Source organism: Brevibacillus sp. BD137 (assembly GCF_041644655.1).
Lineage (GTDB): Bacteria > Bacillota > Bacilli > Brevibacillales > Brevibacillaceae > Brevibacillus > Brevibacillus brevis_D.
Genome location: NZ_JAOTNO010000002.1, coordinates 346028 through 734010 on the forward strand (window position 1 = coordinate 346028; position 387983 = coordinate 734010).

Here is a 387983-nt window from a genome sequence, read left to right on the forward strand (position 1 = left end):
AGATTACGCATATTTGTCAGGAGACAGGTGAGCGAGTGAACAACGCCTTTCTCGTTGCAAAGACCCCTGAGGAATTGCATGCGAAACGAGTCTTGTACGAAACCTATGCGGAAGCCACTTTTGGCTTGATGGGAAGAACGCCCGATTTTCTCAATGTCGTCTTGACGTCACTTTACAGCAATGCGTCTTTCTTGGAAAGGTACAATCCGCAGTGGGCGGAAAACGCGAAAAATTATTACAAGTATGTGCGCGACCAAGACCTATTTTTAACACATGCCATTATCAATCCGCAAAATGACCGTAGCAAGTCCTCGCACGAGCAAACCGATGTGTACACTCATTTGGGAGCAGTAGAGGAGACACCGGAAGGGTTGATTGTCAAAGGAGCAAAAATGCTCGCGACACTGGCGCCGATCACGGATGAAGTCATCATTTATTCATTCCCTGGGTTCCAGCCTGGAGATGAGCGTTACGCCTTGGCATTTGCCATTCCGATTGACACGCCGGGCTTGCGCATCATTTGTAGAGAGCCCATGCAGGATGGAATTCGTTCCGTTTATGACCATCCTTTGGCATCACGCTTCGAAGAAATGGATGCTCTTCTTGTCTTTCATGACGTACTCGTACCTTGGGATCGCTTATTCCTTTACAACAATGTAGAAGCGGCCAACCTGCTTTATCCAAAGACAGGCATTGGACAGCAGCCGGCGCACCAGACAGGGGTGAGAGGACTGTTGAAGCTCCAATTTGCCACAGAAGTTGCCATGCGGCTGGCAGACTCCATCGGGGTCGACGTCTATCCGAATGTCCAAAACCATCTCGGAGAACTGGCACAATCGTTGGAATCGGTTAGAGCGCTCCTGAGAACAGCCGAGCAGGACTACGAGACCTTGCCGTCTGGCGAGCTCATGCCAGGTTACGTACAGCTCGAAACCATTCGCGGACTGCTTCCGAAGCTGTACCCGCGAGCGATCGAAGTCATCCAGATTATTGGAGCTGGCGGATTTCTCATGTCCCCGACTGACTCTGACATGGAGCATCCCGAGCTGGCGGAGGATATGGAAAAGTTTTATGCGGGACGAAAGGGTATCTCTGGTACAGATCGGGTTCGCCTGTTTAAACTCGCTTGGGACCTGTGCGGGGAAGCCTTCGGACAGCGTTTGTTGCAATACGAACGGTACTATACGGGTGATCCGGTGCGGAAATTGGCGATTTTTTACAACAACTATAAGAAGTCTCATGCATGCACGATGGTGGATGATGCACTCAGCGTTTTTGCTACCAAAACAGCATCGCAGACGAAGCAGGTTCTTTAAACAAAGTAAAAACAGGGAGGGAATAGAGCATGCGTACATGGGCACCTATCCATTTGTGGAAGTTTATCGAGGATCACATCGATCAGCTCAAGCCACCAGTGAATAACAAAGTGATTTGGAAAGATGCAGAACTAATGGTCATGGTAGTGGGAGGACCGAATAAGCGGCGGGATTTTCACATTGATCCATCCGAAGAAGTCTTTTACCAGCTCAAGGGCGATTGCTTTGTCGAGATCATCAATCAGGATGGAAAGCGCGAGATCATCACAGTAAAAGAAGGCGAAATGTTCCTTCTTCCTGCGAATGTCCCGCATTCCCCACACCGGATAGCGGATACGATCGGCCTCGTGATAGAACGTAACAGAAATGAGGGAGAACTGGAGGACTTTGCTTGGTTCTGCGAAAACTGCGACCACGAAATGCATCGCGTACGGATTCAACTGACTAACATAGAGGTGCAAGTAAAAGAGGCAATCGAAGGCTTCAACAGCAATCTGGAGCTGCGTACATGCCAAAAATGCGGGCACGTCATGCCTCCGGAAGCGAGTGAGTGGAAATGCGAGTAGACTTCCATACCCATATTATTCCAGAGGATATTCCCAACCTGACTGAACGATTTCATGGAGAGCGCTGGCCAGTTCTGCACCGCACTTGCACATGCGGGGCAACTATCATGGTCGGGGGAAAAGTCTTTCGCGAAGTGACGGATCAGGTGTGGGATCCCCAAAAACGGATTCATGACATGCAGCAGGAAGGCGTGGATAGGCAGGTGTTGTCACCCATTCCGGTTACGTTTTCTTACTGGGCCAAGGCAGCCGAAGCCGAAGTGATGGCGCGGATTCAAAACGATTTTATCGCAGAGACGGTCAACCAGCATCCGAAGCATTTCATCGGATTGGGTACTGTTCCCATGCAAGACACCGAGGCAGCCATTCGGGAAATGGATCGCTGCATGCACGAGCTCGGCCTGAGAGGGATTGAAATCGGTACCAACATAAATGGCAACAATCTGGACGACCCGGGACTGATTCCTTTTTTTGAGAGGTGTCAGACATGGGATGTGCCGCTCTTCGTACATCCATGGGAGACGCTGGGGAGAGAACGGATGCCGCGGCACAACCTGATGTACACCGTCGGGATGCCAAGCGAGACAGCGCTTGCCGCAGCAAGTCTTATCCTGGGAGGCGTGATCGAGAGGTTTCCGCGCCTGAAAATCTGCTTTGCCCATGGCGGTGGCTCTTTTCCTTATATTCTACCCAGGCTGGACCAAGGCTGGAAGGTATGGCCGCATCTGCGTCTGACCGAACAACCACCCAGTGTGTACGCGAAACAATTTTACTTTGATTCCTTGACGTACGACCCACTGAACATCCATTACATGATGAAGCGCTTTGGCGAAGATAAAATCATGATGGGATCGGATTATCCCTTCCTGCTTCGTGAAACACCTCCCGGGGAAGTCATCGATCATACATTGGAGCTGACGGATGGACAGAAACGGGCGTTGCTGGGTGACAACGCGCTTCGCTTCCTGAACATAAAGGAGATGAACGGACTGTGAAGCATCAGACTGAAACGCCGGAGCAACGTCTACAGGCTATGGGCCTTGCTTTGCCCGAACCGAGACAGTCGGCCGGTAATTATGTCGGTTGTGTCCAAGCGGGCAATCTCCTCTTTCTGGCAGGCCAAGGGACAAACGAATATCGAGGGAAGCTGGGACAGGATGTCACGATAGAGGAAGGCTACCTAGCTGCCAGACAGTGTATGCTCAATCTGCTGGCTGTTGCCAAGCATGAGCTAGGGGAGCTGGGAAGAGTCAAACGAGTGGTCAAAATACTCGGATTCGTTAACAGCGATCCAGCTTTCATCGATCAGCCTACAGTCATGAATGGGGCATCCGATTTGTTGGTAGAACTATTCGGCGACAAAGGCAGGCATGGTCGGTCCGCTGTAGGGATGGCCCAGCTCCCGCTAAATAACGCCGTAGAAGTAGAGATGATCTTGGAAATCGAGAATTAGGAGGATTCCCATGAGTCAGACCGCCAAGGAAAACCAGGTACGAAAAGACGCCAAGCTATTCATAGACGGCGATTACGTGGACGCTGTTTCCGGTGAAACCTTCGATACAATCAACCCAGCGACAAATCTCAAGCTGGCTTCTGTGGCCAATGCAAGTGAGCAGGATGTAAAAAGGGCGATCGACGTGGCGCAGCGTACGTTTGAGTCAGGCGTTTGGAGTGAGATGCCTGTAGATGAGCGCGCCAAGATTCTCTGCAAAATGGCTGACCTGGTGATGGAGCGTGTGGACGAACTCGCTTTGGTGGAAACGCTCGATGTCGGCAAACCAATCAAAGAAAGTCGGGGCTTCGATATTCCAAGGGCGGCGGCAAATTTGCGATTTTTTGCCGAAATGGCCAAATACATGGTCCATGAGCATTATGAAATGCGCCATTTTATGTCCTACGCCAAATATGCTCCGGCAGGTGTGACAAGTCTGATCATTCCATGGAATTTGCCCTTCATGCAGATGACCTGGAAAGCATCTGCGGCTTTAGCGGCAGGAAATACCGTCGTTGTAAAGCCAGCCTCGTACACGCCTCTCTCGGCGGTGATGTTCGGAGAAATTGCCAATGAAGCAGGTCTGCCTCCTGGCGTGCTCAATATCCTCACTGGTCCGGGCGGGACTGTCGGGACGGCGATGACGACGCATCCCCATGTACGCCGGATCTCTTTTGTGGGAGAATCTAGCACCGGCAAGACCGTTATGAGGAATGCCGCTTCGCATCTGATTCCCGTATCGCTCGAATTGGGAGGCAAATCAGCCAATATCGTATTTGAGGATGCCGATCTTGATGAAGCGGTAAAAGGATCGGTCGAGGCGATATTCCGCAACCAGGGTGAGATTTGTCTGGCAGGTTCGCGTTTGTTGGTGCAACAAAGCATATATGATGAGTTTCTGGACAAATTTGTATCGGCCGTTCAAAGAATTAAGGTCGGAAATCCTCTGGAACCAGAGACAGATATGGGAGCGTTGGTTTCCCGCAGTCACTTGGAGACGGTGGAGCACTACATCCAGATCGGACTGGAAGAAGGAGCCAAGCTCGGTCACGGCGGAAAACGGCTCAGCGCGCTGGGTGACGGCAATTTCCTAGAGCCAACCGTTCTTTATGATGTAGACAACAAAATGAGGGTGGCGCAGGAAGAGATTTTCGGTCCGGTCATCGTAATCATTCCATTTCGTACAGAAGAGGACGCTATTCGGATCGCCAATGATTCAGCTTACGGCCTGGCAGGTGTGGTTTGGACCAACGACCTGCGGCGCGCGCATCGCGTAGCTGATCAAGTACAGTCAGGTCTTATATGGATCAATTGCTGGTATGTGCGTGATTTGCGTACTCCGTTTGGCGGTGCCAAGGACAGCGGGATTGGCCGTGAAGGTGGGCGTCACAGCTTCGAATTCTATTCTGAGGTCAAGACCGTCACCCTAAAATTATAGCGAGAAGGACAGCAAATCAGGGAGGGAGCCGTGTGGACATAGAAAAAATCACGCGATTCGCCGATCATTTAGCGGCGGCGAGTCGTGAAGGCGTGGGAGTCGCGCCACTCACTTTACTGGATCCGACAATCACCGAAATAGAGGCATATCACGTTCAATTGAAGACGATTGAGCGAAAAGTGAAAGAAGGCGCGAGGATTACAGGGAAGAAAGTCGGCCTGACCTCTCGTGCCATGCAGATACTGCTTGGGGTGGAACAGCCAGACTATGGACATCTATTGGACGACATGGTCGTGGAAAACAACGGAGAACTGCCTTTCGAGCATGTCCTTTCGCCAAAGGTAGAAGCAGAAATCGCCTTCCTGCTGAAGCGCGATCTGGAAGGACCACATGTAACCATCTATGACGTTTTGATGGCAACAGAATATGTAATCCCCGCCTTGGAAATCGTGGACAGCCGTATAGCCAACTGGCAAATCAAACTCGAAGACACCATTGCGGACAATGCATCGTCGGGCTTCTACGTGCTGGGTGGACATCCCGTGAAACCGCAAGATTTGGATCTTCCTCTGGTAGGGATGGCGTTTTATAAAAATCAGGAGCTGGTCAATACCGGCGTGGGTGCCGCCGCATTGGGCAATCCCGCATCCTGTGTGGCGTGGTTAGCGAACAAGCTGCACGAATTAGGGATTACACTTAAAGCAGGAGAAATCATTTTGTCCGGTGCGTTATCGGCTGCGGTTGAAGCTAAGCCTGGCGATGTATTTCATACACGGATTGCTGGACTTGGTTCCGTAGGAGTCAGGTTTGGCAAGTAAAAAATTAGGAAAGGAGTGCCTGTATGAGGAAAGTAAAAGTAGCCATACTCGGGTCGGGTAACATCGGAACAGACCTAATGATCAAGCTGGGAAGGTCGCCACTTCTTGAACTGACGTCCATGATTGGAATCGATCCTGATTCGGATGGTCTGCGTAGAGCTAAGGCAGCTGGATACTACGTATTCGACGGCGGATTACAACCGTTTATAGAAAGCGGTGCGGATCTTGCAGATATCGTCTTTGACGCTACGTCAGCCAAAGCACATATTCGGCATGCCAAGGCGCTCTGGGAGGCAGGGAAGTTCGCCATCGATCTGACGCCTGCTGCTGTGGGGCCCTACGTAGTACCATCTGTGAATCTCGGTGCGCATTTGAATGAAACGAACATCAATCTGATCACATGCGGCGGCCAGGCTACGATTCCGATCGTTCATGCGATAGGGAGTGTGAGTCCAGTCAGTTATGCAGAGATCGTGGCCACTATTTCCAGTAAAAGCGCGGGACCTGGCACACGTTCCAACATCGATGAATTTACGGAGACGACCGCACAAGGTATCGAAGCGATCGGCGGAGCGAAGAAAGGCAAGGCGATCATCATCCTGAATCCGGCGGAACCGCCGATCCTGATGAGGGATACGGTCTATGCCGTAGTGGACGAAGGTGCGGACCGGCAGGCGATCGTGAAGGCTATTCACCAGACCGTTGCCTATATTCAATCATATGTTCCTGGTTACCGCCTGCGCTCAGAGCCGATTTTTGATGAAAACAAAATCACTGTTTTTTTGGAAGTGGAAGGCGCGGGTGACTACCTCCCTACTTATTCAGGCAATCTGGATATCATGACGGCGACAGCGGTGAAGGTAGCAGAGGAGTTTGCCAAGCATGTTGTTGGCATCGGCACGAGTATGTAGCTATAGCCATGAATGAAAGGAGGGACCGCAAATGACTCGTGATATTGTGATCACTGAGGTAGCTCTTCGAGATGGAAGCCATGCGATCAATCACCAGTTTACCGTGGAGCAAGTACTCGAGGTGGCCCGTGCATTAGATGAAGCGAACGTACCGTATATTGAAGTCTCCCATGGAGATGGATTGGCCGGATCGTCCCTGCAGTATGGACTATCTAGGACCCCTGAACTGGAGCTAATCGAGGCTGCCGTTTCCGTTTGTAAACAAGCGAAAGTGGGCGTGCTCCTGCTGCCGGGAATCGGCACGATCAAAGATTTGAAGACGGCTGCAGGGCTAGGGGTAGGCATGGCACGGATCGCCACACATGCAACCGAAGCGGACGTTTCCGCACAGCATATTTATCAAGCGAAAGAGCTTGGCTTGACGACAGCTGGCTTTTTGATGATGGCGCATATGGCTGCTCCGGAAAAACTGGCGGAGCAAGCTAGACTCATGCAAAGCTATGGTGCCGATGTCGTGTACATCGTCGATTCAGCTGGCGCTCTGCTACCTGATCAAGCAGGGGGACGAGTCCGGGCATTGAAGCAATGTTTGCATGTTCCCGTTGGCTTCCACGCACACAACAATTTGTCTTTAGCCATGGCCAATACACTCGTTGCCATTCAAGAGGGTGCCACCTGGATTGACGGCAGTGTTCGATGCTTGGGGGCAGGTGCGGGCAATACACAAACCGAGGTTCTTCTTGCTGTATTGGATCGTATGGGCATTCAGACAGGCGTCGATCTGTACAAAATGATGGACCTGGCAGAGAATATCGTTTCGCCGATTCTTCAAGTACCACAGGAGATTACCAGAGACGCCCTGATTCTCGGATACGCCGGTGTCTATTCCAGCTTTCGGCTTCATGCCGAGCGTGCAGCCAGGAAATTCGGCATCGACTCCCGAGATATTTTAATCGAGCTGGGACGACGAAAGGTCGTGGGCGGACAAGAAGACATGATCGTGGATGTCGCAGCGGAAATCGCCCAACGGTACAGCTCTACCAAAATCAGATAGGGGGTGATCAGCGTGCAATCGGAACTATTGTACAAAAGGTTGGCTCAGAAGCTGGTGGATGCGGAGTTAAATAGGGAGGTGGTCGTGAAACTGACGGCTGAATACCCTGAGCTGACCGTGGAAGATGGATATCGAATTCAAGATGAGTTGGTCTCCCTCAAGCTTGTGCAGGGACATCGAATCTTTGCCTCTAAAATGGGTTTGACCAGTCAGGCAAAAATGAAGCAGATGAATGTGCACGAACCGATTCGTGGCTACATTTTTGATTATATGAATATCGAGGACGGCATTCTGCCGATCAATGAATTGATTCATCCCAAAGTGGAAGCGGAAATCGCCTTTGTTTTGCGTGAGGATTTGGAAGGACCAGGTATCACGGAGGGTCATGTCCTGGCAGCCACTGATTATGTGGTTCCCGCACTAGAGATTATCGACAGCAGGTATGCGCAGTTCCAGTTTTCCTTGCCGGATGTCATTGCCGACAATACTTCATCTTCACGTGTGTTTATCGGATCGACCTGGAGAAAGCCTGATGATCTTGAACTCGATTTGGTTGGCGTTACTCTTTCGATCAATGGCGAGCTCAAAGACTTGGGCGCTGGTGCGGCGGTTCTCGGTCATCCGGCCCACGCGGTCGCGATGCTGGCGAACATGCTTGCTCGCGAAAGACGCAAGCTGCACAAGGGAGATTTGATATTGTCCGGGGGCATTACCGGTTCCCACCAGCTACGGGAAGGGGACGTGGTAGTCGCCAAATGGGGTGGCCTCGGAAGCATTGAGTTTGTGGTAAAAACGAGATAGGCAACAAGGCGAGGAGCCGAGAAGAATGCACGGGGTTATCCCGTATTCTCTCGGCTCCTTTTTATGTTGGGAAGCGAATCCCCTGATGAATCATCTTGACAGTCAGCGGAAGTAGGCGCTATTATCTAACTAACGATAGGTAGAAAATGGTGAAAAAATGAATAAAAGCGAAGCAACACGACAAAAAATTCTTGAAACGACTACATGGTTGATCGGGCAGTATGGAATTGAAAAAGCTTCCCTTTCCATGATTGCTCAGTCTGTAGGCATACAGAAGCCATCCATCTATTATTATTACGCTTCGAAAGAGGAACTAATAGACGCTGTATTCGCATGGATTTTAGATGGATATAGTTTTGAACAATACTTTCAGATTCATGAGTATACAAAAAAGAATTTTGTAGAGAAGATGGTTCGTGACGGCTTGCAATTGTTAGGTGAAGAGCCTACAGATGCACAAATGCTTGTTGTACAGGTATTAAATGAGTTTCTTTTATATGGAAACCGAGAATCTTCCCATAATAAAGAGTACCGATTAAAAATGAAGGCCATTCAGGAAGGCTTTATTGACGGTTTTTTTCGATTACTACAAAAAGGTGAAGAATTTGGTCACACTGATTCAAAAGGACTACGTGAAAAAGCATGTGTATTAGCGTTAACACTCGATAACTTATCAAACTATCCGCTGATCGGCATTCAACTAGATGTATCAGCTGTATGGAGAGAAACCGTTACAAGTGTATTATCTAAAAAAGGAGACTGTAAATGAGCGAGAATCATACATTATTACATTTTTCAAAAACGGATAAGGTTATCTTGTGGCTTGGTTTCCCGCTTATCGGTTTAGTGTTCGGCTGGTTTCTTCCGAGTATTGCTAAATGGGGCAGCTCTTTGCCGTGGATACCCTTCCAGGGACCCTTACAACTAATTGCCTCCTATAATGGAGCATGGGTAGGCATTGTTACGATGATCCTTGGTCTGATTGCGGGTATTGCCTTGACTCTACTCTCATTCCATGAAAGCTTAGAAACGTCTGTCTACGATGATAAAGTTACATGTAAACTTCGAGATGATGAAATTCTTTTTAAAAAGAAGGATATCTCCCTTGTATTTATGGATAAAAAGCAGTTGGTGTTTTTAGGTCATGATGAGAAGGAACTATTTCGTTCTAAGCAAGAGCTTACGAAAAACACAGTAGGTGCTGCATTTAGAAAGCATGATTATGCTTGGAGCGACACGGACCCATTTCAACATGATTTTAAAATATGGGTTGTGGATTCTCCTGACCTATCTCCTGCTGCGAATGCTCTATTAAAAGCAAGGGAAATAGCCATTGAAAAAGGAAATGATAAAGAAGCTTTTCAATTGGCTCAAGAACTTTGGAAACTAAGAGTATCCGTAAAAGAAAAGGACAAAAGGCAATATTATCGATAAAAACTAGCAGGTCTTTCAATATTCTCGTTTTATGAGGCTAAGCAGCTTGAACTGCTTAGCCTCCATTTTATTTATGCTAGCTTCAACAATTTTCGGAACTGAATCCGATATTTAAGTGTGCTGCTAAGCGATTTGGAACAGGTGATTATAGAGAATTGGTGTAACGGTAGGTAATCAACTAAAACAGAAGGGATACCGTATTTCTCTGGAATTCATCGGAGAAAATTTGGATACAACAAAACTGATAAACAGTTTCGTAACAGCATCCTCTTTATTAAAATTCCACCGACTGTTCAGTTTAAATAAAGCATTAGACCGAAACCCCTAATGCTACAAGGAGTTCCGGTCTTCAATATCACGAGATTTTTAAAAATTAGTTTTAGACTCAACGTTAAAATGAAGCAATACATGGCTAATCTTTCCTCACTGACTAACGACTAACAAACACTTGTGTCTTTCTTCCAATTTCTATTCGCTCAGTAAATTTGCCTCCAGTGTATTCCTCAATTGTTTTTTTCAAAAATGTTGTGCAGGCTCGTTACTATCTATTTGGTACACTTCCCATGTTCCCTTATGCATATCAAATATATCTTTAGCGACTTGTTTACCTAACCCTGTTCTCCGAAATCTTTTCATAATAAAAAACTCAACAATCGAAAAGTATGAGTTATTTTCATCTCTATCAATCAATTTGACCTAGACGAAACCAGCAATTTTCTCATGTAGCGATATTAAATAGGGAAACCTAGAGCAATCTGTCCAGTATTCGTTTAACGGATATTCACCAAATTTCCCGTTATCTTCAATCTGTAGATCCATAAACTCAGAGAAATCGTAAATATAGAATTGCAAAAGGTTGCTGAGTGTTTCCATATCTTCTAAGGTTGCTCTCTTAATTTTATAGTTCTTCAATAAAATACCCCTTTTAAGTAGATTCCCTCTAAATGTTCAATATTCGGTAAAATATTCAATTCCCCTTTTTGGGTTTATTGTTCTGAACTGCCCGTTTGCGTAATGACAAAGTCTAAAGCATTATTTTCTAGTCTACATAGTTTCCCAACAATCACAAAATACCTTATTCCAATTGCCAGATGGATTATATCGGGAAAAATGCCCAATCAAATCCAAATTATTCCCAAACCGTCTTATCAGGAACGGTTACTCGTGGTAGAATGCTGTCAGACAGCGCCTTGTGAACGAAACAAGCGCAGAGGGGAGAATGATTAAGTGAAACCTTGTCCTTCTTGTGGAGCACAAATCGAGGCAAACGAAGGATATCCGTTTTGGTGTGAACATTGTGACTGGAATCTAGCCGTCCCATTGAAAGAGCGCCAAGGTAACGCTTGGGAGCGCCTTGAGAGAAAAATGCGTGATACATACGGCCAAGCCTTGTTCAAAGAGCTACAGGGTGGCACCGAGCTCGTAACCAAACAGGGGGTGAGCGAGAGAGTGGCATCTGCGTACTCACTAGTCGTTATCGGATGTTCCGTTGCAGGCTTTCTCTTTTCTTTGTACGGACTTTTCGCCTGGTATCGCAGCCCTTTTATCTTCATAATCTGTCTGCTAATCCTCCTGTTCGCATGGTTGTCACGGCCTCGACCCCATCCGTTTCCGAAAATGGCCATTCTTTTGAATGCGGATGAACACCCAACCACCATGAAGATATTTGAAATCGTGGCGCAAAAGATGGGGGTCAGAAAAGGAATACAGTTCGCGCTCTCTCCTTACTATGAGGCGTACACCACTGAATATGGATGGCGCAGAGCGAGGGTAGTTGTCATCGGTTATCCGCTATTGTTTGCGTGCACATCGGGAGAGTTGACCGCACTGCTTGCCCATGAGCTGGCTCATTGCCGAAACAATGACATTAGGCGGAGCGCTCTGGTATCGCATGCACAGCGTATTCTCCTCAATTGGTGCGATTTGCTTGACCCAATCAAAGACGACGATGATGAATACCATTTTTCTTTCATCGCCACGCTCAGCAGAGGGATCATGCGGCTTCTACTTTGGATTCCCTATCATTTGCTGGCTGTTCTCATTCATCTTTATTGGAATCAGAGTCAACGTGCTGAATATGAGGCGGATCGTATGGCGGCTCAGCTTGCAGGCAGTCAGCATCTTATTTCCCTGTTGCAGATCATCCACATGAACGATGTGGTGGAGCCACTGATCGCGAGACATTCCTTGCAGAAGCAAAGTATGACACTGGGTCAGCACTTGCATGTGGCTTTTTCAAAGCTGCCTGGAAAGGAAAAAATGCGCATAGTTCGCATTCTGGAAAGAAATCAACAAAGCATGGACACGACACACCCTGCGACTCATATGCGGATCGCCATGCTACTTCATAAAGATGCTCCTCCTGCTTTTCAGATATCGGATTGGGAATACAACCAGATATGCCAGGAAATGACCGACCAGCTACAGGAAAAAATGGAGCATCGAATCATAGATGACTATCGCGCCAAGCTCGCTTAATTATCTTTCTTCACTCGAAAACTCTAAACGGACGAAAAGGCCTTGCCTGGGAGCTCTTCTCTCAAGTGGGGCCTTTTCTCTTATAAATGCGCCATCATCAGTAAGAGCAAGCCAAACCAGTGATAAATCCATATTAACGTTGTGGGTCAATCTATAATGGTTATGGTATAATCTACCTGCTATTTTATCGGGAGGGCAGAAAACATGTCAATTAAATTGAAACGAAGTTTACTTTTAGGATCAGTTGTAGTAATTTGCTTATCCATTTGGGTGATTGTTTTACAGAGCATGACTGGGAGTAAGTCGTTATCATCAAATTCAAATTCGAACGCTCAGGACCAAAAAACCGCAGCGGATAAAGCACCTAATCTGAAAAAGGAAAGCCATCCAAACCTTGACGTTCGAAATCAAGACGGAACGCCAAGCTTAAGTAAAGCTAAAGATGAAGTATCTAATCAAGTGGCAAAGTCCGGAAAAGATAAATCTAATCAATCTGAAGTATCGATGAATCTCGATTATGATCAAGTAATTAGACTTACAAAGGGAGATAAGATAGTTGCCATTGCAGATGATCAACTGGTTTCAGAAGAAGCAAGGAAGGCAAGACAAGAAATAGCCGATTCTAGGAAGCAATTTAACGCCTTAATTTTTAATGATCTAGCATTGGAAAATAAAATAGACATGATGAAGTTATATTTGAAAGCTGGAATGGACCCAAATGCATACATAGAAGTGAAGGTAGGAAACAAGAGTCGTCCCATTCATGCCGCAGCTATGAGAGGCCATTTGGAAATGGCTAAACTCCTCCTTGAACATGGAGCAAATCCTAATCTCCTGGATGGAAATTACTCAGCAATCACCTGGGCAATTGAGAATTATAATATGATTGCCGAGTTACTAAAGTATGGTGCTGAGCCTGATTTAAATTATCAGAACTATCGATCACCACTAATGCATGCAGTACAGGATGATAGAGTAGACATCGCGAAGTTGTTATTGGATCATGGAGCAAATCCCAATCTTTCGACTCCTTACCACCCAGATTATCCAAACACTTTTATGACTCCGTTGGAGGAAGCTAGAAGAAGGGCAGATCCAGAAATGATTGCCTTGCTTGAGGCATATGTCCGCAACTAGAACTTGCGATAATTGTAAAGCCTAATTACCCCACGGTAATTAGGCTTTATTGTGCTTATTTCAACTTAGAGTTAGAAATTGAATTTCTCCTAGGATACCCCTCTTAGTTAGGTTTACGTCTGTCTTTCCACTCGTCAACTTCTCTTGGATTCGTGATTCGCATAAACGTGAGACAACTAACATACGGGAATTCTCGGAGTATGTACAAAAACGCCTGGTAACACGGGCGTTTTTGTTTGAGCGAGGGGGAAGTGTTGTGTGATAACATGGAAAATATTACTCTACTATTCTGTAGAGAGAAAATTACATCGGCGTATATGGAAAGGGGAGAAGGAAATGTCCACGATTGAACAGATTACCGAGCATATCTTAATTATGCATGCAAGTCATGACACGGATCGCCCCATCCTAGCAGCCATTACAGGGGCAAGAAAAACTCTCTTGATTGACGCGGGAAATTCACCGGCGCATGCCGCGTTATTTCGTCAGGAGTTGCAAAGGCTAGGCGTTCGTCTTCCAGATCTGCTCATACTGACTCATTGGCACTGGGATCATACATTCGGAATGTCAGAATGGGATCTACCTACCATCGCGCAGACAAAAACCGTACATTCATTGAGCAAGCTGATGGGGCTGAATTGGTCGGATGAAGTCATGGAACAGCTCTGTACGGAGAAGATCATCAATGCCAGCACGATGGCGAACATCAAAAAAGAGTACGGTAAGAACCGGGACTTGATCCGAATAGTCGAGCCGGATATCCTATTCGATGAATCGATTACGATCGACCTTGGTGGCGTGACATGTCAGGTGAACCTTGTCGGAGGGGATCATTCGGAAGATTCGTGCTATGTGTACGTAAAAGAGGATCAAACTCTGTTCTTGGGAGATGCCTTGGGGCCCTCTGTTTATGGCGGACCGCGCAGTTATACAGCCTCCCGTTTTCTGCACGTGTTGAAGCAAGCGTACCAGTCTGAAGCAATCCTTTTCGTGGAATCGCACGGCCGCCCATTGGATCGAGCTGCCTTTCAAAAGGAGCTCAGTGATTGGGAGCAGCTAGCTCTGCTCGCTGAGAAATACGGGCAAAACAGAGAACGGATCGTAACCGAGATGTGTACCTTCCTCCTGGTGTCAGAGCTTCCTCATGAATTTTCAGAAGCTCTCGAATGGTTCATAGTAGGGGCTGCCCACCAATGATTCGATTCATCGGACTTACCGCGGCAACCATTCGGTGATTTTTGCCGTTTAGAACGGTCTATTCAACTAGTACTTTTTATCAGATCGGCTCGTATCCACTTTAAAGCGCACCCCTTACACTAGACATTGGAAACCCCCCCGTGGTTTTACCGATGAACTTTAGGGGGTTCATTTTTATGGCAGATAATAAGGAGGACAATATTCAATGAATGGATCGAGTGACTCAGTATTTATACCTTTTGGTCTAATGAAAGGTGGAGCGAAAGAAATCGATTCTTACAATCCAATCTACTCGGTGTTCCTCCAAAACATATTGATAGGTTTAAAGAATGGTCAGACATTCTTGTCATGTCACCGAAGAGCATCAGCTCACCGAAGAGCATCAGCAAAGAAGATGTAGAAGAAATAATGAAGATAAAGCCAAAAGCTGAGAAAGAATTAGAGGGAAGGGGGCCAGATGGTCCCTTTTATTATTCAATCAGACTCATATATTGCCTCGATCCTACTAATGGAATTAGGTATATCGAGAACAGACAGATCTTGTTATAATTGATATTCAAATTTTAATTTGATGATAAAAAGGATCAGCGACATGAGGTGGTATCATGTTAAAACGGTTATTTGTCTCAGGATACAAGGCTCACGAGCTTGGAATATTTAATGAAAAAAATCCAGGATTAGCAATTATAAAGAAAGCACTGGAGCGGGAGCTCGTAAGATTCCTTGAGGAAGAGTTGGAATGGGTCATCATATCAGGTCAGCTCGGGGTAGAAATGTGGGCAGCCGAAACTGTTCTGGAATTAAAAAAGGAGTATCCACATCTAAAACTGGCGGTAATTACTCCATTTTTGAATCAAGAGGAAAAGTGGAAAGAAGAAACCCAGGATTACTACCGAAATATTGTGACGCAAGCCGATTATATCAATAGTGTCTATCAAACACCTTACCAAGGAGTTTGGCAGCTTGGAGAGAAAGACAAATTTTTGCTATCGAATTCAGATGGTATCTTGTTAGTTTACGATGAAGAAAACGAAGGCTCCCCGAAATTTTTAAGTAAGCTTGCCGCAAAAAAAGCGGAAATTGGCGATTATCAGTTGTTTCGAATTAACGCATATGACTTACAGACCATTGCAGAGGAACAGCAGCAAGAATTATACAATGACTACTTCTAATCAAACAGCGACAAACCTAGGTTATTTTTTTCGCACCGCGCACCGCGCACAGCTCCCAGCGCGTGGTGTTTCACTGCATGACGGCGGTCGGTCGACCACATTAGTCCCAAACTCCTCTCCCATTTAAGACATTAGAGTTTGTACTAGAATTGGCAGATTCCGGATTTCGAAATCAAAAAATACAGAGAAGAGCTATACAGCATTAGTCTGAATATTGAACGGCAGTGTTACTTCGAGGTGACACGGCACCGGTTTTACTTGCTGGCCAAAGCGTTGTCTTCGATCATTCAAATTTTAATCAAATGGATTTCTAGGAGCTTGTCGCATCGCGACAGCTTCTTTTGCATTTTTCGCCGATAGCCTCGCACCGGAGCATCTGTTTGTCTCAGGATGTACTGCTCAACGACGTTTTTTTGAGAATAAACTTGTCTAACTGGCTTATACTACGGGCAGGAAAAAAAGAATACGAGACTGCTGTTAGCCAAACGATGGTAAAACACAAAATTCTTGAAAATCCGGCTACTATCGCTAACCTGCGCATGGATCATTCTTATCTACATGTACGCTACTGCTAACAGTATCGAAGGGGAGACGTATAATGGGAAGTAAATGGATGTCTTTTGACATCGGATCATTTACGGGTACAATGACAGCCATTCTATTTTCAGGAATTTTAGCGTTTATTTATTCCAGGTCGTTGCTGCAATGGATCATTGGCCGGTTCACGAAGCGGCTAATGAATGAACGGTATCCCGAAAACATTTGGGAAATGATAACGGCTTTGACTCGCCTGCCACCAAGAATTTTGATTGAAAATAGCTTGCGAGCTTCAGAAGGGGCAGTCATTGAAAGACCGTTTGGGAGTCCGCGTAAATTTCTTACTTACGACGGACTTATCTTTTCACCGGCACAACTGGCCACGTTAGTCACCCCTGAAGATGTAGATATAGATATGCGGATTACCATCGGACCTCAGGCAAAAAGACCTTTGTCGCTGGAAATACCCATTATGGCAGGAGGAATGGGATATGGGATTGGTGTGTCAGAGAAAACAAAGATAGCGATTGCAAAAGGAACTGCTGCAGTCGGCACATTAACGAATACGGGTGAAGGGGGGTTTTTACCCGAAGAGAGACAAAACGCCAAACATCTAATTATTCAATACCACAGCGGTAAGTGGTCAAAAGAGCCAGAAATTCTCAAACAGGCCGATGCAATCGAAATCCATATCGGGCAAGGGGCTATTGCTGGTGCGGGGAGTTTTATCCCTTCGGAGTATGTTCAGGGAAGAGCCAGAAAAATCATGAAAGTGGAGAATGATGATTATGTCGTGATTCCTTCCAGGCATAAGGATATCAATAAACCGCAAGATCTTCGCAAAGTAGTTGATCATCTGCGCGCCCTTACTGGTGGAATCCCCATTGGAGTTAAAATATGTGCAAGCGCAAAGATTGAAGCCGATTTAGAAGTCGCCATTTTTGCAGGGGTTGATTTTGTGAGCATCGATGGCGGACAGGCAGGATCTAAGGGCGGACCTCCCATCCTGGAGGACGATTTTGGAATTCCCACCATTTATGCCGTTTCACGTGCCGTACATTACTTACAAAAACGCGGTGTGAAGGAAAAAATCACCCTGTTAAGCGGAGGAGGATACTTCACGCCATCTGATTGCTTGAAAGCATTTGCGTTGGGCGTTGATGGTGTCTACATGGGGACGGCACTCCTTTGGGCGATGACGCATGATCAGGTAACAAAAGCAATTCCTTGGGAACCTCCTACTCAACTTGTTTTTTATCCGGGAAGTTTAACTGCTCAATTTGATGAGCAAGAAGCAGCAAAGTATTTAGAGAACTTTCTTACGTCTTTTGTGGAAGAAATGAAAGTCGCGATTCTTGCATTGGGAAAAACATCTATTCATCAAGTTGGCCTTGATGATCTTGCAGCCCTTGATGAATTGACGAGCAAGGTAACAAAAGTTCCGCTTGCCTATGAACCGTATATCCTGACCAAAGAGTTCATGGATTCGCTATTGGTTCCCGTCGAGGATGACACTAATCAATTGAGGTCTGATCCCTCCAAACAGAGTAATCAAAACAAGAAGAAGCAGTTTTTCTTAAAACATAGAAACCGCTTGAAAACAACTAAGACAAGATTGGATTAACGTAGTTGGGAGGATTATTCTATGCTATGCGCTTAACACTGCTTACCTAGCAACGTCAGGTCGCCAAGGAAAGACAAGAGGAAACCAAGCAAAGATCACTTGGTTTCCTCTTTTTTTAGTTACTGTAGAAGTGAGGTTTGCTGATTGCCTGGTGCAGAAAGTTGATTTGCATCTGCCATACCGAGTTTTACTCTCATGTCTGCGTTGAGCTTATCCATCTCTTGGATGAAGTTTTTGCTAGAATCGATAATTCTTCGATTTGAATCTTCGGTAATTTGGATTGCGCTATACACATCATTAAATGCCTGCTGCAGTTTATTGATTGCGATACTTGGTTGCTCCAGCATCGAGGTGATTTCTTGTGTATTCTGTTTTAAGCTTTGAGCATTGGCTACCAGCATATCCTCAATGGCCTGATTGGTATTTTGTACAGCTTCGATTACCTTCTTCTGATTATTCAAGGCCAACTGAATGGCAGCGGACACTGTAACAACATTTTGCGTCATCGTAATCGCGTTAAAGACAGCTTCATCTAACTTTTCGTTATTGTCCGCAATAACATCAACAGAAGCGATGGATTGTTGTAAAATGTTGATCATTTGACTCATATTTTTTACTCTTGTTACGACTTTGACCATTGCTTTTTCAAATTCGGGTTTGCGGAGTTGATTTTCAGGCTTATTGCTTTCAACTTCAAGCATTTCAAGCAACTTGTTACCGAAGTAAATCCGTTTCTCTAATTCATAAATATTTTCACCGGATTTTTTCTTAATGTATTTCAGGTTAATGACATCTTCTTTTAACTTGTCACTGCCATTAAGCAAGGAGGCAATGATGTTATCAATTTGCGTACGAACGGATTCATATTTTCGAATATATTGGGAAATAGGGTTTTTCCCTAAGATTCTGTTGAAGAGATTGCTGATCCCACCGCTTTGAAAGATTTTATTCGGATTCAATTCTTCTGTGCAAGAACGAAGCTTTAAGAGCGTATTGGGAATATCATTGTTTTTCCCTTCCATCAGATCTTTCACAGGTCGTTTTAGAATTTCGAGAGATTCAGCGGCATTTCGTTGGGTGCTTTCGCCCAAATTACCCAGCTGCTCCAAAATTGAATCCATCTGGCTTTGATTATCCGTTTGCAGCTGGCGCACCACATTTTCTGCTTCCGATTGGATCTTGATGATGTCTTCTTGTTTAACTAATTGGATAGCCTGTGTCGTCATTGCTATAACACGCTCCTTAAAGGTGATTAGTAAATTTCTTTGGCATTATATTTTTCGGTGATAAGAGTAAGCTTTCTCTCCAACTCATAGATGTCGTGTTGTTCAATAGATGTAGAGATCACTTTCAGCTTTAGGTTGATGTCACGGAGACCGTCTAATAATTTACGTCTATTCTTCAGCTTGTTTTCAACACTCAGCCTCAAGAAGGGGTTGATGACACTATTCAAGTCTTTCATGACGAGCATTTTAATATCATGCTTCGTTTGCGCACTACCGAGCGTTTCTATGTAGGGGAGGAGAGTATCGATCTTAGAACAAAGGTTTATTGTCTTTTCGGATATTTCATCATCGAGGTTGCGCTTTTCATTTTCGTTAATCACAATTTCCTTAATAACTTGTAGATACTCTCGTATTTCTGATGAATAGGTAGATTCCAGTTCCTTTTTCGTTTGTTCACTCCCCGTTTCAGTAGAAGTAATTCTCTGGTCCGGTTCTGGTACCGTAATCCCACTGAATCGCTGCTCTTTCTTTTCACCTAAGACAAACCCTATGGCTGCTGTTAGCAACGGTATGGCTAACATGATAAAAGTCGGAAGTATTGTGGATGCAAGTAAAGCTAAGAAGTATCCCGTTATAGCACCAAGGAATGCATATCTTTTTCTGTATCTAACTCTTTTTTTCATCATTTATCCTCTCTTTCTTACTTGTTTGTCGGAAACCTTGTACCCCATATATAACATGACAAAAAAATATGTAAAGATGTCTATTTCGACTTTCGACAAAAAATTCTCAAATAAGAGAGCCATTAATAGGGGAGGAACGATGGGTTCGGTTCCCTATATATACTTGATTTTAGCATTTTATGGTACAATTTGTTTAATAGATTCTACATATTTCTATGAATCAACCAAAAGTGTGTACATAATTAAAAGGAAGTGATCTTGGTGTCTATTGATTTGAAAAAGAAAGCAGAAGAGAACTTTATTAGTCTGAAGAAAAAGGCTGATGAAGCCATTACTAAAGTCGGGTTGAATGGTCAAACAGCTCGGGTCGCACTAGCTATTGATATTTCTGGTTCGATGCATGCTCTATACAAAAATGGAGTAGTCCAACGAGCTGTTGAGCGTTTGCTTGCGCTTGGTGTGAAGTTTGATGATAATCGCTCGATTGACATCTTTCTGTTTGGCAAAAATGATTACGAAGTAGGAGAACTGTCTGAAAGGGATTTCTTCAACTACGTAAATGATCACATTGTCAAGAAATATCAGCTTGAGGGTTATACAAATTACGCGGGGGTAATGAAACGCATTACGAAAAAGTATTACCCGCAAGCTTTTGAGGGTTCCTCCGGTGGAGGGTTCTTCGGAAAGCTATTTGGTGGGCAAAAGTTTTCAATTGACCAGAATGCGTATAAAGCGCATTACCAGAACAGTGAACCAGTATACGTTTACTTTCTTACAGATGGGGATAATGGCGATAAGGATGAGACGGAATTAGTCATTCGGGAAGCATCTAAATTGGGCATTTTTTGGCAATTCGTTGGGATCGGAAATGAAAAATTTCAATTTTTGAATAAGCTCGATAACCTTCAGGGACGATTTATCGATAACGCAAACTTCTTTACTTGCACCGATCTTGATCGGATCTCAGACGAGGAGTTGTTCAAACGTTCTCTTGCCGAGTTCCCATCATATCTCACGAAAGCTCGTTCCAAAGGCTTAATTAAATAGGAACAAATCGAAACCAGCTCAAATTTATATTTGGCTGGTTTTTTTGTTCATGCTTGTATGCCTTTCATGTGATGCGAAACCAGACAACAAAACTTCACATAATAGCCACATCAATAGCTCTTGTGAGTCATTCTACCTTCCTAGGCCGCTCTATATAATGTGGGCATAGAAATTGTTTTTCAATTGCATTTGCAGATGATGGTTTGCCGCAAATCCATGCCAAAGCATGAACGATGATAGGAGGGGTATTTATGCAACCTTGGAAGATCGTATCTTGTTGTTTGACGACGTTGAAGTGCTTGACTTTGCGGGTCCGTTTGAAGTGTTTTCCGTGACGGCGCTGAATCGCGGTCAAACGAATGAATGTAAGCCTTTCCAAGTAACCACGATTACGGAATCAGGTCATTTTATCACAGCGAGAAACGGTTTAAAGGTAATACCCGACTATAGCATACATACCGCTCCTTCGTATGATTTGCTAGTTATTCCGGGAGGAGCAGGAACCAGGCGAGAGATCCACAACAAAGTATTGCTCGATTGGATCCGTATGCACTCTGAAGAGGTTCAATGGATGACATCCGTTTGTACAGGTGCTTTGCTACTGGCCGAGGCCGGATTGCTTGATTGTAAACGGGCGACAACGCATTGGGCAAGCCTGGATAGCATGAGAAGCGAATACCCCAAAGTAACTGTCGTCGAAGGTGTCAAATTTGTCGATGAGGATCGGATCGTCACTTCCGGAGGCATTTCTGCGGGCATCCATATGGCCTTTCATATGGTAAGTCGATTGCTCGGAACGAAAGTAGCAGCAGATACGGCAAAATTCATGGAATACGATATTCGCTTTGACGAGCATGGAGCTAGTCCTTTCATCCAAAAAGCTGAATGAAGGTAGGAATGCAAATGAAAAGCAAGATTACGTTTGCGCTGACCTCGTTTTCATGCGAATTTGAAAGACGCTCTGGTTACCAGTCAAATTCTGCTCACTTCGCCAGGTTTGAAAATTGATCAGACATTTGGAATATCTCGCCAAGCTGGTATATCCCGATGCATATGAAAAATAAATGGCATCAGGCACACGGACATGAAAGACAAGCGGATGTCCGTGTGCCTGAAATGCTGCTTCCACGTAACCCATTACAATTCAGAGCGCCAGTGGACAAATAAAAGATGACCCTGATGAAAAAAGGGTCATCTCCTGGCAGCTTACCTCCGCGATGTTTTGTTGAAACTGTCCACAATCCGGGCCAGTGTTCAGCGCAGCCGAACGGTAACAAAAAAATAAATTGAACACGAATTGACACTATGATATAATCGATAGCGTCATTAACAAATTAAATATGTATTATAGTAAATATTATCCCTAATTTAATTTTACATCTTGAACTTTGATTTGTCAATGCTCTTTTTTATCCCCAAAAAACGGAAAAAGGAGTGTGTTCAAGGCAGATGGAAGCGAAGGATTGACGGGAGGAACAGGAGCGGCTGGAACAGGTCCGGAACAAGCTGATGGCGAGAATAGCCGAACTGGAGCACGGCCACAAGCTGCTGACGTAGCAATGGAAAAAGTATGAACCGTCTGCCCCCGCCTCCTTATTTCGGACGCTTCGACTTTAAGGAGGATGGTCTGGACTTCAGCGAGCTTTAAAAAAACATCGCTCATAACGACACTTTCAACTGTTGCATCATCCCGTACAATCGTCGTGATAATCCCTCCATCGTTACAGCATCACTGGCCAATTATCGCACTGGTAAGCTCTTGTCAAATGAATGGTTAGGGGAGATATTGAATGAGTACTTTCGTTCTCGGCTTTCAGGAAATGGAAAAAACGCAGCTTTTACTCGTTGGCGCAAAAGGGTTGAATTTAGGGGAATTATCAAAAATTGAAGGAATACAAGTACCCGAGGGATATTGTGTTACAACCGTGGGGTATCAAAAAGCCATCGAACAAAACGAAGCATATCATACTTTATTGGATCGCCTAACCATGCTAAAAGTAGATGATCGAGACCAAATTGGAGAAATCAGCAGGAAGATCCGGCAGATCATTTTGGAAGTAGAAATCCCTTCCGATGTAGTAGAAGCTGTTACTCGCTATCTCTCCCGGTTTGGCGAGGAACATGCGTATGCTGTGCGCTCCAGCGCGACTGCTGAGGATTTGCCGCATGCCTCTTTTGCCGGTCAACAAGACACCTATTTAAACATCATCGGCATCGATGCCATCTTGCACCATATCAGCAAATGTTGGGCTTCCTTATTTACGGATCGCGCGGTCATCTACCGCATGCAAAATGGATTTGACCACAGTCAAGTATATTTATCCGTTATTGTTCAAAGGATGGTCTTCCCACAGGCTTCAGGGATTTTATTTACCGCTCATCCAATGACAGGAAACCGAAAGCTGCTTTCAATCGATGCCAGTTTTGGACTCGGAGAAGCGTTGGTCTCCGGCTTGGTTTCTGCTGATGTTTATCATGTGCGGAATGAGCAAATCGTCGACAAGAGGATTGCAGCCAAGAAAATAGCAATCTATGGACGGCAAGAAGGCGGGACAGAGACCCGGCAGCTCAATCCTGAACAGCAAAAGACGCAAGCCCTAACAGATCAACAAATTTTACAACTGGAACGCATCGGAAGACGGATTGAAGAACATTTTGGCTGCCCCCAAGACATCGAATGGTGCTTGGCTGATGATACCTTTTATATTGTCCAGAGCCGGCCGATCACCACGTTATATCCCATTCCTGAAGCGAATGACCAAGAGAATCACGTGTATGTGTCTGTCGGCCATCAGCAAATGATGACGGATCCTTTTAAACCGCTTGGGATATCCGTTTGGGTGTTAACAGGTGCCAGCCCCATGTTTAAAACAGCTGGCGGAAGGCTGTTTGTGGATATCACGAAGGGCTTGGCTTCGACAACTGGCAGGCAAAATCTATTGGGTGTTTTAGGACACTCCGATCCACTCATAAAAGACGCGCTTATTACCATCATAGAGCGGGGGGATTTTATAAAGTTGGACCCGAATGACCAGAGCGAACCGGGCCCCATAAAAAGCCATATAGGTATGTCGGCTGCGGATATTCTGGCAGAAGCAGGAAACGATCCGGCAATTGTTGCTAATTTGATTAAGAGCAGTGAGACATCGCTATCAGCGTTAAAACAGAACCTCCAAACGAAATCAGGATTGGATGTATTTGCTTGTATCCTGGAAGATATGAAGCAACGGAGGCAGCGTGCGTCAGATCTGAAAAATTTGAATGTGATTATGGCCGCAATGCATGCTTCTGCATGGATCAATGAAAAAATGAATGACTGGTTAGGTGAAAAAAACGTAGCAGACACACTTTCCCTATCTGTACCTAACAACGTCACTTCTGAAATGGGGATGGAGCTACTGGATGTTGCAGATGTAATTCGTCCCTATCCGGAAATAATTGAGTATCTACAACAGGTAATGGATGATAATTTTTTGGATGAACTGGTTCAATTCGAAGGTGGGCAGCAGGTACGTGATGCTATTGCTGCTTATCTCGACAAATATGGAATGCGATGTGCCGGGGAGATCGATATTACAAGAACACGCTGGAGTGAAAAACCAAGTATACTGGTACCTATGATTCTCAGTAACATCAAAAACCTTGAGCCTGGTGCTAGCAAACGAAAATTTGAGCAAGGGCGACAGGAAGCTTTGAAAAAAGAACAGGACTTATTAGCCCGATTGAAACAATTACCGGGTGGTGAACAAAAAGCCGAAGAGACAAAACAAATAATTGACCTGATCCGGAATTTCCTCGGTTATCGTGAGTATCCGAAATACGACATTGTTAGTCGCTACTTCATTTATAAACAGGCTTTACTAAAGGAAGCGGAACAACTCGTACAAGCCAACGTTCTTTATGAAAAAGAAGATATTTACTATCTCGCTTTTGAAGAACTTCAGGAAGTTGTTCGCACAAATAAATTAGACTACCAGATCATCAGCAATCGGAAGGCTGAGTATAAATCATATGAAAAACTAACCCCACCGCGTGTGATCACGTCTGATGGCGAAATAATTACGGGTCAGTATAAACGGGAAAATATCCCCGCCGCAGCCATTGTAGGCCTCGCTGTCTCTTCGGGCGTTGTAGAGGGGCGGGCACGTGTGATCCTGAATATGGTAGAGGCTGATCTGGAAGATGGCGATATTCTAGTCACCGCCTTTACCGACCCTAGCTGGACTCCATTGTTTTTATCCATAAAAGGCTTGGTTACGGAGGTGGGCGGACTGATGACCCATGGAGCCGTTATCGCACGTGAATATGGCTTGCCAGCCGTTGTGGGAGTGGAGAATGCGACCAAAAGGATAAAAGATGGCCAACGAATTCGGGTGCATGGAACAGAAGGGTATATCGAATTATTGTAATGGAATATGCACTCATGCAGGAGGCGTCATAATTGTGAAGCAAAACAGGTATAATCATGAGCATTTTTACTCGACTTATGAAAAATGCCTCGTTCAGTGAAAGATCTTGAAGGTGTAAGGGAGTGGCATGGGATTTTGGCCAAAATTGTCGGAAAGTCCGCAGGGGTCTAGATGCCATGTTGAACAAGCACGCTGGTTAGAAAATGCAACGAAACATTTGTTCGACAGCAGGTACAGAAATGGATTGGACCAATTCCAAGGTAATAGACTTGTTGAATCAAAAACATTTGATACAGTTGGTTCTTACGTATGAGCGAGTGAAAAGAGTTGCCGATTCCAGGAGGTAAAAAAGTGGGCTTGGATCAGAATCGGCCATTATTTTCTTGAACGTTCAATTAATTGAATACGACAGTTCAATCTCCAACTAAGACTAGGCTGCCGATCAATGTCGGCAGCCTAGCTCTGTCTCTGGCCTTTGACGTAAACAATCCGACAGGAAAAATATAGTACTGTTATTTAACATATTTATCCATCTATTTTGCCCCTGGTGACAGCGACGCTGGTACTTCCCCTGTTTACGTGTACATGCGTTGGCAACCAAATATGGACTTAAGATGATGCGGGATCGCGCTAACAATATGTCCTGGAACCTAAACGACGAACGAAAAGATGGAGAAACGAGGGTCACGATTTTAAAGGAGACAATGTAAATGTCAACATTCCGTAAAGCGACCCGATCTTTGAAGTGGATGCGGAGGCGAGCAGCGGCGAAGAGGCGACTTTTCTTAGCGAACGGTGGATGCCTGATTTGATTCTAGTGGATATTCAAAAAGCTACATTTGGAAAGCAGAGTTCAACTTGCATGTTATGCCTTTGAGCAAAGCTGGATGAGTAGGTAGTAAGAGAGCAAAAATAAAAGTGCACGACGAATATGTATTTTCAGTTCATGAAATGGCTGTTTTATGAACTGAAATTGAAAAACGACAAATTGTTCCTTACTTTTGATTCAATCCATTCGATATGTATATTATATGCATATAATCGGAGCTGCTTGAGAAATAAGCATAATTAAACATGTTTTCAATCGAGTTAACTTTATTATATAGCACTAGCTGGAATACCTTAATCACGCTTTGATATAAACAAGTAACAATAAATGATCAATTGTTTAGCATTTGGTGGTTATGTTGCTATGTTTTTGGTCTGAAATACAATGTTGCCATGTTGTTAATGTCAATTATGTAGCTTTGTTTTTGTTAACAGACACCATCGCTAATGTCTCACCTGCTTTTGCTCTTTTTATCAGTTTACATAATATATATTATCGGACTCAAAATGAAATGCGTAATTTCTGAGAGGGGTACTCACCTGTTTATCAGTTTTGTGTCACAAACTCGTTCGTACAAGGATCTAATGAAAAGATCGTGCAAATATATGCATGTACCGAAACTTGCTTTTTTAAAAATCTAATTAGCAATCAGAAACTCTACCAGTATGTCTATCAGTTTCACCATAAGATATTAACAAGCAGTAACAAAATTACTGCCTGAACCATCTATTATCTAAAAGACCACACAGACATTTATCAACAATCTACATAAAGCACTTAAATTTCACTAAAATAAAAAAATTCACTTTAAATAAAAAATTCTATTTACATTTATTGTAAATTCATTTATATTATAATTAAGATCACTATAACTAAAAATGCCCGGAGGTCCCCAAATGACCAAAGTAATTCCAAAATCTAAAACGATCGCCCCTACACCGAAAAAAAGATCGTACGAAAATACGTTGAATAACCTGGCGCAATACCTCGAACGAAATAAGAAAAAATAACCAATAAAAAGAGTGCCACTGGAGGCACTCTACGTTGGCGTCTATAAGCTTTTCTTCTCTCTTCCTTCCCCGTTTACCCCGACTTCTATTCTTCAGCAGTTCTCATCCAATCCAACAAGTAAAAATCTGTTACCAAACGTGCGATCTGTCCTTCCGTATCATAACCGATATAGCTCGCGTAGCTGCCGTCTCCCCAACCTGTTGAAAACATAGCCACATTAGAGCCTTCCGCCAAATCTATTAGCCCCCAACTCCGCGTGTGTTTATACGTTTGATCCATTTTCTTTGTCAATGTCTCATAAAACATCTCGTCCTTCTCCATTTCTCGTTCCAAAAGCGCGCAAGCCTCTGCATCCATGAACGAGCCTGTCCCCGCATCCACACCGTAGCCAAAAAATTCACCTTCGCCAAGCTGTGACACATCTGACTCCGGCCAAACAGCCATTTTCCAAGACACGACAGATTTATCTGAGAAGACAATCCGTGCCAATGCTACCCGTTCATCTGGCTCCAGAGCGTCATCCGTTTGCTCATCGTTTGACAGGGATTGAACTTGCGCAATAGCAAGCTGTACGGAAAAGCTCCCTTTTGGGAAAACCTCCTGAAACGGTTCAGTCTCAAACATGACAAACGGATCGTTCGCCACGATTTTTCCGGTTTTTATCTGAAGCTTGCCCATATCTTCACGGAACAACCTGTATGAATAGCCTTCCTGCTCTTGCGTATACCCTTCGTCAAATGCCGTTTCAAAAAAGGCAGGGCAGTTATGTTTCATGATTCCATCCCCTTTTTCCATTCTCTACATAAAATCCCACTGACGATAGTTTGCCAGTGGGATGTCGTCTGCATGCTAATTTACTTGATCAGAGCTGCGTCCAGCGCCACTTCAATCATTTCATTGAAAGTCGATTGGCGTTCGTCAGCGGAAGTTTCTTCACCGGTAAGAATGTGATCACTCACGGTAAGGATAGACAATGCGTTGCGTTTGTATTTTGCAGCCAATGTGTACAGCGCAGAAGATTCCATTTCAATAGCAAGCACTTGGTAGGATGCCAATTTTTTGTACAAATCCAAGCTCTCGCGATAGAAGCTGTCGCTCGTAAAGATATTCCCTACCTTGACAGGCAGATTGCGCTCAGTCGCTACTTGATATGCTTTGTGCAACAATTCAAAGTTAGCAGTAGGAGCAAAATCAATCTGGTTGAACAAGAGACGATTCGTTTGGGATTCGGAGGATGCGCTCATGGCGATAATCACGTCACGAACTTTGATGTCTTCCTGAATCGCGCCGCATGTGCCTACGCGGATCAGGTTTTGAACGCCATACGATTGCATGAGCTCATTGACGTAGATCGAGATAGAAGGAACTCCCATGCCCGTTCCTTGTACAGAAACGCGCTTACCTTTGTATGTACCTGTGAAGCCGAGCATGCCACGCACGTTGTTGTAGCACTCTGCTCCTTCGAGGAAAGTTTCAGCAATGTATTTGGCCCGTAGCGGATCTCCCGGTAGCAGGATGGTTTCAGCAATTTGACCTTGCTGTGCTCCAATATGGATACTCATAATCTGTTTGCTCCTTTATCAAGAAAAAATGACCTACTTGCCTATCGTACTACAAAAACCGAACAATGCAAAGTCAAGAGATCAAATGATTCCAGCGGCTTTTGATGGCGCGTTTGCGCGCGACTTTTGAAAATAACGAATAAGCGATACCCACAGTTGGCATCGCCTCGACAACGGTTACATTCATTTGAGGGGCATTACGTAATCCATTGCTTCTAGATGATCTCCCAAGATCGTCTGGTTAACGCTAGATTTATTCTTGCTTGGTGTCGCTCTTTTTCTCGTAAGCTTTGCTGATGCATTGTAAGGAGATGACTTGACACGCAATTGTTTGTGTAGTGCAATAGCGTGCGCAACGGCAGGTACAGCCAAATGTTGAACGCCGATGGTAGCGGCAGCTTGGCGTGTCATAGCAAAAGGTAAATCGTACATCGAGGACGTTCTTAGTTCATGACGTGAAACCAAGGAATTGAGAAATGTCTTCGCTAGCAAAATGGTATCCGCTTCCATAATTGATTGTCGAAGGGGTGTCATGCACCTTCTCAACGTGATGTCTGCTCCTCGGTAACACGTTCTGACAAAGGACTGCATATCATTTGCAGCTACAACTTGATCTGCATCGAGAAACAACCACACATCTCCTGTGGCCTCCCTGGCACCAATAGCTCTCCATACATCATCCCCCAAAGAAAACGGGTACACAAGAGCGGTGAGTGGACAGGAGGAATAAGCGAGCTTTTTCACCGATTGATCCGGGCAGCCTTCCACAACGAGTACGATTTCCATGGGCCGAAGCTTCTCAATTTGTTTGAGTACTTTTAGGATTGTCCGCTCGTGGTGAACAGAGAGGATGACACTTAATCGATATCCATTCTGGCCTTTTTCTTTGCTATTAATGTGCTCTTCTCTGCGTTTTTTTGTGGGATCGCGCATATTTCGCTTTGCGTTTGCCACCCCGTCCACCGCCCTCCTTAACGCGCGATTCTAGATGAATGACCGAGCGCAGATGCAAAACGTCCGATGCATGCACCAAGTCGCGGTGTCGTTGACCATCCTGCTCTGCGCGGCGCTGCTTCGTTCCACCCGTTAGTAGCTGGATTGCCTTCGCATGCTCCCGATAAATCGCGCGGATGTCTTTTTGCACGTTATCACGAGTGCCAATTGGTTGCTTTTTCGCAGCAAGCGGGGCGATTGTCGTCATTTTGAGCCCCAAGACAGACGCATGAACCATAGCAACCGCCGGATTGCATAAAGTCTTGAAACCAATGGCCTCGAGAGCATTTCTGCTCAAAGCAAAGGGAATATTTTCAAAGGAAGCGGACCCCATGCTTTTTTGACCAAGAAGATGGTTCAACAGGCAATAGGCACTGTGTGCTGAACGTTCTCCTCTTTTGGATCCCCAGTGGTCGGAGCATGTCGTGATAATGACATCCCATCCCTTTTTGACCAGCGTGACATATTTCTTCACGTATAAGAGAGGCATGGCGAGGCGCTCGTCGATAAAAAGGACAACGTCTCCCCTCGCGTGAGCAGAGCCGACCGCTCTTGCCTCATGACTGTCAACTTCCAGACCGGTTGAAAGGACTAGTACTCCCCATTCATTGGACAGATTAGCTTCTTGGGAGCTCACTCCGTTGCACACGACGATTACTTCCGTGTGTGGATCTATTCTTTTAACAACAGAGAGTAGTTTCTTCATATTCCTGGTGTTGTCACTCATTGGGATGATGACGGACACGGCAGGGCGATCATAGATTCGGTTGTCCATCTCACTCCCCCTCACCAGAGAAAAGTTCTTTCTCTAATGTACGCTCATTTTCCACAATTGGACACGGCATCTATCCCCCACAGTTGACCTAACTAAAAAACAGGACGCGCATAGTGCTACGTCCTGTTTGGATTCTCATTTTTATATTAGTAGAACCGCCGTTGCAGACTGCGCTCGCGAATTCGTTTATTCCTCTGAGCACGTGAAAACGTATACGCGATTAAGAAAAGGTTCATTCCTAACCAGACGATTAATACGCTATAGCGCGCCAGTGGATGTGGGTTGCCACTTTCTGAATCCCCGAACATAGTAGCAGGAGCTGGAGCGGGCGGATCGTGACGAAGCAACGGATAAGAGATGGCTAGCTTGCCAGCCTGGACAGACAGGCTCCCATTTGCTTTTAACTCTACCAAAGGCTCCACCCCTTTGGGAACCGTCGCATACAAATCTTCCTTGGCTGTAAAAGTCACAACCGAGGTATTGCCAGGAACAGCTACTTCTGAAAAAGAATCTCCTTTTTTGGCAACAGATTTGGTCTCAAAACCTTGAAAGCCAAAGTCCAGTAGCTTTTTTATATCTTTGTATGCATTTGCACTAGTAGAGGCCTTCATTGTGACAGCGATGAGTTCTGTTTCTCCACGCTTGGCAGAGCCAACCAGCGTATGCATCGCCTGATCTGTAAACCCGTTTTTGATGCCAGTCGCCCCTTCGTATTCGCGCAGGAGCTTGTTATGATTCACTAGTACTGTTTCCCACGTTTGTCCATGCCACGGCAGCCGCTTGGTACCGACAATTTCCCTAAAAACGGGGTTTTTCATCGCGTACCGCGATATTTTGGCCATGTCAGCGGCAGTCGTGTAATGATTCGGGTCATGTAGTCCGTGTGGATTGGCAAAATTCGTTTCGGTGACCCCTACTTTTTCTTTCAAATAGGCGTTCAAATCCACTGCAAAACGCTCTGTCGTCTGGCTCATATGCTCCGCAATCGCTGTACCAGCGTCGTTGCCCGAATTCATGAGCAGTCCGTACAACAAATTGCGGAGGGAAATCTTTTCTCCCTCTTCTAAATAAACACGTGTTCCTTCTTCACGGCGTGCTTTTTTTGAGACGGTGACAGTGTCATCCAGATCCCCTTTTTCTATCGCGTAAATACCTGTTGCGATTTTCGTAATACTAGCAGGGTACAGCTTCTCATGAGGGTTCTTTTCAAACAAGACTTGTCCCGTTGTAGCATCAATCAGAATGGCTGATTGTCCAATGAGAGTGTTAGGCTCCAGGCTTGATGACTCCTCGGCAAAAGCGGAAGGCATGCCTAGGTTGAACAAAACCATCACCACAACGAGTAGGTTCGTTAGTAAAAAGCGCATGTTAGTCTATATCCTTTCCTACTTTGTCGCGTTTTTTCAGGTTACATTTGGTCTGTAGACAACTAGAGACGTTATTTCAACCGTATTCCCAACAAATCGTGAATCATTTTAAACTTAGGATTGTCCGCAAAAGCCTCTTCGAAACCACTGACATGTTCCCTGTACAAGGCTGCGGCGGAATCCAAATCCTGCTTGACGTACAAAGAAAATATTTCTTCCAGTTTTTCTTCCAGTGTTGTATCAACTTCTGCCGGTGTGAGAATTTCTTGGCGCAAATTGTTCATCAACACATCGAGCTGATGCGTGATTACAGACGCTTCATGAAGCTGCTGCAACACGTCTGCCGGAATGTTGCCCGCATATTTGTAGCGCAGTTCATGTTCATTTGTCGCCCAAAAGTTCATTCCCAATGTACGGATTTGGATCTCACAAAAGAGTGTTCTCTTTTCGCTGCCGTGGTAGACCGTATACGAAACGATCATGTGAATACTTCTGTAGCCGGATTCCTTCGGAGCTGCTATATAGTCTTTGACATCGTGAATGACAATATCCTCCCGCTCCTGCAACAACTGCAGCACCTCGCGCACGTCGTCTACATAGCGGCATACGACTCGAAGGCCCGCTATATCCTGGACTTCCCTAGCGACGTCACTTTGCCAATGATCTCCCAAAAAGTCGATTCCTTTTTCATTTGCCTTCTTTACTAAACTGTCGACTTTTTTCACTCGTCCGACAACGAATTCAATAGGAGAATAACGGCCGCTTTTTTGAAAGCCGTATTTAATTCCTTTTAGTTTTAACTTTAGCTCTTCAACTGCCTGTTCATACGGCGCCAAGAAATGAACCATGTTGTTGAGTACTTTGCTTGGCACATTTGTGACTCTCATGAAGACACCTCCAAATTACTTCCAGAGGAAAGGTGATGCATCAAAAAACGGCTGTGGATTTACATACGTATTACCTACTAACATGCCGTAATGAAGGTGAGGACCTGTAGAAAAACCGGTGCTACCCATTTGTCCAATCACCTGTCCCTGTTTCACTTCTTGCCCTGTCTTTACATCTAGCTTGGACAAGTGAGCATAGATGGAAAAAATATTTAATCCGTGATCGATGATGATGGTATTGCCTGTTAAGTATAAAGAGTCGGCCAGAACCACTTTCCCGTGGTTGCTCGCCCCAATTGGCGTACCTGTTTTGTTCGCGATGTCAATCGCCGCATGTCTGTTGGCTGGTACACCATTTACTACGCGCTGGTAGCCAAATGGAGTCGTTAATTTTCCGACTGCTGGCTGTTGAAACGGCTCCGAGAAATACGGAATCGCTCGCGAGTTTGATCTAGCTGCATTGATCTTTTTTTGATCAGCATTGATTCGTTTTGTATCCTGTCGCATGTTGTTGAGCTGTTTACTTACCGTAAGCTTGTCTACTTCAAATTTTTTCGGTGCGATTGTCACCGTTACGGAAAGTTTTTTGTCTGCAGATGTAACTTTATAGGTCCCTGCTTTCGTGTTAAAAGGAATCGGGATAAACCGGGCATACTCATCCTGTGTCTTTTGCAATTGATAGTTCTGAGAGAATACCGTTACGGTTTGTGGCTCTTTACTGCGTACAAAAATAACGTCCCCAGGATATGTTTTGGCTGGCGTTACGCTAATCGCTGGTTGTTGTTTCGTCGTTTGGGCGTAAACTCCTTCTACTGTCTGGCTGAATATGCTTGTCCCAGGGACGAGCGTCAATGCTGTGGCCAACATGAGACTAACCATTGATTTGAACATAGACACGCTCCCTCCCATTTTCTAGTATAACAAAACACACCCTGAAAGGAAAAAGAAAAAGAAGGCTAATGAGCTAGCCTTCTCCAATCATTCCAAATGTAATTTACTGTTTCTTCGAATAATCCGACATCATTTCCATGATGGATTGCACGCCTGTCAGCATTTCGCTTGCACGTTTGGTTTTTTGTGAGATGCCTTCAAAATCAAGTAACCCTTTTTTGCGTTCGTTCCATCTTTTAAACAATTCTTCCGCCATGCCGGGGTTGCTTTTAACCGCTCTAATCCGCATGGAATCTTCGAGGACCCATGCTTCAAATTCGGGATGCTTTTTTAAAAGCTGCTTGACTTCTTTTTTCTTCATAGCCGGACGTCGCTCCTTTCCACTGGACAAACGAGGATAGTTAACTGTTCGTTACACCATATGACTAGTCCGCGATTGTGCTTGTGTGTTTGCACCACACAGGAAAGAAAAGGGCTATTCATGGCAAACATAGAAAGGCCCCTAAAAAGGGACCTCTCTTCATCCAGCTATTTACTTGTCTGAACGTTAGACTTGACGACCTGCCAATTGTTGCTCTGCGAAGCTCACCAGACGCTTAGTAATTTCTCCACCAACAGAACCGTTTTGGCGAGAAGTAGTGTCTGGTCCGAGATTTACACCGAATTCAGATGCAATCTCATACTTCAGTTGATCCAAAGCTTGGTTCGCTTGAGGAACTACCAGGTTGTTGCTGCCAGAGTTGTTGTTAGCCATGATTGATTCCTCCCGACGCGGTTTTTTCTCCCGGGACGGATTTGAACCGTCAGCTTATTGCTTCTCTCCTTGAGACCGGAAGTTGATTTTCAAGAGGTGGTTGTTGACCTCTTGTGGTACTATCATCCCACCGCAAGAAAAGTACATACACGTTTTCTCCCGATATTTCTGTTGTAAAATCTGACAAGGTTGTCTCGCTCCTTTATGCTATAATGGTGCGTATAGTTTGGTAGTGAGAGGGGCAAGGTTTTGTGAGTGATTCTGGAAAAGTACTGCTCATCGATGGCATGAGCTTTTTATTTCGCGCCTTTTATGGTTCTGCTTGGGGTGGAGCCTATCGCCAGACTTCAACAGGTGTGTACACAAATGCGGTTTACGGATTTACAAAAATGATGCTCGATTACGCAGAGTTGACACGTCCTTCTCATCTCGTAGTGGGCTGGGATGTCGCTTCGCGCGAGTCTTTGGTGCGCAGTCAATGGTATGACGGCTATAAATCAAATCGCCAAGCGGCACCGGATGAGCTCATTCCACAATTCGATTTGGTAAAAGAAGTAACGGATGCATTCTCGGTTCCGAACTTGGGTTGCCCTGGCTTTGAAGGCGATGATGTATTGGGCACGCTCTCTACACGTCTTTCCGAAGAAGGACACGAGGTCATCATTGCGACAGGTGATTACGATAGCTTGCAGCTCATATCTGAGCGAGTGAGTGTAAAAATCCTGAAAAATGGCGGTAAACACGAGCATTATAATCCTGCGAGTCTCTTGGCATTGCGTGGAATTACACCTGAACAGGTCGTGGATGTCAAAGCTTTAATGGGAGATGCCTCTGACTGTATTCCAGGCTGCCCAGGAATTGGTGAGAAAACAGCGACAAAATTGATTACCGAGCATGGTGATCTGGACAACCTATATGTAAATCTGGCAAGCTGTACGCCTAAAATGCGCAGCAAGCTGGAAGAAAATCGTGATCAGGTATACTTGAGCAGGAAGCTGGCTACGATTATTCGGGATGTTCCGGTGGAGTATGCGCTGGAGGATGCCCTATGGGAATACGATCGTCAAGTCGTTCAGAACAAATTCGACGAGCTTGAATTCGGACGTACGATGGCCGCGAGAGTTGGCTAATTGGGGTCATGAGCATCGGCTGAGAAGAAGCGGACTACCCCTTTTTTTCAGCCGATTTCTTTATGCACTGCATAATCGCTCCGTCAGTGAAACCCATACAATCCGGCGATCCATTTGGTCTCGGTACCTTCGTACCAAATTTTCCTCCTCCAGCCTACTAATTAAGCCTGAAGTTGTACTGTTTGACAAATCAACAGCCTTACTAAGGTCCCCCATTGTTCTTGGCCCGTTTTCAAGAATTTCGAGAATCAATACTTGTTGCCAATTGATTTCATTTGTTTTTAGCTCTTTTCGTGCAATATTTGAAAATAATACATTGGCTCCCCGTATAAGCTTGGCCAGCTTAATCAGTTTCTCCATAGTATCCTCCTTCTGCTATTTTATTGGCTACGCTCAGCATAGGCGAAACAATTAAAGAAAAAAGTGGGTAAGAGTTAAAATTTTTCTTAAGCGAAATAAAAAAATCCCGTCCCACGAAAGGAGACGAGATTTGGAAGTACGTTGAACAACTTATTTGGCTGTTTGAAAAACATCTAGGAGCAGCCCTGTATTCTCCTCCCCATCCGCTTCCCAGCTCGTCGCAAATTTGACGCGATGAGAAACGCCCAACAAATCATACGCTTGTACGAGATGCTGCCTCGCAGAACCCACAATCAAGCTGTGCAAGCGAACTTGTTTATGCTGGCCCAAAGAGATGAGTTTTTCTTGGACATAAGGAGAAATTCCCCCAATTCCATCCGTTACCATGACAAAATCTGCTCCACGCCACGCCTGTTCCTTCTCAACCAGCTCGATGGCTCGCTTCATCGGAGCGTCAAAGTGAGTCCCACCGCCAAACGCCATTTGCGCCAGGCCGTAAAAGGCAGGCCAATCTGGTTTCTTGTGATAGAGCGGTTGCTCCTTAATCTCTCCTTTTGCCCCGAACAAGAGGAGGATAAAATCGCGCTTTTCCAGCATCGAGAGGGCAGCAAACGTCATGATGAAAATTTGCGCAAGCCGCAGCTTACTTCCGCGCATCGAATGGGATGTGTCCAGCATGCAGATCACCGGACCCTTTGGCGGCTCTTCTACCCATCCCGAGGTATCGTAGGTCATGAGCTTTTGCTCCAGCCATTTGAGCATGAAGTAATTCTCAAAGTCCGGATCAGCGAGAAGCACAGCTTCACCAGGCAGCATGTGTGCAATATCGCCCGATTGTCGCAAATCATAGTATTCCTCTGGAAAATGTCTGGAACGAATTTCTTTGCGCTTTACACGAAAACGATGGACTTTCCTGCCTACCTCGTTTAGAAAAGCGACCAGATCCGGATGGCGCTTCAATTTCTCAATCCATTTCAAATACTGCTCAAAGCTTTGCCTACGTAGCTTTCCTAACTCATGCCCCCAGCTTCGGTTGGCAAAACGCTGACTGGCCGTAAATACCTCTTCGACAAAAAGTGTATCGAGTTCTTCAGTGGATAGCGTCGCCTTTAACGATTGCTCCAGCCAGTGTCCCAGCTCTTTTTCAAAAGCTGCGATCGCTTCCTTCTCTTGCTTTTGCAATCGATCTAGCTGCTTTTCGCGTTGGACAAGCTCCCCCTCCAATTTTTTCACCTTTTGCAGAAGCTTAGTCCGTTTCGTGAACTGTACTTTCATTTCTTCTTGCAGCTCGGTAATCCGATTTTGCAAGGACAGTACCTCTGCCCGCACTAACGGTTTGGTGTCCATGGCTTCCTGCTTATCCTCCACGACGCGCTTCCCCTGTTGAAGGGTATAACCGACTAACTCGAGCTTGGCCTTTTGTTTTTCTGTCAGTAGCTCGGAAAGCTGTGCTTGTTGACTTCCCTCCTGGCCTTGCTGGTCTTTCAAGCCAGTTAAGAGCGGAGAGGGCCGTTGATCCTTCTCCCGCTGCTTCACTTCCTCGGAAAACGTCTCTGTCAGCCACAGCAAGGCCTTGATTGCGGTTTTGAACGACGCACTTTCCTGCCCGACTGTCCGCGGATGAATCATGCGTGTAAAATACTGCTTCATGAGCGTACGGATCATCCAATGATGAAAAGGAGTGGATTCTTGCGTCAGATCGATCTCCGGCTTTTCCAAATAAAAGACGAGGAAAAAGTCAGCCAAGAGATCCAAATCAAACCATGCTGCTCGTGCCTGCGCTTCATGAACCCATTCCTGAGCCGTGCGCGAAGAGGCGAGGTATGTTTCAAATACATAACGATCAACACCACTAGCGCGAATGATCATACGAGCTACCCCCTACAACGTAAAATCATAATCCGCCCCGGGGATTTCCTTGTCAAAAATCGTCCGATACGTGCGCTGGAGTTGTTGTAAAATCCGTTCGCCTTCAATTCGCAGGTACGAATATTTGACTGCGTATTTTTCTGCATGGGGAATCAAGCGGTTTTTTTCCAGGACATAGGCATGCAGATCGTGCTCCCGCTTCTCCCACTGAATAAGACGATTACGCAAGTCTCGTGCCGTCTCTTCTACTTCTTCGCGACTCTCCTCCAACAACCGGACATTGCGCTCCATCGCTTCCTTGCCCAGCTTTGCGCCCACTTCTTTTTTAAACTGGAAAGCATGCAGCTCTGATTCTTTTTCCTTCCATTTATCTGCAATTTGTCCGAAGCGTTGGAGTGGTAATTCATTTTCCATATCATTCTTCAGCATTTCCGTAAATTGTTGTTCAAACGCTTCCTGCATAACAGGTAAATCCTCAGGGACATTCCACAGCATATGCGGAGTGAAAACCGTGTCCCAGATCGTCACTTGCTCACGTCCATGCAAGGCAGCGGAAGTGCGCCATACATTTGCGATTTTGCTCCAACGACGGTCGGAGAGCACATACTCTTTTGCTTCCAAGTCTTGTTTGAGGCGGTACAGAAAATAAATGATGGTGTCTGGAATGACCACTTGCTTCGTTGCTACTTGAATATCCTTCACGTCATACAGTGAGAACACAACGGGAAGAGGCGTCGTTGGCAAAGAAAACATGCGCTCATAGCTGGACGCCTGCTTCAAATAGTGAACCTCATAACGGAGCAGGAAGCGGTCATAAAGAGCAGTCAATTGATCATCGTCATCCGGAAGCTCATTCGATGCAGCGATTAAAAACTGCAACGGAACCTCCTCTTTTTCTCTGCCATTGAAATAAAATCGTTCGTTCAATATAGAAAGCAGCGCATTCAGAATCGCGCTGTTCGCTTTGAAAATTTCGTCTAAAAACGCAAACTGAGCGTTGGGTAAATAGCCAGCTGTTTTTCGTACGTATTGATCCAGTTTCAATTGCTGAAGGGAGACTGGACCGAATATCTCATCAGGAGTCGTAAAACGGGTAAGCAAATACTCGAACCAATGTTCCGATCCAAAAAGCTGAGAGACTGATCGTGCCAACTGAGACTTCGCTGTTCCCGGCGGACCGATTAACAAAGCATTTTCCCCGCTCATGATGCCCATCATTAAAAGGCGAATCAGTTCACTTCTTTCCAGGAAACGGCGCTCCAAAAGCTCAATTGCCTGGTCCATTTTACGTTGGATGGGTGTAGTCGAATTCATCGTAGTTGGCTGCACGACGGACTGATTACGAACGTCGATGTGCCGATCCCCCTCTCTTGCTTGGAACCCAAATGTACGTCATTCATTAATAGTGGCATATCGTGGACAAAAATGCCAGTTTCCAGTTGGTTCACTCGTCTGCTCTGTGATGTGCGTTCACCCATGGCCTATTTTTCGCATATGTTGTGACAACAAGGTACTTCCATCGGAGTAACGAAGAAGGAGGGTGCGACATGGGAATCGAGCTTTTGTGGATACATGGTGTGTATGTCTTGTTCGTGATCGGCATTATTCTCGTAATGGTTTTGCGAAAAGATACGAGTCTGATTAGTATCGTAGGTATAGCGATCATCGGCTTCGTCGCGACAGGCTCTGTGACAACAGCCGTCGGTGGAATATTCGGCAGCTTCATCTATGCGATTACTGAGCTATTACCGACGATTTTAGTCATCTGTATCATCGTTGCGATGAGTCACGTTTTGACCGATACAGGCGTAAATGAAACGATGATTCGGCCGATGACCCATTTGGTTCGAAATCCAACATTGGCTTATTGGGTCATCGGGATCGTCATGATGGTCATTTCCTGGTTTTTCTGGCCTTCTCCAGCTGTCGCACTGATCGGTGCTGTCATGCTGCCCGTCGCATTGCGCGCTGGCCTGCCGGCGATGGGTGTCGCCGTTTCGATGAACTTGTTTGGACATGGAATTGCACTGTCCGGTGATTATATTATTCAAGGCGCCCCCACTTTAACCGCCAAAGCCGCAGGAATTCCTGTTACGGACGTGATTTCGGCCAGTGTCCCTCTTGTGATTATTATGGGCGTCGTGACTACTGCAATCGCATTCTGGTATTTGAAAAAAGACATGAAGCTCGGCGTGCTTGCGTCTCCCAAAGAGACTGTCGTGCCCGATGCTGTTTTTACTTCCGCACGAGTCCCTTTGTCAGATGGCGTGCGGCTTACGTTGGCTGGACTCGTACCGGTATTATTTGTTCTCGATGTCGTGGCCATGTTTGCTTTTGATTTACACGGTGGTGATGCAACGGCGCTTGTGGGTGGAACTGCCTTGCTCATCCTCGTCCTCGCAACGATGCTCGCGCACAAGAAAAGTGGTCTCGAGCAGGTAACCACACATCTCATTCAAGGCTTTCAGTTCGGTTTTAAAGTATTTGGTCCGGTCATCCCGATTGCTGCTTTCTTTTATATGGGGGACAGTGGGTTTATCAAGGTGTTTGGGGAGGTCCTGCCGCAGGGTTCACACGGAATCGTGAATGACCTCGGCGTGGCGCTTGCACAGACGATTCCCATTAGCAAGGAAGTAGCTGCTCTCACTGTATCCGCAGTAGGTGTCATTACAGGGCTGGATGGCTCAGGCTTCTCCGGAATTACACTGGCTGGCTCTTTGGCTCAACTATTCGCAACTGCTCTCGGTGCCGGTGCCGCAATGTTAACTGCACTCGGTCAAATTGCCGCTATCTGGGTCGGTGGTGGAACGATCATTCCTTGGGCATTGATTCCTGCTGCAGCCATTTGTGGAGTAGACCCTTTTGAGCTGGCGAGACGAAATTTGTATCCCGTGGCGATTGGGCTTTTGGTCACGACAATCGCGGCGATGTTTCTTTTGTAAAATGTCGGTATCTATACGAAAAAGCGAATGGTCACAAGCCATTCGCTTTTTTCATGGGGTGTTTGATCAGATAGACGCGTTTTCTCATTCTGTTTTTCACCGAGACTCATACACTTGTACTAGCCTCTATTTGGATGGGAAAGGAAAAAACCAGTATGAAGTTGTGGGGAAAAAGTATCCAGGTCGCAGCAACGTACATTGGAACCGTCGTAGGCGCCGGGTTTGCGAGCGGTCAAGAAATCCTCGCGTTTTTCACCGCCTACGGCCATGCCGGAACAATCGGCATCCTGCTCGCCACCTCTCTTTTTGTTTGGCTGGGCTACAAGATGATGCTAATCGCTCATCATTTGCGCACACCCTCCTATGAATCCTTTAATCAAAAACTGTTTGGACCGATGATCGGTCGTACGATGAATATTTTGGTCTTTCTCACCCTTTTTGGGGTCACGACTGTCATGTTGGCAGGAGCGGGGTCGGTCTTGGAGGAGCAGTTCGACATTCCGTATTTGGTCGGGACCACCGCCACCGTTCTATTCGCCCTGTTGCTTCTGCGAAAAGGGTTGGAGCAGTTACTCGTCGTAAATGCGATCGTCGTTCCGTCCATGGTATTGTTCGCTTTGCTCATTTTGCTGGATGGCACCGCAGAATCTCCCATGCCGCTCTCGACCCCAACTAATTACTCCTTCTTATGGAAAACAGTCTTATACGTGTCCTTTAATCTAGCCATGGCCCAATCCGTTCTCATCCCGATCGGCTATGCGATCCGCGACAAGGTAGTTTTGTTACGGGCAGCCGTCATTGGCGGAGTCGTGCTTGGATTTATGCTCCTCGTCGTCCATACTGCCATGTTGGCCAACTGGGACGATGTCCGTCTCATGAATATCCCGATTCTTTTTGTAACGGAGCAATGGAACGAGTGGCTCCAGTTGTTCTTTGTTTTCGTTCTCTATTCCGAGATTTTTACCACGCTGATTTCCAACGTGTTCGGGATTGGTCAGCAGCTGCGTGAATTATTGGACGTTCCGGAAACGCGGCTTTACTTGTATTTGTTTTCTACTGCTTTCGTATTGTGCCTGATTGGATATAGTCAGTTGCTCATGTTTTTGTATCCGTTGTTTGGGTATTTGGGGTTGTCTACGCTCTGTCGGATTTCGCTTCCAGGGAATGTAATCAGAAAGCGGTTTTGATTGGATGATCATTAGACATTTTCAAACCCTCTTCAATGAAGATAATGTTCGGATTTAAGGTGATCGAAGGGCCCGCACAAAAGTATTACCCCCGTAATTTTTTTAACAAGCAGCAAAGAGACCACTTTAAACCCGAACAAACACGTGGTGATTCGTTATAAAATACGGAATTAGCATTCTCGCTGATTTGTTTTTCGTAATACATACTACTGATGGATTGTAACTCTTTCTTTTTTTTACAAACACATGGTAACATTTGTAACCACTGAACCGTCATAGATTAAGGCCCAACTCATCAACCTACTAGAAAGGAATTCCTATCGTGAAATTTTCTACCCTATTAAAAACCATGCTCGTTCTGTTACTCACCTTCTTCTCTACTTCGCCAATCAAGGCCGAAGAGCAGCAAGACCCATCAAGCGAACCGCAATTACCAGTGGTGTATCAAAACCTGCAAATACCGTCTCATTTGACAGAGCCATTCTTTCTTTTCACAAAGCAACCTCTTTATAAGCACGATTCACCTCCAAAGCCTTACACCATGTCTTTGGTTTCACCGTCTGGAAAAATAATAAAAAGCAATTACCTCGTTTATAAAAGTGAAGTGTACCCGCTCCGAAATGGGTACGGTTATTTTTACAATAGTAGCTTTTTTAAGCATGTGGAATATTTGGTCTACGATAAGCAGGGCAACGTTTCACTGATGGGTACCTGTTGCGATGTTCCTTTCGAGCAGATACATGGAGAATGGTTTATTGGCACGGACTATCCGGGAAACCTGCCGTATCTGTACAATGCCAAAACAGGGAAATTTACCAAGAAGTTTTCTGACTCGGATCATCCAGCCTACTTAGCCGAACCGACTACGAAAACGTTTGATCCATATTACTTGCCCTATGGTGAAACGGTAAAAGACGCAAAAGGAGGCGAATACTACAAGATGGGCATGAGAAATATTCATGGAAAAATACTGAGCAAGCCATTTTTTGATGAATATTTCGGATATGGTGAAGGCTGGCATCGTGTGAAAATAAATGGCCAGACGCATTTTATCAGCAATGAAGGCAAAATTATGCTGAAGCCTTCCCGTAACTATAAAGTCGAATCGAATATGCACAGTGGAGCATTTATTGTCTCAGGCAAGCTGGGGAACGAAGAATTTTATGTGCTAATGAATAAAAAGGGACTCATTGTTTCCAAAAAGTATGCGTTTATCCACCCAACGTCCGATGGTCACTTTCTTGCTGTGACGAAAACCAACAAGCAATATACCTTTACCAAAATAAATGCGGCAGATAAAGTCGTCTCACCCCAACAATATGTACTAAATAAGCCAGAACAAATGAAAGAGCTCAAGCAGACGGGACAGTTGTTCCATACCGATACTCAGATCATTGCGAACACAGCTAACAATCAAAGCTTCAACTTTCCACATCAATTGCTGATCACCCCTACGAATGAGACAGTCGCCATCGAGTACACCATCTCAGGGACTAATAAGATCGGCGTGTATACGCATGACGGCAAACTGATCTACGAGGAGATTATCAAATAAGTAGGTACAGTGAGCCTGGCTTCTCTCAAATACTCAAACTAACGTATAAAAGCACGACAACGCCCTGCTAAACCGGGGTATGGTCGTGCTTTTTCCTATCAAGTTCCTCTGGTCTCCCGAGTGATCAAGCAATTATTCCAATCCCGTAGGCTTTTCCCTTCCATCCAACGGATACCAGCGAAGCACATCACGCGGAGGACTTGCCAACCCTTCCTCCAACAAGGCACACTTCCAAATTTCTTCACCCGGCCCATCGGTAGTATCGCCGTCATTGATAACAGGACCATTCTCGTATACATAGTTCGATATATTACGTAGAAAACTCGCGACCTCATTCGGATCGTAGGCATCCCCATTAAATACCGCCTCATGATCGATCACATCCAACTGCTGCATGCCGACAGTATCCATCAGGAGCCATCCCTCTGGAAGATTGAACAACCGGACATTGGACCATAGCTCCAGCGGAAGAAGCTGGATTTGCTCATAGCGTTGATTGAGCTCTTCCATCAGCTCGGCAGACGCGAGGCACTCTCCATTTGGATTGAAAAAGCAAAGGGCTTCTGGCATTTTCAACAGCGACTCTGCAATGGCGGTGACAGTCATCAACTCCGGGAGCGACTCATAATCCTCAGGCAGTACTGGAGCCTGATCGTCCGACTCCCCCAACACGAAAGAAGAGCGGATTCGGATAAACGCTACGTGCTCGGTTGCGGCTTGCCGCCCTTCGGGAAATCCCCACGACTGCTGAGCTGCCCGCTCCAGGTTATTCGAGAATGTAAACGGTCCGAAAAAGCCCATCGACCAAGCGCCAAACAGCATCGTATCTTCTGCCGGATCTCCCATACTATCCGGCCAAGGCTTATCGACGACATCGACCTGGATATATCCGTTTACTTCCGGACGGTACGGAATAAGCAAGCTAGGGCCGCTGAACACCCATTGGTCGAACGTTTCTATGATATTCGCAATTTCGAATTGATCCTTGAGCCTGTCTGCTATTTTGTGAATGGGAACCGCTGTTGACAACAGAACGGCAACCCCTTGAGAATACATACCTTTTGGCATATCGTCATCTTCTTTCTATTTTATTTTTGTGAGTCATGGCGTACTTTACGCAACTGTAAAACCGATCGCTTGAAGCTCCTTCATCGCCATTTCCAGATCAACTTCTGGATTCAGCTCCATCATCATTTCTTTGGTGATGGAAGTATTCGTAAATACATAACTAATTACATCAAGTGGGACCTGCACCTCGTAATAGTCCTCTGCCCACTCTACATAGTCTTCTGGATTATCATATATCATCCCAAGCAAAAAATCTGATCCGTCATCCACCCCTTGCGGATTATGTACGTCTCCCGTTTTCCATACGTGATCAGCAGATTCTCGCCAAAGGCAAAATGTAACTTCCTCCTTGGTCAACGCTTCGTCATCGAGTCGATGAAGCAATGCGGGAGGGACTTGCTCATAGATACCAGGCCAAACCTCGTATTCTTCCCTAGCATGTGGACTCATTTCCGATTCATGATCGAATCCTTTTACAATAACGCCCTCGGGGGTGAAGAGGATGTAAAGATCGTCGCCCGATCCGTTGTTCATGCTCGCGAATGTCGTGTTTTCATCCCATTGCGGATCGAACTGATATCGGCGCAGCCATTCCTCTTCACACAATACGATATCCAGTGCGCTCAGGATAAGCAGACGCTGTTTTAATACTTCTGGCTCCAAGAAAGGCCTAGGCCAAATGTTCATGTTAGATTCTCCTTTAATTTCCTATATATTGTAAATAACCCACCTAAATACTCGCCCAGTCTTTTCTAATCCCAATGCAAAAAACACTTTACGGACAGCTTTTCCTTGCCACACTCGGGACAAGCTAACGCCAGACCTTGATCAAGCTCCTCATCGACAGGCTTAGACGGCATTTTCTCTATACATCCGGGACAATCATAGCTGTTCTTATATGTATCGGAATCTGACTCCATATGTAAATAGGTGGCATTTAGCAGGTAATTGCATTTCTCGCAAATATATAAACCTTGAAAGCAGCTTATATGCTTCTCCCATGCTATTTCCCTCCTCTACTGAGGAAACTTTTTCGCTATGCTAAGAATCGATCCAGCAGACTAAAACAAAAGTTTACCAGCACCACCACAAAAACGGCCCGGACACTAGTTCCACCCAGCTTCTTTGTCTCTTCTAGATCAAGCGCTGTATGTTTACTATGAGCTTTTTTAATTGTCTTCACAGCCGAAACATAGTACAAAAAGTTGGCAGTTAATGCGAAAAGCACTCGTTGAATAATCGCGAAGACAATGTATATTTCATTAAAAGTAGCATCATCAAGTCCAACTAAACCCAATAGTAAGCCTACGCATAGATTCACAGAATAAATAATAGTTGCAAACAGATACATCTTTCGGAAGGCAAACCATGCTTCTCCAAAAATCGCAGCTCCCCAATTCCATGAGAACCCTTTTGTACGCCACACATCCAAATAGTACTTATGTTGGTGGACATACGCAGATAAAAAATTTAGCGTTAGTTGAGTATCCAAATATTCCCCTCCAAATCTATCGTGCTTTTCTAGCCGATTATTGTAATCTACCAATCCACATATCTATCAGCTCGTCCTCGAAAATGATCAATTGGACTCCATACTGTGGCTTCTCTACCCAAAATTCTCCAATCTCCATCACGATATCAATTGTCCTCTCATCTGTTTTTGTAAATAAATCGTCTTCATCCGATCTCCATCTTGACCAAAATAGAAAACACCAATTTGCGACTTCTTCATGGGAAAGTGTTCTCGTTCTTGATCGTTCAAGTAAGTAACGAAGACTCTCTTTGTTATGAGGATATTCCTCTGGATTGATCATGCAATACTGTCACTTCCCATTCATGTTCGATTCAGCCCCACAAGGCTTCAATGCCCTTCATTATACCAATAATAACCAACCCATTCGACACCGAACCCGATTTTGTATGATTTATTCCTCTAAGGACAGCAACTCTTGAAGCTAATCCAAAGGAGTAAGCGTCTGGATCTGGGAAAACTCCCGTAGGCTTGAAGCTTTTTATGATTTCGAGTTTAGAGGCGGGCAAGAAATGAAACTCGCCTCGGATCAAATTAGAAAAAATCACGACTTCGGTTCCGTATTCATTGAAAAACATCAAATCGTAAGGAGCGACTTTGGCAACCCTTTGTTTGGATGAAAAAGTCTCGAAAGAAGAATCTTCAATAAAAGTATAAAACTCAACATCTGAGTACTGATCTCCCTCGCCCTTCGTAAAGGAGCCATACATCATGCATGATGTAACTTGTTCATCTTGCTCACAAGCTTCTTGAACGGCTTCGATAATCTGCTTTTGTTTTAACATTCCACACGCTCTTTTTCAAAAATTTTACAATAGTTTTTTCTTTCGGCATACCGCCTACCTAAATTTTTGGAGAAGTGAAAGGATGAAATCTATACCCTTGACCTTCACATTAGCGTGAACGTTTAGACTACATGCAGAAAGATAACTCATCCACTCAAGGAGGAACAAAAATGAACAACAACTATACAGGGAAAAAAGCAGTCGTAACTGGGGGTACACATGGTATGGGCTTGGCTGTGGCAAAAGCTTTGCTTGCAGGCGGCGCCGAGGTCATCGTCTCTGGTCGCAATCCGAAAAATGTGGAAGAAGCAAAACGTGAGCTGGGAGAACGGGCACACGTTGTGGTGTCTGATGTATCGAGTATGAAGGATGTGCAAGCATTCGGAGAGTATGTTGAAAAGCATTTTGGCAAGATCGATTTTCTCCATGTAAATGCAGGCACTTCCATTCTGGAACCGTTTTTGGAAGTCACTGAAGAGACCTACGATCGGATTTTTGAGGTAAATACGAAAGGGGCATTTTTCACCGTTCAGCGATTGGCGCCACTTATTCATGAAGGCGGTTCGATCGTATTTACATCTTCTGTAGCAGATGAAGGCGGCTACCCTGGCATGAGCGTATATAGTGCATCCAAAGCGGCATTGCGTTCCTTGGCCTCTGGATTTGCGGTGGAGTTGCTAGACAAGGGGATTCGTGTCAATGTCGTGAGTCCCGGTTTCATTGATACACCCTCCATGGGAGTTGCCGGTTTCACGGATGAAGAACGCGTTACCTTCCAGGAGCTTGGCGACGAGATTACACCCATGAAACGTCATGGTTCATCAGAAGAAGTGGCGAAAGCGGTGCTTTTCCTCGCTTTTGACGCCACTTTTACGACTGGTGCTAGGCTAACTGTGGATGGTGGCATCGGGCAAAACTTGCATTCCTTGTAAAAAGACGGCCCCGGAGCAGCTGATCGCTTCGGGGCCGTGACTATGTACTAGTTCGTAACCTTTTTTCCACGTGTAATGGATATTTGCCTCTCCAGCGTTTTTTTCCACTCGTGGAGTGCCTCCATCTGTTCGTTCACCTTGCTGAGCTTTTGTTCGTAAATCGCCAGCATTTCCTCGCAATATTCGTAATCGTCGGGAGATGCCACTTCCCCTCGGAACACCATTCTGATTTCATCTGCTGTTAAGCCCAGCTTCAAGTACAGTTGAATCATCTTGACACGGTTAACTGCCGATTCATTGAAATAACGATAATCATTTTCCAGTCGTTCTGCCTGTAGCAATCCCTTTTCTTCATAATGGCGGATTGACCGGGTACTAACATTGGTTAATTGTGATAATTCGCTTATTTTCACGCAGCAAAGGTCCTCCTCGTATGAAAGTGCTATCCCAATTATATGCCAAAAGGCCAGGGTATCCATATCCAGTTTGATTACGAATCGGTTCTTGTATTTTCGTTGATTTTTGAACTACTTTTGACGAAAAGCATCGCTTGCCTAAATAAAATGAGACTACCAGTCAGCAAGTAATAACGCTACCGGAAGTCTCATCTGCCCTGCTTCTATGTTTCTTTTCCTACAGCTGTACTACCATTTTTTCTTAGGTGGACATATCGGTTTGCAAGGTGGCGGAAATGTCGGTTTTGGAGGATGTGTCGGTGGTGGTGTTGGAATAGGAACTTGTTGATCCTGCAAAACTTTTATACCAAGACGCAGTACGATTTTTTCACGGACGGTCGAGAATGTTTTGGTTGTGTCTTTGCACCGCTTATTTTCCAAACCGATGTCTAATTCGGTGAATTCCGTGAATACCAATTCACAATACGGTCTTTCGTTGTAAACTTTTCGGTTACCGAACAAACCTACGTTAATCTTTGCCGCATGCCCTGATTTATTCAAATATTCTCCGTGTGACTCGAAATCTGGTGCCAGTTGCAAAGTCGGTCCTGTAGCCGGAAAGGTCAGATCCGTACAGAAATCGAATGGTATCAGCGCCGTTGTATGTCGCACATCACCGCATACAGCAGTTCCTGTTACTTGATCAACTGTGGTGTACTCGATGTTTTTGCGAATAAAACCACTGACGAACAACTTTGCTGACAACGGGTTGAATGTAGGAACCAGCTCACATTGCTCCAGAATGACACTTTTCAATACCCGAATGATCTCAAGTGCAGGCCTCTCCAAATGGACATTAGCCTCCACACATACGACAACAGCCGTTTCTGCCAACGTTACGGGTACTTTAATCGTTTTAGGAAAAATGGTTTCGGTTGAAGCCATTCCGAACACACGGGCATTATCCACCGTGCAGCTATTTTGCGTAACTTCAGTTTGGCCACATTTACAGCCATCGCCATGTATACCCATTTTTACTCACTCCTTTATCACCAACTTACTCTCTTTATATTATATGGACTAGATTCTAGATGGATTTGGCTGATGCCAAGCGTTATCTGCCCTTTTTTCTAGAAAAGACTGTTTACCTTTTTCGCTATGTATGGAGGCGGAACGGGAACCAGCTGCTTTCGATACCACCATACACGACCGCTAATGGTTGCCAAGCCGCTGAACTCCTTCCATTCTGATTGCGGATGGGTTAGCGGATCTGCCACAACTGTGATTTGCCATTCTCCCGTCTCTACCCATCTATTCGTCGGACAAGCTGGTGCTGTGAGTACATGTGCGCTTGTTCCTACATTTGCTTGCGGTAAGGATGGTCGTAATACTGTCGAGTTAAATGGAAGGCGAATCGTTTCATGCTCTAATTTTCCCGAATGAACAGTGACCCCCAAACCTTTGATTTCCAACTCACCTGACAGCCAGACAATCTTTTTACTATCATCGTGGCGAACGTGCTGGACATCAATCTTACTTTGGCATTCCACCTCTTTCCATTCAAGCTTCCAGGGAACGCGGAAGGAATGGGTCCACTCTACGTCCCAAATTTCTTCTAGGAAAGCAACCTGCATGAACGATTGACCCGTACGTTCCACGTAGACTACTTTTGCTTGAATCAGTTCTTGTTGAGCCTTGTTGTTTTCTTGCGGAAGATCCTTGGCCTCCATAGGGGTGGTGGTGGTAACGGGATGCGGGGAGACTTGTTCGGTAGCTGTTTGATTGACCGGAGGTGGAGGCGCATGCTTTCGTTTGCGCTTAGGTTTTTTGGAGCGAAACACTTTCTGCTTATCCATGGCACCTTCCAGAGGCCGCATCTGTTCCTTCGGTGCGACAAAGAGGAGCGGAAGTGATGCTCTCGACTTTTTCAAGGAGCCTCGATGGTTAAGAATCGGCCTTCTACTCTTAGGATTTTTCTTGTCGATCGGCATGTCCTCACTCCTTTCCCTCAAAATACCCCTCCCTTTATCCATACGTGATCGCCCGTCTGGTTGTATAGACACTTGCCCTTTCGGTAAACAATTCGTCTTCCCATGGCAAACTCAATCCCGAATAACCAGATACAACAGTTGCCCCACCTTGCCAAAATTACGAATCATTAACCGACCATCCCCTTGCTTACAACAAAAAGACATCCGCCTTTGTAACGGATGTCTTGCTCACTACGATTCTTCATTACTGAGCTTTTCTTTTATCAGGTAACGGCATTTCACTTGTCCTTCTGTCATACACGAAGTACGCTCTACATGCGCGTCTACTAGCGACTCAAACAAGGAGAGCTCGCATTGACATGCTTGACGAAAGCGAATGGCTACTTGTAAGAGAGGACAATTTGCTTCTTCAAGCGTGTACAAACCATCCCTGATTTTTTCCAAATGAGGCATGTATCCTTCTTCATTTTGTATGCTCGCCAATGTTTTCACTCGCTGGTCAAAACCTTGTCCTCTCATTACCTCCCGATAGTTTTGTAACATCCCTGCCATCCGCTTCTCAAATAGTTGATCGACAAAAGCTTCCCCATACAAATCCTGAATGCCCGCCACCATCTCTGTAGCCAAATCGCTGTAGTGACGCGGAAATAAATGTTCTGCAGTATTCGTCAGATGATACACATAGGCTGGTCTGCCAGTTCGCTTACGAACGATTCGAGACTCGATATACCGCTCTCTATGCAAAACATCTAAATGCTTACGCACCGCGACTTTCGTTATGCCGAGATGCTTTGACAGTTCCTGGACATCGACCGAACGACGCTTCTTAAGCAACACCAAAATTTCTCGACGTTTTTCCTGTTCTTGAAAATAGACTGCATGTCTGTTCATTATGGACCTGCCTTAGCGGAAGGCTTCGTTATACAAACGATTAACTTCCTCCCAATTGACCACATTCCACCACGACGAGACAAAATCAGGGCGTTTATTTTGGTACTGCAAATAATAAGCATGTTCCCACACATCTACGACCAATATGGGTGTTTTCTTCTCCATAAAAGGAGTATCCTGATTGGGCGTGCTCATCACTTCCAACTTGTCTCCGTTGACTACGAGCCATCCCCATCCTGATCCGAAACGACTGACAGCCGCTTTTGTCAATTCATCCTTCATTTCCTCAAAACTTCCGAAATAGTTGTCGATCCCTTTCGCAATATCCCCTGTTGGTTTCCCGCCGCCAGTCGGACTCATGATCGACCAATACAAGCTGTGACCATAATGCCCGCCTCCATGATTTCGAACTGTCATGCGAATGTCTTCAGGGATATCCTCCAAGTTGCTGATTAATTCTTCGACCGTAGCATTCCTGAACTGCGCGTAGTTTTCTAAGGCCTTGTTTAAGTTGGCTATATACGTAGCATGATGCTTTCCGTGATGAATTTCCATCGTTCTCGCATCCAGGTAAGGTTCCAGCTCATCATAGCGATATGGCAGTTCCGGTAACGTAAAGGCTTTCATTTCCCCTCTCCTCCATTCTTGATTATCGGTTACAAGCCTAGTTTACAAGACAAAAAATATTTTGTACATACACAAATTTGTTTCCCTAATGCAAAAAATAATTACGTGGGAAACTTTCATTGCAAACCAAACCGCTCTGTTGTAAAATATCGAAAACTCATGTTTCCTAAAGGAAACAATTTTTCGTACAGTCAAATTTTTGGTGCAGGAAGGAATATGATTCCATGAACGTCGTATTGGAAAAAGAAGCTCCATATCCCGTTTTTCAGCCCCTCGTGCATTTGACAACAGGACAATTTTTCGGGTATGAAGCACTTCTTCGCTCAGCTACACACCGCACACCAGAAGCTCTTTTTCGAAAGGCTCGTGCGGAAGATTGCTTATTTGAATTGGATACGCTGTCGATGAAAAAAGCAATGGAATCTTACTTTACGAGAGTAACTTTTCACGATCATGTCCCGCTCTTGTTCATCAATGTGTTTCCTTCTACGTTGTTGAACCCGGCCTTCCTATCGTTTATTACCGAGGGCTTGTTTAGATTGTGGAGCCGTCGGATTGTCTTGGAAATCAACGAGGCCAATGAAGAAGACAAGATGTGGGAGATAAGATTGTTGGGGCAAAAAATACGTGAGCTGCGTCAGCATGGATTCCTGATCGCATTAGATGATGTCGGCTCGGGTGCCGCTTCTTTAAAAAAGATCGTGGAGTATGAACCAGATATCGTGAAGCTCGACAGGTATTTTGGCAAGCAATTGTCCTCCATACCGAATAAGCAAAAGCTCGTCTCTCTTTTCATCCAATACTGCCAAGATCATACGCAGCTTGTACTGGAAGGAATCGAGGAGCCGGAGGACTTAGCTGTCGCTTTGGCACTTGGGGTACCTGTTGGTCAAGGATTTTTGCTCGGGCACCCAGAACCACTTCAACCAACACAACAAAGACGATGAAAACTTTCTCATCGTCTCTCGTGTCTGACTATTTTCCTATTTGCTGTTCCGCGTATTGTACTAAACGCTTCGTCATCTCTCCGCCGACAGAGCCATTTTGGCGTGCCGACGTATCTGCGCCCAACTCAACCCCAAATTCAGCAGCGATCTCGTACTTTAATTGATCTAATGCTGCACGAGCTTGTCCATTCACCAAGGAATTCGAACGTGCCATGCTTTTCACCTCTGGTTGTGATTGTTTTTCGTGAATGGTAGTATGTGCAGATTATGGAAGTGTATTCAAACATGCTCCGACTGTAGTCTTTGTTCTTTGGTAACGACACCACTCACCACGTAAACTGGCGCGTCTTCCTCCGAATACACTTTTCTCGCCATGTCCGTTTGCTCCCATTTTTCTAAAAACGTTGCTGCCTCATCCATGGTGATCCTGGCATTATAAGCCAACTCGTAAACAGCTAAAGTACCGCCTTTCTTTGTAGCTACTTGCAGTGCGATTCGCTCGATTCTCTCTAGCTCCCGTTCTTTTGAGAAGGCAAAATAACCGTAGACTCCTCCTATAATGGTACAAGCGAGAATGAAGATAAGGCTGTTCCAATGTACAAGGGCATAGCCGCCTACATAGCTGAAGACAAATGCTAAACAGCTAAACAGCAGAAATTTCGTCCTTTTATCGATCCATGCAGGGATCGGTTCATACTCTTCGTCATAATCGTACACTTTCGACTCATCCGTATAATTCGGAAAGAGATAGAGGATTCCACCATCTTCTTGATACGTAATCGAGCAGTAGTTTCTTTTGTGCCATCTATCGATCATGGGTTCGATCGATTGATAGCTTTCCCGTGTATAATAAGGAATTTCTTTCTGATTGAGTTCCCCTTCATTATCGATGACATATGCCAAAACATTGTGTTCCGAATGTCGTTGATCCTCTTTTCGATGGGAGGATAATAGGTAACGTCCGATTAAAACAAGAAAGATAAGTGCAGTAATTGTAGCATAGAGATACTCACTCAGGTTTTGTAAGATCTGTTCTTCGGAGATCATAACCAATGTGCCGATAACGGTAAGGGATACACCACCAACAATTCTTTTTTTACGTTTACGCTGCGTTCGTTCCAGCTCTTGTGTTTCATCATCGTCGTCATCGTCATAATTGTCGTCATCGTCATCGTAGTCATAATCGTCGTCATCGTCATAATCATTTTGTGTTTCCTGATCATCAGCCTCCTTGTTGTCGTTACTTTCATAAGGCATTTGTCTGTATACGTGATCATCCAACTGATAGACCGCCATCTTGCCAGGTAAGGAGGACGCCCTCAGAATCTTTAGTCGTTCCATCTCTTTTAGAATTTGCTCACACTGCGATAGCGGCAACTGCGATTCCAGAGCAAACGATGCAATAGAGACGACTCCATGATTACGATTGGCGACTTTCATGGCAACAGCTTGCTGTGTTCGTTGCATTTGCTTTTTTGACAGCCTTTTTCCTTCCATGTAAAAGAGCGCGTAACCAATGGAAATGAGACTCATCAAGATTGCTAAGAAGATTGCGTTATCTAAGATTTGATAGATAACCCCAGCGACAAAATAACCAGCAAACAAAGCAAGCATGAGAAGAAAGAAAATAATTTGAGTAAGAAACACCAAGAGATCTAAAAATTTTTTCATTCGCCGCTCATACCTCACCTTCACTAAAGCCCTCGAAATAATAGAGAATGTCACCCTTTTCGGTTACACTTAGGTCAGCGAAACCGTCTTTTTGAAGCTTACTTAAAATATTCTGGGCTTTTTCTATCGTAAGAGTAGATTGGGACGCGATATCCGCAGCTGTCACATAGCCCTGCTGATCACGCGCAAGGGAAAGGATAAGCAGGATATTATCGGACTCAAGGCTTTCATGAAACTTGAGTTTCTTGAGCCATTTTGATTTTGCCCTTTTGTATTTGATTTCAAGTGGGAGTCCAAGGATGAAACCAAGTGCCATGGCATATACCACATAATGTAAGGCTGTCATTTCATAAGGAATGTAGGTTTTATATCTGTCCCCATAAGTGGAGAGCAGAAAAGTTTCCACATAAGGTTGTAGGATCGGCAGCAGCCAGAGAGATAACAACCAAATGCAAATTATCATTCCAAAAACAATCATGAAATCCCTTCTTTTCATTCTATTTTTCAGAAATATCATCCGACTAAATTTTACCTGAATAAATAAAAAAAGACACCAACAAATTACTAGTGTCTAGAGACCCATTTTCCCATGTTTCTCGAACCCAACCCTGGAAGGGAGATTCTTTACATCCTCACTGTCATAAGCATGGATGATGTCCAGTACATACGCTTCCGTCAATCGTATACCTTCAAGAATCATTTCCTTTTCTTCCTCTGATACGCTAAAAAACGGATCACCGCATTTTTCACAAGCCATCACCCACCGCTCCCCCAGCTTTTGCAGGAGATTCATATCCCATTGCACATCTTGCCCACATGTTGGACAGGCCATGATTTGCATTGTCTTTCCCCCTGTACCCTTAGCTTACTTTTCTTGTATTTTACTAAAATGGATAAAAAAAGACACTAACCTCGTGTTAGTGCCTTCTCATGTGATCCTTGGGATGGAGAGGTTCCTAAGGTGACGAGAATCCCCCCATATATGTAAAGCTTATCTCCCGAACCTTCACCTGTTGTCTGCCAACCGGACTTTCCAACACAACAGAATCGTGTGGAGCCGCTAGCAGCAGTTGCCTGCCTATGGGCGATAAGAATGAAATTCTGTTGTTATCCGGGTCAATGTCTGTGGGATACACCACAGTAAATGACTCCTCAAATTGATCTTCTTCAAATAGCACTTTAACGCTGCTGCCTAATAATGTAATTGCTTTAAGCGATTGAAAGAGTGCACTGTCTTCTTTAGCCAAAAGGCTCTCAAGTGTTTGCTTGTAACGATCGACAATCTCATCGATGGCTTGCTTTTCTTTCCCATAATTGCGTACATATTGATCATAAAAGAGTGAATACCGCTCGTCAAAAAAGACTAGCTGGTTGATTAGATGATTTCTGGTGCCATTCAAAATACTAGGGTTCATAGTAGATTTCACCCCCCAGTTGCTTTTCATAAACATGTTTGATGAACGTAATGTTCTTCATCAGATAAACCCTCCTTAAAAAAATAGCCCCCGAAGGGACTCTCATCATTGTATCAATAATTACAAAATGATTCCATCTACTGTTAGAAATGCTTTACATTTGATCCATGGCAATGCTGATGCTGAATACTACTCTTTAGGAAAAAGGAAAGAGTCTGCACGCTTTATGTACAGACTCTAAATGTTCCCGTTACTTTTTCAAATCGATCGCTTTTTCCTTTACCAGAGCTGCTACCATTTGCTGTTGTGCTTCTTCTTCCACTTCTTTGAACGTTACTTTATAGCAGATATCTCCTTTTAACCAAAAATAAGTGAGGTTGTCCTTATCCGTTGCGCTACTCAGTGTATCATCGATTTTATACGGCACTGTGCGGAATACTTCTTGGCCACCGATGTTCAAAGAGGTGACTGGAACTTCAAATTTTACCCCGTCTATTCTCTCAAAAGGGATCTTGTTTGTTTTTCTCATGTTTTCCACAATGGATTTGTCCTTGATTTGGGCAAACAATACGAACGTTTTTGGTTTTTCAGTATTTTCAAACGTGAGATGGATGGTGCGCTTTTGTTTATCCTCTTCGTTTTCAGGATAACTAAAATTGAGCTTCTTGTTAACATATGCATTTGTTGCCTTGTATCCTCCAGGCAGCTCCAACGGAAAGGCTGGTGCAAAGCCGATTACTCCTGAGAAATACTCCACATCTTCTAAATCAAGGATGTTGTAATTCAATAAGTCGTAATTGACGTACCTTTTTCTCAGTTCTTCATTTGGAGTTTGAAACGATTCAATGACTTTTACGATCTCCTCATTTTCTAAGGGGCTATCTACTTCGATTTTGTAATAGAGACCTTCATCACTCCAGAAATAAAGTAAGTCTTGACCAACCGAATCTTTATCATAAGTTGTCTTTCTTTTGATAACTTTTACGGTTTTTCCATTCGCAGATAGGTCTTCTTCTGCTGAGAGTATGGAGATGATACTACCGTCTTCCGTTCTCACTTGTAAAGATTCCTGGGTGCTTTCGACTGTACTCGTTACTAGTTTGAACCTGGTGTCGGGACCTCGGAAATAATGGATCACGCCGTTATCCGAAGGTTCAGATTCCTCGAAGTGATAGATAAGGCTGTTTTGATAGGTAAATTCTGGTGGCAAGTAAGACGGAATTTTGAAAGGAAAACCAGTAAGTTTTTCAGCTTTTTCCAGCCGATTCGTCTCCTTGGCGGGTGTTTCCTCAAACAAGGGGCGCAATTTTTCATCCTGTTTTACTGGCATTCGAAGTGTTGACGGCTCTGCTGCGTTTGTAAGTGTGACTGCACTAATAACGAGCCCGCATGCAATGGCTACAGCAGATAACCTTGCGGAGCCTTTTTTGAACGTGGAAATCATTTGAATTCTCCTTTTCATTTGATTGATATGGTGAGAATGGTGAAAATAGAGCGGATACGACATGGGTCTTTTCTCTGAGATTTGTCTCGCAAATGAAAGGAGTGTCATGCCATAGGGAATCGCTTCTTTTTCCCCCAGAATCTCCAAAACATATTCATCACAGGCAAGTTCCATATCAGCCTTCATTTTTCGAATCCATAGCCAGACAAGCGGATTCATCCAATGGATGACGAGTGCCAGGGAGCCGAGGAAGCTCCACAGCAAATCTTTGCGCTTGTGATGAGCGAGCTCATGTGCAAAAACGTGATACAGCTCGGCATCTGACAACGATTGGTATACATCCCGCGGACAATAAACCCATGGTGATAAGATCCCCGAGATTAGCGGCCCCTTTGCCAGTGTTCCTGTGTATACGGGCATTGGCCTTTTCACACCGAACTTCTCTCTGCACGCATTCATGATGGTCGTTACTCTATCATCTGTCACCCGCATCAAAAAGCGTTCTTTGGTGTGCATGTTATACAGGTAAATGAATAGTCTTGCTAGCAAAATGACTACGCCGATAAGCCATGCAACTGCCATGATTTGGATGTAAGCTGGATGTGAGGATCTTTCAGTTATCCCCTCATCCTTGACAACTTCGGTTTGTATTGGGGTATTCTCATTGTGTTCTGATTCATGTGAGAGATCTGAGATGACGGCAGGCGATTGTATGTTTGTCTGTAGTAGTGGTTCTGCGGAGAAAGAAAGCGGCTGTTCGACGGACATGCTCGTACTCGCCCAGGATATCCAAGTGAAGAGGCTAAATGAACTCTCCGGTAGCACGGGAATCATTAATCGGGCTAAAACGATGAACCATAACAAATGGTGCATACGCCAGCTGATCGCTTTGTGAACCCCTTTTTTCATGGCTACCAACAAAATAGCTACTAGGCTTGCTCCCAACGAGGTGTAGCACATCCACAAAAAAACATTCCCTAGAATATCCATTTATTGGTCCCTCATCACTGCTTTTTCTTTTGTTTTTCCGTCAGTATTTTTTGCAGCTTATCGATTTCTTCGTTAGATAGCTGCACATCTTCGAGAAAATTGGTCATCATCGTGCCTACTGCCCCGTTAAATACTCGTTTCAAAAAGGATTCGCTTTCCGCTCGTTTGCATTCATCTTCCTGGACGAGTGGGAAATATCGGTAGCTGCGGCCCAACTTTTCATAGCTGATTGCCTTCTTTTTAAGCAGCCTGTTCAAAAACGTGCGTACCGTTTGCTCCGTCCATTCGATATCAGCTGGTAAACGCTCAATGATTTGCTCCGCTGTCGCTGGATGATCTCGCCAGATCACCTTCATGATTTCCCACTCGGCCTCCGATATTTTCGGAATGTTGTTCATCCATACATCACCTCTTAGATTTACAAGTGTAAATTCAACTTCTATGAAAATATTACAATTGTAAATCTAAACTGTCAACCATCTTTTTCCACAACTTCTAAAAACGGAAAAATGAAAAGCACAGTAGAAAAAGAATATTCCCACTGTGCCGTTACTTTTCTTCTTTTATTGTCTGACCCTATCTGGGTGAAGCTCACCTTTTCCGTATGGATTATCGCCAATCAATACGATCTTATCAGCTTCAGTGACCAGCACATGATAATGCGAGCCTGGCCCTTCGATCGCATAGTCGTACGAAGAAGAAATCAGTCTAACAGAAGCCGCCACTTTTTGCTTTTGAAGCGGTTCCCATTCGTGTTCGAAGATTTGCCCATCCTTGGTAATCCGCAAACGTCCGCTCATCATAGCAATGCCTTCTTCCGTTTTGGGTTCCAGCTTCACTTTGATAGCTCCAGCGTCCTTTCCTTCACTCTCAGGGTAAACCTGAATTTCCTGAACCTTGCCTGCATCATTGATTGCCCAAACTGATGCGGTATCCTTTGTATAACGGACAAAATATTCAGGCGCAAGCTCACGAATTCCTTCCAAACCAGCTATTGTTGCAAATGAAGTGAACGGTTCATCATTCTTCCGTTCTGCGTACAATACCTGACCATTTTTCGTCACAGCAAAAAACGTATAAAGATTAGCATAAAGCTTGGTCACATCCGCAGCCATTTTTGAATCTATTTGGAGGGTTACCACTTTTTGTGGGCGTAGGTTCGTGATGACATATACCCCTCCGCGTTCGGCAGAATCAAAGCTGAATTCCACAGTCAGGAATTGGTCATCCTCCGTACGCAACAAGAGATGCTCCTCCCCACCAACAAAATCCTTAATGCGAGAAGGCAACGCCAATGTTTGACAGCTGCTAAATTCACTGGTCCACAACTGGATTTGTCCGTTCTCATTCAAGGTAACCGGAGAATCCAGGATGCTATCCATTGTTTTTACTTTCGTAGGTCCTTTTACTTCATATGGCACTCGATCCGCGCCAATACCCCATACAGAACCATCCTTCCGAACGAAGTACGGTCGATCCAGCTCAGTTACTACCTGTTTTACATCACGTAATTCGCCCAATTCCGTCCAAGTGTCAAAGGTAACAGGGATTCGCCCCAGCTGTCCTGTCATATTGCTACCAAATGAATAGACGTTTCCTTTTTTATCGAGAGCAATCACATGGTCGGTGCCCGCTTTTACGTCCGTAATATCAGAAAGACCTACTATTTTAACTGGCTCCTCGAGCTCATTTTCCTGATTCGCACCGAGCATTCCAAGTGTATTATGTCCCCAGCCCCAAACAGTTCCGTCCGCTTTTACGATTAGGTACATTCCTTCTCCGCCAACTGCCATCCGCATGGCACCATCTGCATGAGCAGCACGCACTACTTTTTCATTTTCTTTTGTATTGTAGCTGTACACTTCGCCCTTATCTGTTTGGATCAGGGCGCGATCCGTGTAATCGACGGCTACCTGTTTGACTTTCCCTGGGATATCCATTACCTGTAGATTTTCAGTGTTCAGCTCTCCGGATTTGCCACCAAGATAAAGCAGTTTCCCTCGGTCATCTACTAGAAACAAGGAAAAGGCAGAGCTATACATGTCACGGATATTCGAGAGCTTCGTCACCTTTTCCGCTGCTTTCGCTCCTTTTTCCCATTCCAGTACAGTACCGTCTTCTTTCAGTAAAAAAAGTACGCCTTCATGAAGATCGAGCTGCTGAATGTTCTTGATTTTATCCAAACCGGCCAGTTTTTCTGGTGCTTTCTTCTCATCAACCTGCCATACTTCACCAGCGCTCGTGAGGACATAATCCGTCATGACTTGCTTGGCATCCTTGATCCCGGCTAGCTTGTGCGGTTCATACTTCTTGTCAGATTGAAAGCCCCATTTCCACACTTGCCCATCCTCGGTGAAGGCGTAAGATATGCCTGGCCTCCACCCATAGCCTGCTTCATCAAAAATGACGCCTGTTGCAATGGCAGTAATCCCTTCCAGTACCGGCTTATTCCCCAATGGTTTCCAGGACTTCATCGTTGTGTTCGATAGATCTGCTTTTGCATCATCTTGACTGCAAGCCTGAAGCTTCACCTCGGTATTGCCCGTCGTGCTAACCGTTGCTTCAACCTTTTGGGAAGCTGCCTTCGCAGGGGATGCAGCAACGACGCCCCCTGTCGTCAATAGGGACAGTACCGCGGTATAGCTCAACACTGCTACCCATTTCTCTCTTTGTACCATCACGAGTCTCCTCGCCATCGTCAAATGTAAACAAATGTAAGACGTTGGCAACTCGAATTGCGTTACTGTCGATCGCCGGCTTCGTGATCGCTACTTCTGTAGAATTGAAACCGGATACAAAAATGAGCTTTACCATAGATTCGGCAAAGCTCCGCTGTTTATTCAGTCTTGTTTTTCACTCGGGTCATCAGTACGGCTTGGACGGGCGAGACTTCTGTTCAGCTTCCTTGACAGCCGCTCCAGGATTTGTTGCCCCCATCGGTCCGCCCATCTCTTTGCGATTTCCGCCATTGCCCTGTGCAACTCCAGCTTTCAAACGCTGACCGTACTCTTCGTCACATTGGGAGAAGTAACCAAGCATTTTTTCTTGAATGCGAGGATCACAGGAGAGGAGTGCATCCGTCAGATTGGCAATGAGGTCTTCTCTTTCCCAGTCTTCCAAGAGGCGATATCGTTCTCCCGCCTGTTTGAAATCGTTGGTGCGATCAATTTTTTGACGAACGACCTTCCCTTCCACTTCTGGCTGATGATCAGGAGCTGCTTGCTTCGCTTCCTGCAATCCGCCAATCGTTGATGGCTCATAGTTAATATGCCGCTGGGTCCGATCAACTCGATACAGCATTTGACCGCCTTCCTGATTGGTAGCGACATGCTTTTTGGGAGCGTTGACCGGAAGCTGCAAATAGTTGGCGCCAACCCGATACCGTTGCGTATCGGAGTAGGAAAAGGTCCTTCCTTGCAGTAGCTTGTCATCAGAGAAATCAAGTCCATCCACTAAAACACCTGTCCCAAATGCTACTTGCTCGACTTCAGCAAAATAGTTATCCGGGTTTTTGTTCAATACCATTTTGCCTACCGGAAGAAACGGAAACTGATCTTCAGGCCATATTTTCGTTGGATCAAGCGGATCAAACTCGAGTTCGGGATGATCGTCATCACTCATGATTTGGACGCACATTTCCCACTCCGGATATTCTCCCCGCTCAATCGCTTCATACAAATCCTGCGTGGCATGATTGAAGTTTTTCCCTTGGATCTCTTCCGCCTGTTTTTGTGTCAAATTCTTAATTCCTTGTGCTAACGGCTGCCAATGGTATTTGACCAGGACCGCTTTTCCTTCATGGTTTACCCACTTGTACGTGTTTACGCCAGAGCCTTGCATTTGTCGATAGTTCGCTGGTATTCCCCACGGGGAGAACAAAAACGTAATCATATGCATGGCCTCAGGCGTGTTCGAGATGAAGTCAAAGATCCGTTCCACGTCTTGAATGTTTGTGACAGGATCAGGCTTGAACGCATGGACAAGATCAGGAAACTTCATGGCATCCCGAATGAAAAAAACTTTGAGGTTATTGCCTACCAGATCCCAGTTCCCGTCCTCCGTATAAAACTTCACCGCGAACCCACGTGGATCGCGCAATGTTTCGGGCGAATGTGTCCCATGATTAACCGTAGAAAACCGCACAAACACAGGCGTTTTTTTCCCACGCTCCGAGAACAGCTTTGCCCTCGTGTACGTAGAAATCGACTCATCACCAACGGTTCCATACGCTTCGAAATAGCCATGTGCTCCTGCACCTCGACTATGCACAACACGTTCAGGTGTTTTCTCCCGATCAAAATGCGTAATTTTTTCAAGAAAATCGTAATTCTCCAGAACGGTTGGCCCGCGATTTCCAACTGTCCGCAAGTTCTGGTTGTCTGTAATCGGATGGCCTTGACGATTCGTCAGGATATTATCTTCTGCCTGGTTGATGGACTTGTTCTTTTCATCCATATGAATCCTCCCTGTCCAGTTTTTCTCATGTGTAGTTCATAACCATGGTTACCGAATGAGGGGTTCTTTATGCGAAAAGACTAAATTGCTACGTACGCAAAATCATCGTTAAGCACTGGAACTGCGCCACTCTGATTCCACTGCGCTGCAAGTTCGACATCTTCCGGGTACCCCATACTGATCAGTTCTTGGCCAGAAGCGCATGTCTTCAAGTAAGCAGGAAGATGATCTTGGGTCGCTCGAAAGGCTGCCACTGCTATTTCGGCCTCTGGTGACAATCGATGCCCCTCCAATTCATGAAGCAGCGCACCTGCCGCAATCATATCTTCAATAGCAGGACGCAATGCTCCATTTCCCCACCGTTCACCGCAAGCAATGACGGTTACGGTTCCATTCTGCTGCTGTATGTATCTGGCCACAGATGGCGCGTTTCGCAAGCACGCAGCGATTACCTTCGCACCTGTTTTCTTCGCCAACACGGTACAGGTCGATCCGTTTGGCGAGGGTAATACGATTCTACTTCGCATTGGAACCGTTTTCAGACAGGCGGGCGAAAGGGAGATTGGTTCTCCGCGTTTTCCAGCGAGCAGGGCTGCTTTTTGTTTGGCGAATGCTACGGTTGACTCATCCTTTACCTGATAAGGATAGACGATACCTCCTCGTCCCGTTACGATATCGACACACGTGCTGAAGGAGAGCACATCGATAATGACGATCATATCCGATGCTGCCCCGACCTGTTCTACCCCTTCGTATCCCCAATCAAATCGAGCTGTATAGTCTAGTTGTTTGCATACAGTTCTATCTCCCAACCCCTCCACCATCCTCTATCAAAAATAGGTACTCGTCCCCTTACGTTCGCCGTTACAAATTAAGACAAGAAACAATATCGTATTATTGTCCCACTAGATTACACAAGAATGGAGTGAACATGGATGACTGAAATCGAATACGACGACGATCAAGGTAATTCGGAAAAAAGAAATCACAAACGCCCAAGAAGAAATACTGTGAGAACGACCGGTATTTTGCAAAACAACCTCGCCCGTGCTCTCACCGCTCACCTCGACCTGGTAAATCTGAACACAGAACCGGTTGAAGTACGTGTGCAAGTATTAAACTGGGGTAACGCAGTTACGCAAACGAATCCAGTTAGCACCTTGCTTGACATCACGCAATTTATCCCTGCGAATACTCGCACTGCTTTCAATGCGCTGATCCCCGCTTCTTTCCACTATGAAGTCCGCCTTACCGTAGCAGAAAACAACAGAAATGTCCTTCTCACCACTTATGGCCGTACTACTATCGGCGGCGGTCAAGTTGTTGGTCTTACCGTTCTTGACAGTCAATTCCAAACTGTCGAAATCGAAACTTGTATTTAACTATCTTGCAGGAAGAAAATGAGGAATTATGGTGGGACGCCATAGTTCCTTTTTTATCCATTCGTATGCAGGAAAAGGCGCTTGGGACGATCCCAACGCCTTTTTGCTTCTACGACCACGACAAAAAAAGAAACTGCCCTCGAAAGGACAGTTTCTTTGAAAAGGAGACTTACAGTTTTACTACGTTCTCAGCTTGTGGGCCACGGTTGCCTTGAACGATGTTGAATTGAACTTTTTGACCTTCGTCCAAAGTTTTGAAACCGTCACCTTGGATTGCGCTGAAGTGTACGAATACATCGTCTCCGCCTTCTACTTGAATGAAACCGAAACCTTTTTCTGCGTTAAACCATTTTACTGTTCCGTTCGTTTGCATCTAAAAAAACCTCCAAAAATTCAATTTGAATATGCTAGTCATATTTACCGAAGCAAATAAAGCTCACATATCATGAAGAAATACCAGATCATGTGCGATGATACGCCTTCATGATATGTGAATTTTACTTATTCAGCAAATATGCGAATGTCATAGGACGGAACTGCAAAATAAAAAACTAAACCTTTTGAAAACCTAAAACAATGAAAGCCCTTCCTCTCTTCCATCCTTGCGGCTCCGAAGACCGCGCCAGTGTGAATCGGGGATTCAAAAATGTTATCCATCAGCATACAAACACCTCGATGAATGATTAGGTATCAATTTTTCAAGTAGCAACCTCATTCTACCATGGTTGTCCAAAAAAAGCAACCGTTCACCCTTATTCTGGACGAAGCGGGACTCTGATACAATAGGATTGGGAGGGATTACATTGCAAAATCATATTTTGACAACCATTCAATTATCCGAAATGCTTGAAAAGAAAGTGCCCGTACTTTTATTGGACGTACGCGACGCCGAGAAATTTGTTTCCGGCAGCCTCGTTCACGAAAACGCATCGACGCAAAACGTCCCCTATCTTCTTATGAAAGAACAGGACAAGCCACTTGATGAAGAAACCGAAAAACTCGCGCAAAATGTCCAGATCGTTACCTTATGTACAACAGGTAACAAAGCTCAAAAAGCTGCGGCTCTCCTTCGTGAGCATGGTTTCCATGCAAATGCATTGGAAGGCGGCTTAACTGCCTGGAAGGAACAATCAAACGAACCGAAATGAGCCTAATTTATCAACGATTCTAGCTATTTGCCATATATTACTCCTTTATTTCGATTGGGATTGTCTGATATCGTTGTTCATGCCAAACGAAATAAGCCGAGACTTCCTCCTTGAAAAGGAAGTGCGGGGGACTTTTTTGTGGATGACCTATTCCACATTGGGGTGAATCGCCGAACTGGCGTAGGGTTGTTTCCTCAATCCGAATCCGACAACTAACCTCGTAGGCAAAAAAAAGGAGAGATTTGTTTTATGAAACGTTTTGGTTCTGTTACAATCGCGATGACTCTTGGTCTGGGCTTGGCTTTGACAGGGTTTGCTTCTTCTGCTTCCGCAGCATCTAACTGCCCATTGAAGAACGGACAATTCCAATTCAATGTGGGTCAAAATATGGGACAATTCCAAAAAGCACCAAATGCTCAACAGTTCCTTAACTTTTTCCAAAAGCAAGGCTTTGTTCCTGGCCAGCCACAAGCAGTACAGCTGATGCAACCTGTTAAGCAAGGACAAGCTACACCTGTACAACAACCATGCCCGTATCAACCAGGATCTTTCCAACAAGCACCCGTACAACAAGCTCCAGTACAACAAACACCAGCACAACCAGTACAAACAGCACCAGCACAACCTACCAATAATGTCACTGAGCCTGCCGCTCCAGTAAATCAAGCGGATCAAGCTAAGACGGGTGATTTTGCGAAACAAGTCGCGGATTTGGTAAACCAAGAACGTGCAAAAGCAGGTCTCAAGCCTGTTCAAATGGATGCAACACTGTCCAAAGTAGCTTTGGCAAAAGCACAAGATATGTCTGCTAACAACTATTTTGACCACAACAGCCCAACGTACGGTTCCCCATTTGACATGATGAAGCAGTATGGCATTCAATACTCGACTGCAGGTGAGAATATCGCCATGGGTCAACAGAGTCCACAAGAAGTCATGCAACAATGGATGAACAGTGAAGGCCATCGCCAAAACATTATGAACCCTGACTTCACAAAAATTGGTGTAGGCTTCACAAATGGCTACTGGGTACAAGAATTTATCGGGTAACACGCTTTGCACGAAACGAAAAGCCGGTGTCTCTTAATCGAGACCCGGCTTTTTCGTGTAGGCATTATTCCGGCTGTGTTTCAGAAGCCTGTTTTTTGGGGGTACAGCAGCTTTCCTGCTCATCTAGCAAAGCAACGTTCTTTTGATTCATTTCTTGCTTGGTTGGGTAAGCAGATACTTGCTGCAGCTCGGCATTGACATCAGACGATTGCTTCATCCGTATGGCCCCCTCACCGTTTTTGGTGGTGCATCCCTAGTATGCACGCGGTTCTAAACGACTCATTCCTAAGGAACACTGGAAGCACATGCAAATGAACCTATCTGCTAATAATATGTTCAAGGTCTTTTAAGGCAGCCGCTGCTGCCGCGACAGGATCTGATTTTCCTCCAACGACCAATAAATCCCCCATGACATCGGTTTCTACCCGGATGGCTTTTGTCGTACCTGATACGGATGCAAACGGATGGGTAAAATCCACCGCACACAGTTCAACTGCTACAGAAACCGTACCATTCGCTTCCTTTTGGATCGTTCCGATCAGCTTGGGAATCTTCGCATGCTTTTTCCACGTCTCGATTTGTAACGAGGTTATTTCGCGAATACTTGTGCGTGCGATATCGGTTAGATTTACTTGCCCGCCAAAAGCTGCGTTTGCCAGGATCGTGAGCTTCGAAGCTGTATCCCAACCATCGATATCGTAAGAGGGGTCCGGTTCGGCAATCCCCATCTTCTGAGCGAGCTCGACTGCTTCTGTACAGGTGAGCCCCTCTTCCATCATTTTTGTGAGCACGAAGTTCGTCGTTCCCGTAAAAATACCTTCGACTCGTTTTACTTCACAGCCTGCCAAGTTATACTGCAAAAGATCGATCGTCGGCAGAGCTGCTGCTGTTGCTCCACTAATTTTCAACGCGGTACCATGTTTTTTGGCAAGAGCGGCCAAACCAGCATAATCAACAACAAGCGCACCTTTTGAAATCGCAATCGCATGCATGGCATTCTCCAATGCATACCGAATATAAGTCAGACCAGGTCCCCCCTCTTTTTCAGATGGACCTGCCTCGATGAGTACGTCTGCTTGAACTGATTTGATAAATTCCAGCGCGTTCCAAGAAGCGTTCCCTGCTTGTTTTGTATGAGCATAGTCTTCCCATTTCCCTGAATCGATTCCGTTCTCATCATAGAGGCCGGAGGATGAACGAACGATTCCCACGAGTCTGACATCCGCTTCATATAGCTCGCGGTACCGCTCCCGTCGCTGTTCCAGCAGTCTGGCTACCTGCTGTCCTACTGTTCCGAAGCCTGTCACCATAATATTCCAACGTTTCATGAGTCAATCTCCTTGCTGTTTATGCTTCGTTTATTTCCACCATTTTTTCTATTTTTATCTTGTATCCGGTGCAAATCCTTGCGATTCAGTTTCTTTCCTGTTTTTGCCGAGTAGAGCTCTTCCGTATGATCAATAAACAATATTCCTTCCAAATGGTCCATCTCGTGCTGAATACACCGAGCAAGGAAATCTTCAGCTTCGATTGTCTTTGTTTCTCCTTGACGGTTCAGCGTCTGGACTTTGACATAATTCGCCCGACGAACGATTCCGAAAACACCTGGGATCGAAAGACAAGCTTCCTGCCCTACCTGCTCACCTGATTTTTCCATCAACACCGGATTGATTAGTTCAATCAAGCCGCTGCCGCAATCCATGACAACCAAACGCTTCGGGATACCAATCTGGATCGCAGACAAGCCTGCTCGACCTTTCGCAGCGTAAATGGTTTGGGCCATATCATCCAATATCTTTTCAACCTGCGGAGTAATGGATCGTACTCTTTTTGAAGTTTCACGCAAGATAGGGTCCCCCAGGCGAACGATCCTGCGTTCAGCCATTTCCTTCTCCCTCCCGCATTACTCAGTTTTCGATTTCAAGGTAGCAAATCAGGTCCTCGCTGTCAAAAAGAACCTCGCAAAATCTGAAATATCCTCTTAGGCAAGGGTGACAAATGCATGTAGATACGCTATCTTTATTGGTAAAGATAGATGTTTGTATATGAAAAGGGAGGCTACCATGCATTCATTGGCATCAACGCTGAACGAAACCATCCAACGAGAAAACCCGCACGTGTATGAAATGCTGTCCGATATCGCCAAGCTGATCTATTTCCCAAAAGAGGGGATTCTCAGCCAATCGGCAGAAGCGAAAGCAAAAGCGAAAAAGTACAACGCAACCATCGGGATTGCACTGGAAAACGGTCAACCGATGCACCTTAAGGTCATCCAAGATAACCTGTCTGCTTACCAGCCAAAAGACATTTACGAATATGCGCCCCCAGCAGGAAAGCCTGAGCTGCGTGCAGCATGGCGCAAAAAAATGATCGAGGAACAGCCTTCACTGGCTAATCATACGTTCAGTAATCCTATCGTTACAAACGCTTTGACGCATGGCCTGAGCATCGTGTCGGATTTGTTCGCTGACAGCGGCGACAGTGTCATCATCCCAGACAAAAACTGGGAAAACTACGAGCTTACTTTTTCGATCCGCCGTGGTGCGGAAATGGTCTATTACCCATTATATAACGACGAGATGAAATTTAATGCTGCTGCTTTGCGCGATGCCATTCTCGCACAAAAAGACAAAGGCAAAGCCATCGTCGTACTCAACTTCCCGAATAACCCAACAGGCTATACACCAGGCCCAGAGGAAGGAAAACAAATCATCGCTGCACTCAAAGAAGGCGCAGAGGCTGGAATCAACATTGTTGCAGTGACAGATGACGCGTACTTCGGCTTGTTCTTCGAAGATTCGATGCACGAATCTCTCTTCGCTGGCCTGTGCGATGTTCACCCTCGCATTCTGCCTGTAAAAGTAGATGGTGCTACCAAAGAGGATTACGTATGGGGCTTCCGCGTTGGCTTCATTACGTATGCATCCCCGTCCAGCGACTTGCTCAGCGCTTTGGAGCAGAAGACAATGGGAATCATCCGCGCGACTCTTTCCAGCGGATCACATCCTTCCCAAACGTTCGTCCTGCAAGCAATCACAGCACCGGAGTACAAAGCACAGAAGCAAGAGAAATTCGATATCATGAAAGGCCGCGCCAACCGCACCAAGGAAGTGCTCGACAGCGGTAAATACGATGACGTGTGGACCTACTATCCATTCAACTCTGGCTACTTCATGTGCCTCAAGCTAAAGACTGTCGAAGCAGAAACATTACGCCAGCACTTGCTGGAACAGTATGGCGTGGGTACAATCGCTCTCGGTCGAACCGATTTGCGCATTGCCTTCTCTTGCATTGAAGAAGAAAACATAGCGGACTTGTTCGAATTAGTCTACAGCGGTGTGAAAGATTTGGAAAATGCATTGACCAAATAACAAGCTCTATTGCAAAAGCGTCTTGACCTCGTGTCAGGGCGCTTTCGTTTTCCTTTATAAAAAAAGACCCGGATACCCACGAAATATAAATGCGAGGGTTTCCGAGACCTTTCCATCAAACTATTTCCATTCACTTTCCATCGAACGTATACGACGAGGCTGCTGTGTACCGATAAAAATGGAGGCAAGCACCAGGATCATCCCCACCCCATGCAACCAAGTAAATGCTTCATTCAAGAAAAAGACAGCCACGAGAGCAGCACTTATCGGCATCATTCCGGTGAACAAGCCCGCTTTGGATGCCTCCACCTTCTCCACCCCTTTGTACCAGAGAAAGAAGGATAAGACACTGGCCGTAACCGCATAGTACACGAGAAGCCACCAGACATTTGCAGGTACGGCACTCCAATTAAATCGCAAGCTTTCCCAGATCGCAAACGGAAGAAACAAGACAAAGCTGATGACATTAATCGCAGCCGTCATTTGAAAAGGCGTAATTTTCCCAGACAGTCTTTTGGCGAAAATCGTGAAAAGCGCTTCGCTGACGACTGCAAAAAATACGAACAAATTGCCAAGCATGCTTACCCAGTTTTGCTCCACTCCGCTACCTGTGAACGTAATGAAGCCGATGCCGCCGACTGAAAGACCGATTGCCACTAAGCTGTTGGCGTGTAATTTTTCCTTGAGAATCCAGAACGAAAACAAAGCGATGCAGGCAGGTACTGTACTCGTAATGATACCGGCGGCAGTAGCAGTCGTCCACTGAACGCCGTACAGCATGCAAATACTAAACAGAAACACGCCGAAAAACGACTGCCAGAATAGCACCTTGCCTTCCTCACGGCTCCAAGACGTTTTCCATTCTCCACGCATAGCGAGCAACGGCAATAGGATGACGATCGCAAGCAAAAAGCGCAGCTCCGAAAACAAAAACACGGGAACATGGGAAACAATTTCTTTCCCGATGGAGATGTTGCTTCCAACCAAGGCCATAGCCATGGCTAACTGTAAGTAAGCGAACAGCATGACAACCCGCTTCCCCCTTCAACCTCCTACCATTCTCTGCATCTGGCCAAACTGCCTGCGATTATCCTGCGTTTTGCCATTCTTTTTGAGAGGACGGAACCTTTTTTGTCTTTTTCTCGGCTGCTCCCACTAGCCAGGAACCAAACGGCAGTTTTCCCAGCCCATATGATAGGGCAAAAGAAAGAATCGTGCACAAGACGAATGCGACCACACTCCCCCACACGCCCGTGTGAAAAAGCTGGAGCTCGCGCAAAAGCTTCATCAAGTACGTTAAGATCAGCGCATGAATCAAATAAGCTCCATACGAATATTTCCCAAGGAGTCCTAGCCAATGTGTCCATTTGGACTGCTTCTTGCTCATCCATAGGCAGAGCGCGTACACAGCCAGTAAGCAAGCCATCGTATAGAGGAACATGGACGGCTTCAAGGATGTCGCTACGTTTAAATTGATCTGGCCTTGCCCTGAATCACGGAAAAGCTCATACCCAATGACTGCGTACAGGACACCAACCGAAATGATGATCCATTGCCAGTATCTTTTCAGCATGGCACGAAATGCAGGCAACGTGAAGGCGACCAAGCCACCGAACAAAAAGTAATAGAAATAATAGAACGCATTTCGATCTCGGTATTTGATGAAATACGTATCAAGCCAATTCATATCGAATCGGAAGCCGTGCGCCGGGATGTACCGCGCTGAAAACCACATGAGGCCCCCATAGATCAATCCGGTGACACCAAGAGCGAGAACTAGACGGAAGCGGCTTGTCACGAATCTGCGGAAAAGTTCAAATACTCTTTGCCAAAACGGATACAAAAGATAGAACTGAAAAATCATCACGACGAACCACAGATGATACGAGGATGTCCCTGTCAGGAAGTTTTTGCTTACATTCCAAATGAACGCTGCTCCATCACCCAGGGGCTTCTCCATCAAGTAAAGATAAACCACCGACCACACTCCATACGGAACCATAATTTCGGATATCCGTTTACGCGTGAAAGAAATATAGTTCACTTTTTCGGAGTAGTTGTAAAACAATACAAGACCCGTGATGAAAATGAATGCTGGAACCGCGAATTTTAGCAAATGAAACAACATTCCGTAGATGATCGACACCTGCTCTGTCAATCCCGGCTCACGGATGTATACACCAATGACATGCTGATAAACCACAGCCAAGAATGCAAAGGCCCGGATCAGATCCAACTCACCAATTCGTTCTTTTCGAGCCATAACCAAATACCAGATCCTTCCTATTTTACGAAAAAAAGTGCTACCTCCCATCTTACCGACCAAAAGTCAGTCTGACAAGTCTCAAATCGAAAAAGACTGATACCCTTAGGAGTAGTATCAGTCACCACTATCCACCTTGATCTGAAGATAAATCCGCTAGGCTGCGAATCGGCCAAATCAGGCTTTGTACCCCACGTGCATACAATGCTAGATGCGGAGTATCCGTGAGTGAGATCGACAGATTTTCGGTCATCACGTTTTCACGAATATGAAAGGCTGTCTCCTGTAGCTGCCACGGCTCGTGTACTACATCCGCAAACATCAATTGCTTCGTTCTGTCACACCTGCAAAAGAGCGTGTATCGCTCTGTCAGCCAATGCACCAGCGTTCCCTCTTTGGCGAAAAATTTGTCACTGAGAGGCTGGTAGCTGCCTTTGAACGAAGGAGTCTGAGATAGACCAGATAGGCGTCGAGAGGTGAAATCAATCCGATCCGCTTGGCGATGAAAAGCCATTTGGGCCCGATAATACGGCAGTCTGTACCAAAATTTCGCAATCTTGATCACGAGGGGATTCGACGTATCCAGCGAAAGAAAGTACACGCCCGTCTTCCCTTTCGCCTTCACATACGTCCGCACATTTATTTCAGGGAAAGTCGTCGTGAATGGTACAGAGGGCATCCGCCGCAGACGCACGCCACTCAGCAAAAACGGGATAATACTAATCCATGCCTTGCCATCGTAAGTATCGAGCTCAAGCCCTGCTGGAATCAGCGCTTTGATAGACGCCGGGGAAATTGCCCAATGTAAAAAAAGAAGATGCTCCCACGTCTGTGTCATGGTCCATCCGTTATACTGGGCAGGTGACTTGATTTGGATGATCCTCTGTTCGATACGAATCCCTCCCATTCGTACGTCGATCAAGCGATTTTAACTGGAAGAGGATGAATGATAGGCAAGGGGTACTTTCGTCACTTTGCTCGTCATCTCATCGAGTGAGACGAGATCCGCAGCGGTCACTTCACAAAGAGACGTTTTCCCCAGCGCGAGAATGGCAATTTCCATCTCATCCACAAACGAAAGAAAAAAGTTAGTCAAGTATTTCGCGGCTGAATCGGGGTCGAATTTGTTTTTCAAGCTCCCTGGATAGGTGATCAGCTCTGTCGGTGGTTCCCATGGTATTGCTTTTGTCACCTGATCATGAGTCATCGCCCACAAAAGAGCCGTCCCCATAAAGATGCCGTCTGCTCCCAAAGCAATCGCTTTCAAGCACTCACCCGGAGTATTATATCCGCCCCCAGACAATAAGGTAATTCGTTCTTTCACACCTTTTTTCTCCAAATAGCGCACGGCGCGGGTCAGGGCATAAATCGTTGGCAAACCGAAATCATCCTCCAGAATTGGAGGTCCTCCTTTTGTCCCCGCTTGTCCGCCATCAATACTGATAAAATCTACACCGGCTTGGATGACAATCTCCAGGTCTTTTTCAAGAATGGCACTGGCGCAGATTTTGACGCCAATCGGGACGCCGTCTGTTATGGTACGCAGCTTGTCTACGAGCTGCTTGAGATCTTCCGGCTTCTGTACTTCCGGATGCCGCGAAGGAATGACGATCATTTCTTCGTCCTGAACCCCCATGATTTCAGCAGCTTTTCCCTGAATATATTCAGCGGGGATAAAGCTCGCGGAAGCTGCAGTCGCCCCCTGTCCAAAATGGATTTCGATGGCGTCCGCCTGTCGCAAAATTTCCGGCTCCTTTGCCCACTTTCCCGAGTTGTATTGGAGAATCAGATGTTTGGCGAATTTCCTTTCTTCCGGCAGTAACGGACCTTCACCCGTATTCGTCAAACTCCCCACGGCGGCCGTTCCTTTTGCAATCGCGATTTTCACATCCTCACTTACACCGATACCGTATCCCATCGCCCCTGCCATGATCGGAATGTCCAAGGTTAACGGCTTTTTTGCCATGGGTCCAATCGTGATTTGCATATCCACTTCTATATCCTCACTCGCAGGCATCTTGGCCAGCTGTGCAGGAGAAAATATCAAGCTATCGAAGTTCAAGAACTTACGTGGACTTCCGAAAGGACGTTCGATGGCTTGTCCAGTAGCTGCTCGCAAACTGTTCTCCAGAACATAGCGTGGACTGACTTTGGTCATTGCAGAGACCATCTCGAAAATATTTTCCGGATAGCGGTCTGACATAAGGCGCTTCATGAACTTGGCGAGTAGCCACTGTGTAAGAGGACGAAAAAGACAGATCAAAAGCAGTCCCACCACGATGAGTGCTACCATCGATCCTACAAAGGAGCCGATCAAAAACGGAATCCAGTTGCCAGCCATCCTCTTTCTCCTTCCTACTTTTCAGAGCGCTGCTGCTTGTTACCCGGCTTGTGAGATAGGAAAATTTTGCCCCAACCCTTCCACTTTTATCCGATGCTCTACCCTCACGCTGAAGGAACAAAAAAACGTCCACCTTAACTGGACGTTTTCGAGAGAAGCCCTCCTTTTCGTTTCATTGGTACAAATTTGCCGTATGTCAAACAGCGCCAAAGCCATTCTGCCGGACCAAACTGATAGTTGGCGAGCCACCAGCGACTAGCCAAGATTTGCGCAAAGAAGATCACCAAGCTCAGCACCAATCCGAGCGCCAACCCAGACGTTCCATATAAATGTCCAACACGTACAACCAATATGACGATGATGGTTTGGCTCAAATAGTTGCTTAATGCCATTCTGCCGACCGGTTCCAAATGCTTTAGTATGCGCTGTCCGCTCTCTTTCCGATAAAGAAGCAGCAGTGACGTGATGTAAAAAGCGCACAGACTAAGACCGCTCCAGGTGACAAAAGTCTGAACGGCGACCGAGATCGAGGCAGGGAATTTTACGAAGCCAAATTGAACAAGCGGAATCATCGGTACAAGCACAACACTCAAGCTCAGCGCCAGCCACCATACGCGGCGAATGGCTGGAATAAATTCTTCCGTCCTAGCAAATACTCCTCGCTTGGCTGCCAAGAATCCGAATAAAAAGAGAGGAAGTACCGATAGGATGACAAAAAACTCAAAGGGAAGAACTACCGGAATTTCGTAACCAAGACGGAATTGCAACCTCTCGATAATCGACCCATTCGTATACGTATTGATTGCCTTTTGAATGAGCGATGACTGATCTGGCATAGAACCCAGGTCCTCGGGAACAGTCAGAATAAGAGCAGACAGGGTCTGCATACCAATCAAGAGCGTCCACGCCCATCTTTTGATTGTCTTTTCTTGCCTGTGGTAAAACAGCAACAGGAGAAAACCAGCTAGGGCGTACGTATGAAGAATGTCTCCATACCAGAGGAAAACGAGATGGGCCATACCGAAAATCAGCAGAACTGCTAATCTGCGAGTAAATAGGCTCCGATAAGGCAACTGCTTGCTCTCGGCGCGATGCATAAACAGAAAAAAACCTACCCCAAACAAAAACGAAAAAATGGTGTAAAACTTCGCTTGTACAAACATGTTAAACAAAAGCCGTATCCAAGCATCTATTTCCGAATGGGTATTGACCATCCCTGCATCTGGTAAGAACATGATGGGAAACAAAAATGACGGCATATTCACTAGCAAGATCCCCAAGAGGGCAAAGCCTCGAATCCCATCTAGCTGTCGGATTCGCTCACCTTCTGCAACAGGTGCTACTTTCACGTCAATGAACCTCCTCAACAACCCCCAAGATTTAACACTTTTAATACGAATGAATCTTGAAAAAAGTAACAAAATGCTTCTTCCACACCAAAAAGAGCTTCGCAAAAACGAAGCCCTCTCTTTCGTCCTGCCTTATTTGGATGGGGTGGTTGTTGTTCCTGTTCCTGTGCGGTCTGTCCTTTTCCGAAAGTCGAGCAAAACCCCGACAAAACCAGCAAATATTGCTGGCATGATCCAACCCGCCCCTTCCTTATAAAACGGAAGGACACCCAAGATATCGTTCCAGCTCTGATGAAAAAACGTAAGATTCATCAAATCCACGACACCAAAAACCGTCACAACGGCGACTGTCGTCATATACACAGACGAATGTGCAGATATCCAGCGCTCAAGCAACGCCAACAAAATGAGTACGATAGCAATCGGGTAAATGGCCCCCAAGATCGGGACAGATACACTTAAAATCTCCGATAGACCCAAGTTTGCGACACCCATGCTCAGGACACAGAGAATAATCGCCCATGCTCTGTAGGATAAGCTTTTGAATCGTCCATGAAAGTATTGACTGCAAGAAGTTACGAGTCCGATGGATACACAAAGACAGGCTACAGTGAAGATGACACCAAGAATCAGCGTACCGCTTGTCCCAAATAGCTGCCTCATGATTGCTGTCAGGAGCAGCCCGCCATTCTCTGGCCGTCCTAAAGACGCACCGGATGAACCAAGCAATCCCAAAATGACATAGATGAATGTCAGCAACATACCTGCTCCAATGCCTGCCTTGATCATATTCGCAGACAGTTGCTTTTTGTCCTCAATTCCCTTGCTACGCAGTGTATTGGCGATCACGATACCAAAAACGAGTGCAGCCAAAGCATCCATCGTTAAATACCCGTCCAGAAAACCTTGCACAACTGGATTGGTGGCATATTTTCCTGCTGGTACCCCCGTAGGACCAAGTGGTGTGAATAAGCTCTTCACGTAGATCAATGCAATCATAGTCAACAGTGTAGGCGTCAGTATTTTCCCAAAGCGATCAATCAATTTGGAAGGAGTCAGACTGAACCAAAAGACAATGCCAAAAAATACGAGTGTATAGAGGAAAAGACTCCAGGGGGAATCAGCTGCTTGTCCCGGCAAAAATGGCGCCATTCCCATCTCGTACGCGAGACTACCTGCACGCGGGATAGCAAGTGCGGGTCCAATCGACACATAAATCAAAATAGGAAAAATAAGAGCAAAGCTTGGATGAACACGACTTGCCAATTGGTAAAAGCTCCCTGCCTTTGCGATGGCAATCACACCAAGAATGGGAAGACCAACAGCAGATAATACAAAGCCTGCAATCGATAGCCAAACAAGGGAACCAGCCTCTTGACCCAGATAGGGTGGAAAAATAAGGTTTCCTGCACCAAAAAACATTGAAAACAGCATAAAACTGACCAGCAGCATTTCTTTCTTAGACAAGGTTATCATCGACGTGTATATTACCTCCCACCTTATTGAGAGGCATTCTATCAATTTTTGCGTTTCTTCGCTAGTAGCAACGCCATAGTTGTAATTGAAAGATTTTTCTCACTACCATTCGTTGTAAAAAAACAGAGAAAACCACCTGTCCATCTCTCACCGTTTGAACAACATCGACAAGTGGTTTTCCTCTTATCGTTTTCGCATGGAAACAATTCGTTTGTAAAAGGTCTTATCCTCCAGCTTTTGAAAAAGAGCAAGAGAAGGTCGGAAGTTGGCCTCAATAATCCACGGTTTGCCATCCACATCAATCCCTAAGTCCAAACCGATCTCCCGGAGTGTCGGATAGACTCTTCCCAATCGATTAGCTACTGCCGATGCTATCATGCGGATATCACGCAAGAGATGCGGGCCCGCTTTTATATTCGACAGCTTGATTGCAGTCTGGATGGGCAAAACTTTTCCACGGCTGCGAGCCACATTTGTCACGATAAAGCCCGGACCTGCAAGCTTTGCACACCACCCCGTTATCACCCAAGGCTCCTTATTGCTCCTGCGCTGGATCATGACACGCACATCAAAAGGCTTGCCCTTGATTTTCCCGAGTGGGATACGTGGCTGGAGCAGGTATGTTTTAGGTCGAAACAACGACTCCACGTATCGGATCGTAGCCTCCTTCCCCTCCACGAGACGCTTACGACTCCCACTATGGACCAAATACTTCTCTTCTCCTCGCGCCGTTACTTGAATAATCCCTGCCCCACCGCCGCCTCCCGAAGGCTTCAGCATCACGTGTGTAAACGCTTCTGCATACTCCCAAAGCTCTTCAGGAGAGTACACGCGGGTTTTGGGCAAATACTCCAGCAAAAGTTCGTCTTTGACCATGTGCTTATGCTTGCCCCATTTTCCTACGTTTGGCGGTTTTATGGCAGTGTCTCTCCATTCTTTATCAGATGATGCTCCTCTATTTTCGTGATGCGATTCTGTTCGTCCACAAACACGACCTTGGGAACGAGCTGTTCCATCTCGGTTTCATCGTACATGCCCATACTCAAAATGATGACGAGATCTCCCGGCGAGAATAAGTGGGCAGGTGGACCGTTCAAACAGATGACTCCGCTTCCCGATGCTCCGGGTAACGCGTATGTTTTCCAGCGCGTGGCATTACGCAAACTGGTTACTTGCACGATTTCATAAGGCTTGATATCTGCCGCATCCATGAGAGCAACGTCAATTGTGATACTCCCCACGTAATCCAGTTCGGCCTGCGTAACTGTCGCCCTGTGAATTTTGCCTTTGCACATGTGTCGTTGCATAGACGGTTCACTCCTTTCCAAACCGATGACATTAGTCTATGTGGGATGGATTGTCCATGAAACCACCTGCGAAAGGAAATCTGGTTAGGGGAGATAACACGCTGCCTGCAAATCGACTCCATAGGTGCGGCATAATTGGCTCAGTTCTTTTGTCAGATTTGGATCGAGAGGAATACCGTTTTCCATGCGTTCTTGCTTTTTTCGGCTCTCGATCTCCCCAGGAATGAAAATTTCCGTGATACCTTCTTTCCTAGGTACACTTTTCACCTCACGAATGTAGGCATCCATATTGGCACAAAAATCGGGGAGTGACATAAATCGTTCAATATTCACTGTCAAGAATAGATGTCCTACATTTTGTGGATCGTTCCAATTGTCATATAGGCTTTTTACATGTGGTCCCGTTGCTGCACCCGTTAGCAGCCCACACAAGATATCGATGAACATCGCCAATCCGTATCCCTTTGCTCCCCCGATCGGCAAAAGTGAGCCTAGCAGGGCTTTTGTGGGATCAGTCGTTTCCTTCCCATTGGCATCGATGGCCCAATCTGCAGGAATGGATTCTCCTTTTTTAACGGCTAAGGCGATTTTTCCCCTGGCAGCAACACTTGTAGCCATATCTAGCAAAAAGGATGGCTCTTCTCCTGCAGGTATTCCCGCCGCAATCGGATTTGTTCCGAAAAAAGGGCGAATCCCCCCTGTTGGCGCCATGGCTTCGGGGGCGTTGGAAAGAACAATGAGTATCTTTCCTTCAGTGATCGCTCGTTCTGCATAGTACGAGCAGGAGCCAAAGTGGTTGGAATGACGAACACCAACTAGGCCGATTCCCATCTGCCGCGACAATTTAATCGCTTCCTCCAATGCCGCAACCCCGACTACCGCACCCAAATGGTTTTTGCCGTCTACCAGTGCTGTTGCTCCCTCCTGTTTCCATACCACAGGTTCATCATTCAATTCGATCAAGCCTGCTTCGATTCGTTGGATATAGATCGGCAGCCTCGCCAAACCATGGGATTCGATGCCGCGCAAATCAGCATGGATGAGGGATTCTGCGACAAGCCTTGCATGCTCATGTCTGGCACCTGCCTGTACAAGCACTTCTGTTACGACTTGCTCCAAACGCTTCCAATGAAAGAGTGCAGGGTGCATCTTTTCTTTTTCCCCTCCTTCACCGCTGTTCTATACTTCGCCTGCTTCCTAATCTGAATATAGATATGTCGCGCGTTGATTGACCGCTACAGGCATTGACCCAGTTCAGGAGACGATACCAACAGAAAAAGGAGCACCCAGTAATTGGCACTCCTTTTTCGTATATCTATTCGTAACTGGCTAGTATCGTAATAATCTGATCCTGCATCTTGGTAAACAGCTCTTCATCCTCTACATAGCCATTAAATAGAATCGAAACGATGAGCTTCTCCCCGCCTTTTGTCGTGATATAGCCTGACAGTGTGTTCACACCCGTCATCGAACCTGTCTTCGCATGAAGATTATTTGCGGCAGGTGTGTCCTTCAAGCGGTTTTTCAGTGTACCATCTATTCCCGCTATGGGTAAAGATTCATCATAAGCGGCAAATGTTGATTCTTTGGTCATCCCTTCAAGCACAGATGCGATCTGCCGAGCAGAAATTAGATTGTAGCGGGTCAAACCAGATCCATCCATCATGTCGAAGGTCGTATTCCCGCCAAGTGAAGCTACGGCTTCCTGAACGACCTCTGCACCACTGGCTGCGCTCCCTTTGCCTTTCTTTGCCGCTCCGAGCGTCTTGAGGAGCATTTCTGCGTAGTAATTGTCACTTCGCTTGTTGAGGTACTGAACGATGTCCTTGAGCGGCAATGACTCAAATTGTGTCCATTTCACAGCTGCTGGAGGAACTGGCTGGATCAGCACTTCGCTTTTTGGAGCAAACGCAATTCCTTGCTGCTGCAACGTTTCCCTCAGTACGGTCCCCACGTACTTGGCTGGCTCCTCCACAGGTACGCGCTCGTAATCCCCTTCGTGATCAAGCGGGAGGTTCCCTGACAGTCTGATGGTATTTGCTCCACGGTCACGCAGGATCGCAAACGTATTTTCTTCCCCTTTTTGTACGGTCTTGGCTTCATTGATCACCTGCACATACGCTGTTTTGGGTAGCACATTGATGTCCACTGGCTTGCCAGCATCGTTAGCGGGCTTGAATTCGATCATGACCGTCCCTCGGTTTAATGCGAGAGCACCTATGGTCGGGTTGTAATAGTAGCTCTCGTCATCCCATGCCCAGCCGAGGCCAAGCCGTTGTTGATCAAAGTAGCTGTCATCCATCACGAGGTTCCCGTTGATACGCGTGATTCCTTGTTGCTTGAGCCACCCTGCTATTTTTTCAATCGACACACCTTCCTGCACCTGGAGTGCATTCTCCGTATGCAAGGTAGGGTCACCGTATCCTTTCACATACAGATTGCCCTGTTGTATACCGGAAGCGGTGATCGGGGCATCTCCATACACTTCTGTTTTAAATACGTAATCCGAGCCAAGCTGGTTCAACGCTGTTGCGGTCGTCAACAGCTTCAAATTCGAAGCAGGGGTAAGCAGTGTGTCTGCATCCCTCTCGTATAAAACAGGGTCGCCTGTTGTATCCAACGATTTGATGATGATTCCAGCCGTTACCCCTGCTGCTTCCGGCGTATCAAGGATAGGATCGATCAAAACAGAGAGTGGGTACGACTTTTTCTCTGGAAGGCTGAATCCTTCCGGTGCTGCGATATCTGGGTAGGTTGTTAATAAAATTCCGATTCGATCCTGTAGCTCCCTCGCATACTTCGATTTATAGATGCCGTTGATTAAAATCGAAAAGGCCAGCTTATGACCATTCCTTGCTGTTACATAACCCGACATGGTATTGACTCCGCTTAGCGAACCTGTCTTAGCAAACAAATTCTTTTCTGCACTGGTTCCTTTCATGCGGTTTTTCAAGGTACCGTCTACTCCTGCGATTGGGAGTGATTTTTCCAGTTCCGTTCGATATTCTTGCCCCTGTAAAAAGATAAGCGCTTCGATCATCTGCTCTGGAGTGATCATATTAAATCTCGATAACCCCGAGCCATCGACCTGACGGAAGCCTGACTCAATGCCAGCGCGCTTCATCACGTCTGCTACCGCTTCACTGCCTGCTTCAAAGCTGCCCTCGCTTTTCTGGGTGACCCCCAGCGTCTTTAAAAGCATCTCCGCATAGAAGTTGTCACTATCCTTGTTGAGCTCCACCGTGATCTCACCTAATGGTTTGGACAAGTGGGTATAGAGAGGCACTCCGCTTTGCAGCACGGTTTTCTTCACTTCCGCCTTCGGATGTAAGGCTATCCCTTGTTTTTGCAACTGATCCTTCCATAGATCGCCTGCATAAAAAGCCGGGTCTTCCATCGTGACATCTTCATCATAAGGAGCTGCTTGCACCCCGATCGTACCGGATACGATGATTTCATTTTTTCCGCGCGGACGCTCGACAAGCACGTTGCTCTCCTTGCCCGCTGTCGTTTTCAACTGGTTTGTGACTGTTATGTATGTGGTAGCTGGGTTCATCGTCAGGACGGGGGCATCGTTCACCGTTTTTCCAGGGGTTGCGGTTAGGGTCGTAACGTTTTTATTTATGGCTAATCCACTTATCTGAGCGCTGTACCCATACGGTTCGTCATCCCACATCCAGCTCGTGCCCAGTCTGGTCTCATCGAAATAGCTATCATCGAGAAGGAGGTTTCCATTGATTCGTTTGATCCCCAAATCTTTGATGGCTTTTACCATTTGCTGCAAATCGTCCGGGGTCAGGCTAGGGTCCCCATAGCCTTTTAAAATCAGATCACCTTGCAAAATACCTCCGTTATTTACCTTTCCTGAAACAAACACCTCGGTCTTCCATTGATAATCCGGCCCCAGCTTATCCAGACCCGCAATGGTCGTAAACAGCTTCATGTTGGAAGCCGGGATAAAATTACGTTCGGCATTGTGCTTATATACGTACTTTTTGTCGGTTAGATCGTAGACCGCAATTCCAGCGTACATCCCCTTGCTATTCTCATCGTTTTTCAAATCGGCGAGGAATTTTTCTATGTGGAGTGCAAGAGGACTAGAAGAAGTGGCCTCTTCCTTGGCTAGCGCAGGCGAAGCTGCTACCTGCAACAAAAGAGCCAACACGAAAAACCACGTACCGACACGTCGAAAAGCAAATAAATGATTCATGATAACCTCCTTGTCATAGTCTGGGCGATTTCAACCAACAAATCACAGTACGCCCCCATGATAGCACGTATTCTATTTATTCGGAATATTACCATTATACTAAAAACACACAGGAATGAACGATACCCATTCCGTTCATACTACCTTCAAGACTTCTTTTGTTTGGAGGAAATGGTTTCATGTTCTATCAATTGCTGCTTTGTCTGTCACTTCTCTGCAGCTTTTCATTCCCTGTCCATGCCCAAACGGACATCGGGCGGGTACAAGTAGATCCCGCCTCCTTTTCTTCCCTTGGGGAGCTCGTCAAAAAGTGCGACTTGATCGTCATCGGGCGGGTAGACGGTACCCATCGGTCGTATCCCACGGGACGCACCCTTGCCCAAGGCAAGATTATGAACTACACACAAAGACTTCAGGTAAAAAAGACCGTAAAAGGCACAGCAACCAGACTATTAACAGTGGTTAGCACTGGCGTAGAGCCGCTTCCTGATGCCTCCAGTCCGCTCAACCTGCAATATCCTGGGCCGCTGGCGGAAGGGAATTATTTATTGTTTTTACGAAAAGTGAGCGGATCACAGCTGTACAGTACGGCAGGTCTCTGGCAAGGCATTTATCCAATCTATCAAGGAAAAACAATTGCTCTTTCCAACCTTGGCTTTACCGAGCTGAACCGGCTATCACAAGAAGAAGCTGTCCGAAAAATAACAGCGATATCCCGCTAACACTACAGCAAAAAACCGCTCTATGAAACGAGCGGTTTTTTGACGCTTCCATCATGTGCTGTCAGTTGCGCATCACGTAGATAAAAATCACCATAGACACAGCACAAGCGAGTACACTGAGAATAAACCCCCAGATCACCCATTTGCTATTCGTCTTGTTTATGTGTTTATCGTCCATGGAAACTTCTCCTCATTCGATCATTCACCTTCTATTATAAGGTTGTTTGACAGGAAAGGGAAACCGTTAATATGGCGAAAAATTATTAAAGACCTTCTATCGTAAGACGACGAATCCCCAGTGCACACCCGCTCGTCACGAACAGTACACACATGACCACAAACGCCCCCAGCTCTCCTAGTGACAAACTTTCTTGACTGAGCACGCCCATGCCAATCGTCAAAAGTGACTGGGGAAAGAACATCCCGAGCCCAGACACATACAAGCCCAACCCTACAAAAACAGAGCAAACACTAATGCCGACAGGTACAGCAAAGCTCTGTATCCGCGTAGAAAGCCATAGCTGGAAGGAAATAATGGTGAGCGAAGCCAGCCAGCCTCGCAGGATCCATCCGAACACTTCCAAAGGAAACGAAAAATGTGCATGTAGTCCAGCGATGAAACCCGCGCAAATATACAGCACGAAGAAGAAAAGCTGCACACCAAAAAGAAGAACGCCAACCACCACCAGCTTCGCGAAAAAAATCGTTGGAGTCGATACAGGCGCTGTCAGGATGACATTCCAGTTTCGGTTTACATGCTCCAATCTGCACGCAAACGAACAGCAGATCGCGATGAGAATGGGCAAGAAAAATTCTCCGTAGAACAAGCTCACCTGCGTCCATAGGCTGTACCAGCCATTTTGCAGGATCGCTTGGTTCATCCAGTAGTTGGCAAAACCGATCAGCGTACTGAAAACAGGAAGCACAAGCAAAACGAGCCATATACGCGAGCGTCGAAGCTTTACCCATTCTGCTCCCAAACATCTGATTAGCATACAAGGTCCTCCCTATACGTCTTGCCGGGATACGTGAATGCTCCCAGCAAGGTAAAATGCGATGCCCATGAATACGACGATGATCGGTAAAGAAAGACCGATTTCTCGTGTAGTAAACCGCATCGTTTCGTTCACGTACTGATACGTAACGGGCGAAAAGTCTACATAGTACGACCAGATGAAAAGGCGTCCGACTTGTGGCGGAAACAAGCTCGCTGTCATGCCAATGAATCCCCCGATCATACCGAGGCATAGGCTGAATGCCTGATTTTTGATGGCGAGAGAGACCCATTGTTGCAGTGCAATCACCACGAGGTTTGTCACCGTGGTTCCTACTACAAAGCGGAGGAATAGGCCAATCGGGACTGGCTCGGCTAAACCAAAGCCAATGCCAAAGGCCACGATCGCCAAAGCTTGTAGAATGACGGCACCCCCCATCAAAACAGCCGCAGAGACGAATTTTGCCGCATAAACAGCTTTCCTACTGACAGAAGCAGCCATCAGCAGCTTCCATGTACGCCCTTTGTGTTCCATATCACAAATCCGTGAAACAATGACAGCCGAACCGATCGGCAAAAACAATCCGTTCATAGCTGTAATCGTGACCAGTATGGCGCTCCACGTCTGCGCATCCGGATTTTTTGTCATGGAGATACTGACAGCCATAAACCCCCATGCCAGTTCGATACTCAAAAGAATGGCGAGCATGAGAAACAAACGCTTATGTCGAATTTTATAAAACTCCAGCCAAAGCATCCGCATTACAAACTTCCCTCCTTGCCTGTAAGGGAAAGGAAAATACTCTCCAAGCTTTGTTTGTGCACTTCAATGCGATAAACATCAATGCCCGCCATCATCAGCGCCCGGTTTGTCTCCGCTACCTCTCTATCCCCCATCTCTTCCATCACAAGGAAGCCATCTTGGAGACTTGGAGAAAGCTCCCGATCTTGAAGAACTCTTCTCGCTTTGTCATTGTCCTGCGTTTTCAACCAAACACGAGGCCGACTATTCCGTTGCAGTTGGTCCATACTCCCTTGAAACAAGAGTTTCCCCCCGTGGATAATGCCAATGGACGTGGCCACTTGCTCAATTTCTGAGAGCAGATGGCTGGAGAGCAAGACCGTCATTCCATACTGGTGTGGCAATGATTGAATCAATTCCCGAATTTCACCGATTCCCGCAGGGTCCAGACCGTTTGTCGGTTCGTCGAGGATGACGAGCTTAGGAAAATGCAGCAAAGCCATGGCAATTCCCAGACGCTGCTTCATCCCTAGCGAATACTGGTCTACCTTTTTGTTCTGTTGTTTTTCCAAACGGACGATTTGCAAGGCCTTCTCTACTTGTTTGTCCGGGACATCTCGCAACCGCTGCATGACGCGCATATTTTCCAGACCGGTAAGATGGCCGTAATAGGAAGGAGCCTCGATCAAGGAACCCGTCTGACTCAGTATCTCAAGTCGATTCCTGCTAAAATCCTTCCCGAATACAGATACACTCCCTTCAGTCGGCTTGACTAATCCTAGCAGCATTTTCAGAGTTGTCGATTTTCCTGCACCATTTGGTCCGAGGAAGCCATAGACCTCCCCTTCTCCTACCGCAAGATTCACCCGCTGGACGCAATAGGCTCCTCCATAGTTTTTGGAAAGGTTTTCCGTTCGAATCACCGTATTCATCTCTTCTCGCTCCTATCTTTTGGTCTCTCCTACGAAATCATAGAGTCCCAACCCGTCGAAAAGCTGACAAGAATCTTACAACAACCTTAAATCGACTCCGAGTGGGTAGAACACACAAATCGAGCGAGTATAATGAATACGGGTGATTCAATATGGAAGAGTGGAAACAGAAAAAAGTGCTCATCGTGGAAGATGAGCTGGAAATCAGAAACATGATCGATGGATTTTTACGTAAGGAAGGATTCTCTCGAATTTTTCATGCGGGTAGTTGTAAAGAGGCGTTAGTGATATGCGCTTCGGACAAGCCAGATATCGCAATCCTGGATGTCATGCTGCCTGATGGCGATGGATTTGGACTATTGACTTCGATCCGTCGTTTCTCGCAAATCCCTGTCATTTTCCTGTCAGCGAGAGGGGAAGATGAAGATCGATTGCTCGGACTTGGCCTGGGCGCTGACGACTATATTGTGAAACCATTTTTACCGCGCGAGCTCGTTCTTCGTCTCCTGGTCATTTTACGACGTGTTTACGCCCCGCCCCAAATCGATCGTCTGCCCGTTTTCCAGCTTGGTGACAGTACGATCGATTTGGAGGCAGCAATCGTGACGAGAGATCACCACGAACATGCCCTGACTGCCAAGGAACACGCGCTCTTGCGAAAACTCTATGAAAATCGAGGACGAATCGTCACGAGCGATGCCCTGTGCCAATCCGTATGGGGGGACGATTACTACGGGTATGAAAACACCCTGATGGTTCATATGAGGCGCATTCGCGAAAAGATCGAGCCATGCCCGTCCACTCCTGAATATTTGCTCACGGTAAGAGGACTCGGATACAAATTACTCGTAAAGGAAGAGTTGTAGATGGATGGAGCCGCACGAATTTTACGTCGTTATACAGGTGCTTCTATCCTGATCGCCGTCTTTTTGCTCATCGTCAATTACATCATTCTCGGCACATTTGTTTTCAAAGGGATGAACGAGGGCTCTCCTCCCATTCACGTCACACAAGCTGTCGCAGAGGGTCTCCACAAGAACGGTTCCCACTATACATTGGGACCAAATGCACAAGAATGGTTGCAAAAAAGCCAGGCTTGGGCGATGTTGATTGGAAGCGATGGGAAGGTCATTTGGGACTATGTCATACCGAACGAATTGCCCCGCACTTATTCTCTGGCAGAAGTGGCGCAGTTCTCGCGAAATTACTTACAGGACTATCCTGTTTTTGTTTGGGAGCATGAGTTGGGGCTGGTCGTCGTGGGCTACCCGAGGGACAGTCTCGCCAAGTACCAGTTTCATTTTCCGATCAGTTGGTTAAGCGATTTGCCGTATCGATTAGTGGCTTTGCTTTTCGGAAATATCCTGCTCGCCGCTCTTCTCTCTCTGTTCATCGGCTCTCGACTCATTCGGGCAATCCGCCCACTGATTAGCGGGATTCATACTCTGTCAGAAGATCAGCATACACATGTCGAGGCAAAAGGAATGTTCAGCGGGATTGCGCGAAGCATCAATCATGCATCGTCGCTTCTGCAAGAGAAGAACGCTTTGTTAAAAGCCAGAGACGAAGCACGCTCGAATTGGATCGCTGGAATCTCCCACGATATACGCACGCCACTATCAATGGTGCTCGGGTATGCCAGTGAACTGGAAGAGAGCGACGCGGTGCCTTACGAGCAGCAGCAAAAAGCAAGCATTATTCGAAAGCAAGGGGAAAAGCTCCGTTCTTTGGTCAGCGACTTGAATCTCGTTTCCATGCTGGAATACGAAATGCAGCCTATTCATACCAAACCGATTCGGCTATCGACACTTGCGCGGCAAATTGTCACTGACTTTTTAAACAATGATTTGGCAGAGGCGTTTACCATTGAGCTGGATGTCACGACTGAGCAATGCTTCGTAATGGGTGATGAAAAACTTCTCGTCCGCGCCATCACGAATCTGATCCATAACAGCATCGTGCATAACCCATCAGGCTGTCACATCCACGTGCAAACGGCCCTGTCACCCAACCAGCGCAATGCTCTTTTGATTATCACTGATGACGGAAAAGGCATTGAGCCAAGCATGCTGCCTGACTTGGTGGAATTGCCTTATTCGTCGAAAAGAAAATCTCCCTTACAAAATGGTCATGGTCTCGGGTTGCCCATGGTTGCACGTATTGCTGCCGCTCATCATGGACACCTGCTGTTAACAAGCGATACAGGAAAAGGGATGACAGCAGAACTTTGTTTCCCCCTCTCCTCCTAAAAGGAAGACATCATAGAGAAAGCACCTCCTCTGTCTGGCTAATCGAGAGTAGACTCTCAAAAGCGTGCAAAGGGGTGCTTTTTGACTGGTTACTTCACGAGATCGCGCATGATCTCTTCTGCTTTGATGTCAGCTGTTATCAGCTTCTCTTTTTTCATCCAATCAATCAGTGTTTGCCAAGATTCGGCCGTCTGGTATGCAAAAGGCTTTTCCCCCGCATCCATCAACGGAATCAGGATATCCAAGCTCTTGGTCTCAATGTCTTTTTCCAGCGGGAAATCGGCAGCCTGTTTGGCAAGTAACAGATCGAGTACCTTTTCCTTATTATTTTTCACATAGTCCTGACCCTTGCCAATCGCACGCAGGAAACCTTCCACAGCTTTCTGCTTTTTGCCCAAAGTCTCGTCACTTGTTGCCAATACGAGCTCATAATAGTCTGGAACACCAAACTCAAAAGGCTTGAACGCATTGACTGGAATGCCGTGCTTCTCCAAAATCAGTTGTTCGTGGTTGATATAGCCACCTACTACGGCATCGACCTTTTTGGCCGTCAACGCCGGGACGATGTCAAAGCCGATATCCGTGAAGGTCAGTCCGGAATCATCGCCACCACCATGCTTCACAACTTGACGTACAATCGATTCATCAAGTGGAAGGGACGGATAACCAATATTTTTTCCAGCCAACTTTTGCGGAGTATCGATTCCACTGTCTTGGCGCGTCATGATCACGTTTAACGGATGACGAACGAGTGCACCTACAGATACGACAGGAACTCCTTCTGCACGAGCTTGAATAAGCTGTGGTTGATAGCTGATTGCCAAATCTACTTTGCCCGCAGCCGCCATCTTCAACGGATCATTGCTGTCCGAAGGCATTTGCATGGTCACCTTGAGATTCTCGTCTTTGAAATAGCCTTGCTCCTCTGCTGCATACAAGAAGGAATGAACGGCATTCGGATACCAATCGAGCGCAATCGTCAGCTCAGTAGGCTCCGCTCCTTTATCAGCAGGGGCTTGCGTCTGACCAGCATCCGAGCTCGCCTGATTGCCGCAAGCAGCAAGACCTGTTGCCAATGTAAGTGCCATGAATGCTTTCGTCCATTTGTTGAAAGGTTTCATTGTTGTTCTCCTTTGATTTTCATATGCGGGGAAAAATGACGTTCGATTCGTCCAGCCAACCAAAACAGCAGCATACCGAGAATCGAGAGCAACAGGACCGAGGCAAACAACGCGGGTGCCTGAAAATTGCCGGATGCCCGTCTGCCAAAGTACCCGAGTCCTTCGCTCGCTCCCAGCCATTCCCCAATGGTCGCTCCGGCCACACTGTAGGTAGCTGCCACTTTGAGACCACTGAAGAAATGAGGTAAACTCGACGGGAGTTGCAGCTTGGTGAAAATTTGTCCGTTTGTTGCCCCCATGGTTTTTAACAGCTGAAGCATTTCCTTGTCCGTCGAGCGAAGTCCATCATACGCGTTGACGACAATCGGAAAGAAAGTAAACAGAATCGTAACCGCGATTTTTCCAGATAAATCATACCCGAACCACAGAATGAAAACGGGTGATAGCGCGATAATGGGGATCGTTTGAGAGATGACGATATACGGATAGACCAAGCGCTCCACAATTCGACTGCGAATCATCGCAAATGCAAGGGAGATTCCAAATACAATCGAGATCGATAGCCCCAGTAACACTTCTTTTAACGTCGCCCAAAGATGTACACCTATTAGAGAGGCGCGTAAATCCCACAAAGACACAATCACAGCGCTAGGCGGTGGTAAAATGAATGGCTGCACCCCGAGGAAGCGACATCCAGCTTCCCACACCAGAAGAAAAATGGCGATGGAGATACCAAACCAAATGCCTCTGCCCATCATGCTTCTCTCCTCAACGGCTTCATTGTTGCTTGGCGATCCTGTCGAAGCCGTTCCCAAATCTGTTCACGCAATGCCAAAAATTCGGCTTGGTTGCGGCTGCTCGCCGTTCGCGGTCTGCTCACCGGAACGGTTAATTCGATCGGCTTGGTGATCGGACTACCTGCAAGCACGATAATACGATCAGCAAGTAAAATGGCTTCGTCGATGTCATGTGAAATCATCAGCATCGTACTGCCTGTTTCCTGCCACTTTTCCATCAGCCACTCTTGCATGTCCATTCTCGTAATTCCATCCAATGCACTAAACGGCTCATCCAACAGCATCATCTCTGCGCCTGAAAACAAAGCCCGTAAAAAAGAAACCCGCTGACGCATCCCACCAGAAAGCTGGGCTGGATAGCTGTCAGCCCAGTCCTGAAGCCCATACCTTGGCAATTGCTGTCTGACACGCTCATGCGCTTCTTTTTTCGTCATACCTTTGATTTCCAGCGGCAAAGCTGCATTTTCGACAATCGTACGCCATGGCATGAGCAAATCGCGTTGGGGCATATAGCCGACCTGCCCCAAACGATTTGCTACCGGTACACTGCCGAGCCTGATTTCGCCTCGTCCCGGCTCAAGAAGACCTGCGATGAGCTGAAACAACGTGCTTTTCCCGATCCCGCTCGGACCGATCAAGCTGACGAATTCCCCTTTTTCCACACGCAGATCAAAATGATCGAGAATTTGCCTGTCGCCATACGAAAAGCTGACGTCGGCGAAAGCTAGTTGTTCTCCCACGGCCACATTTCCTCTCTGTAGGACATGTCCCAGAACATGTACTCCATTTTGGAGGTGTTGACAAAATACTCTTCCAGTTTGGCCAGCTCTTGCTCACTCTTACCTTCTGCCAATTGATTCATGATATCAATCAGCCAGATCGCCAACTGCCCAAATTCATCGGAGCTGTACATACGTACCCATTCGCCGTACAGTTCGTGATCCAGTGCCCCTTCTACTTGTGCCAACCGCTTGCCGATTTCCCAATAGCTCCATGTGCATGGGAGTAGTGCACTCACCAATTCCCCCAACGACCCTTGATGAGCAACACGCAGCATGTAGCTGGTGTATCCCAACATCACAAACGAAGGCTCTGTCACTTCCAGCTCCTCGCGAGAGATACCAAAGCGCTCAGCATATTGGCGATGCAGCTCCATCTCTGTGTTTAGCGTCGATTCTTGCAAAGCAGCGAATCTGGCGCTTGTTTCCAGATCGTACGCCTTCACACTCGCAATCGCGAACATTTTCGCGTAATCAATCAGGTAGATGTAGTCTTGTTTCATGTAATATTTGAATGCACCAACAGGCAGGCTGCCATCTCCAAGTCCCGTGACGAAAGGATGTTGATGAACACGCTCCCAGATCGGGGCTACACTTTTTCTCAAACGATCAGTAAAGGTTGTCATGCGATACTCACTCCTTCGCTTCCTTTGGGGTATTGCACCAGGTGGCAATAAAGCGGGCCATGATCTGGGCAAAATGAACAAGCTGGTCAGGATCAATTGATTCATCGACGGCATGAGCATGCGTGAGCTCACCAGGCCCGAATAGGACAGCTGGAATGCCTGCATGCGCAAACCAGCCTGCATCGGTCACCGTAGGCGACATGTTAACAATAGGTGTTTGATGCATGTGACTTTCATATGCGGATTGCAGCGTTACCAACCCCGGATGCTTCGTATCCAACTCCAGTGAAGGGAAGATTTCACCGCGCTCCTCAATCATCGAACGTCCACCCCAGCGGAATGTTGGAGAATTGTCTCTCAGCCAAAGATCAGCTGCTGCTGTGCGCCCGACGTGATCCTCGATCTCTCGAATAATCTCTTCGTAGGATTCGTTCGGATAAAAATGAACAGTAATCCATAGGGCGCAACGGTCTGCGATGAACGCAGCGTGCCGGCCACCCTCGATGACTGCAGGATTGATCGTATTGCTGCCAGGCGGGAAGCCGGGATAGGACTTCATGACAGCCCAGTCCCGCTCCAGCTCCTGTAGTGCGGTGATCACCTTCGTCATTTTTTCAATGGCAGAAGCTCCCCGGACGCGTCCACCTGCATGAATCGTCTGTGCACGCATTCCGTCATGCAGCGTCGTCGGACTCTCAATCGTGATCCAGCCTGTAATGACCCCGCCCTGTCCTTGCATTTGCAGATTGCTCGTGTCCACTACAACGGCGTAGTCAGCCTGATAGCCACGCTCGATAGCGACCAATGTCCCCGCTTCACCCGCTTCTTCTCCGATGACGGATTGAAAGAGCAGATCGCCTTGAAGCTCGATTCCGTGTTCGCGCAGCATTTGGATCGCAAACAAGCTCGCTGCGAGTCCGCCTTTCATATCCGCAACTCCACGGCCGTACAGGCGCCCATCCTTGCCGTGTGTCAAAGCAAAAGGTGGATAGGTCCACCCGATGTCATCACCGACTTCAGCCACGTCGATATGCCCGTTGACAATCAAACTGTTTGCGTAGGTTGAGGCACTCCCTGATAACCGACCGACAATATTGTCGTCTCCTGGATATACCGTCCAGCGATCTACCTCGAATCCCATCGCTTGCAGCCTGTCGGCGATTGCTCCTTGTGCGGCATCACTGTTTCGCGCGGGAGGACTCACAGTCGGATGAGAAACGAGCTCTGCCAATAAAGCGAACAGCTCTTCTTTGCGGCTGGCGATCGATTCTACCGCTTCTGTCAGTCGATCCACGCTACTCAATCATCCCTTCGACCGGGCTGCTCGCGGACGCGTAACGCTTTTTCGCGATACGACCTGCCAAGAAGCCTTTGCGACCTGCTTCCACGCCGAGCTTCATCGCTTCTGCCATCAGAACTGGATTGTCAGCGAGAGCGACGGCTGTATTCAACAAGACACCATCAGCACCCAGCTCCATCGCTTTCGCGCAATCTGCCGGCGAACCAATTCCTGCATCTACGATAATCGGTACTTTGGCATCCTCAATGATAAAACGGAGGTTGTTTTCGTTGACAATCCCTTGTCCGGAACCAATCGGCGACGCTCCTGGCATAACCGCATGTACGCCAACCTCTTGCAGTCGTCTGGCAAGAATCGGGTCGTCATTGGTGTAGGTCAGCACGATAAAGCCTTCTTCCACCAAGATTTTCGAAGCCTCGAGTGTGCCAATCGGGTCAGGGAGAAGTGTTTTCGGGTCTCCAATAACCTCGACCTTGATCATGTCACACAGCCCAGATGCTTTAGCCAAACGGGCAATGCGCACTGCTTCTTCTGCTGTATAGGCACCTGCTGTATTTGGTAGCAGGGTGAATTTTTTCAAATCAAGTTGTTCCAAAAAGTTCGGTTCTTGCGGATTTTCCAAATTCAAGCGACGAATCGCAAAGGTCAAAATTTCTGCTTCCGACACCTCTACCGCTTTCCCTTGTGTATCCAAGTCAGCGAATTTACCAGTCCCCAGAAGCAAGCGGGAGCGAAACTCGTACGATCCAATTTTCAATGTATCCATCATGATGATCATCCTCCTCCGACAAAATGAACGATTTCTATGCGATCTCCGTCTGCAATCGGTGTTTGCTCGTACGCTGAGCGATCGATAATGTCACCATTTCGCTCAACGACAACAATCTTCTCTTGCAGGGAATAAGAAGCGAGCAAAGCCCGCACTGTCGTGATCTCTTCCGCCAACTCTACTTTTTTCCCATTCAGCTGAACAATCATTGATTACCTCCTTCTACTGGAAAAAAAACGGCTTCTCTCGCCTGCCTGAGTCGATTCAGACAAACAGAAGAAGCCGTATACCCATCCCATCTCACCGGACGAATGGCATAAAAAAACCATCCGCCTCGGATGGTTGAGTGTCATCTTATCATACATGCGCACAAACAAGCATAGTTCCGCTCGGATGCGACACGTGATACTGATTCCAAATACCTCTTCCTCCGCTGGCATGACCCAGGTCAGGTTCAACGGTCAGTAACACACTCGTCACAATCTCAGCCAACGTTGCTTGGCCCCCGTTTGGTAGTAAAGCTATGCAATTGTCGTACATTCGAGTACTACAGTACCACTCTATTTCGTGTTTGTAAAGGCTTCCTTATGCATCTTTTCCAGCTCAACGAGACAACGCTCTGCCCAAGCTGCCATTTTCGAAAGCTTTTCCATTTCTCTCTCCATCGCTTGTCGGACAGATTCCTTGTAGTCGGGAATCGCTCCATTATAGCGAATGAGCCCTTGAACAGGCGTCATGAATTTTTCCATGTACGACAGCGCTGGACGCTGGTGAAACAGCGGCACATCTACTTCGTAGGAAGAATGCAAATCGCCTTGCGTCGGGAATTTGGTAACTGCCAGCACCTTAACCAGCAGCTTCGAATCGTGAATTTCCAATACTTCTGCAATATATTCACCAGTTCGCTGCGCAACGCGAACGATATCTCCCGGATTCCAGTTCATCGCTGTTTCCTCCATTTCTTGAATCGAATGCATTTACAACAGTGAGGCTTCCAGCAGTTTGCGTGCATGCAACAATACTTCTTCCGCATCCACTACTGACTGACCGCCACCCTGCGCCATCGCAGGATTTCCCCCACCTTTTCCGTTAATGACCGGCAAGGTTTCTTTCAACACTTGATTGATGGCTACGTTGACTTCTTGCCCACGACCAAACACGATTTGCATTTTATCTTCGGTAGTAGCAGCCAAGAGGCAAATCGCATCTGGCGCCAGAGCAGTAGCCAGTTGTGCGAACTGCTGAAGCTGTTGAATGGTTTTGTCTGTGAAGGTACACATAATGAGGCGCGACTGACCGAGTTGGCTAGCAGCAGCTAGTTGTTGATTGACTTCTACTTCCAGGAGCTGCTTATCCACTTCTGCCAATTTTGCCTTTAAGGTGTCGCGTTCTGCAAGGAGGCGTTCCGTCTGTGCGATCAGTTCTCCTTCATTAGTAGCGAGCAGCTTCGCTGTATCGCGAACGACAGCTTGCTTTTGGTTGTAGTCCCGCAAAGCTCGCCAGCCACAGATGAATTCCAGACGAATGTTTCCGCGATGTCGCTCCCAGCCCAAGATCTTGATCATCCCGACTTCGCCCGTGCGCGCAGGATGTGTTCCTCCACATGGGTTGTAATCAAACTCAGGAATCATCACGACACGAATATTTTCGGTAACAGTCGGCTGTTTTTTCAAGGGCAGCGTTGCCAATTCCTCGTCATCAACAAACCGTGCAAGGATGGGGTGGTTTTCCAAAACAATCTGATTCGCGCGCTTTTCTACCTTTTCCCATACCTCTGTTGTCAACTCATCCAGTCGTACATCAATGGTGACGCGCTCTTTGCCCAAGTGAAAGGCAACGGTTTCCGCTTGCACGACTTCCAGAAAGGACGCAGATAAAATGTGTTGGCCAGCATGCTGCTGCATGTGATCGAAGCGGCGGTCCCAATCGATGTGCCCCGTTACTTCCCCTATGCTTTCGGACAAGGGAGCCTCCAGTCGATGACGAATTTCACCGTCTACCTCTTCCACATCTACCACACGAATCTCTTCCAATACACCAAGGTCGGAAGGCTGTCCGCCTCCAGTAGGGTAAAAAGCCGTTTGATTCAGTACCACGTAAGGTGTCCCATCTTGCTCGACACCAGTTTTTGTTACCTGGGCCGAAAACGTACTTGTATAGGCATCCTGATAATAGAGTCTGTCGTCCATCGTTACTCCTCGCTGCATGGAACCATGGTTCCAGCCTGATTCTCCCACTCGGGGGCAAAACAAAAAACGTATGTATAAAGCTTAGCCAAACAAGTGATCCATTTGTTTTTCGCGCTCTTGGCGCTCCTCGGGGCTTGCCAGGTCATACTTTTTCAATAAATGAAACAGCTTATTTAGACGCTCTTGGCTGAGTTCGCCATCCAACTGATTTTTGAATTGACTCACACGTAACTCTGATAAATGTGGAGCTTGTTCTGCCAGTTTTTTGAGTACATCCTCATGGCTGTGATCCAATTTGCATTCTCCCATGATTTCTCCCCTTTTCCTTCCTGTCATCTTCATCATACCATGATTTTTCATTCAAAAAAAAGGCGTACAACCCGCGTTGGAATGTACGCCAGATGACTATGCACGTTTACGGACACGAAAGTTCTCCTCGATCAACAACCAATTTTGCGGAAATGGCAAACCGAGTTTCCAGTAGCTGACGCCTCTTAAACCGAGCTGTTTAACCAGATTGAACTTTGCTTGAATCGACCGCGCATCCTCAAACCATACCCGATGTTGCTTGCCTTGATCATCGGTGTACGTAAAAAATGGAGCCTGCGCGCGATAATCATATCGAATGACGGCATTATGCCGCGCAGCCAGAGCAATTGCCGCTTGCGGACTCAGTGCTTTCGCTGTCGTTCCTCGCTCGTAAGGTAAGGTCCAGTCGTATCCGTACAGATTTTGGCCCATCAAAATTTTATCAGCTGGCATTTCGGTAATGGCGTATTGCAAGACGCGCCGTACCGGTCCAATCGGAGAAACTGCCATGGGAGGACCACCACTATAGCCCCATTCATACGTCATAATCACGACAAAATCGGCAAGCGCTCCTATCGCCTTGTAATCATGGGCGGAATACCATTTGCCTGCTTGCACGGCACTCGTCTTCGGTGCCAGCGCAACAGACATCATCAAACCCGCCGCATGTATACGTCCCCTTGCTTTTCGCAAGAAGTTCGCGTACGCTTCTGCACCTGTTGTAGGCAAGGCTTCCAGATCAAAATGGATATCCCCCATTCCCAGCTCATGGGCGGTCGCGAGAATATTATCCAACAATTTGTTCTGGAGTTCTTGATCGTTCAGGATGAGTGCGCCCAATTCCGTACTGAACTGACCTTTTTCCAAATTCGTCACGACCATCATCAGGAGGACTTGGTTTTCTTTTGCGATCGCTGGAAAATTACTTAGATTTGGTCGTTGGAGGGTTCCATCCCGTTTGATGCGAAAGCTGAACGGTGCCAAATACGTAAGATGAGGGGCAGCCCTCCGAACATCCGCTTCCATCGCGGGTGGGACAGTGCGGCGCGGCTCCACATACGCATTGAAATCAGCCGCTCGTCTAGGCCGAGGCGGGATATATAGCTTTTGCCCAACTTGTAGCGGTTTATAGGGAGAAATCCCATTGACCCGAGCAAGCTCTGCTGCGCTGATATGGTTACGCTGACCGATGGTATACAACGTATCTCCTTGTTTGACCCAATAGTAGCTTCCTACAATCGGGATCACCATCGCCTGTCCGATTGCCAGTTTGTTGGGATCTGGTAATTCATTCGCCTTATCGATCGCTTCCGGCGTTGTGCCGTACGTCTCGGCGATGCTTGCTAAGGTTTGTCCTTCTTCCACCACGTGGATTTGCATACGCCTCCTCCTTCGCATTTCTTCTCTCTTTGTCATATTCATGGCGAAGGGAATAGGTGTATGTCTAGGCCAAAGGTTTCAATACATCGTATAAAAATCCAACGGACTGGATGGCATAATGCCGTGCTACCAATTCGTTTCGTTGAAAAATAAGCAAGGCGGGTACGCTGGTCACTTGCCATTGTTCTGCCAATGCAGGCGTCGTATTAACGTTAAGCTGATACAAAGGAACGGCAGGCAATGCTTCCTGTATGATGCCGAGCATACGTGCTGCGAGCTTGCAGGTCCCGCACATCGGTGTATAAACAAAAAGAGCGACCGACTCCTTTTCTTGCAGGTATTGGATCAGTTCTATGGAGGATAGTTCTTGCAAGTCGTTCACTCCTTTCAATCTCATCGGACATGTTCATTCATGCTAGACCCACTGATTGTAGCTGTCAACAGCGTGATCAAGTACGGTAACGGCCAGAAAGCGTATTTAAGCGCTATTCTCGACCTTCATGATAAATTCATCGTCGCCTATGTATTAGGGCGTTCCAATAACAATCCACTTGTATTCCAGACGTTGAAGCGGGCCTTGCAGGTAGCACCAGGAAGCAGCCCCATGCTTCATAGCGACCGAGGCTACCAATACACCTCCTTGGGCTTTAAGAAACTTTTGGATGACAACAACATAATCCAGAGCATGTCCCGTGTGGGACGATGTATCGATAACGGCCCAATGGAATCTTTTTGGGGGACCCTCAAATGTGAGAAGTACTATTTGCACACGTACCATACTTTTGAGGAACTTGAGAGAGATATTGAGGCCTATATCCACTTTTACAATAACGAACGATTACAAGCAAAACTAACCGGCCTCAGTACGATGGAGTTCAGGACCAAGGCCGCCTAAATTTTTATTATTTGTACTGTCTACTTGACAGGGTGCAGTTCAGACCCAGAAGATAAAGTCCTAGACTGCCGCTTTTTGATTGAACTAACGATACCCGTTCTACGAATTCATGAGCTAGAGTGAGTATTCTTAATCATTTAGAGGGAGTTAAATAACAACTTCAATTTGTGATACGGTTCTCCGCGCTGTCTGTAACGGCAATTTTTAGGGCCATCCTTTTGCGGGATGGCCCTTTCATTTATGCTCGCTCAAAAAAACGTTGTTTTTCGTTACTTCAATCGTTCTTCGATTAAGTTTAACAGTAGTGCTTTCTCTTCGTTAGGAATCCATTCCGATAGTCTAGCCGCTGCAATCGGTAACATCCACTCATCAATGTCACTGAACTGCAGACCAGAATATGAAAGATATTGTTCCAAGTATACTCCGTTTATTTTATCCCTCATCAGTTCAAGTGCATCTTTAACGCTACTTGGAGCCTCATCAGGCAGCGTACCAAAACGGAATAATAGCAAAGTGCGAGCGACATCACCAGCAGGATTACCGATCATCCCTGTCATCCAATCTATTACCCAGTTACGCTCACCGATCATAACATTTTCTGGATGAAAATCACCATGGCATAGACGGTTTCCATCCGGTAGATTTTTCAAATATTCAATGATCTCATGCTTCACTTCGTTAGATAGTTGGGAAGCGTTCTGAACGTTACGAGCCAAGACCTCTTTCTGATTAAGGACGGATGATACTCCAATTCGTTCCACATCAAGTTCATATTTATGTATGCGATAATGTAGTTCAGCAAACTCTTTAGTCAAGCAATCGAGTTCGTTAGGAAACTGAACACCCATACGAAGCAGTGTTGAGCCCTCAATCCTTTCAAACACAATACCCTTCTTATGATCAAAGTCAATTAAATCGTATGCTCTTGGAGCAGGAATTTCAAGGAGGGCCACAATCCGATTTACTTCATATTCATATTTCACCGCTTCCATTGGAAATCCGTCCCTATAAAGCTTTAATATCTTCTCCTGATCTTGAGCAAATACTTCGGCTGTTCGACCCTCGCTAATCTTTTTCAATGTATCATCTCCTACTTTGAAATCTCCCTGTGATTATGCTTCATATTAGGAATGCTGCCTGCTAACTTAAAAAAGGGAATCTATTACAATTTCTTATATATATCAAGTTCGTGATCCAGACCAAGACCCCTTTTCGAGGGATCATTATTATTTTCGGCAAATTAGTTTAAGATCAAGCGCGGAGAACCGTATCATAAGTAACAGCAAGTTTTTTCGGAAAATCTCGCAAAGTCGGAGCAAACGGGCTTCTGCGAGATTTTTGGGGTCACTGAAGACCTTCGCCGACGTCGAGGAGTTCGACGTACTCGGGACAATTCCCCAGCAGTCCTCCGTCTTCACGGTTAAGTCCGACGTTTCTTAGATCGCAGACGTTATCACCCGCTTCGAGAACGACGATGTAGCCGTGCCTGCCCAAGCGAAATGTGACACATTAGTAATCCTATCCTAATTTTTCTATTGTTAGCTCAGTTTAGTGGTTAATTCTAGATAACAAACTGAATAGCGGATACCTACCGGACAGTGTAACCGTGCGGAAAGGTAGCAACACACTTCTGGGAGCGGGGGCTGACCGCTTTGGCAATGAATCCTCAGCTGCACTGTGAATCCCAGGGCTTAATCTTGACAGACCTTACCTAAATCCAGTGGCTACTATGGATCAATACTGCGGTTAGAGTATAAGTCTGCGGGTAAGATCACTAGTAATCATTGAAAGTTATCAAAGACGTTATTTTTGAAACAGTCTTTGCATTTTGCTGGGACTTTTTCAATTGCAAGTTCCCCTTATGTTCGTATATAATACGAACTACTTGTAAACTAGAGTGACGCTTTCGGTTGATAGATAGCTATATTATTAGGGAATGATATAATGTGTCATACGATATATTCGTATGGCATTTTTTATTGGTATTAATATGTTTAAATTCGAGTGGTAGTCAGGAATAAAACGTACCTGGCTGCCACTTTTTGATTTATAGAACCCGTTGGCTGAATAATTCGAAAAATAATCACAACCTCCAGGGGTTTCCACACATTTCCTGTTGTACATTACTATGAGATACAAATTAGGAGGTGTCTATATGGCAGAGTTTTTTATTCACCCAGATCGTTCAACTCTGCACGGTTCTTTTTCAAAGGAGTTCACTCCAATAGTATCAATCAATTCGGGTGACACCGTTCGCTTTGAGACTATTGACGCCGGATGGAATACTGGTCCATTTCAATTAGACGGTGTAAGAGAGAAATTCTGCGAAAGAGAACATCCACAAGACAGCGGACATGCCTTGATCGGACCTATCTACATTAATGGAGCAAAAGAAGGAAAAACCTTGGCTATTCGTATAAACGATATTAAGACCGGTAATTGGGGCTGGAGTAGCGGAGGTGGATTCCCGAATATTATTAACAAAAGATTGGGTCTTCACGAGGGACCAGAGTATGTTTTGATGTGGGAGTTAGATGCTTCTAACAATTTAGGGATTAGTAACAAAGGGCATAAAATACAGCTCAAGCCCTTTATGGGTATTATGGGCATGCCTCCAAATGAAGAAGGGATACACTCCACTTACCCTCCGAGGTTCTGTGGAGGGAATATTGATTGTAAAGAACTTGTACCTGGCAGTATTTTATACTTACCCATAGCAGTAGAAGGTGGCCTTTTTTCAGTGGGTGACGGTCATGCTGTTCAAGGTGATGGAGAGGTATCCAGTCCAGCTCTCGAATGCCCAATGCAGTTAGTCGATTTAACTTTCACAGTACTTGATCAATGCTTATCTTTCCCAAGAGCAGAGACTCCCCTTAAGAGAATTACCTTTGGATTCCATGAAGATGTACATGAGGCAGCGATGATTGCCTTAGAGGGAATGCTTGATTGGATGCAGGAGTTGTATAGTTTTGAGCGAAAAGAAGCTTTAAATTTGGCAAGCCTTCTTGTTGACTTGCGTATTACTCAACTAGTCAATGGCGTTAACGGTGTACACGCCTTATTATCCAAAGAAGCCGTACTATAAATAATAAATTATTTAACAAAACTTATGTATGAATAGTTAAGCAAAAAAGGCTACTGTATGACTGATATGCTCCTCTTTAAGTAGACTGGTTGCTTTGAACAGCTCACGGTCATTCTGCTAGCAGGTTGATAGTTTATTAAAAAGAGGCAAGGGATGGAATAGCTTCTATACCCCATTGCTTTTTGCCGTATTTTTCGGGACGGCCTCTTATCAAATTTTCACGGCAATGATTCCCGATTCCTATCCGTACGCGCAGTTCGTCATTCTATTATCGGTACTTTACACGCAGTAAAGTCGTTTGGAAAAGAAATTGGCTGTTTGGCCCAACGCTTCATTCGCCCTTGTCAACTTCGGTGTCACCTCGACGAACATCATTCCATTTATGAGCGTTTTGGCCGTCAATCTGTTTCACAAAGAAAAGAATGGCGTTTTTACGAAGCTGGTGCGGATTGCGTTGGTATTTCTCCTGTTGATCATTAGCTTTACGATTTTGCAGCATGTCATGTTCAGTCAATTCTGGTTTTCTACTTGGTACAAAGCGATTCATACCGGAGGATTCATCTACACGGCTCCGTTCTCGTTTTGCGAGCATTGGAAAGCTCTGTATATGCTCGTTATCAGTCCTGTACTGACCCCAGACATTGCGCTCATCGATCCAAAACAGGGGATGGTCGCATTCGCTATGAACCTCACGCTGCCGTATCCATGGTATGTGCATGTCATCGGCTTGACGCTGATCACTCTGGCTATACTCGGTTTCATCAAAGGGATTCGTACACAAGAAGCCTGGTCGCTCGCCGCCTATATCGGGTTTGCTTTCGTGCTGCACATTGTAATAGGATTCGGACTCGCCACATTTACATACGATTTGTACTTGTATGCCGGACATTACCTCTTCGCCTTTTTCCTGCTCGCCGCGAGGTTCATCATGCATCTGCGCCATGTGAAAGTAAAAAAGGTATTGCTCGGTCTTATCCTATTGTTCGTCATTGTGACGTTGGGCAACAATGTCGTGAAGCACGATGAAGCTTTACATGTAATTGAACGGTCTTATGCACAAATGAATAAAGCGAGTGAGTAAATGAGAAGCTGCTTCACGAAAAAATGTTATCAAGAACTGGACGTGAGATATATAATCGTTTCTAACTTTGAGGAACCACGAAAGGAGGTCATGCAAATTGGTGAGTTTTGGTACTTTAATTGCCTTTCTATTTGTTTCGCTCGGTATGGTTTGTTCTCCTGGCCCTAACATGATTTACCTCATTTCCCGGACCATTTCACAAGGTCGCAAAGCTGGAATCATCTCACTTCTTGGTGTCATACTTGGATTCGTGATTTACATGATCGCCACTATGCTCGGTCTCTCTGCTCTTTTCATAACGGTTCCGTTCGTTTACGAATCAGTCAAGTGGGTCGGAGCTGTTTACCTGCTTTGGCTCGCTTGGAATGCAGTAAAACCGGGTGCGACTTCCATTCTCAAGCCTGATACTCTTTCTATTGAACCTCCGAAAAAGTTATTTCTAATGGGATTGATGACAAATCTACTGAACCCCAAAATTGCTATTTTGTATGTGTCACTCTTACCTCAGTTTGTAGATCCTGCGCGGGGATCGGTGCTCCTGCAAAGTGCTACTTTAGGTCTCACACAAATAGTGGTCAGCTTTACGATTAACCTGCTTATTGTTCTTGTAGCAAGCAGAGTTGCTGTGTGGTTTGGTACACGTCCCATATGGCTACGGGTGCAGCGTTGGCTTATGGCAAGTGTCTTGACAGGTCTTGCTGCGAGTCTTGCCTTTGATCGCAGATAGTGATCCATACTTTTATTGAATAGCAACCTACAAAAAAGGAGACTACAAGCAATCTTTGCTGTAGTCTCCTTTCTCTTTTATATGTATCGCTTAACGCGCAATCGTTGTATGAGCCAGCTCCTCCGTCACAGTACAGACCGCACTCGAATCCAAGCTGCCTTTGCCTTGTGCTTTGGCTGCCTCATACATTTGTGCAACCGTTCCTCCAACGAGAACAGGCACTTGCTGTTCACGTGCGGTTTGCGCATAGAGCTGCAAATCTTTGTGCATATGATCCAAGGAGAAGACCGTATTTTCATACGTACCGTACAAGATATTAGGCCCAAAAACGGAGAGCACACGATTGTCGGCAGAGCCTTTATCCATGACGGCTGCCAGCTTGTGTGGATCAACGCCAGCTTTTGCTCCGACACTGAACGCCTCGCCCAACGCTGCTGTAATGACTGCAACGACAGAGTTGTGACAAAGCTTCGCCACTTGTGCAGCTCCGGATTCCCCCAAGTAAAAAATTTCCTTTCCAATCGCCCTGAGATAGTCCATGATTTCTGGAAGCTTTGTCTCATCACCGCCGACCATAATGGTCAACGTTCCGGCCGCAGAGCCCGTAGGTCCTCCACTCACCGGACAATCATAATAGTAGATCCCTTTTTCTACGCCTTGCTGATTCAGACGTTTTGCTGTTGCAGGATCGATCGTACTTGTATCAAATACGAAACTGCCAGCTCCTAATGATAAGAAAAGTCCGTCCGCACCCAGCATGACTTCCTCAACAATCGCAGGACCTGGAAGCGAAGTGAAAACGACACGTGCTACGCTACCCACTGCCAGTGGAGACTCGACGACCGTCGCTCCTTTTTCCTTTGCCCAGGCTTTTGCTGCCGGACTTGGATCGTAGGCATACACGTGGTAGCCTTTTTGCAACAGATTGCAGACCATTCCTTTTCCCATTGCACCAATGCCGATTACACCAATCGCTTCCATCTTCGCTCCTCCTGCTTTCCCTATACTTATGGCCGAATATAAACCGTTTTTGTCTCGACGTAAAAATCGAGCGCTGACTCCCCTTGCTCTCTCGGACCCAATCCAGATATCTTTTTCCCGCCAAACGGAAACTGTGATTCAAAATGAGTCGATGGCATATTGACATGCGTGACACCTGACTGAATCCCTTTGACAAACTGGAAAGCTTTTTGCAAATCGTTCGTAAAAATCGTGGAGGACAAGCCAAATTCCACCTGGTTAGCCACTTGCATAGCATGTTCGAAAGAATCGACATCGATCACGGCGATCACAGGGCCAAAAATTTCTTCGTTGGCAATCGTCATCTCCTGTGTGATGCCGGTAAACACCGTCGGCGCGACGAAATAGCCTTGGGCGAGATCACCATCTACCAGGCGCTTCCCTCCGCATTCCAGTACGCCGCCTTCTTCAATGCCCTTTTGTACATAATGGAGATACAAATTGAGCTGATGCTCGTCCACTACTGGACCATTATGATTGTCTGGATCGAAACCATTCCCGATTTTCAAGCCCTTCGCCCGCTCGATCAGTTTTGCTTTTACTTCTTCGGCTACTTCGGGAACAACCAATACGCGACTGGTCCCCGTACAACGTTGGCCATTATCGAAGAATCCGCTCAGTACGATGGAATCGATAGCGAGGTCAATATCGGCGTCTGCGAGAATGATCGCCGGATTTTTCCCGCCCATCTCCGCCTGAATCTTCCCTCCTCTAGCTCCAACTGCTCTCCCCAAGGCAAGTCCTACTTCAGAAGAACCCGTAAATGAAATCCCTTTGACCAGTGGATGATTCGCTAATTCATCCCCGATTACTGCACCTGGTCCTGTTACCAAATTCACAACACCACTTGGAACGCCACTTTCAATCAGGAGCTCTACCAGCTTTACGCTAATCAAGGAGGTGTTGCTTGCTGGCTTGAACACCACTGTATTACCTGCGAGGATGGCTGGAACGATCTTCCACAGGCCAATCCCCAGCGGAAAATTCCATGGAGCAATAATCGCGAAAACCCCGATTGGTTCTCGTACCGTGTAACCCACTACCCGTTCATCAAAGGAAGGCACCGTTTGACCCGTCAAGCGAGTCGCTTCTCCGGTCAACTGCTTCATGGAAGTGATTGTCTTGGCAACCTCACCTCTCGCTTCCCGCAATGTTTTCCCGACTTCACGGGTGATCGTTTCTGCGAGCTCTTCTTTATGTTTTTCCAATAAGTGAATGAGGGAGAACAAGAATTCTCCACGTGTGGGAGCCGATTTTTGTGACCATTCACAAAAAGCATCGGCAGCAGCTTCAATGGCAGAACGCGCATCTAGCCCGTCCGATTTTTGAAAATAACCGAGAACCTCATTTGTATTGGCAGGGTTCGTGCTAGGGAAAACCTGTCCAGTATGGCTCGTCACCCAAGCTCCGGCGATGTAGTTATTGTAAGTTGCTGTCAAATCGTCTCCCACCTTCCGCTTCATATAGGAGTATTGTATCTAGCGAAAATTATGAATACAATGTATATACAGACACTTATTTCCAAAAACGAATGTGTATTTCTCTACATGGAGGACACGTGGATGAATTCTTTTTCGCTCCTGCTTGAAAAGCTGCATGAATGGTTTGGTGATCAGCCTTCTTCCATCTGGTTCCAATTTTCGCGTGATCGACATTTTCGGCTTGTTTTCTCCTCCTTTCACGAAAACGCTACCACGAATATTCCCCCTATGACTGTACCTCACTGTGGTATCGATGCGAACGATAAGCGTTATACCTATGAGTCCCTTCCCTCCCAACAAATGTACCGTTTTTTCTACGAAAACGAAGGACAAGCTGTTATCTGCCTTGCACATAAAGCAAACCAACCAGTCGTCCTAACCACTGACCAATGGGACCTATTGTGGTTCGGCATTCGTCTGTTGTTGGCAGAAGAAAAAATGACTGCCAAAGCGGAGGAAAGCAAGAAGCTTTTTGAAGGGATTCGTTCGATATCTGCTACTCTCGACGTTGACCAAATCATCCCCGGAATCATTGGTAATGCACTGGCTGTTATCCCGGCTGCAGACGCAGGCCTCCTGCACTTGTACGATCCCACTATCGACCGATTGATTCCGAAAGCGACAGTCGGTTTTTATGATACCGTGTTCAAAGACGTGAAAATGCGAGTGGGCGAATCCATCGCGGGCAAAGTGTTCGAGGACGGAATCCCACGTATGTACAAAACCAGCCAAGAAACAGCCCATGCAATGACGGATATCTCTGCTGATAACTTTCATTCTCTGAACCACGCAAAAGCATTGCGTGACTTGAATGGGTTGTTATGTGTTCCAATATCACGAGGAGAAAAACGTATTGGTGTAGTTGTCCTGCATCAATTTCATCAAGAAAATGTGTTTACCGAGTACGACCTCAACCTCCTCCAAGGCTTCGCAGACCAAACTTCCATCGCCCTGCAAAATGCCGAGCTCTACGCTGAAGTCAAACAAGCGTATGAGCGTATGGCTACCATTAGTGCTCAACTGCAAGCCAAGCACGATGATTTGATTCAACGCAACCATATCCATGAGTCCATCAAACAGTTGTCCTTGCAAAATAAAGGCGCGGAAACAATCGTAAAAACCCTCAGCAAAATGACCGGACATCCCATCTATTTTGCCGATTGGCTTGAGCAAAAAATGTATCCTGAAAAGAGTTTTTTTAGCTGGGATGAACTGTATACATTGCTGAACAAAAGAAGACAGCCTGTTTCCGTCAACCTGTTCTCGCCCGCTTCTGGTGACGATCAACGATTCTGTCTGTATCCACTAATCAATGGAAGCATCTTTCTCGGATGTCTCATGCTTCCCGTAGACGAACGCGGGCTATCTGATCTCACACGTATGACGATCGAACAAGGGAGCGCTGTGCTCATCCTTGATTTGGTGAAAAAGCAATCGATCAGCTCTGTGCTGTACAAGCGTGCACACGATCTTTTTCAAGAATTGATCGCAAGCAAAGGCAATGAACTGTTTGACCGCGCCCATTCGATGGGGTTACAGCCACAAGCAAAATACTACGTGATCTATGCCCATCTGACGCAGTGCCACGACCTGGCATTGCTAGAAGCAAACATTCACCGACTCATTACCCGTTGCAAATGGGCGTTCAACAAAACACAAATGTTTGTCTACGGATTCCACAACCATGTCACCCTCCTCATCCGGACTCTCGGCTCCCGAGATGGAAAGGACATCCGGGAGAGGCTGCAACAGGCGTACGATGAGTGGGAACTTGGCAAGGAAGCATCGTTATCCATTGGCGTGGGAAGTATGGCAAGCGGGATTGAGCAAATCAGCAAAAGCTACGAAGAAGCCAAGAAAGCCGCTCTCTACCTGACCAACCGCAGCCGTTCTGGTGTGGTTCACTATAAAGACCTGGGTGTCAATCGCCTCATGCTGAACCAGAGTCAAGCCGATATTGATGCATTCATTCATGATGTCTTTGCCCCCCTCTGGCAAGACCCGGAAAAATATGAGGAATGGGAACACACGATCATAACGTATATGAAATGCAGTCAATCCCCTCAACTGACTGCCAAAGAGCTGCACATACACGTCAATACGCTGTATCAGCGTTTGCGCAAAGTCGAGGAGCTTCTTCATATCGATTTGCGAAATCCGGAAGACTTGCTAAAATTACAGCTCGCTTGTCATTTGCGCCAGGAAGGATAAATCGAAAAAGGCAGGAGTAGCTTCGGACGGGAAAAGTCCTGTGCTACCACTGCCTTTTTCTTTACAAAGGTTTTTCGCGTGTTCGATAAATTGTTTACCATAATTTTGTTATGTAAACAATCTCTTTATGGCTTTTCTATTTTGATGAGAATAGCACTTCAAATTATTTCAAAACTTTCTTTAATGCTTTTTGTAACGCTTCATTGAAAAAATACCAGTCATGATTGCCAGACCATTCTTCATACTCAATGGTAAAGTTAAGATTCCGCATTTCATTGTAGAATCTTACGTTGATATCACGCATAAAATCTTCCGTTCCACATGCGTTATATATGTCAGGTCTGACTGACTGATCTTTGATCTTGTTAGCTAAGTCCAATATCTCATGCTCATCTAAATCCTCCTTCAAAAATAAGCATGGTGATGAAAATGCACAACAATAACCATATCGCTCTGGTTTTGACAATGCACATTTCAAGGCTCCATATCCTCCCATTGAATCACCAATAATGATCGTATCTTCTCTTTCAGAAGATATGTTAAAGACACTTTTGCATATGATTGGCAATTCTTCGGAAATATAGCTAAAATATCTAAATCCAAACTTCATATCTGAACAAAAACTCCTCGAAATTTCCGGCATGACAAATATTGCGTTATAGTCATTTGCATAAACAGGCAACATCGTATAAATTGCCTAATCACCATTACCTCCGCAAACATTTCAAATGGTGGTTTGATTTTAGCCCGAATAGCTTCCGGAGGCTTTTTGCTGAGCTCAACCATTTTCCAGCTATTTCACTGCCTTTGAAGGAAAAAAATGGTTTACCGTTCAAGTAGTTTTTGACCATAGGTATTGCATAGGGTTGTTCTTTTTTTAGTCCCTCGGTTTCCCAGGGGTCAGAAGCATGATGACTATAATTTTCAATCATGACCATCACCGCGAAGCTCTCTAGTTAGGAGAGCCAGTCCCCTTCCAGTTTCCGCAAACTCTCGTAGCCTTTCATAACTAGCTCTCTTTATGCGGGAAATAACCCTAAAATGGTATGGGCGATATCATAAAGATAGTAACCAAACCCACATCTTCCAAAATCAATCGGGCGAGGATCTCCGTTGTGAAAAACAATGTTTCCTTGGTGCAAATCGCCGTGAATGATTCCATAGTTGCTGCTATTCTTGTCCAATTTGGAAAGACCAGTGAGTATTTTATCCGCTGCCAATTGATATAGTACGGTTGTATTCTTGCAGCGCCTTTTGTGCGATTTGCTGCGACTGGGACCTACCTTCTCCATGTCATCTTCCGAATTCAACTGAAATAGCTTCGTCATGCGAATCCCCCCACCCAATAAATGGATCATACGCTTACATTCGTTTGTTTTCAGCCGTACTCTTTTTTTCATTTTTTTCGCTTGACTCCAACCTAAGGTCAGACTGCAAACTCAACTTCAGGAGGTGAATCGCCATGTTGTATACCGTTAACGATGTAGCCAAACTGTCTGGTACCACAATCAAGACACTGTATCACTATCAAAAGATTGGTTTGCTAATGCCAGAAGTCGTTACAGAAAATGGGTACCGCTATTACGGTGAGAATGAGCTCAAGCGGTTACAACAAATCTTGTTTTATCGTGAGCTAGATTTTTCATTGGACAGCATTAAAGCTGCACTTGATCACGAACCAGATCGACTTCGTTGTTTAAGTGAGCAGCAAGCGATGTTAAAGGCACGCCAGCTCCGATTGGAGCGCATCTTGAATACGCTCGAAGAAACGATTCAACACGAAAGGAAGCAAGGAAATATGTCCACAGAAAACATGTTTGATGGATTGAACGAGGAAGAATGGAAGCAAGCATTCACTCAACAAAATGAGCATTTGCAGAAAGCATACAATTTTCAATTGGATGCAGAGAATCTGGACGTGGCTTCCTTGAATGAAAAAGCTGCCGAAGCGAAGGCTTTCATGACGTTTATGGCCGATGCGCTGAAAAACAACAAAAGTGTCGACGATGAAACAGTGGTTTCTGCGATCGAAAACCATCTTGCTTTTTTACAAAAAGACCAGCCGATTGATGCGAGAGCTTTTGCCGAGCAGTCACGATTTTTTCTATCAGATGAGTTCCACCGCTCTATGCTGGAAGAACAACAAACAGGATTAAGCTACTACATTTGCATTGCTGCCGAAAATTACGCTTCCAAGTAAAGTGAAGTTAAACGATCGTTTAACAGCGAAACCGGGTGAGCTGCAACTCCCCGGTTCTTTGTTTCAATTCCTACTCGATGCCTTAGATTACCGCCTTGATAATATGCTCTTTGATTAGTTTCCATCGATCACGAGAATTTGGCATGAACTCCGATGCAATGGCTACGACGAGTTTTTTTTCTGGTATGCAACAGATAACATTTCCGCCATCGCCCAGTGCAGCATATGAAAAAACACCGTCCTCTTCACGTAACCACCATAGATACCCGTAGTGATTGAGATTCATCGCGGTTGATTCATCTATCCAAGCTACTGGAATGATCTGATGATTGTCCCAGCAACCACGATTTAGATAGAGCAAGCCAATACGTGCCATGTCACGGGGAGTTAACGTGAGCCCCCACCCTCCTGTGGAGTTGTTGTCAGGATCTTTTACCCACCCTCTCACATCTTTCCCGAATAAATCTTCAAACCCAAACGCTTTCATATTATAATCTGGGATTTCTTCTATGCCGATGGATTTAAACAAGTGTTCGTTGGCAAATTCCCGGGCACTTTTTCCTGTGCTCCGTGTGAGGATGGCTGAAAGCAGATGCGCCCCAGCAGTCGAATACTTAAACGCGCCAATCCTTCCCTTTTGCCCGAGCATATCGAGGGTATATGTTACCCAATCGGACTGCATACACATCTTGTCCAGTGGTTCGTGCCAGTCCTCAAAAGGATAGGGGGCTGTCATCGTGAGGAGATGGCGTATGGTAATTGATTGTTTATACGTTTCCGTATGATCGGGTGCATAGTCTGGGAAATAATCCAGCACCTTTTGGTCAACATTTTTGATAAACCTTTTCTCTATGGAAATTCCAATGAGAGCAGATAGAATACTTTTCGTTACAGACGCTACATGATGTCTATCTTTCAGTCCATAGCCATGATAGTACCTTTCATGAACGATATAACCATTTCTTACAAGAATGATCCCGTTTATGTTGCTGTACGAGGCTTTAATGATAGGGTCTAGCTCTGCTAGTTTTTCACCGTCCACGTTCAAGAGAGCCGGATCAACTGCTTGCCATTTTGTAGGTGACCAATCGTTTCTTTGCATGATAATTCCCTCCTCCACAAGAGAATGTCATTTTTTTCTAACCGGAAAATACACTTCCGTAACAAGCTCCTCAGGAACGCTGGCATGATCGGGTTCGGTTACATAGACTTCGTAGGGTGATCTCACCAATTCATAACCTTCCTTTTCTACCCATTCCCTCAGCCTGGCATATACCGATGTCAATTCTGAGTAAGGCCCCTTACATACAGACTTTGCACAAAGTCCCCCTGGCAAATCTCTTGTTCCCATTACAGCCTCCGCGACTGGGAGTGCAAACTCGGTATCATTTCCGGCGGGATTGAATTCCGGGCTGTGATAAATCGTTATTGGCGTACCGAGCAAGGTGAGCTTTTCAGTCGCAATCCTTTCATACAGCTTACGAAAATACTTTCTATATCCTGTTGCGTAATCATCACTCGTCATCACCTGACGCAACGAAAGAATATGGATGGACTGGGTCTCGACAAGCTCTACTTCAATGTTGTCAAGGTATGCCATCATGGGGATCCCCTGCTCCATTTTCAAAAGATCATGGTTCAGTTGTTTGATGGTATAGTCCAACGCGTTTCGTTTTTCATACATTTCCCTTTGCTTGCGAAGAAGCACGGTAACGAGCTTCTCTTCCGATTGATCTTCTTCCCTTTCCAGAATGGCTTTTATTTCGTCCAGCGAAAAATGATACGATTTCAAACGATTGATGAAGAGCATCTTTTTCATTTGCTTGATGGAATAATATCGATAGCCATTTTCAGGATGAATCTCGTCCGGGTTCATTAATCCGATTTCGGCATAATAGCGAAGCGTTTTAGTTGTCACTCCGCATATCTTAGAAAACTCTCCGATTGATAGCACAGACTCACCTCCATTCTTCAATCTATATCGATACTTATACCCCTTCCCCTAAGGGCAAAGTCAACTGCAAGAGCCGTTTTTCAGCAATCAGCCATCATGTGAGATGAATACGATCGTTCCCGCATGAAAAGCTGTAGCACCTACTGAGCAATCATTGTACAATTATTGAGAGAATCTTACATACAAAATAATACGAGGAGGTTCTGCAAATGGCGGAGCAATACGTATTCCGTTAAGTCCGCGGTCCCCCTTTCTATCCCTATTCTCACCTTATAAATACAGAGGAGGACGAATATGGATATTTTCATTAGAGAACTGCGGGCTGGGGACGATGAGTGTGGTGCAAACATTGATGGGAGCTTTATCGTAGACTCTACCCTTGTCTTGCAACTAATCGGACAGCAAATCGGATATACGGTGAAGGAGAGACCTCTTAGAACGAAAAGCTACGATGATGAACAGCTTGAAGAAGATACGATTGAGGATTATTCGAACTATATCGGCAATCCCCATCAAATCATTTATATAGCGCTCGTAAACAATCAAGTTGTGGGCCAAATTGTTTTGAAAAGAAATTGGAACAAATTTGCCTATGTGGAAGATATCAAAGTTGATAAGCAATATCGCGGATACGGTCTCGGCAAAAAACTAATCGAACAAGCGAAACGCTGGGCGAAGGATGGCGGTATGACGGGAATCATGCTGGAGACACAAAGTAATAATGTCCGCGCATGTAAATTTTATGAAAGTTGTGGTTTTGTCATCGGAGGTTTCGATTCCTACATCTACAGAGGTCTAGATAAAGATAGTGATGAGATTGCAATTTATTGGTATCTCATGCTTGATTAAAGAAGGCCATTCCGTGGCAGATTCCGGATTTCGAAGTCGATAAATACAGAGAAGAGCTATACAGCATTCATCTGCACATTGAACAGCAGGGTTACTTCGAGGTGACACAGCACCGGTTTTACTTGCTCGCTAAAGCATTGGCTTAGATTCTATTCAAAATTTATTCAAATGGATATTCTGGAGTTGTCGCACCGCGACAGCTCCTTTTGCTTTTTCGCCGATAGCCCCTCTTATAGCAAAATGGTACGCATGGATTGTAACGAGGTAAAGTTTTATTTGCAACTGTTCTTTCCCTATTTCTTGGCAACGAAAGCACAAATAATAGTCTTGTAGCGAAGTTTGCTAAATCAATAGAAAAAGAGATAGGAGTACGCTTTTTATGTCACAATCCGAAAAACGTAACCGCTTCATTATCCTTGCAATGGCACTTGGCTTACTGATGTCATCCCTCGACAATACCATCACCTCAGCGGCCATTAGTCACATTATTAAAGATATCGGTGGCTTTGAAAGCATGAGCTGGGTTTTCACTTCGTACGTATTAGCCGCAACCAGTACGATGCTCATCTTCGGAAAAATGTCCGATCTTTTTGGACGCAAGTTGTTTTACTTACTTGGCATCACGATTTTTCTCATTGGCTCGGCACTTTGTGGCGTTGCCCAAAGCATCGAACAGCTAATTGCTTTCCGTGCCCTTCAAGGAATTGGTTCAGGGGCTCTCTTTCCGATTACTTTCACAATCCTATTTACGCTATCCTCTGATCCGAAATATACGGCACGAATCTCTGGTGTGTTTGCCGGAATCTTTGGGCTCTCTTCAATCGCCGGACCTCAAGTCGGGACCTTGCTCTCTGATTACTTTGGGTGGCGTTGGTGCTTTTATGTCAATGTACCGATCGGTTTGTTGTCTCTCTTAACGCTTCTGTTTTCCTTGAAAGAATCTCGTTCTCAATCAAAGCCAAAGATTGACTATTTGGGTACTGTTACATTAATCGTCTCCTGTATAGCTGTCATGCTCGCGCTTGAATGGGGAGGAAAAGCATATGAGTGGTCATCGTGGCAAATCATCTCACTATTTGCCCTAGCCATAATAGTAGGGATTGCTTTTATTCTGGTAGAACGTCATGCACAGGAACCGATCCTTCCTTTCCAGATTTTCCAAAACCGAATGGTGGTCGCAACTTGTATCGCGTGTCTCTCTCAAGGTGCCATCATGTTTGCTGCCATCACTTATTTGCCTATTTTCGCTGTGGCCGTGCTCGGGTATCCGAACTCCAATAGTGTTTTGACTCCGTTGATGCTCTCTTTAACGGGAGGTGCCGTGGTATTCGGAATGTTGCAAACAAAGTTTTCCTTCCGATCTCTCATGGCGTTCTCTATGCTCGCTAGTGTAGTAAGTTCTATTTTGCTTATGTACGTTTCAACGGGCATTTCCTTCTTTTTCTTAACACTCTTGATGATTCTGTTCGGGTTTGCTGCAATCGGGCCGTTAATGAGCGTTGCACAAAATGCGATCGTGCATTCCGTCGATAAACCATATATCGGTATTTCTTCCTCGATCGTTGGGTTTTGCCGAAACATGGGAGGCGTACTCGGTGCATCGATCACGGCTGCTGTTGTGAACCAAAACTATGCGAGTATCGTATCCACCGGGGCGTCATTACATGGCATTTCCTTGGAGAAAGCAGCTGATCTGCTTAATCCTGAAGTTCTCATGCGTGAGCCTTTAAAAATCCAGCCGAGTGTTCATTCATTTCTAAGTGACGCTCTAGGTACTGCCATCAATCATGGTTATATCGTGGGATTGATTTTCGCCGTTATTGGTTTCTTTTCTGTACTATACGCAGGCCCTGGCAAGCTTGAGCGCCATCAAAAGAGTGTCGAATCATAAAGGTCCACGGGTTTCATGCTCTGCATCACTTTCCTAAAATGGCAGTATGATGTATGGTAAAGTATATGCATTTACAAACCATACTTCCCAAAGGAGAGTGTGATTCTTGCGTGAAACCTGTGTTCCGACTGGTGTGGAGCTGAAAGACACTGGTTTTGGTTATACGTTGTCTTTAATCGGCGGTAAATATAAAATGATCATTTTGTATTGGCTCGCTGAAAAGAAGGTGATGCGGCATAATGAGCTAAAGCGAAGTATCGGTACCATTTCTTTTAAAACGCTGAGCTTGATGTTAAAAGAGCTGGAGGCAGATGATTTGATCATCCGCAAGCAATTTCCCCAAGTCCCTCCCAAAGTGGAATATTCCTTAACAGAACGTGGTCTTTCTCTCATCCCTTTATTAAATATGATGTGCGACTGGGGTGAGAAAAACAGCTTGCAGCCTCAGGAGGATGTAAAGAAGCAGGCCTAACGATCGTTTCTAACTGGAAAAGAAGTATCTCCCAACCGCGGAAATACTTCTTTTTTCTTTGGGCTTCTTACAGGTTATCGATGAATTTCACATAATCTTGTGCGCTCTTATCCAATACGCTACCAGTCGGCTCAAGTTCTTGACCAGGTACATTTTCCCCTGACTCAGTCTCCGCACCATAATACGCAAAGAAAGAGCGATAATCCGAGTGGCAGTAGCGGAAGGTTGTTTCAAAAGGAGTCAATATTTGCCCAAGCGTATACCGATACCTTCCCTCTTCCTGATAATCCTCCTTCCTAATTCCCGCTGATACCGCTAATGCAGCTTTGCGATTCTTTAATTTATCGCCTCCTTTTGAACCGTACGCCCACCCATATGCAAAAACATCGTCCAGCCATTTTTTCAGGAGAGGCGGACAATTAAACCAGTAGACTGGGAACTGTAATACTAGATGTCCATGCGATTCAACCAATTGTTGTTCTTTTTCCACATCAATGTTTCCATCCGGGTAAACCTTATGCAATTCGTGTACGGTATACTTTTCTGGATATTTTTTAAGTTCTTCTACCCATCTCTTATTGATGACGGATGTTTCAATGCTTGGATGTGTGACGATTACAAGCGTTTTCAATGTAAGGTCCTCCTTGAAGTTTGTTGTTTTATGAGTATAAAATGCTTGCTACAAATTTGTAAGTACGCACATTTTGTTCAGTTACTTACATAAAGGTGAGTGTAAAGAACAGAAAAAAGCCTCCCCGCGACCTAATGATTCTAGGTTGGTATCGTTGGGAGACCATTTTGCAAATGGGTTATTTGAGCTGTTTCTCCATGTACAGCGTGCCTTCAATCGGATTGAAACGGTAGGGCTCAATTGGATAGAATTCCAACGAGCGGTAAAGCTGAATCGCTTGTTCCATCGTAGGAAGCGTATCTAATCGGATGAATGAATAGCCTCGAATTTTCGCTTCGTCGATGATCGACAATGCTAATTTTTTCCCTACTCCTCTTCCCTTCCATTCAGGCTTCACGTACAATCTCTTCATTTCGCAAACTTGTTCATCTATTTTTCGTAAGGCAACACACCCTGCGGGCTGTTCGTTATCTAGTGCCAACAAAATACAGCCGTCTGGTGGTGCGTATTCGCCGGGTATATTTTGCAATTCAATCGCAATGTTTTGAAAGCTCAAATCAACTCCTAATGAATCTACATATTCCCAAAAAAGTTCACGTGCTTGTTCGTATTCATCATCCTCCGTTGCATGAATCAAACGCAGCAATCCAAACACCTCCACATCCCGTCGTGCAATCGTTTACGTGGTGCGTAACGAGCGACGCAAGATTTTCCCTGTCGTGTTTTTGGGAAGCTCCGCTACGAATTCCACCTGACGAGGAACTTTGTATTTCGCCAGTTTGTCACGACAAAACGCCATGATATCCTCTTGAGAAACCGCTATTTCCTTCAATGCCACAAATGCCTTGACTGCCTCGCCATGCACCTCGTCAGGAATTCCGATCACAGCCGCCTCGATAATCGCGGGATGCTGGTATAACACTTCTTCTACCTCACGCGGGTACACGTTATAGCCGTCAACGAGAATCATGTCTTTTTTGCGGTCAACGATGTACACATATCCTTCTTCGTCCATACGCGCCATGTCTCCCGTATACAGCCAACCATCTCGAAGCGCTGCGGCCGTATCATCTGGCAAACCGAGGTACCCTATCATGACGTTGGGCCCTTGTACTACCAGCTCACCCACTTCTCCACGTGCGACTTCGTTTCCTTCGGGATCGACGACCTTGTTTTTCACAAGCGGGATATCGATTCCAACCGATCCTGGCTTTCTGGTCCCATGCAATGGATTGAATGTGGTAGCTGGGGCTGCCTCGGACAATCCGTAGCCTTCCAGCACCTTGGCATCGTATTTTGCTTCAAACTTGTGCAGGAGCTCGACGGGCATGGATGCACCTCCCGAGCAGTATATCCGGATGGATGAGAAATCTTCTTTTGTCGCAGTCGGCACCTGTAGCAGATAGTTGTACATGGTCGGAACGCCTGCAAAGCATGTGGCTTTTTGCTCACGAATCGTTTGGAGGACGTCTACCGGATGAAATTTTGGCACGATAATAATGGCTGCACCCGTTTGAATCGGGCCATTCATGCACACCGTCATGCAGAAGACGTGAAACATCGGGAGTACAGCGACCATGCGATCTTCTGGCACCAACTCGAACAATATCCCCATCGCATCCGCATTCGAAGCCATATTCCTGTGGGAGAGCATCGCTCCTTTTGGCTGGCCGGTCGTACCTGATGTGTACAGAATAACAGCGAGGTCGTCTTCGTTTCGTTCCGGCTCCGCGTAGCCTACCTCTGACTCTTGCCCTTCCTGTACAAGCTGATCGATCGTTATTTCATTTTCAATAGATTCCGTGTAGATGAGAAGCTGTAAATCTTCTATTTCGTCCTTCATCGGGGTTAGTACCGGCTGCAACGCCGATAAGGCAATGGCTGCCTTTGCTTTACTGTTCGAAAGAATGAAGCTAATTTCGCGCGCCGTATAGATGGGGTTCATGGGAACAACGACTGCCCCTACGCGGAGTATCGCATAGTAAGCGGTTACAAAATGCGGCCGATTATCCATGAGCAGGGCGACAGCATCCCCTTTTCCAATCCCGTGCTGGGCAAGTCCTGCTGCGAGATGTTCGACCTGCTGATTGAATTGTGCATACGTCGTCGTTTCTCCCATAAAGACAAAGGCTGGACGATCCGCAAATTGTTTCGCGCTCTGCATGAGGCTTTCATTCAAATGATACATCGCACACCTACCCCCTTTTCAGAAAATTTTAACACTTGGAGCCAAGCCTATAAAGCATTACTTTTAGGAAACATGGGAGATTGGCGGTGCTGATTGACTGACTTGTTCATTGCGCTTCACAAAGAGCAGGAAAAGCACGCCGCAAATGATAAAAAGCAACCCGTTGACGATCATGGCGTTGCCAAAACCAGTTCCAATATCTCCAGCTAACTGAACAATAGCGCCCGTTACCAACGGCGAGATGATCCCTGCCAATGTAACCAGGCTGGACAACACGCCTACTAAAAGTCCCGTGCGTTCCGGCAACAAGCTGCTAACAATGACAGAGGCAGCTGTCCCAACAGAAAAGGCAAACCCTTTTCCGAGGCACAGAAAGATCAAAACAAATACTGTAGATTGAACGAGAGTCACACCATAAAAGCACAGTCCCCCTAAAATAATCGAAACACCGCCAACCAAAACGTATGATTTGCGATAGCTGCGATGCTTTTTAAAGAAACGATCACCGATTGAAGAAATGAGTATGGTCATCAGTCCGGCTAAAAGTCCTGTGCCAGCAATCGCATAGGCCATTTCCTGATTCGTAAACTGGAAGACCTTGACGAGATAGACAGGCTCCCAAACGGATGCGAAGGTCGTCCCCCATATTTGTGCGAAATAGATTAAAAAACAGAATAGAAACGTGGATGAGAGCAAGATACTGGATATATCCGACCATTTCGCTTTTGGCAAGGGAGGAGCTGCGCCTTTTGCAGGAGCGACAATGACATGTGGTTTTTCTTTTCCGATCCACAACCAGACCAGGAGCCATATCAGACTGAGTGCGCCCATAAACGCCCAGGAAAATCGCCATCCATAGCTATCGATCAGCGCGACAATCATCGGTGCGGAAGCAACCGCACCGACGAAAGCACCAAAGTTCACGGTGGAATAAACCAATCCACGCTTTTCTTCGGGAAACCATTTGTTCAGATGGCTGACAACCGTTGCCCAAAATGGCCCTTCGCCTATCCCAAGCAATACCCGCGCTACGACAAGCATCGGCAAACCCGCGATCGCATAAGCGCCGAATTGGATGACAGTCCAGGACAGTGCCATGATCGCCAGCATTTTTTTCGTCCCGATGCGATCCGATAATGCCGCGCCTACAATCCCGGCAATGGAGAAAAACCAAAAGAAGCTACTTCCAACAAGTCCCCATTCTTTCTCGTTCAATGAAAATTCAGTCATGATCGGCACGGCAGAATATCCCGCAATCGTTTTATCCGCATAATTGATCATGTATAGCAAAAACAACATAATCATGGTGATTCTGGCCATCATGTGAATCACTCCATTTGTGTAGGAAATAGACTACCGCTGTTTCCCACTATTTTGAAAGTCGGACGCGCCCAATTCCATCCGTAATCTCAATCACTGTGCCATATGGTTCACTCAAAGCTTTGAGCCCCTCTAAGATGGAGATATCCTCGCTTAATTTCGGCCACCCCATACGATGTACAGGCAGATCAAAGCCTAATTCAATCGGATGCAGCTCCAGTTCGAGCAGTTCACCATCTTGCATTTTCCACAAGGGAATAACCGACTCCCACACCTCTTTGTGCATACAGAGTCCGCGTGTGTAGTTGGCACTCATCTCTTCCAACGCGTCTGCCACATTATGGTTGTGGTCTAAACCATAGTGCTCGTAGAAATCAGCTGGCTGACTCGTAACGGCTTCTGTCTGAAAAATAAAATCCCCCAAGCTGTAAAAGATCGGCCGATTGTTGTAGATTTCAATGCCGCGTAATAAATGGGGGCCGTGTCCCACCACGGCGTGTGCCCCCGCATCGATGCAAGCTTTTGCGAACACAGGCAAGAAATCAGCCGCCACTTCCTTCGCATCCCCCTTCATCTCATGCGCGTGAATACTCACGATGACGTAATCAGCTCGCCTTTTTGCCTGCTCAATCGTTTTGACGATTCTGTTCAGATCACGCGGATGCGGCTGAGTAGTCGTCCCTTCTTCGTCGCTTACCATGAAACGCGCATTTCCGAAGAGAAAGATCTCCTTGCCCGGATCGTTCATGAAGCCTTCCTCGATGAGAAGCTTGCTGAAGGCGTTAATGTCCGTCGACTCCGCAATGGCTTGCAAATCAGCGAGCTTTTCTTCCGTAATGTGGTGTGTCATGACATATCGCATCGGATTGATCCCTGGCCTGCCGATACTATCCGAACGCTGATCTCCGGCCGCCCACCATGGATGAAAAGTCGACGTTGCAGCGATGAAAGCTACCCTGGCTCCTTCGCATTCGAGATAACGCGGCGCCCCCGCTTCAGCGAGATTTTTTCCTGCTCCAGCATGGACGAAGCCATACTCATTGAGATATCGTTCTGTTGCTTCTAGTCCCCCATACAAATAATCAAGCGTATGGTTATTCGCCCACCCAATCATGTTAAAGCCATAATCTTTCATGACTTGCAAAACAGATGGTGGTGACATCGCCCACGTGCCTCCGCTTTGTGCGCTGGGATAGCCCTCGTTATCGTGTACGGTCGTCTCCAGATTCGCAATGCGTACGTCCGCACGGTGCAGCAAGCTGGATACCTCTTCAAAAGCTTGGTCCCTGTATGGAAGATTGCGTGTAATGAAGCTGTCGCCAGTCGCGGTAAACCAAATCGGCTTGGTCATTGGCAGGATTCCCCTTTCCCTTTTCTCATTTTTACTGTTTTCAAAAGATCGTGAAGTCTTCCTCTTCCTCTCCGACAAACGAGTATAGCTTCGAACTGATTTCATCATAGTGCTGCAATCGTTTCTGGACATTTCCCGCGTCATGGAGCATGACGCCTTTGATCAAGACATTTAGCATGGAGAATAGTGTGGGCATACCGCTAGTGGCAACGGGTTGGGGTGTGGTGATTTTCAGGAGATGATCTGCGACTTGGCTGATAGGGGAGAACTCGCCTTCCGTAATCGCCAAAATCTTTGCTCCCAGCTCTTTTGCTGAATGGACCATTGCAACTGTCTCGCTAGGATGACGAGGAAATGAAATCGCAATGACCAGCCATTCTTGATCTCGTTCGGTGAGAAAATAATCGGCGTTATCAACGGCTCCCGTATACAAATGTGTGTTTCCTTTGATCGCATTCAACGCCGAGAACAACCATTTTGCAGGAATATGGCACCAGCGAAATCCCACCACTACGATTCGGTTAGCCTGCACGATGCTTTTGACCACATCATGGAGCAAGTTGTAATCTATTTGCTGCAAGCCTTGCTGGAGATACGCAATATCACTCTCCATCACTTGATGGGCGTAATTGCTCAGATCGAGCGTAACCTCCGTGTCTCGATATTTCTGGATCGGCCCCTTCCTTTGGTCCCCTATCAAAAGAGACTTTTTGATTTCTTCCTGAAGCTCTGTGTATCCGGAGTAACCCAATGCGTAACAAAAGCGAATGACGGTTGCTTCACTGGTATTCGTAAACTCCGCAATTTTTTTAGCGGTATGGATCGCAAGTAAGCTTGGCTTTTCTATCGCGATCTTACAGATGATTTTTTGGCTTGCTGTCAGCTTTCCATACTGCTTCCGAATCCGTTCTTTTACGAGTTGTGCCATACCTGAAGCTCCTTTGTCATTCTGATTTGTTTTAATTTTGAGAATAGTATATCCTTTGCAATAAATCACTTCAATACTTCTTTAGAAATGTAGTTTTTGCTTCATTTTGGTGTATGCGGACTGTAAAAAGGGACCTCCACAGTTGGAAGGCCCCTTCTCTTCTCTTTTTATTCCGTACTGAGACATTCATTTGGAACCCAGCCCTTAAGCTATATCGTATTTCGCTTATTTCTCAACTTGCTTAGTCTTTTTTATTTGAACTTTACTCCAATAAGTGAAAGATCGTAATAACAGTTCAACCGGTCCCATCTTAAAATACTTTAACCACATGGAGCTACTAGTGAGTAGAACAGCATGAATGATTAAGACAGTAATCAAAGAATGAATACTAATCATGGAGCTAAAAACAATTAGTAAGGCACTTTGTGCAAGATAATTTGTTAAGGACATTTGTCCATATAATTTTAATGGAGACAATATAGCTTTTATCTGATTCCATTGCAGAGAAATAATAAGGATGCTAACCATCATCGAGGAAACTAAATAATCTTCTAGTATTTCAATGCCTGCTGGAGTAATCTCTACTGAGATATTTACAAAATATAAAATGACATAAGCACAAATGATCCCAATTAAAAAAATCAAAACATGCTTTACTTTCCCATAGATATTTTCAATTACTTTAAATTGGCCCATGGTAAAACCTATCATCATCAGCGATAACCATTTACTAATTGCTGAGATAAGTTCTAGCCATCCAATTCTCTCACCATAAAACGGTTGACAAAAGGCAGTTACGATAGACAAAGTGATTAGGATTATCGTTACCACTAAGTTCGTCCATTGATTTGTTTTAAAAAACAGAGCTATAAATAGGCCAAGGACAGCGTACTGCATCAGCACATCGTGAATACCTGACGGTGCATAAAATGTATGAATCAGTCCTAGTACAAATAAGAAGCAGATTCTACGGAAAAACAGAAGGTAACGGTTCTTTATTTGTTGTTGGGATCGATTCATAAAAAAGTAGCTTCCAAGTCCAAATAAGAAAAATAGAATTGGATAAAATGTACTGTTAAAAATATAATACAGTCCAGCATGTAATTCATTATAATTCGACACATTATTCATCACCTGAAAACTATTCACAAGAAGTACCCCAATCAAGGCAAATCCTCGTAAGTAATCCATAATGTCTATTCTTGTATACGAATTTATTTTATTCATGCAGAATCTCCTCATTGAAAATATTTATTTAGATGAAACACCTTACCTACCTTTATCTTTTCAACTCCCCAAGTCGGTTTCATGACTTAAACATACATGTTATCTTTAGACAAATGAATGACTGCTGTCTTACAATACAGAATACAATCTTACTAAATCGTAAAATTACCAGAGCACCGCATTTAAAGGAGTTAGCCATAGACGAAAAGGTAAATCGTACGTCAAGGCATGATGCGCTCCGATAATGGCTTTAAAGCGCCAATTTCGGGTCTAATCTAATAGGTTCCAGGAGTTTTAAATCAAACTTAACGAAAAAAGGACTCCCCAAAGGAAGTCCCCGATTCAACTTGCTAATTTATCATTTATGAAAGTCTTAAGATTTGAATTTGCTGATCTTCAACTGTCGCATCGTATTCGTGTGTCCATACCCGTTCTGCCTGATTCTGTCCACAAAGCTTTTGTTCCATAAGCCCGGTCAATTCTACACATGAACGACCGAGGACACCCTCAACCTTCTCCTCGATTTTTCCTTGGCTATCCATTGAGAGGCTGACTCTCTTTTCACTCGAGCCAATGGTTAACACAAACGACGTGATTGAACCAGATTTTTCTTCACTGACAGTAACAGTACTTCCTGCATTCGTAATCCATTCTTTTACCGCTTCAACAGATTCGTGCAAATAACCCTCTCGGATACTCATAAGAAGTACTTGGGCTTGTTTCTCCAATTCCTTCGGTGAGAGATTATCTGATTCAAAATAGGGTATCATCCCCTCTTCACTTTCCACAAAGAAGACATGAATCCCATCCTTCATACCCGTCAGGAGTTTGCCTATGATGTTGCCCCCGATATCTAGCCGTTTTTGGAATTGCGACTGATATTCGACCCAAACCCGATTTTCCGGTTGGAATCCTCGGCTTCGCATTGCCCGAAAAAGAGTACGTTTGTCCTGAAAAGTCATCGTAAATGAAGTACAGTGGCTCACTTAAGGCGCCTCCTAAAAATCAATGTTTCGACCTACTGCTTCCTCTCGAGTGAAGCCTGGTATTGCCTCGTTTATCAAGCTTGCGCGAATAGCGTATTCCTTTGCCCAAGTACGAAGCTGTTCTACTTCTAAGCGTCTTGATTTGGCCAAAGGAACTGTCCTTCTCATGGCTTGTAAGATATCATCAGTCACGATATCTCGTTCATGGTCCCCTTCTGAAACTCGTTTGGAGAAAGCATCCATCAGTCCCTCGTGTATGGAATATTCAATCTCTGCACCAGTCAAGCGAATTCCTTCGCCCCAGTACCCTTCCCCTGATGCTTCTACAAGTTTTGGTATATCAAACACTGTATGGTGTCGCTTCAGACGATCCAGATGAATTTTAATAATTTCTGCTCGTTCCTCTGGAGTAGGCAAATCCACAAAAAAGATTTCATCAAACCTGCCTTTACGCAGAAGCTCTGCCGGGAGCTGCTCGATTTTGTTCGCTGTAGCAAAAACAAATACTGGACTTTTCTTCTCCTGCATCCAAGTCAGCAATGTTCCAAAAATTCTCGTAGCGACTCCTCCATCTGATATCCCGCTTCCAATACCAGAAAGAGCCTTTTCAATCTCGTCTATCCATACGATGGATGGGGAGACGGCTTCGCACATGGCAAGAGCAGAGCGAATGTTTGCCTCCGATGAGCCTACAATGCCCGCAAATACTCGTCCTAAATCCAAGCGAAGAAGAGGCATTTGCCAAGCAGCAGCTACACTTTTGGCACACAAGCTCTTCCCGCACCCAGGAACCCCCACCAGCAATACACCTTTAGGCCACTGGATACCGAACTCTCTGGCTTCTGTTGAATAAGAAGCCTTTCGCTTTAATAACCAACGCTTCAGATTATCGAGTCCGCCAATTTGATCAAGGCTTAGTGACTCCGTAGAGATATATTCCAAGATACCTGATTTCCGAATGATCTGTTTCTTTTCCTCTAAAATCGTAGAAACATCCGAATCAGAGATGCCTTTATTTTTTACTAATGCCTTTGCTAAACAATTTTCGATTTCACTACGAGTAAGACCAACAGCCGCACGAGCTAAAGCTTCTATCACCTCAGGGGATTGGTCAATCATGATTCCAGGTCGTCCCTTGTAAGCATCCGTGAAGTTTACGATAATCTGTTTTACCTCCTCCAGTTCAGGAAGCGGTAAATCCAAGATCGTAATCTCCTTTTGTAGCTCAATGGGTATTTCTATACTCGGAGAAATAATAACCGAATTGGAGGGTGATCCCATCCTTATTTTTTGTGCAAATTCCCGAAACTTCCTAATATATATTGGCGAACTGGAACCTCGAATAAACGGATGCAGATCACACCAAACAAAAAGCGTCGGTTCTTTCGCTAAATCTTCCGCCATCTCTAATGCTACCCGAAAATCAGTACTCCTAGCGTCTAGCTCATCCCCGTCCAAAATCAGACCCTTTGTCGCGGTCCAAACGATAATACGTTTATTTAGTTGCGCACCAATGCTTTGAAAAACCTCCAGCGCCCGCTCCTCTTCTTGAGTAAAAATATAGAGAATACTGTATCGTGCTCGTATCAAATAACCTACTTCTTCGATGAAATCCTGTAGCATCTTCTTGCTCCTCCATCTTACAGCAATATTTGTATCTTGTTCTTCATACGTTCAGTAGGAAAACCAGTTACATGAATGGAATCGGTATTTGCTATGAGTTCAACTCTTCTTTGTGGCTTTAACTCATCAGGAGATATCCGACCTGTGAGCAAAAGCAGCTTCTTCCCATGCCAAATCTCATCTGCTTGATGAAGATAAGGTCCGACTAATGCCGCATCAAATTGCAGCAGTGCTTTTCTTTTGGCATCGCTTTTTACTATACTCTCAACCGTATAGCCCGAGTAGAGAAGTGCTGTGCCAGAATGAATTTTTCGAAATGCTTGAACCATATCCACCAGTTGTTCCGCTTGATCAAGTGGTTCCCCACCAGAAACCGTTATACCATCAATCTTCAAGTGCCCAAGGTCTCTTCCGAGTTTTTGCGGGTCGTGCAATGTCCCCCCTTGACGATCAGGATGCGTCTCCGGATTAAAGCACCCTTTACACCCTATGGAGCAACCTTGCACCCAGACAACCGCTCTCACACCGGGTCCATTCACTCTGCTATGATTACATATCTCATGTATGCGCAATGTCGATGACAAGCCCTATTTCCTCCTACAAATCCAAGATGCGCCCGCCATTCCCACTCGATCTCTCCATTTTCGTCGATGTAGTTTCGTCGGTTACCTCGATATCCAAATTTCGATTGTTTGTGGGATGAGAAGGCGGGGTCGACATGTTAGGATTCTTCGCTGTTTGTAGGTACCTTCCATCTCGATTATTTTTGACAATGTCCACTTGAGTCGATAGATGTGCTTTATCCAGTGCTTGTAAAAAATAGGTCATGAATTGTTCTGGTGAATCCTGAAAGCTACTACCTTTCATCTTTAAGCGAATGACTTCATCTTGGGAGGTTCCAAGAAATAGGAGTAGACCTTGTCCATCATTTCCACTACCTAGTAGTCCCAGCTTTTTAATTTCACGAAGCTGCCATTCCCTTCGTACAGCTTTCATGTTCTCGTTCATCACGATACAAACAAGTGCATCCTGCTTGACGAGAAAAACTTTGTCTCCCGGCTGTACCTCCGCCCAACTCTCAAAATCCTTATACAATGCATGGACAATATCCTTTGAAGTAATAATTCCGATTTCTTCTAATTCAAACAAAGAAGCATCATCCATTTGCGTATGGAGCGAAATTCGTCTCTTAAATGTGAACTGTAGTACTAAAATAACAGTGATTCCGAAAGAGATTGCATAAAAAGCACTTATATTAAATAGAACGCAAAAAAGGATAAGTCCTGCCAGCCCATACTGGGCATATGTAATGTGCTTAAGCTTTTGCTCTCCAGTTTTACGAAAAAAAGAAAATCCTTTTCCAGGTCGATAATCCGTTAATTGATTTTGTAGTATTTTTCTAAATTTACCAATCCCCCAAAAACCACCAATTACAAATAACAAACCAATAAGAATGAGAATGACATTTCCAGCAAAAATACCTACAATAGTAAAAAGACCAAAAATGATGACACTTTTCCATAACGTCTTGATTTTCGCGTTAATTTCTTTGATAGGCTCATCTTGTGTATGCATTTACGTTTCCCCCTTTATTCCTATGCTATTATATTACTTATTTCCCAGATAACACAAAAGATTCTTGCTAGCAAGGAAAGAAAGATGCCTCCGGTGACCTGTTGCAACCAAGGTCACCAGAGGCATCTATTCGTTATAGGGGGATAGTGTTCCCCCTTACATCTCTACCTTCCGCTTCCTTCTCAATACATGGCGTTCCTTCGCTTTTTCATACTGAATACGCTCTTCCTCAGTATCAGGAATGACACCAGGCACGATCGTCGGCTTTCCTTGATCGTCGAGGGCAATCATCGTCAGATACGCGCGTGCTGTCATGCGCTTTTCCCCGGTCAATAAGTTCTCCGCTTCCACTCTGACGAATACTTCCATCGATGTCTTATGGGTCCAGGTGACATATGCCTCCAGATTGATCGCTTCGCCTGTCTTGATTGGCGCGAGAAAATCGAAGGAATCGCTCGACGCAGTGACAACAGGCTTACGGCAATGTCGCATAGCTGCGATGCAGGCGATTTTATCTACATAGGCCATGACTTTCCCACCGAAAATGGTATGGTGGTGATTGGTATCCGGTGGAAAGACGAGATCAGTCAAAAAGGTTCTCGATTGTTGGATCGGTCGTGCTTCTGGCATCATTTGTGTGGCCCCTCTCATCGCGTTCACCTTCCCGACTGAGCTGTCAAACGATTCCGAATCGCCTTCGTTGCCGCAACCATGTTTCGTAACGACTGAACGGTTTCTTCTCTTCCTCTCGTCTTCAGCCCGCAATCCGGGTTTATCCAAAATTGGTCCGGTGGAAGTACTTGTACGCCTCGTGCTACCATATCTTCCATTTCTGAAACAGCTGGAACTCGGGGGCTATGGATATCATAAACGCCGAGCCCGATGCCTTTATCATACGTACCTGTTTCGAACACAGACACGAGCTCACCGTGGCTACGTGAGGTTTCAATCGAAATCACATCGGCATCGAGTTCGCTGATGACGTCCATGAAATCATGAAATTCACAATAGCACATATGTGTATGAATCTGGGTGCTCGGCGCAACAGTGGAAGTCGCTAGACGAAACGCTCTAACAGCCCACTCGAGATAAGCTGCTTGCTCTTCTTTTTTGAGCGGATGTCCTTCGCGCAACGCTGGTTCATCGACTTGAATCATGAGAATCCCCGCTTCTTCCAAGGCTTCTACTTCTTTTCGCAATGCCAACGCGATTTGTTCGCACACTTCTTGTCTGGAGACATCGTCTCGAGCAAACGACCAATTCAGAATAGTTGCTGGGCCAGTTAACATACCCTTCATTGGTTTGGCGGTCAATGATTTTGCATACACACTTTCTTTGACCGTCATTGGTGCCACAAACTCCACATCTCCGTAAATAACAGGTGGCTTCACGCAGCGCGAGCCATATGACTGCACCCAGCCGTTTTTCGTGAACAAAAAGCCATCGAGCTTTTCGCCAAAATACTCAACCATATCGGTTCGTTCGAACTCACCATGGACGAGGACATCCAGACCAAGCTCTTCTTGTATGTTGACCCATTCCTTGATTTGCGCCTGAATGAAAGCGTCGTATTGCTCCACTGTCCAGTTCCCTTTTTTAAACTGCTGTCGAGCTTGACGAACCTCCGCCGTCTGCGGGAAACTACCGATTGTGGTCGTTGGCAACAGTGGTAACTTCCACGTATTTTGTTGAATCTCTCGACGTTCGAGATAAGGAACACTTCTTTCAAGTTTGGCAGCAGCGATTTGACGTAAAGCATTCTTCACTTCTAGACGATTCCTCGCTGGAGATAATGCGAGCTTTAGCAAGTCCGCTTCATTTTGAGCGATCTCTTTTGAAATGACGTACTTACCATATCGGAATCCTTGGACTAAAAGCTGTACTTCCCCTAGTTTTTCGTCGGAAAACGCCAATGCAGGCATTACTTCCTCTGGCAATTCGCTCTCTGCTTCAACTGTTACAGGAACGTGCAACAAACTGCTGGACGGCTGCAGCCACAGCTTTTCGAGTGGAACGATCTCGGAAATTTCATTGACCAGCTCCCATTTCTCCTCAATGGACGCACGCCATATGTTTCGACCGTCGATGATTCCCGCTGCGAGAATCTTGTCTGCTGGAAACCCGTGTGTTTTCAGATGAGTCAAATTGCGCTTCGCTCCGTGTACAAAATCAAGACCGATTCCTTTTACCGGTAAGGAAACTAGCTCCTTGTACCAATCCACCGCTTCAAAATAGGTTTGCAGCATGCATTGTAGATGCGGTAGTGCTTGACCGATTTGCGTATAGATACGCTTGATCATGGCGCGTTCTTGCTCAGAGACATCCAGTACAAATGCAGGCTCATCGATTTGCACCCATTCCACGCCGTGCAGCTCTAACTCCCGGAGAACGTCTATGTAGAGCGGAACGAGTCGATCCACGACGATCTCAAATTCGTTTTTCTCATATCCTTTAGACAATTTGACAAACGTATACGGGCCTACAATAACAGGCTTTCCGATGATGCCATACTTTTCTTTGGCCTCCAAATAGGCCTGGAGAGGCTTGTTCTCGGTTATGGCTGGTTGTCTTTCACCGAACTCCGGGACGATGTAATGGTAGTTCGTGTTAAACCATTTCGTCATTTCGCTGGCGACAGCTTCCTTCGAACCGCGAGCCATGGCGAAGTATGTAGCTAATGAAACCGGGCCTCCCTCGTATTCATAACGCTTGGGGACCATTCCAAACATCACAGCCATATCCAACATGTGATCGTAGTACGTAAAGTCACCCACAGGGATCAGCTCGACCCTTTTTTCCTGCTGACGTAACAGGTTTTGGTGACGGATTTGCTCCATTTGCTGTACCAGGCTTGCCTCATCGATGCTGCCTGCCCAAAATGCTTCCAATGCCTTTTTCCACTCGCGGTTCTTCCCGATCCGTGGATATCCCAAATTGCTGCTTTTCATGAGCTTCCTCTCCATTCTTCATTCGATCTTGACTTGAATCCGCCCAATAAAAAAGGCATCTCCAACGATCAAAAAGAACGTTAGAAATGCCAAATAAGCACTGAGATCACAGCATCCTAACACCTCCCTATCTCCCGTAGGTTAAGCAGTGTCGTCGAAACAGGCAGGTCTCCTGACTTTGGGATCATCATCTGCACATACCTTCCCAATCCGATTGGATCAGTGGCTAATAAATGTGCCGACTCCCCTCATACAGTGGCGGGACCGTGTCGGATTCTCACCGACTTCCCTTTTCATCCTTGGTCGATCTTGATAACCAAAGAACCTGTTCCCACTCCTATGAAATTATCATGGTTCTGTGAAGTGCCCCAGAAAACGAGCAGGGCAGCATACTGTTCATACAGTAACACAGAATCCATTTTTTGTCATACTAAAATCTAAAATCATCGTCCGTCAACGGCTCTACGTTTAGTGTACGGACATAACCATTTCCTTTTTTCGAGAAGAAGTCATGCTGCTTCGTCTGCGTGCGAATGCCGTTCAGCACGATCGGGTTCACTTCTTCCTCTGGGAATAGCGGGTCCAGACCCAGATTCATCAAAGCTTTGTTCGCGTTGTAGCGCACGTAGGCATGAACCTCGTCAGCCAAGCCGATTTCGGTATACAACGAAGTCGTATAGGCCTCTTCATTTTCTTGCAGCTCATGCAAAAGAGCATACAGCTCCTCTTTTGCTGCGGTTTGCTCGACCACACTCAGGCCTTGATAGACTTCTTGCGCGAGAACGCCGACATAGAGTCCGTGGATGCTCTCGTCACGAACAATCAGGTCGATAATTTCCCCGCTGCTTGTCATCTTTCCTTGCCCCGCCAAATAGAGCGGGTAGAAGAAGCCGCTGTAAAACAGATAGCTTTCCAGGAAGACGGACGCTACCATCGCCATGTACAAGTCTTTCGGTTTCTCAATTTCTTGATAGCGTTTGGAGATGAGGGCCGCTTTCTTTTGCAGATGTGGATTGTTTTCTACCCACGAAAAAATACCGTCAATCTCCTCTGTCGATGCCAGCGTTGTAAAAATACTGCTGTACGATTTGGCATGGATTTGCTCCATCATGCCCATGAAGGCGAGAACCGCTTTTCTTTGCAGTCCATCGACATGCTCCATGATCTTCGGCATCCCTACTCCGCCCTGAACCGTATCCAGCAAGGTGAGACCGCCCAATACTTTTTTATACGTATCCCGTTCAGTCGCACTGAGCTCCATCCAGGCCATCTTGTCATCTGACAACGGAATCTCATCATCCGTCCAGAACTGCATGATGTTTTGATTCCAAAACGTCATCGTAAAATCGTCGTCCGGCCTGTTCCAATTGACTGCTTTCATATGGCGTTCCTCTTCTCTTTTTGCTTGATGCTTTTCCTTATTTGAATCGTGTTCACTAAACAGCGCAGCTAATGCACTCTTCTACAGTCAAATGCTTCGTCCGCGTATAATAGAGCGACTTCAGACCTTTTTTCGCTGCATAAATGTAATAGCGAGCCAGTTCTCTAGTTGAAATGTTACTGTTCACGTGCAGCACAGTCGAAATTCCTTGATCGATGTGCTCTTGAATTTCGGCAATCAGATCAATCACTTTGAATTGATCGATTACATACGCCGATTTGTAGTAAAAATAGTTTTCCTGCGACAAGTACGGCATCGGGTAATACGTCGTAGAGTTGGCATACGTTCTCGTTTCGATATGCTCAACAATTGGCATCACGCTAGAAGTCGCATTCTGAATGTAGGAAATGCTCTGTGTCGGTGCAATCGCCAAACGGTACGCATGATAAACACCATGCTTTTGCACCTTTTGCTGTAGATCCGCCCAATCCGCTGGCGTCGGAATGTGCATTCCTTCAAAGAGAAGCTTTGCTTTTTCCGTCCGCGGGCTGTAATCGTTCGTCACGTACTTGTTAAAATAAGTGCCTTTTGCATATTCCGATTGTTCAAAGCCCAAGAAGGTCTTGCCTGTTTCCCTGGCAATTTCCATACTTTTTTCCAAGGAGTAGAAGTTCATCATCATGAAGAACGTACGGGCGAAATCTTTCGCTTCTTCACTTTCGTACGCGATTCTGTTCTTTGCGAGATAACCGTTCAGATTCATCGCACCGAGACCTACAGAGTGCAGCTCACTGTTTGCCTTTTGAACGCCTGGAGCGTTTTCTACACGCGTCATGTCACTCACGGCTGTAATGGCTTCGATTCCTTCGTGGACAGATTCGCGGATCATTTTGCGTTCCATCACATTGACAATATTGAGCGATGCCAGATTGCAGCTAATATCGCGACGGATGATATCCATCTCGCCGTAATTGGTAATCGTCGAAGTCTCCTGTAGCTGGAAGATTTCCGTGCACAGGTTGGACATTTTTACCGAACCGAGATCTTTCAGCGCATGGTTGTTGTTCGCATTCGTTTTGTTCATGATGTACGGATAGCCCGATTCCATTTGGATCATCGCGATTTTGGTCAACATCTCGCGTGCGCTCATCACGGTCTTTTTCTTGATGCGATCGTTAGCCAAGAGCTCCTCGTACATCTCATCGAGGTCCATATCATCCAGATGCACACCGTATTCTTTGTACACGGAGTATGGAGCAAACACAGTCAATGGCTTGTTTTCCTCAGCCAGCTTGTAGAACACGTTTGGTACGATCAGGCCGATGGACAACGTTTTGATGCGGGCTTTTTCATCCGCATTGATTTTTTTGCAATCGAGAAACTCGTTGATATCCCAGCCGAAGATGTTGTAGTACGCTGCACCTGAGCCTTTGCGTTGCCCCATTTGATCCGCGTAGGAAAACGCATCTTCCAACAGCTTGAGAACGGGCATGACACCTTTTGCCGCGCCCTCGACGCCTTTGATCGGCTCTCCTCGTCCGCGAAGCTTGGACAGGTTCACGGCTACACCGCCGCCAATTTTGGATAGCTGCATACAAGTTCCCAAAATAAAGTTGATGGAATTCAGTGAATCATCCATTTCGAGCAAGAAGCAGGAAACCATTTCTCCCCGGCGGCTTTTGCCTGCGTTCAGGAAAGTTGGTGTCGCTGGTTGCAAACGTTGGTCCATCATGGAGACCGTTAAACGCTTGGCGAGCTCAAAGTCACCTTGTCCAAGCGACAGTGCCACAACGGCCACCCTGTCTGGATACTGCTCCAAGTACATCGATTTATCGTTCGTTTTCAAAGCGTAATCTTTATAAAATTTGGAGATAGCCATATACGAAGCAAATTGAAAATCGGCGTCATAGGCCAAACGGAAAACCTCATCGACCTGCTCAACAGTGTATGTTTCATAGACGTTTTCATAGAAGTCATTCTCGATCAAATAGTCCATGCGTTCTTTGACACTGCCAAAGGTCATCGTGTTGGACTGCACTTCTTCCATGAAGACCGCAACCGCTTCCCGATCCTTTTCCAGTTGATAAAATCCGTCGTTGCCACGCTGCATCAGTTCGTTGTTCAATTCAATATGCCGCAATTGCTGCCACCCCACTCGTAAATTGTTCCACGTCACGGCCGGTACCGGACAGTTCGAATTTAGAAATCACCGGAACGCCATATTGGCTCGCGATCGTATCCGCACTTTTGGCAAAGCTGGTTCCCCAATTGCGGTTGCCGCTGGCAGATACCCCGCGCAGATGGACATGATTTCGCTTCAGGAACGTCGCCACCTTCTCCGGCACTTGTCCGAATCCCGTCGTGTATGTGATCAAAATGAATGGCTCGTCCAACACCATATCTTGATCAATTTCCACATGTGGCAAATTAATTTTGTTGACGAATCGTCGGACGTTTCCTGTTTTTGAATCATAAGCGATTAGCATGTCCCTCATCCTATCCTTGCTATTTTTACTCTGTATGTATGTTATTTAGCCAAAGTAAAAGCGCATCCGACGTTTACATGCCGAATGCGCGTGATGACTTCCATCTAGCAATTCGCCAATGCGAATTGAGCGCTCGAACACTTCCCTATCTCCCGTAGGGTAAACAGTGCAAGCGGTTAGGCAGGTCTCCTGGCTTTTGGATCATCGCTCCATTTTCACCTTCCCGATCCCTCAGATCAGTGGCCTTCTTTCGCAAATGGAACTCTCTCATTACAGTGGCGGGACCGCGTCGGATTCTCACCGACTTCCCTATTAAGTCTACCAAATCTGGCTGGTAAACACCTTACCGCATCAATATGTAGTTGGTAAAACTTACTTTACCTCAATATATCGTAGGAGTCAAGCTCAGTATGGGCTCTTTTCGAAAACTAACTATTCTCCTTTTTCGGCTATTGCCAATCTCTGGTTCTCGTTCATATAATAGATTTTGTGTGTGTTGGTTAGCCTTGGAGAGATTGGAGAGTCGCCCTCATGAAAAGCACCGACTATCAACCTGTCGTCATACCTCGTTCATACCGTAGAATCATGACTTATCAAGAGCGTGACTATCACATTTTCGTAAGTATACCTGCCGATCCCCCTCCGGAATCAGGCTTTCCCGTCATATATTTGCTAGATGGCAACTCTGTTTTTGCAACCGTGACCGAAGCGATACGGATACAATCACGTGGTCCTGAACGAACTGGCGTGTATCCTGCTATGGTCGTCGGGATTGGCTATCCAACAGACGACCCATACCATCCTACCCGTTTCTATGATTACACGTATGAGGTTCCCGCCGCAGAGCTTCCTGGCAGCCCAAAAGGAGCCGAGTGGCCACAAATGGGGGGAGCTGAGCAGTTCCTCACCTTTTTAGAGGAGGAGCTCAAGCCTAGCATCGAAAACGACTTCCCCATCGATCGGACGCAGCAAGCGATTTTGGGACATTCGCTAGGCGGCTTATTTGTCTTGCATGTGCTTCTGTCGAGACCAAACGCGTTCCAGCGGTATATTGCCGGTAGTCCCTCTATCCACTGGAATGAGAGCGTGCTGCTTGCGAAGGAGAGTCAATTGCCGAGCCTGCTGACAGATGACCTCGACGTCCATGCGCTCCTCACGATCGGCGAGTTGGAAAACGATGGGCGATTCTTGGTCAAAGAAAAATCGCTGGCGATGATCGAACGATTGTCCTCCATGGGTAAGGGCCAAATCAAGGCTTCCTTTAAGGAATTTGCCAACGAAAATCACTCGTCCGTTTTGCCAGTCTTCATTAGTCAAGGACTCAGATTCGCCACGAAAAAAACTGCCCGCTACTAGCAACGGGCAGTTTTTGTTTATCATGATTCGCTTACTGTAGAGATAACACTTTGGTGATTTGGGGCAGCTCTTCGATGGCAGATACAATCGTTGATGTAATCTCTTCATCAGTCACAGAGACAAGCAGGGCATTCTTCCCTTTTTGCTCGCGGGATACATTCAACTTGGAAACATTGATTTGATACTCGGCCAGTTTTCGTGAGACATCATAAATCACGCCTGGATAATCGATATGGCGAACCAACAATCCGTGGGCCCCTGGAGGTATGCGACACGCGCAGTAATTGATTTCACTGATGTACACTTCTCTCCAATCTTGCGCAAAGGTGTACTTGTTCGCTCCTACACGCAAAATCGCCAAATGATTCGCATATTCGCCAGAGCTGTGTTGGACAGGAATCTTTGTCCCGAGTCCTTCCACTAGCAATGTTGCGATTTCCTCTTTATTTTCATGAGCAAGAATACTTAATTGTGCACCCGCTAACTCTGGCTCGAGTCTTCGAATCAGTTCAGCCAGTTCACGCAATCCAGCATATTGGGTCATGTGATGCCTTCACTCTCCCAGTCAGGTTTATCCTCGTTATTACGGCAGAATCCACGCTTCCGGTTCTTTCTTGATGGAGGATTCGTTATCAGCACGATACCAAGCCGTCAACGTTTGCCCATCTTTCGTATAGTAGATACGGTAGATGGTATTGCCTTTTCCACTGTTGGTAAAAGGACTTTCATCCATCGGTACCGCTGTCACTCCACCCGCGTTTACAACCCCGCCGTTCTCCTTGATGACGTTTTGGATCGTCGCCATATGCTCTTTACCCATGGAGGCCATCCCGAAATAAGAGATGATCGCCAAGAGAACTGCTCCCGCCAAAAATGAAACGATAATCACTTTTGATTTTTTCGTAGCATCCACCGAGTGCTTCCCCCGTCTATCTTAGTTCTCTTTATCGACTAAGCGTACCTTGTCAATCGTACCTCCACCCAAGCACACTTCCCCATCATAGAAGACGACAGCCTGACCAGGTGTCACTGCTTTTTGCGGTTGATCAAATACAACTTCTACGTTGCCATCCTCCAGCAGGTGAACGGTTACTCCCTGATCTGGCTGACGATAACGGAATTTGGCTGTACAAGTAAACGTTTCGGATGGTTTCTTATCACTCACCCAGCTCACGTTGGTTGCCAAGAGACTCTTTGAGTACAGACGGATATGATCAGAGCCTTCGCCAACGATTAGGGCATTTCGTTCCAGATCCTTGTCTACAACAAACCAAGGCTGTCCGCTTGTACCATGACCTCCGCCTATCCCTAAGCCTTGTCTTTGACCCAATGTATAGTACATCAGCCCGTCGTGCGTACCGATGACTGCACCATCTACGGTCTCGATATTTCCTGGTTTGGCTGGCAAATAGTTTTGCAGGAACTCGCGGAAGTTGCGCTCCCCAATAAAGCAGATCCCTGTACTGTCCTTCTTTTTCGCTGTATAGAGTCCTGCTTTTTCCGCGATCTCCCTTACTTGCGGTTTCGGGAGATGACCAATCGGGAACATCGTTTTAGAAAGCTGTTCTTGGCCCAATACATTCAAGAAGTAAGTCTGGTCCTTGTTGTTGTCAGCGCCACGAATCAGCTTGTACTCGCCATCGATGTACTTAACCTGCGCGTAATGGCCGGTGGCAATATAATCCGCCCCCAGATCCATCACCTTGGCGAGAAGCTCACCGAACTTGATTTCACGGTTGCACATGACATCCGGATTCGGTGTACGTCCCCGTTTATATTCATCCAAAAAATACTGGAATACCTTGTCCATGTATTCTTTTTCAAAGTTTACCGTGTAATATGGAATGCCGATCTGTTCACAGACGCGCCGGACATCCTGGAAGTCTTCTTCCGCCGTGCAGTGGCCGAATTCATCGGTATCATCCCAGTTTTTCATGAAGATGCCGATGACGTCATATCCCTGTTGCTTAAGCAGGTAAGCCGTCACGGAGGAGTCGACTCCGCCGGACATGCCGACAACGACGCGTGTATCTTCTGGTCGCTTCATAAGTCTTTCTCCTCTTATTCAATTTGTACCATTACAGATTACCATGTTTCGCAAAACAAATCATGTTTTGTTGCACTTTTGCCCGATAGAATGAAAAAACGCCTGACGCATAGTTGGCGCCAGACGTTTGGTAGCAAGGTTATGCCTGCGTAGATTCATCCTTGATTTCTGCGCGATATCCCTCGATGCTTTCTTCACGACGATGATTCTTCGCCTCGAGGTTTGTTTTTTCCTCTGCAGAAATCTCTCCAGCATGAGCCGTCAGGTAATCTTCGGACTCACGAATGTTCTCTTCCGTATTGGAAATCATCTGTTGAAGCTTTGCTGCGTTGTCAGAACGGTCATCCGGCTTCGCCATAATCGATACGCCTCCTACAAAGGGTTATATTCAACACCTTTACCATTGTGCGCCAATCATGGTTTCTTTATGTACCCGTGTTATAATAGAAGAAACGGATTAAACGAAAAAGAGGGTTTCACCTATGGCTTCCTTAGATTTGTTGGAAAGAAAGCTGCTTCGGATCATCTCTGATACCGATCCCGTCCGCCTGAAACGACAATGGGTGAAGGGGCAGAAGGTACCTGAATCCGAAGTGGAACAGCGCATGCGAATCGATCTTCTCTTGCGCAGACTCGACAAGCTACCTGAGGCCAAGCGTCAAGAAGTGCTTGCGCTACTCAAATGGTTTAAATGGTAGAGATTAGCGGATAGACGTTCCCAGACGCCACTGACCGTCTATCCGATTCATTTGCTTTATATCCACGATCGCCTCTTGATTCAGCGGTCCATAGATGTGCGGATACAACAATCCATCCTTCGCAGCCTCGTATTTGACTTCCGAAGTCGTTTTCGTTTCATCGACAACGAGTACATACAACTCCTCGTCAAACTGTGCGTAGACGCGGTTTGCTACCTTTTCAAGCAGCTCGTCCCCTTTTGACGCGTGAATAAAGCCTTCTTGCTCGTAATCGCGCGGTAAGTAGTGATCTTTTTCCATCCACTTTTCCCAGTATGTTTTTGGTACCATGCAGTAAATGATTGAGTCTTGCATGCTTCTCCCCCACATTCGATTATTTTTTAGGCATTGCTTTGTTCAGGTGACGCATAGCTTTATCATAGAACATCTGCTCCATTTGCCCCTGATCGTATCGCCATTGAACGAAGTTACGCAGAGAGTGCAAATCCACCCAGGCATCCTTCGCTTGCGGATTGCGGTCAGGTACCTCTCCCGTTATTTCACCATCGTAGACAAGCTTCGCCATCTCAGCTGGGTGCATGCCGATCTGATAAGCGATTTGATGTAAAGCTATTTTCATGGAACCTCCCCTTGCTCTTCAAGGATACATCTTATCTTCCGTCTATTGTGCCAGTCTTTTCGAATGATGCCAAGCCCCTAGCCCTACTCCCAAAGCATGTACCTTCCTCCCTTGCGTTTTGCTACAATGAACAGAGCATTTTAAGGAAGGGGTGGTATTCCATCATGTCAAAACAACGAAATCAACCTCGAAAGAACTGGCTCCAGCGAAAACGCATCTGGATTCCTCTTCTTTTCATCGCTTTCCTGTTTCTGGGTAACAGCTCTTATCTTGCAAAAGAGCCAGAAGGCGAGCCTTTTTTACTTGCTCACCGGGGAATGGCGCAAACCTTTCATATGGAGAACATCACCAACGAAACTTGTACGGCGGAACGGATTTATCCACCGGAGCATCCGTACCTGGAAAATACAATTCCGTCCATGCAGGCGGCTTTTGATGCAGGCGCGGACGTTGTTGAGCTTGATGTACAATGGACCAAAGACAATCGATTCGCTGTGTTTCATGACTGGACGCTTGACTGTCGGACAAATGGTACTGGTGTCACGAGAGATTATACCTTGGCCGAATTACAACAGCTCGACATTGGCTACCATTATACAGCGGATGATGGGAAAACCTTTCCCTTCCGTGGAAAAGGGATTGGCATGATGCCTTCGCTCGATGATGTGCTACAAACATTCCCTAATCGCTCGCTGCTTATCCATATCAAAAGCAATGACCCACTCGAGGGGAAAGCGTTGGCGGATGTTTTGGCGACCTTGCCTGCAAAACGACTGGCACAACTCTCTGTTTATGGCGGTGACGAGCCCATCGAGACATTGAAACAACAACTGCCCCAGCTGCGTGTGATGTCAATGGCAACAATGAAAAGCTGCCTGATCCCGTACATCGCTGCAGGTTGGTCCGGATATGTACCACAGGCCTGTGCACAAACCCAATTACATATTCCTGATCAGATTGCCCCATGGCTCTGGGGTTGGCCGAATCGGTTCATGGCTAGAATGGAAGCAAAAGACACCCGCGTGATCCTAGTCGCAGGCAGTGGAGAGGTGTCACAAGGCTTTGATGTCCCGAATGATTTAAAACGGGTGCCTGAAAGCTTTACAGGGGGAATATGGACGAACCGGATCGATCTGATCGGTCCAGCTTTTCACGAAAACGCAGAAAAATAATGAAACGGTTCTTCAACATATTCGTATATACTTATACGTAATACACTTCCAACCTAACTAGGAGTGATTGATATGCTCAAGAAGCTTTTAAAAAATTTACTCGGTAATCACTCATCTTCGCATAAGCACCGGAAATACAGCAGCAGCGATTACAAGCATCGCAGAAAGTACAGCTCCAGCAATCGGTACGGACATTCCCATTACGGCAGCTCTCATTATAAAAGAAAGCGCTCCAGCCGTAGCTTTTTCAGTAGTTAAACAATTGTTTAACACAAATGATCAGACAACAAAACTCCGCTTGCGATTAGCGGAGTTTTTTCATTTAACGAGACATGATTTCTACGAAACGATCTAGTGGCAATGCATGTACGGTTCTGTTTTTCTGCCCTTGTATCGTTTCCGCCATCAACATGGAGTTCAGGATCGCTTCCTTGACCGCTTCGATCGCTGCTTCAAACAGTGCATCCAGTTGTTCGGACGGAAACATTTTCACTGTGCTCATTTGCTCGTCGCCATATGAATAGCAATTTCCTGTGGAGAAGGTCAGAAAGAAATCACCACTGCCCTCCTCACCAATCGCGCCGAGCTGTGCCATCGCGAGTGACGCTCGCTTGGAAATGCGCTTGCATTGTGTCGGCAAGAGAGGTGCGTCTGTCGCAATCGTGACTAAGAAAGAACCATCATTCTCAGGTGTTACCCACGGCAAAGGAACTTCATTTTCGGAGATCAGCTGGCCCACAGGAATGCCATTCACGTTCAAATCCTGTCTCCTGCCAAAATTCGTCTGCACCAACGCCCCGACAGTAAAAGTTCCACATTCAGTGTCGACGATGCGTGAGGAGGTTCCGATTCCGCCCTTGAATTCGAAGCAGATCATCCCGGTACCTCCGCCCACATTGCCTTCCTCGACATGTCCTGTACGAGCCTCTACAATCGCTTCTTCCAAATCCTCATACTGAATCTGCGTCTTTTCGAGATCACTTAACCAACCATCCCATGTCTCCGCGACGATTCCGTTAGAAAACGGTTCAAGTCCCTCGATTTTTCTCGTCGCACGAGCAAGATGATGATGTGCCAATCCTAGCAGATGGCTTCCCGTAAATACGATGGGTGTCACCAGCGTACCCGTCTCTTCTATCCAGTGACTTCCTGTAAACTCTCCCGTACCGTTAAAGGAGAAAAAACCAGCAGGAAAATGCTGCCCCTCCAAATGTCCGTCGTTGGGAACGATCACCGTGACACCCGAACAAACGTCTTCCTTGTTAATTGTTTTGTGTCCGACCCTCACTCCTTTTACATCCGTAATTGCATTATACGCACCTGGGATCCCCGTCCCAATCAATACTCCACATTCTCTCGCTCGTTTTCTCGTCATGTTACGCTCCTATCATTTTTGAATCTTCCCATAATAATGGTGTTGTAGTAATTGCCATCGGAAAGAACTTTGTCGTTTTTGAGTACTCCTTCGATTTCAAAACCAAACCGTTTGTACAGCTCAATTGCCTTCTCATTCGTTTCCATTACATTCAACGTCATTTTGGTAATGTGGTTGGCGTCTGCCCAGGCAACCGATTCTTGCAAGAGATTCTTCCCGATGCCATAACCCCAGAAATCTTGTGATACGCATACACCAAACTCTACTTTGTGCGCAAATCTGTTTAAGTAAACACCTGCACATCTGGAAAACCCGACAATTCGCTCTTGAACAACAGCCACTAAAAACAAATTTCTTGGGCTCTCTGCATCCGTTTTGATGATGTCCTCGAATCCTTGCCCATCGATGAAAGCCTCTCCTCTTTCTCTGTCCAAATTTTCAGTCTCCCCATCGATTTGCAGTCGAAGGTCCGACAACTGTTGTGCATCTGTTTCCATTGCAGAGCGAATCGTGTAGGATAACCCGTTCACAGAAAGTAGTTGCTGGCTGATTATCATCATTTTTCTCCTATTGGTAAAATTTCGGTCTTTTATTTTATCATAGGTAGAAGTCTTTGTGAATCTTCTCTCTTCCTAAAGAGAAGGAAACTACATTGGGTTTACATAATATTTATTATGTTTACTTATACGTCAACCTGTGGATATGCTACAATAAGGAAAAGGAGCGTGCTCGCATGAATTTTTCTAAATCATTTTATTATACGGTCAACCATTCCAAGGTAGAAGAATATAAGAAGATGCTCGATCTAATGAAAATCCCCTACATCGTGGAAGCACCGATCGTTTTGCTGAATCAAGGAGCGAATGAATACTCCTTCGTTTTTCCTAACATGTCAGGTCGTCTTTATGGAATGGTGAGCAAGTTGTTTCAAGCGGATGCGAAGCCATATCCGAAGAAAGGTACATAAGCAAAAAAAAAAGACCCAATCATTGGGTCAAAAAACGAAGTGGAGAGAATACAATCGATTTTCATGTAAGGTCTCCGTACGTACACCTATGCATGTACATGGATAATTTTCTCCATCTCGATCCATTGACTCCCCGTTTGGTTCGCTAATTGAACACGTCTCGCCTTCGGGTCTACCCATTTGACCACACCCCACATGCTGCATGTATTCCCCCGCTCCCCCTCAAAGGACACACACCAGCTCACATTTAAGGGATAATTCTCTCTACCCGAATCTCGCAGCATGTACATAAATGCCTCTCTTTCTTCGTGCGTTACTTCAAGATTGCCGTTAGCCACGCTTTTCCACCCGCCTACTTACGAACATTTACATCCAAATCCTCATCCTTGTGTGGGAAGTTGTACTTACATTATAGTGAATGCGAACATAAGTTCGCAACTCTTTTTTTAGCCACTCCTATCCTCAGGTTGTACCAAGAAAAAAGCCGTTTTCCCAGTGGCTTTGGAAAACGGCTCTTACTTTTAGCTTGATAGTTCCTGTGGTTGAGGTTGCGGTCTTTTCTCGACCAGCTCCAAAAACTTTCCGAAGGTAGAAGCGAGTATTTGCTGAAAAAGCATACCGAGAACAACTGGGAGAGCAACAGGCGCCGGAAAGTACGTGATCGCCATCACTGCCCCTGCACTAATGTTTCGCATTCCACTGTTAAAGGTTAACGTGACAATCACATCGCGCTCCCACCCGAACAGCTTTGCGATCCCCCACCCCATCAAATAACCTAAAATGGCTACTACCAGTACAAGGACTGCCATTCCCACCAGTTTAGCGTCCATCATATGAAAGTAAGACGAAACCATCGAGCTGTTGATCGCAACGACAACACCCATTCCCATCTTCGAAAATGGCGCTAATTTTGGTGCCAACGTTTTTTTGACGTTCCCTTTTGACAAATGATTGAGCAGCATACCAACTAGCGACGGCAACACAATCATATAAAATAAACCCTTCATCAGTTCTGCCAAATCCATCTCGACGGTTGCCCCTAAAAACAAGGACATCCCCAACGGAACAATCAATGGAGAGAGCATCGTATCCAACAATATAATGGATAGCGTCAGGGCGATGTTCCCGAAATAAATCGATGACCACAAAAAGCTCGTGATCCCTGTGGGAATTAAGGCCGCCAGCAAAAAGCCCGTGATGACATGGATATCATCTGGATAAAACAACCGAGCCATTGACCAGGCAACAAGCGGCATAAGTGCATGAAGAATCAACAAGTTGACAATTAAAGGGAGTGGTCTGGTCAGTACCTTTGCAAATTCTTTAAATCCTGAACCCAGACTGCCGGTAAATGTCATGAAGGCAAACACCCAAGGAGACAAAAAAGCAAACGGTTGCAAATGTGTCCCGGCTATTACGCCAATAGCAACACTACTCGGCGTTAGTATGGGCATGATTTTCTCAAGAAATCGATTCAGTTTGGCTAACCCATTCATTTGATACACCTCAAGTCTCGTCCTTTGATGCTAGTGATGTGAGGTATGTTATCATGAACGGATTATTGTTACAAGACCAAAGTTCATTATTAGATTGCATACACATCATTTTATTCGCATTTTCACCTTGCATACTTTCGCGCATGGGAGTAAAGCCTATGACGGAAAGGAGGTATTTTATGAACGGAATGGATTGGGTAGAATTTATCCGAAAAACCGAAGATAAGATGTATCACCTCCATCGAGCGATAGATGGAATCTGTAATGATCCCGACTATAAGGAATCCATTACGACCTTGACGGAAGTGGTAAGAGATTATCAAGTCCTTGTGGAAAAAGCCAAGGGTGAATTACGCGGCATCGATCTCCATCGAGATCGAGAACGCGCTCATCATTACGATCGTGATCACTACTAGCTGATATAGACTCCCAGTCAGGGAGTCCTTCTTTGTTCATTGATCACAGAACCTTCATTTTCTATTCATCATTCTGTCAAATCAAACGACAAAAACCTCACTCTACCCATGCAGTGTGTGAGGTTTGGGAAATGGGCTAGCCCTTCATTTTCTTTTCAATTTCTTTTAAGGATTTCTTCTTCTGGCATGCCTCTTTTACATCGGTTGGCCACCGTTCGTCACTCAGCCTTTGCAAATCTTTTAACAATCGCTTGTCAGCTGTCACATGAATATTGGCATCTGGGAAGGCCTCTTTTAATTTCTTTCCGACTTCTTTTTGAATCGATTCCAGCTTGAACCGATTAAAATTCGTTACTTGAATAGCCACATCGAGCTCTTTATCGATTTGCACAACCACGATTTTGTCTATGCCCTTCACGCTAGCCGTAATCGATCTCGCTCGCTCTTCCCATTGATAATGTCTCACGGGAACAGGCATGCACAACGGCTCCGCTTCCGCTTTTTGCTTCGTCTCTGTACCAGATTTCTTCGTTTCCGTACCAGATTGCTTCGTACATCCCGTTACGGTTAAAGCAAAAGCCAGTGTCAGCACCACGAAAGTTGCGCGCACACAAAACACCTCCTGACCAAGATCACCTGTTACTAGCTTGACCTTGAACGGAGGAAGTATGTAAAAAAAAAGCGGTGACTCCTCTGCATAATTTGAGTCACCGCGGACCCCAAGAACATTTCAAGTCCTATGTACAAGGATATTAAAAATCGCATCGAAACGCGATAGGAGATAACTGGATATGAAACGGAACAAAAAAAATCCCAACCAACAAAAAGTGGTTGGGGCGTACGGGGTAGTACGCGTATGTCATACGTGAATGATATAATCATATAGGACTTATTTTCTGTTGACAACGAACAATAATAGGCACATTTACCTATAGATGGAACAAAAAAATGGCGCCGACTTAGACTGCCTCAATTAGTCGGACGCGTAAAATAATATCCCCAAGGTTGGATTATACTAGTTAGCTTGGATTACTTTTCTATTATCATGAAAATTCAGCGTTCACGCTATGCGAAAATTATGGTAACAGGTGAAAATCTTACCTTTAGAGCTTGATCGACCATAGAATCCCTCCGCTGAAATGTGTTAATTGTTACAAAAAAGCCAGCCAGAAGTTGCTAATCGTGTTATGATATCCCTGTAAATTCTTGAGGAGTTGAGATCATGAATAGAGAGCAATGGACAGCGGTCGATCACTATTTTACGGATAAACTACTGGAAGCCGATTCCGTTCTAGACACAGTCCTTCAAGAGAACGCAGCTGCAGGTCTTCCAGCTATTGATGTAGCACCCAATCAAGGTAAATTCCTTCATCTGTTAGCACGGATTCAAGGCGCTCGTTCGATTTTGGAAATTGGCACTCTCGGTGGATACAGTACCATCTGGCTAGCCCGCGCACTTCCTGCGGACGGTCGTCTCATTACTCTTGAATATGATCCAAAGCATGCAGAAGTTGCACAATCGAATATTACTCGCGCAGGACTGGATCAAATCGTAGAAGTGAAGGTCGGACTTGCCCTGGATTCTCTCATCCAACTACACAAAGAAAATCAGGGACCTTTTGATCTTATTTTTATCGATGCAGATAAAAAAGGAAACCCCGACTATTTCCAATGGGCATTAAAGCTCTCTCGCAAAGGTACTGTGATTATCACGGATAATGTTGTACGAAGTGGTCAAGTCGTGGACGAAACAAGCACGGATCCCAATATTGTCGGCGTACGTCAATTCACCGATTTGGTAGCTGAAGAAAAGCGTGTTAGTGGAACCGTTGTACAGACAGTTGGCAGCAAGGGCTATGATGGCTTTGCGATCATGCTTGTCACTGAGGAGAACTAGTTTTTTCACTTTCAAAGGTTGTAACGAGTAGGAGTGTGTACATCTTGTTTAGCTTTGGTTTACCTAGCGTTATGCTCATCGCTAATGTCATTTTGGTTCTCACGGTACTCTCGTTGATTATCAAAGTGTTGGTGAAGAGAGAGTAGCTGATGTATTTGGAGGTGCTTTTCCTTGGAGCCATTATGTGATCAGTCCCTTACTTTGCGAGAAGTAACAGAGGCAGATCTCCCTATATTTTTCACCCAGCAATTGGACAAATCCGCACATGAGATGGCTGCTTTTACTGTCAAGGACCCAGAAGATAGGGACGGTTTCATCGCTCATTGGACGAGGATTTTGAACAATGATTCGATTGTGAAAAGAGCCATTCTCTTGAATGGGCAGATTGTTGGTAATGTTTCGTGCTTTGAGCTGTTTGGCTTACCTACGATTGGATACTGGATAGACAAAAGCTTTTGGGGCAAAGGAATCGCGACAAATGCACTTACTCTCTTTTTAGAGGACCTCGGACTACGTCCTGTATATGCGCGTGTCGCCCATGACAACATCGGATCCATTCGTGTGTTAGAAAAAAACGGTTTTCAGCCTTTCGGTGTCGATCGGGCATTTTCGGAAGCACGAAGCGAAGAAGTGGAAGAACTCATTCTGATCAAACACACATGAGGTTCGAAGCGCTTTCCGTGAGCGCTTCCCTTCTTTATATCCAGCGATCATTTCAAAATCGAAAGGGACATCCTACCCTTTTGACCAGCCTTTTAAATATTCTGTGGCGATACGCGAAAAGGCTACTGGGGACGATGAAGAGTGCAATGGTGAGTGGTTGTATGTTTTGACGAAATAAACAAGAAAACTGGGGCTTGCTCCGTCAATGACTTCCCCGATCTTAGATGACCGGTGATGGACCCGTCCGAAGTATCGTACAGTTCGAAACCAACTCGAATGTTTCGAAAAGCATTCGTCAAAATCTTCCTACATGTGCTATAATAGAAGTACAGTTTTTTTCTTCCCGAATTTTTGAATCACCCACACAATTGAATGCAGTAGTTCCTAAGATGATCTCCTGAATGAATGAGGATCATCTTTTTTGTTTTTTCTAGCAAACATCACATGACGAAAGGTTGTAGATGATATGAATACTTTGCCTTGCCAAGGCTGTAAAGGATTGTGCTGTGGGCCTGTTCCCATAACAGAAAAGGAAGTTAAAATGATACACAAGAAATTGAAAGCGCTTCCAAATAAACTCCGTGACGATCTGAAAAATCAACCGAGAATGTTTGGGACTTGTATCTTCTACGACATGCAAAAAGATCAGTGTGGCATTCATAGCGTTCGACCGGAAGTGTGTCGCGCTTTTGGATATCACAAAGACCTTGTCTGTTTTCGCAAACCGGAATTGGCGACGAAAGAAGCACTGACCTTCAAGGAGAAACCGATTGGGTACTTGAGTATTGATTTTACTTGGAAGCATTTTTAAAGATAGGGAGCAAATCATGGATCTCAACTGAATAATAATGTTATAGACTGCCTCATTGAACTATACTCCTCTTTACCCTCTACTTGATACGCGATAAAAAATGCCGAGGAAGGCAGCATCTCTTCATCCGCCAAAGGTAGTGTATGAGAAGGAGGCAAATTATGTTGAGGAAGAGTACAAATGCAGGTAGAAGGTCTGCAATAATGACTGGGGTGTTATTAATAGCCGGATTGATTACAGGTATATGTAGTGTTGTACCTGTAATAGATGGAGCAGACTACCTTGTCATGGCTTCTCCAAATGAGAACCAGGTACTACTAGGAGCGTTTTTCCAATTGTTAATGATTGTTGCCTATGTTGGTATTCCTGTTTTGGTGTATCCGTTGTTAAGTAAGCACCATAAAGGGTTAGCTCTAGGATCTGTTGCTTTTGGCATCATTGCGGGTGTGTTTATTATTCTAGGTGTAATCATTCTTCTGTTGCTATTGACAGTAAGCCACGAGTTTGCAAAAATCGGAACTTTGCATGTATCGTATTTTCAGACTCTGGGTGGATTGTTGCGGGAAGGACGTGATTTGGTGAACCATGTGGCAACGACACTGGCATTTGTTTTAGCTATGTTCTTGTTCAACTACATATTTTACCAAACAAGACTAGTTCCACGTTGGCTGTCAGTTTGGGGGCTTATTGGGTCAACATTGTCCATAGTAGTAAGCCTATTATTTATGATTCGCTTCATCGGGCTGGATACAACTTATATGGTGTTGAACATTCCAATAGCCTTTCAACAATTGGCTTTGGCTATATGGCTTATCATGAAAGGATTCACCCCAACAGAACAGGATTTGAAACGTTCCATGTAAAATACGCAATTTCTGTTGATACAATTGAGAAAGGGATCTCTCAAGGCGTTTCACTTGAGACATCCCTTTTTTCTTTATACACATTCACGCATCCCTTTACTCCACACTTACCAAAACGCGCTCCAACGCATCCAACGCCTGTTCTGCATCGGTACCATCCGCAGTCAAGACGACTGATTGTCCTTTCGACACAGCGAGGGACATGACGCCGATGATACTCTTGGCATTCACCTTCTTCTCCTCTTTGTTCAATCCGATTTCACTGGAAAAAGATGCTGCTACTTTCACAAACAAACTAGCCGGACGCGCGTGTAATCCCTGTGCCAACTGGACGATGACCTGTCTCTCTCTCATTTGATTCACCCCTATCCCTTTCTCGTAAAATAGCTACAGGCCTTCTATAGCCGTCAGCAGTTCTTCTACCTGATCCAAACGAGTCAATCCCGTTTCCTTGTCAACGATCGATGTATAAATGTGTGGAATGACCTGCTTGGCACCAGCTGCGAGGCATACCTCCACAATCGGCCGAATCGAAGCAGCATCGATCCCGCCAGTCGGCTCAAAAACGGGAATCCCGTAACGTACGGCTGCTTCTGCCATCGCCTTGATTTCATTCAACCTTTCCAACCCGTCGACTGGATAAAATTTGACCGAGTGTACGCCAATCTCCGCCAGCATCGCGGCGGCTGCATCGCAAGAGAGCAATTCTGCCACTTTGTTGCTCATTGGTCCCGTGGTGACTTGAACCTTTCCTGGTTGCCCACCGGGGGCAATCAATGCATTCACGATGGTATGTGAGTTGCCGACTGCCTGTAGCCCCCCGAGCGTATAGCCTGCTGCCGGAAATACCTGATTGACGTGATCCGGTTGTGTCTGCACCGCGACTTCAGCGACCTTTTTCCATTGCGTAGGATCACCTGCGCCCAGCCCTACAGACACGGGTACACCTGCTTGCTGGTATTGTTCAACAGCCGTTATTGCTGCTTCTACGGACGCAAATCCTTTGACCAAGATCCCGATCAAAGCGCGGCCATCAGCCATGGCACATATTTGTTTTGCGTTTTCTACATCCCTTGCCAAAACGTTTAAACGAATTTTTTGTGTGCCCACTTTTGTTATTCTCCTTCGCCTTGTTTTTGCAGCAGTTCATTCATTCGTGCTGCAATGATGTGTTCTTGCCCTTCATGAAACGGTCGTGGATCAAAGGCGATCACACCCGTATTCACATAATGGTTACGGGTAAAAATAGCTGGATTTCCTTGCTCCAGTTGGCGTGTAAGCTCGCGAGCAGTCATTCCCGTCACTCGTTCGTCAAGCTGAACTTGCACACGATAGATCTCCCTGCCAGCCTCATCCTGTGCGATCCCTGCTTTCACACCGGGCAAGCTGTTCAGTTCTCCTGCCAGCCACTCCACTCTCCTGCGTTGCTCGGTAACATTTTGCTTTTCGGGATCGTACTGTCCAAGCGCTGCAAGTAAACCCGCAATGGCTTCCTTTCCTACCTTCATGGCGCGACCAACGCCTTTATATTGCGCGCGACATGCGGCAACCAGATCGGCACGACCTGCGATAAACCCAGACGTGGGTCCGCCGATTGCTTTTCCGCCACTGTAAATGACCAGATCGGCCCCCATCCCCACGTAACGCCGCAAATCCTCCTCCGCCGCTGCGTCTACAATGACCGGAAGTCCAAACTCCTGACCGAGTTGAATCATCGCGTCTAACGACTGCATCCCTTTTTGAATCGCATGGTGAGATTTGACATAGAGCAGTGCTGCGGTCTGATCATCAATGGCTCCTCGCAAATGGTCTGCTTCTACGTGATTGGCATGCCCGACCTCTACGCATTTCCCTCCGCCCAGTGCAATCATCTGTTGAACGGAAGCACCGAAATGCACCGCGTGTCCTTTTTGGATGAGAATCTTGTTTTTCATCCCTTCGGAAAAAGGAAGCCGCTCGATCAAGCTCAGATGGCAACCAGCTATGACAGCCGCCACACTAATGGCAATGCCCGCAGCTGCTCCAGAGGTAGGACAACCGTCTTCTGCCCCGGTCGCCTCAGCGATATGACGACCTGCCACAATCATCAGCTCGCTGATTTCTACATAATCCATGGCGGCTTCTCCCATGGCCTGTGCAATAGAAGGATGGACGGCACTCGCACCCAATGCCGTCATCTTACCGCTTGCGTTAATGACTTGCTTCAACCCTAGCTGCTGATAGATTCCCATGGTTTGCCCATCCCTCCTGTGAAAACGCTTCGCTCTTCCCTCATTGTGTCGGGATCGGGAAAATGGCGCCGAGGATCATGGCCCCGATAATCGCACCACCCGCAATTGGTTTGTTGTAATAGTAGAAAATCGCTGCTCCAACTGTTGCACCGAGTCCAACTGGAATCGAAGCCATAATCGCAGAAATGATAATCAATGGACCTAAGTAACGCCCTGCTGCGTTTCCGGCTCCCATCATGACATCGGCACCAAAGGTGGAGTTCGATGCGTTGATCGTATACTTCCGAATCAAAATAATCACGGTACCAATGATAAAGCCCAAGAGCGCACCTGTCGCGAGCGCCAAAGGAAAAGAAGTCAACGGAGCTGTAAAGCCCGCTCCCAGCATCAACGCTGGAACGCCAATCCCAATACCTGTTTGCAACGAACCTCCAATATCGAGAATCCCAACCAACGGTCCCTCCAAAATACGAGCAAACAAAAAGCTCGCACCAAACGCGGCAGCCGCACCATATCCGCCACCCTTGATCCCCGCCTCGAGCATCGCAACGATGGCGATATCGTTAAAAGCCCCGACATGATACACATAGTAAAGATGAGTACCCGCAAAGATTCCTGAAGCCAAGCACGCCACAAAGAGGGGAAATGCCCATTCTGAATACCAAAACCCTTTTGCCTGCAATTCACCCATTACTTTTTCACCACCGATCCGAATGTTTCGTGTAGCTCTATCAACCACTGTGGAATTTCCACGTACATACTCTTCAAGAGTGCGACATCAAAACCGCGGAAGAAGCCACTGAATACAAACAAGAGAATGACTGCAATAAACATGGATTTGGTAATTTTGTTCCAACCACTGTCATCCAAACCTTTACCGATCAAAATACCCAAGACGATTCCAGGCACTGCATTCCCCATGACCAAGTGCGACAAACCGCCCAAGACCGTTCCCCAAATCCCCGTCCGTTTGCCTGCATCCATCGCCGCCATCCAGAACACAATCGGCATAATCGGGTTGATCAACCAGTTCGCAGCCGGGACGAGTACCTTCGTCGCTACGAGCTGCATCGATTCGGGAATTGCCGTTGCAGTGGAATTCAACACGGTGACCACAACGACACCGACTGCTGCTCCGGCAATCGCCATTTGTTTCGGATTGTGCAGCGTTTCTGCGACATTCTTGTTGCGCCAAAGCAACAATGCCGCCGCCCAGTTCGGGATGACGCGATGATCGACATCTTGCGTCAATGCACCAGCACCAACAACAGACGCCCATGCGTTAAACAAAAAGCCAAGACCAAATGAAAAGTGGGAAATGGGATCGCCTGCACATGCGTTCAGCTCTCCAAAAGTCCGGAATGCTCCCATCCCCTGAACATTGGGTGCATGGAACATCCTCGCTGCCCCCGCACCAACCCCGAAGCCGACCAATGCCCCGATGACGATCGACTTCAACACAATCATCAATGTAACCATAAAGCTACCCCCTGTCTGCTTCTATCGCTGACGAACCAACTGCCCCATACCCGCCGTCGTCTCGGTCTGCTGCTGAAACGTTATGTTTTCTACCTGGACCAGACCCAGCCTAACTTGAATATCTACGGTGATGTCATACCGCGTCCGTTTACGGGGGAAAAACAAACCCAAAAATCGCTCATGCTTCACTATTTCTGTCGCAGACACAATGGAAACCCCTACAGGTTCGATTCGCACGACCAAATCATTCGTTTGTCTGGCCACTACATGCTTGATTTGGGAAAAAATCTTGTTGAAGGCTCCTTCTTTCGTATCGCCACTGCCGGATAATCGCAAGGTCTGCGTCGTCTCCGTGTACATCGATTACTTCCCTCCCAGCTTGATGTATTCTTCCGCCATGCGTCTGCCCAGCTCTTCTGTGTCCATGAAGCCAAAGCCAATCACTTTTTTGCCACTACGCAAGGCAGTAACCCCAGCATCTACTGAGCGCAAGCCGTACTCGACTGGAAAACCATACTTGGTCTTGGCTGTCAGTGCCCCAGCCCCACCACTACCGCAAAAGGACAGCCCGAGGTCTGCGCTCTCACTGACCATGACATCCCCTACCTTCATATCCGCGCCAACACCTGGAATGACGATCGCGGTCCCGCCAGCTGCTTCGATTCCTTTTGCGATGTTCTGTCCTTTTCCGAGACGATCACCAATCACGATTTTTACTTTAGACATATGCAAAACCTCCCTATATTCACAGCAATGTTTTAAGCTGGCCCCATCTGCATGGCACGGATCGCTTCAAAATGAACTGCCAATAGAAACGCTTCTGTATCATCTACCTGCCACGGACCCTTTTCTTCCGCGAGGACTTTGTGCGAGAGCATGACCATATCGGGATGAATTTCAGCGAATAACTCCGCTTCAATTACGGGTAGCCTTTCACCGTTTGTCATCCGACGCACAAATGCCAGTACATGAGCACCGATGGCCAGCCAGCGATCTCGCGGTATATGAATCTCCATGAGGCGAAACTCCTCCTCGATTTTCTGGAGAATTCGTTTGCATTCAGAAATTTCAGATATATATTCTCGTTTTGTCTCAGCCAGTTCCTTGAGAATGTCATCAATCATTTGCATGTCAGTACCTTTCCTGAAGTAATCGCTTGATAAGCCACTACTCTTTGCATTGTCTCCATCGTTTCTTGTTCACTGTCCGTCAAAATTGTCCGCTCTTTTTTGAGCTGCAAAATGGATACGTCCGCGCATGCCCCTACTTTCAACGTCCCGATCTCGTTTTCCAGCCCGAGAATTCGTGCGGGCGCATACGTACTCGCCGCTATCACCTCATCGAGCGCGTAGCCCATGGCGAGAAACTTCGTGAGTGTGTGCGTCAAGCTGTGCACTGGACCATCGATGTTACGCTGGTGAACATCCGTGCTAATGACATGTGGCGTAATACCCTGGGCCTGCGCATTACGCAATGTTTGGAAGCTAAAGCTCGCTTCGCCGTGCCCGATGTCCAGTAAGACTCCCCGCTCCAATGCGTCTTGAGCCTCTGGAATCAACTCGCCTCGTTCGTCGAACATCCCTCCTTTTTTCCCATGAAACGCATGTGTCACCACGTCTCCTTGGTCTAGCAGAGGCAATATTTCCGTGAGTTTTGGCGGAGCGTTTCCGATGTGCACCATCATGGGTACGCCCGCTTCCCTCGCTGCTTCCTTGGCTACGAGTAAGGGTTGAAGCCCGTTTTGCTTGACGACAGAACCGCTCATGCGGGCTTTTATTCCTCGTACGATCGGCTGTTTTCTGATTAGGGCTACCGCTTCTCTCGGGGTTAACCGCGACATGTCTGCGAGCTCCCCACCACCTGTGCACAAGCCATCCCCTGAAATGTTCAGAAATGCCAGAACACGAGTAACAGAAGGGTGCACTGCTTCTTCAAGAAAAGCATCAAACGACCATAGCCCGACACTGCCAGCATCTACTACGGTTGTCACTCCTTGTTCGACCCCGACCCGATCCGCGGCTACGCCCAAACTCGTCTTTGTCGGAAAAACGTGAGCGTGCAGATCGATCAAACCGGGTGTCACCACATATCCCTCTGCCTCGATCGTCTCCTTGCTTTCCAGATACATCCCTTGATCGTTGGTTGTCTTCCCTTTCTCATACAACCCAACGATTCGCCCTTCCCGAATGGCAAGATCATAGTGCCCGTTCAGGTTCTGGGAAGGATCAATGACCCGTCCGTTGCGTATGAGTAGATCCACTTTCACTTTCTACCGCCCCTTCTCCTGAAAAATAGCGCATAATGGCTGTCACCTCACTAGACGGAACTTGGAGGTTTGCCTCAGCCATCAATTGATTCAGCTTTTCACGCCATGCCTTCCATTCTTTTGATTCTGCCTCACCCAACGATTCCCACTCCTCCTGATAGGGTGAGCCAAAAGCTAATCGATTCACCATCAGCAGCAGGTGCAGCGTCAGTCCGCTTGCCGTTTGTTCCGTTACGTACTCACGAAAAGCAGTCACGATTTTTTGACTGATCTCATACCCTTTGCAGATGACATCCTGAGACAACCTCTCCACCACTGGCAAATCTGACGGATTGAGATCAGTAGTCATCGTGGGAAACCAAGCTTCCTTGCGACCATTCACAGTCTGCTGTCGATTTCCTCCCTCCACTTGTAAGGCTTCCAGACAATTCTGAATCTGGTTGATATCTTGGCGGGTTGGAAGAGGGCTGACAATCACAACAGGCACCTCGGCTTTGATCGGTAGAACACTGATGATGACATCCACGCGACGACTCGCCAAATACTTCTCTACCTCTGTGCTGGAACACAGGCCTACGACCCGAAGTGAACGCAATTCGCTTTCGAGGTACGTTTTCAAAAACCGAGAAGTCCCTCTGCCTGTTCCGCAAACGACGAGCGCATCTGCCTTTTTCTGCTCCAGCCAGCGATCATATCCCGCTTGGAAATGCAAGACAAAGTAAGCAATGTCTGCATCGAGCCAATAGACCCCGCGCTGCCAAAACACTTCTTCGCAAGAGCGTTTGACTGCATCAAACATGCGTGCGTATGAACGGCGAATTTCCTCTGTCAGTGGATTCGCAAAAAGAACTCCCTGGCGATAACGGTTCAAACTGTCATCCAGGTGAGCAAAAAGCAGTCTCATCAGCTCCTGATCCTCGTGCAACGGTGCCAGCATCCGGTTACTAACCGCTTCCGTCAGTTCTTTGGTTGTCTGGAAAACGTCCAAAACAATCCTCCCTGCTCGCGCCTCTCTTGGCACCTGTTCGGTCCCTAACAGTGGAAGGCACGCATACGCGATCTCGTGTTCGGGAATATCGACGTGCAATCGCTGACACAATGCTCGAACCTCGTGTGAAAACAGCTCGTACCCGCTCCAATGCCTCGCTTCTCCCAGCTCGGCATCATCCGCCGTGACCAATTGGCCCCGCTGTACACGATGAACGACAATACATAAGCGAATCAGTAAACTAATCAGTGCTCGGTCTGCCAGCGTCTCCGCAGCAGCATTCATCCATGCTTTGATGCTGTGAATAATCTCCCCTAATTCTGCACGGCTGATCAGCCACTTCTCCAATAACGGACCCGTTCTCGCTTCTTGTCCATTTTCTAAAAACATCCCCTGTACCATCCGATACATGTCGATTCCATCCAACAGATCGTGAATCAAGTTTTCGAGGGCATACCGCTTGTGCCGCTCACTCCCGTCTACGCGCACACCATACCTTTGCTTCGTGACGAGCTCGAGACGCCAGCCATCGAGCAGCTTTTCCGCGTCCTTCACATCGGCAACAACGGTATTGCGACTGACTCCCATATGGTCAGCCAAATCGTTCATCCGCTGATACCCTTCCGACAGCAGAAGAATGAACAAAAAATGCTTGACCCGATCCTTTTGCGGCAAAATGAGCGTCTTGCTGTCATCCCTTTGCAAATTTTCCTTCAAAGCATTTCGATGCTCTTGTTCTTCCGTGATCCACAGCCCTTTATTCGGTTGAGAATGGAGGATGACATTTCGTTCCTTTAGCCATTGCCTGACGTTATCCAGATCGTACTTGACGGTGCGTTCGCTTACCTGGAAATCGCGCGCGACGTCCTTAATTTTCAGCGGATAGTAGCTGTCGAGTATCACCTTCAGTAATGCATGGGAACGTGTGGTTAAAAAGACCATTCCTTTCTCCTTTCCATAAAAAGCTGTGTCCTTGCTTGAGATTCATTATAGAAAACGCTTTCTCGGTGGTAAAGAACGATTCCTTTCCCCATCAATCGTGCAATTTTTGCAATTATCAGTTCGATTCGACAGCAATCTTCCATTCCGGTCGCTTGATAGGCTTTTGGGCTGATGGAAGCTCACATAAAAAGGTCCGCAACGAAAGGTTACGGACCTCTACTTTTAGGCGAAGCTTACAGGATTCCTCCCAAGCTCGCACCTTTAACAAACAGTCGTTCGATATTTTTCTCGACAGTTGGATCTGGTACCAATGGCGGTGCTTGATGTGGCTTGGTACGGGCATCAATAATCAAATTATCGCAGCCCCAATGCTTGTTCTCGTAGTAGCTGTTCACGCCATAAATGTCGTGGGATGGATTGCTTCGTGTGAAGGTTGCCCACAGGAAGTTTTGTAGCGACGCGCTCATAAAGGTACTGTCGTCACAAAGGATAATCATCGGGCAAGACGGGATCGGTCCTCTTGCTTGAATCGCGTCACACAGATTCTGTAATTGCTGCTGGGCGTTTGCATAATCTGTAAAAGCAGGACCCTGGATCGACACCACACCTGGCATAATCAGGCGGGCATTCTCAAACTCTCGCAAATCCTTCAGCTCATCCGGCACCTCTTTGCACAGCTCTCGTTTTTGATCGCCGTAAGCTGCGAGGACAACCTTACTGCCGCTGTTTAAGCCCGTTCCCGAATAATCCAGCGTATCAATGGTCGTGTTCGTATAAAAATGAACATCGCGATGCAGATCGATTCTTTCCAAAATATAGGTCATAAAATCAACTTCATCATGCGTCGTCAATGGTCGGTTTTCTTCTGCGGTAATGAATAAATACTTGGCTAAGCTCAATTGACCCGTCCCTAAAATACGGTTGGCAATGGTGAGCATCTCCGTCGGTTGTTTGACTTGTTGATATGGCGTATAGCGCTCGCTTCCGATGGCAAACAACAGAGGATGTACACCGGCCGCATCTACTGCGTGGACTTCTTTTACACCCGGGATTTCTTGTTTGATCGCATCGCCCGTTAACTCGTGAATCAACTGACCAAACGATGTATCTTCTTGTGGCGGACGGCCTACAACCGTGAATGGCCAGATGGCATTCGGCTTGGCGTACACTTTCTTTATCTTCATCACAGGGAATGGATGGATCAGACTGTAATAACCCAGATGGTCACCGAACGGTCCTTCTGGTTTCGTATCTCCAGGATAAATATCTCCTATGATGACAAAATCCGCATCATTACTTATGCAGTAACCATCGATATAGCTGTAGTGAAAACGGCGCCCAGAGAGCAAACCTGCAAAAGTAATTTCGCTCAAGCCTTCTGGCAGCGGCATTACAGCCGATAAAGTATGGGCAGGCGGCCCGCCAACGAAACAGCTTACTTTCAGCGGCATCCCCATTTTGGTCGCTTTAGCTTGGTGGACACCGATTCCACGATGGATTTGATAGTGCAAGCCAATTTCTTTGTTTACTTCATACTCATTACCAGTCAGCTGCACACGGTACATACCCAAATTGGAATTCATGATTCCAGGCTTGTCCGGATCTTCCGAATAAATTTGGGGCAGCGTGACAAAAGCTCCGCCATCCATCGGCCAGCTTTGGATAAGTGGAAGGTCCGTTATGCTGATTTCCTGTGCAGTTACTGGCATGCTAGTGGATTTTTTTGCAGGCAATGCTTTCAGAGCAGCAAAGCCGTTCTCGATATTTTTAAATGGCTGCTTTAGCGCTTTCATCGGATCATTGCGCATAGCGATGATATTTTCAGCGGCTTGCCAGGTGCTTCTGAAAATAAACTTGCTGCGCTCGATTGTGCCAAATAGATTGGATACCGCGCGAAATTTTGAGCCTTTTACATTTTCAAACAGCAATGCTGGTCCGCCCGCTTCGTAGACCTTCAAGTGAATCGCGGCCATTTCTAAGTAGGGATCTACTTCTTCCCGAATACGGACCAAATGTCCGTGCCTTTCCAAATCAAGGATGCACTCTTCCAAATTCTGATACATATCTATAGGGCTCCAATCACTAGATTCTAGATTTACCTGTAGATCAATACCTTCTCATCATACAGGAAAGATCCTACAAATTCACGATACCCTTCCGCACAATTTCTTGAAGCTCGCTCAGTTCTCTGATTTCGTACGTCGGCTGAATGCTCGTCTGATTTTCCTTGCCCTGAGGATTGAACCAGCACGTATCAATCCCGTATTGGGCCCCCCCTTGTATGTCAGAGGTCAGGGAATCTCCCACCATCAATACGTTCGCCTTCTCCGTCCATTGCAATTTGGAAAACGCGTAGTCAAAAATTTCCCGATCGGGCTTTTTGTAGCCGACCTCTTCGGAAATAATCAGATGCTCAAAAGAGTTGCAAAGCGGTGAAGCGGCAATTCTTGCTGTTTGCACAGAGGCGAACCCATTCGTAATGATTGCCAAACGACAACCCTCCAAACTGTTGCATAATTCAACCGCTCCCGGTACCAAATGCACTTCTTTGCCCAAGGATTCGAGATAGGCACTGCCAAACGCCTCTGCATCGACGTCTAGCTGAACAGCTTTGAAAAGTCTCCGAAATCTCTCTACGCCCAGCTCTGCTAGAGTGATCCGCCCCTTTTCTAAATCCTCCCACAATCCTTTACTGATCTCTTTGTAAGTCGCTCCATAATCAGAAGATCCCGTAGCAAGTCCAAACTGGGAAAACGTCTTTTGCAAAGCATTTTCTTCTGTCGTTTTGAAGTCAAGAAGTGTATCATCTACATCGAATAATATGACTTGATAGCGCATGGCAACCTCCAGAAATCTTTACTGATCAAGTATTCGTACAAACTAGACCTTTCTATCATATCAAAAACAGAAGGCTAAACTGCATACAAAAAGCCTCGAACTGTACTAGTCGAGGCCGTGAAGGCGAACTGGTGCACATTATTTTCTGATTCTGCGAGTACTTCTTTACCTTCACTCGTGGAAGAAGAGCCTTGTGTTTCTAACGTGGAAAACACGGATGAAGTACTTGAATTGGTTGAACCACATCCCGTCACAAAAATGAAAGCCACAAGTATGAATGCATAAGAAATGGAAACGCTCAGTATTTACTTTGCAGGAAGCACACGCTTTCCCACCGAATGATCTATCTACATGATAGAAGGAAGGTGAAGCAATGAACGCACTCTTAGTTATTGATGTGCAAAACGGAATTGTGAATGGTGGGGATTACAAAGAGGAACTTATTTTGATGGAACAAGTAATCAAGGATTTTAAAGAGCGCAATCGTCCTATCATTTTTATCAGACATATCGATGCTGCAGAAGAAAGTCCACTGAATAGAAGCTCTATCGGTTCTGAAATACACCCTCCATTTAAAGACTATTCCGACTACTTGATCGAGAAGCAAACCCCTAGTTCTTTCTTCCAAACGGAGCTCACACAAACTTTAGAAAAGTTAGGGGTCAATCATCTTTTTATGATCGGTTTTGAGACGGAATTTTGTTGTATGTTTACGGCCATCGCTGCCTATGATCGCGGATATAAGGTGACGTTCATTAAGGACGCAACTGGAACAACAAATACCGCCGAATCATACGACATGCAAGGTTTAGACATTAAACGATTTGTAGGAACCGTTCTTCGTTGGTCGAGTGTCATCGAAGTAGTAAACTACGCCGAGTACGCTGAAAAATATAAGTGATGTGAGCAGACACTTTTAAAGTAGGAACCTGATGATAGACGATCCTTTGCAGAACGTTCAGTCATTGCTATATGACAAAAGATGTCATAATGGACGGCTTATACTGAATCCAACAACGAAACGATTGGAGGATTTCAGTATGAAAAGTCTGCGTACTTTTGCAAAATGGGTAATGATTGTAGGGTTGTGCTTGATGTTCGTTTTCTCTGGTATTTACAAGCTGATTGGTCATCCAGAGGCCACACTCGCTTTCCAAGGATTCGGGTTTCCCCCTTGGTTCCAAGTTGTAATCGGTTTGGGAGAAGTACTCGGCGGGCTGGGTTTATTGCTGAAAAAGTATGCGCGTTACGCCGCCTATACACTCGCAGTCATTATGCTTGGTGCTACAGTCACTCTGCTTTTACATGGTGACACATCTACTGTAGTGATTCCGCTTGTCTTACTCTTTGTTTTCTTGCTGATCGGTCTACGCCGATTTAATCCTTCTGCTCGCTAAAAAGGCCGCCAGTTCCCACCCGTAACCAGGTGAGGAGCTGACGGCCTCCCGCTTTTTTTCAAGCTCACTCGTTTACAAATGCTTCTTTATAAAGTGTAGGATGGTTTGACCTTGTGCGGTAAGAATCGCTTTCAGGCTCTTCCCATGTAGAGAAGAATTATTTACCACATACCCTTCTGCCCGAAATCATAGTAGGTAAAGATAGTAAAAAAGGAGGGATGACATGTGGACCAAGAAAAAGTAACCATCAAGATTAATGACAATGGATCCATTCGCGTTACTGGTGCAGTTGAGCTACTGGATGGAGCAGGTGACAAGTATGAAGTCGGTTCATCTTTTTCGCTCTGTCGATGCGGTCAATCCGAGAAAAAACCGTTCTGTGATGGCACGCATAAACAAGTGGGCTTTGAAAGTGCACCACGAGCAAAAGCATGAACCGAAAGAGCGCAGATGCGCTCTTTTTTTCTTCTCAATCTCACTTTAAGTCAAATTGTTTCCCCATCGAACAATTGGTATAATTTTGAAAAGCATTCCTAGAAAGGTTTTGATTACGCGCTGTACGGAGTAATTTTTGTAGTCGCTTTGTTTCATCCATAACCCGAATCGATATTTTTATTGATTGACGGCGTTTATTTTTTATACCTATGATAAAGACAATCCGATCCAGACGTAATGACGGAAGAGCTTTCCTTCGTCACTGATCGCTGACAAAGTTAGGAGTACACAACTATGTTTGCACAAGTTATACGTTACGATAAATTTGGTGAGCCCGATGAAGTATTGAAGGTTGAACAACGGCTGATTGAACCGCTGAAGCAAGATGAAATTTTGGTGAAAATGAGCGCACGTCCCATTAACCCTTCTGACATCATCCCGATTCGTGGTGCTTACAAGCATCGCATCAACCTCCCCGCTATCCCTGGGTATGAGGGAGTTGGTACCGTTGTTGATACAGGTCCTTCTGCTCCCCGCTCTCTTATCGGGAAACGTGTTCTGCCTTTGCGCGGTGAGGGTACGTGGCAAGATTACGTCAAAACGACAGCCGAGCTAGCCATTGAGGTTCCTGAATCGATCCCGGATGATATCGCTAGTCGGTTGTATATCAACCCCATTACTGCGTGGGTCATCTGCAATGAGACCCTTCAACTGTCTTCTCAGCAGGTTTTGTTAGTCAATGCAGCCAACTCAGCCATTGGCCGCTTGTTTATTCAGCTATCTGCTCTTTTCGGTTTTAGGGTGATCGCCATTGTCCGAAACGCAAGATACACCGAGGAGTTGATGCAGCTTGGGGCATGGCATGTCATCGATAGTTCACGTGAGTCTATCTATGATGCCATCATGAGTGTCACAAACGGACAAGGTGCACATGCGTCTATTGATTCCATTGGCGGGCCAGACGGTTTAGAGCTGGCGAGGTCTACACGTGCTGGCGGGATTTTCTTATCGTTAGGCCTTTTATCGGGAGTGCAGGTGGATTGGTCGATCATCTCGAAAGAGCTTGGCGTTCTCCCACAATTGTTTTTATTGCGCCACTGGAATCAACGGGTTTCCGTTTCTGCCTGGCACGAAACGTTTGAGAAAGTCATCGAGCTCGTTCAGAATGGGAAGCTCCTTATAGCTGCACCTGGAGAAAAATTTGCTTTGCAGGATGTAAAAGAGGCCGTGCGATTTGCGGAGAACCGTCATCGTACGGGGAAGGTCATCTTGGTGTAACCACCAGAAAAAGACGCTAGGAAAGATCCATCATGCAGCACCTCATGACGATAAGTGGTTTCAAATAACACCGAAGCCAAAAATGAGCGTTTTCCCGCCCTTTTTGGCTTCAACGAAACATAGGGGGCCTTATGGCTAAACATGAAAAGAGGTTTCTTAAAAATTATGAATCAAAAGCCTCGGAATATCTGAACGATAAAGAAAAAGCTTCTCATCTCCTAAAAAAAGCAATGAAAAAAGCTGATAAAAAAGCGCTCGGTGATGTTTGGGAGAATTTACAGCTACTCTTTAGTATTTTCGGTGATTGGACGAGTGGTAAATACCGAACAATCCCGGTTAAATCCATCTTGATGATTATTGGCGGGATTTTGTACTTTGTTTCACCCGTAGACGCCATCACAGATTTTATTCCCGTTGTTGGTTTACTAGATGACGCGACAATCATCGGATTGGTGTTTCGACAAGTGAGCAATGACCTTACTCAATACAAAGAGTGGAAACAAAAAGATTTTTTACAAGAATAGGTAAAATCCATTCTAGTAGAACGAGGTGCGTTGATGACGTTTCACGAGCATTTACACCATACATTTCCAACGTTAATGCTTAGACCACCTGTATTTTATAGCTGGGATATTGGAATTCGTTTTGAACTAGGTGTAGACTACCATTACCATAACGTTTATGAAAATTGCCCCTATTTACGGGGGGTATATATGCGAGCGATTGCTTTATTCAAGGAATTGCATGCACCTAATGATGACATTTATATCGTAGTGGATGTAGACGATTTTGGAGACGGTGGAGCTTTTAAGCGTAAATTGAACGTCTTTTCCAAGTATGTGATGAACAAATCCCTTTTGTATAAGCTGCAACAACACACTATCCCTTACGTTTTTCCAGAAGACGATGAGAATGATGCCTATCGAACGCATCGATTCGCCTTGAAGTGTAAGACATCGGACTTTTTATTTGTTCCGATGATAAAAGCAATCTGCCGTCAAGATATGGGATTACAACCACGTATTTTTCATCGGGTCTACTTTCTCAACATGAGCAAACATACTATCTTTCACATCTATGACGATCGAGGCTGTGACTTATTAGCCACTTCTCCTGAAACAATCAGAGGGATTTATGAAAGCCATTCGCCTTGGATTTTAGACTATGACAGAGCCAAGATCGATCAGGTATTTTCGTAAATGGAATCGGTTAAGGCAACACATTTCCAGCAGCGCGATAGATGTCATACCACTCTTCTCGCGTCAAACGAATATGAGCTGCTTTCAAGCAATCTTTCATTCGGTCGATATTCGTCGTGCCAATGACAGGTTGCATGTTCGCCGGGTGCCGTAGTAGCCAAGCGATGGCGATTGTCGTGTTGGTTACTTCATATCTAGCTGCAATTTCATCGATTTTCTTGTTCAACTCAGGAAATTTCTCGTTCCCAAGAAAAGACCCCTCGAAAAATCCATACTGGAATGGCGACCAAGGCTGAAGGGTAATATCATGCAGCCTACAGAAGTCGAGTACACTGCCATCACGGTTCACAGCCGAGCTGTTTTCCATATTGACGTTGAAGCCTTGCGAGATCATCGTCGCGTTCATAATGCTGAGCTGCAACTGGTTGGCGACGATTGGTTGCTTCACATATTTTTGTAACAGTTTGATTTGCATCGGATTGTGATTGGAAACACCAAAGTGGCGTACTTTACCCGTGCTTTCCAGAAGATCGAATGCTTCCGCTACTTCTTCCGGTTCGACAAGCGTGTCTGGACGGTGCAACAGCAATACATCCAAATATTCAGTTTTTAGACGCTTTAGAATGCCATCTACTGCATTCAAAATATGCTCTTTGGAAAAGTCGAACATGCCGGGCCGAATACCACATTTCGATTGCACCAGGATACGCTCGCGAACGCTAGGGCTCATCTGAATCGCTTCTGCAAATACTTCCTCACAACTGCCTTTTCCATAAATATCTGCATGGTCGAAGAAGTTCGCCCCTTCTTCAAGCGCCGTTTGTACGAAGCGCTCCGCTTGCAGCTTGTCTAGTGAGCCTATTCTCATGCAACCGATTGCGATGACAGGTACCTCTAACTTGCTCGTGCCGAGTGGTATGGTTCTCATGTCATTCCTCCGATACTATTTTTTCAACTGGTACCATCTAGAAAGGACGGCTTGTTAAAGCGGATTATCATGCAGAGCTCATTGGTTTATTCAACTTACAAAACTGAGAATCCTGCGAGAATGGAGCTCGAGATGGACAAGGTGAATGTACAAATAAAAAGTCCTTCCCAAATTACTATGGAAGGACTTTGTTTGGTGTAACTTCCCTGTACACCCGTGTTTCTTCTGTTCAGAGAAAATAAAGTATTACTGGCCTGGTTTAATTGAGCTATCGTATCCCGAGAGCGAAGTAGCTTAACAAAAAATGAGAAGACTGGATAAAACACAACCAGCTTCTTGGTTATCGGTAGACTATACTCGGGGCTATCACCCCACAGAAAGCGCATTTACCTTTCCTTTCATTCTTCTCTATTATTCCTCATCGATTCCGTTAATGACTCCAGTTTTCCCCATCTCTCTAAACTTTTCATATCGCTGTTGTGTAAGCTCTTCTGGAGACAATCGTACCAATTCTTTTAGAGATGCTTCGATTACAGATTCAACCATTTCCGCCTGCCATTTTATATCATTTTGTGCTCCACCTTTCACTTCAGGAATGATTTGATCAATAATTCCTAGGTCCTTCAATTCTTTTGCTGTAATTTTCATGTATTCAGCCGCTTTTGGAGCATACTTAGCATCTTTCCATAATATCGATGCCGCTCCTTCTGGAGAGATAACTGAGTACCACGAGTTATCTAGCATATGAATATGATTACCGATACTAATACCAAGGGCTCCACCACTTGATGCTTCTCCTATTACAATACAAACAATTGGTACTCTAAGTGTTACCATTTCAAATAAATTACAGGCTATTGCCTCAGAAATTCCACGTTCTTCAGATTCTCTTCCTGGATAAGCACCTGAAGTATCAATGAATGTAATAATAGGGCGATTAAATTTTTCAGCTTGCTTCATAAGGCGTAAAGCTTTTCTATAACCTTCTGGGTGTGCCATTCCAAAATTTCTTTCTATGCTTTCCTTTGTGTTCCTACCTCTTTGGTGACCAATAATCGTAACAGGCATGCCTTTATATTTCGCAATTCCACCGATGATTGCTTTATCATCTCCATATCGTCGATCGCCATGAAGCTCGATAAAATCTGTAAACAATAACGGAATATAGTCCAATGTTGTAGGTCGGTTGCGAAGCCGAGCAATTTGAACTCGTTGAAATGGTGAAATATTCGTATAAATCTCAGATTGCATTCCTTTTAATCGTTCTTTTAATGCATGAATTTCTGAAGATAAATCGAGATCATTTTTTTCCATATACTTCTGTAATTCATCGATTTTTTCTTTTAATTCTATAATTGGCCCTTCAAAATCCAAACCCATTAACGGCCTCCTTATCTTACGAGTTTCCATTCCTTTTTAAGGAAGCGGATTTAGATATCGAATCGATTAAGAGTTCAAAGCCATTGACAACTGTTTTCCGTTCAGCTTCTGATAAATCATTGAGAATTCCTTGATAAAAATGAATCGATTGTTCCCGTAAAGAAGCAACAGTTACTTTACCTTTTTCTGTGAGATGTAGATAAACCTCCCTTCTGTTATTTTCATTTACTTCCCGGCAAATAAGCTCATTTTTTACCAACTTGTCTACTAATCTACTTACCGATGATTGTTCTAATGTAAGCTTGTTCGCTAATTCCCAAATAGTTAATTTCTTGAGCTCTAGTTCTTCTAACGCCATCATTTGGGAAACCGATAAAGGTTTTTCAAACAGTTCTTTTGGAATTCTTTCTGGTTCGAGAATTCCAGTCATTCTAATAAAATTTTTAATATTTGTTCTTAGTTTCAAGGCTTCTTCTCTATTCATAAGAAATTACTTACTCCCTTCAACCAGTGTGTTGTGCATAATATGTACAATACATTAATTGTATTATACATGAAACTGATGTAATAACAAGTTACCGCCTTATTTCCTGCAAAGATGTGAATCTATCAACAAAACTAGGAAATAACAACAATCAGGTTCCGCTTGAAAAAACAACAAATACCACATGGTTGTTTCCAAAGAACTCCATAGATATGTGGGTGAGGCTCAATCCGAGAGTGCAACGCTCACCATTTCCACATAGGTAGGCGAAATTCTGTTCAAAAATGAAGTGTCATCATTGTACCTTAAAGACTTGTAGGGTATTTGATAATAAATAAACACAACAGATTATTAATGCTAACTGTTGTGTTTATTGAACCATTATTCATGATCACTTTCTTTAGCTAGATATTCCCTAAAAGGGTGGACATATTTTTATGATTGTTAGCGAGCCAAATCATTTCCTTTGCAAAACGAGCCGGAGGTACACTATGTTGGTCCATGTTAGAATTAATCCACCATGGGCTTTCCATATACCACAACAACTGCAATGAATTTGTTAAGTAACCATCCATAACGGTGCGTTCCTCACTGTATCCCTCAATAAATGCTGAAGCCAGGGAAACGTCAAAATAATCATCTAAGGCACATGACATAACTGCCCGTGCAACATCAAGTTGAGGATAATCATATTTCAATCGATCAAAATCTAGTATTGCAGTTAATCGATTATTATCAAATAAAATATTATCGACCCAAAGGTCACGATGTGCCCACCCAGTAGCTTTTTACTTTTAAGAATTCTTCTGAGACTGTCTTAAACTCATATCACGTGAAGGATCTTCAACAGAAAGATAGCAATCCCCGCTTATATCTTCGATAAAATAACAATTAGTTCTTTGACGTGGATATATTCTCATATAAATCGCATCCGATCATAGGCTACTCATTTGATCCCACATTATCCTATCATCTTGGATAAGACTGCGGTGCGAGTCGTTGTTGATCCTTTTTTACAGGAGGTACATACGGTTCAACAGTCACTGGAATACCAAGTCTCTGTTTGTGTTCGTCCAACGTCGGAGTATCAGGATATATGTTGTCTAGAGTAATTTTGAATGGGTCTTCGACTTTTCCCGTATACGGATTATATTGGAGCGGCATATTGAACGACCCACCGCCGTGACTGCTCGACGTTGTATAGGTCGTCTCTTCATAATGTATCCTAGTTGGCTCAACTGTAAAGGACATCTGAACGTCTGGACCATCCGATTGTCTCGATGGTTTGGAAGGCTTTTTGACCGTTTTCTTTGGTTGTTTGTTTGAAGCCGTCTGTACGGCCTTTGTAGATGACTGCTTTTTCGCTTTTGTGCTAGGCTTGCTTGCTACCAACTCGGATGGGGTTGCCTGAACTGCTGGTTGTTCAACCGGATACGCTGACACATTGGTTGGCCTCGTCCCTTGATTGGCTAAATCCATAACCGGAGTCGAAACTGACAAAAGTGAAGCCGAAGTCGTTTGCGTAGCTTTTGTAACGCTTTTCGTGTTTTTCTGATCGGCTTTTACTTCCTTAATCAATGTTGGCCACAGGTATGCATTGAAACCTAGCAACGCTACCATAAGAGTGATTCCTGCTACTTTTTTCATTATTATATTCTCCAGTGACTGTTAGATTTGAAGTGTAAAAAGTACGAGAACAAAAGAACTACACTTAGGAAATTATACCTTTTCAGGATAATGATTTCTAGAATAATAGCCTGAACCTAATTTTCTACGCTCTAACAAACGCTGTTCTAATTCTGGATGTATGCTTCTAGTAATGCAATCATTTCACGATTTCCCAACATTCTTGCCTCTGCGATTGGGGTCCCCAACTTGGTCGGGTGTTCAGTAGCATACTGTGTTGCAAGGATCGGATCTGCCCCGTAATCCAATAATAGCTGTACAATATCTAAACGGTTGTCCTGAACAGCACGCATTAGTGGTGATTTAAAGTGCTGATAATTCAAGTCAGGGTCAGCTCCATGCGCAAGTAGTAAGCTAACCATGTCATAATTTTTTTGCCCTACTGCGAACATCATCATGGAATGTTGACCAGGCAAAATGTTCGGATTAGCCCCATTTTCTAAAAGGAACCTTGATGCATCCAGATGACCGGCTGCAACGGAGAAGGCAAGTGCTGTTCTCTCGTAACCTTTGTCCATTTCCATATACGCATTAGGGTCCATCCCAGCTTTCAAAAATAAACGTAGCCTTTCTACTTCATTGTCACTAGCGGCACCAGCGAAATGCAGAACATTAAATTGAAGATTAGACGCCTCTAACTCTCTCCTTGCTTGCCGTGCTTCTTCTGAAGGCATTTGTTCTTCTGAGATCGCTACGACATTTGCTCCCGGGTCAGTTCTAAGCCAAATCACTTGGTCATAATCGAGATTCATTGATACTTCGGGTTGAAAACGAGTAGGAGAATTAAATGTTGTCTTGTCCACTCGACTTGGCACTTTATGATTAGAATTGGTTACAACATTCATCTCCTGATCTTTAACTGTGCCATAATTAGAATTACTATCTGAAAGGTCCTCTTGAATTGGTGTTACTTGAATAGATTGATTTATTTCTGCCTCTGTTTTCACGCTATATTTATTAACGACATTCTGATTATGATTATTATTTTTGGATGACTTAGATACCACCTTAAATTCTGTCATACTTTGTAGCACTATAGTCCAGGTTGCCAAGCAAATAATTATTACCACGCTAAGCAGTAAACTCCGTTTCAACTTAATTGACATGTCTTTATGACCTCCTGATTAGGTAGATTATACCACATCAGTATTTCAATTAGGCTTAAAGTGGTCTGAATCTTTAAAATGAGAATCATTTAGTCCGCTTGCTAATTGTGTAGGATAGCAGACACTACTATCCCTTTTCTGGGTTTACACCCGACTTTGAGGCATCTTTAGGATCGATTCGTAAAAAAGTGCACCAAAAGTAGGCGCACTCTTTACATAATCATTCTTCAATTCAATATAAAGGCTATGGAAGTAATTTACACCCTTTTGATGTATTATGCCATAAGGAGTTGCTTCAAATTTCAAGAATGTCAAAGCGTTATTTTCCACTTAAAAAACGCTATAAAACTTCCAACTTTATCGTTTTGGTAACTTACGCAGCTCCCTCAATTTAACATTCTTAATGCACTGTCGATATTAGAAGATCTATCTAAACGAGATAGACGCTTGATTATCACAAGAGCCGATCCCGCGTATGTACAAAATGGCTGTTCCCTAAGTACGATCGAGACTCTTGTCAAAATGAATCGAGATTCTAGTGTCGTTCTTTTTACTACTCATTTAGTCCTTTTATGCATCATGCTTTGGACCTGCACAATATATTCGTCAAGGGGCTGGCTCAACTCCACAACTTCTATATTGGAAAAACCTTTTACATTCGCAAGATCTATTAGCTGTCCTCGTAAATCTTACATTTCTTTCTCTAAATCCTCCTGATTCTTTTCCAGCAGTGTAATACATCTGGGTTTAGGGGAAAGAGGGTCTACATCTAATTGTTCTATAGGATAGACGACGATCCATTCCAAAGAATCCGATTTTTTCACAACTACAGACTTTCATTACTTCCTTTTTATGTATGTTAGGGTATTTTTACCATGTCAGACTCTCCAAAAATCTCGGTATTGCAAAAATAAGGAAACATAAAAAAGCCAGTACCTTTTGAAGGTACTGACCTTTGTCTACTCTATTTAACCGCCTACTCCATGTGTGTACATCTGTACGGTGCTTTTTGTATCAGATGATGTTTCAGTGTTTGTGATACTGATGCACAGGCCAAAAACTAGCAAAAGTGATAACGAGCATAATTTCAGCTTCATACTGTGAACCTCCCTATTATTTCTTGATAATAACGTTCGTGTTGCTCTGACGCATGTTGACGGTACGCCCAAAACAGTGCTGTATTGCGCTTAAATGCTTGTTGATTATTCAACTGGTCAGCTAAGTCTAAGCAGTATAGAATCTCATCGAGCGCTTTATTTATGCGCCCTTTCTTCAATACATATTCGACTTTATAATACCTGAAATTGTAACATTTGACAATATTAACCGAATCTTTGTATTCAGAGAATCGCTTTATTTCTTCTGAATACCGAGCCAGTATATCATCAATATCAATGTCGTATTTACTAGCTGCCTCCATAATAGTTAAAAGTCCAGCTTGGATTTCAACTGGATATTTTGATAGAAACTCCAAATAATCAGGTAAAATACCAATTTCACCCGTCAGCAAACTATACGTTATATATTGGCTTTTGCCCAAATTCTCAACTTCTCAACTTCTCAACTTCTTTTAATCCCACTTCATCAAGGAGTTCAAACCATGCAAGATCTGCATAGCCTTGAACACACTCTCTCGCTTCACCGTACAATCCTTGCATTTGTAATGCGACACATTTTAAGAGATAGCCTTGTCCATAATACACAACTAAATGACGGTCCGTTTTTAACGGATCGCATACCTTGTTGTTTTTTCTTTTACGCAACTCATTATCATAGACTTTAAAAGATAAAGAGAGTAACTCGTCAGCGTAGAATTCCATATCGCCCCGCCTTTACAACGCGAAGCACACCGTCGATAACTGAAGCAACCCATCTAATTGGAAATTTTCAGGTAAGCGCTTTCAGTGAGGTTTAAATCTGATTACCGCCTCCAAATTTTCCTCAGCATTCGTTCCCTGGACTGTTGCTCGAAATAAACGATATTGACTGATAACAAAACGGTCCGTGTGATTGTCCTTCTCATTATCAACTACGTGTTGATAGAACGGAACAGACTGAATTAGCACTTTGTAACAGTACATTTTCATTTGCTGCATGTCTGTACGTTGCGTATCCTTGAAACATTATCAGAACATAGAATACGGGAATACCGCTCCCACTGTTATGATTGCGCTAGATATTTGCGAAATCCTTGACGTCGATCCAAGAGAAGCTGACGAGTGGAGAGACAGACGTAAACCTAACTAAGAGCGGTATTCTGTGGTATTCTTTGGAAAGTGCAAATTCTCAATGTTAAGGTTAAATAAGAAAAAAAAGCCGAATTACCCCACGGTAATTCGGCTTTATAATTATCGCAAGTTCTAGTTGCGGACATATGCCTCAAGCAAGGCAACCATTTCTGGATTTGCCCTTCTTCTTGCTTCCTCTAACGGAGTCATAAAAGTGGATGGATAATCTGGGTGGTAAGGAGTCGAAAGATTTGGATTTGCTCCATGATCCAACAACAACTTTGCTATGTCTACTCTATCATCCTGTACTACTCGCATTAGTGGTGATCGATGGTTCTGATAATTTAAATCAGGGTCAGCTCCATACTTTAGTAACAAGGCAATGAAGTTATAATTGTCAATTGCCGAGGTGATTGCTGAGTAATTTCCATCCAGGAGATTAGGATTTGCCCCATGTTCAAGGAGGAGTTTAGCCATTTCCAAATGGCCATTCATAGCTGCTGCATGAATGGAACGACTCTTGCTTCCTACCACCACTTCTATGTATGCATTTGGGTCCATTCCAGCTTTCAAATATAACTTCACCATGTCTATTTTATTTTCCAATGCTAGAGTATTAAAAGTTAAGGCGTCAAATCGCTTCCTAGAATCGGCTATTTCTTGTCTTGCCTGCCTCGCCTCTTCTGACGCCAGTTGATCATCTGCAATGGCAACTATCTTATCACCCTTTGTAAGTCTTATTACTTGATCATGATTGAGATTCATCGATACTTCTGGACTAGATTTATCTATTCCTGGCTTTACCGCTTTATTAGGTACTTCTACTTTAGCTTCATCTAAGTTTGGTGTTCCCTCTTGAGTTGGAACGTCAGGGTTTGGATTGCTCTCCTTTTTCAGATTAGGTGCTTTATCCGCTGCCGTTTTTTGACCCTGTGCAATCGAATTTGAATTTGATGATGTTGACTTGTTTCCAGCCATGCTTTGAATAACAATCGCCCATATGGATAAGCAAATTACAATAACTAATCCTAAAAGTAAACTTCGCTTCAATTTAATTGACATTCTTTCTTACCTCCAGATAAAGTAGCAGGTAGATTATACCACAACCTTTACAGATTGACCCATTACATACAATTCTCAACTATTGCACTCTTTGTCATAATCAGCGATATCATGCATCTTTTTTAGACCTTTGTTATTGTAATCACCTGAGAATGTATTGTTTTTTCAACAAAGAATACGAAGCCGGTTACATCCACGAGTGGATGATAACCGGCTTGCCAATGACAGTAAAATCTATCCTTTTATTTGATTTAGCTGGTAAGCTGATTGATTATCTTGTGCTGCTTTAAAATATATCTATGTTTATATCTAGGTGCAATTCTATCCATAAGTTCTCGAAGTGCATAATCCATTGTAATGGTGGCCAACCCATCGTATGAAATATCCAAACCAGAGGTAAGGGGGTGGAGATACAGCTCCACTATCTCTTTCGTTACATAAAAGGACCCTCGATTAGTAACCCCAACCTTGATCTCAGAATACAATCTCTGCTGACCTGTCCAAGTGACGATTCCCAATAAGAGTGAAGAAATAAGAGGCATCATGGCTAACAGGTAGTCTTATTGTTCTCATCATGTAAGGCTTCACATAATCAATGAAACGTCTTTCTTTAACACTTGTCACATTACGGATGCACGAGAAGATGCGCCAAGGAATTTCGTAAGGGAACGAATTTCAGCAGAATGTGTACCTGGTAGCCAAGGTCGTATCTGCTTCTTCTTATCGTTCCTTTGTGCCCTCTCCCCACTCTTTTTACCGTCAAAAGCGCCCCCTCTTCAGTCTGATCTCAAGGACATTGTCCCATGTCCGTTGTCCGATTCCTATTAAATGGAGTGTACTGACAATAAATGTGAAGCTTCATTTACAGCTTTGTTATTCAACTCATTGCATCCATACATAATGAAAAAGCGGATGAGCTCTGCTTCTGTAAACACGTAATTTTGTTGCATGTGTTTAAGTGTTCATCTTCCACATACTCTTGGGTCATAGCATTCAAATGGCATATTGCTTTTTGTTCAGATACATGCAGATACGCGTAAGTTTTCTTGAAAGATTGACCATGTGGTGAAAGCTGTTGAAAGTGTTTTTTTGCAAATGATGGTTGAATGCTTTGGTAAATGGTAAGAACCCCTGTAACATGGCATGTTCTGTAGAAACGTATGTATCCTCGCCATTGTCTTTGTTTACTGAAAATAATATATTAGACTCGAAAAATAAAGTGCTAGACTGTGAAAATATAGTTATAGACTAAGCAAATAAAGATTTAGACTTAAAGCCGACCATTAGGCCAACTGGCAGTTTAGTTTTAATCGTTCTCTACAGGTCATTGCTTTTTTCATTTTGTTATTATTATAAGCAGAACATTGCAAAAAGGAGAGTCTCTCTGAATGGCCAGAACACTAAATGATAGTTTAATAGAGGCAGACATCGTTTCGTTGCAGTTGGCGATGGATTCAGGCGAGTTATCGTCAGCAGCTTGCGTTAGCTGGTATATGGAACGAATCGAACGGCTCAACCCGAAGCTGAAAGCGGTGCTGGAAGTTAACCCGGACGCGATAGCGGTCGCAGAGAGACTTGACTCGGAGCGACGGGAACACGGGGCTCGCGGACCGCTTCACGGCATCCCGATCTTGCTCAAAGACAATATTGATACAGGTGACCGCATGCATACTAGTGCCGGTTCGGTTGCTCTTGCTGAACATTTCGCTCCAAAGGATTCGGCCGTGGCCGCGCAATTAAGGGCTGCGGGATGTGTATTCCTTGGTAAGGCAAACATGACGGAATGGGCTAACTTCATGTCGGGCACGATGTGGGCGGGGTATAGTTCCAGGGGCGGTCTGACGCTTAATCCTTATGGGCCCGGCGAGTTGTTTGTAGGCGGCTCGAGTTCGGGCTCTGGCGCGGCGGTTGCCGCGAATCTGTGTGCCGCTGCCATTGGCACAGAAACTTCGGGTTCGATCATCAGCCCGTCCTCACAAAACGGCATCGTCGGTATAAAACCGACTATCGGGCTCGTCAGTCGTACAGGAATCATTCCGATTACAACTAGCCAAGATTCGGCCGGTCCGATGACGCGTACGGTCAGGGACGCCGCGATTTTACTCGGGGCCATGACGGCGGCAGATCCGGAAGATGCGGCTATGCTAGAGAATAGGCGAATAGCGTATACGGATTATACGCCTTTCTTGGACCCGAACGGTTTGCAAGGTGCGAGAATTGGTGTTCCGCGATATTATTATCGAGGATTGGACAAAGCCCGGGCGGTGATTATCGAGCGGGCGATCACCTTGTGCAAGGAACGCGGGGCGATCGTCGTAGATCCGGTATCGTTGCCATGCGAGAGTGCGAAGTGGGACTGGGACGTGATGCGGTTCGAATTCAAAAAAGGACTGAACGACTATCTCGCCAAAGCTGGCCCCGGCGCATTCGTTCGGTCGTTAGATGAACTCATAGCCTATAACGAAGCGAATCGCGACGTCGCACTTAAATATGGGCAAGACACGCTGATCTGGTCGAATGGAACAAGCTACACATTGTCTGAACAGGTGTACGCCAAGAGTTTGCGCCTTAACCATGAGTTATCCCGTGACCAAGGCATCGACCACGTGATACGCGAACATCGGCTGGACGCCCTGCTGTTCCTAGGCAACGAGGACGGGATTGATTTGTCCGCGCGGGCGGGGTATCCTGCTATTACCGTGCCGGGCGGGTACGCAGAGACAGGCATCATCGCCGAAGGCGGCTATACGACCAAAGGGCCTCAGGGAATCACTTTCGTCGGAACCGCCTACAGCGAGCCTTCGCTTTTCCGTCTCGCTTACGCCTACGAAACAGCAAGCCAATACCGTTTTGCGCCGACAGATCCGGTTTAGTCTCCAATTCCGTCCGTTAAAGAACAGTGGGCTTACTTCACAATAATCTAAAGGGTACGTTTGTTGAATGACACCAACGGCAAAATCTAAGACTTTATTTTTCAAGTCTTGGTCCGCCGCTGTTTCTTTTTAATGGATCAGTCTACAACGGTAATTCCTTTTGATTTTCGAGGCAAACAAACTATACAAACATACAACTCGTTGAGCTAACGGGCTGGACAGAACAAAAAATGGCAGAATCAAATTATGACTACTCAGAAATGTGTGTGTGTCATGAAGTACATCAAATACATTTAAATCGGCGGTAACCAAAAGTTAGCCGCTAAATCTGTAAGAAAGCAAGGTGGATTTTTTGGCGGCCATAAATTATAAAATCGAGGAACGTATACCGTCTGTCTTGGAACACCAGGTGTTATGGGAAGCAGTCGGTTGGGGCAACATTAATACCGAAATGTCGAGGGGTTCTTTAAATAACTCTCTTTATGGAGTTGTTGCAACTATAAATGAGGAGCCGGTCGGTATGGGACGCATCGTTGGTGATGGCTATATGTTTTTTTATATCCAGGACGTCGCGGTTCGTCCCTCTATGCAAGGATTAGGATTGGGTACTGAAATTCTAAATTATTTACTCGCCTACATCCAAAAACGTCGGATCGAAAACGGGATCGCGTTTGTCGGCCTATTCGCATCTGAAGGAAAAGAAACCTTTTACGAGAAATTCGATTTTAAAAACCACTCCCCACATATGACTGGAATGTTTAACGTATTCGATTCTTAGTTTCTGCATTAAAAGTGGTTGCCGGATCTCTGGAAGTCACTTATTACGTTATTGGGTATCAATAGCGGTACAAATACAAGCAGAGGCTGCCAGTGTTAATACTGGCAGCCTTTGCTAAACTAACGAGCAGTTTAGAACAATGAACCATAAAAAGGAGAATTGAATATTTTACCGAATATCGAATATTTGGGGGAAACTACTTAAAAGGAGTATTTTATTGGAGAACTATGAAATTAAGAGAGCGACCTTGGATGAAAAGGAAACACTCAGCAACCTTTTGCAATTCTATATTTACGATTTCTCTGAGTTTATGGATCTACAGATTGAAGGTAACGGGAAATTTGGTGAATATCCGTTAAACGAATACTGGACAGATTGCTCTAGGTTTCCATATTTAATATTACTAAATGAGAAAATTGCTGGTTTCGTCTTGGTCAAATGGATAAATAGAGATGAAGATGACTCATACTTTTCGATTGCCGAGTTTTTTATTATGAAAAGATTTCGGAGGTCAGGGTTAGGTAAACAAGTTGCTAAAGATATATTTAATATGCATAAAGGACCATGGGAAGTATACCAAATAGATAGTAACGAGCCCGCACAACATTTTTGGAAAAAAACAATTGAGGAATACACTGAGGGCAAATTTACTGAGCGAATAGAATTTGGAAGAAAGACACAAGTGTTTGTTAGTTAATGACTCGGGTTAAAACAGTGAGGAAAGATTACTCTAACGGGGAACGATAGCTCAATAAACTACGCCAGTCTAACACTTTATTATTATGTTTTGACTGGCCTTTCGTATGGAAGGATTGAATAGTCTAATACCTATTTTTCTAAGGTAAAGAGCTTTCTTAGTTAGTAATAGCACCAAATCAACAACATCAGTCTAATACTTTATTTTCTCTGAACATTTTTCTGCAATCATTGCTGCAAAAACAAGTAAAGCCCTTATAATCAAAGGCTTTTCTACCATTTCGTATGGAGCGGGTGATGGGAATCGAACCCACGCCGCAGGCTTGGGAAGCCGGAGTTCTACCATTGAACTACACCCGCATAATGTTACCACATTCTATTCCAACTGCTTCCAATTATATAGCCGTCTGAATTATTTGTCTAGTATCTCCAATCGAAGGGAGCCGTGCCACTCCTACAAGAAAAGACCGTCGGGTATCGTCCCCGTTCGGTCTTCTCTGCTTGCTTTTCCATCAGGCATGCGCAAACGTTTGCTGCGAAATAATTCGTCCACTCTCCATTTTCACTACCTGATCAGCAAGATGGAAGTAGCGATCGTCGTGTGTGATCGCGATGACACATTTCCCCTGTCTTTTCATTTCTGGCAGCAAGGATTCATAAAAGAACTGACGATACTCAGGATCTTGGTCTGCTGCCCACTCGTCAAAGAGGAAAATAGGTCGGTTTCTTACCAGACTGAGCATTAAGGCAAGACGTTTACGCTGACCCGTAGACAGCTTCGTCGTGCTAAACGTTCCCGTTTCATCCACTTCTACTTTGTCAGCGATGCGAAGCACCTCTAAATATTTGTTCACTTCTTCTTGATTCTCTTGATAATCGATGCCGTACATCTTCTCAAATAGGTAGAAATCACTGAAGATCGCAGAGAAGAATTCGCAGCGTTGATCAGCATTTACTTTTTGGCCATTCATGAAAAACTCGCCCTCATCCTGCTCATACAATCCGGTGATTAGCTTGGCAAACGTTGACTTCCCGCTGCCGTTCCCACCAACAATGAAGACGATTTCCCCTTTTTGGCAGGAGAAGTCCAGCGGCCCTACGGAAAACTCTTCTCCCTCCTTGTTTTTGTATCGGAAACGCACCTGTTCCGTTGAAAACGACTCAAAATCTTGCACGTTCCGCTCAGCTAAGCTTTTCTCTTCTCTTCTCGTTTCCACTGATAAGGAATCAAGCAACGCATTCAGTCGCTGCCAGCTAATCTTGATCCGAATCAGCTCCGGTACTGCATTCAAAATACCGTGAACAGGCCCTGTCATATACAGAAAGACAAACACATAACTAATCAGCATCTCTTTTTGAAGTGAAGGGAATAGGACCGGGAATAAAAAGGCAACCGTGCCGATTACCACAACGAAAAGCAATTCCCCAATCAAATACACGTTCACAAATTTAAATTGGCCCGCTGATTTCTTATGTCGATAGTCAGAGCAGCTTTTTTCCATATCTTCTTCAAATTCTTTTCGTTGCGCCTGCGTCAAATACAGCTCCTTGAAGCCTCCGATCATATCGGTAATATAGGAGAAAAACACATTTTGGATGTCTCTCGTTTCCTCCCATACTTTGTTTGCAAAGCGTCCTGCCAACGTATACAAGCCTACTGCCACAAAAATGACCGCCAAACAAAACAAAAATCCGTATAGATCCAGTGAGCCTAGATAAATGAAGCAAAACACGAGTGTAACCGCACTCGTCAGTGCCACGACGACACTATTGGCGAACGTACTAATCGTTTCCGTATCGTTATTTAACCCCGCATATATTTCACCGTTATCAAGTGTCTCGTACTTTTGATAAGGGGTCCGAAAAATTCTGCGGATCAGTTCCATTCTTTTTTCGTATACGATTTCATTTGTGATGACAATCAGCCGGCTACGCATCATTTTCTCCCCGACGATATACAACAAGATACCCAGGAGAAAATACAGGAAAATGGATGCGTGAAACTTGTTCGTAGAAGTAAGCGCCAGATTGATCATAAAAATAATCAACGCATTTCCAAATCCGCTGATAAGCCCCTGTATAACAATAGACGTCATGGAGTTTTCTTGCGATTTCGGGAACAAGCGGATGAGTGTGATGTAGACATTAAACAGAGCGAGTCCTGTCACCAATGCGTACATGGCGTAAAAAATGGTGATGGGAAGCCAGACCTCAATGAATGGCCACGGTAAGCCCATAAAAAAAACGTCCGGCAAATAGTATAAGGCGGCTGTCAAAACACTGCCCATGACAACAAATGCAACAAAGGATGCAAAACAGATTCGCCCCGCATTCGCGGCGAGTTTTCGTTCGCCTCGGTAAACTTGCACGAAAATCTGCATGATCCCCCCAACAAGTAGCAACAAAAGGATGCCAAGGATCACAAGAGAAATGCTTGCTAGGCGATCCGCTTGAAGATTGGTGTCGGACACGACTACGGGAGCTTCTTTGCCTAGTACGAGATTGACGGCCCCTTCGGCGATAACAGATGCGTTCAACGAATTGAGATTGGTCAAAACGACGGCGCCCAGCTTTTCTTCTGGACGAAATACCATATATGAAGAAAAGGCAGGGTTATTTCCGCCGTGCGAAATTTGCCCTCCACCATCCTGATAAATCATCCAGCCTGACGCATACGAGAAACCGTCTGCAGCAGGAGCTACCGAACGATCAGGAAGATGGGAAGCACGCACCAACTCGGGAGAAAACGAAGATGCCTCCAACCCCAGTTGAATCTGCAACCATCGTTCCATATCGTTTAAATTGGAAACGACATAGCCTGCTGGCGTATTTCCACGATAATCAGGCGCATCATACACTTTTGGGGAAAAGAACTCGATTTTATGCCCTCTTGCCATCCCCTCCACGGGTGCCTTTGCCTTCAAAAAGGTTTGGGTTAGTCCTAATTTGGCAATGACCTGTTGCTGTACATATTGCTCATACGTTTCTCCGGTGACTTTCTCAACAATATAGCCCAGGATATCGTAGTTAATGGTGGCGTATTCATACTCGGTCCCCGGCTTGCGTACCAGTTCAGAATGATTGATGGCTCGCACAGTTTCTTCGATCGCATTTTCGCTAGAAGAAATAGGGATGGAGCCAATGCTTTCAAACGGAATCCCGCTGGTATGGTACAGCAAATGCTTAATCAGAATCGTTTCCTGTTGTCCTTTATATGTAACACCGAACCACGGAATATAGTTCTGAACTGGGTCGTCCAGCGAAAGTTGTTTTTGCTCGACAAGCTGGTGAACGGCTAACGCTGTAAATGCTTTGGAGTTCGATCCGATTTCAAACAATGTGTCAGAAGTAACCGGCTCTTGCTTTTGGGTGTCCGAGAAACCAAACGATTGCTTGTAAATGGTTTTCCCCTCTTTGACGACCACAACGGCTGCACCTGGGATTTTCTCCGACTCCATGGTCTGATTGACCAGCTGTTCGATTGCCGTTCCGATTACCGTATCCTGTCGAACGCTTGTTTCGGCGTACACGGGCATACTGCCAGATAGTACGAGAACCAAACTTATTAGCAAAAACGCTAATTTTCGTCTCGACTCCTCTATGATCTTTTGCAGAATGATCCACTCCTTTATAGGCACTGCGTCTGTGGGAAAGACCGCAACCGCAAGAAAACGAGCACACATGATGTCAATTGGGATTGGATAGAAACCGTGGCTAATCAAACTCGCCACGGCTTCTTATTACGCATCGCACATATACACGGGTTTCGAATAGAGGCGCAAGGTTTCTCTCCATTTTTTAACCAATCGCTCCCACTGTTCTTGCTCGATTTGCTCTTGTTTCAATAGGCTAATCGGAATACACAAGTTTAATAAACGCCCGTCTATTTCAAAACGGGTAACACCCGCAGGCAAAACATGCCCTTCCGATACGATACGCTCCAATTCTGCCAGACTGATTGGCGGGAATCGTATCAAGGCAGCTCCTGTGTCCGGCCATTCGAGCATCCCTGTGGGCAGCCGATGCACCGGATGGCTATAGTTGTAACTATCAACTAGTTGACGCCATAGCTTCATTCGCCACTCATCATCCTGCCGATTCTCATTTGGGTACAGATAGAAACGTTCGTTGTTCCCTATCTTCATCTCTGCCACAGGTGTTTCTCGTAAACGCTCTGTTTCCCATCGAAACACAGAATCTTGCTCCACTGATTGCAACCATGCAGCGACTGGCACAATATGATCCCACATATCCAAGTGAAAATCCTCATGCTCCACTACCTGCACGGGGATATGTTTGCACCCAAGCGCTTGAAGAGCAAAGGTCCGATGTGCACCATCAATGATCAAATACTGGCCGTTTTGCATGAGAATCGCCAGCGGAGGATGTCGCAAAATTCCTTCCTCCTCAATGATCATTCTGGTCTTGTGTAGTCGCTTGTTTTCATGTGACTCGTGCAAACAAATACGAGATGACTCTACCAGTTTTAGATTTGCTAGCACATCGTACAAAATGGTAACCTCCAGTTAGTCTTGCAAGTGAGTTCCGATCCCCTGCGAGAGCGCTTGTTTGTAGTAGTAGGCAGCAATGGCGATATCAAAAATCGCCATCCCCATCGGATTAAACATGATGGGCTCATCTTGTGGAAATTCCTTCATCTGGTTCAGGCAGACGATATCTGTGATGGATTTGGTATCTTCTTTTTGCAATCCTCTCTCCAGATGCATAATCTCGATGTCTGTGTTCTCTCGGCAAACTTCAGTCCAGTCATCTACGATAATGGAGCGGGTATAGTCGAGAATTTTTGGTGTAAAATCGCGTAACGACACATTTAACAACAAAGAATGACGTTTGGGTTGCTTGTCAATAAAACCATGCGGTGATACCGTGCACGTAATGAATACATCTGCCTCGCAGTATGCCTCTTCCCACGTTTGCGCGATAACCGTTTTCTCTTTTATCTCAGCCGGGATATGCTCCTGCTGGATACCCGCAATGTCATAGAGAACCACCTTGTCGATTTTCTCACCTAACATGGCCGTTACCATTTGTAGATGAAGTCTGCCAATCGGACCAAATCCGATAATTCCGACCGTTACATTTTGCAGGGGACGTACTTGTTCGTAATGCTTGAGGAGAAGACCGGAAACAGAAGCGGTTCGAATCCCGCTCACCAGGGCAGTACTAATCGTTGCCACAGGCTTACCCGTTCTGGCTTCGTTGAGGATCGTAATCGAATGCGCACGTTGGATGCCCTCTTGGAGATTTTTCGGGAAACTGGCAATCCACTTGATTCCCGCCATGTAAGTATCTCCGCCTACAAATGCTGGCATGGCAATAATGCGGTTTGCCATGTCGTGATATCGCAAGTAAGGTTTAACTGGCTGTGCATAATCTTCCTTGTATAAGGAATGCACAGCATGTTCAATGACATCAATGGTTTCCTTCCAATTCTTGCCGACCTTTTCAATATCACTCGTGTTTAGATATAACATTGTACATCCCACCCTGCTTATCGTAGTAGATTTATTGGACACTGCTTAATTGCCAACGAAAGAATGCTTTTGCTGATGCAACCACTGAACCCATTCCTGGTTGTATACGGTATTGACATATGGCATACCACCGTCTGGACATAAAAAGACGACATTAGGCTTGACTACATGCTTTTGATCTTTGAAATAGTTTTTAATCGCCCAGTAGGATGTCCCAGAAGATCCTCCAGCAAAAATGCCATGCTCAGTATAAAGCTGATAGCAAGCCTCGACTGTGTCCTCCTCCGAAACATGAACGACCTCATCAATGATCGCGCCCTTGAGTATGTCAGGCCGCATGCTTGATCCAATTCCCGGGATGTATCGTTTTTGTGGCTCTTGTCCGAAAATCACGGATCCTGCCGTATCGACCGCAATGATTTTTATGTTCGGATATCGTTCTTTCAATCGCTGCGAGATTCCAGTTATCGTGCCGCCAGAGCTGACGCCGATAAACGCATAGTCCAATGTATCGAAGCTGTCTGCGATCTCGGCTCCCAGTCCGAAGTAATGGGCTCGAGCGCTATCCGGATTTCCATACTGGTTGGTCCAAAACGAGTTCTTCGTCTCATTGAGTAGGCGATTGACCGTTTGGATGCGCGTTAGAAGAAATCCCCCTGTCTCGTCACGATCCGTTACTTTTACGACCTCATGAGAAAATACCCTGAGCAAATTCTCATATACAGGATTAATATTGGGGTCAATGACTGGAATAAATTTAATTCCGATTTGCTTGCACAAAGTCGCTAAAGCGATAGCAAAATTTCCCGAAGATGACTCGATTACGGTAGTTTCTTGCGTAATCTCTCCTCTTTTGATCGCCTCCTGTAATATATAAAAGGCGGGCCTCACTTTTACACTTCCCATGAGGTTGTTGTACTCCAGCTTGCAAAACAGATTGATGTGCTCATGCTCAAGTTTGATTAAAGGCGTATTGCCAATCATGTGACTAATGGCCATCATTTTCGTTAGCATGGTGAGCCCTCTCTCCCGTTTTTTCCCGTCTTCGTCCGCTAGATTGAATCTATCTCGGCCCTTGATCAGGCAGATTTTGCATCCATTTTTTGCTGAATGTAACCTGCCAACGTTTTCATATCTTGAAAGTTTTCCAAATGCAGCATGTCATCATCGAATTCAATACCAAACTCTTTTTCAACCTTTACGACCGACTTGATAAAGGTCAATGAATCAATGTACTCCGTAAGTTCTCCGCTTTCGTTCACGTACTCAGAAAACAACTGTAGGAGCGTCTCGTATACTTCGTTTTCCTTTTCCATAGGAGTACCTCCATGTGCTAGATGCTTACACAACAACGCCAACTCGTTCCAGTACTTCTCTTGTGCTTGTGACCGCCTCAAATTCCTGCGTTTTTATGCTGCTGATTTTTTGCAGAACGCGATGAACCATGTCACTGCGATTACTATCAAAAGCCTTTAAAATCATATTGGTTGTAATTTTCCATTGATGTCCGATACTACGATACAGCTCGGCAAGATCTGCAAAGCTTTCGTACTTCTCACTGATCACCTGCAAGACATCGGCATACATCGCTCGTGTTTGTGCCATGCTGATCAAGCTATGGTTAAGGATATCGAGATGATCGTCAGTAATCTCCACTCCACTAGCGAGAAAAGCCTCTACGTCTTTCAGAAAAGGATCAAGGGATTTCAGCCCTACCTCGATGTTGACATCATCGGGTACATCCAACTCCCGCTTGATTTGATTGATGTCGCAACGACCCTCAAGTACGCTGAGATTGCTCCTGACCGCTTCCAGCAACTGATCGTGAGTCGGATGCAGGGAATCTGAAAGTACCATTTCAAATGAACGATTGTGGAGTGGATACCATTCACCTGTGCCTGCATCCCGATAGGAAGAGTTGCTCGCCAGTAAGAATTGCTCGATGGGCAACAGACCTTTATAGCGGTAGTAATCATCGACGATCAGCAGCTGGTTACCCTCTCTACCTGTGACAATGATGCTATGCATTTCAGGCAGGTCCTGATAATAAGGGTTATACGGGAGTTCTGCCATATTGCAGAGGACGATTGTCGGTATGTCCCGTTCCAAACGTTCTTGAATATTTGCCAAAAACAGGTCGTTTTCCGGTTCAGCCTGTCCTTCTACGCGGATATTGTGAATCCACGTCAGTTCTGCAACTGTTCTCATGTATTGACCGTTTACATCTCCATAAGGAGAATCTTGCGTTTTAAGATAGATGGCACCGCACTGCTTCCAAGCTGTTTCCAAAGCAGAAAAGTTCAAGTATTTCAGAACCGTGTAGATAGAAGCGCCGATGCAATCCAGGTTCTGATGCTTGCTCGGTTGAATCTCGGTGAGTGACATGAGCACTCTCCTTCCTGTCTATCGAAATGGTAAACACATGCGACTATCGGATATTCGAATCACGTTCTCGCAAGGCAAATACTTGTTGCAGAAATTGACTAGTAAGTGACTTCAACTTGTCGACAGCAGCTTCCACATCGGATCGCTTCAACATTTTTTCTTTGTATAAGCTAAGGGCATAACGATTCACCGCATTATTGGATGTCTGCAAAATCTCCTCCGCCAGTTCGCGTACAGACTGATCCGCCTGTGGAATGTACCAGTCCAATAATGTTTCCATCCACAGTTCTTTCCCGCCTAATTGAACGTAGAGCTCGTTTAGATTAGCTTCATGAAAATACGTGTCTGGCTGCTCCGTAAGTGACAGCAACAGCGTAAGCTCACTGCCAACTTGCTGTTTAGTCTCGACCGCTTTTAGTAAACGAAGCAACTCCTCATCCGCGCTCGCACGCAAGCTTGCCTCGTCATCTGTAACGCGATCGAGCACCATGATCAGCCGGGAATGCGGATCTACATTTGCATAAATCTCCTCAAGCGTTTGGTACGTTGTGGAAAATTTATCATATTGGATTCGCTGCGCTTGCCCGCGAGTCAAATGATTGTGATTGATGATCGTATAGACCTGCTTTTCATGGTCATAGCCAGTGATGACGGTGAGATGATCCGTATGTTCCTTCTGGTATTGCGGTGTGTAAAAGGTGTAGTACTCGTCAAACGCAACCATTACGGGCTTGCCATGATCCAGTTGGCGAATGATCGACTCATGCAATACATCCAGATGTGTGACAGGCACGAGCTTGACCCGATAGCCAAATTTATAAAGCATCTCCTCATCCGACAAATATCCCATAACCTCAGCATGTTCCCGATACGAATAGGGGTACCCCTCAGTATCAAGCTGATAGCCGCGCTTCAACCCTAGAAAAAGCTTAAAATAAGGGATCAGATGAGCATCCTGCTCCTCCATTAATAAAGCGAGACCGCGATCATAACAATTCCATTGACGCCAGGATAAATGACTGACATCGGCATACGAGCTGCGTTTGATTTGCGTACCCTGCCTTGATTTTGCGTTTCGTTGTTGAATAGCTTGGACTGTAGTAGCAGCTGCCTCTGCTTTCGCAACCTGTTCTACTACATGCCCAGCCGCATCAAGAAAGGCAGCAAAATCAGAAATCGTCAAATGAGTAAGCAGGTCTTGTACTTCTACTTCTCGGTTCATCCGCTTGGAGATTTCGCTGATCATTTTAATCGCGATGATCGAGTCCCCGCCCAGCTCGTAAAAATTGTCGTGGACATCTACTTCTTCAAGCCCCAGAACATATCCCCAAATGTGAGCCAGCTCTTGCTCTAAAGTGGTGTAGGTATCGTGTTTTCTCCCACGTACTACCACGTTTGGCAGCTTCGCTTCTCCAGATTTTTGCGGTGCGACCTTGTCTTTTTCTCTCCCGGCATCCTTGTCAAGAGAATGAAGAGAAGAGATGTCCAGCCAACAACGCTTACGCTCAAACGGATAAACAGGGAGGTGCACGCGGCGCGGCTTTTTAAACGTATACATGGCACTCCAGCGTACATCTGCCCCGCTCACATACAATTCGCCAAGCTCTTTCAGATCAGATAACTCTTTGCTTTGCGCCAACAAAAGCTTTTGTAAAAGAGCATTAGCCGCCTTATTCATCGCTTGTTGTTCGGCCTCGGTCAGTATTCCAGGCTCTCTATCCGCTTTTTCCTGGGAGATAACCTTGTGCCAGCCAAAGAAAATATCTGGTTCAGAAAGTGTTGTCCAGTCGCTTGCGCACAACTTGGAGATTTTTGCGGTAAAATCGTCCATGTCCCTGCAAATCAGTAGCAATCGATAGCCGTAATGACTACGGCCCGTATTTGCCGTAAAGCTGAGACTTTCCAATGTCGGCAGTTCCTCCACAGGCTTGCTGGTCCACTTCTGAAAGCGGTGCAACAGGTTGAGCAAGCTCTCCTTGCTTTTCGCGGATAACGCAATAGCCTGAGTCCCTTCTTCTTGCTTGGGAGGTGGCATGAATCCCGGTGCTTCCTCTACTACGAGGTGCACATTCGTTCCACTCATCCCAAACGAACTGATTCCAGCCCGTCGCACGCTTTTCTCTGGTTCCCACTCTGTCAACGTGTCATGGATGTAAATGGGAGATTGTTCAAAAGGAATCATCCGATTCGCACGTTGAAAGTGCAAATGCGGAGGTATCTGTTTTTGTTTAAGAGACAGGATCACTTTGAAAAGACCAGCCATCCCTGCTACGTGGTCGGTGTGACCGATGTTCGTCTTTACCGAGCCGATCCCGCAAAATTGGCGCCGATTTGTGTATGGGCGAAACGCTCTCTCCAGCCCGTCCATCTCCATAGGATCACCTAGCTTGGTACCTATGCTGTGCACCTCGATATAGGAAAGGGTTTCGGGATCAATCTGCGCGTCTTTCCATGCCTGCTGGATCACTTCGGCTTGTGCCAGTGAATTTGGCGCTGTAAGCCCGAACGAATGGCCGTCTTGATTGGCGGCGCTTCCCTTGATCACCGCATAAATCGAATCCCCGTCTGCAAGAGCCTTTGCCAACGGTTTCAGCAAAACGGCGCCAACGCCTTCACCGACACCCGTACCGTCTGAATCATTGTCAAAAGGGCGAGTACGCCCGGATTGCGATAAAATTCCCAAATCATTGCTTCCATCTTGTAAAGACAGCAAGATGAGCTTGACACCGCCGGCCAGCGCCATCTCACATTCTCCTCGACGAATCGCTTGGCATGCCAGATGAACAGCCATCAGCGACGAGGAGCAGGATGTATCTACAAGCATGCTCGGACCTTTGAGATCCAACAGGTAGGAGACGCGAGAAGCGATCACCGATTTCATATTGCCAATGATGGAGGTGGACAACGCATCTGGTTCCAGCTCTCGAATCATTCGTCGATACTCCTCACCAAAATCACTGCTAAATCCCAGATATACACCCGTACGGCTGCCCGCGAGCATTGTTCCACCATATCCTGCGTCCTCAATCGCCTCCCAGCATGTCAGCAAAAATAAGCGCTGGTTCGGATCCATCTGGCTGGCTTCCTTAGGAGAAAGACCGAAGAGCTGCGGATCGAATTTATCAATTTCATTCAGGTAGGCAGCCTCTCGAAATTGAATTTGCTCCATCGTCAACCCTTTGGCGAGTAACAATGGAATCAAATCGTTCTGGCGCTCTTTGGGAAGCTCTCGGACGCAATCTTGACCAGCTTGTAACAGACGCCAAAAGTCTTCCGGGTTTTCTGCGCTTCCGAATCGGCAAGCAGCACCAATCACCGCAATATCGTGTTGATTGGCTTTGCTGTCAGTTGAATGAGCATCCGTCTGCTGTTTATTCAGTTTGACTCGGTTCAGTCCTAATGGCTTGCTCACTGCATTCTTCCTCCTTGAGTCCTCTGCTTACCTGGTTCGGCTTAGCTTGCTTGCCATTCGTTGCTGATCTCGGGAAATCGCTGTTGCAGGTCTGGTTTGCTGGTCAGCTGTTCAAAACGCATGGCTTGTTCCGCGTCAGGAGCTTTTTTGGTTTGCAAGATCAAACGAAGCAGAGAAAAAGCTTCGCGTACATCCCCATAGCCCCCCTCTTTTTCCCCTTGTTCCAGCTGTTGTCTCAGTTGTTGAAGTGCTTGATAGGGCATAATCACCCCTTGCTGGTACGCTTCTTCATCGAGACCGCGGTTTTTCGTGCAAACGGCAATCGCAATGCAAGAATCAACGAATTGGGCAATTGCTGCTTGATTACGCGTTTTAGCATCTTGAAGCTCTTGCTGATAACGATCGATCTCCCCCTGCTTGTCAAAGGCAAAGGCGCGAAGCGGATATTTTTTGGCCAAATTTGTCAGTACACTTTTTGGTCCGAGCTCAATTACAGTATTCGCTCCCTGTTTTACCAAGTAATCCATTGTAGCTTGCCAGCGAACAGGGCTGGTTGTCTGGGCAGTAAGCAAATCGACAAGCTGATCAGCATGGACATATGGTTGTGCTGTCACATTGGAAATGACAGGCCATTTAGGATCGCAGTACGTGTACCGCTTCAGTTCTTCATTTAATTGTTCGGCTGCTTGCACCATGAGTGGCGAATGGAAAGGCGCACTCACCTTGAGGGTGACAACAGAAGTAGAGCCTTGCTGCTTGCACGCTTCTTCTACTTGCCGCACCGCATGTGCATGTCCGGAGATGACGATCTGATCAGCGGAGTTATGGTTGGCGACCACAACGATCGCACCGTCACGAGAATGTTCCCGACAAATCTCCTCGACAAGTTGAGCATCCAACCCGAAGATTGCTGACATGGCTCCGACACCCTGCGGCGTAGCCGCCTGCATGAACTGACCTCGCCGATAGACAAGGCGGACGGCATCTGCAAATTGGATGGCACCGGCACAAGTCAGGGCCGTAAACTCGCCCAGACTGTGACCAGCCACCCACTTCGGTTCGATGTCCATTTCCTGTGAATAAACGCGGAAGGCTGCGACACTTGCTGTCAGGATTGCTGGCTGTGCGTGCTCTGTTTTTGTCAATTCTTGTGCATCCCCTGCAAAACAAAGTGTTTGCAGGTTAAATCCAAGTGCTTCACTTGCTTCTTCAAAGGTGCGCGCCGCAATGGGATGGGCCTCACATAATGCTTGGCCCATTCCAACATATTGCGAACCTTGTCCCGGGAATAAGAGTGCGATTTTGTCCATGTTTGATCACCCTTCTCTATGTCATGTATTCATTCACTAGCATCTTGAGCAATTGCTGGTAATCCTGAGTCATCTCCGTGACTTTTTCTGCCCGGAGGCATTTAGGGTCGAACGCACACACGATATCAATCACATCGTTTCCTTCCTTGATCCAGAAGGCAAGCTCATGTTCATGGTGTGTAAACGATGCATCTGTAAACGCATTGACACCACCAAATAATGGAATAATCGTTCCGTCGTTGCGTTCTATCCGCAATTTTTCAAGCCACAACGAGGCGTCTCCCGTTAATTTCTCGATGATCTGTCGTTTGTGCTGCACCTGCTTGAATAGATCGAAGAAGGTATTGAGCTCTGACATGTTCACCCGGAATGGATAGACATTCATCTGCAGCTCTCTGTCGACAGCCACTTCCATATAAAGATCCTGCTGTCCTGTCAATTCCGCCATGAGGTATAGGTACATCGAAAGCAGAACGTCTCGTACCTCAACTGCTTCCATTTGACTTACCTGCTGAACATTTTCAAACAGATCATCAGTAAGTGAGAATTGGACCCAGTCTGTGTCCACATTCGCTTCTCCACTAGCCCAGTACTCAGTCGACAACTCTATCAGCGAGACACGATCCAGCTCCTTCAACCAATAGGTAGCCGTATCAGATTCCCCTTGTTCATCTGCCAGGTCTAAAGCGGTATTCTTCAAAAAGTTGGTCAGGCTAGACAGCGTAGGATGAGCGAACAAATCGGCAATTCGAACCCGTCCAGGGTAAAGCTGTTCAAGCTTGGCATGAACTTGTACCAGTAAAAGCGAATTACCGCCTATTTGGAAGAAGTTATCCTGCATACCGACCATTTCACGTTTAAGCACTTCTTGCCAGATGCCCGCCACCTGTTCTTCCAGTCTGGTAGCCGGGGCTTGATATTCGATGTACTTGTCTTGGAGTGAATCAGGCTCTGGCAATGATTTGCGATCCAACTTTCCGTTTGGTGTCAGCGGCCACATATTCATATGCGTATAGAAATGTGGAATCATGTAATCGGGTAAACTTTTGCTCAGCATCGCACGCAATTCATCACTGTCCAACGTTCGCTTCGCCATATAGTAGGCAGCCAGGTAAGGATTGCTGGCGGTATCTCGCACACTGACCACTGCTTCCGTAATATCCGGATGCTGTGAAAGAGCAGTTTCAATCTCACCCAATTCGATGCGATAACCGCGCACTTTGCACTGAAAGTCAGATCGTCCCACGTATTCAATACGCCCGTCTGGCAGCCATCTCGCGAGATCACCTGTTTTGTACATGCGTTGACCAGGTTGAAACGGATTAGGAATATAGCGCTCAGCCGTCAGCGTTGGCTGGCCAAAGTACCCTCTCGTTACCCCATCTCCTGCAATATAAAGATCGCCATTGATCTTCATCGGCTGCACTTGGAGATGCTCATCAAGGATGTAGACTTGTGTATTGGGCAACGGCGCACCAATCGTTACTTCCTCTGCGTCGGTCAAGTCCTGCACCGTAGACCAAATCGTTGTTTCAGTCGGACCGTACAGATTGTAAAGTCTCGCCTTCGTTTGTGTGCGAAGCCTTTGGAACAAAGACTTTGAAAGCGCCTCTCCTCCAATCAGGATCGCTTTCAGGCTGTCAAGTGCATGCAAGTTGCTCTTCTCTTCCAGCATGAGCTGCAGCCGGGATGGAGTCAGTTGAAGGAATGTGATTTCTTCCTGCAAAATCAACTCCTTGAGCACCTGCGGGTCTGCTTGCTGCTGCTCGGTTGCAATGACTACAGTCATCCCTTTCGTCAGCGGCACAATCGTTTCCAGCAGAAAAATATCAAACGAAATCGTTGTCACAGCCAGCATTTTGTCTGCGCTGGCAAAATCGATGTGTTCTCCGATCCCTGCGCAGAAGCTCATCAAATTGCCGTGTTCAACCATGACACCTTTAGGCTTGCCTGTAGAACCCGATGTGTAAATGACATAGGCGAGATCACCAGGTGTAGCCTGTGGCGGAAGATTGGAGTCGTCTTCCGTCTCTATCCGGGGATCGTTTACGTCCACTCGGACAACACTTCCCCACTGCTTCTCTGCCAGAGTATCGTGGGTTAACACAAGGGGAGTCATGCTGTTTTCCAAAACATAGGAGATGCGTTCTTCTGGATAGTGCGGATCAATCGGAACAAACGCAGCCCCCGCTTTCAAGATCGCCATGAGCCCGACCATCATTTCCACGGAGCGATTCGTCAGAAGGCCCACGCAAGTATCAGCAGTGACGCTGTGTTGCTTCATCAAACGGGCAACTTGATTGGCTCGCTTATTTAATTCCGCATAAGTAACTTTCTTATCTCCGCATGATACAGCTAACGCGTTCGGCTCTTTTTCCGCTACTTCTTCAAAGAGCTGGACGACCGTTTTTTCACGAGAGTATTCCAAACTCGTGTCATTCCAATGCTCAATCAGTAGCATGCGTTCTTCTACTGCCAGCATGGACATCTTGCCGATCAACTGTTCAGGATCCTCCACCATTTGCTCCAGAATCTTCTGGAAGTGTGTGGACATTGACGCGATCGTCTCTTTGCTGAATAGCTTGTTGCTGTACTCGATATCGACAATCAGGCGCTGTTCTCGTTCAATGATGTCAAAGGTCAGATCAAACTGGGCAGAGCGCTGTTCAAAAGGATAAGGTGAGAGCGTCAGCCCATTTGCACTCATGCTTCCCTTCGCGTCGCCGGTATTTTGCAAAATGAACATCACATCAAACAATGGGTTGCGCGCTGTATCTTTAGGCAGCGTCAGACGATCCACCAGCATTTCGAACGGATAGTCGGCATGAGAGAGCGCCGCCAGTGCCCGTTCTTTTACTTCCTGAAGGAAATCCGCCACGGTTCGATCACTTCGCGGGAAATTTCTCATCGCCAGTGTGTTCAGAAAGACACCCACAATGTTTTCCAGGTCTGCATGATGACGGCCAGCCACTGGCGATCCGATGATAATGTCTTCTTCGCCAGCGTATTTCGACAACATAATGCTGAGCGCGCCCAATAGCGTCATGTACAAGGTTGCCCCATTGTTTTTTGCCAGTGCCAGTATCTTCTGAGTCATCTCTTGAGGAATCTCAAAGGTTAGGACATCTCCCTCAAAGCTCTGGACGGACGGTCGAGGGTAGTCCGTAGGCAGATTAAGCACAGGAAGTTCTCCATCCAACTCTCCCTGCCAGAATTTCTCCTGAGCGGCCAATACCCCATTGCCAAGTTGTTCGGTTTGCCACACGCTGTAGTCTTTATATTGAATTCGCAGCTCAGGCAACTCGAGTCCCTGATACAATTGGAAGAACTCACGGATCAAAATGTTGATGGATACACCATCGGAAATAATGTGATGCATGTCGAACAGCAACAAGTGTTTGTTGACATCTATGCGAATGAGCATCCCACGAACAAGCGGCGCTTTTGACAAGTCAAATGGTCGAATGAATTGTTCGACCGTTCTCTTGGCATCGTTCTCGTCGACTTCACTATACGCCAACGTAAAATCTACGCTCGGTTGAACGGTTTGCATCAATGCTCCATCCACGATGGAAAACGAGGTGCGCAACGACTCATGACGCTGCACCAGCGAGATAAATGCACGTTCGAAAGCCTCTCTGTCCAGTTCTCCTTCAAGCATCATGACTGTAGGGATGTTGTAGGCGACTGCCCCTTCCTGCATTTGTTCCAGCACATAAATTCTCTGCTGAGACGAGGTGGCTGGGTAAGCTTCCCGATACCCCGCTACAGGAATCGCCGACACGGCTGTTTCTTCATTCGGAGCCATCAACATAGCCAATTGACGGATCGTCGGTGTCTGAAACAGGTTAGTGATCGTTATCTCTTTTTGCATCTGCTTGGAGACACGGGAAACGATCCCAATTGCCAAAAGAGAATCGCCACCCAGTCTGAAAAAGTCGTCGTCGATGCTCAATTCGGTGTAACCCAGAACATCAGACCAAATCTGGCCTAAGGCAAGCTCCAGTGAAGTGTAGTGATCGCCTTCCTCCCTACCAGACAAAACAACACGGTTTTGCATGGTCACTTCTGTAGGTACTTCGCGTTCTTTACGAGACTTTTCGCTTGCAAATATCGAATCTCCGAGCTTTACTTTCAGAGACGGTGCCCATTCCTTCAGCACTTGCAAATCAAACTGTCCAATGATCAAGTGCTCAGTTTGGCAAGACAGCGAAGCATCGAAGGCATGGATTGCGCCATCCATCGGCATGTATCCGATAAAACCAGGGCCTGTTATCCCTTCAAACGCATACCAGTTCAAAGCTATCGTTGGTCTTCCTGTTCGACTGCGAGCTGCACTATAGGCATCCAAGAAGCAGTTGGACGAGACATAGTCACTTCCAGTCGCCCCACCCCAAATCGAAGCAAGTGATGAGAAGATCACAAAGAAATCCAAATGCTCCGGTTCAGCTATCTGATCGAGTATGACTGTGCCCGTCATCTTCGCTTTCAAACCATTTTGAAAATCGGAAAACTTCTTCTTCTGAATCGTCTCAAAGGTGATATGCGCCGCGGATTGGATAATGCCGTTGATCGGTCCGTAACGAGCACGGACTTGCTCGGAAATATCCTCCATCTGCTGACGGTCTGACACGTCGGCTGCGTAGCAGACTACCTGCGCTCCCATTTCCTCTAGCTCCAGCAGGGCTTTCAGCTTTCGTGCCTCAGCAGCACTGCAGTCTGGATGCTGTAAACGCGCTTGCCACTCGTGGTTAGGTGGAAGTGGCGAACGATTAATCAGCACGAGCGTCACATTTTTTTGAGCGGCCAGATGCTTACTAAATGCCAGGCCCAGTTTTCCGGTACCTCCGGCGATCAAGTAAACACCATTTTCACGTATCTCTACAGGCCGTTTCGGGACATTATCGATATCGCAGCGATTCATTTCTGGTACGATGCGATTTCCTCTATAGGCAACCAATGTGTCATCTCGATTGCAGCGAATTTCCGCTAGAAGCTGGTCTACCAACTGCGATGTTGAACGCCCCTCTGTTGCGAGATCCAGGCTAAAGCACTGCAGTTTTGGATTTTCCTGCGAAATAACCTTGGCTAGACCGAACAAGGGAGCTTTTTCTGGAAAAACAGGTCCGTTGTCATCTACTGCTTGTGCGTAGTTCGAAACGATCCGTAAATCAAGCACATGCTTCAGATCCAGCTCAAGCAACGCTTGTGTCAAATGATACAGACTGTAAACTCCCAGAGGCTGCGCAGACTCAAGAGCTTCAAGCTCTCTGAGATCATTTGGCTGTTGGACGCCCGAGGTCAAGCTCCATAAATGGATAATCCCAGTCAGCTTTTCCTTTTTGTCCCCGAGGCTCTCGAACACACGCCGCAAATCTGCTGGCTGGCTAGGGTCTAGGATAAACTCGTGGGAAGAAACAGAGACAAAAGCCTCACCGCTGCGAAGTCTGAACACTTCATGTCCGTCCGATGACATCGCGTCAGCCAGTGTTTCTCCTACACCGCCTTCATCTTGAAGTACCAGCCAGATCCCGGGCCGCTGGGTCTGCTGATTGGTTATCAGCTCTTTCGTTTGCCAATGGATCTGGTAGAGCCACTCCCGATACTCTTGTGGCGTATACGCTGAATGTCCGATCAATAACGCTGAATCAGACAGATCACCCATCGCTGTTGACGACGGATAAATGGCAACCGATTGATAGTTCGTATCTCGAAGCGCCTTTTCCCAACGTAAGGGATCCATCAGTCTGGCTTGCGGTCGCAGCTCGGTGTCTTCGTGCTGCCACCAGTCTGCGGCAAGCCCCCCGATCACATTTGCCGTTGAGCGATTTTTCACGAGCTCGATTGCAAACAGCACACCTTGCTCTGCAAGCAACTGATGCACTATCGATAAGGATGCCCGAACATCCTTCGTCCTGTGTATCGCGTTATTCGCGATAATCACATCGTAAGCATGCAGATCGAAGCCTTGTTCGGCTGGGGTCTGCTCCATGTTGAACAGGCGGAACTGCACAAACGGGTATACTTCTTGGAACTCTTTTTCTGCATCTGCGAGAGCCGATTGCTCACCGTCCGTAAACAGATAGGTGACATCTTGTTTCTCAATTTTCGGCAGCAATAAGCGAGTAAGACCGCTGGAACCGCCTCCGAGCTCCAGAATTCGAACGGGACGGCTAAACGAATGGATGTATTGAGCAATGGTTTCCACTGCCATAAGTCCAGAAGGGTTTCCAAGAGTAATGCGATCCGCATACGACTTATATAAGTCAGAAGAACCGTCGTTCGTCACGAATACGCCCTGCCCCGTCATGCTCGTTGAGTAATGGGCAAAACACGCTTTCAATTGAGAGAACGTATCATGCTCATTTGGATAGCGATCCAGACAATCCTGATAAAACGCTTCTGCATCAAGACCCTCTGCATGTGCAGTTAGACGGTATGTTCCTTCAACGTGTTCAACCAGGGAGGCTTTAACGACAACTTCAAGCATGAGTTGGAAGAAGTGTTCATTTTTTCCATCAAACCTTACAGCTTCACGCAATTCTTCCAGCGAATACGTTTGCGTCTGCTTGTGGAAAGCGCCTAGTTGCTTGAAGCATTCAAGCGATAACAAGCCGGAATAAAAAGTTTCATCCTCTTCCAAATCCGTTTGCTTTTGGACATTCACCTGAGTCAGTAACGTTTCCCCAAAAGTAAAGAAGGTGGAAGCAATTTTATGCACATCAGCAGTTTCGTTCTCATGAGCCGCTACAGATGCTACAGCATCGGACTGCTCAACCATGTTGATTGCAGGTTGATTCGTTTGCACCCAGTGACGGGTTTTGGCAAAGCTATAGGTTGGTAAAGGTACCTTTTTCCATTTGACTGGACGGTAGTATTCAAGCCAATTGATCGGCACTCCTCGTACGTACTGTTTTGCCATTTCTACAGGGTCAGAGCTGTCTATTTGCATGCTGATCGGCGATGAACTTTCCCCACGGGAATTCAGTACTCCGTAAAACACCTGGTTCCCATCAACAAGCGGAGCACCGTCCTCCATCCGTTCTCCCGCGCACAGGCGATGGATCTTCTGCAAAAAGTCCTCTTTGCTGTTGATAACGAAGGCAAGGCGATACCGATAGTGTCCGCGCCCCATATTAGCAGTAGCGCACATATCCAAAAGGGAATGCTCAGAAGGTCCTGATAAAAATGTTTGGTATTTCTCGAGCAAATCCCAGAGCGACTCACTTGTTTTAGCGGATAACGTAATGAGGTAATTGCCAGATTCTGAACCGGCTGTCGCCTCGCGACTAGGAGGCTCTTCCAAGATGACGTGGGCATTTGTCCCGCTCAGCCCGAATGCACTTATCCCGGCTCTCCTCACAGGTTGGTCAGCTTCTACATCCCAAGCCTTTAACACATCATTTATATAAACAGGCGAATCAATAAAAGGAATTAAGGTATTCGGCCGTTTCACATGCAGCGTCGGCGGAATCTGGCGATGCTTCATCATCAGAACCGTTTTAATGATCCCAGCCACCCCTGATGCCGCTATCGTGTGTCCGATATTACTTTTAACCGAGCCTATTGCGCAAAATTGCTTGCGTTTTGAAACTTTCTGAAAGGCATGCATGATCCCCTCAATCTCGACAGGGTCGCCTAATCTAGTCCCGGTCCCATGTGCCTCAATATAGGAGACGCTCTCTGGATTGATTCGCGCCCGCTCCCATGTTGTTCGCAACAAAGCAGATTGAGAAATCGCATTGGGCGCAGTAATGCTGGTAGAACGGCCATCACAATTGACCGCTGTGCTTTTGATCACGGCATGAATATAATCATTGTCTCTAACTGCTTGATCGTATGACTTCAAAAGAACAGCGCCAAGACCTTCTCCCCACACGGTTCCATCAGCAAAGTCATCAAAAGCTTTGGTTTTGCGATCTACGGAAACGATGCCAAAGTCCGTATCTTGTTGAATCGGAAACAGGGAAAGGTTAACTCCACCTACGAGAGCCATTCGACAATCGTTATTTCCAATGGCCTGACATGCTTGGTGCAGAGCGACCAAGGAGGAAGAGCAAGATGTATTAACTAGTTGGCTCGGACCTGATAAATTCAGCAAATAGGAAATCCGGGAAGCGATAATTGCTGCAACGTTACCAGCCAGCGAGGACGAATCAACGTTTTTCAGCACACGCTGGTATTGTGATTCATTGTCACAATATCCTAGAAATACGCCGGTAGGAGAACCGCTGATCATCTTCTCGCTATACCCGGCATGTTCAAATGTTTCCCAAGCCAACTCGAGAAACATCCGTTGATAAGGATCCATGGTTCGAGCCTCAGCAGGTGATATCTCGAAAAACGCGTGATCAAATAAGTCCACGTGTTCGAGATAACCCATCCGCTCATACTGAAAATCTGTGTCGTTAAAAAATTCTCTCGCGACCCTCTCGACATCTGGACGCCTAGCAGCCGGGATATCACTGATCGAATCGTGCCCCTGTTTCAAATTGTTCCAGTATTCTTCGAGGCTGTTGGCTCCAGGAAAACGACAAGCCATACCGATGATTGCGATATCTTGGCGCGTATTTACGTTGGCAGAGGACAATTCTTTCAGCAAAGGAAGTGCTTCCTTTTCATGCAGTCGATGAGCTGCCACTTGCTCCAAGATGTATTTTTTTAGCAAACTCATCTTAATTCCCCTTCCTTTTGTCGATCAGCTCGGCACCCATGTCTACGGAGAGAACTCCCTCCTTGACCTCCCTCAGCAATTCCAGAAGGGATTCATCATCATCGCTTTGATCTTCCATCGATGCAAACTGATCTTGTTTTCTTTGTTCGAGAAAATCCACAAACATGGCAATCGTATAGTAGGAAAACAAATGCGCGACGCTAATCTCGCTATCCACTTGTTTTACAATTTGTGCATGCATTTTAAGCAACAGCAGGGAATTTCCTCCCAGCTGGAAGAAGCTGTCGTGTACCCCCACTTTTTCGATTCCCAAGATTTCTTTCCAGATCGTAACCAGCTGTTCTTCCTTCTCGTTTCGTGGGGCTACATATTCAGCATCGGACGCCTGTTGTTCATCCACTTCAGGCAATAGCTTGCGATTGATCTTGCCCCCTGCTGTCAAAGGCATTTTTTCAATGCTGACAAAAAAGGATGGGATCATGTGATCGGGAAGCCGTTCGCTGAGATAACCGCGCAGGTCACTTGCGGTCAAGTCCTCGGCATTTGCCACGTAGTACGCGCACAATCGAGCCTTCTCTTCTTGAAATAGCACGGCACACTCTTTTACTAGCGGGTGGGACAATAGCACCTCATCAATCTCGCCCAGCTCAATTCTGTGCCCGCGTACTTTTACTTGATGATCGATGCGACCGCAGAACTTGATATTGCCATTCGGCAGATAACGCCCAAGGTCTCCTGTCCGATAAAGCTTTTGATAACCAATTTCCGGATAAGGGTTGTCAACAAAGCTGGCTGCTGTTTTCTCGGGATCGTGCAAGTAACCGTGCCCCAAGCACAAGCCTGTTATATATATCTCCCCTTGATGTCCGGCCGGAACAAGTTTACGATTTGAATCCAGCAGCAAAATTTTCGTATTGGCTATCGGTTTTCCAATCGGGATCGGTCCCTCATGGGTATGGTCGATCTCAAAGTAGATGACACCAATAGACGTCTCCGTCGGACCGTACAGATTCGTGATACGAACGTGGGAAAACCGCTGAAGAAACAGATGCACAGTGTGAGCGGTGATTTCCTCTCCCCCCAAGATCAGGTGGCGAATCGAAGAAAGTGAATCGTGTATGTCCATCCGTGTTTCCATTTGATCCACCAACAGATTGAACACCGACGGCACAAAATCCGTAATTGTAATCTGATAGGTTGAAATGGCTTGCAACACTTGATCGAGCGTCATCTCGAATTCAGGAATCGGCAATACCGTACGGCCACCATGCAAGAGCGGCCAGAAGAGTTGCCAGACCGAACTGTCGTAGTGATGGGGAGTCGTCTGGAAAATGGCGTCCTGCTCTGTACAACCGTAGTGTTCATCCATCCAGCGAAACCGATTGAAAATACCGATATGAGGAACGACTGCCCCTTTTGGTTTACCAGTAGAACCAGATGTATAGATCACATAGATCGGATCGTCCATATCTACCTGGACATTCAAGTCCCCTTCTTCCCGGATATCATCCGCATCAACGATTACAGCACGTGTCCATTGCACGAATGACGGCTCCTGGCGTATTTCTGGTCCGATCAGCGTCACAGGACAATTCAATTCATCCAGTAGCTGCTTTTTCCGTTCGCTTGGACTTTGCACGTCTAGCGGGACAAATGCCGCACCTGTTTTCATCACAGCTAGCAAGGAAATGACCAAATTCAAGCTACGATTCATCAAGACCGGAACATAGCTTCCTCTTCCAATGCCACTTTCCTTCAACATACGTGCAAGGCAATTGGCTTTGCCATTAAGTTGAGCGTACGTAAGGGTTTTGTTGCCAAGCACAGCAGCTGTTAGATGAGGCGTCCGCGCTGCCTGCTCCTCGATCAGTTGATGGATCGGCTTTGGAGCAGGATGAACAACATCCGTCTTGTTGCGGGTGTACAACAGATCTGTCCGCTCTGCTTCTGTCAACATTTCGATTGTGTGAACGAAGCATTTAGGATCGACGACGACTTCACGAAGAATTTGTTGATAATGGCTGATCATTCGTTCGATGACAGCCTCTTTGAACTGCTCGCCCTTATACCGTACGCGTCCGATAATTCCAGCTTCTGTTTGCTTGCATGCGAATACCATTTGTAGGGACAGGCCTTCTAAAGCAGTAATATCTTGCATGTTTTCTAGTACGAAGGCTGTATCCAGCAGTGCCATCCGATCCGTGTCGGGTAGATCAAGCCATTGCATCATTTGCGAAAACGGATAGTTCTGATGCTCCATTGCCTCTTTGACTAGCTGCTTACCCTCTTTCGCCACTTCTGCAAAAGTAGCTTCTTGATGCATCCGTACACGCAGCGGCAGCACCCGATTCCAAGCGTTAGGGGGAAGCGGATTCTGAAAGACGGGCGTGAGAATGATCATGTCGTCTGTCTGCTTATACCGATTCAGCATGATTTGAAACGTCGACAGAAGGAATAGGTAGAGCTTCATCGGATGATGATCGCAATGGGCCGCAACGGCAGCGTTCAAATCATCTGGAAAGACAAACGATATTTCTTTTGTCTCCTCCTCCCCATCGCCTTCCTTCTCCGTTCCTTCGGTTGGAAGGAGGGAGAGCGTCCACTCCCCCTGTAACTTCTCTTGCCAGTACTGCTCCTCCCGGCTAAATTTCCGACTGGTTAGCAGAATGTTTTGCGAAATAGTAGTCTCCATATGCCCTCCCCCTCTTACTCACCGCTTGCTCTAAAATTCAAAATCCCAATCGACGCCCTGTGCTTGAATAAGGGCTACCTCACGGGTCAATTCAAAGTCTTGCAGGAGGCGCTGCGGATCTTCCATCACCTGCTGCAACATGCTTTTGAAGTCACTCACAAACTGTTCCATCGTCTCTTTTCGGAACAGATCACTGCGGTAATCCAGCTTACATATAAGTCTGTCGAAAACGGGATAAGCCGCCAGATGAAGATCAAGTTTAGCCGAATTGTTTTGCAGTGGATAGTTTTTGACAATCATGTCCTCAAGCTCTAGCTCCCCTTCCGGATTGTCCATGTTTTGCAGGACGAAAATCGTATCAAAAAGGGGTTGACGACCTGTATTTGGCTCAAGACCGAGAGTCTGGACGAACAGATCAATCGGGTAATCCGCTTGTTCAAAAGAGGCTAGCGTATGCTCGCGGACCTCGGCAAGAAACTCGCGATAGGTCTTCTCGCCTTTTGGATAATTGCGTAGGGGAATGGTATTGATAAACATCCCAATGACTTCATCAAACTCTGCAAATTTACGCCCAGCTACAGGAGTTCCAACAACGACATCCTCTTGGCCGCTGTATTTTGCAAGCAACATGTTGTAAACCGACAACAGCACCATATAAAGTGTCGCGTGTTCCTGCGTTGCCAGCTCCTGCAACCGCTGCCTCTCCTCTGCCGATATCTCGAACTCAATCGTTGCACCAGGATACGTAAGAGATTCTGGTCTTTCGTAATCAGTCGGAATCGATAGAAGTGGAGCGGGGCTGGTAAACAAATCTGCCCAATAGTCAGCTTGAAGCTCCCCTGACTCAAGCGCAGATTCCTGCCAAACAGCAAACTCTTTTTGCTGAACTTCCAATGCAGGAAGTGTCACACCTGCATAGAGACGAACAAAGTCCTCTACGAGAATATCCATGGATACACCGTCTGAAATGATATGATGCATATCGAACAACAATAGATGCTTTTCTGGTGCAATCCTGATTAGCCCCGCGCGCAGCAAAGGTGCTTGACGCAAGTCGAATGGCCGTACAAACGCTGCCAGGCTGGCCTCCAACTGCTCTTCACTTGCTTCACTCACTTCCAAACGGAAGACTAACGAATCATGTACAATTTGAACGACTTGCCCATCTCTATAATCAAATGAGGTACGAAGAGATTCATGGCGGTCAAGTAATCCTTGAAAAGCATGTTCTACCATTTCACGGCTCAACTCGCCCTCAATTGAACGGGCAGCCGTAATGTGAAGGCTTGTGTCAGCCGGGTTTAACTGCTGAAGAATAAAGAACTTTCGCTGGGCAGCCGTAACAGGATAGTACGATCTGGCTTCGACTGAGAATCGTCTTTTCATAACCGTCTTGTCTGATCCATCAATCACGTTGCCAAGCTCCTGAATTGTTGGGTGATTAAACATCGTTCGCAGTGGAAGCTGTACGCCAAACTGCTGTGCAACCTGCGCAGCCACCGCGTTGATTTTTAACGAGTGCCCCCCTAGAGCGAAGAAATTGTCCCGAGCGCTGATTGTGTTTGGATCGAGCTGTAACACATGTGCCCAGATGTGCGTGAGAGCTTTTTCCGTCTCAGTTGTCGCTGACACCAAAATAGATGTGTCTATGCGATCCTGTATGCCAGGCTTCGGCAAAGCTCCTCTATCCACTTTTCCGTTAGGGGTAAGTGGCAATACGTTTTGTTTTACGTAGTGCATCGGCACCATGTATTCAGGAAGCACAGTAAACAGATAATCACGCACATCTCGTGCGGAAAATTCCTCTTGGGGAACGACATAGGCACATAAGTACTTTGCACCCGTTTCCTCAGAAAGCGCCAAGACCACTGCATCCTTAACCGCTGAATGTCTGCGCATCACCTGTTCAATCTCACTCAATTCGATTCGGTAACCCCGAATCTTGACTTGATTGTCCATTCTCCCGAAGTACTCAATATATCCGTCCTCCGTGATCCGGCCTACATCACCCGTTCGGTAGAGGACTTGGTAGTCTGGGTCATCTATCCAGCTGGCATACGGATTTGGTACAAAGACTTTTTGCGTCCGTTCGTCATCTTTGTAGTAGCCGTAACCAACCCCCGGACCGGCCACACCTATTTCTCCTTTTACGCCTCGCGGGCAGATACACTGATTTTGATCGAGTATGTAAATATGAGTGTTCTGGATCGGTATGCCGATGGGAACCACAATCTGCTGATCACTGGGCATTTCCCGAATAATGTGGTGCGTTATATCATCAGATGCTTCCGTTGGCCCGTACATATTCACCAAAGGAATTTCCGAATAGCAGGCAAACCAGCGTCGCACCAGAGGAGCAGGCAACTCCTCTCCTGTCACGGCCATCCACCGCAGATCAGGGAAGCTGCGTTCGGAATCGGGCCATTCTTGAACGAGATCAAGCAGCACGGAGAGCAGAGACGGTACCACTTCTGCGACGGTGACGTGGTTGGAACGGAGTACGTTATGAAGAGCCTGCGTATCCATTACCGTCTCTGTATCGATCACCAGCACAGAGCCACCCACAAGCAGGACAGCCAGATATTGCCAAACAGATATATCGAAGCAAAGAGAAGCCGTTTGTGTGACAAGATCATCCTCGCAGAGGGACAGATCGTTGATTTTAGCGAAAATGTGGTTAATCATTCCGCGATGGTGCACCATTACGCCTTTCGGTTGTCCAGTCGTACCCGATGTGAAGATGATATATGCCAAGTCTGTTCCTGCACTCTCCCGATCGATGTCCTCTCCCGAAAGTGACTCTATTAATTGATCAGATTGACCAAAAACATAGAAATACTTCAGTTCAGGTGAGGATGCTCGAATCGGCTCCAACCCATCTAGCAAGTCAGGCTGAGTGATTAACCCTGCAATCTCGCTCTTCTGCACGATGTACAGGATCCGATGCTGCGGATAGTCTGGATCAATCGGTACGTAGGCTCCTCCTGCCTTGAACACTGCAAGAATCGCAACAAGCGTATCCACGTTACGCTTCATATAGATACCGATTTTCGTGCCAGGTCGTAATCCTTGCTGGATAAAATGGCGCGCAAGTCGGTTGGATCGCTCGTTTAATTCCTGATAGGTTAACGTTGATTTACCGTCTGTCACCGCTTTGCGATGAGGCGTCTTTTTTACCTGCTCCTCAAAGAGGCGATCAAAGCTCTGATCGCGTGGAAAATCAATCCGGTTGTCGTTAAATGAAAGAACTAGCTCCCGTACCTCTGCCTCAGATAAGCACGCGATCTCCGCGATCTTCTGATCTGGTTGGGTTACGATAACCTGATAGATTCGGACCAAATGCTCTATCATCCGTTCCATCATGGGGAGTTGGTATCTTTGCCCGACGTAACGCACAAGTAATTCGAGCGAGTTCCCCTTTTTAGAAAAGAGGAGCTGCAACTCACTCGAGACCTGTTTCAGGCTGTCCTGATCATGAAGAACGTCTAACAAGCAAGTCGCCTCAAAGAACGGTGTGCTGTTCCCCTGACGCGGTACTTGCAGTTCCTCGATCAACCGCAAGATTGGGTAGTTCTGATGTTCCACAGCGGTCTTTAAGGTCTGCCGAACTTCTTGCAGCAGCTCCTTGATGCTCCATTTCGGGAGTACCTGATGACGCAGAGGCAGCAATTTATTCAAGAACTCACCCGGCTCTGTTTGACGAAAGATAGCCGTTCCAACGCATATGTCCTGATGTCCCGTGTATTTGGACAACAGGATGCCAAATCCACTCAGCAAAGCCATGAACAATCGTTGATCCGAGCCATTGCTCAAATGAATCAGCGCCTTGCTCAGTTCGTCCGGAAACACGATGGTCAGCTCACGAAGCTCAGACTGACGCTGAAACGAGGCCCGAGAGTCTGTTGGAAGGTCGAGTGAATGAAACTCTCGAGAGAGGTTCTCCATCCAATAGTCTTTTTCGCGATCAAACTGCCCACTGGCCAGCAAGATGTTTTGTGCCGTTATCGTTGTCAAGCCAATCCCTCTTTTCTGTCCGTCATGTATTTCTTAAAAAGCAAAGTCATCGTCGTCCACTTGTCCCTGTGCTACTTGTACTACTCCATGACCGATCTGAAGTTGTCCGATGGTTCGGTTCGGGTGGGCTACCATTTGCTCAAGAAGAATGACAAAGTCTTGAGCCATCCTCTCGATTGTTCTTCTGTGATACAAGTTCGTGTTGTATTGCCAATGCATGCATAGGTGATCCTCAGCCTTAACCACTTCCAAAGCCAGATCAAGCATGGCAGCTTTGCGTTTGAACTCGTACGGTGAAAACTCGATCTGATCGAGGCTGACTTTTTGCTGCTCCGCTGCATGATGCAGGGTCAGCATGGCGTCAAACAACGGGTTCCTTGCTGGATCCCGAGTCAATTGAATCTGGCTTACGAGTTGATCGAATGGATAGTCTCCATGCTCAAAACCGCTAAGCACGTTTTGGCGTACCTGCCCGATATACTCTTCGACGGTCAATTCTTTCTTCGGCCAGTTTCGCAAGGCCAAGGTGTTAACAAACATTCCGACAACAGGGGCAAACTCCGCACGTTGTCTACCATCCATATCGCAGCCGACGACGATGTCTTCCTGATTGCTGTATTTCGATAACAAAACAGAATAGACGGCCAACAGGAGCATGTAGAGCGTCGTAGAACTCTGACGGGTAAACGCGTCGAGCTTTTCCACCCATTCTCTAGACAGCTCAGTCAACAACTCGTCTCCATCAAATGTCATGGTTTGTGGGCGAGGATAATCCGTCGGGATTGCCAACGGTTGCGGCTGCTTGGAAAACGCCTCCAACCAGTAGGCTTCATTCTCGGCCCAACCGATCTCGGCAGCTTGTTCTGATTGCCACCAAGCGAATTCCTTGGCCTGTACCGACAATTCTGGCAACACCTGTCCTTGGTAGAGATAACAAAATTCCTCAAGCAAGATGGACTTGGAAATGCCATCGGAAATGATATGATGCATGTCGAAAATCAACAGATGATCTTCTGATGAGAGCTTAATTAAACCGATACGAAGTAAAGGAGCTTGCTTTAAATCGAATGGCCTGAAAAAGCTTTCGATTGTCTTTTCCACAACTTCCTCGTCTGCTTGCCATGTTTCGATCTGTACAGAAAGATCACTGTGTACTTTTTGCTTCACCTGACCTTCCATCAGATGAAACGAGGTGCGCAGAGCTTCATGTCGTGCGACGAGTTGATCTGCAACGTCTTGGAGACGCCCTGAATCAAGGGAACCGGTGATCCGCATAACTCCTGGTGTATGATAGCTGGTAGCATCTTCTTCCAACTGCCACAACAGGTAAAGCCGCTCTTGGGCACGTGTGACAGGGTAATATTCCTGATTAGAAAGCATGACAATCGGTTTTTGCTCCATCTCTTGGAGGTTGCCTGTGATCCGATTCGCCAAACCACGAATCGTTGGAGCATCAAACAGGTCACGCATGGAAAGCTTCACTTGAAAGTCACTTTCAATCCTGGATAAAAGCTGAATGGCCTTGAGCGAATGTCCTCCCTGTCCGACAAAGTGATCAAGTACACCAGGGGATGGAAGCTGTAAGACATCCGCCCACAACTCAGCCAGCTTTTGTTCGATAGGATTTGCTGGAGGTACGTATTCACTATTGGCACTTGGCTTTACAGCAGGCAAAGCTTTACGATCGATCTTTCCATGCGGGGTAAGCGGCATCTCCGACAATTCCATAAAGTAACTCGGGATCATATATTCGGGGAGCCACTCCAGCAGGTGCGCGCGAAGCTCATCCGGCTGAACACCGTCCATTTGCACAACATAGTAGCAAGCCAGCTCGGTTAGCCCCATTTGATCAGTCATAGCCAAAACAGCTACTTGATTTACAGCGGGATGCTGAAGGACGGCGCGTTCCACTTCTTTTAGTTCCACACGATAGCCGCGCACTTGAACCTGATCGTCCATCCGCCCCAAATATTCAAAAACTCCCGTTTCACTGAGTAAGCCGACATCTCCGGTACGGTACAGGCGCTCCCCGGTAATGGGATGATAGGTAAAAGCTTTCTCCGTCAAATCAGGCTTGCCCAAATATCCATCGGTGATGCCAATTCCTCCGATACAAATCTCGCCCTTGACATCAGGGGGACAAATTTCCCCCGTCTGACCAAGGATGAACATATGCGTATTGGCAATAGGAACACCAATAGGGATTCTGAGTGCTTCTTCAGCAGGCTGTTCAGTGCAAAGAAAGACGGAAGCGTATATCGCTGATTCTGTCATCCCGTAAATATTCGCGATTCGCGCAACACGGAACAATCGATTCCATTCGCGAACCAGATTAGCGGTCAGTGCTTCTCCTCCATTAAATACCCACTTCAAATTGGGCAATGGATCTGGCTCCTTACGAGAATGCACATGCGCCAGAAACACATTCATCATCGCTGGAACGAACTGCGTGACTGTAATGCGTTGCTCACGCAGCCAGTCATACAACGCTCCCGGATCTTTTCCGTCTTCCTCTTTCAAAATAGACAGCTTTGATCCAACCATCAGCGGCCAAAACAATTCCCACACCGAATCCGTAAAAGAAATCGAGGTTTTTTGGGCAACAACGTCTGTCTCGCTTAACGGAAAAGTCTCCTCCAGCCAAAACAACGTATTCAAGACCTGTTTGTGCGTAATCATGACGCCCTTCGGTGCACCGGTTGAACCAGATGTGTAGATGACATACGCAACATCATCCTCTGAACCTGCCGGAGCTATCGCCTCATCCTTTTGGCGGCGAATGTCGGACGCTGTATAGACCTTGTATCCTTCGTGCTGGAAGGAAGTCTCGTCCAAACAAATGATCGTTTCGATGCTGTCAGGTAGATCCGGTATAATTTCATCCAGATAGATGGATTCTGTTACAAGCACCTTGCAGCGGCTATCCTGCAAAAGATACCGAATTCTAGCTCGGGGATAATGCGGATCAACCGGGACGTATCCCCCACCCGCTTGGAGGATGGCAAGAACTCCCGCTACCATACGGGAGCTCCTGTCTGCGAGAATTCCTACGAGTTGCGAAGGAACCACACCCGCATCTTTTAGGATACGGGCTAGCTGGTTTGCTTCCGCGTGTAGTTCTGCGTATGTTCTTTCTCGATCCGCCTCTACCACAGCGACTCTATCAGGCGTTTTTTCTGCTTGCCGGACGAACAGTTCAGCGATTGTCACTTTGTTGCGATAAGGTTTGTCTGTCTGATTGACTCGAGTTAACAAGTTCGCTTCATCATCAGTGAGCAGGTTAAACTCATTCAGATCCAGATCGAGCTGCATACGTCCATTCATTGCGACTCTTCCCCTTTTTAGGTGGTGGTGAAAAATTCCCGCAAACGGTTAATTCCCTCGTTATACTTCGCGGCAGAGTATGAGAGGCGCAGTGTGTTCGGGATGCCAAAGTCAGAACCCGGTACAGTCGCCACATGTGTCGCCTCGAAAATTTGTGTAGCCAACTCAAGCGAGGTGCTGATGCCTTTTCTCTTCATAAAGGCTTCGCAATCAAGCGTGAAGTAGAAGCTGCCTCTCGCTGGCAGAGCACGGACATCGGGTACATTTTGGAAAGCGTCTATCGTGTAGTCCCGACGACCTTTATACAGTTGGACTAAATGATCAACTTCATGCTGGTAATCGAGCGCAGCCATTGCCCCGAATTGTACGACCGGGTCAGCTGTGAGCAGTGTGTGGTGCTGAATGACCGTCAGTGGTTGCACCAGCTCATCTGGTACGATCGCGTATCCGACACGTCTGCTATACATCCGATACGCTTTGGAAAACGCATCCGTTGTGATGAAGGTAGACTTGGTATTTTTCAGCTGCATCACGGATTCGCACTCGTCATCGAAGTAAGTGTTCGCATAAATCTCGTCATTGATAATAGCCGCACGGCCGTCTACAATGCTGTCGATCGTATACAATTCCTCTCTTGTAAGAATATTGCCTAACGGGTTACCTGGCGTGTTGATCACGACCACTTTCGTCTTGTCTGTGAAATTCTCTTTGAAAGAATCCACATCAAGTCTCAATGTATCCATATCAATTTTGTAGTAACGAACTTTCGCACCGACTAAGAGCGCGCAGAAATGGTAAAGCGAGTAGTACGGAAGTGGCAGCAACACTTCATCACCCTCTTTAAGCAAGAGGTAGAACAGGTTACGGAAGAGTGTGCTGGTACCGACACTGATCACGAAATTTTCCGGCTTGATTGTCACATCGTATTTTGTTTGATAGTGGGTCGCGAGCTTATCTTTCAGCTCAGGCAGACCACCTGGATATACGAGCGAATATTTTTCAAAGCTGTTCAACGCCTGTTGCATGGAATTAATAATTTCGGGATGCAGCGGCATTTCTGACTTTCCGAGAGTCATGCGGATCGCTTCTCCACCGTTTCTCTCAAGCTCATTTGCCATCTGGTCCAGTACAAACATCAAAAAGCGCTCGTCGTGAAAATTAATGGAGGATCTGATTTCCATATTCTCCTACCCCTTTTACTTTATTTTGGATTTTTCTGCTAACATCTTTAGGATTTTCACATAGCGATCCGAAAGCGATTCAACATATGCCGTCTGAAGCATAGCTGGATCAAAGGTAAAAACGACATGGATACCTTCCGAAGTTTCTGCTACTTGGAGAACTAATGGGCTTCCGGCCATCTCAGGCTCGACTGATCGTTTCACTTCACGTTTCCAAACAGTTGACTGAGCTTTGAACGGAATCGTCTGGTTAACAAAAAGTGTCGGCCATTCCATGTTCGTCGTCGCTTGCCAATGCTCTGACGGATACAACGCGAGCGCTTGCATCCGGGCATGTACTTGATTCGTTTGATCCAATAATTGTGAAAACGAACTGATCGTCTGCATATCGATCGTGAGCGGTACGATGTTGTCAAAGTTGCCAAGCGTATGTTCCAGCAGATCTTGTGTCCGATTCGTCGTCACTACCCCAAGCGTCAAACTAGACAATTGGGTGACCTGTCGAAGCAACAGCAGGTAGGAAGCAAGCAAAATGTCTCCCAGCTCCTGATTGGACTGAGCAGCTACATGCAGTAAATCAGCGTGACTCGTCGGGTCGATATACTGCTCGACTTGTCGCTTCGCTACCCCTCCTGTACCAAAAGGTTGAGCAGAATGTAGATTTGCTGCTGTCAACCACTCGTGGCGCTCGGCCTCGAGATGTCCGTAATAAAGCATTTTTTTCTGCCAAACAGCGAATGCTTCTTCGTAGTGAGGCTGTTCTTCCGTAGAAGGTTCATGCCCTTCTTCAATCGTCTGATACAGAGCCTCCCATTCCTCCAGAAGAAGTCCGATGCCTCGCCAATCACTAATGGAGCTGTGAAGACTTCCAATCAACCGATAGTGATCAGCAGTCAGCTTTACCAGTTCAAATCGAGCCAAACTTCCTGCATGATGCTCAAACGGTCTCTTCTGCTCGGCAATCAATCGATCCCGTAACCATATCGTTGCCTCTGCCTCGCTTTTCTCCTGTAAATCCCAAAACGCAAGTGGAATCGGTTCGGATAAGCCTTGTGGCAACAGCTGTGGAAAACGTCGCACGAGAGCTTGCCATGCTTGCTGCATATATGACGGTTCGATTCTGCTTCGAAGCTCGATGTCAAAACATCTGACAGCCACAATCCCCTCTTCTTGTTCCTGCTTCCTCAACCGTTCCTGAACCAAGGAATAGATGGGCGTAGCTTCCGAATGAAACTCGCCTAGAACCGGCTTAGGTCTTTCGGCGGCTGATTTCCCGTCGGTTAAAAGTAGGTAGGGGGCATCTTTCAAGAGCAGATTACGTCCTGCCCGGTCTGCAAAAGAAACGGGGATATCACACGCAATCAGTGTATCGATCCGTTCGGTCAGATTCGCTACCCTGTCCTCTATTTGGTAAACACCACAACCATTTTTCATGAGCGCCCGTTGTTCTTGCGAGTGTTCCATAAGAGGCTCGACTAATTGGATACTGCTCTCACTCGCTTTGCCCAGTGTGATGATACTCGCTTGCGATTGCCGATCCAGATATTTCTCGTGAACACGGTAGCCCAGGAACGTAAAGAACGACAGTGCCTGATCAGCATCTGGCGTAAGCAAACGGACAACAGACCGCTGATCGTTGCTTTGCCATTCGTCATGCTTCATATCCTCGCTCTCTACAAGTTCAATCAAGCCTACCGATTCCAGAAAGAGAAAAGCAACGAGTCTATGCTTGAAAAGCACTGCTGGCTTAGGAGCGCTGACCAAATCGTATTTGAATCCAGAATCAACTAAACTCTTCAAAAATTGATTAATATTGGAAATAGAATAACATAGATGGTATGGTCCCGTCCCCTTCTCTTCCAACAAACGAACGCAAGGTGACGTTTCATCGACTGGCGCAATCAGCTCGATTGGTACACTTCCCGGTTTCATGCACATCGAGAGATACACGTTTTGTTCTGGATCTTGCAGGGAATCGCTCGCATCAAACCCGAGAGTGCCATACATGATTTGAGCCGGACCCAGTTCTGGAACGGCAACTCCGACATGATGAAGGCGGTTCATCACGCCCTCTTTTTCTGTTTGGTGATGTACGATGTAAACATCATCCAATCGCTGCTTCGGATGCTTCAGAAGCGCTGCGAGTACACGCAAATAGTTGTCAGCAAAGCCTTCCATAGTCTCCGCTTTAAACAACTGGGTATCGTATTCCAGCACGCATCTGAATTGATCAGCGAGTGGTGTAATATCCAGCTTAAAGTCAAGCTTCGATGTTTTGGATTCATGCGGAACCTCTTCAAACTGCACGTCACCCAATGTAAACCTGACTTCTTGCTCCCGTTGGTTATGGAAGATCAGCATCGTATCAAACAACGGATTTTGCGTTTGCTGGATGCCTGCAGCGCTACGAGCAACGATTTCTTCAAACGGATACTCCTGATGTTCATAAGCCAGGAACAAACTGCGCTGAACCTCTTGTACAAAATCGGTATACACGAGTTCGGCACGAGGACGATTGCGAATCGGAAGGAAGTTGATAAAGACACCGACGATTCGTTCCAAATCGGGATGGTTACGTCCAGCTACCAGTGAACCGACAACGAAATCTTCCTGAGACGTGTATTTCATCAACAACACGTAATAAGCCGACATCAAAACAGCATGGACAGTCACTTCGTTCTGCTTGGCAAATGCATGCAAATCACCGTACGTAGAATCAGTAATGAAGAACGTATGGTGATCTCCCTGGAATGTCTTAACAGCGGGACGCGGGTAATCCAGTGGAAAAGCCATAAGTGGGACTCGGTCGCTAAAGGTGTCCACCCAATATTTTTCCTGCTGATTCCACTGCTCGCTCCCCCGCTTCTGCCACTGCCAGTCGGCGTAGTCCTTGTATTGAATAGGCAGTGCAGGCAGCTCTTCACCCACGTACACTCTAGCGAAGTCTTCCATTAACACATTCAGTGAAATGCCATCCAAAATAATATGATGAGAGTTGAACAGCAGATAATGCTGAGTGGCTGTGACCTCGACTAGGCAAACCTGAAGGAGAGGGGCTTTCGTCAAATCAAAGGATTGCCGGAAGTCCTCCATCACTTCGTCCAATGTCCTGCCATCGCTATGCATCGTTTGGATCTCAAATGGCACATGGTCGCTGATGTACTGATACACTTCTCCATCCTGTACCGCAAACGAAGTACGGAATGCTTCATGCCTTTGGATGATTTCATTAAATACACGTTTCACTCGACTTACATCCAAATGACCGTTTACCGCGATTACACCCGACATGTTGTAGCTGGTGCTTTCCCCTTCAATTCCATGCATAACGAAAATTCGTTTCTGGGAAGAAGAAGCCCTATATCTCTCGGCTTGACTGACCCGATCAATCGGCGTGTAAGATATCGCCTGTCTACCTCTGATGCGATCAGCCAATTGTCGAATGGTCGGGTTCTGGAATACATCCTTGATTGTGATGTCCGTTTTTCTCTCTTTTTGCAATCTGGTCACGAGTTGAGCAGCCTTCAGCGAGTGGCCTCCTAGCGAGAAAAAATGATCGTGCACACTTAATTTTTCGACTGCCAAAAGTTCTCGCCATATTTGTGCCAATTGCTGCTCAAGTTCATCTGCCGGGGCCTCTTCCTTTCCCGAGCGATACTGCGTGTAATCCAGACGTTGCAAGGCAGTCTTGTCTACTTTTCCACTCTGCGTCCGAGGCAAGGCATCAAGATGGACGAAAAAGGCAGGTAGCATGTAGTCAGGCAGATAAGTCAACACTGCTTTTCTCAGAACGTGTTCCTCAATCGGATGCATCGCGGCCAAGCATGCAACCAGATAAGGATCGCGCTTTGACTCCTGAATAGCCACTACCGCTGCTTCCTGGACACCAGGCTGACGGCGCAGGACAGCTTCAATTTCCTCCAATTCAACACGGTTGCCACGAATCTTAATTTGGAAATCCTTGCGACCAAAATATTGCAGATGTCCTTCATCCGTCCAGCAAGCCAAGTCTCCTGTACGATAAAGCCTGCCAAACGGGGTCAGGATATAGGACGCTCTGGTTTTTTCCTCGTCAGCGATGTAACCTTCCGTTACTCCCATCCCGCCAACGTACATTTCCCCTATTACCCCTTTAGGCAACAGATGAAAATCTTGGTCCAGAAGAAAAACACGAACGTTATAACTCGGATGTCCAATCGGAAGCGGATTTTCAAAAGGCCCTTGTCGCGGTACACAATACCCGGATGCCGAGATACTATTTTCCGTCGGACCATACAGGTTGTACATCTGCGCTTGAGGTAACAGGGCTGTATGTCGTTCCACTAACGAAGAAGATAACATCTCTCCTGTACACAACACTTTTTGAATCGAATCCAGCGATCCATCAGCCGCGTGGTCAAGCAAAGCGTGATACATCGTAGGGACAACGAGTATCGCGTTTGCTTGTTGGCTCTCGATGGCAGCCGCAAGCTTTTGCGGGGATTTGTTTTCATGTTGCTGCAACAAGCAAAGGGTCCCACCGCTGATGAGTGTGCAGAAAATCTCGACAACCGATGCGTCAAAAGTCAATGTGGCGATCTGCAACGTTCTCGTCTGCTCTCCGAACCCAACAAATTCAATGTGCCACCAAAGAGCGTTGATTAATTGATCATGCTTTACACGCACACCTTTTGGCGTACCTGTTGAACCAGAAGTAAAGATGGCATATGCGGTACTCGAAGGCGTCGCTTTTCGCTGTGGTATTTGTGTTAATTCCTGGGCCCAGCAAGCTGGTTCATCCAGACAAAACACCCTTGTTTGCAAGTCAGCAACGAGTTCCAGATAGCTGCCCTCTGTCACGATCAGACTAGGCTGGATCTGGCTTACGATCTGTTCAATTCGCGCTTTTGGCAAGTCTGGATCAAGTGGGACATAGTAACACCCAGCTTTGAGGATAGCTAGCAGTGCAGTAATCATTTCAGGGGAACGATCACACATGATAACTATCGGTCTACCTGCATCTGTCACCTCCTTTTGCAGAGCGCAAGACAGGCGATTGGCTTGCTCTTGTAGCTCCTTGTAAGTCACTGTCTGCTTTCCTTGTACAAGCGCAACTGCATCCGGTGTTTTTTCTGCCGCTTGATCAATCAACTCGTGCACGCAGTAGTTACTCGGAACTGGTACGACTTTCATCTGTTCCTCAATCATCTCGTGCCGCTCATGATCACTGAGCAAGGTAAGTTCACGAATTTCTTGATCTGGATCAGCCGCAATCAGCTCGAGAAGGCTCTGATAGTGAAGCGCTAGGCGTTCGATTTCCTTTGCTTGAAACTTCCATGCCTGGTAGTTGACATGGACTGTCCATTCATCACCTGGTGTTACTTCCAGGACCAATGGATAGTCGGTTGTTTCATGTGAGGTGATATTTTCCAGCTCGAAATCAAGTTCCAATCCGGCCAGCGTCTTGTCGATCGGATAGTTTTGGAAAACGAACAAACTATGCGCCAAAGGGGTTTGTACGTCCATCTCTGAGCAGTTTTTCAACTCAACTGCTGGCACGTACAAGTGCGGGGCCATCTGGTGCTGCTCTTCCATCATGACACCCAGCAGATCTTTGACTGTTGTCGTTTCTGTCCGTTTGACCCGGAGCGGATACGTCTTGATGAAGAGGCCGACGATTTCCTCTACTCCGGTGAGATGGGCAGGACGTCCGGCGTAGGCCACTTCAAAAAGAGCATCCCGCGTATCGCTGTATTTTTGCAGCAAAATACCCCATGCGGCTTGCAACAATGTGCTGATTGTCACGCGGTAACGCTTGGATGTTTCCTCTAGTGTCTCTGTCAGCGTTCGACTAAGCCGAAGATGATAAGAAGAATACTTCCGCTCTTCGTTACGATCCCGCATATAGGGAAGCGGTGTAGGCGAGCTAATTCCTTGTAAGGAATCTTTCCAATACGATAAGGATTGTGCTTTCGATGCTTCTTTGAGAAAACGCAGATACTCCTTATATTTCGCCTTTTGTTTGATTGCAGGGGACAGCCCCGAGCACAATTGTCCATATGCCGTAAATATCTCTCTTAGGAGAATGCCAGAGCTCCATCCGTCCATGAGAATGTGATGAAATGACCATATGACTTCATAACGATACAACTCCATCCTTACTACTTGAATGCGAATGGTATTGCCCAACTCAAGCGTGAAAGGTGTTTGCTTGTCCTGTGACAGCAAGGCTGACAGTTTTCTTTCACGCGTTCCAGATGGTAACTCGCTCCAATCGAAATAAGGAATCTCCAATGTCTTTTGCTTGAGAATGAGCTGGACAGGGGCTTGAAGCCCCTCCCAGCGAAAAACCGTACGAAGCATTTCATTGGCCTCAAACGCCATCGAAACAGCCTGCGTAAACAACTCCAGCTGAAACTTGCCACGAAGGGTTAGCCGATGCTGTTCGAAATACAGATTGGAATCCTTTTGGAGTCGGTAGTAAAACAGCATGCCCTCCTGCGTAGGACTTAACGGCAAAATGTCAGCTATATTGTTTTTGTCGATCTTGTTCATCACAATTTTTCTCTCCTGACTCCCTTACCGAACAGCTTCACTCGGCAGGTTTTCCACGATCTCCCCATCTGCATTCACGTACGGCAAGCCATTATGTTCGAAAACATGGTCGAGGCAGTACATCTCTCCCTGTTTGTAGTCCAAAATCATCAGGTCTTCTGAACGGGTTGGGATTAATTCCTTCAACCGCTCTGGAAGATAGTCTGGTCCGACCGCTTGATGCCATTTCAAAACAATTTTTTCAGGGCGCTCGGCTGTCGGATAAAAGCCACAAATCTCTAATTTTCCAAAGTCGTGCGAAGTAAGAAGCACCCCTTTTTTCTCCAAGCCACCCAGATTGCGCTTGGACTCGGCCACATTCCGGAACGCCTCGTCCAGTGGAATGGCATACTGCTCGACTCCCCTAACTGGCATAAACACCGTCAAATAATACGAAATGATTCGATTATCCAAAAACTTGCGCTGCAAGTCGATCAAGGTCTCGACAGAATCGTTCACGCCACGAATGATAGCAGGCTGTCCGCGAATCTGGACACCGACGGATAGCAGTGCTTGCGTTGCTTGGATCGAAACGTCACTGATTTCCCCAGGATGGTTGAACTGGGAAATGACACTTACCTGCTTACCGGGCGTTTGTCTTACTTGGTCAAAAAACGCCAGCAGCTCTCCATCAAGAAAACGAGCAGGGTCATAGGCCAAAGCCTTGGTTGCAAAGCGAACGAGTCGAATACTCTTCACACTCAATAGCGTGCTGATCAGCTTGATTAAGTCAGAAGTTTTACGGAAGGAAGCAGGGTCTCCACCAGTAAAAAGAACATTATCGATGTACGGATGGGCTTCCAAATACTGTACTGCCCTTTCTGCCTTGTCCATAATATTGGTGTATCCAATATCTTCATGGCGGATTTCGTTCACTTTATAGCAGAACTGGCAGTTGGCAATACAAAAGTCGTCGATGTGAAGCAACAATGTCTTTTTGTACTTGTGTTGCAGGAAAGCTGTTTCATCCTGACGATACGACTTGTTTCCATACGGATCAAAGCGGCCTTTATAGGGTTTCACTCCCGGTGGAGGAAGCACGATATTGATCATCTGGGTACGATAAGGCTCTGATTGACTCGCAATCAACTCGGCATAATAGCGAGTCACCTTGAATGGCATATAAGACTGCTCCAGCAATGCACCGCGTTCTTCCTTTTCCGCTTCTGTAAAGCCGACAATCGTCGCGAATTCCTCAAATCCCTTTTTTCCCATTAGTACCTTGACACTCAATGTAATCCCTCCTGTCATTCATTAAACACTCGTCATTTTTGGCTTCTCGGAAAACTTGGTCAAGCATGAGATTCGCTTCTTAACCAAACAGCAAATCCAGCTCTTTTTGCGTCAATTCCACCTCTTCAAAATCCGATGGCGTAAATTCAGGGACCTCTTGGTGGCAGCAATGATCAATGAGCTGCTCCAATTCATTGATAAACAACGTAAGTAACTTCTCCATGGTCTCCTCGCTATACTTGCGCAAGCTGTACGTAACAGAAACCTGAAGTTCTCCTTGGCGAATGAGAGCAGCCACGTCAAGCAGTGCTGTCAAATGATTACCCACTCCGGCATCAACCGCCAAGTTTCCTCCCATGAGAACCAGCTCATCACTCAGTTGATTATCCACGGATCCCAGATAATTGAATCGAACATGGGATTTGTCCACTTCCGCGAGCAGATCAGGCTTTAGCCAGCCAAACCCAAGCCCGCCCATCGGAATCTGGCGCAACTTCTCCTTTACCTCTCTTAGGTGATCGGTCCGATTGGATGGATTCGTTTCAAACAAAACAGGATACATGCTGGTAAACCATCCTACTGTTCTGGTTACGTTCATCGTGTGAATAGAAGACTCACGCCCATGCGACTCCATTACCAGCAAGAGACGCTCCCTACCAAACACATCACTCAGTGTCCGAGTAAGTGCTGCAACCAATAGGTCTTGGGGACCCGTATTAAACATTCGATTGGCCGTTGTCAACAGTCGCGACGTCATCTCGGCTGAAAGTGTGCGAGTAGATGTAGCACTGTATTCTACCAAGTCTTCGCCAAAATCGAAGTCAGTCGGTAGCTGGTCTTCCGGGATGGAAAACATGTCCCAATATGCTTTTTCTTTGCTTGCTTGAGTCGACTGGTAATAGGCGGAGACTTCCTTGATCCACGCTTGCATCGAATGCGTTTTATCTGGTAAATTAATCGGCTCATTACGTTTCAGACTGGCCAAGGCGCTCATCAAATCTTCCAGGAGAATCCTCCAGGAGACACCGTCCACAACAAGATGATGGGCCGTCAGAAACAATCGCTGAGGTCGATCCGGTCCCAATTCAAAGAGACAACCGGTAAACAGAATTGATTCTTCCAACTTGAAGCTAACAGCACAATCTCTCATCGCCTCAAGCATTCTTCTCTCCTGTTCTTCTTGCGGTACGGAAGAAAGGTCGACGTAAGATACTGACACTCGATTGGTTAGGTGGCGCTCATTGTAAAAGAGCTTCCCCTCTTTTGCCGAGTAATTGAGCCGCAAACAATCGTGATGATTAACTAGTGCTGACAGACTCGCCTCAAACTCCTCCAGCGTTACTTTTTCCTTGCTTTCGAGGAGCAACGACTGGTTCCAATGATCAGCATTGCGGAACTGTTGTGACAAAAACCAAGAAACAATGGGAGATGAAGGCAACTCGCCCGTACACGGCTCTTGTGGGATCTGTTCCACTCCCCAACTCCAGTCACTTCTCGCTTTTAGTTCTGCAATCGTGTCATAAATCAAGATGTCTCTAACCGGAATCTTGATTCCCCGCTGATGCAATCGATAAGAAACCTGAATCGCCTTGATCGAGTCTCCCCCTAGTTGGGAAAACGGGTCCTGTAAACCAAAAGGCGAATGACCGAGCACGTCCTCATACACTTCAACCAATAGCTTGTCAAACTCGTCACGAGGACTGGTTTCATCCTCCGCACCTTTTCGCTCCATGACAGGTTCGGGAAGCTGTTTTCGATCAACTTTGCCATTTGAGGTCAGCGGAAATTGTTCAAGCTGCACGATTTGCGAAGGGATCATGTAAGCAGGCAATCGACTTGCCAGTTCTTCGCGGAGCTCTTTTTCCCGGAAAGCTGTTTCCGTGATCACATAAGCACAAAGGTACTTACGCCCCCACGTATCCATGCGATCAATCACCACTGCCTCACGCACAGAAGCATGACCAAGTAGCTGCTGTTCAATTTCACCCAACTCAATGCGGTATCCATGAATCTTCACCTGATAGTCAGCTCGCCCCAAATACTCCATGACTCCATTGGGACGATAGCGAACCAAATCGCCTGTCTTGTACATCACTTTCCCTGGCTGAAACGGATCGGGTAGGAAACGCTCTTGCGTCAATTCCTCGCGGTTAAGATACCCCCGTGCCACACTATCTCCCGAGATGAATAGCTCTCCAGTCGAACCGATTGGGATTGGCTTCCCATATGAATCCAAAATATAGAGCTGCACGTTACTGATCGGATGTCCAATCGGTACAGATCCTTCGACATCGGTCACTGGATCGTATTGATAGATCATGCATCCGACTACTGTCTCGGTAGGGCCATACTCATTGAGAATTTCGATTTGTCCGTTCCATTTCGCATGAATGGCCTCAGCCAGACTCACCTTCAAGTCCTCGCCGCCCACTATCACTCTCTTTACCGTAGTAGAAGGCAGAGCGATCTCTTGCAGCAAAAACAGATGGGCAGGTGTCAGCTTTACAACATGGGAGCGTCCGTCACTAAAGATGCGCGATAACACAAACTCTGAATCGGAGTGAGGATAAATAACCATCCGATTTCCCTTTACCAGCGGGCAGAAAATGGACGTAACCGTCAAATCAAATGCCAGTGAGGAATACAGAGCAAACGCTTCTTCAGGACAAGAGAGATAGCGGTCTTTCGCCCACGAAATATAGTTGACCAACCCTCGATGAGTAACCATGACTCCCTTCGGATTTCCAGTAGAGCCTGATGTATAAATGACATAGGCCAAATCATCTGGCTGATTGACCGATTCCAGGATTGCCCCATCATTTCGATACAGGGACGAATCACCGAGCTCCAGAATTGCTTTGGACCACGAAATATCCTCTGATTGCGAAGTGTGACGAAGCAACAGGTCCGCTCCAGAATCGGACAGCAGATATTCAATACGCTGTGAAGGGAGCTGAGGATCAATCGGAAGGTATGCCCCGCCAGCTTTTAGAACAGCCAACAGTCCGATGATCATCTCTGGCGAATGATCTGCTATCAACGCCACAATTACGCCAGGACCAACTCCTCGGTTTCGCAACGACTGAGCGAGTCGATTCACTTGATCCTGCAGTTCCTGGAATGTCAGCGTGCGCCCCTCTGACTCCAATGCAATTCCTTGTGGCGAGCGCATTACCTGCTCTTCAAACAACTGCACAACCGTCTTCTCGCTGGGATAGGAAGCTGCAGTATCGTTCCATGTATGGAGCTGTAGTGCCAGCTCTTCGTCAGCAAGGAAGTTCAGATTGGATAGCGGTCCTTCTGGATTCGAGATCATCTGATTGAGTAGCCGCACGAGATGATCCGCTATTCGGTCAATATCTTCTTCCGTGTACTCGGCGATCTTATAATCCAATTCCAGCGTCAATTGTTCATCTGTAGCCCACTCCCTGATAATGACTTGGAGCGAATACAACTGGTGACCGTTGTAAAACTCCTCATTCGTCACGGGGTACCCGCCTAGGGTGAAGGGCAGCTGCGTGCTGTAATAATTCACACAAATCTGAAACAGGCTGTCATAGCCATGTTTCTTCAATTCCAACTCTTGAGCCAGCAAATCGTACGGATATTTCTGATGAAAAAAACAGGAAGTCAATTCCCTGTTGACATATTTAACATAATCGAAGGCATCCATTTCCATCGGAACTGCCAGACGAAAAGGCATGGTGCTGGTAAACATCCCGAATATTTTGCGCTCCACTTTGCCTGAACGGTTTAACAGCGGCGTACCGATCACGATTTCTTCTTGCCTCGTACAACGCTGAAGGTAAAGACTGACGAGAGCTACAAACACGGAATTTAGCGAGCATTTCATCTGTTCCGCAAACTGGCGTATTCTTGTCGAATCTTCCTGGTTAAATGCATAGACTTTGCGCTTGCCTTTGGTAGTATCTGTTGCCTTTTGTAATGTCGTGATTACGGGCAAGCTCTGAAACTTGTCCCGCCAGTAGCGCTTGTCCTTTTCAAATCTCTCAGACTGAGCATAGGCATGCTCCCTGTCGACAAAAGCTTGATAAGCGTGTTCATCTCCTACATGAACGGTACCGCCTGCCAACAACGTGTCATAATAGTGAGCAATTTGTTCCGTCATGATTGAGATGGACCAGCCATCAGCAATCAAATGGTGCAGCTTTACAAAATACCCTGCTTCCTCGTCGCTCAGTTGGATCAGACAAAAGTAGAACAGAGGCTCTTGTCCGATTGAAAACGGCTTTGTAAACAAAGCTTGCAGGACTTGTCTGCACCGATCAGGGGCATTCGGTTCCTGTCTGAAATCAAACATCTGCAATGGCTGCGGTTCGTACTCTCCAACAAACTGAAGGACTGTTTCTTCCTCCTGATAGTTGAGTCGCAAGGTATCGTTCTTTTGAATGAACAGGTGAATGGCCGCTTCCAGTACATCCAGCTTCACCTTTCCTTGAACTCGCACCATCCCCCCTAACGTATGGATAGGAAGCTGTGGATGTAATTTTTCCGTATACCAGATACGCTTTTGTGGATGACTTAAAGGATAACCGACCTTCCATTGCTTCTTATCCTGGCGCAAAGAATATCCCCCTTTCTGAATTGTGTAGATGTAATCACAACTCAGACATGGTAAAAAATCAAATCGGTTACAAATACTTCCAATTTCAACTATATAGATGACTCTTCTATAGTGTCAAATGAATTTTCCATAAATTATTATTTCTGAAAATTGAGCTAATTCTATCTCTCTTTCCCCTTCTCTAGTGCTGCATAGATATAGAAAAAAATTTGTGCACTCTATTGATTTTGACTTTCTTTTCACGTAGGATAAAATGTAATATATTGACAAAATAATAAATCCCCGGAAGGATGAATGTGATTAGATGTCTGTGACACTTCGTGAAGTAACTTTGGAAAACTGGGAAGAGTGTATTGAACTGGAACCTACTCCCGAACAGAGCGAGTTTGTTGCCCCAAACCTTTACTCCATTGCTGAATCAAAGTTTCAAACTACATTTGTTCCTTTGGCCATATACCATGATGACACGATGGTTGGCTTTGTCATGTATGGGCTTGACCCTGACGATGGAAATTACTGGATTTACAGACTCTTAATTGATGCGAAGTACCAACGACTAGGCTATGGACGTACTGCCATTTCACAAGTCATTGAGATCCTGAAAGCAAAGGAAGATTGTCAAAAAATTGTCATTGGCTATGCCCCAGCCAATGTCGCAGCCGAAAACCTTTACGCTTCGCTCGGATTTCAAAAGAATGGCATGGTTTTGTTCGGCGAGACGATTGCAGAATTGAACTTTTAAGCGAGTTTTCATTACCCAAAAATGAAACAGCGGCGACCTAAGACATGAAAACCAAGTCTTAGACTCGCCGCTGTTTGAATTGTTTCCCGTATAGTAAAAAAGCACACCATCCATGTGTCTGTAAACATCATGGTTAGTGTGCATTCGTTTTTGATATGGTGCCGGTGAAGGGACTTGAACCCCCACGGTTTCCCTCACGATTTTGAGTCGCGCGCGTCTGCCATTCCGCCACACCGGCAAATGAACTATGAATAAGTTAACACATCATCGATAGAAAATCAATGGTGGGGAGAGACGGATTCGAACCGCCGAACCCGGAGGGAGCAGATTTACAGTCTGCCGTGTTTAGCCACTTCACTATCTCCCCACAATATGTGCTGTCTATCTTCTGCTATTCTCTTCAACCAGAAGCGACATTTATTAATTTATCATGAACTTTGTTTGACGTCAACATATTATTTTGATTAACTCTCTTTTTTCGCCAAGATCTCCTGTGCCCACTCGTGAAAGACGCGCAGTGCCTCATCTACTTCTTGAAAGATCGCTTCTCCCTCACAGGAGTATTCCGGGAAGTCAAGTATACGGTTTTTGCGAATCTTCACTTGCCCTTCTTCACATTTTATCTCCAAGAAGTAGGGAACAGCTTCATCTATTCCATAACTGTTTTCTAAAAATTCGTAGGTACGTACCCACTCCAAAATTCGAACTTCCGATGCTTTTAAGCGAAGCACCTGCTCCAAGGACATAATCGTTTCATTCCCGTAGTAATACATGTTATTCAGCCCTTCTGCATGAAAATGGACGGAGCCGTGACTCCGCCCTGTTATGGATGCAATAGATTAAATCGAGGAAAGTAGCTCTCTCAGCTCTTTGACAATCACTTGCTGGTAGCCAGTGCCTTCTCCATACTGCTCGAGCATTTCGGCACGCGCTACTTTAATCTTGTCTTCATAATCCGTGGCGTTTCGGTCCGGGTTTTGTTGTTTGAAAGCCGTCATGACAGCTTGGACATGCTTCGGTCGTGGTCCCCATTTTGCCAGAACATGTCCACCCGTGTCTGCGAAAATAACAACAGGGATCGCCCGACCGCCCATCGTAAGAAACTCATCCATGAGATCGAGGTGTTCTTCCATTACCATAATTTCCACTGGCATGTCTGTTTCTTTCAAGGCATGCAAGACGACTGGCAAGTTGCGAACGACGTCGCCACACCATTCCGCAGCCAAAATCAAGCATCTGAGGTCATCACGATGCTGGAGAGAAGCAAAAAACGCACGGTCTTGTTCATCCTCCCATGAAAATGCATCCGACCAGTTTTGGTATGTATCCTGATTTTTCGTCATGCTTTCCACAAACGCTTGTGGCTTGAGCCCCGTACGGAATTTATGTGCTACATTTGCCCCCATCTTTTCTCCCCCTTTTGTATCGCTGGCCTATTCTTGGTTTTTATTCGCTGCTTCGTTTGCTTCCTTTTCTTGATTAGCCAGCTCCATCATTTTTTGCAACAAAATATGCTGCGGCATGTGCATGAGGCGTTCCAAGGGTACCTGAAGTGCTTCCGCCAGCTTGACAGCCGTCTCCGGTGATATTTGTAATGGACGCATTTTTGCTCCTTTCCCTTGCTTTCATCAGTCCCTTCAGTATAATACACGGTTGTTAAAGCTGCCAGCATGCAAGCTATAAGTAGGTATTTTCATAACTAATATTCCCTTAATTTCTTAGGTAGTTGACTAAATATAAGTTCAACTAGTTCTCCAAGTGGTGCCCACTCCTCATCAGGTTCACACCACCACCGAATTTCAATTTTATTGAATCCTCTATTTACTTTTAGTATGAAAGAATGTCCATCTAGTCCCATACTATATCTTTGAGGAATAATACTAATCTTTGACTCACAAAGTATCTCCTCTATTTTTTCTGCTATACTTTGCTCAATTGGGACTTCTAACACTTCATATGGCTCCATGAATGAAAACGTAGCATACCTAATCGAATATTTTAATTTATCTTCTGATTCCTTTGTATGTCCAAGATGTAAATATATTTCATTAAAACTTGATGGTGAAAATAACAGTTCAAGCATTATAGAAAAATTTGGCTTAGACAACGCTTTGTATTGCTCAGACAAAATCATAGAATTTTGCATCCTTTATATTACTCTCCCTCTCTGGCTTCTCTAGCCTTCTTCAAATCGCATTACCCACTCCTTTTTATAGTTGCTCTTTTTCATTGCTTATTTCAATACTAGCTACCTTGTCTCCTTTTAATAGCACTCTTAACGATGGATAAAAATTATAATAGAATGCAACGTCTATATTTTGCTTTTCGTAGTGCCACAATGGAAAAGGCGTAGAGTTTAATATTCCTTTACTTGTTGTCTCCCCAAGTAGTTTTCGTACGGCTTCTGCTGAATCCCCAATATGAATAACCCCAAATGAAATATTCTCTTTAGTTAGTTCTCCTGAGCCGATTTCGCTATCGTCTTTTACAATCTTCATTTTTTTAAGGAGGTCTTCTTCAATTGTAACACTCCCATTTGAAACAGGCTGCACTTCAACATTTGAGCTGGTAGCAGCCGAAAATCCACCAAGTATTAAAAGTACTACTATACTCAAAAGTGCTTTTACTTTTGTCACATTCCCCCACTCCTAACTCCTCATAAAAACTGAAAAAAGAGCCACCCATAGGCAGCTCCAATTTTGAGACAGGCTGTAGAGCCCTTCTCACTTCGAAGGGACTCTCTCTCGTGAACAGAAGATTTCGCTCATAGAAAAGACAAGCTATTGCTTTTGCTTAGTGAGGATGCATGGTACACCAAAGCCGATCGCGCCGGGCTGGGACATCTGTTCCAGATATGCCAACCCTCGTGCACATTGCTGTTTGCATACTTGACATGTTTGGGACGTTACGATTCTTAGCTGTACTTGATTGGGGTGCTGTCGTGTATTCTTCTTCTTTACCTTTTTGCCCTTGGCCATCCGTTTTCCTCCCTTTGCCCTAGATCACTCCAGTCTATGAAGGAGAACACCACCGCTCTTTAGGCAAGCATACAAAATCAAGATCTTCGCCTGCAAAATGGGCCTTTTCATACGTGTCACAAATAGAAAAAGCCGCGGGAGAGTTCTCCCCCAGCGACTTATGTGCCTTCCTTATGGCTTTGGACTTAACAACTGGCGCAGTTCCAGCTCCAGTGTAGGAGCATCAACCATGCCGATGATCTTTTTTCGTACGATCCCATCCGCGTCAATCAAGTAAGTCGTTGGGAATGCCATCACCTTGTAACGGTTCGACACAGTTCCAGCGACGTCCATCGGTATCGGAAATGTCAGCTTATAGTTGGTGACGAAGGCCATGGCTGCTTCCGGACTGTCATTGCTCGTGACGTTCACACCATACAGATCAACCTGTCCGCCGTATTTTTCATAGACTTTTTGTAAATCAGGCGCTTCCAGCTTGCATGGTCCACACCAGGAAGCCCAAAAATTCAAGACCAATGGTTTCGCCCTTTTGCCTTCTACCTTGTACGTCTGCTGATCCAATCCTGTCAGTGTAAAATGAGGAGCCGCAAAGCCAACTTCCGGTTTTTGAACCTCTGCTACGATTGCGGCTGTTTCTTGAGGCTTTTCCCAAACAGCAAGTCCGACCCCCAATAATACGATCACCGCGAGCAACAGCTTTTTCATTTTGTCACCTCTGCCCTACTGAGTTAGAATCCCGTAAAGCCTCCGTACATTTGAATGAGAACGCGTGTAATATCCGTCAGTTTATCTGTATACAGAAGAATACCGAACAAAATCATAATGGCTCCTCCGATTTTCATAAACAGATCGGAATACTTCACAATCGCTTTCACCTTACTGATGAAGAATGTCATGACAAAAAACGGAATGGCGAAACCAAGTGTATACGCCAATGTGTAAGCCAAGGCGCTTGAAGGATTGGATACACCCATGACGATAATGCCAGAAAGAATGGGTCCCACACAAGGTGTCCAACCAGCTGCATACGTCATTCCCACCAGTATGGACCCAGTATACCCCAATGGCCTCGATTTTAAATCGATTTTAAAAGAACGCATCATCCAATCCATTTTAAACACGCCAAGCATAACAAAGCCAATAACAGCAAGCAAAATACCGCCCAATTGACGAATCAAGTCCTGCTGGTCGGTGAACAAGCTTCCGATCCAAGATGTAGACAGCCCAAGCGCAACGAAAATGATCGAAAACCCGACAATGAAGAAAAAGGTATGCAAGAAGGCTTCTTTGCGAAAAACCGCTCTTCCTTTCTTTACTTCATCAATCGTTACTCCAGTTATGTAAGACAAAAAGGACGGATAAAGCGGCAGGCAGCAAGGAGAAATAAACGAGAGAAAACCTGCTGCAAAAGCCACAAACACAGTAATATCGCCAGTCATATGTACCTCCGCTGGGTATTTTATCCACTATCTTCTCATTGTATCGAATCTTTGCCCCCTTCAAAAGTAGCAATGACACTTTGTCTTAAATCCGTGACAATTTCCTTTTCATAATTAGATATATAAAGATAGCTCATGATTCGCTCTGTATCCATAATATGGCCGAGTACTTCCATTGTACACAAAAAAGAGACGGATGTACTCCGTCCCTTTCTTGCTACTCTTTTTCTTACTGAATCGTAACTTTGCCGCCATCTTGGAGCAATGTTTGCCCTTTTACCACGATCTTATCGCCGGCAGACAAGCCTGTCAAAATTTCGATCTGATCACTGGAGGATTTGCCCGTAGTGACCTCGACTTGTTTGGCAATGTCACCTTCCAGCTTGAATACATACTGTTTGCCATCGCGATCAAAAACGGCACCGCGCGTTACAACGATCGATTTTGCTCCGCTTTCCCCAACCGATGGGAAGGTCACATTTACAACCATATCGGACTTCAACTCATTGGATGGGTTTGGAATCGTAATCTCCACTGGGTAAGCCTTGAGCTGCGAATCCATGACTGGACTCATCGCCGTTACTTTGGCATCAATCGTTTTTCCTGTAGATTGTACGTTTACTTTTACGGTTGTTCCTACTTTTACTTTTGTGATATCAGCTTCTGACAGATTTGCTTTTACCAGAAGTGGATTCGTGTTAACGACAACCACAACCGGCTGCTGACCTGCCATTTGGCCAACTGCACCGCTTACGCTGGAAATATATCCGTTGATCGGAGACGTCACAGTTGCATTCGCCAATTGCTCACGAGCATTCTGCAGACTTACTTGTGCTTGCTGCACAGATGCTTCAGAAACTTGCACGCTCGTTTTTTGCCCAGCTGATTGTAAAGCCTGCTGTGCGTTATCATAAGAAGTCTGTGCTGTTGTCAGTTGGGAGTTTGCCTGTTCCATCTGCTGTGCGGAAATTGCTCCTTGTGAAAAGAGCTGTTGCATCCGCTGCTGGTTTACTTTTGCATCCTGAAGGGCAGTTTCTACCTGCTTCAAGCTATTTTTTGCTTGCACCAAGCCTTGATCTGAACTGCTGCCTGCTTGGTTTAAGCTGGCTTTTGATACATTGTAGGCTGCTTCTGCTTGCTTGACACCGTTCACCAGATCTTTTTCATCGAGCTTGAACAATACTTGACCTTTTGTCACGTATTGTCCCAGTTTCACTGGCAGGGAAGAAATTTTCCCGCCCATTTTCGGGGAAACTTGCACTTCCTCACTCGGCGCCAGCTTTGCCGTGAGACCAGAATCTGATACTACTGAGCCTGTAGCGACGGTTTCAATCTGTACAGGGGTTGCGGCGGCTTCCACCGTTTCCGTAGGCGGCGTTTCCGCTTGCGGGCTGGAGCACCCTGCCACTAGAGTGATGGCCAGCAATGCCAAAATGACGGGTTTTTTACTTCGTTTCATGTATGTCCCTCCTCTTCCCACAAACGTCTTACGATTCCAAAGCGGGATTGATTTTCTTTTGTTTCTTAGCAAGTTTCTTTTCTAGTTTCAACTGGCGCTTCAAGCGTCTCTTTTTCCCTGCATCATCAAACCAAGAAGCAACCACAGGAACCAGAACCAGTGTAATCAAGGTAGAGAATCCAAGACCGAAAATAACCGTCACGGCCATTGGTGCATTCGTCTCAGATCCGGCGCCGCCAGAGAACGCAAGTGGTCCAATCGCCAGAATCGTGGTGAGTGTCGTCATCAAAATCGGACGAAGACGAATCGGCCCAGCGTGCAGGATCGCATCAAACAGCTCCATACCTTTTGCACGCAGTTGGTTCACGTAGTCGATCAATACAATCGCGTTGTTCACGACCAGACCGATCAACAAAATGTATCCGATCAAAACCCCAACGCTGATCGTCGTGCCTGTCACCAATAGTCCAAGCAGAACGCCTGTAACGGTTGGTGGCACGGAGAACATGATGATAAATGGGGTGTATAGCGATTCAAACTGCGCAGCCATTACCATATAGAGCAACACGACTGACAGGACAATCGCGAGAGCAAGGCTACTGAATGATTCCATCATTTCTTCACTTTGCCCGCCAAAATCGACTGTGTAGCCATCCGGTAAGTTCAGCTTCGAAATTTTCTCTTGCACTTCCCGTGTGACAGAGCTCAGGTCACGCCCTGCCAAATCACTTGTTACTTGAACTTCACGGCTGGAGTTGGCACGGTTAATCGATACGGGCACATCTATCTTATTGATAGTTGCAACTGAGGTCAATGCGATCTGTGCCCCACCTGGAGCGGAAATTCGCAAATTGTTCAAGAAGTTGATATCTTCCTGATACGATTTCGGCAGCTTGAGGTTGACATCAATCTCATCATCACCCGTGCGATAGTGCGTTACCGTTTGACCTTGGAAGGAAGTTCGAACACTGGAGAGAATTTGTCCTGTCGTCAATCCGTACAAGCTCGCCTTCTCAGCATTGATTTTCACTTCCAGCTCTTGTCTTGATTCTTCCAAGCTGGTTGTTACGTTACTCGTACCAGGTACCTTCTCAATCTCGCCTTTAATAATACCACTGATGTCTTTCAGTACGGCCAAGTCATCCCCGCTCACCTTCAATTGAATGGGGGAACCTGTAGACATACCGGCTGGTGCACTTACCTTAATTTCTGGTCCGGCAATATGCTTCAGCTTTTCCTGGAGATCCATCACAATTTCATTGGAGGAACGTTTGCGCTGGTCGAGATCTACCAGCATCAGGGTGATCGTTCCCTGATTGGATGACAATGTGCTCGCTATCGGTGATGCATTGCTACCAACCGAAGTCGCTACAATTTTCTTCTCCGGAACCGTGTTGACAATTTCTTCTACTTGTCTGGTTACTTTCTCGGTTTCAGCCAGAACCGTACCATTCGGCATTTTGATGGAGATATTTACCTGACCTTGGTCCATGGCTGGGATAAACTCTGCCCCGATCATCGGAGTTAATGCGAGAGAGCCCACCATCAGAACAACCGAAGAAATCATGACTGTTTTACGATGGCCCAATGACCATCTTAACAATCCTTGGTAGCCTTTTTCTACTTTGCTAAATCCAATGTTGAACCAAGTAACCGGATTAATTCCACGATAGTTCTCATGATGCGTATGCGACGGAATTTTTTTCAAAATTCTAGAACTCAGCATCGGCACCAGCAAAATGGAGAAGACAAGCGCCGCAATATGTGAGTAAACAACCGTCAATGCAAGTGGTCCAAACAACTCAGAAGCAATACCTTCCGTGAGGGCAATCGGCAAGAATACGCAAATTTGCGCCAAAGCCGAAGCCATTACTGCCGTACCTACTTCTTTGGAACCATCCAAGGCCGCTTCCATCATACCTTTTCCCTGTTCCCGATGACGGAAAACATTCTCGAGCATAACAACCGCAAAGTCAATCAATGATCCTAATCCCAATGTCAAACCGGAAAGGGAAATCAGGTTGATCGTCTGTCCTGACATGTACATCAGCAAGAACGTAGCGACGATCGATACAGGAAGAACGATGACCGCAATAACCATGGATCGCAAGCTGCCCAAGAAGAAGAACAGCAAGATCATACCGATACCGCCACCCAACAGGGCATGTTCAGCGGTCGTGTAAACGGAATCCTTAATGTAGGTGGATGTGTCTAGAGTTGTAATGATTTGAACGCCTTCTGGCAGCTCGCTTTTGATTTTCTCCAGCTCAGCTTTTACATCATCTGCTACTTCAATGGTGTTTCCGCCAGAAGCTTTTGTCACTCTAATACCCAAGCTAGGTGTTCCATTCACGTAACTCATTTGCGTTACATCTTGATGCGTGTCCTTTACCTGGGCAATATCGCTGAGCCTGATGGAGTTTCCTCCGACAGAAATTGGTGTCAGCGCGATTTGATCGACATCAGCAAACTCACCTTGTACACGGATGTTGAGCTTGGCATCACCCTCGCGTACCGCTCCACCGGAACCTGACAAGTTGCTGCCCTGTAGAGCCTGCTGAACTTGGTCAAGTGACAAACCATACGCCGCCAGTTTGGCTGGGTCGACGGTAACATCGATAATCCGGCTTTGTCCACCGCTGATGGAAGCAGATGCGACCCCATCAATACGCTCCAGACGTGATTGGATCATATCCTCTGCCATCTTTTTCAATTTGTTGATATCTTGCTCACCCGTCACCGCAAACTCAATGATCGGTGTACTATTCGGGTCAATACGCAGTACGCGTGGCGCTCTGGCTGAGTCAGGCAAAGAACCACGGACCTGATCTACCTTCTCCCGCATGTCGAGAGTCGCCTGATCAAGGTCTGTCCCCCAGTTAAACATGAGGATAACCTGCGAGGCGCCTTCCATCGATACCGATTGTATACTATCTAAATCGGATACCGTTGCAAGTGCGTCCTCAACCGGCTTCGTAACTAGTTTTTCAACCTCACTTGGAGATCCGCCGTCTACGGATGTAACCACGACAGCAACCGGGAAGTTCAGATCCGGCATGAGATCAATCGCCAAGCGAGGCAGAGAGACGAAACCAAAAATCAGCATGGCCAGAGTCAACATAATCATGGTGACCGGGCGTTTAATCGATAGTTCAGAAAGATTCAATCCACTCACCTCTTTTTTATATATCTGCTAATTTTTTGTGAGAAATAATTCGCATAACGAAATGAACAAGGTAAATCTCACACAACATTTCGTTTAACGAAATATAAAGGGGTGAAACCATTTTTAAACGGTTTGTGAATTTCCCCATTTCACGTCTCGCTGTTGGTACACACGCTCTGTCAGTGACACCCACACAACTCGTCGATCTGCTTGGTCCCGGAATCTGCGTACCAGGTTTTCCTGCTCCAATCGGTTAATAAGACCGGAAGTTGTGCTGTATGAAAGACCGACAGTCTTACTTATGTCCCCCATCGTTTTTGGCCCGTTTCCAAGCTGCTCCAGAATCAAGACCTGTTGCCAGGTTACATCACTTGTATCCAGCTCTTGCTCAGAAATCGTGGTAAACAAAATACTGGCTTCTTGCAGGAGTTTTGCCAACTGAATCAGTTCTTTCATGAGATCCTCCCTTGCCATCCTTACTTACCCACTCCACACCCATAATTAGTCGTTTATTTCCCAAAAATAATTCTACTGAAAAGTATATGTAGTGAAGTCTACCCAGGGGTAGATTTCTGACAGGGATTTATCTATCTGGAGATAGACGACAACGCATGCTAGAATGAAGTTAAGTGATTATCCGGCAGAGAAAGAAGGACTTTTCATTGTTAAAGATAATGATGAAAGCCATACAAAAACGTTTGCTGATCATGTGGTTTTCCATCTTACTTGTATTAGCTTTGCTTCCTGATTCATTTAAACGGGAAACTCCGTTGCAATTTTCCCTTACCATTGTACTATTTATTTGTTACCTTGTGGTATTTTGGACTTCCAAGAAAAAATGGAAGCCTTTCCAATTCGAATTAGTGGCAGTCGTGCTTGGAATCGTTTCCTTAGTAAAATCTCTCACCTTGGGGGGAGAGGGCTTCGGCTTGATGCTCCCACTCGCTGTTTTTATCGGTTTTCACATTCATGGACGCCGAGCGTTGGCCTATGCTACTTTTTTTGGTACGTGCAGTACGCTTTTTTTATATTTTGAAGAAAACCTGAGATTCACGCACATCATCTCTTATATTCTAACGTATGTGGGTTGCTATATCGGTGCACGTGGCTATCGGATTCAAAGAGAAGCATACGAAACCAACCAACAGCACCTGGAGCAGCTGCAAAAAACACATACAGAGTTGCAGGAGGCACACTTACAACTTCAAGAAGCAGCGCTTCATTCCCTTCAAGTAGCGGTTCTGGAGGAACGAACGAGAATTGCTCGTGATATTCACGATGCTTTGGGTCATAGTTTGACTTCACTCATTGTCCAGCTACATGCCTTGAAGTATATGTTGCAGGATGGACCTGACAATGCACAAGAAGCCGTTCGCAACATGCTTGGTGTTGCGAAGCAAAGTCTGGAGGATATTCGCACATCTGTCCATACACTGGCTCTGGATAAAACCTCCTTGGGACTAACGCCTCTGCGAGCTCTTTTGTCGCAGGCTCAAAAGCATACAGGAATAAAGATGGAGCTGATATGCTCCGACCTGGACATCCCGCTCTCTCAGGAAATGACGATAACGTTTTATCGAATCTTGCAAGAAGCGATCACCAATTCCTTACGTCATTCTGACGCAAAAGAAATTCTCGTCATCATTGAACAAAAGAAGGATATCCTTTTGTTGTCCATCCGAGACGATGGAAGCATCACGAGCGACCAAAAAATCAAACCTGGCTTTGGCCTAACTGGCATATTTGAACGGATTCAACTATTGAACGGAACTCTCGCGTACCGCATTCGAGAGCCCCACGGATTCCAACTCGATTTCAGCTTTCCGATTCACCAGACTGAACCAGAAAGGAGCATGCGAACATGACCGTTAAACAAAAAGAAGGAGCCATTCGCGTGGTCCTAGTAGATGACCAAACCATGATTCGCCAAGGTTTAGGTTATGTCATACAAATGCAAGCCGATATGGAAGTAATTGGGGAAGCATCCGATGGTGTAGAAGCAGTAGAGCTGATTGGCTCCCTCGCACCTGATGTCGTTTTGATGGATGTTCAGATGCCCAACAAGTCGGGTATTGAGGCCACAAGAGAAATCATGCTACAGCATCCTCGCACGAAGGTATTGATCCTCACCACCTTTGACAATCACAATTACGTGGTGGAAGGGATTCGCGCGGGAGCGGTTGGCTATATGCTAAAAGATGCCGACTCTCAGGAAATGCTTGATCTGATTCGCAGAGCCCATCAGGGAGAAGCCCTCTTCCACACCGTAACAGCCGCAAAAGCCCTTGCCGAAGCTCTGCAAGGTCAACGTGAGACACCTGATTCGACAACCACCTCCCAATCAGTCTTGCTAGATGAACTCACGGATCGGGAGTTAGATGTACTTCAACAGATCGCAGATGGCTATCGAAATGATCAGATTGCGCAAAACTTGTTTATATCTGAAGGCACTGTCAAAACACACGTGCATCGCATCTTGCAAAAAATGGGTGTTGAGGATCGTACACAGGCAGTGGCAAAAGCTCTGCGGCATAAAATCGTGAAATAAATCAGACAGTTTTAGGCAGGAGGATGAAGTGGAATCAAGTTTCCATCCTCCTGCTTTATGCTGATGGAAACCCCTTCGCCCAGCTGTGCGCAAGACATCGCTTCAAATACGGCAGCCGCCGCTTTCTTCGTATCGATCACCTGGCAAATTACTGCCAACGTCCTCTCGCTGTCTTCCCCACCGTCACTGTGACCATTCCCTGTCTTTCCCAAGCATTCGTCCAGCAGCTGTTCGATCAAATAGCGCATTTCAATCTCTGACTCACATAAATGGGGAAAGCGAATGATCATTGGATGGAAATCGTTCTCTTTCATGACCTGATATCCTTGTTCTTTCATCTCTTCTGTCCAGCTCTGCAAAACCTCATCAGGTCTTCCCTCGATCTGTTCCGCTACTACAGCAAAATACTCGCCAATTTCCCCGACATTTCCGTAATGAACGGTATAAAGATGCTCTGATTCCTCATACCAAACCTCCCAGTAGCTCCACCTCATTTCGTTTTTTTTCAGCATCCGAATCACTGTTGTTCAACTCCGTTCAAATTGTAACCGTTTTGTAAATTATTCCACTGATCGACAGACCTTGACAACAACTTACAAAAAGATTGATTCGAAAGACTTGCAACTTTTTATTGAATAGGACTATTCGCTCATTTAAACATAAAAAAAGACGGATATTCGATCCGTCTACAGTCACAATCCTATTTTGTTTTTTTAGGAAATGGAAAGAGGTAAACGTATCTCAAAGCGGGCTCCTTTCCATTTCGGAGAGTTTTCCGCATAGAGTTCGCCACCGTGATCCGCGATGATGCGTTGTGTCGTAGACAAACCTAACCCCGTTCCCTCTTGTTTGGTCGTATAAAAAGGAACGAATAAATTTTGCAGGCAAGAATCTGATAGACCAGGTCCGTTGTCTTCCACAACAATGATTACTTGATTGAGAGAGGAGTACACCTTCACATGAACGAGGTTGCCTTGGGTCATCAATGCTTCAAGCGCATTTTTCAAGATGTTTAAGATAGCTTGCTTGATTCGTGAACGATGACCAAACACATGCCACTCGCCTTGTGCAATGTCCAGCTCTAGCTTGATTCCTCTTCGATTGGCTTCTGGCTCCAGTAAACGAATGACGCCATATAACTCGTCCATCACTAAGAAACGTTCCGATACGATTTTATCATCCCTGTACCGTGCCAAAACAAGGACATCATTCAATAGCCCATCAATGCGTTCAATTTCCGTTAAGATAACAGAAAAATAGGATTCACTACGATTTGCTTCCCCTTGCTCCCGCAATAACTGAATGAAGCCCTTGATGGCTGTCAGTGGATTCCGAATCTCATGTGCCATCCCGGCAGCCAATTGCCCCACTGCTGCCAGCGCTTCACGCTTGTTCAATTCTTCTTCGTACTTTTTGCTTTCCGTAACATTCCGAAGAACGGCGATCGCTCCCCACATCTCTCCACCGTAATAAATGGGGCTCGTACTCACTGTCGTCCATTTGCCTCTGTATTCCGCAACATAATGGCCGGACTGCCCGCGTTCAATCACCCACTGGACAAAACGCTCGCTTACATGAGGGCGAAGGGCATGATCAATGTTTTCACCAATGAGTTGATTCCGATCCACGCCATATAAATGACAGACCGCGTAATTCGCCTCAATGACTCTTAGCTGGCGGTCAATCATCAAAACGGCAATATCACTAGACTGTAGAACCAATTGGACAAGCTCTTGTTCAGCGAGCATTGTTACATTTTCTGCTTTGGTGTCACTTGTAGGAGAAGTTGGTGTTTTTTCAATTGGAAATTGATGCGAATTTTTGTTGAAGACATCGTCCATTTGTTGCAATATGTAGTCCATCGATTGATAGAGACGAAGCTGTGCTTGCAAAAGCTCTACTCGCTCCATTTCCGTCGTGGCAAGAGAAAATGCGTTGTTATTCATTTCTTCAATAATAACGTCTCGACACTTGCGCAAAAATTGCTGTAAATACGTAAGATTCATTCCGAGCAACGAAAATTGGTACGCCATTTCGCTCCATTCTCGCTCGAATGCACACGTGTCGACTGCATTTACTACTTCAATCCATTTCGTGATTTGCTGAACAAACAAAGCCTCTGTATTTTCGCGGTCTTCTAGAAGCAAAGCAGAGTAATGATGATCTGAAAGAAAGGAAAACGTCTTGGCCACCGCCGCAGGGACCAAATGAGTAAGATACTTACTTATTCGATTTTTCAAAACACTCTGGCTCCTTTTCTCCGTGCTTCATTGAGGCTATCTTCCCAAGTATGTATAGGCTCTATTATGGACGTAAATGAGACAAGATGTAAAGCGGCTTGATGATATCCTGGTGCAGAGAATGACACCATCCAATCAGGTTCTCTTCTTATCCTTACAGACAAACAATCTCGGCTAGCATCCTATTATCGCGCGCTTTTATTGCCGCTTTCGGAGACCCTCACCTCCTAACCGTGTTTGACTGAAACCGCTTTCCCAACATTTTCTATCATATCACGATCGAGCATAAAAAGGTAAAGGATGTTTATTCGTCAACCAATCCAAAAAGCATCTGCCCCGGTAGAGACAAATGCTTTCGCTTTATGAATGGGACTTGACAGCGTAATTGCGCAAATCCGATTTTACCGGGCTATTTGGATTGGTTCCTGTATGCGCACGCTTGAAAGCCTCGCTTTCCGTCCAATTTTTAAACGATTCTTCATCTGTCCATTTCGTAAACACGATGTATTCGTCACCTTCCGTAGGTGCCAGGAAAAGGAACTCCAAAAAACCAGGAACCTCCTTCATCCGTTCTCCTCCATTACCAAATGCACGTTCCAAATGGGATTGGTAGTCTGCTGGTACAGTCAGTCTGTTCATGGATACATACATGATTGGTCGCACTTCCTTTTCATTGGGTTCATCTACCAATTTCCATTATACTACTCCTTTGGCGAAAAACCTAAAAACCGCAAACGCTATTCGCGCCTGCGGTTGATTTGTTGCTCGAGCATGATATCCATCAAGAGTGTATCCTGCAACGGATCTTTCGGGTCTGCAGTCAGTAAGGCAGCGACAGCGGCCATCGAACAACGAACGGATTGGTAGGAATAAAAGGCATCTCGCTCCGATTCACTGAACAAAGATATATCCGATCGCTCTTGGGGCGGATAGGGGAAGTCAGTCTCGACACCAGCACGATCGAGAACAATGAGTGCCTGTTTAATCGCAATCAATGCCGCACTGACACTAATTCCGTATTCTTGGCGTAGATCTTCCCACACCTGAAAAGCAGATTTTTCTACTCTTTCCTGATTGGAGCGCGTAATGATTCCTGTTTTGCGCCCTTCTTTCAATAACCAATCCACAAAAATATCGTTACGTGGAGGAAAAGCGTATACTTGCAGCTTCATTTCCAATTCTGTCGGGTTATCCTTGGCAAATCGAGCGTGAGCCAACGACATTTCGTAACGTCTGGACGGATGCCCAGGAACCGTGACAAATACCGTATCTTGTCGCACAGCTGCGATTTGCAGCTTGGTTCGCGCTGGTATCCTGCCTTGAGGTGCCTTTTCCCTACGAATATTACCAGGAATCAATTCTACGCCGAATTGATGGTATTCCAGCGGTGAATCTATCCAGGGAATGGGCTCTCTCGTCTGTATTTCGTATAGCCCGTTAAACGTCACCCATTCGCCGGGGCGGCGCTGACTGCGAACTAAAACAGCATGGATTTCCTTTTCTGGTGGCAATTCTGTATCTTGATCCTCCGGTGGGGGATGAATTCGCTTGTGTTCGATAAGAATGCAGTCGGTCATGAACAATCGCTCGAGCAATTCCCGCTTGCTCACCCATTCATATCCGATGCGGTAAATCCGATTTTTCATCGGCTTCACCTCCTTTTGATCGCCATTATTGCATCATCCTGGTTTGTTTCTATTACCCTACCTTATGTAATCGTCGCTTTGTCCGTGCTAACGAGTTCGTACAATCCGCTGAAGCGCTTGGGCTGCTTTTTCAGGTGATTCTGCCCGGCTGATCGCACTGATAATCGCGACGCCATCGGCCCCCGCAGCAAGCACTTCAGAGGCATTTTCCAGTGTGATACCACCAATCCCGACGATAGGCAAGTCATGACCGACAGCCTTGCGGATCTCCTCTAGCCCAACTGGTCCGATGGGCTCACCAGCATCTGCCTTGGAACGGGTAGCGAACATCGCTCCTACACCAATACAATCGACGCCACCGTTTTGGGCAGCGAGTGCCTCTTCGACTGTACCTGCCGAAACACCGATGTACATCTCAGAGCCAACTTTGGCTCGTACTTCTGACAACGTCATGTCATCTTGCCCAACATGGACGCCGTCTGCCTGCAAACGAATCGCCAGATCTACATCGTCATTTACAAAAAATACGGTATCATGTTCACGGCATAGCTGTTGCAACTGAATGCCCAACTCATATTGTTCCCGAGCAGTTAGCTTGCTTCCTTTATCGCGTAGCTGAAGCGTGCCCACTCCACCGCGCAATGCTGCTTCCACGGTTTGCACGGTCTTTTCACTGGAATACCCGCAATCCTGCGTACCAATGACAAAATATACACCCATCTTTTCTCGAAGTCTTTGTCTATCACGCATGCTTTATTTCCCCTCCCAACGATCCAATGCCTCTCGATAAGCGCTAGCTGCTGACTTGGCATCCGTTGCATCTGTGATCCCCGATAAGACAGCAATGCCCGCACAACCCGCTTCCAAAAGTTGCGCCGTCCGATCTGGTGTGATACCACCGAGTCCGATGATCGGCACATGCCATCTTGCCGTCATTTGCGCGAGTTCGATTGTTCCTCTTGGCACAAGACCCGGCTTCGAACCACTCGCAAAAATATGCCCGTAAAGCAAGTAATCGACTTTTGCAGCAATGGCTTCCTGTGCTTCCACAACGGAATGGACAGAACGCCCTATTTTTTGACCAGTCTTCAGTACCATTCTCGCTTCCACAGGAGACAGACTATGGTAGGCCAGGTGAGCACCAGCACAACCAGACGCAGCTGCCACGTCCACCCGATCATTCATGATCAAGGACGAAAGGGGGATAACATTCGACAATGCCTTTACCCAGTCCATGCATTCCTTTGCGGTACGCTGTTTTTCCCGTATGTGTAAAAAGTTCATACCACCTGCATAAGCAGCTTCTGCCATTCGCATTGCGTCATCAAGCGAATGTCGGCCGCTCGTAATCACATGCAGCTCACGAGTGCTTGACATTTGGTTGGACACCGCCTCCAGCGAGTGCTGTCACACATTCCTGTAGCCATTGTGTCGTTTTGTCTTCTTTGTCCGTAGGCGACTGAGCCAACAGCTCAATCACGAGACGACGCAAGAAAAATGCTTGTTGCACGGTAAGTGGAAAGGTAATATTTTTGGGCTTGGTTTCCTGTTTCTCCAACGTCTCTACACCTGCCAACAAAATATCCCCGATGGACTCCACAAGTTCGCGAATCTGCTCATTTTGATTTAATTCGTCATAGCAGCCATCATATAGTCTGCACAAAAGTAAAAACGCCTGTGACGACAAGGTCACCGGCTGTACATTCTGCATCGGTTCCGTCATACGTTTCCCTCCACTCGCTAGAAAAAAACAAAATCTATTATATCACATCATGACCTGTATCAATGAAGAAAACCGCTGATTGCTCAGCGGTCTTTTGCAGTTCCTTCATTTCGATCATTATGATTCGATTGTCGCAAATTTGTGTTGCGATCATTTTCATCCAGCGTTTTACCACGATTTTTCCCGAGGTCTTTGCTGTTGTTGTTCTTTCCCAATTGATTCACCTCCTACGTCGTTCATAGGATAGCGTAACCAATTCGGGTGACTTTATTAGCTGGTTGCCAGTAGTCTCTTGTGTTTGTAGATCGCGTAGCCGATGGCGAACGGTACGCGCCATCCAAACAAAAACGCCAGCGTGATGAAATAAGTCACACCTGCAAAAATAAGCGTAGTCGGTACATCTGTCCACCAGGAGCGGATCAGCAAGCCAATGGGTGCCGCTACTGTCCAAGTAATCAGTACTGATAAGAATTGTCGGCCCGCCGATTCATACGTTCGTTGTCCGTAGCTCTTGAAAAGCAGAATCGCGATAATCCATCCTACGAGGAAAGGCGCTAATGTTTCGATCATTCCCATGACCGTGACTGGGTAGTTATGAATGATTTTTCCGTAATAAACAAAAAGCACAAAGGCGATCAGATCCCCGAGCAACAATAAATAGCCTGGTGTCGACAAACGCAGTCTCATGTATACCCTCTTTTCCGGGTCTTGTCAGAGTAAACCCTCTTGGTTCACCCCTATTGTACACATGCTCTGAACGCCCTTCAATCAATCCAAGCCTTTATTCACCAAACAGCAACAATTGCAGCTTTTGTTTGGCTTCTGGCCATTCACGATCAAGTATGCTGAAGTATACTGAGTCGCGAATATATCCATCTGGCATCACCATATGATTGCGCAGGACACCTTCTCGAATGCCACCGATTCGGGCAATCGCACGTTGCGAATTCAAATTGCGCGAATCTGTCTTGAGCTGTACGCGAATACACCCCAGTTGTTCGAAGCAATGGCGTAGAAGCAGCCATTTACACTCTGTATTGACACCCGTTTTCCAGACGGATGGGGTCAGCCATGTAAACCCGATTTCCAGCCCGCGATCCTTTTTCGCGATCCCTAAGAATCTCGTGCTCCCGATGATCTGCTCATCTGCTCGGCGAATGATGACGAATGGCAATTCAGTTTGGGCTTGTTCATTTTTTAAAGCCTGCAGGATAAAAGCCTGAGCATCTTCTCTCGTTTGAATGGTAATGGACATATGCGGCCAAATCTCTTCGTATGCACCTGCTTCCCAGATTCCGTCCACGTGAGCCATTCTGAGCGGCTCCAATCGGACCAGTTTGCCTTCCAAGATAACAGGTTCAATGTTTAACATGTCTGTCTCTCCTCTACTGTTCTGCTTCAATCATCAGGCAGAACAGTTTCCCGAAATTTTTCCAATAATACGGGCTTGCGAGGAAGCTGTCAAGACAAAAAAGATGAGGCTACGCTTCTTCACTGATAATGACTTGCTTCCCTCTGCGTTTTAAGAGTAGGGGGATCAGCAACCACAGAATCGCACAAACCAGAAAAACAGCGGAAAGCGGCTTCGTGAAGAAGATTGAGAAGTCGCCATTGGAGGTGGTCAACGCTCTTCTCATGTTATTTTCAATCATCGGTCCCAAAACAAGGCCGAGGACGAGCGGCGCCAGTGGAAAGTCGTTTTTCGTCAGGTAATAGCCAGCTACCCCACAAATCACAAGCAAAATCAGGTCAAACGTACTGATTTGCACAGCGTACACACCGAAAACGGAAATCGCGATAATGAGCGGAAGCAGGAAATGGGACGGCGTTTCAATAATTTTGGCAAACACTTTTACCAAAGGCATATTCAAAACCAGCAACATGACATTTCCAATAAACATACTGGCAATCAAGCCCCAAGCAATCTGTGGATGATCACTAAACAATAGTGGACCCGGCTGTACGTTATACATCAATAAGGCACCCATCAAAATCGCAGTGGTACCAGAGCCGGGAATGCCCAACGTCAACAGTGGAATCATCGCACCGCCAGAAGCAGCATTGTTTGCAGACTCCGGTGCTGCTACACCTGCGATCGCTCCTTTTCCAAAACGGCTAGGATCTTTGCTCAGCTTTTTCTCAAAAATATACGAGAAGAAGGATGCGAGGGTAGCGCCAGCACCAGGCAAAACACCAATGAAAAAGCCGAGCAACGAGCCGCGTGTAATCGGTCCGGCACTTTCTTTCAAGTCCTGCTTGGAAGGCAGTACCCTCCCCACTTTAATGATTTCCTTTGAGGATTGATCGTCTTCGATTATCGTCTTGAACACTTCTCCAAGGGCAAACAAACCAACTGCTATCGTGAGGAACTCCAAGCCTTGATACAAATCGGGAATATCGTAAGTAAATCGCGCCACACCCGAAACGGTATCCATCCCAATTGTCGCAAGCAACAGTCCCATGACTGTCATAATGAGGGCTTTCGTCATCGACCTCCCCCCCAGTCCGCTGACCGCACACAAACCGAGAAGCATGAGGGAGAAATATTCAGCGGGGCCAAATTTCAAAGCGAGATCGGATAATGGATCAGCTAAAAACACAAGCGCTATCAACGCTACTAGCCCCGCGACAAAAGACCCGATCGCTGCAATCGACAGCGCTGCGCCAGCACGTCCCTGTTTGGCCATCTGATAGCCATCCAATGTCGTGACGACAGAGGAGGATTCACCCGGCGTATTTAACAAAATGGATGTCGTGGAGCCACCGTACATCGCACCATAGTAAACGCCTGCCAACAAAATCAGTGCGCTAGCCGCCGCACTCTCAGGAGGTAAGCCAGAGGTCAAGGACGCCGTAACGGGCATCAATAACGCGACGCCGCTCATCGGACCGATGCCGGGAAGGACCCCTACCGCAGTACCGATCAGGACGCCAATAAAGGCAAAGACAAGATTATGCCACTGTAGGGCAACAAGAAAACCATCCGCCAAAAATTGCAAGGCACTCATGCTAATCTATCCCCTCCCTAGACGCCTAGCCAGGCAGGTAGTCCTGGAAGCGTACCTTTTAGCAAATGCACATAGATGACATAAACGCCTACTGAAAACAGTAAGGAAGCGATTGCCGATTTAAGTACGCTTTTACTTCCCATCATGGTGAAGGCGTACAGAAGGAATGCGAAGCTCGCGATAACATAACCAAGTTGCTCCAGCAACAAAACATACAACACTGTCGCTGCCAAAATGAATAAAAACTGCTTATAACGCAGTGGACTCTGTGACACAGATGTGGAAGCAACCACGCCTTTCTTATAGGTCTCCCAAAACAGTCGCAAGCTCAACAAGATCAGGATGACACCAAGTCCGAATGGAAACATATTCGGCCCGACCTGACTTCCATATGCACTAGACGAAATATTTTGACTTTCAGCAATAAATAGTGCACCTACAAGCGCAAAAAACAGGCTACCGATCCGATCAAACATCAGGTTCATGTATACCTCCTACGGTGTGGAAAAAGGAGGGGATGCCCCTCCTCTCCCTACTTCGACATTCCCAGTGATGTCAACAGTTCTTTGACCTGCTTATCTTGTTCGTCCAGGAATGCTGAGAAGGCAGTAGCGTCCTTGTACTCGCTTTCCCAACCGTTTGCCGCCAATTCTTTTGCCCATGCCTCATGCATGGAAAGCTCTTTCAGCTTGGCATCCCAGTAAGCTTTTGCGTCTGCTGGCATATCAGCCGGACCGAAGACACCGCGCCAAATCGTGAACGTCGCATCAATGCCTTGCTCTTTTAACGTCGGAATCTCTTTCAAATTGCCGCCGAGACGTTCATCAGAAGTAACGCCCAGCACGCGAATTTTCCCTGCTTTCAAATATTCACCCACACTGGAAGCATCCGTTGCAATGATGTCTGCATTCCCGCCCAATAAGGCTGCCATTGCTTCTCCACCGCCATCATACGAGACGTATTTGACGCTTCTCGGATCAATTCCATATTTAGCTGCTGGTAATACGCCGATCAGATGGTCCATCGATCCAGGAGCAGAGCCCCCTGCCAGAGTAATTTTGCTTGGGTCAGCCTTGATCGCGTCCAGCACACTCTTGATGTCCTTATGAGGCGAATCCGCTTTCACAACAAGAGTACCGAAATCTTTCGTCATTTGCGCTAATGGTGTGACCTCTTTGTAGCCAAATGGGCTGTTCCCCTCTTTCTTGTTATGGTTAATCAAGATAGGAGGAGAGCTCACGAATAATTTATAAGGATTGCCTTTGTCTTTGCTTACATACTCAGCCAAGAACACGGTTCCCCCGCCGCCCGGCTTGTTTTCTACCGTGATGGTTTCTGTCACCAGCTTGCTTTCTGCTAACACCTTTGCTACCGAGCGAGCTGTCTTATCCCAGCCCCCACCTGCACCGGATGGAGCTACATACACGATCGGCTTTTCCGGGTATTTGGATGCCTCTGGGGCAGGCTGCGCTCCGGGAGTTGCTGTTCCCGTATTTCCGGTACCTCCACCACAAGCAGCCAAAACTAGTGTAAGAAAAGTGGACAATGTGATTAGCACTTTTTTTCTTTTGATCAAGCAAATATCCCCCTTAACCCGCTTATTTGTAAGCGCTATCACGCTTGAACATAATGTACCACCGCGGTAGCCAGGGGAATAGTTTTCGTGCATAAGGTCTATTTTGAAAATTAATCACTTTTTGTTCATATTGTTCATGGAACATTACGGAAGATAGCGATATTTTCTTTCCGGTCTGCCAACTGTGCCATAAATCAAGTCAGCACGCGCCTTTTTTTCCAGGACCAAGTATTCTAAATACCGTCGCGCCGTTGTTCGACTGGTTCCAATCTCGCGGCCAATTTCCTCCGCCGAGACCCCCTTGTCTCCCGTCTGTCTAATCGCTTCGATCACCTTTTCAAGCGTTAAGAGATCAATTCCTTTTGGTGCAAGCACATCCCGATTTTTCGGGGCGACCAGTCTTCTGGTCAGCATTTGGTCAATGACTTCCTGGTCTACCTCGACGGCTTCTCTCGTCCGAATGACATGCTTGCGATAGCTTTCCAACCGTTCACGAAAACGCTCGAAAACCAGCGGCTTGACGATGTAATCATACACTCCGCCGCGCAGTGCTTCCTGTACCATTTCCATCTCCTTGGCTGCGGTGATCATGATCACGTCAACTTCGCGGTAATGTTGCCGAATATGCCAGACCAGCTCCGTTCCCAGCATGTCAGGCAGGTACACATCCAACAAAACGAGCTGGGGGCGCGTACAAGACAGTAATTCTTTGGCATCCGTCCCATTCGTTGCTGTAGCAATGACTTCAAAGCCTTCAATCTTGCTGACAAATCGCTTGTTGATATCGATAATCCGCATATCGTCCTCAACGATGAGAACCTCCAGCTTTCTCAAGACGCCACCTCCATTTTTTTGCGTAGAGATACTGTGAAAAGTGCGCCTCCTAGCTCGCTTTTGCCGACGAGGATATAGCCATCCCATTCATTAATGATTCCATGCGCCTTGGCAAGACCAATTCCACGATCTTCGCCTTTTTTCGTTGAGAAACCGTGTTCGAATATTTTTTCTCGCAGTTCTTCCCCAACTCCCGGTCCTGAGTCCTCGATTTCAAACATGATCTCATCGCCCGTGTCAGACAAATAACACTCCACTCGTTTGTGCTCGACACATAGCTCATTGACAGCTTCCATCGTATTTTGGATCAGTGTCCCCAATAAAACCACGATCTGCTGTCGGTTAATCGTCGGCGGGAGCTCCTTCAAGTGACTGTCGTGATGGATGACGAATTGAATTTTCAGCTCCTTGGCTCGATTGTGCATACCTAACAGTAATGCTCCTATTAACGGGTCGGGAATTTGCTTCGCCAAAAATAAAATCATCTCTTGCTGTGCGGACGTTTCACTCGTAATCAGCTCGACCGCTTCCTGAATCGAACCAAGCTGCAACAAGCCGGAAATGGTATACAACAAATTGTGAAATTCGTGTGTTTGGGCGCGAAGTACGTCCGCATAACGCCTCGCTTGGGACAATTCCGAAGCAAGCTGGTCAATTTCCGATTTGGGTCGAAAGCTGCTGACTACTCCTACGACCTTCCCCCCAAACTTGATCGGAAGTCGATTCACAATGATTTCTTTTCCGCTCATGATCGTTTCGCGATCTAATTGATGCTCGCCTGATTCCAGAACTTCTGGCATACGACTGTCTGGTAGCACTTCCACTATTTCTTTACGATGAAACTCTTCTTCCGGTAAGTTCAAAATACGAATGGCAGCCTTGTTCATCATCGTGATGCGATTATTGCGGTCAATCGCCACGATGCCTTCGCGGACTGACTCCAGTACAGCATTTCTCTCTACGTACAACGATGCGATCTCCTCCGGCTCCAATCCTAAAATTAAGCGCTTTAAATAACGACTGAGTGCAATGGCACCAGCAACACCACACAACAAAGCGAGAAGAGTCAAAATTAATATGCGGTCTTGGTAAAGGTCAATGGCCTCCTCGATATCCTCTAGCAGGAACCCAACGGATACGATTCCGATGATGTCCCCTTTCTCATTTTTGATCGGCACCTTCCCTCGCAATGATGGTCCCATGCTGCCGACCGCCTTCGATATGTAAGATTGACCATGCGAGAGTCCAGGCTCGTTATCTCCACCCACCATTTCCTTTCCAATCCGATCCACAATCGGATGCGCATACCGAATTCCCTCATGGTTTCCCACGACCACAAACTCTGCTCCGGTTTGAACACGGACGTTTTCAGCGATAGGTTGAATGAGCGCAGGAGGGTAATCGCTTGTAAAAGCACTACGCAGCTCAGGATCGCTGGCAACAATTTTCGCCACACTCAAAGCTTTTTTGCCCACCTGCTCTTCGATCGAAGAGGCGACAAGGGAAGAAAACACCGCTCCAACTGACGAAACAATCAGAATAATGACAACAGTAATCAATACGATCATTCTGGTTTGTAAAGACATATGGATTTTTCTTGTCGTCACAGCTTGCTCACCCCTTGCTTCATCTTACCACCCTCATTAGGTAAAAAGGTAGAATCATTCCCATTGTCAATGACGAAGCTTGTCGTTGCAGGCTATCTTTTTACGACGAAAATTCAGGTATTAGGCCTTCTTTCCCCCAATATAATGTTACAACTTGTATTCAAGACAAACTGGGGAGCTTGTCCGAATACGAGACATCTTGAAAAGCAAAGGAGGGAAAGAAGTGAAGACGCAAACGGTATCAAATGGAATTGTTACCCTGACGAAAGAAGGCGAAGAGGCAATCAAGAACAGTCCACTTTATAATGAAGGTCTTCGGCCGACGAGGACAGCAGAGCACACCTGGACATCTTACAACTTCGCTAGCTTGTGGATTGGTATGTCGATCTGTTTGCCGACGTATGCAATGGCGGCAGGGTTAATTTCCTTGGGTATGAACTGGTGGCAGGCCATTTTGACGATCATTCTCGGTAACTGTATTGTCCTTATTCCTATTCTTCTCAATTCTCATGCCGGGACGAAATTCGGCATTCCGTATCCTGTTTTTGCGCGCCTCTGGTTCGGCTCCAAAGGAGCGCACATCCCTGCTGTCGCTCGCGGTTTGATTGGTGCAGGCTGGTTTGGCATCAACTGTTGGTTCGGAGGTGCTGCCATCGATACACTCCTCATGTCGATGACAGGCTGGGCAAATGTTCCCGGACATCTCTGGATATCCTTCTTTGGCTTTTGGCTGTTAAACGTATGGGTCGCGTATCGCGGTCCCGAAGCGATCAAAAAAATGGAGGCTTGGGCTGCTCCCATCCTGATCATTATGAGTTTGGCTCTTCTCGTCTGGGCGCTAACAAAAGCAGGCGGATGGGGACCGATGCTCTCTGCACCTTCGAAATTCACTACCACTGCTGAATTTCTGAAGGTTTTCTTCCCAGCATTGACGGGAGCCATTGCTTTTTGGGCAACGATGGCCCTCAACATTCCGGATTTCTGTCGGTATGCCAAAAGTCAAAAAGCCCAAGTCATTGGACAATCCTCTTCGTTACCGACCACGATGGGTTTCTTCTCGTTCATCGGAGTTGCAGTCGCTTCTGCTACTGTCGTTATTTACGGAGAAGCGTTGTGGGACCCTGCTGCCGTGTTGGCTAAATTCTCGCCTTTCGCCATTTTCCTCGGAACGATTGGAATTATTCTTGCCACATTGACGACCAACGTAGCGGCCAATATCGTTGCTCCAGCCCGGGCAGTGGAGAATCTGGCCCCTCGCCGTCTCTCGTATGAAGCCGGCGCCCTCATCGCCGGGGTCGTGTCACTCTTGTTGCAGCCTTGGTACATCTTAGAGAACTTCGGCAACTACATCTTTTTATGGCTCGGCACATATGGAGCCTTGTTAGGCCCGATTGACGGAATAGCCATCGCCGACTATTGGCTTGTGCGCAAGCGGCGTATTCATTTAACAGAGTTGTACAAAACAAATGGAATCTACACCTACAAAACGGGTTTTAATGGCAGAGCCATCTGGGCGATGCTCATCGGGATTGCGATTCCTTTTATTAGTAAATACATTCCGGGCTTATCCATTATTTGGGACAATGCTTGGACTGTCGGACTACTAATTTCACTCGTGATTTACACATGGATGATGAAAAATGATGGTTCGATCTTGAGTGCCAACGATTACGAGAAAATCACGGCAAACAACAAACAAACGATTGCTTCCTAATAGCAAGCTACCAAAAAAGACTGGCTGCCCCGTTGGGTTTGCCAGTCTTTCGTTTGCTCACTTCCTCTATCATTTATGTGGACTGACATCGAGCACGGATAGAATCGCAATCTCTTCGATTTGAACGTCAGGCTCATAGCAAATATAATACGTTAGCTCCGGGCTGATTCGATACCGAATCCCCCGGTATCCACAGGCAATCAAATACGCACGCACCTTGTCCCCTGTCCATTGCAGCCACTCTTCATAGCCCATTCCGTTTTGTCTTTGTTCGAGTTCCTCTTCTGAAAAAGCAGCACGCAATGCATCGATGCGCAGTTCATTTTCCCCATAGCGCTCGTCCAAACAAACGAGACCCTGCAAATGAAGCTGCTGGCTCAGCACCACTGCCTTCTCCCCATTGGTCTCTGCATGACAAATCGCATACTGTGCGGCGATTTCCGGATTGCTCACCAAGTAAACACCAGCGCCAAACACTGCCTTTGCACTCGCACCGTTTGTAAAATGACGCCTTTCTGCTCTCTCATACTTTTGCGCTTTCACGACACGAAGTCCCTCACCGTATTCGACCCCTCGATATACAATCTGCCTCATCCCTGAACGCTCCTTTTAACTCTGATGGAATCCTTCCAATGATGTGAAAAGGAGGAAGGCGCGTAACCGGCACCTCCCTCACTCTTTTCTTAAGGTAATAGTTTTACCATATCTTCGTAGGTCTCCGGTCTGCGATCCCGATAAAATTGCCACGTATCTCGCACCTCATGAATTTTGTTGCGGTCCATTTCAGCGAGAATGACCTCATCCTGATCCCGGCTCCCCATGGCGACAAATTGTCCACGCGGATCGACCAAGTACGATTGTCCGTAAAACTCGCCCATGTTCCAGGGCGCTTCTTTCCCTACCCGATTGATCGCTGCCACATAGTAACCATTGGCTACAGCATGAGCAGGCTGCTCGAGCTTCCACAAGTATTCGGATAAGCCCGCTACCGTCGCAGACGGATTAAATACAATTTCGGCTCCGTTCAAGCCAAGCAATCGTGCGCCTTCTGGAAAATGGCGGTCATAGCATATATACACCCCAACCTTGGCAAAAGCGGTTTCAAAAACGGGATACCCGAGATTGCCGGGCTTAAAGTAATATTTCTCCCAGAATCCGCAGCCGCTGCTGCCCACTCCTACATGCGGAATATGCTGCTTGCGATATTTGCCCAAATACGTGCCATCCGCATCAATCACAGCGGCGGTATTGTAATACGTTCCGATCCCTACGCGTTCATACACAGGTAAAATGAGTACGGTTCCTAATTCACGGGCAAGGGAAGAGAAATGTTGCACGGTCGGTCCATTTGGGACTTCTTCCGCTGACTCATACCATTTCGGTTGCTGTTCGGCACAAAAATAGGGGCCATAGAAGATTTCTTGCAGACAGATGATTTGTGCCCCTTTGGCTGCCGCCTCCCGCACCATCCTCTCATGCTTCTCTATGGCTTTTTCTTTGTGCAAATGAACCGGTTCGTCTCCGTGGACATCGTTTTTTGCCTGAATCAAGCCGATGCGAATGATATCTGCCATAAGCGCCCTCCTCGCCTTTTTACGCTCTCCCTTATTACGGTCTTGCAAAGGTCGATCGTTTTACAAAGCGTCCGTTCCCGGCTTGACCGACGAATTGCTGATCTCGAATGACAAATGAGCCACGCGAAAGCACCGAGATGATATCGCCGTTCACCACCATCCCTTCAAATGGATTGTAGTCGACATTCATATGGTGCGTTTCAACAGAGATCGTGCGCTTCACCGTTGGATCAAACAACACAATATCCGCGTCCGAACCTACCGCAATCGTTCCTTTTTGCGGGAACATCCCGAACAATTTGGCTACTTTCGTAGAGGTCATATCGACGAACTGATTGAGACTGATCTTATCTTTTGCTACGCCTTCCGAGAAGAGGAGGCGCATGCGGTCCTCAATGATTGGTCCACCATTCGGGATTTTTGTGAAATCCCCCAGCCCCAGTTCTTTTTGTCCGGAGAAATTAAAGGAGCAATGATCGGAACCAACCGTTTGCAAGATGCCGTTTTTCAACGCGTTCCACAAGACGTCCTGATTCCACTTTTCCCGGAGTGGAGGGGACCAGACGTACTTCGCCCCTTCAAAGCCCGGCTTCTGTAGATCCGTAATGTCGAGTACCAAATATTGCGGGCATGTCTCCCCGTACACATTCCATCCTTTTTCCCGAGCCTCTGCGATCCGGCGCACTGCCTCTGCACAAGATACATGCACAACATACAGCTGGGCATCTGCCAGTGCAGTCAATGCGATTGCACGTCCCGTCGCTTCTCCTTCGGCTTCAGGAGGGCGGGTGTAGGCGTGGTACACAGGATCTGTCTGCCCTTTGGCAATTGCCTGCTTGATCAAATAATCCAAAACGTCTCCATTCTCTGCATGTACCTGTACCAAGGCACCTAGTTCCTTAGCCCGAACCAATGTTTTAAATAACGTCTCATCATCGGCCATCAGCACATTTTTGTAGGCCATGAATACTTTGAGCGAAGTAATCCCTTCATTTCGTACGACTGCTCCTAATTCCTCGAGCACTTGATCGTTCGCATCTGAAACCATCAGGTGAAAGCCGTAGTCAATGACTGCTTTCCCTCTTGCTTTTTCGTGCCAGGTCGAAATGGATGAATGCAATGGCTCGCCTTTATTCGTCAGGCAAAAATCGATGATGCTCGTCGTCCCGCCAAAGGCTGCTGCCTTCGTGCCTGTATAAAAGTTATCGGAAGTAACCGTTCCGCCAAAAGGCATATCGAGATGGGTATGTGGGTCAATCCCTCCTGGGAAAACGTAGTACCCGGTAGCATCGATCATTTCGGCTTCTTTCCCATCCAGATTGGAGCCGATTGCGACTACCTTTTCCCCTTCGATCAAAATGTCCGCCCGATACGTGTCTGATGCTGTCACGACTGTGCCATTTCGAATCCATTTTTTCATCCGATGATCATCTCCCCTTCAACCCGTCGCTGAGTAGACATGCCTTCCCTTGTACACGCTATGCATCCCACGCCGAAAACATAATTGCTTTACAGCTCGCAGCTACCACCCGCAGCCAAAGTAGCCTGCCGCTGATTCCAGCTGAGAGGGGCTTTGTCGCTCGGGATCTCGACCATCTCGATCGTCCCTTCCACTGGACAAACGATCGAGCACAAATTACAGCCCACACATTCTTCTTCTCGTACGACCAAGCGCTCTTTGCCTGTTACTGCATCAGGAACAATGTCAATGCATTGATGCGAGGTATCCTCACAAGCGATATGACACTTGTTGCAATTGATACAGGTCTCTTCATGGATACGTGCCACGACCTTGTAATTCAGATTCAGATGTCCCCAATCCGAGTACGTATGCACGGCTTTTCCGACAATGTCCATCACAGAGGAAATTCCGCGCTGATCCAGGTAATTATTAAGTCCATCAATCATGTCTTCGACGATCCGGAATCCATGATGCATGGCAGCTGTACATACTTGAACACCTGTTGCACCCATCAGGAGAAATTCAACGGTATCGCGCCAATCAGAGATTCCACCAATACCAGAGATCGGAATACCTACCTTGGGATCGCGTGCACATTCTGCGACCATATTCAGGGCGATTGGTTTGACTGCTGGTCCACAATAGCCGCCGTGCGCCCCTTTTCCATCCACGTGTGGGATCGGCAGCCATTTGTCGAGATCAACCCCCATCAAGCTGTTAATCGTGTTGATCATGCTGATGGCATCTGCCCCTCCCTGGCTTGCGGATCGTGCAGTAAAACGAATATCCGTAATGTTTGGGGTGAGCTTGACGATGACAGGGGTTTGGGCGACTTCTTTTACCCATTCGACCTGTTGCCGGATTAAATCTGGATGCTGACCAACCGCAGAGCCCATCCCGCGTTCTGCCATGCCGTGCGGACAACCAAAATTCAATTCCAGACCGTCTACGCCGATTGCCTCTACCTTTTTGACAATCTCGTGCCACGCTTCCCGTTTATGTTCAACCATTAACGACGCAATCAACGTGTGCTTCGGAAAACGCCGCTTCGTTTCATCCATTTCTTTCAAATTGACCTCAAGCGGTTTGTCCGTAATCAGTTCAATGTTGTTGAAACCAAAGACGCGCTGTCCCCCAAAGTTCAGACCGGCAAAACGAGAGGTGACGTTGATGATCGGCTCTCCGAGTGTCTTCCAGACCGCGCCACCCCAACCCGCTTCAAAGGCACGCTGCACTTGGTAGCCTGAATTGGTCGGCGGCGCAGAAGCCAACCAAAATGGATTCGGGGATTGGATTCCTGCCAGATTCATGCTGAGATCTGCCATGATAGGTCTCCTCCTTTATACTGGCTGTATTTGATCATTGAGCGATTGGTGGATGGCATGAGCCGCTCGTTTCCCATGATTGGCTGCATCGACAACCATCGCATCTGTTTTGCCTCCACCAAAAATGACATCGCCCGCCGCGTAAACTTTGACATGGGAGGTTCGATAGGTGCCTTCCTCGACCTCGACAATCCCATTGCGATGTTGGAGCCCAAATGCTTCTAGTAAAGACAGATGTCTGTTTTGTCCGATCGCTTTGACGACATAATCGACTTCGATAACAAAATGACTGCCTGGAATTTCTACTGGACGCTTTCTTCCTTTCTCATCCGGCTCACCCAGCTCCATGCGCACCAGTTCCAATCCCTTCACTCGGCCGTTTTCCTCGAGTACACGCGTTGGGGCAACGAGCCAGCGGAATTCTACGCCATCCTGCTTGGCGAATTCGTACTCAAACTGATAACAGGACATCTCCTGAACGGTCCGCCGGTACAGAATCTGGACATTGTCTGCACCCAGCCGTTTCGAACAGGTGGCAGCGTCAATTGCCGTATTCCCCGCACCGATGATCACGACTTTTTTGCCTAGCATCTCGTCTGATAGTGGCTTGGTCTTGGTCTCCTCCACAAGTGCGATGGCATCGAGGACACCTTCCAGTTCTTCTCCCGGGATATTCAGCTGAGGGACATTGCCCATACCGACTGCCAACAGGATGGAGTCATACTGGTCAAGTAGCTCATCTGGCGACACATCCTCTCCGATTCGTGTAAGGGTACGTATCTCTACCCCCAATGCCTCTACTTGCTCTACTTCCCATAGCGAAATTTCCTGTGGCAGACGGAACGACACGATGCCGTACGTGTTCAATCCCCCTGCTTTTTCCTTTGCTTCAAATACCGTAACCGCGTAGCCCAGGCGCGCAAGCTCACGCGCTGCTGATAATCCCGCAGGGCCCGCTCCGACGATGGCTACCCGTTTTCCATTTGCTTCACCTTTTGAAAAAAGCGTAACCTGATTCTCGATTGCCCAGTCTGTCGCGTGACGCTGGAGCAGGCCGATCATGATGGGCTTGGAGGTTGAATTGAGTACACAGGCACCCTCACACAGCTCCTCGGTTGGACATACGCGCGCGCAGCTCGCCCCAACGGGATTTGATTCCATGATCGTCCGGGCTGATCCGAACAAATTCCCGGTCGCAATTTTTTTGATAAAGGAAGGGATGTCGATCGACGTGGGACAAGCCTTAATACAGGGTGCGTCGTAGCAATACAAGCAACGATTCGCTTCATGGATGGCTTCCATCGGTTTTAGGGCAGGCACGACTTCCGAGAAATTTTTCGCGAGCTCATTGGGAATGCTCATCGGTCCACAACCTCCTCACCAGATCTAAACATGCTTGCTATTAATCAATGTGCGAATTCGCTTTTTTATGATTGTTACATTTCGTATTTGCCTAGTGAGGAAACGAAATCAATCTGCTTGGATTGACATGAATGATTTCATGTTCGAATAGGATAAAAACAACCAAGGTAGAAAGGGCCATCCCGTATGAAGGATTACGAACTGGAGATCAGGATAGTGAAACAAAAAATCGCGGAAGCACATGCGCTTCTCAGCCAATTGGAAGCCGAGCGCAAAAACTACCTGACGCAACTCGAAATGCGCAAAGCGTTTCTCTCTTCGCGCGAAATACTCGACATCCTGGAGTCAAAAGCCGGTCGTGCTGGCAGTATGGCTACCGTCAAACGCTGGGCAGATCAAGGCTATTTAGGGGATTGTATAGACGAACGGGAGTCCTTCCCCCTGTTGGTCAGTAAACAAGGAAACAAACGATTTCTTTTTCCTCGAGAATCCGTACTCACTTATCTATATAAAAAAGGGTATCTTCGCCCGAGCTACGAGGTTTTGGATCGTGTCCAACTCACAAGAAAGAGCGATTGCTGCTGGGGAATCATCACATCCATCGAGCGAAGCGATCAGCACTTCACCTACCAAGTCCAATTGGAAAAAACGGGAGAAGTATTGTTGTCGGTACCAGAAGAAGAACTGCTCATCCCGTAAGGAGGCACTATGGAACTGGCCGTACTCACGCTGGAAAATACAGTTGCCAATCAAGAGAGATCACGACAAATCCGCGACTTGCATAAAAAAAAGGGCCAGACCCTCGCCATACGCTTTAGCGAAGAACTGACCCATATTATTTTAGAAGCACCATGCTTGTATATCCCTGTCCATGAATGGTTGGACGAAGCTGTTGTCATCGAAGGAATCGTAAAAAAATCAACGGATTACTACGAGCTGCACCCGCGGGCCAAAGGGAAGACTGTCAACCTTCACCTTGATTCAGAATTGGTAGCTGAGCTAGAGCTCATTCGCTCTCTTGTCAGCAGCAAAACGCAGCAGGAAGTCCTTCGTGAGTTGTTTGTTCGAGGCATGCGCTCGTATCTGGCCGAGAAGGAAGCAGCCAGCTCGCCCATCAGTGCCAAAAAAGAGCACTAGATCCTCCTCTTTACCAGGAGAACGCGATTTTGTTACCCGTGATTTGATAGCGCACCGTGTAAGCCTGTTTCTTCTCTTTCATGCCAACTTCAAACACAATTGCTTTTTTCGTCAGATCCGGCTTGACTGAAAGGACATCCAGCATATTAAACGGCTCGTTTGCCTTTTTCTCCATCCCTATAATTTCTATCTTTTCATGGGTAGTGACATGATAAACTCCCACACCCATCATGGTCTGATACAAGATCCAGTTGTTGTCCAGCCATGTTACTTCATCGATAAAATAACCTGGAAACAGTTGAGCTTGCGGTGTGTAATCTGGCTGGTAGAAACGTAGATTCGCGGTATTGTACAAATTGTCTGAATCGATCACGGCAATTTTTTTCTTGTCTGGTGAAGGAATTCCAGCTTTTTTTGCCAATTCGATTTTTTCTTTTTCATTTTCGATTCTCAGTTTTTCGATCAGGAACAGGGAATCTTCTTTGGAAAAGACGATGTTCTTACCGTTTTTCAAATCTGCGAGCTTGTCTTTGCTCGGAAAATTACTGTAGATGGTTAGCGTTGCATCATCTGGCATACCATCGTAGGCGATGCCTCTGGATGGATACTCCCAGGCGTATGTACCGATTCCTCTAAGGTGATACGAAAAATCCGGCTTACCCCAAGCACCAAAGATAGAAAAATCAGCATATTCTGCGGGTGCCCCTAATTTTTCACCATAGTCTTGCAAGTTTTTAGCCATATCAACAAGTGCCTTTGTATCGGCGATCTGATCGCGTCGATAAATAGAAATGGCTTTTACTTTATCCTGCGTGAACGTGAAGAACAAGTGATAGCCCTGTTCCGCATAGCCAATCAACGCAAGCTTTTCATCAGAGAAATGTGGTTTACCCAAGATTCGGATGATCTCGTCTTTTCTTTTAGAGGTCGTAATCCCTTTTACAACTTCGCCTTTATAGGAAGGTTCAACGAGAACGGCAAACGCTTGCTTGTTTTCGTCCCACTTCATGCTGATTCCTTGTGGATAATACACATAATCATCAAATTCTTTTACGGATTTCCCCAGAAGCTTTGTGAGCGAATCTTGTTTCCACTGATGGGAAGTGAAGGTATTCACGAGCAGCCCTTTTGACAAATCTGCTGGTGCCTGCACGGATGTTCCAGTACCGCTTTGCGTTGAGGTTGGCATTGTCGTTGATGCGTTTGCTGCAAATGCTGTCGAAGCGAACAAACAGCAGGACAACAGTAGCATTATCGCTTTCTTTTCCACTTCATTCCCTCCCAAACTATCAGCATGACTATACAACCATCGTCATAAAACAACGATTATCCCTAAATTATACCAGAAATAGACAAAATCCGCTAAAAAGTTTTTTATCCATTATCAATGTAACAGAATAAAGCGTCCTTTCCCCAATTTTTTGAAGGGAAGGACGCTTTTCGATGCACTTGCTTTACTTCGATTCACCGTTGAGATAATTGAAGAACGGTTGATCTACCCAAAACTTGTATGTCTCTACCTTTACCTTGTCATTCAGCTTATGGAAGCCTTCCACGACTTTTGGTGATTCTTCATTCAGGGAGAAAGACTGCACGACATAACGGCCGTCTTTTAACACGTTGTTCGTAATGACAGCATAATCTGCCAGCTCCGTACGAGAATGATAAAGCGGCTGCCACCAAGAAGCCTTGAGCAATCCTGTCATGTCCTCTTGATCCCGTTTTGCATATTTCAAAACAAGTGGCTGGAACTTCTTCTTCGCCTCTACGCTGTCGAATTCCAGGCTGAGATCGTACTCCTTGGCATACGCAATGTAGTTGCCGTTTTCAATCTGAACCACCTGATAATCGGCTGTTTGAACAGGCTCTCCCCATTCTTTCAGATAAATGAAGGCAGATGTTTTTGGCTCAAATTGGACCTTGGCATTGACGCCTTCACTTTTTAACAAGCCGATTAATTGAATAGCGTGAGCAATATCACTATGCCCATACGTAATCGTGCGCTGTGGATCAAAATGAGGATCGAATGCAGCATCCTTCAGATTGTAGCCAGTAATCAGGTTTTGCTTCAAGCCTTTGTCTACGAGCTCTTGCAATTCACCAGCTTTGATGATTTGCGATTCATTCCATGCTTGAGCGAGCTTGCCAAAAATCTCTTCATCGGCAATTGTTCCCAGATAGTTTTTCGCTGAGCCATGGAATTCGGCTACTTTTGCTAGCAATTGACTCGCAAGCTCTGCGGTTACTGCCCCTTCTACCGAAGCTGACTTCAAAGCATTGGCGGACACAAGCCCCGTGTCAACGGCCACAGCCAGCTCTTGTGCAGCCTGCAAGGTAAGCGTGCCGCCTTTTTTATACGAAATCCCTGCTTTTTTCAAGGCAGTCGCTACTTTTTCCTCGCTATATGTATACCCGAGCTCTTTTAACTCTGCCACTTTTGCAGCAGCACTGACCGCTTCCCATACAAGCAGCTTGGAGGAATCTTTGGAAGCAGGCAAGAAAGTTTTGGCTGACAAGTCTTTTTCCGATATACTTGTAGTAGCAGATACGATCTTGAGCAACGCTTTCTCAAATTGCTCGCGAGTCACTGTCTTGTCAAAAGTCACACCGTATTGCTGCTGCAAAAAGCTATTCCACTCTGCGTGTGCTTCTACTGTTGTTTTCGTTGTGGCACCGACTGCCGTTGGAAAAACGAGCGCCGCCGAGAGTACGGCTGCTGAAGTGGAGAGTTGTAGCCATTTCGCTGATCTGTTCATGAAGTATCCTCCTGACGTATGAAGACGAATCATATTAATATTATTCCTATATGTTTACTAGGGATATAATCAACTACATTAACACTTCTACATTCATCCTGTCAATAACTAGAATAACCCGAATACCTCCTATAACTGTAGGGCTTCGGGTTATTTTTTCGTTCTTATTTATCCAACTCTGACCACTTGTTTACTTTCACTGGTGGTGTGTAATCTCGCATCCGATCTAGCAAGACGGCGGGATCACTCTCGCACAGGATCAATTCACCCTGCATAGCGGGAATAAATCCAGCTTCAGTCGCATGCTCCACCATTTGCATCAACGGCGTATAGTAACCATCCACGTTCAGCAGTCCGATTGGCTTTTGGTGAATGCCAATTTGCCCCCAGCTCACCACTTCAAAAATCTCCTCAAAGGTACCCAATCCGCCTGGCAAAGCAATGAATCCATCAGACAAATCGATCATTTTCGCTTTGCGCTCGTGCATCGTCAGGACTTCATGCAATTCTGTCAGCCCTTTATGTACGATTTCTCCACGGAACAATCCCGTAGGCATGACGCCGATCGCTTTTCCATCGCCTTCCAGTACTGCATTTGCAACGCGCCCCATCAGTCCCATGCTAGAGCCACCATAGACCAATTCAAGACCACGAGCGACCAGTTCTTTTCCCAACTCTTGGGCGTACCGCTCAAAAAGTGGATTTACACCAGGATTGGAACCTGCATAAACACAAATACGTTTCATGTCATCCTCCCAAAACTTGTTGAAGTAGAATGGCTTTTCCTAAATTTCTTTGCGTGTCATATAATTATACTAAAATCAGGAAGGGACAGATATACATGAATATAACTGAGTTCCAAAAATGGGTTGGAGATTTTTATCAAGAACGAGGTTGGACAGGCTACGGTCCGTTTATTCGTGTAGGCTTTCTGATGGAAGAGGCTGGCGAGCTGGCAAGAGCTGTACGCGCCATTGAAATCGGTCGAGATCGTCCTGATGAAGGGGAAAGGCCCGCAGCGGAAGCACGGCAGGAGCTGGTGGAAGAGCTAGGCGATGTACTTGGGAATTTAATCTTGCTGGCAAACCAATACGAGGTTCCTTTTGAGGAAATTTTGGACGCACATCGAGCGAAGCTGCAAAAGCGCTATCAGCTGCATCGTTGAATAAATACAGCGGTAGACTAGAATTTTCGCTTTTCCTAGTCTGCCGCTGCTTTCATCTATTCGTCTTTTCGTCCAAGCTATTCTTATTCCAATGTATCAAAGGCTTCCTTCATCACCTGCACAATAAAATCGATATCATCACTCGTCGTGGTAAACGGTGGCGAGAGTGTCAGCACATTATTGAAGCTCGGAATGGTGTCGCCATTGCGCCCGATGATTAACCCCCGCTTCTTGCACTCGGTAATCACCTGCGTCAATTTCGCTGGCGCTGCAGGCTCCTTCGTATTACGATCCTCTACCATCTCGATCCCCATTAGGAAGCCGAAGCTACGAATATCTCCAACATATGGATGATCTGCGAGAAACGCCAGCTTGGCACGCAATTCTGCACCGAGTTCCTCGGCTCTCTCCACCAGTTTTTCCTCTTCTAAAATTTCGAGATTTTTCAGAGCAAGTGCACATGCTGCCGGATTGCCGCCGAATGTATTGACATGACGGAAATGTAGATTATTCCCCTGCTCATTGAATTTGTCTGCGATTTCTGCGCGTACAGCCGTTGCGGAAAGTGGCAAGTAGGCGCTCGTAATACCTTTGGCCATAGTCACGATGTCTGGCTTGATTCCGAAATTTTGGTGCCCGAATTTTTGACCGGAGCGACCAAATCCGCAGATGACCTCATCCACGATCATCAACACACCGTACTTATCGCAGATTTCCCGAACTTTTGGCATGTATTCCGGTGAAGGAACGAGGACACCTCCCCCAGTAATGGTCGGCTCCATGATGACGGCAGCCACTGTCTTCTCGCCTTCCCAATTGATCACTTGATCGTAATATTGGGCGCACTCCAGATTGCATTTGCCGTACGATTTTCCAGCCGGACAGCGATAGCAGTAAGGCGGCGGCACATGAAGGAAGCCAGGCGCTAATGGCTCGTATTTTTCCTTCCGTATGGATTGACCAGTTGCAGCGAGAGCCCCCATCGTATTCCCGTGGTAAGCGCGATGGCGCGAAATGAATTTGTAGCGGCCAGGCTCCCCGTTCTGGTGATGATATTGACGGGCAATCTTGAATGCGACCTCGTTCGCTTCCGAGCCGCTGTTGGAAAAAAATACGCGATACTCCTCCCCAAGCCATTCGCTGATCTTCTCAGATAAACGAATAGCAGGGACGTGGCTTTGTGTGAGTGGAAAATAGGCCAATTGCTTCAACTGCTCGTATGCAGCGTCTGCAAGCTCCTGTCGGCCATAGCCAACATTGACGCACCACAAGCCAGACATCCCATCCAGGTATCGATTCCCATCGATATCGGTGATCCACGATCCGCTCGCTTCCGTTACAATCATCGGATTGGGGTTGTAGGGGGACATATGGTGCCACATATGCGAACGGTCTGCATCCAGCAAGCTCTCTTTATCAAAATCTTTTGTCACCTGTCCTTGCTCCATCGCACAATCCTCCTTCTTTTTCGTACGCGGTTATTTTACAAAAACTTTTTGCGAGCCTATGCTGGTATCGCCATCTTCGAACCATCTGGATGTGACCGTTTTTTTCTTCGTGAAAAAGAGAACCCCATCTTTTCCATTTGCATGCAAATCACCGTAAAAGGACTGTTTCCAGCCCGAGAAAGCAAAGAAGCCCATCGGAGCAGGCACCCCTACATTGACACCGACCATCCCAGCTTCCACTTGTTGAACGAATTCTCTTCCCCATTTTCCGTTGTTCGTATAGATGGTCGCGCCATTGCCAAAACGGGAGCGACTGATCGTCTCCAAGCCCTCTTCAAAGTCCTTCACACGCATGACACTCAGGACAGGCGCGAAAATCTCGTCGCGGACGATGATCATTTCGGCATCTGCCTTGTCAAAAATCGTTGGCCCGAGGAAGTAGCCATCCGGCAGCTTTTGTGCGTCCTCACGACCATCGCGAACCAGAGCGGCACCAGACGCGACACCTTTTTCGATATAGTCATGTACTTTGGACAGGTGCGAATCACGGATGACAGGACCGAGGTCGATGCCCTCCTCCAAACCATTCCCCATCGCGAGAGCATTCGCTTCCTCGATCAGATGCGAAATCAGCTCGTCGGCAATCTCCTCGACAGCTACTACAGCGCTGGCTGCCATACACCGCTCTCCTGCACAGCCGAATGCGGAGCTCGTAATTGTTTTTGCCGCGCGCTTCAAATCCGTATCAGGCATGACCAAATGATGATTTTTCGCCCCAGCCAGTGCTTGCACGCGCTTCCCGTTCGTCGCTGCTGTCTTGTACACGTATTCTGCAACCGGTTGCGAGCCGACAAATGAGATCGCTTTTACGTCCGGATGCTCCAACAAACCATTGACGACATCATGCGCTCCGTTAACCACATTGAATACACCGTCTGGCAGCCCTGCTTCCTTTAGCAATTCGGCAATTCGAATCGAAGACAGCGGCGTTCGCTCCGAAGGCTTCAGGATAAACGTATTTCCTGCGGTAATCGCAATCGGGTACATCCACATCGGGACCATCACAGGGAAGTTAAACGGTGTAATCCCCCCGACTACCCCCAATGGAAAGCGGATCACCTGACTGTCGATGCTGTTTGCGATATTAGGCAATGTTTCTCCCATCATCAGTGTCGGCATCCCACAAGCGAACTCTACCATTTCCAGCCCACGCAATAGCTCTGCCTGTGCCTCAGGGAGATTTTTGCCGTTCTCCATGGTGATCATCCGGGCGAGTTCATCCTCGTGCTTGACGAGAAGACTATGAAAACGAAACATAATGCGCGCACGATCCACGACAGGGGTAGCACTCCAGCTCACAAATGCTTCCTTTGCAGCAGCAACAGCCTTGTCCACATCTTCTCTTGTCGACAGTGGTACGCGTGACAACAATTCTCCTGTTGCCGGATTCGGTACATCCTCAAAACGTGTCGTCAGTGAATCTACCCACTGGCCCCCGATGTAGTTTTTCAACGGATTTCCAACGATAGCTGTGTTCATCCCTTCAACTCCTCACGATCAATTGATTGACAATTTCATTTTATCCAAAAATAACGCCTGTCAGCACTAGACAAAACGTAACGCATTCCGTAGGGTTAATCTTACATAGTGCAAATGAAGAGGTGATCCTGATGAGCAACGATTTGCGCCTGACCATTGCAGAAATCATCAAGCGTCCTTTGTTTCAACATGCCCAAGTGGTAGCTGGGCATCGAGGTCTGTCCCGTCCTGTTCGCTGGGTTCACGTCTTGGAGACTGCCGATACGGGACAGTTTTTAAATGGCGGTGAGCTGATCCTATCAACCGGACTCGGATTTGGCGAAGAAAAGGAAAAGCGACTTGCCTATTTAACAGAGCTGATTCGGCGAAAAGCAGTCGGGCTGTGTATCGAGCTGGGACGTTACATCCCGTCCATCCCTGAAGATATGCTCGAGCTGGCGAACCACCACCAGTTTCCGTTGCTCGTCTTTCATCAGCCTGTCCGCTTTGTGGACATCACGCAAGATTTGCACGAGCATTTGATCCATGCGCAGATGCAAGCACTCCGCAATCTCGAAGCCTACTCTCGCAGTTTGCAACAGCTCAGCCTGCAGGCAGCGGGCATACTCAAGCTATTGCAGCATTTTCAGGTGGCGGTTCAGACGCAGGTCTTCTATTACGCCCCCGATGGCTCCACACAATTTGCCCCAGTGGTACCGCATGATGTTGCAGTGGAGATGAGCGATTTAATGCGGTCCCATTTTTCCGAACTGGATAGTAGTGAAGCTGGCGTCCGCTTTCTTTCTCTATCTGCGACCAGGCAGCTTGCCTATCAACCCGTGATGGCAATGGGGCACGTGCTCGCTTATGTCGGCATTGTTTTGTATGAACGCAGTCCAGATGAATATTTGCTCTTGACCTTAGACAATACGGTCAGCGCAATGGCCCAAATTTTAATGCGGAAAATGTTTGTGGAGGAACAGGCACTTGCTATGGAAAACCGTCTGTTTGATGATTTGATTGCCAATCGCTCCATACCAGAGGAACAAATACGTTCCTTGCTCGGTATCACAGGCAACAGTAAAGCAACTGGCTATCACATGATTATTTTATCGTTTGAGAAGACGAAGAACCTGGCCGAGGATTCCCTTCCACCGCACGATCTGACGGCTATCTTCCGTTCACTATTGACTCGTCATCACTTTCGTCCTTTCATACGCTGCATGGGCCATCGGTTTTACTTTTTGCTGATCGAACAACGACCGCTTGCAGATTCCCGTCGCACCCTGGAAAAAGCCTTTCGCGAGGTCAAAAGAATCATGACGCAAATGCTAGGCGCGGATGTTCCCATACGAATGGGCGTCAGTCGAGCCGGAAAACGGTTGTCAGATGCTGGGCGGCACCTCGCGGAGGCGGAACAGGCACTGGCTTTTTGTCAGGAATCATCCAGTCCGTTTTTCGCTGATCTCGGATTGTTCCGGCTCCTGTTCCACGTACCTAGTGAGCCTGTGCTAAAGACCTTCATCAGCGATTACCTCGGCCCGCTGTTAGCCCATGACCAAGCACATGGCTCCTCGCTCGTTCATACGCTGCGTGTCTATTTGGATAGTAACCTGTCCAAGCAGGAAGCTGCGGAAAAACTGTTCATTCATCGTCAAACGCTCTATCATCGCTTGGAAAAAATCGAAGAAATTCTCGGTGAGGATTACACGGTAACGCAAAACAGAATTTGCCTGGAAATCGCCATGCGTGCACAGGAGTGGTTAAGCAAAGAAGAACAACACTAAAAAGACACAACCTATCATCTGTTCAGAAGATGAAGGTTGTGTCTTTGATTTATTTTCCTGGCTTATTCATATACATGCGATAATTCGCTTCTTTGCCTTCCGTTAGCACAACCCGGATTTTGTACAGACCAGTTTGTTCGATATTCACCGTTAGTTGCTCAGGACTGCTGGACGTTGTGGCAGAAGCAAGCTCTTTTGAACGACTGTTATACACGTACAAATCAACGTCTGCATCCTCTTTCCAGTCAACGGACAATTCCAAATCCCCAGGCTCATTGACGCGAATGGAATAATCCATGTATTTCTGCTTCTTCGTCAGCTTTCCTGTTCGGAAAGGCTTCTGTTCAACCGGTGGCTTTTCCTCTTCCTCTTCCTCGTCATCGGCCTTTTGCCATTTTCCCGTTGTCGCGAGCGCGTACGGCTGAGGTCCTTTCGGGATGTTATAACCTTCGACCGTCACGGTGTAGGTTCCCTGTTCCGGCTCGGTAATCCATACTTGCTCGACGTTGTTGAGGTTGTCCACTTCGTCGTTGTACGGTGCCTCAAAAAAGTCGTTGCCGTTCAGCTTTTCTCCACTCGGTGTCGTCACTTTCAGATTCAAATCGTTGACAAGTGCACGCTTTGCAACAATGGCGGCGGGATAATCCGTCCACGCAAGCGTAATTGCTAACGGCTTGGAATCATCTGAGACCTTGACCTTATACGTAACTTTTTCACGTGTGCGAATGCCGTCCTTCTCGTCCTTGTAGTTCGTTTCAATCGCATTTGCCAGATTGGCTCGTCCGAAGCCTTGCTCTCGCATATCTTCATCCAAGTTGTCTGCACTCGTCAACAGCATGGCTTTTACTAATGCACCACTCGGATTTTTTTCCCCTTCTTCCTGCAAAAATTCCCGGATTTGTGCCACACCGCCCGCTAAAATTGGCGTAGCCATGCTCGTGCCGTTCATATACGCGTACTGTTCGTTAAAACGCTTGTAGAAATTTTTGCTCGGTGCCAGTGAAGAGCGCGTGGACAAGATCGCTGTACCGGGCGCGACAATATCCGGCTTCAAACGCCCGTCGCCTGTTAACCCACGACTACTCGATACCCACACGTCGTCCGCTTTATCGGAGTTCTTCCCCAAGTTGGGACGAACATTTTCCGTAGCGCCAACGGCAATGACGTTTTTAGCCGTGGCTGGGCTCCCAATCGTTTTATAGCCCTTCTCGCCTTCGTTTCCAGCCGCAACAAGCACCGTCATATCTGGATGCTCCCATAAAAAGCGATCAAACAGTAGCGATGACAGGCTGTACTCTCCCTTATCATTCGCCCCCCATGAATTGGAGTGAATGCGGGCTCCCTCTTCGTATGCCTCCTGCAAAATGGTCTCGACATCCGTTTCGAGCTTTCCTTTCGCATTCTCTATGGAATGAAATACGAGCTTGGCACCCGGTGCCGTTCCTTTATACTGTCCATTTGATGCTGCTCCTGTGCCTACGATGGAGCCGGCTACATGCGTACCATGACCGTGGACATCACTCGCATCATTCGGTCGACCAAGTGAAATGAGCTTCTCAATCTGGCCTTTAAAATCTGGATGCATCGTTTGGAGCTTTCCTGTATCAAGTCCGGTATCGGCGACTCCGACAATTTGTCCCTTGCCTGTGTACCCTGTCGAGGCCAGCTTGTCCGAATGAATGATGGTAGCCGCCACATCATTGTGTAGCTTGTTTTCTGGCACGGGGACAACCGCAACGACATCATCTGACTCGATCACTTGTTCAATCGTTTGCTGATCCATCTTAGCGATTGATATATGCGGAGCATCCTCTGGTGTTTGAATATCTCGTATATCTTGATCCTCCGTCATTTTCGTCATCGTTCGATACATGTCCACCCGTTGGTTGAAACCGATGACGGCAACCTCGACCCGCTCTCTGTTGCCTCCTTCAAAGCGAAGCTCGGACGATACCTTTGACTTCGGTGTATAAGCCATAACCTCTTCGACAAAGGACAGCTCCTCGACTTCCTTTCTTACCTGTTCATTTTCCATTTTTGCGATGAATGCGTAATCCGGTATGTAATCACCAAGCGTGACGCCGAGATTTTCCAGTTCTTCTTTCCACTCCTCACGAACAGGACCAGATAACTGAATAACGACGAGCTCAGACTCTCTCTTCTTCGACGAAAGCTTGTCCAATGCAAGACCCTTATCCGCTTCGATCTGGATGTTGCCCCGACGCTCTCCCTCTTGCTTGGCATCCGCCGGAATGCCCTCCAGTGAAAGTGTCAGAACAAGTGTCGTGCATAAAGCTGCCTGCCATTTTTTTCGCAAACCAAACACCCTTCCCCCATGGCATAAGAAAACCATTTCTATCCATTATAAGAGAAAGGGTGAATTGTCAAAAGAGTAAGAATGCATAGACATGGGACAAAAACTAATTTTTCGCCCCATTTTCTTCTACTGTCCACTGTAATAGCGGTTGAAAATCGGCCCATGCCAACTGCATCAGCATTTCCTGATTCCATTCCTGCTTCGGAATATCCATCAGTCGTACAGCCTGGTTTTGGATCGCCTCTTGCAACAGGTTATGGCTAAAACGACCGTTGCCATTCAATCGATGTTCACTGACTGCTTTTTCCAAAGACTGTGAGATCTTTTCCAGCACGGTCTTCTCAATCGCATACCCCACCTCACATGCAGCCTGTTCAAGAATATGCACGAGTTCCTTCACGGTGTAGTCTGGGAACGCAATGTATTTTTTAAAACGTGACAAAAGTCCAGGGTTGCTCATCATTAAAGTATTCATTTCGAGAGGGTAGCCTGCAAGGACCACGACCAGATTCTCTTCGTGTTTGGTCATCTCCTCTACGAGCGTATCAACCGCTTCCTGCCCAAAATCTCGCTCTCCTCCGCCCAGCAGCGAATACGCTTCATCGATAAACAAGACGCCACCCAACGCTTCGCGAACTTTTCGTCGTGTAAGCGCTGCGGTCTGTCCGACATACCCCGCTACCAAGTCGGCTCTACTCGCCGTAACAAGATGACCGCGTTTCAAATAGCCGATTTCTTGCAAAATCTGCGCATACAGCTGGGCCACTGTCGTCTTCCCTGTTCCTGGATTTCCAGTAAAGACGGCATGCAGTTCAATCGGACTTTTCGGCAAGCCTCTAGCTGCGCGTTCTTGCTGGACGGACACATACGCAGCGATTTTTTTCAGCTCCGTCTTCACTTGAGCAAGACCAATCAACGCTTGCAGTCGAGCTTCCGCATTTCTTTCTGTTTGCGGCGAATCGGAGCCACGTACATCCTCGGGTTTCAGAATCGTAAAATCATCCCATTTCAGTTCCTTACCGTCTGTCTCGCGCCCTTTGGCAAAGATCGCATCGAGTACGATATTAGTGACTGCCCGTGCATTGCCAAACGTCTCGTCTACTTGCGCTTTTTCAATGCGCTGACCCAACGTAATTTTTGCCGCCTCTGTTAGAGTAAAATCGTTCCGTCCGGCTACTTCCTCTGCGATTTGTACCAGTTCGTCCGCCTGATAGTCCGGCAGCAAAAAGTGGCCCGTCTCTGGAAAACGGCTATTCAGCCCAGGGTTGGCGTACAAAAAATGACGCATTTCTTCCGGATATCCCGCCAGCATCACGACGAAGCGTCCTGCATACTCGCCGCTTGTCATAGCAGATACAAGGGTGTCAATCGCCACTTGTCCGTAATCACTGCCAGAGCTATCCGGGCGCTTCAAGCTGTATGCCTCATCGATAAACAGAACGCCGCCGTCTGCCTGCTTGATCGCTTCCATGACGCGCTGCTCTGTCTGTCCCACGTAAGCCCCGACCAACTGAGAACGATCCACCTCGATGAGCTGTCCTTTTGCCAACAACCCGAGCTCTTGATACAGCTTGGCGATCAAGCGAGCCAGAGTCGTCTTCCCCGTGCCTGGGTTCCCCATCAGTACGAGATGTAGGGGGAGCTGGTCTTTCATATGCCAGCCCTTTTCTTCACGCAGCTGGCGATATTGCAGAAATTGCGCCAACTGCCGAACCCGCTGTTTGATCTCGTCCAAGCCAATCAACTGCTCCAATTGCGCTAACGCACTCAAATCTTGCTGAGGCGCTTTTTCGCGATCCTCTATCCTTTCGTTCCTTTGCGGTAGAAGCATTTCTTTCTGGTCTTGCTGCTTCGTTAAAGCGCGAATCGTCTCTTGCAATTGGACAAGCATTTCACTGGAGTAAAAGACCCCGGATAAAGACGCTCCATATGCTTGAACACGTTCTTGCAATTGTACTAATAAATTTTGTCGTTCTGTGTATAACAGCACGAGGCCAGCAGCCGTAGCTTCCGCCTCCGAATCGTTCCACTTTTGCGCTGCCAGTAGCGTCTCCTCCGCAAGAGCGCGCCACTTCGTGATTTCAGCCAGCTCAATGGTTGCTTGCTCTTCCAGCACTTCAACTGTTCTCCTGCGCATGACGACGTTATCCGTTTCACGCACAGATTTGAATTCAGTGAGAAAGGCATGTGATCGCAACTGAGAAAAATACAGCTCGAGCTTAACCTCTCTCGCGTAGCGATAATCAGGGGCTAGTTGAAGAGCACGATCGACCCATTCAGCTGAAAGTGTATGGCCTCCTGTTTTGTGCATGCGCAAAGCAGACATCCGCGTCAGCACCATCGCCTCAGCCAAATCAAGCTCTTCGTCTGGATGTTCCAGGCGTTGCTGTTCGAGCATTTGCAGGAATGTAAGGCACTCGCCTTCAGTTAGTGACTGGATGCTAGACGGATTTTCGCTAATACCTGCAATCAGTACCCTCGGGTCCCGTTCTTCTTGATGCTGCATCTTTTGATTGCTCCTCCCGCTCCATTGTTTCATCCCTGTTGTAGCATATTTAGCCGAACATGAAAAGTCTGTCCGAACATTAGAGCTTCGCTTGCATGTTCACTGTGGTTCTTCTCACCTTTTGCTGTGCGAATAAGGTCGCCAAAGCAATGAGGATACCAGCCATCCCAAAATCAAGCCAGACCCCTCCCCATTCTAACAGCATCGCACCTACAACCGGACCAGCAGCCATCCCTGTATAGCGGATGAAATTGTACACACCAATGGACGTTGCACGCTCTGCTTCAAATTCTTCGGATAGCAAAATTGTATGTGCAGGCATACCTACACCTAAGGTTAAGGCAAACAGCGTACTTGTTATTACAAGCAGGAGAAAAGAAACATCCGCCGCAGTCATAAAAAGAAACATCGCCAAAGCATTTGAACCGGTCGTCACCAGTAATGTTTTACGTGCTCCCCATCGATTTTGCAAGACAGCAGACAGCTTGCTACTGATAATAAAGACGACTGACACGAGCAAGAAAACCAATCCGATTATTTCAACGGAGACTGCGTAATGGTTCGTCAATTGGACAGGGAGAAAAAGCAGGAAGCAATAATAGGCGTACATTTGGCTAAAACCGATCAAAATGACAGATGCTCCGACTGGGTGGAGTAAAATATTTCGGAAAGACCCTGGTGTAAAGCCGCCTGATGATGTAGCTTGAGCCTTTTTCGTTTCCGGTAACCATATCGCATTGATGCCGACGAGAAAGACTGCACAGATCGCCAAAAACAAAAAGACCGCAGAATGTCCGCCGATACCGCCAATCCAGCCTCCTAACAGTGGACCAAGTGCCGGACTGAGCGCAAGCAGCATCTGATAAGTACCCATCGCAGATGCACGTTGGACTCCTGTAAATATATCTCCAATAATCGTTGCGGCTACGATCGGAATGGCAGCAAACCCCGCCCCTTGTAAAGCACGGAAAAATAGTAGCCCATAAATAGAATCGACCAGATAGCATCCGATTGACGCGATCGTAAATAGGATCAGGGCAGGTATCATGACACGTTTTCGGCCGAATCGATCGATAAATGGTCCGTAGATGATTTGCATAATCGCAAGCATGACGGTAAAGATTGAAACAGTCCAGTTAATCATGGTTGCACTCGTCTGAAACTCTTTTTGCATGGCTGGTAAAATAGGCATGAACAAATTTTGCGCGAACATACCTAGCATAAGTGTTATCCCCAGTAGGTACAGTACTTTTTTTGGATTCATAGTTACTCTCCTCTTATCTCTTTAATATTGTGTCCTTGGAAACAATTTTCGCAAAAAAAAATAATGAACACCCGTTGTATGTTTCCCCTAATCTTCTGTTGCTTCTCTTATGACCTCATCCAAAAATGCCAATTCATCGGGAGTATACCTATTCAAGAATCGGTACACGTCATTCTCCAGACGTTGATGGTAGTGTTCGTGAATCTCGTTTACCATCTCCCCTACTGATGTTAGCCTGAAAAAAACTTCCTTCTGATTGTCTTCGAGCTGATAGCGCTCGAGTAACCCTTTCTTCAAAAGTTTGACTGTTATTTTGGATATCGCACTCTTTGTTACCCCAATATGCTGTGCAATTGTCGTAACATTGACTCGATCTTTTCCCCCTACCTCTTGAAGGACGTGGAGCTCTGTTACGGATAACCTTCCAACTCTATCATAATCAGGTACGCTGTTTTTGATCTGGCGCAATAGCATTTCTTCACGTAGCTTGCTGCGCTCCTCCTGCTTATGTAGGAAGGTGATCCATCGATTCCAAAGCTTCTTTTTAGGGTCCAATGCAGCATCAGCTCCTTATCTATTCGATCTTTGTTTCCGCGGAAACAAAATAACCTTATCATGAGACCTCCTTTTACGCAAGAAAAAACCGCAGCCCTGCATTCGCAAGCTGCGTTCCGAGACCAATCTCTATCCATTTAGATTGCCCAATTCCTTATCCGCACTGAAATGAGCACGGGCTGCCTCAAACACTTCACTTTCCGATCCGGCCGAGATTTTGAAACTCGATACCACTTTTTTGCCACATTGTACTTGTACATTGTACTGTGAATCCCCATCATAAGTTGACTCGAAATGATAATCCTCACCATTGACCTGAATGGTTCGTTCCATGGTTACACCTCCCACCTTAGTGTGACCAAGCAACATGGCAATCATCCAATATTTTGTTGCAAAGAAATCGTTGTGTTTCACCCTTGGTCGACTCACCTGTCGTCATGCTATTCGGCTCTATGAAATGGTTACAGGGCACAACGATGGTTCGCCAGCGCCGTGCCCCGTTTTCCTTTTTACATATCAGCAATGCGAGTTGCTTTTTTTCGCGCTACTCTCTTTTCGCGAATCCCCTCAAAGATCGAATAAAGAACAGGAACCAATACAAGCGTTACGAGCGTGTGAAAAATCAACCCCGCAATTACCCCGGTAGCAAGCGGTGCCTCTAGTTCCGCTCCTTCCGCAACAGCGAGTCCCATCGGCAGCATACCGAGGATCGCTGTCAGTTTGGTCATGATTACCGGACGAACACGATCTCGCGTGCCCTGTACAATCGCTTCGTCCAAACCCATCCCCCGTGAGCGGAGCAGATTGATTCTGTCAATTAACAGAATCGCATTGGAAACAACAATTCCTACCAGCATGATGAGCCCAATCATCGCCATCTCACCAAATGTTCGCTGCGTGACCACGAATCCGAGAATGACTCCCACCAAGGCCATTGGCAACGACAGCATGATAATAAACGGCTGTGATAACCTCCCAAACTGTGCCACCATAATCACATAAATAAGGGAGATGACCGCTATCAGAACAAGAATTCCTTGGGTAAAGGTGTTATTCTGTTCCTTCAAATCACCAGCGATCTCGATCTTGTATCCAGCAGGCATTTCCACTGTACCCAGCTTCTCATTTATTTGTCTGCCCGCCGTACCAATATCCGTGCCCAACAGTTCTGCGGATACCGTGATGATTTGCTCTCCTTTTTCATGTTTGATCGTAATCGGAGATTTGCTGAAATGAAAATCAACCAGCTCGTGTAGCGGCACCTGCGTGCCTGTTTCTGTTCGTATCATGATCTGCTGGAGCTGGTCAGGATGTGTCACCCATGTCTCTGGAAATCTGGCAACAATCGAGGTTTCGATACCATTTTGACTGATTGTGGATAGGGGCTGCTCCCCAAGCAGCATGCTGATTTGGCTGTCCAATGAATCGGAGTCAACCTGTAATTGAGACATTGCCTCCTGATTCGGTGTGAGCGTTACTTTTTCCTTCCCTCTTTCGAAGTCATTCCGAATATTGACTACACCAGGGATGCTCGCCAGCATTTCTTCTACTTTTGCGGAAATCGACCGTGAAACCTCCAAATCTTCACCCGCAACCTGCAACTCAATGGGGGCCGATTTACCTGAGAATCCAAATGCCATACTCGTTTGTTCCACACCGTCAATCGCATTCAAGCGACCGTTTACTTCTTGCATAAATTCTTCTTTTTCTTGAGTTCGTTGCGACTTGGTCACTAATGTAATATTTAACTCCACTGTCTCTTTCTTTGCTGTAAAAAAGACTTGATTCACATCGGACAGCTCTCTTAACGCTTTTTCCGCTTCAACTGCTGCTGTTCGCGCCTGTTCCAAGCTAGTGCCATCAGGCATTGTTAAGGTGGCAAAAATTTGATTCTCATTGGCATTCAAGCCGTTTCCTATTTTAATGAAAGGGAAGAGACTCAACGCCCCTACAAACACTCCAAGAGCGACCAGCAATGTGAGAACTCGATGACGAAGGGTTAACAACAGTAATCGCTGAAAGAGAGAAACGATCCGATTTTTCCCTTCTTCGCTAGGGGACTGCAACTGTTTATCATGTTGGAGAAAACGCTCTGAAAAAATCGGAACAAACAGAAAAGCTGCAATCGTTGACGCAAGAATGGTAGAGGTAACGGTAAACGCAATGGTATGAAGAATAGGCTTCAGCCACTGTTCAAAATCCGCGACCACTAGCGGTAAAAACACAACAATCAAGGTTAATTGGGAAGCAAATACAGGTGCTATCACCTCTTTTGAGCCCTGAACGATGGCCTGTCTCAGCTGCATTCCCTTTTCTCTCAAATGATAAATACTCTCCAGAACAACGATCGCCGCGTCAACAATCAATCCGATCGACAAGCTCAGTGATATCAATACCACCATGTCAATGTTATATCCGGCAGCTTTCAGTGCGATGAACGTCATCAGGATAGAGAGAGGCAGCGTCGTTGCGATGACCATTGTCACACGCCAATTTCGCAGGAATACCCAGAGCACGAGGATTGCCAATATTCCCCCAATGACAACATCTCGACTCAAATTGGTGATCGCTTTTTTAATAAAGGAGACGGATTCAAACATGACTCTTAGCTCATAGCCTCCGCCCGCTTCCTCATTGATTTGCCTCACAACTTCCTCGACTTTCTTCTGTGTGGTGATCAGGTCACTCCCCGTAGCGCGCTTTACACTCATTTGCACAAAGAGGTTTCCTTCTGTCATGGAAATAGCGTCCTTCACGCTTCCACGCAAGTCACTCACCGATGCCAGTTGTTCGAGTGCAACCTTGCCCTTGGGTGTCTTGATCAAAATGCTTTTGAACTCTTCTACGTTCTTTAAGCTGTTGTCAATCATCACAACCGTGTCGAACCCGGGATTTTCCAATATCCCCACGGCTTTTTTCCAATTCGTACCCTGTAGCTGACCAACAACATCTGCTGGTGTCGTTCGATAGGTAGTAAGCCGTTCAGGTCGAAATGTTATCGCAACCTTATTTTCAAAACCGTCCTCGGATACGACCACTTCCTTCACACCCGGGACGGATTCTATTCGATCCTTAATGGTCGTTTTTAGCAAGGTGAGCATGGTCTGTGTATCGGCACCCACTATTGCGTAGTCGATTAAGTCCTCGTCACCTAAATTCGTTTGCGTGACAGTTACGGTTTCCACTACTTTGGGAAATTCGTTGCGTAGCCGATTCACAATATTTTGGGTCTCTTGCTTGACCTTTTCACCTTCCCCATCCTCAGCAAGGATCGAGATTCCAGAAAACCCCGTCCCTGTTTTTGATGAGAAGTTTTTAATCCCAGCTACAGATTTCAATTCCTGCTCTATTTTTTTCGTGACCTTTTCCACCATCTCTTCAGGCGGCAGCGCTCCTCCTGAAATATTCACTTCAATCCAAGGCAAATTCGTTTTCGGTACGAGCTCCACATGGAAAGAAAAGAGAGCACCAATTCCCGTAAGCACGATGAGGAATGTACACAAATAGAGGATCACTTTTCGTTTCAGCAAAAAGAGAATGACCTTGTCCATCGGTTACTCCCCTTTCACCGTAACGACTTCTCCTTCGGCGTAGTACGTTATGCCGGAGATTAGGATTTGATTGCCTGACTGTAAACCCGATAAAATCTCAACGTTATTTCCAATAATTTGCCCAACTTCCACGTCGCGTCTCTTGAGTACACCATTCTCGACAACCATGACGAAGCGCTGTGTTTCTTTAATGCCTACGCTTTGGACGGGTACGAGCATCCCGTTTACCTTGCGTGACATCTCTACAGTCGCGACCATCCCCTCGATCAACACGTTGTCTTTATTGGAAACAGCTATCTCTACCAGATACTTCCCCGTTTCCTCGTTGAGAACGGGCGAGATAAATGTTATGGTCCCTGTACTTTTGGCCTTTCCCTCCACTGCTACAGGCACCGTGTCCCCTTGCTTGTAGTTTTCCATCACATCCAATGGGACATCGACCTTTAGCTTCACTTCTGAGCCGTCGACAAGGTGAATGATACTTTGACCAGGCTGAGCAAGACTGCCTGCCTTTTGGGTCACATCGATGACCGTACCACTAAACGGCGCGACGAGTTGCGTTTCTTGAAGAGTTTTCTTTGCGAGCTCTACTTCACTGGCTGCTTGTTTCAAATTGGCATCCGCACTAGCAACCTCGTTGACTTCCGCACCTTTTAGCAGCTTATCCAACGTAATTCGCGCCTCTTGTAGCGAAATCTCGATTTGCTCTTTTTCGGACTGCGCACTGTCCAGCTCACTCTGCGAAATAGCGCCGCCCTTAAACAGCTCCCGGGCTGTCTCCCATTTCCGCTGCGCATCCTTCAAACGCTTTTCCTGGCTGTCCACTGCCAAGCGTTGCTTGCTGATGAGATCCGCGCTTGCTCCTTGCAACGTTTTTGAACGCAACGCAGATGCACTTTGAACCTGGCTTTGTGCCGCTTCCAGCCCTTTTTGATAATAGTTCGTATTTAATGAACTTAATACCTGGCCCTGTGTCACCTTTGCCCCTTTTGTTACGTTCATTCGTTCAATCGTACCAGAAGCCCCAAAGGCTAAGTGGCTCTCCTGTTTGTATTCAACGATAGCAGTAAGAGGGATCGGCAAGGAATCCGTCTGTTTTACCGTGTGCACCTGTACGATCTTTTGTTTCGTTTGCTCCGTCTCCTGTTTCGTTTCGACTCCACATCCCGTGATGAACATCAGTACAACGGTCAAAACGACATAGTGCATACGCTTCACGTAGAGTCCTCCAGTAGTTTTGTCATTGTCTTTTTGAATGAAACTGACATCCTATTCTCTCTCGTTATCATGACCTTGCTCAAGCAGACTTGTCTGTAGCAACAACCTGTTCTTCTTTTTTCTTAAAGTATTGACTCACTTGCTTGTTCAGATGAGCGATCAAGGCGATCACGAAAATGACGACACCTGAGGCAAACACGAGATACGGCCAATAAACGGCCTCCAGTAAAATACCGTACAACCAGATCCCAAACGGTACGGCCACTCCGGTAAAAGTGCCGACCACACCAAACATGCTGGCACGCAAATGCTCAGGCGTGTTCAATTGAACAAAGGTAAAGATCGGGATGTTCCCCATGGAGTTGAAGATGGCGGAGACCAATAAAATCCCGACAAACACGCCCGTAATGATCCACGAGGCGTTACTCGTTTCCGGAACAAAAATCGGAAAGATCCACGACATCAAGAGAATCCCTTGCACTTGAATCAAAAGGAAGATTTTATTCTCAACATATTTGCTTACCTTTTTCATAGAGACAATAGCCGCACCGATAATGATCCCTATAAACCAGGAGGACTGAATAAAGGAGAATTGCTCCATCGATACTTTTTCGACTCGATAGGCAATATGCAGCAGCCCCACATACATGAGCGGAGGGAAAATAAAGTTGAGCAAAAGGAAAATCAGGAACAAGTACTTGATAACAACCTGTTCTCGGATATATTGGAAGACTTCCTTGATTGTTTCTGTATAGCTTTGTGTTGTCTCCTGGACTACCTCGGCCTTGCGGAAACGGAGGAACATTTGCAAGATACCTGCTCCGATAAAAGAAAGACCATCAATCAGCAAAATCATTTCCATCCCCATTAAACGATAGGCAATCGCCCCTACCAAAGGACCCGCTACATTGAGAATGGCGCTGATTGCTTGGTATATAGAGTTCATGCTTCCTACTCTGTCCTCATCTACCAGCTCAGGAATGGATGCTTGCAAGGCGAGATACGTAAAAGCCTGAATGGTACTGATCACGAAGGCGTATCCGACAAACAGCCATAGATTCGTGGGAAACTGGAGGAAAAACAGTAAAAACAAGAGAACGAGCGCACCGCTTAACAGCTCGGTGACAATCATAATCTTTTTCTTGTTGTGTCTATCAATATAGGCACCTGCAAAAATATTAATCAGCACCCCTGGCAAATACGAAAAGCCCAGAACAGTTGCAAATGCAGCAGAAGAACCCGTCACATCCGCAATGTAAAGAGCAAGAGCAAATTTGTATACACCACTACCTAATTCCGTGATGAAACGAGTAAAAGAAAAGAGAAAAATATTTAATCCGTATGTTTGGTTGCCCATCTTAACCTCCCTGAATAGTAATCCCTCTAGGTGACGATTTATTTCGGCAAGATGATCCCGCTACACATCACGGACATAAACCCGGAATAGAGCGGAATCCATCTGCCGATTTTCAATACGATGCCTAGGCCACTCTTAGCGTATGACTAGAGGCATTCCTATCAATTTTTTCGCTTCCTCCTCCAAGATCGCTCGCAGCTTCCGTTCATCCTCTCGATATGGCAAAGCCATAAAAATAGTCATTTTACCCGTGGATGTATAAGAAGCCTCAAAGAGAATTCGCTTTTTCCCTTTTATAAACAGGTGATCGTATTCACTTGGTTGACTCTTGTTCTGCTCACCCAGGAAGTTGCAAATCATAGGTGTCATCTGTAAGGATTGGATGAGTGAGTGATGGGAAAGAGGATAGTTCTCCGTTACGTCTGGATTTTGCACGAGATTGGTGAAATGAATGTTGCTCTCCTTTGCGAGATCCAACCGAACTTTCACATACGTTTCCATCTCATCGAGACTCCACGACGGATCAATATGAAGCGGAATATGATCGATGCACTCGCCAAGCACATCGAAGAAATGGTTCCCCATAAAGGATCTGCCAAAGTTCATTAGAAAGATGGGAGCCTTTTGGACTCCATAACTTCTTTCACAAAATCTGGCTAAAAGAGCAATCGGAATCCGCGCATTTTCTATCTCCTGTGGGTTATCCATATCCAGTTCGCAGGTAACAATCGTGTATCCGTCCAAAGCGGATGAAGATGGAAGCTGTCTTTCGATGGACAAAAGACTATTTTCAAATCCGCGAAGATCAAATTCCTCCATAATCTGCTGATCTTCGATTCCGACTGGACCCTTCGTGATTTGCCGGACAAAGTCCCAATACGTATTCCGACCATTTTCCGGGAGTTCTGTGCCATTCTCCAAAGCTTCGTAATGCAGGTTCAAGTCGTTTTGCAGAACCTCGCTGCTAATAAAATCAAAAATGAGATGCGACGCCGGGAATATGAACGAGTACTCCTTCTCGCTCTCTTTCAGCAAGATCACTTTGTATGACAAAGAACCGATAGAATCATCCTGCTTGTAAAAATATTCGCTCTGTAAAAGATGGCGCACCGCTTCTTTTCTTTCTTCCGAATCGCCCGATACATCAACAACAGGGAGTGCAATTTCACCAGGGCAAGGATATTCCTTCCAATATGGCTCTTCTCCCTCAAAAGCCAGCGTGCATCGCAGCAAATGATGCCGCTCTAAGACGTTAAGAAAGGCCTTTTCCAGCGTCCTAGAATCGATCATCCGCTCAAAGCGAATCACAGTTCCCGAAATGTCCTTTTCCTGTACATGATAGCGCTGTGAAGGTGACAGCGGCTGTCTGATAAAGGTCTGCTGATTGATGATCGCCTCCGAATAACGAAGGAGCTGCTGATCAAGGTCGTTGACGAAGCGTTCCTGCCAGGACAAAGATTCCTCCTCATCAAACATAGCCTCTTGGGAAAGATTCTTCTCTTTTTCCCATGCTTTTTGCCCGAGATCCAGATATTGAATGGCGTGCGGCTGAATCGAAGGATCACAAGATCTACGCAATAAGGACAGGATTTCTTGGTGTTTGTCCCGCGCATTTTCCTCCACGTACAGAACAGCTCGGTGCTTGCTGCCGAACGGCACCTCTACATAGTTGCTTCGTACTTGGAAATGGGCGTAGATCAAGGTTTCCAGCTCATTTTTATCGTGCGCTTTTGTGGTACGAATCCGGTTTACGGTATCTACATATCCTGCTAGCGCTCTGACCGTATCGTATTGGAAGATCGTTTGAATCTTCACTTCTATGCCTTCCTTATGCAGTCGCGCTACTAGTTGGATCGCTTTAATAGAATGCCCGCCCAGATCATAAAAATGATCATCCACACTGATTTCCTGGAGGTCGAGCACTTCTTTCCAGATTTCCGCCAGCTTCAACTCCTGCTCTGTAACAGGTGGATTCAGTTGCTTACCTGCCTCCCTGATCATGTCAGGCTCAGGTAATGCCCTCCGATCTATTTTTCCATTCGGTGTTACAGGCATTCTCTCAAGGACGTGGATATACGTTGGTACCATATAGGCCGGAAGGGTAGCCAAAAGCTCCTGACGCAAATCTCTGTTCCACTCAGGCTGCTCCCAGACCAGATAAGCGATCAGGCAGGCTTCTCCTCCCTGCTCTTTTTTGGCCAACACGACCGCTTCCTTCACTCCTGTCTGGGATTGGATCACGTTTTCAACCTCATCAAGCTCGATACGGAAACCGCGTATCTTGACCTGGTTGTCCATTCGCCCCAAATATTCCAGACTTCCATCCGCAAGCCATTTCACCATATCTCCCGTCTTGTAGAGCCTTGAGCCGGAAGTAAACGGATCTGCCAAAAATTTCTCGTTCGTCAATTCCTCTCGATTGATGTAGCCATCAGCGACGCTAATGCCCGCGATCGCTAACTCACCAGGAATTCCCTCAGGCTGCAAATGACCATGCGGATCTAGCACATATACTTTTGTGTTGGCGATGGGCTTTCCGATTGGAACTTGCTGCGGCAGCTCCTCTTGCCCTTCATACGTCCAAGTCGTTGCACAAATGGTTGTTTCGGTTGGACCGTATGCGTTGATGTATCGGCAATGCGCGCTCCATTTATGCACGAGCTCCCAGTTTGTTGCGGAACCTGCGGTGATTAACGTTTGCAATTTCGGGAAATTTTCCGGCTCCAAATACGTCACGAATGTAGGTGGGAGCGTCGCGACCGTTACTTCATGCCGCAGTAGATACTCACTGAAAGCCTGCGAATCGAGTGCGACCTCCTTTGAAACAATAACCAATCTCCCCCCCGTCAATACCCCCATCGTAAACTCCCAGACAGAGGCATCAAAGGAGATGCTGGCAAATTGCAACACTCTGTCATTTTTGGTGATGCCGAGATCGTTGATGAAAAACTGCTGGAGGTTGGCGATTCCGACGTGATGTAGCCTTACCCCTTTTGGCTTCCCTGTTGACCCGGAGGTATAGATGACGTAGGCCAGGTCACTGGAACGATGAAGGGTCTGTACATCAGATGTAACGTCGGTGTATATGCTCCTATCATCAAGATTGATCAACATTGTTGCAGGGAGAATACGCTCTGCGTACGCTACCGTCGGATCATGGACCAAAACAATGCTGGCCCCGCTATCTTCGATCATATAGCTGATCCGTTCGCTCGGATGGTCGGTGCTAATTGGGAGAAAGGCACCGCCCGCTTTTAAAACGGCCAAGATGGCGAGGCTGTAAGCGGTAGAGCGCTCCACCATCACACCAACAACGCTGCCTGGTTTTACCCCTTTCTCACGCAGCACGTGAGCCAGCGCATCAGACTTGTCATCTAATTCTTGATACGTATAGCTACCATCCTGATCGACCACGGCAATATGATGCGGTCCCTTTTTGACCTGTTCCTTAAATAACTGGTCAATCGTTCTCGTTTGATCAACCAGCATCTCCGTGTCATTCCATTGTTGCAGAATGAGAGCCTGCTCCTCGTCCGTGACCATTTGCATGTTTGCAATCGGCTGGTCAGGATTGCGAACGACACCTTGAATCAGCTGATTGAAATGCGCTCGTACTTTTTGCAGGTAGGCATCACTGTAGGCAAGTGCGTTATAAATAAAGTGAACTTCTAATTCCTTCCCGGGAATAATGCACAAGTTGAAGTCGTAGCTTGTTTGCTCATATCCTTGGACATCCGTGATTCCGAATAAACCGCCTTTTCCATCTTCGTCGGATGCCTCCTCCGTCAATGGATAGTTCTCAAAAACCATGAGATGCTGAATCAGGTTTTGTTTTAATGTGGTTTCGGACTGAATATCCGCAAGAGACATGTACTGGTAGCTGCTTGTGGCTGTGAAGAATTGTTGCACCTGCCCGAGCAACTCCGAAAATGTCTGTTTACCTTCACTGCGAATCCGCATGGGGATCGTATTGACAAACAGCCCAACCATTTCTTCTACGCCAACGAGCTCAGAGGGACGGCCTGAAACGACTGATCCGAAGACAACATCATTGGCATAGTTGTATCGTTGCAGCAACAATCCCCAAAGCGAATGAAAGACGATGCTCAGTGTCACATCATTTGATCTCGCTATTTGCTCCAAACGGGCAGTCGTTTCCCGATCAATGCGGAACACGATCGCTTCTCGTTGGTACCCTTTACCGGTTGAAATATATTCAACCGGTAAAGGAGATTGCTGATCAAATCCATCCAGACTATCTCGCCAGAACGAGAGTCCTTCTTGTTTATTTTGCTTACCAAGCCAAGTGACATAGCTACTGAAGGAATACGGTGGAGCCAGCTCAGCCTTCTTATTTTGAAGATACGAGCGATAGATATGGAAAAAGTCTTTTGCGACAATCCCCAAGCACCAGCCATCCATAATAATATGGTGGAAGCTCCACACCATCTTGTATTTCGATTCACTCAATTTCATAACGGTCATCCGAAACAACAGATCTTTCTCCAGATCAAATCTCTTGCTCCGATCCCTTACAAGAAATTGCTCCACAAATGCTTCTTGTTCATTCTGGGTCAGGTCAGAGATGTCCTCGATCTGAATAGCTGCTTCTCTTTGCTTCAACACGATTTGCAGCGGCTTTTTACTATCTTTATAGTGAAAGACTGTTCGCAGGATATCGAATCTCTCAACCAGGTCGCGAAAGCTCTGATCAAGGAGATCAAGCCGCAACGACTCCTCCATCGTAATCACCGTTTGTTCGAAGTGAACCTCTGATTCAGGATGAAGGATAAAGTGATATAGCATGCCTTCTTGCATAGGTGTCAAGCGGTATATATTTTTAATTTGAACACCATTCAAACCTCATCACCAGCTATCATTGAATTTTTTCACCCAGCAGTTGGGAAAGATGATCTAATTCCTCAATGGACATCTCATCGTATGTGAAATCTGTTGGGCTTTGCTCGACTGACTCTTTCGATAAGCAGTGCGTTATGATTTCTACGATCTTTTCTCGATAGGCATCCACGAGGCGCTGAATGATTCCTTCTTCAAACTCTTCACGATGATACGTAAAAGTAAGAGTTAGCTTGCGATTCACGACCATTCCATTCACATCAAGCGCAAAGGAACGAATGGTGGTCGGACTGATTTCTCGGCCCGGTGACAGGGAGGAAGTCGTTATGCTCTCTGATTCCAAGTCTGTATCGAACTGTCCCAAGTAGTTAAAACTGATCTCGGGCTTTACCTGGAACGTTAACGGAACATCGGCTTGTCCCGCAGACAGGTATTGTAAAATGCTGTATCCAACACCTTTGTTCGGCACACGTCTCATGCTATCTTTCACCATTTTGATTTGGTAGCCGAGGGATTCCGATCGACTCATATCCAGTACGAATGGATACTGGGCTGTAAACCATCCGACAGTGCGTGAAATATCGATGCCCTTCACGATCTCTTCTCTGCCATGTCCCTCCAGATTAACGAGCACATGCTCTATCCCCGCCCACTCTTTTACCGCCGAACCCAACGCCGTAAGCAACAAATCATTCACTTCCGTGTTATAAGCCTGGTGGCTCTGCTTCAGCAGCTTTTCTGTGAAGGCTTCATCAAGCTCGATGGTGACATCTGTTGTATCTTGCATAAGCGGTGCCCCATTCGTTTCCGCCTTTGCCAGTGGAGAGAATGGCATTTCCTCGACCTGCTTCCAATATCCGATTTCCTGTTGAATTTCGCTTCCCTGTGCATATTTTTGCAATTCTTCTGACCAGGTTTGATAGGAATCGGTTTTCATAGGCAAAGCAGGTTCTTCTTTCTGCAACAATGCGTCATACACTGTATGGAAATCTTCTAGAAGAATCCGCCATGAGACACCATCGACAACGAGATGATGAATCACGATTAACAAGTGATCTCCAGCTTCTGTTCGGAAAAGGCCGAGATTTACCAACGCGGTATCCGTCAAATCGATCCCTTCCTGAATAAGCTGTGCAGCTTGCTCCATTTCCTCTACGTTTTGCGCCGAAAACTCCTTGACCGTAATCGGAACCAGGCACTCGTCCAGTTTCCGATGCTCCTGGACAATGTCTGACCCATTCATTTGGAATTTCATTCGCAAAGCATCATGATGCTCAATCAGCTTCGTAAATGCTTGTTGAACCAGTTCTGGATCGAAGCCAGCTTCTCTGAACAACATGACCGATTGATTGTAATGATGAGGGTTCTGATGGTTTTGTTCAAAGAAGTTCATCTGGATCGGTGTCAACGCGACTGCTCCCATTACAGGACCTTGATCAATTTGTCTGGTCAGTGTCTGGAGATATCTAGCTGCACTGCGAATACGCGGATTTTGGAACAAGTCTTTCAATCGGAGCTCATACCCATGACTCCTCAATCTCGCAATCATCTGAAGTGCTTTAATGGAGTCTCCCCCAAGCTCAAAGAAGTTGTGGGTCACACTTACTTGCTTAAGCCCCAGCACATCTTTCCAGATGGTGACCATGATTTGTTCCTGTTCATCGGACGGCTCGACAATGTGTTCCTCCACCAAGAGAGAGCGATCAGGAAGAGGGAGTTTTTTCCGATCTACTTTTCCAACAGCGGTGATCGGCATAGCGTCTAGTCGAACGAAGAAAGACGGGATCATGTAATCCGGCAAATCTTTCGCGAGTAGGTCTCTCCACTCATCAGCCGCAAGATCATGCTCTGTCACAATATAAGCGCATAAGTACTTGCTTCCATTTTCTTCTTCTCTGGCGATAACGATTGCTTCCTTTACCTGTTCCAGCGAAAGCAGCTTGCTTTCAATTTCCCCTGGCTCGATTCGATATCCCCTGATTTTGATCTGGAAATCCTTCCTGCCCAGGAAGTGGATATTCCCATCCGGTAAATAGACAGCCAGATCTCCTGTCTTATACATTTTTTCGTAGCCCGGTTCCGCATATGGATTATCGACAAAGCTCTGTCTCGTAAGCTCCTCGTTATGCAAATAACCTAATCCAAGCGGCATACCTGAGATGTAGATTTCTCCAGGGACACCTATCGGCACTCGTTTTCCGTACGCATCGAGTAGAAGGATTTTCGTGTTAAAGATCGGTTTTCCAATCGGGATGCGATCTTCCTCTCCCGTAATTTGATAGGCAATGCATCCGATACTTGCTTCTGTCGGACCATACAAATTCGCTGGAGATACATACTGGTATATTTTCAGGAATTTGGAAACAGTAGACGGAACAATTTCCTCGCCACCGATAATGATCTTTTTGAGCGATTGTAATTTGCCCTGAAGTTCGAGATTTTCGGCTAACTGATTAACGATCACATTAAAAACAGATGGGACGAAATCAGTTAAGGTAATCTGTTCGTCTTCAATGATTCCAGCCATGTAATCAGCCGAGACAGTCATCCCCGTTGTAGGCAAGACTGTTTTTCCGCCATTGGTCAGCGGCCAGAAGAATTGCCAAATGGCACTGTCATATACATGGTTGGTGGTCTGAAGGACAGATTGCGCTGCCTCTTGTCCAAAATAATCATTCATCCAGTTAAAGCGGTTGACGATCCCTCTATGCGGAACGACGACTCCTTTTGGTTTGCCTGTTGAGCCAGAAGTAAAAATGACATAGATGGGGTCTTCCGGCGATACGGACAGATTATGATTTTCCACTTCCGTTGTCAGCTGCCCCAGATCAATCTCGACCAATTTCGCTCCCAAATCCGTTTCCGTAAAGGCATGTCCAGATTCTACGAATACGAACTCGCTACCCAGCTCGGCAATAACAGACTGGAGTCGATCGACAGGCCACTGAATGTCCAATGGTGAAAACGCAGCTCCCGTCTTCATTACACCTAATAACGATACGACCAATTCCAGACTTCTTTCCATAAGCACTGGTACATACTTGCCTTTTCCTATCCCGCGCTTCAGCAGATCCGATGCGACTGCGTTGGCTTTCTCGTTCAATTGTTGGTAAGTGATTGTCGAGCCTTGATAGGAAACGGCAATTCGATTTGGATAAAGTTTGGCTGATTCCTCGATGGCAACATGGATCGGGTGTACCACAGGATACTCTCGCTTTGTATCATTACTGAGCTTCTCCAAAAACTGCACTTCTTCCAAAGACATGAGGTCAATCTCGCCCACAAGAATATCCATGTTTGCAGCTATCTGCCGCAGGACGTTTGTAAAATGGCTAATAAAGCGCTCCATCGTTTCAGGCTTAAATAGGCTCGTGCTATATTCGCACTCCACGAAAAAGCCTTCATTTCTCGTCTCGACATTCATGACGATGTCTAACTTGGATATTTTCGTTGGGAATGGATAAAGCCTGACCTCTACCCTGTTCCAGTCAAAGGCCGTATCTGCCACATTGTCATACGAGAACATGGTGTCAAACAATGGATTCCTGCTTGGGTCACGTCGAACCTGAAGCTTTTCTACCAGGTCTTCCAATGGATAATCCTGATGTTCAATCGCCAATAGTGACTTCTCACTTAGCTCTTGAACAAACTCGCGGAACGTCTTGTTGCCTGCTGGATAGTTTCGCAGAGCAAGCGTATTTACAAACATTCCCACTACATTTTGAATATCGGTATGGTTTCTTCCAGCCACCGGGGTCCCAACGACAATGTCCTCTTGCCCGGTATATTTGGACAGTAAAACGTTGTACGCCGCCAATAGAATCGAAAACACCGTTACGTTTGCTTCCTTCGCCAAGGACTGCAATCTGCGGGATACTTCCGCATCAATCTCGCTTTCGACCGTACCCCCTTCAAAACTTTGAAACTGCGGTCGCGGATAGTCCGTAGGCAGATTCATAACAGGTAATTCCCCGCTGAATTCATCTATCCAGAACTTCTCCTGCTTATGCGACTGCCCCGTCGTCTTGATCTGTTTCAACCAAGCCGAATAATCCTTGTACTGAACGGTGAGTGGTTCTGGATTTTGCCCGTTATACAGTTGATTTAACTCATCAATCACAATGCTCACCGATGTTCCATCTGCAATGATGTGGTGCATGTCAATCAGGAGTAAATGCTTGTCCCCCGCCAATTTGACCAACTTAACACGCAGTAATGGTGCCTGGCTCAGTTCGAATGGCTGAATGAACGTCCGAATGAGAGCTTCTATACGTTCAGGACTGTCCTCTTCGCTAGCATGATCGATGGCAAAATGGACAGAGTCATGGACAAATTGTTTCGGCTCACCATTTACGTAGTCGAAGGATGTACGGAACGCCTCATGCCTTTGGATAAGAGATTGGAATGCGTTTTCCAATGCCACAGAATCCAGCTGCCCGGAAAGAACCAAAGCGCCTGCCATGTTATAGGCCACACTCGTTTCATCGAGTGATTGAACGGTGAAAATCCTTTTTTGTGAAGGAGAGAGCTCATAATGCTCTTGTTTTCCAACCGCCTGAATCAACGGCATTTCTGCTTGGGTCGCTTCGGAAATGACGTGGGCAAAGCTCCTGACGGTAGGATTTTGGAAAACAGCTCGCAGCGGAATCTCTACCTGCCACTCCTTGTTCACTTTGGCAAGAAGAATGGCAGCATGCAGCGAATGTCCACCGATTTCAAAGAATCGATCCAGAACGCCAACTCGCTCGATCCCCAAGACCTCTTGCCATATTTCTGCAAGTTTTCTTTCATTTTCTGTCGCTGGCGCTACGTATTCCTCGGATACCAGCTTAGACAGATCGGGTTCTGGCAAAGCATTTCGATCGATTTTGCCGTTTGGTGTCACAGGCAGCTCTGCCAATTGGATGATAAAGGTCGGTACCATGAACTCAGGCAGGGACTCGGCTAAGAACCCCTTGATTTCGGATGGACTTACTCCCTCATCCGTCGTGTAATACGCGCACAACACAACGGATTCATCTCCCTTTGTCTTCGGGAGCACAATGGCATTGCGAACCTTTTCATGACGTAACAGCTGATTTTCGACTTCACCTAGCTCCACACGGTAACCACGTATCTTCAATTGGTAGTCCGAACGACCAACAAACTCCATATTTCCATCTGCCATCCAGCGGACAATATCGCCGGTCTTATACATGTTCTCACCAGGACGGAAAGGATTTTGGATGAAGCGCTCACGGGTTAATTCTTCTCGGTTCAGATAACCCCGCGCAACACCTGCTCCCCCGATATATAGTTCACCGTACACACCTACCGGCTGTGGCCGCAATTGGGAATCCAACACATAAAATTCTGTGTTTTGCAGCGGTTTTCCGATCGGAACATTTCCGGTTGTCATTTCAGTATCGCCAGCGATTTCGAAGTAGCTGGAATCAATAGCAGCCTCGGTGACCCCATAGCTATTGATGATTTTGATCTGCCCGAAACGCTCGACCAAACGGACAAACGCCTCGCTTTGGCATGTATCTGAACCAAGAATCAGCAATTTCAGATGATTGAGCGGCAATCCATTTTGATAAATGTACTCCATAAAAGGAAGAACAAGTGCAGGTGTCGATTCAAACAAGGAAATTTCATACCTGGTCAACCACTGATAAAGAACCGGAAGATCAATCCTTACCTCACTTGGACAAATCACCAAATGTCCACCATGCAGCAGAGCCCTGCACAAATCCCCTGCAAACACGTCAAAAGAGAAACTCGCCATTTGCAAGAGATTCACATTCATCTCTTCTAATTCGTATTCGTACCGCCATGTATTGGCGACACTCACCAGATTGCGATGCTCGATCATGACCCCTTTGGGTTTGCCAGTAGTACCCGAGGTATAAATGATATAGGCGAGATCGTTCGGCCCGGAGATGGCGTCGAGATTGGACGAATCCTCCCTGTAGCTGGTCTCTGCGTCCAGATCGATAATGGTGCCGCTGAAGTCTACTCCGCTCTGCCCATTTTGGTTGACCAGCATGACCTTTGCGTGACTGTCTTCCAGCATGAACGAAATGCGGTCCTTTGGATACTGCGGATCAATCGGAACATAGGCTCCACCCGCCTTCATAACTGCCAGAACAGCGACGACCATGTTAATCGAGCGTTCTGCCAAAATCGCAACGGAGCTATTTGGTTTTACACCCTGATCACGCAGAGTCCGTGCCAAGCGGTTTGCTTTCGCATTCAGTTCCTGATAGCTGATCTGCTCTTCCCCGTAAGAAACAGCGACTTTCTCTGCATGGCGGATTGCTTCTGCTTCAAACCATTCATAGAACGTTGGATGGAGAGGAGCAGGTATTTGCCTTCTCGCTTGATTAAAGTCGGCAACCACCTGATTGATATCTTCACTGGACAAGTACTCCAAATCAGCTAAGCAGCTCTCATTAGACTGCAGAATGGAGTGAAGAATCTTAGCAAAATGTTTAGCCATTCGCTCAACCGTATCGCGTTTAAACAGATGCGTGCTGTAATCAAATTGGCAAGTGAGCGTTGTCCCATCGTCATGGACATCAAGACTGAGATCAAAGAGGGACACGCCTTTCGGATATTCATACGTCGTCACTTTGAAATCATCTGAGGCCACGTCGTCAAAGGATTCATAATGGTAATCAAACATAGTATCAAATAGCGGATTCCGGCTCAAATCTTTGTTTAGTTGAAGAGCATCAACCAGTTTTTCAAATGGGTACTCCTGATTTTCAAATGCAAGGAGGGCTTGATTTTTCACTTCTTTCAGGAAGTCCTTAAAGGTCTTGCTTCCTGTTGGATAGTTACGGATAGCCAACGTATTTACAAACATGCCGATCATTCGTTCCAAATCAGGGTGTTGTCTTCCCGCCACAGCAGAACCGACAATCAGCTCCTCCTGTCCGGTGTATCGGTAAAGCATGACATTGTAAACAGCCAGCAGTACCATATACAAGGTCGTGTCAGTTTCCCTAGCCAATTGGAGCAACTGTTTTCTGACTTCCTCACCGATTCCCATAGTCAAGCGGTCACCTTCAAAGGATTGAACCGGCGGTCTTTGGTAATCGACGGGGAGCTTCAGCACGGGGAGTTCCCCTTGGCTAAATTGCTCAAGCCAGTACTCCTTTTGCGCCAAGAGCTGTTCTGACTGTTCCCTTTCTTGCTCCCATGCCACGAAATCTTTATACGTCACGCTGAGCTCAGGCAGTGATTCTCCTCTATACGTATGGAGCAGCTCACGAATAAACAGGGAAACGGAATAGCCGTCCGAAATAATGTGGTGCATGTCCACAGCAACAATGAAGCGTTTCGCTGACACTTGGAAAATTTTTGTTCGGATAAGCGGTGCTTTGCTGAGATCAAATGGCTGGATAAAGGTCCGAATCGCCTCATTTACATCCTCTTCGGCCAATTGTTCGACCTCAATATCCAATGGCAGATCGTCATGTAAAACTTGCACGACTTCATTATCCTTGATGACAAAGTTGGTCCGGAAAGAATCATGTCTTTGTACAACCTGTTGCAAAGAGTGGATCAGACGATCAAGCTCCAGCTCCCCATCCAACTGTAAGTAGCCGGATAGGTTGTAGGCAGTTCCTCCATCCAGACCTTGGAGGATGTACATTCTTTTCTGTGCGGAAGAAGACTGATAGTAAGGCTGCAACTCGCATGAACGAATGGGTGTAAAAGCTTGATGCTTTGACGAGTCTACATATTTGGCTAATTCACGTATCGTCTGCGATTGGAAAATTTGATGCAAAGGAATTTGCACGTGGCATTCCTTGTAGATTCTACTGAGCATGACAGTCGCTTGTAAGGAGTTCCCGCCTTGTTCAAAAAAATTATCATCCAGATACATCGGGGAGCTTCCCAAGATTTCCTGCCATATGACTCTGATAGTCTCTTCGGTCGCCGTTCCAGCCGGCTCTACTTCTCTGCCGTTCGAGCTTCTTTGACCGGAAAGCCGATCGGATGAATGGATAATTTGGATTTCTCCATTTCCTAGCGGAACAGCAGATTTCGTTGTTCGCTGCCAATGAGACGGGTTTGCATGCTCGAATCCCCCATCTGCTAAATACACCTGTCCGACCGCACCCACAGGGGCCAATTGCTGATACTGATCCAGGACATAGAGAGAAGCTCGTCCTATCTGATCATCTGGCATATCCTGCAAAAGTTCTGTCCATTCCTCTGTATATTTGCCCAGGTTGCCATTGGATTCGCGTTTCATTTTTTCCATCTCGTCTGGCTGTAAAAGTGATAGTGAACGAATTCTTTCCTGATCGTCTTCTGCGATACGATGCAAAAGATTGGCAAAGTAGACGCCCCACTGGCGAAGAATCTCCGTGGTTACTACCCCACTTCGTGCATCCACATCAACAACAAGCTCTCCGCCCACTTCTGTCACGTTTACAAAAAGATCGTACTTGCTGTAAATGATCCGATTGGGCAGCAGCGTAGCCTTCATTTGAGCGAAAGTCAGGTTGTGAAGCGGTCGATCCATATTGAACAACACAGAAAGCTCTGGCAAGTTCTGATGCGACAAATTTTCAGCTAATGCTGCAAAGGAGTAGGCTTGATGCTTTTCCATCTCCGCAACCGCTTGTTTTACCCGAGACAAATATTCCGCAGCCGTATCATCGCCATCCATTTCCGTGCAAATCGGCAAAAGATTAACGCAGTTTCCGATCAAAGACATTTTGCCGATATGGGATTGACCCGCAGTAGGAATCGCAACCACCATTTTTCTATTGCCAAGAATACGGTGAAGGAAGAGGTTAAAAGAAGCGAGCAAGGTAATAAACAGACTGTTCTTGTTTTGAATGCTTCTTTTTCTTGCCTTCCTTGTGATGCTGCTGTCGATCTTGAAAGTAATTCTCTCGCCTGTAAAGGATGGTTTTCCCGTACCTCGTTGCTCCAAAGGAAAAACGAGCTTGGGGATTGGATTAGCGAATTTTTCGTTCCAGTACGCGAGCGCTTCCTGAAACGCTGGTTTCTGCATCTGATCTTCTTGCCAGTTTCGATAAGCAGAAAACGGTGTAGAAGGCTCGAGTGCTATTGGTCGTTTCTGTATAAGGGCCGAGTAGATATCATCCAGCTCTTTGATAAACACAGCCATGGACCACCCATCCGCAATCATGTGATGGAAGGTGTAGGAAGTCAGGAATTTGGCGGGAGCCAGCTTGATGACACTTACCCGATACAAAGGGTCCTCAGAAGACAGCTCAAATGGCGTGCCTGTTTGTTCCTCCAGCAGCTGATTCTTTTTTTCTTCCTGTTCCCCAGACGAAAGGTGGCTCAAATCCACGAATCGAACACGTACATCCCTCTTGGGCAGAATCACCTGATACTCTCCGTTGGAATCAATGATGGTTCGCAATGCTTCATGACGATCCACCATGGCTTGGACAGCCTGCTCAAACACAGGGATATCAAGCTCTCCCTCGACCTGTAGTGAGGCTGTCTCGTTAAAAGCCGCGGATGCTTCTACGCGATATTTGACTGCAAACCACATTTGTTTCTGTTCTGGGCTAAGGGGAAGCCTCAGTTCTTCCCCCACCCTTTCCACAAGCGTTGATTCGGGCTTTTGCCCATCCTGTCTCGTAAAGTTTGTCATTTCGATAACTGGATTTTGTTTGCGTCCTCCACTCGGAGAAGTTGGCGGTGGCTCCGGCAAAAAGCCTCCTCTACGCAAATCATCAATACTCTCCTTCACCGCTTGGATCAGTCTCTCGATATCCTCATCAGTATGAGCAGTGGAAAGGAAGCAATTTCTGCCCTCCCATATATAAATGCCCTTGCTGATCAGATGATAGAAGAACAATTCGATATCAGTAAACGATACGAAGCGGAACAAGGAACCACAATTAATCATCTGGATTGGAATCTGCTCGTTCTTAAAATACGCGTTAAGCGTTTCTACTAAGTAGAGGGTCTTTTGCGTGATCGCTTCCTGAAGCTGCGGCCCCTGCTCCTTCAAATATTCCAGCGTTGCGATCGCAGCATGCATCGTCAGTGGATGCGTACAAAACGTTCCGCCCACAAACGTCTTTTTCTCAGCGTTTACCGGGTAAGATTGGTCTCCAAAATTCCAAACTCCCCCATCCACTGCATCCATAAACGCAGCTTTCCCGGCTACAACACCGATCGGCATGCCGCCACCCGGAACTTTTCCATAGGTAACGAGGTCTGCTTCTATTCCATACCATGCCTGTGCACCACCAAGATGTATGCGGAATCCCGTAATGATCTCGTCAAAAATAAGGGCAGTGCCTGATTGGCTTGTAATCTCTCTGACTTCCTTCAAGAATTCCACCGGCTGCAAATCTGGACGGCGGCTTTGAACAGGCTCGACTAATACTGCGGCCAGTTCATGAGCATGTTTTTTGATCAGCTCAATTGATTTTGGATGGTTGTAGTTTAAGACCAGGACGTCATCCACCGTATGCTGGGTAATACCTGGTGCCATCGGTATGGCCTTCCCATCCTGGGACTCAGGATCAGCAACAGTCAGAATGCCATCAAATGTACCGTGATAAGAGCCGGAGAATAAGGCGATTTTCGAGCGGCCTGTAACAGCCCTGGCCAAGCGTAGTGCCACCATTACTGCCTCTGTCCCCGAATTGTAAAACGCGACACGCTGCACTCCGGTTAGCTCACTGATTAATTCCGCTACCCTTCCAGCTACATCCGACATTGGACCCAGCGGAGGCAAATCAGATTGAATCTGCTCCTCCAGCTTCTTCATGATAAATGCGGGATTATGACCAAGCAGGTTTACACCGAAACCCATCGTTAGATCGAGATATTCATTTCCATCCAGATCCCACATTTTGGAACCAGCTGATGCTTGCGTAATGATTGGGTAAACCATTTCCTTCCAATACGAACGGAATCCAGACACATTGCGATTGTTGGCATGCACAAATCGGTGCTCTTGTGTATACTGCTTGGATTTCTTTGTCTTTTCCGTATAGCTTTGAATAAATGCGTTCAGATACTCTCTTTGTGTTGGTGTAAAATTGCCTCGTTCACCGATCATCAGTGGCTGATACGGTATAAATGGCTTCTGACGTTCCTCTTCATTCCCCTTGACCTTGACCGGTGGTTTTGCCTCAGGTTTTTTGATCTCGGGAGCAACAGTCACAGAATCAGCGCTTTGTTTTGGCACAAAGCTTTGTTCCTGATTCAACAGCTCCAATTGCTTTTGTAGCAGCGTAGCCATTTGGTTTTGATGTTCAGATAAGAGCGAAATCTGCTTTTCGATAATGGTTTCAACCGCCCCTGTGCTGATCGGGACTGGCATTTTCGTGGATTGCTCTCTCGGCTCTGATTGTAGAATAGACTGAACGTCATTCTGTTCCTGTTCCACAACTACATTTGCTTTCAATTGCTCGATTGCCATCCATTCCATTTGTTTGGCAGAAGCCACAGCCGGGCTACTGGATAGCTCCAATGCGATATGCACTGCTAGCTTATCAACGCTAGTAATGGTTTCAAACAACTCTTGAGCCGGGATGACTACTCCAAACTTTTCCTGAATTTCACGATTGATTTGTACGAGCATAATAGAATCTAAGCCTAGCTCAAGAAAATGAAGGGATGGATCAATTTCTTCTACAGCAAAACCCGAAGCTTGATGAACCAACTCTTTCAGAACTTTTGCGATTGGCGCAGTTCCTATCTCTGACACAGTAGCACCTCTATTTCCGCTAAGAGTATTCGGCTGTTCTGGAATGATACTGATCATGTCATCTGTAATCCAAGAGCGATGCTGATCGAAAGGATACACCGGCAATGGCATTTTTCTTCTCTTTTTGCCATCCCTGTAGAACGCATCCCAGTCAACCGTGGCGCCCTGTACATACAAATCGCATAAAGTCGTTGCATAGGAATACTTCATCTCGGCACTTGCCGTGTGGTACTTTTCCTGTACATCACGCGCGGATTGACTCAACAGATGAACGGTTTCTTCTGGAACGCGCTTTTTCCCAGGTGAGTAGACAAAAACATCTCGATCATTTTCAAGCCGGACCGCCAATCGGTCGAGCTTTTGTTCGAAATCGCTTCGGCTATGCAAAATGAGCGCAATCCGATAAGGAAGCGTTTCTCTCCCAGTATTTGCCGTATAGCACAAATCAGACAGAGAAAGCGGTCCGCAAGAAGATAGAAACTCTCGATAATTTTGAATCAGATGTTGAAGGGCTGACTCGGATTTGGCCGACAAAGTAAACACTTGCACCTCGTCTGAGACTGTCAGCTCCGCTTCATTTACTGGCACATACTCTTCCAAAATGATGTGGCTATTCGTCCCGCTAAACCCAAACGAGCTAACCCCGCATCTCCGAGGATGTCCATCTGTTTCCCATTTTTCCAGTCTGTTTTGCACATAGACTGGCGACTTTTCAAATGAGAAATTCCGATTGGGTTTCTGGAAATGAACGAGGGCTGGCAGCTCTTTGTGTTTCAATTGCAAAGCAGCCTTAATCAAGCCAGCGATTCCCGCTGCTTCATATAGATGTCCAATATTCGCTTTGACAGTGCCGATTCCACAAAACTGTTTCTTCTGTGTATATTGTCGGAATGCTCGTTGAATTCCGTCCAGCTCAACAGGGTCCCCCAGCTTTGTACCTGTTCCATGCGCTTCTATATAGCTAATCGTTTCTGGGTCGACTTGCGCATCCTTCCAAGCGTCTACGATTAATTCTGCCTGGGCCTGTGAGTTCGGAGCGGTAATCCCGACTGTAACACCGTCTTGATTAACAGCGCTTCCCTTTATCACAGCATAGATGTGATCCCCATCCTCGATGGCTTTTTCCAAAGGTTTTAACAGAACAGAAGCTACGCCCTCACCCCAACCCGTTCCATCGGATTGATCGTCAAACGCCCTTGAACGGTTGTCAGAGGATTCCATTCCAATTCCAGCCTTCAGCGCTAGCAGGATCGTTTTGACTCCCCCTGCCAAAGCCATCTCACAATCACCGTTTTGGATAGCCTTGCACGCCATATGAACCGCAACCAAGGAAGAAGAGCAGGCTGTATCCACGGTGACAGCAGGGCCGCGCAAATCAAGCAAGTGTGAAATGCGGCTCGCAATGATCGAAGGAAGGTTGCCTACTGCATAAGAGGGCAAATCCTTGGGACTTACCACTGACAAAAGCCGTTCGTAATCGTATCCCAGCTTGGAGAAGCCGACATACACCCCTACTTTTTCCCCTGAAAGCTTGTGGCCTCCATAGCCTGCATCCTCTAGCGTATTCCAAGCATTTTGAAGGAACAGCCTTTGGTTGGGATCCATTAGCTTCGCTTCTTTTGGGGTGATCGAGAAGAACGAATGGTCAAACTTGTCAATCTCCTCTAAATAACCGCCCTCCACAAGGGTAGGATTACCCAGCTCGCCTCTTATCAGCGATACATATTGTTCCGTGTCCTTTCGTCTCTGACCATGAAGCTCATGGATACAATCTTTTCCTGCCCGGATGTTTTGCCAAAATTGATCCACATCCTGAGCCTGCGGGAACTTACAAGAAATCCCGATAATCGCGATATCCTTTTGTTTCTGTTGGCTCGTTTCTGTCTCTTTTATGTGATCAGTCGCTTGATCGTCGGGGAAGAGACTGCGAGAAAGCCTGGAGATTGTCGGATAAGCAAACAAATCTGTTACCGCCAACATGATCCCCATCTCCTCTTCAATCCGCCCTGCTAACTGGGTCAACTGCATAGAGGAAGCGCCTACGTCAAAATAACTGTCGTTTGGTCCCAATTTATCGGATTGAAGCACCTCGCGGCAAATGGCTAACAGTTGTTTTTCCAATTCTTCGCGCAAGAGAGGTGATTTATCGGTTCTTTCCTCTTTTACCTGTTCGGTGGTTCGGCTTTGCATTTCCTCGGAAACCTCGCGAAATGCTCCGGACTGATACTCCCTAGCCACTCTATATCGTTCAACTTTTCCACTCGTTGTTTTGGGGATGCGCTGAATCGGCAAGACCTCGCTTATTCTCCACCCTGTTCGTTCGTTCAAATGCGTTTTCACTTTTTTAGAAAGCGCCATGAAGTCTTCTACACTTTTCCGGTGAAGGATAAACACTAGAATGTCTTCCTCTTTGGTCTCCTCGTTAAATACCCCGCAGGCAACGACCTTCCCAAGCTCGACTCCTTCGACTTCCTCAGCAATCCGCTCAATATCATGCGGATAAACGTTTTGACCATTCACGAAGATGATGTCTTTTTCACGCCCCGTAATGACAAGACGTTCGTTTCGCATAAAACCCAGATCCCCTGTTCTGAGCCATCCATCAGCCGTCATTACATTTGCGGTGGCAGTAGGGTTGTTGTAGTATCCAGCGGTTACATTCTTTCCTCTAATGTGGATATGGCCAACCGTATCGCTTGGCAGCACATGATCCTCGTCATCACATATTCTTACCTCGCAAAAATCAATGGGGTAACCGACTTCTACTAGGGTGAGCGCTTCTGGATTTGTTTGATCCGTCATCTTGATTGGCTTTCCTATCTGGATAAACCTACGATCCAGAGAAAGCGTTGTAAAATGCAAGTTTTGATCAGGTATCGATACTCCCACAGAGGCTTCAGCCAATCCATAGCATGGGACCATGCTTGTTTTCTTCAATCCATAAGGGCTCATCTGATCCAAAAAATGATGGATCAATTCTGAAGCAATGGGTTCTGCACCATTTAGAATCGCGCGAAGCGTAGTCAAGTCCCACTCTTCTGCCACTTCTGGTTTAAACCTAGACAACACATATTTATACCCAAAGTTTGGAGAAGAAGTAATTGTCGCCTTGTGCTCGCTTGCTTTCTTCAGCCATAGCGTCGGTCGCCTGATAAACAGTGAGGTATGAATAAAATAATGCTGAACTCCTGCGTACAACGGGGCTAAATGGAACGCGATCATCCCCATGTCATGAGTTAAGGGCATCCAGCTTAGAAATGAGTCAGACTCAGTCGTTTCAAGTCTGTTATTAATCGCAAGCACATTATGGACAAGGTTTTCATGCGTCAGGGTAACCCCTTTTGGATCCCCCGTAGACCCAGATGAAAATTGAATAAAGGCCACATGATCAGCAGTAGGATAATAGATTGTGCCCTTCTCTTCTGTTTTCACGGTCTCATCAAGCAGGAAGGACTTCGACTTCAACGATTCCATTTCCGTCAGGTAGTTGTGTTTCCTAAAGAAATCCTCCAGTCGTTTCCAGACACTATCCGTTGTAATGAGATACGGATTGATTAATGTCCGCCAAACCTTTAACAGCTTAAGACGATGCTCTTCGTTATCCCCTACAGAGATAGGAACAGCAATCATTCCACCGAGTAAGCATCCCCAAAAAAGGCAGACAAAAGTTCGAAGATTACTATCTTCAATTTGAAAAACGACCTCATCACCAGGCTTGATTCCACTTTTTTGGAGGATAAATAAATAGCCGATGGCTTCTTCATACAATTCTTTATAGGAAACAAACACCTCATTCTGGTCTCCCAAAATGAAAGTAACGCCTTTATGGTCCTCGTTCTTCCACAATTCCAGCGCCTCTACTAATGTCTGAACAAAATGCAAAGCGTTGTTCCTCCCTTGTCCCATGTTTGATAGTTTCTAGCTTGCCTGATGAGCATAACCACTCAAAATGCTCCCTCTAGCATTTGTAAAACCCAATACATCGAGCTCTACTTTGATCTCCCCACGTGATACAAGAGATGTGAATTTCCCCATTCTGTGACTCGTTGTACGAATCGCCTGTTTCCCGCTTTCTTTTCCGGGCAGCTCGTATGCTGGTACGGGAAAGAAGAAAATAATTTTTCGTTCTGAATATTAGGAACCTTTTTCCGGAAACGATAGCGCCACTTACCCGGAAGAAAAAGCTCAGCCGCTTCTTTTTCTTTCAGCACTTTGAAATGCAACGACCAGATACACGAGTTTTACTTTTATTCCCTTTAATTGATTTTACTTGAAGTGCTAAACTGTAAGAAACCATCGCCATAATGAGATGGGTGATTCTTACCTTTTCCAGGAATGAATGTATCGATCTCGATCAATGATTTTTTTAAATGGCTGGTACTTTTGTCTTCTCTAGTAGTGGAATAAGGGTGACGATTAGTTTAACGGTCACGTTTTAGTGAGTATAGCAGGGGAAATTGGTCATTAATTTGCAAATATTCACGTGGGCTAATATGATAGTAAACAATAAGAATATGAGTGAGTTGGGAATATTTTACTATCCCAAATATTAGAAGACAAGCCTTTAATTATTAATTTTTGCAATTTATTTAAATTAATTTCATTACAATATTACTCTTAACTTATCTTGACGTATATCAAAAAGGCTTTCACCCTCTCTTTCTAAAGAGAAGTGAAAGCCTTTTGTTTTTGTTCGATTACTCTACCGAGTAAACCTTTCGGCTGGGAAGCTCCAAACAATGCAGACGGCCGCCATATACGGCACCTCCGTCAATGCCGATGATTTTATTTTCTCCGTAAAACACATCATGTTTACCGTGCAAATAATTGGTTGGCGTGTGACCAAAAATAACGGTCTTCTCACCCTGGTAGCCTTTATGGAACTCATCACGTATCCACATCAGGAGATACGGGTCAGTCTCTGCAACTGGAGTCTCGGGATGGACACCCCCGTGAACAAAAATATAATCATCGGTTTCATAATAGCTGTCTAAGCCAGCCAAAAATTCCAGATGCTCATTGACTGAAGCAGTAATTTCCAAGGTTTCTGGTGCACCAGATTCCGTATCTGCTGCGGTATGACCATAGCTCGCCAACGTCTTTTGTGCGCCGTTTCGGAACCATCGTTCGATAAAGACTGGGTCTTGCTCGAATGATTTAACCATCATATGATCATGGTTGCCCATCAACACAATTGCCCCTTCTGCATGGAGCTGTTTTACCTTTTCGACGACCCCCTTCGACTCTGGTCCACGGTCTATATAATCACCTAGCAGGATCAATTGATCGTTTTGTGGATCGTACTGAACTTGCTCTATCAACGATTCCAGTTTCTCCAATTCCCCATGAATATCGCTGATTGCCAACAATCTTTTCATCCTGCACCCTTCTTTCGCTGTCATGTCTTTCTATTGTACGCCCCATTTGACCTGATTGCCAGCATGTCTACCCCTCGAAAGCTTGCAAACGTGAAAAAAGCCCAGGCCCAAAAATCAGATTAGGCCAAGGCTATTCCATTTCTTCATGCTTATTTATTCGGCATCTCATTCCAGAACGTAATCTCTTCTACATCCAGACGAGTAGTCGGATGACCAGGCTCTGCGGCTTTACCAACTGCAATCAGCATGACCGTTTCATATTGATCTGGGATTTGGAAAGCTTCCTTGAATTTCTCGCTGTTATAGCCTCCCATTGGCACCGTGTCATACCCTCTTGCCTTGGCAACGAGCATCAATTGCATCGAGACGAGACCTCCGTCTACCAAAGCAATTTCCTTGATGATTGCTCGATCCCGATTTTCATAACGCTTGTTGATGTTGTCGATGAGTGTAGCTTTTACTTCCTCTGTCATGTAGCCTGCTTCTACCGCTTTTTTGTAAATGCTCCCGGCTTGCTTGTAGCCCTCATAATCGGCTAGAACTGCAATGATTGCCGCAGCCTCTACCACCTGCTTTTGGTTAAATGCGATGGGGAGCAGCTTCTCTTTCAATGGCTGTTCATCGATAATCAAAAACCGCCATGGCTGGAGGTTAGAGCTGGAAGGTGCCAAGGTTGCTTCCTTCAATATTTCTTTTAGTTCATCCCGCGAGATTTTTGCTGTTGGATCGTAATGACGTACAGAACGACGCTCCCGAATGACGTCCTTAAAAGCCTTTTGATCGATGACTTTTTCCATGATTCCATCCTCCAGTGATATGGTTGCCATTTAGTAAGTTACTAACTTTATTGCGCAATAACTCGTGTTCAAACTGTACCACATATGCCAATTCACTGGCAATCTTTTTGTATGCAAAAAACGCTTTGGCGAATCACTCACATCCTGTTATGGATGCAAGCGCGTCACCAAAGCGTTTATTCGTTTATTTGTTAAACCGGAGAAAAGGCGGATAGAACGGCTGGCTGTCTCACTGTGTCTCCATTCGGGAGCTCGACAACGAGAAAGCCACTCGCTTCGTCCCCAGCTGTTTCCCATCTCAATGAAAAAGCTTTGCGGCTAAATGCTTCCTCTTCGTCCAAACAACCAAGCATCGACTTCAATGTGGCTGACGTAATCGGCACAGGCACAGCTGCTCCTTGTTCTTGTGGAAGAGAGAGCAGTTTTGGCGCGTCTTCGAAATATTGCACAGTATCGAGGAGCAGAGAAACCTGCTGCCAGCTTAGCGGTGAAACAAAGGCTTCAAACGCCATCTATTCATCATTCCTTTTATTTACGATGATCTCCATCGAACAAATTAGCCTGGACATTCGACGTTTTCTGTTGTCCTGGTGTGCCAGATCCGTCTCCTGAGCCTTTTGCCGTCGCTTCGTCTTTCGGTTCATCCGTCGGCAAAATGGTTTCAAAAGCAACTGCTTTTACCCCACCCTCGATCAGTTGTCGGCCAATGCCACCTTGCTCGTTGACGATCACTTGCTCTGTCTCAACAAGGGTCCATTCGTTCTGCGACGTCCAGGCATAAACCGTTTCCTCGAGGAACATCGCAACAAGCTCATGCGGGTTATTTTTTCGTTTACGAATCAACTGTACCCCTTTGCCTGCGCGAGCCTGAAGTGGGATTGCACCAATGGCTGTGCGTTTTACAACCCCTTCAGCCGTCAACAAGCTAAAGGCACGAGAATCGACTTCCTCAATCGGAAGCATCGTGATGACATCGTCGCCAGGAGCAAGTGCGATTGCTTTTACCCCGCTCGACGCTCTACCCGTTGCGCTGACTTCGCTGCGCTGGAATCGGATGCCCATGCCATCTTTCGTCGCACCGAGTATTGCTCCAGCTTCGTCCGCCACGAATACATTCATAAACTCGTCATCGCCGCCTTTTAGCTTTGCAGCTACCAACGCACTCGAACGATTGGTTTCGTATTCGGACAACGCCGTCTTTTTCATCAAACCATTTTTACTTACATGGTATACATACAGCGGTTGTTTGAAGTTTTCTACGATCGTAAAGCCAACGATCCGCTGATTCTTCTCCAACGGGATGATATTGACGAGAGCCGAACCGATATCCTTCCACTTATCGTCCGGGAAGGCGTTAACCAGTGTGGCGAAGTATTTACCATCCTGGGTAAAGAAGAGAGCAGTGTGAGACGTATTCGTCTCCATGAAATAACGGACACGGTCGCCTTCTTTTACCCCACATGTCTCCAGCGTTCCCCCCACTGATTTGAAGGAGCGCGGGCTTGTCCGCTTGATATATCCTTCGTTCGTCAGGGTTACGATACAATCCTCTGCATTGATTTGCATGGCAATATCGATTTTGATTTCCTCGATCTCGCCCTGGATTTCTGTTAGACGCTCTTCTGCGTATTTTTTCTTGATCTCGTTCAGCTCGCCTGTAATGACTTGAATCAACTTTTTCTCGCTTGCCAAAATCGATTTCAGTTCCTCGATTTCTTTTGCTAATGTAGCCAATTCTTTTTCCAGCTTGACGATATCCAAACGTGTCAAAGAAGCGAGCTGAATGCTCAAGATCGCATCGGCTTGGTTATCGGTGAAGCCGTATTTCTCCATGATGTTTTTCTTGGCATCTGCACGATCTTCCGAATCCATAATCGTATCAACGATCTGACGCAAAATGGACTTGGCGCGAATCAAGCCTTCCACGATATGCTCGCGGCTTTGCTTTCGATCCAGATCATATTGGCAGCGATTCGTGACGACTTCTTTTTGGTGGTCGATGTACGCCCCCAACAAAGCCTTGAGTCCCATCTGACGGATGGTCCCCTCATGAATCACGTTCATGTTGTAATTGTAATAGATTTGCAGATCGGTATTTTTGTACAGGTAGTTGAGAATCGCCTGCTCATCCGCTTCTTTGCGAATATCCACTACGATGCGGACTTTTTTCTGCTCGGCCTCTTTGCGACCCGTTTCATCGCGAACCGCCAGTGCCCCCTCGATTTTGCGCTCCATCACGAGCTCATCGATTTGGCCAACGAGCTTCGACTTGACCACTTCGTAAGGGATTTCGGAAACGACGATTTTTTTGATCTTGCCGCCTTTTGGCTCCTCTACATGGGTCTTCCCGCGAATGATGAATTGGCCACGGCCTGTCTCAAACGCCTTGCGAATTCCGGACAGCCCTTGAACAATGCCGCCTGTCGGAAAATCTGGACCTTTGACATGCTGCATCAGCTCATCCAGCGAGATATTCGGGTTCTTCATCTGGGCCACAGCCGCATCGATGACTTCACCCAAATTGTGAGTAGGGATGTCCGTTGCAAAACCAACCGCGATCCCGGCAGCGCCATTCACGAGAAGATTGGGAAACCGTGAAGGCAATACTGCCGGTTGTTGAGCGGAGTTGTCGTAGTTCGGGATGAATGTAACCGTATCCTTTTCAATATCACGCAGTAGCTCATTGGCCAATGCTGACAGTCTGGATTCGGTATAACGCATAGCGGCTGGCGGGTCTGCATCCAAGCTACCAAAGTTTCCGTGGCCTTGAATGAGCACCTGGCGCATTTTCCACCATTGCGCCATCCGCACCATCGTTTCGTAAATCGCCGAGTCACCGTGCGGGTGATAGGTACCCATCACGTACCCGACTGTTTTCGCTGATTTCCGGTATGGTTTATCGTTCGTGTTGCCTTCTTGGTACATGGCATACAAAATACGGCGCTGTACCGGTTTTAGTCCATCGCGAGCATCTGGGATCGCGCGTGAGAGAATAACCAGATTGGCATAGTCACCAAAGCGCTTTCCCATAATCTCCGCGAAGCTCTGATTAATAATTTGATTGGACAGCATGCTTACTCATCCTCCCCCACTTCAAAGGTGACGTGGTTCTCAATCCACTCACGCCGTGGTGGGACTTTATCACCCATCAAAACGGTTACCAGCTTCTCACAGTGAGCGAGGTCTTCCAGTTCAACCTTAATGAGCTTGCGCGTCTCAGGGTCCATGGTTGTTTCCCATAGCTGATCGGCGTTCATCTCACCCAAACCTTTGTAGCGCTGCACCTCAGCACCGCGACCAACCTTTTTCAACGCCTGTTCCAGCTCGTAATCACTCCAACAGTAGATCGCCTCAGTCTGCTTGCCCTTGCTTTGCTTTTTCACCTGATACAAAGGCGGTTGCGCAATATACAAGTGACCAGCTGCAATCATCGGGCGCATGTAGCGGAAGAAGAAGGTCAAGAGCAGCGTTTGAATGTGCGAGCCGTCAACGTCCGCGTCAGACATGATGATGACTTTATCAAATGCACAGTTTTCGATGGAAAACTCTTCGCCAATATCGGTTTCAAGCACCTCGAGAATCGTACGGAACTCTTCATTCGCCAATACCTCGGATAGCTTTGCTTTTTCCGTGTTCAATGGCTTCCCACGCAGGCTGAACAAAGCTTGGAACTCTGAATTACGCGCCTGCTTTGCAGAGCCACCTGCGGAATCCCCCTCGACGAGGAAGAGCTCATTACGTTTGGAGTCTCTGTATTGCGGCGGAGTGAACTTTTCCGAAATCGATTTGCGCTTTTTCGCGGTTTTGCCTTTCTTGTCGCCGCGCAGGGCTTCGCGTTGTTTGCGTAGCTCTTCGCGAATCTCAGCAGAACGCACTGCCTTGTCAATCAGCAGCTTGCCTATTTCCGGATTTTCCTCGAGGAAGAAGCCTAGCTTTTCGGAAACAATCTGTTCTACGATTGCCCGTGCTTCTTCGTTCCCCAGCTTGTCTTTTGTTTGGGACTCAAACTGGACGTCAGCCATTTGCAATGACAATACACCGAGGAAACCTTCCCGCAAATCGTTTCCAGTCAAGTTCGGGTCCTTTTCTTTCAAGTACCCTTTTTTCCGGGCAAATTCGTTAAAAATCCGGGTCGTACCATTGCGGAAGCCCGTGACATGAGTTCCGCCATCCGTTGTTACAATCGAGTTGACATAGGACACCAATGTCTCTGCATAGCCGTCATTGTACTGAAAAGCCAGCTCGACATAGATATTGTCCTTTTCTCCTTCGAAGTAAACGATCGGATGGAGTGAATTTTTTCCTTCGTTCAAGTAAGAAACGTATGATTTCAAGCCATCTTCGAAGTAAAACTCTTCCCGTTTCTTTTCAGGTCCACGTTCGTCAATCAAAACCATGCGCAGCTTTTTCAGAAGGAATGCCGTCTCACGAAAACGATCACGAATCGTCTCATAGTCAAAGCGAGCATTGCCAAACACCGCATCATCCGGCAAAAAACGTACCGTTGTTCCTGTGCGTTTGGTGTTCCCCGTGATTTCAAGACCGGTAACCGGTTTACCGACATGCTCCGTTCCATTTGCATCCACAACATATTCAAAGCGCTGCTTATGAATTTTGCCTTCGCGGTGGATTTCGACCTCAAGCCATTTGGACAAAGCCACAACGACACTGGAGCCTACCCCGTGCAAGCCACCACTTTTTTTATATCCGCCACCGCCGAATTTCCCACCGGCATGGAGCGTCGTAAAAATAACTTCTGGTACAGGTCGGCCAGTCTTGTGCATACCCGTTGGAATTCCGCGTCCATGGTCCTCTACGCTGACACTGCCATCCTTGTACAAAGTGACGATGATGCTATCATTAACGCCTGCAAGCGCCTCGTCTTTGGCGTTATCTACAATTTCCCACAGCAGATGATGCAGGCCACGCGAGCCCGTGGAGCCTATGTACATTCCAGGCCGCTTTCGAACAGCAATCAAGCCTTCTAAGACCTGAATATCTTCTTCCGTATACGTTAATGTTTGCTGTGTTTCTGTTTCCTTCAATCGCGCTCTCCCCTCTACTCTTCGGACACGTAGAAAAAACGATCATGCCTTTTTTACTGATGGCTAGCGTCGTATTCACCTTTTTTGAGAAACGCCGAGATGATTCAATCCCCTTGAGAGGAACGTTTTCCTAATAAAAGCGAACACTTAATCGCTATTGTACCGTATGGTTCCCATAGTATTCAACGCTAGTAGCAAAATGGGGCAAAAAAGCCACCTCGCCCCTAGCGAGATGGCCGATTCTTCTCAGTATTCCTCGTTTCTCATTCGTTCTGTACATGACAAGCATATTCCATTAATTAGTGTAGCACTAATGGTGAAGATTGGTCAAAATGAAAAACCAAAACATTTGTTTCCCTTTCTCTATTTCTTCCCCCACTGCGTAAATCCTGCTACGATCAAGGAAAATATGCCTCAGGTATTTCCATTCATTCGCTCATAAGCTTTGGACATCCTAGTAAGGCATCGATTCCTGAGGCGAAAAAGGGGGGAATACTTTTGATCAGTGCTACCAAGCCGTTTGTTAAATTCCATAAGTATGATGCTGAGCTAGCTTCTGACGTTCATGCACTAAATTCTGCCGGATACAACAGTGATGATATCTGGGTTTTGAAATGGAATCCTGATAAAAATCACTCCAATCAACGAAACAATTTTTATAAATACAGCACCCATTTTGAAAGTGCCGTCGGTCACATTGACAGCATGGCGCATTTCTTTGACAATGGCGGTAAAGAACTCCGTACCCGTCTCGAAAAGCTAGGTCTTACAAAAGACGAATGCTCGGCATTGGTTCGGGAACTGCAAGATACCGACTATACATGCCTTCTCGTTGTACGAGACCTTAAGGATAACATTATTAAAATGAATGACTGATCAACCGCAAGAAAAAGCCACTGCTTGGGTTCTAACGCCAGCAGTGGCTTGTTTCATTCCTATCGGGATTACTTGTCTTCTTTAATCAGTTCGATGCCTTCCAGCACTTCGTTCAGCTTCGCGTAAACAGTGCTCTCCTCGTCCTCTTCCAATGGTACCATTTCGCCGCCATCCACTTGGAATACGAAGATATCTACTTCTTCATCTTCTTCGCTTTCTTCATCTTCCACAGCTTCAGCCAAGGCAATATATTCTTTACCGTTCAGGTCGAACATAGCCAATACTTCGAAATCCCCCAACGGTTCACCATTTTCATCGTCCAATGTAATGATATCGCCCAACTCTAGGTCTTTGTTCTCTTCTGTCAATGTGTTCACGTCCTTATGCTGATATTCGTACTCTATTTCATCATACCGTTTTTTTCCGGGAGAAGCAAACAGGCGAATAACTCTGCGCCTTCCCTGTCCATGAAAAACAACCTACCACTTGAGGCAGGTTGTTAGCTGATTACTCACTATACTCTTCAAGAACACCTTTTTCAAGCAAAAATGCTTCTTCTGCCTGAAGAATCGTCACGATCGCTTCGCGTTTGACATACATGCCAGCAGATGCCAGACGGCTCTCAATCGCACGAAGCAGTTCTTCAAAATCAATGATCTGCACTTGTTGATCGCTCACAAAAAAACCTCCCTTTTCCCACGCACCTTTTTCATTGTACACGAACAGGTCGTTTCTTCCAACTCCACCATTTTCGGCGAATTGGTTTTAACAAATAAGCGCTCCAGATGACGAGCACAAAGGAAAGAACCACGTACACACATGAGAAAAACAACCACGGTGCAAAAGTGATGTCATCGGATTGATCGAACGACTCGCCTAAAATATCGAACAACACGATGATAGGGTTCATCCCTGCCAACATCTGTAGCTCATACATGCTCCAAACATTCGAATTGACGTACCGTTCCGGATGCGCCTGTTGCAAGGACTCACCGATAAAAAAGAACAGCAAGCCAGTTCCTACCACAAAAAAGAAGGCAATACCGTATGTGGTGACCGTCGAGATCGACGTTCGTTTAATCCAAGTAGAACAGAACAATCCCAGCGACCCGAGAAAAAACATATTCACCGCGAGAAAAAGGACAAGCTGGGCCATTTGTTCCGGGGAGACGCTTCCGTACAGCATCACAATACTGTACAAAGGCATCGAGGCAACCAACAGTAGAGTAGAGAACGCCAAAGACGTAATGAGCTTGCTCAAAATAATCGTGCGCGTCGACAATTGGGTCGTCAGCAAAATATGCAAGGTCTGGCGTTCTCTCTCCCCACTGATCGCTCCAGCAGTCAGGGCAGGTGCCACAAAGCAAATCATCGCGTAGTGTATCCCCGCAGATATCAGAAACAGATCCCGGTTATCCCCTAACGATTCGGCCTTTAAGGGGTCCATGAGCAAAAAGCCCATCGGTATTCCCCCCATGACAAATAAGTAAATCGCTAAAATGAGCATGGTTTTTCTTGAGCGGAATCTTTCCCGCATTTCTTTTACCAAAAGAGGATTGAACAAGAAGTCGCTCACTCCATACCGACTCCTTCCGTAATCGCTAAGAAGACGTCTTCTAAATCTTTCTTGGAATCTCCATAGTAGACGACTGCGACCTGCTCATCCAGCAGTTCTTGAAGCAATTCAGCTTTTTGTTGCTCCGTCCCTTGAAAGTAGAAGCGAAAGCCTCCCATATAATCCGTCAATTGATGCACATACGGAGAGCTCGCTAACAGAAGTCCAGCTTTGTCCAAGTTCCGCAGGGCTCTTAATTGCATACGGCTTTGGCCTGTGTCCCGATTACTGACCTCGTGCACGGAGCCATACGCAATTAATCTGCCTTTTTCAATGACACCAATATCATCACACAGCTCGGCTAGCTCCGGCAAAACATGGGAGCTGATAATAATCGTCTTACCCATTTCGCGTAGTTGCTTCATAATTTCGCGCAATTCGATACGAGCACGCGGATCCAGTCCTGACGCCGGTTCATCCAAAATCAGCACGGCCGGATCATGTACGAGACAACGTGCTAACCCTAGACGCTGTTGCATGCCTCGAGATAATGAGTCGACGAAAGCGTCTGCTTTGTGAGACAAATTCACTAGTTCTAAAAGATCACTTACGAGTGCCCGTCTTTTGGAGGCAGGAATTTTGTACGCTCCGGCATAAAACTCCAAATACTCCACCGCTGTCAAATTGTCATATACACCAAAAAAATCGGGCATGTATCCCACAGACTGGCGAACACTGGCAGGGTCTTTTCGTACATTGTAGCCACAGACAAATGCTTCCCCATCACTCTGTTCCAGAAGGGTAGACAAGATGAGCATCGTGGTAGATTTTCCAGCGCCATTTGGACCAATAAAGCCAAACACCTTTCCTGGTTCGATGGAAAGGTTCAAATCCGTCAACGCTTGCAAATTGCCGTATCTCTTTCCTAAATGAATGGTTTCGATTACCATTTCCGCACCCCCTCTACCTGGAAAATTGGCTCTGGTAGAGCTAATCGTGACGTTCCATTATGGGAAAAACGAAGCAATAACGATTGATTTGGCGTTAACGCTTGTTGGAGTTCTTTGTCGAGGACAAGTCTCGTCCCACGCTCAACAGGTATCCACCTACCACTCTTTTGGTGGAAGTATTCTATCCGGAAAGGCTTAAATGAACTGTGATTCAGTGGTACCGTAATTCGCTTCATATTGATCGCGGCTTTGTCTGCACGCAGCTCAAACGTAATGCTGCCCTTTCCAATCTGCCAAATGTATCCGGTACTATCGAAGTCCCCTGTCGTTTCATACACCTCTGCATCAAGCAAGCCATACGGAAAAGTCACGATGCCTTGTTCATTCGGCTGGAATTGAATTGGCTGCTGAATGACATTCCAGTAATGTGCTTGGTGAGGCACCTGCATTGTCATCAGAGGAAGAGGCTCTGTCGTTGTACCGATGATACTTACCTGATTTCCCTCTTCGTACTCAACGACTCTTTCCCTCATTTCTTTGATTCGCTCTTCCAACGTTTGCAATTCGTTTGATGCTTGTGGTTTTCTTGGCATAAACAGGGGCTCAAGCACACTGTCAATCTGCTTTTCTTCTCCCTTTTTCAAAGGCCCAAGAGGAATTCGCTGAAAACCAATTTCAATATACGTTTGATCGTAGGCAAACTCCGTATTGTTTTTCACGTGCCCTTGCACACGATTCTCATTGATTCGCAAGGAAGCATCAAAAGCCCCCATGTCGTGCTTTACCCCGATACCGATTGCCTGTTTCGGTGTCAAATAGGGTAGATTACGGAAAGAGAGAAGCTCCTCGCCATTCATTAGTCCCTCTGGTCGATAATCATTTCGTCCTACTGTCAAGGGCAGAGCAACGATCGAAGGTTCAAGCTGAACATCATAGTCGTTCTGATCCACCCCTAAAAACGTTGCGGCTGAGCGAACATGAGCCAAAGACTCATCTAATATATCGATCTTGGTTACGGCGTAGCTAGTACTCGTTTTCACTACAGCAGGCTTTCCAATCGCGAATATAGCGACGGTCAAGAAAATTCCTCCCAACGGGATGACTCCCCACGCCCATTCAGGTTTTCTCATTCTTCTTAGAATGAAGTATGTCAATGGTGCGAGTACAATTACGTATCCGCCCCATAACGCCACCATCCAGGTTGGCGGAGGAGTTTGCACTTCAGGAATCTTCTTGCTCAAGTCTAGAAAAGGCCGGGTCATTTGATCCATAAAAAGCTTCTCTTCAAAAATCTTCTTGGCGCCATGCTGGGTCATTGCATTCTGCCACAGTTGTGGATTGAATTGCCACGATGCCAACGGCTCTGCTGTCACATCATAGTTGACAAATAGTAGCAACCCTCTGCCGTATGGTTTTGACACAAATAAGGGCAAGTCACGGTTGTATACACCAATACTGCCTTTTGGCGCAACTTTTGCAATGTCATACTCACTAAGTGCTTGCTGCAGATCAATATTACCAGCTTTTCCGGCTTCCACAGGGAGAATATCAGCAAACCGCTGGATCATCCCATCTTGATTGGGACCTGCGGAAACAACTACGATCCCTCCCAGCTGGATCCATTCCTTGATCGCAGCCATCTGCTGATCATTTATTGTGGAGCCACTATTGCCTGCCAGCGCTAACATGTCTATGTTTTCGTAAATCCATGATTGGTCAGGTAACATTTGTTCCGTGAGATTTTGTACGGACAAGGGACGATTCATTTTGGATTGAGACTGATTGACGGCAAGGAAATGAAATGCATTGCCCTCCTCGCTAATCACCCCAATTGTGCGTCCGTCTGTTGGATATGAGATACGCAGCTTTTCACTTTTGACAACTTGACCGTTTTGCGTAACCTGAACGTACCAATCATCGAGCAATATTTGGGAAGGCATATCAAAGTATACGGTTGTACTCTTTCCTTGCTCGAGCTTTATCGGACGCCGAAGTTTCAATTCATTATTTTTTTTGACTTGTCGCTGCGATAACTCTACAGATCCTGTGAAATCCTTTTCCTGACTAGTTACCTTTACGTTTAGTCTCATCCATGATTCATATTTGACGATACCACTTAAGGGTATTTCGAATTGTATGTCTACGTTGCTCTCTGCCATAGCTGGGCGTATCGAAAAGCTAAGCCATGTGATGACAAAGATTAACACCCATTTCCATCTCATGCTTGTTCCTCCGCTCATTTTCGTGACGCCAAAGAGATAACCAGTTGTTGCAGTTGATCATGGCGTGCGATAAGCAGTAAGTGCTTACCTTTGTTTGCCCAGTTTCCTTTGATCAGCTCTTCCGATGACTGGTTTCGCAATGGTAGCTCGCGTGTCACAAAAGGCTCTACACCCACGTTTACTTCCATCAGTGTTCCATCGGGGTGTGTATAGGTCAATCTCGTATCGGAGCTCCACGATGCCCACTGTCCCACTGCAAGCGAGGTAACTTTCCCTGTTCGCATTTCCATCAGCTGTACTTCACCGGCTTTATTGAAGGCAAGCAAGCTTCCATCTGGTGACCATTTAGGCTGAGAGCCTTCTACAAGCTTCCACTCTTGGAACGAAACTGTGCTGCTCACCCAAATTTCATCGACGCCATTTTTCGAGCGAGTAAAGGCAAGCGAATCATCGTGTTCAGACCAGCTTGGTGAAGAATACACGACCCCTTCTTCTTCCTTCAGCAATCGGCTGCCTCCTATGCTGTAGCTTGTCGGCATCTCCACAATCCATATTCGCGATAATTTTTTATCTTGCTCGACGACAGCGATTTTCTTCCCGGAATTAGACCACGCAACCCCCGTGTATTTGCCTTCGGTTGGCGGCAATTTGATCGTAACTGGCTTTAGTTCCGCGTCGATTGGAATGGTTTTCAGCTCTGTATTATTATGGATATAAGCGAGCTGAGTGGCTTTGCTATCAATATCAACAAGCTCCACGGCCGCTTGTGCTGGCAGCGTAAGTACTTCATGCTCTCGAACGGCAAGAGAGGAATTGTTCCACCACACAAATCCACCTATGGCAAGGATGAGAGCAGCAGCAGCGATTCCGCTCCAAACCAACTTCCCAAGCTTTTTAGGAGCGGCATTTGGGGCCTTTGTCTGTTTGGCTTCGAGATCTCTCATTTTCTGGAGCAATTGTTTTTTCAGGTCTGATTTCAGCTGATAATTGACTGGAACCGATCCGCGCATCTGCTTCAAATGGGCTAGGAGCTGGGTTACAGTTTGATCATCCGATTGATGATCCTGGGGGTGCTTCTCCTCTTCTCTCATTCGGAGTCCCCCCTCTCATACATCTTCTGAAGTTTTTGTAATCCGCGATAAGAAATCATTTTGATACTCGATTCTGTTTTGCCGAGCACCTCAGCTACCTGACTGATTTTGAGGTCAGCAAAGTACCGGAGCATCAACACGTCTCGTTGATCCTGAGACAACAAATCCAGACGATCACGAAGCAGACGAATCTCTTCATTCGTCAGCGCCTGTCGTTCCGGCTGCCATGTGTCGTCCGGCTCTGCTCCTAGAAAATCCTCCTGGTCAACTGGAAACTCCCTGTTTTTCCGCATAAAATCCACATATGTATTGTGAGCAATACGAAAAATCCACGATGCGAATGGACTTGTTCTGCTATATTGCTCGAATTTTTCTAGCGCTTTTAAAAAGACCACGGTGGTCAAATCATCGGCATCCCACGTACTTTGAACCCGGCATCGTAAATACCGATTGACGCGATCAAAATATTCGTCATATAGTTCCGTAAATGGACGAGATTCATAATAATCTCCGGATGATGGCCCCGATGGTTGCTTCATAGCCATTCCCATTTGCGTTTTCCTCGGTTTCTTCCAGACTAAAGCATGTTCTCAGAATGGACTTTCTCCACTACAATCTGAGACTACTCTAACTAAGTAATACGTATTTCTTAGGAAGAAAGTTTCATAATGTGGCAAAGTTTTTTGAATTATTTCCCTAATGCGGCATCTAATGCTAGCTGAATGTCTTGAACAGCCTCGATTCCGACCGATAACCGTACCAGTCCCATCGTGATTCCCGTTTCCTTGCGCTGCTCTTCTGAAAAAGCACGGTGAGACGTCGTAACTGGATGAGATACACTCGTCTCCACACCTGCCAGAGACGGAGCCAGCTTGATCCAGTCAAGTGCCCGGTAAAAATCGTAAATCTTCGTCTCGTCTGCCAGAGCAAAGGATATCATTGCCCCCTGTTTTTGCCTTGAAAAAAAGAAGGTCTCCGTAGGACTTGGGTAATACACCCGTGCAACTGCAGGATGATCACGAAGAAACGCAGCAATCTGACTGGCATTATCGCATTGACGCTCCATTCTCACTGCTAGTGTTTTCAAACCCCGTGATGTCAACCAAGCCTCAAAAGGACTAAGAGACGCACCGTAGTTGACTACGATCTCGGTAGCACGCTTGATTATCGCCTGTGATCCAACCAAAACACCTGACGTCACATCGCTATGTCCACCTATGTATTTGGTTCCACTGTGCACGACAAGATCTGCTCCGAATGAAACGGGTTGTACCAAATACGGGGTCGCAAACGTATTATCCACCATGACGGTTAAGCCAAGTCTTTTTGCTTCCTTGATCCAGTATGGCAAATCTACAACCGTCAATAGCGGATTAGTGATGCTCTCCACGAAAAACAGCCGCGTCGTCGGGCGAACGTGATCAGCAAGCTTTGTCGTTTGCCCAAGCTGGATGCATCCAAGCTCGATTCCAAACCGCGACAGCTCCTTATACAGTACCGCCATAAATTTCATGGGATGCCAGAACGTGATCGCCAGGGGAAAGAACGGCAAGTAAACCCGCCATGATCGCTCCCATACCGGAGGCAGCACTGACACCTCCCTCGGCGCCTTCTAAAACTGCGATTGCATGAGCTAGCTCAGCCTGGTTGGGATTTCCATTTCGGGTGTACAAGTATTCACCTTCGCCGACGTAGTATTGTTCTACTTCTTCCAAGCCTTCGAAGGCAAAAACAGAGGTTTGATAAATCGGTGTCGTTTTGCTCTTTACTCCCTGCAAAGGGTCATGTCCGATATGTACCGTTTTGGTCTCAAATCGCTCTGCCACATTGATCACCCTTTTCTTCCAATCATACCACGCGAGATTGGAAAGGAAACTAGCGGATTGGCAAATGCTCTTCGATTTGTGTTATAATTCGAAACCGAACCACCCAACGATATGATACAAAGGAAGGTGCATAAGATGAGAAAAATGATGACAACTCTGTTCACATGTCTGACGGCAATCGCCTTGGTTACGGGTTGTTCTACAGGAAGCAATCAAGCCGCTCCTAATCAACCGACTACGCCAGCAGAGAAACCAGCATCCAAAGAGCCAGCTAACCCACCGGGTCCAACCGGAGAGAAGAAATACGAGAAGGCTCCGGCTATGCAGATTGACAAAGCAAAAGATTATCAAGCAAAAATATCTACTTCCATGGGAGACATTACGATCGATCTGTTTGAAAAAGATGCCCCCATTGCTGTCAACAACTTTGTCTTCCTCGCAAAGGACAAGTTCTATGACGGCATTAAGTTCCACCGCGTCATCAAAGACTTCATGATTCAAACAGGCGATCCATTGGGATCTGGCATGGGTGGTCCAGGTTACACGTTTGAAGACGAATTGAAAAATGGTCATAAATATGAACCAGGCGTGGTTGCCATGGCGAATTCCGGTAAAAACACGAATGGTAGCCAATTCTTCATTGGTTCTGGACCTGACGTGACAGGATTGGACAACTCTCCGAACTACACGATTTTCGGAAAAGTCACGGGTGGCATGGATGTTGTTCAAAAAATTGCCGGAACAAAAGTAAAGAAAAACCCACAAACGGGTGAACCAAGTGTTCCAGAGCAAACGATTACTATTAAATCCATTGCAATTACAGAAAAATAAGAGCAGCCTAAAGCTGCACACGAAAGCCACTTTCTCAACGGGAAAGTGGCTTTTTTATCGAGGAAACATCTGTTCATGAAAACACTTTCATGATAAATGCTGTTTTGTAAATAGTGCTATGGTACCATTTCCCTCTTGAACCACTCCATTAAGACCGATAGACTTGCAAAAGACCTGATTCGCTTCCGCAATCAAAACGCAAAAAGCGAAAAGGAGTGGTTCACACCATGTTGTCACGAGAAGCGCCAACGCGCTTTTTCTTCTTTTTGAACAGTTTTGGATTGATGCTGCTATGCTTATTTGTCACACCGACAAGTGCAATGGCACCACAACCGGTACCAATCCTCCCTGTTCTCGATAGTACAACGTCGCCATCGGAACAAGTTTCAAAGAAGGAAAAGAAACCAACCATATCTGCTACAGCAGTAAAACGCGAGTCTGTACAGGTTAGTCGTGATAGTCGCCCCAGAGTGGTTCGCAATGGAACAGTGAAAGTTTCGGAGAGGGATATGGAACTGCTCGCCCGGTTAGTGTATGCGGAAGGCCGGGGAGAACCGTATGAAGGACAGGTAGCGATTGCTGCCGTTGTATTGAATCGGGTTGCTTCAGATGATTTTCCACATACGGTACGGGAGGTTATTTATGCTCCCAATGCGTTTTCGCCTGTCCATGACGGCAATTTGACACATAAATTAAATGAAAGTACGAGAAAAGCGGTCCAAGACGCGATGAATGGGAAGGATCCAAGCAACGGCTCCCTGTACTTCTTTAACCCGGATACAGCTAAATCCAAGTGGATTTGGTCACGTCCTGTAACGGTTGAGATTGGTAACCATCGTTTTGCTCGTTAACGCGTTACTCACAGAAAAAGATTTAATAATACTTTATTTTTATTTAATTGATGTTTTACTTTTGCTTGCTATGTTGTACGTGTAAGCACTTTTTCAACGCATTGAGAAAAAGTTCGATTATCTTCTTTGGATGACTTTTTAACGTAAGCATGTTTAGATCGATCATTCAATCTGAGTATGCCTACGCTAATAGCTTTGATTGATTGACTGTTTTGGGTGAGAGCAAACCAGTCATAGAACAATCAGTCGTTCTTTTTCTCAATCGCCCCCAATAATTAGGCATTCCCAACTGGGAGTGCCCCTTTTTTATTCTCAAACCCGTATACAGACATAACACCTTGTCTTTTGCTACAATATACCTGTATGGAAAGGGGGCAGTCCGTTGCGTTTGTACAGTCAAATGACACTCGCAGAGCTCCAGGAGGAAATGGAGCGCCTGCACGTAGAAGCGAAAGAGAAAAAGAAGCTTGGGGATCACTCACAGCTTGCGATCATTACACAAAAGTACTTTATGGCGAAATCGTACTATTTAGGAACAAGTGAGTTCCGAATCGGCAGCAAATACAGCGTGCCTGATTACGATCAGCCGTTTACAATCGATTATTTCAACGGCGTCTTTGCTTGGGGACGTTTCCCTGATTCGGACGAGCAGACAGGTTTTCCAGTTGGAATGCTGGAACTATGGTTCGACTAGAAAAAAGAGATCGGCACTCGCACACTTGTGCATGCCGATCTCTTTTTTCTTGCCCGGGCACATGCCGCAGCAGATGGATATACTAAGAAAAACGAAAGGGAGCCACCCGGCATATGGACTGGATTTCTATCATCCTTTTGGTACTACTGGCGCTCGGTGTTATCGGCAACAACGCAACCGTATCCATTGCCGTTGCGATTCTTCTCTTGATGAGGCTCCTGTCATTGGAACGATATTTCCCTCTACTCGAGCAGCATGGATTACAGCTCGGGATCATTATACTGACGATTGGCATCATGACTCCGCTGGCAAGCGGCAAAATTAATCCTTCGTCTATCTTGGAGATTTTTACAAATTGGCATTCGCTGCTGGCCGTCGCCGTCGGTATGTTTGTGGCCTACCTGGCGGGAAAAGGAACGTACTTGATGTCCCAAAATCCATTGATCGTTACTGGCCTCTTGCTAGGAACAATCGCTGGTGTCACTTTTTTCCGAGGTGTTGCAGTCGGCCCTTTAATTGCAGCAGGGATTCTCGCCTTTATCTTGCAATTTCTCCCGAAGTGATTAACTCCAGAGCTCTTTTAGCTGAAGACCATAGGCCAAAATTTGTTGTGGCGTAACCATTCGGAAGCCTTGCTGTGCACGATAATCAATCGTAAGCAGATCAGATCCGATATAGGCGATCGTTTCGCGATCTAGCAGAAACGTCAAAGAATCGACCTGGTAGACTTCATCCTCGGGACCTTGGCTATCCCACCACAACGCATACTCTACATTCATCCCGCAACCACCGACTAACTCACCGTTGATCCGAATGGGCTTATCTGTACTTGCCATGCGTTCTTCGGCCTCTTTTGTCACTTTTACTATCATGTTTGATGCCACCCTTCTCATGATTTTCCAGCATGCTGAATGCATCATCTCTTTCATGATAGCATACAATGCTTGAAAGGCAGCAGAAAGGACGATCATCTATGAACATCTACGAACAAGATGGGATTTTTGTCGCGGAAACGGAGTTCCAATCGGAGCTCGTTGTCATTTTTGCGAATACGTGGGAGGAAGCCAAGGAAAAACTACTCGTTCGGCTTCTCGTACTAGAAATGATTGGTTGAATAAAAAGCGGGTCGCCATGTTGACCTGCTTTTTTCCATGTGAAAAAACAAGGAGCTACCTATATATGACAGATACGACCGTAACGGAAATTTCCGAGCAACACCTGGTTGCTCACATCAGACAAGCAACGACCAAAGCCAATCGTAACAATGTCACCCGCACACAAGCATACCTCGCCTTTTATCTCGAGCACCAAGAGGTTCACTGGGCGTTATTGGCCCATCTGGTCTCACGAAATGGCGGGTGGAACATGACCGATTTAAAAGGAGAATGGCTCCCGCTTATTATGGACGCACAAGCAATCGAGCCGTTTTTTTGGTTTTTGGAAAGATCTAACTGGCTGATTTTTCACGATGCCTATCCGCAATTGCTTCTGTATGCGGAGATGAAACGAACGGGGACAGATTTAACAAAGCTTTTGGCACCACTTGGTGTTTCAGTCTTTATGCAATCATATTGGCAAGAGTTCCTCGCAACCAAAGACAGCGCACGCCTTACACATGCTCTCATCGTCAATGAACAGCAATATATCGAACAACGTGTCGTACAGAAGCCGTTTACACTAAATCGCATTTTCAGTTCGTTTGCATTCGTTGCTCAATCTACTCTCTCGATGAATCAAGTGCTCATTCCTTATAAAGCGCATTCTACTGATCGCCGGCTTAGTTTGATCGGGTTACATGTTCATCATTTTCCCGACATCAGAAACCGCATTCAGATCGGAAAAACGTTGTATCAGCAATTGTTTGGGGATTCTTTTCGCTTCGAAAAAATGTTCTCCTACTGCTCTCGTATTCCTCATACTGGCTCCCGAGCGGATTATTGGCCGCATTTGTTCACACCTCATCATACTCCTTCTACCACAGATGATGCATACCAACTACGCTTGGATGGACATGAGTTGCTAGAAGGAAGCCCGAAGATATACAGCCCCCGTCTTCAAGATGCATGGGCTGATTATGGACACGATCCGGCAGATGGGGTAGATTGGTTTCGAGATGAAAAATGGCACAAGGTCGTGAAAGAACCCGCTTCACTGCCTTCCATCGACAGTGATTCTTATGTGCGTTCGCTGCAATGGATCGAATACGGAGTCAAACTCGTCTCAGCAATCACGTAGCTTGGAGAGGAGGTCAGCCTTATGGAAAAATGGATGCAAGAAATGGCGTTGAATCAAACAAGTTTTTTGCTATCCTGCCAATTGCCGAGTGGTACCTTTCGCCTTGGCCCCCAACGTGACCAAATCAATCCGTATTTTACTAACCTCGGAATTGTTTCCCTCATCCGTATGAAGGAGCTAGAGGCTGTTCGCGGTCATCTCGATTGGTATTTGCAAAACCTGAATGCAGACGGCTATATCAATGATTTTCGTCTGGAACAGAACAGAGAAATCGATACCGGCACAAATGATAGCGAAGATAGCTACCACACCACCTATTTTAGCCTGCTAGCAGAATGGATACGAGCAACGGGGCATATGGACTGGCTGTATGCCAACCACGCTACACTCTTGTCCCTTCTCCGAGCAGTTGCCCGCCTTCAACAGAAGGACGGTCTGACCTGGGCGAAGCGTTCGTATCGGGTCAAATATTTGATGGACAATTGCGAGGTGGCCAAAGGACTGGCAGATGCTTCGTATTTATTTTCGTTGATCGGAGATGTGGAGGCTGCCGAGGAAGCGGCTTCACGTGCGAGGGCCTGTGAGCTCGGCATCCGTGGAATGTACAGTCGGATTCGCAAGTCGTATGCCATGTATGATCGTACGTATCCCGGCTGGCGAAAATGGTACCCGGACGTCACTTCCCAAGCGTTTCCCATTGTCTACAGTATGACAGATGCCCATACGGCTTCGCTACTCTACCAAAGGATCACAGACGCTTTCCCGCACTTTGATACGTTTCAGACTGGTGATTTATACCCTTGGATGACGATGGGGGTATGCGCGCAGTTGATGGGTGATAAAACACGGGTGAGGACCATGCTCGTGACCGCTACAGATTTGTACATACACGGTCTGAGGTACCCGTACTGGCTGCTTCAAGATGCCGGACGCTATATCGAATTACTACTTGAAGTGGATTCATGAGGTTCAGTTAGGAGGTCCTTTACCCAACGATAGCAACGCTCGAGCTGTTCGTCTGTTACTTGGTCGGAACGATGCTCGAACATGATCTTTACGTGCGGGTTTTCCTTCCGGATGATTGTCAGGTAGTCCTCAATCGGTGCCCACCCTTCTTCTGGTTTCCATTCAGGAAGAACGGGAAAGTGAACGAATTCAACCCCACTCGCGGTCACCTTCATACTCTTCAAATGAATGCTAAACGCATATTTCGTATACGTTTGGATGACCTGGCGCGCATCGAAACACGGGTCGATTTTTTCTTGCAGGAACAATCGGCCCGTATCGAGACAGAGCTTGATCGTTGGATATTTCTGCAGCAAGTCTTCTAAGAATTTTGTCTCATACACATATCGGTTGAGTGCATCGAATTCAAGGACTGGTGTAAAGTGAAACTCCTTGCCTTTCGCAGCCAACCACGCAAACACCTGCTCACTACGTGATTGAAACTCTGCTTCTGTGTAGACTTGCTCCCAAACATAGTCTCGCGTATCATGAAAACGCCAAACATTCCAGTCGACGCTATCATCCAAAATGACAGGCTTCGGATAGTGGAATAAGACATAGGTTGGCGAAAGGAATGCCATATACGCCAGTTCCCTCTCTATCCTTTCAAACGCCTCTGCTCTCGTCTGATCATGAGCATCCATGAATAGAGCATCCCGCAGCTTGGATTGACCTGCACGCAGCGGAAAATGAACACCAACCGCAAATCCTTTTGCTTGTGATTCGCGCTGCAAAATTCGGATATCCTCCTCCGACTCAAATAAGCATGCCTCTATTCCGTAAAAGCCCTCTTTAAAATCTCGTGCGTATTTTGCCTGATCAAAACCTCCGTATTGACCAATCATGAAATTTTTCATTCGAGGGTTTCCTCCGATTTTCCACCGTATAGAAAACGCGGGAAGTCTATCCCCGCGCTTGTTCTACTTTCTTTCAATTTTTGTACCCGAGTCGTGCGTCACTACGAGAAATGGGGTTAATTCCCCTTCCTCCCAATAAAAAGGCAAGACAGAAATCGGTACTTGCCCTTTGGATGCAAAATCATAAGTAAGACGAGCTAACAGATGGGCTCCAGCTTCTCCTGCCATATCCGCCACAATCAGCACATCCTGATGTGGAATCGCGACTCCAAGCGAGTCTCCTTGCTTTTTCTGATCCATCTCCGCCAGAAATGAATCCAGCAAAATTCGGCTTGCCGCGTAGCCGTCTGTCGGACTAATAAAATGGATGTGCTGGCCTCCTACCTCTTGTGACTTCACTGAAAAGGGGAGCTTTCGCAAGTTTTCCATTGCGTATGAATGAAGCAGCTCGCTCGTCCAGCCTGCTTCCTGCAACATCCTCTTCTCAATCAATGCGTAGCCTTCCCCTTGATCTAGCGCGTACAGGACGTACGTATCTGCTGTATGTTCCTTCACAACCCAACGCTCCGGGTACTTGTTGATCATCGAGGCATGGCGCAAAACCGGATAAATGTTAGGCTCTTGACCGATTACTTTCAGTTGTCGATCCAACTTACTCACTCCCTTCCTCGTTTATTACCAAGGCGGATTATCGTCGTCCTCCGTTGGCGTGCTCATTGGGGTATACGCAACGTTTTGGCTTCGCTCTTCGATTTCTTTCACGATATCCGTCAATGCCTTTGGCTTTAAAAACTCAACAGGGGACATGCCACGCTCGAACTGTAGCTGCTCTCCTTCTAACAATACCAAATAACGTCCGTTTACTTTGGCGATATGCAGGTTGGTACCGTAATCGGCCAATAATGTGCGGATCTGCATATGATCCAGCTTGAACTTCAGCTCGACCTCTGGTTGGCGATCTGTAATGATTTGCATCGCTTCCATCACAGTCTCATGCTCCCATTTTTCTGCGAGCTCCCGCTTCGGACTTGCGGCAATGAGTTCGATGGCTTCTTCTTCCCTTACCCGTTCTTCCGACTCTTCGGGATACGTATATTCAATGTGCTGTCTTGCCAATGAAATGACTTCTTCAGAAACGATCTGCGTCATCGTTTGCGGATACTCGATAAAACGCAGAAATTCCTCGAAATACCGTGCGTGAGAGAACTGATGAATTTTCACATGATAAGGATCATTCATTCCCGATTCGATCATATACGGATACATCAGTGATTTCATGTTTTTGGCGTTAATCGCCATACGCACATTCGATATGAGGCTCTTCTCGTCTGTGATGACTGCTGTTTTTTGTTCGAAATCGCATTTTAAAATAAAGACATAGCGCTCATCAATCAGATCGAGCCTCGTCCGGACCACAATCATGACCCCGCCTCTCACCTGAGAGGTTCGTAAATATGACTGAATCAACTCCTGGCAGGGCTCCTTGCTCTCCCCTGGTGTCTCCGCTGCCAACAATCGATTCAAGAGGGCATAGTTGGGGTTCGAGTCCAATGGATGTCCAGGCTCCAGCACAAATTGACCCAGTTTTGTCGGCGTGCCTTCTGTCTTCGGATTCATCTCGACTTTTCTTTTCGCAATCCGGGCGAATTCCCCATCGAGAAAATCTTTCAGTTCGCTTTTCTGATATTCATCATGGCCCAAATAGCGCGTCATCCGCACTTGTTTTATGCCATCCTCTTCTTCAGGTTGTTCCATCAGATAAAAGGATAACCAATCAATTGTAAAATTCATACCCTTCGCTCCTGTCTGCATGTAACGAACTGATTATAGCAAACCTATTGAAAAAAAGGTCAGCTTTTTCAAATCATGATAAGATGAAGGGAGGAGGGGAAAATCAGACAATGTGGACTCGTATGAAGTCATGGTGGAATGAAAAAATACGCGATAAACCATATCGGCCCGGCCACCTGGCAGGACACTATGAAATAACAAAAGTACTGGGGATGGGAAGCTACGGGATTGCATATCTCGCAACGCACAACCCTACAGGTAATCAGGTTGTGCTGAAGCAAGTGAAACCCAGCCTGCGTCACACACCAAAAGGAGAAGCCATGCAGGCGTATGAAAAAAAGGTGCTGATGTCCCTCTCGCATCCGCAATTCCCTCGCTGTCTGGATTCCTTTACTTACCGGCAAGACTCGTTTATAGTCATGACTTATCTAGCAGGCCCGACACTCGAAGACATGTTGTTTGATCAAAACATCGTGGCTGATGAGCAAAAATGCGCCGAATGGATCCGCCAAATCGGGGAGCTCGTGGCCTACCTCCATATGCAAAATGTGATTCACCGCGACGTACGGATTCCCAACGTCATCTGGAAAGGGGACAAGCCGTACTTGATTGATTTTGGCCTCGCCAGGTTCGTTGGTGATCGACCGACATACACGGCTGATACCTTGTCCGCCTACCCGTCTGAAAAACAATTGAAGCGTGAAGTCGCTCCTTCCAGTGATTTGTACGCATTGGGACATTTCTTTTTATTTTTGCTCTATTCCGGATACGAATCGGAACCAGACGCACCAGAAAAAAGCTGGGAAGAGGAGCTTTCTTTATCTCCTCCGATTCGTATGATGATTCGGCGTTTGTTACAAATGGAGACCCCTTATGAGAGCGTTCAGGACTGGATAGAAGAGCTAGATCGCTATTTGATCCACTCCTATAAAAAAAGAGCAGGGCATCCGTAGACCTCACGGATTCTCCCTGCTCTTCTTCGTCCTTCACTCTGCAATCGGCTCTTGTTTCGCCTGTTCCATCTTTTCCTTCAGTTCCCCTGCTTCCTGGCGCAGCACTTGTCGTTCGTGTTTCGTCAGAACTTCTCCACCAACTGTGCCGTTTACCAGCAAATCCTCTTCATATAACCGATCTTTGCGCATGGAAACCTCCTGCAGACAAGTTGTGTGCTTCTTGTCCTACTTTGTTCCAAAGCTGCCCTTCTTATGTGCACGATTTTGATTCCGTTTGGCAGGGCTCGCATTTTTAGCTGGAGCTCCTGGCTTTTGTGCTGGCACGGGCTTTCGTACAGGACGTGGATCTTCCAGCGCTCCGTGGGTCATGAATTTTTCAGCGATAGGCAAGCCTGTTTGCTTGGAAAATTTTTGGATGATGAACTGTTCCTGTGGCGTAACGATCGAAAATACCAGTCCGGCACGCCCCATTCGCCCAGTTCGACCACTGCGATGAATGTACGTATCCGCATCCGATGCAGGATCATAATGCACAATACATTCCACACCTGGAATATCAATGCCACGTGCCGATACATCTGTCGTAATCAACACGGGGAATGCTCCGTCCCGGAATTGTTGCAGGGTGCGGGCACGCTCTTCTTTCGTAGCATCACGGTGCAAGAGTCTGCATGGCAAATTGTGGTAATTGAGCTTCGATACAATCTCGTCCACTTTTTCGATTTGGTTGACAAAAACAATGGAGGAGCGAACATTGACGAGGCGCAGCAAACGACGGAGCGTATCCACCTTTTTGCGTGGATCGGTGACCAAATACATGTGTGCTACTCCTGCGGCCCCTTCTGGTGCCGCTGCACGAATAACGGCAGCGTCTTTTGTAAAAATCTCAGCCGTATGTACGACTTCCTCTGCAATTGTCGCTGAGAATAACAGTCGTTGCGTATCACGCAGTGTTTTTTTCATAACCTCTTGAACTGGCTTGCCAAAGCCTGCATCCAGCATACGGTCTGCCTCGTCGACAACAACCGTCTTCACTTCATGGACCTTTAGCTTGCGCTGCTCAATCAGCTCCAACAGTCTTCCTGGTGTTGCTACGATCAATACAGGCTTCTTTTTTAGTTTCTCGATTTGGCGTTTCACATCGACACCGCCAATAATAGACATCACAGCCGTGTCCTTCCCTGGCAGAAGGCTTTCTGCTTCCCGCGCAATCTGAACAACGAGCTCATGCGTCGGTGCAAGTACAATGGCCTGTACATCTTTTTGCTCCATATTGACTTTCGATAAAATCGGCAATAGATAAGCAAACGTCTTGCCTGTCCCTGTCGGTGACTCAACCAAGGCATCTCGACCAGCCATAATCAACGGAATGGCTTCACTCTGTACCGGTGTCGGTGTTTCCATTTTTCGCTCTCGCAATATAGTCAACAGCGGTGCGCTAATTTGTAAATCTGCAAACGTGGTGCTCACAAAAACCCTCCTGGCATAAAGTCGTGCATTGGGTAAGCTTACCACACTTTGCAGGTAGAATACAGAGGTAAGCCAGTCCTCGTGAGTCAAGGTCCTTTTCTAGATAAAAAAACAGGCGAAATCCGCATTGGACTTCGCCTGACCTTCCTTCTACCCGTTATTGGAATCGAAACGGGTTTCCTGCTTCTCACCCTGGTCTTGACGGTCCCGGCTGGTGGTTTGGTTACGTGTCCCTTTTGGACTTTCCATGTACTCCTCTACTTCCTTTTGAAACTCCGCATCATAGTCACGCACACCTATCACCTCCTCCTCTTATTTTGACCAGGCTGATCACATATTATTTTCCTGAAACCTTTTTCCCGGTCATGCGTCTCTTCATATAGGAATGATAACTCTCGTACAATTTGTTAGATGGATGTGAATAGTGAATGGAGACGTTGTCTCGGACTCGCTCACGCAAGCGAGCCAACCGCAAAAGACCATGGCGTTGGGTTAAGAAATGGATGCTTGGCATAGCCTTAACCTTTACAACCTTGGCTCTACTGGGAATTATTTTTTTATTTGGAACGAAAAACGGCGTAGAATTACGCGAGTGGGCGGCAGGTACTTTGCTGACAACCCAGCACGATTACTGGGCCCCTTATACATTTTTACCCGATGAAAAACTGAAGGAACTAAAGCAGCAAATTACACATCCGACCGTTATCAATTCTGAGGATACAGGCTCAGCCACGGCAGGACCTACTATTCCGCCGAGATCGAATCTGGTAACTGTCACACTTCCAGAGAAACCAAAAGAGCTAATCGAGATCGAGGAAATTGACGTCTCGAAAGGCAGTTATTACTTTAAAGGAAAAATCATGTACATTAGCGACCCGAGCAGAGTACGGCTCGTCGTCACGAATCGCAAGGACCGTGGAGATTTGCTTGATGAGTTTGTAAAGAAAACAGGAGCCATCGGGATCGTCAATGCGAGTGGATTTTCAGACCCAGACGGCTACGGCAAAGGAGCACGAGCTTACGGCGTCGTCATCCACGAAGGAAAGATTTTGCAGGGCTACAACCCGAGAAGCGGAGAAACTGCGTTAGGGCTTACCTATGACGGTAAACTGGTTACAGGCAGCTATTCGGCCGAACAACTCGTGAAGATGGGCGTGCGTGACGCTGTGAGCTTCCGTCCGCAGTTAATTGTAAACGGGAAAAATATGTTTGAAGGAAAGCCTGCCAAGAGCTGGGGCATTCAACCGCGTACCGCGATTGGACAAAAAGAAGACGGGACGATTGTATTTGCAGTCATTGACGGTCGCCAACCCGGGCATTCCATCGGGGCGAGCATGAACGACATGGCGGAACTATTGGCTGAGCGGGGGGTGGTTACGGCAATGGCCATGGACGGAGGTTCCAGCTCCATGATGCTGCACAATGGTGAGGCCATCACGAAGACGTCTTCTCCCTATCATCGAGGCCGCTATTTGCCAAATGCGTGGGCAGTTTTTTAGAAAACGGCGGGGTTGATTTTGAGGAGGTTTCAAATTCTTGGACAAATTGTTTCACTATAGTGAAGACCCGGCCATTACGATTTTTCAGCCTCGTGCGCATCCCTCTCACCCCACACTTGCTCCGGCTGTATGGGCGATTGATGCAGAACGAGCTCCGATGTATTATTTACCGCGTGATTGCCCGAGGATTTGCTTTTACAAAAAAGCAAATTCTGAGCCGGCAGACGTCGAGCGCTTTCTTGGCTTGACGAGCGCTAAAATGGTTATTGCGATCGAAAGCAAATGGTATCCCGTGCTTACACAAACAACGCTATATGAATATACCTTCTCTCCAGAATCTTTTTATAGCTGGGACGAAGGTGCAGGCTACTATTTGTCAGAAGAAACTGTTTCGCCACTAGACGTAAGGCCATTAGGTGACCTTGTACACTGTCTTAGCCGATCGGATATTGAATTGCGCATCACCCCTTCGTTGATGCCGCTCCAGGATTCATTGCTACAAAGCAGTCTGCACTTTTCCATGATCCGTATGCGGAATGCGTCGCTCACATAAAAAAACAGGCAGTCTCACCCGATGGTGGCTGCCTGTTTTTGCTTTTACAATTTAATCGGTGTTTTTGCCTGCTCCAAACTCCATTTTTCAACATCCCACGTCTGTGTAACCCAATCCTCATAAAATTCAGGTTCGTGGCATACGAGAAGGACGGTCCCCTTGAACTCCTTCAAGGAGCGTTTGAGCTCTTCCTTGGCGACGACGTCCAAGTGGTTCGTCGGCTCGTCAAATACCAGCCAGTTGCTTTCACGCTGCAGTAATTTACAGAGACGAACTTTTGCTTGCTCGCCCCCGGACAGAGCGTTCATGTTACGATTGATATGCTCATTTTTCAAGCCACAACGTGCCAGCGCTCCGCGGACCTCATGGTTATTCATGGAAGGGAATTCATTCCATACATCATCAAGTGCAGTAATTGGCTTCGCCTTTACTTCTTGCTCGAAGTAAGCAGGATGGAGGAAATCACCTTTCTCCAGCTTTCCACCCAGCGGAGGAATCACACCCAGCAACGTTTTCAGCAGAGTAGACTTACCGACACCGTTCATGCCGACAATCGCTACTTTTTCACCGCGCTCCAGCTTCACACTAAGCTTTGGCAGCAATGCATGCGAATATCCGATCTCCAGGTTTTCAGCTTCGATGACAAAACGGCTACTCGCTCGGGATTCCTTAAAGATAAACGAAGGTTTCGCAGCCGTTTCCGGCTTATCGATGCGATCCATTTTATCGAGCTGCTTTTGACGGCTCTTCGCGCGACCGGTAGTAGACGCACGTGCCTTATTGCGCGCAATAAAGTCTTCCATTTTAGCGATTTCTTCCTGCTGCTTCTCAAATGCGTCAAAGTGCTGACTGCGTTTTGTCTCAGACTGTGCCAGGAAGGATTCGTAGTTCCCTGTGTAACGATTCAACTTGGTAAATTCCAAATGATAAATCACATTCACGACTTCGTTCATGAAGGTCGTGTCATGGGAAATCAGCATGAAAGCGTAAGGATATTCCTTCAAGTAGTTTTTCAACCACACGATATGCTCTTCGTCCAAGTAGTTTGTCGGCTCATCCAGCAACAGAACAGTTGGTTGTTCCAGCAGCAATTTTGCCAAAAGAACCTTGGTACGCTGACCACCGGAGAGGGATGCAACATCGCGCTCCAAACCGATTGCACTCAAACCCAAAGCGTTGGCGATTTCATCTACTTTTGCATCGATCAAGTAAAAGCCGCTAGTTTCCAGCTTGTCTTGAATTTCGCCCATGCGCTCCAGCAATTCTTCCAGTTCCTCTGGAGATGCCTCGGCCATCTTTTCACCAATCGTCATCAATTCAGCCTCTTGCTCCAACAACGGCAGAAAGGCATCCTTGAGTACGTCACGAATCGTTTTACCAGCTTGCAGCTTGGTATGCTGATCCAAATAACCGTATTCGATTTTGGGCATCCATTCAATACGACCGTTATCAGGCAAGTTTTGGCCTGTCAAAATCCCCATCATCGTTGATTTTCCGGTACCATTTGCGCCTACGAGTCCTACACGGTCATTCGGTTGCAAACGGAAAGATACATCGCGAAACAAAACACGGTCCCCAAAACCATGGGACAAATTCTCTACGATCAAAACACTCATGCTCTATTCTTCCTCCTGATCTGTTTCCTCTATGAGGCTTACAACAAAATTCTTTCAAAAAAAGCAGGAGCGTACCTTGCCACATAAGATTCGCCCGTAAATGCCAATTCGTCCAGCCTGACACGCATATCCTGAAGGTTGATGCTTTCCCCGGCGATATTCAAAATCGCGGCTCTTGTCATCGCCCTCAGAATCATGACTTCTTTTGCCAGCTTGTCACCAAACAGCTTTCCGCTATGCACAATCTCTGAGCGATGATTGTACGATTTTTTTACAAACTGTGCAATCTGTTCACGCTGCAAGGCAGTTTCTCCAAAATAGTACGCCATTCGGACACGCAATTTATAGGTAATCTCGCCTTTTTTGCCATCGGGAACGAACAAAGATTCTAATGCAATCCACAGATCCAACAACTGATCCTCGTAGTTTTTCTTCTCCAGCGAGAGCGCATAGCGCCGAAAAGCAAGGGATGGCAGCTTCTGTTCCACTAATGAAGTAAAAATACCCGCCGTTTCATCATCAAATGAGTACTTGTCACCATCAAGCGATCGCTTCAAATACGTAATACCATACATATTGCCATTGACCGTGATGATGTAAGGAATCGAACAAGTCCCCGTTGTGCACGCTAGATTCAGCTTATTTTCGATTTCTTCAATCCACACCCGATCATCCGTTACTTTCATCTCTTCGTGATCCCCAACTAAAAATAAACTGCTGGGATCTACACGCAAATCAAAGGTTCGCTTGTTCTCGTCCATCTCATTGCGTAAAAAACGAGACGCGATCTCATATGGTCTCTTTGCGCCGGATATGAGCGTGTACGAATTAGGCAAATCGATCCGAACGGGCTGTGCTGTTGTTGAATTGAATACGGGGGCGATTAAAACTGGCATAGTTCTCGCTCCTTCCAGACCAGCAGAGCTCGTTTATTGTTTACATAATAAATATTATGTTCTATAAACAGTATCGTGCCATTCTGTAATTTTGACAACATATCAATTCCTTCTAAATGTGGACATGCTTCCTTACCATACCAGTTTGGAACAACCTCATTATAGAATACCAGCATTTCCTATGATTCGTCATCATGTGTTTACGCCAAACTAGGTAAAGAAGGAGTTGATTTTATGGAAAAGGATCATATTCTAGATGAAAATCCGCATCAAACTTACAATAATGTAGCCCGCCCGCTAGAACAGACTGGCGAACCCCAGCCCGGCTCAAAAAAAGTGAAGCAGCAAAATCATTCTCGCTCCATTCAAACACGAGAAGGATAATGAATGGCACCTGGCTCCATTGCAGTCAGGTGCCTCTACCCTTCCTTTTTTTTACATCAAAAATGATTGAATTGTCCCACAAGGATGCACTATGATAAATTTAGTATCCTTGATGGAGGTTAAGTGAAGATGATCACCATTCCACTTCCGGGCAACCATAGCCCTCTTTCCAATTTGATCAGCTATAGTGTTTCTCCGCTGTACGAGATGGCTGCTAGTTTGTATACACTTGCCCAAGAGACACCTCCCGAGCGATTTGCGCATTGGACGGCAGAAAAAGTAGAGCAGTTTGAGTCTGCCCGTCTTTTAAAAGAATGGGGCTATTTTGTCCCCCTCTTTCGATATGGGATCCCTGACTCATTTGACCCCTTACATACAAAAGGTGTAATGGCTGTCGATGATCAATATGAGTACTTCGTAACACTTCCCACCGATCATTTTGTGCGTAGTATAAAACCGATCTTGGAGGAGTGGATATTGCATCACGATGCTCCTGTAGTTGCCTTCGATTTAGAAGAAGATGCCGATTATGTGAAAGGCCGTTTTAGCCTGTTCGTTTCATCTTATTGGCAGCTATTTTTTGAGGCGAATTGGGAGGCGATTGCTCCAAAATTTGTTCGTGAAGCTGAACGGATTTATTACTCTTTACAAGGAATCAAATCCCTTACTACCTATCTGCAATCCATTTCTCCCACAATTACTTATGATACAGAAACTCATCGGCTTACCTGTCCGAGTAATGGTCCTAGCTATGATGCGCAGCATCTGATTTTATATCCTAGCTATTATTATGCACAAGAGCCCACGCTTACGAAAAAAGGCTGGAATGCCCATTTGCTTTATTCCATCTCGGAAGTACCCACTCAACCAAAAACGCCCTCATGAAGGGCGTTTTTCATGTTGCATATGTGCGACAATTAATTTATCTAATTGTTGGCTGATTCTCACGATTTCAGGGTCAAGAAAATTGTAACCTGCATCTTTTGCTGCGCGCTCTAGTTTTAGTCGCAAGTCATCAATCATCCGACTCGTAATTTCCATGCTGCAGACCTCCACCTAACGTTGTCTCCCACTATTTTACATTATTTATGATCAGGTGGAAAGGGGAAGATGTGGAAGAAAAAGCCTTGCACCCATTTCCGGCACAAGGCTTTTTCCACTTCTTATTTCATGACGTGGATCGGACGACCCAGAGCCAATTCAGCAGCTTCCATTGTTACTTCACCCAGTGTTGGATGTGCGTGGATGGTCAGCTCGATGTCTTCGAGTGTTGCGCCCATTTCAATCGCCAATCCGATCTCTGCGATGATGTTGGATGCTTCTGGACCAACGATTTGCGCACCCAATACGAGATTCGTTTCTTTTTCTGCAATCAGCTTCACATAACCTTCGCCTGCATTTACAGACAGAGCGCGACCGTTTGCTGCGAATGGGAAACGACCTACAATGTAGTCGATGCCTTTTTCTTTTGCTTCTTTCTCATTGATTCCAACGCTTGCGATTTCTGGATCGCAGAATACAACCGCTGGAATCGCCTTGTAGTCAACTTCTGCAGGATGGCCAGCAATCGCCTCAGCAGCAACCTTACCTTCGTAGGAAGCTTTATGAGCCAATGCAGGACCTGCTACGATATCCCCGATCGCGTACACGTTAGGAATGCTCGTGCGGCCTTGCTTGTCGACAACGATCAACCCACGGTCAGTCATGTTCATGCCGATATCGCGAATACCGAGTTCATCTGTATTCGGACGGCGTCCAACAGTAACGAGTACGTATTCTGCCTCGATTTTTTGTTGCTCGCCTTTTACTTCTGCAGTTACGATCACGCCGTTTTCTGTCTCTTCCATTCCTTGTGCCAATGCTTTTGTATGGATGGTAACGTCGAGCTTTTTCAGCTTGCGTTCCACCAAACGTGGCATGTCTGGCTCAAATCCTGGCAAGATTTGATCGGAACCTTCCAAAATCGTAACTTTTGTACCAAACTTCGCGAACACAGTACCAAGCTCGATACCGATGTATCCGCCGCCGATTACCACAAGGCTCTTCGGCAGTTCAGTCATGGACAACGCTTCAGTAGAAGACATTACGCGTTTGCCAAACGGGAATGCAGGCAACTCGATTGGACGCGAACCAGTTGCAATGATGCAATGCTGGAAGCGATAACGGTTGACATCATAACCGTGGAATACACGCACTTCATTTTCACTTACGAACAGCGCTTCACCAGGGATTACCTGGATTTTGTTGCCTTTGAAGAGGGAGCCTACGCCACCAGTCAGTTGCTTCACGATGCCGCTCTTCCACTCTTGTACTTTGGCAAAATCCACTTTTACATTTTCCATGGTGATACCCATGGATTCTGTATGTTGTGTGTGCTCATATGTGTGTGCAGCGTGGATCATCGCTTTGGAAGGGATGCAACCTACGTTCAGGCACACGCCACCCAGTTCACCTTTTTCCACGACAGCTACTGTTTTACCAAGTTGAGCTGCACGAATCGCTGCAACATATCCACCTGGACCGGCACCGATTACGAGTACGTCAACCTCTGTAGTAAATTCACCTACTACCATTGTCTCTTATCCCTCCATGACGAGCAGCGTTGGGTTTTCGAGGAGCTGCTTCACGTAGTTGACGAAACGCTGTGCAGGTTCGCCATCAACCAAACGGTGGTCAAAGCTCAAGGACAGGTGCAACATTTGACCTACCGCGATTTCTCCATTTTTCACAATCGGTTTTTCGCTAATGCGGCCAACACCCAGAATAGCGACTTCTGGATAGTTAATGATAGGCGTGAAGAACATACCACCCGCAGAACCGATGTTTGTGATGCTGAAAGTAGAACCTTTCAGCTCGTCAGCAGTCGCTTTGCGGTCGCGTGCTTTCTTCGCCAGCTCGCCGATTTCGCCTGCGATTTGGAAGATGGATTTGCTGTCAGCGGATTTCACAACTGGAACAAGCAAGCCTTCTTCTGTCGAGGTAGCGATACCAATGTTGTAGTACTTTTTAAAGATGATTTCTTGTTTTTCATCGTCGATAGAAGCGTTGAGTTCTGGGAATTTCTTCAGACCAGCTACAACTGCTTTCACGATCATAGGCAGGTAAGTCAGCTTCACACCACGCTCTTCAGCAAGTGGCTTCGCATCTTTACGCATAGCGACAAGCGCTGTAACATCCACTTCGTCGAAGATCGTTACGTGTGGTGCTGTGTAAGCAGATTTCACCATTGCTTTCGCGATTGCTTTACGCATACCTTTCATCGGAACGCGCTCTTCCAGCTCGCCTGCTGTAGGTGCGTGGTGAACAGTTGGAGCCGCTGCTGCTTGTGCTACACCTGTAGCTGCTGCAGGAGCTTCAGTAGTTACTGGAGCTGCCGCTGCTTGTGCAGTTGGTGCTACTGATCCACCAGATACGAAGCGATCTACGTCTTCGCGTGTGATGCGACCCAATTTGCCTGTACCAGGTACATTAGCCAATTGAACGCCTTTTTCACGAGCGTATTTGCGAACGGAAGGCGTAGCCAACACGTGTTTACGGTCAATTGGTGCCGCTACTGCTGTTGCAGTTGCTTGTGCCATTGGCGTTTCCAGAGTTTGGTTCGCATTTGCGCTCACTTGGGAACCGATGTCGCAGCCTGGCTCCATTTTTTCTGCAGCTTCAGGCGCTGGTGCCGCTTCAGCAGCGTGGGAATCGCCATGACCATGGTCTGGCAGGTTCGGAATCTCGCCTTCTACGTCAAACTCGATCAGTGGATCGCCGACTACGGAAACCGTACCCTCGGTTACTTTCAATTCGATAACTTTTCCTTTAACAGGCGATGGTACTTCTACAACCGCCTTGTCATTTTGTACTTCCATGATGACTTGGTCTTCTTCAACGGAATCTCCGGGCTGCACGTGCCATTTGACGATTTCGCCTTCATGGATACCCTCGCCGAGCTCCGGGAGTCTGAATGTAAAACGACTCACAGTATCTCCTCCTTATAACACTTCGCCATAGTAGTAAGCCTATATTTCCCAAAAGAAGGCGGAAAGCTTTCAACTTTTCCGCCATTATGTCTGTTTCTCAATTAAAAATCGAGGACTTGTGTCAGACCATCTACTACGCGTTTTACGTCAGGCAGCCAAACATCTTCTGCTTGAGCAAACGGGTAAACGGTATCTGGTGCTGTAATACGCAGTACTGGTGCTTCGAGGTGCAGGATCGCACGCTCGTTGATTTGCGTGATGATTTCAGCCGCAACACCAGACGTTTTTTGTGCTTCTTGAACCACAATCGCACGATTTGTTTTCTTCACAGAAGCTACGATCGTATCGATATCGAGTGGGCTGATGGTGCGCAGGTCGATTACTTCTACTTTTGCTCCACGAGCTTTCTCGATTTCTTCTGCTGCTTTCAGGCTGGTATGCACCATCGCACCATAGGTGATGATGGTAACATCGCTACCTTCTTTTACTACGTTTGCTTTGCCAAGTGGAATCGTGTACTCGCCTTCTGGAACTTCTTGACGGAAGGAACGGTACAGCTTCATGTGCTCCAGGAATACAACTGGATCGTTGTCGCGAATCGCGGAGATCAACAGTCCTTTTGCATCATATGGGTTGGAAGGGATAACCACTTTCAGACCCGGAGTTTGCAGCATCAAACCTTCCAAAGAGTCCGCATGCAGTTCAGGCGTTTTTACACCGCCACCAAATGGGGAGCGGAATGTAATTGGGCTCGTGAAGCGACCACCAGAACGGTAGCGCATACGGGAAGATTGGGATGCTACAGCATCAAACGTTTCAAATACGAAACCGAAGAACTGAATTTCTGCTACTGGACGGAAGCCGTTGATGGAAAGACCGACAGCCAAACCGCCGATTCCGGACTCAGCGAGTGGCGTATCGAATACGCGCTGCTCACCGAACTCAGCTTGCAGACCTTCTGTTGCACGGAACACCCCGCCGTTGTTACCTACGTCTTCACCGAAGACAAGAACGGTTTCATCGCGCTTCAACTCTACGCGCATTGCATCCGTAATGGCTTGAACCATTGTCATTTGTGCCATGGCTTATTTCGACTCCTTCGCCAGGAATTCTGCCTTTTGCTCTTCGAGTGCAGGCGGCAGTGTCTCAAACATTACATCGATCAGTTCGCTAACTTTCATCTTAGGTGTTTCGTCCGCTTTTTTGATTGCGTCCGCAACAGCTGCTTTCGCTTCTTCGATGACAGCTTCTTCGTCTTTTTCGCTCCAGAGGCCTTTTGCCTCTAGGAACTTGCGGAAACGGATCAGTGGATCGCGCAGTTCCCACTCGCTTTGCTCTTCACCTGTACGGTAACGAGTTGGGTCGTCACCAGCCATGGTATGAGGACCATAGCGGTACGTCATTGCTTCGATCAGAGTCGCACCTTCGCCATTCACGCCGCGCTCTTTTGCTTGTTGAACCGCGTAGTAAACCGCGAGAATGTCCATACCGTCAACGCGTTCGCTAGCAATACCAGCCGCTACTGCTTTGACTGCGATATTTTCAGAAGCCGTTTGTTTTTCGAACGGCAGGGAGATCGCATAACCGTTGTTTTGGGAGAAGAAGATAACAGGCAGTTTGTATACACCTGCAAAGTTCATACCCTCGTAGAAGTCACCTTGGGAAGTTGCACCGTCACCAAAGTAGTTGATCGCCACTTTCTTTTCACCGCGCAGCTTGTAACCCATTGCAACACCTGTTGCTTGTGTACATTGAGCCGCGATGATGATTTGTGGCATCAATACGTTTACACCTTCGGGAATTTTGCCACCCTCGATGTGTCCGCGGGAGTACAGGAATGCCTTGTGCATAGGGTAACCATGCCATACCATTTGTGGAATATCACGGTAGCTAGGCAGGACAAAGTCTTCTTTGGAAAGAGCAGCCTCAGAACCGATCATGCTTGCTTCTTGACCAGCTACTGGTGCATAGAAACCAAGACGACCTTGGCGGTTCAAGCTAATTGCGCGTTGGTCCCATACACGGGTAAATACCATTTTACGCATCAGTTCACGCAATTCATCATCGGAGAGCTTCGGCATCAAGTCAGGACGAACAACCGTACCATCCGGGGCAAGAATTTGCAGCGGGGCGTTGTTCTCTGTTTGTTCAACAGCAGTGGATACGCTCATCACATTCACCTCGTCACTAGAATAAGGGGCTTCCTTTTCCGCGTTGCCCTTTGTCATCTATCTGAGCATCTGCTCAATAAGCGACGAATGCCATTCGCGGGCGGAAGTGACCCTGATAAAATCCAGAAGAAAGTTGCATGGTGCAAGAAAGGGCTTACAGCGCCGTTTGCAACACCCTGTTATATTGCAGTCAAAATACCTGTTTAATGTGTTACAGTATTGATATTACAGGGTTTATTTCCTCTCTGTTATCATTTACTATATAAGCTGTATCAGTTTTTTTCAAGGCTTAGTTTTTTATTTGAGCAATCAGGGAGTGTGAATCGATGTCTGATTATGTAAAGCGAACCATCATGAAAGAAGAAGTGCCTAGCATCCACGTGGACACTCCCCGCTCGGTCAAAGTATACCTACCGCCGGGGTACAATGAGCTTCTTTCTTACCCTGTTGTGTATTGCCAGGATGGGAATGACTTTTTTACGATGGGACGAATCGCGACCATCTCCAATCAACTGATTCTGGAAGAAGGTATCGAACCCTACATCGTTGTCGGTGTCTCCGTCGATCGCAACAAGCGCACAAGCGAGTATTCTCCATCGGGGTCGAGAAATGCAGCCTATCAGCGATTTTTCACCGAAGAACTGATTCCTTACATAGAGGAGCGTTATCCTGTGCGCCGTGATCCTGGTTCACGCATACTGGCAGGAGATTCTTTGGGTGGAACTGTTTCTTTGCATCTCGCATTGGAACATCCCGATCTCTTTCCACAAGTACTCGCGTTGTCCGGGGCATTTTTCCAAACAACACTCGATCCACTTTTGAATCAGGCCAGTCTTTCCTGGCTGCGAATCTGGATGGTCGTCGGCCTCGATGAGACTGCTGTAGAAACAAGCGCGGGTACCTTCGATTTCGTGCACTGGAATCGCGAGGCAAAACAGATTCTTGAAGACAAGCAAGCAACCTTGTCCTATCGAGAAAAACCAGGGAATCACGTCTGGGGTTTGTGGCAAAAAGAGCTGCCAGATGCCTTGCGCTACTTCTTCCCACCTCCCCGTCTGTAACCATTACGAGCCATTGATTTCTTTGATGTCCTCGTACCCGTAGTAACGGCCATCCACCAGGAAAATGCCTTGGTGGTTGGCTTTTTCAATTTCGCCCGCAACCTGATTGGCGTCGTTTAGGACGATGTTGACAATCTTGCTCTCGTCCCGTTTCATTTGATTGAGAATGCGTTCTCGCTCTTTAGCCGAGATCATATCCATCCCTCTTTTCCCCTATGTTGGATAGCTATAGTATTTCATTGGCGGCTCTGAATTACACACATGTGAGTTAGCCGAATGGAACCAAAAAAAGCCTCGCCGCTCTCCAAGTTTCCGGATACGGCAAGACTCTTTTTTATTGTTCGATGGTTGTATATTTAAAATCCCTACCACCAAACGGGTTGATCAAAAATCCTTTGACTTTGTCAGTTTTTATATACGGTCTTGCGCCATAATACACTGGGGCAATCGGCATTTCCTCCATTAAGATGGTCTCTGCCTCACGCATGATCGCATTACGCTTCGTCGAATCTTTTTCCAAGTAACTTTGGACGATTAGCTCCCGGTATCTGTCGTTTTCCCAAGCAGCGTCGTTCGTACCCACTGTTTTGTCTTTGAATATTTCCAGGAAATTGATGGGGTCGTTAAAATCAGCACCCCAATTTCGGTAGGCAAACTGATAGTTTTTGGAGCGCTTGTTTTGTAAAAATACTTTTTCCTCCAAGCCACTGATTTTCACATCCACACCCAAGCTTCTTTTCCATTGATCTTGAAGCACTTCAGCCAGCTTTTTCTGACGATCGTCACCTGAACCATACGTGAATGTCACGGTAGGCATCGTCGAAAGCCCCAGCTCCTTTAACCCTTCATCCAATAACTGTTTCGCCTTCTCTACATCCTCTTGAAAATAGTCATTTCCGCTAAGTTGCATGGAGGGCGGAACCCATGCAAAAGCCGCTGGCACCCCTGTCTGCACAATTCCGTCTACCAAAGGCTGCCGTTGGATCGAATACGAGAAGGCTTGTCGAATCTTTTTATTCGTAAATGGGGACACGGTTGTATTAAAGGTAACTGCAACTGTGTTCGGATACGGCGCCATTACGATTTTTCCTTCCTCCTGCAAGGCGGGAATCACGTCGACGGGCAACACGTAGCTTGGATGCCCTCCCCAATCCAAATCGCCAGAGTCAAACAACGCTTGAGCGGTATTGGTATCCGTAATCATGCTCCAGACGATCTTGTCGAGCTTCACAGCTTCTTTGTCATGATAATTCTCGTTTTTCACAAGAACCAATTTGTTTTTATGCTCCCACAGCTCCATTTTGAATGGGCCGTTGCCTACGTAGTTGTCTGGAGACGCTGCCCAATCCGGATGTGCCTCCAAGGTCTTTTTATGTAAAGGAAACAATGTCGGGAAAGCCGTCAATTCATAAAAAAACGGAGCTGGCGAATTGAGCTTGACCTCTAATGTAAAATCATCTAGTGCTTTAACCCCTACGCCTTCATGCGATCCTTTCCCTGTGTTAAATTCCTCTGCCCCTTTAATGAAATAAAGCATATAGGCATATTCGGACGCTGTCTTCGGGTCGAGATTTCTTTTCCAGGCGAACTCAAAGTCATGGGCGGTTACCGAATCTCCGTTGCTCCATAACGCATTTGTTTTCAATTTGAATGTGTACGTCGTCAAATCCGCGGATACCGTATAACTGTCGGCGATTGCGTTAGCTATTTTTCCATCCGGTCCATAGCGAGTCAGTCCTTCAAAACAGGCAGTAATGACATCAAAGGAGGTACCATCGGAAGCAAGTCCGGGATCCGCTGTCGGAGGCTCTCCACCGTCTGCGTTCCAATTCAATACCATCTCTTTTCCCGTTGGCTGCACTGTTTGAGATGCCTGATCATTTGGTTTCTTCGTTACCGCCGTTTCACTTGTACTACATCCCGTAATAACTTGAAGCAGCAAGAAACAGCTCAAAATGAAGCTCATCCTCTTTCTCATCGAGACAATCCCCCTTGATTCCATTCGATTCCATACACCAGTAAATACTATTGCTTTATCACACTACTATGATAACGCAAGTGTAGGAGAAACAAATCAGACGGTATGGCGAAAAACAGATCGTGTATAGACTCTTATTTTGTACAAATTGTCTAACTATTTAGAATTGATGGTTGAAGCAAAGAAAAAAGCCAGTCTTCCCTTCGACTGGCTACAAGCGTTTGATACAATTACACCGTTACCAATAATTCCTCTACTGCTTCCACAACGGTCTTGATATGTTGATCGCTAATGTGTCGATGCGTCGTAAAGCGAATGACATACTCGTCAAAATCGACCGCGAGCACTCCTTTTTCCTCCAAACGTTTCAAGAAGGCGACAGCTGTTTGTCCAATCGAGCCCGTATTCACCAGCACGATATTCGACTCGACTTGCTCCACCTGAAGCGATAGCTGGCGCAAGCCTTTCGCCAATTGCTGTGCCCGTTCATGATCTACTGCCAATCGTTCGGTCATTTGTGTCAGAGCAATGATGCCCGGCGCTGCCAAATACCCTGCCTGACGCAACCCCCCGCCTAATTTTTTTCTCCACCATCTCGCTTCTTCGATAAACGCACGTTCACCAGCCAAAATGGAACCAACTGGAGCACTCAGCCCTTTGGACAAGCAAATCTGAACGGTATCGGCATAAGCGCTAAGCTCACTGACTGCAACACCTTGTGCCACAGCCGCATTGAAGAGACGCGCACCGTCCAAATGAACGGGAACACCGTGTTTTTGCGCGATCTCATAGACGCTCTTCATTTGCGCAACAGAGATTACCGCCCCGCCCGCGCGATTATGTGTATTTTCGAGACAGATCAATTTTGTCCGAGGAAAATGGATATTGTTGCCCCGAATCGCCCTCTCTACCTCTTCTGCACGCAGAGCACCGCGTTCACCAACCAGCGTCCGTGTTTGCACGCCAGCCAATGCCGACATTGCGCCGCCTTCATAGTAAAAAATGTGCGAATCCGCTTCCGCAATGACTTCGTCTCCGTTGACACAATGCGTCAAAACAGCGACCTGATTACCTTGCGTGCCACTTGTTACGAACAGCGCAGCTTCCTTTCCGAGTATTTCAGCCGCGATCGCTTCCAAACGATTGACAGTTGGGTCCTCCCGGTAAACATCATCCCCAACCTCCGCTTCCGCCATTGCTCGAAGCATCTCCTCGGTTGGCTTCGTAACGGTATCACTTCGTAAATCGATTTTCATAAATCATTCTCCCCCACCCTGTTGTCATTCTCTAGACATACGTAACACTTTCAACATTGCATCCTGATTTCCCTCTTGCTAAGATGGAGGGGTAACTTACATACAGTTAGGGGATTTGACCTGTGAAACTAAAAATCACTCGTAACGCTGCCAAGCAATTGGCTCCAATCATCGAGCAAGAAGAAGACAAAGAATTGAAACTGCGCGTTTATATTACGCACGCTCACGGTGATCATGCACATTACGGACTCGCTCTGGACAAGCCAACAGAAGAAGATGTTGTGATCTCTACCGACAAAGAGATCGATGTGATCGTGAAAAAGGATGAGCCATTGCTGGATGGCGTCGTCATTGATTACCTCTTCTTGCCAGAAGAAGGTTTTGTGATTACGAACCCTTCTAAAGGTAACACAGGTGACCACTAAGCATGATACAGATAAACCCTCTGCTTTTTTACAGGCAGAGGGTTTTCTTTGATGAGTAAATTCTTATTCGTCAGTAGCCATGGTGTACAGCACTGCCGGTAAACCTTTCAGCAGCGGTGAAGAAACGTCATCAACCTGCGTCATAACAAGGCGATGGACTGGACGTGTCATCGCGACATACAATAGCTTCGCGTCCCATTCATTATTTTGATAGGCGTCCACATCAAGCAAAATGACCACATCAAACTGCAAGCCTTTTGTTAAAAAAGCAGGCATGACGGTTACGCCCCCCGGAAATTGGTTATCCTTGCTGCCTAACAGAGTCAGATCAGCTATCTTGCCTTGCAGGCCTTTATGTGCTTTTTTACTCGCTAGGATCGTTTTCGCCACGATCGCAATCGTTTTGAAGCCTTCCGACTGGTAGTCTGCCACACGCGAAGAGATGTCCTCCCACAGTTGCGTTCTTGAACGAGCCTTGACCATGATTGGTTTTTCACCATGACGCAAAACCGGTTTTGCCAATACCGTCTCGGGCAATTCAATTTGCCGCAACACTTCGTTAGCACAGCGCATAATCTCAATTGTCGAACGATAGCTTTGCGACAACGTATAATAGGAAGGTAACAGCTGTGCAAATATCCCCTTGGTCAACTCTTCCCAGGCATGAATTCCTCGGTAGCTATGAATGCCTTGCGCAATATCTCCCACGATCGTGAGCGAGTTTCGCTTGGTTGCCAATGCGATGACAGCTATTTCTAACGCACTCAAGTCTTGTGCTTCATCCACGACCGTATGATCAAAATGCTCCGCCTTATTCATTCCTTCCACAATATGCTGCAAGTACAGCAATGGCGCGATATCTTCGGGCTCCAATCTCTCCTCTGCAAACAGCGCAGCACTTGACTGAGTCACATCACGCACAACTTCGTCTGAAATGTCAGCAGGTGCGAGTTTGCGCAGCAATTCCTCATCAGCAATCAGCTCGCGATAAGCTGTGAAGATTTCCAGTCTCGGAAACGAAGTCAGGTACGTATCCAGGATTTGCTCCAGCATTTTCTCGAATTTGTACAAGCCTTCTTTGTCCAAATCGACTTTTCGTTCTCGTAAATGGGCAAATAATTGCTTGTTCATTTCTTGTTTTAAATGCTTGCGAAGCGCTTCTACTCGTCGATGATACGGCATATTGGCGAATTGCTCCAAGAAGCATTGGCGAATAAAATCACCCGGAATGGAAAAGACTTGCTTTGTTTTGTTGTATAAAAAGCTGAGTTTCTTAAAAGGGATTCTCGTTTCGACGATATGCCGAATGTATTGCTCCAGCGCCTCCCGACAAGCGAGCGATCCTTTGAAGCGAAGCCTGTTTCGCGTCATTTCTTTCTGGCGCTCGTCCTGCCCCTCTTCGAAGAACAATTGAAGAGGCTTATCCGGACTCACGATTCTCCATCCTTTTGGTAGCAGAGGCTTCACGAGACGCGCTGCCCAATCTACAAAGGTAGACTGTTGAACGTCATCGACTCCCAACTCCGGCAAAACCTCGGATATATAGGTAAGAAACATCCGGTTTGGCGCAAACACCATGAATTTTTTGGACATCATGGAATCCTGGAAGTTATAAATCAAATAGGAGAGTCGGTGCAGCGCAATGGTCGTTTTTCCGCTCCCCGCTACTCCTTGCACGACAATGGGCCGTTCTTTTTCCGCCCGAATAATATCATTTTGCTCGGATTGAATGGTAGCGACGATGTCTTTTAGCCTGCTATCGTTCGCCTGATTTAGATTGGCTGCCAAAAATTCATCGATGAAGCCCTCCTGCAAAAACTCGTCAGGATGCCCCATTTCGCGGTTAATTGTTTCTTTTACCGCTCCATCATAGATGCCGACGATCTTTCCGTCTTCAATCGCAAAATTACGCTTTAATCGAACTTCACCACGCACGATCTCGCGCCCCATCCGATAAAACGCGTCTTTGCTCTCACCAGAATAATAAAGACTGGCGATAGGCGCACGCCAATCCACGACGACAGAATCAAATGTATCGCTGCGTACAATTCCCCGTTTTCCTATGTAGACCTGATCCAGCTCGTAGATTTCATCCTTCAAGAAGTCCACTCTGCCGAAATAAGGCTTCTCTCGCCCCTGATCTTCCAGATAGCGCAAATCCTTTGCCTTTTTAGAGTTAACGACCTGTTTCACATAGTCATCGGTTGCCTCGCGAATTTCATTGCGAAGCTGCTCCATTTCTTCATCAATAGCTGAAATGGTTTCATCCAGCTTTTTTTGTTCCCATTCATAATCACGATGCTGTGTACTCACCTTCATTCCCCCTCACATGTATCGTGTATTTGAACGTATCAGGACCATTGCCTGGCCAGCCATATTCCAACCGCACATGAAAGTAGACCGACTCCCAAACTGAGAAGAGCATATAATGTGCCCCGCAACAGATGTCCTTCTCCCCAAAAAGTGACCACTTCCAAGGAGAAGCTAGAGAAAGTCGTAAATCCTCCCATGACACCCGTTGCAAATAAGAGATAGAGTGTTGGAGATAAAATGCCACGTTCTTTCCCCAGCACGAACAAGATGCCAATGATCATGGATCCACAAACATTGGCGATCCAGGTTCCCCACGGCCATTCCGGCTGATTTGCGAGTAAAGACAATAGGTAGCGCACAAGAGAGCCAACTGCTCCGCCAACCGCCACAGCTATCCACGCCATCGCTATCCCTCCCTGGCTATCAAAGCGTTATGTATGTCACAGAAAAAGACACCCTAGCGTCAAGCGAGGATGTCTGTCGTATCAGTAATTGTTATCTTACTGTTTTGGCTTATTTTCTTCAAGGTCTTCCACATAACGGATGGAATCCAAATTTGCTCTCAGTGAAAGCTTAACGGCGTCAATGTACTTTTGGCGCAATGCTTTTTGCTCGAGCTTTTCTTCTTCGGTTAAACCTTCTTCGCGAGATTTTTTGACCAATTCGTTAATGCGTTTAATTTCTGCGTCAGATACCACTGCTGGTTCCTCCCACTCTGTAGTAGTGCCGCTTCATTATACCACATTCGAATGATCTCGCAAGACAGCCGAACACTTACGGCATATCAGGCATGATCAGAGTCTGACCCGGATAAATCCAGTTGCTATCCAAGCCGTTCGCTTCCTTGATTTCTATGATATAGTCACGAACATCCGTATGCTGATCTGAGTAGCGAACAGCTAACGACCATAGACTATCTCCGGATTGTACGGTTACTTCTATGCCTTGTGGCTCGTCCATTGGCGAAGCAGCAAACACTAGTTCGGTCAACAAGTAAAAAAAGAGAGTAAATGTAATAAGAAACAAGAGTGCTTGACCTCTCGTGATACCAAAACGAACACGACGTTCTTCTTTTTTCTCGAAACGATTACGTACTGTCGATGAATTCATGATAATGGCCTCCTTGCAAACATACGTTCTGTTCTCTTGTAAGCTCATAATAAATGAGAACATATGTTCATGTCAACAACGAAACGAACTTATGTTTGTCGAACGCAAGCTCCCATGGTATAATATAGGAAAATATGTTCGAGAAATCAGGGGTGTCTTTCTATGTCAAAATTATCGAGTAGACAACAAGCCATCATCGAGTTCATACGAAAGGAAGTTCGTGATAAAGGATATCCGCCTTCTGTACGTGAAATTGGAGAGGCAGTTGGACTCGCTTCCAGCTCAACGGTACATGGTCATTTGGCACGCTTAGAGAAAAAGGGCCTCATTCGTCGAGATCCTACCAAACCTCGCGCCATCGAATTGCTTTCAGATGAAGATCGTTTTCAAGACAATTTCGAAGACTCTGTCGTCCGTGTGCCAGTAATCGGAAAAGTAACCGCTGGACAACCCATTACAGCCATTGAGGATGTAGAAGAATACTTCCCGCTTCCAGACAATATCGTGACTTCCGACAAGGTCTACATGCTGCGCGTCTCCGGGAATAGCATGATTGATGCCGGGATTCTCGACGGAGACTACGTCATTGTTCGCCAACAGCACGTAGCGAACAATGGTGACATTGTCGTAGCCATGACAGAAGAAGATGAAGCGACCGTCAAAAGATTTTTCAAAGAAAAGAACCACTTCCGTCTCCAACCGGAAAATGCCACGATGGAACCGATTATTCTGGAGCATGTCACCATTCTTGGTAAAGTCATTGGTGTCTATCGCCTCATTCACTAGTTTCCACGTAAAAAAGGACAGCCTCGGCTGTCCTTTTTGTTTTCTATCTGTTATCTGGCGATAAAAAACCAGATGATCATCGTAACTTGCAAGATGACTTTTACGACCGCACTGCCCAAAAATCCGATCAGTGAGCCTACCCCCGCTTTCACTGCTCGCTCCATCGATTGCTTCTGCACCATCAACTCTACGAGAACGACGAATACGAACGGCAAGATCAGCATACCAAACGGTGGGAAAACGAAAATCCCGAGGATAATTCCGGCAGCAGCAGCAATGGACGACCACTTGGACCCCCCGTACTTTTTCACGAAGTACATGTTCGTCAGCAAGTCAGCACCGTAAAGCAGAATGCTTAGAACGACCATTCCCCACCAAAAGGATGCCGGCAATCCCGCTCCCGGATCTGCAATGAAAAAGTGATAGAGCAAAAAGCCCCCCCACAACAAGATCGTATCAGGTAAAACGGGTAAGAAAATTCCTGCGATGCTTAGCAGGAACAATAACACAACCACGACCCACAAAAATATTTCCATCCACTACACTCCCTTCATTTAGGTATACGAGTGATTACCAATTTCGTTGCGCGCTTATTCACTTTTGTCTACACTATTTTAAAAGAAAGTAGACATGGGGGTAGTTTCATGAAAAATTGGCATGATCTCTCTTACTTGAGCAGAGGAACGATGCGCCAAAAAACGGCATGGAAAGCGATTCAACAGACGCATATCATGGAAGTACTAGCCGATTACCGTCCAGTGCTTGCCGGAACCATCCCATTGGACATTGATGTTGAGCAAAGCGATCTGGATATTATTTGCGAGAGTCATGATCTGGATCAGTTTGAGCAGGTTGTTCGTAAAGCGTTTGGCTGCTCAACCAGCTTTGAAGTGACACAACTTGATCTCAAAGGGATTCCCACGTGCGTTATTTCGTTTTTCACAGCTGGCTTTTGGTTTGAATTGTTTGCTCAACCGGTTGCAGTCGAAAAGCAAAACGCCTATCGTCATATGGACATCGAAGCACGATTGTTACATATAGGGGGCTTGGATGCGTGTATACATATCAGGGCTCTGAAGCAAGACGGCCTCAAAACAGAACCTGCATTTGCTCGATACTTTCATATTCCAGGTGATGATCCGTATGAGGCCTTGTTGCATTTGGAGTCGTTGACCGAACAGGAATTACGCCAAAGAGTTCAGCTCCTACGAAAGGATTAATCTGCTAGCAAATCTATCAACTTGCTGGAATCATAAGGGGTAAACAGCGACTGGCGTTGCAACCGATCATTAAGGAGGGCATACTATATGAATTGGCTGATGGAGATACCGTTCCCCACTGGAGAGAATCGGATAGAAACAAACGTCGACCTCTCATTTAAGAGATTCGAGTCAAGTGGGCTTCAGGAGCCTCCCGATTTTATCCATGATATCGTCCTGCAATGGGCCATCGCCCCTTTCGTTGTTCATGAGCATACTGCTTATCGGATTGCGGCCCACAACGATCCCGAGATAGAAGCGTATGCTTCCGTCAATTTCACAAGCCTGTTTACTAACGTACGGGGAATATACACGAATGGAAAGATGGAGGAAATCAGGCTGGAGGACTTAAAGCCGAATATAAAGAGTTCTTTTATCGAATCGGTCATACATACAAGTAAGATTGATCTTCTGGTAAGCGATTTTTATCTACAGGGAGAATGTGAGCGTAGTAATCGACTAAGCATAAAGCTGTTCCAAATAGACAGGGATTCCTTTTTCAAGCAGACTACCTACCTTCCCCAACCCGATCACAAAAGGCTCTGGGACTTTATGAATAGACCATTCAAAACAAGTGACGAGGTCTCCATATCCCCCACGAACTGGGTGCTCAGTGACGACCTGCTAGAATCCCCCTTTCTCGTATTTCTCTCACGCTATGCAAGTGAGGTTGTTTTAACGGTGAACGAAAAAGATCAGAATGTTACTATGGTTTCATTTAAAGAGTAATCAGGGCACTCAGCTGGCCGACGTAACCAGCTTCCTGTTCTCAGGATTACCGACTTTTTGTTTTTTTGTATTCAGCTTTCGTCTCTCGTTAGCATAAACTTTTCTTCATTCGAAAATTCATCAGCTTAGTGCTATTGCGTTCAACGATTTGCGATTTTACTACGATGTACCCTTTTCTTTCAAAAAAAGGTCTAGCGGTAATACTCGAATCGGTTTCTATTTCGATTAGACCTAATTTTTTGGCTTTAGATTCAAGTGTGTCTACCAATGCTGAAGCAATTCCTTGCCCCTGATGCTCTTTATGAACAAATAATCTATCCAGGTAACCTTGTACACTCATGTCAGAAAAGCCCATGATATAACCATTCATTTCAGCAACATAGGAAATATTACTCGTTAAAGCTTTCAACCAGACCTCTTTCCTCTGCTTCAAATCCGCTAGGGAAGCCCAAGCATTTACTTGTTCTTGCGTGTAGTCTTGCTTATTTATAGTATGTACGGTCTCATAAAATAAAGTGATGATCTGGTCAATATCCGTCTCATGAAATCTTCGAAGTAGCATGGAAACTCCCCCTAGAGTATAACGTGGCTACCGAATCATGCCGGTAGCCGCGTCTCGTTTTTTTATTGTAGCATCGTTCCCCCGATAGTTTACGTTCATTTATCTACATCGATATGTACTTTTCGTTGCCTTAACAACCACACCGCATTGTTGCGTCCAACAATTGGGGGGCCGTTCATTTGCGGTCTGCTTTTTTGTAAAGAAATGAAAGATCACTTTACTCCACTGATTGAACCACCGAATGCCGTGATGCCATTCTGGACAATACAAACACAGCAATGATGGCGATGAGTACGCCGAGTACGCCGAACCAGGTAATGGATGCTAAAGAAACACGGTTAACGATCAGCCCGCCAATTCCTGCGCCGACAGCCATGGCAAGCTGCATCATGGAACTGTTCAAGCTCAGCATGACGCCCGTGGATTCAGGAACAAGCGAAACTAGGTTAAATTGCTGCGCGGGAGCGGATGACCAAGCGGCAAAAGACCAGAGGATCAAAATGGCGAATACGGGAATGACCGACTGTCCGACTAAAGATAGCAAAATCAACGAAATGACGTGAAGCACCATCCCAGAAACGAGCGTGTATTTGATGCCCCGTTTATCCGCACTGTAGCCGCCGACTTTCGAGCCAATCAAACTGGCAACGCCGAACACGAACAGAGCTGCGCTAATCAATGATTCATTTAAATGAGTTACCTCTAGCAGAAAAGGGGATAAGTAAGTATAGACGAGGGAATATCCTCCCAACCAGAAAAAAGTAATCGCTAAAGCAACCAAAACCTGAGGTTTTTTTAACAAAGCAAATTGTTTGATCAGAGGGATAGGCTTGTCGCCCTGCATACGTGGTATAACTGCAGCAATGACAAGCATGGCCAAGCCCGCGACAATCGCAATGGCCAGAAATACCGCTTTCCAGCCAAAAGCAGAGGCTATCATTCTGCCCAGCGGGACGCCGATGATGAGCGATGCGGTAATGCCCATGGTGACGTTCGCGATGGCGCTGGCCTGCTTACCTGGCGGAGCAATTTTGGCGGCGATACTGAGCGCGTTAACTGTGACCACCCCGGCGCCTAACGCCGTAATGATTCTCGCGGTAATGAAGAAACCAAAGTCAGACATTATAAATGTCAGCAGGTTTGCGGCAATAAAGAGGCCCAGCGAATAAAGTAGGAGCTTAAGTCGGTCCATTTTGGCCGTCAGCGCCATCAAAATAGGAGTGCCGACCGCATAGGCCAGGGAATAAACCGTAATGAGCTGACCTGCTGCCGCAACATTTGTTCCCAACGTTTCTGCAATCCGGTCTAATATTCCGGAAACGATGTAATTGGATGTTCCAACTAAAAAGCTGATCAAGGCTAGAACGTAAACTTTCCAAGTTCTCTTCATCATTCACTCTCCTGCTGTGTTTTATATAACTATCTTTTTGTCGATAACGAAAAAACGCCACGGCTGCATGTTAGTAGCTAAAGGAGCCAGCGCGGAGCTTGCCGTAATGTTTCACTTTATTCCTCCCGCAAAATCTTGATCTAGGGATCATAGTTACAAACCGACATGGTTCTCTCCTCCTTTTGAAAAAACGGCATTCAGCATTTTGTTTCAATACAACACCAGTTGCTTGAACAACACTTGTTGTATTTGTATGCTATAATAGCAACCGAATGGTACGCAATCAGCAATAACCATAAACCGTTGTATAGACAACACCATTTCTATCATGTCGTTTTACTGGGGAGATCTTAACCATGACCATTAAAAAGAATGAAGCTGATCCCCGTGTGATACGTACACGGCGACTCCTTCAAGACGCTTTTGCTTCATTAATTCAAGAAAAAGACTTTGAATCGATAACCGTTAGGGATATTGCAGAGCGAGCTACTGTTAACAGAGCGACTTTTTATGCGCACTTTGTAGATAAATTCGAAATTCTTGAGGCCAGACTAATGGAATCATTTATGACAATCATGAATCATAGAATAAGCGGTCACGAAGTATTGAATGAAGAAACAATTCAGAGTATCTTTCTCGGGGTATGTGAATTTCACATGGGTCTAAGCACTATGTGCAAAAGAAGAAATACATCGCTTGTACCTGTATTTGAAATTCAAATAAAGGAAAAAATTCAAACGATACTTCTTTCCTTTATAGACAAAGACAAGATGCTATCGACTCCAAACCAGCAATTCTTAATAAATACAGCTTCTGTCATGTTAAGTTGGGGGATGTATGGGGCGGCTTACGTTTGGAACAATGAGGGGTGTCTGATAAGTGCGGAATCATTCGTTAAACAGTCTTTGCCCTTAGTCATGAACGGAGCCAAAGAACTGCTGGGATAGGTCCTTTTGTTGTGTATCACAATGGATCATCCCGCCATTCTTGTGTGCTGTACGACGATCTGGCCTCAATCTGTTGATCATCCTTCCCGATCGTCGACTTCCACAGCATCTTTGTCTTGCCAATTCTGGATGTGACCATCTGGGTGGATTAAAAAACTACCAGTCTTTATAAACTGGTAGCACATAACTCATATATTGTGATAATCACATTTGATCATTTTGTAGCTGCTCTTCTCATCGACAGCCCCCGATGGCACGAAGCTGTTTTTCTGGTTCACCTACTGTGTCATTTCAAACCTTTTATGCGTGGGAAGTAAGCGGAAAACGAAAATGTTCTGTCTCCATTTTTAACGAGGGGCGAACAAATAAGACATCATCGGTCGTTGTCATCCATGCAGATTGGATCTTTTCATTCTCACTATCCGGCATAAAGTGAAAATGAATGATCGTTGTCTCAGCAGTTATCAAATGAGAAATGACCGTTTCTATATCAACTGGTTTTTTACTTACAACATCAAATACATGCAGTTGGTCATCTTCTCTTTCAAATAAGACAATCACATCCGCCTCTTCGAGATAATAGATCGCATCCCGAAAAACAAGCAAAAAGTAAAACATCAACAGATGCTCGCTATCTTTGATGCCTAGTCTCGTTGAAACGGGGATTCTTTTCGCAGCAAATTCCTTCACAATATCAAAATCAGCCTTATTATCAACATCCAGCTTACGCAAGACCGATTTTTGTTCCACTTGCTTTTTCAAATCGGTTGCCAATAAACGAAAACTACTTTCAAGTACTCTCTCAAATCCAAACTTCGGATAAAAATCGAGCACAGTATCATTGGCATACAAATATATAAAATCGTATTCCTTCTCGCATATTTCAAGAATATGGTTCATCAATTTCGCTGCCAGCCCCTGGTTGCGATAGGCAGGATGCGTCATGACCGTTCCGATTTGAAGTGCCTTGTAGTCTTTTCCATTGGATGTCACGATCATCTTACTGGCAGAAGCGTTCGCAATAACCTGATCCCCATCCAAATAGGAATAGCAGACATAGTTGTCATTCCAAAAGCCCTTGTTATCCCATTCTCTAAAATCGAGCTGAAAGATCTGCTTGGCGAGGTCATTAAAGCTTTCCTTGTATGTTTTGATATGCTTGTAGTCCCTAATCAATCGATATTCGCGCATATAAAAACCTCCCCTTCTATTTTTTGTGCGGTTTGTCATCATCCATTCCTTTTTCGCAATCCCTTCTTTCCAAATAAAAAAGACCACAAGAAGAATTCTCTTCTCATGGTCAAATTTATCGTTGTGATGAAGATACCTATCCCGAACTGAATAGATATCATGCACAAACGTGAAATTTGTTTGAATGAGATATAATGCCTTCTAATCGCTTTTGAAAAAAGGAATAAAAAAGAAACCAAGGGCACACCCTTCATTTAACCTTTTCCCATATAAAATTCATTCGAATTTTACTTAGCGATTATCAGTTTCATCATACTCAATCAAAACCTCTTTTCACATTCACTACCATTACTATATTTGACTTTCAAAAGGTTGTAAATGAGCATTCAAAATCCACTCACATTTTTGTAAGTATCGTTATACAAAAAAGCCATTTTCTTATATAATTCAAATACCCCCTTTTAAAAAAGGGGACACCGTTTTCAAAATGGACCTCGAGGGGGGTGTACCAATGGCGAATGCTCCCAATTTGCCACATACCGCAGCGGCTCATGCAAAGCCTAGAAATAGTGAGGCGATACTTTGCATGAGGTGGTCTTCCGTTTAAACGAATCATCGCCTTCATTTGCGTATCTCATTTCCTATTTCTTGGCTTTGCCCCTTATTTGCCTATCTATAAATAAGGAGCGAGCAGAAATGAAATGTGTGAAAGCAAATTTAATCCTTCCTGAATCGTTACTCGCGGAAATTCAAAAGTACGTGCAAGGAGAAACCATTTATATTCCGAAAACAAAAGTAACCCATCAAAAATGGGGGACGCGCACTGGCGGAAGAAAACTCCTGGATGAGCGGAATACAGCTATTAAAAGCAGTTTTCGGGCCGGGACGGCTATTTCTCAGTTAGCGGAGGAATACTTTTTGTCTACAGAGACGATTAAAAAAATCGTGTATACCAAATAGACGTTTATAAAGCACTGAAGACCTTTTCATTAGGTTGTCAGTGCTTTTTTATGGCGAGTTTTTTTGGGAAATGTCCTTTCCCTTTCTCCTCTCCTACAAACACGCTAAAGTTAAAGAAGAACCCACCTTACAAGACAGAAACAGGAGGAACCGCAACATGGAACCTTTTATCCATACGCATCAATATCACTTCATTAAATCACGCGTTCAAGCAATCATGAACGCCTATGCGACCAGTACAGATGTCAACGTGATTCGTGCTCGTAAAGAAATCGCTCATGAAGAAGTCTTTCAATTGTTCCCAAACATGACGGAAGAACAAAAAGAGATTTTGCATCCGATTGACTCGATAAAAGAAAAGGCAGAAGGAAAACAGTTTTTGAATCAGCTTTCACCGTTTGTGATTCCGTTCCCTGCTGTCACAGAGTCTTCCATTAAGAAGCTCTTTCCAAAAGTAAAGAAGCTAAAGGTCTCGAATTTAGCTGAGATCGATTTTTCAGATATCTCTTATCTGAGCTGGCTAGACACTGCGACAGAAAAGAAATTTATTGTTGCTTACCACGAAGGAAAACTGATTGGCATACACGGACAGTTTACAAACGTAAACAAAAAAGGCGTTTGTGCGCTCTGTAATCGCTTTGAGGAGATCGGCATGTTCATCCTTGAAGCCAAAGGTTCAGGGGATGGAACGTATTTGAAAAAAGGAAACTACATTTGCCAAGACAGCATGTCATGCAATCAAAATATCATTTCGCTGGATAAGCTGAACGATTTTATTGGGCTGATGGTGAAATAAATCTACCTACTAAAAAGAAAGAGCCGCCGGGTCTTCATACCAGGCGGCCTTTCCTATTTCGCTTACTTGATCTCGTTTAGACTCTCTTCCAAACGATCCCACGTTTGGGTGATGCCCTCAAGCATGCCCATGTCCATGACAGTTTTGAGAGCTTCCGCAGATACATATTCAGAACGGCTGACCAGCTTCGTCTTGCCACCCAAATCGATGAATTCCATCATAACCTCAGTCGAAGGCATCGCATCGTTTGTGTTGCCTTCTGCATCTGAAAAGTAATCGGTATAGATGATTTTCTCGGGCTCAACTATTTCCTTATAAACACCTTTGCCCCAAGATTCCATGCCGTAAAAATCTCCTTGATTCTTATCGACACACTTCATGCAGTAATGCCAAACACCACCTGGGCGGAAATCAACATGACAAACTGGGAGTTCCCAGCCTTTCGGTCCCCACCAGCGCTTGAGATGCTCAGGCTCCTTAAACATCTTGAACACGAGAGCTCTGGGCGCGTCGAATACACGCTCCAGTACCAGCACTCGCTCGTTCTCTACCCTTGAAACCATTGCGTTTCTTGACATAGTAATTCCTCCTCATTCATTTGAATGAAACTCAAGTTTTTTCCTTGTCTTGCAGTTCCCGCAAATAGTCTTCCAGGTTATCGAATCTTTCTTCCATAACACGCTGGAATGACCTCACCCAAAAATCCAGCGCTCGGAAGGGCTCGGGCCTGAGTTTGTAAAATCGGCGGTTGGCTTCGGCTTTCACATCCACGATCCCATTGTCACTAAGCACCTTCAAATGCTTCGAGGCTTGGGGCTGGCGAAGCCCCAGTTGGTCAGCGATTTCCCCTACTGTCAGAGGACCGTCGCGCAAAAGTTCGACGATTTTCATACGATTTGGTTCAGCCAAAGCACTCAGCGTCGCCATGTCCATGCCCGGATTCATCCCTGACATGTCGCTCACCTCGTTACATAATGGATTCTACGTTCATCTCATCCCCTTCAGCGTTATTGTGATCGTTTTGTTAGGTAAAATATACACCAAAGGGAATATTCCTGTAAAGGAATATTTAAAGAAATTGCGACAGGTCATTTGTAAGTGGTTAATCAATAACTGATAATTATTATTTATTTCTTAGAAATACGATTCTGCAAATGTTGGATCGTTGCCGTTATCCCCTCCTCGAAATTCGTCGCTGGGATCGGTCCAATAAGCCGTTTATATTTTTCTCCGCTAAGGATCAACGGTTTTTCAGTTAAGTACAGCATCTCGACAACCTCCTTCATCACCGGGACGAACATACCCAACAAAGACAAACCCATTTTCCCAAGTGGAATGACCGGTTTCACGGTGCCACTTGCTTTTTGGGCAATTCGGACAATGTCTCGACCAGAAATGAGGCCTCCCCCTGGAATGTGCCAGTTTTGTCCATAAGCAAACTCGCAGCTGGCCAACTCTACAATCATCTTCGCCGCATCCGGCAAATAAACAAACTCGCGAGGAATATGCATATTCCCAATGAAAAGCCCCGGTTTTCCAGCAGCAATTGCCTCAAGCGTGGAACCCAAATACGATGCTTGATTAGCAGTGGGTCCATAATAATCTGGTAATCTGACAATCATCGTTCGCGCATGATCCCAGCGACTGCTAAATAGCATCTGTTCAAATGCCAATCTGATTTTTCCTTTCTTCGTATGCGGTTGCTTTGGATGCTCCTCCGTCACTGGTTCCATCTGCTTTCTTCCGTATGGATAGATGCCGTCTACCGCAACAACTTTCATTCCTCTCTTGTTGGCGGCTTCCATGATCGCTTCGCCAAGTGGGATCAGTTTATTCACCATCTCGTGATATGGGACGTTTGCACAATGGAAGAGTACATCCGCTCCTTCCGATGCTGCTACGATGTCTGGAGACCGGAATGCATCCCCGACGGCTAATGACAAATGTGCTGGTTTCCCCAGCTCTGACGCCATTTGCTCTAGCTTTTGTCGAGAACGCCCAAAAGCAATCGTTTCAATACCTCGATTGATGAGCTCTTCCAAAATTGCCGCTCCCGTTCCGCCTGTTGCCCCGACTACAATCGCTTTTTTCATTCGGATCATCTCCACTTGCTTTATTTTGTGATTGATCAATCACTAACTAATTTGAACTATAACGCTTTAGTTAGTGATTAGTCAATAACTAATTATCGCAATTTTTTCTGCGCTACACCTCCATCAATTCCGGCATGTCCAAAGCCGCTGAAATATTACACAGCATTCCTCTTGCCAGGAAAATAAGCGTTCTCTCTTCCGGATTCGCGATGCCCGCTTTGCGAAAAGCTGTTAAGACAATCTGACGAACCTCCCGAAATGCTTCGCGCATTGCTTCACGAATCAAAGGCTCTTGAATCGTCTGGGCCTGCATTTGAAGCAGTATTTCATTTTGATGGGAAGCCAAAATCTTTTCATATGTCTTGATTAAATCTGTTTCCAATTGCTCTTTGGATGCGGACTCTACAACGAGACGGAAAGAGTCAATGATCCGCTCCCACGACGCCTCTAATGCTGCCAGTAACAAAGCTTCCTTCGATGCAAAAAACTTGAAAATATACGGCTGAGAAATCTTTGCACGCTCTGCCACTTGCGCTGTCGTTGCCCGGAAATATCCGATTTCAGCAAAGACTTCAATGGCAGCAGAAATGATTTCCGTTTTACGATTGACTGACGTCATTTCTAGATCGTCTCCCTTTTAGTGACTCATCAATAATACCTGATTATACGTCAGTTTGTGGTGGGTTTCAAATGACGTGCAAAACTCCCATACAGGCTTGCCACAAACTTCGCAATTGATGATGATGGGCCAAAATGACTGGAATGTTGATAATTTACTTTACGATAGATTGCATTTTTCCGAATTTTCCATATTCTATATATTAAATTAAGTTTGTGTGTGCTATCATTGAAATGAAAGTTATATCCTTCCATTTAAGGAGGTGAATAACAATGCTGAAGAAATTACTTCAAAAAATGGGTGCTAACTCAATCATTCCATGCCCTCGGGGGTGCATACCAGCAGGTAAACATTGTCTGTGTGCCAATTAATGTTAGATAGTAATTAAAGGCCGTCCCAACAGCTATGTGCGTGGCAGAGGGATGGTCTTTTTGCGTCAACTTTTCTAGCTCACCAGCTACTCGATTTATTTTCGAAATATATGTTGTGCCCGGTCGTATACTTTTTGAAAAATGAAACTTGTGAGGGAGAAGATTTATGAAAAAAATTGCTCTGTTTGGTATTGCTGCTGCATTATTTCTATCGCTTTCATTTCCTAGTGTTAGCAGTGCAAAAGAACAACGTATCCCCTGTGAAGTTGACGGGTATTGCGGATGGCCAACCTATAGCGTTTAACGCCAATACTTACCCTCGACAAAATCGTACCAACAAGGCTGTCCCAAATGCCATAAATATGGCTAGGGGATAGCCTTTTTTTGTCGTATATCCCCGGTTGACTTGACATTTTTGAGCGGTTGGACATGACAGGTAACCGTTTGTTATATGCCCAAATTTTTCGCCTACTGTGATATCGCCCTTACATCGCTCCGCAATTTGAATAGCTTGAGTTTGAGGTTCTTCCTCATACTTTTCAAAGGGGGGATATCGATGGGATTCTTTGACGACAATTTTGCTTTGGTCTTGGTTCTTTTCGTTTTATTAACAATTGTTGCTTGCAGTTGTGATGAGTGCTAATACCTGTCCAATGTTATGGGCGGCTAAGCTGCCCTCTTCCTCCCTCTTCGAAATCATTGAGCTTTGAGCCCTTCTTTGTCCAATCCTCCCACTTTCGTAGAAAGATAGGATTAGTATTATGGAGAGGATAGCTGAGGACACACTGTCAGACGACAAAACCTACGAGTTCAACAAAAGAGCCGCCCGGTTCTTTTCCGAGCGGCTTTACGTCTTCATGTCAGGAGTCTAACGACTTGCGACTACATACTTCCAGAGTATTATATATTTTACCCCTTTCACTTGCTTTGCATCTGTCATTGTCATCAAGTGAAAGGTTAAGTTACAACGTGTAAATATTTACCGTTTTATTGAAATTTAGTACAATTAGCTTTGGTTTATGTATTTAGAATGTGGTCAGAATTGATCAAAAGGAGTGTCCTAGGTATGAAAAAACAGCTTCTCTCTATTTCGCTGTTCGCTTTACTCCTCTCTGACGCACCTGCATATGCTTCCGCTTCTACCAGTGCTCACGTACAAAGTGAACCAGACACAGTCTCCGTTGAGCAACAAGAACAAGCACAATCATTCACCAAATATTACTACCTTACTCCTGGGCAGTTAAGTCCAAAAGAAGCGATTTATCTCAAGAAAGGGCAGGATCTCCGTATCCGTGCAAATGGTAGCTTTGCTAATTACACAGTTTATAATGCTCAAAATAAACAGATTTGGAGCGGTACGACAGGTATCATTATTAAGGCTGATGAGGACGGGTATCGCTACGTACAATTTCAAGCGCCGTATTCTTATCAGGATCAAAATGTAATCGTAGCTACTTATACGATTCAGTAAAGCTTGAATAGATTTTAGCCCGTCTTGATAGTGAAGACGGGCTTTATAACGTTTTGCATCACTCTTCCTTGTAAGCCTTCCTCTGAAGAGTGTTACAAGCGTTGACGTTGTTTACCCCTTCTATGAATAAAGAGGAAACCAACATGAATTTCAAAAAAGCCGTCATAGTGATCCGCATCATCGCCCTAACTTTTGTGTCGATTGCATGGTTATTGCTTTTTCAGCAACATGCTACCAATCTCCTCTAGGAGCATTTCCTTTCCAATTGGGCCAAAGGCTTTGATATTGAATGTTTCATTGGTAACCTCATAGAGATGGCCTTGTTGAACTGCCTTGTTGCTTTTCCATACTGGACTATTCTTCAGTTCTGCGTAAACATCATCCGCTTTCCCGCCGAAATTGACGAGGAACATATGGTCTGCCTGAAAATTCGTCAGTCCTTCTAGCTCGATCATTTCCATTGTTTTATCTGTAGGTGTTCCAGCTACTGGCTTCAGGCCGAGATCAGTGAACAAGATATCTGCATATCCATAGTTCCCGTACACGCGGAACAATTTTGGCGTTACGGCCAGGAACATAAAGGTCTCGTCGCCATACGCTTGCTTGAGTTGCTCGCGCATTTCTTTCGTCTTCTCGTCATACCCAGCCAGCCATTTGTTCACGTCCTCTTCTTGTCCAAACAGGCGACCGATTTCTTTAAACTTATCACGCCATTTGTCCATGTCTGTCTCCAGAACGACAGTCGGCGCGATTTTGGACAGCTGCTCGTACATCTTTTGCTGGCGGTTATTCATAATAATTAGGTCTGGCTTTGTTTCTACCACAGCTTCTAGATTGATGGAGTCATCCCACATCCAACCAACTGGTTTTACATCTGTCAGCTTATCCGCTACGTGGGACATGATTTTTGTCTTGTATGTATTGGCCGTAGCAACGGGCTTGTGTCCCAAAATGAGAAGCTCCTCCGCTGCTCCCGATACGTCAGCAATTCTCTTTGGTTCCGCTGGGATCGTCACTTCCCCCATCAGGTGCTTGACTACGCGTGTCTCAGGCTTCTTCGGTGCTTCCGAAGCCGTTTGGCTGGTTCCACAACCCGCCGACACGGCAGTGACTACTGCGACCAAGCAGGCCAGTACGATTTGTGTTCCTTTTTTCATGTGCTCATTTCTCCTCGTCACGTGATGTTTGGTGTGAAATATTATTTGATAATGATTATCATTATAAGTGACAGAGTAGATAATCACATATTTGAACTCTTATGTCAATGATTTTTATATTTTTTGTGTATATATAAAAAAAGAGCTAGTTCCATTGTCTCTCGACTTTTAGGACAGCCCCTTTCCAACCAAAGTCCAAGTTGGTGCATAAAAAGCATGTTGCAGATTGGGAATATCTCCGCATCCTCTTGCTTTTTCATGTCATCGTAGCAATACTACTTTGGTTCATCGCTGCCATCGTGCCCGATTCAACTGTTCTTGATCACGCAACCTTTGATTACCCTCTTCCCCTTCTCTTAAGTAATTTGGAGTGAAGTTCAATCGAAATGAAACAGCAAAATAACGAAACGAATACTGATTATAATTTGAACTAGGTCTCTTATCTGAGACGAGTATGATAACCTTTCTTTTCTTAGTGGAGGGAGCGCGATTATGCATAAGGTAGTTGAGCCAAAAATACTTTACTTTGGGACGCCAGTTGTACTCATCAGCACATTAAACGAAGACAATTCTGTCAACTTGGCACCTATGTCTTCTGCATGGTGGCTGAATCAATCATGCATGCTTGGAATGAGTAGTTCATCTCAAACCGTTGCCAATTTATTGCGCGAGCGTGAATGTGTTTTAAATCTTCCTTGGTCTGATCTTGCTCATGCTGTAGACCGTCTAGCTCTCCTTACTGGGCGAAATCCTGTCCCGGAGCGTAAGGCTAATGTGGGATACCGATTTGAGCCGGATAAATTCGGAACGGCTAGGCTCACCCCCCAAGATTCGGACCTGATTCATCCACCACGCGTTGCTGAGTGTCCAGTTCAATTAGAGGCAATCGTAGAGCAGGTCCATAATTTTGAACTGCCCAGCTCTTTAAAAGCTATTGAAGTGAAGATAATACGCGTTCATATTGATGAGCAAATCCTTATGACTGGCGAGAAGAACTACATCGATCCTGAGAAGTGGAGCCCACTGATTATGAACTTCTGCGAATTTTTTGGCCTTAGCCCCAAGGTGCACCCGTCAAGATTAGCCCCAGTTTTTGGCCCTTCACCAGGTTCCATTGGTAAATCGAATTAAACATCGTTGGGTGCTTTTGAGCGCCCTTTCTTTTCGAACATTTTTACCAGAAGTTAGCGATGAAGCGGAGCGTTTTGGCTTAGGAATTGGAATTGTAGCGTATGCCTCCTGTAGCATTCAGCAAAATTCAATTGTTTGAAGTGATGGAGTATACACGATGAGGCACATCTTCTCTACCAGAAAGGTGCCTCAAGTTTTTGAAGACGCTGACTATACAAAAAAAGAGTGAAGTCGACAAATACTGATGAGCGAAGCACAGCTTCTTTCTGTATCTCAATGTCGAATAGCTCATATGGTAAAACTAACTCCTGTAAGTTCTTCACTCAACAACCAGAGTCGCTTGGCAGCCTGCACGTCTGCAGCCCATGGGCATACACCGGGTACTCCTGGCTTCCCTCCATCAATCGGAACCAAAGGAGCAATATCGATATTTTGGCAATAAACGTCGCCTTTTCCGTCGAGTTGGTTGCTTACAGCGCACCAGACGATCGTCGCTGCTCCTTCCGGTACGGTTTTGCGTTCCTCCGTCAATTCGCTAAACGCCCGCCGTCCCTGTATGTCGATCACCCCAGAAGCGCTTAATTCTTCATTGGACAAATGACGGGAGAGCTCGGTGACGATGGTACCGGGGTGTACGGAGAACGCGCGTACATGGTGTGGATGGTGTGGCTTGCCCCGCTTATCCAGTTCTAGTGCGAATAGGGCCTTAGCCGTCTTGGATTGCCCATACGCCTCCCATTTGTTGTAAGAACGGTGTAGATAATTCGGATCTTCGAAATGGATGTTTCCTAGTCTATGACCGCCTGAAGAAACGGAAACGACTCGAGCGCCGTTTGCTCGTTTCAGAGCTGCGTCCAACAACGCAAAACAGTGCGCATCGTCTTTTAGTGAGTAGTGCTCTACGTACTCTTTGATTTTCTTCAGTGGCATGTCTGTTCTTCTGAGATGGTTCAAAAAAACGGATACGACCGATATCTCCCTCGTCGTACATTCGTTTTTGTCCGCCGCCTCTCGTCGGCGAAGCAAGTAGTCCGATTTTCTCGTAATAACGAAGGGTATCCGTAGAAAGCCCTGTCTGCTCTGCAACTTCGGAAATCGAATACGTCCGATCTTCGTTCATGAATGCCTCCTTACTTGCTCAACTTTTCCTAGCGTTATAACCTTACTCCTTGGAGTAAGCTCCAAGTCAAGGTCATCCTTGCTCTTTTTCTTATGGAGAATTAAGGAGGAACTTTAAAAAACTGTACAAAAATAGCTGCTCACACAGACTATTTTGTACAGCATGATACTTATGTACAGATTCAATTTTGCTTGTCATGTATGGTATTAATGATGTACAAATTTTTTTATAGAGATACTTTAGGTTCGAAATGTAAAGGACGTCGGATAACAGTTTATCTACCTGTTCGAGCAGCTTCGTAGGTCTCTTTGATAAAAAAAGCCCCCAACTGCTTTAAGCAAATTGGGGGTTACAAGAAGTAATACGTGAATAAAAAAGTAGTCTTCAATATAGTAGGATATCAGCTCTATATTTACTACAAGTATATATTAGTATGCATACCTTGTCTTGCCAAAAAAATAGCGCAGACTCATCAGCACAGATTAAGTCGTACGCCTTATCCCCAAGGGGAATGCCCGCTGATAATGCTTCTATCAAATCGATTCATTCCAGGGGCCTTCCATTTGAATGAGGACTTCTAATCAAGCGAAATTAACCCAAAATATACTCGGCCAACACGCTCTGTATCTGGTAAATATTCAAGTTCTTGTTAAATTGTTTTTGGATCGGTACTGCACTTCCAGAAACCCAAATTTTCAATTCCGCATCCAAGTCAAAATTTCCGGCTGTTTCAATGCTAAAATGATGAATACTTTTATATGGAATGGAATGGTACTCGATCTTTCTGCCAGTGATACCTTGCTTATCAACTAGTATTAACCGCTTGTTGGTGAAGATGAACATATCGCGAATTAATTTGTACGCCTTTTCTATTCTCTCATTGTTCGCTAAGATTTGAGCATACTCCTGTTGAACCTCTGCAATGTTAACTTCCGAAGCATTACCCATTAGACCATCTAATAAGCCCACATTAACGTCCCCCTATTCAACTAATTGATAAATCATATTCTCCAAGCAGCTTAAAATTCCTACTGAAGTAGTTACTTTTTCCTCAAGGAGAGTGATTACCTTGAAATTCTGGATATGGAAGCCTTTGCTGTTAGACTCCCGAAATATTGTGTTAAATCACTCGAAAGTGGCATGGTTCAGTTCCTTTCTTTGTGCGACAAGGTATTTCGAACCAAAAAATATTGTAAATAGTTGGGTTTATTTGTAACATTTAGTCAAATCTAAAAATTAGGAGATGATAGAGTTGAAATGGTTTGGTAAAGTTGCTTTAGTTACATTACTTTCTGCTTCCGTTTTCCTACCATCAGAAACATTTGCTGCCGGCTCCCAGCAGTCTTCGACCAAAGAAGCAGCACCTGCTGCGACTGAAACACAAGTATTAAGTTTTGAGCGAGGAACTAAAGGATATTCTGACTCTGCATATTTTTATATTAATTCTCCTACTGTTCTTACTGTTAAGGTGACTCAAAGTGGAATAAATGTTGATAATCCGTTAGTAGAGTACAAGATATATAGACAAGACGGAACTGATTATAACCCAAATTTTGGATATGCCCTATTTCCTGGGACAGGTTCATTTAGTTTTCAAAGTGATAAAGTGTTACCAATAGGCCAATATTATATTAGAGTTAGTAACAATGGAGCCGGGAAAGTTCGTGGAACTGTGTCAGTTATCACTCCATAAATTCCCTTTCTTATTTGATGGAGGCTTTCACTGAAGGCCTCCTTTTCATTTTACTGTTTATTTCACCCTTTTTCTCTTTTGTTACATGTCCTTTTGCTTTGCTAGATGGGTATCCATAGCGTGCTTTTTAATATGCTCGTGTTGTTCGTCTATGATATTTTCCAAGATATCCCCTTGCGTAAAAGCTACCTTGACCCTACACCCCTTCAAAAACTAACTACGAAATTAAATTTCTACAATGGCCCTTTTTGCAAAATAGGCAATTGCCCAGAGCGTTTTCATCTCCGCAAAAGTACACTAAATTAAAAACTTTTGGAGGAGATATTTTCGATCCATCGATCCACTTTGCAGGTAATTTGTTGATATACTTGAAATTCCGCCCCAGATAATTAATGGCGTATGTACCTTAATGACCGTTAGGAATATTCCCGTAACCATTTTAGGGCGTCCTTCACGTTCAGCTCTAACGGTACCAATGATGTTTTCATTTGAATCCGTGGATCAAAATGGGAAAGCGCTTTGTTTGGGTGAAACAGTAATTCTCCCAGAAGAAATTAACCCATTCATTCCAGTTCTTCGCCATTACGATATCCTGGTTACTGCCCTTCACAATCACTGGCTTTTTAACAACCCTGGCATCATGTTTATTCACTTTGAATCAATAGATGAACCCGTCCAATTTGCCTATAAAGTTCGTCATGCCAATTCAGTCTTGAAGCAGTAATCCTTACCCCTTTATGGGGTATTTTTTACGATTTCTCGCTACGAAGGATTTCTTCCTCACCCATGTTTTTTATTGGAATCACGATTAACAGGAATGTTCATTTGCTTTACATACGAACAGAAGTGGATCATGCAAATAAAAAAGCCCTCTCGCAGTTGACGATCAAGCCCCTAGATACATTTCCCTTAGATTCATTATGATGTAAAAATAAGGTCTACGAAGCCAGTCAAAAATCACCTTAAATTATAAGAATGACTAACATGCAACTTGTTTCAAGTGCGACATCATCAAAAGTGCCATTACAAGGCCAACACTGGCGGTCGAGTGGAGACTTTTCAACATCATAGCAGACGGGACTGCTAATCAGGACAAAATTATGTTTGATCTAGCGGAAACGCCCAGTCAAACTTTGTGATCAACATGTATACGGTATATAGATATACAGAGAGACGTCCTAATTTGGACGTCTTTTTGACGGCCTTAGACCATCAAAATTGCACCTTAGTTTCGTTATGTTCAATCTGTCATTCAATAGCCCTGTGCTTCCTAATAGGCACGAATCAAAATGGTTGATAGATCAATATTTTACAAAAATTTGAAATTAAGTTACGTTATTATTATTAGAACTTTCTGTAAAGGAGGTGATACTTATGAAAAAGCTTTTTGCTTTTGCCCTAGCAGTCGTTATGGTAATGTCAGTCTCTACGGCTGCTTTTGCATACAGTAAACCGAATTGTAGTAGCAGTGGCGGCGGTGGCGGCAGTTGGGGTGGCGGTGGAAAAAAACCCCTTGAACACCATTGTACACCATATTAATCCCAGATAATTTGAGTAAGCCTCCAATTGGGGGCTTTATTCAATTACCGTTTTGTTACATACTATCGAGGTGATGCAATACAACCTTGAGGATAACACTTACGCCGAAGCAAGATCTGTTGAAAACGATCTATTAATAACCGCAATGGTGAAATCATCCGGCAGTCCTAGTAAACTGTGGTACAGCAACTATAGATACACTACCTAAACCGTAACTACTCACCCGAAATGCCGTTCAAATCGAACGGCTATTTTACTTTGTACAACGAATGTTAAAATGTGAATGAATCCATCCCCGATATGAATTTGTATACGGCTTTCATGGTCAAAGACCATTCCTATCGACTTTCAATCTATCTCCTCCAGACGCCTTTTGCCCATTTCGTCTGATTTCGTCGCGGCCATCACAGCCCTCCTGTTTTTCTGCCAGCTCCATCTATACCGGTCTACCTTCAAAGTAAGTAAACGCATTTACCCAGTCAGTATGATCAGAGTCGGATCGAGCTGCCATTGTTGAAGGTCAACGATTTCGACAAGACAAAAGTGAGTGAGGAGAGTTTCTCAATGACTCAAGAAGGCAGACAAATACACAATTTGTAGGATTTCCATATCTGTCTTATTCACCCTAAGGGAGAAAATCATATCCTATCTGGAAAGTCGGACACTTTGGCCAACCTGCTCAGGCACCTGTGCTTGAAACTGCCTAGCGAAAAGGAGTTGAGAAGTTGACACATTCAGCGAATAGCACCTTCAACAGCTCTATTAAAATTGATGTCCTGATCCCCGCTATTGAGAAAGACCTCGGCACTCTTCCCTATGTCATTGACAGCATCCGTAAGCAAGTGAAGCATCCTGTCGGTAAGATCATGGTTGTATCGCCACCAAGCAAACGAATTCAAGCCCTTTGCCGGCGTAAAAACTGCACCTTCATCAATGAAAGACGCGTCCTTCCAATTACAAAAAAAGACATTCACTACCAGACCAAACGCACCAATCGCTCAGGTTGGTTGCTCCAGCAATTGTTGAAGCTGGCGGGAGGAAACTTGACCAAGCAAAGGTATTATCTTGTGATTGACGCCGACACCATTCTCATCCGACCTCATGTCTTTCTCGTCAATGGGAAAACCGTTTTTTACTGCCGTAACTGGAGTCGTCCCGAGTATTTTCGCACCTATAGGAAATTAATGGGGGCTAAACCAACCGCTTCGCGCTCTTTCGTTGCCCACTATATGCTGTTCGACAAATCGAAGCTCTCCCGACTGAAGTCAAAAATTGAAGCTAGGCATAAGACTAGATGGTACTGGGCGATTATCAAGAAGACCAACAAGCAGAGTTATGCTGGCTTCTCCGAGTTCGAAACTTATGGTAACTTCGTGAAAGCTCACTACCCCGGTCATCTGGTTGTAAGAAGTTCCCTTAACAAAAGCTTATCTTCAAAACCAGCATCACTTACTCGCAAACGAACCATCAGACTGGCTCAGAAATACAGGTCCATTTCCTTTCATAAACGCGGCTGGTATATCCGGAAGAAAAAGAGCGTGAGAAAAATGAAGCGCTGATGTGTATGCCCACTTCTCAAAGAAAATTGAGATAGATATCATGGACAAGTTTGAAAGCAACAAGGAAAATATGTACTCAGAAAATAGTGGGCAAAAATGTTAAACTCCTGAAAAAATCAAAATTGCCCACCAAATAAAAAACCACTCTCACCCACAGGTACAAGGGCTTTCGCTTATTAGTTGCTGGGGCTCCCAGTCTTGAACGCGTGTGTGGAACAGGTTCTTCGTTTTCAATCGGTTTCAAAACTCCATGAAAACCGCATAAAATCAACATTGTGAATTGCGAGTGGGCTATCCATGTAAAAATGCCCGATATAATGCTGCTTAGAGCCCTTCAACTTTGGAGGGCTCTTGTCTTCATTTCGTATTTCTAAATGATTGGAGAAACGTGGAGTGCCGACGGAATGGACAGCTCGTAAGTCTTTTCGGTTGCAAGTTCCCCCTAATCACCAGAGGTATTCTTGCCTGTTTTATTTCTTAATTCGAATAAAACTAATACACATAGATATGCAAGTGATGAGGTTAACCATACAATAAAACTATCATTGTAGTCTACGTATCCAACACGGTAAAGCGAAATAAAGCCCAATATAACAACCAGTACAACAGTAAAAATAGAGAAGTTTTTACATATTTTTTTTATAGCCATTCCAGTCACAGCAATCACCTTTTTTCAGAATGATACCTGCTTTTATAATGTGCTAAAGGATGTCCATTTGTTGGGTTTAAGTTTTCTGAGGGGATGGTGGGGGTACATGCGGTCTTTCATTTCTTTTTCTCCAACTCCGCCTTTAATCTTGCATTCTCTTCCAACAGCTTTTGAACGTCCGGGACATCCTTGCCGGAAAACCAGCCATACAAACCGTCTCTTGCTGCATACTCTGGCAATTGATCACGAAGTACCATTTTAATGTGCCGTACATCTTCAACATAGTAGATAGGAATTTGTTCCATGACCGATTGCTTAAACTCTTGAAATTTCTGATAATATTCAATTGCTGCGAAGTCGTATGGCTTTTGTCTTAATGCTTCATCTGTGACAACAAAAGCAAATCTAGGTTTGCCCGCTTCTCCGGCATACTCATATTCCCATTGCGTATAGCTCTTGGATTCATCAGGAAGTGTTAAACCATAAAATCCTCCGAGAATCAGGATATATACATCGGACTCGTCGATCCATCTCTTCCTCATTTTCATTGGACTTTCCTTGAAAAATTGCTCGATTCCAGCAGGGATATGACCGGCTTGAAGTACAGCTTCAACAGCGGTATGTCTTTCTTCAATAAGATCGTAATAAGTAGACGATATGTATATTTGTAATTTTTTTCTCATAAGCCCACCCAAATTAAAGAATTAGTATAACTAGAATCTACCACTCACTCACTTTATTTGTCAAAATTGACTGGGGTTTTCATGCAGGAAGCTTTCGCAAGACGGCAAATAGGAGGTTTATTCGTGCAGAGAAGGAATGGAAAAAAGATTAAATTTTGGGACATATGCCGCCATACAAACCATACTGAATCCGTTGGTTCGATCGGATATCGGATTAAGTCTGCCTGTAAACTTCTTCGGTCGCTTTACCCTCCATTACATTGCTTCGGGGATTTTCTTTCTCACACTGGCATTGTAAGCAATGAATTTAAAAACAGAGGAAGGAGTGAATTAGAATGACTCAATTCGATGTTGGATTGGTTCACAGGCTTGCTGACCAAATGGAGGGTCTTGCTTCAAATATTAAAAAACATGTAAACTCCCCAAATGAACTAAGCGAGGACATAAAACAGATGAAGAGTATCCTCAATGGTTTTGAATCGCTAACCAATTCGTCTGAAAATAGTGGAACCTATCCTATTGCAAAGGATAACGATGTAAGATAAGGCACTAGATTGTAAAGGTAGTTTGAAGCCGCTTGTAGAATGTATTACTTTGCCTCGCTCCTCCTCTACACATCGATTCGTAAGACAACCTCCAATGGTGCTACTCGTACTGTGAACCATAACGGGATTTCCCACCCCATTCGCTCACCCTATTTATCAAATCATGTGGTGTATGAATCCCTACCAGCTTCCGATGAGGGAGCTTTTTTGTTTTTATGGATCACCACATACTTACACGACAACATGAGAAAATTTGAAGACCATATGCAGTAGATTGGTGAGTAGTTTGTGGGTGCGTTTGTGGGTGGGCAATACATGTAGAAAAGCCCCAGCGTGACTGATAAAGGGCCATTCAATAATAAAACTTGAAATACTTTTTATCTTTAAGGAGAGTACTTGGACATGGATTTGCAATATAAAGGGGTTAACAAACGTGGGCGTGTGGAATGCATTGAGCTTAGACTTGATCTTGTATCTTCATTCCGTTCAGAAGGTTTGGTAATGGAAGAATGGCAAGTTAAGCAATACAGACCGTTTGTACAAGGTATTCGGGATTGTATCGGTCGTGATTTAACAAAAGACGAGCTTAGTACGATCGCGTGGTTGGCTAGATACGAACAAAGTACGGTTGACAAGATCATGGGCATTATTAGAGCAGCTTATGAGCATGGAAAAAATGAAAAGAATTAATAGAACAACCCGCCTCATTCAACAGGGCGGGTTCTTATGCGGTCAGGATAAAGACTACGAATACTGGCAATCTTAGCATGCCGCTCTTGTCCAGTTCCGAAATTTAACCCTTGCTTTCATCTGTGGCTGAATGTAGCCATGGTCCCGATCCTCTTCAGTGATCAACTGCTTAGCCACTCCATAAAACGCCTGTTTGTGAGTAGGTGGCACGCCGAGTTCTATAACACTAGCAGGTAGACGGTTATAATGTGCCAACTATCCGAAGTCACCCTTACGCCATCCGGCAATATGGACGTCGACATGCGTATATTTGATGATCTTGATGAAATCGTCTGTCCGCTTATCCAAATAATATCGTCCATCCTTGTCCTTTGCGGCTATGCCCTCCATATCTCTGGCAACAATTACGTCCCATCATTCCTCGCCTCGACCGTCAATGACCGTCAATGTACGCGATTTTGCTCATGGTTGGGGTATCCGTTATTGCCTAGTCCAGGGCAGCTTTTTGTTCCATTAGGGTAAGTCCGTTAAGATCAGCTCCATCATAAATGTATAATAATACAACATATAATATAAGTATTCGCTTCAAAAAGTTGACATGCTCCCACCAAGAGGTCTTATATGCTTTAGAAGTTCCTCCTGGAACCACTAAAACTGTTTTCTGGCTGTACCTCTCTAAACGCTAATTGCTCATAATAGTGAAAAACGCCCGAATTTGAGGATTCGAGCATTACTTTACATAATAACTATATCGACAGCCAGTCTTGTCCTATTTTAAAAGAACTTTTTAATTCGTTGTCACATAAGGTTGAAGTAATGCAGAAGATTCTCCGAACTTATCCATTGTTACTTTATAATCAAACTGACCACTACCAATGTCCTTATTAACGGGGATCATTGTCATGTTGTGTTTTACATCTGTTCGGAGGTCGTCATTACCAAAATCGTTGTTATAATACGCAGCCTAAGCGGTTTGTGTAATTTTTGAGTTATCCGCTTCACTTGGCTTGTAATCTAATGGTTTGGTTATGTACGTTCCATCTTCTGTATCAATTTTAATAGTGGCTTGACCTTCTCCATCTCCGTTTTCACGATACTCTACTTTTTTTAAGATGATTTCACTGCCTGATTCAGCATCCAATTTCATGACTTTGTTCTCTTAACCAAGAGCAGTAAATACGCTTAAAAAGAAAGTGATAAGATTACTGGAACTACTATCCACTTTTGATTCCCTCCCCCTATTCGCTATTTTTTACATTATAGTAATATATATGTTGGAAAAGAGAAGGAGTATTTACATTTTCCGAAAAGAGGGGGAGCAATGTGAAATCTATTTCTATGTTTAGTCTATCGCTAATATGTGGTTTGCTTGCTTCTGTAGGAACAATTAATCTTTGGTACATTTTGCTTTACGACAAACCAACTGTCTCTGTATTTACCGCACTTTGTTTGTTACTTCCCGCGGTATTTGGTTTAATTACCTCGTTCCTAAAACAACCTCTTATCATTATTTCTTTTGTGATCTCCTTACCTCTAAGTCTTTACCTATTGTTGACAGGAGATATGTTTACTTTATTTTTTGTTTTCTCAATCTTGTATTTTATATCTGCAGCTTTTAAATGGAAAATATCAAAAGTAAATGGGAACTAATTAAAATAAGAGAGCTCCTCGAGAAGGGGTGTTGGAGGTCCGCCATAAGAACAGGAATAGCAATTACGTGCATGTCTATATCGAGATTGGAAGCCCCCACCTATACTTACCGGTAGTGCTTTAGAGTAGGAACTTTCAGCTTACATTCACCTGAAAATTGCTATGCGTATAATCTCGTCTGTACCCTATAAATAAATAACAGCCCTCCTTCCAATAAACGGGGGAGAGCTGTCCCTTAAGAATGCTGCAAGTAATAATTCAAAAGCCCGCTGTATCGCCTAGACTGTTCATCTGGCAGTAATGAGTACCCTAGCAAGAGCTCCCCCAATGATCATTAAAAGTCCCTGTTTCTTCCTGTTTTTTTATCCATGAAACTCAACCTCTCAATATTACTGGCTTTGTATTACCCTCCAACTCAATCTGTAGACAAAGTGCAGCAGCCAACTCATGAGCAGAAGCATATGCCGATCCCAAAATGAGCTTTTCGTTTAGGGCTTTGCCATTAACACGAACATCCTTCGTCTGTTCAATCAACCCCACTTTCCTACCAACAGCAGTGTAGTCAGAAAAAAACAGTGAGCAAAAATGTTAAACCTCTTAAAAAATCAAATTTGCCCACCATATAGAAAAACCCCTCGCACCTACAGGCACAAGGGGTTTCGCTTATTAATAAGCAGTCATGTATTGCTCGCGCTCCCAATCGTGAACGCGTGTGCGGAACATGTTCTTCGTTTTCAATCGGTTTCAAAACTCCATGAAAACCGCATAAAATCAACAGTTCCACCTGCTGATATTTCAAATGAAATGAAATCAAATCATTTCATGATTTTGTGGGTGATTTGTGGGTGCATTATGCATGTTGAAAAGCCCTATATTATGCTGAATTGGCCCTCCAATTTTGGAGGGCTTTTGTCTTTGTTTAGTATTTGTTTCGTGTACCCGCAAATTCCGGATACGAATAGACACTTCACAGCAAAAAACCGTCTCCTCAAAACAGGGACGGGTTAGCTATTTTTTGAACGCCTTATGAACATTTCTCTGAGTATTCCTTTGATTTGAATTTATACCTTTTACTGTTTTGCTCAATTCAACCAATTGTAATATATTTCAATGGTGATTTCATCTATCATCCATTTTTAACAGATCAAGGAGGTTTTTATGAATTTTGTAAAGACGAGTAGTAAGGTTTTTTTTAGTTTGGTACTTATCATTTCTATTTTATTTTTTAGTCAAAACTTCGGTTTTGCTGAAGATGAGTACAGTGGAGATTTAATTCCTGCGATGACAAGTAACGATAGTCCAAGTGGGCTAGCAAATGCAAGCACTGAATGGAGTACGAAGCATAAAGCATACCGGGCATTTGATGATAAAGATGATACTTATGGATGGGCTACAGCTGGCGGTACTATTAAAGGCTGGTTACAATATGAATTTCCAGAACCAAAGAAAATTTCCAAATACACTGTTAAATCACGGGATGCTTATAAAGGTGAAAGCCCCAAGGATTGGACATTTGAAGCATTTGATGGTCAAGACTGGATCGTATTAGATACACAAACTGATCAGACAGGCTGGGCAACAAATTTCAAAAGAGATTACACATTTAACAATGACAACTTCTACAGACAATACCGTATTAATATAACAGCTAACAATGGCTTTTCTTCATTTACAGTTATTGAAGAATTTGAAATGATGGAGAAAATAGGAACCACGAATCCCGATCCTAACCCAGAACCAAATCCCGATCCAAAACCAGAGCCAACTGGTGATAACGCACTTCTTGTTATTAAAATGATCAGTGGCCTCGAGAAAGAATTTGAATTAACCTCATCCGAGGTACAAGACTTCATTGACTGGTATAATGGCCGTGCAGACGGACGTGGCAAAGAAACATATATGTTCGATAAGAACTTTAATAAGGGGCCATTTGCTTCTAGAAAAGATTATGTAGCTTTCAGTAAGATTCAGTCCTTTGAAGTTTTGGAATATACCAAGTAACACGGCGAGGCACCTCCTATAAACCAGGAGGGTGCCCCTTTTTTATAGATTAGCAATCTCTTCGATACATTCTGGCATGTCGTTTTTCGGACTGCCAACCATTGCTGGAACAGGGTAGGCTTTCATCTTTTCGTGATCATATGGTGTTAGCAACGATTGTAACAAGTCAGCATCGAACTTCTCACGATCTAACCATATTCCCTCGTCTTCTTGTCTCAGTATCACAGGCATCCGGTCATGAATTGGCCCTACAATCTCGTTTGGGCGTGTTGTGATGATCGTACAGGTATGCAACTTCTCGCCTGCTAGATTCATCCAGGTATCAAACAAGCCCGCAAACGAAAAAGGCTCTCCATTTTTCATCATGATTCGCATCGGTTGTTTGCCTGACTCACGCTGCTGCCACTCATAAAATCCATCTGCTGGTACAATGCACCGTTTTCTCTCAAACAGCCGGCGAAAGGCTGGATTTACAGTGAGCGTCTCAGCTCGAGCATTTACCATCTTATACCCGCTCTTCTCATCCTGCGCCCAAGACGGAACTAATCCCCATTTTAGCTGACCAATCCGCCGCTTACCTTGATCGGAAATAATAGCAGGGATTAATTGGCCTGGTGCGATATTGTATCGTGGCTGCATATCAAAAGGTATAACCTCGATTTGAAACCTTGCATTCCACAGCTCCAAATTTGTCACCAGCGTAAAACGTCCGCACATACTATCACCTCTTAGTACAATCATAGCCGAATGGCAGCTTGGTATACCAGCTCTAAGCAGTCAGAATGAAATCAACAAATACTGGTGATCGCAACATGCCGCTCTTCGTCCAATTCCGCATTTTGACACGTGCTTTTACTTGCGGCTGGACGTAAACGAAATCGCGATCCTCTCCAGTTATTAACTGTTTCGCCACCCCGTAAAACGCCTGCTTGTGAGTAGGTGGGACACCAAGTTCGATCACACCTGCTGGTCGACCGTTGTAATGTGCCAACCATTTTACGCCATCCAGCAATATGAATGTCAACATAGCTATAGTAGATTATCTTTAAGAAGTCATCCGTCCGCTTATCTGCATGGTATCTCCCATCCTTGAGCTTGGCGACTATACCCTCCATATCTCTGGCAACAATTGCGTCCCATATGTCCTCGCCTCGGCCGTCAATGTACGCTATTTTACTCATGGTCGGGGTATCGGTTATTGCCCGGTCCAGGACAGCTTTGCGCTCCATTAGAGTAAACCCGCGCAAGTCGGTGTCGTCATAACGCAGGATATCGAACACGACGTAAGATATCGGCAGCCGCGATCGCTTTGACTGGAATCTCTTCATTGTCAACTCGAAGTCCGGAATGCCAGTATCCGGGTCCATCACCGCGAGTTCTCCGTCCAGTATCATGTCAGGGCCATCTGTTATGAGTTCGGGGTACTTCGCTGTTACATCGTTGTTGTGCCTTGTATAAAGTCGCGTCTCGCCATTTCTTCTGGATAAAATCAAGCGATGGCCGTCGATCTTTGGCTCGAAGACGTATCGTCCGTCTGAAATGGTTTATCACCTTGCTCTAGTAACATCGGGTATATAAATTCCATATAGCATCACCATTATAATTGTATCAATACCGTAAGAGACATGCGCTGGTAATTACTTCGCCCGCTGCTTGGCGTCGTATAGAAAATTATTAAGCCGCGCCTGACATTCAGCTTTTAAATGTACCACATTGTAAATACATTCTTCTCGACGACCTTTAACCGTAACAAGAACCAAGTAAAAAAAGCCGTCGGTTGTCTTCTGAACATGAATTTTTCCGCCAATCCTCCCAAACTGACTCCGGTATTCATGGTGTTTCCGCTCCGCCCACATCGATACCGTGTCGAACATCGGGCGGTACCACAATTTAAGTTGATCTTGATTTAGACTCTGTGGCGCCTTAAAAGCATACCGTATAGGACCGTTTCATGCAGGATTTCTCGCCATTGGTCAGGTTGAATCATTGTCGCTACACCCGCTCTACCTGCAGCATTTTTTCCAAGGGCACCCACTATACACCATCGACTCGAACAAGCTTGATCTTGTTCTCGATTCGGTCGATATCCTTGACCACTCCCCATTCTCGACGGATACAGTTCTCGTGCCAACTTATGTTGACCGCATAGTCTTTACGTACAGAGTCGTAAATGATCACGTTCATTTCTGCCAAGGAATCTGGGTCAACCTCGGGTAACGGAACAAAGACTTCCTCATAGTGATGTTCATACAGTAGGGTCATTCGATGTCTCCTCCACCAATCCAGCCTCTATCAAATCTCGGAGAATGTCAGGGGCGCATCCAGGACTTGCCCCAGTATGGATTTTGCGTATTGCTTTTAGGTGCTTTGGGGTTAAAACCGGAACAGCTTGGAGTTTGCCATCAATTACCGTTTGGATTGTCTCCATGTTAATCATCCTTTTACAAGCGTTTGTTCTCATCAAATACGAACAATGTGCGAACGTGCAATTACTTATTTTGTAACACACGGACGAGTGGTACAATGTGGAAAAAAGGGGACGGCGATCACGGATGAAATTCGGGATGAGGAAACCAAGCCTAAAAAAGAGGATATCAGCACGGACCAGTCTGAAACGCCAAGTCGTCCATCGGGCATTAGTGAAAATGCCTCGGGGATGGGGATGGTTGAGAAATCCGAAGAAGTATGTACACAACAAGGTTTACCAGCGAACATCGTTTGATATTTTCTCGCTAATTAAGAAGTTGTTCAAATAAAAAAGCCCTCCCAGATTGTCCAAGGGAGGGCTTCCGCATTAGTTGAAATGGTTGTTGCTCCATGCAAAAATCTGACGGCAAGTTATCCAACTAACGAGCAGTTATGGTTAAGAAATCACTAGATCAACAACACCAGTATAAATCATTTTTTCATCGGAAAGATGGAGAGGCCTAGAAAACAGTCTATTCTTTCAGCCAGCACCCCTGATCGGCCACCTTCAAGTCGGATAGAATGTCACTACCTTGATGGGCTTATATCTTTTTTCCTGCGGAAGAAGCGCTGATCGATGAAAAAAGCAACGATCAAGGATAGGATGCCGAGCAAAATTGGTACGCCAAACGCTTCCAAAGAGAAGGTTCTACCTTCTAGCTTCAGATGATCGGTGGCGCGATATTCGAGCCGCTTTGCAGCAAATTTCGCCGTCCCAATATCCTCCTGCTTGGCCAAATCCTCGAATGCAGGATCCATTGCAAACCGATCCATTGCTTCGCGATGTAAGTACAGTAGTTCCGCGCTGTTGCCGCTTTCGTTCCATTGGTTGATGTCTTTGGCGGCGGCTGATTCGGCATCGGCACCGACGACAATCATTTTCGCTAGTTTCGGCACGTTTTTTATCTGATAGCGCGCGACTAAGTTCAGGCCATGCTTCGTTACGATCGGTTCGTTTGCACCGGAAACAGTCAACGTCGAAGTCGTGCCAGAAGCAGCGTACGTATCGAAGGCGGCGGACAAATCTAGTTCATCAACGCCGTTATACAGCAGAACGCCCGCTTTTACTTTGTTCCATTGATAAGCATTGTTAAGTATGAACGTTATATCGCTGAGCCCGGCAGTGAACGGTTCCATTTGCGGTTTTTTCACGTAATCGTAAGATGGATAGTTCATCTCTACCGCTACTTTCTCCGCCGCCTCCTCACCCAACTGCTGTGAGATGACATATAGTGTAGCGTCAATTCCCGATGTCAGACCCGCAGAAGATATGATATTGCCTTGTGGGACGTAGCGCAGATCTTTCACCCACTGGACTTTCGGATATTGTTTAATGAGTCGGTCGATGTCTCCCCAGTGCGTCGCGGCAGATTTGCCGTTAAGTAAGCCAGTATCAGCCAGGTTTTCTGCCCCATTGCAAATGGAAAGCAATAAAGTCTTGTCGCTTGCGTGCTTCTGAATCCATTCGCGGACAGGCGTATATTTTTTCTCATCAAGAATCGGCATAAACGGTATGACGATAATGTCCGGGCTTTTGCCGAGCATCGCATCCATTTCGTCAAACGAATAATGCGGAACGACATCGAGTCCGCCGGTTAGTGATTTTATTGCACGATCGGGTGCAACGCCGTATACATTGTAAGCTTCCGTCATCGCAAACATCTCGTATGGGACGAGAAAATCGAACACTTCTGTTGATTCATTCGCCAGTAACACTGCCACTGTCGGTTTGTTTGCGTCATATTTCGGTACCTGCACATTCGTCAATGCAGGTGCGGCTTTATCGTAAACCGACATTACCTCATTCATTGTATTGACGAACCCGAGTGTGCCTGCACCTCCTACTACGACAACAAAAACGATGAGATAAATACTGATTCGCCATACAGTTTTCACATGCTTACTCTCCCTCAGGCTAAATTCCTTACCCATAAAATGTAACAAACCAATATTTACTTATCATCAGTCTGTAGCCCGATTACGGGGCTGGCCTAATGTAGGAACCACCTATGGACCCAGGTCTCTTTCCTTTTCTAAACGTGACTCGATAGGGCTATATGCAAAAAATGTTTTGAAATGATATACGGTAACCAAAATGGCGCTACCTCGTTCAAGCTGGTTTATGAAGAGGTTTGTCGATAGATCATAATGTTGTTCAAAATGTCTCTTCGAGCTACACCCTAGCATGAAAATGGGTTTGGCTCTTTTCGTTTTTTCCCAAACTGGTGAATAACCTTGGGTGAACGAATACGTGGCTTTTTATGGTAGCTTGACCCTGTAAATAAAACTGTATGGAACAGCTTTGAGCACACCCCACTGTTGACATGGCTAGTATTACTCGGCTTTGATCACGAACAGAAAAATTCTTTTCTTCAACTGATCCATTCACCCTTGGATTATAAATGAAGAGGAGTCTATCGGTATGGACATAATCCTAACTCATTGTGCAGGTTTGGATGTTCATCAAAAGAACATTGTCGTTAGCGTCCTAATTGGCAAAGAAGATGAAATACCCCAACTTTGAAACTCGCACCTTTTCGACCATGACCCGTAACCTATTTGAAATGTTGAAGTGGCTCGAAGAAAATGGCGTCACGCATATTGTTATGGAGAGTACAGGAGTATATTGGAAACCTGTATATAACATTCTTGAAGGGTATTTCGATATTACCTTGGCAAATGCACAACGGATTAAGAATGTTCCCGGTTGTAAGACCGATATCTTCGGAGTGTCTGGTCGGAATCTGTTGACTCGTCTATTAGAACAAGGGTTTGTTGATGAATATGAAATCTTGAATTGTGTGAAAGGAAAAGTCAAAAGCAAAGTTAAAGACATTTCGGACTCGTTATTTGGTACGATAACTCATCACCAAATCTTCTTGATCCGTCAATCGTGGAACCACATCGTGTTTTTGGAGAAAACGATTCGGTCTCTTGACCAAGAAATCGACAAATATTTGGAGCCTTACAAGGAAGAAGTACAGCTTCTTCAATCCGTACCTGGAGTTGAAAAACTAACGGCAGCGACTCTACTTGCTGAAATGGGGCCTGATATGAGTCAATTCCCAACTGCTGCCCATTTAGCTTCATGGGCTGGTGTTTGTCCAGGCAATCATGAAAGTGTGGGTAAAAAAAGCCGTTCGCACCCCGAAGGGGAATCCACACATAAAATCTGCCCTTTGTGAAACTGCATGGGCAGCATCTCGAACGCGCAACACGTATATGTCTGCAAGGTATTGGAAATTGGCATCTAGACGAGGCAAGAAAAAGGCACTTGTTGCCCTTGCCCATAAGCTATTAACGATTATGTACCACTTGTTGTCTAACAAGGAATCGTACATAGATAGAACAACTGCCTCTTGAACTTATTTATTATGTCCATTTTTATAGGTGACTATACAGGCATCTAAAAATTCGATGTCTCGGGCATTATATTGCCATTTTTGGTTACTTCGTGACTTAGCTAAAAACTCCGTTCCTTACTTGGCAATTATTCAACGAATGGATTTTCACAGAAAAAAGGAAGCACAACTTGCAGCAGCTGAAGATGAAGACAAAAATTGCTAGAGTTTCATGAACAGAGTGACATACCACTAAAGAGCTTTCTTCAGATTTGGCTGGATGAGTACAAAAAAGAAACTATCCGTAAAAACACTTATCTACTGCACCAAAGGAATATTCAGAAACACATTCTTCCCTATTTTGATAACATCATGCTTCGAGACGTAAAGCCAATAATGTATCAAAAATTTTTAAATCAACTTACTGATAAAAACTATAGTAAACGATCCATCAAGATCGTCCATACCACAATGTTTAATGCTATGGAGAAAGCAGTCACATTAGCTAAAATTGAGAAAAATCCATGCTTAGGAGTTACAATCAAAGGTCAGTCAAAAAATGATGGAATTAAGTTCATAGAATCAAGTGACATACTTCGTTTTTTACAGGCAACCCTTCAATATGATTACATCTACTGGATATTCTTCAAAGTGTTAATTGAAACTGGTATGCGAAAAGGTGAAGCAGCTGCTTTACAGTGGCCAGACATAGACTTTAAAAAATATACGATTAGCATTAATAAGACTTTGTGGGTGATTTGTGGGTGCGTTTGTGGGTGAAGCGACTTTTACACTCGCACCCACCAAATAGAAAAACCCCTCGCACCTACAGGCACAAGGGGTTTCGCTTATTAATAAGCAGTCATGTATTGCTCGCGCTCCCAGTCGTGAACGCGTGTTCTAAACATATCCCACTCAATTTCTTTCGCTTCAATAAAGTGTACCAATGCATGCTCGCCCAATGCTTCGCAAATCACCGGATCTGCTTTCAGGCACTCGATTGCTTCCTTCAAAGTAGCAGGCAAGTTCTCGATTCCGTTTGCTTCGCGGTCTTGCTCGGTCATCACGTAGATATTGCGATCAATAGCAGCTGGTGGTGTAAGCTTGTTTTTGATTCCGTCCAAACCAGCTTTCAGCATAACTGCCAACGCCAAGTAAGGGTTCGTTGCAGGGTCTGGGCTGCGTACTTCAATACGCGTGCTCAAGCCTCTGGAAGCAGGGATACGGATCAATGGAGAGCGGTTTTTCGCAGACCACGCTACGTAGCAAGGAGCCTCGTAACCAGGAACCAAACGCTTGTAAGAGTTTACGAGCGGATTCGTGATCGCAGTAAAGCTGCGAGCATGCTGCAAAATACCTGCCAGGTAATGCTTCGCTGTTTGGCTCAGTCCCATTACATCGGACTCGTCATAGAAAGCATTTTCTTTCCCACGGAACAGCGATTGGTTCGCGTGCATACCGGAACCCGCTACACCGTACAGCGGTTTTGGCATGAAAGTCGCATGCAGACCATGTTTTTGCGCGATGGTTTTAACAACCAGTTTGAACGTCAAGATTTGGTCAGCTGCTTGGAGTGCATTCGCATACTTAAAGTCGATTTCGTGTTGACCTGGAGCTACCTCGTGGTGAGATGCTTCCACTTCAAAGCCCATTTTTTCCAGCGTCAAAACGATATCACGACGGCAGTTTTCACCAGAGTCGAGTGGAGCGAAGTCGAAGTATCCGCCTTGGTCGTTCAGATCCAGCGTAGGCTCACCTTTTGCATCCAGCTTGAACAGGAAAAACTCAGGCTCTGGACCTACGTTGAATGCTGTGAAGCCCATTTCTTCTGCTTCTTTCAAGGCACGCTTCAGGATGTAACGTGGGTCTCCTTCGAATGGAGAACCATCTGGCATGTGGATATCACAGATCAGACGTGCAATTTTGCCAAACTCATTACCCCACGGGAATACTACCCATGTATCCAGATCTGGTACCAGGTACATGTCGGATTCCTCGATGCGAACGAAGCCTTCGATGGAAGAACCATCAAACATCATTTTGCCATCGAGTGCTTTTGGCAATTGGGACAGCGGGATTTCTACGTTTTTAATGATCCCCATCAGATCGGTAAACTGCAGTCGAATATACCTTACGTCCTCTTCTTTGGCCATGCGCATGATGTCTTCTCTTGTAAACTTGCTCACATTTCTCTCCTCCAGTCTCTATATCGGCTTTCTATCTAGTGGAAGAAGCGGGAAAGCTCTCCACGTATCAATGCACCCTCGCCATGGCGAGTAGCATCGCGATACATAATCTGTTGCCTTAGGAGCTGATGCAGCTCTTTGTCGGACATGTCCTTGCGTTTCTCTTCGGACGTCGTAGTAATCTCTGTTTGTTCCATAGCAGGTTCTTGCATTTGCAGGACTTGCTTGATCCCTGCAATATTCAGTCCTTTTTCAATCAGAGCCTTGATTTCCAACAAGCGATCTACGTCGTTGAAAGAAAAGAGCCTCTGCTTCCCTTCTGTGCGGGCGGGCTGAATCAGGTCGTTTTGTTCGTAATAACGGATTTGCCTCGCAGTGAGATCCGTCAGCTTCATGACGATCCCAATGGGAAAGAGGGCCATATTCCGGCGAAGGTCATCACTCATGACTTGTCCCTCCTGTTTCGTATTTCTTAGTCTTATTCTATTTGATAACAAAATCTCTGTCAATAGATGTTAGATAATATTACATGAAAAGTTATGTACAGTTTTCTTACATAAAAAAACGACATCCTCCATCATCCAGAGAATGCCGCCATTCCTTGCGTTTTTATCTTATTCACCCGGTATTTCGAGCAAGCCTTTTTCCAGCATCCCATTCAACGCCGTCAAAATTCCCACTTTTACGTGCGAGTACGTCAAACCGCCTTGAACGAAGCCCAAGTACGGTGGACGAATCGGACCATCTGCCGAAAACTCAATGCTGGCCCCTTGAATAAACGTACCGGCTGCCATAATCACAGGATCAGCGTATCCAGGCATTTCGCTTGGATACGGAGTGACGTGGGAATCGACTGGTGCTGCTTTTTGTATCCCTTGGCAAAACGCGATCAATCGTTCAGCACTGCCGAATTCCACGGATTGAATCAGGTCGGTTCGCGGCTCATGCCACAGCGGATTCGTTTTGAAGCCCAAACGCTCCAGCATTGCTGAAGAGAATACCGCTCCCTTTAAAGCTTCGCCCACGACGTGTGGAGCCAAGAAGAAGCCTTGGTACATCTCCAGTAGCGAGTAGAGCGATGCACCGCCCTCTGCACCAATTCCTGGTGCTGCCATCCGATACGAAGCAAGCTGAACCAAATCCTCGCGTCCTACTATATAACCGCCTGTTTTGACCAAGCCGCCACCCGGGTTTTTGATGAGAGAGCCTGCCATGATATCTGCACCTACGTGCAATGGCTCTCGCTCCTCCGTGAACTCTCCGTAGCAGTTGTCTACAAATACGATCAGATCAGGCTTGATTTCTTTTACAACCCGAATCATTTCTTGGATTTTCGCAATGGTGAAAGAAGGTCGATCTGCATAGCCTCGCGAACGTTGAATCCCGATAACCTTCGTCTTTGGTGTAATCGCTTGTGCGACTGCAACAAAATCAATTTCACCTTCTGGCGTCAAAGGCACGTAGCTATAACCGATGCCGTAATCCTTGAGTGAGCCCTGCCCTTCGCCGCGCACACCTACTACTTCTTCCAGCGTATCGTACGGTTTGCCCGTAATATAGAGAAGATCGTCGCCCGGACGAAGAATACCAAACAAAGAAATCGCGATCGCATGCGTACCCGAGATGATATGATTGCGCACCAAAGCGGCTTCTCCACCAAACACTTCGGCGTAAATCGATTCTAACGTTGCACGTCCAGAATCATCGTAGCCATAGCCTGTGGATGTTGAAAAATGAAATTCATTGACTTCATGCTTTTGGAAGGAACGCAATACTTTCAGTTGATTCGTATCCACCAAAGCGGAAATTTGACGGTGTCTCTCTGAGATTGTCGCTTCCACCTCAAGTACGAGAGGACGAAGCTTTTCTCCATGGGAAAAATATGAAAACATCTGTTACTTACCAACTCTCTTCAACAGTCTCTGGTTTATCCAGGAGGAATGGAGCAATCCTGCCGTATATCGGATTATCCTTGTTCACGCGGACGGTGATCAAGTAGGCCGCTTCCTCTTCATTAAATTCTTGTTCCATCTCTACCCCATCCCGATGCAAAAGGGAGAGAATGTCTCCACGTTCGACGGGAACGCGCAGTTTCATCGCATTGAAAGATTGAAGTGCAAATGACTCAATCCGGGTGAGCAGTTGCTTCAGGTCATCTTCCCGCATGGCAGAAATCAAAATCGATTCATCTGCACGCGGCAAGTAAGAACCCTCTGTAAGCATATCTGCCTTGTTGAAAACGACTAAATGCGGAATTTCTTCTGCTTTTAGCTCGCGCAAAATCTTGTCTACAACTTCCATGTGTACTTGGAAATCAGGGTGATGACTATCCACCACATGCAGGATGAGGTCTGCTTCCTTAACACCTTCCAGCGTCGAACGGAATGCAGCGACTAGACTCGTTGGCAAGTCTTGAATAAAACCAACCGTATCCGTCAATAGCACATCCAGTCCGCTCGGCAGCTCCAATTGCCTGGTCGTCGGGTCCAAAGTGGCAAACAGTTTGTCTTCCTGCAATGTGTTTGCATTCGTAAGCTTGTTGAGGATCGTCGACTTCCCAGCGTTCGTATAGCCGACTAACGCAATCTGGAACACATTGTTTTTCTTCCGACGCTCCCGATGCAATTGTCTCGTCCGAACGGTATCCTCTAATTGCTGTTTGAGCTCACTGATCCGCTTACGAATATGGCGACGGTCGCTTTCCAGCTTGGTTTCACCTGGACCACGTGTACCGATACCGCCTCCGAGACGGGAAAGCTGCTTCCCTTGCCCGGCAAGCCGCGGCAGCAAGTAATTGTACTGCGCCAGCTCTACCTGAATTTTCCCTTCTCGCGACTGTGCACGTCCTGCGAAAATATCCAAAATGAGCTGCGTGCGATCAATCACTTTGCAATCAAATACTTTATCCAAATTACGAGTCTGGCTCGGAGACAACTCATCGTTGAAAATGATGACGTCTACATCCAGCTCTTCAGCCCTCTGCGCGATTTCATCAATTTTTCCTGTCCCCAAATACCAGGCAGAATCAACCCGGTCCCGATTTTGCGTGATGACGTCCAGTACTTCTACACCAGCAGTATCGGCCAGCTCATGCAATTCTTCCATGGAAAGACGAGTTCTTTCTTCATCCCGGTTATCTAAATAGCAACCAACCAGTATGGCTGTTTCTTGCGTTTTGATCAGATCGTTCACCGATTCACGCCCCTTCCTGATTATCATACCACATTTTGCCCAAAACGTTACGACAGCGGGGCATGCCAACTGAAATCAACTTGTATCATGGGTTACCTGGCGCTTTCTCTGAGAAAAGCTCCTTGACGAAAAGCGGAATCACTTTGCTAATCGCTTTGCGGAGCTCCTTCTCATCGTATCCATCAGGCAGGGAATCGACCTCTTCCTTGAAGAGATCTTCTTGAATGCGGAGATTCAGATTTTTCAGGATAACCCCCATGTCTTTTACGCCAAAGGTCTCTTCCAGTACACCTTCGTCAATTAATTTGTAAAGAAACTTTTCCACGCGCGCGCGCGTTACATACTGCTCTACGAACAACACTTCTCCTGACTTCGGTTGATTCGGGTCTTTCGGTGGCTTTAGACGTTTGACTTCACTAAATATATCTGTGACGATCTTAACAAATAACTGTCGCCCAAAGCGATCCCGGTAATCGGTATTTTTCACGACAATGCCCTCACCCATTTCTTCATCCCGGAGCTTGCCACCTAGCACTGTTTTGCCGACAAACGATTTGAGATGCTCTTCCCCTTGGTATTCCCCCTGATAAAAGACCGGTACAAGATGCAAGCCAAGTCGCTGCGCCTCCCTTTCCACGATAGCGAAATCCACATATTCGCAGGCTACGGTATCGTACATATCAAATAAAAAGAACTGCTTTTCATACTGAGGATATTTAATTTTATGCGGATTCAACCACTCTCCGAAATAAACCATGCCCGCCAGGATTTCCTCTTTTGGGAGCTGTTGTGTCCATTGAAAAAAACCATGCAGATTCTCTTCCTCATGCAATTCCATATTTCGAGAGAATGCCCGGATGTTGTTCGTTTCTTCATCATATCGAAAACTAGCATTTGCTCCGTCAAGCTTTTCTTGAATGATAATGAAATCCCCTTCGTTGAATACACCTTCTGTCGTTTGATGACCGAAACGTATGACGTCCGTATATTTCTTTTGTTCCATCTTAATCCTCCGCATGTTTGGTAAAGCCCTTTATTTTGGAAGATTATATCATATTATGGAATTTCGAATGGGATTCCTTGGAGAAAACAGAACGACCATCACTCTTCATCACGGAGTAATGGTCGTTTACCTTTCCTCTTTGGTTAAATGACTCACTTCTCCCGTTTGTGCATTAATTTGCAGAATAATATCTACTTCTCAAGATGTCTACACAAAGTAGACAACGTATTTTAAGATAAACGTATTTGCAATCAAATATACTAGAGTGTCATAGATAATAAATATGGTGATATCCAGTGCTTTATTTATCTTACTTCGATTATTTAACCCCAACCTTTTGACACCAAGATAAATGATAGAGAGCGCCCCAATGTAAAATAGAAAATAACTAAAATAAACAGGCGCAGAATCTCCAAATGCATGTTCATCACCTAGCATATAAACAAATACTTTTCCGAAAAACAAGAAAGTCCCAGAGAGCGAGTATATCATCAAGTATTCTATTATTTTCTTCATAGGATTTACCTCCTTCCTAACACACGCCTACAATCCACTCCAATAACTTGATATCCTGTTTCATCACCATTACTTCCGGAAAAAATTTGAAAGCATTTCTGAATCAGAAGCACTTCCTTCCATTAATGAAGACGATCTTCTTGATGCAATCAAGTAGTTTCCCAAGGCACTTGTTTATCAGGTGCCAAATGAGCACATCCCATTTCGCCCAGAGACTTTTCCAATTCGATCTCTTGCATAAAAATTGGCAGGTTTTCCGATGTTCCTGAGTATACTTTCTGTATGATGGTCAAGGCAGGTGAAACATGTGAAGCAAGCAGGAGCCATTCCTCAAACTGAGGTGCTCGAATCTTCAAGTAGCAATAATCGAATTCAAGTTGTATTCAATCGTCCAGTAAGTGTTAAACAGCTAAATACTTTACCTGAAATAGTTCGTACCACGTCGAGTTCAAATTTAACAACAGTTTTTGAAGAATTAGAAAGCCTGATTGGTTTACATGAAGCCAAGAAAACGATTTATGAAATTTATGCGCTCATCAAAATGAATAAAGCAAGGGAAAGACACGGGCTTAAAATTGAGAAGCAAGTTTTTCATATGGTTTTTAAAGGAAATCCCGGTACTGGGAAAACAACAATTGCACGCCTTTTCGGAAAGATTTTCAAGGAGATGGGTGTTTTAACTAAGGGCCATCTAACTGAAGTTGAACGTGCAGACCTCGTTGGTGAATTTATTGGGCACACGGCACAAAAGACCCGTGATCTTGTTAAGAAAGCCATGGGAGGAATACTGTTTATCGATGAGGCCTACTCTTTAGCTCGTGGCGGCGAAAAAGACTTTGGGAAAGAGGCTGTAGATTGCCTTACAAAATGCCTTGAGGACTTCGGCAATGATTTCGTCTGTATCATTGCTGGGTACAACGATGAAATCGATACATTTCTTGAGTTAAATCCGGGACTGCCTTCACGTTTTCCCGTCCACATCAACTTTGCTGATTATGAGGTGGATGAGTTGATGGAAATAGCGAACGTAATGGCAAAGAACAAGGAGTATAGAATCTCTGCTGAAGCAAGTGAAAAACTGAGAAGAAGACTGCTAACAGTGACGAGTGATCCGTTTCAAGTAAATTTCAGTAATGCAAGATATGTACGAAATAATATTGAAAAGGCAATACGTGTGCAAGCGGTTAGATTGCTCAAAATCCCTGACCCAACCCGTGATGATTTAATGAATTTAAAGTCTGAGGATTTTTCCATTTAAAGACAATAAAATCCCTCATAATGAGGGATTCTACTTTTTCAATCTGAGCCTGTCCAAAGCGAAGCAAAGCACCACGATTCCAAGCAGTGATCCCGAGAGAAACGGGACAACTTGCTGCAAAGGATGGATGAGGGGTGAAATTCCTTTTACCACAAATGCGTGTAAAAAGACCGTCACGATTCCAAATAACCCCACTCCGAACCAGAACAACCATTTTTCCAAGACAGGTACCTGTCTCATGACTCTCTGTCTGTTTTTCCGCGCTCTTCGCCCAATCACATACACTATGGCCAAGCCGCCGAAAAGGGTACTACTGTGCTGTAGCAGCTTGTAAACAGGCACGTGATAATGAGCGAACGAGATGGATTGTTGCAAAAACAAGAAGTGGTCAACCATACGACCACCGTCATGCGTGAAGGCGTCCCATGCGATATGACTCAAACTGCCGATTATCGCGGAGTATACAAATACAATTGCCGTTCTCCACGCTGGCATTCTGCTTCCCTTGTTTGTGTAGTCCAGCCCTCGCCCCATCCACTCTGGCAACCGTGCAAGCATCGGCTTTTTGACCACGTACCCGTACAAAAGCGCTAATAGGATCGCGATGGGCAAATCAACCAGCCACAATCCGAGCATGGTGTGACTGTACACGCTGAATGGCTGCATCCGGAAAAAATACTCAAAATCGGGTGCCATACTGCCAAAAACAAGGGCAGAGAACGAAAACCACTTGCATTTGCGTAACGGTAGTACAATAGCCGGATGAGCAAAAGTAAAAGGCATGTGCTTACTCCTTTTCTTGATTAGAGCGGCAATAGATTGGCAACTACCTGCTTGCCGCTTACCTGAATCCCTTTATCCTGTTTTCCGCAATGAGCCAGATCTTTGATGAGCTGCTCAATTAATCGCTTGGCTTCCTGACTTTCCTTTTTTTCCAATTTTACAGTCAGCTGCACGGCATCTCCGGATGAAAGAATTCGTTCTGCCTGTCTTTTTTTCGTATCGTAATCATGGTCTTCAATGTAGGCACTTAGACGAATTTCTTTTATTTTTACGCCTTTTTCAGCTTTCCGGTTTTTGGCGTTTTCCTGGATAATCTGTTCCTTATAGTTCGTTCGATTCACTAACTGACAAGGCGGCGGACTTGAAGCCAAAGAAAGACAGACGAGGTCCACTCCCTGGTCTTTTGCCAGTTGTAGCGCTTCTTTTGTGGAGATGATTCCGAGATCTTCCCCGTTTACTCCTGTTACATGCACGACAGCCGCTTTTATTTTTTCGTTCAGGATCATCTTGATCTCACCTAACCTGTTCTTTCGATTTTCAAAGACATTACTACTTCTCCAAAGAATGCTGCGTATCCTTCCAAAGCTCGTACATGCAAATCATTTTCATGACGAAGTCCAATCGTTTTTTGTATAATAGGACAAGGCATGAACTTACGGGCGTCTTTCACAGAATATTCGTTAGCACACTAATTCATTGGGGGTACTTTGGTGGAGTTCAGTTATGCAACCGCATTAACCCATTCTGCATCGCATGTAATGAAAATGCATCGGCAAAATGTAGAATTTCTGATTCAAAAATACGACGTCTATCCTGGCCAGCCCATTCTCTTGATGCGCTTGATTGAAAAGGATGGAATGATACAAAGCGAATTGGCCCGAAAAATCGGGGTAAAGCCCGCTACGCTTACCGTCATGATTAATCGGATGGCCAAATCGGGACTTGTCGAGCGCAGAGAAGACGAACGGGACCAACGTATCTCCCGCGTTTATCTTACCGACAAAGGTCGGATGGCTACCAAGCATGTCAAAGAAGTATTACGCGTCATTGAGGAAAACTGCTTCATCGGATTCTCAGAGGAAGAAAAGGATGTATTGCGTGGCTTGCTCGATCGCATGCACAGCAACCTTCAAGCTTATTACTTGCAAAATACGCAACCCACTTCTGAGCTGTAGAGAGCTTTTTTCCTGGAAAAACAAGTGAGAAAGGTTTGACAACTTATCGTGAATCATATGGCAAAAGAACTTGATCCCTCTTCTCTGACTGGCAACAAATCACGACGGCTGTGGATGGCTGCGATTCTAGGATCGCTTTCTGCCTTTGGCCCACTGTCCTTAGATATGTATTTACCTGCACTTCCTATGCTTGCCGATGATTTGCAGACGAGCACCTCCATGACCCAGCTTAGTTTGACAGCATGCATGCTCGGTCTGTCCATCGGTCAATTATTCGCAGGACCGATCAGCGACGTACGTGGTCGAAGAATCCCTTTGATTATTGGACTCATTTTGTATGCGGTCTCTTCCTTTTTGTGTGCGGTAGCTCCCTCTATTTATACGTTCGTCTTACTTCGCTTCGTACAAGGTCTTGCTGGTTCTGCTGGAATTGTTATCGCCCGCGCTACGGTTCGCGATTTGTACGCAGGGACAGAACTGACGAAGTTTTTCGCTCTCTTGATGCTCATTAACGGGATCGCTCCGATTGCGGCACCTATCGTAGGGGGACAAATCCTGGAATTTACGACCTGGCACGGCGTGTTTGTCGTACTGGGTCTGATTGGCGCTATCATGTTTCTCGTCGTGCTGCTCGCTCTTCCAGAAACATTGCCACAAGATCGCCGCTCCAAGGCAGGAATCGGCAATACACTGGCGACCTTTGGTACCTTGCTGAAGGATCGCGTTTTCATGGGTTATGCCATGGCGCAGGGGCTGGTGACTGCTGCTATGTTTGCCTACATCGCCGGTTCGCCCTTTGTGTTTCAAAAAATATTTGAAGTGTCTCCACAAACGTTTAGTCTGATTTTCGCGATTAATGGTGTCGGCATTATTATCGCGAGTCAAATCACTGGGAAGCTGGCAGGTAAAGTGAAAGAAACTTCCTTGTTCATTGCCGGGATTACCATTGCGGGAGTCGGCGGAATCCTCCTTCTGGCAATGATTCTCCTACAAGCTGGGCTTATAGCTGTGCTCGCTCCCCTATTCTTTGTCGTATCCAGTGTAGGGATTGTGGGCGCAACAGGCTTTTCCCTTGCCATGCAAAATCAAAGCAAGGCGGCAGGAAGCGCATCTGCTCTCCAGGGGCTACTTTCCTTCATTAGCGGCGGAATTGTTGCGCCACTTGTGGGAATCAGTGGCGAACATACCGCAGTACCGATGGGGATCATCATTGCGCTTTCTACAATCGGCGCCATTGTCTGTTACGTAGTCATGGTTCGCCGAAGTTCTTCAGCATCCTGATCAATCCCCCTATTGCAAACATACGTTCTGTGTATTACAATCAAATTATGGGCAATAATAGTAAGTGGATTTGACAAGTTGGTCATATGAAAACCAAGGGAGATGTTGACACATGGCATTGCGTTTGATTCCTTACATCGTTTTGGACGGTACTGCAAGTGAAGCGATCAGCTTTTACGAGGGTGCGCTAGGTGCTGAAGTGCTATTCAAGCAAACCTTCGGTGAAATGCCGGAAAATCCGGAGTTCCCATTACCTGCAGAAGCCAAGAATCGTATCGGGCATGCTACTATTCGCGTCGGTGAAACTGAAATGATGTTTTCCGATACCTTTCCAGGTCAACCGCATCAGCCTGGTGATCAAGTGACCATCTGCATCTCGACCGATGATAAAGAACAATCTCATAAGATTTTTAATGCCCTGCAAGAAGGCGGTCAAGTGATTATGCCTCTGCAAGAAACGTTCTTCAGCCCAGCATACGGCAATGTGAAGGACAAGTTCGGCATCACGTTCCAAATTTACACGAATAATCATTGCATGGAGTA

345 protein-coding genes, 3 tRNA genes, 10 pseudogenes and 4 riboswitches (1 of these 362 cut by a window edge) are annotated in these 387983 nt (G+C 46.0%); of the genes and pseudogenes, 110 read left to right on the forward strand and 248 right to left on the reverse strand.

The genetic code is table 11. The annotated features are described in order from the left end of the window. From ODZ53_RS04925 to ODZ53_RS05000, 16 genes are all read left to right on the forward strand, one after another. Positions 1-1316 carry the 3' portion of a 4-hydroxyphenylacetate 3-hydroxylase family protein gene (locus tag ODZ53_RS04925; RefSeq protein ID WP_372676158.1) on the forward strand. 172 nt of this gene lie to the left of the window's left edge, so the window shows 1316 of its 1488 coding nt (coding positions 173-1488); its start codon lies beyond the left edge, outside the window; it ends in the stop codon at positions 1314-1316. Between the two features lie 29 nt (positions 1317-1345). After that, positions 1346-1882 carry a 3-hydroxyanthranilate 3,4-dioxygenase gene (locus ODZ53_RS04930; protein ID WP_372676159.1) on the forward strand — a complete coding sequence of 179 codons (537 nt, stop codon included), beginning with the start codon at positions 1346-1348 and terminating at the stop codon, positions 1880-1882. After that, positions 1867-2877 carry an amidohydrolase family protein gene (locus tag ODZ53_RS04935; protein ID WP_372676160.1) on the forward strand — a complete coding sequence of 337 codons (1011 nt, stop codon included), beginning with the start codon at positions 1867-1869 and terminating at the stop codon, positions 2875-2877. Before ODZ53_RS04930 ends, ODZ53_RS04935 begins: the two co-directional genes overlap by 16 nt. Beyond that, positions 2874-3335 (forward strand): RidA family protein, encoded by a 462-nt coding sequence (locus tag ODZ53_RS04940; protein WP_173605974.1) that lies wholly within the window; start codon positions 2874-2876, stop codon positions 3333-3335. The genes ODZ53_RS04935 and ODZ53_RS04940 overlap by 4 nt, the downstream gene beginning before the upstream one ends. A 10-nt stretch (positions 3336-3345) precedes the next feature. Continuing rightward, positions 3346-4812: an aldehyde dehydrogenase gene (locus tag ODZ53_RS04945; RefSeq protein ID WP_372676161.1), complete on the forward strand. Its 1467-nt coding sequence runs from the start codon at positions 3346-3348 to the stop codon at positions 4810-4812. 32 nt (positions 4813-4844) lie between these two features. Next, the gene (locus ODZ53_RS04950; protein ID WP_372676162.1) at positions 4845-5630 is read left to right on the forward strand and encodes a 2-keto-4-pentenoate hydratase; all 786 of its coding nucleotides are present in this window, start codon (positions 4845-4847) and stop codon (positions 5628-5630) included. 23 nt (positions 5631-5653) lie between these two features. Next, positions 5654-6541 (forward strand): acetaldehyde dehydrogenase (acetylating), encoded by an 888-nt coding sequence (locus ODZ53_RS04955; RefSeq protein WP_372676163.1) that lies wholly within the window; start codon positions 5654-5656, stop codon positions 6539-6541. Positions 6542-6572: 31 nt separating this feature from the next. After that, positions 6573-7595: a 4-hydroxy-2-oxovalerate aldolase gene (dmpG, locus tag ODZ53_RS04960; protein WP_372676164.1), complete on the forward strand. Its 1023-nt coding sequence runs from the start codon at positions 6573-6575 to the stop codon at positions 7593-7595. 12 nt (positions 7596-7607) lie between these two features. Further along, the gene (locus ODZ53_RS04965; RefSeq protein WP_372676165.1) at positions 7608-8396 is read left to right on the forward strand and encodes a 2-keto-4-pentenoate hydratase; all 789 of its coding nucleotides are present in this window, start codon (positions 7608-7610) and stop codon (positions 8394-8396) included. Positions 8397-8553: 157 nt separating this feature from the next. Further along, on the forward strand, positions 8554-9165 hold the full coding sequence (locus ODZ53_RS04970) for a TetR/AcrR family transcriptional regulator (protein ID WP_172138640.1): 612 nt from the start codon (positions 8554-8556) through the stop codon (positions 9163-9165). Further along, positions 9162-9830, forward strand: a complete 669-nt coding sequence (locus tag ODZ53_RS04975; protein WP_372676166.1) for a YqeB family protein — start codon at positions 9162-9164, stop codon at positions 9828-9830. The genes ODZ53_RS04970 and ODZ53_RS04975 overlap by 4 nt, the downstream gene beginning before the upstream one ends. A gap of 1227 nt (positions 9831-11057) precedes the next feature. Continuing rightward, on the forward strand, positions 11058-12308 hold the full coding sequence (locus tag ODZ53_RS04980; RefSeq protein ID WP_372676167.1) for a M48 family metallopeptidase: 1251 nt from the start codon (positions 11058-11060) through the stop codon (positions 12306-12308). A gap of 204 nt (positions 12309-12512) precedes the next feature. Then, positions 12513-13445, forward strand: a complete 933-nt coding sequence (locus tag ODZ53_RS04985) for an ankyrin repeat domain-containing protein (RefSeq protein WP_372676168.1) — start codon at positions 12513-12515, stop codon at positions 13443-13445. 336 nt (positions 13446-13781) lie between these two features. Further along, on the forward strand, positions 13782-14642 hold the full coding sequence (locus ODZ53_RS04990) for an MBL fold metallo-hydrolase (RefSeq protein WP_372676169.1): 861 nt from the start codon (positions 13782-13784) through the stop codon (positions 14640-14642). Positions 14643-15247: 605 nt separating this feature from the next. After that, positions 15248-15814 (forward strand): SLOG family protein, encoded by a 567-nt coding sequence (locus ODZ53_RS04995; RefSeq protein ID WP_372676170.1) that lies wholly within the window; start codon positions 15248-15250, stop codon positions 15812-15814. 598 nt (positions 15815-16412) lie between these two features. Further along, a complete protein-coding gene (locus ODZ53_RS05000) occupies positions 16413-17975 on the forward strand; it encodes an FMN-binding glutamate synthase family protein (protein ID WP_372676171.1) in 1563 nt (520 codons plus the stop codon). A 119-nt stretch (positions 17976-18094) separates the two neighbouring features. On the opposite strand, the gene ODZ53_RS05005 is transcribed toward ODZ53_RS05000, so the two are convergent. Together ODZ53_RS05005 and ODZ53_RS05010 are read right to left on the reverse strand one after the other, a co-directional pair. After that, on the reverse strand, positions 18095-19201 hold the full coding sequence (locus ODZ53_RS05005; RefSeq protein WP_372676172.1) for a toxic anion resistance protein: 1107 nt from the start codon (positions 19199-19201) through the stop codon (positions 18095-18097). A gap of 26 nt (positions 19202-19227) precedes the next feature. Next, positions 19228-19887 carry a UPF0016 family protein gene (locus tag ODZ53_RS05010; protein ID WP_253721086.1) on the reverse strand — a complete coding sequence of 220 codons (660 nt, stop codon included), beginning with the start codon at positions 19885-19887 and terminating at the stop codon, positions 19228-19230. Between the two features lie 258 nt (positions 19888-20145). On the opposite strand from ODZ53_RS05010, the gene ODZ53_RS05015 reads away from it, so the two are divergent. The 4 genes from ODZ53_RS05015 to ppsA all read left to right on the forward strand — a co-directional run bounded on the left by ODZ53_RS05015 (position 20146) and on the right by ppsA (position 25340). Next, positions 20146-20931: a VWA domain-containing protein gene (locus ODZ53_RS05015; protein WP_372676173.1), complete on the forward strand. Its 786-nt coding sequence runs from the start codon at positions 20146-20148 to the stop codon at positions 20929-20931. A gap of 259 nt (positions 20932-21190) precedes the next feature. Further along, positions 21191-21820 carry a DJ-1/PfpI family protein gene (locus ODZ53_RS05020; protein ID WP_372676174.1) on the forward strand — a complete coding sequence of 210 codons (630 nt, stop codon included), beginning with the start codon at positions 21191-21193 and terminating at the stop codon, positions 21818-21820. A 547-nt stretch (positions 21821-22367) separates the two neighbouring features. After that, complete coding sequence (locus ODZ53_RS05025) at positions 22368-22505, forward strand: hypothetical protein (RefSeq protein ID WP_372676175.1); 138 nt, start codon at positions 22368-22370, stop codon at positions 22503-22505. A gap of 216 nt (positions 22506-22721) precedes the next feature. Continuing rightward, the gene (gene ppsA / locus ODZ53_RS05030) at positions 22722-25340 is read left to right on the forward strand and encodes a phosphoenolpyruvate synthase (protein WP_372676176.1); all 2619 of its coding nucleotides are present in this window, start codon (positions 22722-22724) and stop codon (positions 25338-25340) included. A 1924-nt stretch (positions 25341-27264) separates the two neighbouring features. Here ppsA and ODZ53_RS05035 read toward each other — a convergent pair. From ODZ53_RS05035 to ODZ53_RS05075, 9 genes are all read right to left on the reverse strand, one after another. Further along, the gene (locus tag ODZ53_RS05035) at positions 27265-27954 is read right to left on the reverse strand and encodes a DUF4241 domain-containing protein (RefSeq protein ID WP_372676177.1); all 690 of its coding nucleotides are present in this window, start codon (positions 27952-27954) and stop codon (positions 27265-27267) included. Positions 27955-28034: 80 nt separating this feature from the next. Beyond that, positions 28035-28742: a purine-nucleoside phosphorylase gene (deoD, locus tag ODZ53_RS05040; RefSeq protein WP_372676178.1), complete on the reverse strand. Its 708-nt coding sequence runs from the start codon at positions 28740-28742 to the stop codon at positions 28035-28037. Between the two features lie 183 nt (positions 28743-28925). Continuing rightward, a complete protein-coding gene (locus ODZ53_RS05045) occupies positions 28926-29675 on the reverse strand; it encodes a glycosyltransferase (protein WP_372676403.1) in 750 nt (249 codons plus the stop codon). Then, positions 29635-30510, reverse strand: a complete 876-nt coding sequence (locus ODZ53_RS05050; RefSeq protein ID WP_372676179.1) for a glycosyltransferase — start codon at positions 30508-30510, stop codon at positions 29635-29637. Before ODZ53_RS05050 ends, ODZ53_RS05045 begins: the two co-directional genes overlap by 41 nt. Before the next feature lie 146 nt (positions 30511-30656). Further along, complete coding sequence (locus ODZ53_RS05055; RefSeq protein ID WP_372676180.1) at positions 30657-31877, reverse strand: D-alanyl-D-alanine carboxypeptidase family protein; 1221 nt, start codon at positions 31875-31877, stop codon at positions 30657-30659. 71 nt (positions 31878-31948) lie between these two features. After that, positions 31949-32764: a GTP pyrophosphokinase gene (locus ODZ53_RS05060; protein ID WP_173605998.1), complete on the reverse strand. Its 816-nt coding sequence runs from the start codon at positions 32762-32764 to the stop codon at positions 31949-31951. Positions 32765-32779: 15 nt separating this feature from the next. After that, positions 32780-33655, reverse strand: coding sequence for a M23 family metallopeptidase (locus tag ODZ53_RS05065; protein ID WP_064199338.1), 876 nt, complete (start codon positions 33653-33655; stop codon positions 32780-32782). Positions 33656-33758: 103 nt separating this feature from the next. Continuing rightward, positions 33759-34016: a hypothetical protein gene (locus tag ODZ53_RS05070; RefSeq protein WP_015891327.1), complete on the reverse strand. Its 258-nt coding sequence runs from the start codon at positions 34014-34016 to the stop codon at positions 33759-33761. Positions 34017-34202: 186 nt separating this feature from the next. Further along, positions 34203-34409, reverse strand: coding sequence for an alpha/beta-type small acid-soluble spore protein (locus ODZ53_RS05075; RefSeq protein ID WP_015891328.1), 207 nt, complete (start codon positions 34407-34409; stop codon positions 34203-34205). A gap of 251 nt (positions 34410-34660) precedes the next feature. Here ODZ53_RS05075 and ODZ53_RS05080 point away from each other — a divergent pair, with 251 nt between their 5' ends. Continuing rightward, positions 34661-35539 carry a 5'-3' exonuclease gene (locus ODZ53_RS05080; protein WP_142496875.1) on the forward strand — a complete coding sequence of 293 codons (879 nt, stop codon included), beginning with the start codon at positions 34661-34663 and terminating at the stop codon, positions 35537-35539. Positions 35540-35599: 60 nt separating this feature from the next. On the opposite strand, the gene ODZ53_RS05085 is transcribed toward ODZ53_RS05080, so the two are convergent. The 3 genes from ODZ53_RS05085 to ODZ53_RS05095 all read right to left on the reverse strand — a co-directional run bounded on the left by ODZ53_RS05085 (position 35600) and on the right by ODZ53_RS05095 (position 39082). After that, complete coding sequence (locus ODZ53_RS05085) at positions 35600-35899, reverse strand: MarR family winged helix-turn-helix transcriptional regulator (RefSeq protein ID WP_199929415.1); 300 nt, start codon at positions 35897-35899, stop codon at positions 35600-35602. Positions 35900-36049: 150 nt separating this feature from the next. After that, positions 36050-37768, reverse strand: a complete 1719-nt coding sequence (locus ODZ53_RS05090) for a hypothetical protein (protein WP_372676181.1) — start codon at positions 37766-37768, stop codon at positions 36050-36052. Positions 37769-37780: 12 nt separating this feature from the next. After that, the gene (locus ODZ53_RS05095) at positions 37781-39082 is read right to left on the reverse strand and encodes an AAA family ATPase (protein ID WP_372676182.1); all 1302 of its coding nucleotides are present in this window, start codon (positions 39080-39082) and stop codon (positions 37781-37783) included. A 233-nt stretch (positions 39083-39315) separates the two neighbouring features. On the opposite strand from ODZ53_RS05095, the gene ODZ53_RS05100 reads away from it, so the two are divergent. From ODZ53_RS05100 to ODZ53_RS05110, 3 genes are all read left to right on the forward strand, one after another. Next, positions 39316-40710 (forward strand): hypothetical protein, encoded by a 1395-nt coding sequence (locus tag ODZ53_RS05100; protein WP_372676183.1) that lies wholly within the window; start codon positions 39316-39318, stop codon positions 40708-40710. Positions 40711-40865: 155 nt separating this feature from the next. Continuing rightward, positions 40866-41897: a YkvI family membrane protein gene (locus tag ODZ53_RS05105; RefSeq protein ID WP_199929411.1), complete on the forward strand. Its 1032-nt coding sequence runs from the start codon at positions 40866-40868 to the stop codon at positions 41895-41897. A gap of 322 nt (positions 41898-42219) precedes the next feature. Beyond that, on the forward strand, positions 42220-43452 hold the full coding sequence (locus tag ODZ53_RS05110) for a hypothetical protein (protein ID WP_372676184.1): 1233 nt from the start codon (positions 42220-42222) through the stop codon (positions 43450-43452). Between the two features lie 132 nt (positions 43453-43584). On the opposite strand, the gene ODZ53_RS05115 is transcribed toward ODZ53_RS05110, so the two are convergent. The 5 genes and pseudogenes from ODZ53_RS05115 to ODZ53_RS05135 form a co-directional block, all read right to left on the reverse strand. Next, positions 43585-44520 carry a DUF4261 domain-containing protein gene (locus ODZ53_RS05115; RefSeq protein WP_372676185.1) on the reverse strand — a complete coding sequence of 312 codons (936 nt, stop codon included), beginning with the start codon at positions 44518-44520 and terminating at the stop codon, positions 43585-43587. A gap of 45 nt (positions 44521-44565) precedes the next feature. Further along, entirely contained in the window at positions 44566-45207 is a 642-nt protein-coding gene (locus ODZ53_RS05120) for a hypothetical protein (RefSeq protein WP_372676186.1), read from the reverse strand. A 349-nt stretch (positions 45208-45556) separates the two neighbouring features. After that, a complete protein-coding gene (locus ODZ53_RS05125) occupies positions 45557-46012 on the reverse strand; it encodes a DUF2628 domain-containing protein (RefSeq protein WP_372676187.1) in 456 nt (151 codons plus the stop codon). Positions 46013-46049: 37 nt separating this feature from the next. Further along, the gene (locus tag ODZ53_RS05130) at positions 46050-46334 is read right to left on the reverse strand and encodes a hypothetical protein (RefSeq protein ID WP_199929405.1); all 285 of its coding nucleotides are present in this window, start codon (positions 46332-46334) and stop codon (positions 46050-46052) included. Positions 46335-46491: 157 nt separating this feature from the next. Beyond that, positions 46492-46836 (reverse strand): annotated as a pseudogene (locus tag ODZ53_RS05135) (nucleotidyltransferase); the annotation flags it as partial. A gap of 170 nt (positions 46837-47006) precedes the next feature. Between ODZ53_RS05135 and ODZ53_RS05140 the strand changes: the two are divergent. Continuing rightward, complete coding sequence (locus ODZ53_RS05140) at positions 47007-47768, forward strand: SDR family oxidoreductase (RefSeq protein ID WP_372676188.1); 762 nt, start codon at positions 47007-47009, stop codon at positions 47766-47768. 47 nt (positions 47769-47815) lie between these two features. Here ODZ53_RS05140 and ODZ53_RS05145 read toward each other — a convergent pair whose 3' ends face one another. The 5 genes from ODZ53_RS05145 to ODZ53_RS05165 all read right to left on the reverse strand — a co-directional run bounded on the left by ODZ53_RS05145 (position 47816) and on the right by ODZ53_RS05165 (position 51672). Beyond that, positions 47816-48181, reverse strand: coding sequence for a MerR family transcriptional regulator (locus ODZ53_RS05145; RefSeq protein ID WP_372676189.1), 366 nt, complete (start codon positions 48179-48181; stop codon positions 47816-47818). A 231-nt stretch (positions 48182-48412) separates the two neighbouring features. After that, on the reverse strand, positions 48413-49195 hold the full coding sequence (locus ODZ53_RS05150; RefSeq protein WP_199929403.1) for a CsxC family protein: 783 nt from the start codon (positions 49193-49195) through the stop codon (positions 48413-48415). Positions 49196-49293: 98 nt separating this feature from the next. Further along, positions 49294-50154, reverse strand: a complete 861-nt coding sequence (locus tag ODZ53_RS05155; RefSeq protein ID WP_372676190.1) for a hypothetical protein — start codon at positions 50152-50154, stop codon at positions 49294-49296. A gap of 231 nt (positions 50155-50385) precedes the next feature. Beyond that, entirely contained in the window at positions 50386-51045 is a 660-nt protein-coding gene (locus ODZ53_RS05160) for a helix-turn-helix transcriptional regulator (protein WP_372676191.1), read from the reverse strand. Positions 51046-51057: 12 nt separating this feature from the next. Then, the gene (locus ODZ53_RS05165; RefSeq protein ID WP_372676192.1) at positions 51058-51672 is read right to left on the reverse strand and encodes a superoxide dismutase; all 615 of its coding nucleotides are present in this window, start codon (positions 51670-51672) and stop codon (positions 51058-51060) included. A 224-nt stretch (positions 51673-51896) separates the two neighbouring features. Here ODZ53_RS05165 and ODZ53_RS05170 point away from each other — a divergent pair, with 224 nt between their 5' ends. Further along, on the forward strand, positions 51897-52619 hold the full coding sequence (locus ODZ53_RS05170) for an EAL domain-containing protein (RefSeq protein WP_372676193.1): 723 nt from the start codon (positions 51897-51899) through the stop codon (positions 52617-52619). 28 nt (positions 52620-52647) lie between these two features. Here ODZ53_RS05170 and ODZ53_RS05175 read toward each other — a convergent pair whose 3' ends face one another. The 10 genes and pseudogenes from ODZ53_RS05175 to ODZ53_RS05220 all read right to left on the reverse strand — a co-directional run bounded on the left by ODZ53_RS05175 (position 52648) and on the right by ODZ53_RS05220 (position 63415). Further along, positions 52648-52833, reverse strand: a complete 186-nt coding sequence (locus ODZ53_RS05175; protein ID WP_372676194.1) for an alpha/beta-type small acid-soluble spore protein — start codon at positions 52831-52833, stop codon at positions 52648-52650. Positions 52834-52898: 65 nt separating this feature from the next. Continuing rightward, a complete protein-coding gene (locus ODZ53_RS05180) occupies positions 52899-54290 on the reverse strand; it encodes a DNA primase (RefSeq protein WP_372676195.1) in 1392 nt (463 codons plus the stop codon). A 7-nt stretch (positions 54291-54297) separates the two neighbouring features. Beyond that, positions 54298-54768 (reverse strand): MarR family transcriptional regulator, encoded by a 471-nt coding sequence (locus ODZ53_RS05185; RefSeq protein WP_173606074.1) that lies wholly within the window; start codon positions 54766-54768, stop codon positions 54298-54300. Positions 54769-54861: 93 nt separating this feature from the next. Continuing rightward, positions 54862-55131, reverse strand: coding sequence for a hypothetical protein (locus ODZ53_RS05190; RefSeq protein WP_372676196.1), 270 nt, complete (start codon positions 55129-55131; stop codon positions 54862-54864). Between the two features lie 115 nt (positions 55132-55246). Next, complete coding sequence (locus ODZ53_RS05195; RefSeq protein WP_372676197.1) at positions 55247-55705, reverse strand: GreA/GreB family elongation factor; 459 nt, start codon at positions 55703-55705, stop codon at positions 55247-55249. A gap of 250 nt (positions 55706-55955) precedes the next feature. Continuing rightward, positions 55956-58139 (reverse strand): M56 family metallopeptidase, encoded by a 2184-nt coding sequence (locus ODZ53_RS05200; RefSeq protein ID WP_372676198.1) that lies wholly within the window; start codon positions 58137-58139, stop codon positions 55956-55958. A gap of 14 nt (positions 58140-58153) precedes the next feature. Beyond that, positions 58154-58537 carry a BlaI/MecI/CopY family transcriptional regulator gene (locus ODZ53_RS05205; RefSeq protein ID WP_372676199.1) on the reverse strand — a complete coding sequence of 128 codons (384 nt, stop codon included), beginning with the start codon at positions 58535-58537 and terminating at the stop codon, positions 58154-58156. Positions 58538-59722: 1185 nt separating this feature from the next. After that, positions 59723-60835 (reverse strand): annotated as a pseudogene (locus ODZ53_RS05210) (RCC1 domain-containing protein); the annotation flags it as partial. Between the two features lie 169 nt (positions 60836-61004). Further along, entirely contained in the window at positions 61005-62594 is a 1590-nt protein-coding gene (locus ODZ53_RS05215; RefSeq protein WP_372676200.1) for a catalase, read from the reverse strand. 80 nt (positions 62595-62674) lie between these two features. Beyond that, a complete protein-coding gene (locus ODZ53_RS05220; RefSeq protein ID WP_372676404.1) occupies positions 62675-63415 on the reverse strand; it encodes a 2-phosphosulfolactate phosphatase in 741 nt (246 codons plus the stop codon). A gap of 114 nt (positions 63416-63529) precedes the next feature. Between ODZ53_RS05220 and ODZ53_RS05225 the strand changes: the two genes are divergently transcribed. After that, positions 63530-63976, forward strand: coding sequence for a hypothetical protein (locus tag ODZ53_RS05225; RefSeq protein ID WP_372676201.1), 447 nt, complete (start codon positions 63530-63532; stop codon positions 63974-63976). Between the two features lie 169 nt (positions 63977-64145). Here ODZ53_RS05225 and ODZ53_RS05230 read toward each other — a convergent pair whose 3' ends face one another. Beyond that, positions 64146-64349: a cold-shock protein gene (locus ODZ53_RS05230; protein WP_007729289.1), complete on the reverse strand. Its 204-nt coding sequence runs from the start codon at positions 64347-64349 to the stop codon at positions 64146-64148. A 430-nt stretch (positions 64350-64779) separates the two neighbouring features. Here ODZ53_RS05230 and ODZ53_RS05235 point away from each other — a divergent pair, with 430 nt between their 5' ends. Together ODZ53_RS05235 and ODZ53_RS05240 are read left to right on the forward strand one after the other, a co-directional pair. Then, positions 64780-65124 (forward strand): rhodanese-like domain-containing protein, encoded by a 345-nt coding sequence (locus tag ODZ53_RS05235; RefSeq protein ID WP_242466828.1) that lies wholly within the window; start codon positions 64780-64782, stop codon positions 65122-65124. 84 nt (positions 65125-65208) lie between these two features. After that, positions 65209-65366: riboswitch (cyclic di-AMP (ydaO/yuaA leader) on the forward strand. A gap of 7 nt (positions 65367-65373) precedes the next feature. Next, positions 65374-66174: a CAP domain-containing protein gene (locus tag ODZ53_RS05240; protein ID WP_372676202.1), complete on the forward strand. Its 801-nt coding sequence runs from the start codon at positions 65374-65376 to the stop codon at positions 66172-66174. Positions 66175-66238: 64 nt separating this feature from the next. Here ODZ53_RS05240 and ODZ53_RS05245 read toward each other — a convergent pair whose 3' ends face one another. The 3 genes from ODZ53_RS05245 to def all read right to left on the reverse strand — a co-directional run bounded on the left by ODZ53_RS05245 (position 66239) and on the right by def (position 68059). Beyond that, positions 66239-66391, reverse strand: coding sequence for a hypothetical protein (locus tag ODZ53_RS05245; protein WP_372676203.1), 153 nt, complete (start codon positions 66389-66391; stop codon positions 66239-66241). 100 nt (positions 66392-66491) lie between these two features. Further along, the gene (locus ODZ53_RS05250) at positions 66492-67502 is read right to left on the reverse strand and encodes a homoserine dehydrogenase (protein WP_372676204.1); all 1011 of its coding nucleotides are present in this window, start codon (positions 67500-67502) and stop codon (positions 66492-66494) included. Then, a complete protein-coding gene (gene def, locus ODZ53_RS05255; RefSeq protein WP_372676205.1) occupies positions 67499-68059 on the reverse strand; it encodes a peptide deformylase in 561 nt (186 codons plus the stop codon). The genes ODZ53_RS05250 and def overlap by 4 nt, the downstream gene beginning before the upstream one ends. A gap of 178 nt (positions 68060-68237) precedes the next feature. Here def and ODZ53_RS05260 point away from each other — a divergent pair, with 178 nt between their 5' ends. Continuing rightward, positions 68238-69545: an aminotransferase class I/II-fold pyridoxal phosphate-dependent enzyme gene (locus ODZ53_RS05260; RefSeq protein WP_199929393.1), complete on the forward strand. Its 1308-nt coding sequence runs from the start codon at positions 68238-68240 to the stop codon at positions 69543-69545. 120 nt (positions 69546-69665) lie between these two features. Here the strand turns inward: ODZ53_RS05260 and ODZ53_RS05265 are convergent, their stop codons facing one another. The 10 genes from ODZ53_RS05265 to dacB form a co-directional block, all read right to left on the reverse strand. After that, the gene (locus ODZ53_RS05265; protein WP_372676206.1) at positions 69666-70571 is read right to left on the reverse strand and encodes a DMT family transporter; all 906 of its coding nucleotides are present in this window, start codon (positions 70569-70571) and stop codon (positions 69666-69668) included. A 61-nt stretch (positions 70572-70632) separates the two neighbouring features. Further along, positions 70633-71808: an acyltransferase gene (locus tag ODZ53_RS05270; RefSeq protein WP_372676207.1), complete on the reverse strand. Its 1176-nt coding sequence runs from the start codon at positions 71806-71808 to the stop codon at positions 70633-70635. Positions 71809-71935: 127 nt separating this feature from the next. Beyond that, entirely contained in the window at positions 71936-72730 is a 795-nt protein-coding gene (locus tag ODZ53_RS05275; RefSeq protein ID WP_372676208.1) for a YqjF family protein, read from the reverse strand. Between the two features lie 6 nt (positions 72731-72736). Then, the gene (locus ODZ53_RS05280) at positions 72737-74149 is read right to left on the reverse strand and encodes an FMN-binding glutamate synthase family protein (RefSeq protein ID WP_372676209.1); all 1413 of its coding nucleotides are present in this window, start codon (positions 74147-74149) and stop codon (positions 72737-72739) included. Positions 74150-74283: 134 nt separating this feature from the next. Further along, positions 74284-75498 carry a DUF418 domain-containing protein gene (locus tag ODZ53_RS05285; RefSeq protein ID WP_372676210.1) on the reverse strand — a complete coding sequence of 405 codons (1215 nt, stop codon included), beginning with the start codon at positions 75496-75498 and terminating at the stop codon, positions 74284-74286. A 132-nt stretch (positions 75499-75630) separates the two neighbouring features. Beyond that, the gene (gene brnQ / locus ODZ53_RS05290) at positions 75631-76974 is read right to left on the reverse strand and encodes a branched-chain amino acid transport system II carrier protein (protein ID WP_372676211.1); all 1344 of its coding nucleotides are present in this window, start codon (positions 76972-76974) and stop codon (positions 75631-75633) included. 183 nt (positions 76975-77157) lie between these two features. After that, positions 77158-77850 carry a YheC/YheD family protein gene (locus ODZ53_RS05295; protein ID WP_372676212.1) on the reverse strand — a complete coding sequence of 231 codons (693 nt, stop codon included), beginning with the start codon at positions 77848-77850 and terminating at the stop codon, positions 77158-77160. A gap of 38 nt (positions 77851-77888) precedes the next feature. Further along, positions 77889-78281, reverse strand: coding sequence for an aspartate 1-decarboxylase (panD, locus tag ODZ53_RS05300; RefSeq protein ID WP_372676213.1), 393 nt, complete (start codon positions 78279-78281; stop codon positions 77889-77891). Between the two features lie 84 nt (positions 78282-78365). Beyond that, positions 78366-79430: an Ldh family oxidoreductase gene (locus tag ODZ53_RS05305; protein ID WP_372676214.1), complete on the reverse strand. Its 1065-nt coding sequence runs from the start codon at positions 79428-79430 to the stop codon at positions 78366-78368. Between the two features lie 166 nt (positions 79431-79596). After that, positions 79597-82491 (reverse strand): D-alanyl-D-alanine carboxypeptidase/D-alanyl-D-alanine endopeptidase, encoded by a 2895-nt coding sequence (gene dacB, locus ODZ53_RS05310; protein ID WP_372676215.1) that lies wholly within the window; start codon positions 82489-82491, stop codon positions 79597-79599. Positions 82492-82670: 179 nt separating this feature from the next. On the opposite strand from dacB, the gene ODZ53_RS05315 reads away from it, so the two are divergent. Next, positions 82671-83213 (forward strand): hypothetical protein, encoded by a 543-nt coding sequence (locus tag ODZ53_RS05315; protein WP_372676216.1) that lies wholly within the window; start codon positions 82671-82673, stop codon positions 83211-83213. Positions 83214-83476: 263 nt separating this feature from the next. Here ODZ53_RS05315 and ODZ53_RS05320 read toward each other — a convergent pair whose 3' ends face one another. The 3 genes from ODZ53_RS05320 to ODZ53_RS05330 are packed head-to-tail and all read right to left on the reverse strand — an operon-like array spanning position 83477 to position 85881. Next, positions 83477-84208, reverse strand: coding sequence for an ABC transporter permease (locus ODZ53_RS05320; protein WP_372676217.1), 732 nt, complete (start codon positions 84206-84208; stop codon positions 83477-83479). A 12-nt stretch (positions 84209-84220) separates the two neighbouring features. Further along, positions 84221-84970: an ABC transporter permease gene (locus ODZ53_RS05325; RefSeq protein WP_372676218.1), complete on the reverse strand. Its 750-nt coding sequence runs from the start codon at positions 84968-84970 to the stop codon at positions 84221-84223. Continuing rightward, positions 84970-85881 carry an ABC transporter ATP-binding protein gene (locus ODZ53_RS05330; protein WP_372676219.1) on the reverse strand — a complete coding sequence of 304 codons (912 nt, stop codon included), beginning with the start codon at positions 85879-85881 and terminating at the stop codon, positions 84970-84972. Before ODZ53_RS05330 ends, ODZ53_RS05325 begins: the two co-directional genes overlap by 1 nt. A 152-nt stretch (positions 85882-86033) precedes the next feature. Between ODZ53_RS05330 and ODZ53_RS05335 the strand changes: the two genes are divergently transcribed. Beyond that, on the forward strand, positions 86034-86747 hold the full coding sequence (locus ODZ53_RS05335) for a response regulator transcription factor (protein ID WP_372676220.1): 714 nt from the start codon (positions 86034-86036) through the stop codon (positions 86745-86747). After that, complete coding sequence (locus ODZ53_RS05340; protein WP_372676221.1) at positions 86748-88130, forward strand: sensor histidine kinase; 1383 nt, start codon at positions 86748-86750, stop codon at positions 88128-88130. It begins immediately after the preceding gene. Between the two features lie 89 nt (positions 88131-88219). On the opposite strand, the gene ODZ53_RS05345 is transcribed toward ODZ53_RS05340, so the two are convergent. From ODZ53_RS05345 to ODZ53_RS05400, 12 genes are all read right to left on the reverse strand, one after another. Beyond that, on the reverse strand, positions 88220-89251 hold the full coding sequence (locus ODZ53_RS05345; protein ID WP_372676222.1) for an ABC transporter substrate-binding protein: 1032 nt from the start codon (positions 89249-89251) through the stop codon (positions 88220-88222). Then, positions 89248-90006 carry an ABC transporter permease gene (locus ODZ53_RS05350; protein WP_234128215.1) on the reverse strand — a complete coding sequence of 253 codons (759 nt, stop codon included), beginning with the start codon at positions 90004-90006 and terminating at the stop codon, positions 89248-89250. The genes ODZ53_RS05345 and ODZ53_RS05350 overlap by 4 nt, the downstream gene beginning before the upstream one ends. Further along, complete coding sequence (locus tag ODZ53_RS05355; RefSeq protein ID WP_372676223.1) at positions 90006-90788, reverse strand: ABC transporter ATP-binding protein; 783 nt, start codon at positions 90786-90788, stop codon at positions 90006-90008. Before ODZ53_RS05355 ends, ODZ53_RS05350 begins: the two co-directional genes overlap by 1 nt. Then, on the reverse strand, positions 90773-91453 hold the full coding sequence (gene tenA / locus ODZ53_RS05360; RefSeq protein ID WP_372676224.1) for a thiaminase II: 681 nt from the start codon (positions 91451-91453) through the stop codon (positions 90773-90775). Before tenA ends, ODZ53_RS05355 begins: the two co-directional genes overlap by 16 nt. A gap of 7 nt (positions 91454-91460) precedes the next feature. Beyond that, a complete protein-coding gene (locus tag ODZ53_RS05365) occupies positions 91461-92756 on the reverse strand; it encodes an acetylornithine deacetylase (protein WP_372676225.1) in 1296 nt (431 codons plus the stop codon). After that, entirely contained in the window at positions 92749-93522 is a 774-nt protein-coding gene (locus ODZ53_RS05370; RefSeq protein ID WP_016743633.1) for a thiazole synthase, read from the reverse strand. The genes ODZ53_RS05365 and ODZ53_RS05370 overlap by 8 nt, the downstream gene beginning before the upstream one ends. Before the next feature lie 5 nt (positions 93523-93527). Next, complete coding sequence (gene thiS, locus ODZ53_RS05375; protein ID WP_016743632.1) at positions 93528-93731, reverse strand: sulfur carrier protein ThiS; 204 nt, start codon at positions 93729-93731, stop codon at positions 93528-93530. Between the two features lie 199 nt (positions 93732-93930). Beyond that, a riboswitch (TPP riboswitch) is annotated at positions 93931-94041 on the reverse strand. 41 nt (positions 94042-94082) lie between these two features. Continuing rightward, a complete protein-coding gene (gene kapB / locus ODZ53_RS05380) occupies positions 94083-94466 on the reverse strand; it encodes a kinase-associated lipoprotein KapB (protein ID WP_015891398.1) in 384 nt (127 codons plus the stop codon). A gap of 33 nt (positions 94467-94499) precedes the next feature. Beyond that, the gene (locus ODZ53_RS05385; RefSeq protein WP_372676226.1) at positions 94500-95711 is read right to left on the reverse strand and encodes an alanyl-tRNA editing protein; all 1212 of its coding nucleotides are present in this window, start codon (positions 95709-95711) and stop codon (positions 94500-94502) included. 81 nt (positions 95712-95792) lie between these two features. Next, positions 95793-96020 (reverse strand): hypothetical protein, encoded by a 228-nt coding sequence (locus ODZ53_RS05390; protein WP_372676227.1) that lies wholly within the window; start codon positions 96018-96020, stop codon positions 95793-95795. Between the two features lie 96 nt (positions 96021-96116). After that, positions 96117-97400 (reverse strand): glycoside hydrolase family 18 protein, encoded by a 1284-nt coding sequence (locus ODZ53_RS05395; protein WP_372676228.1) that lies wholly within the window; start codon positions 97398-97400, stop codon positions 96117-96119. Between the two features lie 64 nt (positions 97401-97464). Continuing rightward, the gene (locus ODZ53_RS05400) at positions 97465-97773 is read right to left on the reverse strand and encodes a thioredoxin family protein (RefSeq protein WP_372676229.1); all 309 of its coding nucleotides are present in this window, start codon (positions 97771-97773) and stop codon (positions 97465-97467) included. Between the two features lie 78 nt (positions 97774-97851). Here ODZ53_RS05400 and ODZ53_RS05405 point away from each other — a divergent pair. After that, positions 97852-98295: pseudogene (locus tag ODZ53_RS05405) on the forward strand (IS3 family transposase); the annotation flags it as partial. A 269-nt stretch (positions 98296-98564) separates the two neighbouring features. On the opposite strand, the gene ODZ53_RS05410 reads toward ODZ53_RS05405, so the two are convergent. Continuing rightward, positions 98565-99374, reverse strand: coding sequence for a phosphotransferase family protein (locus tag ODZ53_RS05410; RefSeq protein WP_372676230.1), 810 nt, complete (start codon positions 99372-99374; stop codon positions 98565-98567). A 1076-nt stretch (positions 99375-100450) separates the two neighbouring features. Here ODZ53_RS05410 and ODZ53_RS05415 point away from each other — a divergent pair. The 3 genes from ODZ53_RS05415 (at position 100451) to ODZ53_RS05425 (ending at position 103188) form a co-directional block, all read left to right on the forward strand. Further along, positions 100451-101380 carry an acetamidase/formamidase family protein gene (locus tag ODZ53_RS05415; protein WP_372676231.1) on the forward strand — a complete coding sequence of 310 codons (930 nt, stop codon included), beginning with the start codon at positions 100451-100453 and terminating at the stop codon, positions 101378-101380. A gap of 298 nt (positions 101381-101678) precedes the next feature. Further along, on the forward strand, positions 101679-102461 hold the full coding sequence (locus ODZ53_RS05420; RefSeq protein ID WP_372676232.1) for a DUF6080 domain-containing protein: 783 nt from the start codon (positions 101679-101681) through the stop codon (positions 102459-102461). Between the two features lie 97 nt (positions 102462-102558). Continuing rightward, positions 102559-103188, forward strand: coding sequence for a LysE family translocator (locus ODZ53_RS05425; RefSeq protein ID WP_372676233.1), 630 nt, complete (start codon positions 102559-102561; stop codon positions 103186-103188). A gap of 90 nt (positions 103189-103278) precedes the next feature. Here ODZ53_RS05425 and ODZ53_RS05430 read toward each other — a convergent pair whose 3' ends face one another. Further along, positions 103279-104169 carry an NAD(P)-dependent oxidoreductase gene (locus tag ODZ53_RS05430; protein WP_372676234.1) on the reverse strand — a complete coding sequence of 297 codons (891 nt, stop codon included), beginning with the start codon at positions 104167-104169 and terminating at the stop codon, positions 103279-103281. 26 nt (positions 104170-104195) lie between these two features. Further along, positions 104196-105671 carry an aldehyde dehydrogenase family protein gene (locus ODZ53_RS05435; RefSeq protein ID WP_372676235.1) on the reverse strand — a complete coding sequence of 492 codons (1476 nt, stop codon included), beginning with the start codon at positions 105669-105671 and terminating at the stop codon, positions 104196-104198. A 99-nt stretch (positions 105672-105770) separates the two neighbouring features. On the opposite strand from ODZ53_RS05435, the gene ODZ53_RS05440 reads away from it, so the two are divergent. Beyond that, entirely contained in the window at positions 105771-107900 is a 2130-nt protein-coding gene (locus tag ODZ53_RS05440) for a helix-turn-helix domain-containing protein (protein WP_372676236.1), read from the forward strand. Between the two features lie 163 nt (positions 107901-108063). On the opposite strand, the gene ODZ53_RS05445 is transcribed toward ODZ53_RS05440, so the two are convergent. Together ODZ53_RS05445 and ODZ53_RS05450 are read right to left on the reverse strand one after the other, a co-directional pair. After that, on the reverse strand, positions 108064-108510 hold the full coding sequence (locus ODZ53_RS05445) for an alpha/beta hydrolase (protein WP_372676237.1): 447 nt from the start codon (positions 108508-108510) through the stop codon (positions 108064-108066). A gap of 409 nt (positions 108511-108919) precedes the next feature. Beyond that, the gene (locus ODZ53_RS05450; protein ID WP_372676238.1) at positions 108920-109228 is read right to left on the reverse strand and encodes a phosphotransferase; all 309 of its coding nucleotides are present in this window, start codon (positions 109226-109228) and stop codon (positions 108920-108922) included. Between the two features lie 134 nt (positions 109229-109362). Here ODZ53_RS05450 and ODZ53_RS05455 point away from each other — a divergent pair, with 134 nt between their 5' ends. Beyond that, on the forward strand, positions 109363-110100 hold the full coding sequence (locus tag ODZ53_RS05455) for a MerR family transcriptional regulator (RefSeq protein ID WP_372676239.1): 738 nt from the start codon (positions 109363-109365) through the stop codon (positions 110098-110100). Between the two features lie 82 nt (positions 110101-110182). Here ODZ53_RS05455 and ODZ53_RS05460 read toward each other — a convergent pair whose 3' ends face one another. Both ODZ53_RS05460 and ODZ53_RS05465 read right to left on the reverse strand, forming a co-directional pair. Then, entirely contained in the window at positions 110183-111202 is a 1020-nt protein-coding gene (locus ODZ53_RS05460) for a serine hydrolase domain-containing protein (protein WP_372676240.1), read from the reverse strand. 27 nt (positions 111203-111229) lie between these two features. After that, positions 111230-112054 (reverse strand): MerR family transcriptional regulator, encoded by an 825-nt coding sequence (locus ODZ53_RS05465; RefSeq protein WP_372676241.1) that lies wholly within the window; start codon positions 112052-112054, stop codon positions 111230-111232. A 294-nt stretch (positions 112055-112348) separates the two neighbouring features. On the opposite strand from ODZ53_RS05465, the gene ODZ53_RS05470 reads away from it, so the two are divergent. The 4 genes and pseudogenes from ODZ53_RS05470 (at position 112349) to ODZ53_RS05485 (ending at position 115266) form a co-directional block, all read left to right on the forward strand. Then, positions 112349-112903: a GNAT family N-acetyltransferase gene (locus ODZ53_RS05470; protein WP_372676242.1), complete on the forward strand. Its 555-nt coding sequence runs from the start codon at positions 112349-112351 to the stop codon at positions 112901-112903. Between the two features lie 2 nt (positions 112904-112905). After that, positions 112906-113049: pseudogene (locus ODZ53_RS05475) on the forward strand (class I SAM-dependent methyltransferase); the annotation flags it as partial. Positions 113050-113282: 233 nt separating this feature from the next. Continuing rightward, positions 113283-114794 (forward strand): MFS transporter, encoded by a 1512-nt coding sequence (locus ODZ53_RS05480; RefSeq protein WP_372676243.1) that lies wholly within the window; start codon positions 113283-113285, stop codon positions 114792-114794. Positions 114795-114900: 106 nt separating this feature from the next. Next, positions 114901-115266 carry a winged helix-turn-helix transcriptional regulator gene (locus tag ODZ53_RS05485; protein ID WP_372676244.1) on the forward strand — a complete coding sequence of 122 codons (366 nt, stop codon included), beginning with the start codon at positions 114901-114903 and terminating at the stop codon, positions 115264-115266. Positions 115267-115333: 67 nt separating this feature from the next. Here the strand turns inward: ODZ53_RS05485 and ODZ53_RS05490 are convergent, their stop codons facing one another. From ODZ53_RS05490 to nrdI, 16 genes are all read right to left on the reverse strand, one after another. Then, entirely contained in the window at positions 115334-115897 is a 564-nt protein-coding gene (locus ODZ53_RS05490) for an NAD(P)H-dependent oxidoreductase (protein ID WP_372676245.1), read from the reverse strand. Positions 115898-116075: 178 nt separating this feature from the next. After that, on the reverse strand, positions 116076-116552 hold the full coding sequence (locus ODZ53_RS05495; RefSeq protein ID WP_372676246.1) for a GNAT family N-acetyltransferase: 477 nt from the start codon (positions 116550-116552) through the stop codon (positions 116076-116078). Positions 116553-116576: 24 nt separating this feature from the next. After that, entirely contained in the window at positions 116577-118085 is a 1509-nt protein-coding gene (locus ODZ53_RS05500) for a fatty acid--CoA ligase family protein (RefSeq protein WP_372676247.1), read from the reverse strand. A gap of 63 nt (positions 118086-118148) precedes the next feature. After that, entirely contained in the window at positions 118149-119408 is a 1260-nt protein-coding gene (locus ODZ53_RS05505) for an MFS transporter (RefSeq protein WP_372676248.1), read from the reverse strand. Positions 119409-119454: 46 nt separating this feature from the next. Further along, a complete protein-coding gene (locus ODZ53_RS05510) occupies positions 119455-120756 on the reverse strand; it encodes a CapA family protein (protein WP_372676249.1) in 1302 nt (433 codons plus the stop codon). Between the two features lie 40 nt (positions 120757-120796). Beyond that, entirely contained in the window at positions 120797-121684 is an 888-nt protein-coding gene (locus ODZ53_RS05515; protein WP_372676250.1) for a MurR/RpiR family transcriptional regulator, read from the reverse strand. 225 nt (positions 121685-121909) lie between these two features. Continuing rightward, positions 121910-122911, reverse strand: coding sequence for a DUF418 domain-containing protein (locus ODZ53_RS05520; RefSeq protein WP_372676251.1), 1002 nt, complete (start codon positions 122909-122911; stop codon positions 121910-121912). A gap of 362 nt (positions 122912-123273) precedes the next feature. Next, the gene (locus tag ODZ53_RS05525; protein ID WP_372676252.1) at positions 123274-123897 is read right to left on the reverse strand and encodes a DUF2997 domain-containing protein; all 624 of its coding nucleotides are present in this window, start codon (positions 123895-123897) and stop codon (positions 123274-123276) included. A gap of 12 nt (positions 123898-123909) precedes the next feature. Further along, entirely contained in the window at positions 123910-125520 is a 1611-nt protein-coding gene (locus ODZ53_RS05530) for an AAA family ATPase (protein ID WP_372676253.1), read from the reverse strand. A gap of 17 nt (positions 125521-125537) precedes the next feature. Next, a complete protein-coding gene (locus tag ODZ53_RS05535) occupies positions 125538-126104 on the reverse strand; it encodes a 4Fe-4S single cluster domain-containing protein (protein WP_372676254.1) in 567 nt (188 codons plus the stop codon). Positions 126105-126117: 13 nt separating this feature from the next. Then, on the reverse strand, positions 126118-127095 hold the full coding sequence (locus ODZ53_RS05540; protein WP_372676255.1) for a hypothetical protein: 978 nt from the start codon (positions 127093-127095) through the stop codon (positions 126118-126120). Between the two features lie 156 nt (positions 127096-127251). After that, positions 127252-127746, reverse strand: a complete 495-nt coding sequence (locus tag ODZ53_RS05545) for an acyl-CoA thioesterase (protein WP_372676256.1) — start codon at positions 127744-127746, stop codon at positions 127252-127254. A gap of 5 nt (positions 127747-127751) precedes the next feature. After that, positions 127752-130043 (reverse strand): 5-methyltetrahydropteroyltriglutamate--homocysteine S-methyltransferase, encoded by a 2292-nt coding sequence (gene metE, locus ODZ53_RS05550; RefSeq protein ID WP_372676257.1) that lies wholly within the window; start codon positions 130041-130043, stop codon positions 127752-127754. Between the two features lie 145 nt (positions 130044-130188). Then, a riboswitch (cobalamin riboswitch) is annotated at positions 130189-130387 on the reverse strand. Positions 130388-130473: 86 nt separating this feature from the next. Continuing rightward, positions 130474-131424 carry a class 1b ribonucleoside-diphosphate reductase subunit beta gene (nrdF, locus tag ODZ53_RS05555; RefSeq protein ID WP_087350004.1) on the reverse strand — a complete coding sequence of 317 codons (951 nt, stop codon included), beginning with the start codon at positions 131422-131424 and terminating at the stop codon, positions 130474-130476. A 55-nt stretch (positions 131425-131479) separates the two neighbouring features. Continuing rightward, positions 131480-133564, reverse strand: a complete 2085-nt coding sequence (nrdE, locus tag ODZ53_RS05560) for a class 1b ribonucleoside-diphosphate reductase subunit alpha (protein ID WP_372676258.1) — start codon at positions 133562-133564, stop codon at positions 131480-131482. After that, positions 133551-133910: a class Ib ribonucleoside-diphosphate reductase assembly flavoprotein NrdI gene (gene nrdI, locus ODZ53_RS05565; protein ID WP_015891428.1), complete on the reverse strand. Its 360-nt coding sequence runs from the start codon at positions 133908-133910 to the stop codon at positions 133551-133553. Before nrdI ends, nrdE begins: the two co-directional genes overlap by 14 nt. A 162-nt stretch (positions 133911-134072) precedes the next feature. Then, a riboswitch (cobalamin riboswitch) is annotated at positions 134073-134271 on the reverse strand. Positions 134272-134441: 170 nt separating this feature from the next. Here nrdI and ODZ53_RS05570 point away from each other — a divergent pair. Beyond that, positions 134442-135266 (forward strand): alpha/beta hydrolase, encoded by an 825-nt coding sequence (locus ODZ53_RS05570; protein ID WP_372676259.1) that lies wholly within the window; start codon positions 134442-134444, stop codon positions 135264-135266. A gap of 31 nt (positions 135267-135297) precedes the next feature. Here ODZ53_RS05570 and ODZ53_RS05575 read toward each other — a convergent pair whose 3' ends face one another. From ODZ53_RS05575 to tlp, 4 genes are all read right to left on the reverse strand, one after another. Further along, entirely contained in the window at positions 135298-135810 is a 513-nt protein-coding gene (locus tag ODZ53_RS05575) for an ACT domain-containing protein (protein ID WP_372676260.1), read from the reverse strand. A gap of 39 nt (positions 135811-135849) precedes the next feature. Then, the gene (locus ODZ53_RS05580) at positions 135850-136179 is read right to left on the reverse strand and encodes a hypothetical protein (RefSeq protein WP_199928338.1); all 330 of its coding nucleotides are present in this window, start codon (positions 136177-136179) and stop codon (positions 135850-135852) included. Positions 136180-136200: 21 nt separating this feature from the next. After that, the gene (mnmA, locus tag ODZ53_RS05585) at positions 136201-137313 is read right to left on the reverse strand and encodes a tRNA 2-thiouridine(34) synthase MnmA (RefSeq protein WP_064199254.1); all 1113 of its coding nucleotides are present in this window, start codon (positions 137311-137313) and stop codon (positions 136201-136203) included. Between the two features lie 139 nt (positions 137314-137452). Further along, positions 137453-137671 (reverse strand): small acid-soluble spore protein Tlp, encoded by a 219-nt coding sequence (tlp, locus tag ODZ53_RS05590; RefSeq protein WP_372676261.1) that lies wholly within the window; start codon positions 137669-137671, stop codon positions 137453-137455. Positions 137672-137795: 124 nt separating this feature from the next. On the opposite strand from tlp, the gene ODZ53_RS05595 reads away from it, so the two are divergent. Continuing rightward, positions 137796-138011 carry a hypothetical protein gene (locus ODZ53_RS05595; protein WP_016743595.1) on the forward strand — a complete coding sequence of 72 codons (216 nt, stop codon included), beginning with the start codon at positions 137796-137798 and terminating at the stop codon, positions 138009-138011. A gap of 3 nt (positions 138012-138014) precedes the next feature. On the opposite strand, the gene ODZ53_RS05600 is transcribed toward ODZ53_RS05595, so the two are convergent. Continuing rightward, positions 138015-138365 carry a DUF952 domain-containing protein gene (locus tag ODZ53_RS05600; protein WP_372676262.1) on the reverse strand — a complete coding sequence of 117 codons (351 nt, stop codon included), beginning with the start codon at positions 138363-138365 and terminating at the stop codon, positions 138015-138017. 19 nt (positions 138366-138384) lie between these two features. Then, a complete protein-coding gene (locus ODZ53_RS05605) occupies positions 138385-138630 on the reverse strand; it encodes a hypothetical protein (RefSeq protein ID WP_016743593.1) in 246 nt (81 codons plus the stop codon). Between the two features lie 164 nt (positions 138631-138794). Here ODZ53_RS05605 and ODZ53_RS05610 point away from each other — a divergent pair, with 164 nt between their 5' ends. Together ODZ53_RS05610 and ODZ53_RS05615 are read left to right on the forward strand one after the other, a co-directional pair. After that, entirely contained in the window at positions 138795-139802 is a 1008-nt protein-coding gene (locus tag ODZ53_RS05610; RefSeq protein WP_372676263.1) for a glycerophosphodiester phosphodiesterase family protein, read from the forward strand. 72 nt (positions 139803-139874) lie between these two features. Beyond that, positions 139875-140060: a hypothetical protein gene (locus ODZ53_RS05615; protein ID WP_015891438.1), complete on the forward strand. Its 186-nt coding sequence runs from the start codon at positions 139875-139877 to the stop codon at positions 140058-140060. Between the two features lie 64 nt (positions 140061-140124). On the opposite strand, the gene ODZ53_RS05620 is transcribed toward ODZ53_RS05615, so the two are convergent. Together ODZ53_RS05620 and ODZ53_RS05625 are read right to left on the reverse strand one after the other, a co-directional pair. Further along, positions 140125-141177, reverse strand: coding sequence for a P1 family peptidase (locus ODZ53_RS05620; protein ID WP_372676264.1), 1053 nt, complete (start codon positions 141175-141177; stop codon positions 140125-140127). Next, positions 141174-141734, reverse strand: coding sequence for a GNAT family N-acetyltransferase (locus ODZ53_RS05625; protein WP_372676405.1), 561 nt, complete (start codon positions 141732-141734; stop codon positions 141174-141176). The genes ODZ53_RS05620 and ODZ53_RS05625 overlap by 4 nt, the downstream gene beginning before the upstream one ends. A 176-nt stretch (positions 141735-141910) precedes the next feature. Between ODZ53_RS05625 and ODZ53_RS05630 the strand changes: the two genes are divergently transcribed. After that, positions 141911-142144 (forward strand): hypothetical protein, encoded by a 234-nt coding sequence (locus ODZ53_RS05630; RefSeq protein ID WP_015891441.1) that lies wholly within the window; start codon positions 141911-141913, stop codon positions 142142-142144. Positions 142145-142230: 86 nt separating this feature from the next. On the opposite strand, the gene ODZ53_RS05635 is transcribed toward ODZ53_RS05630, so the two are convergent. Further along, positions 142231-142482, reverse strand: a complete 252-nt coding sequence (locus ODZ53_RS05635; protein ID WP_372676265.1) for a YolD-like family protein — start codon at positions 142480-142482, stop codon at positions 142231-142233. Between the two features lie 183 nt (positions 142483-142665). After that, positions 142666-143640, reverse strand: coding sequence for a bile acid:sodium symporter family protein (locus ODZ53_RS05640; protein WP_015891443.1), 975 nt, complete (start codon positions 143638-143640; stop codon positions 142666-142668). Positions 143641-143819: 179 nt separating this feature from the next. Between ODZ53_RS05640 and ODZ53_RS05645 the strand changes: the two genes are divergently transcribed. Further along, positions 143820-144056, forward strand: coding sequence for a hypothetical protein (locus ODZ53_RS05645; protein WP_016743588.1), 237 nt, complete (start codon positions 143820-143822; stop codon positions 144054-144056). Positions 144057-144192: 136 nt separating this feature from the next. On the opposite strand, the gene ODZ53_RS05650 is transcribed toward ODZ53_RS05645, so the two are convergent. After that, positions 144193-144666 carry a YhcN/YlaJ family sporulation lipoprotein gene (locus tag ODZ53_RS05650; protein ID WP_087349986.1) on the reverse strand — a complete coding sequence of 158 codons (474 nt, stop codon included), beginning with the start codon at positions 144664-144666 and terminating at the stop codon, positions 144193-144195. 612 nt (positions 144667-145278) lie between these two features. On the opposite strand from ODZ53_RS05650, the gene ODZ53_RS05655 reads away from it, so the two are divergent. The 4 genes from ODZ53_RS05655 (at position 145279) to ODZ53_RS05670 (ending at position 148290) form a co-directional block, all read left to right on the forward strand. Next, positions 145279-145953, forward strand: coding sequence for an O-methyltransferase (locus tag ODZ53_RS05655; protein WP_015891446.1), 675 nt, complete (start codon positions 145279-145281; stop codon positions 145951-145953). A 171-nt stretch (positions 145954-146124) separates the two neighbouring features. Then, entirely contained in the window at positions 146125-146616 is a 492-nt protein-coding gene (locus ODZ53_RS05660; RefSeq protein ID WP_372676266.1) for a GNAT family N-acetyltransferase, read from the forward strand. A 466-nt stretch (positions 146617-147082) separates the two neighbouring features. Further along, complete coding sequence (locus ODZ53_RS05665; protein WP_372676267.1) at positions 147083-147427, forward strand: YkgJ family cysteine cluster protein; 345 nt, start codon at positions 147083-147085, stop codon at positions 147425-147427. A gap of 161 nt (positions 147428-147588) precedes the next feature. Next, a complete protein-coding gene (locus ODZ53_RS05670; RefSeq protein WP_372676268.1) occupies positions 147589-148290 on the forward strand; it encodes a DUF4386 domain-containing protein in 702 nt (233 codons plus the stop codon). A gap of 96 nt (positions 148291-148386) precedes the next feature. Here ODZ53_RS05670 and ODZ53_RS05675 read toward each other — a convergent pair whose 3' ends face one another. The 12 genes from ODZ53_RS05675 to ODZ53_RS05730 form a co-directional block, all read right to left on the reverse strand. Beyond that, positions 148387-148644 carry an HPr family phosphocarrier protein gene (locus tag ODZ53_RS05675; protein ID WP_016743575.1) on the reverse strand — a complete coding sequence of 86 codons (258 nt, stop codon included), beginning with the start codon at positions 148642-148644 and terminating at the stop codon, positions 148387-148389. Between the two features lie 33 nt (positions 148645-148677). Further along, positions 148678-149400: a KDGP aldolase gene (locus ODZ53_RS05680; protein ID WP_372676269.1), complete on the reverse strand. Its 723-nt coding sequence runs from the start codon at positions 149398-149400 to the stop codon at positions 148678-148680. Positions 149401-149405: 5 nt separating this feature from the next. Then, a complete protein-coding gene (locus ODZ53_RS05685; RefSeq protein ID WP_372676270.1) occupies positions 149406-150521 on the reverse strand; it encodes a DgaE family pyridoxal phosphate-dependent ammonia lyase in 1116 nt (371 codons plus the stop codon). A gap of 40 nt (positions 150522-150561) precedes the next feature. Continuing rightward, positions 150562-151212: a DUF4310 family protein gene (locus tag ODZ53_RS05690; RefSeq protein WP_172142457.1), complete on the reverse strand. Its 651-nt coding sequence runs from the start codon at positions 151210-151212 to the stop codon at positions 150562-150564. Then, positions 151212-152000 (reverse strand): DUF4311 domain-containing protein, encoded by a 789-nt coding sequence (locus ODZ53_RS05695; protein ID WP_015891458.1) that lies wholly within the window; start codon positions 151998-152000, stop codon positions 151212-151214. Before ODZ53_RS05695 ends, ODZ53_RS05690 begins: the two co-directional genes overlap by 1 nt. Positions 152001-152021: 21 nt before the next feature. After that, entirely contained in the window at positions 152022-152360 is a 339-nt protein-coding gene (locus tag ODZ53_RS05700) for a DUF4312 family protein (RefSeq protein WP_015891459.1), read from the reverse strand. Positions 152361-152363: 3 nt separating this feature from the next. Beyond that, positions 152364-152726, reverse strand: a complete 363-nt coding sequence (locus ODZ53_RS05705) for an SFCGS family glycine-rich protein (RefSeq protein WP_372676271.1) — start codon at positions 152724-152726, stop codon at positions 152364-152366. A 32-nt stretch (positions 152727-152758) separates the two neighbouring features. Further along, on the reverse strand, positions 152759-153130 hold the full coding sequence (locus ODZ53_RS05710) for a hypothetical protein (protein WP_372676272.1): 372 nt from the start codon (positions 153128-153130) through the stop codon (positions 152759-152761). Continuing rightward, entirely contained in the window at positions 153121-154266 is a 1146-nt protein-coding gene (locus tag ODZ53_RS05715) for an amidohydrolase/deacetylase family metallohydrolase (RefSeq protein ID WP_372676273.1), read from the reverse strand. Before ODZ53_RS05715 ends, ODZ53_RS05710 begins: the two co-directional genes overlap by 10 nt. Then, positions 154226-156196: a BglG family transcription antiterminator gene (locus tag ODZ53_RS05720; RefSeq protein ID WP_372676274.1), complete on the reverse strand. Its 1971-nt coding sequence runs from the start codon at positions 156194-156196 to the stop codon at positions 154226-154228. The genes ODZ53_RS05715 and ODZ53_RS05720 overlap by 41 nt, the downstream gene beginning before the upstream one ends. A 233-nt stretch (positions 156197-156429) precedes the next feature. After that, the gene (locus tag ODZ53_RS05725; protein WP_372676275.1) at positions 156430-158259 is read right to left on the reverse strand and encodes a UbiD family decarboxylase; all 1830 of its coding nucleotides are present in this window, start codon (positions 158257-158259) and stop codon (positions 156430-156432) included. A gap of 73 nt (positions 158260-158332) precedes the next feature. Then, the gene (locus ODZ53_RS05730) at positions 158333-159034 is read right to left on the reverse strand and encodes a YjjG family noncanonical pyrimidine nucleotidase (RefSeq protein ID WP_372676276.1); all 702 of its coding nucleotides are present in this window, start codon (positions 159032-159034) and stop codon (positions 158333-158335) included. Between the two features lie 373 nt (positions 159035-159407). Here ODZ53_RS05730 and ODZ53_RS05735 point away from each other — a divergent pair, with 373 nt between their 5' ends. From ODZ53_RS05735 to ODZ53_RS05760, 6 genes are all read left to right on the forward strand, one after another. Beyond that, positions 159408-159935 carry an isochorismatase family protein gene (locus ODZ53_RS05735; RefSeq protein ID WP_372676277.1) on the forward strand — a complete coding sequence of 176 codons (528 nt, stop codon included), beginning with the start codon at positions 159408-159410 and terminating at the stop codon, positions 159933-159935. A 139-nt stretch (positions 159936-160074) separates the two neighbouring features. Then, a complete protein-coding gene (locus ODZ53_RS05740) occupies positions 160075-160431 on the forward strand; it encodes a DoxX family protein (RefSeq protein ID WP_372676278.1) in 357 nt (118 codons plus the stop codon). 225 nt (positions 160432-160656) lie between these two features. Then, complete coding sequence (locus ODZ53_RS05745; protein WP_372676279.1) at positions 160657-160866, forward strand: CDGSH iron-sulfur domain-containing protein; 210 nt, start codon at positions 160657-160659, stop codon at positions 160864-160866. Positions 160867-161160: 294 nt separating this feature from the next. Next, on the forward strand, positions 161161-162144 hold the full coding sequence (locus ODZ53_RS05750) for a zinc-dependent alcohol dehydrogenase family protein (protein ID WP_372676280.1): 984 nt from the start codon (positions 161161-161163) through the stop codon (positions 162142-162144). Positions 162145-162275: 131 nt separating this feature from the next. Further along, the gene (locus ODZ53_RS05755; RefSeq protein ID WP_372676281.1) at positions 162276-162668 is read left to right on the forward strand and encodes a YkvA family protein; all 393 of its coding nucleotides are present in this window, start codon (positions 162276-162278) and stop codon (positions 162666-162668) included. 33 nt (positions 162669-162701) lie between these two features. Further along, positions 162702-163343, forward strand: coding sequence for a DUF3885 domain-containing protein (locus tag ODZ53_RS05760; protein WP_372676282.1), 642 nt, complete (start codon positions 162702-162704; stop codon positions 163341-163343). 10 nt (positions 163344-163353) lie between these two features. Here the strand turns inward: ODZ53_RS05760 and ODZ53_RS05765 are convergent, their stop codons facing one another. The 10 genes and pseudogenes from ODZ53_RS05765 to ODZ53_RS05810 all read right to left on the reverse strand — a co-directional run bounded on the left by ODZ53_RS05765 (position 163354) and on the right by ODZ53_RS05810 (position 172217). Then, entirely contained in the window at positions 163354-164271 is a 918-nt protein-coding gene (locus ODZ53_RS05765; RefSeq protein WP_372676283.1) for an aldo/keto reductase, read from the reverse strand. A 411-nt stretch (positions 164272-164682) separates the two neighbouring features. Then, the gene (locus ODZ53_RS05770) at positions 164683-165651 is read right to left on the reverse strand and encodes an acetyl-CoA carboxylase carboxyltransferase subunit alpha (RefSeq protein WP_372676284.1); all 969 of its coding nucleotides are present in this window, start codon (positions 165649-165651) and stop codon (positions 164683-164685) included. Between the two features lie 16 nt (positions 165652-165667). Beyond that, positions 165668-166135, reverse strand: coding sequence for a MarR family winged helix-turn-helix transcriptional regulator (locus tag ODZ53_RS05775; RefSeq protein ID WP_372676285.1), 468 nt, complete (start codon positions 166133-166135; stop codon positions 165668-165670). 404 nt (positions 166136-166539) lie between these two features. Next, positions 166540-166914 (reverse strand): annotated as a pseudogene (locus ODZ53_RS05780) (phosphotransferase); the annotation flags it as partial. Between the two features lie 190 nt (positions 166915-167104). Beyond that, the gene (locus ODZ53_RS05785; RefSeq protein WP_372676286.1) at positions 167105-167782 is read right to left on the reverse strand and encodes a hypothetical protein; all 678 of its coding nucleotides are present in this window, start codon (positions 167780-167782) and stop codon (positions 167105-167107) included. 146 nt (positions 167783-167928) lie between these two features. Further along, on the reverse strand, positions 167929-168927 hold the full coding sequence (locus ODZ53_RS05790; protein ID WP_372676287.1) for an ankyrin repeat domain-containing protein: 999 nt from the start codon (positions 168925-168927) through the stop codon (positions 167929-167931). A gap of 557 nt (positions 168928-169484) precedes the next feature. Next, a pseudogene (locus ODZ53_RS05795) lies at positions 169485-169601 on the reverse strand (Spo0E family sporulation regulatory protein-aspartic acid phosphatase); the annotation flags it as partial. A 419-nt stretch (positions 169602-170020) separates the two neighbouring features. After that, a complete protein-coding gene (locus tag ODZ53_RS05800) occupies positions 170021-170467 on the reverse strand; it encodes a hypothetical protein (RefSeq protein WP_372676288.1) in 447 nt (148 codons plus the stop codon). A 4-nt stretch (positions 170468-170471) separates the two neighbouring features. After that, positions 170472-170747: a hypothetical protein gene (locus ODZ53_RS05805; RefSeq protein ID WP_372676289.1), complete on the reverse strand. Its 276-nt coding sequence runs from the start codon at positions 170745-170747 to the stop codon at positions 170472-170474. Between the two features lie 540 nt (positions 170748-171287). Continuing rightward, entirely contained in the window at positions 171288-172217 is a 930-nt protein-coding gene (locus tag ODZ53_RS05810; protein WP_372676290.1) for an ankyrin repeat domain-containing protein, read from the reverse strand. Between the two features lie 1388 nt (positions 172218-173605). On the opposite strand from ODZ53_RS05810, the gene ODZ53_RS05815 reads away from it, so the two are divergent. The 3 genes from ODZ53_RS05815 (at position 173606) to ODZ53_RS05825 (ending at position 176565) form a co-directional block, all read left to right on the forward strand. Next, positions 173606-175090: an amidase family protein gene (locus tag ODZ53_RS05815; RefSeq protein ID WP_372676291.1), complete on the forward strand. Its 1485-nt coding sequence runs from the start codon at positions 173606-173608 to the stop codon at positions 175088-175090. A 361-nt stretch (positions 175091-175451) separates the two neighbouring features. Continuing rightward, positions 175452-175868 (forward strand): GNAT family N-acetyltransferase, encoded by a 417-nt coding sequence (locus ODZ53_RS05820; protein WP_372676406.1) that lies wholly within the window; start codon positions 175452-175454, stop codon positions 175866-175868. Between the two features lie 217 nt (positions 175869-176085). Further along, entirely contained in the window at positions 176086-176565 is a 480-nt protein-coding gene (locus ODZ53_RS05825) for a GNAT family N-acetyltransferase (RefSeq protein ID WP_372676292.1), read from the forward strand. Positions 176566-176850: 285 nt separating this feature from the next. Here ODZ53_RS05825 and ODZ53_RS05830 read toward each other — a convergent pair. The 17 genes from ODZ53_RS05830 to edeP all read right to left on the reverse strand — a co-directional run bounded on the left by ODZ53_RS05830 (position 176851) and on the right by edeP (position 221442). Next, positions 176851-176924, reverse strand: a tRNA-Gly gene (locus ODZ53_RS05830). Positions 176925-177076: 152 nt separating this feature from the next. Next, positions 177077-180136, reverse strand: a complete 3060-nt coding sequence (gene edeA, locus ODZ53_RS05835) for a cyclic peptide edeine export ABC transporter EdeA (protein ID WP_372676407.1) — start codon at positions 180134-180136, stop codon at positions 177077-177079. A gap of 168 nt (positions 180137-180304) precedes the next feature. Beyond that, positions 180305-181066 (reverse strand): ParB N-terminal domain-containing protein, encoded by a 762-nt coding sequence (locus tag ODZ53_RS05840; RefSeq protein ID WP_372676408.1) that lies wholly within the window; start codon positions 181064-181066, stop codon positions 180305-180307. Positions 181067-181090: 24 nt separating this feature from the next. Further along, the gene (sbnB, locus tag ODZ53_RS05845; protein ID WP_372676293.1) at positions 181091-182059 is read right to left on the reverse strand and encodes a 2,3-diaminopropionate biosynthesis protein SbnB; all 969 of its coding nucleotides are present in this window, start codon (positions 182057-182059) and stop codon (positions 181091-181093) included. Between the two features lie 45 nt (positions 182060-182104). Beyond that, entirely contained in the window at positions 182105-183073 is a 969-nt protein-coding gene (gene sbnA, locus ODZ53_RS05850; RefSeq protein ID WP_372676294.1) for a 2,3-diaminopropionate biosynthesis protein SbnA, read from the reverse strand. Between the two features lie 65 nt (positions 183074-183138). Beyond that, the gene (locus ODZ53_RS05855) at positions 183139-183375 is read right to left on the reverse strand and encodes a phosphopantetheine-binding protein (RefSeq protein ID WP_041749465.1); all 237 of its coding nucleotides are present in this window, start codon (positions 183373-183375) and stop codon (positions 183139-183141) included. A gap of 25 nt (positions 183376-183400) precedes the next feature. Beyond that, the gene (locus tag ODZ53_RS05860; protein WP_372676295.1) at positions 183401-184444 is read right to left on the reverse strand and encodes a BtrH N-terminal domain-containing protein; all 1044 of its coding nucleotides are present in this window, start codon (positions 184442-184444) and stop codon (positions 183401-183403) included. Between the two features lie 43 nt (positions 184445-184487). Further along, positions 184488-187856: an edeine polyketide synthase EdeG gene (gene edeG, locus ODZ53_RS05865; protein WP_372676296.1), complete on the reverse strand. Its 3369-nt coding sequence runs from the start codon at positions 187854-187856 to the stop codon at positions 184488-184490. A 41-nt stretch (positions 187857-187897) separates the two neighbouring features. Next, the gene (fabD, locus tag ODZ53_RS05870; RefSeq protein WP_372676297.1) at positions 187898-189166 is read right to left on the reverse strand and encodes an ACP S-malonyltransferase; all 1269 of its coding nucleotides are present in this window, start codon (positions 189164-189166) and stop codon (positions 187898-187900) included. 16 nt (positions 189167-189182) lie between these two features. Beyond that, on the reverse strand, positions 189183-197840 hold the full coding sequence (gene edeI, locus ODZ53_RS05875) for an edeine biosynthesis hybrid PKS-NRPS EdeI (protein ID WP_372676298.1): 8658 nt from the start codon (positions 197838-197840) through the stop codon (positions 189183-189185). A gap of 1 nt (position 197841) precedes the next feature. Further along, positions 197842-200532 carry an edeine non-ribosomal peptide synthetase EdeJ gene (gene edeJ / locus ODZ53_RS05880; protein WP_372676299.1) on the reverse strand — a complete coding sequence of 897 codons (2691 nt, stop codon included), beginning with the start codon at positions 200530-200532 and terminating at the stop codon, positions 197842-197844. Positions 200533-200562: 30 nt separating this feature from the next. Continuing rightward, positions 200563-204546, reverse strand: coding sequence for an edeine non-ribosomal peptide synthetase EdeK (gene edeK / locus ODZ53_RS05885; protein ID WP_372676300.1), 3984 nt, complete (start codon positions 204544-204546; stop codon positions 200563-200565). A 33-nt stretch (positions 204547-204579) separates the two neighbouring features. Continuing rightward, positions 204580-207870, reverse strand: coding sequence for an edeine non-ribosomal peptide synthetase EdeL (gene edeL, locus ODZ53_RS05890; RefSeq protein ID WP_372676301.1), 3291 nt, complete (start codon positions 207868-207870; stop codon positions 204580-204582). A gap of 17 nt (positions 207871-207887) precedes the next feature. Further along, a complete protein-coding gene (locus ODZ53_RS05895; RefSeq protein ID WP_015891491.1) occupies positions 207888-209051 on the reverse strand; it encodes a pyridoxal phosphate-dependent aminotransferase in 1164 nt (387 codons plus the stop codon). A 15-nt stretch (positions 209052-209066) separates the two neighbouring features. Beyond that, the gene (gene edeN, locus ODZ53_RS05900) at positions 209067-215585 is read right to left on the reverse strand and encodes an edeine non-ribosomal peptide synthetase EdeN (RefSeq protein ID WP_372676409.1); all 6519 of its coding nucleotides are present in this window, start codon (positions 215583-215585) and stop codon (positions 209067-209069) included. Between the two features lie 24 nt (positions 215586-215609). Next, a complete protein-coding gene (locus ODZ53_RS05905) occupies positions 215610-216857 on the reverse strand; it encodes a lysine 2,3-aminomutase (protein ID WP_041749467.1) in 1248 nt (415 codons plus the stop codon). A gap of 79 nt (positions 216858-216936) precedes the next feature. Continuing rightward, positions 216937-221442, reverse strand: a complete 4506-nt coding sequence (gene edeP, locus ODZ53_RS05910; protein ID WP_372676302.1) for an edeine non-ribosomal peptide synthetase EdeP — start codon at positions 221440-221442, stop codon at positions 216937-216939. Between the two features lie 304 nt (positions 221443-221746). On the opposite strand from edeP, the gene edeQ reads away from it, so the two are divergent. Further along, complete coding sequence (gene edeQ, locus ODZ53_RS05915; protein WP_016743538.1) at positions 221747-222184, forward strand: edeine self-resistance N-acetyltransferase EdeQ; 438 nt, start codon at positions 221747-221749, stop codon at positions 222182-222184. A 156-nt stretch (positions 222185-222340) separates the two neighbouring features. Here the strand turns inward: edeQ and ODZ53_RS05920 are convergent. The 13 genes from ODZ53_RS05920 to ODZ53_RS05980 form a co-directional block, all read right to left on the reverse strand. After that, positions 222341-222422 (reverse strand) — tRNA-Leu (locus tag ODZ53_RS05920). 44 nt (positions 222423-222466) lie between these two features. Next, positions 222467-222551 (reverse strand) — tRNA-Tyr (locus ODZ53_RS05925). Positions 222552-222648: 97 nt separating this feature from the next. Continuing rightward, positions 222649-222957 (reverse strand): hypothetical protein, encoded by a 309-nt coding sequence (locus ODZ53_RS05930; protein ID WP_016743537.1) that lies wholly within the window; start codon positions 222955-222957, stop codon positions 222649-222651. Positions 222958-223023: 66 nt separating this feature from the next. Beyond that, positions 223024-223590 (reverse strand): thioredoxin family protein, encoded by a 567-nt coding sequence (locus ODZ53_RS05935; protein ID WP_016743536.1) that lies wholly within the window; start codon positions 223588-223590, stop codon positions 223024-223026. Between the two features lie 27 nt (positions 223591-223617). Further along, complete coding sequence (locus ODZ53_RS05940) at positions 223618-223788, reverse strand: YycC family protein (RefSeq protein ID WP_015891498.1); 171 nt, start codon at positions 223786-223788, stop codon at positions 223618-223620. A gap of 95 nt (positions 223789-223883) precedes the next feature. After that, a complete protein-coding gene (locus tag ODZ53_RS05945) occupies positions 223884-224318 on the reverse strand; it encodes a hypothetical protein (RefSeq protein ID WP_372676303.1) in 435 nt (144 codons plus the stop codon). A 76-nt stretch (positions 224319-224394) separates the two neighbouring features. After that, positions 224395-224820 carry a hypothetical protein gene (locus ODZ53_RS05950; protein ID WP_372676304.1) on the reverse strand — a complete coding sequence of 142 codons (426 nt, stop codon included), beginning with the start codon at positions 224818-224820 and terminating at the stop codon, positions 224395-224397. Between the two features lie 144 nt (positions 224821-224964). Then, positions 224965-225162 carry a hypothetical protein gene (locus tag ODZ53_RS05955; RefSeq protein ID WP_064199207.1) on the reverse strand — a complete coding sequence of 66 codons (198 nt, stop codon included), beginning with the start codon at positions 225160-225162 and terminating at the stop codon, positions 224965-224967. A 171-nt stretch (positions 225163-225333) separates the two neighbouring features. After that, positions 225334-225867, reverse strand: coding sequence for a TlpA family protein disulfide reductase (locus ODZ53_RS05960; RefSeq protein ID WP_064199206.1), 534 nt, complete (start codon positions 225865-225867; stop codon positions 225334-225336). A 23-nt stretch (positions 225868-225890) separates the two neighbouring features. Then, positions 225891-226601 (reverse strand): cytochrome c biogenesis CcdA family protein, encoded by a 711-nt coding sequence (locus ODZ53_RS05965; RefSeq protein ID WP_015891503.1) that lies wholly within the window; start codon positions 226599-226601, stop codon positions 225891-225893. A gap of 229 nt (positions 226602-226830) precedes the next feature. Continuing rightward, on the reverse strand, positions 226831-228060 hold the full coding sequence (locus ODZ53_RS05970) for an efflux RND transporter periplasmic adaptor subunit (RefSeq protein ID WP_372676305.1): 1230 nt from the start codon (positions 228058-228060) through the stop codon (positions 226831-226833). Positions 228061-228088: 28 nt separating this feature from the next. After that, positions 228089-231226 carry an efflux RND transporter permease subunit gene (locus tag ODZ53_RS05975; RefSeq protein WP_015891505.1) on the reverse strand — a complete coding sequence of 1046 codons (3138 nt, stop codon included), beginning with the start codon at positions 231224-231226 and terminating at the stop codon, positions 228089-228091. Positions 231227-231349: 123 nt separating this feature from the next. Next, the gene (locus ODZ53_RS05980) at positions 231350-231700 is read right to left on the reverse strand and encodes a MarR family winged helix-turn-helix transcriptional regulator (protein ID WP_372676306.1); all 351 of its coding nucleotides are present in this window, start codon (positions 231698-231700) and stop codon (positions 231350-231352) included. 155 nt (positions 231701-231855) lie between these two features. Here ODZ53_RS05980 and ODZ53_RS05985 point away from each other — a divergent pair, with 155 nt between their 5' ends. Continuing rightward, on the forward strand, positions 231856-233091 hold the full coding sequence (locus ODZ53_RS05985) for a sensor histidine kinase (RefSeq protein WP_372676307.1): 1236 nt from the start codon (positions 231856-231858) through the stop codon (positions 233089-233091). Continuing rightward, positions 233088-233774, forward strand: a complete 687-nt coding sequence (locus ODZ53_RS05990; protein ID WP_064199203.1) for a response regulator — start codon at positions 233088-233090, stop codon at positions 233772-233774. Before ODZ53_RS05985 ends, ODZ53_RS05990 begins: the two co-directional genes overlap by 4 nt. Before the next feature lie 11 nt (positions 233775-233785). On the opposite strand, the gene ODZ53_RS05995 is transcribed toward ODZ53_RS05990, so the two are convergent. The 15 genes from ODZ53_RS05995 to ODZ53_RS06065 form a co-directional block, all read right to left on the reverse strand. Next, on the reverse strand, positions 233786-234295 hold the full coding sequence (locus ODZ53_RS05995; protein WP_372676308.1) for a hypothetical protein: 510 nt from the start codon (positions 234293-234295) through the stop codon (positions 233786-233788). Between the two features lie 192 nt (positions 234296-234487). Then, positions 234488-236014 (reverse strand): two-component system sensor histidine kinase NtrB, encoded by a 1527-nt coding sequence (locus tag ODZ53_RS06000; RefSeq protein ID WP_199927817.1) that lies wholly within the window; start codon positions 236012-236014, stop codon positions 234488-234490. Positions 236015-236374: 360 nt separating this feature from the next. Next, the gene (locus ODZ53_RS06005) at positions 236375-236704 is read right to left on the reverse strand and encodes an antibiotic biosynthesis monooxygenase family protein (RefSeq protein WP_372676309.1); all 330 of its coding nucleotides are present in this window, start codon (positions 236702-236704) and stop codon (positions 236375-236377) included. Positions 236705-236751: 47 nt separating this feature from the next. Next, positions 236752-237660 carry a hypothetical protein gene (locus ODZ53_RS06010; protein WP_199927815.1) on the reverse strand — a complete coding sequence of 303 codons (909 nt, stop codon included), beginning with the start codon at positions 237658-237660 and terminating at the stop codon, positions 236752-236754. Between the two features lie 87 nt (positions 237661-237747). Then, positions 237748-238410: a thiamine phosphate synthase gene (gene thiE / locus ODZ53_RS06015; protein ID WP_372676310.1), complete on the reverse strand. Its 663-nt coding sequence runs from the start codon at positions 238408-238410 to the stop codon at positions 237748-237750. A gap of 3 nt (positions 238411-238413) precedes the next feature. Beyond that, positions 238414-239037, reverse strand: coding sequence for a thiamine phosphate synthase (locus ODZ53_RS06020; RefSeq protein ID WP_372676311.1), 624 nt, complete (start codon positions 239035-239037; stop codon positions 238414-238416). After that, entirely contained in the window at positions 239021-239383 is a 363-nt protein-coding gene (locus ODZ53_RS06025) for a hypothetical protein (protein ID WP_173605190.1), read from the reverse strand. The genes ODZ53_RS06020 and ODZ53_RS06025 overlap by 17 nt, the downstream gene beginning before the upstream one ends. Before the next feature lie 83 nt (positions 239384-239466). Further along, complete coding sequence (locus ODZ53_RS06030) at positions 239467-239598, reverse strand: hypothetical protein (RefSeq protein ID WP_255413062.1); 132 nt, start codon at positions 239596-239598, stop codon at positions 239467-239469. 55 nt (positions 239599-239653) lie between these two features. Beyond that, on the reverse strand, positions 239654-240070 hold the full coding sequence (locus ODZ53_RS06035) for a DUF3054 domain-containing protein (RefSeq protein WP_199927811.1): 417 nt from the start codon (positions 240068-240070) through the stop codon (positions 239654-239656). Positions 240071-240164: 94 nt separating this feature from the next. After that, on the reverse strand, positions 240165-240755 hold the full coding sequence (locus ODZ53_RS06040; protein ID WP_372676312.1) for a GNAT family N-acetyltransferase: 591 nt from the start codon (positions 240753-240755) through the stop codon (positions 240165-240167). A gap of 109 nt (positions 240756-240864) precedes the next feature. Then, entirely contained in the window at positions 240865-242391 is a 1527-nt protein-coding gene (locus ODZ53_RS06045; RefSeq protein ID WP_372676313.1) for a tripartite tricarboxylate transporter permease, read from the reverse strand. A 17-nt stretch (positions 242392-242408) separates the two neighbouring features. Next, positions 242409-242876, reverse strand: coding sequence for a tripartite tricarboxylate transporter TctB family protein (locus ODZ53_RS06050; protein ID WP_372676314.1), 468 nt, complete (start codon positions 242874-242876; stop codon positions 242409-242411). Between the two features lie 47 nt (positions 242877-242923). Further along, positions 242924-243964, reverse strand: coding sequence for a tripartite tricarboxylate transporter substrate binding protein (locus ODZ53_RS06055; RefSeq protein ID WP_372676410.1), 1041 nt, complete (start codon positions 243962-243964; stop codon positions 242924-242926). A 147-nt stretch (positions 243965-244111) separates the two neighbouring features. Next, on the reverse strand, positions 244112-244765 hold the full coding sequence (locus ODZ53_RS06060; RefSeq protein WP_372676411.1) for a response regulator: 654 nt from the start codon (positions 244763-244765) through the stop codon (positions 244112-244114). Positions 244766-244797: 32 nt separating this feature from the next. Then, positions 244798-246408: an ATP-binding protein gene (locus tag ODZ53_RS06065; RefSeq protein WP_372676315.1), complete on the reverse strand. Its 1611-nt coding sequence runs from the start codon at positions 246406-246408 to the stop codon at positions 244798-244800. A gap of 223 nt (positions 246409-246631) precedes the next feature. Here ODZ53_RS06065 and ODZ53_RS06070 point away from each other — a divergent pair, with 223 nt between their 5' ends. Then, positions 246632-248122 carry an NCS1 family nucleobase:cation symporter-1 gene (locus ODZ53_RS06070; protein ID WP_372676316.1) on the forward strand — a complete coding sequence of 497 codons (1491 nt, stop codon included), beginning with the start codon at positions 246632-246634 and terminating at the stop codon, positions 248120-248122. 69 nt (positions 248123-248191) lie between these two features. On the opposite strand, the gene ODZ53_RS06075 is transcribed toward ODZ53_RS06070, so the two are convergent. The 5 genes from ODZ53_RS06075 to ODZ53_RS06095 all read right to left on the reverse strand — a co-directional run bounded on the left by ODZ53_RS06075 (position 248192) and on the right by ODZ53_RS06095 (position 253845). Then, complete coding sequence (locus ODZ53_RS06075) at positions 248192-248716, reverse strand: hypothetical protein (protein ID WP_372676317.1); 525 nt, start codon at positions 248714-248716, stop codon at positions 248192-248194. An 89-nt stretch (positions 248717-248805) separates the two neighbouring features. Continuing rightward, positions 248806-249696, reverse strand: coding sequence for a nitrilase-related carbon-nitrogen hydrolase (locus ODZ53_RS06080; RefSeq protein ID WP_372676318.1), 891 nt, complete (start codon positions 249694-249696; stop codon positions 248806-248808). Positions 249697-249730: 34 nt separating this feature from the next. Next, entirely contained in the window at positions 249731-251116 is a 1386-nt protein-coding gene (gene hydA, locus ODZ53_RS06085; protein WP_372676319.1) for a dihydropyrimidinase, read from the reverse strand. A gap of 89 nt (positions 251117-251205) precedes the next feature. Then, positions 251206-252483 carry an NAD-dependent dihydropyrimidine dehydrogenase subunit PreA gene (preA, locus tag ODZ53_RS06090; RefSeq protein ID WP_372676320.1) on the reverse strand — a complete coding sequence of 426 codons (1278 nt, stop codon included), beginning with the start codon at positions 252481-252483 and terminating at the stop codon, positions 251206-251208. 15 nt (positions 252484-252498) lie between these two features. Further along, a complete protein-coding gene (locus tag ODZ53_RS06095) occupies positions 252499-253845 on the reverse strand; it encodes an NAD(P)-dependent oxidoreductase (protein WP_372676321.1) in 1347 nt (448 codons plus the stop codon). Between the two features lie 216 nt (positions 253846-254061). Here ODZ53_RS06095 and ODZ53_RS06100 point away from each other — a divergent pair, with 216 nt between their 5' ends. Together ODZ53_RS06100 and ODZ53_RS06105 are read left to right on the forward strand one after the other, a co-directional pair. Next, positions 254062-254544: a hypothetical protein gene (locus tag ODZ53_RS06100; protein ID WP_372676322.1), complete on the forward strand. Its 483-nt coding sequence runs from the start codon at positions 254062-254064 to the stop codon at positions 254542-254544. Positions 254545-254553: 9 nt separating this feature from the next. Beyond that, entirely contained in the window at positions 254554-254982 is a 429-nt protein-coding gene (locus ODZ53_RS06105; protein ID WP_372676323.1) for a hypothetical protein, read from the forward strand. Between the two features lie 10 nt (positions 254983-254992). Here the strand turns inward: ODZ53_RS06105 and ODZ53_RS06110 are convergent, their stop codons facing one another. From ODZ53_RS06110 to ODZ53_RS06120, 3 genes are all read right to left on the reverse strand, one after another. Then, positions 254993-256252: a hypothetical protein gene (locus ODZ53_RS06110; protein ID WP_372676324.1), complete on the reverse strand. Its 1260-nt coding sequence runs from the start codon at positions 256250-256252 to the stop codon at positions 254993-254995. Positions 256253-256436: 184 nt separating this feature from the next. Then, positions 256437-257738, reverse strand: a complete 1302-nt coding sequence (locus tag ODZ53_RS06115; RefSeq protein ID WP_372676325.1) for a hypothetical protein — start codon at positions 257736-257738, stop codon at positions 256437-256439. Positions 257739-257902: 164 nt separating this feature from the next. After that, positions 257903-258484, reverse strand: a complete 582-nt coding sequence (locus ODZ53_RS06120; RefSeq protein WP_047067547.1) for an LOG family protein — start codon at positions 258482-258484, stop codon at positions 257903-257905. Positions 258485-258579: 95 nt separating this feature from the next. On the opposite strand from ODZ53_RS06120, the gene ODZ53_RS06125 reads away from it, so the two are divergent. Continuing rightward, the gene (locus ODZ53_RS06125) at positions 258580-258903 is read left to right on the forward strand and encodes a MazG nucleotide pyrophosphohydrolase domain-containing protein (protein WP_372676326.1); all 324 of its coding nucleotides are present in this window, start codon (positions 258580-258582) and stop codon (positions 258901-258903) included. Between the two features lie 83 nt (positions 258904-258986). Here the strand turns inward: ODZ53_RS06125 and ODZ53_RS06130 are convergent, their stop codons facing one another. Together ODZ53_RS06130 and ODZ53_RS06135 are read right to left on the reverse strand one after the other, a co-directional pair. Then, on the reverse strand, positions 258987-260351 hold the full coding sequence (locus ODZ53_RS06130; RefSeq protein ID WP_372676327.1) for an aspartate aminotransferase family protein: 1365 nt from the start codon (positions 260349-260351) through the stop codon (positions 258987-258989). A 30-nt stretch (positions 260352-260381) separates the two neighbouring features. Next, positions 260382-261890, reverse strand: coding sequence for a CoA-acylating methylmalonate-semialdehyde dehydrogenase (locus tag ODZ53_RS06135; protein WP_372676328.1), 1509 nt, complete (start codon positions 261888-261890; stop codon positions 260382-260384). A gap of 131 nt (positions 261891-262021) precedes the next feature. On the opposite strand from ODZ53_RS06135, the gene ODZ53_RS06140 reads away from it, so the two are divergent. Continuing rightward, positions 262022-263656: a PucR family transcriptional regulator gene (locus ODZ53_RS06140; protein ID WP_372676329.1), complete on the forward strand. Its 1635-nt coding sequence runs from the start codon at positions 262022-262024 to the stop codon at positions 263654-263656. A 49-nt stretch (positions 263657-263705) separates the two neighbouring features. Here the strand turns inward: ODZ53_RS06140 and ODZ53_RS06145 are convergent, their stop codons facing one another. The 15 genes from ODZ53_RS06145 to ODZ53_RS06215 form a co-directional block, all read right to left on the reverse strand. Further along, a complete protein-coding gene (locus ODZ53_RS06145) occupies positions 263706-265982 on the reverse strand; it encodes a S8 family serine peptidase (protein ID WP_372676330.1) in 2277 nt (758 codons plus the stop codon). A gap of 94 nt (positions 265983-266076) precedes the next feature. Beyond that, a complete protein-coding gene (locus tag ODZ53_RS06150; protein WP_372676331.1) occupies positions 266077-268479 on the reverse strand; it encodes an AAA family ATPase in 2403 nt (800 codons plus the stop codon). Positions 268480-268558: 79 nt separating this feature from the next. Continuing rightward, entirely contained in the window at positions 268559-269743 is a 1185-nt protein-coding gene (locus ODZ53_RS06155; RefSeq protein WP_372676332.1) for an MFS transporter, read from the reverse strand. An 87-nt stretch (positions 269744-269830) separates the two neighbouring features. Then, positions 269831-270298: a MarR family transcriptional regulator gene (locus ODZ53_RS06160; RefSeq protein ID WP_372676333.1), complete on the reverse strand. Its 468-nt coding sequence runs from the start codon at positions 270296-270298 to the stop codon at positions 269831-269833. A 129-nt stretch (positions 270299-270427) separates the two neighbouring features. Beyond that, positions 270428-270631 carry a hypothetical protein gene (locus ODZ53_RS06165; RefSeq protein ID WP_372676334.1) on the reverse strand — a complete coding sequence of 68 codons (204 nt, stop codon included), beginning with the start codon at positions 270629-270631 and terminating at the stop codon, positions 270428-270430. Positions 270632-270807: 176 nt separating this feature from the next. Beyond that, a complete protein-coding gene (locus ODZ53_RS06170) occupies positions 270808-273849 on the reverse strand; it encodes an efflux RND transporter permease subunit (RefSeq protein WP_372676335.1) in 3042 nt (1013 codons plus the stop codon). A gap of 3 nt (positions 273850-273852) precedes the next feature. Further along, positions 273853-275058, reverse strand: a complete 1206-nt coding sequence (locus ODZ53_RS06175; RefSeq protein ID WP_372676412.1) for an efflux RND transporter periplasmic adaptor subunit — start codon at positions 275056-275058, stop codon at positions 273853-273855. Between the two features lie 88 nt (positions 275059-275146). After that, the gene (locus ODZ53_RS06180) at positions 275147-276424 is read right to left on the reverse strand and encodes an MFS transporter (protein WP_064199174.1); all 1278 of its coding nucleotides are present in this window, start codon (positions 276422-276424) and stop codon (positions 275147-275149) included. Between the two features lie 135 nt (positions 276425-276559). Further along, positions 276560-281284, reverse strand: a complete 4725-nt coding sequence (locus ODZ53_RS06185; protein WP_372676336.1) for an amino acid adenylation domain-containing protein — start codon at positions 281282-281284, stop codon at positions 276560-276562. A gap of 16 nt (positions 281285-281300) precedes the next feature. Further along, positions 281301-296873, reverse strand: coding sequence for an amino acid adenylation domain-containing protein (locus ODZ53_RS06190; RefSeq protein WP_372676337.1), 15573 nt, complete (start codon positions 296871-296873; stop codon positions 281301-281303). 815 nt (positions 296874-297688) lie between these two features. After that, positions 297689-298369, reverse strand: coding sequence for a metallophosphoesterase family protein (locus ODZ53_RS06195; protein ID WP_199927782.1), 681 nt, complete (start codon positions 298367-298369; stop codon positions 297689-297691). Positions 298370-298518: 149 nt separating this feature from the next. Next, entirely contained in the window at positions 298519-299166 is a 648-nt protein-coding gene (locus ODZ53_RS06200) for a nitroreductase family protein (RefSeq protein WP_372676338.1), read from the reverse strand. Between the two features lie 191 nt (positions 299167-299357). Then, positions 299358-299678: a hypothetical protein gene (locus ODZ53_RS06205; RefSeq protein WP_199927780.1), complete on the reverse strand. Its 321-nt coding sequence runs from the start codon at positions 299676-299678 to the stop codon at positions 299358-299360. Between the two features lie 16 nt (positions 299679-299694). Then, on the reverse strand, positions 299695-302238 hold the full coding sequence (gene parC, locus ODZ53_RS06210; RefSeq protein WP_372676339.1) for a DNA topoisomerase IV subunit A: 2544 nt from the start codon (positions 302236-302238) through the stop codon (positions 299695-299697). Positions 302239-302240: 2 nt separating this feature from the next. Beyond that, entirely contained in the window at positions 302241-304211 is a 1971-nt protein-coding gene (locus ODZ53_RS06215) for a DNA gyrase/topoisomerase IV subunit B (RefSeq protein ID WP_015891554.1), read from the reverse strand. Between the two features lie 498 nt (positions 304212-304709). Here ODZ53_RS06215 and ODZ53_RS06220 point away from each other — a divergent pair, with 498 nt between their 5' ends. Further along, complete coding sequence (locus tag ODZ53_RS06220; RefSeq protein WP_016743484.1) at positions 304710-305087, forward strand: YflT domain-containing protein; 378 nt, start codon at positions 304710-304712, stop codon at positions 305085-305087. A 68-nt stretch (positions 305088-305155) separates the two neighbouring features. Here ODZ53_RS06220 and ODZ53_RS06225 read toward each other — a convergent pair whose 3' ends face one another. From ODZ53_RS06225 to ODZ53_RS06260, 8 genes and pseudogenes are all read right to left on the reverse strand, one after another. Next, complete coding sequence (locus ODZ53_RS06225) at positions 305156-305455, reverse strand: DUF1292 domain-containing protein (RefSeq protein ID WP_007718819.1); 300 nt, start codon at positions 305453-305455, stop codon at positions 305156-305158. Positions 305456-305594: 139 nt separating this feature from the next. Then, positions 305595-305807: a hypothetical protein gene (locus ODZ53_RS06230; RefSeq protein ID WP_016743483.1), complete on the reverse strand. Its 213-nt coding sequence runs from the start codon at positions 305805-305807 to the stop codon at positions 305595-305597. After that, positions 305797-306663 (reverse strand): ABC transporter permease, encoded by an 867-nt coding sequence (locus tag ODZ53_RS06235; protein ID WP_372676340.1) that lies wholly within the window; start codon positions 306661-306663, stop codon positions 305797-305799. The genes ODZ53_RS06230 and ODZ53_RS06235 overlap by 11 nt, the downstream gene beginning before the upstream one ends. Continuing rightward, on the reverse strand, positions 306660-307592 hold the full coding sequence (locus tag ODZ53_RS06240; RefSeq protein ID WP_372676341.1) for an ABC transporter ATP-binding protein: 933 nt from the start codon (positions 307590-307592) through the stop codon (positions 306660-306662). The genes ODZ53_RS06235 and ODZ53_RS06240 overlap by 4 nt, the downstream gene beginning before the upstream one ends. Then, positions 307586-309814, reverse strand: a complete 2229-nt coding sequence (locus ODZ53_RS06245) for a hypothetical protein (protein WP_372676342.1) — start codon at positions 309812-309814, stop codon at positions 307586-307588. Before ODZ53_RS06245 ends, ODZ53_RS06240 begins: the two co-directional genes overlap by 7 nt. 14 nt (positions 309815-309828) lie before the next feature. Further along, positions 309829-310905, reverse strand: coding sequence for a TolB family protein (locus ODZ53_RS06250; protein ID WP_372676343.1), 1077 nt, complete (start codon positions 310903-310905; stop codon positions 309829-309831). After that, positions 310902-311456: an RNA polymerase sigma factor gene (locus ODZ53_RS06255; protein ID WP_015891561.1), complete on the reverse strand. Its 555-nt coding sequence runs from the start codon at positions 311454-311456 to the stop codon at positions 310902-310904. Before ODZ53_RS06255 ends, ODZ53_RS06250 begins: the two co-directional genes overlap by 4 nt. A gap of 137 nt (positions 311457-311593) precedes the next feature. Continuing rightward, a pseudogene (locus ODZ53_RS06260) lies at positions 311594-312740 on the reverse strand (trans-sulfuration enzyme family protein). Between the two features lie 126 nt (positions 312741-312866). Here ODZ53_RS06260 and ODZ53_RS06265 point away from each other — a divergent pair. The 4 genes from ODZ53_RS06265 to ODZ53_RS06280 all read left to right on the forward strand — a co-directional run bounded on the left by ODZ53_RS06265 (position 312867) and on the right by ODZ53_RS06280 (position 315670). Then, positions 312867-313562 (forward strand): peptidylprolyl isomerase, encoded by a 696-nt coding sequence (locus tag ODZ53_RS06265; RefSeq protein WP_015891563.1) that lies wholly within the window; start codon positions 312867-312869, stop codon positions 313560-313562. Positions 313563-313789: 227 nt separating this feature from the next. Continuing rightward, positions 313790-314413 (forward strand): cell wall hydrolase, encoded by a 624-nt coding sequence (locus tag ODZ53_RS06270; RefSeq protein WP_372676344.1) that lies wholly within the window; start codon positions 313790-313792, stop codon positions 314411-314413. 382 nt (positions 314414-314795) lie between these two features. Further along, positions 314796-315107, forward strand: coding sequence for a YfhH family protein (locus tag ODZ53_RS06275; RefSeq protein WP_015891565.1), 312 nt, complete (start codon positions 314796-314798; stop codon positions 315105-315107). A gap of 113 nt (positions 315108-315220) precedes the next feature. After that, positions 315221-315670 carry a DUF441 domain-containing protein gene (locus ODZ53_RS06280; protein WP_142496719.1) on the forward strand — a complete coding sequence of 150 codons (450 nt, stop codon included), beginning with the start codon at positions 315221-315223 and terminating at the stop codon, positions 315668-315670. Here the strand turns inward: ODZ53_RS06280 and ODZ53_RS06285 are convergent, their stop codons facing one another. Continuing rightward, positions 315671-315979, reverse strand: a complete 309-nt coding sequence (locus tag ODZ53_RS06285; protein ID WP_372676345.1) for an iron-sulfur cluster biosynthesis family protein — start codon at positions 315977-315979, stop codon at positions 315671-315673. It lies immediately after the preceding gene. Positions 315980-316080: 101 nt separating this feature from the next. Between ODZ53_RS06285 and ODZ53_RS06290 the strand changes: the two genes are divergently transcribed. The 3 genes from ODZ53_RS06290 to ODZ53_RS06300 all read left to right on the forward strand — a co-directional run bounded on the left by ODZ53_RS06290 (position 316081) and on the right by ODZ53_RS06300 (position 318308). After that, entirely contained in the window at positions 316081-316221 is a 141-nt protein-coding gene (locus ODZ53_RS06290; protein WP_016743472.1) for a hypothetical protein, read from the forward strand. Between the two features lie 65 nt (positions 316222-316286). After that, positions 316287-317342, forward strand: a complete 1056-nt coding sequence (locus ODZ53_RS06295; protein WP_372676346.1) for a DUF2515 family protein — start codon at positions 316287-316289, stop codon at positions 317340-317342. 21 nt (positions 317343-317363) lie between these two features. Beyond that, positions 317364-318308, forward strand: a complete 945-nt coding sequence (locus tag ODZ53_RS06300) for a hypothetical protein (protein ID WP_372676347.1) — start codon at positions 317364-317366, stop codon at positions 318306-318308. Here the strand turns inward: ODZ53_RS06300 and ODZ53_RS06305 are convergent. The 3 genes from ODZ53_RS06305 to ODZ53_RS06315 all read right to left on the reverse strand — a co-directional run bounded on the left by ODZ53_RS06305 (position 318275) and on the right by ODZ53_RS06315 (position 320995). Further along, complete coding sequence (locus tag ODZ53_RS06305; protein ID WP_372676348.1) at positions 318275-319204, reverse strand: sugar phosphate isomerase/epimerase; 930 nt, start codon at positions 319202-319204, stop codon at positions 318275-318277. The two genes, ODZ53_RS06300 and ODZ53_RS06305, sit on opposite strands and share 34 nt — an antisense overlap. Positions 319205-319267: 63 nt before the next feature. After that, entirely contained in the window at positions 319268-319864 is a 597-nt protein-coding gene (locus ODZ53_RS06310) for a DUF1444 family protein (RefSeq protein ID WP_199927768.1), read from the reverse strand. Positions 319865-319879: 15 nt separating this feature from the next. Continuing rightward, a complete protein-coding gene (locus ODZ53_RS06315; RefSeq protein WP_015891573.1) occupies positions 319880-320995 on the reverse strand; it encodes a DUF3900 domain-containing protein in 1116 nt (371 codons plus the stop codon). A gap of 110 nt (positions 320996-321105) precedes the next feature. Here ODZ53_RS06315 and ODZ53_RS06320 point away from each other — a divergent pair, with 110 nt between their 5' ends. After that, entirely contained in the window at positions 321106-321948 is an 843-nt protein-coding gene (locus ODZ53_RS06320; RefSeq protein WP_372676349.1) for a serine/threonine protein kinase, read from the forward strand. A gap of 33 nt (positions 321949-321981) precedes the next feature. Here ODZ53_RS06320 and ODZ53_RS06325 read toward each other — a convergent pair whose 3' ends face one another. From ODZ53_RS06325 to ODZ53_RS06335, 3 genes are all read right to left on the reverse strand, one after another. Continuing rightward, positions 321982-322137 carry a hypothetical protein gene (locus ODZ53_RS06325; protein ID WP_007718860.1) on the reverse strand — a complete coding sequence of 52 codons (156 nt, stop codon included), beginning with the start codon at positions 322135-322137 and terminating at the stop codon, positions 321982-321984. A gap of 36 nt (positions 322138-322173) precedes the next feature. Continuing rightward, positions 322174-323418, reverse strand: coding sequence for a DEAD/DEAH box helicase (locus tag ODZ53_RS06330; protein WP_372676350.1), 1245 nt, complete (start codon positions 323416-323418; stop codon positions 322174-322176). Positions 323419-323568: 150 nt separating this feature from the next. Further along, positions 323569-323712, reverse strand: a complete 144-nt coding sequence (locus tag ODZ53_RS06335) for a hypothetical protein (protein ID WP_015891577.1) — start codon at positions 323710-323712, stop codon at positions 323569-323571. 134 nt (positions 323713-323846) lie between these two features. Between ODZ53_RS06335 and ODZ53_RS06340 the strand changes: the two genes are divergently transcribed. Both ODZ53_RS06340 and ODZ53_RS06345 read left to right on the forward strand, forming a co-directional pair. Then, positions 323847-324917: a phosphodiester glycosidase family protein gene (locus ODZ53_RS06340; protein ID WP_372676351.1), complete on the forward strand. Its 1071-nt coding sequence runs from the start codon at positions 323847-323849 to the stop codon at positions 324915-324917. A gap of 37 nt (positions 324918-324954) precedes the next feature. Beyond that, a complete protein-coding gene (locus ODZ53_RS06345; protein WP_372676352.1) occupies positions 324955-325470 on the forward strand; it encodes a DUF6886 family protein in 516 nt (171 codons plus the stop codon). A 44-nt stretch (positions 325471-325514) separates the two neighbouring features. Here ODZ53_RS06345 and ODZ53_RS06350 read toward each other — a convergent pair whose 3' ends face one another. Together ODZ53_RS06350 and ODZ53_RS06355 are read right to left on the reverse strand one after the other, a co-directional pair. After that, a complete protein-coding gene (locus ODZ53_RS06350) occupies positions 325515-327086 on the reverse strand; it encodes an ABC-F family ATP-binding cassette domain-containing protein (protein ID WP_064202620.1) in 1572 nt (523 codons plus the stop codon). 38 nt (positions 327087-327124) lie between these two features. After that, complete coding sequence (locus ODZ53_RS06355; RefSeq protein WP_064202621.1) at positions 327125-327982, reverse strand: HEPN domain-containing protein; 858 nt, start codon at positions 327980-327982, stop codon at positions 327125-327127. 234 nt (positions 327983-328216) lie between these two features. Here ODZ53_RS06355 and ODZ53_RS06360 point away from each other — a divergent pair, with 234 nt between their 5' ends. Further along, positions 328217-328366, forward strand: a complete 150-nt coding sequence (locus ODZ53_RS06360) for a hypothetical protein (protein WP_015891582.1) — start codon at positions 328217-328219, stop codon at positions 328364-328366. A 129-nt stretch (positions 328367-328495) separates the two neighbouring features. Then, on the forward strand, positions 328496-329251 hold the full coding sequence (locus tag ODZ53_RS06365; protein ID WP_372676353.1) for a hypothetical protein: 756 nt from the start codon (positions 328496-328498) through the stop codon (positions 329249-329251). Here ODZ53_RS06365 and ODZ53_RS06370 read toward each other — a convergent pair. The 5 genes from ODZ53_RS06370 to pdhA form a co-directional block, all read right to left on the reverse strand. Continuing rightward, on the reverse strand, positions 329246-329407 hold the full coding sequence (locus ODZ53_RS06370; RefSeq protein ID WP_015891584.1) for an aspartyl-phosphate phosphatase Spo0E family protein: 162 nt from the start codon (positions 329405-329407) through the stop codon (positions 329246-329248). The two genes, ODZ53_RS06365 and ODZ53_RS06370, sit on opposite strands and share 6 nt — an antisense overlap. 122 nt (positions 329408-329529) lie before the next feature. Beyond that, positions 329530-330939, reverse strand: coding sequence for a dihydrolipoyl dehydrogenase (lpdA, locus tag ODZ53_RS06375; protein ID WP_372676354.1), 1410 nt, complete (start codon positions 330937-330939; stop codon positions 329530-329532). A gap of 6 nt (positions 330940-330945) precedes the next feature. Further along, positions 330946-332334: a dihydrolipoamide acetyltransferase family protein gene (locus tag ODZ53_RS06380; RefSeq protein ID WP_372676355.1), complete on the reverse strand. Its 1389-nt coding sequence runs from the start codon at positions 332332-332334 to the stop codon at positions 330946-330948. A gap of 101 nt (positions 332335-332435) precedes the next feature. Next, positions 332436-333416 carry an alpha-ketoacid dehydrogenase subunit beta gene (locus ODZ53_RS06385; protein ID WP_007718902.1) on the reverse strand — a complete coding sequence of 327 codons (981 nt, stop codon included), beginning with the start codon at positions 333414-333416 and terminating at the stop codon, positions 332436-332438. Between the two features lie 3 nt (positions 333417-333419). After that, positions 333420-334505 (reverse strand): pyruvate dehydrogenase (acetyl-transferring) E1 component subunit alpha, encoded by a 1086-nt coding sequence (gene pdhA, locus ODZ53_RS06390; RefSeq protein WP_015891588.1) that lies wholly within the window; start codon positions 334503-334505, stop codon positions 333420-333422. A gap of 326 nt (positions 334506-334831) precedes the next feature. Here pdhA and ODZ53_RS06395 point away from each other — a divergent pair, with 326 nt between their 5' ends. Then, complete coding sequence (locus ODZ53_RS06395; protein WP_173624715.1) at positions 334832-335566, forward strand: alpha/beta hydrolase; 735 nt, start codon at positions 334832-334834, stop codon at positions 335564-335566. A 3-nt stretch (positions 335567-335569) separates the two neighbouring features. Here ODZ53_RS06395 and ODZ53_RS06400 read toward each other — a convergent pair whose 3' ends face one another. The 3 genes from ODZ53_RS06400 to ltaE all read right to left on the reverse strand — a co-directional run bounded on the left by ODZ53_RS06400 (position 335570) and on the right by ltaE (position 338800). Then, entirely contained in the window at positions 335570-335767 is a 198-nt protein-coding gene (locus ODZ53_RS06400; RefSeq protein WP_015891590.1) for a hypothetical protein, read from the reverse strand. 133 nt (positions 335768-335900) lie between these two features. After that, positions 335901-337544 (reverse strand): peptide ABC transporter substrate-binding protein, encoded by a 1644-nt coding sequence (locus ODZ53_RS06405; protein WP_372676356.1) that lies wholly within the window; start codon positions 337542-337544, stop codon positions 335901-335903. Between the two features lie 230 nt (positions 337545-337774). After that, positions 337775-338800, reverse strand: a complete 1026-nt coding sequence (gene ltaE, locus ODZ53_RS06410) for a low-specificity L-threonine aldolase (RefSeq protein WP_372676357.1) — start codon at positions 338798-338800, stop codon at positions 337775-337777. Positions 338801-338922: 122 nt separating this feature from the next. On the opposite strand from ltaE, the gene ODZ53_RS06415 reads away from it, so the two are divergent. Then, positions 338923-339225, forward strand: a complete 303-nt coding sequence (locus ODZ53_RS06415; protein WP_372676358.1) for a HesB/IscA family protein — start codon at positions 338923-338925, stop codon at positions 339223-339225. A gap of 63 nt (positions 339226-339288) precedes the next feature. On the opposite strand, the gene ODZ53_RS06420 is transcribed toward ODZ53_RS06415, so the two are convergent. From ODZ53_RS06420 to yneA, 4 genes are all read right to left on the reverse strand, one after another. Further along, on the reverse strand, positions 339289-341538 hold the full coding sequence (locus ODZ53_RS06420) for a HelD family protein (protein ID WP_372676359.1): 2250 nt from the start codon (positions 341536-341538) through the stop codon (positions 339289-339291). 38 nt (positions 341539-341576) lie between these two features. After that, positions 341577-341942: a fluoride efflux transporter CrcB gene (gene crcB, locus ODZ53_RS06425; protein ID WP_199927756.1), complete on the reverse strand. Its 366-nt coding sequence runs from the start codon at positions 341940-341942 to the stop codon at positions 341577-341579. 96 nt (positions 341943-342038) lie between these two features. Continuing rightward, entirely contained in the window at positions 342039-342236 is a 198-nt protein-coding gene (locus tag ODZ53_RS06430) for a DUF896 domain-containing protein (protein ID WP_007718933.1), read from the reverse strand. Between the two features lie 76 nt (positions 342237-342312). Beyond that, positions 342313-342648, reverse strand: coding sequence for a cell division suppressor protein YneA (yneA, locus tag ODZ53_RS06435; RefSeq protein WP_015891596.1), 336 nt, complete (start codon positions 342646-342648; stop codon positions 342313-342315). 162 nt (positions 342649-342810) lie between these two features. Between yneA and lexA the strand changes: the two genes are divergently transcribed. Beyond that, positions 342811-343434, forward strand: a complete 624-nt coding sequence (gene lexA / locus ODZ53_RS06440) for a transcriptional repressor LexA (RefSeq protein WP_007718939.1) — start codon at positions 342811-342813, stop codon at positions 343432-343434. A 50-nt stretch (positions 343435-343484) separates the two neighbouring features. Here lexA and ODZ53_RS06445 read toward each other — a convergent pair whose 3' ends face one another. Continuing rightward, entirely contained in the window at positions 343485-343970 is a 486-nt protein-coding gene (locus ODZ53_RS06445; RefSeq protein WP_015891597.1) for a DUF456 domain-containing protein, read from the reverse strand. A 108-nt stretch (positions 343971-344078) separates the two neighbouring features. Between ODZ53_RS06445 and ODZ53_RS06450 the strand changes: the two genes are divergently transcribed. Further along, on the forward strand, positions 344079-344654 hold the full coding sequence (locus ODZ53_RS06450) for a DUF4269 domain-containing protein (RefSeq protein ID WP_372676360.1): 576 nt from the start codon (positions 344079-344081) through the stop codon (positions 344652-344654). A gap of 87 nt (positions 344655-344741) precedes the next feature. Continuing rightward, on the forward strand, positions 344742-345422 hold the full coding sequence (locus tag ODZ53_RS06455; protein ID WP_372676361.1) for a hypothetical protein: 681 nt from the start codon (positions 344742-344744) through the stop codon (positions 345420-345422). An 88-nt stretch (positions 345423-345510) separates the two neighbouring features. Here ODZ53_RS06455 and ODZ53_RS06460 read toward each other — a convergent pair whose 3' ends face one another. Both ODZ53_RS06460 and ODZ53_RS06465 read right to left on the reverse strand, forming a co-directional pair. Further along, a complete protein-coding gene (locus ODZ53_RS06460; RefSeq protein ID WP_372676362.1) occupies positions 345511-345984 on the reverse strand; it encodes a GNAT family N-acetyltransferase in 474 nt (157 codons plus the stop codon). A 217-nt stretch (positions 345985-346201) separates the two neighbouring features. Next, positions 346202-347374 (reverse strand): MFS transporter, encoded by a 1173-nt coding sequence (locus ODZ53_RS06465; protein WP_372676413.1) that lies wholly within the window; start codon positions 347372-347374, stop codon positions 346202-346204. Positions 347375-347730: 356 nt separating this feature from the next. On the opposite strand from ODZ53_RS06465, the gene ODZ53_RS06470 reads away from it, so the two are divergent. Next, positions 347731-348321 carry a TetR/AcrR family transcriptional regulator gene (locus ODZ53_RS06470; RefSeq protein ID WP_372676363.1) on the forward strand — a complete coding sequence of 197 codons (591 nt, stop codon included), beginning with the start codon at positions 347731-347733 and terminating at the stop codon, positions 348319-348321. Positions 348322-348621: 300 nt separating this feature from the next. On the opposite strand, the gene ODZ53_RS06475 is transcribed toward ODZ53_RS06470, so the two are convergent. Then, positions 348622-349512, reverse strand: a complete 891-nt coding sequence (locus ODZ53_RS06475; protein WP_372676364.1) for a GNAT family N-acetyltransferase — start codon at positions 349510-349512, stop codon at positions 348622-348624. Positions 349513-350208: 696 nt separating this feature from the next. On the opposite strand from ODZ53_RS06475, the gene ODZ53_RS06480 reads away from it, so the two are divergent. Together ODZ53_RS06480 and ODZ53_RS06485 are read left to right on the forward strand one after the other, a co-directional pair. Beyond that, positions 350209-350472, forward strand: coding sequence for a CD3324 family protein (locus tag ODZ53_RS06480; protein WP_007718970.1), 264 nt, complete (start codon positions 350209-350211; stop codon positions 350470-350472). Between the two features lie 157 nt (positions 350473-350629). Then, positions 350630-351268, forward strand: coding sequence for a FusB/FusC family EF-G-binding protein (locus ODZ53_RS06485; RefSeq protein ID WP_372676365.1), 639 nt, complete (start codon positions 350630-350632; stop codon positions 351266-351268). A gap of 62 nt (positions 351269-351330) precedes the next feature. On the opposite strand, the gene ODZ53_RS06490 is transcribed toward ODZ53_RS06485, so the two are convergent. The 4 genes from ODZ53_RS06490 to ODZ53_RS06505 all read right to left on the reverse strand — a co-directional run bounded on the left by ODZ53_RS06490 (position 351331) and on the right by ODZ53_RS06505 (position 353980). Continuing rightward, complete coding sequence (locus ODZ53_RS06490; RefSeq protein ID WP_372676366.1) at positions 351331-351846, reverse strand: SRPBCC domain-containing protein; 516 nt, start codon at positions 351844-351846, stop codon at positions 351331-351333. A gap of 31 nt (positions 351847-351877) precedes the next feature. Next, a complete protein-coding gene (locus ODZ53_RS06495) occupies positions 351878-352222 on the reverse strand; it encodes an ArsR/SmtB family transcription factor (RefSeq protein WP_372676367.1) in 345 nt (114 codons plus the stop codon). A 173-nt stretch (positions 352223-352395) separates the two neighbouring features. Then, complete coding sequence (locus tag ODZ53_RS06500; protein WP_372676368.1) at positions 352396-353361, reverse strand: SDR family NAD(P)-dependent oxidoreductase; 966 nt, start codon at positions 353359-353361, stop codon at positions 352396-352398. 112 nt (positions 353362-353473) lie between these two features. Next, positions 353474-353980, reverse strand: a complete 507-nt coding sequence (locus tag ODZ53_RS06505; RefSeq protein ID WP_047067686.1) for a TetR/AcrR family transcriptional regulator — start codon at positions 353978-353980, stop codon at positions 353474-353476. A gap of 537 nt (positions 353981-354517) precedes the next feature. Here ODZ53_RS06505 and ODZ53_RS06510 point away from each other — a divergent pair. The 3 genes from ODZ53_RS06510 (at position 354518) to ODZ53_RS06520 (ending at position 355822) form a co-directional block, all read left to right on the forward strand. After that, a complete protein-coding gene (locus tag ODZ53_RS06510; RefSeq protein ID WP_155801098.1) occupies positions 354518-354655 on the forward strand; it encodes a hypothetical protein in 138 nt (45 codons plus the stop codon). Between the two features lie 252 nt (positions 354656-354907). Further along, the gene (locus ODZ53_RS06515) at positions 354908-354994 is read left to right on the forward strand and encodes a YjcZ family sporulation protein (RefSeq protein ID WP_016743434.1); all 87 of its coding nucleotides are present in this window, start codon (positions 354908-354910) and stop codon (positions 354992-354994) included. Between the two features lie 423 nt (positions 354995-355417). Continuing rightward, a complete protein-coding gene (locus ODZ53_RS06520) occupies positions 355418-355822 on the forward strand; it encodes a hypothetical protein (protein ID WP_372676369.1) in 405 nt (134 codons plus the stop codon). Between the two features lie 209 nt (positions 355823-356031). On the opposite strand, the gene ODZ53_RS06525 is transcribed toward ODZ53_RS06520, so the two are convergent. Beyond that, positions 356032-356979 carry an ABC transporter substrate-binding protein gene (locus tag ODZ53_RS06525; RefSeq protein WP_372676370.1) on the reverse strand — a complete coding sequence of 316 codons (948 nt, stop codon included), beginning with the start codon at positions 356977-356979 and terminating at the stop codon, positions 356032-356034. A gap of 492 nt (positions 356980-357471) precedes the next feature. Here ODZ53_RS06525 and ODZ53_RS06530 point away from each other — a divergent pair, with 492 nt between their 5' ends. Continuing rightward, the gene (locus ODZ53_RS06530; RefSeq protein WP_372676371.1) at positions 357472-358110 is read left to right on the forward strand and encodes a flavin reductase family protein; all 639 of its coding nucleotides are present in this window, start codon (positions 357472-357474) and stop codon (positions 358108-358110) included. Positions 358111-358398: 288 nt separating this feature from the next. On the opposite strand, the gene ODZ53_RS06535 is transcribed toward ODZ53_RS06530, so the two are convergent. The 3 genes and pseudogenes from ODZ53_RS06535 to ODZ53_RS06545 all read right to left on the reverse strand — a co-directional run bounded on the left by ODZ53_RS06535 (position 358399) and on the right by ODZ53_RS06545 (position 360199). Then, entirely contained in the window at positions 358399-359040 is a 642-nt protein-coding gene (locus ODZ53_RS06535; RefSeq protein ID WP_372676372.1) for an SDR family NAD(P)-dependent oxidoreductase, read from the reverse strand. A gap of 82 nt (positions 359041-359122) precedes the next feature. Next, positions 359123-359230 (reverse strand): annotated as a pseudogene (locus tag ODZ53_RS06540) (MerR family DNA-binding transcriptional regulator); the annotation flags it as partial. A 591-nt stretch (positions 359231-359821) separates the two neighbouring features. Then, positions 359822-360199 carry a PH domain-containing protein gene (locus ODZ53_RS06545; RefSeq protein WP_015891615.1) on the reverse strand — a complete coding sequence of 126 codons (378 nt, stop codon included), beginning with the start codon at positions 360197-360199 and terminating at the stop codon, positions 359822-359824. A gap of 283 nt (positions 360200-360482) precedes the next feature. On the opposite strand from ODZ53_RS06545, the gene ODZ53_RS06550 reads away from it, so the two are divergent. The 4 genes from ODZ53_RS06550 to ODZ53_RS06565 all read left to right on the forward strand — a co-directional run bounded on the left by ODZ53_RS06550 (position 360483) and on the right by ODZ53_RS06565 (position 364021). Further along, on the forward strand, positions 360483-360923 hold the full coding sequence (locus tag ODZ53_RS06550) for a hypothetical protein (protein WP_142496687.1): 441 nt from the start codon (positions 360483-360485) through the stop codon (positions 360921-360923). A gap of 373 nt (positions 360924-361296) precedes the next feature. Next, positions 361297-361647: a DUF1259 domain-containing protein gene (locus tag ODZ53_RS06555; protein ID WP_372676414.1), complete on the forward strand. Its 351-nt coding sequence runs from the start codon at positions 361297-361299 to the stop codon at positions 361645-361647. 650 nt (positions 361648-362297) lie between these two features. Continuing rightward, positions 362298-362462, forward strand: coding sequence for a hypothetical protein (locus ODZ53_RS06560; protein WP_016743420.1), 165 nt, complete (start codon positions 362298-362300; stop codon positions 362460-362462). A gap of 725 nt (positions 362463-363187) precedes the next feature. Further along, on the forward strand, positions 363188-364021 hold the full coding sequence (locus ODZ53_RS06565) for a DUF6492 family protein (RefSeq protein WP_372676373.1): 834 nt from the start codon (positions 363188-363190) through the stop codon (positions 364019-364021). A gap of 765 nt (positions 364022-364786) precedes the next feature. Here the strand turns inward: ODZ53_RS06565 and ODZ53_RS06570 are convergent. Beyond that, positions 364787-365353, reverse strand: coding sequence for a DUF4062 domain-containing protein (locus ODZ53_RS06570; protein ID WP_372676374.1), 567 nt, complete (start codon positions 365351-365353; stop codon positions 364787-364789). A gap of 136 nt (positions 365354-365489) precedes the next feature. Between ODZ53_RS06570 and ODZ53_RS06575 the strand changes: the two genes are divergently transcribed. The 3 genes from ODZ53_RS06575 to ODZ53_RS06585 all read left to right on the forward strand — a co-directional run bounded on the left by ODZ53_RS06575 (position 365490) and on the right by ODZ53_RS06585 (position 366588). Further along, positions 365490-365651, forward strand: coding sequence for a hypothetical protein (locus ODZ53_RS06575; RefSeq protein WP_372676375.1), 162 nt, complete (start codon positions 365490-365492; stop codon positions 365649-365651). 37 nt (positions 365652-365688) lie between these two features. Continuing rightward, positions 365689-365898 carry a hypothetical protein gene (locus ODZ53_RS06580; RefSeq protein WP_372676376.1) on the forward strand — a complete coding sequence of 70 codons (210 nt, stop codon included), beginning with the start codon at positions 365689-365691 and terminating at the stop codon, positions 365896-365898. A 402-nt stretch (positions 365899-366300) separates the two neighbouring features. Next, entirely contained in the window at positions 366301-366588 is a 288-nt protein-coding gene (locus tag ODZ53_RS06585) for a hypothetical protein (RefSeq protein WP_372676377.1), read from the forward strand. Positions 366589-366660: 72 nt separating this feature from the next. On the opposite strand, the gene ODZ53_RS06590 is transcribed toward ODZ53_RS06585, so the two are convergent. Together ODZ53_RS06590 and ODZ53_RS06595 are read right to left on the reverse strand one after the other, a co-directional pair. Continuing rightward, a complete protein-coding gene (locus tag ODZ53_RS06590) occupies positions 366661-366843 on the reverse strand; it encodes a hypothetical protein (protein ID WP_372676378.1) in 183 nt (60 codons plus the stop codon). A gap of 709 nt (positions 366844-367552) precedes the next feature. After that, the gene (locus tag ODZ53_RS06595) at positions 367553-367735 is read right to left on the reverse strand and encodes a hypothetical protein (RefSeq protein WP_372676379.1); all 183 of its coding nucleotides are present in this window, start codon (positions 367733-367735) and stop codon (positions 367553-367555) included. Positions 367736-369396: 1661 nt separating this feature from the next. On the opposite strand from ODZ53_RS06595, the gene ODZ53_RS06600 reads away from it, so the two are divergent. After that, complete coding sequence (locus tag ODZ53_RS06600; RefSeq protein WP_372676380.1) at positions 369397-370239, forward strand: discoidin domain-containing protein; 843 nt, start codon at positions 369397-369399, stop codon at positions 370237-370239. Between the two features lie 42 nt (positions 370240-370281). Here the strand turns inward: ODZ53_RS06600 and ODZ53_RS06605 are convergent, their stop codons facing one another. From ODZ53_RS06605 to ODZ53_RS06625, 6 genes and pseudogenes are all read right to left on the reverse strand, one after another. Beyond that, positions 370282-370956, reverse strand: a complete 675-nt coding sequence (locus tag ODZ53_RS06605) for an SOS response-associated peptidase (RefSeq protein WP_372676381.1) — start codon at positions 370954-370956, stop codon at positions 370282-370284. A gap of 52 nt (positions 370957-371008) precedes the next feature. Continuing rightward, positions 371009-371266, reverse strand: coding sequence for a hypothetical protein (locus ODZ53_RS06610; protein WP_372676415.1), 258 nt, complete (start codon positions 371264-371266; stop codon positions 371009-371011). Between the two features lie 73 nt (positions 371267-371339). Then, positions 371340-371732: pseudogene (locus ODZ53_RS06615) on the reverse strand (ATP-dependent DNA ligase); the annotation flags it as partial. 144 nt (positions 371733-371876) lie between these two features. After that, positions 371877-372128: a YhjD family protein gene (locus ODZ53_RS29410; protein ID WP_483862214.1), complete on the reverse strand. Its 252-nt coding sequence runs from the start codon at positions 372126-372128 to the stop codon at positions 371877-371879. Between the two features lie 145 nt (positions 372129-372273). Then, on the reverse strand, positions 372274-372501 hold the full coding sequence (locus ODZ53_RS06620) for a YolD-like family protein (protein WP_372676382.1): 228 nt from the start codon (positions 372499-372501) through the stop codon (positions 372274-372276). Next, the gene (locus ODZ53_RS06625) at positions 372485-372667 is read right to left on the reverse strand and encodes a hypothetical protein (RefSeq protein WP_372676383.1); all 183 of its coding nucleotides are present in this window, start codon (positions 372665-372667) and stop codon (positions 372485-372487) included. Before ODZ53_RS06625 ends, ODZ53_RS06620 begins: the two co-directional genes overlap by 17 nt. Before the next feature lie 124 nt (positions 372668-372791). Between ODZ53_RS06625 and ODZ53_RS06630 the strand changes: the two genes are divergently transcribed. Next, positions 372792-372995 carry a hypothetical protein gene (locus ODZ53_RS06630; RefSeq protein ID WP_372676384.1) on the forward strand — a complete coding sequence of 68 codons (204 nt, stop codon included), beginning with the start codon at positions 372792-372794 and terminating at the stop codon, positions 372993-372995. A gap of 238 nt (positions 372996-373233) precedes the next feature. Here ODZ53_RS06630 and ODZ53_RS06635 read toward each other — a convergent pair whose 3' ends face one another. Next, positions 373234-374601: a DJ-1/PfpI family protein gene (locus ODZ53_RS06635; protein ID WP_372676385.1), complete on the reverse strand. Its 1368-nt coding sequence runs from the start codon at positions 374599-374601 to the stop codon at positions 373234-373236. Between the two features lie 526 nt (positions 374602-375127). Between ODZ53_RS06635 and ODZ53_RS06640 the strand changes: the two are divergent. Both ODZ53_RS06640 and ODZ53_RS06645 read left to right on the forward strand, forming a co-directional pair. Further along, positions 375128-376068 (forward strand): annotated as a pseudogene (locus tag ODZ53_RS06640) (IS110 family RNA-guided transposase). Positions 376069-376265: 197 nt separating this feature from the next. Next, the gene (locus ODZ53_RS06645) at positions 376266-376826 is read left to right on the forward strand and encodes a tyrosine-type recombinase/integrase (protein WP_372676386.1); all 561 of its coding nucleotides are present in this window, start codon (positions 376266-376268) and stop codon (positions 376824-376826) included. A gap of 71 nt (positions 376827-376897) precedes the next feature. On the opposite strand, the gene glnA is transcribed toward ODZ53_RS06645, so the two are convergent. From glnA to ODZ53_RS06675, 6 genes are all read right to left on the reverse strand, one after another. Next, complete coding sequence (glnA, locus tag ODZ53_RS06650; RefSeq protein ID WP_015891640.1) at positions 376898-378232, reverse strand: type I glutamate--ammonia ligase; 1335 nt, start codon at positions 378230-378232, stop codon at positions 376898-376900. A gap of 35 nt (positions 378233-378267) precedes the next feature. Continuing rightward, complete coding sequence (locus ODZ53_RS06655; RefSeq protein ID WP_015891641.1) at positions 378268-378678, reverse strand: MerR family transcriptional regulator; 411 nt, start codon at positions 378676-378678, stop codon at positions 378268-378270. 168 nt (positions 378679-378846) lie between these two features. Then, positions 378847-380124, reverse strand: a complete 1278-nt coding sequence (locus tag ODZ53_RS06660) for a methionine gamma-lyase family protein (RefSeq protein ID WP_372676387.1) — start codon at positions 380122-380124, stop codon at positions 378847-378849. Between the two features lie 7 nt (positions 380125-380131). After that, positions 380132-381424, reverse strand: coding sequence for a GTPase HflX (hflX, locus tag ODZ53_RS06665; protein WP_015891643.1), 1293 nt, complete (start codon positions 381422-381424; stop codon positions 380132-380134). An 85-nt stretch (positions 381425-381509) separates the two neighbouring features. Beyond that, positions 381510-382427, reverse strand: a complete 918-nt coding sequence (locus tag ODZ53_RS06670) for an RNA ligase family protein (RefSeq protein WP_372676388.1) — start codon at positions 382425-382427, stop codon at positions 381510-381512. Between the two features lie 207 nt (positions 382428-382634). Continuing rightward, positions 382635-382943, reverse strand: coding sequence for a hypothetical protein (locus ODZ53_RS06675; RefSeq protein WP_372676389.1), 309 nt, complete (start codon positions 382941-382943; stop codon positions 382635-382637). Between the two features lie 307 nt (positions 382944-383250). Here ODZ53_RS06675 and ODZ53_RS06680 point away from each other — a divergent pair, with 307 nt between their 5' ends. Next, positions 383251-384201: an AAA family ATPase gene (locus tag ODZ53_RS06680; RefSeq protein ID WP_041749481.1), complete on the forward strand. Its 951-nt coding sequence runs from the start codon at positions 383251-383253 to the stop codon at positions 384199-384201. Between the two features lie 30 nt (positions 384202-384231). Here the strand turns inward: ODZ53_RS06680 and ODZ53_RS06685 are convergent, their stop codons facing one another. Next, positions 384232-384984, reverse strand: a complete 753-nt coding sequence (locus tag ODZ53_RS06685) for a DUF4184 family protein (RefSeq protein WP_372676390.1) — start codon at positions 384982-384984, stop codon at positions 384232-384234. A 20-nt stretch (positions 384985-385004) separates the two neighbouring features. Further along, positions 385005-385490 carry a translation initiation factor IF-3 gene (gene infC, locus ODZ53_RS06690; protein ID WP_372676391.1) on the reverse strand — a complete coding sequence of 162 codons (486 nt, stop codon included), beginning with the start codon at positions 385488-385490 and terminating at the stop codon, positions 385005-385007. Between the two features lie 201 nt (positions 385491-385691). Here infC and ODZ53_RS06695 point away from each other — a divergent pair, with 201 nt between their 5' ends. From ODZ53_RS06695 to ODZ53_RS06705, 3 genes are all read left to right on the forward strand, one after another. After that, positions 385692-386159 carry a MarR family winged helix-turn-helix transcriptional regulator gene (locus ODZ53_RS06695; RefSeq protein WP_015891650.1) on the forward strand — a complete coding sequence of 156 codons (468 nt, stop codon included), beginning with the start codon at positions 385692-385694 and terminating at the stop codon, positions 386157-386159. 48 nt (positions 386160-386207) lie between these two features. Continuing rightward, positions 386208-387440 carry a multidrug effflux MFS transporter gene (locus ODZ53_RS06700; RefSeq protein ID WP_372676392.1) on the forward strand — a complete coding sequence of 411 codons (1233 nt, stop codon included), beginning with the start codon at positions 386208-386210 and terminating at the stop codon, positions 387438-387440. A gap of 112 nt (positions 387441-387552) precedes the next feature. Beyond that, the coding region (locus ODZ53_RS06705; protein WP_064202666.1) for a VOC family protein at positions 387553-387983 on the forward strand (431 nt) is incomplete at its 3' end.

What these genes read in the sequence shown, in the direction of transcription:
- ODZ53_RS04930 (WP_372676159.1), top strand. Translation starts at nt 1,346, where the DNA reads ATGCGTACATGGGCACCTATCCATTTGTGGAAGTTTATCGAGGATCAC.
- ODZ53_RS04945 (WP_372676161.1), top strand. Translation starts at nt 3,346, where the DNA reads ATGAGTCAGACCGCCAAGGAAAACCAGGTACGAAAAGACGCCAAGCTA.
- ODZ53_RS04955 (WP_372676163.1), top strand. Translation starts at nt 5,654, where the DNA reads ATGAGGAAAGTAAAAGTAGCCATACTCGGGTCGGGTAACATCGGAACA.
- dmpG (WP_372676164.1), top strand. Translation starts at nt 6,573, where the DNA reads ATGACTCGTGATATTGTGATCACTGAGGTAGCTCTTCGAGATGGAAGC.
- ODZ53_RS04970 (WP_172138640.1), top strand. Translation starts at nt 8,554, where the DNA reads ATGAATAAAAGCGAAGCAACACGACAAAAAATTCTTGAAACGACTACA.
- ODZ53_RS04975 (WP_372676166.1), top strand. Translation starts at nt 9,162, where the DNA reads ATGAGCGAGAATCATACATTATTACATTTTTCAAAAACGGATAAGGTT.
- ODZ53_RS04985 (WP_372676168.1), top strand. Translation starts at nt 12,513, where the DNA reads ATGTCAATTAAATTGAAACGAAGTTTACTTTTAGGATCAGTTGTAGTA.
- ODZ53_RS04990 (WP_372676169.1), top strand. Translation starts at nt 13,782, where the DNA reads ATGTCCACGATTGAACAGATTACCGAGCATATCTTAATTATGCATGCA.
- ODZ53_RS04995 (WP_372676170.1), top strand. Translation starts at nt 15,248, where the DNA reads ATGTTAAAACGGTTATTTGTCTCAGGATACAAGGCTCACGAGCTTGGA.
- ODZ53_RS05000 (WP_372676171.1), top strand. Translation starts at nt 16,413, where the DNA reads ATGGGAAGTAAATGGATGTCTTTTGACATCGGATCATTTACGGGTACA.
- ODZ53_RS05005 (WP_372676172.1), bottom strand. Translation starts at nt 19,201, where the DNA reads ATGACGACACAGGCTATCCAATTAGTTAAACAAGAAGACATCATCAAG.
- ODZ53_RS05010 (WP_253721086.1), bottom strand. Translation starts at nt 19,887, where the DNA reads ATGATGAAAAAAAGAGTTAGATACAGAAAAAGATATGCATTCCTTGGT.
- ppsA (WP_372676176.1), top strand. Translation starts at nt 22,722, where the DNA reads ATGAGTACTTTCGTTCTCGGCTTTCAGGAAATGGAAAAAACGCAGCTT.
- ODZ53_RS05035 (WP_372676177.1), bottom strand. Translation starts at nt 27,954, where the DNA reads ATGAAACATAACTGCCCTGCCTTTTTTGAAACGGCATTTGACGAAGGG.
- deoD (WP_372676178.1), bottom strand. Translation starts at nt 28,742, where the DNA reads ATGAGTATCCATATTGGAGCACAGCAAGGTCAAATTGCTGAAACCATC.
- ODZ53_RS05045 (WP_372676403.1), bottom strand. Translation starts at nt 29,675, where the DNA reads ATGCGCGATCCCACAAAAAAACGCAGAGAAGAGCACATTAATAGCAAA.
- ODZ53_RS05050 (WP_372676179.1), bottom strand. Translation starts at nt 30,510, where the DNA reads ATGGACAACCGAATCTATGATCGCCCTGCCGTGTCCGTCATCATCCCA.
- ODZ53_RS05055 (WP_372676180.1), bottom strand. Translation starts at nt 31,877, where the DNA reads ATGCGCTTTTTACTAACGAACCTACTCGTTGTGGTGATGGTTTTGTTC.
- ODZ53_RS05060 (WP_173605998.1), bottom strand. Translation starts at nt 32,764, where the DNA reads ATGAGAGTCACAAATGTGCCAAGCAAAGTACTCAACAACATGGTTCAT.
- ODZ53_RS05065 (WP_064199338.1), bottom strand. Translation starts at nt 33,655, where the DNA reads ATGTTCAAATCAATGGTTAGTCTCATGTTGGCCACAGCATTGACGCTC.
- ODZ53_RS05070 (WP_015891327.1), bottom strand. Translation starts at nt 34,016, where the DNA reads ATGAAGAAAAAAGAAGTCAAGCAGCTTTTAAAAAAGCATCCCGAATTT.
- ODZ53_RS05075 (WP_015891328.1), bottom strand. Translation starts at nt 34,409, where the DNA reads ATGGCTAACAACAACTCTGGCAGCAACAACCTGGTAGTTCCTCAAGCG.
- ODZ53_RS05085 (WP_199929415.1), bottom strand. Translation starts at nt 35,899, where the DNA reads ATGGAGAAACTGATTAAGCTGGCCAAGCTTATACGGGGAGCCAATGTA.
- ODZ53_RS05090 (WP_372676181.1), bottom strand. Translation starts at nt 37,768, where the DNA reads ATGATCATTCGCGCTAGTGGTGTTGATCGTTATGTATTTGAAACATAC.
- ODZ53_RS05095 (WP_372676182.1), bottom strand. Translation starts at nt 39,082, where the DNA reads ATGAATTCGACTACACCCATCCAACGTAAAATGGACCAGGCAATTGAG.
- ODZ53_RS05100 (WP_372676183.1), top strand. Translation starts at nt 39,316, where the DNA reads ATGGGAATCGAGCTTTTGTGGATACATGGTGTGTATGTCTTGTTCGTG.
- ODZ53_RS05105 (WP_199929411.1), top strand. Translation starts at nt 40,866, where the DNA reads ATGAAGTTGTGGGGAAAAAGTATCCAGGTCGCAGCAACGTACATTGGA.
- ODZ53_RS05115 (WP_372676185.1), bottom strand. Translation starts at nt 44,520, where the DNA reads ATGCCAAAAGGTATGTATTCTCAAGGGGTTGCCGTTCTGTTGTCAACA.
- ODZ53_RS05120 (WP_372676186.1), bottom strand. Translation starts at nt 45,207, where the DNA reads ATGAACATTTGGCCTAGGCCTTTCTTGGAGCCAGAAGTATTAAAACAG.
- ODZ53_RS05130 (WP_199929405.1), bottom strand. Translation starts at nt 46,334, where the DNA reads ATGATCAATCCAGAGGAATATCCTCATAACAAAGAGAGTCTTCGTTAC.
- ODZ53_RS05140 (WP_372676188.1), top strand. Translation starts at nt 47,007, where the DNA reads ATGAACAACAACTATACAGGGAAAAAAGCAGTCGTAACTGGGGGTACA.
- ODZ53_RS05150 (WP_199929403.1), bottom strand. Translation starts at nt 49,195, where the DNA reads ATGGGTATACATGGCGATGGCTGTAAATGTGGCCAAACTGAAGTTACG.
- ODZ53_RS05155 (WP_372676190.1), bottom strand. Translation starts at nt 50,154, where the DNA reads ATGCCGATCGACAAGAAAAATCCTAAGAGTAGAAGGCCGATTCTTAAC.
- ODZ53_RS05160 (WP_372676191.1), bottom strand. Translation starts at nt 51,045, where the DNA reads ATGAACAGACATGCAGTCTATTTTCAAGAACAGGAAAAACGTCGAGAA.
- ODZ53_RS05165 (WP_372676192.1), bottom strand. Translation starts at nt 51,672, where the DNA reads ATGAAAGCCTTTACGTTACCGGAACTGCCATATCGCTATGATGAGCTG.
- ODZ53_RS05170 (WP_372676193.1), top strand. Translation starts at nt 51,897, where the DNA reads ATGAACGTCGTATTGGAAAAAGAAGCTCCATATCCCGTTTTTCAGCCC.
- ODZ53_RS05175 (WP_372676194.1), bottom strand. Translation starts at nt 52,833, where the DNA reads ATGGCACGTTCGAATTCCTTGGTGAATGGACAAGCTCGTGCAGCATTA.
- ODZ53_RS05180 (WP_372676195.1), bottom strand. Translation starts at nt 54,290, where the DNA reads ATGAAAAAATTTTTAGATCTCTTGGTGTTTCTTACTCAAATTATTTTC.
- ODZ53_RS05185 (WP_173606074.1), bottom strand. Translation starts at nt 54,768, where the DNA reads ATGATTGTTTTTGGAATGATAATTTGCATTTGGTTGTTATCTCTCTGG.
- ODZ53_RS05190 (WP_372676196.1), bottom strand. Translation starts at nt 55,131, where the DNA reads ATGCAAATCATGGCCTGTCCAACATGTGGGCAAGATGTGCAATGGGAT.
- ODZ53_RS05195 (WP_372676197.1), bottom strand. Translation starts at nt 55,705, where the DNA reads ATGAACCCTAGTATTTTGAATGGCACCAGAAATCATCTAATCAACCAG.
- ODZ53_RS05200 (WP_372676198.1), bottom strand. Translation starts at nt 58,139, where the DNA reads ATGGATATTCTAGGGAATGTTTTTTTGTGGATGTGCTACACCTCGTTG.
- ODZ53_RS05205 (WP_372676199.1), bottom strand. Translation starts at nt 58,537, where the DNA reads ATGAACAACATTCCGAAAATATCGGAGGCCGAGTGGGAAATCATGAAG.
- ODZ53_RS05215 (WP_372676200.1), bottom strand. Translation starts at nt 62,594, where the DNA reads ATGGATGAAAAGAACAAGTCCATCAACCAGGCAGAAGATAATATCCTG.
- ODZ53_RS05225 (WP_372676201.1), top strand. Translation starts at nt 63,530, where the DNA reads ATGACTGAAATCGAATACGACGACGATCAAGGTAATTCGGAAAAAAGA.
- ODZ53_RS05230 (WP_007729289.1), bottom strand. Translation starts at nt 64,349, where the DNA reads ATGCAAACGAACGGAACAGTAAAATGGTTTAACGCAGAAAAAGGTTTC.
- ODZ53_RS05240 (WP_372676202.1), top strand. Translation starts at nt 65,374, where the DNA reads ATGAAACGTTTTGGTTCTGTTACAATCGCGATGACTCTTGGTCTGGGC.
- ODZ53_RS05245 (WP_372676203.1), bottom strand. Translation starts at nt 66,391, where the DNA reads ATGAAGCAATCGTCTGATGTCAATGCCGAGCTGCAGCAAGTATCTGCT.
- ODZ53_RS05250 (WP_372676204.1), bottom strand. Translation starts at nt 67,502, where the DNA reads ATGAAACGTTGGAATATTATGGTGACAGGCTTCGGAACAGTAGGACAG.
- def (WP_372676205.1), bottom strand. Translation starts at nt 68,059, where the DNA reads ATGGCTGAACGCAGGATCGTTCGCCTGGGGGACCCTATCTTGCGTGAA.
- ODZ53_RS05260 (WP_199929393.1), top strand. Translation starts at nt 68,238, where the DNA reads ATGCATTCATTGGCATCAACGCTGAACGAAACCATCCAACGAGAAAAC.
- ODZ53_RS05265 (WP_372676206.1), bottom strand. Translation starts at nt 70,571, where the DNA reads ATGCTGTTCGCTTACTTACAGTTAGCCATGGCTATGGCCTTGGTTGGA.
- ODZ53_RS05270 (WP_372676207.1), bottom strand. Translation starts at nt 71,808, where the DNA reads ATGGCTCGAAAAGAACGAATTGGTGAGTTGGATCTGATCCGGGCCTTT.
- ODZ53_RS05280 (WP_372676209.1), bottom strand. Translation starts at nt 74,149, where the DNA reads ATGGCTGGCAACTGGATTCCGTTTTTGATCGGCTCCTTTGTAGGATCG.
- brnQ (WP_372676211.1), bottom strand. Translation starts at nt 76,974, where the DNA reads ATGATAACCTTGTCTAAGAAAGAAATGCTGCTGGTCAGTTTTATGCTG.
- ODZ53_RS05295 (WP_372676212.1), bottom strand. Translation starts at nt 77,850, where the DNA reads ATGGTCAAAGACGAACTTTTGCTGGAGTATTTGCCCAAAACCCGCGTG.
- panD (WP_372676213.1), bottom strand. Translation starts at nt 78,281, where the DNA reads ATGCAACGACACATGTGCAAAGGCAAAATTCACAGGGCGACAGTTACG.
- ODZ53_RS05305 (WP_372676214.1), bottom strand. Translation starts at nt 79,430, where the DNA reads ATGCACCCTGCACTCTTTCATTGGAAGCGTTTGGAGCAAGTCGTAACA.
- dacB (WP_372676215.1), bottom strand. Translation starts at nt 82,491, where the DNA reads ATGAATCATTTATTTGCTTTTCGACGTGTCGGTACGTGGTTTTTCGTG.
- ODZ53_RS05315 (WP_372676216.1), top strand. Translation starts at nt 82,671, where the DNA reads ATGTTCTATCAATTGCTGCTTTGTCTGTCACTTCTCTGCAGCTTTTCA.
- ODZ53_RS05320 (WP_372676217.1), bottom strand. Translation starts at nt 84,208, where the DNA reads ATGCTAATCAGATGTTTGGGAGCAGAATGGGTAAAGCTTCGACGCTCG.
- ODZ53_RS05325 (WP_372676218.1), bottom strand. Translation starts at nt 84,970, where the DNA reads ATGCGGATGCTTTGGCTGGAGTTTTATAAAATTCGACATAAGCGTTTG.
- ODZ53_RS05330 (WP_372676219.1), bottom strand. Translation starts at nt 85,881, where the DNA reads ATGAATACGGTGATTCGAACGGAAAACCTTTCCAAAAACTATGGAGGA.
- ODZ53_RS05335 (WP_372676220.1), top strand. Translation starts at nt 86,034, where the DNA reads ATGGAAGAGTGGAAACAGAAAAAAGTGCTCATCGTGGAAGATGAGCTG.
- ODZ53_RS05340 (WP_372676221.1), top strand. Translation starts at nt 86,748, where the DNA reads ATGGATGGAGCCGCACGAATTTTACGTCGTTATACAGGTGCTTCTATC.
- ODZ53_RS05345 (WP_372676222.1), bottom strand. Translation starts at nt 89,251, where the DNA reads ATGAAACCTTTCAACAAATGGACGAAAGCATTCATGGCACTTACATTG.
- ODZ53_RS05350 (WP_234128215.1), bottom strand. Translation starts at nt 90,006, where the DNA reads ATGGGCAGAGGCATTTGGTTTGGTATCTCCATCGCCATTTTTCTTCTG.
- tenA (WP_372676224.1), bottom strand. Translation starts at nt 91,453, where the DNA reads ATGACAACCTTTACTGATCGTTTGAGAAAAAGTGTAGCCCCGATCTGG.
- ODZ53_RS05370 (WP_016743633.1), bottom strand. Translation starts at nt 93,522, where the DNA reads ATGATGGATACATTGAAAATTGGATCGTACGAGTTTCGCTCCCGCTTG.
- thiS (WP_016743632.1), bottom strand. Translation starts at nt 93,731, where the DNA reads ATGATTGTTCAGCTGAATGGGAAAAAAGTAGAGTTGGCGGAAGAGATC.
- kapB (WP_015891398.1), bottom strand. Translation starts at nt 94,466, where the DNA reads ATGAACTGGAATCCGGGAGATATCGTTCGCGTTGCGCAGCGAACTGGT.
- ODZ53_RS05385 (WP_372676226.1), bottom strand. Translation starts at nt 95,711, where the DNA reads ATGGACGACAGACTCTATTATCAGGATGCCTATACAAGTACGTTTTCG.
- ODZ53_RS05390 (WP_372676227.1), bottom strand. Translation starts at nt 96,020, where the DNA reads ATGGGAGAATGCAAATTGGATCACAGCCATGAGGATGTACTCAAAAAA.
- ODZ53_RS05395 (WP_372676228.1), bottom strand. Translation starts at nt 97,400, where the DNA reads ATGCAAATCCACGTGGTGGAAGAAGGACAAACCTTAGCAAGCATCGCC.
- ODZ53_RS05415 (WP_372676231.1), top strand. Translation starts at nt 100,451, where the DNA reads ATGGCAGAGTTTTTTATTCACCCAGATCGTTCAACTCTGCACGGTTCT.
- ODZ53_RS05430 (WP_372676234.1), bottom strand. Translation starts at nt 104,169, where the DNA reads ATGGAAGCGATTGGTGTAATCGGCATTGGTGCAATGGGAAAAGGAATG.
- ODZ53_RS05435 (WP_372676235.1), bottom strand. Translation starts at nt 105,671, where the DNA reads ATGAAGCGGAAGGTGGGAGACGATTTGACAGCAACTTACAATAACTAC.
- ODZ53_RS05440 (WP_372676236.1), top strand. Translation starts at nt 105,771, where the DNA reads ATGAATTCTTTTTCGCTCCTGCTTGAAAAGCTGCATGAATGGTTTGGT.
- ODZ53_RS05445 (WP_372676237.1), bottom strand. Translation starts at nt 108,510, where the DNA reads ATGAAGTTTGGATTTAGATATTTTAGCTATATTTCCGAAGAATTGCCA.
- ODZ53_RS05450 (WP_372676238.1), bottom strand. Translation starts at nt 109,228, where the DNA reads ATGACGAAGCTATTTCAGTTGAATTCGGAAGATGACATGGAGAAGGTA.
- ODZ53_RS05455 (WP_372676239.1), top strand. Translation starts at nt 109,363, where the DNA reads ATGTTGTATACCGTTAACGATGTAGCCAAACTGTCTGGTACCACAATC.
- ODZ53_RS05460 (WP_372676240.1), bottom strand. Translation starts at nt 111,202, where the DNA reads ATGCAAAGAAACGATTGGTCACCTACAAAATGGCAAGCAGTTGATCCG.
- ODZ53_RS05470 (WP_372676242.1), top strand. Translation starts at nt 112,349, where the DNA reads ATGGATATTTTCATTAGAGAACTGCGGGCTGGGGACGATGAGTGTGGT.
- ODZ53_RS05480 (WP_372676243.1), top strand. Translation starts at nt 113,283, where the DNA reads ATGTCACAATCCGAAAAACGTAACCGCTTCATTATCCTTGCAATGGCA.
- ODZ53_RS05500 (WP_372676247.1), bottom strand. Translation starts at nt 118,085, where the DNA reads ATGTATCATTTGAATGAAAGCCTCATGCAGAGCGCGAAACAATTTGCG.
- ODZ53_RS05505 (WP_372676248.1), bottom strand. Translation starts at nt 119,408, where the DNA reads ATGATGGCCAGAATCACCATGATTATGTTGTTTTTGCTATACATGATC.
- ODZ53_RS05510 (WP_372676249.1), bottom strand. Translation starts at nt 120,756, where the DNA reads ATGACCAAGCCGATTTGGTTTACCGCGACTGGCGACAGCTTCATTACA.
- ODZ53_RS05515 (WP_372676250.1), bottom strand. Translation starts at nt 121,684, where the DNA reads ATGGCACAACTCGTAAAAGAACGGATTCGGAAGCAGTATGGAAAGCTG.
- ODZ53_RS05520 (WP_372676251.1), bottom strand. Translation starts at nt 122,911, where the DNA reads ATGAATAAAATAAATTCGTATACAAGAATAGACATTATGGATTACTTA.
- ODZ53_RS05530 (WP_372676253.1), bottom strand. Translation starts at nt 125,520, where the DNA reads ATGCTACAGGATTTCATCGAAGAAGTAGGTTATTTGATACGAGCACGA.
- ODZ53_RS05540 (WP_372676255.1), bottom strand. Translation starts at nt 127,095, where the DNA reads ATGCATACACAAGATGAGCCTATCAAAGAAATTAACGCGAAAATCAAG.
- ODZ53_RS05545 (WP_372676256.1), bottom strand. Translation starts at nt 127,746, where the DNA reads ATGAGAGGGGCCACACAAATGATGCCAGAAGCACGACCGATCCAACAA.
- metE (WP_372676257.1), bottom strand. Translation starts at nt 130,043, where the DNA reads ATGAAAAGCAGCAATTTGGGATATCCACGGATCGGGAAGAACCGCGAG.
- nrdF (WP_087350004.1), bottom strand. Translation starts at nt 131,424, where the DNA reads ATGAAAGCAGTCAATTGGAACAGGCCGGACGACGATTTTACGATGACG.
- nrdI (WP_015891428.1), bottom strand. Translation starts at nt 133,910, where the DNA reads ATGCTAATCGCTTATGATTCAAAAACAGGAAACGTCCGACGATTCGTC.
- ODZ53_RS05570 (WP_372676259.1), top strand. Translation starts at nt 134,442, where the DNA reads ATGAAAAGCACCGACTATCAACCTGTCGTCATACCTCGTTCATACCGT.
- ODZ53_RS05575 (WP_372676260.1), bottom strand. Translation starts at nt 135,810, where the DNA reads ATGACCCAATATGCTGGATTGCGTGAACTGGCTGAACTGATTCGAAGA.
- mnmA (WP_064199254.1), bottom strand. Translation starts at nt 137,313, where the DNA reads ATGAAGCGACCAGAAGATACACGCGTCGTTGTCGGCATGTCCGGCGGA.
- tlp (WP_372676261.1), bottom strand. Translation starts at nt 137,671, where the DNA reads ATGGCGAAGCCGGATGACCGTTCTGACAACGCAGCAAAGCTTCAACAG.
- ODZ53_RS05595 (WP_016743595.1), top strand. Translation starts at nt 137,796, where the DNA reads ATGGCTTCCTTAGATTTGTTGGAAAGAAAGCTGCTTCGGATCATCTCT.
- ODZ53_RS05600 (WP_372676262.1), bottom strand. Translation starts at nt 138,365, where the DNA reads ATGCAAGACTCAATCATTTACTGCATGGTACCAAAAACATACTGGGAA.
- ODZ53_RS05605 (WP_016743593.1), bottom strand. Translation starts at nt 138,630, where the DNA reads ATGAAAATAGCTTTACATCAAATCGCTTATCAGATCGGCATGCACCCA.
- ODZ53_RS05610 (WP_372676263.1), top strand. Translation starts at nt 138,795, where the DNA reads ATGTCAAAACAACGAAATCAACCTCGAAAGAACTGGCTCCAGCGAAAA.
- ODZ53_RS05615 (WP_015891438.1), top strand. Translation starts at nt 139,875, where the DNA reads ATGCTCAAGAAGCTTTTAAAAAATTTACTCGGTAATCACTCATCTTCG.
- ODZ53_RS05620 (WP_372676264.1), bottom strand. Translation starts at nt 141,177, where the DNA reads ATGACGAGAAAACGAGCGAGAGAATGTGGAGTATTGATTGGGACGGGG.
- ODZ53_RS05625 (WP_372676405.1), bottom strand. Translation starts at nt 141,734, where the DNA reads ATGATAATCAGCCAGCAACTACTTTCTGTGAACGGGTTATCCTACACG.
- ODZ53_RS05630 (WP_015891441.1), top strand. Translation starts at nt 141,911, where the DNA reads ATGAATTTTTCTAAATCATTTTATTATACGGTCAACCATTCCAAGGTA.
- ODZ53_RS05640 (WP_015891443.1), bottom strand. Translation starts at nt 143,640, where the DNA reads ATGAATGGGTTAGCCAAACTGAATCGATTTCTTGAGAAAATCATGCCC.
- ODZ53_RS05645 (WP_016743588.1), top strand. Translation starts at nt 143,820, where the DNA reads ATGAACGGAATGGATTGGGTAGAATTTATCCGAAAAACCGAAGATAAG.
- ODZ53_RS05655 (WP_015891446.1), top strand. Translation starts at nt 145,279, where the DNA reads ATGAATAGAGAGCAATGGACAGCGGTCGATCACTATTTTACGGATAAA.
- ODZ53_RS05665 (WP_372676267.1), top strand. Translation starts at nt 147,083, where the DNA reads ATGAATACTTTGCCTTGCCAAGGCTGTAAAGGATTGTGCTGTGGGCCT.
- ODZ53_RS05670 (WP_372676268.1), top strand. Translation starts at nt 147,589, where the DNA reads ATGTTGAGGAAGAGTACAAATGCAGGTAGAAGGTCTGCAATAATGACT.
- ODZ53_RS05675 (WP_016743575.1), bottom strand. Translation starts at nt 148,644, where the DNA reads ATGAGAGAGAGACAGGTCATCGTCCAGTTGGCACAGGGATTACACGCG.
- ODZ53_RS05685 (WP_372676270.1), bottom strand. Translation starts at nt 150,521, where the DNA reads ATGGGAATCTATCAGCAGCTAGGGTTGAAGCAAGTCATTAACGCAAGC.
- ODZ53_RS05690 (WP_172142457.1), bottom strand. Translation starts at nt 151,212, where the DNA reads ATGGGTGAATTGCAGGCAAAAGGGTTTTGGTATTCAGAATGGGCATTT.
- ODZ53_RS05695 (WP_015891458.1), bottom strand. Translation starts at nt 152,000, where the DNA reads ATGGTTACATTGATGATTGTGTTGAAGTCGATCGTCATCGGGGCATTG.
- ODZ53_RS05700 (WP_015891459.1), bottom strand. Translation starts at nt 152,360, where the DNA reads ATGTACACGGAGACGACGCAGACCTTGCGATTATCCGGCAGTGGCGAT.
- ODZ53_RS05705 (WP_372676271.1), bottom strand. Translation starts at nt 152,726, where the DNA reads ATGTCTAAAGTAAAAATCGTGATTGGTGATCGTCTCGGAAAAGGACAG.
- ODZ53_RS05710 (WP_372676272.1), bottom strand. Translation starts at nt 153,130, where the DNA reads ATGCAAATGATTGATGACATTCTCAAGGAACTGGCTGAGACAAAACGA.
- ODZ53_RS05720 (WP_372676274.1), bottom strand. Translation starts at nt 156,196, where the DNA reads ATGGTCTTTTTAACCACACGTTCCCATGCATTACTGAAGGTGATACTC.
- ODZ53_RS05725 (WP_372676275.1), bottom strand. Translation starts at nt 158,259, where the DNA reads ATGTATCAGAATTTGGAAGAGTGCATCCTTGATTTGGAAAGGCACGGA.
- ODZ53_RS05730 (WP_372676276.1), bottom strand. Translation starts at nt 159,034, where the DNA reads ATGCGCTATCAAGTCATATTATTCGATGTAGATGATACACTTCTTGAC.
- ODZ53_RS05735 (WP_372676277.1), top strand. Translation starts at nt 159,408, where the DNA reads ATGAACGCACTCTTAGTTATTGATGTGCAAAACGGAATTGTGAATGGT.
- ODZ53_RS05740 (WP_372676278.1), top strand. Translation starts at nt 160,075, where the DNA reads ATGAAAAGTCTGCGTACTTTTGCAAAATGGGTAATGATTGTAGGGTTG.
- ODZ53_RS05750 (WP_372676280.1), top strand. Translation starts at nt 161,161, where the DNA reads ATGTTTGCACAAGTTATACGTTACGATAAATTTGGTGAGCCCGATGAA.
- ODZ53_RS05755 (WP_372676281.1), top strand. Translation starts at nt 162,276, where the DNA reads ATGGCTAAACATGAAAAGAGGTTTCTTAAAAATTATGAATCAAAAGCC.
- ODZ53_RS05760 (WP_372676282.1), top strand. Translation starts at nt 162,702, where the DNA reads ATGACGTTTCACGAGCATTTACACCATACATTTCCAACGTTAATGCTT.
- ODZ53_RS05765 (WP_372676283.1), bottom strand. Translation starts at nt 164,271, where the DNA reads ATGAGAACCATACCACTCGGCACGAGCAAGTTAGAGGTACCTGTCATC.
- ODZ53_RS05770 (WP_372676284.1), bottom strand. Translation starts at nt 165,651, where the DNA reads ATGGGTTTGGATTTTGAAGGGCCAATTATAGAATTAAAAGAAAAAATC.
- ODZ53_RS05775 (WP_372676285.1), bottom strand. Translation starts at nt 166,135, where the DNA reads ATGAATAGAGAAGAAGCCTTGAAACTAAGAACAAATATTAAAAATTTT.
- ODZ53_RS05785 (WP_372676286.1), bottom strand. Translation starts at nt 167,782, where the DNA reads ATGAAAAAAGTAGCAGGAATCACTCTTATGGTAGCGTTGCTAGGTTTC.
- ODZ53_RS05790 (WP_372676287.1), bottom strand. Translation starts at nt 168,927, where the DNA reads ATGTCAATTAAGTTGAAACGGAGTTTACTGCTTAGCGTGGTAATAATT.
- ODZ53_RS05805 (WP_372676289.1), bottom strand. Translation starts at nt 170,747, where the DNA reads ATGGAATTCTACGCTGACGAGTTACTCTCTTTATCTTTTAAAGTCTAT.
- ODZ53_RS05810 (WP_372676290.1), bottom strand. Translation starts at nt 172,217, where the DNA reads ATGTCAATTAAATTGAAGCGAAGTTTACTTTTAGGATTAGTTATTGTA.
- ODZ53_RS05815 (WP_372676291.1), top strand. Translation starts at nt 173,606, where the DNA reads ATGGCCAGAACACTAAATGATAGTTTAATAGAGGCAGACATCGTTTCG.
- sbnB (WP_372676293.1), bottom strand. Translation starts at nt 182,059, where the DNA reads ATGTTATATCTAAACACGAGTGATATTGAAAAGGTCGGCAAGAATTGG.
- sbnA (WP_372676294.1), bottom strand. Translation starts at nt 183,073, where the DNA reads ATGCTAACGAAAATGATGGCCATTAGTCACATGATTGGCAATACGCCT.
- ODZ53_RS05855 (WP_041749465.1), bottom strand. Translation starts at nt 183,375, where the DNA reads ATGGAAAAGGAAAACGAAGTATACGAGACGCTCCTACAGTTGTTTTCT.
- ODZ53_RS05860 (WP_372676295.1), bottom strand. Translation starts at nt 184,444, where the DNA reads ATGTCACTCACCGAGATTCAACCGAGCAAGCATCAGAACCTGGATTGC.
- fabD (WP_372676297.1), bottom strand. Translation starts at nt 189,166, where the DNA reads ATGGACAAAATCGCACTCTTATTCCCGGGACAAGGTTCGCAATATGTT.
- edeI (WP_372676298.1), bottom strand. Translation starts at nt 197,840, where the DNA reads ATGAGTTTGCTAAAAAAATACATCTTGGAGCAAGTGGCAGCTCATCGA.
- edeJ (WP_372676299.1), bottom strand. Translation starts at nt 200,532, where the DNA reads ATGGAGACTACTATTTCGCAAAACATTCTGCTAACCAGTCGGAAATTT.
- edeL (WP_372676301.1), bottom strand. Translation starts at nt 207,870, where the DNA reads ATGAATGGACGTATGCAGCTCGATCTGGATCTGAATGAGTTTAACCTG.
- ODZ53_RS05895 (WP_015891491.1), bottom strand. Translation starts at nt 209,051, where the DNA reads ATGGAAATCAGATCCTCCATTAATTTTCACGACGAGCGCTTTTTGATG.
- edeN (WP_372676409.1), bottom strand. Translation starts at nt 215,585, where the DNA reads ATGAACAAGATCGACAAAAACAATATAGCTGACATTTTGCCGTTAAGT.
- edeQ (WP_016743538.1), top strand. Translation starts at nt 221,747, where the DNA reads ATGTCTGTGACACTTCGTGAAGTAACTTTGGAAAACTGGGAAGAGTGT.
- ODZ53_RS05930 (WP_016743537.1), bottom strand. Translation starts at nt 222,957, where the DNA reads ATGTATTACTACGGGAATGAAACGATTATGTCCTTGGAGCAGGTGCTT.
- ODZ53_RS05935 (WP_016743536.1), bottom strand. Translation starts at nt 223,590, where the DNA reads ATGGGGGCAAATGTAGCACATAAATTCCGTACGGGGCTCAAGCCACAA.
- ODZ53_RS05940 (WP_015891498.1), bottom strand. Translation starts at nt 223,788, where the DNA reads ATGCGTCCATTACAAATATCACCGGAGACGGCTGTCAAGCTGGCGGAA.
- ODZ53_RS05945 (WP_372676303.1), bottom strand. Translation starts at nt 224,318, where the DNA reads ATGATTTTGTCTGAGCAATACAAAGCGTTGTCTAAGCCAAATTTTTCT.
- ODZ53_RS05955 (WP_064199207.1), bottom strand. Translation starts at nt 225,162, where the DNA reads ATGGCCAAGGGCAAAAAGGTAAAGAAGAAGAATACACGACAGCACCCC.
- ODZ53_RS05960 (WP_064199206.1), bottom strand. Translation starts at nt 225,867, where the DNA reads ATGAAAAAGCTGTTGCTCGCGGTGATCGTATTATTGGGGGTCGGACTT.
- ODZ53_RS05965 (WP_015891503.1), bottom strand. Translation starts at nt 226,601, where the DNA reads ATGACTGGCGATATTACTGTGTTTGTGGCTTTTGCAGCAGGTTTTCTC.
- ODZ53_RS05970 (WP_372676305.1), bottom strand. Translation starts at nt 228,060, where the DNA reads ATGAAACGAAGTAAAAAACCCGTCATTTTGGCATTGCTGGCCATCACT.
- ODZ53_RS05980 (WP_372676306.1), bottom strand. Translation starts at nt 231,700, where the DNA reads ATGGCAAGGGAGGATCTCATGAAAGAACTGATTCAGTTGGCAAAACTC.
- ODZ53_RS05990 (WP_064199203.1), top strand. Translation starts at nt 233,088, where the DNA reads ATGACCGTTAAACAAAAAGAAGGAGCCATTCGCGTGGTCCTAGTAGAT.
- ODZ53_RS06010 (WP_199927815.1), bottom strand. Translation starts at nt 237,660, where the DNA reads ATGAAAAATCGGATTTACCGCATCGGATATGAATGGGTGAGCAAGCGG.
- thiE (WP_372676310.1), bottom strand. Translation starts at nt 238,410, where the DNA reads ATGCGTGATAGACAAAGACTTCGAGAAAAGATGGGTGTATATTTTGTC.
- ODZ53_RS06020 (WP_372676311.1), bottom strand. Translation starts at nt 239,037, where the DNA reads ATGTCAAGCACTCGTGAGCTGCATGTGATTACGAGCGGCCGACATTCG.
- ODZ53_RS06025 (WP_173605190.1), bottom strand. Translation starts at nt 239,383, where the DNA reads ATGACGGAACCGATGCAGAATGTACAGCCGGTGACCTTGTCGTCACAG.
- ODZ53_RS06035 (WP_199927811.1), bottom strand. Translation starts at nt 240,070, where the DNA reads ATGAGACTGCGTTTGTCGACACCAGGCTATTTATTGTTGCTCGGGGAT.
- ODZ53_RS06040 (WP_372676312.1), bottom strand. Translation starts at nt 240,755, where the DNA reads ATGTTAAACATTGAACCTGTTATCTTGGAAGGCAAACTGGTCCGATTG.
- ODZ53_RS06045 (WP_372676313.1), bottom strand. Translation starts at nt 242,391, where the DNA reads ATGAGTGCCTTGCAATTTTTGGCGGATGGTTTTCTTGTTGCCCTACAG.
- ODZ53_RS06050 (WP_372676314.1), bottom strand. Translation starts at nt 242,876, where the DNA reads ATGAACCTGATGTTTGATCGGATCGGTAGCCTGTTTTTTGCGCTTGTA.
- ODZ53_RS06060 (WP_372676411.1), bottom strand. Translation starts at nt 244,765, where the DNA reads ATGCGGATTATCGATATCAACAAGCGATTTGTCAGCAAGATTGAAGGC.
- ODZ53_RS06075 (WP_372676317.1), bottom strand. Translation starts at nt 248,716, where the DNA reads ATGAGGCAGATTGTATATCGAGGGGTCGAATACGGTGAGGGACTTCGT.
- ODZ53_RS06080 (WP_372676318.1), bottom strand. Translation starts at nt 249,696, where the DNA reads ATGGCAGATATCATTCGCATCGGCTTGATTCAGGCAAAAAACGATGTC.
- hydA (WP_372676319.1), bottom strand. Translation starts at nt 251,116, where the DNA reads ATGAAAAAATGGATTCGAAATGGCACAGTCGTGACAGCATCAGACACG.
- preA (WP_372676320.1), bottom strand. Translation starts at nt 252,483, where the DNA reads ATGGCAGATCTCAGCATGAATCTGGCAGGAATCCAATCCCCGAATCCA.
- ODZ53_RS06095 (WP_372676321.1), bottom strand. Translation starts at nt 253,845, where the DNA reads ATGAGCATTCCCAATGAGCTCGCGAAAAATTTCTCGGAAGTCGTGCCT.
- ODZ53_RS06105 (WP_372676323.1), top strand. Translation starts at nt 254,554, where the DNA reads ATGGAACTGGCCGTACTCACGCTGGAAAATACAGTTGCCAATCAAGAG.
- ODZ53_RS06115 (WP_372676325.1), bottom strand. Translation starts at nt 257,738, where the DNA reads ATGAACAGATCAGCGAAATGGCTACAACTCTCCACTTCAGCAGCCGTA.
- ODZ53_RS06120 (WP_047067547.1), bottom strand. Translation starts at nt 258,484, where the DNA reads ATGAAACGTATTTGTGTTTATGCAGGTTCCAATCCTGGTGTAAATCCA.
- ODZ53_RS06125 (WP_372676326.1), top strand. Translation starts at nt 258,580, where the DNA reads ATGAATATAACTGAGTTCCAAAAATGGGTTGGAGATTTTTATCAAGAA.
- ODZ53_RS06130 (WP_372676327.1), bottom strand. Translation starts at nt 260,351, where the DNA reads ATGGAGCAAGGACAGGTGACAAAAGATTTTGATAAAGAGAGCTTGCTG.
- ODZ53_RS06135 (WP_372676328.1), bottom strand. Translation starts at nt 261,890, where the DNA reads ATGAACACAGCTATCGTTGGAAATCCGTTGAAAAACTACATCGGGGGC.
- ODZ53_RS06140 (WP_372676329.1), top strand. Translation starts at nt 262,022, where the DNA reads ATGAGCAACGATTTGCGCCTGACCATTGCAGAAATCATCAAGCGTCCT.
- ODZ53_RS06150 (WP_372676331.1), bottom strand. Translation starts at nt 268,479, where the DNA reads ATGCAGCATCAAGAAGAACGGGACCCGAGGGTACTGATTGCAGGTATT.
- ODZ53_RS06155 (WP_372676332.1), bottom strand. Translation starts at nt 269,743, where the DNA reads ATGAATCCAAAAAAAGTACTGTACCTACTGGGGATAACACTTATGCTA.
- ODZ53_RS06165 (WP_372676334.1), bottom strand. Translation starts at nt 270,631, where the DNA reads ATGGAACGAACCATTCAGGTCAATGGTGAGGATTATCATTTCGAGTCA.
- ODZ53_RS06170 (WP_372676335.1), bottom strand. Translation starts at nt 273,849, where the DNA reads ATGGACAAGGTCATTCTCTTTTTGCTGAAACGAAAAGTGATCCTCTAT.
- ODZ53_RS06175 (WP_372676412.1), bottom strand. Translation starts at nt 275,058, where the DNA reads ATGCACTATGTCGTTTTGACCGTTGTACTGATGTTCATCACGGGATGT.
- ODZ53_RS06180 (WP_064199174.1), bottom strand. Translation starts at nt 276,424, where the DNA reads ATGGGCAACCAAACATACGGATTAAATATTTTTCTCTTTTCTTTTACT.
- ODZ53_RS06195 (WP_199927782.1), bottom strand. Translation starts at nt 298,369, where the DNA reads ATGAAAAGATTGTTGGCAATCAGCGATATTCATGGGGAATTGGAGAAA.
- ODZ53_RS06200 (WP_372676338.1), bottom strand. Translation starts at nt 299,166, where the DNA reads ATGGAAAAAGTCATCGATCAAAAGGCTTTTAAGGACGTCATTCGGGAG.
- ODZ53_RS06205 (WP_199927780.1), bottom strand. Translation starts at nt 299,678, where the DNA reads ATGGCGTTTGAAGCCTTTGTTTCACCGCTAAGCTGGCAGCAGGTTTCT.
- parC (WP_372676339.1), bottom strand. Translation starts at nt 302,238, where the DNA reads ATGCTGTCCAATCAAATTATTAATCAGAGCTTCGCGGAGATTATGGGA.
- ODZ53_RS06240 (WP_372676341.1), bottom strand. Translation starts at nt 307,592, where the DNA reads ATGGTAATCGAAACCATTCATTTAGGAAAGAGATACGGCAATTTGCAA.
- ODZ53_RS06245 (WP_372676342.1), bottom strand. Translation starts at nt 309,814, where the DNA reads ATGAGATGGAAATGGGTGTTAATCTTTGTCATCACATGGCTTAGCTTT.
- ODZ53_RS06250 (WP_372676343.1), bottom strand. Translation starts at nt 310,905, where the DNA reads ATGAGAGAAGAGGAGAAGCACCCCCAGGATCATCAATCGGATGATCAA.
- ODZ53_RS06255 (WP_015891561.1), bottom strand. Translation starts at nt 311,456, where the DNA reads ATGGGAATGGCTATGAAGCAACCATCGGGGCCATCATCCGGAGATTAT.
- ODZ53_RS06265 (WP_015891563.1), top strand. Translation starts at nt 312,867, where the DNA reads ATGAGAAAAATGATGACAACTCTGTTCACATGTCTGACGGCAATCGCC.
- ODZ53_RS06270 (WP_372676344.1), top strand. Translation starts at nt 313,790, where the DNA reads ATGTTGTCACGAGAAGCGCCAACGCGCTTTTTCTTCTTTTTGAACAGT.
- ODZ53_RS06280 (WP_142496719.1), top strand. Translation starts at nt 315,221, where the DNA reads ATGGACTGGATTTCTATCATCCTTTTGGTACTACTGGCGCTCGGTGTT.
- ODZ53_RS06285 (WP_372676345.1), bottom strand. Translation starts at nt 315,979, where the DNA reads ATGATAGTAAAAGTGACAAAAGAGGCCGAAGAACGCATGGCAAGTACA.
- ODZ53_RS06290 (WP_016743472.1), top strand. Translation starts at nt 316,081, where the DNA reads ATGAACATCTACGAACAAGATGGGATTTTTGTCGCGGAAACGGAGTTC.
- ODZ53_RS06295 (WP_372676346.1), top strand. Translation starts at nt 316,287, where the DNA reads ATGACAGATACGACCGTAACGGAAATTTCCGAGCAACACCTGGTTGCT.
- ODZ53_RS06300 (WP_372676347.1), top strand. Translation starts at nt 317,364, where the DNA reads ATGGAAAAATGGATGCAAGAAATGGCGTTGAATCAAACAAGTTTTTTG.
- ODZ53_RS06305 (WP_372676348.1), bottom strand. Translation starts at nt 319,204, where the DNA reads ATGAAAAATTTCATGATTGGTCAATACGGAGGTTTTGATCAGGCAAAA.
- ODZ53_RS06315 (WP_015891573.1), bottom strand. Translation starts at nt 320,995, where the DNA reads ATGAATTTTACAATTGATTGGTTATCCTTTTATCTGATGGAACAACCT.
- ODZ53_RS06320 (WP_372676349.1), top strand. Translation starts at nt 321,106, where the DNA reads ATGTGGACTCGTATGAAGTCATGGTGGAATGAAAAAATACGCGATAAA.
- ODZ53_RS06325 (WP_007718860.1), bottom strand. Translation starts at nt 322,137, where the DNA reads ATGCGCAAAGATCGGTTATATGAAGAGGATTTGCTGGTAAACGGCACA.
- ODZ53_RS06340 (WP_372676351.1), top strand. Translation starts at nt 323,847, where the DNA reads ATGGAGACGTTGTCTCGGACTCGCTCACGCAAGCGAGCCAACCGCAAA.
- ODZ53_RS06350 (WP_064202620.1), bottom strand. Translation starts at nt 327,086, where the DNA reads ATGAGTGTTTTGATCGTAGAGAATTTGTCCCATGGTTTTGGGGACCGT.
- ODZ53_RS06355 (WP_064202621.1), bottom strand. Translation starts at nt 327,982, where the DNA reads ATGCCAGTTTTAATCGCCCCCGTATTCAATTCAACAACAGCACAGCCC.
- ODZ53_RS06360 (WP_015891582.1), top strand. Translation starts at nt 328,217, where the DNA reads ATGGAAAAGGATCATATTCTAGATGAAAATCCGCATCAAACTTACAAT.
- ODZ53_RS06365 (WP_372676353.1), top strand. Translation starts at nt 328,496, where the DNA reads ATGATCACCATTCCACTTCCGGGCAACCATAGCCCTCTTTCCAATTTG.
- ODZ53_RS06370 (WP_015891584.1), bottom strand. Translation starts at nt 329,407, where the DNA reads ATGGAAATTACGAGTCGGATGATTGATGACTTGCGACTAAAACTAGAG.
- lpdA (WP_372676354.1), bottom strand. Translation starts at nt 330,939, where the DNA reads ATGGTAGTAGGTGAATTTACTACAGAGGTTGACGTACTCGTAATCGGT.
- ODZ53_RS06385 (WP_007718902.1), bottom strand. Translation starts at nt 333,416, where the DNA reads ATGGCACAAATGACAATGGTTCAAGCCATTACGGATGCAATGCGCGTA.
- pdhA (WP_015891588.1), bottom strand. Translation starts at nt 334,505, where the DNA reads ATGAGCGTATCCACTGCTGTTGAACAAACAGAGAACAACGCCCCGCTG.
- ODZ53_RS06395 (WP_173624715.1), top strand. Translation starts at nt 334,832, where the DNA reads ATGTCTGATTATGTAAAGCGAACCATCATGAAAGAAGAAGTGCCTAGC.
- ODZ53_RS06400 (WP_015891590.1), bottom strand. Translation starts at nt 335,767, where the DNA reads ATGGATATGATCTCGGCTAAAGAGCGAGAACGCATTCTCAATCAAATG.
- ODZ53_RS06405 (WP_372676356.1), bottom strand. Translation starts at nt 337,544, where the DNA reads ATGAGAAAGAGGATGAGCTTCATTTTGAGCTGTTTCTTGCTGCTTCAA.
- ltaE (WP_372676357.1), bottom strand. Translation starts at nt 338,800, where the DNA reads ATGAAAATCGATTTACGAAGTGATACCGTTACGAAGCCAACCGAGGAG.
- crcB (WP_199927756.1), bottom strand. Translation starts at nt 341,942, where the DNA reads ATGGCGTGGATAGCTGTGGCGGTTGGCGGAGCAGTTGGCTCTCTTGTG.
- yneA (WP_015891596.1), bottom strand. Translation starts at nt 342,648, where the DNA reads ATGAATTCATCGACAGTACGTAATCGTTTCGAGAAAAAAGAAGAACGT.
- lexA (WP_007718939.1), top strand. Translation starts at nt 342,811, where the DNA reads ATGTCAAAATTATCGAGTAGACAACAAGCCATCATCGAGTTCATACGA.
- ODZ53_RS06445 (WP_015891597.1), bottom strand. Translation starts at nt 343,970, where the DNA reads ATGGAAATATTTTTGTGGGTCGTGGTTGTGTTATTGTTCCTGCTAAGC.
- ODZ53_RS06450 (WP_372676360.1), top strand. Translation starts at nt 344,079, where the DNA reads ATGAAAAATTGGCATGATCTCTCTTACTTGAGCAGAGGAACGATGCGC.
- ODZ53_RS06455 (WP_372676361.1), top strand. Translation starts at nt 344,742, where the DNA reads ATGAATTGGCTGATGGAGATACCGTTCCCCACTGGAGAGAATCGGATA.
- ODZ53_RS06460 (WP_372676362.1), bottom strand. Translation starts at nt 345,984, where the DNA reads ATGCTACTTCGAAGATTTCATGAGACGGATATTGACCAGATCATCACT.
- ODZ53_RS06465 (WP_372676413.1), bottom strand. Translation starts at nt 347,374, where the DNA reads ATGAAGAGAACTTGGAAAGTTTACGTTCTAGCCTTGATCAGCTTTTTA.
- ODZ53_RS06470 (WP_372676363.1), top strand. Translation starts at nt 347,731, where the DNA reads ATGACCATTAAAAAGAATGAAGCTGATCCCCGTGTGATACGTACACGG.
- ODZ53_RS06475 (WP_372676364.1), bottom strand. Translation starts at nt 349,512, where the DNA reads ATGCGCGAATATCGATTGATTAGGGACTACAAGCATATCAAAACATAC.
- ODZ53_RS06480 (WP_007718970.1), top strand. Translation starts at nt 350,209, where the DNA reads ATGAAATGTGTGAAAGCAAATTTAATCCTTCCTGAATCGTTACTCGCG.
- ODZ53_RS06485 (WP_372676365.1), top strand. Translation starts at nt 350,630, where the DNA reads ATGGAACCTTTTATCCATACGCATCAATATCACTTCATTAAATCACGC.
- ODZ53_RS06490 (WP_372676366.1), bottom strand. Translation starts at nt 351,846, where the DNA reads ATGTCAAGAAACGCAATGGTTTCAAGGGTAGAGAACGAGCGAGTGCTG.
- ODZ53_RS06495 (WP_372676367.1), bottom strand. Translation starts at nt 352,222, where the DNA reads ATGTCAGGGATGAATCCGGGCATGGACATGGCGACGCTGAGTGCTTTG.
- ODZ53_RS06500 (WP_372676368.1), bottom strand. Translation starts at nt 353,361, where the DNA reads ATGAAAAAAGCGATTGTAGTCGGGGCAACAGGCGGAACGGGAGCGGCA.
- ODZ53_RS06505 (WP_047067686.1), bottom strand. Translation starts at nt 353,980, where the DNA reads ATGACGTCAGTCAATCGTAAAACGGAAATCATTTCTGCTGCCATTGAA.
- ODZ53_RS06510 (WP_155801098.1), top strand. Translation starts at nt 354,518, where the DNA reads ATGAAAAAAATTGCTCTGTTTGGTATTGCTGCTGCATTATTTCTATCG.
- ODZ53_RS06515 (WP_016743434.1), top strand. Translation starts at nt 354,908, where the DNA reads ATGGGATTCTTTGACGACAATTTTGCTTTGGTCTTGGTTCTTTTCGTT.
- ODZ53_RS06520 (WP_372676369.1), top strand. Translation starts at nt 355,418, where the DNA reads ATGAAAAAACAGCTTCTCTCTATTTCGCTGTTCGCTTTACTCCTCTCT.
- ODZ53_RS06525 (WP_372676370.1), bottom strand. Translation starts at nt 356,979, where the DNA reads ATGAAAAAAGGAACACAAATCGTACTGGCCTGCTTGGTCGCAGTAGTC.
- ODZ53_RS06530 (WP_372676371.1), top strand. Translation starts at nt 357,472, where the DNA reads ATGCATAAGGTAGTTGAGCCAAAAATACTTTACTTTGGGACGCCAGTT.
- ODZ53_RS06535 (WP_372676372.1), bottom strand. Translation starts at nt 359,040, where the DNA reads ATGCCACTGAAGAAAATCAAAGAGTACGTAGAGCACTACTCACTAAAA.
- ODZ53_RS06560 (WP_016743420.1), top strand. Translation starts at nt 362,298, where the DNA reads ATGAAAAAGCTTTTTGCTTTTGCCCTAGCAGTCGTTATGGTAATGTCA.
- ODZ53_RS06570 (WP_372676374.1), bottom strand. Translation starts at nt 365,353, where the DNA reads ATGAGAAAAAAATTACAAATATACATATCGTCTACTTATTACGATCTT.
- ODZ53_RS06575 (WP_372676375.1), top strand. Translation starts at nt 365,490, where the DNA reads ATGGAAAAAAGATTAAATTTTGGGACATATGCCGCCATACAAACCATA.
- ODZ53_RS06580 (WP_372676376.1), top strand. Translation starts at nt 365,689, where the DNA reads ATGACTCAATTCGATGTTGGATTGGTTCACAGGCTTGCTGACCAAATG.
- ODZ53_RS06585 (WP_372676377.1), top strand. Translation starts at nt 366,301, where the DNA reads ATGGATTTGCAATATAAAGGGGTTAACAAACGTGGGCGTGTGGAATGC.
- ODZ53_RS06595 (WP_372676379.1), bottom strand. Translation starts at nt 367,735, where the DNA reads ATGAAATTGGATGCTGAATCAGGCAGTGAAATCATCTTAAAAAAAGTA.
- ODZ53_RS06600 (WP_372676380.1), top strand. Translation starts at nt 369,397, where the DNA reads ATGAATTTTGTAAAGACGAGTAGTAAGGTTTTTTTTAGTTTGGTACTT.
- ODZ53_RS06605 (WP_372676381.1), bottom strand. Translation starts at nt 370,956, where the DNA reads ATGTGCGGACGTTTTACGCTGGTGACAAATTTGGAGCTGTGGAATGCA.
- ODZ53_RS06610 (WP_372676415.1), bottom strand. Translation starts at nt 371,266, where the DNA reads ATGTTGACATTCATATTGCTGGATGGCGTAAAATGGTTGGCACATTAC.
- ODZ53_RS06620 (WP_372676382.1), bottom strand. Translation starts at nt 372,501, where the DNA reads ATGACCCTACTGTATGAACATCACTATGAGGAAGTCTTTGTTCCGTTA.
- ODZ53_RS06625 (WP_372676383.1), bottom strand. Translation starts at nt 372,667, where the DNA reads ATGGAGACAATCCAAACGGTAATTGATGGCAAACTCCAAGCTGTTCCG.
- ODZ53_RS06630 (WP_372676384.1), top strand. Translation starts at nt 372,792, where the DNA reads ATGAAATTCGGGATGAGGAAACCAAGCCTAAAAAAGAGGATATCAGCA.
- ODZ53_RS06655 (WP_015891641.1), bottom strand. Translation starts at nt 378,678, where the DNA reads ATGAGTGATGACCTTCGCCGGAATATGGCCCTCTTTCCCATTGGGATC.
- ODZ53_RS06660 (WP_372676387.1), bottom strand. Translation starts at nt 380,124, where the DNA reads ATGTTTTCATATTTTTCCCATGGAGAAAAGCTTCGTCCTCTCGTACTT.
- ODZ53_RS06670 (WP_372676388.1), bottom strand. Translation starts at nt 382,427, where the DNA reads ATGGAACAAAAGAAATATACGGACGTCATACGTTTCGGTCATCAAACG.
- ODZ53_RS06675 (WP_372676389.1), bottom strand. Translation starts at nt 382,943, where the DNA reads ATGAAGAAAATAATAGAATACTTGATGATATACTCGCTCTCTGGGACT.
- ODZ53_RS06685 (WP_372676390.1), bottom strand. Translation starts at nt 384,984, where the DNA reads ATGCCTTTTACTTTTGCTCATCCGGCTATTGTACTACCGTTACGCAAA.
- infC (WP_372676391.1), bottom strand. Translation starts at nt 385,490, where the DNA reads ATGATCCTGAACGAAAAAATAAAAGCGGCTGTCGTGCATGTAACAGGA.